Raw genomic sequence first — 461,373 nt, forward strand, 5'->3', positions numbered from 1 at the left:
TTTTAATTACTTCAGTTCGCAATAGTTGTACGGATTATCATAGAAAGCAAGAAGTCGAAAACCGGTATATGGAAAAAAGCATGTTGTCCTTCAGTCACATTTCACCGGAAGAAGTGTATACCTTAAAAGAACTGGAAGTCTCCATTGGCGAAGCATTGGCAAAACTATCGCCCAACGTGCGTGAAGCGTTCGAGATGAGCCGCTTTAAGGGAATGACCTACATTGCCATAGCCGATAAAATGGAGGTTTCTACAAAAACCGTCGAATCGTATATTAGTAGGGCATTAAAAATTTTACGCATTGAATTGCGTGATTACCTCCCCTTCTTACTACTGTTTATATAGATGTTCCTTTTCCACCGACATTGTTAAATTTTTCCTTTTTCCTAAAAACTTCACTTTTTTTATAGGGTAAACCGAGAGTTGTTCGTCAAGTATATATAAATGTCAAAAACGAGATGATTGAAAAGGAGACTCCCGATTCTTTGAATTATTTACTGGAGAACTACGAGAAACAAAAAACGATAGACGCTGCAGTTGATTGGGAACAATTGCATAAACGCATCATTTCCGATCGGAACAGGCGCCTGTTCTTCAACTACCTGAGAAATACGGCCGCCATCCTTCTTCCCCTGTTTCTGGCATATCAGTACGCGTTCTACCCCATTCTCAAAAAAAGCGGGTCCGCTATAGAAACCATTACAATCACCTCTGCTCCCGGGATGGTGACAAAAACCATACTTCCGGACGGAAGCGAAGTCTGGCTAAACGCGCTTAGTTCACTTACCTATCCACAACGTTTCTCAGAAAAAGATCGCACAGTGCAACTCTCCGGAGAAGCTTATTTCAAAGTAGTTTCCGATAAAAAACACCGTTTTAATGTGGAAACACCTCAAAAAATGATCGTGAGTGCATATGGCACGGAATTTAACGTGAATGCATATGAAAGTGATGAAAACTATGAAGTTACTTTGGAAAGCGGGCAGGTAGAGGTCTCTTCTGAAATCGGTTCAAAAGCAACAGAGTCATTGGTAGTTGATGAAAAGGCAATCTTGCATATTTCAACCGGCAACATGCATGTGGTAACGGCAGATACCTATGTGGAAACGGCCTGGAAAGACGGGAAAATGGTTTTCCGTCGAGAAAAACTGGTTAAAATTGCAGAAAAACTTTCAAGAAAATTCGGAGTAGATATATGTCTTGAGGGAGACAGACTTAAAGAGTATGAATACACGGCCACGTTTACCGACGAAACACTCGAAGATATCCTCGACCTGCTGAAAAGGTCAGCACCCATTACCTATTCCATATGCAAACAAAAACAGTTAAACAATGAAACATTCACACGCAGGAAAGTAACCATAAAATCACAATAACTTACACAGTTTTCATAAAAGGAGGAGGAACGCCTATGATAAGATAAATACAAACTGAAATAAAAAAAGGCGGGAGAGGGTTTTAACTCTCCCGCTCATGACTTATAATTACCCTCGCGGAAAATCTCACCTCACCGCCAGGCAATAATTACTAAACCCATAAAATGAATTTAATAACATTGTAAAAGTATGAATAATAAATCAATCAACCAAAAAGCAGATATTTTTTATGCTTTATTAAAAAAAATCCCTATTGTTATGAGAATAACGCTTTTACTGCTGTTCGTGCTCACTTTTCAACTACAAGCTGAACACATCTATTCTCAAGACGCCAAAATTTCGCTGGACATGAAAAATTCAACCATCGAAAAAGTATTGCAAACCATTGAGGAGAAATCCGATTATTACTTTCTGTACAACAACCGGTTAATCAATGTAGACAGGAAAGTTAGCGTCAGGGTAAGGAATGCCGCTATTTCAGCCGTATTAGAGAAGCTTTTTAAATCGGAAAATGTGGAATATGAGGTAAAAGGCACGCAGATTATCCTGCATCCGAAAGAAATGCACCGCCAGATTACTGCCGTTAACGAAGCTTTACAACAGCATAAAAAGGACATTACCGGGACCATTGTCGATGCGGCTGGTTTGCCAATTATTGGAGCAAATATTGTTGAAATCGGAACCAACAACGGAACCGTAACCGATGTGAATGGGAAATTTTCGTTAAGCGTTGAAAACAATGCCACTATTCATATTTCTTATATCGGTTACTTAGAACAGAATATCAATACAGAAAGAAAAACAATTTTTAATATAACGTTGCAGGAAGATATGAAGGCTTTGGATGAGCTTGTAGTTGTTGGATATGGAGTGCAACAAAAAGCTACAGTTACAGGAGCTATATCATCTGTTAAAGGAGAGTTAGTATCAAATTCAGGCTCCTTAAACGTAAGTAACTCAATAGCAGGCAGAATTCCCGGTGTAATTGCAAATAATCGTTCGGGTGAACCCGGATCAGACTGGTCTAGCATTTTAATACGTGGAAAGGGTACACTAAATGATAACTCACCATTAATTGTAATAGATGGAGTAGCAAATAGAGATGGAATGGAACGTATCAATCCAAACGATATAGAATCAATTTCAGTTTTGAAAGATGCTTCAGCTGCTATTTATGGTGCACAAGCTGCAAATGGCGTTATTCTAGTAACAACAAAATCTGGTATCCAATCTAAACCGACTATCGAATACAATGGTTCGATAAGCCTGTCACAGCATACTCGAACACCTAATTTATTAAATGCTTATGATTGGATGGTTTATGATGATGAGATTAAAGGTCATATGAATCAAACTAAATTATGGACAAATATCAAAGAAGGCTATAAAGATGGATCTATTAATAAAAGCAAATATGGTGATACAGATTGGATGAATGTTATGTTTCGGACAGTTGCCCCTCAAACAAGACATTCAATTTCTCTACGTGGGGGTAGTGAAAGTGTAAGCTATTATGTCTCTGGTGACTTAACATACCAAGAACCTCTATATAGAAACACAGTTTTTAATTTTAAAACGAATCAAGTTCGTGTAAATATTGATGCAGAGGTTACAAAAGACCTATTAATAGGGGTTAATGCATCTGGACGTAATGAGAATCGCTACCAAAGTCCGATTTCTGCAGGGACAATGTTCTGGGAGGCATTTATGGCATACCCTTACTTATATGATTATTATCCGAATGGTTTACCTGCACCCGGAATAGCATGGGGGAATAATTTAGCGATACTAGCTTCTGGGAAAGAAATCGGGTACGATAACGTACAAGACTTTTTCCTTAATACAAAATTTAACTTTAAACTTGATTTAAATAGTTTAACAGAAGGGCTTGCTCTTTCAGGGTATGCAGCATTTGATCCACATTTCAGAAACCAAAAGATTTTTAATGATGTTTGGGATACTTACAATTATGACGAAATAAATGATGAATATATAAAACAAACAACAAATGCTGTAAGCAATATTATAACTCTGAATCAATCTAATGACAAGAAAATATCTACAACTTACAATGTCAAATTAGATTTTATTCGACAGTTTGATAAACAAAAATTTAGTGGATTCATTGCTTATGAACAGAGTAAAAATAATGGAGAGTTTTTTGATGCTTGGCGAGGTTATTTTCTAAGTAATCAATTTGATTATTTAAACAATGGTGGTGATAAGGACAAAACAAATAGTGGTTATGGGTATGTACACGCTCGTCAGAATATTTTCGGTCGTTTAAATTATAATTACTTAAGCAAATATATGATAGAGTTTACTCTCAGACACGATGGTTCTATGAACTTTGCAAAAGAGAAGCGATGGGGTACATTTCCAGGAATATCAGCGGGTTGGAGAATAAGTGAAGAGAATTTCATGAATTCAATCAATTGGGTGGACGATTTAAAACTACGAGGATCTTGGGGTAAGCTAGGCAATGATAGAGTATCACAATTTCAGTATTTAAGTACTTTCAATATGGTTAATGGTGCAGTTTTAGGAGAATCAGCAGCTTTGAACAAAGGTTTTTCCCCTGGTCGTATTGGCAATCCATCTATAACATGGGAAAAAGTGGACACAAAAAACATTGCATTAGAAGGTGTTTTATGGAATCAATCTTTAAATTTTGTCATTGAATATTTTAATCAGAACAGAAAAGATATTCTCACTAAAAAAATGGCGTCTATTCCATCTTATACAGGTTTAACTCTCCCTGATCAGAATATTGGTGAAGTGACAAATCAAGGAATCGAATTTGTTGTTAACTATAATCAAATTGTAAATGATTTCAAATATTATGTTGGCGCAAATTTGACTTATGCAAAAAATAAAATTGTTTTCTTTGATGAAGCAGCTAATACAACTGAATGGCAGAGGAGAACTGGATATCCTATCGACTCATGGTTGATGTATAAAACTGATGGTATTTTTCAATCTAAAGAAGAAATTGAAGCTACGCCTCATTTCCCGGGAGCTAGACCAGGAGATATAAGATATGTTGATGTGGATGGCGATGGAAGTATTACTAGTAATGATAAGGTAAGAGATTATATCAGCAATATACCTCAGATAGTTTTTGGATTGAATATGGGCGCATCTTGGAAAAATTTTGATCTAGACTTGTTATGGAGTGGTCAAACGAAAGCTAAACAAATGATAATACCAGTATCTTATAACACGTATCAGAAACTATTTGATAATAGATGGATTTCGGCTGAAAGTACACCTGATGCCAAATATCCACGTGCTTTTAACAAAGATGATGGCATGAATACTAGATATTCTGATTTTTGGCTTTATGATGCATCATTTATTCGTTTAAAGAACTTAGTGTTATCATATACATTGCCACAAAAAATGACCAATAAAGATAAGGTCAATACTTTCAGAATATTTCTAAAAGGTGATAATTTATTCACTATCGATCGTATTAAATTTTTAGATCCCGAGACTAGTTCTGTAAATGCAGGACATTACTACCCTCAGCAAAGAACATATACTCTTGGTATCAATATTAGTTTTTAATCATTTTAAAGTAATTAATATGAATAATATATCAAAAAGAGTATTTTACTCATTAATAATAATTTCAAGCGTAATTACATCTTGTGATTTCTTGGATATTGAACCACTTGACTCATATACAGAAAATAATATATTCTCTGATCCTGCATTAACTAAAGCTTATGTTACTCGAAATTATACATTACCTGTTAATGGATTTAAAAATGAAGCTCTTAGATTTGTTTCTGATGAGTCGCATAATAATTTCAATTGGGGCGGGGCTTGGACAATAACAAGAGGTCAGATGACGCCTGATCAATATGGAAGTTTTGGAATTTGGAATTCATACTACGGATATATAAGAGCATGTAATATATTTTTTGAAAATGTTGAAAAATTGAGCGGAAGCAAAGAAGAAAATTCAATCTTGATCGGAGAAATGACTTTCTTTAGAGCATTCTATTATATGGAATTAATTAATAGATACGGAGGAGTTCCCCTAATAAAAAAGACTTTTGATTTAGATGATGAAGAAATGATGATTTCCAGAGCTAGTTATGAAAACTGTGTTGACTTTGTGGTATCAGAATTTTCTAAAGCAGCATCCATGCTTCCTGAAACATGGTCCGGAGCTAATTTTGGTCGAGTAACCAAAGGAGCTGCATTGGCAATGAAATCAAGAATTCTACTATATGCTGCAAGTCCATTATGGAATACTACTAATGATATTTCAAAATGGCAAGATGCTGCAGATGCTTGTGAAGAAGTTTTCAATCTAAATAAATATGAATTGGATAACGACTATAAAGGTTTATTTCTTAATAGCAAAAGTCCGGAAATTATTTTTCAGCGATTGTACACTAATGAGTATTCTAATGGCTTTGATTGGCCAAACACACCTAATGGATGGACAGGATACTCCGCAACTTGTGTTTCACAATCAATGGTAGACAGTTATGAAATGGCAGATGGGTCGATGCCGAATATTTATAACTATGAATTGGCAAACAACGATCCTTGGGCTGGCAGAGAACCCCGTTTTTACGCATCTATTGTTTGCGATGGCCAAATATTCAGGGATGATGAAGTTGAATTTTGGATTAATGAAGATGGTAAAACAGGAGGTAAAGATAGTGAATTTGGTACTGACAACTGGAATCACTCGAAAACACATTACACAATTCGTAAATTTATGGATGAGTCACTAAAATCGCCATGGAAGGATAAAGGCAGTCAGCCATGGATTTACTCCCGCTATGCAGAAATATTACTTAATTATGCAGAAGCGATGTATCATATTGGAGATGAGGCGACTGCGCGGAACTATGTTAATCTAATACGAGAAAGGGCAAGAAATGGAGCCGAAAATGTTTTACCAGATATTGTAGCAAGCGGAGATGAACTATTGAAAGCTATACAGCATGAACGCAAAATAGAATTAGCATTCGAGGAACATCGTTTTTTTGATGTTCGTAGGTGGAAGATTGCTGAAATTACAGATAATATACCTGTGCAAGGTATTAAAATAGTTAAGAAAACAAATGGCACTAAATCATATACTATTGTGAAAGTTGACGATAGAGCCTTTGTTACGCCTGATCATTATTTATTCCCGATACCAAATGATGAAATTAGGAAAAATGAATTGCTTGAACAAAATCCTGGATATGACAAAATTCAATAGATAAATTAAATAATTTGTTTATTGATTAGTTGATAAATAACAATATTAATTTGGCTCATTTTAAATTCAGATATTTAATTGTTGAAATCCAATTTCAAAATCTAATTTAAAATGAGCTTTTTTTAAAACTATATGAGAAAAAGTATAATATTAATATATATAAGTATATTTAATTGCATCGTTACGGTAGCCAAAGATTCAAACCTTATATTTTCTTCATCAATAAGTGATTTAAATGAAGCTTTTAAATGGTCTAAAAATACCGCACTCAGCTATGCCCATGATGGTACTGATCCAGTTGGTTTTTGGTATGAAGCAGCTTTGCCAAATAGAGAGGCTTTTTGCATGAGGGATATTGCTCATCAAAGTATAGGAGGTGAAATATTAGGACTTTCGAATCATAATTATAACATGATGATTAAGTTTGCAGAGAATATTTCTGCTTCTAAAGACTGGTGTACATATTGGGAAATAAACAAGAACGACAAGCCGGCGCCGGTAGACTATTTTAATGACGAACAATTTTGGTATAACCTACCTTCAAATTTCGACGTTGTACAAGCTTGTTTTAAATTGTATGAGTGGACAGGTAATAAAGAATACTTATATAATCCTGTGTTCATAAACTTCTATGAAAAAACTCTGTATGATTATATAAAAGTCTGGAAATTGGAGACTGAGAATTTATTAACTAGATCAACTCACATGAACACTGAACTGCCATTTAAAGAGGAGACTAAGTTTAATGGTAATAGAGGCATCCCTTCTTACATTGAGAGTGAGTCGGGCTTTAGTTTGGCTGGAGATTTGGTTGCTTCTATTTACGCAGCTTGTGATGCTTATAGTAAAATTCTAACAATAAAAGGAGATACTAAAAGAGCGGAGTTTTTTAGGAACAAAGCGCAAAATTATAAGTCTTTTATAAATGATAAATTTTGGAATAACAAAGAGAATTATTTTAATTTTTTTTGGTCATCAATTGAGGGGGACTTCATAATGAAAAACACTCCGACGGCAGGTGAAACATATTATGTCTGGTTCGATGCACTTGAGACACCAACAAAATCTCAAACTACTATTAACAGAGTTTTAGTGTCTGAGAATAACGTAGAAAATTTATCTCACTTACCCTTATTACTGTATAGGTATAGAATGCCTGAGAAAGCTTATGAAATGCTGTATACATTAAGAAATCACGATAGGAAGGAATACCCAGAGGCATCTTTCGGTTTAATTGAAGGAATAACAGTAGGTCTAATGGGAATACAACCTAAAGCATCTATGAACATAATACAGACATTACCTCAGCTAATTTCAAACGAACAATGGGCTGAGATATCAAATTTGTCAATTTTTAGTTCCTTAGTAAATATAAGACATGAAGGAAATTATAAATCAATTTTCGTAAATAACAGTGAGAAAAATTTAAATTGGAGAGCATCATTCTATGGAGAATACGATAAAATATATTTAAATGGAAAAGAGTGTTCTCCTAAATATGCAGTTGATGTTATGGGAAATATATACTCTTATATAGATACTGAAGTTAAACATGGAGAAAGACAAATTTGCAATATTTAAATCAGTACGTTAAGTAGATTGTGAGTAATTCACTAATACAAATTTCATTTTACACTTTTAAAAATTAATTATCTTATGAAAAATATAATACTAATTTTTATTTGCCAACTCATCGTATTGACTGGATTTGCAAAAAGTAATCAAAAAGAAAATCGTTGGGAGATTAACACATCTGGAAGTATATCTTGGAATATTGATTCTCGCATACCTCATTATGACCATATTGAGATGAGTGGTGAGCAGATTTCTGTAGTTATTAGATATGGAGTTGATGAAGACGGTGCTTTTGTATTGGAGCGCAGTTTTGTTTGGCCTATGTTACGAACTATTCCAAATAATACTCATGCCAGCCTTATGCGACGCTTTGGGTGGGATGTTATGAGTGATATGATCACTGTAAATACAAGAAGAATTGATCAAGAAAAAGTAAATAAAATTACTCTTGAAGGTATTATGATTGTTGAGAGTGAATTATCAGCTCATCAGAACGGGAATCTGCAGCTTACTCGATATTTATTTCCATCAACTACAGAAGCTGCCTATGGTGAAAAGTATGTACTGAGAAATGTGGGAGAACGGGCAGTTTTAGTTGAGGTCCCTTATGCTAATTCAGTGATTAGGACAGATCCTGAAAAAGGAGTTGATGGTGAATACATAATTGAGGCAACGGTATCTGGTGTGCCCGGTACATCGATTGAAGCTGGAGATTCTGTGATTTTCTACGCTGATTTTAAGGCATACAAAAATGATTATACCTCACAGGCTATTGATGTTGAAAAGGAACTGATTAAAAGAAAAGATTTAATATCTGAGTTGCAAGACAACTTAGTCCTAGAAACACCTGATCCGGTAATAAATACAATGTTCTCTTTTGCAAAAATTCGCGGTTCTGAAAGTATTTATAAAACAAATGGGGGATATATGCACGGACCGGGAGGAGAGTCATACTATGCTGCTATTTGGGCAAATGACCAAGCAGAATATATCAACCCTTTCTTCCCTTTCTTAGGTTATGACACAGGTAATCTATCTGCAAACAACTCTTTTAAACATTTTACCCGTTTCATTAACGACGAATACAAACCCATACCTAGTTCTATTGTTGCAGAAGGATTAGATATATGGAATGGAGCCGGAGATCGTGGTGATGGCGCTATGATCGCTTATGGTGTAGCTCGATATGCGTTGGCAAGGGGAGATAAACAAGAAGCATTTGAATTATGGCCGTTACTTGAATGGTGTCTTGAGTATTGTCGGAGAAATTTAAATGAATATGGCGTTGTCACTTCCGATTCAGATGAACTCGAAAACCGCTTTCCTTCCGGGAGTGCCAATCTCACTACTTCATCCTTATATTATGATGCTCTGCTTTCAGCAACGTATCTTGGAAAAGACTTAGGCAAATCAGCCTCTCAAATTCAATCATATAAGAAGCAGGCAAAGGAATTACGTCAAGCCATTGATGATTATTTCGGAGGAATAGTTGAAGGTTTCAATACGTACAAATACTACAAAGAAAATAACGTGCTCCGTTCTTGGATTTGTATTCCTCTTACTGTAGGTATTTATGACCGGAAAGAAGAAACTATTAAAGCACTATTTTCACCTCATCTTTGGACAGAAAATGGGTTACTGACTCAAGCTGGAAGTGAAACTTTTTGGGATCGGTCAACATTGTACGCTTTGCGTGGAGTATTAGCAAGTGGCCAAACAGAAAAAGGCATGGAGTATCTTAAGAATTATTCCACACAACGTTTATTAGGAGAACATGTCCCATATGCGATTGAAGCATGGCCAGAAGGTAATCAAAGACATTTGTCTGCAGAGAGTGGACTCTATTGCCGTATTATAACCGAAGGGTTGTTTGGTATTCGTCCAGTCGGTCTACGCTCATTCACTCTAATGCCGAGTTTACCAAAAAATTGGAATACAATGAGTTTGAAAAAAATTAGAGCATTTGGGAATAATTTCGATCTGGACGTCTCTCGAAAAGGTAAGAAAATTAAAATCGACATAATAATTGACAATAAATTAATCATAGAAAAAATTATTAATGAAGAAAAAGAAATATTAATAGAACTCCCTCTTTAACATTACTCAATTCATTACTAAATAATAATTCTATGCAAAATACGATTAAGGCGAAGTTATCCGCCATGATGTTCTTCCAGTTCTTTATTCAAGGTTCTTGGTACGTGACCATGGGAACCTATTTAGGAAGGACCCTCAACTTTTCCGGAGTTCAAATCGGCCTGGCATACAGCACCGCTGCTATTGCCGCAATTATATCTCCTGTCATTGTGGGAATGATTGCCGATAGGTTCTTTTCGGCTAACAGAGTTTTAGCATTTCTGAATGTGTTAGGGGCTTTTCTATTGTTTTGGCTTACGAAGGTTCAAACTTTTTCTTTATTTTTCCCAATTCTGCTTTTCTACAGCATTTGCTTCATGCCGACCATGTCATTGACCAATTCAATATCATTTGCAAACCTGATTGACCCTGCGAAAGAATTTTCAAGAATCCGCCTGTTCGGATCCTTCGGCTGGATAGGAGCAGGATTACTAATAAGTGCATTAGATCTTGAGATTTATTCAACTCCGTTTCTAATAGGTGCAGGGGTATCATTGCTGGCAGGTTTATTTGCGTTGATATTGCCTTATCGTGCGCCTGTTCAAGCAACACAGAAGATAACAATCGGACAAATGCTAGGGTTCAACGCGTTTAAGCTTATAAAAGATAGATCGTTTTTAGTACTCTTGGCCTTTTTCCGCACTGACTTGTATTCCACTTGCTTTCTATGATTCTTTCACCAATCTTTTTATTGTCAATGTTGGTATCAGTAATGCAGCGGCAGCCATGAGCCTGGGACAGGTTGCAGAAGTGGTTTTTTCTTTTTGCTTTCCCGCTGATTTTTATCAAGTTGCGTTACAAGGGAAGTATTATAGCTGCTATTGTAGCTTGGATGTTGATGTACGGATCATTTGCGCTGGGTGCGCATACGGGTAAAACCGGATTTATCTATGCCGTATTACCCCTTCACGGATTTTGTTTTACCTTTTTCTTTGTTGCAGGCCAACTCTATGTAGATGAAAAAGCTCCGTCATCACTGAGGAATGCAGCACAGGGACTGATTGCCTTTGCAACCTACGGGGTAGGAAAATATCTTGGAACGTTGGTCGCCGGAAATGTAGTGGATCAGTATACCACTCAAGGGGTGCATGATTGGGTATCTGTCTGGACTGTTCCTTTTGTGATGGCTGTCATTATTCTTGTTGGATTCGTTTCTTTATTTCGCGAAAATCTTAATACAGGGAGTGAAACGGGGAATACGTAGCCTTAGGGAATATAGGAAATGGCATATTTGTAATATGCGGGGACTTTTTTGTTGAACTGTTGGAGTTGATAAGTTGTCAAATAATTTAAATTCAGAAATATTATGAAACGAAAGAAATTAAAAATGGGTATGGTTGGCGGAGGAAGTGATGCCTTTATAGGAGCCATACACCGCCGCGCAGCCTTTATGGACAACTATATTGAGCTGGTCTGTGGCTGTTTTAGTGTTAATCCTGAAATCTCCAGAAGTTCAGGCAGGGAATATTTTCTCCCGGATCATCGGATTTACGATTCCTACCAGGAGATGTTCGAGAAAGAAATGGAACTGCCTGTCGAGGAGCGGATGGATTTTGTAACCATAGTCACACCGAACAAGTGGCATTTTGAGCCTGCAATGATGGCATTGGAAAGAGGGTTTCACGTGGTTATAGACAAACCGATGACCTTTTCACTGGAAGAAGCCCTCAAGCTGAAAGAGAAGGTTGAGGAGACAGGACTGGTCCTGGCATTGACCCATGTCTACTCAGGATACCCGGCAGTCAAGGAGGCTAAAGCAAGGATTGCCGGCGGAGAACTGGGTAAGTTGCGTAAAGTATACGTGGAGTATACCCAGGGGTGGCTTTCGCAACGCATAGAGTTGCAGGGAGGGAATAATGCCGGCTGGAGGACAAATCCAAAGACCACGGGCAAGGCCGGTTGCATGGGCGACATAGGAACGCATGCCTGGCATCTGGCTGAATACGTTACCGGCCTGAAAGTGCTGGAGGTGTGCGCCGATCTGCAAACGTACGTGGAGGGACGCCTGGTGGACGACGACGGGGCATCCCTGCTGCGAATGGAAAAGGGAGTTACCGGAGTATTGATGGCTACCCAGATCGCCACCGGCGAAGCGAACAATATCCGTCTTCGTGTGTATGGCGATAAAGGCGGATTGGAGTGGAGACAGATGGATTCGAACAGGTTGACCCTGAGGTGGGGGGGGATAAGCCCGCTGAAGAGCTGTATATGGGTAATAATGAATTTATAAGCAAACTGGCTAAATGGAATACCCGCACGCCTGCCGGCCATCCCGAAGGTTTCATTGAAGCCTTTGCCAATATTTACCGCAATTTTGCCCTGGCCGTCATGGCCGCAGAAAGCGGAGACAATCCGGATGAACTGATTACCGACTTCCCTAACGTCTATGACGGGGTAAGGGGAATGCAATTCGTAGAAATGATGGTACAATCAGGGAGCGATAATAATACAAAATGGCAGAAATGGATTGAATAGCTAGTATTCAGGATTGTTATTTCAAAATTTAACGTGGTTAAATAAATGATACATACCAAACAATAATTAAAAATGAAAAAAGAGGATAATGTAACTAGAAGATCATTTCTGAAAGCTTCTGCAGTAGCAGGAGCCGTAGGGGTAATCGGCACAGGATCGGCAGGATTTCTAACATCCTGCCGTCCGTAAGCAATGCCGTAACACGATGGAGGACCTTATTATTGCCGCCGGGGAACTGGGATCTATCGGCGTCATCATAGTTCCGGCATTCAACAGCCAGGTTCCCGTTATACCCCATAATCAGGAGACACGCGATTTTCTCTGTGAGCAGTTCGAAGAAATGGGTACCTTTGCACAGCAACAGGGAACCACCGTCATCCTGGAGCCGCTCAATCGCAGAGAGGCCTTTTACCTGCGCCAGGTAGGCGATGCTGCATCCATTTGCCGCGATATCAATAACCCGGGTGTGAAATGCATGGGCGATTTCTGGCATATGACCTGGGAGGAGAACTCCGATATGGGAGCGTTTATCTCAGCTGGCGAACATCTGCAGCATGTGCATGTTGCCAGCCGCAAACGCCGCAGCATGCCCGGAGAAGATGGAGAAGCTGATAACTATGTTAACGGTTTTAAAGGGCTGAAAATGATCGGATACGACAAATATGTCAGTTTCGAGTGTGGTTGCCAGGGAGACCGTAAAGTGGTAGTACCCGCGGCGCCGGAACTGTTTAGAAAACAATTGAATGAGGCCTGATCGACTAAAATATAAATTCAAAAAAATTGATTTGAAATCCTCGCCGAAAGTTTACTGAAAAGAAAATAGGTGTTTTACTTCGGAGTCATTCTGTTTTATGACACGATACATGTGCTCACGGTAGTATTCCATTACTAAAATTAATATCTTTGTATTATAAAACAACAACATAAAGTAACTGAACATGAAAAGAACAATTCCTCTGATCCTTGTGCTCCTGATCGTATGCGGAGCAATAGATGCACAGAAAAAATTCAACATCTCCTCACCCGACGGAAGACTGACCGCTGAGGTTGTTGTGGGAAAGCAACTCACCTGGAGCCTGGCACACGATGGCCAGCAGCTGATCGAACCCTCAGCCGTATCACTCACCCTCGCCGACGGCGAGCAACTCGGTCCCGATGCCCGCGTACGGCACGCCAAACAGGAGAGCGCCGACGAAACCATCTCCTCACCCTTCTGGATATCTTCAGAAGTCCGCAACACATACAATGAGCTGGCGATTAGCTTCCGCGGCGACTGGGGAATCACTTTCCGACTGTATGACGACGGACTGGCCTATCGGTTCCGCACTTCCCGCAAGGGAACGCTCACCATCGCCGCGGAGGAGGCAAATTTCCGTTTCACGGGCGACCGGACTGCCTGGGTACCCTATGTGAAGGGGGGACTGGGTGGTGACCAGCTGCAGAGCTCGTTTGAAAACACTTACGTCCATACGCCCCTCTCACAAATCGACCGCGAGCGGCTGATTTTTTTGCCGCTGCTGGCAGATGCCTCGGAAGGAAAGCGACTCCTGATCACTGAAGCCGACCTGGAATCTTATCCCGGCATGTACCTCACACCCGATAAACAAACACCCAACACCCTCAGGGGACTTTTCGCGCGGGTGCCCGCCGCCGTGGAGCAGGGAGGGCACAACATGCTGCAGATGCGTGTCACCGAAAGAGAAGAGTACATCGCGAAAACAGAAGGAAGCCGCAGTTTCCCCTGGCGCGTCTGTCTGGTAACCGATAACGATGCATCGCTGGCAGCCAGCGATATGGTCTATCGCCTGGCATCGCCCTCACGGCTGGCCGATACCTCCTGGATCAAGCCCGGAAAGGTAGCCTGGGAGTGGTGGAACGACTGGAATATCCACGATGTCGACTTCAAGTCCGGCATCAATAACGATACCTACAAGTACTACATCGACTTCGCCTCGGAACATGGCATCGAGTATGTGATCCTCGACGAGGGATGGGCCGTCAACCTGAAAGCCGATCTGATGCAGGTGATACCGGAGATTAATATACCGGAGCTGGTCGCCTACGGCCGTGATCGTGGAGTTGGAATCATCCTCTGGGCCGGCTACCACGCCTTCGACCGCGACATGGAAGAGGTGTGTCGCCACTACGCCGCGATGGGTGTGAAAGGGTTCAAGGTAGATTTTATGGACCGTGACGACCAGGAACTGGTCGAATTCATCTATCGCGCAGCAGAGACAGCAGCTCGTCATAAACTATTGCTCGATTTCCATGGTATATACAAGCCAACCGGACTGAGCCGCACCTGGCCCAATGTCCTTAACTTTGAAGGGGTGCACGGCCTGGAGCAGCTGAAGTGGTCACCCGAGAGCATCGACATGGTCAACTACGATGTTACCGTCCCATTTATCCGCATGGTTGCGGGGCCGATGGACTACACTCAGGGAGCTATGCGAAACGCTGCGCGTGGTAGCTACCGGCCGGTCAACTCCGAACCGATGAGCCAGGGTACACGTTGCCGTCAGCTTGCTCTCTACGTAGTGTTCAACTCACCCATAAATATGCTGTGTGACAGTCCTACCGAGTATATGCTTGAGCCCGAGTCGCTTGAATTTATAGCATCCATCCCCACCGTGTGGGATGAGACCGTGCCCCTCACCGGCAGGGTGGGTGAGCATGTGACGCTGGCCCGCCGCAGTGGCAGCGACTGGTACATTGGCGGCATCACAGGCTGGGAGAGCCGCGACATGACAATCGACTTCTCTTTCCTGCCGGCGGGACAGTATGAGATGACTCTCTTCCGGGACGGAGCCAATGCTCATCGCAAGGGTGCCGACTACCGCAAGGAGCTACGGAAAATTGAATCCGGAGAGTCAATCAGTCTGCATCTTGCACCGGGAGGCGGCTTTGCAGCAAAACTGCGGAAAATTTAAACGATTTTGTTTGAAAAGATTGTTTTTCCATAAGACAGATATTGTATATTTGTCAACGAAGTATTCAAAACTCATATTAAAACATTTTTCAGGCAACTCATAAATTTCTAAAACACTCAAATTACAATGAAAAAATTATTGATCCTCTTCTCCATTTATCTTGCCGCCGGCATGCTATTTGCTCAAGAGCAGACCGACCGCTATGCGGAAATTACCAATCCGAAACTTCTACACATCAACCGGGAGGAGCCGCGGTCAACCTTCTCTTCATTCACAGATCTAAAGGAAGCCCTTGCTGCCGGTTACATATCCAAAGGGAGCGATGTGTTGTTACTTAACGGGAACTGGAAATTCCATTATACCGACCGGTTCAATGAACGTCCCAAACAGGGCTTTCAGAATTCTGGCTTTGACGACAGCCAATGGAGCAACATACAGGTACCTGGAAACTGGGAAGTACAAGGCTTTGGTGTTCCAATCTATGTGAATGCCACCTACGAATTCACATCTCCGGGACATGCACCCTACTGGGATAAACCGAATCCTCCGCTTGTTCCGGAAGAATTCAATCCAACTGGTACCTATCGGAAATTGTTCACTATTCCGGACAACTGGCAGGAAAAGGAGATAATCCTCTGTGCCGATGCAACCAAAGGTGCAGCCTACTACTATCTCAACGGGGAGTTCGTCGGCATGAACAAGGAGGGCAAGCTACCGGCACGATTCAACGTGACAGAACATGCAAAAGCGGGAGAAAACGTGATTGCGGTTCAAATTCACCGCTGGAGCAGCGGTTCCTACCTTGAGTGTCAGGACTTCTGGCGGCTCTCAGGTTTTGACCGTGATGTCTACCTTTATGCCCGTCCCAAACTACACCTGGCAGATGTCTTCGTTCGTTCGGGCCTCGATGTTAGCTACACCAACGGGCAGTTTGCGCTCGACATCACCGTAGCTTCTCCGGAAGGGAACACCCGCCCATTCACTGTCAACTACACACTGTTGGACGAGTCCGGTAAAAAAGTGTCTGTCGGATCCCTCTCCGATAAGAGTTCCGGAAAAGCATCCGTTAGCTTTGAAGAGATGATCCTCGGTGTGAAAAAGTGGAGCGCCGAAACTCCTTACCTTTATACGCTAACCGTTGAGCTGATGGACGAAAAGGGAAGCACCCTTGAAGCGACAGCACTGAAAGTAGGTTTCCGTACAGCGGAAATTAAAAACCGCCAGTTCCTTGTGAACGGGCAGCCGGTATTGTTGAAAGGGGTGAACCTGCATGAACATAATGAACATACCGGTCATTACGTCACCGAAGAACTGATGAGAAAAGATTTTGAACTGTTCCGCAAATACAACGTCAATGCCGTGCGTACAAGCCACTACCCGCAACCGGAGCTCTTCTACAGGCTGGCCGACGAATACGGGATCTACGTGATCGACGAGGCCAATATTGAGAGCCACGGGATGGGATATAACCTCCGGAAGGGAGGTACGCTGGCAAATAACCCGCTTTTTCTGGAAGATCACCTGAACCGCACCATAGGCATGGTGGAACGCGACAAGAACCACCCAAGCGTTATTACATGGTCTCTGGGCAACGAAGCGGGTAACGGATACAATTTCTATGAGACCTATCGCTGGATCAAAAGCCGGGACACCTCCCGTCCTGTACAGTACGAACGGGCTGTGATGGAGTGGAACAGCGATATTTTCGCGCCAATGTACTTCAACCCCGATGAGATTGAACGGTATGCTAAAGATCCCGAATCCGACCGCCCTCTTATCCTTTGCGAGTATGCTCACGCCATGGGAAACAGCTTGGGCAACTTCACCAAATACTGGGACATAATCCGGAAGTACCCGCTGCTACAGGGGGGCTTTATTTGGGACTGGGTGGACCAGGGATTGGTGAAGAGCGATGAGAAGGGAAACCGTTTCTGGGCCTACGGTGGCGACTACGGACCGACAGGTACTCCAACTTCCGGCGACTTTTGTATCAATGGTGTGGTATTCCCAGACCGGAGCGTGAAACCGCATACCGAAGAGATGCGCAAGGTATATCAAAATGTTTGGTTTCGGAATTTCAACCCGGAGGATGGGTCGGCAGAGCTCTACAACGAGCATTTCTTCAAGGACATCAGCAGGTACAACGTTACGTATAGCATCAAGGCTGAAGGGCGGGAGCTGTCAAAAGGACCGCTAAATGTGAATGCAGATCCCCAGGAGGCCATAAAAGTGAATATACCCGGATGGTCCCGCTACGCAAACAGAAATGATCAACTGACCATTACCTTCACAGTAACACAGAAGGAGGAGGAACGGCTTATCCCCGCCGGCTGGGTGGTGGCACGTGACCAGTTTACCGTCAATCACCTTTCTGATTTAGTTACTGGTAAAGAGAAAGCTGCTAAAGTAGAAGAGGACGAAACATCGGTTATCGTGAGCGGAGGTCGTTTCAAGGCTGTATTCAACAGGGAAAGCGGTCTGCTAACCTCCTACAGGGTGGATGGAACAGAATATATAGAAAACGGTGCGGGACCCCGTCCGTTCTTCTGGCGGGCACCTATCGATAACGATTACGGAGCTAGGCTGCCTCAGCGGCTTTCGGCGTGGAGAGAGGCTAGCTACCTGGAACTAAAGGCAGAAAACCTTAGGATAGCGACAGGTGATGAAACCACTCTCACCTATAGTTATAATTACCCCGAAGCTGGAGCCAGTAACGAAGTTACTTATACTATCTACAATAACGGAGCAATGCATATATCCAACACATTCAATGCTACTGCATCTAAGGCAGAGCTGATACCACGCATTGGCATGAGAATGCAGCTTAGCGGAGAGCTGGTGCAAGCGGATTATTACGGAAGGGGCCCCTGGGAAAACTATGCCGATAGAAAAAGTTCTGCTTTTGTGGACCTATACTCATCTCCGATAAGTGAGATGGTCACACGTTATGTGCTTCCACAGGAAAACGGACATCATACCGATACCCGCTGGCTGGCACTTACCCAAAAGTCGGGCGCCGGACTTCTCTTTGTTGCGGATAGCCTTTTCGAGTTCAACGTGTCTAACTATCTTCTTGAGACCATAACTAACGGAGAATCGCTCAACAACGATGCCCCGGTAGGAACCGTCGATCGAAACAAGCATATAAGCGACTACCGCCCATCGGATGTGGTGGACCTCTTTATCGATCACCGCATGCAGGGTGTGGGAGGGAACAACAGCTGGGGTAAGCTTCCGCTGGAAGAATACCTGATTCGTCCCGGAGAGGGCAAGGTTACCTACGGGTTTACCCTTATCCCCATCAGGAACAGGAAAGAGGTTGAACGCCATTTCCGGTAGTGGACTTCCTCCCGGCAGCTTTTTTCCAACCTGTTGGTGGTCATAATTCAGAGTCCGCTGAGTTTATCATGCCACCCATGCGTTCAGGTAGTGGTAGTTTACTTAATTAGTTTAATATAATAGGGGGCTGTTGACTTTTTGTTGGCAACCCCTTTACTATTTTCCTGTTTTGCATGTACCTGCTTCACGCTATGAATGATAAAATTATTAGCTGTTAAAAACCATGCCGGTTATACACTTTCAGCGACATTATCATATGCGAAAGATGAATTAATGTTATTAGACTAAACTAAAATAAAAATGAGATCAAATGAAAACAAAATCAATTAATTTTCAATTTGGTGTTTATAATATATCTATTATAACTCTGTTACTTACGATGTTTTCATGTCTGCCATGGAGAAGCAAGAAGAGTGTTGATTACGTTTCCCCGCAAACCGTTTTTAAAATCAATTCTTCTGAAAATAATCCTCGCAACAGTGAAGGTGATTTTATAAATCTTAAAGATGGAAGAATTCTATTTGTGTACAGCCATTATTATGGAACTTCTTCCAGCGATCACGCCACTGCTTATCTTGCAGGACGATATTCCGATGATGGGGGGCAAACATGGAGCGATAATGATGAGATAATTGTAGAAAATGAGGGGGGCATGAATGTGATGTCAGTCTCCCTGCTTCGTTTGCATAATGGAGATATAGCCTTGTTTTATTTAAGAAAAAATTCAACTGAAGATTGTATTCCGATGATGCGTATTTCTAAAGACGAAGCAAAATCGTGGAGCGAAGCAATCCGTTGTATTACTGATAAACAAGGCTATTTTGTGCTAAATAATGATAGAGTTATTCAACTTAAAGATGATAGGTTATTAATGTCAGTGGCCTTACATCAATTAAGAGGCGGCAAATGGTCAAATAAAGCCGATTTATTCTGTTATTACTCAGATGATAATGGCTTGACATGGTATTCAAGTTCACAAGTGCCGGATAATACTGATATTATTACTCAGGAGCCAGGGCTGGTTGAGATGAGGGATGGCCGTGTAATGATGTATATTCGCTCAAGCGGAGGATACCAGCAAATGTCATTTTCTTCCGATAGGGGAGAGACATGGAGCCATATTGAGGCTAGTAATATCCCGTCTCCATTATCACCTGCCTCAATTGAAAAAATACCAGGTTCAAATGATTGGCTTCTTGTGTGGAATAATAATGACGGGACGGATCCTGTTATTAAAAATAAAAGGACACCTTTAACTGTAGCGATTTCAAAAAATGAAGGGAAAACATGGGAAAATATCAAAAACATTCAGGACGATCCGGATGGATTTTATTGCTATATTGCAATTCATTTTGTAGACAAAAATAATATTTTACTTGGTTACTCTGATGGGAATCAATCTAAAAAAACACTTTTGTCTGTTATTGATATTACTCTTCTAAATAAGCAATGGCTTTATAAATGAAAATATTTTTCACGATAAGATAAAAATGAGTACTTTTATAGGCGATTAACTCTTTCTTATAGATGAAAGTTATAATTTAATATTTCTTATCAAAAACAACAATGTCGAGAGTTTCAAGAAGGAACACTAAGCCAAAAAAGAAATTTCACAATCGTAAAGGATTTTTCCTTATAACAGGAATTATAATTGGAATTGTATTTGTAGGAGCTTTGTATCAGACCTCGGTCTATTTTTCGACCAATGAATCGTGTATGATGTGTCATGTGCATCCTCATGTAGAAGATAGCTGGAAGCTGTCTACACATGTGAACAACGGTAGTGGAGTAATGGTAAACTGTGTGGATTGCCACCTTCCTCCTACAGACAACACATGGGAGCACTATAGCGCAAAAGCAGCACTTGGAATGCGCGACCTGTGGGGCTATCTAACCAAAGATACTGCCGATTTCGACTGGGATAAAAAATCAGAATTGGAATACGCTGTCAAATATATACCAAACAAATCATGTGTTAAGTGTCATCAAAATCTTTTTCCGGAGGGAATTACCGATGATGGTATCACAGCACATCTATATTATGAGGAGAATGCGGAAAAACTTGACCTCCAATGTATAAGCTGCCATCTCGATGCAGGGCATTATAATCCTAACTACGCACATGGACAGATGACAGGAATTCCTGGTGTAACAGGTTCAATGGCAGCTGACAGCAGCCTGTTTTATAAGGAATCGACTCAGGTAACTGCCTTTGCCAATTATACTGAGCAGATTCCCGGAACAGTTGTTTCATTCAACATGATTGCTGTTGACGGTGGAACATTTTTAATGGGGAGCCCGGAAAAAGAGCATTTCCGCAACCCGGATGAATCGCCACAGCATGAGGTTTCCGTGAGCCCTTTCTTTATGGCTGAAGTGGAAACTACATGGGATCAATTTTGGGCATTTTACGCTGAGACAATAAGTGAAGGGCGCACTCCCCCTGAAGTTGTTTATGAAAACAACTTGAATGCAGAAGAGGTTGATGCCATCTCCGGGCCAACACCTCCTTTTGGCTATCCGGACCAAGGTTGGGGGCAGGGCGACCGTCCCGCTATCACGATGACACATTACGCAGCTGAAACATTCTGTCAATGGTTATCAAAAAAAACAGGTAAGAATTACCGCCTGCCAACTGAAGCGGAATGGGAGTATGCTGCCAGGGGGGGTAAAAAAACAGCCTATTTCTTCCAAGGAAGTCCGAAGGATTTTTCCGACCGGGGCTTTATGAGGAATATTTTCAAACCTAAAACCGACAGCATCAGTGCTTATGTGGTGTATAATAAAAATAGCGATGGTAGAACACAACTGCCATTGGCTGTATTGCCGAATCAATATGGATTGAAGAATATGTTGGGTAATGTGATGGAATATACATCCGACAAATACGATCCGGAAGCTTATGGCAAACGTTCGGGAGTTACCGTAAATCCACGAGTGACTGAAGGTGAAGAGTGGGTGGTAAGAGGCGGATCATACAATTCCGATGCAGCTGATGTGCGCTGTGCAAGCCGTAGTCACACACAACATGACGCCTGGCTGAAGACAGACCCGCAGCAACCAAAGAGTATCTGGTGGTATTCTGATATTAAAGGAATCGGGTTCAGGGTAGTATGTGAACCAGATTCATCAATGAACCTGAACTAATTGACCGCTCAGTCAAGTTCGCTTAATTGATTCAAATATATGAGTCCGTTCGTAAAACCCGAAATGTTAAAATCGTTATTTACAATGCATTGAATGCCAATATCTGTTTTGGCCCGATTGTAATGTTAGGGATTTTCATGTGGACTCAAATATCAAATATATAGTTTCGGAACAGATTGTAATTGCCGGAATAATGTTTTGGAAAAGAGAGATAAAGATACTGTACAATCTAAATAAATCAATTAAAAATGAAAAAAGAGGATAATGTAACCAGAAGATCATTTCTGAAAGCTTCTGCAGTAGCAGGAGCCGTAGGGGTAATCGGCACAGGATCGGCAGGATTTCTAACATCCTGTAGTGGAGGAACTGAAAAAAGCAAAGGTGGCAGTGTTCCTTTAAAAGAACCAGGGAGCTATTATATTCCCGATCTGCCTGATCTGGCCGCTGATGGTAAAGAGCTTAAAGCCGGTGTTGTAGGTTGTGGAGGACGAGGTTCCGGAGCAGCAATGAACTTTTTGAATGCTGCCAACGGTTTAACTATTGTGGCATTAGGTGATGTTTTTCAGGACAGGGTGGACGGACTGGCAGAAAAGCTTAAGAACGAGAAAAATATTGATATACCTTCCGATAAACGATTTGTCGGCCTTGATGCATATAAACAGGTTATAGACAGCGATATTGATGTGCTTATCGACTGTACGCCTCCATTTTTTCGTGCAGAGCATTTCAAATATGCAGTAGAGAAAAGCAAACATTGCTTTCTCGAGAAGCCAATATGTGTAGATTCTGTTGGCTATCGTACAATAGTGGCAGCGGCTAAACAGGCGAGGGCAAAGAACCTTAGGGTTGTTACCGGAACTCAGCGGCACCACCAGCGCAGTTATGTTGAGTCATTCAAACAAATCATGAACGGCGCCATAGGAGAAATTACCGGTGGTGTTGTATACTGGAACCAGAACATGTTGTGGTATCGCGACCGCCAGCCCGGCTGGAGCGATTTTGAATATATGGTGCGCGACTGGGTTAACTGGAAATGGTTGTCTGGCGATCATATTGTGGAACAGCATGTACATAACATCGACGTGTTTACCTGGTTCTCCGGCCTGAAACCTGTCAGTGCAGTCGGTTTCGGATCGCGTCAACGCCGTATAACGGGAGACCAGTACGATAACTTCAGCATCGACTTCACAATGGAGAACGGGGTGCACCTGCACAGTATGTGCCGCCAGATCGATGGCTGTGCCAACAATGTTAGCGAGTTTATCCAGGGAACTAAAGGTTCGTGGTCAAGTGACGGCGGTCATGTTATCAAAGACCTCGAGGGGAACGTTATCTGGCAATACGACGGTGAAGCTGAGAAAGCCGAGTTCCAGCAGACCGATCCATATACACTAGAACATGTGAACCTGATAAACTGCATACGTGGGAACAATCCCATTGAGCAGGCATCAGAGACAGCCATATCGAATATGGCGGCAATCATGGGTCGCGAGTCGGCATATACAGGGCAGATGGTTACCTGGGATGCCATGACTGCGGCACCGCTCGATTATACTCCTGCCGACCTGAATATCGGTAAAATGGAAATGAAGGGGTTCTCGGTTCCTGTACCGGGAAGCGCTAAATAAATTGAAATTATTATGACTTTTGACAGACGAAGATTTCTAAAAACTACCATCGCGGGTTCTGCTGCCATGGCTATTGGGGGATGTAACTCTTTTGGTTCTGCAAACACCAGAAGCCAGGTGACTTCCAGTAAAGCAAAACTAAATATCTCCTTTCAGGAGGGTATAGCACCGGGAGATAGCCTCAACGAGAAGTTCGACTTCATGGAGAAGCATGGAGTTGTAGGTTTTGAACCGCAAGGCAGAGGAATCCGCGACCGTATTCAGGAGATCAGAGATGCTCTCAATGAGCGCAACATCAAGGTTAGCGCCATTTGTGCAGGTTTCGACGGATTTATCCTGTCCACCGATCCTGCCGTCCGTAAGCAATGCCGTAACACGATGGAGGACCTTATTATTGCCGCCGGGGAACTGGGATCTATCGGCGTCATCATAGTTCCGGCATTCAACAGCCAGGTTCCCGTTATGCCCCATAATCAGGAGACACGCGATTTTCTCTGTGAGCAGTTCGAAGAAATGGGTACCTTTGCACAGCAACAGGGAACCACCGTCATCTTGGAACCGCTCAATCGCAGAGAGGCCTTTTACCTGCGCCAGGTAGGCGATGCTGCATCCATTTGCCGCGATATCAATAACCCGGGTGTGAAATGCATGGGCGATTTCTGGCATATGACCTGGGAGGAGAACTCCGATATGGGAGCGTTTATCTCAGCTGGCGAACATCTGCAGCATGTGCATGTTGCCAGCCGCAAACGCCGCAGCATGCCCGGAGAAGATGGAGAAGCTGATAACTATGTTAACGGTTTTAAAGGGCTGAAAATGATCGGATACGACAAATATGTCAGTTTCGAGTGTGGTTGCCAGGGAGACCGTAAAGTGGTAGTACCCGCGGCTCTTGAGTTACTTCGTAAACAATGGGAAGAGGCCTGAGGCCGCTTCACTGTTTCCGGTTTGATGAAAAATGAGTGAAAGAAATCGGATTTTTCACTCATTTTTTATCACTGGATAAATGAGTTATAGTAACCATTTCAGTCAAGCTTGGCTTCAGTTTATCTGTTTAAAGCAAAAGTAAAACAAGCTAGTAACATTTTGTATCAATAATTACGGCATGGACAGATTACTGAAACTTCTTACCTCCTATAAGGCAACCATTACCCTGTTGTTTGTTTATGCTATTGGTTTGGCAACAGCTACGATTTTGGAAAAACAGATGGGTACCGAGGCAGCCAAAATGCTTATATACTACTCACCACTGTTTATCTTACTGCAGTTCCTGTTGGTGCTTAACTTCATCCTTATTCTTATTCGTCAAAATTTCATCAAAAGGAAAAGATGGGCAATGGTTGTGGTTCATTTAGCTCTTGTAGTCATCCTTGCGGGCGCATTAGTTACTTTCCTGTTCGGGAAAGAGGGGCAGATACATATCCGTGAGGGTGAAAAGGCAGACACAATGATGATGCATACATCAAATGGAATTAAGACCGAGAGGATGCCTTTTGTGCTGGAACTTGCCGAATTCAGGATTATCCGTTATCCAGGATCTGAAAGCCCATCATCTTACGAGAGCGATCTGCTGATACATATCAATGGTGAAGTGAGGGAGATGAAACTGTTTATGAACAACGTGCTTGATTTAGAAGGATATCGATTTTTCCAAGCTTCTTACGATCACGATGAGAAAGGTACTATCCTTTCGGTCAACAGTGATGTGGCTGGACGAACTATCACCTATACAGGTTACCTCATTCTTGTGTTTGGCTTCATCCTTATGTTCATTCTTCCCGGTTCACATTTCAGAAAACTTGCAAGACAGCTTAAGGAGACAAGGGAGAGTGCAAGGAAAACCGTGATGACGCTCACTATGGTACTGATTACCATGGTAAGCCAGGGACAGGAGCTGCCAGGTAGCCATATGATTGAAGAGATACAACAAAATACCATACCGCAGGAACATGCGGCAAGGTTTGGTGCATTGCCGGTACAGTTTCACGGGCGCGTGATGCCTATGAACACTTTTTCATCAGAGATATTACGAAAAATATATAAGAAACCGGTATATGGCAATCTCAACTCCGACCAGTTCCTTCTGAGCCTGATTGCACAGCCGCAGATGTGGATGCAGGTACCAGTTATCTCCATGGCAAACGAACAGATCAGTGACCGGTATAACCTGCCGGTAGAACATGTTGCTTACTATCATTTTTTTGATCATAGGGGAGACTATCGGCTATTGCCTCAACTGCAGGAGATATATCATAAACCGGCAGGTGAACGGAGTACTTTCGATAAAGACCTGTTAAAGCTTGATGAAAGGGTAAACATTTTATATCAGTTGTTTAACGGTGCTATGCCGGGCATCTTTCCCAATCCTCACGGCTCTTCTCACACATGGTATGCTCCGGGCGGCAATCTATCTGTTTTCAACGAAAAAGACTCACTTTTTATAACAAACACATTCGCATGGTACCTCTCGGAAGTTACACTCTCGCTCAGTAGCGGTGATTGGAGCAAACCCGGCAGGGTGCTCGATTTGATTGAAGAGTATCAACGGAAGAACGACAAAGCCTCGCTTATCAACCCTAAAAAACTTGAGGCCGAAATCCGTTATAACCATCTGAATATTTTTAATCACTGCAAAGAAGGTTATTTTCTCTTTGGCGGAATTCTTCTGATGCTTGCATTTATGCTAATGCTGAACGAACGAAAGTGGATTCGTTATGCCTCAGCACTGTTTATAGGAGGGACACTGCTGGTGTTTCTTATACATATTTATGGTATGGGAATGCGGTGGTATATCTCCGGTTATGCTCCCTGGAGCAATTCTTACGAGACAATGGTTTATGTAGCTTGGGCAACGGTACTGGCGGGACTTATCTTTGGCCGGAAGAGCACCATCACGCTTGCCCTGGCAACCCTTTTCGGTGGTATCATCCTTTTTGTTTCAGGCCTCAACTGGATGGATCCGCAAATAGACACACTGGTACCGGTACTGAAATCGCCATGGCTGATGTTTCACGTGGCGGTGATTGTGGGGGCCTACGGATTTTTTGGTATCAGCTTTTTGCTTGGTATCACCAACCTATTAATAATGACTTTCACTAAGAAGAGTATGCTTCTATCATACCGTATCAGAGAACTGACAATTATCAATAACCTGTCACTTCTGGCGGGGCTTGCACTGATGGCGACCGGTACTTTTCTGGGTGCTGTATGGGCAAACGAATCGTGGGGCAGGTACTGGGGCTGGGACCCCAAGGAGACATGGGCACTTATAACAATTGTAGTATATTCAATAGTTACACATATACATCTAATTAAAAAGTGGGATAACGAATGGATCTTTAACTTGCTGTCGGTATTTGCATTTTCTTCAGTACTTATGACTTTCCTCGGGGTAAACTATTTCCTGAGCGGTATGCACTCTTATGGGCAAACAGAAAGTACAACGTCTGTTTTTTTGTACATTGCCATCGCATTTCTTATGATTGGCATTCTGGGCATATTCTCTTACAGAAAGAGAACAATTTTTAAGCAAGATCTGCTTGAAAAAGTCTCAAAATAGAATATTTGACATTATAATCACTGAGTCTCCTCCGATAAGTCTTTTTTCTTGAAAATTTCACAAGATAAACATTGATTTTCAATAAGTTGCAAGCCAATAAAATTGAGTTTTGAGGTTTTCGGAGAGGACTCATCACTTGAAAATCAAATATTATATTTTTACAAAACGACTTATTAAAGTGGACTCAAACAACAATTAAAATAGGACTCATAAATGATTTTACTGATGGTTGATATTTCAAAGATAAAATTTATTAATTTTTAATATGGTACATTGGGGTTTCATCGGCTGTGGATCCGTAACTGAAAAAAAAAGCGGCCCGGCCTTCGGAAAAGTAGAGGAATCGGATGTGGTAGCAGTGATGCGCCGTAATGCGGAAAAAGCGCAAGATTATGCCCGGCGGCACGGAATCGGCAAATGGTATGACGATGCATATGATCTGATCAACGATCCCGGGGTTAATGCGGTGTATGTAGCAACACCACCTGCATCGCATGAGGAGTACGCCATTGCGGCAATGAGGGCCGGAAAACCGGTATATGTAGAAAAGCCAATGGCTGCCTCGCACGAATCAGCACTTAGGATATGTCGTGTGTCAGAAGAGACCGGAGTCCCCTGTTTCGTTGCCTATTACCGTCGCACCCTCCCTTATTTTCTCAGGGTGAAACAGTTGATCGATGATGGATTGCTTGGAGATATATCTAACGTGCAAATCCGATTTGCCATTCCACCTTACGCAGATGATTATAATCGGGATAGTCTGCCCTGGAGAGTGAAGAAAGAGATCGCCGGCGCCGGATATTTTTACGATCTTGCTTCACATCAGTTCGATCTGCTTGATTATTTGTTTGGTGAGATCACCGATGCACACGGCTTCAGTACTAATGTGAAAAATCTGTATGAGGTTGAAGATACCGTCACAGCAGCCTTCCGGTTTAAATCCGGTATATTGGGCAGCGGCAGCTGGAGCTTTGTTGCACCGGGAAACACCCGCACCGATAAGATCGATATTACTGGAACTAAAGGCAAGGGCTCATTCTCAACCTTTACGTTTACCCCAATACTTTTGGAAACTGACAAAGGGAAGAAGGAATATCACGAAGAGAATCCTGAGAATATTCAGTATTACCTCATTAAAAGTATCGTTGACTATCTAAACGGAGACGGGCTTATGCCTGTTAGTACAGGTGTATCTGCTGCCCGTACCAATTGGGTGATGGATGCCATCCTGCAGCGGAATTGTACCTTTGGCAAATTCGTCGAGCCTTAAAAGCACATTTTTTTCCCGATTGTCTCTTACTGAATATCTGCCATAAGTTTACCAGACTATGCCACAGACGCATGTCCAAGTTCCCAGTGTTGCAATCGGGTTCAGGTAGCTATGCATGAACCATATGGTGAGTACTGTGATTTTCTATCCTGGCAACGCAAGCATTTCAGTCGTAATAGCTGTCCGGAGTTGTAGAAGTGTCCGATTTTCGCAGAATATCTTTATAGTTTATATCTATCATCTGTTGTCTGCGGTCGAACACCATATCATTTATAAACTGTTCTATCTCGGGCAGAAACTCTTCCATGGGATAACCCGACACCTCATGTCCAATATTTTCCATGCTGTAGAAAATATATGGATAATGTTCCTCACGGAATCTCTTCGCCAGCGATTTAGATCCGAACATGCCAATATTGAATAATCGAATGTTGTCGTATGGTACAAGCTTATCGGCACTGCCGTGGAAGAAAAGAGTGGGAGCAGGCTTTTTTGCGTACGACGGTACACCTTCAGTACTAAAGATTCCGCCTGCAAAGGCAATCACACCTGCATATCTGAAATTGTCAGGCAGCACACTGGCTGAGGGATGGTTGTCGCGTTCACGGTAATCTGCTTGTAAAACAGTGATGGCACCTGCACTTGATCCGCTGATTATTATGAGCGAAGGGTCTATATAAAGCTCTTCGGCATTTTCCAGCAGATAACTTGTCGCAGAATATAGATCGGCTACAGCCAGTGAAATGGAATTTTGAATTGGTTTGTAATTAAATAAACCCGGGGCCTTTTGCCCCTTCATCCCCAGGCGGTAATCAATAGAGGCTACTGTAAATCCCTTGCTGGCGAAATAGTTGAAGAAAGAAGAATATATTTTTGCATCTCTTTCCCCTTCTTTAAACCCGCCTCCAAAAACAAAAAGGAGGCATGGCTGTGGCAATAAGGCGGCAGAATCTGATCTGTACAGATCCAGTTTAAGCTCCCGTCCATCCTTCACCGCATATGTGCGGGTCTCCTTTTCCAGTGAATGCGGGAAGAGAGAGAAAGAGAGAAAACAGGCCGCGAAAATTATGGATAACCTTCTGATCATAATGCGTATGCTTTTTTAATATGATTCAGTTAAATATTAAATGAATTGATCGGGAACAGGGCCAGAAAAATCACTCTTCAATAAAGTCGGTGACCAGTTTCAGAATCTCAGCCCTTGCCTTGTCGTAATCGTCATTGCTCACTATTACATCGAATTGCGGAGCAAAACTCATTTCATATTCAGCTTTTGCCAACCGGTTCTCAATGACTTCCGGTTCGTCGGTACCTCGTTTTTCAAGCCTTTCGCGTAGTACCTCTACCGACGGAGGCATAATAAAAACACTCAATGCCTGGTTATTGTATATATTTTTAATGTTGAGCCCACCTACACAGTCAACATCGAAAACCACATTCTTGCCTTCTTCTAGAATGCGGTCCACCTCGCTTTTCAGAGTACCATAGAATTTATTGTCATAAACCTCCTCATATTCTAGGAACTCGTTGTTGTTTATGCGCCTGCGGAACTCGTCGGGTGACAGGAAATAATATTCTACACCATCTTTCTCATCCCCGCGTGGTTCGCGGCTGGTAGCCGAGATGGAAAACTGAATGTTCAGTCCCTGTGACAAAAGAAAACGCACAAGTGTCGATTTACCTGAGCCTGAAGGTGCTGAAAAAATGATTAGTTTGGCCATTTTATTACTTTTTCCGGTAGAGCCACAACTATTATTAATTGTGTCATAAATAGCTTCTGCTTCTCTGCTTCTCTACCTTTCTTTACAATACATTTAAAACCTGTTCCTTAATCTGCTCCAGCTCATCCTTCATCTGCACAACAATACATTGCATATCCGATTGATTTGATTTGGAACCCAGGGTGTTTATCTCGCGCCCTATCTCCTGGGCAATGAACCCAAGCTTTTTACCCTGGGAACGTGAGCCGTTTAGCGTTTCTGTGAAATATTTAAGATGATGGGCAAGGCGGTTTTTTTCCTCGCTCACATCCAGCTTCTCAATGTAGTAGATCATCTCCTGTTCAAAACGGTTCTTGTCGAATTCAATCCCTTCAAGGTTGTTAAGTTCGTCATAGATTCTACTTTTTATCTTATCAACGCGTTCTGTTTCAAAAGGTTCTACTGCAATAAGCAGGGCGCTAATCCGTTCAATTTTTTCAGTCAGTACCTTCGCCAGCATCTCCCCTTCCTGTTTGCGAAAGGCAATGACATCATCTACTGCACGTTCAATTGCTTTCCCTATAGATTCCCATTCCACATTGTCGGGCTCTTCCGTATCCTGTTTCATTACATCAGGAAGGCGTAATAGTATTGAGAACCAGTCCTGGGGAGGAGAAACGTTCATTTCGAGGGCATGGTCCCTTATTTCTCTGTGATACTGGCTCAGTGTATTGAAATCTATCTTTGAGGATACATCCCTGGAGATAACATCCACATTTATATTAAGATCGATCTTACCTCGTTCCAGGCTATGTGAAAGGTTATTACGCAGTGTGATCTCTTTTTCCCGGTAAACTGCCGGCATACGTATAGATAGATCAAACTGCTTGCTGTTCAAGGACTTAATCTCGACAGTTACTTTTTTGTTAGGGAGTTCGACAACTGCTTTGCCGTATCCTGTCATTGAATGTGTCATTTCGATACTTTTCTATTAATTCAAAATATTTGGTTTGCTTTTGTATTTTCATGCAAAACAAATATTGCCATCGCTAAACCGTTATTTTTGTTTAACTGAATAGTTTCACAAAGGTAGGGATTTTTGGTTGATATTTTTGTGTTTGCAGCCGAAAGTTGACTTGCATGCACAGGCATATGCCAGGGTTGTGGATTTCCTCGAAACCACTTCCCCAGAGTAATACTCTTTGGGAGGATAATCAGATTACTGAAAGGTTTTGTAATTATCTTCCTACTGAATAAAACGCGTCAGTTTATGCATTTTCAATTCTTCTTGCTTTGCGCTCCTCTTCTTTTCTCCGGCGATCTGCAATATCCTGTTTGTCGGCCAGTATAAGCAGTTTACGTGTCTCAACCAGATTCGAAACAAGTAGAAAAACACAGGCAGCGGTTGCAAGGTACTGAATGGAACCGGGTATAAATACCTCTAACGTGATAATGGTTCCCAGCAATAATCTCACCTCGGTAGGGCCAAAGATACCGGAGTCTATAGAATACTGGCCGCCTATCTTATAACGCAACTGGGCGGTAATCATTTCCCATCCGTAGAACACAACGAAGAAAAATCCTGCATATTTCCATATCCCGGGGGCATAGATGGTATAACCTAATCCAATCAGGAAGGTACCTACCCAGTCCACTGACACATCAAGAGAAAAACCGTACCATTTGCGTGGTTTGTTCCGGTAGTATGCAAGCCGCCCGTCGAGCGAATCGCCTACCCAGTTTATAACAAAACCTAACAATGACATAAGCAGCCAGTAACGATTCAGATAAGCTCCCAATACAAAGCTTGAAGCAACCAGAAGGTTTCCGAAGAAGCCGATGGCAGTAAGACCGTCGGAAGTGATCCGGGAAGGCACCTTTTGCACAAGGTATGCAATAGTCTTTTGTTCCCATTCACGCAGAATATTAGTTCTGTTACGATCTGTGGCGATAACCTTAAGCGTTTTCGCCATTTTTCTTTTGTTACTCTTCATATCTGACTCTATTTTTCAAATTACTCTTCTTTTCTCAATATTTTCACGCCTGCCAATAGATATTTCAAAATCATAAATATTTTAAATCATATTATTGACTGTAAATGGGCCTCTTTTTTTGCAAATGTAAACAATATATTTCTGTTACTCTTCTGTTAGGGTAAAAAATTATTAATATAAAGAGGCCATTCCATTCAGAACGGCCTCTTATAGAGAGTGAAAATTGCACTCTTGTTATTCTACGTTATCACCTTCTTCAGTAGGAACAATAAGCTTGTACCCTTTTCCGTGAATGTTGATGATTTCGATGTTGGGTTCTGGCTTTAGCAGTTTGCGCAGTTTAGTGATATATACGTCCATACTGCGTGCGTTGAAATATGTATCCTCTTCCCAAATCTGTTTCAGTGCATGGTTGCGTTCTAAAATATCGTTAGCGTGAGCACATAGGAGCGACAACAACTCCGATTCTTTGGTTGTCAGTTTTGTCTGGATGTCGCCGATATTAAGAATTTGCTTTTGAGTGTCGAAGGTCATCGTACCAAAGTTGTATACTTGCTGCTCCTTGCTTTTTTTGCCTTTCACACGGCGAATGATAGCTTCAATACGAAGAACCAGCTCTTCCATACTGAACGGCTTGGTAATGTAGTCATCGGCTCCGGCTTTGAAGCCTTCAAGTACATCCTCTTTCATATTTTTGGCCGTTAAAAAGATCACAGGTATTTCAGTGTTGATAGTCCTTATCTCTCTAACAAGCGTTACGCCGTCTTTCTTAGGCATCATTACGTCAACGATGCACAAATCGTATTTTGTTTTCACGAATCCTTTGAAACCGGCCTCCCCATCGGGAAACAGATCGGTATCAAACCCTTTTGCCTGGAGATATTCTCTGAGCAACATGCCAAGATTCTCATCATCTTCGCATAAAAAAATTTTTAACTTCTCTTCCATATCATTTTTGTGTTATTACGGGTAAACTAATTATAAATTTGGTGCCTTTACCTAATTCACTTTCGGCACGTATTGTGCCATTCATGTCTATTACGATCTTTTTCACGTATGCCAGCCCCAGTCCGAATCCTTTTGTATCGTGCCTGTTGCCGGTAGGAACGCGATAAAACCGTTCAAATACCTTTTTCGAATCTTCCTTCCTCATCCCGATTCCATTATCCTCAATGGTAATAATGATTTTGTTCCCTTCGTTGCGTGTACGGATCATCAATTCAGGCGGAACATCTTTTTTTCTGTATTTCAACGCGTTGTCCAGGATGTTGAAAAGCACATTGGTAAAGTGCATCTCATCCACGCGTATTGTGGACTTTTCAGCCTGAAGATCAATGTCCAGAATGCCTTCCAACTTCTCCACTTTCAGCACATGAGTATTGGCAACACTCACCACCAGGTCGTTTGCATCTATCTCTTTCATCTTCAGAGTTGTCTTCTGCTTGTCGAAAAGCGACATCTGCAACACCTTTTCTACTTGGAAGCTGAGCCTTTTGGTCTCATCATGTATCACTCCCGTGACATGCTTGAACACTTCGGGCGACTTAAGGATAGACTCATCCTTAAGCATCTGCGTGGCAAGCGAGATGGTGGAGACTGGCGTCTTCAGCTCATGCGTCATATTGTTAATAAAATCGTTCTTCATCTCAGACAAACGCTTTTGCCTGAACAGTGATACTATCGTAAATATAAACGTTATCAGTAGTATAAACGTGAATATTAGCGATGGTATAAAAAAGGAAAGTTCACTATACACATAATTCCTTTTAGTTGGAAAATAAACCCTCAACTGGTTTAATTTTGCCGGTGGATCGTTAGGAAACAGAATTTGAGTGTAAATCGCATCTTTGTATTTTGTCGAAAAGCCGGGAGAAGAAAAAACCACCTTATTGTTGTAATTCACTACCTGAAAACTGAATGGTTCGTTCAATCCATTGTATGACAGCTCGTAACGAATATATTGTTCAACCTTGTTGAAATCGATTCTTTTTTCAATAGGCTCATTACTGGCACGATTCATTATTTTAAAAATAACCTCATCAAGTAATGAGCGCTCGTGAAGATATCGCTTCGACAACGACTGTTGCATATCATACTGGGTTTTTGAGATTGTGCTTAAGCCCTGGCTGGGTGATAAAAACACCCTCTCCCTTTGCTGATCCGGCCGCATCGACTGCTGTGGTGCGTTCAGCCTTATTCTTGTATCACTTCCTCCGGGTTGTGTTATTGCTGCACCTGTTTTCTGCTCTGAAATATTTGGGGACATCTGCGGGGCGGAATACTGTGAATATCTGTTTTCCGATTCAATCATATCCTGCTCCAGGTAATCGCGTGTCTGATCCTGCTCAAGATCCCTCATCACGTTGTACAAGCTTCTGTTTACCTGCTCATCGAACTGTTTGGTGCGGATATCCATGCTTGTCCTCATGTATCTTACCTGCAGAAACAGTAAAGCTAAAAAAGTGGTGAACATAACAACGGCAACCAACCATATAGTCGATTTTTTCATACTGTACTTTCTTTACTAACCTCTTTTTATAAGTGACTATTTTATTTCAAAGATCGTCTTTGTTCATTTTAATTTAACAAATAAACGACTTTTTTGTTTAACATATCCTCTTAAAATTAAAAAAAAACGCAGGAAAGCCCGTTTTGCAACATTAATTAAGATAAAATAGCGGTTTTTATTCTAATTTTCAGTATTTCTCAGCCATCTCTTTTTTCATATAACACCTTTGTATGATTTTTGGTTGCCGGGTAAACCATCTTTCTATATGAATATGCTTCACCCAGCCAGTTTTAATACTTCATACAGATTGTTTCAATGTTATACCTAGCCAGTTTCAATACTTCGCTCTGCCAGTTTCAATGCTTCAACCCCGATGAACCCGGCTATTGAATAAGGTTTATCCGCAAACTTACCCCCGCATTTGTTGTTGCTCCCGGATAGGATGATGATGAAACAAGTGGTGTATTTATCAACTTGTCGTAAAATGCACGCAGTGTTAGAGCCCTGCTTAATTCGTAATCTGCAGTAAAACGTATAGTTATGGTCTTTATTCCGCTTGTAGCCTGAGTAAAACCGTCTTCAATTTTTCTGATAAGAGCACTCGTGGTTTTGTGAGAGACATCGAAACGGAGATTCAGAGTGTTACTGAATGTTTTGGAGGCGTGAGATTGGCCTTTCTCTCCAGCTATTCCCGGCAACCGACTGTTTCTGACCCTTTGCATTGAGTTTGACCCGAATCCTGCTATCCGGTTAAAATCGGCAATGCGGTAGCCTATTCCAACAACAATATCGTTATCATTCATCTCCACTATCCTGTATGAAGGGATATTCAGGTTCAGCGCCCTTGTCCTATTTATCCTCAGGCTTACATTCATATTGTTGCTCAGTATGCTGTTTGCCTCAATAAGCGGGTGAAAGCTTTCTGTAATGGTTACCGCTGAGATATCGTATGGTGTTGAGGGGATAGGAGATCCTGAGAGGGCGTCACGTATGTAACCCAGGTCACCATCATCGTTTGCCGGCACCCAGCTGAGATAAGATGAGAACGAACCAACACGGTAATGCGATATGTATTGATGAACAAGGTTTAACGACTTCACATGCTCACCCAGTTCAGGCAATATTGACATCATGTCGAACGATATGTTCCAATTTGGTAACAGCGACCTCATGCCGGGAAAGGCGGTAAGCTCCACGCTGTTAGGATCCTTGCCTGTATATGCTGCCAGTAATGAAGGGATTAACACCTCGGCTGAGTTAATGTTAACATCACCTGTTGCCGGGTCAAACGGTTGTCCTGCGTAGCTGCTTCCAGCCAGAAATCCACTGGAAGGGTAGTGTGAAAGTTCATATTGGCCCCTTACTCTTGATGCGATAGCCTCCCTGTTTTTCCGAAACCTCTCGAATGTACTTGAGAAGTAGTTTTTACCTGCTCTCTGGTTTTCAAATGCTGATGAGAGGGAGATGGTAGTCATTGCAAAACTGCCACCGTGAACCACAGGCATCTCCTCAAACATAAATTGAAATTCTGTACGCCGATTATCCTCGTAGAGAGCGTTAAGGTCGATTTTTAATCCCGGGAAAGGTTCCAGGGAAACTTCCAGTCTCATATTTTTTGTCCGGTTACTTATGGCGGGTGTAATATTGTTTTTGTTTATTACCAATAGGTTGTCTTCTTTCATTCTCTCTATGAATCTCTTTCCGCCATCAAATCCGAAGGCAAACCCCAATCCGGGAAGCAGCCCGTCAGCACCGTTATGTTGGCCGAAAATGTCGCCAATCATCTTATCATATCCAGGCAGGCTGGTACGTGTCATGTATCCAAAATTCAGGTTGATACTGCGAACCATCATCACTGCTCTCATGGCATAACTTGCAATGTCGTAACCGGGAGTACTTCCTTCCGCCGGCGAGATGTCCGCCTGCATAGGTCCCGCCCCTCCGTTAAAAATACTGTTCGCCTTCTGCAGGAAAGGAATCTTATTGTATAGCAACACCAGGTTGAACCTGCTGTTTACTGAAAGTGCAAAATCGTTCTGTAGAAAGTTGCCTGTATTTTCATCATCGACAACAGCTCCGCGTTCCCACCGGTAGCGGGAGTTATATGCTGCACTCGAACTGATCCAGTCAAGCGGTGCTATATGAGCGAACGGGAGGATATATGTAACGTTGGCCGCCTGCTCGTAGTTGAGTGGTTTCCCTAGCTCACGTATACTGTGGATCACAGAATCCTTCCATATTTCATAATCGCTCCGGTTAATCTTTTTATTCACTTGCAGATAAGGCTCTTCAATTTCGGCTATCGTACCCGAATGAAACGATGCTTTCAGGTTTCTCGTCAGATCCCACGTGATGGAAAAATCCCGGTCCCAAAAGAAATTGCGGCTAAACGAAAGGTATTGCCGTTGCGACTGTGTTGTTCCATCTCCTTGGGCATTGAGGCTCCGGAGCTGTTTCTCCTGATAATTACGCACTAACAGTGAACCTGCTCTGATGTTGTTTGGGAGTAAATTAAAATATAGCGCTTTAACCGGTTTCAGCCATCCGGAGTTGTCTTTTATATTTTTAAAAGGCTCCAGGGATTTCATTAAAGGGGAGTACTCGTAGTCCGCCTGTATCCGGTAATCGAGTACCGTTGCGTACTCGGTATCAGGGCTGTGAAGTTCATTAATGTTCCTGGCAAAGGTGAAGCTTAAGTTGGCCGGATCGTATGGCATCGGGTTTTTACTACTGATATTTACTTTTACATTGCTCAGGCTAATGCTTTTGTTTATAGAACTTGTAGTTGAGATGTTTTGAATAGAATCGCGATGATGCCTGTTTTTGGACTGTTTCAATGATTCGGAGAGCAGGATATCTCTGTTAAATGGGTCGTAGAGCGGGGTCCATGTCCGGTCTGAATAGGAGTATTGAAACGGTGCCGTCACCTTTGCCTGCCTTGGAAGAAAACGTCCTAACTCAAAATTAAAAGACATATGCATTGATAAATAGTCATCGTTGCGTCGTTGCAAAAGGCTCCTGCTGAGAGCACCAAAGCCGGCTGTCTCTTTTCTTCCAGAGAAGGCGACAGTACCGATATCTGACAGTGCCAGCTGCATATTTCCCTGAAACGCCCAACCTCCTTTTTCATCGAACTCGCTTAAGCGTAGCTCGTTTATCCATACTTCCCCCGACTGATTCCTGTCAGAATGGTTCCTGATGCCAATCATCATCACCTTCACTTCTGCCAGCGAAGGATTACCAATAATGGTTATCCTGTTTCCCGGTTTATCCGGGTCGTAAAGCGAGTAGGGGATATAATAGTCAGCACCACCACTACGGTGTTTTTCTGCATTACGTTCCAGCTTCAGGCCGGTGAACAGCTCAAGAGGAAAATCGAACATGTTTTCCAGTGGCCATACCGTCTTCTGCCCGGTCGGGCTATTGGTGCTGTACTGCCCTTCAGGAGTAATTAGCAGAGGTATCTCATACTCGTAGAAGTTATCCCTGTAGTCCGACCCCAGACGCAAGAATATTGAAAGATCCCCATCCTGTAATGTGCCGGGGACTTCCGGCAGCTGCTCCGCATGTACAAACATCTGCAGCCTTTTATAGCGGCGCATATCATACATACTGTTTTTGTAGATCGACCTGGAGGCCCCCGGCTCAAGATCTTGTACCTTTATAGAAAGCGACTGCTCATTCTCCTGTCTGAGCTGAGGTTGTCCCGGATCAAGAATACGTGTAACCCCCGGAGGCAAAACATAATTTACCGGTGTGCGATTGCCGTTCTCTTCAATGTTCACTGTTGAAATGTCAAGGCTACCTGTGCCTGTGACTTCTCCTCCTGTTACAGGATCTTTCGTGTAACTTCTCCACTCACTACGTACCAGTTCAAGTGTGGCGAATCTTAGAAAGATAGGTTCTTCAAAGCCGGTAAGAAAAATTCTCATAAACCGGATATTGTTGAACCCATTTATATTGCCAATCTTTTGCTGATAATCCCTGACAGGTATTTTAAACTGGTACCAATTGACCTTCCCGTCCTGTCCGTTCCGCAATCTCACGCTCACTTCACGCCTGTCGACAATAAAGTTGCTTCCCGTCTCCATATTTTCGTGCCTAAGCGATACCCTGTACTGATAATATGATTCATTCTCATTGAGTGTATTGTCGTTATCTATGTCCTCCACATCAGGAGTGGATCGCGATATTGAAGAATAGCGTGCATCTTCATCAGATGCAAGTGAATTGCCTTCAGTGCCGTTGAAATATTTATATCTCTCGAGTATGCTCATCTGCATGCGATCCTGTTCCGCCCCTCTATAATGGCGGAATTTGTCCCCTGCAGGGTCGTTTAACGGTGAGTGGCTGTCGGCTTCCATTGCTGAAATAGTTTCACCCGATAACCGGGGACGAAGTTCGTTCAGGTAGTTGGCATATGATGGATACACTTTCTCCTCTTCACTGCTCAGTCCGTTCAGCCCTACATCCTGCAACCGTCGTGCTTCCATCCCCTGAGAGTTGTCGAAGGCATAAACTGTGGACTGCCGCTTCGGGTATTTACCCCATACTGTGTATCCCACTGCCGTAGTATCGCCATCAACAGGCAACCCATTCTCAAAAAACTTTTTTCCGTCTTTCAACACATCTTCCGATATATCACCAAGGTTGAAGTAGAGGTCGCCACCTGTTGAAGTGCCGAGCGTGTCATTCACAAAAGGATCCATCAGCCAGAACTCAATATATTCAATGTTTGCTGCCTCAAAATCGCGGGTATCCATTCGTCGTGTGATACCACCCCAACGTTGTTCCGGATTGAGTAGATTTCCTTTACCGTCCACATTACTATCAAGGTTATAAGGTCCCCGTTCGTTAGGATAGTAGGAGATATTAAGTGCAGGAATGGTGGCTGGCTGTCCGTAATAGGCATCCCTGTTGGGGTAAATCTCCCTCTCAAATATCTCCCTTACCCGGTGGTCGGAGAGTTGGGTGTGATCGTTTTTGATATGAGCAGGCGTCAGGCTCGAATTCCTTCCGGTGAAGATGCCATCGATATAGAACCATGCCATCAGCGCGCGGTTTTTTCCATAATCGGTATTGTTAGAGAGTGCCGCCTCCGGAAACAGTCCTGAGGACGTGTTGTTAAGCGGAGTGGAGGCGAGTGACCAGGAGTAGGGTGTACGAAGATCGATGCTCGTCGATGAACTTTCAAAATCATCAATATAGGAGTATTCGCCCGTGTATCTGTTTTTATAGTGTCCGGCAATCAAGTGAGCAAACTCCAGGTTTGCCGAAAGTTGAGAAGGTGCTGTAGCATCCACAAAAGGCAGCATATCAATCAGGTTGGTTAGCGCATACGACTTTCTTCTGTAGGAAAGGTTTGCCCCCCACAACGTATTTTTTGCAGATTCGTCTCCGTAAGCACTTTTCATTATTAGTGGTTTCTCGTAGTAGTGCATCAGCGTGACTCCTGCTGAAAAGTCCTTTGAAAAATCGTATAACAGGTTGATACCCATCAGTGTCTTGCGTTGCAGATGCGACATAAGGCGGTTTTCGAGAGTTACACTCACAGGTGTTCCCGATTCAAGAACTGAACGGTTAATGATGCTTACAATACCTGAGAGATAATCAACCGTGTAATCAACACCTTCGGTAAGGGGGATACCGCCGGCAGTGACCCTTACCGAACCCCTTTCCACATTCACTGCGTTTAGGTTTATCTCATGGGCGGAAGAGCCTCTGTACTCGCCACTCAAACGGAACTTATTTCTTTCGGGGACCTGTCGTGCTGCGGTGAGCGTTGAATCATACAACTCCTGATATACATATTTGCGGGCAATGGCATCGTTATCGATTTTTTTCTTCAGATGCGACCCGAACGGCTCAGTAACAGGAAATATAATCCAGCCGTTTTCGCTGTCTATTGTATAGCCTTCAAGAAAATCGAAGATCCCGTCGGGATTGGGATTATTGCGTGAGTCAAGCCTGTCGAGGTTCATTATGGTGAGGAGCAGCTTGTCGTCTACACCACTCCCTGGTAGATAGTTCATATAGATACCTGAGGAATCGCTCTGGTATGTGACATTCATCCTGAAGCGATCCTTTTGCACATTGTATGCTCCATATCCTATGGAGTAGATGTTTTTCATCATCAGCCCCCATGCCGGGGACCGTGGAGAGAACGAAACAGGTTTCAGCAGTTTAACAAACAGGGCACCCTTTTGCCTGTCGCCGTTACCTGCAGAAACGCTTCCCACTTCACCGGAGAACTCTCCCACCTGGTACACCCTGCCATTATATGTGTATTCGTAAGCAATTGCCAGCACTTCATCAGGCTGTAACGGCATGTTAAGGGAGATATATCCAAGCTGAGGGCGGTATTTGTACTCAGAGGGACTCAGGAGTCGCGCATTCTCCAGCTTTTCATAGTCCGTGCCCGGGACGATGCTGCCGGGGAGGGTGTTTTCCGTTTCACTCAGATTGCGTGCACCGGGGTAGTTAGAGACAAGCTCGCCATACATGGTGTTGGACATATTGTCAGGAACGTCTGACGAGCCTTGCGCTGTCCACATCGGGTTATGTATGTTGTTGTGTTCCCCCAGGTCGGCAAATGCAATAATATTTCTAACCCTGTCATACTCCCCTCGTTTGTTGGTCACCCACACCTCCATCCTTGTTATGGATACCGATGACTGCACATAAGGGAGCTTTGCCAATGCATTATCATAGGTATCGCGGAAGTAATGTCCCAGGAAAAAATGGCGGTTCTCATCATACTTGTCGGCGTTAAGCTCAAATTGTGTAGTTTGTACCCCACCGCCGGTATTAACGGTTTGTGATTCCGACTGTTGTTGAGAGATGACCGTATTTACCCGCAGTTTACCAAACTGCAGTTCCGATTTTATGCCCAACAGCGCTGCTCCGCCGTCAATAAGCGAGTTGGTTGTGGACATGTTAACGTTTCCCGCTTCAATATTTTTAATTATCTCGTCTTCATCACCCTTATAAGCAAGCCTTATCTGTTTTGCATCTGCATCAAAGGTAGCATCGGTATTGTAATTGATATCGAAATTTATCTTTTCCCCCACTTTGGCATTCATATTTAGCTTTATCTGCTGGTCTGAATCGAATATATTTCTTACTCGTGACCGTTGCGGAATGCCCGGATTACCGGTAAAATCCCGTTTAATCCCAGCTGATATCTCTACAGATCCCTGTGCAGTGAACCTTATGCCCCCAGGGCCGAAAATTGTCCCTGGCTGATTTGTCCTTTTGCGAATACCTGAGAGTGACGAGTATCGTGAGGATGGCCTTAAACCGTCACGGTTAAGGGAGTTCTTTTCTCTGAAATAGTCCGATTGCATCTGTCGCGACCGGTATTCCATATACTCTTTCGGAGTCATGGTGACGGGAGTGTTTATCACTGCATCACCCACCTTATATTCAAAGATATAGAGGTTGGAGCGATAATCGTAGCGTACTTCCGTTACAACATTAGAAGGATTTTGCAGTCTAACAGGCAGCCCCTGCCGATTAAAAGGCAGTGTTACGGCAGCAGTATCTTTTGGCATGAGCCCAGTCTCAACGCTGTCGGGCGGTAAAACTGTGCTGTTAGCATAAGCAAAATAAACTGGCATTCCATTCAGGGGGAACAGAATATAGAGGAGTAATATGTAAACAGTTTTTTTCAGAGAGACAACAGCAATATACGATTCTTGAATTCAAAAATGTGTATTACGTAACCAGCTGTTGTTATAATCTCTTCAATGCCTCTTTGATAACACCTTCTACCGGTAGTGAGGGTGCTTCTTTTATAATTTTTGATACCACCTTGTTTGAGGCTGTCTGAACAAACCCCAGCATCACCAAGGCTGAGACTGCAGCATGGCCTGTCTCCGACAGATCGCTTTTTGAAAACGGTTTAACTATACCGCTCTCATCGGTTATCTTGATCTTGTCTTTTAAATCCACGATTATCCGCTGTGCGGTTTTTGCTCCTATACCCTTGACTGTCTGCAACATTGCTGTATTTTCATTAGCGATAATAACCTCCAGCTCTTTTGAGCTGAACGATGAGAGTATTACCCTGGCCGTACTTGGCCCTACGCCAGAAACGCTTATAAGGTGCAAGAACAGTTCCCGTTCATGTTTATCCATGAAGCCGAACAAAACATGTGCGTCTTCTCGAATAGATTCATACACATAGAGTTTGGCTGCCGGCTTTTCATGAATGGCACCGTAGGTGTTCAGTGAAATATTCATCTGGTAACCGATACCTCCGCATTCCAATGTTACGGAGGCCGGTGTTAGTTCGGCGACATCGCCTTTAATATAGTCTATCATTTTTTTTACAATGCAGCTTAATTACGTAATACCGTTAATATAACGGTAAAATTCCGGGAAAAGTATGAACAGAGGAAAAAAATCTGTTGTTACCGGTGACTGCAGTCATATCCCGTATTTCCGGCCTTCAGGTGAATGTATGCCCTTTGGCATAAGCTTATGAGCAATGAGCTTGCTTGTTTTATTAAACTTTCAGGTGAATGTATGGCCTTTGGCAAGGCCTCCTTCTGCCGTTTCTTTGTATAAAGATGGTAGATCGTGCCCGGTCTCTTTCATCACATTTACCACCCTGTCGAACGATACCCGGTGAATTCCGTCTGTGAACGAAGAGTATAGGTTGGCATCCAGCGCACGCGCTGCAGCATAGGCATTTCGTTCTATGCATGGTATTTGTACCAGTCCGCAAACCGGGTCGCAGGTCATCCCCAGGTGGTGCTCCAGTCCCATCTCGGCAGCATATTCTATCTGAGCGGGGCTACCTCCGAAAAGCTGGCTGGCAGCTGCGGCAGCCATAGCGCAGGCAACACCCACTTCTCCCTGACACCCCACCTCGGCACCCGAGATAGATGCGTTTTTCTTTACAATATTTCCAAATAACCCAGCAGTTGCCAATGCACGCAGCATTCTGTTTTTGCTGAATTCACGAATCTGCTCAAGGTGATAGAGCACCGAAGGAACCACGCCGCTGGAGCCGCATGTGGGCGCCGTTACAATTTCACCGCCTGCGGCATTCTCTTCCGATACCGCCAGTGCGTAGGCAAACACTAATCCGCGAGATTGTAATGATGCCTTATAGCCTTTGGCTTTTATAAAGTAGCTTGCTGCTTTCCGGTGGAGGCTAAGCGGTCCCGGCAGTATCCCTTCATTATCGAGTCCCCGCTTTACGGATGCTTTCATTACATCCCATACTTTTCCCAGATAATCCCATATATCTTTTCCCTCGCACTCCTCCACGTACTCCCAATAGCTTTTGCCTGTCCTTTCGCACCACTCCATTATCTCTGTCATTGTGGTCATCGGATATATATCTTTTCCCTCGTTTTCAGAGAGTCCGATCGTATTTTTTCCATCGGAAAGGGTGCCGCCTCCTATGCTGTATACCGTCTGCACGTCCATCAGCTCTCCGTTGCTGTCATATGCCTCTATTTTAAGTCCGTTAGGATGAAAAGGCAAGAACGTCTTTGGCAACCACTCAATGGTGGCCGGTGCAACAGGTTCAAGTACACTTAATATAGCTATGTCGGTTAGGTGACCTTTTCCGGTTGCTGCAAGGCTTCCATAAAGTGTCACCTCAAAACGCCCGGCATCGGGGTTTGCTTCAGCAAACAGAGAGGCTGCTTTTTTAGGTCCCATGGTGTGGCTACTCGATGGTCCGTTACCTATCCTGTAGAGCTCTTTAATTGATTGCATAAGGTGGAATTAGAGTTAGAAAATCATTTACGCAAAGATAGCTATAAAAACAATTCCGGGAAATAGCAAAACAGCTGTTTTCAAACACTTTTACAATTGCCATGTCGTCAGACACCATATGCCTGAAAAAATCAATCCCGAGGTCATCTTACGAAGTTCAATCCAATTCCATGTCGTCAGACAACGTGTCTGCCGTAAATAGACTAATCCTTCCCGCCAAAATTAAATATTATGGGTATGGCGGCCGGTACTTTTACAAGTTTTCGGCCTACTGTAAGCTTAGGCCACAGCTTCACCGTCACTGAGGTTGAGTTGGGGGTTATTCCCAGGAAGTCACTCATCTCCTTCGTAACCCTGTCCTGCGAATAGCGGTTCATCAGGTTTTTCAGGTCGATACTAACAGGTATAGGTACCACCTTTGTCTCTCCCGGTTCAATGCGGATAGGAATATCCATTTTTCCCGTAGCAAACTCCATCTCATTGATAAGAATTGTGTAATCCAGCGCATCAAGGAAAGCAGCTGCTGTATTAGGGTTTGTTACATCCATATTGAGCGTCATGCTGAAAGGTATGTTCTGCCTGCTTGAGCCTCCCGCAAGGACAGTGGCTATGGATGCCAGGTTTGAGACCGATATGCTTGAGGCATTACCCAAGTTTATCCCTGCCACAAGTATATTATCGAGCGAATGGTATCGGTATTCGCTCTGAGAGAGCTGGTAGGCACCCCCGATTCTACTAATGAGATCGCAGCCGGTAAGTAGTACCGACGCCATAAAGATTAAGATAACTCTTTTCATTTTGTTCTCTGTTTTATTACTTAATGGTTATCATTGTTGCTCCATATCCGTATTCCTGAAATGAAGCATCCTGATGATAACATTTTGGATAATTCTTCTTCAGCTCCTTTATGATGGCATTTCTAAGAACGCCGTCGCCTTTCCCGTGGATAAATACAATTTTTCGGTTTTTATCGTTTATGTGTTCACTCATCACTTCGTTAAACTTCTTTAACTGATACTCCAATATATCGGCACTGTTCATTCCCGTTGTGGTATCAAGTAGCTCATCAATATGCAGGTCAATTTCAATTACGGGACTTTTTTTTCTTTTTTCGATGCGCTGTCTTTTGGGGCGTTTTTCTATCTGTTCCTTCTCTTTTACAATCCTATCAAGGTCGCCGGCAGAGACAAGAATCTCCTTCACAGGCAGGTCGTCCTGCATAACATAATATATAAGCGCATCATCTTCGAAATAGTCGTTTTCGCGGAAACAGTGCAGCTTGTAAAACTTCACAGTGTCAATTCGAAGTTCCACCGAACATGGATTCTTGAACCTGAACTGTTTGTTGTGTTTGAACGCAATAAACTGCACGCATACCTTTTCTAAGTTGTTCAGTTCAAATTTGTCGAACTCTTCTATGAAAATTTTGGTATTCGGCTCCACCGAGCCGCTGTAACGGCTTTTCCAGGAGTTGTTCTCTCTGCTCATATAGTTGAAAAAGAGATAGTAGTTGCTGTCGTTCACGAAATAACACTCGTAAGGTGTAGTGTTAATATTTTTCATATCTGTAGGCAGAAAGGCCAGGCATACAGTAATGTTTTCTCCCTCAGGAGTCTCTTCAGGGATCTCTGCATTCTCTGTTTTAGCAACCGGTTTGAATGATACAGCCATATTATCCTGAGAAGGTTTTTTGTCCTGCAATACCGTTTGATCCTCAGGGGCTTGCCCTAACTTTTCGTTTCCTGCTGACTCCACAAGCACACATTCCGATATAAGTACAGGCACATCAAATCCATGCTCATCTTCCACAACCGCAAGTTGCTTGTTTAAAAAACCTTTTACTGTTCCTCCGCCTACTGTGTTGAGGAAACGTACCTTGTCGCCTACTGATAATTTGTTCATTTTCTATGGTGTAATTAATCCGTACCTCAGGCAAATTTTCCATGGAAAAGCCTGTTTAGGGTGTGATAATTTTGTTACCTGTTGCAAAGTTGACTAATTTTGTGGAATAAATGCATTAATAATTACGAAAAATAGTTTTTACGATTGTAAAAAAATGAAAAAGGATAAAATCCAACAACTGCAGATATCCCGTTTCAACTATACTCTTCCTGATGAAAAAATTGCCAAATACCCTCTTGAGCATAGAGATGCATCAAAGCTTTTGCTTTACCGAGGTTCGAGGATAACATCGTTGCCATTTGCCGATTTACCAGGTCAGCTGCCTGACAACAGTCTGCTTCTGTTCAACAACACCCGGGTAATCCACGCCCGCCTTCTTTTCCGCAAGGAGACAGGTGCACATATTGAGGTTTTCTGTCTTTCACCTCTGTACCCGGCCGACTATGCACTGAGTTTTCAGCAGCGGCAGCACTGTTCCTGGAAATGTATGATCGGAAATGCCAGACGATGGAAGAGCGGGCCACTGACAATGGATATCCCTCTGAAAGGTGATGTAGTGAGGCTTACAGCTCAAAAAACCGGCAACCCTGCACAGGAAACGATCGTCGATTTTTCATGGAATAACGGTGAATATACATTCTCGGAGATACTTGAAGCGGCGGGGAAGCTGCCTATACCTCCCTATCTTAATCGTCCGTCTGAAGCGAAGGATGATGTGACCTACCAGACAGTCTATTCCCGGATAGAGGGCTCAGTAGCGGCACCAACGGCCGGTCTGCACTTCACTCCGGAAGTACTTGAACGCATAAGGGAAAGGGGCATTCAAACCGCAGAGGTAACCCTTCATGTGGGTGCAGGCACCTTTAAACCGGTTAAATCGGGTACTGTCGCCGCCCATGAGATGCATTCTGAATTTATTTCGGTGCCCGTTTCAACCATTGATAAGATTCTTAACAACAAAGGAAGCCTCATTGTGGTGGGAACTACCTCCATGCGTACTCTGGAGAGCCTCTACTATATAGGCAGGAAACTACATGATAATCCTGAATTGCCTATGCATGAGCTCAGTGTTAATCAGTGGGAGCCTTATGAAAATGATATAGATAATGCAAGCATAACCCCCGGAGATGCTCTTAGGAGTATTCGCCATTATCTGGAGCGTACACATAGTGACAGTCTGCTTGCTGCCACGCGTATAATTATTGTTCCCGGTTATGAATTTCATTACCCCGATGCTCTTATCACCAATTTTCACCAGCCTCAAAGCACATTACTTTTGCTAATCGCTGCTTTTGTTGGTGACGATTGGCGCAAAATATACGACTATGCATTAAACAACTATTTCAGGTTCCTTAGCTATGGAGACAGTTCACTTTTGTGGAAAAAGTCCAAATAACCTTATTTTTTGGTTAAAAATTCCACTTACTTCCACTCTTACCTCCTTTTTTTGTAATATTGCATCAACAAAGAGTCGTTGTAAATTACCTATTCGTTTATATTGATTTGGTTGCAAAATTTGCCCGCATACTCGCTATTGTCGTTATCAGTATTATATTTGTAAATATAATACTTTTCATCTCTTTCAGCATTCCTGCTGTACAAAAACATGCTGCCGATTTTGCGTTGGAGAAATTAGAGCCTGTCATCGGCACCGAAGCCCGATTGGAAGGTATTCGTATCCGGCTCTTCAATACCGTTGAGCTGAAAGGGCTTTATGTGGAAGATCAACAGCAGGATACGCTGCTCTATGCAGGAAAGCTAACAGTCCGTATCCATGCAATGGACCTCCTGAGGAACAAGCTCTCTGTCCGTAAAGTGGGATTGGAAAATTTTGTGGCAGATATTTACCGTGAAACACCCGACGATCCTTTCAACTTCCAGTTTATAATCGACACTTTTGCCAAAGAAAAGGATACAACAACAGTTAAAAAAGAAAAAAAATCCTGGCATATAATGGCTGAAGATGTAGAGTTGAAGGATGGACGGCTCAGTTACAACATCCTTTCGGTCCCTCAAACACCCGGGCAGTTCAATGCAAACCACATAGATGTGCGCGATTTGAATTTCAGTGGGAAAGCAGATTTCCTCAGCATTGAAGATATGCAGGCCGCTGTGAGGCTACTCAGTTTTACCGAAAATAATGCAGGGATTACCATAAGCGATCTTAAGGCCGATGCCCTGGCAAAGGGAGAAACTATAACATCAGGTAAGGTTATACTGGCACTCAATAATACACGTATAGAGGTCACAGGCGCACGTTTCAACAGAAAAACAAAAGAGTTTTCAGTCAAAGCGAAGAGCGAACAGACAGATTTTAAGGATGTGGCTATCTTCTCACAGCGCTTTGCACATTTGGATAAGCCTTTTTCTTTCGAAGTAGATGCTACGGGGCAGCTGCCAATGGCAAAAATTAACAGTTTCAGCTTTCATTATGGCTCTGGAACACAGATTAAACTGTCAGGATCTGTTGCCGATTTCAGCAATTTCAACAATAGCGACATCGACTTAGATATACGTTCACTGGAAATCACCCAGGATGATCTGGAAGCGTTTATCCGTATCGGGGCAATTCAGTATAAGTCCCCTGTACAACTGCTGGCGTTGGGCGATATTAAGCTGCAGATGAAAGCAAAGGGTAAACTGGGCTATTTCAGGTATGACGGTTCTGCTTTAACTCAACAAGGCGACGTTACTATGAGGGGAACAGGCCGCATGACCGACAGCTTCAGTAGACTCATATTTGAAGGGCCTGTCACCGCCGGCAATATACAGGTAGCGAACATCATTGGAGAAGGGCCCGGCGTGGGTAACACAACCATGCGTGCAGAAGCAAAGGTCTCTGTCATTCATAATTCAGGGGTCACTGTTGTTGCTGAAGGAGATGTTGAATCGGTAGTGTTCAGAGACTACCTTTACAACAATCTTCATTTTAACGGCACTTACAGTGGAAATAATGTCAAAGGAAGCATTTTTACAGATACAGAGCGCAATAAGATCGACCTCTCCGGCGATATTACTTTCGGTGATGGTTTAGGCTTTGTCGTGAATGGCAACATAGGCCGTCTCGACCTGAGGCCATTTATTGATGTGAAGGGTTGGAAAGATCCATTCATTAGCCTTACTATAGACAGCGACCTTTCTGGCAGCTCTATTGATGATATGACAGGAACCGCGGTAATTGACAACATCTCCCTTGCTGACAGTAGTTTTATTTACAATCCCGGTGCTGTCTATCTGCAGTCGCTTCCTGATGAGGGTGAGGGGAAAAGACTGAAGATCCTCTCCTCTTTTGTTGAAGCCGAGGTGACTGGCGATTACTATTTTTCCACTATTGGCAAGGAGCTGATGCAGGTGTTGCGTCATCATCTGCCCTCGGTAATTACTGAGAAAGAGAATAAACAAGATAATGTGCCTGGCACAGAAGCTGTCAGAAACAACTTTCAATTTAATATCTCGCTGAATAATACGGAGGATATCTCCTATGCATTCTCGCTACCTTTTTACAACGTGGACCCGGCTACTATTAGTGGCAAGGTTAATATGCGGGAAGATGAATCAGTAAAAATAAAAGCCTATATCCCGCGGCTGATGTTCGGTAATAAAGATGTGCGCGAGACTAAAATTGATATCAACAACAGGCGTTCGTCGGGAATGGGGCTGAACGTCAACTCCTACCTCGTCCAGAACAGCGGGTATGTCAACGCCAGGCTAAACAGCACCGCCTCTCTCGATTCGGTGGTAAACCTGCTCACGTACGATCTGAAGCAGGCTAACACTCGCTCTAACGGCGAATTACTGGTGACAATGGCGTTCCTCCGCGACCGTAACGATGAACTTGCTTCTAATATCCGCCTTCACCCTGTTACAGTAATGTTTAACGATAAGAAGATCGATTTGAACGATGCCACAATCTCTTACCACAAAGATCGCATCGCTATAAATAACTTCGGTATCCGTGAACAGAATATGCTTATGCTTGGTATTGACGGAGTAGCTTCAAGAAGTGAAGCCGATAATATAAGGATATATTTCAACAATACTGAGCTGGCGAATATTTTGGCCGGGTTTAACATATCCCGGTTCTCAGGCTCTATAAATGGTCAGATTTTTGTTCGTCAGGCTCTTGAAACCCCTATAATACGTACCGAAGGCCTTCGCATCGAAAACATCACAGTTCATAAGGATACCATTGGGACCATGCGGATAGAAGGGAACTGGGATAATCTTTACAACGGACTCGACCTGAACGCTTTTCTTGAGAATAAAAATGAAAAGAAGCTTCATATTACCGGCTATATACCCACAGGTGATCAGAGTCCGTTACCCATGGATGTGAGTTTTAAGATTGATGAGTTCAACCTGAAATCCATTCAACCGTTGACAGCCAATATCTTCAGTGAACTCTCAGGGCATCTCAATTCCGATATTCATATCACCGGAAAATTGTCGGAACCGGTTACTGAAGGATGGGTGGGTATAGACCAGGGAGTTATGAAGGTGGCTTATACAAACGTAACATATCATGTATCGGACACAATAGAGATAAGCAGAGACAACGTTGGGCTCAGGAATCTGGTCATTCGCGACCAGAACAAACATACCGCAATATTGAACGTGAACCTGTCGCATACTAATTTCGGGCGAGTGGTATATAATGCCGGTATACGGTTCAACGACTTTACTCTGCTTAATAACCCAGGCCGTACTGATCAGATGGTTTATGGTACTCTTAAACTTTCGGGAGAACTGAATGTGGCCGGGTCTCCATCAGGAATATATGGAGATGGGAACTTAACGAGCTCCAGTAAGTCCGATGTCATGGTGGTACTTCCGCAAACGGCCAGTGCTACGGAGTATAGCGGCATTGTTTATGTCAACAGCAACGAAAAGATTGATTCATTGTCGTTTTTACGTAAAGACAACACTCCCTTAGATATTGTCAATACGACCACCTCGGCGGGAATTCCCATTTTAATGAGGGCGACACTGAATCTGAACCAGCTGTTAGAGATGGGTGTCGTTCTGGATCCTACCACCGGAAACGCGCTTGAAGCAAGCGGAGAGGGTGAGTTGAACATCAACTTTAACTCAAGATCCACTCCTCAGGTACGTCTCTACGGTGACTATGTAATACACGGCGGAAAATTCCATTACAATCTACAGAATCTACGAACCATCGACTTTAACATACGCGAAGGCAGTATGCTAACCATGGAGGGCGATCCGCTGAATACTCAATTCAATATAACCGCTTACCTTCCTGTAAGAGCTGACCTTGCGGCACTCAGCAACACTTTTGCATCAGAGCTGGCAAACACGCGAGTGCCGGTGAACGCGCTGCTGCTTATCAGGGGAGATCTTGAAGCCATGGATCTGCAATACGATATAGAGCTGCCCGAAAGCTCCAACGATATTCAGCTCCGAGTAAACAGCTTTATAAACAACGAGGAGACAAAGATTCTGCAGTTTGCTTATCTTGCTACCACCGGAAGTTTTATCCCGTCTGAAGGATCATCAGATATGAATTTCGGGTCGTCAATGTTCACCAAATTCGCTGCAAGCACACTCTCCAAAGGGCTTGACGCGCTGTTTGCCGGCGCATTAAGTGATAACTGGTCTATCAGTACAAACTTGGAATCGATAGATGGAACCTTCGATAATGTGAGAATGGGTGTTGACGTATCTACAAGTTTGCTTAACGACCGTTTACATATCTCCACCAACCTCAGCTATGGAGATAAAAGCATGCTGGCAAGTCAGCAAGCCTTTATGGGAGAGTTTGAGCTTAAGTACGATATTAATAACTGGTTTATGATAAAAGCGTTCAACAGGGCAAACGAGAGGTTCTATCGCCGAACGCCCACTACACAGGGAATAGGAGTTGTGGTAACCAGGGAGGCGAAATCGTTCAGAGACCTTTTTGATTTAAGGGTTGTCAGAAAAAAAGAGGATGATGAGTAATCTGAAAAGAAAATTTATATGCCTGCTTGCTTTGGTGGCACTTGCTTCATGCAGTGTGACCAAAAAAGTACCAGAGGGGAGTTATCTTCTCAACAAGGTAAGTGTGAAATCAGAAGTGAGAGGTATCGGAACCTCCGAACTGAAACCCTATCTCAGGCAGAAACCCAACTCATCGATGCCTATTCTCGGAAAAATAAAACTGCATATGTACAATATTCCCGAGAATGATTCCACATGGTTTGGAAGGCAGCTGCTCAAGTATGGCGAACCTCCGGTATTATACAACGAACAACTAACAGTTGTCTCTTCGGAACAGATACGCCTTCATCTCAGCAACAAGGGCTATCTGAACGCTGAAGTGGATACAAATGTCGTAAAGAGAGGCAAAAAAGCCGAGGTGAGGTATGACGTAACGCTTAATGAGCCTCACCGAATCCGCATTTTTAGAGATACTGTCAGTTCAGTTGATACGACTATACATAATCTGCTGTCTGAGAACCGGAGGCTGGACCTTATGAAAGAGGGGGACATTTTCGACCTTTCCGTATTGGAAGCTGGAAGGGAGAGAATGACAACTGTCCTCAGAAACAGGGGATATTACAATTTTTTGAAGGATAATTTCTATTTTATTGCCGACACCACCGTAGGTAGCAATCAGGTGGATGTTGTACTGGGCTTGAATAATCCATCTGACACAACCAGGCATCAGCAGTACACTATGAGGAATATTACAGTTATCAATGGTGTCGATCCGGCTCTTCTTGAGGATTCAGCCAGGCACAATCTTCTCGATACTGTGCAAATCAAGGGTGTAGAGATCATCTCCGGGCAAGATCCCTTTCTTCGTCCCCAGGCTATTTATTACAACATGTTTTTACGTCCCGGCCGGCTCTATTCCGACAGGTTGGTTGAGAGAACCTACGCCTCTCTTAACGGTATGGGCCCGGTGAGCCAGACCTCCATCAATATGTCTACTGCTGAGCGTAACGACTCAGCATATATTGATTCAAGGATTATCCTTTTTCCGGGAAATCTGCACTTCATGCAGTTTGGTGTTGATGGAACCAATTCTGCGGGTGACCTTGGAGTGGCCAGCAACATTACGTATGAACACCGCAACTTCCTTAAGGGAGGTGAGACATTCCGCGTAAGGCTGAATGCTGCCTACGAATTTATCAGAGCTACCGACAGCCTTAACCTTATCGACAAGAGCTACTATGAATATGGTGCTGAGGTGTTTCTTTCAATTCCTCAACTGCTGCTCCCCTGGCTTATGAATCAGTTAAGAGACAGGCCATCAGCATCTACGGAGTTTTCAGTGGGCACCAACTTTCAGAAGAGGCCCGAGTACCTGAGGCAGTTTTTTAATCTGTCATCTCGTTTTCAATGGTCTTCGATGGACTGGAAGCTTCTTAGTGTGTTGGAACCTGTCGGCATTACCTACGTAAGGATGCCTTGGTCGTCAGATAGGTTCAAGGATTTGTATCTGAGCGAAGAAGCCAATCCTATTTTGCGATACAGCTACGATGAGCAACTTATAATGCGCACAGCCTACAATATAACCTACACTAATTATAACCGCATCTCAAGAGGAGCAATGCCGGTCATTCCTGTCCGTGTTCGTTCAGGGGTAGAGCTTGCAGGGTGGTTACCTCGTTTAGTGACCAGTTTTGGAGGTGGCAGCAAGAACGAAGAGGGATTTGAGTCTTTTTTCAAATTACCCTATTCCGAGTACGTGAAGGGAGATTTTGATATATCTGCTTCATACGCATTCAACGATAACAGAACCATTGCTGCTCATTTGGCTTTGGGAATGGCTTATCCTTACGGTAATTCCACCATCCTGCCTTTTGAAAAACGATACTTCGGCGGAGGCGCCAACAGTGTACGCGGATGGAACACCCGTACCCTTGGCCCGGGTAGCTACAGCCGGGATTCTCTGGGTCACGATTTTGGACGCAAGGTTGGTGATATAAAGATCGACTTCAGCCTGGAGTACCGCCGTAAAATGAATAAGCTGATAGAGCTGGCCGGGTTTGTGGATGCCGGAAATATTTGGACCGTAAAAGATTATGTAGAACAGCCTGGCGGGCTGTTCAGGTGGAAAGATTTCTACAAGGAACTGGCTGTTGGATATGGCCTTGGAATCCGGTTCGACCTCAACTTCCTGCTTATCCGTGTTGATGGTGGCATGAAAGCACATAATCCTGCATTAAGCAAGGGTTCACGGTGGACCTTATTCAATCCCGATTTCCGGAGAGACTTTGCTTTCCACTTCGCCATCGGTTATCCGTTCTGACCTGGAAACAACCTCCTCTGCTATCACATTTTATTAATTTCTGAATCAAGAAATACAATTCGGTCATTTATCCACTCCTTCATATTTTTAATCAGGTCCTGATAACTTTTGTTCTTTGTGTTTGGCGTGTTAGTAGGGTTTTTAAAATTCTCAGCTTGCGATTTATCTAATTTGGCTGCCATCATATCAATATGATCAATAATTTTTACAAGCTCCGGCTTCATCTCTTTCCATCGTGCTTTATACTTTGTACGAAACTCCGGAACTTCCATAAACCTTGAAAAGAACCTGGCACCCGGCCTGGAATCGCTTTTCCCTTTATAGAACAGTAGGTTGTTTTTGATGAAATAGTCGTTGCTCTCGTTATATCCGAAGGCCCAGTCGAAATCCCAAAGAGGCCCCCATTTTATTTTAGTATTTTTTTCCTTGTAGCAATAAGTACTTTTTGGATGATCGAGTTCCTGATTGCGGACCAGTTCATTAATAAGCATAAAGTTTATTAATGAATTAACATCGGTGTGATTTTCAAATGAAATGTCGGGGAAACTTTCTCCAAACAATGCATCTTCGAGTCCCCTGAAAGCCTCTTTAATATACTCCATTTCAGACTCATTATTCAAAGATGGATCAGTAACCATTACCGGAAGTTTCAAGATTGAGGTTTTAAATTTATAATCCTCATCATAATAGCTGTCCATTTCAACAAGAAATCCACCATTTGTATCAATATCTACACGTCCTTCACCCACTTCCTTCTGTTCTGTCAATTGATAGTTGCCACGGTGCCTGCCGTTTATAAACAGCTCAACATGAATAGATGAGTGGTTAAATTCCAAACCGAACATGCGCCCGAGCTTGAATGCAACATCGTTCATTATCAGGGTTGGATCCTGGTAATTGGCCAGCAGCACCCATTTTTTTGCTTTAGGCAATCCAAAAAGTGAAGTTTCTTGCGGAAAATCTACACGGTAAGGTTTCTTAGGCATAACCCATGTACTGTTTCCCCGCCCACGAATTTTCATAGCGGTCAAATCAATGTCGAAACCTTTATCTGAGGGGTCAATAAGCTGAAAAACCGCAGGCAGCTTAACTGTTTTCTCAACCACTTCGGCACCGCCTTCAATATCCACCTTTATAATAGGAAGTCCTGTAAACATTGCTCCTTCGGCTATGAGAACGTAATCTGCAGAAAACCCGTTTGCTGTTTTAACTGTGTAGGTTATCTTATCTAAAAAGGAGTTAGGTGTAACACCACTTATCTGTTCTGTTTCCCCGATATATAGTTTGCCTTGGGTTTCGAACTGTGCTATAAGATTTTTCACATTGCCTATCCAGGCTGATGTTGAAATTGTAATTGTTTTTTCTTTGTTGTTGATAACTCCATTTATATCTGCCTTCAGATTGTTAATATCTGCCGGTATAATAAAGGAGCTTATATATTTGTCGCTTGCCGCCTGTGTTACAAGTATTGTTCTTGTTTCACCCTCTCTTGCTGTTATTGTAATTGATGTTTTTCTGTTATCACCTACAATTGTATTCTTTGTAACGCTAATGTAGATAATATTGTCATAACGTCTGGCAGAACACCATTTACGTCCATCCTCCTGAATATCTATTGTAATTGAGCTGGAGTTTGTCTCAATTGTCACCTCCTTATTTTGTGCGTCAGAGGAGTCGAAAAATATTTCATTTTCGCCAACGTTGAGTGTTATTTCCTGAATATCGTCGCTACATGCAAGTATGCCAAAAGCCAGAACTGAGATGAAGAGTTGAAGCAGATATTTATTTTTCATTTAAAATTGAATTTAATTTATTTAAATATAAGAGTCCACTTTAAATAGTGGCAATTTTAAGTTTAAAAAAGTAATTCGTTGATTTTTCATTTCCTATTTTTGAGAAGCAAGGAAGTAAAAAATCAAACACGATAAAAAGTTTCTCCCTTATGGAGGTCTTTATATAGCGAAAATCGGTTATTAAACCATTTTCATGCGCTCTTTGACTTATTGTTATCAGATAATTTCCAAGGCGGACATGGTTTATCCATAAACATCTGGCGAAAGTAAATAATTTGTGCCTGAGCAAACCTCTGTATCGTGTTTTGTTGTTCCTCGTATGGAAGCAATACTGAAAGATGGTTGCCTCCACGTTGTTTCTTTTCATCTGTTCCTGCCCGGGGATAGCCGCGAGTTCGTGTCTTAGTTCTGCAGTTGCTATCTGTTCGTTCGTAAAATACCGGTACTTGCTCTTGCCTGTGGTGGCAATCCTCCATTTATCCCCGGTTTTGTATGCAGGGATAATCTCTCCGGTTTCGATATGGGTGACAACCAGCTCACCCTCCTTCATCTCCAGGTCATATTTAGATTGTCTCCCTTGTAATCCGCTTGTTATAAGTTCAATTGAGTTCATATCGGCAAACTCCCTGTTACCAGGGGATTGATAAGCACCATCGGCATAGACTTTCTCTATTATATCGGTGCTTACCTTCTCCTGGATGTTGGTAACGGCATCCTTCAGGTAGCCATTGTCTGCAGCACTTGCCGGTTTCACCTGAACGTTTACGATCAGGTTGGGTTTGTCCTTCTGTTCATCAGTGTCATCACAGGTCTCGGTGATGTTCACACTGTAGCCCTTTACCTTCTGGTCTCCCTTTTTTTTCGATAATCGGCATCGGGGTCATTGTGGTTTTGAACGCTCCTGGCCGTGATGTCCTCTTTGGGACGAAGGATAGCCTGTCCCTTGACCACCTCGTATTGCTCGTGGAAGACACGGTGAAGAAGGTCGTAGCCGGTAGTGGTCTCTGCAAGGCGTTTAAGAACCTGATAAATGAGCCCACCCAGGGAAGAGATTTTCTCGCCGAGAGTTTCACTGTTTAAGCGGTAAACCATATTCTGAGCATCTTCTTCTAAAAAATAGAAGTACCTGTTTCCTGAGCCTGGGGTTCAAAAGAAGCATCCCCCTATCGCCCAGGTCCTTGATAAACCCGCGGAAAGTGTTGTGAATGATCTCGAAACGGGAGTACCAGGCGATGTTGCTGCCAATGAGCTTACTGTCCATACGGACAGATTTGCCGGATATCTTGAAGGTGGAGAGTTGGTCGCCAGTGAGCTGCTCGAAGCTCTTTTCCATCAGGTTTACACCATACCGGTTTTCGTATTCACAAATACGCCTTCTCAGTAAATAATAAGTATCGATAGAGGGTGCAACATCACTCAGGGAGACTAGACCCAGGGCTTTACGCACCAGGAGATCGAACTGGCATTTATCGAACAGATCTTCATCGCTACAGCCAAAACCCTCCTTGATGATGGACATTCCGATAATCACCCGTATGGAAGCATTGGGAGCGCCCATGTTACCCTGTTTGAAAAGGGGAGCAAATATGGTTTCGTCTATTTGGGAGGTGACGTTTGCATAAAACCGGTTGTGCCACGCCGCAGGATCATCATATTTTTTTGCCTCACGCTTACCCATTTGGGTGGAAGGTGTGGAAAACATGTCATATTGTGGATTTACAGATGTCTTCTTGAACATGATTTCTTCTCTTTTAGGTGATGCAAAATACGATTTTTTTATCTGATAACAAGGGATTTTCAGAGCGTTTTATCAACAAAAAACGGAAATAAAACAACAAAATTAAAGTCAGGGACTTTTTAAAGTGGACTCATATAATAAATAATGAATTTTTCAGACTGATAGTCCGGTATAATTTTACCGGTTGAACTTTCTCATGTGTTATGTTAAAAGCTAAATACCCTTTAGTTCGATAAATAAGAATGATAAATTACCAAAATTAGATAAGCTGGCAGCTTTAATGCCTCAAAGATAGTCTATTTTTATATATTATGAATGATTAATGAAAATATCATAACAGAACAGTAAAGTTAACCGATGGCTGCCCCATCTTGATATGTGGTGACGATCACCTATTCCCGTCGCTGGTGAACATTAGAAGAGTCTGCTACTACGGTTAAAACATCTAAAAAATATAATAATGCATTGAATATAAATATGTATATTTACCTGAGCATAATGAAAGAGGCTTTCGTGAGAGGACTCTTGAATTGATTGGTAAACTAAATAACTATATGGGTTTATTTCTTCTGGAATTGGCCATGGAGAAGCCAACGTCGTATTTTTAGGTGAAAACCGGGGTAAAAAATTAGGTAGAGAGCTTAAAAAAAGAAAACGCAACCAGTTGAAATATAACTGATTGCGTAGCAGCGTTGTTGTCTTACCAGGACTCGAACCTGGACAAACAGGACCAGAATCTGTTGTGCTACCATTACACCATAAGACAGTTTCGGACTGCAAAATTACTAAAAAATGCGATAATAAAAAATATTGGTCAAAATATTTTTGGCAGAAAGATCACGAGTCCCGCAATCAGTGCTGCCAGTGCTGCAAACAGAACCCCAGCTGCGGCAATGTCTTTCACTTTTCTGATTGCCGGATGGGTCTCTTTTTTACTTGCGTAATCCGAAAGCGTCTCTAATGAAGAATTTATCGCTTCCATGACAAATACCAGTGCTGTAACAGTGATAACTGTCAGCCATTCAACTTTCGAGATGCGAAAAACAAATCCCAGGGTAATCGCTGCTATAGCCGCTATCAGATGTATCCGCATGTTTGGTGTCTGGCCGATAAGAGTACCTATGCCTCTGAATGCATGCCTGAATGACTGAATACGTTTCTTTATGAATGACATAATCTTTAAAGGGAATTAAAGCATTACGAATACATGTCTCAAAAGTACTAATTATGTTTCTTCATTCAAAAACATTTTTACGTTTGTCATGATAATAAGTGATGATTCCTTATCTTTGTAAAGATGTAGAATTCTTATAACTCGGATAAAACTATGTCTCAATCATGTCCGCTTTGCGGGAATAATAAACCGGAAGAAGCTCTTTTTTGTGATGATTGTGCAAAAAAGATCCGTATGGATTACGAGCTGGAGCTTCCCGAAAACATAACATCTGTTGTTCATGATCCCGAAAACAGTTTTAACGGGAACAGGACTGAAAACGCCGTGGAGTCAGTTGAGCCGTTAAAGTCCCCGGAGCCAGATAGGGTCTCGGAACCGGAGGAAACCGTGGGGTTGGAGGAGAATGTTGTAGAACCGTTAAAGGGCGTGGAACAGGTGGAGGAATCTGTGGAGCCCGGGGAGCAGGAGAAGTCGCCGGAAACGTTAAAGAGTGAAAACCCTAAAGAGGAGGTTGTGGAGCCGGAGGAGATTTCGAAGCCGGAAGAGGTTGTGGAGCCGGAGGAGATTTCGAAGCCGGAAGAGGTTGTGGAGCCGGAGGAGACCGTAATGACCGGGGAATTAGAGAAAACCATTGATGCAAAAATAAAAGAAAATAGTGATAACAGGTCTCGTCAAAAAATGTCAGTCGCCCCCCGGGAAAACTATCAAGAGGAAATGCCGGGAGAATTAACGGATAAGAAAAAGGGCAAAAGTTCCGTAGCGACAATTCTACTGGCGGCGACACTCATCGTGGGATCATTTTTCATATACAATCAAACTGTAAAGAAAAGCTATATCGATGGAAAGAGCTGGGAGGCAGCACTTAATAAAAATACAGTGGAAGGTTACCTATTCTATATGGAATCTTATCCTCACGGAAAGCATTTCAACGAGGCACAAAACAACCTCTTAAGCCTTAAATCTGAGGAGGCAGCCGACTGGGAACAAATAAAGTTTACCGGCAATATTTCTGAATTGCACAACTTCCTTGATCAGCACCCGGGAAGTCCCTACACCCTGCTGGCAGAGATACGAATCGACTCGCTATCCTGGATGGGGGCCTTGAGGACGAACACTCCCGAATCTTACTCCGGCTATATAACCTTATCGCAAAACGGGGAAATCAGGGGGGAATACATAGCTGAAGCGCTAAAAAGAGATAAGATGCTTTCACCGCAGTACCCGCAAAATGAAGCCCTTTCTGATAGCATATTTGCCATTGTAAACGGATTTTACTCGTCGCTCTCGGCAGTAGATCACAACAAGATGTCTCTTTACCTGGCACCGGTTGTAAAAAGGTTTTTTAATTCCGGTACAGCCACCCGCGAAAAGATAACCGGGGAACTGCTTGTTGCCGGTGCACAGTCACAGGGCTCAACGCTGAAATTCACACCAAACACTGAAGCGGTGAATTATGAAAAGACCACAGAAGGATACTACAAAATAAATGTGCCGCTTATGAAGTCATATGTGAAAAACGAAAACATAGAGCTGGTACCGGGCTATATTGTACATATGGAGTTGAATCCCGGCTTTCAGATAATCAGCATTCATGAAACAAAACCATATCCCGGTGCACCCTGATCCATAAGTCAGAGAAACACCTTTCGGAGGACTTAGTTTAAACATAATCATCATATGTTTGTTTAAAAACTATCTATGCAATTCCAACTTACATCTCAATATAAACCCACCGGAGATCAGCCGGAAGCCATAAAAGCGCTGCTGGAGGGGCTGCGACAGAAGGTCCCATATCAGACACTGCTGGGTGTTACCGGGTCGGGTAAAACATTCACAGTAGCCAACGTAATTGCACAGATAAATAAACCAACGCTGGTGCTCAGTCACAACAAAACCCTGGCAGCCCAGTTGTACAGCGAGTTTAGGAGTTTTTTCCCGAATAACGCGGTGGAGTATTTCGTTTCCTATTATGATTATTACCAGCCGGAAGCATATATTCCGTCGACCGATACTTATATTGAAAAGGACCTATCAATTAACGATGAAATAGAGAAGCTCAGGCTGGCTGCCACATCATCACTCCTATCGGGAAGAAATGATGTAATAGTGGTGTCTTCAGTTTCATGCCTGTACGGAATAGGTAATCCCGAAGATTTTAATAAAATAACTATCGATGTCAGGGTAGGGCAGTCTATAGATAGAGACCAGCTGTTGCGACTGCTTGTGAACAGCCTATACTCTCGCAACGAAACAGCTGACTTTAATCGTGGAAACTTCCGGGTTAAAGGTGATACAGTTGATGTGTTTCTTGCATATCACGACTATATAGTGCGCATTATCTTCTGGGGCGACGAGATTGAGAGTATCGAGCAGGTTGACCCGCTCACCGGGGTAACCGAAGAGCGATTGGATTCGTACCGCATTTTTCCGGCAAATCTTTTTGTTACCACCCAGGAGCGTATCTTCAGAGCGGTTGATGAGATACAGATAGATCTTGGCAAGCAAGTTGAATTTTTCAGGTCGATAGGAAAGCCGCTGGAAGCCAAAAGGCTCTATGAAAGGGTTATCTTCGACTTGGAGATGATAAAAGAGATAGGATACTGCTCAGGAATTGAGAACTATTCACGGTATTTCGACGGACGGCTGCCGGGTACGCGCCCCTTCTGCCTGCTAGATTTTTTTCCTGATGATTATCTCACTGTTATCGATGAAAGCCATGTAACAATTCCGCAGATCCGCGCAATGTATGGGGGAGATCACTCCCGAAAGATGAACCTGGTGGAATATGGCTTCAGGTTGCCCGCAGCAATCGATAACAGGCCGCTCAAGTTCGAAGAGTTTGAAGCCCTCACACCCGAAATTATCTTCGTTAGTGCAACACCGGCCGATTACGAACTCGAAAAATCCGAAGGTATCGTTGTGGACCAGCTTATACGTCCCACCGGACTGCTCGATCCGCCCATCGATGTGAGGCCGAGCCTTAATCAGATAGACGACCTGATGGAGGAGATACAGCAACGGGTAGAGAAGGATGAGCGGGTGCTTGTGACTACTCTTACCAAACGTATGGCTGAAGAGTTGACAAACTATCTTGCCGGTAATAATGTCCGTTGTAACTATATTCACTCAGACGTGGAAACACTGGAACGGGTGAAAATTATTGATGACCTTCGAAACGGATTGTTTGATGTACTTATCGGCGTTAACCTGTTGCGTGAGGGACTCGACCTGCCCGAAGTATCGCTTGTGGCTGTTATCGATGCCGACAAGGAGGGCTTTCTGCGTTCTCACCGTTCACTCACACAGACTTCAGGAAGGGCAGCACGAAATGTTAACGGTAAAGTGATCTTCTATGCCGATAAGATTACTGACAGCATGCAGATGACCATCAATGAGACCAACCGCCGCCGCGAAAAGCAGATGAAATACAACGAATTGCACAATATTACACCTCAACAGATAAAGAAGTCCCAGACATCGGCATTGAGTATAAAATACACATCGGCAGTTGAGACGAAAGCTTACGTAGAACCAGGCTATTATGCCATAGCTGCAGAGCCCGGTAGTGAATATGCTTCAGCCGATGAACTGAAGATAAAGATTGAACAGACCCGTAAAGCAATGATGGCCGCAGCAAAAAAACTGGAGTTTCTTGAGGCTGCTCAGCTGAGGGACCAGCTGATCATTCTGGAAGGACTTGTTAAAAGTGATGTTGTGAGAGATACAAAAAGCAACGGGAATAGCGATGTCAGGATCAAAGAGAAAAAAAGATAAAAAATATTTGACAGTGGTACAACCGGCTGAACTGTCATACAATCATACAATCATACAATCATACAATCATGATAAATAATACAAGTAACACTAAATTAATATTTTTATGAAAACTGATATTCAAATTGCAAGAGAAACACCACTGAAAAGAATTAAAGATGTAGCCGAAAATATCGGGATACCTCGCGATGAGGTAATCAACTTTGGGAGACATATGGCAAAAGTGCCCGTAAGCCTTATCAATCAACAGAAGATAGATGAAAGCAACCTTATTCTTGTGACAGCCATCACCCCCACAAAAGCGGGTGTCGGAAAAACAACAGTATCCATAGGACTTGCACTGGGATTGAACAAGATTGGAAAAAAGGCGATCGTTGCATTGCGGGAACCATCGCTGGGGCCGGTTTTTGGAATGAAGGGCGGTGCTGCCGGAGGCGGTTTTGCACAGGTACTGCCAATGGAGAACATCAACCTTCACTTCACAGGAGATTTTCATGCCGTTACCACAGCACATAATACCATCTCGGCACTGTTGGATAACTATATATACCGGGTACTCGACAGTGGTAATGAGATCAGGGATGCACTTTGGAAGCGTGTACTGGATGTGAACGACCGCAGCCTTAGATATATTGTTACCGGATTGGGGCCGGGTAATGGTGTACCAATGGAATCGGGGTTTGATATAACAGCTGCTTCTGAACTGATGGCTATCCTTTGTCTTGCTGAAGATGAGGACGACCTGCGACGGCGTATAGAAAATATACTGTTGGGATATAAAAGGAGTGGAGAGCCTTTTACAGTGAAAGATCTGGGAGTGGCCGGAGCCATCACCGTGCTGATGAAAGACGCCATAAACCCCAACCTGGTGCAGACCACTGAAAATACAGCCGCTTTCGTTCACGGAGGGCCATTTGCCAATATAGCTCATGGTTGCAATTCGGTTCTGGCAACAAAAATGGCAATGTCGTATGGCGACTACGTTATTACAGAGGCAGGTTTTGGAGCAGACCTGGGAGCAGAGAAATTTTTTAATATTAAATGCCGTAAGAGTGGGCTGCGTCCCAAGCTGACTGTTATTGTGGTAACGGCGCAGGGACTGAAGATGCATGGCGGCACACCTGAGAAAATGATTAAAGAACCCGATATGGCGGGACTGAAAAAGGGACTTGAGAATCTGGAAAAACATCTCTGCAACCTTGACAGTTTCGGACAGTCGGTCGTAGTGGCATTTAACAAATATGCTTTCGACACTCCCAGTGAAATTGATACTGTGCAGAAATTCTGTGAAGAGAGAGGTGTGCCGTTTGCAGTTAATGAGGCGTTTACCAATGGTGGCGCCGGAGCCGTTGATCTGGCGAACACTGTGGTCGATGCTATCGAGAACAGGCCATCGAAAGAACTAAGGTTTACCTATGATGAAGATGATGATATTGAGACCAAACTTACAAAAGTGGCTACACTGATTTATGGAGCACGTGATGTTGTCCTTGGTGAGAAGGCTCTTAAAAAACTGAAACTTATACAAGGAACACCACTTGAAAAAATGCCTGTATGTGTGGCCAAGACTCAATACTCTTTCTCTGCAGACCCGCGATGGTATGGCGTGGCGAAGGATTTCAGGTTCAAAATTAATGATCTGGTAATAAATCAGGGTTCGGAGTTTATTGTAGCCATTGCAGGAGAGATGATGCGCATGCCCGGCCTTCCTGCAGACCCGCAGGCAAAACGTATTGACATAATCAACGGAGAGGTCGAGGGGTTGAGTTAAACCCACATCAGGCCACTTATTCCATTTTATTTCCTGTTCAACTCTTCAATATCACAGTATGTGAAGCTTAGCTAAACCCTCATCAGGTCACTCATGATGCCGTCAGAGATGAAAATGCCTTCGCGAGTAAGCTTCAGGGTGTGATTTTCTGCTGTAAGCAGTTTCATGTCGATAAACTTTTGTGCATTTCCTATACAGTAGTGATGGAGCTCATTGCCGAAATTGCACTTGAGAACTTCCAGATCTATGCCCCACATAGTCCTTAATCCTGTGATAATAAACTCGTTGTACTTTTCAATCAAGCTCAGGTGCTCTGTATCCCTCTCCGGAGATCCGGCAGATACACCTTTGATATAGCGATCAAGAGAGGCTATGTTCCGTGTACGGTTATCGCCATCGTATGAGTGTGCCGAAGGCCCTAGCCCCAGGTACTTCACACCCTTCCAGTAAGAGGAGTTATGCTGTGAAAAATAACCCTCCTTGCCGAAGGCTGATATCTCATAATGAATAAAGCCTTGCGATATAAGCATGTCAATAAGCAATGCAAACATTGCTGTACTTGCATCTTCGTCCACCGGTTTTATTTTTCCCGCTTTAAGCAGGGAATAGATACGGGTTCTCTCTTCGTAAATAAGGTGGTAAGCCGATATATGCTCAATATTTAGGCCTATAGCCTGTTTCAGATTATTTTCCCAGATCTTCATGGTTTGTCCCGGCAATCCATACATCAGATCAATACTTATATTGGCGAATCCCTGCTGCTGGCATCTTTTCACCGATTCCGCGGCCTGTTCGGCTGAATGCCTGCGGCTCAGGAATTTCAGCTCGTCGTTGTTGAAACTCTGTATGCCTATACTTATCCGGTTAACAGGAAGTTGAGCTAGCATGCTTATATATTCGTCCGTAAGGTCGTCGGGATTTGCTTCAACGGTTATCTCAGCTGCCGGATTAACTTCAAAACAACCGAACAGTATTTCGAAAATCTGTTCAAAATGCTTCCTATCCAGTCGAGATGGCGTTCCACCGCCAAAATAAATTGTTTGCACCGGTTCGGTAACCTCAGCCTTTCTAATCTCTGCCTCCCTGCACAACGCTTCAAGAAACGCATTCTTCTGCGATTCGTTGGTCCCGGAATAAAAATCGCAGTATATACACCGCGTTTTACAAAAAGGAATATGAAGATATATACCGGCCACTTCTTTGCTATTCTGTGAGCTGCTTATATGCTTTCAGGTATTTCTGCAGGCGTGCCAGTTCGTGATAGGGGACCTCGTTCCAGCGGCGGATATCCATGTTGTCTGTCAGATCGTTCAGCTTAACGCGCCTGGCTATGGGGTTGTTCATTACACGATGAATATAATCATCGTACTCTTCGTTATCTCTGCATGTCATGGCATCAATGCCATCAACAATCTCATCAGAAAAACCTTCCTCCCTCAGTTTCTCCAGCGTCCATGAGGTGTCTTCCACCACATCGTGAAGCACACCCACGATCTTCTCCTGAAGCGTATGCCCTGCATTCATTACACGAAAAGGGTGTCCAATATACGGCTGTCCGTTATGCGTATCCAGCTGGCCTTCATGAGCTGATATCGCAATCTCGACAGCTTGGTTAAGCTGTTCTTTCAGGTTCATTGCTTTTGTAAAATTTCACGCACCAGCAACGGTTCATCCGTCGTTATAAAATCAACTTTCAGATCTATGACCTTCTGTATGTCTTCCGGTTTGTTCACGGTCCACACGTTCACTTTTTGACCCATGTCATGAGCTGCCTTCACCCACTGGGGACGTTTATACAGTATATTATAGTGATAATCTAATCCGTTTAAACCCATCGTGTGGAGCACATCGGGAGAGATATCGCCGTTGAGGTAATAAACATGAGCCTGAGGTTCAAGCCTCCTTACCTGTTGAACAAAATTTATTCCGAACGAGATATATTCAACTCTGTCCTGTAATCCACGTTTACGTACCATCTCAATCACTTTCTGTGCCAAAAGGTCTTCCCTCTCTTTTAATCTGTGCGTTTTAAACTCAATTATTAATTTTGTATGCTTGCATTCTGCGAATGCATCGAGGTACTCTTCAACCGTTGGCAGTATCTCGCCGTTGGAGAGCTTCACCTGCCTCAATGTGGCCAAAGGCGTATCCTGTATAATCATTTTTTCATTGTTCAGGGTAACTGTGGCATCGTGATTCACTACCGGTACACCATCAGAAGAGATCCAGAAATCCACTTCTGATCCGTAAACACGAATTGAATCGGCCTTCATCAGTGCAGTAATGGAGTTTTGCGCGGACCCGTCTGTTTTCCAGTATCCTCGGTGCGCGATGATCTGTTGAGCCTGTACTGCTGTCAAAGCAGTAAACGACAGCAGCAGTGTCAAAATAAGTGAATTTAGTTTCATTTTACATTTGTTTGCCGTGAATAATTTTCTAAAAGTACAATTATTCTTTCAAATTTAACAGCTATTACATTAAAATAAAAGTGAATAATGGTTAACGGATGAGGCCGTTCGAAAACGGCCTCATTATGCTGATCTTATATTAAAAAGTTCAGTTAATTGTCACATATATGATCAATTACAAGCTCTCGCCGAAGTCCTCTTTAAACTTGGCGATTAGCTTCTGTGGCCAGTCGTTAACCGGTTCAAGGCCTCCCATGAAGAAACGAAGCACAGGCGGTTCATACACGAACCGGAGGCCGCCAATCAGGCTTCTGTTTTCATATAGCCACTTCATGCGATCCTCAACATATTTAATCTGAGAAAGGGTAAATACGCGACGGGGAACAGCCAGTCGCAACAGCTCCATGTCGGCATATGTCTCGTTACCATATTCGTCCCGCTGGTTTGAGATTGTGCCGCGCTCCATACCTCGAATTCCCGAAATAAGAAACAGTGCTGCAGCAAGTGCACCGGCGGGGTACTCTTTTTGCGGTATATGCTCGCACACCTTCATCGCATCCACGTGGGCTCCCAATACTCCGGCGGGTTTCACCACGGGAACTCCGTGTGCATCGAGCGCATTCACCAAGTAGGCGATAAAGTCGGGACTTTGACTAATCATCGTTTCGTCGAGTGTCTCGTATAATCCTACAGCCATCGCCTCTATTTCACGTACCGATATACCTCCGTAGGTAAGAAATCCCTCGAATAGGGGTACAAGTGCTTCCAGTTCACGGTATATATCGGAGTTATTTGTACAGATTCCTCCTCCACGGGAAGAACTCAGCTTACGGGCCGAGAAATATACAATATCTGCCAGGCCGGTCATAATCTGTATCACTTCACCCATAGAACTATCTTTAAACTCTTCTTCACGTTGGATTACCAGGTAAGCATTCTCGCCAAGCAGGCTTGCATCGAGAACAAGCCTGATGTCGTATTTGTCTGCAATAGCCCTTACATCCCTCAGGTTCTGTACCGAAAAGGGTTGTCCCCCAATAAGGTTGGTGGATGCTTCCATTCTGATAAACGGGATATTCTTGGCACCGTGCACCTTGATCACATCTTCCAGTTTTTCAATATTCATATTCCCTTTAAAAGGGTGAGAAGAGTTGATCACATAGGCTTCGTCATACAATAACTCTGCAATCTTTCCTCCATACTGGGTGATGTGTGCCATGGCGGTGGTAAAATGGTAGTTCATAGGTACCAGACTGCCTTTTCTCACGTAGGCGTTGGATAGAATATTTTCGGCGGCACGTCCCTGATGTACCGGCAGATAATATTTTTTACCCAATACCTCCTCCACTGCTTTTTGCAGCCGGAAAAAACTCTGAGAACCTGCATAAGCATCATCGGCCTGCATCATTGCCCCCATCTGGTTGTCACTCATGGCGTTGGTGCCGCTGTCTGTAAGCATGTCAAGGAATACATCTTTTGTGCTTAGCCTGAAAGTGTTGAATCCCCCTTCCTTTAAGGCTTCCAGTCTCCTTTCAATAGGCACCAGATGTAACTTTTGCACCACTCGCACCTTGTGTAGTTCCAAAGGGATGTTCTCCCCAAAATAAAATTTAATCTCGTTCATGACTCAGTTTGTCTGTATTGTCTTATTGTTAATATTGTTTCGTAGTATTCTGAAAATTGATGTTAATATTGGGCAATATCCGATAAATGTAAATTTTAAATTGCAAATATAAAACAAATAAACCGAAATGGATAACAATCATATTTATAAATATGCAACTTTTTTGTTAAGTGATGAATAGGTGGCAATTTCAGTTACACTATTCATTTGCAATTGTAACATAAGGGAAAGCTTAATGAATTATTAAAAAGAAATAAATACTCAGTAATGAAAACCTTTAACGAAAAATTCCTATATTTGCGGGTATAATATTTTGCAATCACCATTGACTAACTTTTAATAAATAACAAATCATGGATAAACCCTATGTAATAGGTATAGACGTAGGTGGTACCAACACCGTTGTCGGCATTGTAGATAAAAGGGGACAGATCTTAATGAACGGGAGTATTAAAACTGCCAAACATTCTGAGGTCGAGAACTATCTTGACGAGCTTACTGTTCTTATTAACGACATTATTAATGAGACAGCCACCAAAGACCAGATTAAGGGAATTGGGGCAGGTACTCCTAACGGCAACTATTTTACCGGGAGTATAGAGTTTGCACCCAATCTCCCATGGAAAGGAGTAATTCCTTTTGCTCAAATGCTGGAAGACAGGATAGGCATACCGGTAGCTCTTACAAATGATGCCAATGCCGCAGCTATAGGCGAAATGACCTATGGAGCTGCCCGGGGAATGAAAGATTTTATTGTGATAACTCTCGGAACCGGTGTCGGGAGCGGTATAGTGGTTAACGGACAGCTGGTTTACGGGCACGACGGTTTTGCAGGAGAGCTTGGACATGTTATCGTTCGCCGTAACAACGGCCGTCTTTGCGGTTGTGGCCGATCAGGGTGTCTCGAAGCTTACACTTCTGCCACAGGAATGGCGCGTACAGCACGTGAATATCTTGAGATGAGGCCCGATGTGCCAACCCGTCTCCGTAATATTCCACCCGAAGACATCACATCAAAAGATGTGTTTGACGCAGCAATTGCAGGTGACAATATGGCTAAAGAAATATTTAATTTCACTGGAGAGATGCTGGGCGAGGCTTTTGCCGATTTTGTGGCATTCTCCAGCCCGGAAGCGATAATTCTGTTTGGTGGACTTTCCAAAGCAGGCGACCTTATCATGAACCCTATACGTGAAAGTATGGAGAAAAACCTTCTTGCCATCTTCAGGAATAAGGTTAAATTAATGTTTTCCGATCTCAAAGAAAGCGATGCAGCCGTTCTAGGTGCCAGCGCTTTGGGTTGGGAAGTGAGATAAGGTTTTCCGTTTTTAGGAAGAAAGAGCTTACATACGGGAGTGTCGCGTGATGTGACACTCCCGTATAATTTTTAAAAGGAATGTTGCTGATCTAATTCAACTTCGGGGAAATTGTTATGCACACCCGAATCAATATTAACAGTGCTGTTGCTGTCTGTTTGCGTTGTTAGTTTTTCAGCAGCAACTAATAGTGTGTTATTTAACATTTTGGCAGGTTAAAATTCTAATCAGTTTAACCAGGGAGTCCGGTGCGGACAACTGTTACCGAAATGGGGCCGAGTTAAACTACTAATCAGCTTAACCAGGGAGGCCTGTACCGGTATAATATTTTGTAAATCATTAGCCTGAGACAAGGTGTCAATTCAGTTAAAATAAAAAATTACATGATAAGATCACGCTATGATCAGATACGCGGTATTTTTTTCATAAATGTTGTTACATTACTCCTTTTTGCATTCAACACTCCTTTAATCGCACAAAAAGTAAGAATTGGAGTTATTTCCGACCTGCACTACAGCCATCCGTCACTGATTGTTGAAAGGGGAAAAGCTCTGGATGACTATCTCAACGGAGACAGGAAAATGATTCTTGAGAGTGATGCCATACTTAAGCAGGCTGTGCAATATCTTCTGTCAGAAAACCCCGATATTGTTCTTATACCGGGAGATTTGACAAAGGATGGGGAACTGGCAAGCCACCTCGGGGTGGCAGAGCTGCTCAGTCCCTTACGTGAAAAAGGGATAAAGGTGCTGGTCGTTCCAGGAAATCATGATATAAACAACCCCAACGCTGTAAGTTTTCGTGGCGATACAGTCAGCAAGGAAGCGACAATCTCGGCTGATGATTTTGCAGCAATTTATAAAGATTATGGTTACGGCAGAGCTGTCAGTCGCGATGAGCACTCTTTGAGCTACGTAAGTGAGCCGGTAAATGGATTAAGAGTTTTGTGCATTGACGCATGCAGGTACTACGACAACAGATTCATTGCCAAAGGTGATGAAGACGACTACTGTATTACTCACGGCGCCATTAAGCCCGAAACTATGGCATGGCTGCGTACCGAGATGCAGGTCGCTCAATTACTTGGTAAGCAGGTGCTTGTAATGATACATCACAATGTTGTGGAACACTTTGCACATCAGGGATACTTTGCTGCGCCCTATATGGTGGATAACTTCAAAGATGTGCAGAAGAAATTTATTGAATATGGAATAAACATATTGTTCACGGGACACTTTCACTCATCAGATATTTCAATGGTTGAAAGTCCCGACGGCAACATTTTGTACGAAGTGGAAACCGGATCTGTAGTTACATATCCTTGTCCCTACAGGATTGTAGAGAAGAATGGGGACTCGCTTCATATTGAAACAAAACATATTGAAGGGATTAACTATCCTCTTCCCGATGGAACAGATTTTAAGTCTCATGCCCTTATGTCGGTTGAGCGCGGGCTCAGAGAGGTGTTAACCGGGTTTGTAAACGAATATCACCACTCTTTTGCCGGTTATCTGCCGGGGTGGACAAGATCATTCATTACCATCCCCGATGCAACGGCATTGACCGGTATGATAATGTCTAACCTGTCTGAACCGGGGATTGAGATGATTCTTGCACATTACTGCGGCAACGAAGATCAGCTGGAAGATGCAGCAGAGAAGGAGGAGGAAATGCTTAACGGGCTTAATGATTTTATATCTGCTTTTGCAAAGGAATCGGCTGGCAGACTCGCCGGAATAACGGAGAGGTTTATTCAACGCTCACAGGTTGTAAGAAATGCAAAAGAGACCATCTCAAGTATCTGGAACGATAATGTTGAAGGCCAAAACGGGGAAAGGCAAAATTACAAATACGGAAAAGCTGATGACCTTCAGCTGACAATAAAACTTAAACCCGCGACCGAAGGCCTTACAAAAGAATATTCACCCTGCTCTTCTTCAGATAATATTTTCAAGAATAAAAAGAGATAACTCTGCAGCTTATTCCGGCAGGTCCAAAAAGAAATAAAAGGACTGCTAATAAGTTTTTCCTGCATTGAGACTAGAGTGAATCCCGAGGGAGCCCTATTTTCTCATATTTTCACAAAACTAATGTCTCAAATCTCGGGAAAGAGAGAGAGATTTTATTACCTTTGTACTCATTTCAAAAATAACGTGTCAATAAGGCAGAAAATGTCAAAAACAATTCAAACAGCTCTCATCTCTGTATATCATAAAGAGGGATTGGAAGAGATACTTCAGCAACTAAACAATTTACGGATCAAGTTTATATCAACCGGCGGAACGCAGGAATTTATCCAATCATTGGGTTATGAATGTAAAACTGTGGAAGATGTAAGCGGATACCCCTCTATACTGGGCGGAAGAGTAAAAACCCTGCATCCTAAAATTTTTGGAGGCATACTCTACCGGCGCGATAATGAATCAGACAGGAAACAGGTGAAATCTTATGACATACCTTCAATCGACCTGGTGATAGTTGACCTCTATCCATTCAAGGAAACGGTTGCAGCGGGAGGCTCTGAGGAAGAGATAATTGAGAAGATCGATATAGGAGGAATCTCACTTATACGCGGTGCAGCAAAAAACTACAAGGACGTTCTCATCGTAGCATCAAAACATCAATATAAACCGCTGCTTAACCTGCTGAAAGAGAAAAATGGAGTTACAGATTGTGAAGACCGGCGGCGGTTTGCTGGAGAAGCATTCAAAGTATCTTCAGAATACGATTCGGCAATTTTTAACTATTTCGACAGAGGGAACCACTCTGCGCTGCGTATAACCCAAGACGATGCAATGCAGCTCCGTTACGGGGAAAACCCGCATCAGCAGGGATATTTTTATGGCGACTTTGATGAGATCTTCGAACAGTTGCATGGCAAGGAGATATCATATAACAATCTACTCGATATAGATGCTGCTATCTCCCTGATTTCCGATTTCAACGAAACTGCATTAGCCATACTTAAACATAATAATGCCTGCGGTATGGCTTGCCGGCCAACCGTAAAGGAGGCATGGAAGGCAGCTTTGGCTGCCGACCCGGTTTCCGCTTTTGGAGGTGTTGTAGTGACCAACAGGCAGGTCGATAAAGAGGCTGCGGAAGCTATCAATGAGATATTCTTTGAAGTTATCATAGCACCTGGATATGATAAAGATGCACTGGATATTTTGTTTCAAAAGAAAAATCGTATAATTTTGGTGCTTAAATCGGCAGAGAAAGCTGCTCAGAAAATGCAATACCGCTCAGTACTCAATGGGGCGCTGGTGCAGGAAAAAGATACAATTGTGCATACTGCTGACAATTTGGAGGTGATGACTGAAACGGCTCCTTCCGCAAAAGAGGCTGACGATCTGCTGTTTGCCAATATTCTGGTAAAACATACTAAATCCAACGCTATTGTCCTGGCAAAGGATAAACAGCTTATTGCCAGCGGTACCGGGCAGACATCAAGGGTTGACGCTCTGAAACAGGCTATCGAGAAAGCCGGCACGTTTCATTTCGATCTGCATGGGGCGGTAATGTCAAGCGATGCTTTCTTCCCATTTCCCGACTGTGTGGAGATAGCACACAAGGCTGGTATCACAGCCGTTATCCAGCCCGGAGGATCAATTCGTGATGCAGAGTCAGTGGCATACTGCAATAAAAACGGCATTTCAATGGTCAAGACCGGGATCAGACATTTCAAGCATTAATAAAGAGATTAAACAATACAGCTGCAACCAATAGCTTAAACAGATATATTATGGGTTTATTTTCATTTACACAGGAGCTGGCAATGGATTTGGGAACGGCCAATTCTGTTATTGTGAACAACGCGGGAAAGATTTTACTTGACGAACCCTCCATTGTAGCACTGGATCGCAAAACCGACAAAATGATTGCATTGGGTGAAAAAGCGAGACAGATGCATGGTAAGACACATGAAAATATTCGTACGGTAAGGCCCCTGCGTGACGGAGTAATTGCTGACTTTGACGCTGCTGAACAGATGATAAGGGGTATGATAAAGATGGCAAATAAAAATAAAGGTTGGCTCTTTAATCCCTCGCTTCGGGTGGTTATCTGTATCCCTTCCGGAAGCACAGAGGTGGAGATACGTGCCGTTCGCGACTCGGCCGAACATGCCGGAGGACGCGATGTGTACATGATTTTTGAGCCGATGGCAGCTGCACTGGGTATCGGGCTCGATGTAGAAGCTCCCGAAGGAAACATGATTGTTGATATAGGCGGGGGAACAACCGAGATAGCTGTCATCTCGCTTGGAGGTATAGTTTCCAATAAATCCATAAAGATTGCAGGTGACGATTTTACCGAAGATATACAGGATTATATGGGACGCCAGCACAACATTAAAGTTGGCGACCGCACTGCGGAACAGATCAAGATAAATGTAGGCTCAGTACTTACCGAACTTGATAATCCACCGGAAGATTTTATCGTTCACGGGCCAAACAGAATGACATCACTGCCAATGGATGTGCCTGTCTCCTATCAGGAGGTAGCACACTGCATTGAGAAGTCTGTATCGAAAGTTGACTCAGCCGTTCTCAGTGCACTTGAACAGACTCCCCCGGAACTGTATGCTGATATCGTTCGCAATGGTATCTACCTTACAGGTGGTGGTTCGCTGCTGAGGGGATTGGATAGAAGACTTACCGAAAAAATCGGTATCCAATTCAGGGTGGTGGACGACCCTCTTCACATGGTGGCAAAGGGTACAAGCATTGCGCTGAGGAATATTGATAAATTCTCTTTTTTAATGCGTTAATCCACGATGGACTATAGCTTTAAGCTATTGGACACATATTTATATACAATGGTCTGGTATGCATGCGTAATCTCTTTAATTTCATCATTAAAAATAGTCACCGGCTGGTTGCAATCCTCCTGATTGCATTCAGCTTTTATCTCGTTTTTACGCATAATTCTTACCAGCGGAGTGTATATCTAACCTCTGCCAACAGCATCTCCGGTTGGTGCTTCACCGCTTCTTCAAATCTAACTTCGTTCTTTCATCTAAAAAAGAGCAATCAGCTTTTGCTGGCACGCAACGCGGGGCTGGAGTATGAAATATATACCCTAAAAAGGAATATAAACAGAATGGTGAGTAATGGCCTTACAGAGGTTAACGCTTTCATCAGCGATAGTATAGCTCCGTCTCAGTTTGACTTTATTCCAGCCGAGGTGGTGAACCTCAGCTTTTCGGGGGTCAATAACTTTATTACGCTGAACAAGGGCACCGCACACGGTATCAAACCCGATATGGGTGTTATCTCGCAGAGTGGCGTGGTAGGTGTTGTTTCCAATGTTTCACGGAATTTTTCGGTTGTTATACCTGTCATAAATCCTAAATTCCGCCTTAGTGCAAAAATGAAGAACTCCGAAAATTATGGTTCCATCTCATGGGATGGAAAGAATGTTCGACATGCTCAACTCCGTGAGTTACCCAAACATGAGATTTACCGGGAAGGAGATACAGTGCTGACAAGTTTTTCACGAATATTTCCGAAAAATCTTATCATCGGCTTCGTGAGTAGTATAGGCGAATCGGGAGACGACAACTTCAACGTGTTCAATATTAGGCTGGCAACCAATTTCTATACATTGCAAGATGTGCTTGTAATAAACGATTTGTATCACGAGGAGCAGAAAGCTCTCGAAGAAACATTATTACAATAAGCTATATAAAAACATTTCTGCAATAGCAACTTGACAGATACAACGAGCTGGGGAGTTATCACCGCTCTCAAAGATACATTTTTACAAAAGAACCCTGCATGATTCTATAACTTATGAAAGTTAGGACGATATATGAAATAGTACTGTTTGTTATGCTTATCCTTTTACAGGTTCTCCTGTTGAACAGGATAAGCCTGTTTGGCATAACTACACCGGTTTTATATATTTACTTCCTATTGAAACTTCCAATGGGCAGAAACAAATTCTTTGTTATTATATCAGGTTTCCTGTTAGGGCTGATTATCGATATTTTTCTTAATACCCCCGGTATAAATGCTGCAGCAACCACCATCGTCGCAGCTTTCAGAAAAAATATCATGGATCTCTTTTTTGAGAAAGAGGAATACGACGAGTTTGTTCCCGGCATCTACACTACTGCAGGGCCTTTCATACGATTTACCGTCTTCATGGTACTACTGCACCTTTCACTCATCTTCCTTATTGAGTCGTTTACACTCTTTAATTTAGCAGGAACGCTGCTTCGGATACTCTCATCATCGGTGGCATCAATACTGCTCATTATTGCTTTGGATAGTTTAATGTTTAGGAAAAGGCCTGGTGAACAATCTTAACCCTCTGTCAAAACGTCGCTATACTATTGCCGCTGTGGTGGTGATAATAGCGCTGATATATCTGGGACAACTGTTCATCCTGCAGTTGCTTAGCCCGAAGTACCGTGAATATGCCGAAAGCAACGCCTTCCTTCGAAGGGAGCTTTATCCTGCCAGGGGAGCCATTTACGATCGAAACGGCAAGTTACTTGTGTACAACAAACCTACATATGATGTGATGATGGTTGTACGTGAAATGAAGCAGTTCGATACTCTTGATTTCTGCAATACGTTGAATATCAATATAGACCGCTTTCATTCTATGGATGCTGAGATGCGAGATCGACGAAAGAACCCCGGATACTCATCATATACACCACAGCTTTTCATGTCGCAGCTCGATTTGGAGGAGTACGGCCTGCTGCAGGAGAAACTGTACAAATTCCCAGGTGTCTATATCCAGAGCCGTACGGAGCGACAATATAACTACCCCAATATGGGACTTATCCTTGGCTATATAGCAGAGGTGGATAAAAATAAAATGGCCGCCGATCCCTATTACGTTAGAGGCGACTATGTAGGGAAGTCGGGAATTGAGCTGTCGCACGAAGAGGATCTGCGGGGCGAAAAGGGTGTGGAGATACTGCTTCGCGATGCACACGGAAGGGTCCAGGGACACTATGAGGGCGGCAAGTACGACAAAGCGGCACGGTCGGGAAAGGACCTTACACTGGCTATTGATCTGGAACTGCAAGCTTACGGTGAGCAGCTGATGCATAACAAAGTGGGCAGTATAGTGATGATTGAGCCCAAAACAGGTGAGGTACTCTGCATGGTTTCGGCACCTACATATGACCCAATTCTCTTGACAGGAAAAAGCTTCAGCGCCAACTACCGGCAGCTGGAAAATAATCCGTTTAAGCCGCTTTTCAACAGAGCTATTGCGGGGACCTACCCGCCGGGTTCAACGTTCAAGCCTACTCAGGGGCTTATCTTTTTGGAAGAGGGTATTATCAACACCGAGACCCGTTATTCATGCTTCGGAGGCTACCCGCCTTTGGGAGGGCGCCCCGGATGTCACGGACATGCCTCGCCTCTGTCTGTCCAGTATGCTCTCACTACCTCCTGCAACTCTTTCTTTTGCTACGGATTGAACGGTATGCTTAGCAACAGGGCGAAATACGCAAACGTACAGTCGGCCTTCGATGTATGGCGCGATCATATGGTGGATATGGGGTTCGGATACCCTCTGGGAATCGATCTGCCTTCGGAAAAGAGAGGATTTATTCCGAACAGCAAATTCTATTCAAAGGTGTTTAAAACAGAACGCTGGAACGCGCACAATATCATCTCTATCGCTATAGGACAGGGTGAGATACTTGCCACGCCATTGCAGATAGCCAATTTCGGAGCAATGATTGCCAACAGAGGCTATTTTTATACACCACACGTAGTAAAGCAACGGAAAGGAGCTGTGCTGGAACCGGCATACACTACCAGGCACGATTCAGGTATAAGCAGGGCACATTTTGAAGTTACGGTAGAGGGGATGGCGGATGCGGTGACCAAAGGTACCTGCAGGGGTATCTACCTTGAACCTCTTGTGGAGGTCTGTGGCAAAACCGGTACAGCTGAAAACCCTCATGGCGACGACCACTCACTCTTCATGGGTTTTGCTCCCAAGGATGATCCTCAGGTAGCAATAGCGGTGGTAGTTGAGAACGGACGATTTGGTGCAACCAACGCTGTACCGGTAGCGAGGTTGATGTTGCAGAAGTTTTTCCGGGGCGAAATTCCCGAAAGCGACAAATGGCTTGAGACATCAATTATTAACCGTGAAATCTTGCCATATGTATATACAAGAAGTCTGCCTTCAGGCAACAGATAACTTTAAAGAAAAATGATCTATAAGGGTAGCAAAGATATAGAGGAAAAGGGGAAAGTGGATAGAATCACTGTCATATTTTACCTTATATTTGTTGTGTTCGGATGGCTCAACATCTACGCTGCCAGTTTCGATCTGGAGAGTGCTACTGCTATGTTCGACCTGTCTACCAGGGCTGGAATGCAGCTTATCTGGATAGGCTCATCGCTGCTACTTGCTTTTGCCCTGCTGAAGATCGACGTGGGCTTTTATGAGACATATGCTTTTGTCTTTTATCTCATCGGTATAGGATTGTTGCTGGTTACCCTGCTGGTCGCGCAAGATATTAACGGATCACGCTCTTGGCTTATCATCGGCCCCATACGCCTGCAGCCAGCGGAGTTCATGAAGTTTATCATTGCTCTGTCTCTGGCAAAAGTATTCAATACATACGGCTTCCGTCTTATGGAGCGCAAAAATATTCTGCTGGTGAGCTGCATCATACTGTTGCCGGCGTTATTGGTCGTAGCTCAGAGCGAAACCGGTACTGCTCTGGTATACCTAAGCTTTATACTTGTTTTATACAGGGAGGGGCTTCCGGGAGGATTCCTTTTCATGGGGATAGCTGCCATTGTTTACTTTATTCTTGGAATAAGGTTTTCAGATACCTTTATAGGGGTCATCTCCACGGGGGAATTTGTTACCATCCTTCTTATTATTATATTCTCAGCCGCAATGGTGTGGAATTATATGAAACGGCATAAAGTAGCCTTTATTATTCTGCTCATAGCTGCCTCAACATTTATGGCTGCCTTTATAGTTTCATTTTTTTCTGTGAAAATTGATTGGGGCATTGTTGCCATCATAGCCCTTTCGTTAACTGCCCTTTACCTGCTGCTGCTATTTTTCCGCTACTGGAAGAAGACATATATCTATATTTTTTTCTTTTTGATCGGTTCTTTTGCATTTCTCGAGTCGGCGGAATATGTGTTCTACAATGTGCTTCAGCCGCACCAGCAGATGCGTATAAAAGTCACACTTGGCATGGAGCAGGATCTTAGTGGAGCGGGTTACCACGTGGGACAGTCCAAAATTGCCATCGGGTCGGGAGGACTAATGGGAAAAGGTTATCTTAACGGAACACAAACAAAGCTCAAATATGTACCTGAGCAGGATACCGATTTTATTTTCTGCACAATCGGCGAGGAGCATGGTTTTGTAGGTTCAGCCGTCATCATTTTAATGCTGCTGGCTTTTGTACTTCGTTTGCTCTACCTTGCTGAACGGCAGACAACCATTTTTGGGCGTGTTTATGGTTATGGCGTTACAGGTGTTTTCATATTTCACATCATGGTAAATATCGGCATGGTAATAGGCATTATGCCTGTTATTGGTATTCCATTGCCATTCTTCAGTTATGGCGGTTCATCACTTTGGGGATTTACCATACTACTCTTTATATTTCTCAGGATCGACAAGTCGCGAAGACGGAATTGAAATAAATGTGGTGTAGCCAAGTTATAATGCTTCGTTAAAACTTCATTTATAATACTGACAGTCAATGATTTATGCAAGATCCTCAAAAAAGTGCCATATCCTATTGATATTCAGCGGATTATAAGAACTATTTTAAAAAAATTACCGAAGTGTTGCAAGTTATACTCTAAGTAAAAAAAACTATGCTTTGAGTAAAATAATTCCGGCAACAATGTGTGCCACCACATGCTCGGGGCATAAAAACTGTTCCCGCATTTTTGTGAATTCTTAATAAAACTGACGTACTCCAGTTATAACAATCAGTTATAACCCGTTGTTTTGCTGCCTTATTTTGCCTTTTTTAATACAACTGACGTACTCCGGTTATCACAATCAGAGTACGTCACATCAATTAGAACCCAGTTTAATTAATTATTTCAGAAATACACTGCGGAAGGCTCTTTTTAAGAGTATCTTCCATTACTGCAATGCTTTTGTTTTCATCAAAAATATCCGTATATATGACTTACATGAAAAAAAAAGTTTAATTTTGTTCTAAATAGTTGAGTTCATGAGAAAAACAGCTTTAATTACAGGTGCATCTAAAGGTATCGGGAAAGAGATGGCATTTCTTTTTGCGGAGAAGGATTGTAATATGGTACTAGTTGCCCGAAGCGAAGATAGATTGATGCGGTTGAAAGAGCAGCTGGAGGCTAAGTATGCTGTTTCCGTGCATATTATCGTTAAAGACCTTTCTTTGTCAGGAGCTGCACAGGAGTTATTCAACGAATTGAAAGAGAAAAAGATTGAAGTCGAATATCTGGTTAATAACGCCGGTTTCGGCGACTATGGCGTTTTCTCCGGTACACCCTGGGAGCGCTATGAGAAGATGATCGCTCTCAACGTAACCGCCCTTACGCACCTGACCCACCTTTTCGTGCAGGAGTGGAGAGACAGAAAGAGGGGTAAGATATTGAACGTATCATCAACTGCCGCTTTCCAGCCGGGACCCATGATGGCGGTTTATTTCGCTTCCAAATCGTTTGTTCTCATGCTTTCAGAAGCACTGGAATATGAGCTGAAGAGGGACAACATCACAGTTACCACGCTATGTCCCGGCCCAACCGAAACTAATTTCGGGGATGAGTCTAAGATGCATGCATCTCAATTAGTGAAGAACGTGAAAATTGCCAATCCAAGAGAGGTGGCAGAACTGGGATACAGGGCAATGATGAAAGGTAAATCCGTGGTTATTCATGGTGCTGCAAACAAGATAGCCCCTTTTGGCATTCGTCTCATTCCCCGTAAATGGGTTACCCGCTTATCGGCAAGAGTAATGCAGAGTAAATAAAACACCAATTCAGGCAGCAGAGAAATGAAATATCTAACAGGCATATGGTTTGCGGGACTCTTTACAGCTGCTGCACTTTATTATGTGAGTCATATTTCTCTGCTCCAGCAGCCGGTGGAACATTGTAGCAAACCTCCAACGGGAAACCTTGCCGGGTGGCCAATTACAACTCAAAAATCCATTGACCCGGGTACTGAAGCTGAACCACTTTATGCATTTAAGTACTCTTCGGACTCAATATCTTTATGTTTCAGGCAGGTTGCGGAAGCAACATTAAAACACAAAGCCCTTTGGGACAAGGATATATATGGTCCCATCATGTTTGTCGATCCTGTTACCAGGGAGATCTATACCAACCGGCCCGATGAGGGGCGATCTCTACTGCCCCATGGAAGCATCTATAGGGGCATATTACCAAAAGATGTAATACTTTCCAACACCGATGTCGAGTGGGGTGGCATGCACTGGGCCATGATAATGCTTCCGTTGCCCGAAAACAGGTTCGACCGTATCGATCTTATCACTCATGAACTGTTTCATGTTGCCCAACCCGCCCTCGGTTTTCGCACACGGAGAGAAGAAAATATCCATCTCGATCAAAAAGATGGGAGGTTGTACCTGCGTCTTGAGCTGGCTGCCCTGGAGGCAGCACTCAAATCTGGGAGGATCAACAGGGCTTTGGAGCATCTGCGGAATGCTCTTATTTTCAGAAAGTTCCGCCACACTCTTTACAGAGGCTCCGGGACGTCTGAAAACAACCTGGAGCTGCTCGAAGGGCTTGCTACCTATACAGGGCAGATGATGAGCGGCCGGGACAAATGGCAATGGAGGCAATACCTGATAAACCGGTTGAGCGCGTTCAAAAAGACACCTACTTTCGTGCGGTCGTTCGCCTATGAAACAGTGCCGGTATATGGCTTCTTTCTATATCGGAAAGACAACAACTGGAACAGGCAAGTAGATATGGAGACAAATCTTACAGAGCTGTTTATAGATGCATTTGGTATGGATATGCGCATATTGCTGCAGTCATATGTAAAGCAGGTAGCTGAAGATTACAAAGTAGAGGTTATTGCTGATGAGGAGATGAAAAGAGAGATATCAAACAGCGCTCTTCTTGATACTTACCGGAGGAAATTCTTCGATCAGCCCCATCTTGAGATCAGGCTGGAGAAGATGAACATGTCGTTCAACCCACAAAATCTTATTCCTCTCGATGAGGATGAGGGTACAATATATCCAACCGTTCAGATTAGCGACAACTGGGGCATACTCACCGTGGAAAGGGGAGGAGCTCTCCTGAGAACCGACTGGCGCTGGGTAATTGTGCCTGAGCCGCTTGAGATCACTGAAGACAGTATAAAAGGAGATGGCTGGGTCATTGAACTGAACCGTAATTATCATATCGAAGAAGAACCGGGAGGAGTATATCTCTTGACAAAGAAAAGGCAATAATCCCTAAAATAAAACAATCGGTAATCAACATTTCACAATACATGAATCTGTTGCGAAAGCCATGAATATAAAAAATGATTATTTACAATTTATCAAATATCAACAACAGCTTGGCCCGAATGGAATGAAAGAGACTGTTAGTATGGAATGAAAGAGACTGTTAGTAGTGTATTCAAACATATCATTTTAAATAATATATTGCTGTTTCAGGTGAGGAAAAAAAATTTGTCTAACTTTGTCCTACCCTTTAATAACGTGGGACGGTGAACAATGAAAAAACTATTTCGATTTTTCGGTAAACTGCTTTTGTGGTTTTTTATTCTATCTGCCGGAGGAGTGGGTATCTTCAGGTTTGTACCGGTATATGTTACTCCTCTCATGGTCATCAGAGCCGTTCAATCTGTGGCGGAGGGTGAGAAACCCCGGATAAAACATCGCTGGGTATCTTTCCATTCTATTTCCGACAACCTTAAACGGGCAGTGATAGCATCGGAAGACCAACGGTTTTATTCACACAAAGGTTTCGACAGAATAGAGATACGAAAAGCGATAGATGAGAATAAAACCAGAAAAAAAGCACGCGGCGCAAGTACCATAACCCAGCAAACGGCAAAGAACCTCTTTTTATGGCCACGCTCATCGTGGTTCAGAAAAGGGTTGGAAGCTTACTTCACAGTACTTTTAGAGCTTCTGTGGCCGAAAGACCGGATTCTGGAAGTCTATCTGAACTGCATGGAAACGGGTAAAGGAGTGTATGGCGCCGAAGCTGTGGCAAGGGAACATTTCAGTACCAGCGCCGCAAAACTTTCGGAAAGCCAGTCGGCACTGATTGCGGCTACACTGCCCAACCCTTTGAAATTTAGCTCCAAAGCTCCTTCTCCATATATCAAACAACGGCAGGCACATATTCTGAGGCAGATGCGCACGGTACAACTGCAGAGCGATAGCTCCAAACGGTAATATCTTCCTCACTTTTGACCTGTTTATCCATTCCAGCAACTGTTAATAACGGGCGAGCCCAAGATGAAAACAGCAATGTAATTTGGCGAGGAAAAAGAAAATCGCTACTTTTACAATTCGCTTAATTGTGGGTTAATGAACGAAGGAGAAAAAAAGGTTGTCAGCAAAATGATCGCGATCTATTGCCGATCCAGACACTCCGGCAATGGGAAATTGTGTGGGGAGTGTGAAAGCCTGCGCCTGTACGCGTTTCAACGACTGGAGCGTTGCCCTTATGGTGAAGAAAAACCCACCTGTGCCATGTGCCCGATACATTGTTACAAGGAAGAGATGCGCATGAAGATCAAAGAGGTTATGCGTGCCGCAGGGCCACGGATGCTTATTCTCCATCCTGTGGATACTTTCCGTCACTTTTATCAGGAGCATAGGCGCAGCAGTAAATTTGCCGACAGGTCAAAATCAAAAAATTAAGAATCCTGGTGTCATTGTTGAATAAACATAGTGTTGTGGCAGACGTGCTTGCGGAGCACAATGAACTGATCCCTGTACTGAACCGTTTTGGAATACGTTTAGGTGTTGGTGACAAGAGTGTGGGCGACCTCTGTAGGGAACACCGCCTCAACCCCGATTTTATTCTGACTGTTCTTAATGTTTATCTCGATGAGACCTATATCCCCGATGCATCACTTTCGCTTTTCGATGCGGAGTCAATAGCAAGTTATTTCCGCCATACAGTTGATAATTATATCCATGAGCTAGTCCCCAATATCGAGAAACACCTGAACGCGTTTATCGCCCTTAGCGGCTCTGAAAGCAAAGAGCTGGGTATGCTTCAAACATTGTTTCTGAAGTTCAAGCAAAAGATGACTGATTATCTTAGCGATATCGACAATTACGATGATGATTTTCCTGACGATCTGCTTCATGACCTTAAGAACATTCTTATAAAGCACATTTCGCAGGATTATAATCAAAATCTCAGCTATGCAGTGATCTTCTCAATTCACTCATTTGAGAAAGATCTCGCGGTACATAACAGGTTGCGCGATAAGGTTCTCCTCCCTAAACTTAATGAACTGAACTCATCTGGTATACGTCAACTGCAAAACGCTATAACCGATGAGAATGCCGTCAGACAGAATGGTAACGGCCACCGCCTTACAAGCCGGGAAACAGAAATACTTTTGCTAATCGTTCAGGGATTATTAAATAAGGAGATCGCGGAGAAGCTCAATATCAGTCACAATACGGTACTAACACATCGCAAGAATATTATAGCCAAAACAGGTATCAAAACTGTATCGGGACTCACTTTCTACTGTCTCCGTAACGGACTGATATCTATGTAGTTAATTTAAATTATTTCATTATGCCAAAAAGTAGTTTTCTTCGTATTCCTGCTACAAACTATGGAGAAGTCCTGGAACACAAGTACGACATTGCAATACTCCCATGGGGAGCTGTTGAACCACACAACTACCATCTGCCCTATCTGACCGACTGCATCCTCTCTTACGAGATTGCCTGCGATTGTGCTGAAGAAGCATACAAGAAGGGGGTTACATGTATGGTAATGCCACCCGTCTATTTAGGTTCACAAAACACGGGACAATGGAACAAGCCCTTCTGTGTTCACACGCGGAGCGAGACACAGAAGGCCGTACTGCAGGATATCGTGACATCACTCCATATTCAGGGTTTTAAAGATCTTATGATCATAAACGGCCATGGAGGAAACACCTTCAAGCCCTACGTGCGTGATCTGGCCATGCAATATCCCGATATCCGCATCGTTGTGGTGGACTGGTACTCCGTTGTTCCTACAAGTGGCTTTTTCGAAGAGCAACCCGATGATCATGCGGGTGAACAGGAGACATCGGTAATGCTACACTACCATCCAGAGCTGGTATCGATGGAGAGGGCTGGAGACGGTGCGGTGAGGCCAGGCAGAATAGCTGCTGTTGATAGTAAAACAGGGTGGATGCCCCGGCACTGGGATGAGATCTCGTCGGATACCGGCATCGGCAACCCCAAGAAATCGACAGCCGAAAAGGGTGAACGCTATGTAAAGGCTGTTACAGAAAAAATTACCGGGCTACTGAGCGAATTGAAGAACACCCGGTAACCTCCGTCTTAAAAGTGGTAATAAGCTGGTAAATTCTTTTAAAAGAGCGCAAAATAATCTATTTTTGTACTCTTTAAAAACCTCAAAACAAATTACAGGAAAAACCTGAAAATAATAAATAAAAAGTAGATGTATGAGTAGTCAGAGAGAGAAACTTTTCGCCGATTTTTCTCCCGTCTCCACTGAAGAGTGGATGGAAGTTATCACAAAAGACCTGAAAGGGGCTGACTTCCGTAAAAGACTGGTCTGGAAAACCAATGAAGGGTTTGATGTGAATCCTTTTTATCGTGCTGAGGATATTGAAGGGTTCCTTGCAGCCGAAAGCCTGCCGGGACAATTTCCCTATGTACGTGGTACAAGAAAGGATAATGTATGGTATGTACGTCAGGAAATTGACGTGAAAGATTTTGCCGAAGCCAACAAAAAGGCACTTTCGCTGCTTGAAAGGGGAGTCACCTCATTCGGCTTTCACCTACCCGATAATGAGCTTTCTGCTCAAAATTTGGAGATATTGCTAAAAGGGATTGCCCCGGACAAGGTAGAGCTTAACTTCAGGACATGTGTCTCTCACTCAATTCGCCTGGCTGAACTGGTAGTCGATTATGTGGGTGCGCAGAACCTGAATCTGATGGATTGCTTTGGCTCAATAGAGTTCGATCCATTCAGAAAGATACTTAAGAAAGGAGTTGACGAACCCAACTGGGCAGAGAAGGTGGTGGAAATAGTGAAAATCACCGCTCCGCTTCCGCGATACCGTGCAATCACGGTCACCGGAGACAGGATGAACGATGCCGGGGCTTATAGTTACCAGGAGTTGGGCTATAGCCTCTCCTACGGGAATCAGGTATTGTCAAAGCTGATAGAAAACGGAATTGAGCCGTCACTTGCTGCCAAAAAGATAAAGTTCAAGTTTGGCGTAGGCTCCAACTATTTCATGGAGATAGCAAAATTCCGCGCTGCTCGCTGGTTGTGGGCAGAGATTGTGAATGCTTATAAGCCACCATGCCCGCACGATTGCGACAATAAAGCAGCCGACGGGACTTGCCGATGCGCCGCGAAAATGAATATACACGCTACCACCTCAAGTTTCAACCAATCGCTCTACGATCCTTATGTGAACCTGCTCCGTACTCAAACGGAAGCCATGTCGGCAACCATTGGTGCGGTAGATTCACTCACAGTCCGCCCCTTCGATGAGGCATTCGAGTCGCCCTCTGCTTTTGCCAAACGTATTGCCGTGAACCAGCAGCTGCTGCTCAAGGAGGAGGCCCATTTCGATAAGATAACCGATCCCGCATCAGGTTCCTACTATATAGAAACACTTACCGCATCATTGGCACGGCAGGCCTGGAAACTGTTTCTCGAAACCGAAGATACAGGTTTCTACAATGCATTGAAGGCCGGGACCGTACAGGATGCTGTCAACACCTCGGCGGAAGCCCGATTCAACGCTCTTGCGAGTCGAAAAGAGATACTGCTGGGGACCAATCAGTATCCAAATTTCACAGAACTGATGAGTGATAAGATTGAGAATAATACAGAGGATAGCGGTTGCGGCTGTGGAAGCGGCAGTTCTCATACACAATTAAAGAAACTCAACTCCGTACGCCTGGCCGATGCTTTCAACGAACTGAGACTTGCAACTGAACTTAGTGGTAAAAGGCCCAAAGCATTTATGCTTACCATCGGTAATCTGGCTATGCGCCTTGCACGTTCTCAATTCTCGAGCAATTTCTTTGCCTGTGCCGGTTATGAGATCATCGATAACCTTGGCTTCAACACGGTGGAGGAGGGCGTGAAAGCCGCCCGTAAAATAGGCGCCGATCTTGTGGTGCTCTGCTCCTCCGATGATGAGTATGCCACCCTCGCACCCGAAGCTTATAACCTGCTCAAAGATGGAAAAGAGCTGTTCGTGGTGGCTGGTGCTCCCGCCTGCATGGACGCCCTCAAAGCGGTAGGAATTGAGCATTTCATCAATGTACGCAGCAACGTGCTTGAGACATTGAAAGAGTTTAATAATAAACTACTATAGACAGACAATTCACAATCGATCATTTTACAAAATGCCGAAACTAAAAGAGTGGATCATAGTAGCTCACCCGTGGGCAGTACCTGCATCGGCCTCACCGGCTCTTATAGCAGCCTCCTATGTGTTTTATCTCTTCAAAAGAGGAGAGGTCGCTGAGGTAGAGTGGGGACTTGGTATACTGGGGCTTATCGGTGCCGTAATATTTCACTTGTCGGGAAACCTGATAGGTGAGTATCAAGACTTTGTGAGCGGCGTGGACAAAAAAGAGAAGACAGGCCCACCACGGTTAATAGTGCAGGGCATCTTTAAGCCTAAGATTGTTCTCTACTATGGTTATTCGTTACTTTTTGCCGGCATTGCAATTGGAATCTTCCTCCTGGTTAATACAGGCCTTCCGTTACTGGTTATCGGAGCTATCGGAGTAATCAGTTCCACGTTCTATTACAAATTCAAGTATATAGCACTGGGAGATCTGCTTATATTCATCTGTTACGGACTGGCTATAGCTTTGGGGCTTGCTTATGTTATGACTACCCGGATTATATGGCCGGTGCTTGCTGTGAGCACTCCTGTCGGACTTCTTATAGTTGCAATACTGCATGCCAACAACACCAGGGATATGCTGCAGGACAAGTCAGCAGGCATACGCACGCAGGCAATGAACATGGGGCTTGAAGGATCTCAGATCTGTTATCAGACCATGCTGCTTGCAGCTTATCTGTTGATTGCTATTATGGTAATGATGCAGATTCTGCCTACCCCCGCATTCTTGGTCCTCCTCAGCTTCCCTCTCGCAATAAGGAATATAAGGTTGATGAAGAAGGCCACCATGGACAATCTGGGCATAATCCGTTTTCTTGATACCCATACGGCTCAACTGGTACTGACGTTCAGCCTGTTGTTGGTCGCAGGAAATGTTATTGCAGCATTCATATGATTCCGTCATAACCGTTTGAATAATCAGGCGGACAGAAAAAATGATTAAAAAACAAAAATCCAATGATACCAAATTTTAAAGATATCGATATTCAAACAGCCGGTTTTTATTCGACCGATGTGGCCGGATGGGCTGAAAAAAATGAGATCAGGGCCGACTGGATTACACCGGAGCAGATTCCGGTAAAACCGGTCTACACAAAAGAAGATCTAGAAGGGATGGAGCATCTGAACTATGCCGCCGGGATACCTCCATATCTACGCGGGCCCTATTCCACCATGTATGTGATGCGCCCCTGGACCGTCCGTCAGTATGCCGGCTTCTCCACAGCAGAAGAGTCAAACGCATTCTACCGCCGCAACCTGGCTTCGGGACAAAAAGGACTCTCCGTGGCTTTCGACCTTCCCACGCACCGTGGCTATGATGCTGACAACGAGAGGGTAGTGGGCGATGTGGGAAAAGCGGGAGTCTCCATCTGTTCGGTGGAAGATATGAAGATACTGTTCGATGGTATACCCCTGAACAAGATGTCGGTCTCCATGACCATGAATGGTGCCGTACTGCCCATCCTTGCATTCTATATCGTAGCAGCACAGGAACAGGGTGCAAAGCTGGAAGAGATGGCAGGAACCATCCAGAACGATATTCTGAAAGAGTTTATGGTTCGTAACACTTACATCTACCCTCCGGAATTCTCGATGAAGATCATTGCCGACATCTTTGAGTTTACCTCACAGAAGATGCCAAAATTCAATTCCATATCCATCTCGGGATACCATATGCAGGAGGCAGGCGCTACAGCAGATATTGAACTGGCCTATACCCTGGCCGACGGAATTGAGTACCTTCGCGCAGGTATCAATGCCGGCATCGATATTGATGCATTTGCCCCGCGCCTGTCGTTCTTCTGGGCCATCGGCATGAATCACTTTATGGAGATAGCCAAGATGCGTGCGGCACGCTTGCTGTGGGCAAAGATCGTCAAGAGTTTTGGCGCGAAGAACCCAAAGTCGATGGCACTACGCACACACTCACAGACTTCTGGCTGGTCGCTCACCGAACAGGATCCCTTCAACAACGTGGGACGTACCTGTATCGAGGCTATGGCTGCCGCTCTGGGACACACCCAGTCGCTCCATACCAATGCCCTCGATGAAGCCATTGCCCTGCCGACTGACTTCTCTGCACGCATCGCACGAAATACGCAGATATATATTCAGGAAGAGACGCAGATCACCCGCCAGGTCGATCCATGGGCCGGATCATACTATGTGGAGTCACTCACCCAGGAACTGGTGGAAAAATCGTGGGAGCTTATCCAGGAGATAGAAAAACTGGGTGGAATGGCAAAAGCAATAGAAACTGGAATCCCAAAAATGCGCATCGAGGAGGCCGCAGCCCGTACACAAGCTCGTATCGACTCCAATGTTCAGGCAATTATTGGTGTAAACCGTTATCGTCTCGATCATGAAGATCCCATAGATATTCTGGAGGTGGATAATACTGAAGTTCGCAAGCAACAGATTGAAAGGCTAAATGCTCTGAAATCAGGCCGCGATAACGAAGCGGTACGTAGAGCACTCGACGCCATCACTCATTGTGTGGAAACAAAGAAGGGAAACCTGCTTCAGCTCTCTATCGAAGCTGCCCGGGTTCGTGCTACCCTGGGAGAGATCTCCGATGCGTGCGAGAAAGTAGCAGGACGTTATAATGCAGTAATAAGAACAATTTCAGGCGTGTACTCATCAGAATCAAAAGGAGATGCAACGCTAGAAGAAGCGCGTGCTCTCACAGACAAGTTTGCCCGCAAGGAGGGGCGCAGGCCAAGGATCATGGTCGCTAAAATGGGGCAGGACGGACATGACCGTGGCGCCAAGGTAGTAGCTACCGGCTATGCTGACTGCGGTTTCGACGTGGATATGGGGCCCCTGTTCCAGACACCTGCCGAGGCTGCACGCCAGGCGGTGGAGAACGATGTGCATGTTCTGGGCGTATCCTCTCTGGCGGCAGGCCATAAAACGCTTGTGCCACAGGTGATTGAAGAGCTGAAACGGTTGGGACGTCCCGACATCATTGTGATTGCCGGAGGCGTGATTCCCGCGCAGGACTACGATTTTCTGTACCGTGCCGGCGTAGCAGCTATCTTTGGCCCGGGATCCTCAGTCACCAAATCGGCATGCGAGATAATGCATGTGCTGATGGGTGAGTGATCATCCGGTAATTTTTTAATCATTACAAATCCGCTCCCTCATCCCGTTCTGGTAAGACGGGCAGAGGAGCGGGTTTTTTCATTTGTCATCAGATATCAAATTTAACTTTGTCTACGGGATTGTCAAATTAAGTTTGTTAAGGCAATCTCATTTCATAGTTTAATATGCTTTAGTAAAGAATAAGCCCGGGTCGCAGTAGTCACTGTCTCTTGCCATCCAGATGGGATATTTTTTCCCTTTCTTTCATTCAAATAGCTCAATCGTGTAATCCAAAAGTTCAATTCCGCCGTATTTTCCGTGTCCGGTTATAACTTTTTTTACTTTTGGATATTTCATCTTTACTTTTCTTACCGTTTCCGACCACTCTTCTACATTCGCTTCCGCGAGATTACCCTTTCCTGCTCTTGCTTCTTTTATTAAACAACCGCCAAACATAATATCTTCCAAAGGGAAATAACCAATAATGTTATCGCAGGTATGGCCTTCTCCACAAAATTCAATATGCACCTCCTCGTTACCGAAATTTAAGTTCAAATACTTATCGAACCCCTGTTTTGGTATCGTAGATCCATTTTCTTTCGCTATCTGTATCGTTTTGTTGTAGGCGTAAGAAATAATGCATAATGGGGATACGAGTCCTCGAAACGTTCAGAAAAATCAGAGCGATAAGCGAGACTAAGTTTCGCATTTACCCTGTTGCAAACTGTTTGTCCAGTTTCGCCCATAAATTGATACCATCCCGGCAACAGCCGGTCACTTGCAACAGGCGGTCCCGTTTCGGTCGGCCAGCTTTGTACGATAAAGGACAAATCCACCTTGTTGCGCCCGTCTTCCGAAAAGAGGTAAATACCGTGTGTTCCTGCATGGGCGGCGTCTCTGTATATGATTCCATGATCGAGTTCGTAGGTGTTGTCCATATAGAAGAATCGTCCGGTAAGACGGGGAAGTTCAGGCTCATCGGAGTTCTCTTTTTCACATGCTGTGAAACCTATGCTTGATATGAATAATGAACAACTTACAAAAATCAATTTTAAAAGTGAGTGATTACTCCTTTCCATATGTTTGATTTTTAGAAGTTATATCATTTACAAATAACTGTTTTAACCAGCGTGTATAATTGTTTCTTTAATGTCTTATTTTTAGTCGATTGATGAATCTGTAACAGGCAACTTCTCGCTTCATCTTGTTTTCCCTAATATCGGGTAGGGAGGTAGTCTCTCGTGTTTCAGAATGAAACCATGCGATATCGTTTTGAAATCGCCTTGTTGATAAAAGTCAGAAGAAATACCCCACCGAGATATTTGTCGTCCACATCTTCGTGGTGGGTTTTACGGAACCGCCTCCAACAAGATATCCAAATGCCGCCATATTGTTCAATATATGTCTGAAACCTACACCGACCGTTAGTCTGTCCATCACTTCGGTGCCCACTTCGGCTGCTAGACCTGCGTTCCACCGCTGTTGCATATACACGTTACTCTCTTCTACATCCAGAATGCGAATTTTGGAATCAAACAAACTCCATTTCACTTTCATGGATTCTCCTTCATAAGACGTTCGCACGTGTTGTTCGGCTGTTGGCGTAAACGTGGCAAACCCGCCACCCATAACATACAGCTTGATCGTGGGAGATACAACGAACTTTGTTTTTAAATACAAAGGCAGCTGGAATGTGTGCATATCTGCATAACCCTCCATTTCAACTCCTTCGGGGACCTCCAACCCTTGCGTGTATTTGTCAGAGTTAATGGTTGCACCGCTGTATACATACAGTAATTCTGTCTGTAATCCGAAGTGGGCTCCAAACATATATTCAGCCATAAATCCTGCATGCACTCCCATGCGGGGCTTGTAGATTTCCAGTTCCACACCGTTCATGTTCATATTGATGTTCGAGATGTTTCCACCGCCTTTTACTCCTGTGCGAAATTGTGCGAAAGTGGATATTGTCAACAATAACAACAAAACTAAAGAAGTGATTCTTTTATTCATGATTTATAATTAAATAGCAGATTATAAAGCTCTTATTACCAAGATCTAAAGCTGATAAATAGTGTAGCCATCAGGTTGGATACGCTGATTTTTTCCTCCGATTTATAATTATGACCTTCCACGTTCATGTTATCGATTGTACCCATAACATACGATAACTTAAGCCCGACACCCGTTTTGCTGTTTACTTTATATTCGCCCGCCACTCCGGCATTTATACCAATAGTTGTTTTACTGCCGTTTATATTCACTCCGCTCAGGTTCATGTCGCTGTTAACGAAAAGCGGACCAATACCGAAGTTGGACACCAGCAAAAATTTTTCAGATTCATTGCGCCCTACAAACGATGGTCCAACGTAAAGAAAACTCTGTGTTTCCTTGTAATTTACGCTTTGGTTTAATCCGGGAATGGTGATGTTATCGCCCGAGGTGCTTGCCGAACAATAGTTGGCATTCAAGCCCAATCCCCAGCCTTCCTTGAAAAAGTATTGTGCATCGGCGTCAACAGTGAAACCGTGACGTAATTTTTTATTCATGTCATCGATTTTGGAGTCGCCGGTTTTTTGCACTTTCCCCAATCGAAAAGCATAACCGCCGCCAATGGAAAAGCGGTAATCCTTGTAGTTTTGCGGAGTTTGATATTCCACCTGATAGGGTGTTGCCTGCTGTGCATTTGCAGACAAAATGGCCGATGCGCTAATAAAGGTAGCAGCTAACACGATAAGATAAATTCGTTTCATAAAATGGTTATTTTTTAACGTGTTTATTTCTTTTTTTCTATTTGTATCACATGTGGGCGAATGGTATCGTTGGATGATGTTTCTATTACAAAAAACTCCGGCACTTGGGTAACTTCATCGGTTATGGGCATAATAGTATATGCTTTGCTTTTTTCTACAGAAAATATAAGTTTGTAATGCGTGTGTGGATTATTTGATTCCGCAATTGACGCACCAATTAATCCGAACATGGCGCCGGCCATGGCTGCTTTGTCTTTCCATTGCTGAAAATGACGGATTTCCACCGTTTTTTCACCGGGCAATACATCCGTATGTTTGGGGTAACCTTTCATATAACTACCCACCGAAACTGTATCAACTTTAATGAGTAATGCCGATTCCGACGTTTTTTTTCCTTTAATCCGCAGTTTGTGGTCTCCCTGCTGTATGCGGGCCACTTCGCCCGAACCCGGTTTTGCTCCTTGATAACCCTTTGTGCTGCCACAACCTGTAGATAGTACAAGACATGCAGCAATAATTCCAATAAACAAAAGTGTTTTTGTCTTCATTTTAAGTTACAATTAAATTGGGCACATGTACTGTGATATCAGACAAGTTGCCTGTGACAAGTTAATAAGTTAGTAATCTAAAACAAAGATAAATCTTCTGTTTTTTATAAATGTTGATTTAAATCAAGGCACGATGTTAAAACAGGTTTTTATTACTTTTTTTCAGTTTCCGGCGGATACGACTCAGGGTTTCGGGCGTGATTTGAAGGTACGATGCCAGATCTTTGGCGGTGGTTCGCTCAAAGATATGGGGATTGCATTGCAGAATTTTGATATAGCGTTCTTCCGGAGTACGGGTATAGGTATCGACAAAGCGTTGATATATTTCGGAATACAACAATTCGGTTATATGGAGAAAATAACTGCTGTTTTCAGTGATAAGTCGCTCTAACGTTTCATAAGTAATCAAATAGACTTCGCTTTCACACAGGGCGACGATATCTACGCCGGAAATTTCTTTCAGCCTGAATGCGCCATAATCGCCCACGAACGAATTTTCGAAGGCATAACCCACTACATGTCGTTCTCCCCGGGAATCATGCGCGGAGTAAATAAACGCTCCTTTGCGTATATATCCCATTGTTTTACATGAACTTCCGGTAAGAGAGAATGGCTCGCCACGACGGTATTTCACCAATGTACCGTTCTGCCTTATAAAATCGATTATCCCGGAGTAATCAAAGCGGGTCATATAGGTATTGAAGTCAGACATAGAACAAGTAAGCAGAAAGCGGAAGCGAAGCCGCTGTACAGACTGAAAAAATGGTTTATTTACACATACAGAATGTATGCCAAAGATAGAAGAATATGACTTATATGCCAAATTAAAGCAGTAAGTTTTTGTGTGTTGTTCTGGTATCATGGCATGCATCGGTCGGATGCTAAACCTCGACATCTGTTTTTTCCGGAGAGTACGGTTGTCTGCCGTTAGGCAAAATGTCTGATCCGCAACATACAAGCTCTAATTTTCGCGACTGGGGGGATATGGTGGTTTTAGTGACCAGATAATATCCTTCCCCGGATATGCGTGTTGATATTGTTGCGGCTTTCCTGGCCGCATTGGCGCGTGATCCCCGATCTCCCTCGCAAAGCAGTTTTAAACATATGGTGTACGGGCTGCGCTATTATTATCGCTAATAGGGTATGAACCGTGAAGCCATTGCCTTGCCTTCACTTAAAAAAGATTCGAAGCTGCCAGTCATACTGAACCGGAAAGAACTGAAAGAGTTGTTCGCGGCACCCACGCTGCTCAAACAACGGGTCGTGCCGACCGCTCAGAGTCCTATTTATTATGTGCCGAATTTCATTCATTCATTCATTCATTCGCTCTTCTACATCCATACTATGGTGGAGTATTCTTATTATTTCCACTTTTTTCTCCGACTTCTTGTATCTGTAAAATACCAAATGTGACTTAACCTTTGTATACCTGTAGTTTTTTCTTATGTGGTCAGCATTTTTTTCAGATAAAGGATGTTCTGTGATATATTCAATCTCGTCAAGAAGCAAATTAAAATATCGATCAGCCTGTTCAACTGACCAGGATTCAATTGTGTATAGCCAAATATTTTCAATATCCTCAAATGCTTTTTCGCTTATTTCAAATTTCATTGTGCAGGTATTTGGTGTGAAGATTGGAAAGTGCTTTTTCTCTGTCAAAATTGCTAATCATTCCCGATTCTTCTCCTGCTTTCAACTCATTTACAAGAATTTTTGTCTTGTTCTCTTGTTGTTCAAACAACCGTAAAGCTGTTCTTACGACTTCACTTGCAGATGCAAACTTACCTGATTTAACTTTCTCGTTTATAAAATTCTCGAAATACTCGCCGAGTAAAATTGATGTATTCTTTGCCATAATTGTTTTTGCAAATATACCAATAATTGGTATTGCGGCAAATTATTTCTTCATTTAAATTTGGCGGCACACAACGGTTAAATGTATGAAACGCTGGTGATTGCGGGCTTTGTTACTGTCTGCCGTTGTAAAAGCTGGTGCGGGGCAGAATATTTCAAATAACCACTTAAACCCCAATGTCTTATACATGATGTTGAAATAAACCTGTTTACGTGGGTAGTATTTGACAAAAGTACGTTATTCTTCATATATTCATGGCTCAATTTTGTCCCAAGTTCCACCAGCAAGTCCGCAACCAATTCTCGGCATATGCACTGTTGTTTTTTTGTCAATGGCGAATTGTCCAACTTTTTCAAGTCCTAACAAAATTGCGTCATAACGAATTGGTGCGTTACCATTTTTATAAACTTCAATTTGCCGAAGTACTTCTCCGTCCTGATTTGTTTCAAAGTAATAGTCACAAGTTCCCCAACCTTCGGTTTTTTCTGTCCGAGGTTCGTCAAAATGTCCTTTATAATATTGTGTCGTCATAGGGTTGCCAATACGATGTTATGTGGAGTTCTGTTTTTCATTACCACTCGTCAAATTCATGAAATTCAAAGTCTTTTTCTTTTATTGATTTTTCATAATCTGTCGCTTCTTTGTATGCTTCATCTACAATGTTTTTGTTGTCATACCAAATGTCTTCTGCTAGATAACAACAAACTCCATTTGTTAACTCTGTTAATATAGCACTTGTCATTGAGACGAAACGAAGTTCAAATGTGTCGCCTGAATGCCAAACAAAAGTTACTACTTTATTACAGTCTTTAAGTCGCTTTTCAATTTCAGGTTTTGCGAATTCAACGTCAGGTTGTTTCTTCCCAAATAATTTGTCAAAGAATGAAAGTTTTGGCTTTAAATCGTCTTTGGCTTTCTGTAAATCAAAATCGTCAATATAAATTTCAAAACCACTTTTAAAGTCTTTGTCTTTTAATTTGTCGAAGTAAGGATTTTTTAATCGGAATTTGAAAGGCACAAAACCTGTGTCGTTCTCTTGGTCAAGTTTAAAGTCAGGATGGACTTCAACGACCATATCAAAGTCGTTAAGTCGTCTTATAATTTTCGGAACCAAGTCAATCGAAAGATTTTTGCAATATACGTTAAGGTCTAAACTCATTTTCTGTTTATCGTTTTGTGTGTCGTCTTAAAATGCCACTAACGGTCGAGTGTATGTGCCGTAAGGGATTGAGGGATTTAAAATCTGTCAAATTTCGGTGAAGTTTGAGCGGGCTACAATGCTTGAATACCCGCTGACCCCCTTATGGCATATACACTTTGTGTGCGCCCTGCATGAGCAGCGCGCGCCTGCTGGGAGCAACAGTAAAATTACAAATAATTTTGGTTAAATAATGCTCCAGGCAGGTGTATTTTTCCAGAGGGTGTAAGTTCCTCATGGACGGAGTCGTGTCCGAAGCATTAGCAAGTCGCAAGCTGGTTGTTGGTGACGACAGCAGTCAAGGAAGCGAGACTGCAAAATCCGGTACTGACTAACAGGAACGGTATATAAGGTATATCTGTTTTGGGTAAGCAACTACATCTTTGTAACGCCCAAAAGGTAATTTGTGGACAGGTATGTAGATACCGCATGGCAAGTGTTCAGGAAAAACTCAAAGATATTGATGCTTGGGTGCGTAATCGGTTGCGATGCTGTATCTGGAAACATTGGAAGAAACCTGAACGAAGACGGAAAAACCTGATACGTTTGGGTGTAGGCGTTGAACATGTATACAGTAACAGCTGTAGCCGTATGGGTACATGGGCGGTTGCCTGTAGCCCTATTCTGAAAACCAACATCACGGTGGAACGCCTTCAACAACGCGGTTATGAATCCATGTTTATCTATTATCAGAAGATTGCTCCATTTCTTAACGAACCGCTGTTTATGTGAACCGTATGTACAGTGAAGTGAAAGGCTCTCCCCATCAGTTGCTGCTGGCGGGGCAGCCTACTCGATTAGCGGCTGACCATTTTATTTAAATATTCTGTCAATATGTTCTATTTTACTAATTATCATCTGTCAATTTAAGTAAGCCGGTAGAAGTTCCAAACCATTTAACTCCCTCTTTATCAATTACAATAGCCATAACTTGTGAGCCCCCGAAGGCAGCATAATTTGTCCAATTTGAGCCATCAAATTTAGATACTCCGTAATCACTACCTATCCAAATATCATCTGAAGCACCAATTGCAATAGCATGTATATTACTATTTGGTAGTCCATCTTTGGTAGTATACATTGTCCATTTTAAAGAAGTTGTATCATCTACTTCGTTTTTTTGTAAGCACCCGATAAAGTCCCCGTTTTAGTTTACATTTTAAGTTTTGATCTTTGCCGGCAAACATAATTAAATATGACGCCAATAAGCAAAGAAGAATTTATGGTTATATTAAAACGCCAGCAAGAAAGCGGTTTAAGTGTCAAAGATTTTTGTGAAAATCAATCTTACACGGCTTCCAGTTTTTATTACTGGAAAAGTAAGTTTGGGCTGACTCGTCCATATAACAATCATGCACATGAAACTGCAGTGGATAAACTGGCTCCCATCAGTTTTAATCTATCTGAAAATAAGCCTGCACTTAAAACTGTTCCATCAGTTAATATTAAAGGAGAAATAAAAATAAAGTTGCCCGGTGGTATCCAGGTAAGTTTTATAGGCAGCACTCAAACTGAGGCTGCTATTAAATTACTTGCTCAAATATGTTCTGCACATGTTTTGCCTAAATGATACAATGCGCTATTTTCTCTGTCCGGGAAAGACAGATATGCGTAAAGGGATGAACTCACTCTGTGGAGTTGTGCAGAACCATATGGGATATGATGTTAGAATGGGTGATTGTTTCATTTTCATAAACAGAACTCGTACCACAATGAAAATACTTCATGCAGAAGACGGAGGTTTAGTTTTGTATATGAAAAGGCTCGAAGAGGGTACCTTTCGTTTGCCTGCTTATGATAAAGACAGCCGGTCATACCCTATGAACTGGTCCAGTTTAGTAATGATGGTTGAAGGTATACAGGATGACCCAAACACTAGGTTGAAGCGACTAAAAGCGTTTAGAAACCACCAATAAAAAACTCAAATAAAAGTGTAAAATATTGCTCTGAAAGCTTGTCTGGCTCACGGTTTTTTAGTATTTTTATAGCTAAATACAAACCCATACAATGGACCAGTCGCAAGCATTAGAACTCTTAATAAAATCGCAAGCGGAACAAATCCGTCTACTTACTGAGGCTAATGCTAAACAGGCAGAGCAGATGACCGGTCTGCAGCAAAAGATTGATAAGCTCCTATCACAAATAGCCTGGTTTACCCGTCAGTTTTATGGACGTAAAAGTGAGAAGCTATCCAGGCTTGACCCCAATCAGCTCAACTTATTTGAAACATTAGAAGATGAAAAGAAACATCTTGAGGAAATAGAGGTGTAAGCTACCCCTTTTTAGGACAGTCTTTGATTAGACTGCTAAATTAGTTATTTATGTATACAATGTTATGATGTCGGACAGATTTTTGATAAGCCACTCCCAATACTAGACGATACAGCGGGCAAGACTGCCCGCCAGGGCACTCGTCTTGGCCTTGACCGCTGTAGTGGCTAGTGTTACCTTTGCTTGTCAAAACATCTGTCATACTGCTTCCTTTCGTTTTATCAGTTCTTCCCTATACTCAAAGGGTGTCATGTTGTCCAACGCCTCATGGGGCCGTTCTTCGTTGTAGTCATTCCGCCAGGCTTCTGTCAGTTCCCTGACTTCAGACAAGTTTCGGAAAATGTATCTGTCAAGTACAGCCCTTCTGTAGCTTCCGTTGAAGCGTTCAATGTAGCCGTTCTGGGTGGGTTTACCAGGCTGAGTATACATAATGTTTATCTCATTGCCTTTACACCAATCTTTGAACACCTGGGCGATAAACTCAGGACCATTGTCGCAGCGTATGTTCTTTGGTTTGCCATTAAGCCATATGACCTTTTCCAGAACTTTGATGACACGCTTTGCCGGCATGGACATCGATATCTCCTGTGTCACGGCAATCTTGCAGGCATCATCTATGATATTAAGAACACGGAATTGTCTTCCGCACTCAATCCTGTCACTGACAAAGTCAATGGACCAGGTAACATTGGGCTCTTTAGGCATAACCAGAGGATTCTTCACCCTTGCAGGCAGACGTTTCTTCAAACGGCTTCGCTTCTCATAGTGCATTGCCTTGTAAACCCTGTAAACCTTCTTGTGGTTCCCATGTCTTACCCTCACGTCTCAGCCTTGAATAAATCTTCCAGAAGCCATCACCGAAGTTGGCGGCAGCACGGATTGCGTCTTCAACTTCAGTGTCATCTTTCTTGTCAGTATAATAGAAGTAGGAGCGATGGATGTCCATCAGCTTGCACGCCCGAGAGATGCTTACACCATATTCTTCCACTATATCTCCTGCCAATTCCTTCTTTACCTCGGGCTCTAGAGTTTTTTTTCGATGACCTCCTTCAGTATCTTGTTGTCAAGTGCAAGGTCAGCATACATCTGTTTCAACGTGCGGTTCTCATCTTCAAGCTCTTTGAGACGTTTAACCTGACTGATCTCCATTCCACTATACTTGGACTTCCAATTATAAAGGGTAGCCCTGGATATATTGTAGTCACGAGCTACAACTGCGGCATCCACCCCACTTTCAAGTTGATGGACTGCCTTTACCTTCTCTGACTCACTGTGTACTTTTTTTTTCATTTTATTTCCTATGCCAAACAAAGTTAATAATTTTGTCTAACTCGGAACTGTCCTACAAATAGGGAAGGTTACAAAAAGGGGTAGCTTACAATGGCACCCACTCTTTACGGCATAGCCTGGCGACTAATCTTTTGGAAAATGGCACGGCTTTGCCTGTTATATCTGAAGTGCTTGGGCATGGTTCGACAGGGTCGACCATGTATTATCTTGGTGTTAATATCAAATCACTACTGGAATGTTCCCAGAATGTGCCGGATGTCCCCGAGGATTTTTATTCGCAGAAAGGAGGCATGCTGTATGCCTAATTATCTTAATTATAGAAGTGTCATGGCTCCCTACATAAGCTCTTTCGTAGAATCAAAAACCAGAAAAGGGATAAAAGGAGAAGATATAAAGTGGATCCTTTACGAGTTGGATCGACATCTGGCAGAAAAGGGGCATCAGGCTTGTTATATTGACAGGATATCCTATGATAGTTGGTATCATGCAACTTGTGGCAACAAACAAGTATCAACCGTATATCAAAAGTATCCGTAATGAGACGTTTTTTGATATATATGGGCAATATGGGGCTTGAATGTTATGTCCCTAGATTGCCAAGGAAGCATAAATCTGAATATGTGCCATACATTTTTACTGAAAACGAAATCAAAGGCTTGTTTGCCGCAGCCGATAATCTCAGGGTAAAGGAGCATCATGCCAATTCATTAATGATGGTTGTACCTGTTTTGCTAAGGACTTTGTATAGCACTGCAATACGAATTGGTGAAGCAATAAATCTTCGGAACAAGGACATAGATTTTGAAAAACATGTCATTGTTTTGGATAACACAAAGAATGGCCGTCAAAGACTTGCCCCTTTAAATGAATCTTTAGAAAAAGTTTTGAGGCAATACATCCGTTATAGAAACATGTTACCCGTCGAAGGTGTAATGGCTCCTGAGAGTCACCTTTTTGTCAATGGGCTGGGGCATAAACTGTCAAAAAGGGGTATAGGCAGATATTTTAGGAAACTACTGCAGGAGGCAAACATCCCGTATAAGGGACACGAAGAAGGCCCAACCCTTCATAATCTAAGACATACCGCTTGTGTGCACTCTCTCGTCCGCATGCATAGGCAAGGCAGGGATATATACTGTTGCCTTCCTATACTCTCTACATTTATGGGACATGTAAAAGTCATGGACACCGAGCATTATCTCCGTCTTACACAAAACATGTATCCGGAAATTATCCAAATGGATGCATCCGTAACTGCCGGACTTGGAAATCTTATTGCAAAATCACTCCTTAAAGTTGATGATCATGGGAACATATAAAGATATTGCAGGGTGTATTGAAAAGTATTTTACCGATTACCTGGTAAAAGAGCGCGGCGTCAGCGCCCATACAGTGCGTTCATACCGAGACACTTTCATTCTGCTTCTTGAATATATGAATAAAGAGAAGAAGATCCCGGCGGACAAGTTAGGACTGGATGACATAGACAGGAGTGTGGTACTTTCCTTCCTGGACTGGCTTCAGGATGTCAAGCGCAACGCCGTTTCCACGCGGAACCAGAGATACGCTACAATAAGATCTTTCTATGAATACATGATGTATGAAGATCCCGTCCATTTATCACACTGGAAATCAATATGCTCAATACGTATAAAACGAGAGGTGCGAAATAGTGTCAAATATCTGACTGTTGACGGGGTAAAAGCCGTTTTCGAACAGATAGATACAAATACCCGTGAAGGAAGAAGAAACCTGACCCTATTGTCCTTGATGTATAATCTTGGAGCCAGGGTACAGGAAATTATAGATCTCACACCGCTATCGATAAGAACAAGCAAGCCCTATGTCATCGAGTTGTTTGGTAAAGGAGCCAAAAAACGATTGGTGCCGATTGATGACAATATGATGAATTTACTTGGAAATTACTTGAAGGAATACGGCTTGGACAGACCCGGGATGGGTCATCATCCCCTCTTCTTCAATAGCCGGAGGGCTAAGCTTACCAATCCCGGGATTACCTATATTTTGCAAAAATATGCTTCATTGGCACATATTGCATATCCCGATCTGGTCCCGTCAACACCAACTCCGCATACGCTGAGGCACTCAAGGGCAATGCACCTGCTACAGGCCGGTGTAAATCTGGTATATATCAGGGATCTTTTGGGGCATGTGTCAATACAGACGACCGAGATTTATGCAAGGGCGGACTCGAAGTTGAAGAGAGAAGCCTTAGAAAATGCTTTTAGTGATCTTGGAATTACTGAACCGGATGTGAAAAGTTGGGAAAAAGATCCCAAGCTTAAAGCTTTTTTAAAAAGTTTGGCTTGAAATATTATCAGAAGTAGTTTTAGAAAGTAGCGATTGGATAATACTGATTGTTAATTTACTTCCTTAGGCTACTTTTGATTTAATTAAAGTTGTGATAACGCCTTTTATCAAAATCTTTTGATAAACGACGTCGCTATGAAATAGCTTTGGACGAGAACAAATCCCTTGCAGAGTATGCATTAAAGCAGATACAGCATCTTTACCAAATAGAAAGAATGGCAGATGAACAGAATCTGTCGTATGAGCAACGCTACAAAAAAAGGAATGAGCTTGCACGTCCCATAATGTTATCTTTTGAAAAGTGGATGGAGAAAACATATCCTACAGTACTACCCAAAAACCGCATGGGCGAGGCTATAAGTTACTCCTACTCTTTATGGCCACGAATGAAGAATTATTTAAAAGACGGCAGATTAAAAATAGATAATAATCTGGCAGAAAATGCCCTCAGACCGATTGCTTTGTCAAGAAAAAACTTCATGTTCTGTGGTAACCACGAAGCAGCTCAAAATACAGCAGTAATCTGCTCATTGCTTGCCTCGTGCAAAGAGTCCGGTATAAATCCAAGAGAATGGCTAAATGATGTAATAGCTAAAATGCCATACTACCAGAATCCGGGAAATGAAGATAACCTAAGAGCACTCTTGCCAAACAATTGGAAACAACAGGAGTCTAATAAAACTCTAATAATAGTCTAAAGAAACTCTAATAATTATCTGAGGGCCTAATTGCCAAAAGCAATTAGGAGAAAATCAAGGGGTAGTTGCTAGGGTGCTTACATATAATCGTAATATCTTTTATCTATTCTTGCCAATTCTATTTTTACATATTTGTCCAAAGAATTTTCAGCTAAATAATTTTTCCAATAACTCAAAACAGAATCTGCCTTGGGCAAATACATTCCATAATCTTTCTGCCATTCTTTTTCCCACTTTTCAGAAAGTGGTTTCCAATAGATTGTGTCTTGTAAAAATTTCACATATTTAAACAGTCTGCGATAAGTAACATCGCTATATGTAGCTTTTTTTATGTCGCTCATTTCATCAACCTCTTCTCTTATATTTTCATAAAATTCAGCAAACAAGGTATCACTTTTTATGGCTTTGGATAATTCTTCTGTACTCATTTTTTCAGAAACGGGTTTATCCGAAATACTACTACAACTGCTAAATAAAAAAATGAGTACAAAAAACAACAAATAAATCTTATTCATATTTACCTCCTTATTTTTTACGTTTAAATACAAAATTAATTTCGGCGGTTCTTACATTGGGTTGAAGTCCCGAAACATATTCATCGTTGCCATAATTTGGGTGTACCGTCTCGGTTTTTTCATAAATTCCGACTAATTCCCAACCCTCTTTTCCAAACAAATTTAAAGATTCGTCCGAAACGTCAAATTTATTTGCTTGAAATTTCGCCATAGTTTCTTGTTCTTCCCCTTTTACGGAAATAGTTTTATACTCCCATTTTGTGGTACACGAAATGGACAAAAGTCCTACGATTACAATTAAAAAAATCTTTTTCATCCCTATTTCGTTTTTAGTTCGTCAATTTTATTTTTTGCATTTGTAAATGCAGTATCTACTACTTCTCCATCTGATACAAACAAAGTTTTGTCAGAACCGTATTTTTCAAGACTAATATACCAAGTTGCTTTTCCCTTTGAAATAAAATAACCCACTTGAAAACCATCAACTGTGGTAAATTTATTTTCCATATAGTCGGGATTGCTTGCGATATCAGCATCTACATCAGTTTTCAATGTTTTCACAGCCTTAATTACTTCAAGTAAATCAGAGTATTCAATGGAAGCTGTTGAAGATCCGTATTTTCCTTCTTTTTCAATTTGGTAAAAATAAGTTTCACTATTTCCACTTCTAACTTTTCTAATTCGAGTTTCAGCACTCGAATATGTTGTGCTTAAATTAGGAAGTTTTGTGTCAATAAATTTTGTTATTATACCTGTTTTTGAAGAAAAAACTTCCATTTTAGTTTTGACGTTTTCTGCTTCCTTTTTAGTATCTTGTGCACTTAACTGAAAGCATATTGATAAAAAACACACACTTGATATTAAAATTATTTTTCTCATTTTTCTATCCCTTGTTTGTGTCGGGCGCAACTTCTAATTTAATTTAGCTCTGATTACTTTTTTGTTATTGATTTCTGCAATTTTTACTGGACGCACTTTCTCTACACTTGCAGGCAACGTGTTGTTTACGCAATAAATATACAACTTTCGTAAACACTCGATTTATAACATTCATATACAAAGACCGGTATGAAATATTTTGCATTTATATTATATTGTTTGTTAGGTTGTTATGTTTTATTATGATTATTTCGTATTTTTGCATATACGAATGTTCCATAAAATCGAAAGCGATGAAAATAACCTATTTGTTGAATGAGTTTGAGCGGAAAATGATAATACAGCGATATAGTCCCAGCTCCATTCAAAACTACAAAAGTGCGGTGAGGAGTTTCCTGCAGCTGGCTGAAAAAAAATACAGCCACCCGTTGGAGATAACGGAAACGGTGATCGAGAAATACCTGTTCTGGAAAATAGAGAAACATCGCATCGGAACATCTTATCAACGTTTGATCGTGGCGTCGATAGACAAGTTTTACCTTTCCATGTTCAGCAGACAACTCAACCTCAAACATCTGTATCCCCGCTCGAAGAACAAAAGTCTGCCGGTGTACCTGACTACCCGGGAGGTGAGCCGCTTGATGGCTAAAGTGACCAACCCGAAGCACAAATGTATCGTCCAACTGTTATACGGATGCGGCCTGCGGCTAAACGAACTGCTTCACCTGAAGCTGGTAGATATCGATTCGAAGAACAAAATTATCCTGATCAGAAACGCCAAGGGAGGGAAAGACCGTGTGGTGATGCTTTCCCCCCTGTTATTGGAATCTTTAAGGCGTTACTACAAGATATATCATCCTGAGGAGTACCTGATAGAGGGGCAGGGAGGGGGTATCTACTCCGAAAAGAGCGTTCAGGTCATTGTCAAGAATGCAGCTTTAAAAGCGGGCATAGCCAAAAAAGTAACACCTCATACCTTGCGCCATAGCTTTGCTACCCATCTCCTGGAGAATGGAACGGATATCCGGTATATCCAGGACCTACTCGGACACAAATCGGTAAACACGACTGAAATTTATACCCATATTACCGATATTGCACAGTCAAAAATTAAAAGTCCGCTCGATTTGCTTTGATACCGTCAGACTGCAAATGCAATAAAAAAGCAATTACAGCCAGGTAGTTGCTTTTTTATTGCATTTGCACCCCGCCGAGGGTGTTGCTGTAGGAGAAGTTGGGAAACCAGCGTGCATAATGACGGCTTTGCTCCTCCATCTTCACATCGTCACTGTAATAATTGGAGTGGACATTCTCGAAGCGGACTCCGGCAGTTATCTGTCCGATGGGAGCTGAACGTGAGTACTCTGCAAAGAAAGCGTTATTTTCGTCGTGGATGGCTGTATTGAATGATACCCGTAGAAGCGCATTGGAACATTTGTTATCAGCAAGAAGTAAAAACGCACCCTCCTGATCGGTCGTCGTCCCCAAGATAAGTGTAGAATCGGGGAGAGAGTAAATGGCTACATTGGCGAATTGGGCATTCAGTGGCATTATTATTCCACACAGGAACAACGAAAATAGAATTTTGTGAGTCATCATATTTTTATTTAATTCGATGATATGACCATATCTCCAATCGTTTGGTTACAAAAAAAATTGTACCTTGCAGCTTTATATTCTTTTTAATTCAATATTTGCATAGATACTTGCTTACATAGATCTATTCATATGTATATGGTTGTAATTGAGATAGATGCGAAAATTTAATTTTAATATATACTTGTTGATTCCTGACTTATGCCTCACACACCACTGAAACGCAAAGAGGATATAGGGCTGTCTCCGTATGAACTGAAGTTTCGGGGCCGGCATCGTTCCGAAGAAGTACAAATGACCGTTTTCGATATCGATACCGAAAATGTGAATCAAGCAGTAATCCATTCTGCAGAAGAGCTTCAACCGTATTTAGATTCAGGTACTCTCACCTGGCTGAATATAGACGGGCTGCACAATGAGAAGCTGATGAGGGATTTGGCGGACTACCTGAATATTCCGGCTGATATATTGTCGGATGTAATGGAGCCGGGAACTCGCCCCCAGATGGAGGAGTTTGACAATGGCCTTTTTGTCTCCATAAAGATGATGCAGTTCAGTGAGAAGTTGAATCAGGTCTCGATAGATAATCTGAGTATCGTGATGACGAATAATATGCTGATCTCTTTTCAGGAAGAGAGTAGCAATCTGTTTAATCCCGTTAAAGATCGCCTTTGGAAGCACTATAAGAGATTCAAGGTTTTGGGGGCCGATTATCTTGCTTTTGCCTTGCTTGATGTGGTGATTGATAATTACATTTTCATTCTTGGAATGCTTGGCGAAAAAATAGAGAACCTTGAGAACAGAATGGTGCTTAGCCCCGACAGGGTAACACTTAAGGCAATTAACCTGCTAAAGCACGAACTTAGTGATCTTGGACGTTATATAAAACCTGCCAGGGAGATGATTATGAGCCTTGTGAAGCTTGATAGCGACTTTATCGGCCCTGAAAACGAGAAGCACTACAAAGAGCTCCAGGATAATATAAACCAGGCGGTGGAACTGCTCGATTATTACCATGAGCTCCTGTACGATGAGTTGAATATTTATCATTCGTCAATGAGTACTAGGCTTAACGACATTATGGCGCTGCTGACAGTCTTTTCCGTGATATTCATCCCGCTAACTTTTATCGTAGGAGTTTATGGAATGAATTTCGACAACATGCCCGAACTGCACACACGGTATGGTTACATTATCGTTTGGGTAGTAATGCTGCTGATTGTAATCGGTATGCTCTGGTATTTTAAAAAGAAAAAGTGGTTCTGATATATAAACAAGAAAAGCTTAACCACTACAGCTTGAATAGCCGATTGGTTAAGCCCTGAATTGTATTTCTTCCTGCAGATAGGTTCTACATCTTGCCGCCGCCACGCATACTTATGTGGTCAATAACAGGGCTGATGTTAAAATATACCCTTTCCACCCCGAAACGATTCTCTCCGACAGAGAGATAATTGACTTTGTTCCCTTTCATAATTTTGTCTTCCCCACCGAAGTTGTATCCCAAAAAGGGCAGTATATCATATTCATGTGCCATTTTAATCACGTAGAACGGGGTCTTGTCCGACATACCATCGCCGGTCCCTATGATAGCATCCTGTACAATTCTTCTCTGACGGGCCACACTTTTATATTCTTCCGTATTGTTCTGCTGCGCATATACCAGAAGTTTAGCGTTCAGCGCACGCAGATTGAATGGATCTTCCTGAAGCAATGCATCAGAGTATTGCAAAATATTTAAATAATCATCTCGGGTAAACGATTTTTTCGATATTATCTCAGCCAGCTTGCTGTTATATTCCGAGGTGTCTGTGGGAACATACCCCGGCTGATACACATAACCGAAATACAGGTGTCTCCCCTCTTCCGGAGTCATTTTAGTTGTCGCCGACTGATATTTTTTCATCAGATTCGGATAGTAGTAGGAAGATGCCGGCTCTTTCACGTTTCTCTCAATCTGCGCAAAATCGGGAGCTTCAAAAAAATCCTGCGACTGTGCCGCGAAGATAACAGACGCGGTAAAAGTGAGTACCAACAGTAGTTTATGCATAGTCTTTTGTATTATTTGTTGCTTAACAAAAGTATTTTCTAATTTTCGTTTAAACAAAAAAATGTTCCTAACAAAGCTTAAAGAGACTGTTTACCTGAAACGGCAACACTCTTGTCTATTTTTGATATCAATCCCTGCAATACATTTCCCGGTCCCAGCTCCACGAATTCTCTTGCCCCGTCGGCAATCATGTTTTGTACCGACTGTGTCCATTTTACGGGTGAGGTGAGCTGAGCGATCAGATTTTTCTTGATGGTAACCGGATCGGTTTCTCCCACGGTAGATACGTTCTGGTATACCGGACAGCCTGGTGCCGATATCACCGTTGCCTCAATTGCCTCCATCAGCTCCACTCTTGCAGGTTCCATAAGCGGAGAGTGAAAAGCTCCGCCTACTTTCAGCGGAAGAGCACGTCTGGCACCGGCCTCTTTCATCAACTCACACGCTTTTTCTATTCCGGTGTTGGATCCTGAGATCACTATCTGCCCCGGACAGTTGTAGTTGGCAGCTACCACCACATCATCTATCGATGCGCATATCTCCTCCACCTTCTCGTCGGCCAGTCCCAGTACAGCGGCCATAGTCGATGGGTTGGCCTCGCAGGCTTTCTGCATTGCCAGTGCTCGTGCATATACCAGCCTAAGGCCGTCCTCAAACGACAAAGCTCCAGCTGCCACTAAAGCGGAGAATTCACCCAGTGAATGTCCGGCGGCCATATCCGGTTTAAACTCGTCTCCCAGACTCTTTGCAAGGATCACCGAGTGAAGGAAGATTGCCGGCTGGGTCACCCTGGTCTGACGAAGGTCCTCTTCCGTTCCCGCAAACATCAGGTCTGTAATCCGGAACCCCAGTACCTCGTTTGCTTTCTCGAAAAGCTTCTTCGCTAAGGGCAATTTATCATATAACTCTTTTCCCATACCCACAAACTGGGCCCCCTGTCCGGGGAATACGTATGCTATTTTCATAATTTTAAATACTTTATTTTCGTTCAGATATTTATAAAGACACAAACGGGCTAAGCCAGGTTATGTTCAATTTTTGCTCTCAATTATGATTGCTGGATGGCGACCTCCGACAGCTGGTTGCTGACCTCCTACCTCCGACAGTTGGTCGTACGTTGGCGAGCACCGGCCTCCGACTGCTATTTATTTTTTTCCCTTATTTCAACCCGACGTATCTTCCCGCTTATTGTTTTAGGAAGCTCATCAACAAACTCAATAACACGCGGATATTTGTAGGGAGCCGTAACATTCTTCACATGTGTCTGAATATCCTTTGCCAGTTCATCACCCGCTTTTGTTTTATACTCCTCCGCCAGCACAATGGTCGCCTTTATGACCTGCCCCCTTATATCATCCGGTACACCTGTTATTGCACATTCAACCACAGCCGGGTGCGTCATTACGGCACTTTCCACCTCGAACGGGCCAATGCGGTAGCCCGAGCTTTTGATCACATCATCGGTACGACCTACGAACCAGTAGTAGCCATCCTCATCGCGCCATGCCATATCGCCCGTGTGGTAGATATTGTTGGCATAAACCTCTCCGGTAAGCTTCTCGTCACGGTAATATCCCATGAACAGTGAAAGAGGATGCTTCCCGTCGGTATGGAAAACTATCTCTCCCTGTTCACCGTCCTCGGCCGGTCGCCCGTCGTGCGTGAGCAGGTCCATATTGTACAGCGGGTTTGGAACACCCATAGATCCCGGTTTCGGCTCCATCCACGGGAAAGTGATAATTGTAGGAGCAGTTTCGGTCTGGCCGAAAGCCTCCATCATCTTTATACCTGTCTGCTTATAGAATGTTTCAAATACTGACGGGTTAAGTGCTTCGCCCGCTGTGGTACAGTATTGCAGCGAAGAGAGGTCGTATTTGCTCAGATCTTCACGGATAAGGAATCGGAATATTGTTGGAGGTGCGCAAAACGACGTCACCTTATAGTCAGATATCATCCGCAGCATATCCTTGGGGATAAAATGGCCTTCAAAGTCGTACACGAAAACGCAGGCCCCCACTATCCACTGTCCGTATAGCTTCCCCCATACCGCTTTGGCCCATCCTGTATCTGCCACGGTGAGGTGAATACTATCCTCGTTAAGATTGTGCCAGTATTTGGCTGTGGTAATGTGTCCGAGAGGGTAGGTAAAATCGTGTATTACCATCTTGGGTTGACCTGTTGTGCCCGATGTGAAGTAGAGTATCATGATATCGTTGTTACTGTTTACCTTTCCCGGCCTCACAAAGGGGGCTGCCTCCTCTACTCCCCGGTGAAAATTGATCCACCCTTCGGGAGTATGTTCGCCCACCATAATACGTTGTTTTACAGTAGGTGATTTTGGCATAGCCAGGTTCACGTGCCCTATAAGGTTATCGTCTTCAGTAGCCACAATCGCTTTAATACTTGCCGCGTTATTGCGATACACTATATCCTTATCGGTAAGCAGATGCGTTGCCGGAATGGCTATTGCCCCAATCTTATGCAGAGCCAGGATGGTTTGCCAGAACTCAATTCTACGTTTGAGTATAAGCATAACCATATCTCCTTTTCCAATGCCGAGCGACTGAAAGAACGACGCTGTTCTGTCAGAGAGCTTCTTTAGCTCACCGAAGTTCAGGTCGCGATGCACTCCTTTGTCATTCGTCCAGCAAAGGGCGCGTTTTTTGGGCTCCGTCACGGCCCATTCATCCACCACATCGTACGCGAAATTGAAGTTTTCGGGTACATCAATTTTGTAATTGTCAATAAAATCCTGATGCGATGTAAAAGTAGTTTTCTTTACAAATTTTTCTAACATGATAACCTATTTATTCACGGGTATAAAATTACCGCGAGAAACTTCACCTGTTTGTTGTCAAGTGCTTTCATGCCATGAGGAAGCGACGAGTCAAAATAGATACTGTCACCTTCTCTGAGAATCAGGTTTTTTCCGTTTATATTCATTATCATGCTCCCCTCAAGGATCATATTGAACTCCTGCCCCGCGTGGATGTTCTGGTAGAAATCGGCCTCCATTGGCTTGGGCTCCACTGTTACCACAAACACCTCCGCCACATTGTTTGTGAATCCTGAGGTAAGCGACTGGTATCTGTAGGCCGATACTCTCTCCACGCTTACACCCTTGTCTTTTCGGGTAATAAAGTATGAATTCATTCGCGGTTCAGTGCCGAACATCAGCGTTGAAAGGTCTACACTGAACTCTCTTTCAATGCGTTGCAGGAAAGAAACGGAAATATCTTTCTCACCCGATTCATACTGCAGATAATCATCTACATCCACTTCCAGCTTGTGTGCCATTTCATCAGGGGTGAAATCGAGTGCATCCCTTAACCCTTTTATCCTTTCGCCTATTTGTTTTAAGTCAGTCTTCATAGCTGTTTTAGTGTTGAGCAAGTAATTATATAAATCAATAACAAATGTACATAAAATTTTATACAAACAAATAAAGGCTTAAAGCCATCACGCCCATCCCCCCAACCATCCCTATGATTGAGAGGTGGTGCTTGCCATATTTCTCGGCGCTGGGCAGCAGCTCATCCAATGAAATAAAGACCATTATGCCTGCAACCATTGAAAGTATTATCGCATCCAGTACAGGGCTCCAGAAAGGCAGAAGAAACAGATAGGCTATAAACGCACCCATCGGCTCTGCCAATCCCGAAGCAAACGAAAGCCAGAATGCTTTTTTCTTGCTCCCGGTGGAGTGATAGATGGGTACTGCCACCGCTATTCCTTCGGGGATATTGTGTATGGCTATGGCTGCCGTAATGGGGATAGCCACCTCCATCGAGGTCAGCGCCGACATAAAAGTAGCAATACCTTCAGGAAAGTTGTGAATGGCAATGGTGATGGCAGTGATAATTCCTGTTTGTTTAAGTCGGTGATTCGATTTCATCTCCTCCACGCCATGCATCTCGTGCGGGTTTCTCGACTCGGGAACCAGAAAGTCTATCAACGCTATTAGCGCTATGCCCCCGAAAAATCCCAAAATCATGTAAAGCGTAGCCGGCTTCTCACCATAAGCTCCCATGAGTGAGTCGAGTGACTTTGGAAGCATCTCCATAAATGATACATAAATCATTACGCCTGCCGACAGTCCCAGCGAGAGGCTCAGAAAATTAGTGTTCGTCCGTTTGGCGACGAAAGCAATAAGGCTGCCGATCCCGGTGGAGAGGCCCGCAAATAGCGTCATTAAAAAAGCAATTGTTACTGTCTGGCTATCCATCAGTTACCTTCTATTATTGATCTCATTATCTCCTCGTGTATTAACCCGTTAGATGCCACTATTTCCTTCCCGAAAACGTAGTTGTCTCCTCCGGAGAAGTCGCTGCATTTACCACCTGCACAATGCAGGATAAATGCCCCTGCTGCCACATCCCATGGCGACAGTCCCGTATGGAAATACGTGTCGCTTATGCCGGCAGCCACGTAACAGATCTCCAGTGCGGCAGATCCTTTTATGCGGAAGCTGCATTTACGGAACTGTCTCATCGCATTCTTCAGCACCTGTTCACCTCTCTCATCCAGGCTATATGGAATTCCGAAACCTATGTATCCGTTCTCCAGTGTTGCCTGGCTACTCACTTTCAGTGGTGTTCCGTTCAATAAAGCCTCTCCCTTCCCCGTTGCGTAATACATCTCATCGGCTACAGGGTCGTACACCACACCCATTATTACCTCTTTCTTTCTCATAAGGGCTATGCTTACCGAATAAGGCTTGTCGCCATGCACATAGTTTGTTGTACCATCAAGCGGATCTATCACCCAGGTGTACTCTTTCTGTTCAAACTCAACCGTATCCTCTTCGGTCAGGAATCCGGCTTCAGGCAACAAAACATTCAACCCCTTCACCAGGCGGCTTTCAGCCTCTTTATCGACATAGGTCACATAGTTCCGTGTCCCTTTAAGTTCAATATCTTTTTTCTTTAATGCTGCCTGCTCAGTTTTCAGGAACTCTCCCGTTGCGCTAGCCAGCATTTTCACTTCATTACAAAGATTTTTCAGATTCATATTTTATAGACTTCTTCACATTTCTGCTTTCAAACTTTAAATGCAACGCTTTCAAACTCCAGGACCTATGCTTTCAAACATCAGTGCCAGCGTTACTTTTCCGGGTACATTGAATCCCACCAGCGTGAGTCCCCCTTGAGCCATTTGGCGAACCAGGCATAAATAGCATTATTCCATGCAATACGCTTATCGTAATTGTAGATGGCGTGGTTTTCACCCTCTACCTGAATAAATTCCACCGGTTTTCCCAGCAGTTTCAGTGCCGTATACATCTGTATGCTTTCACCAATGGGGACATTGGTGTCAGCTGTTCCGTGCAATAACAGCAGAGGAGTGTTAATTTTATCGGCATAAAAGAGCGGGCTTTGCTCTACATAGAGCTTGGGATTGTTCCATGGATAGCTTCCCGCGCTTGCTCCTGCGCCGTAGGAATAACCCCAGTATCCTTCTCCCCAGTAGCTGGTGATATTGCTAATCCCCGCGTGCGACACCGATGCGGTGAACAGATCGGTTTTGGTGATAAGATACTGCGTCATGAATCCGCCATACGACGCACCTATATTACCTATCTTTGAGCCATCAACAAAGGGGTGAGCGGCAACGAATGCCTTTACTCCCTCAATTATTTCTTCAGCGGTTTGTTCACCCCAGGCATTCACGTGGCGTGCAGAAAACTCCTGCCCGTAGCCTGTAGTACCGCTCGGCTGCAGAGTGTAAACCACATAATCCTGTGCTGCGTAAACATGTAACGGGTATGTACTTTCAAATGTTCTCGATGTGGGGCTGGTCCCCCCGTAATAGTAAACAATAAGCGGGTATTTTCTGTCCGGGTTAAAGTCGGGCGGCAGGTAATAGCGACCTTCAACCACATCGCCGAAGGAACTTTTAAAACTCCAGTCCTTAACATCACCCAGGTTTAGCTTGCTTAATCTCTCTGAATAGGGATCAGAAATAAGCGTCGACTCCATTGTCTTCAGGTTCAACAGGTAGCTCCTGTTTGAGTTTGATGTGCTTACACCCGTATATGTTGCCCAAGCTGCATTATCGGCAATATCAAATGAGCGGATCACATCCTCTTTGAGCGGAAGGCGTTCAAATTTTTTTGTTTTATGGGAGTACCTGTACATATTCACCCGGTCACCCTCTTCTACGCGGTAGTATATTAAATCATCCAGCTGATTCCACTCTTGTGCGTTTATGGTGGGATCAAAATTCTTGGTTACCGGGTCCACCCGTTTTGTTGCCAGATCCATGATGAACGACTGTGTATCGTAGCTGTTGGCAATCTGTCCTGGATCGATATTCTGTCCTATACCACCGAATGCTTCTGGAGCCCCGTGGATGAGCAGTTTTTTTCCATCGGGTGAAAACTGTGCCGAATAGGTATATTTCTCATCTTTCCATATAGTATCAACAGCCATTGTCTCTAAGTTCAGCATATACATAGAACTTTTTCTGAACGGGCGCTCGGTGAGGTACTCGTCAGATGTGCTGAAGAGCAGGTATTTCACGTCGTGTGTCACATCGTTGAGCGATGCCGTCTGACGCCCGAAGGTGAGGTGCTGCGTAAGTCCCGTATCAAAGAAGTAGCGATACAGGAAGTAACGGTCGCGATAACTCGACTGCCTGTCGTCTATTCCTATCAGACGCTTCAATCCCCCCGGGTTGCTGATGGTTATTGTTTCTTTCGAAGAAAAAAACATCGATTTCTCATCAGGCGAGATATGAAAATTCTCTTTTGGCAGGTTCTCTGCCACAGTCCGGGTTTCCAGGGTCAGCGGGTCAAGCGTGTAGAGAGCTCTTCCGTTGTTGTTGTCAGTCACGAAGTATAGCAGATCAGATTTAGGCATCCAGCCCAGTTGTGGCCGTCCTCCAGGTTCGGAGAAGATAATCCGTTTCTGTTTCGCATCGTATATTTCGGAGTAGTTACGGTTGTCGCCGCCCGGCAGAGTTTCGCGAAGGCTCAGCAGTACAAACCGGCCGCTTGGCGAAATTGATGAGTTGCTTACACGTTTCCCCTCCAGTATATCTTTAATATTGATCCTTCGTTCATTTACATTATTAAATGTGTAGTTAAGCAGAGAATCTTCTTCACCCTGCTTAAGCTCGATTTTTACGGCGGGATCAAGTTTGTTCCCTGCAGATGTGAGCATTTTAATAACGATGCGGGCGTTGTTTGTAAATCCGTTCAGGTTGGTGTCAACCGATCCAGAATGATGAAGGCTATCGTTCACCTGTGTCTTGGTGGCCCGTTTCACATCGTCTATCCATAATTCCAGCGGGTTGGGCGATGTTATGGTAAGCTTTCCCTTGCCGTAACGGTCGCCCGAAACACAAAGCGATAGCAGCTGAAGTGCCTCCCCATCCTCAGGTTTATCTAAGTGGAAAAATCCGGCACTATCGGGCGTCAACTCTGTGGTAAAACGTTCCTGTTCCGGGAAAGAAACAGAATAGGAGAGGAGCATCTCTTCCGAAAAGGGAGTGTCGTTCAGGTTCACACTATCCAGCAAAACCGGCCTCTGCACGGGGATGGAGCCAAAGGAATATAGTTTTAGCGGCGTTACTGCCTGTTGTGCTGAAAGGTGCATATTGAGCACCCCCAGCACGGTAAAACACCAAAAAAGTTTTTTGTTCATATTAATCAGATCATTAATTTCTAACCATGTCTGTTTTTGATTCTTTTCACTCCCGTCACTGTTGTTTTTTTCTCTCTTTTTTTGTTTCATAATTTTTGAAAAGAGATCAATTACAAGTCCTGATCGTTCCATACAAAACAGTTTTCAAACATGTCTCCCGGCTCCGGCTTCGAAAGGAAAAGGCCGAAGACCGATGAACCCGATCCGCTCATGGCAGCATATACTGCACCCAGATCGTACAGTTGTTGTTTGATTTTACAAATTTCGGGATATTTTTTGAAAATAGCTGCCTCAAAATCATTTTTCATCCACTCCTTCCAATCTGAAACTGGCCTTTTTACAATTTCTTTAAGCGATACCTCCGGTTGCCTGGGGGTAATCATATCAAAAGCCTCTTTTGTGGAAACCTCAATATCCGGTTTCACTAACAAAACCCTGTAATTACTTAAATCGAGTGCTACCGGCTCCAGAATATTACCCGTGCCAGTGGCAAACATTGGGGTGTTGAGTATAAAAAAGGGACAATCGGCACCAAGCATTTCAGCGAAGCGCAAAAGGTCATTGCCCGAGTAGCCCAGCTCATAGCTGTCGTTCAGCAGTCGTAACATGAAAGCAGCATCCGACGATCCTCCTCCCAATCCTGCTCCGAGAGGGATCTTTTTTAGCAGGTAGATATCAGTACCGGGTATCTCCCTCCCGGCAGAAACCAGCTTAAAAGCCTTTATTACAAGGTTGTCCTCTTCGTTACCAGTGACAGGGATGCCAGTCTGGAAAAATCTGAATTTCCGGCTGAGCTTAGTACTCACACCAACAGGTGTGGGTATAATCTCTAATGCATCCTTTAAGGCAACAGGATAAAAAACGGTTTCGAGATTGTGGTATCCGTCCTGCCTGCGGGAGACAATATGAAGGCCAAGGTTGATTTTCGCGTTAGGAAAACAGATCATCTGACGTTAGTTTTCTGCAAAGATACTGATTTTATTTTTAACTTTTCGGCATTACGAATCTCTCATTTCACAACTAATCACAACTATTCTGCATTGTTCATTTCTCACAACTAACTTTCCTCATTAATCAATACGTACCTCTTACTTCACCTCTCACCTTCTTCAACTCTAAACAAAGAGTAAAATATGCTGACCATATCCGGGGATTCTTTTTAACACAGCATCCTACTACAATACTGCCATTGTCAATTAAGAAGATCGGGAAAACTTATCACCACTTTAGTACCGCATACTACTGCAGTACCTGCTCTTCCCGTGCAACAACAACCCACTAAGTCATCAGTATGCCATACATATATTTAGCCATATTTGCATGAACCTTCTTTGAAACCTCTGAGAATTAACAAAGATTATTTATAATATATTAAAGATCAATATATGTTTTGTTCCGATCGGGAAAAAAGAGATTTTTGTGAAGAACTCACTCATTTAATGGGTAGATGCTACTAAATGAACAAATACTAAATTTTCAGGAAGATACTAAAAGAGAATGAAAAAGCAACGTATGCTATATTAGCCGGTGTTAGCTCATTGAATTGGCAAATGCAAAAATGAGTCTGCTCCGAAAATCCCCAAATCCGGTTTTAATAGTTTTCAACTCGCTGAAAATCAATGATAATTTTGGAAAATTTTCAGTAGAAAAGAGTTATCGGAGGGGACTCAAAAATTAAACTATTAAAACTCAAATGCAGCACGTACACCAGCCTCTTTAAACCCTGTCTTGTGGAACGCTACAAACAACCCGGCATTGAAGAATCTGTTTCCTATACCATACCCCAGCTCGCTGTATGATTTTATTTGCGGTGTGTAAAGCTGACTAAAGTACACCCTTTCCTTGTCGGCGAAGTCAGATATGAAGTGAATATTCTTAAGTATCAGAAAAGGTGTCTCTAACATTGCATGTGCCTGAATATAAGTATCAGACGCGTTGTACAGGTCCCTGCTAAGCAAATTAAAGCCCCCGCCCAGTCCATCGTCCCAGTTCTCGGGGAAGTTGCTTTTGGAAAAATAGACAAAATCGAGAAAGTACTCAGTTTTTTGGTTAACAAATCGTCCTGCACCAATATGATACTGTAGTGAACTCATCAGCCCGAATGGAATATTATGGCTTATATCCAGTTCAATGCGGTTATATTGAGATGTGCTACCCAGAAAATCCTTTATACTTCTTGAAAACTCAAGTTTAAAGGTCGGATAATCGGAGCGAACATATATCTTCTGCCTCCCCTCATACCTGTAATATTGCTGCGGGGTCCAGCTGATACGTATAAACGGGGCAAATGACTTTCTGTTAACGAACAGATTCTCAATATGCTCGCTCTCCTCGTTAGTAGATCGAAGCACAGCGCGGCTGTTTTTATTTTTACGTATGTGATAATCAATTCCCGTCTGTAAAAGCAGTCCGTTAGTCACCTCCAGGGTGTTGAATATTTTCAGGTAATAATCCCTGTAATAGTTCATGGATATATCTTCAAAAGCTAGTCCGTGGTTTTTCAGGCTATCCTGAATCTGTTCCACAAACAATGAACTGTATGTGGGATTCCCGTTTCCTATAGAAATGGTTGTGCTTCCCAAGTGATAAGGTTCGTAGTTCAGAGTAGTTGTCAGGTCCGTAAAAAACTCCCTGCGTCTGATCATATACCCTGCAAATGCATTTATATTAACCGAACGGCTCTTTTTCAGATCTATGTTGAACGAGAGCTTCTGGCGATAGGTAATACCATCGTTTGTTGTATATCCAAGCATCAGCGGGTTTAGTAATCCCGAGTATCCTATACCGGTTGACATGTACTTGTAATTTGAATTCATCACCATACGTTGTGCTACCTGCTGGGCAATATTGCGGTTTCCATCCAATTCTCCATTTGCCTTTCGCTCCTCTTTCTCCTTCTGCCTCCGGTTATACTCGGCAATCACGTCTCTCTCCATTGCCTGCAAAGGGATGGGCCTTTTTTCATTCCAAAAGAGAGAGTCGCTTCTTACCGGCACCGAATCTAGGCGCACCATATATATATCGCTGATGTTGAGCGATTTCCCTGGCTCTGTGTGTTGACGAAGCTCTATCTCCTTGTAGTCGATCTTTGCCAGATGCCTGCTTGCTAGCACATTGCCAAGGTATGATGAAGTCTGGTATATAGTGAAGCTCACCGGAAGGTAGTTTGTTACCCACTCATCTCCCATTGTTATCTCAAATGAGAAATCGGAGAATATACCCAATCCCTCTCCTCTGAAGAAAATAACTCGCCATGTACCTTTCTCAACGGTAAACGATCCCTTCAGCAATTTTGGATTTTCGTAGATAGGATTGAATTGAATAATGTAGTAGGTTTTATTGTTCTCATTAAATGTACTGTATATGTTATACCTGTAATATTTCGATGTGCTTGTCCTTATAGGCATAAAGAAGCTCTCATCGTTGGTGGTCTCACCATAAATATTAATGTTCAGAAGCTCAAAAGGTATCATATCAATATCCTTTCTTCCAATGAGTGTTCCTGTAACATGTCTAATATCACGCATGTAGTTGTTAGGAAATTCATATCTGAAATCGCTTATAGTTTCAATCAGAGCTTCATCGTTGTAGGGGTCGTGCAAAACAAAATTGGGAATCAGGCGTGTATGTTTATATAGCATGTTTTTTTTCACAGTCTGTACATACGTTCTCGTATAAACCTCAGCCGAGTAGCTGTCAACCAGATAATTGTATTTTTCGGCAGCACTCATTGCCCTGCTCAGTATTGTATCCTCTGGCAAATCGTAATCATTTGCCAAAGCATTGAACATTGAGCTAAAAAGAAAAAAAATAATTATGATATTTTTTTTTTGCATGCACGAAAGTTAGAAATTTCTCGGGTACAATATGATCCGGGCAGACTATGTAGCTATAACTATTAATAAAAGATATTTGATAGATACGCATACAAATTTACATGATTTTTTGTTTTACTGAAAAAAATGACCGGGTGATAAAACTATTTAACACAATTTATTTCAGAATGAACTTTATATTTAAAACTGTAAAAGAAAAAAATATTGTTTTTTTTGTTATTAATTGCAAAAAAACTTTTACATTTGTGTTTTAGAACATAGTTTTATAACATTAATGCAGGGAAAGAAGAAAGATGTGATAAATTTATCCTCTACACTGCCCGACATTTGGAGGATACTTTCTGACGTTGAGCGTGAACAGTTGCGCAGCAATGCCCGGGTCCTACAGTTCCAAAAAAATGATCTCATATATATCGAGGATGAAATACCCAAATTTCTGATGTGCCTTTTTTCGGGCAAGGTTAAGATCTTTAGGAGTGGAGTAGGTGGCAGAAGTCAGATAATCAGAATAATAGGGCCAGTGCAATATTTCGGTTACAGGGCCTATTTCGCCCGTGAGCCATACGTCACTGCCGCTTCGGCTTTCGAAGCTTGCACAGTCTGCATGATTCCTATGGAACTGATTGAGAAGTTTCTCCGCAAGAACGGCAATCTTGCAATGTTTTTCATTCAAATGTTGTCTGTTGATCTGGGTATTGCTGATCAGAGGGTAGTAAACCTCACACAGAAGCATGTACGCGGACGGCTTGCAGAGTCCCTGATTTTCCTTAAAGAGAGTTACGGACTGGAGGAAGATGGTGCCACCATCAATATTTACCTTGCCCGTGAAGATCTGGCAAATCTCTCCAATATGACAACATCTAACGCCATAAGGACACTCTCCAACTTCGTAAATGAACGCATAATAGCTATTGATGGACGTAAAATAAAGATAATTGACGAAGACCGGCTTCGTAAAATAAGCCATATAGGATAATTTTTTTCATTATTTGTGATTTTATTTTTTTGTATTCCGGAACTCCTGTCTACCTTTGCAAAACAATAGACAGGAAAGGAATGATTCGAAAAATAGCAAGGTCTATACTTACATCCTATTACAAACCGGTGGAGAAATTTATTGAGGATCCCTTCGGTACCCAACAAAGAACTCTCGAATATTTACTCGAACACGGCAGGAATACCCTCTACGGGCATGAAAAAAACTTTAATGAAGTATTCAACGATGAGGATTTTCGTGCTAGGGTCCCGCTTATATCATATGAGGAGTTACGCGACTATCTCAGGATGATCATTGTTGACAAAAAGGAAAATGTACTATGGGATACCCCGGTAAAATGGTTCGCCATGTCGTCAGGAACAACCGAGGACAAAAGCAAGTATATCCCTGTCACACGCGAATCGCTGTTCAATGGGAACTACCGTGCCGGCTACCACATGCTTGGATCATATTCGGCACATCACCCCGATACGGCTTTTATCTTGGGTAAAACGCTGGTTATGGGTGGTAGCCGACAAGTGAACCATATTGGCGAAGGTGTTTATACCGGAGATATTTCGGCAATACTGATGAAGAATCTGCCCCGGGCAGTGAAAAGGAGAAGGACTCCAGAGAAAATTGCACTTCTGCCCGACTGGGAGGAGAAACTGCAAAAGCTTGCAGATTATGCTATTCATACCGACATACGTGCTTTGGTTGGAGTACCTTCATGGATGCTGGTACTCCTGAAAAAAATTGTAGATGAGACAGGACTCTCCATTACCACCATATGGCCGAATCTTGAAGTGTTTTTTCATGGAGGTGTTAGCTTTCCCCCTTTCCGGGAACAGTACGAAAAGATCATCCCTTCGGGAACAATGAACTACTGGGAGACCTATAATGCTTCGGAAGGATTCTTCGGCGTTCAGTATTCGCCTGGCTCAGGCGATCTACTTCTTTTACTCGACAATGAGGTCTATTACGAATTTATACCAGCTGGTGAGTGGAACAAGGAAAATCCCGAAATAGTACCCCTTAGCGGTGTGGAAACCGGTAAGCAGTATGCAATGGTGATAAGTACCAGTGGCGGCTTGTGGCGATACAAGTTAGGTGATACCATTCAGTTTACCTCTACCGCACCCCACCTGTTCAGGTTGACCGGTCGCACAACACAGTTTATAAATGCTTTCGGTGAAGAGCTTATTGTAGATAATGCCGACAGGGCTGTAGGCGAGGCATGCCGTCAAACAGGTGCAAAAATCACCGAATATACAGCCGCACCGGTCTATTTTGGCGATAACAGTAACGGCGCACACGAATGGATTGTAGAGTTTGATACCTATCCTTCTGATATGGGCATGTTTGTGGAAGTGCTGGATGAAAGCCTTAAAAAGCTCAATTCCGATTATGAAGCCAAGCGCTCCTATAATCTTTCATTAGGCCTCCCAGTAGTAAGGCCGGTTGAAAAAGGCGCTTTCTACAGCTGGATGAAACAAAGAGAGAGAGCAGGAGGCCAGAATAAGGTGCCAAGACTATCTAACGACCGTAAATATGTCGAAAGCATATTGAATTTTGTTGCATCCAATTCCTAAAATTGAATAAAATCGGTCATCCCTTGCCTATTAATGAGAAAGATTCAGTAAATTTGCGGTCTAAAACCGACTTGTAACGAGATGAGAATAAAATCTGTATATTTTTTACTGCTTGCCTTGGTGCTGAGTTCCTGCAATGAGTACAATAAAATTTTGAAAAGTACCGACAGAAACCTGAAGTACACTTATGCGAAAAAATACTTCGAAGAGGGTAAATACAGTCGGTCAATCACACTACTTGAAGAGCTTGTAGCCTTCATGAAAGGTACGTCAGAGGCCGAGGAGTCATTGTATCTGTTGGCTCAGAGCCATTATAATTCAAGAGATTATATTTCATCTACGCAGGTGTTTACAACCTATTACACTACTTATCCCAACGGTACTTATGCCGAGCCTGCCATGTTTTACTCAGCCTATGGCATGTATCTCGATTCGCCTGATGCCCGTTTGGATCAGACAAAAACATATACGGCTATTGCTGAGTTTCAAAAATATATTGAACGTTATCCACAGACTGAACGTTCCGAACAGGCAAAGGGCTATCTGTTCGAGCTTCAGGAGAAGCTGGCCTATAAAGAGCTTATGTCGGCCAGGCTATACCTGAATCTCGGCAACTATATGGGTAATAATTACGAGTCTGCAGTTATTACTGCACGCGAGGCAATGAAGATCTACCCCTATTCAAAATATCTGGAGGAGTATCAGATCACCATCCTTAGGGCCCGTTACGAGTATGCTCAGCGCAGTACACTTAAAACGCAGCCTGAACGTTACCGTATGGTTGTTGATGAGTTTTTCAACTATACAAACACATTCCCGGAAGGGAAGTACACCAAAGAGGCGGAAGAGTATTACCGCGAAGCTCAAAAAAAGATTGAAGTGCTGCCCACAACATGATATTCATGTGAGTATCCTTCTTCAGGCCACCACTCCCTGTTCACAGGCACTCACGTCAACAGAAAACAATTAATATACATAATAATAATGGACTATAGAAAAATTGCTGCAAGCTCAAATACGGAAACCCGCGATGTGATGAAACTCGCTGAAACCGTAGGAAACGTATATGAAATGGTTATGATCATCAGTAAGAGGGCTAATCAGCTCTCTATTGAGATGAAGCAGGACCTTGATGCAAAACTGCAGGAATTTGCTTCATATACCGATAATCTGGAAGAAGTATTTGAAAATCATGAGCAGATAGAGATTTCGCGTTTCTATGAAAAGCTTCCAAAACCCTCACTGCTTGCCATTGAGGAGTGGAATGAAAACGAGATCTATTATCGCAACCCTGCTAAGGAAAAAGAAATGTTCGGATAATATGCTGCAACGGATACAAACGGTTTTTTTACTTCTGGCTTCTGCCGCCATGCTTGTCGCTACTGTTACACCTCTTGCCATTTTTATGTATAATGGTGACAGCGTTGTATTTGAAGCGATGGGAATCTACGTTAACGGCGAAATCAACGACTCTACCTGGGGCCTGTTCGCTATTGGTACTATCAGCGCGGTGCTGGCACTGATAACTGTCTTCCTCTACAGGCACAGAATTTTGCAAATACGCATATCCATCTTCAATATTGTAATGATGGTAGGTTTTTACCTCTATTCCGGTTTTATCATCTTTAAACTGTATCCCTTCGAGAGCTTACAGTTTCAAAAAATAGGAGTGGGTATCATCATGCCTGTCATAGCAATTATCTTCACTATCCTTGCCATTCGCAAGATAGGTGCTGATGAAACCCTAATCCGCTCACTTAACAGACTAAGAAAATAGTGTTCACTGACAATACGCTATTTTTTCAAGGTAACTTATAATACGGGATTATAAGTTACCTTTTTTCAATTCTACCTTTTCCAAATTTTCATTTGAAAACTGTCGGAAAATTAAACCTCTTTTGAGGAAAAATGTTTAATAGGTGGCAGCGGTAAGCTATGAAGAGATCGAAACAGCAAACATCTTTTGATGAAAACTGTTTAATTAAGTAGCAGTCATCTGATTAATTATTTCAGTTTTTTTTATACTTTTGTTCACTGATTGAGGTTTAAAAATGTATTCAACAGGGAAAAATCATATTATAAGCAACAACTATGGAAAAAGTTAATTCATACAGAGTAGCAAAATTCTCATTTGCTCTGTTTTTAATGATGCTATTACTCGCATCGTGCAGCAGCGTTCCATTTACTGGTAGAAGACAATTGCAACTGGTATCAAATCAGGAAGTTATTGCTTTAAGCTTGCAGCAGTATCAGGATTTTATGCGTACTGCTCCCGTGGAGAGGGGCAGCGACGAAGCCAAGATGGTAACGCGCATTGGCAGTCGTATAGCCAGCGCAGTAGAGACATTCTATACCAATAAAGGTTATAAATCTGAACTTGAGAATTTTTCTTGGGAATTTAACCTTGTCAAGGATAATAGCGTAAATGCTTTTGCTATGCCCGGTGGTAAAGTGGTTATTTTTACCGGCCTGCTGCCTGTAACTCAGACAGAAGATGCACTGGCAGTGGTTATAGGGCACGAGATAGCACATGTGCTTGCCCGTCATTCCAACGAGAGGCTCAGTCAACAAGTGGCTCTGCATTACGGAGGCAGTATTGCCGGTGGACTTCTTGGTAACTCGCAGGCCACCAAACAACTAGGCAACACAGTATTCGGGCTTGGTGCTCAGTTTGGCGTTATGATGCCCTACGCCCGCAAGCAGGAGTATGAAGCTGATGAGATAGGGCTAATTATCATGGCTATGGCAGGCTATAACCCACAGATCGCAGTACCTTTCTGGACAAGAATGGCACAAAGTTCAGGGGGTGCAAATGTTCCCGAGTTCCTTAGCACTCACCCAACAGACAGTAAGCGCATTGCAAACATTGAGATGATTATGCCAAATGTGATGCAATACTACAAAGGCTCCGGAGTGCAAAATACCACTACCGCACCTGTCAAAACCAAAACCACCGTGCCTGTAGAACCCCGTAAAGAAGCAACATCAAAGGATTGGACCTTCTGAAAAAGACAGAAATATCTTCATAATAAATATCCTGAAACAGGAGTTGGCTGATGATACGAAATTAATGCCACATCAACAATTCCTGTTTTTTTCTATTTTGAAATTATCCCTAAATTCTATATCTTTGAGCAATTTTTCAAACAAAAACAAGGCCATAATAAGAACGGTTTTTCGATTGCCGGCAACCAAGCCTGCCACTTGAAATTTCGTTTATTAAATTGATATATGTCTCCTAAATTACCTGACAACAACGATATTACTGACAACAACGAGTATGATGATGTGGAGGAGATCACTTTCTCTTCCAAAACCCCATCCGGCTCCAAAGTACCTGTGAGGTTGGGCGACGAGAGTACGCTCAACCTTTCGAAGATGTATCAGAACTGGTTTCTCGACTACGCTTCATACGTAATTCTGGAGAGGGCTGTACCTCATATTTCCGATGGTCTTAAGCCTGTTCAGCGGCGCATTCTTCATTCTATGAAACGGATGGACGACGGGCGATACAATAAGGTGGCCAACATCATCGGAAACACCATGCAGTTCCACCCGCACGGCGATGCTTCAATAGGTGATGCCCTGGTACAGATTGGACAGAAAGAGCTGTTAGTTGATTGTCAGGGAAACTGGGGAAACATCCTCACCGGCGACGGTGCTGCTGCACCTCGTTATATCGAGGCAAGGCTGACTAAGTTTGCTCTGGAGGTACTGTTCAATCCCAAGACCACAGAGTGGAAAACCTCATACGATGGCCGTAACAAGGAGCCTGTAACACTGCCTGCAAAATTTCCGCTGCTGTTAGCACAGGGAGCCGAAGGTATTGCAGTGGGCCTCTCTTCAAAAATTTTGCCTCACAACTTCAACGAACTGTGCAGCGCTGCTGTTTCATACCTCCGCGGCGAAGAGTTTAAGCTCTATCCCGATTTTCAGACAGGCGGATTCATCGATGTGGAGAGATATAACGACGGTGAACGAGGCGGATCGGTTAAGGTCAGGACAACCATCACAAAGTTAGACAACAGAACCCTTGTCATAAAAGATATACCTTATGGAAAGAATACTGCCGCTCTGGTAGACTCCATCCTAAAGGCCAACGATAAAGGGAAAATAAAGATCAGGAAGGTAGATGATATCACAGCTGAAAATGTTGAGATACATGTTCAGCTCGCACCCGGTGTCTCTTCCGACAAAACCATTGACGCACTTTACGCTTTCACCGACTGTGAGATAAGTATCTCTCCCAACTGCTGCGTTATCAGCGACGATAAACCTCATTTTCTCACTGTAAGCGATGTCCTGCGGGCATCTGTCGACAGGACAAAAGAACTGCTTCGCCTGGAACTTGAGATTGATAAAAACGAAAAGCAAGAAGCACTTCTGTTCTCTTCGTTAGAGAAAATATTTATCGAAGAGCGTATCTACAAGGATAAGGAATTTGAGAATGCCAAAAATATGGATGCCGCGGTAATGCATGTAGATAATCGGCTTGAGCCGTACAAGTCTTCATTCATTCGCGAGATCAACCGTGATGATATCCTCAGGCTCATGGAGATCAAGATGGCACGTATCCTGAGATTCAATTCCGACAAGGCCGATGAGTTGATAGCAAAACTGCTTGATGATATCGATGAGATAAACCATAACCTCGATAAACTGGTCGATTATACAATCTCCTGGTATCTCAGACTCAAGGAACGCTACGGCAAAAACTATCCCCGAAAGACCGTTATTCGCAGTTTCGAAAGTATCGAGGCTGTGAAGGTAGCTGTAGCCAACGAGAAACTCTATATTAACCGCGAAGAGGGATTCATCGGCACCGGAATGAAGAAAGATGAATTTATTTGCAACTGTTCCGATATCGATGATATCATTGTCTTCTTCAAGGATGGAAAATATAAGGTGGTAAAAGTAAGCGAAAAGATGTTCGTAGGTAAAGGCATCCTCTATGCGGGAGTTTTCAAGAAGAACGATAAACGCACTATCTACAACGTTGTTTACCGTGATGGGAAAATATCACCTCATTACATCAAACGTTTTGCAATTACCGGCGTTACGCGCGACAAGGAGTACGATCTTACTAAAGGAAAAGCTGGATCCCGCATCGCCTATTTCAGTGTAAACCCCAATGGTGAGGCCGAAACAATCAAGGTAACCCTTAAACCAAAGCCGCGTTTGCGTATCCTGCAGTTTGAGAAAGATTTCAGTGAAATAGATATCAAGGGAAAACAGGCAATGGGGAATATCCTCACCAAGGCCGAGGTTCACCGCATTCAGTTGAAACACAAGGGCGTCTCAACCCTGGGAGGTCGTGAAGTATGGTACGACCCCGATGTGTTCAGGCTCAACTACGAGGGCAGCGGCAAGTTTCTTGGCGAGTTTCAGGGCGATGACATGATACTGGTAATTGAAAAGAATGGCGATTTCCATATCTGCAATTTTGATCTCAGCAATCATTTCCCGTCCAACCTTTATCATATTGAGAAGTTCGATGAGGGCAAAGTGTGGTCTGCGGCACTGTTCGATGCCGATCAGGGATATGCTTACCTCAAGCGTTTCACCTTCGAAGCATCTGAAAAACCGCTCAATTTTCTAGGAGAAAACCCAGAATCGAAATTATTTTTACTCACAGATGTTGTTTATCCGCGGGTAAAAGCTATCTTTGGCGGTAACGACGATTTCCGTGAGCCCATAGAGATAGATGTCGATGAGTTTATCGGGGTCAAAAGTTACAGGGCAAAAGGTAAACGCATCTCCAACTTCGAGGTTGAGAAAGTGGAAGAGCTTGAACCTTTACGTTTTCCAGAGTCCGAAAATGAGCGACAGGTATCTATGAAGGTCGAGATTGATGACGAGAACGGCGACAGCGATATCTCAAATATCGATCTTATCGATGAAATCACGGGACAGATGAAGTTGTTCGACTAACAGAGTAGAAACTGAATCCGGAGTGTAATATATTATCCGGTTTTAAATATGCTATCCAATGAAAATAGTACCGCTACTGGTAAGCCTATGTTTTTTTTATTTCTGTGCGCTGTTTTCTCAGGATAATAGCACTTTTACACCGCTCAAAACGGTAAATGAATCTACCCTTTTTGGCGTTGGAAAGACTTTTCTTGACGATACTTACCTGTCTCCTCTCACATACAACGGTTTAAGTATGACACTTTTGCACGACCGCATCAGAGCAACGCGCCATTTCAATGGAAGCATGCTTCTTCAGCAACAGTTCAGCATACAGGTAGCAATCACCAAAAACCCAACAGCTTCAGCTTCTGAGTACTACGGCAATCTCGATTACATTTTAAGCGGTTATTATCCTGTTGCCCGATCATCACGTTTCCTTCTCTATGGCGGCGGGGGAGGGGAGGCATCGCTTGGAGGCATCTACAACGAAAGGAATACCAACAATCCCGGTTCCCTTAAAACATCCCTAAACCTTAACCTCTCAGCTATGGCTGTGTACAACTGGCAAAACATCACTTTTCGCTGGCAACTTTCCACACCCTTCCTGGGCATATTTTTTTCTCCCGAGTACGGGCACTCATATTACGAAATATTCACTCTTGGCAACAACAAGGGAACCGTCCATCTAGGCTCATTCCATAACCGCTGGTCGCTTCGGAACTACTTCACTGTTGATATCCCAATGGGTAACATAACCCTGCGTACAGGCTATCTTGGAGATTACTGCCGGACTAATGTCAATTTGCTGGATACAAAGATTATATCTCATCAGTTCTTGATAGGTATGAAAGTGGAGTCGCTCAATTTCGGAGGTAAAAAAGCTAGGAATAATAAACATATTGAGAGTGTTTTCTAGCACTCATACACACTATAGTTCAATCAGAGTCACATGCAATATAATTTTGATGAGGTTATTGACAGAAGCAGCACCGACAGTGTTAAGCTTGAAAAGATGAAGGCCATTTTCGGTCGCGACGATCTTATACCGTTATGGGTAGCCGATATGGACTTCAGGTCGCCCCCGGCAATAACAAATGCACTTATAAAGAGGGTTGAGCATGGCATCTTTGGTTATACCCTCCCTTCCGATGCCTATACAGCATCCATTGTCAGTTGGCTGTCAAGACGCCATGACTGGAGGGTCGCGGAAGAAGATATCAACTTCATACCCGGAGTGGTAAAAGGTTTTGCCTTCGCCATCGATGAATTCACTTCTAAGGGAGATAAGATTATTATACAACCGCCTGTATATCATCCCTTCCGACTGGTGACGCAGGCGCTTGAAAGAGAGGTGGTTAATAACCCCCTTATACTTGACGATGGCGGTTATAGGATGGATTTCGACGGGCTCCGGAAGATTGTTTCAGAAAACAGCTGTAAGATGTTTATCCTGTGCAATCCCCATAACCCGGGCGGCAGAGTGTGGACACCCGATGAGCTCTATGAGCTTTCTGAGTTATGTTACAGCAACAATATACTGGTTGTTTCAGACGAGATACATTCCGATATGGCACTACCCGGATATCGTCACACCCCCTTCGCCACCGTTTCAGACATGGCTGCAGACAATAGCATCACATTGATGGCACCCAGCAAAACATTCAACATAGCAGGCATAGTAAGCTCCTTCGCTGTAATTACCAACAAGACGATACGCCAGAGATACCTTGCCTATCTCCAACCGCGTGAGCTGCATCAGGGAACTCTGTTTGCCTATACTGCTACCCGTGTAGCATATGATGAGTGCGAGGACTGGCTCGATCAGATGATCAGATATGTGCAGGGTAATGTCAATTTCGTAATCAGTTATTTAAGTGAATTTATTCCACAGATAAAAGTTATAAAGCCGGAAGCTTCATTTTTAGTGTGGCTCGACTGCCGTTCACTGCAGCTACCACAACATGAGCTGGTTAAGCTTTTTGTTGACAAAGCACAGCTGGCGCTAAACGACGGATCCATTTTCGGCCCGGGAGGGGAGGGTTTTATGCGTCTCAATGTAGGCACATCAAGGAAGGTCCTCGAAAGAGCTCTTAATAATTTAAAAAATGCGCTCACGCTATAAATATCAAAAAACTTACAGTTGTTACCAGATAGTATTTTACAATACTTCGGTATTTTTTTTAAATAGTTCTTATAATTCACTGAATATCAATAGAGTATGACACTCCTTGAGGATCTGACATAAATCGTTGACTGTCAGTATTATAAATGAAGTTTTAACGAAGCATTAATTTTAATTACAATTCAAAAAATATTTAAATGAAAATTTCAGAAAATAAATACGTTACCCTCACCTACGATCTGAATGTGGGTGATGGAGATGAGCGTGAACTGATGGAACAGGCTACCGTTGAGCAGCCTCTTGAATTCATCTTCGGGACCAACTCAATGCTCGAAGCATTCGAACGCGGTATTGAAGGCCTTTCCGAGGGTGATTCATTCTCCTTTAAGCTGAGGCCTGAAGAGGCATATGGAGACTATGACGATGCTAAAGTGGTTGAGCTGTCCAAAAACATCTTCGAGATAAACGGCAAGATAGATGATGAGGTAATCTTCGAAGGCAATTCGGTACCGATGATGGATTCATCAGGCAACAGGCTTATGGGCTCTGTGGTATCCATTGGTGACGATGCTGTGGTTATGGATTTCAATCACCCGCTTGCTGGAGAGACCATGCATTTCGACGGCATGGTGAGAAATGTTCGCGAAGCCTCTGCCGAAGAGATCGCGGCTCTTTTCTCGGGAGGCTGCGGCGGTTGCGGTTGCGGTTGCGGTGAAGACGACGGTAACTGCGGCTCTGGCAGTTGTGGTGAAGACGACGGCAACTGCAGCTCTGGCGGTTGCGGCAACTGCTGAAAACCGTTTTTAAACGCAGTCTGTTATACTGCGAAATTAATCATTCCCGATTTCACAGTCCGGAAACGGGACAAATATGTATAGTTCTCAATGTTATCTGCACTCAATATTTCATTGCCTATAGCCAACCCTACGGTTCAGTTTCTTATTTTGTTCGTCATAGTACTGTTCGCACCCATACTTTTCAACAAGATCAGGATACCTTCGCTTATAGGGCTCATTATTGCCGGTGCTGTAATCGGTCCTTATGGAATAGGACTTATGCTGCGTGACAGCAACATGATAATGCTGGGTAATGCCGGACTGCTCTATATCATGTTCCTAGCAGGCATCGAGATTGATGCAGCAGAGTTTAGGAAAAACAGCTCAAAGAGCCTTGTGTTCGGATTACTAACCTTCTCCATCCCAATGCTCATAGGAACTTTTGCAGGCATCTATCTGCTTAATATGCAGCTCATCTCTGCCATTCTCCTGGCAAGTATGTTCGCCTCCCACACGCTTGTGGCATACCCCATTATAAGTAAACTTGGAGCAGGCAAGAACAGGGCTGTAACTGTCGCCATAGGGGGTACGATGATTACCGATACCCTTGCGCTATTAGTGCTGGCTGTTATTGTTGCTATGAACCGCGGAGAGGTGACACCTGCATTTTGGACAAAGATGACAATATCAATGACGGTTTTCGTGCTGATTGTCATCTTCCTTTTTCCTTTTATAGGAAGGTTGTTCTTCAAGAAGTTTCAGGATAGCACTTCTCAGTTTATCTTCGTCATGACCATAATATTCATGGGAGGTTTCCTCGCCGAACTGGCGGGAATCGAGGCTATTATAGGCGCTTTTCTTGCCGGGCTTTCCATGAACAGGCTTGTGCCAAACGTCTCCTCTCTGATGAACAGGATAGATTTTGTGGGTAACGCCATCTTTATCCCCATCTTTCTTATCAGCGTAGGTATGCTTATCGACTACCACGCTTTCGTCTCGGGGTGGGAGACCGTTAAAGTGGCTGTCATAATGACTGCAGTAGCAATGCTGGCTAAATACCTGGCAGCGCTTATTACACAGAAATTATTTGGCTATTCCAATGCCGAGAGAATGCTCATCTTTGGCCTCAGCAACGCACAGGCAGCCGCCACTCTTGCGGCTGTAATGGTCGGGCATCGTGTGGGACTGCTCGATGATAGTATCCTCAACGGAACCATTGTCATGATCCTGGTCACCTGTACCGTAGCTTCGTTCCGTGCACAGAAGGGTGCGGTGGAAGTAAGCTTCTCCGAAGGGATGGAAAATGAGAATGAGGCCAACCGCGAGGAGAGGATACTTATCCCGGTCGCCAACAAAGACACTCTCAAAGATCTTATCGATCTGAGCCTTGTGCTCAAATCGAAAACCAACACTCGGAACCTCTATGCCCTTAACATTATTAAAAGTTCCGAGACCACCCTTCATGTCGAGAAAGAATCACACAAGCTGCTGGAGGAGGCTGTAAAGCTTGGCGCAGGAGCCGAAACGGTGATTCAGCCCCTGCGCCGTTACGATATGAACATCCTTAACGGAATTCTGGGCGTGGTTAAAAAATACGCCATAACCGATATTGTGATGGGCCTTCATCAGGAACAGGAGATATCTAAGTCTTTCCTGGGTAACCTTGTCGAAGGTGTACTCAACAAGTGTCAGTCCACCCTTTTTGTTTATAAAGCTCTACAGCCCCTTTCCACTGTCAGAAGACGGCTGGTAATAATTCCGCCTGACGCCGACAAGGAGATTGGTTTCCCTCTCTGGCTATCAAAGATATGGAATTTGGGGCGTAACTCGGGTGCCAGATTCACATTCTATGGCAACAGCGATATACTTGAAATTCTAAGATATGTACACAAGGTGCATCCTATTAATGCCGACTTTAGTGAGTTCAGCGATTGGCGCAATTTTCTGAGTCTCACCAGTGAGGTTGGAAAGGATGAAGGGCTGGTAATAGTTATGAGTCGCTTGCGGAAGGTATCGTACGATTATACCATGCGGAATATTCCCGATTATATCAACAAGAATTTCAAGAACTGCAACTTCATACTGCTCTACCCGGTGCAGTCGGCGTCTGTTGAAGATTATCACAACGACATGGCCAACGCCTCAATCATGAACTCAATACAGAGCTTGGGGGGATTCGGCGAAACCATTCTTTCCTCCCTGAGAGAGAAGCAAAACCGGGATAAGGAGAGGGAGAAAACGCGTGAGCAGGGGCAGGTATGGGAGAAAGATCCCGGGCATAAGCACGAGAATGAACGTGAAAAAGGGCAGGGGCAGGAGACAGGGCTGGAACAGGAGCGTGAAAGCGTAGAGGTGGTTGAGTAATTATGATTAGTTACATACATCATAAAAAATAATGATATGAACACATTCGGAACAATATACAGGTTAACATCGTTTGGCGAATCGCACGGTCCCGCCGTAGGAGGTGTGATAGACGGTTGTCCGCCGGGACTGGAGCTGGATATGGATTTTATACAGTCAGAGCTCGACAGAAGGCGGCCGGGACAGTCGCGTATAACCACTCCCCGCAAGGAGCCCGACAGGGTTGAATTTCTTTCAGGAGTATTCAACAACATAACCACAGGGGCACCCATCGGGTTCATCGTGCGTAACGAAAACCAGCAGTCGTCAGACTACGATAATATTAAAGATGCTTTTCGCCCGTCGCACGCCGATTTTACCTACCAGCAGAAATATGGTATTCGCGACTACCGTGGCGGAGGTCGTTCCTCAGCCCGGGAGACTGTCGCCCGCATCGTTGCTGGTGCCGTAGCCAGGCTCTGGCTCAGGCAGTATGATATCGGTATTATTGCTTATTCCTCACAGGTGGGAGATATCGCTCTTGAGAACGACTATACCAAATACGACCTCACTCGTGTTGAAGATAATATGATGCGTTGTCCCGATCAGTCAAAAGCTGAAGAGATGATCAGGCTCATTCAGGAGGTACGAAACCAGGGCGATACCATAGGTGGTATAATCACCTGCGTAGTCAGAGGTACACCTGCCGGCTTGGGCGAACCGGTTTTCGGTAAGCTTCATGCCATGCTCGGATCGGCAATGCTAAGCATTAACGCTGTCAAGGGATTCGAATATGGCACCGGGTTCAATGTTTCCCGTCGCGGTTCCGAAGTGAATGATGTATTCTTCAACGACAACGGCAAAATAAATACCCGTACCAACCACTCGGGTGGCATCCAGGCGGGTATCTCCAACGGGCAAGATATCTACTTTCGTGTCGCCTTCAAACCGGTATCCACTATCCTGAGAGAGCAGGAGACAGTTGATATTCATGGGCACGACACCATTATCAAAGCCCGCGGAAGGCACGATCCATGTGTATTGCCACGTGCCGTCCCCATTGTTGAAGCCATGGCAGCGATAACCATAATGGATGCTTTTCTGCTTGCCAAAGCCGGTAAACCACTATAATAATTCCGCCTGTTTTGCTAACTTGGCTCAACCCTTTTTTAAACTTTTTCCAGAAGAAACCATCAAAGCAGTAATAAAAGAAGAAAAAGAAATCCTAAAACTTAGAATTATGAAAAAGATAATAACTGCTTTAGCTATAATGATGATATCTGTAACTCTGATGGCACAGGCAGACTTCAGGCAGTTTGCAGTAGATATAAGAAGCTACTCCAACTCATATAGCAACAACCAGATAGTTGCACTTTATGAGTATCACTATGGTGTGCCCCGTAACACTCTGATAGAGCTTTACGGCAGCTTCGGGAACAACTGGGGCAACGTGTTGCTGGGACTTGAGTTCAGTAGCTTTTTAGGAGTACCGGTAAGGGATATCGTAAGTCATTATCACCGCTATCCGCAAGGTAACGGATGGGGTGTATTGGCACAGAGTTACGGCATAAAGCCCGGTTCTGCCGGTTTTCACCGGATGAAAAACATGATGAGAGATAAAAACCGCTACTGGAGAAATATCTTCTACGACTATGGACGACATCGCGATCCGGTTATCGCCCGGCGTAGCGGTGTTATTTTCGACAACGGAGTGGTAATATACGGTCCTGTTTCTCACAAGGAGGTGAAAAAGATAAATAAGCAGATTGAAAAACGGAACAAGGAGATCTACAAACAGGAGAAGAAAGAAATGAAGGAGTGGGAAAAAAGGGATAAAAAAATCAGGAAACAGAATGAAAAGTGGCGCAAGGAGGACGAAAAGCGAATAAAGAAAATGAATAAATGGTAACAAAATGGTGACGAAATGACAAGCCGGTAATCAATGAAGACGATCTGTATAACCCTCGCAATAATTTTGTCTGCCGGAGCAGTCTCAGCACAGCCGAAGGCCTTTTATACACCTGAGGATGTGAAAATATTTCATGAATACATCTCATATATCGCTCCCTGGCAGACACAGCCTACCGGTAAGTTGCTGGAAAAGACAGCTGCTTTCTTTCTCGATAAACCTTATGCTGCCCATACATTGGAAATAAACGATGAAGAGGTACTGGTGGCCAATCTGCGCCTATTCGACTGCACCACCTATGTTGAGACAGTTATTGCGCTAACCCGTGCCGTCCGTTCCGGATACCCCGCTTTCGATACATTCCTTAACGAGTTGCAGCGTATTCGTTACAGAGAGGGAAAAGTGGAGGGGTATCCCTCGCGTTTGCATTACACAACAGACTGGTTATACCACAACGAAACAAAGGGAATACTTAAGAATATCTCCGCGGAGCTGGGTGGTGTACGCTTGGAGAAAACCATCAATTTCATGACCTCAAACCGTGAGTCATACCGTCAGTTGAAGTCCAATGACACTATGCTCACAGAGATGGCGGCAATAGAAAAAGATATCAGTGACAGGGGGGGATTCAATTATCTTCCAAAAGCAAATATCGCCATCACGGCACCATTAATCCCCCATATGTCGGTTATTGCTTTTACTACCTCTATAAACGGCCTTGATGTAACCCACACGGGCTTCGCCTATCAGGAAGAAGAGAGACTTACCTTTATTCATGCCTCCTCGGCACAAAAAAAAGTAGTTATAGACACTAAAACGCTCAGTGACTACTGTGCTTCACAAGCGGTATGTACCGGAATTATCATCGCAAATGTAGAGTAACCCTGAATTCAGGTAACGGCCATTGTTTACTCAAAGTCCTCATTACCGCCCTGCTTCTTCTCTTTGCGATCCTTTATAAACCACTTGTCCATCTTTTTAAAAGAGAGATTTATCAAAATCACCATTGCCGTGGAGACCGCCAGCTCCCAGTACATCCCGAACCCGGCAAGGCAGCCCAGTGCAGCGCTGCACCAGACTGTAGCGGCAGTGGTCAGCCCCCGCACATTCGTGCCCCTATGCAGGATTACCCCGGCACCAAGAAATCCTATTCCGGTCACTATTTGTCCCACTATACGCGTTGGATCGCCATCCGAACCCTCAATCACCCGACCGGCAATAAGCACATAAATACATGCACCCACTGCCACAAGTGTGTTTGTCCTTAGGCCTGCGCTTTTATTGCTCGTCTCCCGTTCCAGGCCTACAGCACCCCCGGCAATGGTCGCCATTAACAGGCGTACAACAAACATCAGCGTAAACATTTTAAATATCAAATTATAAGATACTTAAAGGTAGAATATGGCATAACTCAATAAAGAAACCGAACAGGAGATACTCGACAATCTGAAAGCTCAAAGGCGGAGCATGGAATACCTCAATCTAAGCTTTAAGAGTATTGATTTTTCAGCTTCTCCTTTATCTCTTTTGCAGGAGGTACATTAGCGGGCAAAGGCTTAAGCGCCGACTGGTACATATCCCGGTCCTTCAGCACCTCCACAGCTTTTTCGAACACCTTATCTCTTGAAAGCTGGTGGAGAAGTACCCCCTTCTTATAGTAATAACGCTGCACTATTTCCGATTCGATCATCGATTTTATATCACCCTTAAAAAGCTCCAGGTCGTTGTCCAGGTTAGGGTGCAACTTAGCCTCCAGCGCCTTGAACTCATCAGACGCTACATTCAGATAACCTTCGAACTCCATCACACTCTTCAGTTGTTTCAGCGACTGTTCACTTATCTTATCGTACTCGAAATTCCTGGACTTCACGAACTGTTTAAACGACTCATAGTCCGTATCAGATATTCTAAACTGTGCGGGTGGAGCAATCTCCTTGTTTTTCTGAACCCATTCTGTTACATAGTCGAAAATAATGTTCTGTGTCATCAGGTAATAGGCAATGGTCCCCCCCGACTCCTGAGGTAGAGTAATGTCGGGCGTTATACCGCCCCCGTCACGCACGTGGCGGCCGCTCCTTGTCTTAAACACGTTAGTCAGTGAATCGGGCACCCTTGCCACACTGCCATCCGGGTTACGGTGCGAGTAATCCAGAGCCTGAATGCATCGTCCGCTTGGTATGTAATACTTCGATGTGGTGATTTTAATGTTTCCGCCATAGGGAAGGTCTCGCGGGGTCTGCACCAGCCCTTTTCCAAAAGAACGATTACCCACTACAACAGCTCTGTCCAGGTCTTGTAATCCCCCTGCCACGATCTCCGATGCTGAAGCCGATCCCGTGTCTATAAGCACCACAATGGGTATAATCTCATCCAGCGACTGATTCTGTGTATAATATACTCTGTCCCATTGTTTCACTTTGCCTTTCGTCGCTACAATCTCTTCACCTTTCGGCACAAACAGGTTTACCACGTTCACTGCCTCATCAAGTATTCCACCCCCGTTTCCGCGGAGATCCATGATAAGCGATTTGGCCCCCTTGTTCTTCAGATCGGTAACCGTCTCCTTTACACGTTCTGAACTTTTAGTTGTGAAGCTGCCGAAATGAAAGTACCCTATACTGTCATTCATCACTCCTGCGTAAGTAACAGGATCCATCTCAATCTTTTCGCGAAAGATGGTCAATGTTCGTTCACTCTTCTCACCCGGGCGCTTGATCTTCAGCTTCAAGGTAGTTCCGGGTGTGCCTTTTAACCTTTCGCTCACCTCTTTTACATTGGCTTTGCGCATATCATCACCATCAATCTCCAGGATAGCATCGCCCGCTTTAAGTCCCGCTTTATCTGCCGGGAGCCCTTCGTAGGGTTCATTGATAACCACTTGTCCGTTGTTATATGATATAATGGCACCTATACCGGCATATTCTCCCGTGGTAAGAAACTTCAGGTCCCCCATGCTCTCTTCAGGATAGTACTCGGTATATGGATCAAGCCTGGCAAGCATATTCACTATAGTGCCCTGTATCAGTTTGTCAACCTCAATGCTGTCAACGTAGAACATGTCCAGCTCCCGCAGCACAGAATTGAAAATATCAATGTTTTTGTTGATATCGAAGTAGCGCCGGTTTTTATCATCTGCCTGATTTTGTGCTGAAGTGTGCATCACTGTAAGAGCAAGCAGCACAAAAAGAATACTTTTTCTCATATTTATAATGATACCTGTTAATATGTTATCTTCCTATGATTTTGTAGCAAAGGAACAAATTTTTTGCGAGAATATATTCTTCTTTTCGTTATATGTTTATAAATAGGCTAAAGGAACAGGCGTTATTCTCAAAAAAAAATATATTTATTCAACTTTCGCTTTATCCATTCAACAAGCATACAGCAAGCCGGCTTCGATAAAACCATTGCGATAATATTTCCGTCAAGTGATTGAAATAGAAGACAAGTCTGGCACAGGCAATACCATTGCTGTTATCATAACACATCTGAAAATTCATTGTCAAAAGCAACAAATATGCAAGTTGTTCAAATTTTCGCGACCTTAATTGTGCTAAATTATGTGATTGATATTATCTTTGTGGCTAATGTTAAAATTATAAATTGATGCGCACCTTGCTCCGATACACAATAATCCCGTCTCTGGTCGGCCTTGTTATTTTCATCGCGACCTGCATTCTGGGTCCCGGCAGCATCCCCGATATGCCGCATGGTATTCAATGGGATAAGTTTGCCCACTTCGGGATGTTTTTCCTGCTATCGGCTGTCTCTCTCTACGATTATTACAAAATGTGCAACGGCAACCCTCTTGTTTTACGCTGGGTTTTCTGGGGATTTATTTTACCGGTGATTTACGGTGGCACAATCGAACTTATGCAGAAATATATATTTACATCGCGAAGCGCTGAGTGGGGAGACTGGATTGCAGATATACTTGGTTCTCTGGTAGCTATGGCAGTAGCAATTATTTTACTGAGGATAAGGAAAAGAAAGAGAAAAAACATATCTTTGTAGTTGATTTAACCCTTTAAGCTTATATGATCTTAAGGGGTAGCATCATCGGCGGTCATATCAGTTGATTCAACAAAAAACCTCCTGATATGGGTTGCACCCGTCACCTGCTTACTGGAGGTTATATCAGTAGATTCAGCTCATAGAGTTTATATGATCTTAAAAATGGAAGTATCACCGATAGCGAAAATAATATCAACAACCCTCTATGTGATTTAGGATGGGTACAAATTTTAAAAATTACAGCATGTTTAAACAGATACTATTCAGCCTGCTCGCACTCACCCTTCTTGCATCGTGCGGCAGATCCACAGAAAAGAGATCAGGCGATACAAATATTATTGCCGGCGATACAACAAACAGAGCAGTGCTGCCAGTGGCCGGTACCGACCGGCAATATCTTGTGAAAGTGGGAGACCAGGCTCCCGATTTTGAAATGAAGCTGCCAGATGGCAGCAGCGTTACACTCTCCTCGTTGCGCGGGAAGGTGGTGATGTTGCAGTTCACCGCCAGCTGGTGTGGTGTATGCCGCAAGGAGATGCCATATATTGAGTCGCGTATATGGCAGCGTCATAAAGCTAACCCGGGTTTCGCTCTCTACGGTATTGATCGTGATGAGCCTGCCGAAAAGATAAAAGAGCTTATTGAAGCCACCAGGGTAACATATCCTATCGGCTTTGACCCCAATGCCGACATATTCGGGTTGTATGCCGAGAAAGAAGCAGGTATAACCCGTAATATTATAATCAACAGGGAAGGAAAAATTGTGATGCTCACGCGACTTTTTGAAGAAGAAGAGTTTAATCGGATGGTAGAGACTATTGACAGACTTCTTCTTGATTAGTGAAAGCCGGCACGAACGGCAGTCAATCAAAAAAACAAATCAAAAAAATCAAACCTATGAAGTACGAAGATCTGAAAATTCTCGACGAATTACGTGAAAAAGGAAGTATTACCGAAGAGGAGTACCAGCGTGAAAAAGAAAAAGTACTTAAGAGCGAAGGCAACGTCTTCAGCAAGGCAGGCAGAAGGCCCTTGTTCGGCCTTACGGAGAATACCTACCTTATGCTCATGCATCTGTCACAGCTATCGGGGCTTATCGTACCCCTTGCCGGCTTCATCGTCCCCGTAGTCATGTGGGTTACCAACAAAGAGGAGAATGCTAAAGTAGATCTCCATGGCAAGAATGTGGTCAATTTCATGATCAGCTACGTTATCTATGCTTTGGTGTTATGCATTACCCTCATTGGAATACCTTTAGCAGTCGTCATCGGTATTCTTTACGTCGTTTTTGTGATCCTGGCCAGCGTCAAGGCAAACAATGGCGACTACTGGAAATATCCGTTTACGATACAATTCATCAAATAATTCAACTTTAGCATGTGTTATTATTACAGCCCTATCGATTCATGCAAAGGTTCAGTAAAAAATTAATGGTACAGGAACAGTTAGTAAATTATTCAAACGTACAGCTTAACAGGGGGGAGAATGTTATTCTCCGCGATATAAATCTCACGTTGAACCGTGGCGATTTTCTTTACATAATAGGTAAGGTGGGATCAGGGAAAAGCACGCTCATGAAGAGCATGTACGCCGAGCTGCCCATCGAGTCGGGTAGTGCCCGGGTGTTCGACTATGAGCTTGCAACTATCAAACGCAGGCTCATCCCCTTTCTCAGAAGAAGGATTGGAATAGTCTTTCAGGATTTTCAACTGCTTATCGACCGAACGGTAGAGAAAAACCTTGAGTTTGTGCTTCGTGCCACAGGCTGGAAAAACCGGCAGGAGATAAGAGACCGTGTCAACGAAGTGCTGGTGCAGGTGGGTATGCAAAACAAGGCTTACAAGATGCCGCACGAGTTGTCGGGAGGTGAGCAACAGCGTGTGGTTATTGCGCGTGCGCTCCTTAATTCGCCGGCTCTTATCCTGGCCGATGAGCCCACGGGTAACCTCGACCCTGAGACCGGCAGTCAGATCATTGCTCTTCTGCAGGAGATCTCTAGCCGCGGTACCGCTGTAATCATGTCAACACACAACTACTCCATTGTTCAGGCATTTCCCGGGAGGATTAATCGCTGTGAAAACATGAGCCTTGTTGCTATATAATCTCTAATTTTTTTGTACCTTTGCATCTTTGAAAAAAATCAAAGATTAAAATATTTCACAATCGTGGCTGATACAAAATACATTTTTGTTACAGGTGGTGTAGTTTCTTCACTGGGAAAAGGAATCATTGCATCATCGCTGGGTAAGCTGTTACAGGCAAGGGGATATAAGGTGACCATTCAGAAGTTCGATCCCTATATCAATGTAGATCCGGGAACACTCAATCCCTATGAGCATGGTGAATGCTTTGTGACTATCGATGGGCACGAGGCCGACCTCGACCTTGGTCATTACGAACGTTTTCTTAATATACAGACAACCAGGGACAACAACATCACCACCGGGCGCATCTATCAGAATGTGATAATGAAAGAGCGGAGGGGCGACTACCTGGGAAAAACCGTACAGGTCATTCCCCACATCACCGACGAGATAAAGCGGAACATAAAACTACTTGGTGTAAAGAGCAAATCCGATTTTGTAATCACAGAAATTGGCGGTACCGTGGGCGATATAGAGTCCACACCGTTCCTCGAGGCTGTGCGTCAGCTGCGATGGGAGCTTGGAAGGAATTGTTTTTGCCTCCACCTGACCTATGTGCCATATATCACTGCTGCCGGAGAGGTTAAAACCAAACCTACACAACACTCAGTTAAAGAGCTGCAGTCGGTCGGTATACAGCCCGATATGCTTGTGCTTCGTACCGAACGCCGCCTGAACAAGGATATTCTCGATAAGGTTGCACTCTTCTGTAACGTAGAGCAAGGTGCCGTTATCCAGTCGGTAGATGTCTCCACCATCTATGAGGTCCCCCTCATGATGCAGAAGCAGGGTATGGACGAGGTTGTTCTCCGCAAGATGAACATGCCGCTTGGAGGAGATTCTGCAATGGAAAACTGGGCTGCTTTTCTTCAGAAGCAGAAAAACGCGAAGCATGATGTATGCATAAAGCTGGTAGGTAAATATGCCGAGCTGCCCGATGCCTATAAGTCCATCAACGAATCAATTTCTCAGGCAGCCATCTATAACGACAGAAGGTTGAAATTCGATATCTGCCACTCAGAGAAGATAACCGATGAGAATGTTGAAGAGACTCTCCGCGATGCCGATGGCATAATTATTGCCCCCGGGTTCGGACAGCGAGGTATCGAGGGTAAGTTCATTTCTCTGCGTTATGCGCGTGAGAACAATATACCCACCTTTGGTATCTGCCTTGGCATGCAGTGCATGGTGATAGAATATGCCCGCGCGGTGATGAATATGCCAGGTGCCAACTCCACAGAGATGGATCCTAAGGCCGAGCACAATATCATAGACCTCATGGAAGAGCAGAAGCACATCACCAACATGGGAGCCTCGATGCGACTGGGAGCTTACGACTGTGTGCTGAAGAAAGGCTCGCTGGCTTATAAGGCCTATGGCAAGTCGAAAGTGAGTGAGCGCCACCGCCACCGTTACGAGCTTAACAATGAATATAAGAATCAGTTGGAAGTGGCAGGAATGAAATGTACCGGTGTCAACCCCGATACCGGCCTGGTGGAGGTAGTAGAGGTTCCCGCCTTGCGGTGGTACCTTGGTACGCAGTTCCATCCTGAGTATAATAGTACTGTTGTCTCGCCCAACCCGCTGTTCCTCAGCTTTATGCAGGCCGCGGCGGCATACAGGGACGAAAAGAAGAAATAAACCCTTAATAAAAAGAGAGATTTATTGTCGCTACTACGCGGCAGTTGCACAAAAAATGGATAAAAATACAGTTATAGGATTACTTCTGATTACCGGCATCATAATAGCCTTTTCCATATACAACAGGCCGAGCAGGGAGCAGTTGGAAAAACAAAGGAGCATGCGAGATTCCACTGCCCTGGTGGAGGCACAGCGTGCCAGACTTGAGGCAGAAAAAAAATCAGCAGAAATAGACTCCGGCTCCTCTTCCCTGGACCAGGGCAGCAACGTTGGAGACTTTTTCAGCGCTGCCTCAGCCACATCATCAGTTCAACCCGCTTTGACTGATACGTCATCCATTGCCCGGGACGAAGCCATCACAGCCGATTCACTACTCACAGCCGGTTCACTCTCGTCTTCCTCAATCTCATCGCAGGCCGATGAGCAACCAGTTATGCTGGAGAACGAACACATACGATTGCTGCTTAACCCCCGTGGCGGTTCCATCTATTCCTTACAGCTGAAAGATTTCCTTCAATATACAGAAGACAGCCTCTATCTGTTTGAAGGTGATGAAGCACGTTTCAATCTCGACCTTTTCAACCGGAACAGTGTACGCCTCTCTACCGAGGATGTGCTCTTTACCCCCATACGCAGCGCAGACGGTCGTTCTGTCACAATGCGCCTGCAGCAGACGCCGCAGCAATATATCGATTTTGTTTATACTCTTCCTGCCGGCGAGTACATGATGGATTTCGATATACGTGTAGCAGGAATGAAAACCGGCCTTCATCCTGAAAGTCTTACCAACTTCAGAATCAACTGGGAGCAAAAAATACGACAGCAGGAGAAAGGTCGCCTATTTGAGAACCGTTTCACACGCATCCACTATAAATACGACAAACAGGATGTACAGAAGATGAGTGAGAACAAGAACGACCGCAGGGAGCTCTCCGAGCCGCTTAAGTGGTTTGCTTTCAAGGATCAGTATTTTTCTGCCATAATCATAGGCAAGCAACCTTTCAGCAACACCATCCTCACTTCTGAAATGCTCAGCAATAGCCCTAATTACACAAAAGATTACAAAGCAGAAACATGGGTACCCTGCGTGGTGAGTACCGACAGCGATCTTATAACTGCAGGCTTCAACTACTATTTCGGGCCTGCACACTATAACACTCTTAAAGAGTACGACAAGGATGTGGTAAACAGTGCCGACAAGCTTCAGCTTGAGGAGGTAGTATATCTCGGCTATCGCTGGTTGAGCTGGGTCAACAAATGGTTTGTGATACCCGTATTCAACTTTTTCCTTTCACTCAATTGGGGTATGGGGCTTATAATACTTATCCTCACCTTAATGGTAAAAGCAGTTACACTGCCCCTCACATACAAGTCGTTCATGTCATCTGCAAAGATGCGGGTGCTCCGACCACAGATACATGAGATAGAAAAGAAATACCCCGGCAACGAACAAGACATGATGATGAAGCGTCAGCAGGCAACCATGGAGCTATACAGCAGAGTAGGGGTTAGCCCTATGAGCGGCTGTCTTCCTATGCTCATTCAGATGCCTGTTCTGCTTGCTCTTTTCTTCTTCTTCCCATCAGCCATTGAACTTCGTCAGCAGGCATTTCTTTGGGCCGATGACCTATCCACATATGACTCCATTATCTCCTGGAGCGGTAATATACCCTTAATAACACGTTTCCTTGGCAACCATATCAGTATTTTCTGTCTCCTTATGACCGTAGTAAACGTTATATACACCAAATACAATATGGCCATGTCCGATACCGGGCAGCAGTCCATGCAGGGAATGAAGTATATGCCTATATTCATGTCCATATTCATGTTTTTCTTCCTCAACTCTTATCCTGCAGGACTCAACTACTACTATTTTCTCTCCACTCTTATCACCATTATCATCACCACCATCATGAAACAGGTGATCGACGAAGATAAGATTCTTGCGCAGCTGGAAGAGAACAAAAAGAAACCGAAAAAGAAATCGGGATTTATGGCACGCCTTGCTGAAGCACAGAAACAGCAGGAGAAAATGGCGCGCGAACAGGCAAAACAGAATGCCAAGCGCAACTATCGCCGCTGATAGCTAATATAATTCTCTTAGATACTAAAAGCCCGTAAGACTCACCTTTTACGGGCTTTTTTACTGCATTTCCTTCATGCTTAATCCTCCCCCTCAATCAATCCATCACTTCACCTTTTAATATTTGAGTCTCCTCCGATAAGTCTTTTTTCTTGAAAATTTCACAAGATGATCATTGATTTTCAATAAGTTGAAAACCAATAAAATTGGGTTTGAGGTTTTCGGAGAGGACTCATATTTCATGTACATAACATTAAAAAAGCCGTATGCATCACACTATGTAGAGAAAAACAACATTGTAGTGAAAAAAGTGGTTCAGTTGTCTAACGTGTGAACTTATTTTTTCTATCTTTGTTCAACATTAAAGTAAGTATCTTTATTAAAAAAAAGACTATTATGAGCGAGGAAAACAAAGTACTTGAGTATGACGAGGACGATTCATTGAAGTTCATCCGTGAATTTCTTCCGGAAGAGATGAAAAACGAGTTCTCCGATGATGAGATCAATTACATTGTAGATCTTATTTACGAGTTTTATGAAGAGAAGGGATTCCTCAACGAGGATGATGAAGACTCTGAAATTGAGATCGATGAAGACGAGCTGCTGGAGTACATTTTTGAAAATGTCCGTAAGGATAATATCAGAGACTATACCGATGAGCAGATAGAAGCAATAGTCGCCGGCGAGTTGGCATACTGTGATACTCTGAATCTGTTTGATTAATGTCGGAAAAGTTTATTTTAAAAAGTAAGTATATACAATATGAAATAAACAGAATAAACGAAAAGACAAAAAGGACATAAATATTTTTATTTCATATTAATAATTCATTAATACATAAACTAACTATGAAGTTTTTTTCAAATTTATTTGCTGTCGCCCTGTTGGGCGGAGCTTTGGTATTATCGGGCTGTGGAGCCAGTAATACTGTTAAAGGTACAGGGATTGGAGCCGGAGCTGGAGCTGCAGTAGGTGCAGGTATTGGAGCCATTGCCGGAGGAGGCCGCGGAGCCGCATGGGGCGCCGGTATAGGCGCAGTTGTCGGAGGTTCTGCTGGTGCAATAATCGGCAACAAGATGGATAAACAGGCCGCCGAACTGGAGAGGATAGAAGGTGCACAGGTAGAGAAGGTGAACGAAGGAGAGGCCATCAAGGTCACATTTGAGTCAGGAATTCTTTTCGCTACCAACTCAAGCACACTCAACACCGCTTCCCGTGCGTCACTCGATAAGTTTGCCACTTCACTTCAGAACAACCCCGATACAGATGTAAAGATCTATGGTCATACCGACAGCACCGGTAGCGATGCCATCAACAATCCGCTTTCACAGCGCCGCGCCGAGTCGGTTTACAACTATTTAATGTCTAAAGGTGTTTCCGGATCTCGTATGATGTCGCAGGGTTTTGGCTCCACACAGCCAGTTGCCGACAACAGCACCGTATCAGGCAGGGAACAAAACCGCCGCGTTGAGGTATTTATTTTCCCTAACGCCAAGATGGTACGCGAAGCACAGGAACAAGCACGATAGACTATTGCACCATTGCAATACGTTGTGCAGTTTAATTTTTTTAATTTTTTCATAAAACTAATAGAAATTTAATTAGTGAGGTCGCGTTGTCCGTGAGGACAGCGCGATTTTTTAAACACTCAACATTTCTTTTTTTCAAACACATTATAAAGTCATGTCAGAAGAGTTACATATTCCACACGGTGCTCCCAAAGAAGAGAAATACACTCTGCTCCTTCCTCAGCTGCAGGCGCTCACAGAGGGTGAATCCGATCTTATTGCCAACATGGCAAATATCTCTGCGGCCCTGAAAGAGGTGTTTGGCTTTTACTGGGTAGGTTTTTACAGGGTATCTGATCGCCATCTGGTGCTTGGCCCATTTCAGGGCCCCATAGCCTGCACAACCATTGCTTTCGGCAAGGGTGTATGTGGTACAGCATGGAAAGAAGGACGCACCCTCATTGTGCCCGATGTCGCCCTGTTTCCGGGGCATATAGCTTGTAGCTCCCTTTCCCGTTCCGAGATCGTTGTACCTGTCATGCGTGAGGGTGAAATAATTGCTGTTCTCGATATCGACAGTGATTATCCCGATACGTTCGATATGGTTGATGCCGCTTTTTTGGAAAAAATTTGCGCCCTGATCCGGTAGATTTCGATAGCAAAATTTTGGGATAATAAAACTAAAGGTTATCTTTGCACTCTCAATCGCGGCAGTAGCTTCGCGGCGAGCGGAAGTAGCTCAGGATAGGTAGAGCACGACCTTGCCCCAAAGAATCAGGAAATGGAACCGGCCTTGGCAAGGTAAAGAAAGAGAAATAATTGGTTTATTGATATATTGCGGAAGTAGCTCAGTTGGTAGAGCACGACCTTGCCAAGGTCGGGGTCGCGGGTTCGAGTCCCGTCTTCCGCTCAGATTAAAACCCTCCAGGTTTTCGGAAAAGCATTCATTGAATGCTTTTTTTATTTATATATAGAGCATGGTATTAAGCGTGCAGGATAAAAGTTCCTGTATGCATGAGTTGATAGGAAGCGTTAGTCAAAGACAAGGGGGTTGCGCGCGACCGCAAATCGGAACGTTTTTTATTATATTCCGTACATTTTTGTTCATATCCGGACTGTTCTCATTCAATAACAAAGTTAACCAATGCTGTCGCTTTAAGGTACCAGTCGTACATCTTTTTCACCCCCTCTTCAATCTCAATAGAGTGCTTCCATCCCAGGTTGTTCAGCTTCGAGACATCCGTCAGCTTTCGCATCGTCCCGTCTGGTTTAGAAGCATCAAAAACAATGTTACCCCGGTATCCTACAGTCTCCCTGATGAGGTATGCCAGGTCGCGTATGCTGATCTCCTTCCCTGTACCTATATTTATATGGCAGTTTCGCACCTCACTGCCGGAACCTTTCAGGTCGGCAAAATCAACCCTCTCCATTATAAAGACGCAAGCATCTGCCATCTCCTCGCTCCACAGAAATTCCCGTAGCGGCTTCCCTGTGCCCCACAGCTCAACTCTGTCGGCATATATGCCATACCTGTTAAGCAGGGCGGTTATCACCTCATCCGGTGCACTGCCAGGCACACCCTCTGCAGGTCGCGCGTTCAAGTCTTTCCGTATCTCGTCATGGTCACCCTCCATTAGGCATTTCGCAAGATGAATCTTCCGGATCATTGCCGGCAGCACATGACTCTTTTCCAGGTCGAAGTTATCGTTCGGCCCATACAGGTTTGTAGGCATCACCGCTATAAAGTTGGTCCCGTGTTGCAGGTTAAAGCTTTCACACATCTTGAGCCCCGCTATTTTAGCTATCGCGTACGGCTCGTTGGTGTATTCCAATGGTCCCGTCAGCAGCGCATCTTCCGTCATTGGCTGAGGCGCCTCTTTCGGGTATATGCATGTGCTTCCAAGGAAAAGCAGTTTCTTCACCCCGTTGCGCCAGCTCTCCCCAATAACATTGTTCTGTATTTGCAGGTTCTGGTATATAAAATCAGCCCGGTAGGTGTTGTTGGCGATGATACCCCCCACGTGTGCTGCCGCCAGAAACACATATTCCGGCTTCTCCTCCTCGAAGAACCGTGATACCGCCTCTGCATCCAGCAGGTCCAGCTCTTTATGTGTCCGCCCCGTCAGGTTTGTATAACCTTTCTCCAGCATAATCTTCCATATAGCCGAACCCACCAGTCCCCTATGTCCCGCGACATATATTTTCGAATTTTTATTCATCGTTGTAAAATTTACATTTAGGCTTTTTCAAATAGAAAATAAACCTCTGAGAATTGAATATCAGGCATTGTTTTCCGGCAAGAAGAGCACGAATTAACAACCCTTATCGCCTATCTTACTTGACAGTCGAGTTAAGTTTTAACTTTCTGACAAACCTCATATCATGCTCCACCATTTTCCTGATAAGATCGGGGAACGATGTTTTGGTAGGGTTCCATCCCAGTATCGTACGTGCTTTGGTGGGGTCCCCAAGTAGCTGCTCCACCTCGGCGGGACGAAAATATTTAGGATCCACCTCCACCAGTATTCTGCCGGTATTCCTGTCCACACCTTTTTCATCTATACCCGAGCCCTCCCATCGCAGATTGATACCTACTTCGGCAAAAGCCAGAGTACAGAACTCGCGCACCGAGTGCATCTCTCCAGTGGCAATAACAAAGTCCTCCGGCTCAGCGTGTTGCAGCATCAGCCACATACACTCTACGTAATCCTTCGCGTAGCCCCAGTCCCGTTTCGCATCAAGGTTACCCAGGTACAACTTATCTTGCATACCCTGTGCTATACGTGCCACCGCAATCGTTATCTTTCGTGTCACGAATGTCTCGCCACGCCGTTCACTCTCGTGGTTGAAAAGGATCCCGTTTACCGCGAACATACCATATGACTCCCGGTAGTTCTTCGTTATCCAGAAACCGTACAGTTTAGCCACCCCGTAAGGGCTTCGCGGGTAGAAAGGCGTCGTCTCTTTCTGCGGCACCTCCTGCACCAGTCCGAACAGCTCCGAGGTCGATGCCTGGTATATCCGCGTCTTCTTCTCTAATCCCAGTATTCGTACCGCCTCCAGCAGCCTCAGTGTACCCACCGCATCCGTTTCGGCCGTGTATTCCGGCACATCAAAGCTCACCTTCACATGGCTCTGTGCCGCCAGGTTGTATATCTCATCAGGTTGTATAGCCTGTATCACCCTTATAAGCGAGCTCGAGTCAGTCATATCAGCGTAATGCAGGTTTATCAGCCGCTGTTGTTTCATGTCACGTACCCACTCATCTAAGTAGAGATGTTCAATTCGTCCCGTGTTGAACGATGACGAGCGCCGCAGAAAACCATGCACCTCGTATCCTTTGTCAATCAGCAATTCCGCCAGATAGGAGCCGTCCTGTCCTGTTATTCCTGTTATAAGAGCTGTCTTTTTCATAATCATATTTTATAATTCTTATCTTTGCAAAGATAAAATATAACTTTGTACAATGGAAATAGTTCAAATAATAGATCGATAAATTTACTTATACAAAATAAGTTTCCTCCAATAAGTCTTTTATGCACAAAATTCACATAAATACCCTGGCAAACATTATTATGCAATCCGTTAAAATCGGTTTTGTTTTTTACTGATTCGACCCGAAAATTGATATTCTTTTGTTTGGACTTGCTGTGCATATCAGCTGGTTATAACATTGGCTCCGGGGTTGGAGGAAAATGACTTAAAACAGCTTGCAGTGCATATCACCCGGTTATAACGGATAAATATCAACAACCCCGGCACAATCACGGTTTACATTAGGCAATCATGCCAGGGCAATGAATTATTAGTGTGAAACAATTACGAGCGTGAAACCCGGAACCCTTTACCTGATAGCTCCATATCCACAAATCTTGCCTTGTCGTTAGGCCTGTATTCGTTAAGAATCCTTCGGATATGTCCGGCGGCATCAGGATCTTTCGCCACCATGTATAGATACCCGCCTCCTCCGGCACCGGGCAGCTGGTACCCCAGAGTATAATCTCTGATAAGAGCAATAATCTTTTCCACATCGGGAGTATTGGTACCGCAGTCTATCATCTTCTTTTGTTCCCATGTTTTAAGCACCAGCTTACCATACCTCTCAAAATCGCCAGTCTGAATGCAGTCCGCCATCTCCGTCGCATGCACCTTAATATCATTCAATATCGACAGATGGTTCGCCGAGTTAAGAAACATCCCCCGCACTATCTCTCCCAGAATACTCTTTGCAACGCGTGTAATTCCTGTGTAATAAAGCAGGTGGCAACTTCTGTAAGCCCCATCTGTGAACAGGAAGTCGGGCAGCCATCCTATCTGTGGTTTCTGCATGAATCCCCGTTCCGACTGCAGCATTTTAACCCCGTGAAAAACACCTCCGTACTGGTCCTGCCATCCACCTCCGCTTGTCAGCAGTTGCTCCAGCACCAGCGTGTTTGTACATATACCCTGTTTTGTCCACTGCAGTCCGCAGAAATCGTTTAGTGCACCCAGTACCGTGGAAGCCAGTATAGAACTCGTCCCTAACCCCGATCCGGCCGGTATTGCTGCAAGCAGTGTCAGCTCCATTCCCGATCCGAAAGCCTGCAGCTGCTCCTTCAGTGAGCAGTACCGTTCGGCAGAAAATTCAGGTATGAATCCGCACAGCGCCAAAGCCGCTTTTGGTATCGAGAATGGCGATCCCAGCCTCCTGTAATCCCTCAGCTCCTCATAGCTCTCCACCGTCTCCATAGCCCCCATATCAATTGAGCGCATCACAATCTGGTATTCCCTGCAGGGTTTAATGTACACCTGCAGCGGCTGCTGTCCGTTCAGTTCTATAGCTGCGTTCACCACGTTCCCTCCAGAGTAGAGCGAGAAAGGCGGCGTATCTGTCCATCCTCCCGCCAGGTCTATCCTCACCGGGCTCCTTCCCCACACAATCTGGTCAGGCAAAGCAGATAGCCGCGGCGTCCGCTTCATATTTTCCACAGCCTCCGCCATAGCGTTGCGCAACAGCTTAAAAGCCTCCTGTTCCTCTGTGTCCGCCTTTGCCGCGTCACCTTGCAAGGAGAATATCCTCGATCGCAGCATCCTGTTATGTATCTGCTGCATCTCATCTGCCATTGGAGAAAGTGTCTCCGGTGGCGGCAGCCCCATGAAGCTATAATCCTTTGCCACATCACTCAGATCAAGCTGGTAGAAAATACTCTTTTCAAAATTCCTTTCCAGCATCACATAGTTTTTTCTTCTGAATTTCTCTCGCTGCTCATACAGTCTCAACAGCGAAGCTCTCTCCATCAGTTCGTCCGCAGATAGCTTTTGTGAGTCCAGCCATATTTGTCTTCCTTCATCATCAGCTCCATCAGTGCCTATCATCCATTTCAGCACCATCTCCATCTTCTGCAGCGACTCCATGCAGGGGAACAGCCTGCAGTGCTGAATATCTCCTGTGCCGCCCTGCAGGACAGTAATATCCATTCCCCGCTCATTCAGCCACTGCGTAACCGGTCGTCCCATCCACAACGTCGCCGGCGAGCCTATCTCCCCTTTGAACAGGTCCTCCATCCCGTATGGCCTGACCGCGTATTTCTGTTCACCCACAGGCACAACATCAATGCAAATTCCCTCAGGCACCACCATTCGCCAGTTGTTCACGGGCACTCCTGTGATCACGTTATCCGAAGAGATGCTCCATCCGCTTCCAATGCAAGAGTTCTCAATCCATATGTTATGGTTTTCCTCAGTGAAAGGGATGCCGATATCAGCGTTTTGCGTAAAGATAGCAGGGTTAGGTTTTATCTTCCTGTGCATAATCAGCCGCTGATCGCACACCTTGTTCTGTATCGCCAGGGTTGATGATATCATCTCGCGTGTAGTACCGTAATGGTAAAACTCACCACCCAGTAGAGGCATTATCTTTACCGACAGTTTATTTATCTCCTTGTCCTTTATCTTCGGATGTGTACCCAACGCCGGACCAAAGTCGCTGTACAGATCGTAGTACTTTAACGATCCATCCTCCTTTTTTGATCGCTCCATTAGCAGTTTCACCGCCCTGTCGCTTAGCAACCACAGCCCAATATCCATAAGGAAAAAATGCGAATGCGAGAGGCTCTCCAGCTCTTTCAGCGATGGCTTTTGCATCATCCTTTCCAGCACTTCCGGCCTGTCCCTTCGTGCCGAAAAAACCCCATGGCGTGTCGCCAGTGATGAGTCGGCCCATAATCCGTAGCACACCACGTCAGCCTCAGGAATCTCTTGTAACGCCATTTCAGTACGAATCAGCACATCCCCGCTCACAATGAAGGTACGCAACGAATCAGGTGCCAGCATCATTATCTTTTCGTACAACGCCAGCTGCAACGATATCAGATCCTGTTGCAGCCTCTGTCCTCTTGCCCATCGGAACACCGGTACCGGGAGTCCAGCCTTACCTGTTACAGCATATGCAGGCAGTCTGCGGCTCTGTCCCCCCGCGTGTATAAGTATCCGTTTCTCTGCTGCGAGCCACGTGTCGAAGTCCGTTCCGGCAGCTTCATTCCTATGGCACTCCTCCATCAGCCATGTTGTACCGCTCCCCGAACCCAGTCGTTTCTCCTTCGGATCCGATGTACAGAACCACTCATTACGGCTGCGTCCATGCAGCTCGTGATAATTATCAACCGCATTTTGCGGCAGTGACAGCAGCTTCTTCATTATAAATTATATTTAGTTGTTCAGCCCAAAAATCGTTTCAGTCGTTCAGCCCAAAAATTTGCTCCATCAATCTCCACTTCTTATATGATGGCTGTTCCGGTTGTGACGCCTGATATTTCGACATATGCTCTTCCCACTCTTTCTGGCGTGGCAAAGAAGCCAGCCGCGCATTATCTTTTTCCCAGTCGAAATCGTCCACTGTATCCACAATCATAAACAATCTGTTACCAAGAAGATAGATTTGCATATCCAGGATACCCACTTCGCGGATCCCTTCTAATATCTCCCCCCACACATTTTCATGCTCCTCCACATATGCGGCAATCAGTATCGGATCATCTTTCAAGTCCAGTGTCTGGCAATACCTTTTCATAGAATATATTGAGTTAGTTAATAAAGTTCATCAGACAGATTCAATATTTTAAACATATGAACTTTACTTACAAATGTAACTAATATTTTCAGTAATTTACTTCTCTTAGAGTAACTTTACAAATTTCAACGCCCAAGATTCATATTCTGGTTTTTTCCGGCATTAACGCTCGCCAGCCGGGACAAGGGGAAGATCCCGTGACCGGGAAACATAGTCGTAATCGTAATCAATATATTTATAATCAATGCTATTGTCATTGTTCACATCAATCAGTACAAAGCCCTTTTCCATTTCATTCATTTTTCCTATCCACCATTTGCCGGAAAATGAGGGAGCCGAGATCACCGTCGTCCTGTTCAGTATATGCAAAACCTCGTAGTAATGAATATGTCCCTGTAGTATCAGCCGTAGATTTTTATTTTTGAACAGCCTGATAACCTCCTCGCTGTTCTCAATGGCAATTTTATTATTGTTAGCATTCGTTCCTCCCCCGTACCACTGAGAAAGAGTTGTAACCAGTGGCACATGCACCATCACGGCAACCGGAATTGTATCTGCAATTTGGCCGATATCTTTTTTAAGCCACTCCAGCTGAATGGAATCGATCCTTCCCTCATAACTTCGCCCTTCGGTCAGTACAATATCATCCAGCGTAATAAAATGCCATCCCTTATGGTCAAAAGAGTAGTAGCGGGGACCAAAATACTTCTCATAGAATTTTTTGCCGAAGAGAGAGTGACTAAGCCCTGTATTCCTGTCGTAAACGCCAAAATGATCGTGATTGCCAATAGCGTAATAGAGTGGGGCGTTCAGTTTTGCAGCTTTTTCCAGAAACAGCGAGGCCTGTCCTTCTGCATCGTCCTGCGACCTTCTCAGAGCATCATATACAATATCTCCGCCAACCATTATAAAGTCCGGATTCAGCTTGTTGATCGAGTCAATAGCCGCATCGATGGCTCGTGGTGCATCGTTTTTATCGTGATAATGCACATCAGCCATGAATACAAACCGGAATTTTTTTTGAGCATGCAAGTTGAATACATAAGAGCTGAATATAAAGGAGCCGAATATGCAAAAGATAATTAGCAGCGTGTTAGTTTTTTTTATCATAAGGGTATCTCTTTTTTATTGAAAGAAATTAAAATGAGGAAAGGGTTCAACCCGATATAGACAGTCAAACCCTTTCATTCTTTTTATACGCTATGTTATAAGCGACCGGAAGTCATTATTGACAGGTCAGCACAGCTTTCATTCCACTCATAAGCTATGGAACAGCAGCCTTATTGTCCGGGTGCATCATATTTATAGCTAAAAATCTTACGGCTCTTTGTAAATACCAGGTAAGCCTTGCCATCGGGAGCAAACCCGAGGTGCAGATCATTTGCTTCGTTCGCTTCCAGTACAAGAGGAGTAGTCCAATCCTGTGTATCCTTATCGAGGGACACCACCGTGGGGAAATTGGTTTCGTTCCGATAGAAGAGGTACGGTACGCCCAGCGGGGAAAGGGCCAGGTCAAATTTGAGCGACGATCCCGTGGCGGCGCTGATCGGGTTGCCTACCGGCGTCACCTGTTTTGTCTCCGCATCCACTTTAATCACCCTGCTTTTTTCCGCCCCGTCGTTGCTGTTGTCGGAAAAGGCCACGTACACGTCACCCTGCTGATTCACGGCGATGTCGAAATCTCTCAGGCTGATAGCCGTCGCTTTCTCGTCGCTCCACTTGTCAAGAAGCGTCGTCCAGTTGTTGTTGGCATATTTATACACCGAAATACTGTTGGGCGAGACGGCATTGTAGACACCCAGGTAGAGAACATCACCCAGTGTTTCCGACACCTGCAGGTATGCCACCAGGTCCGACGCCCTTCCCGGGATCGTCGTATTATTGGTCCAGGTACCATTTTCGAATGTGTTTACGCTCAGTTCTCTTCTGGCAAGGACATTGTCTTTGGCATCGTACGTAGCCAGCAACATCAGTTTATTATCATTCAAATAGTTGATGGTGTGGTAGCTAACCTTATTAGTAGTAGCTGTAGCACCACCAACGAAACTCCATGTGGAACCGTTCAGTACTTTCACCGATGCCTGCTGGGAGATTTTATTCGTATAATCGACATACGAAACGGTCGGCATGCCCGCCGCGTTGAACGCCATGTCCATGTAGGAGCCCACGCGTCCTTCCGATACCTTTCCGAGCGACGACCAGGTGCCATCCTTCAGTGCCAGTACGCCGAGCGCTTCATCCGCCGAAGTTTCCCTTTCCATCTTGTAGGCAATATATGGCGTACCGTCGGGGCTCACTTTCATAACTAGCGATACTGCCGAGTCCCCTGTTACCGGAGGCAGCGCCGTCCATACATAAGCGGGAGCTTTGCCAATTGTTACTGTGTACTTAACGTTTGTAGTACCTTCCGACACAAAATAATCTACCGGCACCGTGAAGTCATTTGCTGTCACGCCGCTTTGTTGCACAACGTCACCCACTTTAACAACATCATTATCTGTGACAGTAAAACGTGCCACCAGCTTGCTTTTATCCACTTCCTCAGGAAGCAGAACTGTGATGTTCGTTTGTGTCACCGGGGATACTTCATAATCCTGAACAATCAATCCCTTATTGTCTTCAACATAGAATCCGAAGGAGGTCATTCCGGCCTCATATACAATCACCTCCGGATCATCGCTTGAGCAGGAGGCCAGTATGCCGGCCAGTAAAATACCGGCAGACAGAAATAAACTTTTCAATTTCATAATTACATCTGTTTATTGATTAGTGATTAGTCTGTTTTTTTTGTTTTGGAAGCAATATAGCTTCAATCATACTGTCTTCATTGTAGTAAGCAGCAAGGAAGTCCGACAACTCCTCTGCGCTAATACCGCGCACAATATCCGGGAAGTTGGAAATATAATCCCAGTCGTTTTCTTCATTAAACGTTGTGTTTCTTATATAAGAACTCCAGTAGGTATCCCGCTGCACGTTCACTGCCATGTCGTTGATCAGGCTCAGCTTCACATTTTCCAGTTCCGGGACAAAACTCTCCGGGTTTGCGGCCATCTCGTTCAGGATGGTTCTGACCTGGTCTATCAGCAACCGGCTGTTTTCGGGATTTGTGGCAAAGGAGATCGTGTTCCGTGCCAGTTCGGCAGGATATTTCCGCAAGCCGGCGCTCACGCTTACACTGTACACCATGCCCATCTTCTCGCGAAGCTCCGCGAGAAGCTTCGTTCGCAGCACGCCACTCATCAGGTCGCTTTGCAGGCCAAAGCGTTGCGTATCGTCCGGTATGTCGGAATACTGAAAGATCAGCGAGACAACGCCCCGTTCCGAATCGCCGGCGGCACGTGTCAGCTGCGCGGCAGTGGTCCTTATTTTTCCACCGTCGTACCGGTACGGCGTTTCGTGGTTCCCCTCCGATGCGGGCAGTGAAGCAATGTATCTCTCTATGTAGGGAGTCAGCTTGTCGAGCCCCATGTCCGAAATAATCACAAAGGTGAACCCGTTGGCATCACCAAAGGCCTGATGGTATAACGGCACCATGCGGTCGAACTGCAACTGGGCTTCCATCACCGAGTCGGTCATCTCCCTTGTCACATAATCTTCTCCCTTCATAAGGTAGTTCAGATCCCTGAAAAAAATGGTCTGATCGGTAATATTTTTACTCTGGTAGTTTTCTATTGATCTTTTTTTTGCCAGTTCAAATACCGAACGGTCTGCTTTGGGCTGTGTCCATTTTAAATACAATAGCTGAAACATTGTTTCAATATCTTCAGACGATGATCCCGCAACCATACCGGCTCTGGTACTCTCAATCAGCAGCCTCACCGAGGCAGAGCTGCCGGCGAGATAATATGAAAGCTCATCTCTGGAGAAATTACCTGCCCCGCTAAGAGATATCACATTGGGAGAGAAAACGCCATTCACATAGTCGGTTGAATCCAAAGCAAACAAACCGCCTTTCCTGTATGCCGACATGCTTATCCTTTCTTTAGCCGACACCGATTCTTTGTATATCAGCCTTATTCCGTTGGACAAGAGAAGCTCTGTTCCTTTAATCGCCGGTATCTCTTTTTCGCTGACAATTCGTCCCGCTACCGGTTCCTCCTCCAGTAACTGAGAGGGCACTTCAATCTCAATATGATAGGGGTCAATCGCCTTGTTAAGGACGGAATCCACAAACTGAAGCAACCGCACAGAATCGGCTATGCTGTTCTCTTCAAAGGATGAAAATATATAATGAGTCCGGGCGGGGTCAGCCAGCTGATGTAACTCATCGACTATGGATACCGAGTCGATACAGTCTATATATTTTTTTGTCAGGCGATACTCTTCCTCCGGGGTTGTAATCATGTAGTCCTTGTAGAAATCGGCATAGACCTCGTCCATCAGTACTGAAGAGCTGGTCGGTTGTGTCGATTTTGCAGCCCTTTCTTTTGAACTGATGAATGCTCTTTTCACCTTTTCAATCTCTGCGGGAAGAAAGCCGTACTTGTATATTTGTGACAACTGTGATGTAAAGAGTGAGACACCCTCTTCAATTTTGTTAGGCATCAACTCTACCGATGCCATCAGGATACCTTTTGTATTCAAAAAGTCTGAAATACCAACGCTCCCTTTTGCATAGCTGTTATTTGTAAATGAAAGGGCATTCAGCCTGTTTCTGAACAACCTGTTCAAAAGAGTGCGTTGCAGATATGGATAATACTCGCTTTCCTTTCTTACCGGCTCCGAGAGAGGAACAAGCTGGATCATTGTCAGATCAGGTTTTTGGAGATCCTTGTTTATAACCACCCTTGCTTCCGCCCTGGCGTAATCGGGTATGGAGTGTTCTGCCGGATTATCCCTGTTTATGTCTTTCATCCCCGAGAACTTACTTTTTATCATCTTCTCAACCTTCACAGGGTCAATATCACCTACAACCGCAACGGCAGTAAGCCCGGGACGGTACCACGACTCGTAATAATTACGCAGTGTTTTGTATTTAAAATTTTGGATAACAGCCGTGTCTCCGATCACTTTTCTCTTTCCGAATATCGAGTTGTTCATCAGCTCATCCAGCAGCACGTCACTCACTTCTGCTTCCGGTTTCTGCTTTGAGAGCCACTCAGACATAATCACACCCCGCTCCGAATCAATCTCCTCCTCTTCCAGCAGCAACCCATCCAGCCAGTCGGCAAGTATGGTCAGTGTTGTATCCACCATGCCTCCAGTTGTAGGAAGCTTTAATTTATACACGGTTTCGTTATACGAGGTGTGGGCGTTCAGGTCTCTGCCGAATTTAGCCCCCTTTGACTCCAGAAAGCTAACTATCTCATTCCCGTGAAAATGTTTTGTCCCATTAAAGGCCATATGTTCCAGAAAGTGGGCAAGCCCTCTCTGTTCATCCGTTTCATTTACCGATCCCGATTTGATAAACAGCCGGTATACAGCCTCCCCCTTGGGGTAATCATTTGGATAGATATAGTATGTAAGCCCGTTTTTAAGAGTACCTTTTATTAATTGGGGATGCTGTTGAATATCTTTTGCAAAAACAGTCCCCGCAAAGAGGAATATAATTATTAGAACAAGTGGCTTTTTCTTGAAATGCATTATGATTTTGTTATAGTTAGTTCCGATTGATTCTGCGCCGGTCCGGGTAACCCTATTGAGTAGCCTTTGTCATTGCTGATCAATCTTATTTTAATCGTATTATCTTTTGCCGGATCCACAGTATTGGCAATCCATTGGATGCGGATTGGCATATCGTATATTCGTTTCAAACAGGGAGAGCTGGCCCGGATCCAGTTGCGAGAGTTTCTCGCTTTTACGCCCGTAGAACTGGCGGGTGAACCAGGCGATCTGTGCCAGCAGCTTATCCATCCGCTGCTGCATCCCGGTGAGCTGTCCGGATAGCTTCGCGTTAGCCTCAGTGAGCTGACGGATTTGTTCCGCCTGCGATTGTATGAGGAGCTCTACTGCTTGCATCTGGTCCATTTACCGGGCTTTTATTCAGTCATAAAAATACTAAAAAAACCTGATCTGGACAAGCTTTCAGGAGATTATTCTCACTCTTTTCCCGATTATTTTTATCACCCGTGTCTCATCGCTTTGAGCCTCTTCAAGCGGCTTCCCGGATCATCCTGTATCCCTTCCACCATCATCACCAGATCGCGCCACTGCATGGGATAGGAACGACTCTTTTCATCGTACGCGGGTATGCGGAAGGTACCCTCCTCGAGCCTTTTCATGTACAGAACCAACCCTCCATCTTCCGCATGCAAAAGCTTCATGGTTGTACGGTTTCGATTGATGAAGATGAAGACATCACCCATGCGGACATCATATCCCATCAGGTTTTGAACCACACCACAGAGCGAGTTCATCCCTTTTCGCATGTCTGTCTTTCCCGGACACAGGAAATAGCGCATGGTGTCATTCAGGCAGAACATGGCGTGAGCAGATTTGATTCAGTAAATTGATCGCGAGCTCTGCCTGGGCAGTGCCAATGAAACTAACCTGAATACCTCCCGGGAGCTTGATCCTGATCTCTCCCTGACTGCTGCGTGGTGATGAAGCCGGCGAGGATACAGGGGCTTTAACGGGAAGATTGATACTGATCGGTGCCAGCGTACTCGTGGGTGCCTCCGGTGCATAATTGTTATAGGGACGGGTGAGTCCGAACTTGGTTTTCCAGTAGTGAAAGCTGGAGACCGTATAGGACTCGTTCGCACAAAAGTCCTTGATGCTTAACCCGCTTTTCTGTTGGCGTTCCAATATTTCCAGGAATTCTTCTTTGCTTACAGGCTTCATAAAAAATAGGTTTGCCGGCAAAGATCGAAAAAAACCATTTACGCTAAAATGGGTATTTTATCGGGGGCTTACAATATACTCATGATCAGGATCAAATTTTTGCTAATTTTACAGACTTTACTTCTGCCGATGAGGATATTGATCCCATCTGCTTAAAAGGTAAAGAGTGGGAGTTGATAAAATTGGATTTTGTGGAGATACGAGTATAACTTTGCTTATAGTCACTTTGCAGGTAACCGGTAATGGAAGGGCGAGTTTTGAGTTACCTAGAAAGAAAGTAGTACTTTCCTGATGGGGGATGACCACCAAAAGTGACGAAGAACCGGTATGCTCCGGATTATCCACCTGCGGGGCAAATCCGGAAAGATATCCCTGAGAATCTATGAAGAACGGGAAAACAAGGTCGTTTTGGTGGCAGAAGATGTCGTTGAATATGACCAGACCCCGTCAATTTCGAAGACCGGAGATCATTGAGCGTCCCGCATGATTTTGGATTTAAGCACTTCCGATAAAGTCGCTGAGAACGGTTTGGCCGAATTTCTGTATGTCTCAAATTGGGTCAATCTCCTTAAATCGATTCTTATTTTTTCAAAATCGTCAGAAGCATCTCTCTCGAGTTGAAAAACGACATACAGCTCACCTCTGGGTTCAGGATAGCCCTTTTTCAGTAAATCATTTCTGGAGAAGATTCTCGGGCCTTTGGCAGTTAGCTTGAAAATCTTGTCTGTCTCCAGTTCATCTTTCCCGTGAAGAATCAGGTATTTTGCATGAAGGTGCATGTCGGACAGGGGAAGCGACCCTCTATCGGTACCGGTACGGAAGTTATAAAGATTGTTCTTCAAGATCCATTGCAGATGTTCAGCGTTCTTATAGAATCCGATCAGGACAGATACTTCATCTGCAAAGACCTTCTCTTTATCTACATACTCGGGTATCCGTTCGTGCAGGACATTATCATCCTCCTTGGGCACTTTGAATATATGATAGGTCTCGTCCGATAACTTTTCACGCTGGGAAGTTCTGTCGAGTAGGTGGTCGATCACCAGATCGATAAAATCCGACAACCCCTTTATATCCGCATTACTGGGAGATGGATTCACCGAAAAAGCCCCTAAGCCGGGAATAATTTCGTGAAAACCTCTGAAGGTTTCATCGGTTGCTCCAGGATATAAGATATAGGCTCCTCCCGAACGACGGATGGCATCTTTATAGGCATGCATCTTGAGTAGATCTACATTCTTGTAGGTGCCTTTTCGTTCGTCGATCTTCGTCTGGTCAAGAGCATGTTCTAGTTCCGTACCTTCCAGATCCGGTTGAACCGTCTGGTAGAAATTGTCGATCTTGTATTTTGCATCGAAGTGGATATGGACAATCGATTCGTTCCCTTCCGCCTCTTTCTCGGAAAAGATTTTCGGCCAGATACTTAATGTGTAGTCAGGCCTGAGAGGAGCGGTCCAGGTTCCACTGTTCTTATTCTTATAATTCACCCCGCCTTTGAAGGTCCTGTTATAGGAAAATTTGATGCTTAGATCCCGGTTCCTTTTTGTAAAGGTTCCTTCCAGTGCTGTCTGTTTCCCCGATTTCAACATCACATTTAAACCGTCATTCGTTGGTTCTATCAGATGTTTGTAGGCTTTGCCATCAAATGAAACGGAATCGATCTCGAATTTCTCCTTCACCAAATCATACAGGGTGAAGAACAACCAATACTCATACAAAGTGGCGATATCCTTTTTGCCAGCCTTGTAGACATCATCCCCTCCCTTCCATACTAGTCTGGATGCAAAATCGAATTGTAGCCAGCGATTCAGGATTTCCCTGTATCCGCTTCTTTTCTGCAGAACGGGACTGTTGAGTTTAAGGGAAGTAGGTGAATTGATATTTTTGAAGAAAGGATGTTTTAGGTGAGTCTCCAGTTTGTTGATGAGGTATGCCGCTTCTTCAGTCGGTTTGGTCATTCTGAATTTCTCGAAGACTGCCAGACATTCTTCACAAAACCGTTTGAATGTTTCCAGTACATGTTTGATAAATCTGTTTTCGGCCGTATCGATATTCTCGATTTTCCGGAAGCTGTCTATCCTCATCGGGATTGAACCGATCCCGCAATTCCTCATTGAATGGCTCGAGGGCAAATCTACGCGATTTGTGCCCGAGATAATCTGACGAAGCAGATGATTATTGATCCGTCCGATTTTTCGGATGTCGGTCGATTCGGATTCCTCCTCCCAATTTGTTTTGGGGTTACTGATGATTCTTTCTACCGATTCGGTGAAGATCGGATTGTGGATGATGGAATGCACAAAACAAAAGCGTTGATATACCGTTCCCTCGTCACAATCAAAATCAATCTCAAAAGTTTGATAGACAGGCGTGTTTATCTGCATCAACAGTTCGGAGCACTTGTCCGTGATGTTTTCCAGCATGAATCGGTAATTCTCCCGGTAGCTTTTATCGATCTCCTTGTTGAATTTCGTGGCCAATACCTCCAGATTCAACGTGTCTATAAACTTGTCGTTCTCGCCATCTATGATTTCCAGGGCCAACGTGCCTACGTAGATATTCGGGATGATCCTTCCAGAAGAAGCGTGTTTTTTTGATGGAATAACGATGCCCGGAATATTCGTTTTGAGTTGATAAGAACTTTTACTGAAACCGTATTCGTAGGTATTGCCTTCCAGAATCTGATAAGCGCTTTCTGAAAACTCCTTGGCATCGAGAGCGTCAATTAACCGGAAATCGGAATTTCCTTCCGGATAAATCGAAAGTGTTAATCCGGACTCAATCTCATCCAAAGGTATTTGCAGACAACGCTCTTCCATGGATTAAGCTTCCGCATAGCTGGTAAAACCATTATCCAAGGCATTCCTATACATGCGGACCAGTTTTTCGAAAGTTATCGGATAAAGGATCTCCTCCGGTTTTATCTCGTCGCTTTTTGCAATGGTGAATGATACCCCTTCTTTTAGACACAAGCTGATCAACGCATCCAATACTTTGGATATTTTACTTCTTGAACCGTGAAGTTTGGGAAGTAATTTCTGCATCAAGGCAATATCTATACACTGTTCTTTGGTGAATTCCCCGACAGTGTTCAGTTTCTTGATTAATAACAGCATTTCGATAGCGGTCCTATAGCCGAATTCCGCACCTATTTTCTTTAACTCGTTAAAGAACTTCACAAAGGTTTCGGTATAGATCTTGTCCTGCTCAATCTGATTGTCTTTCGCCAATGCCAGGAAATGTTGAGCCATTGACGCCCCTTTACCATCCAGAACCGATAAATCAATTTTTGACGGCTGCTCTAAAAAGTTCTTGATGTGATTGTCGTCAATACGGAACTCTATGGTATTGGCCCTATCCAGTACTTTTGGGCTGAACATATATGTTGTCTCATCGATATTTACCGTACCGATCACAAACAAATTTTGCGGCCAGGAAATCTTGTCTGGCACCTCTATCCCATCCGAGCTTTTTCTTTGTTTTCCGGAGTAGAGCATAATCTCTTCATCCGACTCCATTACGCTAAGGAAGTCGGCAAAATAACGCTCGACGTGACTTAAATTCATTTCGTCAAGGATCAGGAAGTAAGGCTTCCGTTGGTTTTCCTCTTTCGATGCTTCAATGATTAACCTCAAAGCTCCTGAATCGGGTAGGATATATTCATCGGTATCTAATCCGTTGGGATAACCCAATAACGGCTCCCTGTTCGTCCAGTCTGAGCCGACAGGGATAATTTTGTATTGACTTTTATTGTTACTAATCCATCGGGCAAAACTCTGTGCAATTTTTGTTTTTCCTGAACCGGACAGACCTGTCAATAGCACGAATGGCTTTGTCAGCAAAGAGGCAACAAAACGGCTGATGAGTGTGCCGGAGAAGACTAGGCCAGATTGGGAAATGTAGGACCGTAATTTAACTACGGAGAAGTTTTCTTTGCGTTCAGCTGTTACAGTTTTTGTTTTAGGCTGGACGTCTTCCATCTGGTTTGTATATATATTGATAATATTTTCTAAGTCGGATTCTAAAATATCTTTAGGAGGTAGTTTATTCACATCATATACTTTGTAGATATATGAACTCCCGTATCTATCTGGTTTTTTAGAAAAATTCGTTGCAAAATATTCATTAATAGTCTGTTTGTGTAACCTTCCCTATTTGTAGGACAGTTCCGAGTTAGACAAAATTATTAACTTTGTTTGGCATAGGAAATAAAATGAAAAAAAAAGTACACAGTGAGTCAGAGAAGGTAAAGGCAGTCCATCAACTTGAAAGTGGGGTGGATGCCGCAGTTGTAGCTCGTGACTACAATATATCCAGGGCTACCCTTTATAATTGGAAGTCCAAGTATAGTGGAATGGAGATCAGTCAGGTTAAACGTCTCAAAGAGCTTGAAGATGAGAACCGCACGTTGAAACAGATGTATGCTGACCTTGCACTTGACAACAAGATACTGAAGGAGGTCATCGAAAAAAAACTCTAGAGCCCGAGGTAAAGAAGGAATTGGCAGGAGATATAGTGGAAGAATATGGTGTAAGCATCTCTCGGGCGTGCAAGCTGATGGACATCCATCGCTCCTACTTCTATTATACTGACAAGAAAGATGACACTGAAGTTGAAGACGCAATCCGTGCTGCCGCCAACTTCGGTGATGGCTTCTGGAAGATTTATTCAAGGCTGAGACGTGAGGGTAAGACATGGGACCACAAGAAGGTTTACAGGGTTTACAAGGCAATGCACTATGAGAAGCGAAGCCGTTTGAAGAAACGTCTGCCTGCAAGGGTGAAGAATCCTCTGGTTATGCCTAAAGAGCCCAATGTTACCTGGTCCATTGACTTTGTCAGTGACAGGATTGAGTGCGGAAGACAATTCCGTGTTCTTAATATCATAGATGATGCCTGCAAGATTGCCGTGACACAGGAGATATCGATGTCCATGCCGGCAAAGCGTGTCATCAAAGTTCTGGAAAAGGTCATATGGCTTAATGGCAAACCAAAGAACATACGCTGCGACAATGGTCCTGAGTTTATCGCCCAGGTGTTCAAAGATTGGTGTAAAGGCAATGAGATAAACATTATGTATACTCAGCCTGGTAAACCCACCCAGAACGGCTACATTGAACGCTTCAACGGAAGCTACAGAAGGGCTGTACTTGACAGATACATTTTCCGAAACTTGTCTGAAGTCAGGGAACTGACAGAAGCCTGGCGGAATGACTACAACGAAGAACGGCCCCATGAGGCGTTGGACAACATGACACCCTTTGAGTATAGGGAAGAACTGATAAAACGAAAGGAAGCAGTATGACAGATGTTTTGACAAGCAAAGGTAACACTAGCCACTACAGCGGTCAAGGCCAAGACGAGTGCCCTGGCGGGCAGTCTTGCCCGCTGTATCGTCTAGTATTGGGAGTGGCTTATCAAAAATCTGTCCGACATCATAACATTGTATACATAAATAACTAATTTAGCAGTCTAATCAAAGACTGTCCTAAAAAGGGGTAGCTTACATTTGGATTTTATATCTTCCCAGTTGTTGGCAGGAGCAGTTGTTTCGCTTATACCATAGGCCAGTATGAGAATATTGTTCTCCTTGTAATAAAGATAGACAGGATAAATTCCATGACTTGTGGTGTTCGGCTCTTTCAAAAAAGATATCCATGGAATTTTTGCGGGAACACCTTGTCCAAAACTAACCTTTACTTTGATATTTAAATACTCGGATTTATAATGTTTTGTTTTAAGATTACCAGTATTTGCTTGTTCCAGAAATTTTTTGAGTTCTTCAAAGTATCCCATGATTCCTTATTTTACAATATATATAATGCAAAATTATGATTTAATATCAATATTGAAAAGACAAATGCGTATTTCCGTAAAAAAGTTGTTTCATGTTTGTTTTTCGTTTGGAGTAGCTCATAGTTGTTTGTCAGAATCGTCTTCATACTACAATCTTAAGTAATTCTGTCCGTATATTTTGCCAATCTTGATTTAAGTTTATAGACATAATTCTTATTCTATGTTTTTTGTATTTGAAAGAATGGACAAAATTATTTTGAACTGAAGGATATAATAAAATCCCTTCGCAGTTTACCGTAAGGTCAGAATCAGTCTCTTGATTTTTTAAATATGCAAATAGTTGATATAAATTACCCGAATTTATTTTTTGTTTATCATATCTGGTTTGAAATGCATCCTTGTAATACTTTGTGTCAATTATTATTTTTTGATTTTTGGTTTGTAAGGTTATGTCTGTCAGCATTGTAGGTAACATTTCTAAATCCTCTGCAAATTCTGACTCAAACTGCCATGTAATTGAGTCACTTGAAACAGAAAGGTCAGTTTCAACCTTATAAAAATTTCTTACAAAAGCTTCAAATAACCTTGCCATTGACTTCTCTTCCCGAGTAAAATCTTTGAATTTATAGTTTCCTTTGGTCTCGTCAATAAATAGATTTTCATTTACAATTTGGCATACTTTTAAAATGAAATCATAGTGATAATTATTGCGATGTAGCCTAATTTGATTAAATAAAGACTTCCGAATAACTATTTCGGAGATGGGCGGCAATTTCACATAAATTTTATGTAACTCTTCTTTTAATGATGAATCTAGATTCTTTGTTCTTAATAATTTACCGATTGTCGTTTTTAGAATTTGGTTGTGTAAAATATCGTAATCAAACTCATCGTAAATACAACTTGTTTTACTTAATGGAAGAACATTTTGTTTTATTGTTGCTGAAAAATTAAACTTCCCTTTAATGCCCATTATTGTATCTTCGTGCTCAACGTAATATCTATCCAAACCCTGTTTTAATAATCGTGAACAACTATTTGAAAGGACTTTTGCAAATAAATCTATTAGTTCGGTAGAATCAATTTCATTTACATTGACTATGTCACTTTCTTCAAGCTTATTCCAGGCATAACATAGCAAATAATAGATATTTTGAATTGGTATTTGCATAATTACGACAGAAGCAGATTTATTTCATGATTAACTTTTTCACTATCATCAAACCAGTATTCCTCCAATAAGGGTTTTATCTCAAACTTTACAATATTATCGAACCACTTTCTTTCATTTTCAGAATTTGCATTGCAAAAAAAACTATGCCCTATCAAAAAGCCGGAGCCTAAATTTTTATCGGATTTTATTTTTGCATTAAGTAAATTAAGCTTTGAAGATATTTCCTGTATAAAATCTCTTGAAAATCCTTTAGAGCCGAGGAAATCTTTAAACCTGCTGTTAAATTTAGGTTCCAAAGTAATAAACCTGAATCGCCTACGTAAAGCATAGTCAACAATAGCTAATGAACGGTCGGCAGTATTCATTGTACCAATTAGATATAGGTTCTCTGGAACTGAAAATAAGGCATCATCCTTTTCGGAGTAGGTTAACGGAACGCTGTATTTACCTCTTTTATCAGACTCAATTAGCATCATTAATTCACCAAAAATCTTACTAAGATTCCCTCTGTTTATTTCGTCTATTATAAAGAAGAACTTTTGGTCAGGCTCTGATTCTGCCTTTTTACAAAAATCATAGAAAATGCCATTTTTAACCTTGAAACTTTTTTCCGAAGGTCGAATTCCTTGAATAAAATCTTCATATGCATAAGACTGATGAAATTGAATCATCCTGATTTTTGTATCATCGGTATTTTTCATCATTTCATAAGCAATCTTTTTTGCTACGAATGTTTTTCCAACTCCGGGAGGCCCTTGAAGGACAATATTCTTCTTAATTTCAAGTGAATGAATGATTTCGTTTATTTCATGTCCTTCCAAAAATGGTTTTTCGGGGTCATCTGAAAATGAATAGTCCCTTATTTCGACTTTCTCAATTGCCTTTTCAGTAATGATGTTCTTTTCATCAATTAAATCACGTATTATGTCGAATTCATCAGCTGTGAGTTTAAATAAACTTCCTTGATTATTTATAAAGACTTCGCATTTTTCAAGTCCTTTAGTTTCCTTTAATTCATCCCATAAAATGGGGTCCTTGACAATTTCTTTAATTTCAAAGCTTATTATTTCTCCTTCATTATCATCAATGTGCAACCCTTCAGTAATTTCAAAGATTGCTTTAATTTGTTTAACCGGTGTGCTCTCGTATCCAATTACCAAATCACCTGGTTTTACTTCTTCAAAATATTTATAAATTCTGCGTTTGTTCCCTTTATCGTTATGTGATGTATAAGATTGAATATCTCCAAGTTCGTAACTGTCAATACGCCAGATTTTAGGATTAGCATTTAACCACCAAAAATTCTGTGATTCAGAGTCTTTTGGTAATGCTTTTGGTGGTGGCAGTATATCCTTTCCTGATTCTAAGTCGTTAAAAATTTTTTCGAATGCAGGATTGCTTCGAACGTATTTCTCTTTTATATTGCTCCATTTTAAAGTTGGTGTAAAGGTGTCAGGCCTGAAAATGGTCTTTTCAAAATCAACCAATTGATTGATTAACCATTTCACCTTTCTGATATGTTTGTTTTCTTTCCTTTCAGGTTTATACTCGTATTCGCCAGTTATGACACCAATCCCAAGGGCCTTGCTTTTTCCTTTATTGGCTATAACAACATCTCCAATACTTGCATCCCGAAAATTCTCAATATTCCAGATCTGATTAGAATTATCTAAATTCTCAACGCCTAAATCTTCTGCAAGTGTTTCTGTTGTATAAGTCTTTAAGTCGGCTAAATCATCCCAACCAATAGCAATTATATTTTCTTTATAAAACTCATCCCAATAGACACCGTTTTCTCCTGGTGCGAATTTCCAATAATTAATTAAAGCATTATTTTTTCTTTCAACAGTTTCTTTTGAAGCTTTAAGTTTTTCAACAACTTCTTCTATTAAACTAAAATCCTCAAGAGTGTTAGATGTTTTATCATTAATATCCCAGCCTGCTAAAATTCCAGCTTCAATTTTCTCAGCACTAATTTTTAGAAATAACTGATATGCTTTTCTGTGAGAAATCTTTTTTTCTGGAAAACTAGCAATCCAACAATATGATGTGCCGTAATTTTGAGGTCCATCAAAATCGACAATATGACTTTTGTAATTTTTCAGTTTTAATACTTTCTGAAGTCCATTTACAACTTTACTTAATGCAGAACTTGTTTCATTCTTTATTGGATTAGTATAAAAGAATGGAAAGAAAATACAATAATTCCTTTGCCAGTTAACGAAAGGAGATTTCTTTTTTTGAGGATAATTTGTTAAAGCATTTACTAATATGTCACCGTACTTTGAAAAATATTCTTTGTCTTTCTCAATTATTCTAGACTTAATATTTTCAACAGTTTCAGAACTAATTTGAACACCTTCTCTCAATAAATGAAGAATGTCAAACCGCAATAAGTTAACAGGTTGAAATAGAGTTGCGGAAAAATCAGAACGGACAAAGCTGAAATCACTTATCAATCCTTCAATTTCAGATTTAGATTTAGTATTCAAGGAATCGAAGAGATATTGTTCACTTTGTTCTAGTTTTTTTAGCTCTTTTGCGTGTTTTTGTATTATATCAATTTCTTTCTGCATAATAATATTTTTAAAAGTCTTTCAATTTATCACTTTCTTTTCAATGAAACGGTATGTTAGTAAAAAAATATCATTAGTGTCCACTAAAAATTCGCAAAAGCTCTTTGAAATTATTGAATATTAGATGGTTGTAGCGTCTTTTGGGGTGCGACGATTTCAATTTATCTTTGTATTGATATACAATACATTATGCATAAAGAGAAGTTCGTTTTTGCCCAATTAGTCGAGTTCCTAAATGCCGACAAGTTCAGGCATATCGTGGATAAGTACCAAGGAAACCGCTATATCAAGTCTTTCACCTGCTGGAATCAACTGCTTGTTCTCATGTTCGGCCAACTCTGCAATAGAAAAAGCCTGAGGGATCTGGCAATGGCTATTGGTGCACATCGGGGAAAAGGCTATCATCTCGGGTTTGGCAGTGATGTCAAACTAAGCAATCTATCCAAAGCAAATACCAATCGTGACTATCGGATCTTTGAAGAATTTGCATACTACATGGTTGGCAAAGCCCAATCAAAACGTATGGACAATATCTTCAAGCTGGGAGGAAAAGTCTATGCCTTTGATTCTATCACCATTGACCTATGTTTGAACGTTTATCAATGGGCTCGTTTCAGAAAGACCAGGGGAGGAGTTAAAATCCATACCCTGTTTGATCTGGAAACCCAGATCCCAACGTTTTTCCATATCACTCCCGCAGCAGTCAATGATGTAAATGCTATGGATGTCATTCCCTATGAACCCGGCTCCTTCTATGTCTTCGACCGTGGCTACAATGACTTCAAACGCTTGTTTAAGATCAACGAGATTCGATCAATGTTTGTGGTGAGAGCCAAGAACAATCTGCAATGCAAGGCTGTAAGATGGAAAAGAAGGATGCCCAAAAACGTTCGCTCAGATTGTGTGGTGATATTCACCGGATATATGAGCGAAAAGCATTACCCGAAACCCTTGCGAAAAATTGTCTTCTACGACGAAGATCAAGACCGGGAGTTCACGTTTCTTACCAACGTTTTTAGCCTTGGCGCATTGCAAGTTGCACTTCTTTACAAGAACAGATGGCAGATTGAGCTGTTTTTCAAATGGATGAAACAGCATCTCAATATCCAAAAATTCTGGGGTGTAACTGAGAATGCAGTCCGTATCCAGATATACTCAGCGATCACCACTTACTGTCTTGTGGCTATCGTACATCATGATTTGAAACTCGAATGCACCGTCTATGAGATGCTTCAAATACTCAGCATGTCACTAACGGACAAGGCCAATTTAAAAGACTTGCTCAACAAATCTAACTTCAATAATGTCAATGAACGATGCGGTTCAAGTGAACCAAGTTTGTTTGTTTTTTAATATTTATACAGTGCCAATTTTTTAGTGGACACTAGTGGTTTATTATATCTATTGCAGAATCTATAAGAGGGGTAATTTTATTTGCAACTGTGTATTTCTGATAGTGCCACTCTTTTCGGTTCAAACCGTGCCACTATAATTCATATTTTTTCTACCTATTTGAAAGATCATTGACAAAGTTAATAATTTTATTCAGTTGTACTTATTTTTCCTTTTCTAAGTCTATGCGTAAAAGAAAGAAAAAATAAATTACATTTGTGAGTGAAGACATACAGCTCATTATGCAGTACTGTTTGCAGAGACTCCTCGGTACCGTTACGAGCGACGCAGTAGTACGATTACATCGACGTTATCGGTTACTTTTACCTCTGGAAATAAATGAATGTAGTCTGCAATAAATTTCACCTCTCAATGCGTTAATAAAAGTTATATTATTGTTAAATATCAGGTTTTATAACAAATATTTAAAATATTCTTCATTTATTTGTCAGACAAATCAGATTAATAATATCTGTTGTGCATTTTTATCTGAAAACATCGCTCATTTTTAAGTGAGAAAATATATTTGAAAATAATCTTACGATGGAAAGGCTTAGGATTCAAAACAATTCAACTACACTGGTAGATCAGGTCGAGGACAGGCTTTTGAACTATTTCAAAGAGAAGGACTTGCAAAAAGGAGATGCTATTCCTAATGAAATGGAATTAACCGTCTCATTGGGGGTGTCGAGGAGTGTAGTACGGGAGGCATTAAGCCGACTGAAGATGATGGGAATAGTGGAGACACGCACACGACGGGGCATGGTACTTTCCGAGCCTTCTATATTCGGCGGAATGAAACGTGCTGTTGATCCGAGAATTCTAAGTGAAGATACCCTCTTTGATATTCTCGGATTTAGGATTGTTCTTGAAATAGGCATTTGTAGTGAAATATTCCGAAAAATTACTCCTGATGATATTGCAGATCTGGAAGAGATTGTGAATGTAGGAATCATGTATGAAAACAACGAATATGCTCCTTTTAGTGAATTTGCTTTTCACACAAAGCTTTATAAAATAACTGGCAACAAAACTATCTCCGAATTCCAGAATATCATTCATCCTGTGATGACATTTGTGAAGGACAAATTTCAGGAGTTTCTGGCACCCATTAATATCCGTTTAAAAGAGGAAGGGCGGATTGTAACCCATCAGGACTTGCTACAGTTACTAAAAGATGGAGACGAAGACAGGTATAGAAAGGCCTTGGAGGAGCATTTTGAGGTTTACAGAATTTTTATCAGTCAAAGAAATCAATATCACATTGCTCAGCAAAACGGTTGATTTGATCGGTACAGTGCGATGTTGCTATTTAAAGTGTTTATAAGGCTTTTTCATCCTTGTAATCATCAGCCGAACACAAAAAGTATATTTACCAATTAAAATATCTATGAACAATTACAAAAAACTAAAAGGGCTAATTGCTGCAACCTTTACACCCGTTGATACTAACAGCGATATAAATTATTCTGTGATCAGAAAATATGCACAGCATATTAAAGATTCCGGAATATCGGGTGTATTTGTTTGCGGGACGACAGGAGAGTTTACTTCCCTCACCACTGTCGAAAGAAAACTGATCTTGGAGGAATGGATAAAACGTGGTGAAGGAGACTTTCAAATTATTGCCCATGTGGGCAGCAATAACCAGCGCGAGGCAATGGAGCTGGCACGTCATGCTGCAGTGAAAGGCGCAGATGGAATCGGATGTATCGCCCCTTCTTTTTTCAAGCCTGAAAAAGTGAAGGATCTGATCGATTTCTTTACGCCCATTGCTTCTTCCGCTCCTCAATTGCCATTCTATTACTACAACATGCCCTCCATGACCGGGGTAAACCTTTCGGTTGCACAATTTCTTCACGAAGGGAAAAAAACTATTCCCAACCTGGCCGGAGTGAAGTTTACACACAACAACCTGATGGAAATGGGCGACTGTATTCAGCTGGATAACGGGGCATTTGAGGTGTTGCATGGCTTCGACGAGACACTGATTTGTGGATTAGCACTCGGAGCCGTAGCCGGTGTGGGAAGTACGTATAACTATATACCCGGCGTATATTTAAATATAATGAAAGCAATGAGAGACGGTGATATTGAGAAGGCACGTGCTTATCAGATTCAGTCAGTTGAAACAGTAAAGGTCATCATTAAATATGGAGGAGGCGTAAGAGGTGGCAAAGCCATCATGAACCTTATCGGAATGGAATGCGGTGAGTGCCGTTCCCCCCTGGCCTCATTCAGTAAAGAGGAGTATGTTGCCCTCAGGAGCGACCTGGAGCAGATTGGTTGCCTGAAAAAATAGAGAAAGGGGTATGTCCTGCCAACAGTACCCCTTCCTGGAATAATTTTAAAACACAATTATCTTAAAATCATAACAAAGATGAGAAAAAATTATCGATTTTTGGTCTTATTTGTTTTTATATTTACTTCACTGTCGCATCTTCTGGCACAGGATATATCCGTTTCGGGAGCAGTATACGACAATGAGGGAGAGACACTGCCTGGTGTTTCTGTCGTAGTCAAGGGTACTACCCAGGGAACAGTCACCGATATCGACGGTATCTTCCGGATCACCGTTCCGAAAGGATCCACCCTGCTGTTTTCCTTCGTGGGATTCAGAACTCAGGAGATCAACATCACGGAACCGAAGCAGCTGCGCGTTGAGATGCAGCTCTCCACTGTTGAGCTGGAGGAGTTTGTGGCAATCGCCTACGGGAAACAGTCCCGTGCCCTGCTCACTCACTCCATTTCGAAAGTGGGGGAAGAAGAGTTCCTGAAGACACCGGGTCAAAATCCATTGTTACAACTTCAGGGCAAGGTGGCCGGCCTCTCGTTGCAGGTATCCAGCGGACAGCCCGGCGCCAACCCGCAGGTATTCATCCGTGGTGGTAGCTCCACTTCTCCCGAGGGTGACGCCCCCCTGTTCATCATCGACGGTATCGTCTCCCAGGGCTTTAGGAATATCTCCGATATGAATCCTGCCGATATAGAGTCGGTAGAGGTGCTCAAGGATGCGGCATCGACAGCCATCTATGGCTCCAGGGCTGCCAACGGGATCATCTTGATCAAAACAAAATCGGGGAGGAAAGGCAAGGCGAAGGTCAGCTTACGTTATACCTACGGCATCGAGATGCAGCCCGAGCGGATACCCCTGCTCAATGCCAGAGATTATATCTACCTCACCCGCAGCAATATCGCCAAGTTCAACCAGCCCGAACTCACCTACAACGGTAAGCAGGACCAGGCCAAGTTCCTCAGTGGCTCCTTCGGCATGTCCACTGGCAATCCCAGAAATGCGAAGAACACGCTCGAGTTCCTGGATGTGTACCTCGCCAACTACGGCCAGCAGTATGTGAGCGACCTGCTCGGAAACCAGGGATGGGAGACCATGCAGGATCCCGTCACCGGCCGCCAGCTGATCTTTCAGGACAACGACTTCCAGGATGCCACCTTCACCACCGGACAAAAGCAGGAGTACGACCTGAGCGTATCCGGCGGCAACGACAACGGCAACTACTACATCGGCCTCCGCTACATGGACCAGGATGGGATCCTGCGGGGCACCAACTACAAGAACTACAGCGCCCTGTTCAACGGCGACTATAAGCTGAGCGACAAGTGGAGCCTCTCCACCAAGGCCAACCTGCAGGTGAGGGACGCCATCGGCGGCGGCAACACGGCCAACACCATCTCGCGCAGCATCCTCACACCCCCCACCTACCGTCTCTACTACGAAGACGGCACACCGGCACCCGGCGAAGGGATCTCCTCCTTCAGGAGCAGGCTCCATGAGATCTACTACAAGACACGCTACGATGATGTGACTGTCTACAGGACGACCTTCCAGACGGCTGCCACCTGGGACATCCTGCCCGGGCTGGTCTTCTCCCCCTCCCTCTTCTACTTCGGCACGGAGGGTATCGAGAACTATTTCCAGGCACACAACGAGACTACCGGCAACACCATCCGTCCGGCATCGGCCAATCACAACTACGACAGGCATCTCCAGGGCGATGCGCTGCTCTCCTACAACAAGAAACTGGGTGAAAACCACAACGTCTCCGCAGTTGCCGGCACCAGCTACACCCACGACTATAGCTACCGTTTCTCCGGCAGCGGCAGTGGCTCCATGATTGACCTGATACCCACGCTCAATGCGACGGCCGACAGCACCCAGCGGGTGAGCTCTACCAAGACCTACGAGGCCACACTCAGCTACTTCGGTCGCGTGAGCTACGACTACAAAGGCAAATACATGGCCTCTGCCAGCCTGCGCACCGACGGCTCGTCGCGCTTCGCGGAAGATAAGATGTGGGGCATCTTTCCCGGGGTGTCGGCAGGATGGAACATGCACCGGGAAGGTTTCTTCTCCTCTCTCGCCGAAGTGGTGAGCCGCTGGAAATGGCGCGCCAGCTGGGGACGTACCGGCAACAACAACCTGAGCGTGGCCAACTCACGCGGTGCCTATGCCATCACCGGCACCAACTACATGGGCAAGGTGGGGATACTCAACACCACCCTGAAAAATTCGCAGCTGCGCTGGGAAACGACGGATTCCTACGACATCGGGGTTGACCTGGGCTTCTTCGACAACCGGCTGAATATCTTGCTCGACTATTACAACAAGCTGACACACGACCGTCTCTACGATGAGCCGCTTTGGTACTCCACCGGCTTCAGCTCCATCAAAAGCAACTACGGATCCATCCGCAACAACGGCTTCGAGGTGGAGCTCAACGCCACACCCGTGCAAACAAAAGATTTCACCTGGGATCTGGGCCTCACCTTCTCCTACAACCAGAGCCTGGTGGAGAAACTGCCCTTCAACGGAGAGGATAAAAACAGGGTGGGCGGTAACTTCGTCTTTGATCCAACCACAGGAGAGGAGAAGAAAGTGGGCGGACTGGCTGAAGGAGAACGCTTCGGCGGCCGCTGGGCCTTTCACTACCTGGGCACCTACCAAACCGAGGAAGAAGCAGCCGGCGCCCCTACCGACCCCAACGCGCAGGGAAGAACCAAGCATGCGGGCGACTCACGCTTCGAGGATGTGAACGGTGACGGACGACTCGACTCGCGCGACATGGTCTTCATGGGTTATATCCGCCCCGACAAAACGGGAGGAATCACCAACACCCTCCGATTCAAGGGGTTCACCGTACGCGCCGTGATGGACTGGGCCATAGGCCATGTGATCGACAACGGCTTCAAGGGCCAGATCATGGGCAGCTCCCGCAACAACAACAACGCCATCCAGGAGGCGATGACCAACACCTGGCAGAGCGCCGGCGACGGCACCCGATATCCCAAGTATACGGTGCAGAGCGACTACGACTACCAATACCGCAATCACATGCGCTGGGACAACCAGATCGGCAGCACGGCCCAGGGATCCACCAACAACAGCCTCTACTTCACTAAGGGCGACTATCTCGCCTTCAGGGAGGTATCACTGAGCTACCTGCTGCCCGCTTCACTCACCTCCCGGATGAATCTGGGAGAGGTGGAAATCTTCGCCGGAGCCTATAACCTGGGTTACCTGAAGAAGTATGAAGGGATGTTCCCCGAGATCTATAACGGTGTGGATTACGGCATCTATCCCCGCCCGAGACAATATAACATGGGTGCAAGAATCAATTTCTAACAATAAACAGCTACAGGATGAAACGGGTCTGCCGGTCAGCCACACACACCGTGTATGATCATCGCCCGTTGCCCGTGGCCAAAATGAAATAAAATAAACAGAATCATGAAAAAGAGTATCAAATACATGCTTTTCGCAACGTCACTGCTCCTGCTGCATGCCTGCAACCTGCTCGAGGTGGACACCGTCTCCAGCATCACGGGCGATGATTACTGGAACTCGAAGGGCGACGCCGAGAGCTACCTGATGGGTATCTATACCCGTCTACGCGATGTATCCAACGCCACGCTCCATTTTGAAGACAGGGGCGATGCCTTCACCACCGGCCTGGAGGGAGGCCCCTCCAACCTGTGGGCACAGAACCTCACTGCGCAGAACGGCTACAGCTGGCTCGACTACTACGCGGTGATCCATCACTGCAACCTGATGATCAAGAATGTGGAGACCATCCCTTTCGGTATTGAAGCGGAGAAGAATGCCATCCTCGCCGAGACCTATTTCATCCGCTCCATGATGTACTTCAACCTGGTGAGGGTATGGGGCGATGCTCCGATCGAGCTGGAGCCCACCGAGAGTGCCAGCAAACCCAAGCTGCCCCGGTCGCCCGCTACCGCGGTGCTGCAGCAAGCACTCGATGATGTGAACAAAGCCATCGAGCTCTTCCCAAAGGAAGGTTATGCCAATGGCAAGGGCCGTGCCTCCAAGCCGGCAGCATGGGCGCTAAAGGCCGACATACTCCTGTGGAAGGCCAAGGTGCTCGACGGAACCGACCAGGACCTGCAGGAGGTGATCACCCTTGCCGACAAGGCTTCGGCAGGACTCTCCCTCGAAGAGGTCTTCGGCAACATCTACGCCACCAAAAAAGGCAAAGAGGTCATCTTCGCCATCCACTTCAATATCTTCGAGAAGGATGCCCAGTACAGCCAGAGCCTGAAGCCACGCGATGTGTTCGTGGAGAAGGCGGTCAACAAGGACGATATACCCTATGCCAAGGGTGGTGCCCGCAGCACCTATGCACCCAGCAACGAGCTGATGGCCCTCTTCGCGGTGAACGCGGCAGACGTGCGGCGAGACCAGTCCTACATCAGGGCGGTCGATGCGGCAGGCAACCTCATCGGCATCTTCGACAACAAGATGCGCGGGACCAAGACCGAGGGCGACCGTAGCTACGACTCCGACATCGTGGTCTACCGCCTGGCCGAGATGTACCTCTTCAAGGCCGAGGCCTATGCAGCCCTCGACAGGATCCCCGAGGCAATCGCCGAGCTGGAGAAGGTGAGGAACAGGGCAAAGACCGGCCCCTACACCGGCGCCACCGACCGTCTCTCCGTGGAGAGGGAGATACTGGACGAGAGAGGCAGGGAGCTCTACCTCGAGAGAAAGAGATGGCCCGACCTGCTGCGCTTCCACTTCGGCGGCACCATCGACGTGTATGAGGTGGTACCCAACCTCCGCAAGAAAGCCGACGAGGGAGTCACTGTCCCGCTCTACCTGGCCATACCGCTCAGAGAGCTCGACCTGAATCCCAACCTGATACAGACAGAAGGTTATGACACTGGCAACTGATGACATCAGCACACCGCTGTCCATGACTGTACATCCTCCTATTTTAGCACACCCTGATAAAAAAACAAGTAAGTATGATATTTTACAGTAAGAAATGCTGGTTGATCCTTTTCCTCCTCACGCCCATGCTCTTATCGGCCTGCGGCGACGGAGGGGGAGTGATCAACCCCGATCCCGACCCGAACCCCGATCCCGTACCCGTCTCTGAATTCAACTATGTATTCAGGCAGGCCACCGCCGGCTACGAAGTCTACCGCATCCCCGCCATCGTGAAGACCAACGGCGGCACACTCCTCGCCTTCGCCGAGGCACGCAAGCTGCGGAGCAACGGCGACACGGGTGATATCGACATGGTGGTGAAGCGGTCGTCCGACAACGGCAAGACCTGGAGCAGCCAGATCATGATATGGGACGACGGGGCCAACACCTGCGGCAACCCCGTACCCATCGTCGACGACAAGGGAAGGGTGCACCTGCTGATGAGCTGGAACCACGGCGACGACAAGTGGAGCACCCTGGTGAATGCTACCGGAAAAGATACCCGCAGGGCCTACTACACCTGGTCCGACGATGAAGGGGTTACCTGGAGCGAGCCCGCGGAGATCACCTCAGCCGTCAAGGATGTCTCCTGGGACTGGTACGGCACGGGCCCTGTACACGGCATCCAGCTGAAGAAAGGTGCGCACGCCGGACGACTGGTGGCACCCTGTTACTTCACCCGCAGAGAGAACGGCAGGGTCGTCGACTACTCCCACGTGATCTACTCCGACGACTACGGCACCACCTGGAAGGCGGGCAGCCCTACCCCAGCGGGTAGCGTGGGTGAATGCACTGTGGCTGAGCTGGCCGACGGCTCACTCCTCCTCAACATGCGTACCAGTGACGGCTTCTACCGCAAGCAGAGCCTGAGCAACGACGGCGGTCTCACCTGGTCCACCCCGGCAGTGGCTGCCGCCCAGCTCGATGCCAAGTGCCAGGGCAGCATCCTCACCATCGGCAGCACGCTGCTCCTCTCCAATGCGGCGGCAGCCACGCGTACCAACATGACCATCCGCCGGAGTGCCGACAACGGAGCCACCTGGAACGGCAGCTATGTTGTCTACACCGGCAACTCCGGCTATTCCGACATGGTAGAGCTGGAGGGCGGCAAGGTGGCCATCCTCTATGAAGGCGGTAAAAACCGCTATACCGAAGGACTCGATTTCAAAATCATCCCTATCAGCGATATCAAATGAGAAGCGACTATTCATCCATGCTCTTCCTCATCGGGTTGATGCTCTTCACGGCGTGCACGGCCGAGACACCACCCATCGACAAGCCCGGTCCGGATCCTGACCCGGAAGAGACATCCGTCACGGCTCCCGATATCTTCCGCGCGGCCACGGAGGGCTACAGCTGCTTCCGCATACCGGCCGTCAGCCGCACGAAGAAGAACACGCTGCTGGCCTTCGCCGAGGGCAGGAAAAGAAACTGTAAGGATGAGGGCGATATCGATCTGGTGCTGCGGCGCTCTGTCGACAATGGCAAGACGTGGAGCCCCCTCATCATGGTATGGGACGATGGTGGCAACACCTGCGGCAACCCCAGTCCGGTGGTCGATCCCGAAACCGGGAGAATACACCTGCTCATGACCTGGAACCTGGGAGAGGACAACATCGGGGCCATCAATGCCGGCACCAGCACCGACACTCGCCGGGTGTTCCACAGCTGGTCCGACGATGACGGCCTCACCTGGACACGTCCGAAGGAGATCACCTCCTCGGTGAAAGACCTCTCCTGGGGATGGTATGCCACGGGCCCCTGCCATGGCATCGTCCTGACCAAAGAACCCTACCGGGGAAGGATGGTCATACCCTGCGACTACATAGAGGTGGGTACAGGCCGGAAGCAGTACTCCCATGTCATCTACTCCGACGACAAGGGGGAGACATGGCATATGGGTGGCAAATCGCTGGGCGGCAACGAATCTACCGTGGCGGAGCTCTCAGACGGACGCCTGGTTCTCAACATGCGGAACGCTAGCCCCTACCGTACGGTTGCCTTCAGCAGCGACGGCGGCGCAAGCTGGTCCCCGTCGCGGCAGGACTATGCGCTGATCGACCCCACCTGCCAGGCGAGCATCCTCAACCACACGACCGACGGTGAGCACCTGCTCTTCTTTTCCAATGCCGCCAGCTCCAAAAGGGTGAATATGACCTTGCGGCGTAGCAGCGACGACGGCACCACCTGGCCGGCCTCCTACGTGGTACACAGCGGCCCTTCGGCCTACTCCGACATCGTGATGGTCTCCGACAGTGAGGTAGGCATTCTCTATGAACGGGGAGTCAACAACCCTTACGAGAAGATCAGCTTCGAAAAAATCAACAAGGAACGAATAAAATAACCGCAGGGCCGGGCATTGCAACATGACACACGTCTGTGCCCCGTCACCCGCATCATCATACAAAAAAAGACAAATCATATGAAGACAATCAAATTACTCTGTTTACTCGGTTGTGCCGTCATCACCCTGATGGTTGCCTGCACCGATGAGGCAGCACAGGTGCTGACACCTGAGTTCAGCGCAGACGCCCAGGAGATCGTCGCCGGCGAAGAGGTCTCCTTCAGGGATGAATCGCTGGGGAACCCCAGCAAATGGAACTGGTATTTCGAGGGAGGATCGCCCGACAGCTCCATCCTCTTCAGCCCGAAGGTGAAGTACGAGACACCCGGGACCTACAGCGTACGCCTTGTCGTGGGCAGAGGCAGCAACTCCCAGACCATCACGCGGGAGTCGTTCATCACGGTGAACCACCCGTCGGTGATCACCGTCGACTTTACTGCCGACAAGACCATCGCCACCAACGAAGATGTCATCACCTTCACCGACCTCTCCGTGGGTTATCCCACCGAATGGCGCTGGGAGTTTACCCCTCTGGAGGGAGCGGTAATCACCAGCAGCGAGCAGCACCCTTCTCTCACCTTCGTGCCGGGGATTTACACCGTAAAGTTGACCGCCACGAACCCCAACACCTCATCGAGCAAGACAATGACAGACTACCTGACGGTGATCGACAAATATTCTGTTGCGGCCAACTTTGCTGCCCAGGCAAGAATGACCTATGCCGGCGGCAGCATCCATTTTCAGGATAACAGCTCCGGCAACGCCACAGGCTGGTCGTGGGCCTTCGAGGGAGGAACCCCCGCCACCTCGGGCGAGCAGAACCCCGTCGTGACCTATGCCGCAGCGGGCCGGTACAAGGTGACACTCACCACCTCCAACGAGATCAACAGCTCTACCATCACCAAGGAGGCATATGTCTCGGTCATCCCCGCGGAAGAGCTGGTACTCTTCTATCCCTTCGACGGAAGCAGCGCCGATGCCGGTCCTCACGGACTCAACCCCGACATCATCAGCAAGGGTGAGGTGAATATCCTCTTCAATGCCGACACGCGGTATAGTGGTGTCAGCGCGGAAGGACGCACGGCAGCGCAGTTCATGAGCGCCGACGCCGGCAACTATGCCATCCTGTCGGTACCGGAGACCAGTTATCTCGATTTCCAGACGTCCGACTTCACCGTCGCCTTCTGGGTCAAGGTGCCTCCCATCACGCGCAATCAGGCGGTATATCACCATGGCTCCGGCCCCGGTGCACGCCCCGACAACGAGAACCGTCAGAGCTGGTTCCGTTTCCAGCCGGCCAGTCCCTTTGCCCGCTTTGTCGTGGAGCAGAAGGGCAAAGCCGGTAACTGGGTCGAGTACAAGGATCAGTCGATGACCGACGGCCAGTGGCACCACTTTGTCTGCATCTACAAGGAGGTGGCAGGCCGCAAGGACGGCTACATGTACATCGACGGCGTACTGAAGGTGAGCAACCTGGGCAAGGACATCAAAACCATCGACGGAACGCCCTACTACATCGGCTGTAACTACAGGATCACCAGCGGGGCATTCAGCCCGGAGAACTTTTTGAACGGTTACCTCGATGATTACATTCTCTATAAAAGAGCGTTGAGCGATGAGGAAGCCAGAGACCTGTATAACTATTAATCATACAGACAGATGATCAGACAAGAAATCATACTGATAGCGGCATTGCTGCTGATTTCCTGCGGAACAACCGGAGAGGTGGGAGTTTCCCTCACCTCCCCGGTGCTTCCTGTGCTTACCGGAAAAGAGTTTAACCCGGTGCAGAAGATAGCATTGATACGGCAGCAGCCGGGCGACTATACGCTGGAGAAGGTGGTGCTCTCGCTGAAGGGGACCACCGATATCGGCGATATCACGAAGGTGACGCTCTTCGGAGCCAACGAGAAAGGGCTTCCCGATACTGGGATCACGGTGGGCGAGGCAGTGCTGCAGGGCACTATGGCCACTTTTACCGATCACTTCCCCGTGACCGGAGACACACTCACCCTCTGGGTGACCGTCACCCTGAAGGAGGAGATTGACCTCACCCACCGCATCGGCATACAGTGCAGCGAGATCGTCACCGACAAGGGCAGGCTACGCCTCCCCGACAGTGACGCGCAGCCCCTGCGGACAGGTGTGACCCTTCGGCAACATGGACAGGACGGTGTACACACCTCACGCATACCCGGTCTGGCTACTTCAAAAAAAGGTACGTTGTTGGCAATCTATGACGCACGCTACGAAAGTGCGCGCGACCTGCAGGGTCATATGGACATTGCCTTGAACCGGAGCTTCGATGGCGGACGTACTTGGGACCCCATGCAGGTGGTACTCGATAGGAAGGAGTGGGGCGGCATGCCGGAGAAATATAATGGGGTGAGCGATGCCTGTATCCTGGTGGATGATCGAACAGGAGACATTTATGTGGCCGGCCTGTGGATGCACGGATTGTTGGATGCGGAGACAGGGAAATGGGTTGAGGGTTTGACTGCCGACAGCACACGGTGGCTACACCAATGGCGTGCGAAAGGTTCTCAGCCCGGCTTTGGTGTAAAGGAAACCTCCCAGTTCCTGATTACGAAAAGCAGCGACGATGGCCTCACCTGGAGCGAGCCAATCAACATCACCTCCGTAAAAAAGAAGGAGTGGTGGCTCTTTGCGCCGGCACCCGGACAGGGAATCACCATGACTGACGGCACGTTGGTTTTTCCATCACAAGGTAGGGATGAAAATGGCACCTCATTCTCTAATATTACTTGGAGCAAAGATGGAGGAAAGACATGGAAAACAAGTAACCCGGCAACCAAAAATACGACAGAGTGTGCCGTGGTTGAACTCCAAGACGGATCACTGATGCTGAATATGCGGGATAACCGCAACAGGGGCAATGAGGAGGTGAACGGCCGATCGGTGTTTGTTACCAGTGATCTGGGCGAGACTTGGAAAGAACACCCCACCTCCCGGAAAGCTCTTATAGAACCCACCTGCATGGCTAGTCTCCATACACATCGTTATATGGAGGATGGTGTGAAAAAATCGTTGCTACTGTTTGTCAATCCGGCATCTACCTCAAAACGGAATAACATCACCCTGAAAGTGAGTTACGACGGTGGCAATACCTGGCCCGAAGAGAAACAGATCCTGCTTGATGAATACAGCGGACGTGGCTATTCCTGCATCACATCGGTGAACGACTCCACCCTTGGCATTCTGTATGAGAGCAGCCAGGCTGACATGGCCTTCCAGACGGTTTCTCTTAAAGAGATACAACCATGATGCGTTCGAAGATTTACATTTTTTTATTCACCACAAACTTCATATAAATTTACTGCATGATCCGAAAGAAAATTTCACGTATCTATCTCCTTATATGGATGTGGTTATCCATATCTGTCACTTTCCTAAAAGCGGATAATCTAAATACCCTTCACCAGATCAACTGTTTCTCCATGGAGACATTGGAAGATTCTACCCTGTGGGAGGGGCTGGCAGGTACTTTTTTCGGTAAACAGGAAAACCGGTTTATCATGGCTGGAGGATCCGCTTTCCCCGGAGGGAAACCATGGCAGGATGGAATCAAACATTTTTCGGATCAGGTATTTGTTTTTGAACAACTCCCTGACGGGTATTTCAGCAAGGTCTATCAGGGAAATGACCTGCCTGTACCCTTGGCGGAAGGCTCCTATGCCACGCTTCCCGGAGGACTGCTCTGTGTGGGTGGACTTACCCCGGATGGCATCACCGGAAAATCCTGGTTGCTGGCATACTCCGGAAGCGGCATCACTGTCACAGAATATCCCTCGCTACCAGTGCCGGTAAAAAATTCCACAGCTACAGTCATAGGCTCAAAGGTTTATTTGGTTGGCGGCGAACTGGCCGACGGCACCTCAACCGACCAGTTTTTGGTGCTCGACCTCTCCAATCCGACAAAAGGATGGGAAAAACTACCCAATTTTCCAGTACCGATTTCGGGAGCTACCCTTACTTCCCAGCAGGATGGGGAAGAGGTGGCTCTCTTCTCTTTTGGCGGAAGGGCCAGAAGAACTGCCGGAGAAGCCACAATCTTTTATGCATCTGTTTACCATTTCCGACCTTCACTCAACAGGTGGACCCAAAAAGGAGATATCCAGCACGATAAGGACACTTCAGTTTCTTTGGCAATGGCTACCGCCTCAGTTGTGGGTGGTTCACATGTGCTGCTCTACGGCGGTGATACTGGCCATATTTTTAACCAGGTAGAGAAGGCTGTCCGGGAAGGCAATACAGCTAAAAGAGACAGTTTGTGGATACATCATACGGGATTTCATAACAAGATATTGATCTACAATACCATCACCGATACATGGTTTGAAGCAGGAAAAACTGTTAATCCTCCCGTGGCTGTCACATCGGATGTATCCGACGGAAAGAATGTTTATATTGCCAGCGGGGAAATTCGCCCCGGAGTGCGTTCCCCCCTCATCACGCAGCTTTATTATACCTCACAACCCTCTTTCGGATGGATCAACTACCTGGTGCTTATCCTCTATTTTGGAGGAATGCTGCTGATGGGCTTCTACTTCATGAAACGAAATGAGAATACCGAGGATTTCTTCAAAGCGAGCGGACGCATTCCCTGGTGGGCCGCGGGAATCAGTATCTTTGCCACAACGCTGAGTGCTATTACATTCCTGTCGATACCTGCAAAGACTTATGCAACCGACTGGCGTATGCTTGTCTTTAATATCTGCATCATTCTCATTGTCCCGGTGGTCATTCGTTATTTTCTTCCTTTCTTTACCCGCTTCCGGTTGGGTACTGCTTACGAATACCTGGAGAAACGCTTCAACCGCACCACAAGATGGCTGGCTTCTGCCCTGTTTGTTGTCTTTATGGTGAGCCGCATTGCCATTGTGCTGTTTTTGCCGGCACTGGCACTGAATGCGGTGACAGGGTTCGATATTTATCTCTCTATCGTAGTCATGGGGTTGGTAACCATTATCTACAGTACTAGCGGCGGTATGGAGGCCGTTGTCTGGGGAGACGTCATACAGGGATTTATTCTTGTCTTTGGAGCACTTGCTGCATTTGTTTTGATGGTAATGGGTATCGATGGAGGCTTGGGAGAATTCTGGCATACTTCCATCGAGTTTCACAAATTCCGGACGTTCGATTTCCGGTTTGATTTTACACAGCCGGTATTCTGGGTCGTATTGATTGGCGGAGTGGCTAATTCGCTCATCACCTACACCAGCGATCAGTCTATCGTACAACGTTATATGAGCACAAAAGATGAAAAATCCACTTCCCGCAGCATCTGGCTGAATGGTATCCTAAGTGTTCCGGTCACCATTTTGTTTTTTCTGATAGGAACCGGCCTTTTCGCATTCTATAAAGATAACCCCGCAAGCATGATGGTTACCAATCCCAATATCGATTCGGTATTTCCGCAGTTTATCGTGTCGGAGATGCCGGTAGGGTTTGCCGGACTGCTCATTGCCGCCATTTTTGCCGCAGCCATGTCAACCCTTTCATCCAACATCAACTCCTCTGCCGCCGTGCTCACATCCGATTTCTACCAGACCATTTTCCCGAAAAGTACTTTTTCATCACAACTGAAAATGGCCCGCTGGTCGGGCCTCCTCTGCGGATTACTGGGAATGGGTATGGCATTGATGCTGGCCACCTGGAACATCGCTTCTTTGTGGGACCAGTTCAACACGTTCCTGGGACTTCTCACTAGCGGAATGGGGGCCCTCTTTATCCTGGGAATATTCTTTCCCCGGGTGGGTGCAGGGGCAGCCCTTGTCGGCGTGATCACAGGGCTCTTCCTGCTACTGATCATCAAGGAGCATACTCCCTTGTCGTTTTTGCTGTACGGTTTTATCGGAGTGTCGGTAAGTATCCTGATTGCCTGGCTGTCAAGTTTTTTGTTACCCAACAAAAAGGAGATCAAAGAATACACCTGGAAGGGTATGCAGAAAGAATGACATGCTACCCCTTTTTTAGGGACAAGATAACTTGATCTTTTCAAAGTGGCACAAATCAAACCGTTATATCCAGGTTGCAGACATTCCGGCAGGTTGAGCCCCTGTTATCCATTTAAAATATTACTTGTCTGGATGTAGTTATAGAGGGGTCAGTATTCCGGAATGGGGGGTCAGGATAAAACGGAATTTGCAAGCTATCTGTTTTTTGGTTTTATATCTGTACAAGCCCTGTAGCAGTGTCTTTTCAGATGACTTGAAACGGCTACGTAATTCTTCAAACGTAAAGGCATAACGTCCTTGGGATTGCAGTTCAACAAAGAATTGATCCCACTTATTACTTCTCTCCGATTCCAAATTGGCCATAAATCACATTTGCAAAACACTACATAACCTGTAGTTGTTTGCAAATGTATGTAATTTATTTGGGATTTTTAGCTTTGGTACATAAAATATGAAAAATCTGAATTGAAATTTTTATCTTTGTAGTCGTAAATGCTATGTTACCCTGTGTGGTTTTTCAAATTCCTAAGCAAAACTTAAAATCGAGTCATTTGTATATCTTATGGTGTCTTCTTCTTTTGTAAGCACCCGAGCAACTACCTCTTGATTATTCCGGAGCATACGCACCCACGGATTTGATCTGATTATTCATTCCGACAGTTACTGGATCTCCAGTAAATTGTTAGCGTATTATTAGAGTGCCTATAGGCATTTATTAGAGCATTATTAGATTTTGACTGGTGATTCGCTAGTTTCCTTCGTTTTTCCAGTAATGCGGCAAGAGCTTCTTCAGGTTTTCATCATTCCCCGGTTTCTGGTAATATGGCATCTTGCCTATAACATCGATGAGCCACTCCCGCGGGTTCACGCCCTGCTCCTTGCATGAGGTCAACAGGGAGCAGATTATGGCCATGGGCAGTAACGGGAGAGGGGCGATGATCACACCGGGTGTGCCATCAACCGTTGGTGTAGCATTATCTTTTAAACCGTACTTGGGGCGTACAAGCTCTTTCACGTACAGTTTCCCGGGTTCAAACTCAAGTGTACGGGTACGTTCCTCACCGACGCGCTTGTATTTGTCCAGATCAAGTTCTTCCGGTTCCAGCACAACCTCCACCACGGGCAGATCCTCCAACATCTTGCGGCTGGATCTCTCTTTCTTCCTTGTGCGCGTCTGCTCTTCTATCTGCTTTTCGGCAGCAGCACGGGCCGCTTCAATCTCGGCAAGCCTTTCCTCTTCGTCTGCAATCGTTTCAAACAGGGAGAGCTGGCCCGGATCCAGGTGCGAGAGTTTCTCGCTTTTACGTCCGTAGAACTGGCGGGTGAACCAGGCGATCTGTGCCGGCAGCTTATCCATCCGCTGCTGCATCCCTGTGAGCTGTCCGGATAGCTTCGCGTTAGCCTCGGTGAGCTGACGGATTTGTTCCGCCTGCGATTGTATGAGGAGCTCTACTGCTTGTATCTGGTCCATTTACCGGGCTTTTATTCAGTCATAAAAATACTAAAAAAAACCTGATCTGGACAAGCTTTCAGGAGATTATTCTCACTCTTTTCCCGATTATTTTTATCACCCGTGTCTCATCGCTTTGAGCCTCTTCAACCGGCTTCCCGGATCATCCCGTATCCCTTCCACCATCATCACCAGATCGCGCCACTGCATGGGATAGGAACGACTCTTTTCATCGTACGCGGGTATGCGGAAGGTACCCTCCTCGAGCCTTTTCATGTACAGAACCAACCCACCATCTTCCGCATGCAAAAGCTTCATGGTTGTACGGTTTCGATTGATGAAGATGAAGACATCACCCATGCGGACCTCATATCCCATCAGGTTTTGAACCACACCACAGAGCGAGTTCATCCCTTTTCGCATGTCTGTCTTTCCCGGACACAGGAAATAGCGCATGGTGTCATTCAGGCAGAACATGGCGTGAGCAGATTTGATTCAGTAAATTGATCGCGAGCTCTGCCTGAGCAGTGCCAATGAAACTAACCTGAATACCTCCCGGGAGCTTGATCCTGATCTCTCCCTGACTGCTGCGTGGTGATGAAGCCGGCGAGGATACAGGGGCTTTAACGGGAAGATTGATACTGATCGGTGCCAGCGTACTCGTGGGTGCCTCCGGTGCATGATTGTTATAGGGGCGGGTGAGTCCGAACTTGGTTTTCCAATAGTGGAAGCTGGAAACCGTATAGGACTCGTTCGCACAAAAATCCTTGATGCTTAACCCGCTCTTCTGTTGGCGTTCCAGTATCGCCAGGAATTCTTCTTTGCTTACAGGCTTCATAGAAAATACGTTTGCCGGCAAAGATCGAAAAAAACCATTTACGCTAAAATGGGTATTTTATCGGGGGCTTACGATTTTCCTATTTTCACTGTATTTTTAATTCCTGTTTACAGCCGGACGTCCGTTATTGGGACAATACATGGGATGGGGGGTGAGAGCTCTCTTTCAAACATCTCCCAATCAAATTTATTGGCCGGAATGAAAAACGGGTGCTTATAATTCAATATGCTTTCCAGTGAAAAGAACAACGAGTGTTGTGACCGGTCTTGTTGTTTTGACAGCATGATTTTCTGCAGGATTTATATCTCAAATGTAAGCTACCCCTTTTTAGGACAGTCTTTGATTAGACTGCTAAATTAGTTATTTATGTATACAATGTTATGATGTCGGACAGATTTTTGATAAGCCACTCCCAATACGAGGCGATACAGCGGGCAAGACTGCCCGTAAGGGCACTCGTCTTGGCCTTGACCGCTGTAGCGGCTCGTGTTACCTTTGCTTGTCAAAACATCTGTCATACTGCTTCCTTTCTTTTTATCAGTTCTTCCCTATATTCAAAGGGCGTCATGTTGTCCAACGACTCATGGGGCCGTTCTTCGTTGTAGTCTTTCCGCCAGGCTTCGGTCAGTTCCCTGACTTCAGATATGTTGCGGAAAATATATCTATCAAGAACAGCTCTTCTGTAGCTTCCGTTGAAGCGTTCAATGTAACCGTTCTGAGTGGGTTTGCCAGGCTGAATATAAATGATGTTAATCTCATTGCCTTTGCACCAATCTTTGAACACCTGAGCGATAAACTCAGGGCCATTGTCGCAGCGTATGTTCTTTGGTTTGCCATTCAGCCATATGATCTTTTCCAGAACTTTAATGACCCGTTTTGCCGGCATGGACATCGATATCTCCTGCGCCACGGCAATCTTGCAGGCATCATCTATGATGTTAAGAACACGGAACTGTCTTCCGCACTCAATCCTGTCACTGATAAAATCAATAGACCAGGTAATATTGGGCTCTTCAGGCATAACCAGAGGGTTTTTAACCCTTGCAGGCAGACGTTTCTTCAATCGGCTTCGTTTCTCATAGTGCATTGCCTTGTACACCCTGTAAACCTTCTTGTGGTTCCATCCCTTACCCTCACGTCTCAGTCTTGAATAAATCTTCCAGAAGCCATCACCGAACTCGGCGGCAGCACGGATTGCTTCTTCTACTTCGGTATCATCTTTCTTCTCTGTATAGTAGAAGTAGGAGCGATGGATCTCCATCAGCTTGCACGCCCGAGAGATGCTTATACCATATTCTTCCACTATCTCTCCTGCCAGTTCTTTCTTTACCTCGGGCTCTAGAGTTTTTTTTCGATAACCTCCTTCAGTATCTTGTTGTCAAGAGCAAGGTCAGCATACATCTGCTTCAACTTGCGGTTCTCATCTTCAAGCTCTTTGAGGCGTTTGACCTGACTCACCTCCATCCCACTGTACTTGGACTTCCAATTATAAAGGGTCGCCCTGGATATGTTGTAGTCACGCGCTACAACTGAGGCATCCACTCCACTTTCAAGCTGATGGACTGCCTTTACCTTCTCTGACTCGCTGTGTACTGTCTTTTTCATTGTTGTTCCTATGCCTAACAAAGTTAATATTATTGTCTAACTTGGAACTGTCCTATAAAAAGGGAAGGTTACACAAATATACGGAAACTTGAAAAATTAACCAAGGAAATATCTACTATCTTACTGTATTATAAATGATTGAATGCTTTTTAAGGGACGACTAATTATTTGTTAGTGATTATATAAAATTCATTCCCTGTTCTCTTTAATAGCAAGTCAGTTGCGCCAAGTAATGACAATAATTCGGGACTGTTAGCCAATTTATTCTTTTCTATTCCCGGCTGAACAACAAATATATTAAACTCAATGTCGCAATAATTCGATAATAGCATATTTTGTATTATCAGTAATTCATCATCACTACCTTTCTCAAAACGTGAAGGATTTCCTTGCCAGAGGCGATTACTATTTCTGCGGGTCATGTGGTTCAACAACTCCATTGCATTATGCTTCCAATGATAACTTCTTTGCGCTTGCCCACATACTTCATATAAATCTTTCAATCGTCCTCCGGGTTTTTCTTTGGATGAAAATTTACAATGGTATAATTCAAATATAAGTTTATTATGTTCTGATTCGTAACTTTTTATTGCGATGATGTCACTTGCTTCGTTTGAATCATCATCATCAAAAATAATATCATACTCAGGTTCTTCCTTCAATCGTTCAAGCACCCTATACTGTATCGAATCTTCCCGTTTAGTTTTTTTCTGCGATTCCTTAGTAATATCAATGCCATCCCAATTATAAGCTAATACCTTTTCAGTATCGAAAATTGGGGATTTGTAGTTGAATAAGAAAAATAAATCATTGTACATTTTTGAATTGTCCTGAAACCATATAGTAGGCGGATACTCAAAGAATAAATCAATAATGTCCTTACTTTCTTTTCTTTGATTTACGATAATTGGATTGCCTTTGATGAGGGTATATTTATATCCTCGTCCATTCTTATCTTCATCTAATTCCAACTTATATGAAGATGCTTCACTTTCCGTGATAATGTCAAATTCAACAGTATTAGGGGTAGAGGTTACTAACTCAATGTTATAGTCTATTAGCAAGTTAGAACCATAAACCGCCGATTGCGGGTCATAATAAAACTTCTCATTCCATTTGATTGATATTGGAACTTTTCCTTCGGGAAATTTAGATATTCTTTCGGGCTTTTGAATGAAGTCAAAAATGTTTTTTGTATCAATCGTTTCATCTAACAATTTAATTCCGGTCTTATCGCACCACTCACAATAATCCGGTATAGATTTAACCAACTTTGTCCACACACGTCCCTTATTCGAACATCCAATGGTTATTTTTTCTCCGTCCTCATATCCTGTTCCAAATAAATTTGAACTATGCATTCCTTTCTCAATTTCGCTTAACCCTTTGACTATACCATTTCCGGCATACATTGTAAAACTAATTGGACCATCTAAATGCGATTTTAATCCAAGATTAAACAACTCTAACTGAAATACATTATGTAAAACCCTGTATATATCACCTTCATTGTATAAAGAAATATTCTTACCGACTAATGCTTCTGCAAGTTTATCATGGGTAGAACTATTATTCGAACTGTTTATATATAAAAGTTTCTGTTCGGGATTCAAATATGCAATATACAAGTCATATTCGGTATTAATCAGGTCATCGATTTTTCCCCAAGGGACTTTCTCCGTGTTACGTGCTATGATTATCTGTAAGTTCTTTTTATTATGTTCGACTGCAACCGTCTCATATTTTTTGTTTTTGAAATAATCAATATATTTTTCTGGATGCCAAGACACATTACTATCATATAATTTAAAGACAACAGTACTCATCGCAGGCGTAATATTCCGTATAGGGATTTTGTAGGGTATCGGCACATCAGCAAAGTTTTTAAAGAAACTTTCTTCTTTAACGATATTTTCTATAATATCTTCATTTGATTGACTTATAATTTTATCCCAATCCGAATCTTTACGATACAATTCTTTTAATACACCTTTAAAATTATTATCAACGATATTAGCAATTATAGTTGCGGGGCCAAGATTATTTCCTGTTGTTCTTGTAAATCTTCCGATAAACTGAAATGTTGTAGTTATGTTTTTGTGCATTTCGTGCATTGCACAGATTTTTAATTGAGGGAGGTCAAATCCTTCTCCAAGCATATCCACACAAACAATAATTCGATGTTGTTTTTCTTTGATTCCTTCAAGTATTTCTCGCTGTATTGTTTTCGATATGCCGCTATGAATAAACACAGGGTAATACTCTGAATACTTTTTATATATCTGCTCGTAAACTTCTTCTGCTTTCTTTCTCTCATCAACACGCGCCATTAAGATATGGTCATATCCAACTTCGAGGTCTCTCTTTAGTGTTTCAATAGCCTTTTCCGCAATCTTTTCATCGGCTGTTGCAGGATTGAAATCTACAATAGGGGTAAATATGATTTTTTCGTAATACTTATCTCTCTGTGCTAAAGATAAAGGATAATTATATATGGTTTCTCCTTCAATACGACCTCCATCATTTCTGAATGGAGTTGCAGTAAATAATAATACAGGCTTTCCCGCCGCTTCGAAATTCAATTTTATCTCTTTCCATGTCTTTGCAGCGATATGATGTGCTTCATCTACAATCAAATTATTACATTGTTGAATAATTAGTTTGAAAATATCACTTTTCTCTGTTTTAAGAAGGTTTGTTAGGATTTGAGGGGTAGAAACAATCACATTGGCATCTAATATTTTCTCTGCATCTTCAATCGTATCAATGGTTGTTTTAAGTACAGATACTTTAGGATAAAGAGCAGAATCAGCAACTATTTCAAATGGTTTAACTTTAAGAATACCCAATCCAATATATTTATTAGAAATTTGTGTCCGTAATGAATCTGTTGGGACAATAACTAATGTTCTTTCGTTTTGATTTGCAATTGATAGGCAGAGCATTGTTTCTGTTTTCCCCGTCCCTGTTGGCATAATGACCAATGCTGGTTTACTTGAAATGCTCCAGTGTGCTAAAATGGAATGTAATGCACCGATTTGTGGTGGACGTAGTCCATATTGTACTATTTCGCCCATCTCGCTTCGCTTCTCTTGTTTATAATGAAACCCATTATGCCAAGAGGAAACAATTTTTGAAACAGACGGATGTTTGCCAATAAGTAGTTTCTTTTTGCAGTTTTGTACCGTTTCTAAAGTTGTTTTTTGATTTTCATCCAATTGAAGATAAAATACAGCATCATAACCTTCTTTGGGATATTTGTCTTTATTCTTCGAGAGAAAATAGATAAATCCATGTATAGTACGAAACTCATAACCGGAAAAGGTATCACCTTCATACTTTTTAAGGATGCCTTTTTCTTTCCCTATGAAGTAGGTTTTTTTATTCTTTCCAACAGGAATAGATACTTTGACTGAAAAATCAATGGATACTTGCTCGTCTGGGAATAAACTATACATAACAACTTAATTTAGAAACTATTCATTCTTCAAAGTTAAGAATTTAACAGTTGATAAATAATTATTTGTACTTTATTTGTCAACGCTGTTTCAACATGGTATCTTATGCCTGAAATAAGCATAGAAATTATTCCTCTTCTTCAATAAATGCAGTAAATGACTGTAACAGAATAAAATCTTGGACATTCATATAAAAAAAAGAAAAACAGACTGTTTTTTTCTCTTTTCTAAACAAGTAACTGATTCAAAATAATATTTAGCAGTTCTTTTGCGCTTTCCTTGCTTAATTGTATAGACTGACTGACTTTGCCCTTAAGTTGTCGGTTAGTCGATCCATATGTGTCAATTTGTAGAATCTTATTCCCCTTAGAATCAGTAAAAATTGTATATGCGCCTTCAACCTCATCATGTACACTATTTCTCTGTTTCTCAATTTTCTCTAATTTCTTAATTAATGCCATAATTATTTCTCCTATTAATTTATGATCAAATGGGTGGGCGTTTGCGGAAGTGACGGAATAGAACTGAAAAAACCGAATGGTCACTGCCGAGATCAAAGTATTTTAGTTTGCTAAATTATAAAAAAAGCAGACAAAAAACGGCTTTTGTCACTAAAAAACACTAAACATCCAGGATCAGTTTTACTCCGCCATTTTAGCAAATGCGGTATTGTTGTCAAAAGTGTTGTATCCTTAATTGCAAGAATTGCTACACTTCTGAATGCAGCCTACGACATGGTTTAAGTAAATTTAATTAGCAAATACAACTAAGTATCATTTATTAAGGGTCAAAAAGATAAGGGTATGTCAAAATTAAGTAATTGACACCTCCTCTTTTTTATATTGAAGGCTATGGCAAAGAAGGCAAAGTTCATGGTGACCTTGTCGAGTCCGAAGTGGCGGAATCGATTGTATACCCTGTTTTACTTCATTTTGTCCGAATACGGCTTCTGTTTCTATGGGACGTTTGAGCGATGCTCAAGTCCCTCTTCAGCGGTCAGTTTCTCACGGGCTTTACGTTTATATTCCAAAAGTCTGTGGTTAACTTCGATTGTGCGATTCCCATTAGCCTTGAGGCATCCACTGTGGAGTGGGTATCCTTCGCACCGCTGCACCCGGTATCGGACATTCTGGTACCCATTAAAGCTAGGGTAGGGATCGAACGCCGAGCACCAACTGTATAAATGTTTCATAAGAACATTTCTTTCCCCCATATTGCCAAACTGATGTTAGCAGATGTTTTTCTATGTCCAATAGTTTTCCCCCGATTCCTTTTTTATATGTGAATATACAACTCTGTCTAAATAGTTAATTGCTTCGTTTATGTTTTTAAAATGTCTTTCAACGTCATTAAATGTAATTGTTGGAGCTCCTTGATGAGCTATGGATTCTCTTAAACTTAAAAATGATTCAATTGCAGTTGAGATGTTTTTTTTTGCCTTACGATGTAATTCATTTATAATATCCTTTATACCTAGTCGATTATATAGTATTTTCAAATTCTTAATTGAAGGATATTTGTTTGTTCCTATGATATTTGAAGGGTGAACTTGTGTTGAGAAAGCAATTGTGTCATCAAGAAGTTGATAAAATGAATTGTCTATTGCAATATTTTTTAGTAACACTTTCTCGTCAGAGCTATTGTAATAAGTTCGATAGTGATTCACTTGTTTGTCAAGCAACACTTTTGTCCGAATATTTTTAGGTATTTGTTGTAAGGTTGCACCATTTATCCGATAGCTGTAAATTAAGTCTTCAATTAAATTTTTGGTATAATCTTCAATACGAGCAGAAAGTAGAAAAATACAAGATTGATTTATTAATTGCTTATGGTCATAAGTTAGCGGTGATGATTTATAAGAAATCTTCTTAGCTAGTTTTAGTAATTTATTAGATTCTGTTTCAAAATCTCTTCGTGCTCTACTTTTTGAGTATGACATAACTAAAATATTGTTTGAAGAAATTCAGTGTAATCCGTAATGCGTTTGGTTATTACATTTTTGTCTGTTGTTGCTTTTGTAATGGTATTGTAAAAGTCAACGTTTTGTAAAAGAAGTTCAAGTTTATTAATTACTTCTGTTTTATTTATGGCTTTTATTTGCTGTAATGTTGGGTTAACAGTATTCATTGATAACATTTGAGCTTCATACAAAGCAGTGTTAGCTTTAAGTCTTTTTCGATTTTCGTCAAATGTTTTAAACGCAAAGTCGCCATATAAAAGATGACACTTATTCAAGTTAGAAGTAAAATTGTTTGCCAAATCTTTGACTTGATTTTCTGGCATAAAACGGTTGTCCTCTGCGTATTTATTTAAAAAAACAGACATCGGCTTTACATATTCAGCGTATCTTTCTACTAAAGTGAAATATCTTAGAATAAGTTCGTCCCCTTTCATTCTATTGTCATTGCCTGTAGAAGTTAATTTCTTAAAAATTGAAGATTTTGCTAATTCTTCAATTTTAGTCATAAGAGTTCCATTGTAGATTCCGTGTCTTAATTCTTGTGGATTTAGTCTCACAGAGCCGGTATTCAAACGTTCAAAAACATCAAATTTAATTTGAGGATGTGTCTCTTTTAAAATAGCTATACACCGAATAGTCCTGTTAATAATATGTCTTTGAAATCTTGGGTCTAATTCACTAAATGTTAATCCGTCTAATTCGGGGTAAGTTGATAAGCCTGTTAATGGGAATCCATTATTTAGGAATAAACTTATACTTGTCAATCTTTGATTTCCGTCAATAACGGAAAGCGTTTCATCACCATTTTGACTTAAATAAATTACTGGAATAGGGCATTGAATAATTAAAGATTCAATAAGTCTTGATGCTTGTGTTCTATTCCATACATAGCCTCTTTGAAAATTAGGTATTACTATATGTTCGTTATTAATATAGTCGTTAATTGTAGAAACAGTAAAGTCGTAAGTTTCAGTAATTAGCTTTCTTTTTTCTGCAGGAATATTCAAAACCTCAACTTCAAATTCGTTGTTATCAGGAAAAATTCTATTTGCTAAAAGTGTTGATTTATTGTTCATAGTGTAGTTGCTTTTAAATATTAGTCAACGTGTTTTTCACCCAATCAATATCCTTCTCCCCTAAATGCTAAATTTATAACATTCGTATATCTTCATGCGCAATTGGGATTATTTACGAAGGTTTGTAGAATCTGGATAAATAATGGTGAAAAAAAGTGTGTTGCATAGGTATGCAGTATTTTAATTGCAAATATAACAATTATTTGGATAAAACAACGGTATTGTTTAAAAGTTATGAGTTTTCTTCCATGAGTATATTTTATTGATGTGTTTGTTGATGACAGTTCTTTCATGCTGAAAAAGCTCACCCATTTGTGCCCGCGTAAGCTAAACCGTCTCATCTTCCAGGCGTACTTCAAGTTTTGCCGTTTCATCCGGTTGATAAAGTATTATTTCTCCGTGTTGTTCCATATTCTGGATAAAGTATTCGTCGATTCTCACAACTTTGGTGTATACTCCTATTGTTGTCTCTTCATCAAGTTCTCGATGTTTTCCAATTGGGATACAGCTTGTTGGGTAATATTCAATTCAATGTCAATTACTTCTTGTTTAATGCCCTTGATTTCCCTGAATAGCTTTGCATTTTTACCTTGATGGACACTCTTTTTGTAAGTACCCCAGCAAGTACCTCTTGATTATTCCGGAGTATATGCACTCACAGATTTGATCTGATTATTCATGTCTACAACTGCGGGAGCTCCAGTAAATTGTTAGAGTATTATTAGAGTGCCAATAGGTATTATTAGAGCATTATTAGATTTTCACTGGAGATTCGCCAGTTTCCTCCTTTTCCCAGTAATTAAGCAAGAGCTTCTTCTGGTTTTTATCATTCCCCGGCTTCTGGTAATAAGGCATCTTGCCTACAACATCGATGAGCCACTTCCCCGGGTTCACCCTCTGCGCCTTGTATGAGGTCAACAAGGAGCTGTAAACAGGAGCAGATTATGGCCGTGTTCCCGGCTATCTCGTGGTTTTCACAGAACATGAGTTCTTTCGAGACAGGGCAATGGGTCGGATGGCATTTTCAGCCAGGTTGTTGTCGAGTTTCAGTCTTCCATCCAGCAGGTAATTTTTCATGCCGCATGTTGAACTAAACCCGTATTCACGGGTATCTTTTAACAAAAGTACCTGATTCTTTATATATTCGATGATTTTTCACCACAAAAAATGTCCGATTATGAGAAAGAAATCAGGTTTTACTTTTGTCGAGCAGGCCATTGTGCTTGTTCCCGAGTTTAAGATGGTTGTCCACAAACTGGAACAACAGGTCACGTTACGGGGGCAGAGTCGGAGTACCTTACAAAACTACATCCGCCGGATTGCCCTTTTTGTCATTCATTTTGGCAAGCTTCCCGAGAAGATTGATCCCGAAGAGATCAATGAATACCTGGCTGCGTTGGCGCGTGATCCCCGATCGCCCTTGCGAAGCAGTTTTAAGCATATGGTGTACGGGCTGCGCTATTACTATTGCTTGTCGGGTATGAACCGTGAAGCCATCGCTCTGCCATCACTTAAAAAAGATTCGAAGCTGCCGGTGATACTGAACCGGCGAGAGCTGAAAGAGTTGTTTGCGGCACCCACGCTGCTCAAACAACGGATAGTGCTCACATTGATTTATTCTGCCGGATTGAGAGGCCAGGAGGTGATTAACCTGAAGATCTCCGATATCGACTTTGAGCGCAAAACCATCCACATCCGCCAGAGCAAGTACAAGAAAGATCGTGTTGTTCCATTGGCTGACAGCATGGCTATTGGTCTAAAAAAGTACCTCAAAGCCGAAAACCCGCATGTCTAGTTGTTCAACGGAAAAGAACCTGACGGTCGATACAGCGTGCGCGGGCTCTCCCGGGTGATGCGTGAGAACCTCAAAAAGACATCCCATCACAAAAGAGGCAAACCTTCATTCACTGCGGCACTCGTATGCCACTCACCTGCTTGAACAGGGACTGAACATCGTAACCCTGAAAGAGCTGCTCGGCCATGCCGATATCACCACCACCATGATTTACCTTCACGTAGCTCAATGTCCACTCATTAAAACACACAGTCCACTCGATTCCCTGTACAACTTCACCACAAAATGAGAACAAGGTTTGAACTGCCCGATGTGGTTCGTCGGTTTGCTCCTTCGCTGCAGGACCGTGGAACGCTTACTCCGCTTCAAGAAAAGGTGTTTGCTAAAATTGCACTCTGTAGAACCGCCGCTCTTGGCGGACATGAGGAGGCGTGTGACAACTGCGGCACGATTCGTTATAGCTATAACAGTTGTGGCGACAGGGGCGACAGGCATTGTCCAAAATGCCAGGCAGCCAGACAAGCCTTCCGGATTGACGGGCTGGTGCAAGGCACTCTGCCCGTGAGGCATTATCATGTCGTTTTCACTGTGCCCGACCATTTAAATGTCCTTTGCCTGCATAATGGAAGGATGTTCTACAACCTGCTATTTTCGGCCGTATGGCACACCCTGAACAGTTTTGGATACTCGCACCATGGTGTCGGGACCGGAGCTATAGCCGTGCTCCATACTTGGGGACAGAACCTCTCACTACATCCGCATATCCATTGTCTCGTTCCGGCTGTCGGCTACTCCCTGGATGGCCGATGGAAAAACATCGGTCATGGGAGGAAGTTCTTTTATCCTGTTAATCAGATGAGCAGTGCGTTTAAATCTAAGTTCCTGGACAGCCTCAAAAGAGCTTTGCGCGAACAAAACCAGTTGATGCTCTTCAATGACCGGATTCAGCGTGCATATAGCACTCCCTGGGTGGTCCATTATCACTGATGAAAAAGTAACCTTTATTGCCAGGGATTACCGACAAGGAGCGGCTAAAAAGTACATCACTTTCGGTGGTGTGGAGTTCCTGCGCAGATTTGCCCAGCACATCCTCCCACGCAGATTTGTAAAAATCCGACGTTACGGTATCTACAACCACACGGCAAAACGGAATTTGGGAATCAAGTTTAGGGTAGAAGATGAATCCGAAAGCGACAACAAGTCAAGATCCCGGAAAACGATTGAATCGAATATTGAACGTTTCGAAAGACTTACCGGCATCAATCCCTGTCATTGTCCGGTGTGTAAAACGGGTCAGATGATTAGAATCAGAAGACTGCCTCCCATACGTTCTCCTCCAGGAACCACTTTCATACAGACTCATCCCCAACTTTAACTATCAAAACCAAATGCGCCTAAAGGTGCACAGGGTAGGATGTGTCATTTAGTTAAGAATAAGCGATCACAGAACCTTTTCTTAATCCTGATTGATCCATAAAAACTGATTCCGGAAAGCACAAAAACCTGCAAAATATCAAAGATCGCTTGTCTATTTTTCCTTCAGAAAAACAAAAATATTCATTAAGTACATAGCACTAAAATAACGGTGGGTGTAGTTCAACACCGACTCCTCGCTGGGTCGTGCCGACCGCTCAGAGTCCTATTTATTATGTGCTGACTTTTTTATCTTTTTGGTTTTTCATAATAATTTGGTTCTGCTATCCATGGTTCAATCCCGGTATTTCCGCACCATTCAATTACCCCATTTGCGACCCAGAAGTGACTCAAACAACCTTTATTTTGCCATACTGAAGGATACAGAGTTGGTTTCCCTTCAATCGAATGTTCAAGTCGCCAATAAGGATTGTGATTTTTTTGTAAAGGCAATGAAATGACATTTTTGCATCCACATGGACAAATAAAAATTGCCCAATATGATTGATTACGGTAAACAACTTCAACAAAGTCTTTTTCTTTTAAAGAATCTTCATTAGGAGTTTTGTCCATAATAATAATAGAATTAAAATATGACTCATCTTTTTTACTCGTTAAGAATTCATACTCAAGATGAAAAAGCTTTTTTATAAACCTCTTAAACCATTTAATCATCTATTGGTTTTTTGCCATATTGAGGAGTGCCTAAACGATATTTCCCTTCTCCCTGTTTCAGAAGAAGGTGTTCTTTACAATAAATACATTCAGGAATATCTCTTGGAGTATTACTATGGATATTAAGGTGGATAAAATCAATCCAAATATTATCTTGTCTTAAATCCGAGGGTAAATCCCTGTAATTAGAAATCAGATTCATAAAAGTTGCAACAGCATTATTAGCCGTACCCCTTGTAAAAGCTCCAATTCCAGGAGATTGTACATTCGCACCAAAAATATAATAATGCTTTTTTAAGATTTCAGGGTCTAAATCCGCTAACTCTGGATTATCTTTTAATTTTTGTTCATCTGACAACATTTGGTCATTAATTACATTTTGGCAACGTAAACATGAACCATATTCTGGAAGAATACAACTAACGCGACCTTTTTGAGTTCTTAAATAAGGATTACCGTCTTGGTCTTTATCAACATTTCCAGAGAGCCCAACATCAATGTATACTTGGGAATAATAATATAATGCTTGGTTTAATAAATCTCTTCCGGCAACATCATCTGTACATCCAAAAATAATATCTGCAGTTGATAATGCATCTAATGCTTCTGCTGATTCGTTAATATAATTTGGAATTGCAACTACTTTATTTTTTAGTCCTAAACATTTTATATATCTCATAACGATATTTGCCTTGTTTAGCCCAATGTCACATTTGGAAAAACCACTTACTCGATTCAAGTTACTTTCAACTAATAAATCTCCATCAATTAATATAAGTTCCCCAACTCCAGTTCTAGCTAATAAATTCGCAATTGGAGAACCTGTTCCGCCTAGTCCAATAATTGCAACTCTTAGAGATTGAAGTTTTGTATTAAATGGTTTTCCAAAAGCTTTTTCCTGTCTTTTCAGGCTTATCGGTAGTTCATCTGGCATTTTTATACCATAAAGGTCAAGACTTTCATTTAGGACTGAAATATGTCTAATTCCTAGTATTATTTCTGGATTTATTCCTTGTCTTATCCTTCCAATCCAAATATTATTACATAGGATTAGTGAAATTAAATATGAACCCGGGGAATTGCATCCTGATAATCCATGGAGAATATTTTTCTCATTTATATCATCCTTTTCTGAAAAATAAAAATTACCATCAGGATGGTTATGAACAAATCCTAACTCTAAATTTTCATTTTCACAACGAAAATATAAATCAGGGAATTTTTTCATATTGATAGTAAATTGATTTAAAGTACTATCTATAATCCAATCTCCTTCCATTCTAATAATTTCCACGGATAAGAATCTGTCGGATTTTGGAAGTCCATCAACTTTGCGAGATATTCTTCTAAATAAAACGATTGCACCACGCTCATGTCCATCTGGGTGTGTAGTCAACCATTCTTTTAGAATCTTATCATGACTACCAAGTAACGTTATCCTATGTTCATTCATCTTTGTGCATCAGGTTTTTTCAAAGCCCACTCAATCCGGCTTAATATTTTTTGAATATTATCAATTTTGGGTTTCCAAGTATCTGCTGTAAAATGCCTCGACCATCGACAAAATTCCTTCCCTTTATGTATCCGAGAATCTCCTTGTCCAAAAATAAATGCAGCTGGAATTTGTTTCTTATCTGCTCTTGTCAAAGGAGGATAAAACCAAAACATGTCATTTCCACTTGTGTTATAATTTGGAGGAATGACGACTAACACATCAACTTTTTCGATAGGTTGGTTGGCGTATTCGTATAGTCCGGGTTTTAACGGAAAATCCTTAATTACTAAAAATCTCGTTGCTTCATCCTCCTCAAATTCGAGTCCAGAGCTTGCAAGAATTTCGTAATCTTCATCAAATAACAAAGCCATTAAATGCCGGGCGTTGAATTAGCAACTTGCGAGTAAAATTTTTCAATTCCCGGTTCATCTAAATCTATCTTCTGGTCATTTTCAACAAGCTCTCCGGGTTTGCCTTGCCTTTTTACAAATAAATCCATACTTGCCGGAATTCCTGGCGGAATTGCTCTAACTTCTGCACCTGTAATGAATTGATTTTCCCAATCATGCATTTCATTCTCGATTTTAAATTTAAATTTTTTGCTCATGATTTTTGTTTTTTAATTGTTAATACTTTTGTTTTTTAAGTTTACACATAACGTGTTGCCGCTTGCCGTAGTGGGGGATTTCGGAGCCTAAACTATCAACAAGCACAAATGTTGATAGAAGTACTGCACTTGATTGAACTACGTCAGCCCCCATTGCGGTGAACGGCTGTTATGGCACGTTTTTCTCATCCTGTCTTTGGTTTAAAATTATTCATTTGTCCAACCAACCAATTTCTCGTAGGGACACTTCTTGGAACTTCTCTAATTCCGTAACCTTGAATTTCACCATTCCGTCCACGTCTTAAATTTGGATATACAGATTCATAGAACATTTTTACACCCCGAGAATAGTCATTGTCTATTGAAGCTTTTAGTATAGAACTGAATGCTCCTGAAATATAGTCTGCTAGTTGAATACCAACGGAATGATGAGAATTTTCAATGTTCAAACTGTCCTTTATGAATTTATAACTTTCAATATAATCTCCATTTTCAAAAAGTTCATAGTAAAACTGTCGGAACATTTCGTTTTTTTCATTCCCAATTGGGTCAAAAAATAGAACGCCTAAATTCCCTTCGTCAACCTGTAATTCCATTTCTAGTCTTTGCATATGTTCTTGCAAATGAAAGGAAATCATTGATTTTTCATTGGTTGGGTATCGGTTTGAGTTCTTAGTGTAAGTCGCAATAATTTTTTTCTCATTTAATAAATTAATCAAAGCAAGTGACTCTTCAACAAAATCTATTAATACGTGATAGTCTATTTGTTCAATGTGTTGCAGTCTAAAACGTTCAGGGATTTTTTTCTTGTTTTTCTGAAAACTTCTTAGGGTCCAAAGATTAGCCCACTTTATTTCTTTCGAAATAGAAAGTCCGTATTTCTTTTTTAATTCTCTAAAATTAAGGTTTAGCGTTTTCCATTCATTAGAGTTCATCAGTAAAGTTGTTCTGATATAGAATGGATGATTCCTTAACTGTATGTCAGTCAAATTGGGTTTGTAATCCCCGCATTCATCACTAAAACAGAAATAGGTGTCAGCCATGTAGTTAAATTTTATTGATTGTTGTCGTCTTTAAATGTGCCATAACATGTTGTTTACGCAATAAATACACAACTTTCGTAAATGCCTGATTTTCTATACAATCGGGGGTGTCTACGAAGGTTCTTTGAATCGGGATAAATAATAGTGGAAACTTGTGTGTTGCATAAGTATCAGTATTTTAAATTACAAATATAACAATTATTTGGATAAAAAAACGGTATTGTTAAAAAGTTATTAGTTTTATTCGGCAAAGGCATTGGTGAGAGGGAGCTCTGCCACTAAAGCATACTCTTTTCTCTTTCGTAAAATAAGCCACCGGCCTATCTTAAAGAGGAGTCAGGAATTCTATTTCCTGTCCTCTAACAACTTCTCCAAAAGGGCGCTCTTCTCTTTTTCCAGTTCGAGCATCCGTTCGTAGAGGACTGTTTTTTCCTTACTCAGTTCGAGAATCTGTTCGATTGGATTATACGTATTTCCACAATTTTCATTTGTAGAGGCTATATTCCCCACACTTCCCTTTTCAAATGTATTATTTTCGATGATATAAGTTACCGGATCTTCTTCCAATTCCTTGATCAGTTCGGGAGCCACGTTCAGGGCTTTGGCAAAACGTTCGATAACATCGTCATTGAGGACCTTCCTCTGTTCATAGGTGGAAATCAGTGCCTGGCTAAGCCCCATTTCGGCGGCGAGTGCTTCCTGCTTGATGCCCAATGTATGACGGAAACGCTTGATAGCATGCCCGTGATGGGTGTTTTTTAATTTTTGTTCTTTTGTTTCCATATATCTGTCTGGATATTATTTTATTACTACAAATATAGTCAAAAAAGGGGAGGTATTGATAATTATCAATACAAAATTGATAATTAACAATGGACTTCTTAGCATATGTTTCGTTAAATTTTGTTTTCTTTGAGTCATGAATCAATAATTGTTAAATTTAAAAAACTAAGAATTATGGACCCATAACAGAATTTAAAATGAATTATTATCTTTGTGCCGTAAACTACGGTACGAAGTAATATAGCGCTTTTTTGGTCTTCTCACAGAATCCGCAAAATTCAAACACGAGACCAAAGAATGGAAGCGCCCTTAGCAATAAGGGCGTGGACATTGTTCTATTCTCGTGTGAAGGCCCTTGCGGAGCCTTGTGAGAGGGATAGCGACAATCGTCCGCGCCTCTTTTTTATATCCCCGCATATACATTAGAGCCACCCGAATAAGAAGCCGGATTACCGGCAGTCTTATTCCTTCATCAACAGAATATTCGTTTATTCTCCGCACTTACGATTGTCTAATACCGCCCGGGTTTCAGTTATCTGCAAACTCTCTTCTCTTTCAACCGGCTTTCGCCGGAAATACCCGTTTAGTTCAGGTTTCGCATGCTGTTGATCTGCCTGTAGAAATGAAGTTATCGGCCTGCAGTATGTAATTTACCATGACGTATAAAGACTTTACGGGATACATAATATCTAATAACTAATTTAAAACAAAATTCAAGAATGAAACAAATGTTTTCAAGTGTAAAAAAAGGGATGTTTTTTCTCTTTATGTGGTCATTTTCCTTATGCCTGCTTGCCCAAAACATAACGGTAAGAGGCACGGTAACCGATACTTCGGGAGAACCGTTGATAGGCGTAACGGTGCAGGTGAAAGGAACATCCGTAGGCACAGTTACCGATATCGATGGCACTTTTATTCTTTCAAACGTCCCTTCCAACGCTACTTTAGAAATATCTTACGTGAGTATGGCTTCACAAAGTGTTGCTGTTAACGGAAGAACAACCCTCAATATCGTGTTACAGGAGGATGCGGAAACGCTCGATGAAGTGGTTGTTGTGGGCTATGGGGTACAGAAAAAGGAAACCCTCACAGGTGCCATTGCCCAGGTCAGAGGAGAGGAACTGGAAAACCGAATAACCTCTAACATGACATCTGCATTACAAGGAGTTTTGGCTAACGTAAATGTCTCCATTAACAATCAAGGAGGCGAGCCCGGCTCGGTTCCCTCTATTAATATCCGTGGCTATGGTTCTTTGTCGGGAAGCAATCCATTGGTAATTATTGATGGTGTTGAGTCTAAGTTGGAAAATATAAACCCGAATGACGTTGAATCTATTGCTGTCATGAAAGATGCTACCGCGACAGCTATTTTTGGTTCCAGGGCAGCTTTTGGAGTACTCAACATAAAAACGAAAAGGGGAAGGGATACCGCAGGAAAAATATCGGTCCGGCTTAATTCTACTTTCGGAATGAATGGCCCTGTTAATCTTCCTCAACCTGCTTCAGGTTATGAATGGTTGTACACATTGGATACAGCTTTTCACAATGCAGGGTTAACCTCTCCCATAACAAGCGAAACGTTACAAAAAGCCAGGGAGAACCACGAAAATCCCGGTACACATCCTGCTATCACGGTTAATCCGACTAATCCTGATCGGTTTACCAGCTATTACGATGCTGTTGGTAACACTAACTGGTATCAGGTGTATTATAAACCGTGGGCACTTACGCAAAAACATGATATCAACGTAAGCGGAGGAAGTCAAAAAGCTAACTATTTCATCTCAGGTGGTTTCTATAATGAAGATGGAATTTACAGAATTGGAGATGAGAAATTCCAACGGTATAATTTCGTTGCGAATATTGATTCAAAAATCAGCAATTGGCTATCGTTACAATTCAACAACAGATACACACGGCGCGATATAGATACACCTCATAACTACTCCGACATTGGGGACTTTCATCATTCAATTGCCAGAACCTGGTCGAATATGCCGGAAAAAGATCCAAACGGCAACTATTACGAAAGTTATCACTTGTTGTTATCACAAGCGGGCAGGAACAAAAGAAATCAAAATGAATTGTTGAATAGCGTCAATGTTATTCTTGAACCTCTTAAAGGCTGGAAAATTAACTTTGAAACCAATATACGCCAGAATTTCAATAACCAGACCAACCATAAAAAAACGGTCTACAGTACATTGGCGGATGGTATAACTAAAAGCAGGAGCGGGGTTTCTTTTCCGAATTTTTATCTGGAAAACTGTTCCCGTGACTTTTACAACACCAACAATTTATACTCTAATTTTGATTTAAATATCGCAAAGCATAAAATTACTTTTATGGGCGGTATGCAGAATGAATATTATTACCATACATCCGTAGAAGGTAGAAATAATGACTTGGTTACAGAATCAGTCCCGTCCTTAAGAACAGCTACGGGCCAAATTTATCTCTCCGGTTATAAAGGCCATTGGAGCACTTTAAGTTACTTTGGCCGGATAAACTACAATTTCAACGATAAGTTCTTATTCGAAGTACTTGGCAGATACAATGGTTCTTCCAGGTTTGCACCCGGATATAACTGGGGGTTTTTCCCCGCGTTCTCGGCAGGTTACGTAATCTCAAACAATGAATTTTGGGAGGATAACCTGGCATCTAAAGTCAGCTTTTTAAAGATTCGAGGTTCTATGGGTGAGGTGGGTAACCAGGACGTTGCAAATTATTTATACCTGCCGACAATGGGTATAACTAAAAACCTCAACTGGATAATTAATGGCGCTCGTCCCATATACGTTAGAGCAGCCGGATTAATATCACCTGATGTGACCTGGGAAACGGTACGGACAGCAAATATTGGATTTGACTCTTACTTTTTGAATAACAGGTTGAGCTTGATTTATGATTATTTCGTAAGGGAGACAAAAAATATGTTTGGCCCGGCAGAAAGCTTGCCGGCAACTTTAGGAGCATCTGCGCCAAAAAGAAATAATGCAGACCTCCAGACCAAAGGGTTTGAAATGCAAATAGCATGGCGTGATAAAATTGGTGATTTGGGATACAACATGGCTTTTAATCTTTCAGACAACCAGACAACAATTACCAGGTATAAAAATGACAATGGGGTACTGTCTGATTATTATGTAGGACGTAAGATAGGGGAGATCTGGGGATATAATACCGTGGGTATCTATCAAAGCCAGGAAGAAGCTGATGCCGGCCCCGATCAAACATATTTTTTCTCACGGTGGGGTGAGGGGGACATCGAATACGCAGATTTAAATAAGGATGGAAAAATTAATCCCGGAAACAATACGTTAGACGATCATGGCGACTTGTCTATTATTGGAAACTCAACTCCGCACTTTAGCTACGGTATTAATCTTGGACTTGACTGGAAGAATTTTGATCTAAGTGTTTTTTGTCAGGGTGTTGGCAAGCGTGATGCAGCACCGTCGGGTAATATGTTTTACGGAATAACAGGAGACGTATGGCAAAGCAGTGTTTTCGTTCAACATCTGGATTACTGGAGTTCGGAAAATCCGAACGCTTATTATCCAAAACCCTATTTAGGTACGAATGAACATTCAAAAAACATTCAGACTCAGACTCGTTTTCTGCAAAATGCAGCTTACTTCAGGTTGAAGAGTTTTCAATTTGGATATACACTCCCGGTAGAAAAAAAGATAAAATTCCCAATTGAGAAAATCAGATTTTTTATCACGGGTGAAAACTTATTTACACTAACTAAAATGAATAAAACATTTGATCCTGAAACTGCATTTGTTGGGGCTTACGGATCGGGAAAAGCTTATCCCCTGAGAAGAACTTTTTCGTTTGGATTAAATGTTGATTTATAAAATACAAAAGAATTACAAGTATGAAAAAAATTATATATTTAATAGTATTCTCCTTTACGGTTCTCACAAGTTGTGATTTGGATGATTACCTGAATAAAACACCGCTTGACTCCATTACAGATGTCGATTATTGGAAGTCTGCATCGGACCTGCAGCTATACGTTAATCAATTTTACACGATGCTGCCTCAATTTCCCAGCTGGGGAGGAGGATATCTGTGGGAAGATAACAACAGTGACAATATGGCAAGCCGCTTTTATGATAATCGTTTAGCCGGAACCAACACGATTACGACAAATAACGGAAGTTGGGATTATTCACGAATCAGGAGCATCAATATCATGTTAAAAAAATACAAAGAGATGAGTGTTTCCGAGTCTGAAATAGCTCCATATGTGGGTGAGGCATATTTCTTCAGAGCATTTGCATACTTTAATCTAGTAAGACAGTATGGGGATGTTCCGTATGTTTCGCAAGTGCTGACCCCTGATTCAGAAGAACTTTTTGCAGCACGTACCCCCCGTAAAGAGGTTATCGACTACATTCTGGATGACCTTTCCCAGGCAATAGAAAAACTACCTCCTAAAGCAGCATCAACACGTAATCGCATCAATAAGGAGTCCGCTCTTTTATATAAATCGCGAGTGGCTCTTTATGAAGGAACATGGGAGAAGTATCATCAGGAAACTGTCTTTGGAGTGAAGGGTAGTAATGGACAGGAATACCTGGAAATCGCTGCCTCTGCGGCGAAGCAGCTGATGGACATGAATACCATAGAACTATACTCCACCGGCAATCCCGAAGTTGATTATGCTTCATTGTTTAACCGTGATGACCTAAGCGGTATAGGTGAGGTTTTACTCTCGAGGGATTATAATATTTCGCTGAACACAGTGCATAATCTTCAACGATATACAACGAGCGGCGCCGGAACGGGATTGACTAAATCGCTAATAGAGAGCTACCTGTGCGTGGACGGAAAGCCTATATCTTTAAGCCCGTTATATAGGGGTGACAAGTCATTGGAAATGGTAGTGGAGAATAGGGATCCACGATTAAGGCAAATGATTTATTGGAAAGAAGGGGAGCCCAGAAGAACCCAAAACGGAGTTTTAGTACCCGGATATGAATTTACCCGGCCTTACATAGATCAGGGCGGGGAAGGAGGAAACACTACGGGTTATATGTTGAAAAAGGGGCTTGACACCGAATCAAAAGGACAACCGGAACAAAATGCATCGGAAACATCCATGCCTATCTTTCGCTATGCAGAGGCACTTTTAAATTATGCGGAAGCAAAAGCGGAGCTCGGGACTATAACACAAAACGATATAGATTTGACAATAAACAAAATTCGTTCAAGGTCAGCCATGCCGGATCTAAGTTTACACTCCATGGCGAACGATCCTGATTGGCAGTTTCCGGAACTTTCACCCATTATTAACGAGGTGCGTAGGGAAAGAAGAGTAGAACTGGCGTGTGAAGGATATAGGGCTGATGACCTGCTGAGATGGAGGGCGCATCATTTGATTGTTGGCAAACGTCCTCTTGGTTACTGGTTCGACAAGGACTTCTGGACGGGAGTTCAGGATAGTGAGGATAACTATGTAGATGGAGGCCCTTTGTTAATTCCTGGAAAAGATATTTTTGTGAATGAAGACGGCTACCTCGATCCGTATCAGAAAAATCTACCAAACGGGTTCGGATTCAAACCCGACAGGGATTATTTATATCCGGTTCCTCCTGCCCAAATATCACTGAACGGTGAGTTGACGCAAAACCCGGGTTGGGAGTGAGTGATAAAGTTTTGTCTAATTTATTAAAAAATCGATGAACATGACGTTGAAAAATAACACATCTTATCTGTCTAATTCAGTAAAAAGAACTTTTTTGAATGCAATCATTTTACTATTTGTGATTTGTTTCTCTGGTTTTAGTTGCGACAGTAAAGAGATTCAATTTGAATATGTTGACCCTATGGAGAAAATTCTTGCCGAAAGCAGTTTTTTCCCGGGTTCACAAGAAGCAATTAGTGAAGTGGTCCGAGGCGAACATGCCAGTCTACAGTTTGTTGTTCGCTCACCCTATACAATAAACAACTTAAGGGTAACGGTTACCCGAGCATCACATAAAGACAAACTGCTCCCCGCATCGAAAGTAAGATTTGTTGGTTTTGTTAAAGTTGGGCGAAGTATCTGGGATTATTCCCGGGACAGAATCAATTCACCTTCTGGTTATTTTCCCGACCCGTTATTGGAAGAGGATGAGATTGATGTGAAATTTGGTAATTCACAGCCAATTTGGATCACTATACCCATCCCCTCGGATGCCAGCCCCGGACTGTATAGTGGTAAGGTGATAATTAATGGGAATATTGAAAACAAAGAATTTCATATCGAAAAGGACTATTCTGTCAGGGTTTATCCTGTAACAATTGATAAAACCAGTTTATGGATAACAAATTGGTTCACAATAGATGCGGCTCAACTTAAATGGATGAACCGGGGTAAAGATTTTGAATCTTTTTCTCCACAACATTGGGAGTATATCCGGAAACTGGCAAAAATGATGGCGGAATACAGACAAAACTCGGCCAGAATTTCCCCACTGGATTTATCTGATTTTGCATTCATAAATGGGAAGTGGCAAGTAGATTTCAGCCGATTCGACAAGGTGGTGGAAATTTTCATACAGGAAGGGGTTATAGGCAGGTTAGAAGGAGGGCACATCGGGACGAGAGAAGGTAATTGGGATTCACAGTTTGTGGTGAGGGTGCCTTCAGTGAATAGAAATGCCGAAAATAGGTTTGAAAAATTGCCATTATCCAATGAGCGGGCTCGGCAGTTTTACGTTGATTTTTTCACTTCTCTTAAACAACACCTGAAGGAAAAAGGGTGGGAGGGTAGTTATTTACAATATATTGCCGACGAACCTACGCCTACTAACGTACAAAGTTATGTGGAAATTGCACGGTTTGTCAAGCAAGTTTACCCGGAGATTAAAATTATTGAAGCTACACATAGCAAAGATCTGGAGGATATTGTGGACATATACGTGCCTCAACTGGATTTCATGAACAAGGATTATGATTTTTACAATAACATCAATAAAAACAGTGAAGGGAAAGAAGCATGGTTTTATACATGCCTGTCTCCCAAGGGAGAATACGCCAATCGGTTTATCGAGTTGCCTTTACTTAAAACCCGGTATATACATTGGTTAAACTTCAAGTATAACATACCCGGTTATTTGCATTGGGGGCTCAATCAGTGGCGGACGGATCCCTGGGATGAACAAACTTCAATTAATTATGAAGGAGGAAATATCTTACCCGGAGGCGACTCCTGGATAATTTATCCAAAAGATGATAAACTTCTTAGTTCAATCCGGTTTGAAGCCATGCGTGATGGCATTGTGGATTATGAACTTTTCAAGATGCTCGAAAAGAAAGATCCAGAAGCGGCCCGTGATATCATTGATAAAGTGATTTACAGTTATACCAGATACGATAACAACATAGCTGCGTTCAGAGAGCACAGAAGAAAGTTGATGGAACTGTTATCTGAATGAATAATCTAAATTGATAATCATGAGGTGGGTATCGATTACCCGCTGCCTCCGGAATATCGTTTCGCTTTTTTCACCGGTAAGGGAAACCGGTAAAAGTTTGTTGAGGCTGCCTCTAAACAAGGGGCAGTCTCTTTTTGGGACTTGCCAACTTATTTGAGACAAAAAGTTAAGCGACATTTTTAATTGATTCTTTTTTAATGTTGTACTCCTCCCAGAATTCATAGATTGTAAAGTTACCCAGTGCTGATAAGCTTTTAATGATTAAATCTGACACAGTTTAATTTACACAACCTTGTCGGATTAACAATGCTTTTACACTTTCCATATTGCTCAATACTACAAGTTGTTCCAACGTGGCGTAATCTCTTATATTTCCTGTTTTGTCGTGGTTATTGTCATATTCGTTAAACTGATATAATCGGTGTTCTTTTGATTAATGACTGTAATTGAGGCTTCCTTGACTTGTAAAATTCTTCCTTTTGCCATAAATATTCAGAATAAACCACAAATTTATAAAAAAGAAAAAATAACGGTTGTTTATCCGATTACTTTCCCTTTAATTTTTTCTTGTGCTTTTTTATTTTCTTTATCGCCCAATCGTAATGACTTGAAGTTGCCGAAACGCAGTAAGCTTCCAAACTCGTTGTGCCTGTCCAATCAAAAAATTTATTGGTAAAAAGTTGCTCGTTGGTAAATGTGTCAATCAAACTCATTACATCTGTGTGATTTTTTTGCTAAACAGTTATTGCTTGCAGATAGGGCGTAGTTTGGTGCTTTTCCCAAAATTCAACATTCATTTGTGGATATGTCTTCCAATTGTAAGGTTTGGGCAGGAAACTAATTTTATTTCCTGATAAGTTCGATTTTACCCAATTTAATAAAAGTTGATGCCATTCGTGCAAATGCACTAAAACGTCTCTAATGTTTTTGTCTCTATCTTCAAACTGAAAAGATATTTCCTGTACTTCCGTTGTCAATGAGTTGATTAGAGCAAATAGTTTCTTAAAGTTTTCTTCGCTTTGCTCAATAAGTTGTTGTTTGGTGGTTGGTCGTGCCATTTTGTTGTTGTTTTATGGCTTATTATTAATGAGCGGGTGTTTTGCTATGTCGCCTGAAAAGCGAGGAGCAGAGCATAGGATGGAGGTATGAAAAGTTGCCGATTGCGGAGCTGCGTTCTTATCCGCCGTTATCGTTGTATAATTAATTGTTTTGAGTTTTGCATTTGAGCGTGCCGGAACGCATAGTGGAGGCAACGCCTGGCAATTGCTTATGAGCGCGTGTTATAGGGCGTTATATTTTCTTAATCTTGTTATTGTTCTATAATTTGATATAAATTAATTCATTTTTTTATCGATGGAAAGAAAAAACCACTTCTCTTTAAATATTCATCCCATTGTTTTCCAAACTTTTTAGATAAAGTTTTTTCTTCAAGTTTTGCTCTATATATTTCACTTGGTAGAAAAAAAATAAATACAGCAATAATACCGATCCAACTTTTAAGAATTATTGGGATTCCTAATAATGCAATTGTCATTCCTAAATATACTGGATGTCGTATGTATTTATATGGACCAGTTTTGATTAAAAGTTCATTTTCTGGTTCAATACCCCCGAAAAAGCCTTTTTTTAAATGCCAAGCAGCCCAAATTACAATGATCATACCCAAATAAACAATTATTAATCCTAATATTTTCTTATTTAAAATGTCAGGAAGAATAAAGCTAAATTTAGTTAGATAGCTAATGTAGAAAACAACAATTGCTGTTATTACATTTAATATCGTAGGTAAAATCAATTTCATGCTGTATTATGTTTTATAATGCCCTATAACGGATGGAGGATTTACGAGGTTACAGGAATGGGATACATCCACTATTTCCCGTAATCTCGTAAATCCTGTGTTCTGCGATGTCGCCTGAAAGGCGAGGAGCAGAGCATAGGATGAAATCCTCCATCCGTTCTCCCGACGAGCCGAAGGCGATGTCGGGAGAACGGTCGGCGGTATGCGCCGTAGGGGATTACGGGGCAGTTTCTTGTCCACCTACAAGAAAGTTTGAGTGGGCTACAATACTTGAATATTCTCTAAAACCCTTATGGCATATACACTTTGTTGTGCGTTCGTGCTTCTGTTTCAATCCCATGTCATGTAAATTGGCTTCTTATCTTTTTAAATTCTTCAAAGTCCGTTTTTAATTCCTCAATAGTTGGTGTCGTATGAATTTCTTCAGGGCTGCTATGACCGGCAATAGAAACACAGCACTTTTCATATATATCATTCAACTTTCCTTTATAAGCATCAATTTTGCTTCCGTCCACACGTAGTAGAGAAGGAAATGCTACTCCTTTCTTATAACGCTTAATAGTCTTTCTAAATAAATCGTCTTCAACAGTTATTTCAATTGCTGAACGTAAATGTCCATATCCTTCCGCAGCCAGTTTTGCTTCGTCTTGTCCGTCGGGTTTTGTTTGAAGTACAAGATTTAGTTTTTTAATGTAGTATGAATAAGAGTTAACTTCTTCAACCTCGTCCAAGATTCCTGTTATTCCAAAATTTTCTTTAACTCTATGAAATAAGAATGAAACGCCTGCTTGCCTGTGATGCTCAAGTTCGGACTGCTGAATAAAACTATGAAGCATCAGAATGCTATGGGTAAAAACAATAACTTGGCGCTGCTTTGACAATTCAATAAGGCGTTTAACTACCTCATCAATAATTTTGTGGTCAAGTGAATTTACTGGGTCGTCAAAAACTATAGGGGCTTTTGTATTGTCAAGTTGCAATTCGGTAAGAAATTCAGCTAAGGCAATTGCTTTTTGTTCTCCTTCACTTAAAATATCTGCCAAAGCATGGCTGCTAATTTTTTGATAAACTACTGAATTGCCTCGGTCAGTTCCAAAATTTAAATCAACTTTCAAATGCGGTTTTCGTAAAGCAATTAGTTCCTTCTTGAATTTATCTTCAAAGTCCTGCCTCACTAATTCTTCTCTTGCGGATGAAGTTTTACGGCTGATTGAATTTGTATTGAAACTGGATGAATTGGCATTAAGAGTATTGACAACCTTGTGATTTGCGATTGCCGTTCTTACTTCTGCAACTTTCCCTGAAATAAATTTTCTGTCTTTCAATTCTGCAATTTCTTTTTTCAAAGTTGCTTCCAGTGTTGCAAGGTTTGCAAATGCTTCTGATTTTTGAGTTAAGGAGTTATTGACTGCTGTTCGCTTATCAGTTAGGAATTTAATCGCAGTTTGATAATCAAAAGTGAATGTTGAACCCTGTGCAATTATATTTGTGGTGAAAGTTGTTTTTAAGGAATCCAAATTGGCATTGTAATTGGTAATTTCTTTCGGCTGAACTGGCGCTTGGTTTTCATTTGTGCCGAAAGTGTTTTGGTGGAAAGTAAGGTTGGTATCAACTTGAGAAACAAGTTGAATCAACCCTACCTTGTTCTTTTTTAATGCCGCAAGGTTTTCTTGTGTCTTATCGTTTAGAAGTGTTCTGTAACTTTTCAATAATTCTTTTGCTGAATCATCAAGCGGTTGCAAACAGTAAACGCAAGTGTCGCCTTCTTGTGGATAATCAGGCTTGTCAATTATTTTGATGTAACTTTCTGCTGCCTGAATAAAGGAGTTGAACTCGGGTGTTTGATAAAATTCAATTCCTCTTTCATCGGCTATGTCTTTTAATCCTGTTTGCGTTTTGCTTTCTAAATCGGAAATCTGCTTGTTTATTGCAAGAAGTGCTTGCCAGTTTGCATCATTGAGTTGTGTTTTAGCTGTCTCAATTTTTCCAATGATTGAATCAAGTTCTGCAATCTGACTACTCAATGTTTGAATCTGAGATTGAAGCAATGCCTTATTCAAAGAAGCAAGTTCGGTTTCCTTTAGCGAAAGTGCTTTCCCATGTGCAGGTGTGTATTCAGAAAGCTCGGTTAGTTTTTGTTCGGTTGAAGTTGCAGAAAGTGTTGAAATGAAAGTGTGCAGTGGTGTTCCTGGTGTCAGGTTGTCAAGCCAAAGCAATGTTGTTGGATGTGCTGCAATTTTTTTTTGCAACAATTGATTGAGTGCATTCAGTTCAGCACTTACAAGGTGAAAAAAATGAAAACCGATTGGAGAAACAATTAAACTTCTGTCGCTTATTGAGAACTGAACACAACTGCTATTGAAAACAGAAATATTTTCAAGTTCGGAATCGTTGTTTGCTCCGTTCCATGTAAAAGTTTGAGGAGTCCCGTTTGATTTGAAATTGATTATTGCTGACTGTGGTTCGGATGCTTCGTAGACATTTGAAAGAATTGTCTTGTTGTTGTCGTAACTAAAACCAAGTGTTTTCAGGACTCTGCTGTAGCCTGTTTTGCCTGTTCCGTTTTCTCCGTAAATGACTGTGATGTTCTTTGCAAAGTTGACGGTCTGATTTTTTGCAAGTCGATTTACTCCTGTAATTGCAGAAAGCGAATCGAGTTCAATCATCTTTTCTGTTGGTATGTAAGTTGGTTTTGTAACTGTCAAGGCAGGCAAACCTGTATGAAGATTGATTGATTGGAGAAAGTAATTGAAAACTGTTTCTCTGTCAGTTGTTGAAAGGGAACTTTCTGTCGTTACAATTTTGCTGATAAGGAGTTTGCTCCAATCAGCATGATTTTCTGTCCATTCCCAGAGGAAATCTACAATTGCTTTTCTATTTGGAGTTGTTGATGCCATTTTTATTCAGTCAATTATAATGGTGTCTGTATTCGTTTTAGCATGTCGCACAACGTCTCGTGAATTCCCGAAGTCTGGTTACTATCTGCATATTATCTCAGATTTTGGGAATTCACTGTTATCGGATGGATGAGGCCTCCCGAAGTCAGAGTGCGACAGGACGTCGCACCCTTATACATTACTATCTACATAGGTTTTACATTACTCAAGTTCGGTAATATTCGACCATCTGATACAGTTTTCAGGAGGTTGTTTTTCAATATCCAAAAGAGAATCAAATAATTGTTTGATTTTTTGTCTAAAAATCTCATCCTCTTTCAATTTTGTTACTGTATAATACGGTTTATCTTTGCTAACCTCTGTATCATAAAGAGCCTTTTCAAAATTAGTTTTACAGGCGATAACATTAATTTTATTTCCACTGGAACTGGCTGTCGTTGCATTTATAATATTGCTGTTGATTGTCCATGCTGGGTTAGCGTTCCCATTTGCTATTGTTTGAGTATCCGTATCGTGTAATATTGCGTAACTTGTTGAAAACTGGTTAAGAATCTTAACCACTGCAGGAATTATCGCTTTACCTCGAGCCCTTATAATATGTACATCATCATATTCTGCAGGATACAGCATCTTTAAGAATGAAAATGCTGTATATTCAGTATCTCCTTCGACTACAATAATCCTTCCCCCAAAGAAGAATTCGTGTAAATAAGGGTCACATACATTCAACAATTTCAGATTTTCTTTTTCATCCAAACTCAAACTTACTCGTTCAGGTCTGTATAATGTCGTACTTCGTACCTCGTCATCAGAATTTCTATCAACTCTAATAATTGTAGTATTATCATATGAAAGATCTATAAAAATTGGCGAGTGAGTTGTGACCATAACTTGCCAGTTTCTTGTTTTTGGTAAATCATAAAGAACATTTCTAGCATCTCTAATTGCTGTTGGATGTAAACAAATCTCAGGTTCATCCAATAAAAGAACATGGGGTCTTTCGGTACTATCCTTTCCATTTTCTGCAACGTATTTTAATGCTGTCCACAATAGTGTTCTTCTCGCACCGCTACCTTGAACTGCAACCTTTGACATATACCCACCTGCTGGTCCCATATATAAATCGGGAGACTCTTTAAAAGGTGAGTATGTCTTATCAATATTTGTTTCAGGTTTAGCATCAAGCTTGATAACATAGTTTTGAAATACTTCTCCTAAGTATTCGGAAATACTATCTTCTATTTTTGCAACATCTTCCTGAATAGATGAGGATACTGTTTTTTGAAATTCTGCTATTTGGTCAATTAAAATCTCATAATCTGTTTTTTCTGTTGTATTTTCAGGACTTTTAATAGCTTTCAATCTATCTTTTATTATACTGGATAATAATGCAGTGATTTCATTAGCTTGAGATTCGGGAGATGCAAATGCATCAATTCTATGAGGTTTTGGTCTATATGCATTTGCAACATTTGCAGCACCCCAAGGAACCTCGTCTGCCCAGTCCCCGATCTGTACGTCAAATCCCCTTCTCTTTGGATCAACATTTGGGCTAGTCCATGTCCACTTTTCACGTATCAGCATTTCTCCGTTCGGTAAAGGCTTAATCCAACGGTCTCCTGGCTTATTTTCTGAGATAATAGTATGTACTTCTATTTCCGGAAGTGCTTCTGTATTTACAATATTATTGGGAAAGTCGTCAAGAAGTAACCTTCCGGCTGTAGAGCCTGTATTCATTGCTACTTCATATGCTCTTAGAATTGAACTTTTACCACAATTATTGGCACCAACTAAAACAACAATATCATCTAAATCAATTTCTATGGGACTTTTTCCTATTGTCCTAAAGTTTTTGATAATCAGTTTACATAACCTCGGCCGTGGATTATCTGCATTTTCTGGTAATAAGGATACCTCCTGCACAGTCGTCTTTGATGAACTCCCCTTAGCCATACCATAAACCTCCCTTTTCTAATGTATTTCTTTTCATTATCATCATACTTATATAATTGGACATTCCTTAAACGTCCTTTTTGTCCGCCGCAGGACGCGGCGACCCCGCCTCATCTTTCCGATAACGTGTTGTTTACGCAATAAATATACAACTTTCGTAAATACCAGATTTAAAACATTCGTATACAAAGATTGGTATGAAATATTTTGCATTTATATTGTAATGATTGTTAGGTTGTTATGTTTTGTATGATTATTTTATATTTTTGCATATACGAATGTTCCATAAAATAGAAAGCGATGAAAATAATCTATTTGTTGAATGAATTTGAGCGGAAAATGATCGTGTAACGATACAGTTACAACTCCTTTCAGAACTATAATTAACAAGCAATCAGTAAATTTGCTAATTAGGGTCTGCTTATTAATTACCAATCAAGCACAAAAATTCAAATGTAGCCTGATTGGATAAATATTTATATTTCTCACTTTCATCTGGTTCAGTAGTAACGAGACAAAGTAAGGCAAGGGAATAGCCCTCATGTGCCTGATCAGGTTCATCACAAAAATGATAGCCCCTATCCAACTGTTTGACGTCGAGGATAGTCTGGCGCGGATATCATTCAACAGATCCAGTTCGGTGAGGTACTTGATATCAGCGTCACAGACTGTTGCATCCAATTGAAGCCTTCCCTTGTTCCATGGATGCGGATCAGTACCCTACTTAGAGAGATACTGGCAAAAGTATCTTATTTTTAAAACGTTTCTCCCAACTCTCTAAACATTTGTATAGTTGAAATATACTGGATTTTAAAATGAATGCATGGTTCAGGTATCTTGATTTTATTTTTTCTGTTTGGCTGACTAACCTCATGTGTTACCATAACACAATTATGTTTCATGGCATATGCTATTAACCAAGGATCTGCTAAATCTGTCGCCAAGAATTCATCTTTGGCATTTTGTTTAAAATGTTGATTGGATTGTACCCACAACGCTATCTCTGCATACTTGTCAACACATGATGAAGTGTTCACGAAAAAATCAGACTTTATATCGTTAACACACCATAAAGCCAATTTATCAGGTGTTGAAGTATTACAAATTTCTTTTTTTACTTTATCTATACTACAAATCAACTCCCTATCAGACAAGTCAATTAATTTATTCCAAAAACCTGGAACCACATCAAAAGGATAATACATTCGATGAGCTTGAATTAAAACGTTACTATCTAACAGGTATTTTTTCACTAATACAGATGTTCTGTGATAAATTTGTTATACGTGTCGCCTTTCATGTTTGTCAATTTATAAGCATCGCGATACAAGAGTTTATTTTCTTTTACGGCGTTATCTACAAAAACAGCAAACCTTACACTTACTCGTTTTCTTGCAGTTGCATAGAAATCACCTCCGGAACCCTGCTTCTCCTTTCTTTGCTTAAAATCGCTCATATAATTATTGTAAAACCTAAGAAAATCGCTCAAGTTGATCAATTTTAAATCCAACGCCCTTCTATATATTACAATAGGACTTACTTTAAACATCTTACTCAGAGACTTGAAATCTTGAGTTAATTCCCATTTTTGCAAAAAACATTCCTTTGGAACTAAGAATTCGGCAGCTACTTTATCACACAAAATCTCCATAGGATTATTTGCAGGCAACAATTGCTGGTTATCGAACCCGGCACTTTCTCCTATCCATACATGTGCTAATTCGTGTATTAATGTAAACATCTGTGCAGCCTTAGCATCCGCAGCATTGATAAATAGAAAAGGAGCCTTCTTATTTACTAAAACAAAGCCACGGCATTCGTTAACATCAATTACTCTATGGGTATTGGCTCCAACAATTCCGTTAAACGTAACAATAATACCAGCCTCTTCAATCTTACTTGTCAAATGGTTTAAAGCTTGCTCCCAGTTTTCGTATAGCTCGGCCCAATCCTCTTCAAGTTGAAGAACCTCTCTTATGTCGCTAACTATGCTACTTGCATTATCCTTAACACTAAACTTCCCCACAAAATTCAAATCAGAAAAATCCAGTTCTTCCAGGTATTCAGTTAACCAATCTTGCCTATCCTTTATAAGTTGTATGGCATGAAATACGTTTAAACTCACTTTTTCTGTTTGCGCTTTCTGACCGGTTCTGAAGAATGGTAAAGGAATGGTTTCTACAGGAGGGTTATCAAGAAACATATACCCAAAAGGCACATGCACTTTGTGAGTAAAATTTTCAAGTTGTTTTAGCGTGGGATATTTTTCTCCTTTTGTCCAACTTTCTACGTCAGGATTATGAGCATAGAATTCTTCCAGACTATTACCATTTCTAATAATTGCCCACTCAATAACATCTCTGTTAATATTTTTAATTCTTTTACTCACTGCACAAATATATTCAATTAACAATCGATATCAAAATATAGACTTTACTTTAACTCGAAAGCACCTTTTAATTCTCTCTATGACAAAACATTTACCCACAAAAAAAACGATCATTACTATCGTGTTCAAGTCAATACTAAGTGTGGTTATGTTTGATTAAAAAACTTCATGGCTCTTGCTTGTTTTTATTTAAATTTTCATACATTTGCAAAATGATAAGTGGTTAGTTAATAAAACGTTCCTATGATTAAAACGAGAAAAGTGGCTACGTAATAAAACGGTAACAATAATTAAAAAAACGAATATCATGAAAAAGAAATACTTATGGTTCTTAATGGTATTACTCCTGTTGATGGGAGGGTTCAGCTTAAGTGGTTGCAGCAAAGACAACGTAGACAGTGAAGATGACGAACAGCTAGGAGCTTCCCGGCCAAACCCCAACATGTTAAGCGATTTATCACGTCCCGGTGCCTTTATAAATTGGACCTTGTGGGAGAGTCACTCGTTATTTGGTTATACCATGAAAATTGAGTTCGACTATAAGGAGTGTACATACACTCTTCAGAAAAGTGGATCAGACAACACCATCGCCAAATACACATACAGCTTCAAATATACCACCATTACCCTTACATCTATTAATGATGATAAAGAAGTAATTACCGGAACAATTGTCAGCTATCCATTTAAAGCCGACGATATCACGTTTAAGAACTCTAAAAATGAAACAGTCTGGATGCAGATGACACGAAAAAAATAACCTGTGTCTCACTTATGTTATTCGTGTAGTGCGCTTACCCGGCGAGGTGAACAATCGCGTCCACAGCCGGAACTTTTCCCAGTTCATTCCAACCGATGATCCATTTCACACCACTAAGTTCAAGATAGAAGTGCAAAAGATTTGATTACATTACACTTCTTATCTTAATTGTTTTTTTCAAAAATCCCCTTTCAAAAGTGCTTAAGGGGTTTTGAAAAAAACAATTAGTCAATCAGCAACATAAAAAAATAAAAAAGGAGACCGAAGTCTCCCTAAAATTAACTATTATGTTGCTTATGAAAAAATACAAACAGTTAACTTCAGAACAAAGATATGCTATTTATTTAGGCTTACAAAACGGAACAAGCAAGTCTGAAATAGCCAAGCAGATAAAGGTAAATATTTCTACGGTTTATAGGGAATTAAGCCGTAACAAAAACAAAACTGGAGGCTACTCATGGCGTTTGGCACAAGAGATGGCCCAAGAGCGCAAAGAACGTTTACCGGGCAATAGATCGACATCGGAGTGGATTAAACAGAAAATAATCCGTCTCATTCGCAAAGATTGGTCGCCCAAACAAATCAGCGGATATCTCGCAAAATATGATCAAATATCTATCTCTCACGAGACTATTTATCAATGGATCAGGCAAGATAAGAAATCGGGAGGAAACCTTTACAAGCACTGCCGCCACAAGCTCAAATACAGAAAAAGACCCGTAGGTTCTGCCACTAACATACCCAACAGAAAAAGTATTCGCCAAAGGCCAAAAGAGGCCGACGGAAGCCGGTTTGGAGATTTTGAAATGGACACCATAATAGGAAACGGACAAAAGGAAATAATACTGACAATGACAGAAAGAAATACAAACTTTATAATGATGAGAAAACTGCCTATGGGCAAAGACTCTAAGCAGGTTTGCAAGGAAGTCATTGCTATGTTGCTGCCTTATAAGGACAAACTGAAAACCATTACAACAGATAACGGATCCGAGTTTGCAGCACACGAACTGATAACAAAAAAGTTGAAAGTACCGGTATATTTCACTGATCCTTATTCATCGTGGCAAAAAGGAGCTGTTGAAAATGCCAATAAATTAATCCGGCAATACATCCCAAAAGGAGCAACATTTAAAGATTATTCCGATGAGAAAGTAAAAGAAATACAGCATAAACTAAACAGAAGACCAAGAGAAAAATTAGACTTTAGCAATCCTAAAATAGAGTTTTACAAAAATTATTACTAAATTGCACTTGCTGGTTGACTCTAGGACCCTCCTTTTCCGGTTGATGTATATCCAGTCCAAACAATTTATGATTCTTGCTCCAACTATTCGTGAAGTTAGTACCAACAAAGCCGTTAATGCCGGTGATAAATATCCTCATCAAATGTATTTCCCGGCATTGCTCCTAATTTTTTTCAAAGTTGGGATATTTTTGTACAGAAGTAGAGGCTTGCGGTTTCTTTTTACACTGAAAGCTAACGGATGGATGAAATCCTCCATCCGTTCTCCCGACGAGCCGAAGGCGATGTCGGGAGAACGTACTGCAATATGAAACGATGGGGAGTGCGAGCTCCGTCACTGTCAGCCGACACGAAAACTCTATGCGGCGCTTTATGTTTATATAACCTGTTAAACCCCATTGTTTTATATTGCTTGTTGGCGGTTCGTTGTTTTTTTTATCTTGTCATTGTATTATAATCAAATCCTTGTAAATAGGATATTTTCCAAGTCCCATCAGTCTTTTTTGCTTTTACTTTATAATCAAAGTCTTTACTCCAATCAGAATCTCCCCAAGTCCAGGTTAATACTGCATTGTCATTGTCTATGCTTATGAATTTAACTACAATCTTATCCCAAGGATTGTCATAAGGTATATCCTGACAGTTACACCAAGGGTCTGCTCCTGCATAGGGAGGCATATCCCCGTCCATAAAAGAGATTTCCTTGTTTTTAATCTTTTTATCAATTGCCTTTACAATCTTGCCGTAATTTTCAACAAATTCTTTATCAAACAATTTAGTCTTGGTGAATTTATCTAATTCCGTTTGCAGTACTTTTAAATCCATACCTATCGCTAGACTATCATTTGGATTAAATATCGGTTCAAATCCATTTAATACGCCATTTTTATCATGCCATTTTAATACCTTAATCACTAAATTTTTAATTTGTGTTTTATCTTCTGTTACTGAGTCAGCCTTTGTTCCAGTCTGTCCACAAGAATAACAAATCAATCCGATAAGTAAAATTGTCAAATTAATATATCTCATAATCCTATTTTTTAATCACTTTAAGGTGTCAAGTGTCTTTTTACAATGACCGCCAACGGTTTATGGTATGGTGTCGTGCGGGAGTACGAGGCGATTTCCTATCAGTTTACACCGACCTTTTTTACGAGCTGCAAACGCTCGCAAACCTTTGAAACCCGCATGCACTATACCATGTGTTATGGGCTGGCTTTTCATAGTTCAAATCCTGATATAAATATGTCAAATGGTTCGCCTGTCTGATTGTTATCAGTTTTTTCTACTTGTTCATTTTCTTTTGATTGTTGGTCTTCCTGTTGAACTGCTTGTCCGCCTGAGTATGTCTCAATTGGTTTTTCCTCCTTAGGTTTATATGTTTTAAGCTGTTTTGTTTGTTTGTAGAATTCTACATTTTTGTCCTTTAAGATTTTGAAGAATAAGTTCTTGTCAAGCAGATTTGCTTCTGCCGGAGTTAGCCAACCTTTTTTTACTCCTTCGTAAGCTAACAGCCAATTTTCAGTCATTAAGATGTCGTCTTTTAATTCTGCTTCAATATCACTTACTCTTGGATGTCCATTTACTAAAGTCGTGTTTTTGATTAAGTCCAACAGAATTAAGTTTGAAATGCTGTCTCTTGTATCAATAATATTATTTGCAGATTGCTCTTCTATTTCTATCTCAAATGTTTTTGCAATCCATAATGCCCAAGCCATTTCAAAGTTATGTCTAACAGGACAATGCTCTTTAATAGTAACATTTATAAGTCTTTTTAATTTTTTTTTGGAGTCTGCATCAAGGTATGATTTGTAAGTGATGAATATTCTTGTGAGAATATCAAGAATGGCAGGTTCTATAAGAGCAGTTTTCACCAACAGGTCTTCAAATACTTTCCAACTTTTTTTCTGAATGACAATAGTTGAGAACTCGAAAATTCTTAGAGAGTATTTAAAAATCCAATCAGTCTTCTTCGGATTACGTTCTGCAAATGCCCAAATTAAACTGAAGTAATGTTTAATACTATTTGTCTGATTTGTTTTTTTGAAGTCAAAGGTGTGAAGAGTTGTGGTAAATTCATCTTCAAATGCAAATGGGAACTCACGTATTTTTACTTTTGCTTCATTAATTTCTAATTGAAATTCAGATAATATTAATTGCAAACCTTTTAAAACTTTGTCAGCTTCGTCCTTAGATGAAACATACAAATAAAAATCATCATAATATCTGCAAGCCTTTAGGTCTAATGAACTTAAACGAGTTTTTAAAATATTGTCAATGCGACAAGCAACTACTTCAGCAATAATATGAGATGTGTCTGGTCCAATTGGAATTCCTATTGATTGTCTTTCTTGACAAGCTCTTAATGCTATATCAACACTTTCAGCATATTTGTAAAGTTGAGCATCTGTGTCTCCGCTTGCAATTAATGCATCAAGATTATCTTTTTCTTTAAAATAGTGTTTTGCCTTGTCCTTACCTAATAATGCCCAAGCGATAGAATGAGTATAAATTGTTGGATAGAATTTAGAAATATCAACTCTAACTTCAATTAATTTATCAATTGATGTTTTAAGCAGGGAATTTCTGAATTCAGCAACACTTTTGCTAAATGTTGAAACAGACCTTTTGTCTATTGCTGATTCAGGTATTGGATAACTTTGAGAATACTCAGAAAGTCTAAATACTGCTTCGTAATCTGTCCAACGAGAAACTATCTTTTCTGATAATATTGAAAAGTGTTTCGGATTTGGTATCTGTAAAAAGCGTCTAGATAATTTACCTTTTGAAATCGAGTAAACAGTTGCTTTTGAAGCATTGTATTTTGAAACAAAGTCTGCTCTGTGTGCTTTTTTTCTATCTTTAAATTGTTGGGGTGTTTCGCCTGGGGTTTGAGTTAATACAAAAGTCCCAGAATTTATTTGAGTGTTGTTTTCAAAAACAGTTGTCCAACTTGCAAGTGTCGCTGCAATGTCTGCCGATAAATCAGACGTGTCAAAAGGTGGCGGTAATTCCTTTGGAAAATATCCTCTTTCTATTAAGTCTTTTAATGTCATTTCGTTTCTTGATTGTCGTTTTTAAGCTTGCCCATAACGTGTTGTTTACGCAATAAATATACAACTTTCGTAAACACCCGATTTATAACATTCGTATACAAAGACCGGTATGAAATATTTTGCATTTATATTGTATTGTTTGTTAGGTTGTTATGTTTTATTATGATTATTTTGTATTTTTGCATATACGAATGTTTTACAAAATCGAAAGCGATGAAAATAACCTATTTGCTGAATGAATTTGAGCGGAAAATGATCGTGTAACGATACAGTTCCAGCTCCATTCAGAACTACAATTAACAAGCAATCAGTAAATTTGCAAATTACAACGATTCAAGATAGATCTTCTCATATTTGATGTTCTTCCGGAATCTCTCGATGAAGATATTATCAATTGCACATCCCTTATCGTCCATGTTGAACTTTAAATCCGGGTACGATGCAAGTAAGGATAAATGGGCGGTCTCTTTTTGTTTTTCGTGTCTTGCATATTATTGTTTCATAAATGAGGACCAATGTGTGTGAACAATCTTCCATTGTCCATTTGGCTCAAGTCTATACACTTCGGTACAGCTCCATTTGGAAATGTTGTAAGCTTTGTAAGAATGTAGGGTAAAAGTCAAAACGGCCATATTATTAACGGCAGTGACTTTCGGATTAAGCATTTCGTATTTCGATACATTTATTTGCCCTTTTATTGGCTCGTAATATTTTTTAAGGCTATCGAGTCCGTTTAGCCGCCGTTCTAAAGAAGGGTCAAAATAAGTTGCGTCTTCAGCTGAAAGGTCAAGATATCCGCTTGGGTCACCCTGATTCCACTTTTCTAGCGCTCTTTTCTCCAAAGCAATAATTGTCTCGGAAATGTCTGTGTTCACTGTTTGCGAAAAACTCATATTTGCAAGAATTAATAATGTTAGTAAAATAATTTGTCTCATCTTCATAAGGTTATGTTTATAAATTGCAAATCTGTAAGTAAAAATCAAGGAATAAATGACGTTTTTTTAAAGTTTGACTGCTTGAAAAACCTGACTGTTTGCGGTGTTCTTATTAATGTTGCCGTTAAACGGTCTCGTGTATGATACGTAACGAATATATTACACTTTATAGTTGCTTTCGATAACTGCCGGCATTATCGATTAAACCGAACAGTAATTTTTCGTGTGCGGAAAGAAAACTTTTTTTCCGAATTCGATTTGTACTTCGAAAGATTATCGTAAACTTCTATCGCATTTTTTACTTCGAGAATATCTTTTCGCGGACCACCTACTCGCTTATTTTCAATAATTGCTGTTATTTGCTCTTCAGCCAAAGTATTTCCTTCAATTTGCAACGACGAATGGATTGTTTTTATCCTATTCTGTTTCCTTGATTGAGGACTTTGCTTGTCCAAATATTTAGCATTCACTTCTACTGTTTTTTCGGAAACAGAAGTGGTTCGCTTCAAAATATCAGGTGTTATTTTGTATGGAGGCGTCATGCATTTATGATAGTATCATTTGATAGTATTAAAGATAACAGTTTTTCCTCAATCCTCAATCCTCAAATTCAATTACGTCTAACAGTTGTTGAACTAAACCTGCATACGTGGGTAGTTTTTGACAAAAGTACCTGATTCTTTATATATTCGATGATTTTTCACCACAAAAAATGTCAGAATATGAGAAAAATCTTAACTACTCAGGTACCCTTTTCCTGACCAATGATAAAGAATTTCGCAGGGTTGTTGACATCCTGTTGTAACTTTTTTTGAATTTTTCCTCATGCTGCTATCCCTATATTGAAATTGTTATATATCAGCTTATTGATGGCTATTTGGAAGGCATTGTCGGCCTTTAGAAATTTCAGAAATGGCCCTCCGAAAGAAGGGGCACGGGTCTCTCCAAAATGCCCAGGGCAGCCTTTAATGCGCTGATGCACAAATCGATAAATTTGCGCAGATCCATAATTTTTTCCCTCTTTGTGGATGGATGAAAAAGGACTTTACTACAGGACTTGGAAAGAGTGTCGAAGCAGACCGGGCAAAGCTCTCCCGGCGGCACAGGCAGGTACTTCGGGAACCCGGACTTTCCGAAGATCCTAACTTCAAAGAACTGCCAGAGTGGCTAATGGTGCAGGCGAAGACGAAGGCCAACGGAGCCCTTGTTAAGACCCTATTGAAAGTCAGCGGGTGCTTCCGCTCCGAGGAAGGAGCTGGGAACTATGCCACCGTTGCCTCCGTCATCCAAATGGCGACGGGGAACGGACAGAACCCCTTTGAGGTCCTTCGGGTTATTGCAACCCTTGCGCAAGCGTAGTTTCGAGTATAGCATAGTTATTGACTAATAGTCAGGACTCTCTGTCTATGACCGGAGTACCTTAGTAGTTACTAATTTTGTATTGGCAATAAATTGGAATGTCCCTTCAAAATCGAAAGTCTTTTGTTTGATCAAGGCCACTTTATATTTTTCAGGAAGGTGCTTTCCCCATTTCGGAATATGAATAAGATGAGGTGTCTCTTCTAAACTACTGTACAAAAGGGAATCTAAATCATCCTTTAACAGCAACAAGGAGTGCCAGATAGCAAGAGAATTAGATTCATCCATGTCTGATAACTCCATAGAGCATCCGTTATTCGTGATCAAAGCAGAAATATTACGTTTAGACATCAAGTACCTCAAGGTCTCTGTTACTTTTGTTCCCGCGAACAGATGAATTATCGAGCGATTATTCATACATAGTAGCGGTCGCTCGGTGGTTGGATTCTGAATACTCATGGGCCTGAAATCTTTACGCAACTCTTTCAAGGCTTGGTTGGATTTCTCGTCCAGCACCGAAAACTCCTCATCGGAAAAAAGGATCCTAAACATTTCCCCATGAATGAGTGGATGCACGTTCACCCCGCTGCCGATAAAAGTGGGCTTTTTCCCGTCCAGAGCAGGGACAACAAAAATTTTCCCCGCTTCTGTATCCACTTCCACTATTTTCCATATTTTGGCGGCCAAAAGTATATTATTATCCGATTGCACCTGGGGCGTAAAGGGCAGGTTGCCGATCACTTTGGAGTTATGGACGACATTAAAATTAATTTCCCGCTCAAACGTGCTAAAAAACTCCCTGTTATTGACAATCCTCTCTCCCTCGATCCCAACAATCAATTCATGGCCAATCTTTTCAATAAAATCGATTCCAATAAAATAATCTATTATTTCGGCAATTTCAGATCGCTGTATATTCCTGAAGGCAAAGTTTGAGGATAATTTTTCGATTAGAACCCGATAATCTATCCCGTTATGCCCTTTAATAATGGAAAGGGCCTGATGAGCAAGGATATCGTATGGCCGTTCAACAATATCCGGCGACTCGATGCAATCCTTTTCATACAAGCTCCAACAGGCAAGCGCCTGGAGCATCGACCAAGGAGAAGTCGCGTAGAGCGTTAAGTTGCTCTCTTCTTCATTTTTTCGTCCACTTCGTCCGGCTCGTTGAATAAGCGAAGAAACGCTGTGAGTAGCATCCACCTGAATAATCTCATCCACCGACCCAATATCTATACCAAGCTCCAGGGTAGAAGTGCAAGAAATTGAGAAATTCTCTCGCTGGCTATTTTTGGCGAAAAACTCCACATATTCCCTGATTCCCTTATCTATCGAAGAGTGATGAGCAAAGAAGTTCCCGTGCCCCCCCACTCGTTCTGAAATCTTTTTCAATTTTACCGCAACCTCTTCAACACGTCCCCGGCTGTTAGGAAATATAAGGGTTTTATTGGCATGCACGTGCCGATAGATATCTTTGATAAGATCTGGTGGCAATTCTGTCTCATCTTTCCCGTCAAAATAACGAAATTCGGTGTGCAAGGGCTTTTTACTCCTATCGAGCAGCACTTTTGTCCTTGCTTCATTGCCCGTGATCTTTTTCGCTTCGTCATAATCTCCTATGGTTGCGGATAATCCAATAATCCGGAACGGCGTGCCATTCTTTTCCTGGAGCCTGTAGAGAATTGACTTTAATTGAATACCTCTGTCCGTTCCAATGAAAGAGTGAATCTCATCGATTACCACAAATTTGAGGTTCGAAAAAAGATACGTCACGTTATACGGTTTTGTAACGAACATCGCTTCCAGGGATTCCGGTGTAATAAGCACGATACCCCGCGGCTCTTTCAGTATTCGGTCCTTGGCAGCTCGATTGGCTTCTCCGTGCCATTTAGTGACCGGCACATCCATATACTTGCATAGATCTTCCACCCGTGCAAACTGATCGTTGATCAAAGCGATCAGGGGAGAGATATACAGGACTTGAATTCCCTCGGATGAAAAATCAACGGAAGAAAGAATAGGTAAAAAAGCTGCCTCCGTTTTTCCAGAAGCCGTTCTGGCCGCCAGAATATAATTATCGTTATCCCCCAGAATATATCGTATCGCGCTATGTTGGATGGGCCGAAGCTTCGTCCACCGTTTTTCATGAATATAACGCCTGATTGGCTCCGATAGTAAAGAAAAAGCATCCGCTGCCATTACAAAACCTCTATAATGTCAAGCACATCATCTGCCGGCCGTTCATCTTTTATCTCAATGCCGCCCACAAGTTTTTTAAAAGTAACCCCTGGATTTTGCCGAAGCGTGCTTAATATATTCAGAAAACCACGTATCACCTCTCTTGGAAGTAAAAACTCCGACGCGCCAGGCTTATTATACATCTCCTCCATGAAAAACCGGATATCCCTTTCGCTTAGGTCGATATTTGTTTTATAGTTGAAATCGAAAATACCCTTGAGGTTTTTCAGCAGCACGAATATTTCATTATGATTGATAGGAGTAAGCTTGATAACCGGCTGTGCAAGGTCTTTCATTCCATCCACCGCATACTTATTGGGCTCTAGCCTTGTTTTCAATGCGTTGTAGCAATACAACCCTCTTCGTTCGTTCTCTAGAAACTCCCTTGTTCCGGCAATATTGAAGAACATGTTGGAAACTTTTCCCTGGTAGCAATCGTTATAGATCGCAAGCAGTTTCTCGTAATTTTTTTCCCTTGTCAGCGAGTTCGAAATCTTGTAAAGATTTACTGCTTCATCCAGGTTAATCATAAAACCACTGTATCCCATGGAGACGAATAACTTTGTGAAATTCTTCAGCATATCATAATAATTCTGGTCGTTAATGATCTCCCTCACTCCCAGATCCTGGCGGGCTTCGGTTTTTGTTCGGTATTCTCCCTTCAACCAGCGCAGCGCATTACGTCGCAAATAATCGTCCCCCTGTATATACCCCTCGTAATATTTCATCACGATCACTCCAAAATCATATCCGCCAACTTCTGTTATCTCGTTGATTGTTTTGAAAATATTCTGTTGTATCAACGGCAAATATTGTTCGTTTCGGATTTCAGTCAGCGAGACATCAGACTCTTTCGCCGTGAATTCCATCACCTGCTCAATCCATTTTTCGAGCAACGAGGGAAGCGCACCGCCATCGGGCTTCGTGTTAATAGAAATATTATCGATTATGGCTGAATAGAGAGCCACCGCTTTGCCGTCGTACGAGTACAAACGGTTATCGGGGGTGAAATCAGCTCCCGCCACCACGAATTTCTTTTTTAAGGCAACCGATTTAATAAGGTGAAACATGAACGATTTTCCGGAACCGAAATCCCCGATCCAAAACTTCATCACGTTATGCCCGTTTTTCACATCCTCAAGCGCATCCATTACAGCAGCAATCTCATCGTCTCGTCCAACAGCAATATGTTGAACCCCCGATCTCGGCACAATTCCGCCTATTAAAGAGTTGATAATTTCAGTAGCTTCCTTAGGTTTAACTTTGATTCCCATATATTATTGTTTTTAAGTAGTCATCCGAAACAACAAAGCAATCCTCGTCGTCTTCAATCAGGACATCATCCAGCGTTTCATAGCACAGATCGTTGATTTTTTCAATCAACCCGTTTGCCATGAATCCCTTCGATTTGGCAAAATCCTCTACTTCTGTTTTTGTCATGCAGTAGTCACTCTGTTTAAAAAGACCCAATAATTCTAACTGATGCCCGTCCAATAAATGATGCGCCGATTGCAAATTGTTTACTACCGGCATTTTCTCTACTACCTCCTCTTCATCCTCTTCCTCATCCATCACTTCATTTAGCAATTGCACCGTTTCCGAATGGAGTCTCGTTATCTTCTCAATCTCCTTCTTATCCAAGTTGATTTTTCTGCGTACCGGCAGGTACAAATCATGGATAGCCTCATACGCTTTTTCCCGGTCCTTATCTTTTTTATACTGGTTAACGATATCTTCAAACAGGCTCTGAAGCCCCTCCTTCCTGAACAGTTTTTTACAGGTACATTTAGGCAAAGGCTTCTCTTCGTCATTGAAAAAGTGGTGATATACATCAATATACTGCAAATAGACTTTCAAAGCCGCAACATTGTTGATCCCGGCAAGCAATTTTGCGGCATCAAAAAGTAAATGCTGTACACCCGGATTTTCTTTGTTTATTTTCGTGAGCCTGTGGATGTTTTGTAAATAATATTGCACATCCATGTTTTGATTGAAAGCAGCTTTAACCTCCTCGTGGACAATTCTCCAGCGAGTTCTGTAAACAGTGTTAACTTCCGTTTCTTCCTCATCGGTAAACTCGGGTAGCTTCTTCGCAAGGGGATCAATAAGTGGTCCCACCAGTTCCAATAACCCGGTTATCTCCTTTTTACTTCGTTCGTTATGCTCGTACGTGAAAATGTCAACACTCCTGTTTAGTTCATACCTTTCATAAAGTTTATTGCGACAAAGCCTGAAGATACAATTCTTCACCATTCTTACCTTTTCTTCTATCGTCAGGTCGTGATAGGTAAACACCGATTGGCTATGATCATACGCGCCATTTTGACTTTTGAAATTAAATGAAATGGCTGTATTGTATATTAATTGTTCCTTCACATCTTTCATCACCTCGCGAAATAATTCCACCTGTCTGATCTTCATAAACTCGAAACCCGAGCACATAGAATCCCATTTCGATTCAAAATAATCAAAGAGAATCTGCTCTGACTTAGAAAGTCTCAATTTTTCTGAATATCTATCTGAAAAGCTCCATTCTCTTGAATGAGGGAACTGCTCCATGATATCCTCGATGCTCGTCTCTCCATTCGTGCAAACTTTCTTCCATTGTCCCGATTTCTTTGCCCTTTGTATCAGTTTTAGCTCTGCATAAGGTTTCGTTACCGGGTAATGCTCTATAAGTGCCTGCATCTGTGTAGTGAGTCGCGTAAGATCCGGTTGGTTGTCATATTCATCCAGGAAATCAAACATCAAGGTAAACGCATAATTTTCATTTTCGTCCAGACTAAGATACTCCCCTGATATAAAACTGTTTTTGAACCTCTTGTAGAACGCTTTGACCCTCGCGCTGGCATATTCTAAAGAACGGGTAGAGTAGATATATTCCTTTGACCAATAGGGCACATAATCACAATTAAATATCTCACTGTCTTGATCGGTTGAAGGAGGAATCCTGATAGATTCTCCAGAAATATCGATCACAGAATCATCTCTTTTATCATCCCTTTCAAGCCAGTTGCTTTCGCGTGACACGCGTGACGCATTTCCTTTCTTGGTCGATGTTTGTGCAATAACCGAGATAATCCAGACAATTGACGTGATGAGTATACTTACCCAGAACGGAACTCCAACCACTAATAAAACTACCATCCCTACTATTGCCCAAAACCATATCATGCTATTAATTTTTAACAAATACCCTTTTACTGCATTGAAATGCACAAAGATAAACATTTAAAATGTATCATCAAGATTGGTCATATTCTAATCGTCAGTTAAACGAAAATGCTTTTGTAATACCGTTATTGAATGCACCTGGATATGACGTGTTCAATCCAATGGGAGTAATGCCCGAGTTCACCTGTGATATCGGCACAAAAAAGGGGGAAAGATAGACTACGCAACATTGAAAGACGGCAAACCTATTATGCTCATCGAGTTTAAGCAAAGGGCAAATCAACTAACAACAATTCAGGAAAATGGATATTACGCCGAAAGGCCGTTAGTTTTGGGTTCTCTTTGTCCTTCACTTCCATCCGTAACCCTGAACGTCCCAAAAACGGGATTACTTCGTTTGTCATTTCAATAAATTCGTCTTTCGACAGGTCTTTACAGTCGCTTCTGAAATGTTTGCCCATAAACTCTGCGCTATGCTTGACCGTGGAGAAGTGACGAATCGCGATATCTTTGACAGTTGGTTTTTCATGCAAAAACGAACACCGATAAACAAAGATATTGTTGAAACTCGTATGGAAATGCCACTGGCTGACTACATACAGAAATGTATCGGGCATCTCGAAAGCAAGAGTGACCGGGGAATGTTGAATGGCTTAGGCGAATGGATGGATGAGGATATGAAGAAATTCGTTCGCTCGAAACTACGGACAGAAACTATATCCCTGCTTCGATTCTATAAAGAATTTCCGATTCTCGCCTAGTGTGAATGAATTTTCCTGAAAAAATCACGGATCAGTGTTTCTGACAGCAACTGCCTGTCCGCAAGCATCTTTTCGCTCTTTCGGGTAAAAGGCGGGAACCATGATCCGTTCTATAATATGTGGCAGGATAATCATAGATAAGCAAATGACTGAGGAGCAAAGTCGATATTAAAATCGGAAAGAAGTTTAGGATGCGCATATTCTTTTACATTCCCAACTTGAATGGCAAACGCATGATCTCTATTTTCAAAATACTGATCATAAAATTCCTTGCTTATACCTGAATATTGTTGAGTCATTTGCCACAGTAACTCTGTCTCTTCGTATAATATGTCAGCTATTTCAAATTCACCTATAACTTTTTGCACGGGAGAAGACGCATAAACAATAACCTTCTCAATGTCTTTACGTTTAAAAATAAACTTTCGAAATTCATATTTTTTAGAACCTTCAAATATTTTAAATGCGTACTCCGGTTTAATTGACAACAATACTCTCATTTGTTTTTGTTTATTTTAATAATAAAATAAATTGCTCCCTGGTAATCTTTTTCAAGCCTCTCAACTCATTTTCTTCGCCACTAATAATACCTAATTCAAGAAGAGACTTTCTATTCAATCTATTTCCCAATGGGAATGAATATACAGACAAGAAACGAATCAAGAATGGACGATATCGAGGATCGTAATTCCAGAACTCCTTTAAATAATCATCGGTGAAGATACTTCTTTTTCTCGATTTTAATACAAATTCCGTTTCACTTTGAATATCATCAATTTTATCTTCCACAATACCAATTGTTGTAATCACACTATGATAGTAGGCTTTTTTATCTCTTGGAGCAGTACGGTAAAAAATCAAAATATCACCTTTTTTTATATTTCTTTTAATCGAACGAGAAATATAAACTTTACTTATCGCATTCCTATGCGGTTCGTTTTCTTCAAAGTTATCAGGAGATTCAGTCCTTAAAAAAGAATCCGGTAATAATTCTGTATGGTATTTAGGGTAAATCGGGATTAAAAAAGCATCCGTAATTGTTGAAATAAATGGAAAGGTTTTTTTAGGGTTAGAAAGATCAAACTTCTTCGAAAAATCACGCACATAGACTAATTCTCTGTTATGACCTTTCACTCCATATTTTACAAAGCCCCAATCTTCCATTAGTCCAATAAGCCTTTGTTGTTCCTCGGTCCTGCCGAAGATTGTAACATATATTTCTTCAACCTGGTTCAAAATAGCATTGTCAAAAATTATTTTGAGAAAACGCTCTCCCAATCGCACACCATTACTTACAACTTTAAATGTTCCAACCTTCAAACGTTTCTTCTTAGAAAACATAGGATCGATATCTGAATAATTTTCATCACTTCCTTCAGTTTTCAAATACAAGAATGATAAAATACGTCCTTTGTTGTATGTTATATAGGCTTTTTCTTCCGCTTTTTTATTAAACCAACGTTCAAACCCCGGATAATCTTCTTTCAGTGAATCAAAAAATGGATCCGTGAGATCAATATTTCCAAAGTACTCTTGTTTAACTGCCAATACTTTGTAATCAATCAATTCCGGATACTCAGATACAACCATTTCAAGAAAAGAATCGATTGTGAAAACTCGATCTTCAATTCCTAGTTCCTTCGCTTTAGTATGAATCTTTCTGTCTTCTGAAATGAGTATATCAACACGTTCACTATAAACCTCATTGAGTAAAAGAGTATCGTTTTTATTTTTTTTGATCAGTCTCCAACCAATTCATTGTAAAACACGAAATTAGCAATATGATTTAAATTAACCAAATAAATGTGTAAAATCTTAATCGCCTTCGTATGGCTGCCAGGATGGCTGTGCGCTGTCCATTAAAGGGCTAGTATTCAAACTCATATAATTGATTAATACCTTTTTATCATTAATTGTTTTGAGTATTTGCATCACTGGATCCATGATCGCATCGGAAAAAATGCTTCATCACGATTCCTTTCGGTTATCAACAAGAACTCACTTTTGCAAAGACAGTAAAAATCAACCGGTTAAAAGTAAATGTCAACTTCAATTCTTTTATTTAGAAATCTGTAACCTCTATTTTTGCCCTCATGACAAAATTTTTCATCTATTGATTACGAATATGCGCTGAATACCCGGCGAAAATTACAACATTATTATTGATAAGATATGTTAAATAATTTTGAAAATCCTGCTATGGATTTGTCTCTGTTTTGTAAAGAATAATTCTATTTATGTGAATAAAATGCTGATTAATACTTTAAATCCTAATTATTTTATCCTTTTTAAATTAAAAAATATGAATAAAAAGCTAAAAATTTACATTAACATTATTTTGCTTTTCTCCGGACTTTTGTTCTTCACATCGTGCACAGAGAAAAGAGATGATGGGTTTGGAAAAGATCACAACCCGTCAATCCCTGTCAAAATATCCACATTTTATCCGAATTCGGGCGGGGTTGCAGAGAAGGTAATAATTACGGGAGAAAATTTCGGTTCCAATCCCGAAAAAATCAGGGTTTATTTTAACAGTAAGCGAGCTGCAGTAATCTCATCCGATGGATATCGGATCTATACGTTGGTTCCGAGAATGCCGGGTGACGACTGTGTTGTTTCAGTTGTTGTGGGAAAAGATTCGCTTGTATTGGAAAATACTTTCCAATATAATCTCTCTGTATCTGTAAGTACGGTATCCGGAAACGGGTCACCCGATTTTATCTCCGGAACACTTTCGGAAAGCCAGATGAAACCATCCTTTTTAGCTGTCGATAACGATTACAATATTTTTGTCTCCGTCCGGGACAGTCCAACCTGGGGGCTTGTCCGGGTGAATGAAGAGGAGAATGTTGTAATTCCGCTTTCCATGAATGACAATAGCTCGGTTATGATTCCCAACGCTCCTGCGATTGACAGGAGAACCGGGATAATCACATTCCCGTCGGAGACCTCCATTACGGCCTTTGTGACCTGTGATCCTAAAGAGGCATGGGCTCCCAGATACAGGAATTTCAACATTGTGAATACAAACGGATATGCTCCACCAACCAATTCCTGGAAGCATTCAATGGCTTCGTGCGAACTGGACGGATACGTTTATACCCGTTTCTATGAGGGACAGATTATTAAAATCCACCCTGTTACTTACGAGGCTGAGATAATCTATGTAACTCCCAACGGAACGGCAAATGGAGTAACATTCCACCCACTTCATCCGCATTTACTATATTTTGCAGGACGTTCAGGAGGTGTTTCCGGAGGCATCTATTCAATGGATGTAAGGGATCCAGCGAACACATTCAAACGCATGAACTCTGCTGGAAGCGGACATCGCGACGGAGAACTGGAAGTGGCGCTTTTCAATGCTCCATGGCAAATCTACTTTGATCCTGAGGGCTATCTGTATATTGCCGATGCCGGGAACCATTGTATTCGCCGAATCTCTCCCGAGAATATGGTAGAGACAATTGTAGGAATGCCCGGAACGAGTGGTTGGAAAGACGGAGGCCCCGAAGAGGCGCTTTTTAATAATCCGCACGGTGTTGGGGTGGATAAAGAAGGTACAGTCTATATCGCGGACTGGGGTAATAACAGATTGCGTAAACTGGCCATTGAATAACAGATATAAATAAAATACATTATCAGAATGAAAAGAAATTTTATGCTATTGCTTTTTCTTCAGCTATTCTTTTTTGCAAATGCACAGCAGAGAATTGCATTTACATTGAAAGGGACAGTCTACGATGATACAGGAATTACGCTGCCCGGTGCGACTGTCTTTCTTAAAGATCAGGTAGGTATTGGTACAATTACTGATATAGATGGAAAGTTCACGATCAATGTTAAGATCGGGGACGTGGTTGTTATTTCCTTCGTTGGTTTAGAAACTGTGGAATATGTAGTTGTGAAGGAAGAGTCAGACATTGAAATTCGGTTGAATGTAGACTCCGAAGAGTTGGATGAACTTGTTGTTGTAGGAATGGGTAGCCAACGACGAATAAGTTCTTTGGCGGCAGTTACATCGGTAGATGTGAAAGATTTGCAAACTCCTGTTGCTTCCGTTGCTAACTTGCTTGGCGGCAAAGTTCCAGGGGTGATTTCTATGCAGACAAGCGGTGAGCCTGGAAAAAATATTTCTGAATTTTGGATTCGTGGTATTGGTACATTTGGTGCCAGTAGTGGCGCTTTAGTGTTGATTGACGGCTTGGAAGGCAATATAAACTCCATTGATCCAGCAGATATACAAAGTTTTTCTGTTTTGAAAGATGCTTCAGCAACAGCGGTTTATGGTGTAAGAGGAGCAAATGGGGTAGTCTTAGTGACCACTAAAAGGGGTGAGTCAGGGAAACTTTCTATCACTGCACGAACTAATTTTTCTCTCTCTGTTTTACGAAGGATGCCTAAATATTTAGGTGCATATGATTACGCGAATCTTGTTAATGAAGCTCTATCAGTAAGGGGATCTGCCCCTGCCTATAATGATGTAGATCTTGATATTATACGATACGGTCTTGATAATGATCTTTACCCAAACGTCAATTGGCAGAAAGAGATACTTAATAATCACTCTTTTGAGCAAAGCTACTATGTAAGCGCTAGGGGGGGGGGTGAAGTGGCAAGGTATTTTCTAAGTCTGGGACTGAGCGACGAAACGGCAGCATATAAACAGGACAAGAGCAGTGTTTACAGTTCCAATGTAGGTTATAATACCTATAACTACAGGCTCAATATAGACCTTAACCTGACAAAAATGACAAGTATTTATTTTGGTACGGATGGTTATTTAGCAGTGAGAAGCGAACCGGGTATGGCAAATACAGACTATATTTGGAATGCACAGTCACAATTGAATCCACTTCTTTTTCCCACCAAATATTCGAACGGACTTCTTCCTGCTGCTGGTGCGAATGATCTATCTTCTCCATATGTGTTAATCAACCATACAGGGCAATCTTCTAGCCAGAATTATCAAGGTAAGATGACAATGGCAATAAACCAAGATCTGAAGAAAATGCTAGATGGACTTAAGCTTAAGGTACAAGGAGCTTACGATATTTATAGTAACTTCTGGGAACAGAGATATGTTCAACCGGCACTTTATCAGGCATTGGGCAGGAATACAAACGGAAGCCTGATCATGAAAGAGAACGTGCAGGCAGTACCAGCCAGATATAACAAGCAGGTAAACCAATATAGAAAATATCATTTTGAGAGTACACTTAGCTACGAAAAACTCTTTACAGATGATCACAGGTTTACAGGTCTGCTTTACTACTATCTTAGTGATGAGAAAGCTACTAAGGATGCAGTGAGTAGCTTGGCGGCTATTCCACTGAGATATCAAGGAGTTTCGAGTCGTTTAACATATAGTTTTAAAGATACTTATATGATGGATGTGAACTTTGGTTATACCGGTTCAGAGAATTTCCAGCCAGGGAAACAATATGGTTTCTTTCCCTCTCTTGCTCTTGGGTGGAGCCCTACAAATTATATATTGGTAAAGAATAGCTTGCCATGGTTAAATTTTTTCAAGATACGTGCTTCATACGGTACAGTTGGAAATGATAGAATTACAAGCCGCAGATTCCCTTATCTAACGATGGTAAATATCGGACAGAACTCAATATGGGGAGGGAACAGTGTAGAGACTATTAACGAAACCATTGTGGGTGCAGATAACTTAAAATGGGAGAAGGCGCTGAAGAAAGACCTAGGTTTTGAAGGGCGCTTGCTTAATGACAAAGTTGAATTTGTTGTAGACTTCTTTGAAGACCAGCGTGATGGCATCTTTCAACCAAGAGTTCAGGTACCCGATTATGTAGGAGTAATCTCCATGCCATACGGTAACGTGGGAAAGATGAAAAGTTACGGTTCTGATGGAAATATTAGTTTCAGTCATCAAATTGATGCAAATAAGAGCTTTGTGCTAAGAGGAAACTATACTTATTCTACCAATTTGATTCAAAACTGGGAACAACTCTATCTTGAATATCCCTACCTTGAGCATACAGGATACCCCTATAACGTAATCAGAGGTTTCCAAAGTTTAGGGCTTTTCAATGATGAAGATGATATTAAATATAGTCCCAGGCAACAGTTTGGAGATGTTGCACCCGGTGATATCAAATATAAAGATATTAACGCTGATGGTGTGATTAACGATGAGGATAAGGTTCCTCTATCCTACAGTACTTATCCCCGCTTAATGTATGGATTTGGTGGTGAATTCAGATATAAGGATTTTACACTTGGAGTCATGTTTAAAGGAACTGGGAAGACAGATTATTATCATGTTGGACAGTCTGGAAACGGAATGGGTTATGTCCCATTTCACGGCGGAGCAACCGGAAATGTATTGGCAATCATAAGCGATCCTTCTAATAGGTGGATACCAAGGGAATACGCCGCACAGGCAGGGATTGAATCTTCGCTTGCCGAAAATCCACGCGCACGCTTCCCTAGGCTTCAGTATGGATACAACAGCAACAACTCGCAGTTATCAGATTTCTGGAAAGGTGATGCCCGATATTTGAGATTGCAAGAGATGACACTGAATTATAATTTGAAACTCCATTCCTTAAGAAGAATTGGAATTTCATCTCTTGATTTGCAACTGGTAGGGACAAATCTTTTTGTATGGGACAAGGTAAAACTGTTTGATCCGGAGCAGGCCCGTTACAATGGGCGCGCCTATCCGATCCCCTCGGTTTTTACTTTCCAACTTTATATAAATATTTAACACACATATATATAATGGACAGATTAAAATTATTATCCATCCTCCTTTCAGTTATCTCTTTCCCGATCTTTTTTTCGTCGTGCAAGGATTTCCTGAATATTGACAGTTATTTTGATGATGAGTTCAAAGTGGACTCCATATTCACCCAGACCCGCTATGTAGAAGCCTATATGTGGGGTGCTGCAGCGATGTTCAGCGATGAGGGACAGATTTTCAGTACTTCTGGACAGGACGTGTTGGGACCATTGGCTACCGACGAGGCATTTACCATGTTTAATGTTGATGGTTCAAGCAGTTACTCGGGGATGCGTTTTGTTTTGGGGTATATTACCCCCGACAATTTAGGGCCGTTCGGGAACAACTACAAGAACCTCTACAAGATCATTCGAAAATGCAATACCATTTTGACCCGGATTGATGAGGTGCCGGAAATGTCCGCTTCGGATAGAATAAATATACTTGGCTATACCCGCTTTATACGGGCCTATGCATACAACAAGTTACTGATGGAGTTCGGTCCTCCCATTATCCTGGGAGATGAGGTGATTGAGACGAACGAACCAATTGAGTATTACGATCGTCCCAGAAGCACGTACGACGAAGCGGTAGAGTATATATGTGATGAATTTGAGAAAGCCGCAGAATATATGCCGGTAACCGTTCCAATTCTTGATTTTGGAAGACCTACCAAAGGGGCCGCATATTCCCTTGTCGCACGTCTTCGCCTTCAGCATGCGAGCCCCTTGTATAATGGCGGACAAGCTGCCAGAACCTATTTCGGTGACTGGAAACGCTCAACAGACGGAGCAACATACGTTTCCCAAGCCTATGATGAGAGCCGATGGGCATTGGCTGCAGCTGCAGCCAGAAGAGTTATAGATATGGATTTGGCCGGAGGTCCTCTCTACAGACTTTACGCAGTAGAAGCAGATGAACAGACTCCATTGCTTCCTGAAAATGTTCACGATCAATCCTATCATGAAAAATTTCCGGCAGGAGCAGGCGGAATTGATCATTATAAGTCCTATTCGGAAATGTTTAACGGCGAATGCGTGCCATCTGTAAACCCCGAGTTTATTTGGGCAAGGAAATCCGACGGGTTAAGAAGCTATACAAGAGCTTCGTTCCCAATTGTTCATGGAGGATGGGGCGGAATGGCCGTTCCCCAAAAAGTAGTAGATTCATATTATATGCAGGACGGAAGAACAATTGACAATGCCAGCGATGCGTTCCCTTACTCCGAAGAGGGCTTTACCTCCGGCATACGTTCTTTTTCCGGTTACAGGCTTAACGCGGGAGTTTATAACATGTATGTAAACCGCGAAATGAGATTCTACGCCAGCATCGGTTTTAGTGAAGCGTATTGGCCCTGCATCTCCGCCTCTTCCGCCGGAGACTATAATCTCACGGTTACTTACTACTACGATTCACCAAACGGCAAATCGAATCCGAGCGCTTTGGTAGACCATACACCAACCGGATATGTAGTGAAGAAGTATATTCACCCCATGGATGCCTGGTCCGGAACAAACGCACGAGTGGTTGACAAGGTGTTCCCAATGATCCGGTATGCGGAAATTCTACTCAGTTACGCCGAAGCCTTGAACAACCTCACAACAACCCATACGGTTGAATTGAACGGGGAAACGTACACATTTTCGAGGGATGTGAATGAGATTGCCAATGCCTTCAACCAAGTGCGCTATCGTGCAGGTTTGCCGGGACTCAGTGATGCTGAGCTGCAAAGTCAGGAGAAGATACAAGAGTTGCTCGAGAAAGAAAGAATGATTGAATTCCTTTTTGAGAACAGGAGGTTCTATGATGTAAGAAGGTGGGGGATCTATGAAAACGTGGAAAATGACAGGATCACCGGGATGAACGTGGATGCCAATAAGGAGGGATTCTATCAGAGAGTTGTTCCGAATACGGCAAGAATAGGGAGCCGGATTATAAATAAAAAAATGGTGTTTCTGCCATTACCCAGAGCTGAGATTCGTCGTCTCCCTTCTTTGGACCAGAATCCTGGATGGTAAAATAATTATTAACAATCATAGAATTATGAACAGATCAATTATATTATTGGTAGTCGTAGTATTATTCAGTTGTTATTCATGCAATAATGACGATATTTTTGAGAAAGAGCAGTATAAGACAATTTTTGCACTGCAAAGTGAGGGGACATACAATATCTTTGAAGGCGTTCATGACCTGAACGAACCTGAGTCATATGGTTATATTGCTGCGACCTGTGGAGGAACTCTCCCTTCCGAAAAAGAGATCAAAGTTAAACTTCTTCCCGACTTGGAAGCTTACAACAGATACAATATGTTGAATTTCGATGTCGATCGAAAGAATTACGCAAGATTACTACCGGAAAAAATGTACGATATTGATGATTATAGCTTGACCATACCTGTCGGGGAGAGAAATGGACGAATGAAAATTGCAATCCGCCCGGAGGGACTTTCTCCTGATTCAACCTACTTTATACCGATAAAGGTCGACTCATACTCTTCTTATGAAATCAATCATAAAAAGAGTAATGTACTCTACCGTGTGTTGCTTAAAAATGATTATGCAACCCAGAAGCCACAGACCAACTATACGATGAGGGCATTTAGGGGGAGTGTGCAGCTTCCCGGTATTAAGACAATGCATCCTGTAAGTAGGAATAAGGTAAGGATACTGGCTGATAATATCGCATTTCAGCCTGATACGGAAGTTATAAATAAATATGGCATAATCCTTGAAATTGGTGATGATGGCAATATTATCATCTCTCCCTACAAGGATTTGAGGTTAACTCAGATTAACGGAGATATCAACTTCCCAAATATGTTTTTTATTGAGGAGACCCCATTCAAAAACTATAAGGTTTTTCTCATAAGATACAATTATATAAACGATGCAGGTAATACAATTGAGATGAAGGAGGAACTTCGTCTTGAATTTGCCGGAGAGTAATTTGATGTTTACAACATAGCGAATATATTATATAATATACAGTGTAAATGAGTAGTAACAAAATATCATTATTCTTTGTAACTTTTTTATCAATAATTCCGTTTCTTGCCTGTGGCAAAAGTAAGGTTGCTGAGATAACTTTTTTAGAGTTGACTCATAACGAAGTAGTCTTCTGGCCCGAAGCAGGTGAAAAGATTGTTGAGGTAAGAAGTAACGCTAATTTTACGGTAGAGTCAACAGATAGCTGGTGCAAAGCGGAGATTATTCCGGAAAACAGCAATAAAATCCGGATTTCTGTGGAAATGAACAAAGAGATCGGGAAGGAGAGATCTTCAGAGTTGACCGTGCGGGTCAAAGAGCTTGTCAGAAATATCAAAGTGAAGCAGCTTTCAGAAACTCCACAGGCCACAGTCAGCCAAACTCAAATTTATTTCAATGAAAATCAGACATTGGAGTTCTGTTTCGACATCTCTTCAAACCTCTCTTATTCAATGGAGCTTCCCCAATGGATAGTAGAGAAGGAGAGTGAAGTTATCGATAAATGGGTCAAAAGGCATCACTTTGTTGCTTCAGCACTGAATCGCTCCGACAGTAAAAGGGACGGAACGGTTGTCGTCAGGTTTAACGGCCATTCTGATGTAAAGGATATCGTTGTTCCGGTTAAGCAAAGCAATGAGTACAGCCGGTTTTCTTCCGGCTCCTATAATTTGTTGGTTGGAGGATGGCCCGATCGAAGAGAGCTTGTCTATACGATTGTCAACCATTACGATTTTGATATTTGGGGTACCCAGGAAGGGACCAAAGTACACCTGACAGATATCGTAAACCAATTTAAGAAATACCACTACACCGGGACAGGTAGAGACGGTGGCGACAACGGGGAGTTTTATGCAATTTTCTATAAAACAGATCGGTTCGAGTTGCTGGATGAGGGCAGTTTCTGGTTTTCCAATACCCCTGAAAAACCGAGTTACGGTTGGGATGCGGTGAACTACCGAAGAATCTGTTCATGGGGAAAGTTCAGGGATAGAGAAACATACAACGTGTTCTATTTCTTCAACTCCCATTTCGATCATCAAGGAGCGGTAGCCCGGGTAGAATCGGCGAAATTGCTTTTATCAAAGATAAAAGAGATCGTCAAAAACCAATACACTTTCTTTGCTTCGGGTGACTTCAACTGTCAACCCGGTTCGGAGCCCATCTCCATCCTGAAAGCTTACGGACAGCTTTATGATGCAAGGGATCTGGCTGAAGAGCCGCTGGGCCCGGAAGGCACGTTCAATCAGTTAAAACCGTTTGAAGCATCAAAAAACAGGATCGATTATATCTTTGTCAGCAAAAATGTTAAGCTGCTACAGTATCGTGTAATTGATGACAGGCCTTATGGCAGATGTCCTTCGGATCACGATCCGGTTTTGATTGTAACAGAGTTTTAAAATAAATATCTTATCAATATGAAACACAATTTAAAAACTATATTTTTCCTCTTCCCGCTTTTCTGTTTTCTTTTGACCGGTTGTGAGGAGAATTTGAGGACAGAGGTTAAAGGAGCGTTCTTTGTTAACAAGTCTTCCCTTGCCCTTTTTGTGGGAGATGAAGTTCAACTTATTGCCAGCCCTACGGATGGCACCTATGTCTATCGGTGGAGTTCGGATGATGCTTCTGTGGCTACCGTAGACAAGGACGGCCTGGTTAAGGCCGTTGGCGCCGGGGTCACGTATATTATTGTTAAAGCAGGCGATCTTGAAAACAGGGTGGAGGTGACGAGCGTTGTAAAAGTTCCTCTTGAGTCTGTCGAATTGAGCGAGTCGCATTTGGAACTGTTATATGGTGATAAGGCTACCGTAATTGCGACCTGCCATCCTGAGAACTACAACTATTCGGAGGATATCATCTGGTATTCTGAAAATCCTAATATAGCCCGGGTGGAAGATGGTGTGATCACTATTACGGGTGAAGGTGTGACTTCCGTTGTTTTTCAGTCGGGTAATATTGTGGAAAGGGTAGTTGTAGATGGTAAATATACCCGTCCGTTCAAAGGGCCTCACATACTTTCTTCCTCTGCACCCTGTGAGGTTCCGGCTGCAAATTTTGATTTTGGCGGTGAGGGTTTTGCGTTCCATGATAACGAGCCGGAAAACAAAACGGGCAACGACAGCTATAGGCTCGCCAATGGTGATACGCGCGGCACCCCGGTAGAGGTTGAGGGAAACGGGAACAACATAGGTTATACTTCAGCAAACGAGTGGCTTGTCTATACCCTGAATGTGGAAGAGGCTGGAGCGTATTTAGTTGAAGCAAATGTTTCAGCAAACGGTAACAACGCCAGGTTCCACGTTGAAGTCAATAACGAGAATGTGACGGGAACAATCCATATTCCCAATAATGGAAGCTGGAGTAGTTGGAGGTGGCATCCTTTACCGCCGTTGGAAATTCATCTTGATGAGGGTGAACAGCGGGTGAAATTCTATATAGAAGACTCCGGGTTCAACTTCCGGGCATTGAGATTTACAAAAAAATAGGTAAGTGATTAACAAATTTAGGGGTTGAGCAAAGTAGTTCAACCCCTGTCGGATGTCTCTCCAGTATGTCAACTTGCAGCATTTTGAGGTAGAGAGAGCAGAGTTTTTATTTCTCATGATAGCTTTGCCTATTCCGTAAAAGCAATGACACCTAACGAATTTATAATTTCAAAGTTACAATCCTTTATTAACGATTTCACCGAAACCCGTGTTCGGTACGAACATGATAAACTTTCAGACACACATTTTGTGGAAGTCGTGCCTAATGAGGTATATCATTTGAACGAAAGATATATGGCGTGGGAAAGTAAAATGTTTGATGAGTTTGTAGATCAATTTCCGCACGAAAATATTGGTTTTATATCGGATGATGCTCTTGTTGGATTATCTGTTACCGCCGGCGAACTTTACCACTTACAATAAATAGCTTCAACTCCTTCATCATTGCCGGGCGATTGCGGTAGTAATTGTGGAAGTGAATGCCCGGTTGTCCTTTAGCGTTCGTCGCATTCCTGCAATCGGTCTATTTTCGTTCTCAGGTATAGGATTTCTTCTCTCAGCCAGGTAATTTCCCGGTCTTTGGCAGCGGTCAGTTCATCCGCTGCTTTTTTGGAAATATAATGGTTGGAGAAAACCTGCAGGATGTTGAGCAGGTCTATTCTTTCTCTTTTTTTAAAGACTCGAACTTTTCTCTCTCTTTCTCTATGAGTTTTTCCAATAGATTCATAGCTTCCTCTATTGGAAAATTATTGAAAGTGTGGTTGTTACTAACAGCACTTGTTTTGACGCCACAGTTTTCATAAAAATTATTTGTGCAATACAGAACAGTTTCTTCGGTAAAGTTTTTCAATCCCTCTTCTGTAACACCCAAAGCCTCGGCAACCTGTTTAATTTTATCATCTTCCAGTTTCTCGTTTTGTTCCATTTTTGAGATTGCCTGCTTCGTAATACCAAGCAATTCTCCTAACTCAGCTTGTGTCATACCCCGAAGCCGACGTACACGTTCTATTTTCCTTCGAAATGTTCTCGATGAGTCCAACAACAGTGCAGCGCTTTGGGAAGAATACCGTAGAGACGTACCCAATGGTTATGGACTAACCCAGTTCCGTTACCACCTTGAAGCAAAATACAGCAGCGGTGAAGCCTTCCACTGTTCTTAAAATGCTCCATCAGCCTGCGGGGAAGATGTATATTCGAGGGTTTGAGTGTAGCGTTTCATATTTATTTACGAGTACCGTTTGTCATTTTATATTTAGGGTTGATAGACTTTTCTTATCATCAAGGAATAATCTTGAAAAAACGTGATTCGAGCCAGTATCTGTACATTGGGTCAGAAAAAGATAGGACGTTATCTTCCTCAATAAGCGTTTCGTTTACTATCAATTGTTTTTTATTTCGCACTACGTTTGCCGAAGTTCCCATTCGGTATTTTTTGAGCGTATCTTGTGCTGTTAATTGTTTTTCGCCGGAAATAATTGCACGTAAAATATTTAATTGCAATGAGGATAAAGTCTCGGTTAGGTTTGCAAATAACAGGCTTAATTGATCCACAATGTCTTCGCGGGCGGCAGTTACGTTTTCAGTTTTGCACATTTTGTTCGTTCTAAACCAAGTTTGTTGCGCGAGTTGCTGCACGTAATACGAATGATTATCGGCGAGAGAGGCTATCAATGCCGCGTCATGGTCAGAAATTTGCTTTCCGGTATCATCAAAACGTTTTTGAATAAAATTTATCCAATGTGCAGAATCTATCTTTTTTAAGAAAAGTAAATGTCCGAATTTATAAAACGGCATGGATGGATTGGTGAAAACATCTAACAACATATGCCGTTTACTCCCATATAAACAATAGCTTACACGCGTATGATTTTGCCAATGAGCGCGCAGTTTTCGCTGAAACATTTCGGGTTGGGGAAACGAGGCAACCGACTGAAATTCATCAATACATACAATGATATTGATTTCTTTTCGATGAGCTATTTTTTCAGCTAAATCTAATATCTCGTCCGGATGTTTTTGCATTTCATCCCATCCAATTCCAAAAGAGAGTTCTGTTTGTTTGTCAGGTGAGAATGAAACGGAAGGAATCAGTCTCGATAAGAATGTTTTAGCATTTTGAACCAACTCTTCCCATTCTGATGAAGTAGATTTCAATACTTCGTTCGCCAATGCTAGATAAAACTCATTTTCGTTTCGATAATTAAAAATGTCGATAAAACAAACTTTCAATGTATCGTTTTGTTTAACAGCTTCACTTGCCGCTTTTTTCACCAACGAGGATTTGCCCCATCGACGAGGCGAAATGATTATGGTATTTACTCTTGCGTTGAAGTTTCGTTTCAATAGCGTTATTTCGCTATCTCTATCGGTAAAATCAATAGGTTCAGTAATTCGTCCGTATGTAAAAGGCACACTCTGCATAGGATATTATTTCTGCAAATATAAGTTTATTTTCCGAACTTCCAAAATGCGAACTTCCAAAATGCGAACATGTGAATATGGATAACAGGATTCCCAACACGCTGGCAATCTGCGATAGCACTTCTTCTTCAATTTCTTCCTGCTGTTCAATCTTCGACACTTCCTGCTGGCTTATACCCAGATCAGCAGCCAAAGCTTCCTGTTTCACACCAAAATACATCCGGACCCTCTGCACGTTCCGTCCGGTATGCCTTTTCCTTAATTTGTCTGTCGTTTCAGCAACCATCTTATTGTTTTTTGTGATATGTTAAATACTAAGATAATACAAATCAATTGGTTCCGAGTATAAATCAACTCTGTTTTTTATGTAAAAACACATAAGGTTTTTAAACTGGAGCTTAAACGGTTAAGTCTGGTTAAATCTATGGTTCCAGAATATCCTCCGGCTGCAGGGTAGTATAGGGACTGGCTTTCGCCTTGGCCGTCACCTTGTCCAGTAAATGTTCATCTATAAGCATTTCTATTATTTCATCAGTTTGAATTTTATGCAGTAGATAGCAACCAGCAGAGTGGCCAGTATCGCGAAAATCCACCAGCCGAGGGTAGGGTAGAGACCGATGATCAGTGCAGGGCACACTATTGGTATCCAGGACTGCCGTAAATCGAACGCTATGAATCATAAAGCCCCAGATCTTCGTCTGCATGCATCATCTCAATGAGCCGTTTCTTTTGCTCCTCTTTCATTTTCTTTTTGTAGTCAATCACATCCTCATGTTTAACGCGACGATGTTTCCCTACTTTTGTATATTCAATTTTTCCCTCCTCCAGTAATTTCACGAGATAGGGTCTTGAACATCCCAGAATTTCCGAAGCTTTTTGCGTTGTCACTTCAGTTGCAAGAGGTACTATTGAAATAGGCTTACCCTGACTCATTGCCTTTAGTATTTCGCCTAATAAATTCAATGCTTTAACAGGAAGAATAATTCTCTCCCCGGTCTCTTCAATTTCAATTTTCACCTGGTCCGATTTCAATTGTTCAATCGAGGAAATGAGAGAAGTGTAGGACTCCTGTGCTAATTTTCGCTCACGTTTGTTAGGCCTTTCTATATCATTTGTCGTTATCATAACTGTAGTTTTTAATGTTGGAACTGCAGACATAAACGAAATATTCGAATTATTTAACTAGCCTAATCCCCTAATTTTTGAAATAAAACCATCAAAAGGGGTCAATATACCGGAATATCCTCATTAGGAAATTATTACCTCAATTCCACTTTTTCTATAAACTCTTTTCCTGCAGAATAAGGGATATATTTCTTGTGTTGCAACCTTCCGATAATAATGGCAGGGTGGGTGTTAAATTTTTCAGCATACTTTCGTACATCCTCAGAGGTAAGCCTTCCTTGCGAGACAATTTCGTTTTCTTCCTGCTCCGACAACGTCCATTTAATCGCAAACTCGTCCGCTTCCTGCTCTTTCTCATTTATTTTATCGGAATATTCAATATTTTCCAGGAAGACATCTTTCTTTCCGTGTAAAAGGATATGTCCCGCTTCATGAAAAAAGGTAAACCAAAAGACATCGTTGCGTTTATATCTTCCCGTTAACTGGATAAAAGGGGTCTCATCCAGCCAGCGTGTCGCTCCGTTTATGGGAGCTTTGGGCAAACAGGGAGTATATACTACTTTAACTCCCGCCTCCAGACATAACGACTGGAGTTTTTCTTGAAAATTCGCAGGATGCTTTGCCATTAACGATTTAATGACAGGAAGTGTTTCTTTAAATCTTTTCTCCGAATAAAGGTTTTCCACTGTTAGCTCCTGGGCTTGCAGTTCTCCTTTTCGTAACCACGCGGAAATCGCGTACGGTTCGCTCGTGTGCGCCAACGAAATTCTGAAAGCAACTTTCAGGTTCCGATAGAAATAAAACTTATGCCATGCCTCCGGATTACTCATACCGAAAAAGGACAATAAGGCTTCTGTTTTTTCATTTATATTTCCCGAGGACTTTATCCATCCTTTTTTTATCATTTCTGTTAATGGAAATTTTCTTGCCCAATCTATAGACTCGTCAATGATTTCCCGTTGACGTTCTCGCGCACGATATTCATCAAAGCTACGCTGCTTATTCATCCAAAAATGAGCAGGAATTTTGGTCACACTTTCAAATTGCACAGCCATATCAGGGGTAATTGAGCTTTCTCCTTTTAAAACAGCATTAATTGTTTTTTCCGGTTTGTCTGTACGCACAGCAAACTCTTTTGGCCCCATTTTCATCTCAGCAAGTTTCTCGGCAAGTGTCTCGCCCGGATGAAAAACCACTTGTGGAATATACCGGTTTTCTTTTTTTGCCATAACTTTATATTCTACTTGTTGTGATAATCTATTATTTCAACTATTTCCACACCTTTTATTTCTATCCATAAATAGTTGCCGTCTGGAGTAACGGGGATTGGATTTTCATGTGGCTCAAATATCAATCGTTAAGGGTGATCCAAATCACAAGCCCATTGGCCTTTTCTATCTCCTATAAGTTCATGATAGCGCCCTGGAAGTTGCCTTACGTCTTCTAATGTCTCTGCCACTTTGAGATCATTTAGCCGAATGTTTAAAAGTTTCGATCGTATAGCACCCAATTCTCTTTGGCATCTCCTGTAATCATTAGCCAGTCTTTCTAGTTTTTTGGTGCGGAATGTCAAATCCATCGCAAAGGTAATTATATTTTTAGCTAACAGGAAGTGTTATTTAAAATATTTATAATGTTTAACATGAAATACTGAAGATCAAGATTTGGACTTGCAAAGGAACCGTTTTTGATTTGATCAAATGGTGTAATCATTAACTTCGTAGTAATTGGCAACATGTCATGTATATCGGAAAAAATGCAAGGCGCATACTATCCAGCATATCCTGACGGCGCATGATTCTGTTTATTTATATAATCGCAATTGATGCCCGCGAAGAACCACAGCCCCTGAGAAGAGAAATGAAACAGCAGGAACAGCAGTGCTGCCACCCACCAGATGATTTCCTCACCCCGGATGGTGATATAGTTGTGCGAACTCCGTTCGTTCGGTTTATCGATAATATTTAATTTATCGGCAATCCTGAAGTATAACAGCTCAGCTATAAAAAGAACAGCAAATATGATTAGATAAAACATCCCAATAACATTTATTAATTATGCAATCACATTACTAAAATTCCATGCCTGAACATGTCTGATACCTTTATTAGAAGGAAAAGCAATATCATCAAGCGAAACCACGAACTTTTCATAATTATCCTCTATAGATTCCAATGGCGAGTACTCTCTTTGGATGGTCTGTTCATCAGCTAATATGTAAGAGCTTTGTATATATATTACTCTATCCTCTTTTTTTGCAACAAAGTCAATCCCTTTGTCTCTTAAAGTACCAACATAAACCTCATAACCATACCTGCGAAGCTCAATATAAATCAGATTTTCCAACTTATATCCAACACCATAACCAAATCCGGGATAAAGATAATTCTTGAAAGACAGATCATTAATGTAGTACTTACTATTTCCCGATAAAGTATCCTTGCCACGTATATCATATCGCTCAGCTCTGTGAATAATAAACGAATCCTCGATATAACCGATGTAGTTAGAAACAGTATCATAAGTTGTATTACGCCCTATCGACTTAAAATAGTTAACAATATTTGTAATTGAAATCAGATTAGAAGCATTGTTTACCAAGTAAGAAAACATATCATCCAGAAGCTTAGCCTCTCTTATATTATGTCTCTGGATAATATCACATAATAGTACTGTATCTTTAATTGCGGATTATAAATCACGCGGATAACCTGAAGCCAGGTATTCTTCATCCCAAAAATTGTATTTTCTTAAAGCCTCAAAATTTTCTTTCATACTCGAATAATTTGATGTAAATGTAGCTATTTTCTTTTATACTCGAAAATAACCATAGACTTTGTCTTATGCTTACAAAAAGCTGCACGTGTCTTGCAAGTTTTAATTAAATTATCATACATTTGCAAACTATATGTGGTTAGTTAATAAAACGTTCCCATGATTAAAACGAGAAAAGAGACTAGAACATAAAACGGCAACAAAACGTAAACAAAAAACGAACATCATGAAAAAGAAGTGCGTTTGGTTTTTAATGGTATTACTCTTTGCGGTGGGAGAGCTCACCTTAATTGGATGCAGCAAAGACAATGAAGAGGAAGATAATCTAGGAGCTTCCCGGCCAATCCCCAACATGTTGAGCGATCTATCACTTCCCGGAGCCTTTATAAATTGGACCTTGTGGGAGAGTCACTCGTTATTTGGTTATACCATGAAAATTGAGTTCGACTATAAGGAGTGCACTTACACTCTTCAGAGAAGTGGAACAGTCGAAACCATCGCTAAATATACATACAGCTTCAAATATCCCACCATTACCCTTACATCCATTAATGAGGATAAAGAGGTAATCACCGGAACAATTGTCAGCTATGCATTTAAAGCCGACGATATCACGTTTAAGAACTCTAAAAATGAAACAGTCTGGATGCAGATGACACGAAAGAAATAATCCTCAAGTGGGTCACTGTTCTGTAATCATAGCGTCCTACTTCAACTCTATAAAGAAGTTTCCGATTCTCGCATGGTGTGAATGAACATTCCTATAACCGGATGATATCTTCCGGTTGCAGGGGCACATACGGCCCGTCCTTCACCTCGAAGATCACGGTCCCGCTATCCAGTACCTCCAGCGTATGCCATTGACCGGCAGGAATATGCACTCCATACACACCTTCAAGCGGATTAACCAAAAACTCGGTGGTAAGCACTCTATCATCATTATAAAAAAGAACCTTTATAACAGTCGACAATCCATCATTGATTTCATTCTTCGTCGCTACAAAGACTCTGTTTCCAGTGAAATCTATGGTTCCAGAATATCCTCCGGCTGCAGGGGGAATATAGGGACTGGCTTTCGCCTTGGCCGTCACCTTGTCCAGTAAATGTTCATCTATAAGCATTTCTATTATTTCATCAGTTTGAATTTTAGGCATTAGACAGCACCCAACATAGTGGTCAGTATCGCGAAAATCCACCAGCCGAGGGTAGGGTAGAAGCCGAAGATCAGTGCAAAGAATACAAGTTGTAGTTCCCTTTCATTTTGGGATCATTCACACCTCGCCGAAACACATGGCTGAGGCTATAGGGGTTGTAGTTCCCTTTCATTTTGGGATCATTCACACCGCCTTGAGTGATGGTGACGTTACTAAGATTGTTGTAGTTCCCTTTCATTTTGGGATCATTCACACCACGCTTCATTTCATCTCCAACAAAGCTCTGCACATATCACAATAAAGAGGATCAACATGATTGGTCGTCTGCACATACATCTTGTCATCCTTCCCCCGCTTCTTATAACCACCCCCAAGGTGTTTTATTTTTCTTGGGCTAATACTATCCACAAAAAGCTTATGGTTGTGATTTAATTTCATTTTTACATGCATACCATGCCGTTCAAACATATCGATAAAAGATTTAGATACCGCATTCTTGAGTTTTCTATCGTACTTAAGCAAGTTACGCAGCTCGTTTATCAATTCAATAAGCGAATACCTTGTACCCGACAGCTTAACCGCATCATTCCCTCCTAAATCGTCTTCAACCCGAGTAAGATAGTTAAAATGAGCTACAAAATTCCTAACATTTCGATAATCATCATACAAGAATAATCGTTTAAGTTTATCTTCAACACCATCTCCGGAAAGGTTCTTACAGTAGTGTGTTCCGTTGGAGTTTTCTTTGAGTAAATTTGAACTATTGCCGATTCCTGTTGCATTGTGATCGATATTTTGGGTACTATTCTTAGCTTTGCCCGATCCTTTTATGGAATTTTTAAATTTTGGCAAACCCATATTAAAATCCAGATTGTACAACTGTTCATACTCGGAATCCGATTTACATATATATTGAAAATCCCTCTCAAACAGTGCTGTAAATCCCACCATACGGCCCAGAATCTCGATAACCAAATTGTGCAATTTGTTTAAATGAACCAGATGTAACTTGTTATCGAGCCAATTATACTTGTCAATAACGTTGCACAGAGAATAATACTCTTCAGCTTTTGCACCCATGAATTTTTTTTCAAAACAGGTTCTAGAATTGCTCTTAACCTTTCTGCTTTTTTTATCTTTCTCCTTCGCTTCGCACCACTCTGCGTGAAGCAACTCGCGCTGTTTTACCTTCCCCTCAATTTTCTCCTTCATCTCCTCCCATTCACGATAATCGTCACTCGATACCAGGAACCGATCGTCTTGCAGCATCAATTTATGAAAGAGATCACGCGTGCCATATTTCCGAAAAGTTTCCATCGATGCATGAATCACATTTTCGTCATCATCCACATTTACTCCTTCAGCAAAAAAATGAGAAAGCTTATCGGCATTCACTGTTTTTTGGCTCACAGCATCAGCTGATAAAAGACAAAGCTCAATGATTTCAATTAAGTGTGCCAGTTCATCTGTTCTAACCACCTTGTGATATTTGATCATCTCGTTCCTGATATTACTCAGATAAACGCTATTTAACATTTTACAGAAAACATAAAATGCCACATGTGATCCTTTGCCCGGATCGATTACAGTGCTGACAAGTCTTACGTAATTGCCGATCTCTTCACACAAACTGTTGCGTTCTTTTGCCCGCTCTTTTTCAGTACTACCGGTCAAACAATTTTCGGGAGAATGAACAAATTCAAAAGCCCCATCCTTCAAGAAACTATCAAAACCCTTGACAAACATTTGTAGGATAAACTTCTCAAAGTTAATTCTTTTTGCACCGTTCCCTTCCAACTCTTTCTTATTCTTTTCCATCCGTAGACTACTCTGCAGATATGCCATGTAATCATTTGCCGTTTCATTTTCGCGCATCTGTCGAACCTCACCAAATGCTTGTCTGTCGTCTTTCCCAACCTTCTCCATATGAGACCTATTGACTTCAAGCACCTGCTCGACTGTTTTTCTGAACAAGTCATTTTTATCATTGGTAAAACGGGGCAGAAAGAGATTATTGTAGATCAACTTCATAAAGAAATAACGCGCATTCCAAGCCTCCACATCATCTATATACCTATCTTTATCCTGAAAGGCAGTTAGCCCCATATCATAAAAAAGACTATTCTGGGTAGCATTCTGATAATTAACGCCTGTGCGCATTATGTTTTTAAAGCCTGGGGCAAAAGGAACGACAGACCTGTAAAGGGAGAATTTATACTTCTGAAAGAAAGACACCAGCTTCTCCTTCGGATAATACTCCAGCACCTTACCCGTCATCAATTGAAGCGAAAAAGCTTTGGGAGTATTATATATCTCGTTTTGCAGAGCAGTTGTAAATTTGGTGTCAGTATATGAGCACATGGAATTTTCCCTATATTTAAAATCAGTGATATTATATATATTTTCGATCGCACTTTTATGATAATGCGCAACCCGGTTCCTAATTTCCGAAACAGAATATCGTGCGGCATACAGATGCTTTTCCCATTCAGAGTCATCATCCATATCCTCACGACCAAAACCAAAGAAAAGTGCAAACAAATCGGAATTGCTTTTCCCTTTTTTTAAACTGACTTCAAAGCATCTAAAGCCAAGTAAATCACTTCTCTGGGTAGCATCCACTATATTACGCAAGCAGTTTGCAGCAAAAGCGCATCCTCCCAGCATGTTCAATACAAAACCTTCTGAAGTTTTTAATTCGTTCAGTATGCTGCTTGAAACATTCCTCTCATTCGGAATCAGTTTATCATCAAAACCATGCAGATTAAATTTACCCTCCCGAAGTGCAAGGCCACGCACAGCGTTTATGATCTGATGATGTAAACAACATTTTATGGTATCTGTCTGAAGATAATATTTAATTTCAGCAGTGCTGTTTCTACGCTTCGAACTCTTCACAGGAAAATAATGCTCCATATACTTCACCACCTCTGTGTTGTAAACATACAGTTGATTGTCCGCCCGGTTTATATCATACCCTTCCGCTCTTTTACCAAAAAGCTTTTTCTGATGACTCTGCAGACAAGATTTCAATAGCCTGTGATACTCATTCCCGCTCTTTTCCGTTTGCGGTACTTCCCTCAAAGAGGCCATCAAAGTATCCGTACCAAACTTTTTATGCAACCTTGCCAGATCGATTTCAGCATTCGTAAAATAATCATCCCTCCACTTCATCAATGTCTCCCGACGTCTGCTTATAGGCCCTCCATTTGTCGGGATACAATTATTGATGATCGATTTCTTAAGGAATTTACTTTTGGTCTCAACAAACCAGTTTCTCCAATCTACAAAAGGCTGCATCTCAATTACGCTATGCTTTTCAATGGCATTCAGTATGAGTGTTGACAAAAGGAAAGAGACAGAAGCACCATTTTTATTGGTGTAGGTTACCTCTTTTCGGAATTTATGATTCAGAAATATCTCAATCATCTCCCTGGTTAAATATTCCGGGAACTTTATTGCTTTACGGTTCTCATTATATTTAACTGACAGTACATCATCAATAAACTGCAACAAGGAATGATATTCTTTTAATTTTTCAGAGATGTATTTATCTTCAGCATCACCTTTTAGCCCATTCTTTTTAGCCTCATGTTTCAATTCTTTTTTAAAAAACTCCTTCCTTAAAAAAGTCTTGTTTAGGATACTCAGATGAAAACTCTCCAGTTTCTGCTCAGGAATAATATCCTCCGTTCTATCCCTTTTACCAGCATCCTCCGAATAAATTAATTGACCCTTTACAGGAGAACGATGCATCAGCACTATTCTACCTTTGGTTTCTTCATTTCCCAGAACTTTTACTTTAGAGACTCTCATAATTATGGTATTCTTATTTATTACCAATCAGGCATACAATTTCACTTGTAGCTTGAGTGGATAAATGTTTATATTTCTCACTTTCATCGGGTTCAACAGTAGAGAGACAAAATAAGGCAAATGCGTCATTACCTGTTCATATGTGAAGAGTTTAGGATGCGCATATTATTTTACATACCCAACTTAAATGGTAAACGCATGATCTCAATTTTCAAAATACTGATTATAAAATTCCTTGCTTATACCCGAAGATCGATGATGATCCTCTAATATAATTTCCTATTTTATTGGATACTATTAATCTCTAATCAATTTATTGTAAAACACTAAATTACCAAAATAATTTAAATTAACCAAATAAATGTGTAAAATTTTAATCACCTTCGTAAGGCTGCCGGGTAGACTGTCTATTGTTCATTAAAGGGCTAATATCCCAACTGTTATAGTTGATTAATACCTCATTATCTTTCTTTTATCGTTTTGATAATTCGTTTAACTGTCACTTTGATCATTTCGGAAAGAATGTTTTCATGTAGAAGTTTATAAAAGAGCACCATGATCTGGTCAAATACATCGGACTATTAAATCGCTGACACCAATATGCTAACACAACACATCCTATTCACCAAGGGGAGAGTAGGGGCCGTTCTTCACCTCGAAGATCACGGTCCCGCTTTCCAGTACCTCCAGCGTATCCCATTGACTGACGGGAATATGCACTCCATACACACCTTCAAGCGGATTAACCAAAAACTCGGTGGCAAGCACTCTATCATCATTATAAAAAAGAACCTTTATAACAGTCGACAATCCATCATTGATTTCATTCTTCGTCGCTACAAAGACTCTGTTTCCAGTGAAAACATGGTCTTCCCCTACAGGTGCAAGAGTACCATGCTGATGCAGCGTAACGTGAGCACTTTGGTTTCGGACGAGGACAAGGCTATATTTTGGTAGGTAAAGGTAGATGTGAAGCAAGTAAAAATTCTTGCAGCTTATCGTGAATGCCCGGTTGTTCTTTAGCGTAATAGATGATAAATTGTAGGAGTTCCTCCCGGGAACACATCCACAAAAGATCGGTCAGTTTCTCCTCAGGCGCTTTTGCTACCTGTCGGATGTCTCTCTGGTATGTTTCCATTGTCCGTACTTGTTTTAACGTTAAGTTAAGTCAAGTATATTTTTAGCGTTCGTCGCATTCCTGCAATCGGTCCAATTTCGTTCTCAGGTATAGGATTTCTTCTCTCAGCCAGGTAATTTCCCGGTCTTTGGCAGCGGTCAGTTCATCCGCTGCTTTTTTGGGAATATAGTCGTGGAAAAAGACCTGCAGGATATTGAGCAGTTCTATTCTTTCTCTTTTTTTAAAGATTCGAACTTCTCCCTCTCTTTCTCTATGAGTTTTTCAAATAGATTCATAACTTCCTCTATTGGAAAATTATTGAAAGTGTGAATATTTCCGGTACTGGTTTTCACACCGCAATTCTCATAAAAATGGTTTGTATTGTTAAGGACTGCTTCCTCATTGAATTTTTTTAAACCTTCGACTGTTACCCCTAACGCCGATGCTATTTCATTTAAACGAGCATCATCCATTTTCTCTGTCTGCTCCATTTTAGAGACGGCCTGCTTGGTTACACCCAAGATATCCCCCAAATCAGCCTGTGTCATCCCCCGTAGGCGGCGTACTCTTTCAATCTTTCTACCTATATGTAAAGTATTGGTATAGTTCTCCATTCCCATAATTATTTCATCCATTAGGTGTAATTACTGATAGTTATATTTATCTGTTTTTCAACAAGTCAACTTTTTCTTTTTCGCTCTGTAGTAAACGCTCGTAGAGTTCAATTACTTTTTCAAGAGGATTGAACTGTTGGGATATTGAGTTTGCACCCTGTTCAAGATGAGCTATTGAGGTGGATGTAGCAGACTGCTCAAACGTATTGTCTCTGATATTGTTTATATTGTAAATAGCCTTTTCCACGTCAAAATCCCGGATCACTTCCGGGGAGATCCCCAACACGCCGGCAATCTGCGATAACATTTCTTCTTCAATTTCTTCCTGCTGTTCAATCTTCGACACTTCCTGCTGGCTTATACCCAGATCAGCAGCCAAAGCTTCCTGTTTCACACCAAAATACATCCGGACCCTCTGCACATTCCGTCCGGTATGCCTTTTCCTTAATTTGTCTGTCGTTTCAGCAACCATCTTATTGTTTTTTTGTGATATGTTAAATACAAAGATAGTAAAAATCAATTGGTTCCGAGTATAAATCAACTCTGTTTTTTATGTAAAAACACATAAGGTTTTTAAACTGGAGCTAATTGTATTTAATCTTTTTTATTACTCTTGTATCGGACAAGCTGATCCGATGGTAATATATTATACTAAAAGATTAATTGAATGGATGTAAAGGTTAATGTAGGCCAGAGTAACTCCGTATTGACGGCTGATGAGCTCCGAATCCTCTCCACACAACAAGGATAAAACAATTTCAACCTTGATTTTCGATGTGAAATTCTTCCTCTCTTCCATTGCAGTTGTAAAAATAACTTTTATTTTTTACTGATCGGTTTTTTTGAGGGCTAATATAGTTTAATGCTTCGTTAAAACATCATATATAATACTGACACTCAATAATTTATGCCGGATCCTCAAAGAGTATCATACTCTATTGATATTCAGTGAATTATGAAATTGTTTTAAATAAATTACCGAAGTATTGATAGTTATAACAAAAATTTAGACACCGTTTATAATTACACCCCCTACTCCAATGATACAAGAAGCTTCTCCAGACTATATTCATCATCAATAAGAACTTCACGGGGACAGCTGCCTCGACAAGCACCCACTATGCCGGCAGCCTCAAGCTGATCCATTAACCTCCCGGCTCTGTTATAACCGATACTGAATTTACGTTGAATAAGAGATGTAGAGCCTTGTTGATGCACAACAATAAGACGTGCAGCCTCATCAAACAATATATCTCTATCGTTTAAATCAACACACTCTAAGTCTTGTGAATATAGTAAAACTTCAGGTAAAGGATAAGCACAATCAAAACCTTGCTGACTCCCAATAAAGCTAGCAATCCTATTCACCTCATCAGTCGATATAAAAGGAACCTGCACCCGTAATTTTAGCAACTCGTCTTTATAAATAGCATCTCCATTACCCGATAGACTCTCCGCGCCGTCCTCATCCAATATTATCCTTGAATCCTCCCTGCTTGCCATTCTAAAAGCAATACGCACTGGAAAGCTAGTCTTAATATCTTTAGCAATAACATCATGAGATGGACGTTGTGTAGAAAGGATAAGATGAATACCCACTAAATGAGCCCTACTTACAAGCCTTTTTATATACAACTCCCCTTCACCCATAACCAAATCAGCGTAATTATCAATAATCACCACAATGTATGGCATATACCTAAATCCTCTTGAAGGATTAATCCCCCTTTTCCTGAAGAGAGCATTATACTCCTTAAAACTTCTCACATTAGCTTTCATCAGCAACTCAATACGATCGTTCATTTCACGAGTTAATGACTCAAGAGTACGAAAAGCACCAAGCGTATCAGAAACAACATTAGTGTTATCAGGCAATTTTGCAAGAAAATGATTATCCATAATTGAATATAAGCTCAACTCTATCTGTACTGGATCAAGCAGCACTAATTTAAGATCCGACGGATGTTTTTTATAAAGTAATGAAGCGATTATTACATTCAATAAAACCGATTTCCCCTGACCCGTTGCCCCCGTCACCAGCATATGCCCCTTTTCGTTTAAATCTATAATAATGTTCTTATGAGTCAATGTACGACCAATAATCAAAGGAAGCTCATAATCTGTATCGATAAAATCATCCGACTCTATTATTGACTTAATCGGTAATTTAACGTGCTTTTTATTAGGAATGATAAAACCAATAGCCCCCCTTTCAAATAGAGGTTCAATAGATATTTCTGAAATGCCCATATTGAATGAAAGCTCAGCTTGTAGATCCTTCACCCGGCTTAAGCGTAAACCTTTCCGGGGAACAATCTCATATAAGGTATTTGTATATCCAACCGTAGTTTTCAATGAGCTCACATCTATTCTATTTGCCTGCAAAGTATCTATCAATTTCTTTTTCGTCTCAATAACCTCATTTGTTGAAAAAATAATATCATTCGGTTCCAACAAATCAATTGTAGGGCATACATAACCTGGCAACTCGAGCTTTGGGTCGTACTCTTTAAATATTTCTTCTAAATTCATCATTTCCTTTTTGTCATTAAGTCTTGATTTTTCTCTTTGTCTTGAGACGCATTCCTTTTCAATAATTAAAATTTTGGCTTAGGGGAGTCCCTTTATTCGTGAATAGACTTTTATTATTTCTCCTCTTCATTGGCAACCCCAAAGGGGATATGAACAAGAGGTGTATTTTTCACTGCTTTCGTATCAAGATTATCCATTTGATCATCAAAATAGAGATGAGGTTTCATTATCTCTAGTATTCGTGATTTGTCGCGATACAAGAGCTTATTTTATTTTACGGCATTATCTACAAAAACAGCAAACCTTACACTTACTCGTTTTCTAGCAGTTGCATAGAAATCACCTCCGGAACCCTGCTTGTCCTTTCTTTGCTTAAAATCGCTCATATAATTATTGTAAAACCTAAGAAATGGCATATACACTTTATTACCGGTTCGTGCTTTATTCATGTCATTAATTTCCCTTTCGTTTTTCCTCCTCTATACGTGGGCGCGGTAGCTCTTTTGCATTATATTGTTTGGCTTTTTTATCAAGCCAATCTTACAAAATTATTTTCAAGTTTCACATTAAAATTTATCTCCGCTTTTAAAGCCTTAAAAACTTTTATAATTGTATCAATTGTTGCACTATTTGCGCTGTGCTCAAGTTTTGAAATTTGTGCTTTTTGAACGCCAACTAGTCTGCCCAGTTCTTCCTGAGTCAAATTACGTTCTAGTCTGGCAGTTTTAATCATTTTACCTAATACATCCATACGAAGTTCGTATTCGTATTCGTCTCTCTCTTTTGTCCCAATCTTGCCGATATATTTGTTTTTCATTTCAGCAAGCGAATAGGTCTTGATTTTTTTTAGTTGCCATAATTTTACTTCTTTTGTTTACTTTCAAAATATTTTTCTCTCAGTTTCACCGCTCTTTCAATCGAGTCAAGTTGAGCGATAAATTCATCCGCTTCGTCCATAAATCTTGTCTCAAAATATCTCATTATAATTTGTTTCTATTAACAGGACAAAGATACAAAATGTTTCCAAATATTGAAACTTCATGATGCCAAAATTTTGCAGGACGTTTTTTTAAGCTGACTCACAGTTGACAGTTTATTTCAGGTTGATAATAACCTCTGCTACCCGTTTAATATCCTCGTTCGTGAGGGTAGGGCCCGATGGAAGGCAAAGCCCGTCGTTGAACAGCCGTTCAGAAGTACTATCCCCATAGAAAGCGCAGTTGTCAAAAACCGGTTGCAGGTGCATCGGCTTCCATAGCGGACGTGTTTCAATATTCTCACTCTCCATGGTAAGTCGGATATCCTCCCTTGTGAAACCTGCAATATCAGGTTCCACAATAATGCATGTCAGCCAGTAGTTCGATGCAAATTGTGCCGACGGATTCGTTTGAAACGATATCCCCGGCACCTCTTTCAGTAATTTACGGTAAAGCTGATTAATCTCACGGCGGCGTGCTATATGATCCTCCAGCACCATCATCTGTCCCCTGCCAATGCCGGCACATATATTGCTCATCCGGTAGTTATACCCAATGTGCGAATGCTGGTAGTGTGGCGCCTTGTCGCGTGCCTGGGTGGCATAAAACATTGTTCGTTTGGCTTCCTCTTCCGTGCTGCATACCAGCGCCCCGCCGCCCGATGTAGTAATCATCTTGTTCCCGTTGAACGAGAGGCACGCAAACTCGCCGAATGTGCCGCACTTCCTGCCTTTAAACTCCGAGCCCAATGCTTCCGCTGCATCCTCCAGAACCGGAATCCCGTATTGCCCGGCAATAGCCATTACTTCATCCATCTTTGCCGGCATCCCATACAGATGCACCGGAATGATCGCTTTTGGCTTTTTCCCTGTTTTGGCTATACGATCTTCAATTGCGTCATGAAGATGTCCCGGGCACATGTTCCACGTATCCGGTTCGCTATCCACAAAAACTGGCGTAGCACCCAGATACTTGATAGGATTAGCCGAAGCCGCAAATGTAAAGCTCTGGCAGATCACCTCGTCGCCCGGGCCTACACCAAGCTGGATCAAGCCCAGGTGGATTGCCGCCGTGCCGGCACTTAAAGCTACCACATGTTTATCTTCATCCAGGAATTTCTCTAAGTCATTTTCAAATCCGTTCACATTAGGCCCCAGTGGCACCACCCAGTTGGTGTCGAACGCCTCCTGTATAAATCTCTGCTCCTGCCCCCCCATATGGGCGAGAGAAAGCCAAATACGTTCAGTCATAATATTATTGCCGTTTTTCCTGAATCATCGATTCTACAATAGATAAACTTGTCATAGAAGCAATTTCTTCCGGTTCAAAAGAAACATCAAATGCTGTCTCTAATTCGATTATAAAATTCAGATGTCTTAATGAATCCCAGTTTTCACAATTGTTTTGATTGGTATCATCGTGTACTTGTACTTCAAACACCTCGGTAGCTATTTCTTTTATTTTTTCTTTCATTTATAATTATACTTGTAATTGTCTGATAAATTAATTTGTACATCTCCTAAGTTGAGACTATATGATTTTATAGATCCACTCTCTGATATAATTTCGAAACCAAATCTTTCGTAAAAATCCTTTACTTGAATGTTTTTTGCTGTTGAAATATACTTTGAATTAACGGCTTTAAAATTTAACAACTTCAATTCATTTAAAATCCAATTCATAAAAGCATCCTCAATCCCTTTGCCTAATATTCTGCAGCTTAGTAAAAACGAATCAATATCAACTGTTTCGCCATTAAGTTTACAAATAGAAAGTCCAGTAATACCACTCTCCCCAAACTTATCTTTAACAGATAAAGTATAGATTTTTGCACCATCATTTAACATTTCTGATAAATCCGTATCAGTATATCTTTGAGTAGTAAGATTAAATTGATTAGTTTTTTGAGTCATCTGTGCTGCACGTACAATTGTGATATTATTCACTTCTTCAATCGAAAGTTCAATTTCCAGACTCCTGATATAATCATTCATATCTGTAAATGTACTCTTTACGTTATTACGTAATGCATTCTCTTTATACTGTTTTGTTTTAGAAAGATCCTCTGAGGTTAAATTATATATTGAAAAATATTTCTCTGCGATGGATTTAAAAAACTCAGGCAACATATAAGGCTGTGTTGGAAAATCTGGAACCTCAACTTCAGGAATTACAGTTTTAATCAAGTCCCTTTCTGATGGATTATCATCTAAAAAAACCATACTATCCAGTCCAATATTCAGTTCTTGAGCTAATTCTTTAATGTTATCAGCCTTATTAACCCAGTTAATTTTTAGAGCAGCAAAATGATTTTCTTTCAATACAATTGAATTATTAAGACTCCATGCTTGTCTTACATCTTCAATATTATTTTTACTACATACTGCAAGAATTACCCCCTGTTTGCCAAGCTCCTCTATCTGCTTTTGAAACATTAAGAAGGCCTTTCCAGGATAGTCCCCACCAATTTGAATACCCTCAATACCATCTTCACCAAGAATTCCGCCCCACAAAGTGTTATCCAAATCCAATATCAAACACTTTTTTCTTTTAAGCTCAATAGATTTGACCTGTTTTTTGAACCAATCATGGAATGGATTAGATAACCTAGGATTTAGAGCCATCTGAGAAATAAAATAATACTTCCAGTCAATTAGTTCAGTAGAGGAATATCCGCATAAAAAGCTCTCAAAGTCAAGAACTTTAATATTATTATGCTCTAATGCCAACTCATGTAAAGTTGAGTTGTAATATTTAACAGCTTCTTTAATATCATTTGCCCCAGTTATTGTGTTGATGCTATAAATATCACTTAAAGTAAAAATGATAAAAGTTTTACTTGAAGGAATTCTTGAAATTGTAAGCTTCAATAAATCAATATAATTTCTAATTTCAGCAGAAATTACCTTATTATCTGTTTTAATTGGAGCAAGATAAAACCAAATGTATCTTTCAGCATCTAGATCAATAAAAGAAATATCTTCATACCCAGAAAAAGAGGTTTTATAATTACTAAAAAACCTCTCAATCGTCATATTCCTAAAAATAAAAAACTCCATATATCTAATCTTGACTAACCAATTCAATTAAGCCCACCGACTTATTATATAAATAACAAATCAACTTATTATTAAGTGCTACAGCCGGTACTGGTTTAAAAAGTGCTACAAATTTCTTTTTTCTTAACTCTAATATTGCAGAATCAATATCATTAACTTCATAACAAATATGATAGGGTGAAACACCTGATTTGTCGAGAGTATTAACAACAGGTGATTCCTCATCAATTGGGGCAACTAATTCTATTAGTGGGAACTGTTCTCTTCTTAAGAAAGCAATACGAGCATTTTGAATTAGGTCGTTACAAATATCAGTAAGTTCCCAACCCGATGAAATATAATATTCTGCAGTTAACATTATATCTTTCACGGCATATCCAATGTGGTGAAATCTACAGTTTTCTAACATAGTTTAATATTCTATTACAGGTGAAATATTGCAATCATTAAGTGATAGAAGTGCTGTACCCCAAGAAAGTCCCGCTCCGAAACCACAAATAACTACTTTATCACTTGTTCTAGATTTAATTTCAGATGAGATAGTCAAAGGAATAGAGGCTGAACTTGTATTACCATATTTTTGCAAACAATATGGAACTCTTTCAAGTGGATATTTTATCCTTTTAATTATAAAGTCTGTCATAAATTTGTTTGCTTGATGCAATACAATGTTATCCACTTCATTTATTTCAACATTGCCAACTTTGCAAATTTCCTTAATACTTTTTGGAACAACACTTAATGCAAAATTAAAAACATCCATTCCATCCATGTACACTTCAGTTTCAGATCTAATATTTCCATCCTCAACTTCCTTTTCTAAAACATTTTCAGAATTAGCAGGATATTTTGCCCCTCCAGCCTTTATTTTAACTGCATCTTCTCCTCCTCCATCTGAATAAAGCGAAAAATACATAGAACCATTTGTACTTTTTTCAATTAAAGTTGCTGTTCCTGCATCACCATATAAAGGAGCATTAACTTTATCTTTCTTATTTACAATTTTTGAAAACGTTTCTCCAACTAATAATAAAACTCTATTAATTCCTTCCTGCGAAACATAGGCCATGGCAGTAGACAAACCATAGACATAACCAGAACAACCCAATGATAAATCCAATGAAGCAGTTGATGTAGGTAAACTTAATTTATGCTGTATTATTGGTGCAGTTGCAGGTATTTTATAATCTGGAGATTGGCTTAAAAACAGAACCAAATCTATTGATTCTCTTTCTATGTAATTATCTTCAATTAATTTTTCTGCAGCTTTAATGCATAAATCAGATGGTGTGACATTTTCATCAACATACCTTTTCTCTCTTATCCCGATTGAATTAATAGTCTTTTCTATTTCTTCTTCTGGTATCAAATAACTTAAAGCTGAGTTTCTACTCACATTTTTAGGAACGCATGCAGAAATTGCTGAAATCTTTACGTTTTTATATTTTATTATTGCCATCCTACTATTATTGCAAAGTTAATCCGCCATCAATTAATAAGTTACTGCCTGTAATCCATGCACTTGCATCTGACAATAAATAGATTACACTGTGTGCAATCTCAATAGGTTTTCCAAACCTTTTAAGTGGATACATACGTTTGTTTTCTTCAAGTTGTTCTTCTGAAATCACACCTGCTTCAAAGATATTTGTTTCTACAACACCTGGAATTACACTATTTACTCTAATACCTCTTGGAGCCAGGTCTAATGCAATACCTTTAATTAAACCATTTACAGCTCCTTTAGAAGCTGAATACATTGAACTTGCAGGCGCTGAGCACAAAACACCTGAAACAGAAGAAATAAATACAATTGAGCCTCCTTTATTTATCTTTTTATTTTTAACCAAAAGCCTTGTTAGCTCAGTAGGTCCGAAGAAATTCAAATTAATTATTTCCGACAATTTATCTGTAGTAGCAAACTGAAAAGGTATATTTTTGGTAATACCTGCACAGTGCACAATTCCATCAATATGTTCAATTCCTGTAACTAAATTCTGTAAAGAACTTGTTTCACACAAATCAGCAATCACTTGATTATGTCCTTCATTTTCAAGTTCAGAGAAAGTCTCATTCAAACGTTCTCTATTGCGTCCGGTTATTATAACACTAGCTCCTAACTTCGAGCACTCAATAGCTGTGGCTTTACCAATCCCAGAAGATGCGCCTGTTACTAATATTGTTTTTCTACTCAATGAAAACGGATTATACATAATAACTTTAATTGATTTACGATTTATTTTTTAGTATCATATAAAGATCCTCAACAGTTGAAGCGTTTCTTATATCATCTCCTTTAAAACTAACTCCATACTCCTCTTCTGCCATAGCAGATACTGATAAGGCAAGTAGTGAACTCCACTCATCCAAATCTTTAAAAATTGTATTTTTTGTAATTTCTGATGCATCAGTATCTTCAAACTGATCTGCGAAATTTGAAATAAATTCCTGTAACTCCATAATTAAATAACTATTAATAACTTACTATTTTAGCGGGACTACCAACATAAGTCATCCCATCCTTAGTTTTTCTTATAATAAGGCTATTGGCTCCAATTACCGTGTCATTTCCTATTTTAATTTGTTGTAAAACAACTGAATTAACACCAAAAAAGTTCCTATTGCCGATTGTCACTTCACCGGATATTTTTACAGAAGGCATAATTGAATTAAAATTTCCAATCTTTGTATCATGACCAACAGGAATGAACCCATTTAAGATATTGAAATTACCCAGATCAACATTACAACTTAATAGACAACCAGTACATATAATGTTCCCACTGCCTATTTTTATATTATTTTCATCCAAATAAATAACATCAGGAGAAATAATATTGGGAAAATATATATTTGATGAAGTAATATTACTAACAATCTTTTCCACTATCTTGGGAGATGCAATAGCAACTGCTATTGCTAAATTATCGGGGTATTCGTTAACTTCATTAATTCCACCCAAAACTACGCCATACTCATTTTTAGTGCCTTTCTCAATGCCATCATCAAAAAATCCAATGATGTCCCATTCTGGAGTCTTTTCATTGATTTTTTGGATTAAACAAGCAACTTCTCTCCCAAAGCCACCTGCACCATATATTGCAATTTTTTTCATATATCAGTTACCTTTAAACGGTTCCATTGTAGCGCTTGTGTATGAGCTGATACCCTCTCGTTTAAATACCTTTTGAATGGTTTTTAAAAGTATTTTAAAGTCCAAAGATAGCGAAATATTGTCCACGTACCACACATCATACTCAAATTTCTGTTTCCAGCTTATTGCATTCCGGCCATTTATCTGTGCCCATCCTGTAATACCGGGCCGAACTTTGTGTCGGCGTTTCTGAAAGTCGCTATAGAGTGGGAGGTACTGCACAAGCAACGGGCGAGGACCTATAAGCGACATATCTCCCTTAATCACATTCAACAGTTGCGGAATCTCATCAAGAGAAGTGGAGCGAACAAATTTTCCAACCTTAGTCAACCGCTCAGCATCGGGAAGAAGATTACCTGAAGCATCCCGTTCGTCGGTCATCGTTTTAAACTTAATAACCTTAAAGATCTTTTCATCCTTACCAGGACGTTCTTGAAAGAACAAAGCACATGCACCCTTGTTGGCAATGGTAAGCCAAATCCATACAACAATGAATACCGGACTAATTATTATAAATCCGATAAGTGAAAGTGTGAAATCGATAATACGTTTGAAGTTGTTTTTATACATACCGTGATGTCATTGTTGCTTTACGAGTTATGAATTTACTGTGTATAGGCTATAATAGAAAGCAGGCTAGAATTCCAACACGATAGGATTGAAACCGAATTTCCTTTACAACCTAAAAAGAATATGCTCTTTAGCATTTATTTCTACTTTGTTTATTGTATATCGATCGACCTCTAAACACTTCATAATATCTTGGTGAAAAATCACATAATTGTTACCCTCTGTATGCAAAGAGCTTCTGAATTTTATTCCATCCACCCCGATGAATGATTTTAAGAATTCACAAATAAATTGAGTTGGAATATAGTCCAACTCAGAATCATACCTTCTCATAGGTTTCGATAAATCAAAACTTATTCTATTTTTTAACAAAGTAGATTTTATTTGCTTATTGATAACATCATAAGTGGCTTCTGCACCAAGAAATAGGCTGGGTTTCTCTGTAAAATCTGAAATTCTAATTGTTTTGTTAACTCCTTCTCTCAATTGGAATGTTCCGATAGATATTTCATCTAGATAAGAGGCTCTTATTTCATAGGGTACTGTTTTTATATTATCGCATAGATAAAGATAAGGTATTCCAGAAGGATTAGCTCTTCCAGCTGATGCGACATATTTATTAGGACTAAACATTTCATCGTTTTTATATGGAGGTGAGTCCGCTATATTTTGCAATCTGCCTCTATAAAATAAATCCGATGGACTAATAGTAACTTCACTTCCAAAAAAACCATCCCATCCAAGCTCACCTTCTGTCAGATAATATATATCTGTAATATATCTGTTTTCCCACTTAAGTTTATGTTTTAAACTATCCCAATAACCCACATTATATTCAATGTCCTCATTAAACTTTACCGAAGTATTTATATCTTTTATTAGAGCATTAATATCATTCAATATTGGAGAAAGAATCTTATTTCCTGTTTCTACATCTCTAAAAAAACTCCAATGTTTTTGAATAAACTTAACTAGTGGCGTGTTATTACTATACTCATCTACCTGAAAGTTACTCATCAGGCTTTTTATAAAATCAAATATCTCATGGATATCAATAATAAAAGCTTCAAATTTATCGCAAATATCGCATTTTCCGATTTGATTTTGAGATACAATAAAACCCTTTAATTCAACATCATTGAAACAATCATCGCATATCTTCATATTACCTTTGATTCAAGAATGCCTCAATGATTAACAAGTGATTTTTAATAGAGATTTTCTTAACAACACCTAAGCCAGGATAATGATGTCTATAATAGTAGTCTTTAATTTCAGAAGCAGCACTATTTGTTATTTCTTCTTGTTCAATAAACTCAATTGCCTTTTTAGCTGCCTCAGCAAACTTACCTTGCACATTGGCTCGCGAATCGTTTGAAGTAGATGTAAAATGACGAATCCAAATATTCTGATCATCCTCATTATTGAGGTATGTAAAATGAATGACAACCGCCATAGGTGCGCTACCTCCAGAAACAAACTCACGTGGCAATATTGTAAAATCGCCAAAGCCACTAAATCCTTCGGATGAAAAATATAAATGCTCTTCAGAAAATTTTCGTGCCGGTCTTTCTAAATATTCAGCATTTCGGGGTTCTTTATCAAAATAGTCATCCAGTCTTATATACGATTTGTCAGATAATGTTGACATAAACCTATGGAGTCCTCTGTTTCGAGTTGGATCAAGCAGCATTATATGCGAGACTGATTGATTATTGCACACCACTTTTAGTGATTCTTCATCTGAATAGTTATCCAACCCAACTATCATACAGTTTGTAAGATTATATTTTTCTATAGATGATTCAATATATTCTTTATTATCATTAAAATGAAAAGCAATCTGAAAGCATGAATCTTCTAATTCAGCTAAAAACTCTAAAAATATTTGTGTATCACCCCTACTATCATCATCACCTTCAAGTGGATTTACCAACAAATAAGGTTTAAAACCTTGTTCACAAAACACCGTGTTGGCTAACTGCAAATTGTTAAATCGATTGCTTAATGGTTCAAGAACTGGAACAATATTATTTGTAGCTCCTTCTAATGCAAGCTCTCTAAGACTAATCAGTTCAAACTGACGAGCTCTCAAATATGGATAATACATGTTTTTATGATTTAAGTTATTGTTTTTCTTAAATTTGAAATCATATGGTCTCTTTCTTCTTTTTTAAGGTTCATAGATAAACAAATCTGATTAAACTCACAATTAACCTTATTAAAAAAAAGATTGTTGATATCTCTCATCTTCATAGTATCAACGAATATTTTATTAAGACAATCAGGGGATAAAGTAGAAATTAGTTCTTTAGAAATCTCAAACTGATTAAAAGCATTGATTTCATCGGGTAATCCAAAATATTCTGCAACTATTTTCAAATACTCTTTTGAATGCAACACATTCATGAGAACATCAACATCCATATTTAAATTTTTATCTGCCTCCCTTTGGACCTTAAATTCATTGAATGTTTGATTGTAAGTTATAATCCCAACTTCTTTATCGTATGTATCATACCTTTCCAAGTGCTCAACTGGAACTATTATATACACATAGTTGAATATCTTTTTATATTCTGAGAGTTGTGAGTTAAGCCTGTACTCTCTATCTAAAATAGTTTTGATTTCAAAAACCTTTGAATCACCATTAAATAATACTAAATCGGCAATTGCTTTCCCAATCCTGAACTCATTGAAAACTACGGATTTACTTGTTCCGAGCAACTCTTTAATTTTCTGACTAATAAACTCATTTTTAACAACATATTCATTTGGATAATGCTGTGCAATAGTTTTATACGTTTTTCTTAAAACATGCAAGTAGCTTTTACCTTTGTTTCTCTCTAAAAGATTATATCGTCTAAGCTTCATGTTAATAGATTCAAAATCACTTTTAAACCAACGGTTAACTTCACTTCTCATAAAAAGTGATGACATATCTCTTAATTGATTTATGCTAACTGACATAATAATACTTTTGTATACTAATTATACAAAGATATGAAAATTCTATAATTACCCCCGAATCTTAGACAACAAGAATCATTAAAAAATAATATTAATTTTGTTGTCATGAAGAAAAGGAAAACTTACAGTGCCGGCTTTAAAACAAAGATTGTTTTAGAAGCACTTCAAGAAAGAGAAACAGTCCAGGAGATCGCCAGGAAGTATGAACTTCACCCGGGTCAGATCTCGACGTGGAAGACTCAATTTTTATCTCAGGCGGACCAGGTGTTCGAGAGAGGCGGCTCTAAAACAGAGGATGACAAGGAGAAAGACGCCCTGTTCAAGAAGGTCGGACAGCTTCAGCTGGAGGTTGATTTCTTAAAAAAAGTATTGGGGAAATAGCCAAAAATGAACGGATGAGCAAAATCGACAAGACCCACTCTTTAAGCGTTTCACGCCAGTGTGATTTGTTGGATGTGCCCCGTAGCAGCTTCTACTATTCGCCCCGTGAAGATGGTCTCTATAATGAGGAACTGATGAAGCAGATAGACAAACAGTACATGATTACCCCGTTCTACGGTGTACCCCGGATGACACATCACCTTCGTGGCATTGGCTACGAGGTCAATCCCAAGCGTGTGCGCCGTTTATATCGGAAAATGGATTTATATGCGACCGGCCCCCGTCCGAACACGAGCAAGCCCCATAAGGGAGCAAGCCATGTGATTTATCCCTACCTGCTGCGTGGGTTAAAGGTAACGCGCCCCAATCAGGTCTGGGCGATGGATATCACCTATATCCCGTTAGCTGGCAGCCATCTGTACCTGGTTGGCATCATTGACGTTTACAGCCGCTATATCGTTGGCTGGTCACTGTCCAACACGATGACCGCCCATTGGTGCCGCGAGTGCCTTGAAGAGGCTATAAAGCACCATGGTGCTCCGGAGATAATCAATACGGATCAGGGGAGTCAGTTCTCCAGCCCGGAGTTTTCAGCTTATTTTTCTTCATACGAGGGTTTAAAGTTCAGCATGGACGGGAAGGGACGGGCTATTGACAATATCTTCATTGAAAGATTTTGGCGGAACATCAAATACGAGAAGCTTTATCTCGAACCATCAGACAATGGTTTGGAGTTATATCACAAAATAAAGGTAAGCACCCTAGCAACTACCCCTTGATTTTCTCCTAATTGCTTTTGGCAATTAGGCCCTCAGATAATTATTAGAGTTTCTTTAGACTATTATTAGAGTTTTATTAGACTCCTGTTGTTTCCAATTGTTTGGCAAGAGTGCTCTTAGGTTATCTTCATTTCCCGGATTCTGGTAGTATGGCATTTTAGCTATTACATCATTTAGCCATTCTCTTGGATTTATACCGGACTCTTTGCACGAGGCAAGCAATGAGCAGATTACTGCTGTATTTTGAGCTGCTTCGTGGTTACCACAGAACATGAAGTTTTTTCTTGACAAAGCAATCGGTCTGAGGGCATTTTCTGCCAGATTATTATCTATTTTTAATCTGCCGTCTTTTAAATAATTCTTCATTCGTGGCCATAAAGAGTAGGAGTAACTTATAGCCTCGCCCATGCGGTTTTTGGGTAGTACTGTAGGATATGTTTTCTCCATCCACTTTTCAAAAGATAACATTATGGGACGTGCAAGCTCATTCCTTTTTTTGTAGCGTTGCTCATACGACAGATTCTGTTCATCTGCCATTCTTTCTATTTGGTAAAGATGCTGTATCTGCTTTAATGCATACTCTGCAAGGGATTTGTTCTCGTCCAAAGCTATTTCATAGCGACGTCGTATATGGGCCATGCAGGCAACAAGACAAATCTGGTCGTTTTCTTTAAAAAAAATTGTATGCTCCATAACCATCACTCTGAAGGTAACCATCAAATGATTTTAATAAAGAGTAGGCTGTATCTCCCGATCTTGAACCATCATCATAATGGAAAAAGACCAGTTTCTTCATGACAGATCTTATCATCCACAGATATTCTTTCTTTGCATAGTGGCTCTCTTTGTTTATAACAGGTAAGGTGGTTTCATCAACCTGTATGTAGTCCGTGTTTAAAACCTCCTCCTTCAGGATCTTGTATAATGGAGTTAGCAGCTCACATGTGGGTTTAAACCATCCACTCAAGGTATTTGATGGTATCTTTACTCCCAAGTGATGAAACTGTTTTACCTGACGGTAAAAAGGCAGGTGATATTCATACTTTCCAAGCATAATTTCCGAAAGGAGGCTGGCTCCGGGAAGTCCTTTGTAGATGGGCAACAAAGGAAGCGGTGCTATAAGCACTGCAGGTGCTTCTTTGGTTGCAGGTGTGAGATTGTCTTTTAATCCGTATTTAGGACGTACGATCTCTTTTACATATAATTTACCCGGTTCAAACTCAAGTGTACGGGTACGTTCTTTCTCCTATGCGCTTGTATTTATCTTTATCAACATCTTCCGGCTCAATAATTACTTCTATAACGGGAAGTCCTTCAAGCAGCTTTCTGTTGGAACGAGTCTTCTTTCTGGAGGATATATTTTCTTCAATCTGCTTTTCTGCTTCGATGCGCTCTGCCTCTATTTCCTCAAGATGTTTCTTTTCATCTTCTAATGTTTCAAATAAGTTGAGCTGATTGGGGTCAAGCCTGGATAGCTTCTCACTTTTACGTCCATAAAACTGACGGGTAAACCAGGCTATTTGTGATAGGAGCTTATCAATCTTTTGCTGCAGACCGGTCATCTGCTCTGCCTGTTTAGCATTAGCCTCAGTAAGTAGACGGATTTGTTCCGCTTGCGATTTTATTAAGAGTTCTAATGCTTGCGACTGGTCCATTGTATGGGTTTGTATTTAGCTATAAAAATACTAAAAAACCGTGAGCCAGACAAGCTTTCAGAGCAATATTTTACACTTTTATTTGAGTTTTTTTATTGGTGGTTTCTAAACGCTTTTAGTCGCTTCAACCTAGTGTTTGGGTCATCCTGTATACCTTCAACCATCATTACTAAACTGGACCAGTTCATAGGGTATGACCGGCTGTCTTTATCATAAGCAGGCAAACGAAAGGTACCCTCTTCGAGCCTTTTCATATACAAAACTAAACCTCCGTCTTCTGCATGAAGTATTTTCATTGTGGTACGAGTTCTGTTTATGAAAATGAAACAATCACCCATTCTAACATCATATCCCATATGGTTCTTGCACAACTCCACAGAGTGAGTTCATCCCTTTACGCATATCTGTCTTTCCCGGACAGAGAAAATAGCGCATTGTATCATTTAGGCAAAACATGTGCAGAACATATTTGAGCAAGTAATTTAATAGCAGCCTCAGTTTGAGTGCTGCCTATAAAACTTACCTGGATACCACCGGGCAACTTTATTTTTATTTCTCCTTTAATATTAACTGATGGAACAGTTTTAAGTGCAGGCTTATTTTCAGATAGATTAAAACTGATGGGAGCCAGTTTATCCACTGCAGTTTCATGTGCATGATTGTTATATGGACGAGTCAGCCCAAACTTACTTTTCCAGTAATAAAAACTGGAAGCCGTGTAAGATTGATTTTCACAAAAATCTTTGACACTTAAACCGCTTTCTTGCTGGCGTTTTAATATAACCATAAATTCTTCTTTGCTTATTGGCGTCATATTTAATTATGTTTGCCGGCAAAGATCAAAACTTAAAATGTAAACTAAAACGGGGACTTTATCGGGTGCTTACAAATAAAGGATTATATGAAGTATTATAACCAGGAAAGGCCCCATCAGGGATTGGAATATAAAAGGCCGATGGATGTGTACCGGGAGGCCGCTTAGTTTCCTGGGATCGCCCTGCAGGGCGATCCCAGGAAACTAACTTATCTGTGAATAGAAACTGTCTAAGGAAGGGGAGAAGTTTATTCAAACAAAAACCTAGCTCTATATATTCTGATAAATCTCTTTACCAATTAACTTATTTCCTTACACTATATTCTACATTTTCCACAAGTTATTATTGTTCATATTGTGCCTTACATGTTCTGCTCTTCATCATGTATGCGCTTTAACTCATTGTACAAATCATTCAATATAGGATATAATGTTGTCGTTATATGCTTATCAAAACCATCATCAAGTTTATATTTCAATAAGATGGACTGAAAGTTTTTATCAATTTCAGTTATTTTTTTATTATTTCTATTACTTTTTATATTTCCGCTATCTTGTATTTGCTCGTATTGATTTTGAAAAATGTGGCAAACGTTGTGACGTTTGTATTCAATATATTCCCATTCATTCTCTGGGAGCAACTCTTTGATTTTATATAAACTATTTTGAAGTGTATTGAACCATTCTTTAAGGTGTTTATTTTCTCCATTTTTCAAAAGGCGAGTAACATTCTCGACGTATGGGACACCCTCTTTCATTAGTTGATTAAGTGACACATAATACATCTGTTGATATACAGAATCTAATTCATTGTGTAATGATTCATTTATGTATAAGAACATTCTCAACCACTGAAAAAACTGCTCTTGTTGTGTTATAATTTTAAGTGTAGCATTCAACCTGAAACTTTCCCGACTATTTATATCACCCATTATATTTGAAAAGAGATTATATCAATTTTTAAGTTTAGTAAATGTTTTGGGATCTAAGTGAATTGAAAAGGATCTTGATAGTGGCTATGATTGAATGTGTTTTAAAAGAATGTTTTCTAATTTTATCAAATCAATCTCTTTTTCTTCTTCACTTTCAATAAGAAATGAAAACTTTGTAAAACTACAAATCAAAATTTTACAAAGCAATTAATAATAAATAAAATCAACTGAATATTTAGGCTCTAATGTTATTAAACACATCGGTTGTAATCAGTAACTTCGCATGTACAATTTTCGGCAAGATTGAATGTACAGAAATTGGCAATATGCAATGTACATAAAAAGGGTTAAAGAAGAGTCTTCATATATTTGTAATTCACGAAAATACAAACACTATGAAGACTCAGATACATGACCTTAGAAAGGTACGTATGTGGTACGAAGTTAAAGAACTTTCCAGTAATCCGGGCAATTCGGATAGTAAAATTGCAAAAAAGTTGGGTATTGACCGCAGAACTGTTTCCAGGTACAAGAAGATGAGTGAAGAAGAGTTTCATGAGTTTTCAATGAAACAACGTGTATACGAACTTGTTCTGTCGCCATATTACCCGGACGTTCTTTCCTTATTGAGTATAGACAATGGTTTGCCGGCGGCAGTGATAGAAGACCGGCTGAAGGAGAAATACCCCGACTTGCCGAAGGTGAACAGCAAGACTGTATACAACTTTGTCCAGCACGTGCGGCGTCAGGAGAAGATCCCTGTACCGGAGAAGATCCGCCAGACGGAAGCCCTGGAAGAGTTTGCATATGGCAGCCAGGCGCAGGTTGACTTCGGTACAGCACAGATGCGACGTTTGGACGGCAGTAGGCGCAGGGTTTATTTTTTTGCCCTTGTCCTGTCACGCAGTCGCTACAAATATGTGTTTTTTCCAAACAACTCCCTTCACCGGGAAAACAGCCGTCCAGGCTCACGAGCAGGCCTTCAGGTATATAGAGGGTATCCCCGGGAAGCTTCTCTATGATCAGGACTCAGTGTTTCTGAAAAGTGAGAACCTTGGCGATTATCTCCTGGCTGATGATTTTCGTCGCTACAGGGATGAACGTGGTATCAGCGTTGAGTTCTGCCGCAAGGCCGATCCCCAGAGCAAAGGCCGGGTTGAGAACGTGGTAGGATACGTAAAAAACAACTTTCTTCGCGCGCGTACCTTTCACGATATAGATCGCCTCAACGAGGAAGTCCTGAGCTGGTTGGAGCGCAAGGCGAACGGCACCAAACATGCCACGACGAAGCGCCTGCCCCACGATGTGTGGTTGATTGAAAAGGAGCATCTCTCCTTTTTTTCGCCCCTCACCGGCAATCCCCCGGGATGAGATTCCCACCTACACGGTGAGAAAAGATAACACAATCAGTTACAAGGGGAACTTCTACAGGGTCCCATATGGCACCTATAACGGGAAGGGACCGGAGGTATTACTCAAGGTCAAGGATGGCACCCTTTCGCTTTCCAACCGGCAAGGCATCCTTCTGGCCGAGCACCCCGTCAGTCTTGAAAAAGGCAAGGTAATCGGTAGCACAACTTATCGACGGGATCGGAACTCCAGGCTCGAGGTCTTCAAGCAGGAAGTCCTATCGATCTGGAAGGGCAACAACACTTTGTACCTGTTCATAGAGGAGATACACAAGTATAAGCCCCGTTATCTGAGAGACAATCTGAAAATGATAAGGGAGGTGATGGGCGAATATGGTGAAGAGATCGTTGGCAGTGCACTTGATTACTGCCTCGACAATGGGCTCTACAACGCCCTTTACCTGAAAGAAGCCGCATCACATTACCGGGAGTTAAAACGCCGGGAGAAGAAGCCCTTGCCTGTTGTAAGCGTGTTGCATGACGGTGTTCAAACAAGTCAGTATGACACGGATGCATACATCCCCGAGAGAAGCAAGATAAACCGGTACGATCAAATCATGGAGCTATGAAGCAGATGTGTATTTCGGTCTGATAGTGCCACTCTTTTCGGTCAAACCGTGCCACTATAATTCATAGTTTTTTACCTATTTGAAAGATCATTGGCAAAGTTAATAATTTTATTCAGTTGTACTTATTTTTCCTTTTCTAAGTGACTCACCTTTAAGTATTATTCTGTGTGATGAGTTTACTATCCTGTCCAGGACAGCATCTGCTATTGTTTGCTCCCCAATCAGATCATACCAGGCTGATACCGGTATCTGTGAGGATAATATAGTTGATGCCTGATTATGCCTCTCGTCAATAATATCCAGTAATATCTCCCTGGATTGATTGTCAAAGGCATGCAGCCCAAAGTCGTCTAAGATAAGTATATCTGTTTTTATTAGTTTTGACAGCTCCTTCAGGTAAGTGCCGTCTATTTTACTGAGTTTGAGTCTGCCGATAAGTTTGGCGGTGTTTGCATATAACACTTTGTATTCCATTAAACAGGCCTGATATCCCAAAGCTTGAGCAAGATAGCTTTTGCCCGTACCGGATGCTCCAGTTATTATGATGTTTTCTTTTCGTTTAATAAAGTCCAGAGTGGCCAGGCGGGTAAACATATTTTTATCCAGATTACGTTGCTGATTATACTCAACATCTGCTACACTGGCCTGTTCTCTAAAGCCGGCCTGTCTGATAAGACGCTCAATTTTATTATTTAATCGTTCTTTCCCATTGATGATCTGTAAGCAAAGCCAGGTATTCATCAGCTGTAACATTCTCTATCCTGTTGTCTTTGATATGCTGATAATGTAATGAAGCCATCGCTCCGAGCCTCATTTGTTTTAATCTTTCGACTGTTTGATTGTTGTTCATTATTATAGGTTTATAATTAACTGATTTGCTTAACTGTAGGATGATGCTCCCCTTATATTATGATGCAGCGGTATGTGCGACTGTGCACTATCGGATTCATCATAAAAGATTAATGCTTTATCCATGTTATTCTTCAGGATGTTTTTGATTCGGGTATATGATGGTATCCCGGCATTTAAAGCCATTTTACAGGCTCTGTTTAATCTTCCTGAGCCGTAAGCTTTATGGAGTTGTAAAAGACCGGTTACACGCTTGTATCCAATCTCAGGATAATCTACAGATGCAAGTATATGTTCTACACAGCTGACAACATGCTCACCATGTGCTGCAGCTTTATTCTTAAAGTAATCCGGATTCCAACCCAGGTATGATTGATGCGTACTGCTCAGGTGATCCGAGTTGGTGTTATAGCTGCCTGTAGTGTGATTCCTCTGATGTATGGCTATGCGCTGATGATTGTAGTAAACCTCTATATGTTTCTGTGTATAATGTATTTGTGTTTGTTTGCCTATATAGCGGTATGGTACACTATAATAACTCTTATCGGGTGAAAAATATACATATCCCATTTTCTGAACCTTTGCCCTGCGATACTCTTTTATCTCGTACTGATCGGCGGGTAATGGCTTCAGATAGCCTCGCTCTATTGTCTGAAACAGTTCCAGTCTGCTGGCCTCTTTACGCTTAAAGAGCAGTTTGTTGTATTCTGTAAGCAATCGCCTGATCTCCCTGTTGAGCTCTTCTATCGAGAAGAATGTCATCTCTCGAAGAGGGTAATAGATTCTTTGATAAGTAAGGTGTACAGCATTTTCTACTAATGCTTTATCCTGTGGAGCATACACTCTTGTGGGGTTAATAACACAACCGTAATAACTGGCAAAGTCTTTGAAGCAGCGGTTAATAACTGCTTCATGTTTGCTGGCTCTTGTAACGGCAGACTTTAGATTGTCAGATACGATTGCCTTTGGAACACCACCATAAAAGTGTAATGCGTTTTTACAGCAACTTATAAAATCATTACGGTTCTGTGTGGCACAGGCTTCAACATAAGTATATTGACTACAGGGTAAAATTGATACGAAGACTTCAACCGGTTTGATCTCACCCGTATCTTTATCTGCTATCTCAAGCTTTTTACCGGCAAAGTCAACGAACATCTCATGGCCTGCAATATGCTCAAGCTTCATTGAACCTTTTACTTTACTGTATTTACGGTGGAAGTGCTCCAGGAACTGAGTGTAGCTGTAGGGGTTGCTTACATTATTTACATACTCATTATAATGGTACTGAAAAGTAAAACCGGGATGACTCCGGGCTGCTTTGATACGCTCAATATAGCGCATTAAATCATCATGCCGGGAAGTGTCGATAGTAGTTTTACTGGTGAAGAGTTCGTTTAAACGAGTCTCTTCAAAGTTTAAAAGCTCGCCAATGCTGTAACCACTTGAGTTAAACTGTTGTACATAGCTGTTAACGGTATTACGAGATATACCAAGTGTAGCACCAATCTTGCGGTTACTAAAACCGTCGTTGATTAAGACTAAAATTTGTTTTATATCCATAGGATCAAGTTTATTTGCCATACCGCATCCCTTTTTTAGGGACAAGATAACTTGATCTTTTCAAAGTGGCACAAATCGAACCGAAAAAAGTGGCACGGTTTGAACCGAAAAAGGTGGCACACATAGACCGAAATCACTGGCACAAATCAAACCGTTTTATCCAGCAGATAGAAAACATGAAGCAATATGCCGGCATACTTCGTTTGGGATACCTGAGCAAAAACTTGCAGCCGATGCTTCACCAGGCGAGTATAGATACACCGGGATACGCGGACTTCCTGGAGAACATGCTTATAAAAGAGCTAGAGCAGCGACAGCTGAATGATTACCGGCGCAGGACTAAACTGGCCCGTCTGCCACGTGCACACGAGCTTGACGAGTACGATTACAAGGCCTCGAGCAGCATCGGCATAAGGCAGATGACACAGCTCAGGGAGCTGCTCTGGGTCGATCAGCTATACAACCTGGTGCTGATGGGTCCAAGCGGTACGGGCAAAACATACCTGGCCGGGGGACTGGTCAATGATGCCATCAAGAAAGGTTATAGGGCCTATTTTACCACCATGGCTGACCTGATAGGCGTGCTCAACAGGAAAGAAATCATCTCATCGGCAATGAGCACCTACAAGCGATACACCAAGGCACACCTGATTGCCATAGATGACATCATGATGTTCCCGGTGCAAAAGAGTGAAGCGGTGGCTCTGTTCAATCTGATCAATCACCTGCATGAGCAGTGCTCGATCATCATCACCACTAACAAGTCACCCAGCCAGTGGGCGGAGACACTGGATGATGAAGTGTTAGCCACAGCCATCCTGGATCGACTGCTATATCGTTGCGAGGTGATCAGGTTCGAGGGAAACGGTTACCGTATGGACAACCGGAAAACTTTCCTTGAGAAAGAATAAAAAAACAGTTGAATACAATAAAAAAGAGATAGTTAATGTAATGTTAAACCTGTACATTGGATATTGCCAAAAGTTGTACACTCAACATTGCCATTTTTTGTACATTGTAAATTTGCTAATTACATCGGTATATTTCTCCACCGCCCTCTCAAGTGAATATTTTTCTTTAGCTACAGATAAAGCATTTATTTGTTGCTCATTAATAAGAGAATCATTTAATGTATATTTTACAAAACTCGAAGCGTCTTCTGTAGTAACGATAGACGGTAATACATAACCAATATTATAATCTCTAATGATTTCAGCTTGCCAACCTTCATGATTAATTAATATTGGTTTACCTGCAGCTAAAGTATCAAAAAACTTATTTGCTGAGTTAGCCCACAACTCTTTAATATCAATTACAAATGATGATCCCATAGATACAGTGTTATACCATTTTGGGAGTTCATTTTTTGAAATTGAATCTAAGATAAATACATTTTTACCATAAACACCAGTATTTTTAGCCAATTGAATTACATTCTCCTTCTCAGCTCCAGCACCAATTAATATATAAACAAGTCTATTATCAATTATAAGAGTTTTCTGAGCAAGATCAATTACTCTATCAATTCCATTAACTTTTCCAAATGTACCGGCATAAAGGACCGAAAATCTAGGCTTAAAACCTGTAATATTCTCTAAGTCAATCTTATCTTTAATATTCTGAAAACGATTTATCTCAGATATATTTTCTATAACAACTGACGATTTATCTGTAAATTGTGGATACCTATTTACTATCGACTTTTGCATATCGGTAGAGAGAGGCACAATGGTAGATGCATTTTTATATATTACTCTTTCTAGGAAAAAAAGTAATTTTTGCATCACCTTATTTCTTATAGCACCTATTGCAATTACAGCTTCTGGCCACACATCACGAACCTCAAAGATATAAGGAGTCTTACCAAACCATTTCTTAAATAGAGCAGGAATTCCTATTGTTAAAGGAGTTGAAGTTGCTAATACGAAATCACCTTTAAGTTTTAATAAACGAAAAGTAGAAAAGCATAAGAACTTAAAAAACACAAGAGAACGCTGAAAGTAAGACAAATGGTTTCCATATGGTAGATAAATGTAATTAACTTTTAAACCTTCCCTTTCTATAACCTTCCACCTCTTTTTAGATTTATGATTTATATCTGAAGTTGCTGTAACAACAACCACTTTAATCCCTTTCTTCACAAAAGATGTAGCTAAATCATAAGATCGAGTACCACCTGTTTCATTAGGAAACTTAAAATATTGATGAAGGTAGATTAATCTCATATTAATTTAATTTCATAATAGCTAAAGACCTTTTACCTGTATGCACAGTATCAAAACATACATAACTACCATCTTTAGAAACAATTGGATGTAAATCACATGCTACATGGCCTTTTTTTGTGGTAGATTGAAATTTCTTTGGGGAATAAACAGAGGATATCAATTTCACACTATTGTCATTAATATTTACTTTATATAATTTGGCCATTCGCCACTTATCCGGATAAGTATCAGTCACAAAACTACTATCATTTATAAATGATTGATGCCCATCAGAATTAAGACTAGGATAGGCAACAAATTTACTTTCATTAATATCATCAATCTTTAGTAACACATGTGCATCTTGATCTTTATAATTGCAATATGCTATTATTTCTCGTTTATGATTCCAATCATAATGAGATGTCATATGACCTGTGGTAGGTATGCAAATCAGTTTTCCTGTCTCAAGATTATAAATCATTAATTCTGTAAAACGTTTACCCTTATATTCACCCGTCCATCGGTGTAGAAATGAAATTAATTTTGAATCGTGTGAAAATTCCGAATGCGTTACATAATGATCTGACACATTACTGGCTTCAAAGGAAGCTGTGGAATTTGCAAGTTCATCTAAACTCACAATTAGTTTTCTTTCTTTGGTATGCAAATCAACTATAAAAAGACCTGTATCGTTTGACGACTTTTCATCAATGTATGAATAATCATCTTTATGGCAATATCCATAACCAGGCATATGCTTTTCGAGTCTTTCATAACTAAAGGATGTAGCATATTTACCATCGGGACTTACAGTATCAATTGGAAAAGGAATTATATTTTCATCGCCTGAATGAATATTAACAATCTTAGAAGTCATATTGTCGTTAGAAGTACAGTTATAAATTACTTCATCATTATTGATCCATTGTAACCTACACCCTTTATGAAAATTCCATGCATTTGTTTCGCCTAATTTTACAAAATCTCCTAGAGCATTGCCATCAAAATTAATATACCCCACATCTATGAAGTCATCTTTTCGGGGCATACGTACCTCATTATATCTTAATTTATTTGCTAATATTTTTGTGTTATCTTCAGAGAACGGTTGTATCTCATGAAATCCATAAAAAAAGCCCTCTTTTAAGATAATAGGATTAACCGTATAATTCTTTTTACGTGGCATTAAATCAAAAACACTCTGGTAAATATTTCTAATCAGTTTTTTTATCTTGGGGTTTGACTTAACAAGGTCATACACAAAACGTTCTATTTTATTCATTCCCAACTTTAATTATCGTATTAATGAAATTTTCATACATTATATTGCTATCTAAATGATTAGTAAAATAATTATAGCTATTAGAGAATAGTTCTTGATTATTGTTATTTGACAAATATTGAAATATATCACTTAATTCACTTATATCGTTTACAACAAAAGAATTTTTTTCATTCAAATAGTAGAATTCAGGACCTGCTTGTGGTTCTTTACAAGTTATAATTGGCACACCATATGCTAAACTATTCACGACTCCTAAACCAACATTGTAAGGTGATACATAAGCAACTGCATTTGCGAAATGTTTTTTTATTGAAATATCATCAAATACTCCAGGATAAAATTCTATCAAATGTTTTAAATTTAATTCACTAACAATTTTCTTTAAATCTCCAATATATTCACCATTACCGACAAATCTTAGTTTAAAAAGTTTAGCTTTATCAATTTTCCTCAAGTAATCATTATATTGATATATCAATTCTATTAAGCCTTTGCGTTTTTGAATTCTACCAAAATAAAGTAAATATTCTTTTCCATTATTCGCATCAAACCCATGATTTGAAATGTGAATAGTATTTGTGTAAGCAATTAATTTACTTTCATCAATTTTAATCTTAGCTAAAAATTCATTCTTTTTGGCTTCATTGTACAGTAAAATTTTTCTGGCTTTATTAGCTGTAATCTGTCGCAATAGTTTAACAAAACTACTTTCGTTATTGCCTAGACCTTTTCCCCAAAAAATAAATTTCTTTTTAAAAAAAACTGGTAACCAACAAGTAATTATTCTAAGGTTATATGATGAAATAACCACATCATATTTAAATATATATTCCCATATTCCAATATGTAATCCCAACTTATTGGTTCCTATAAATTTAAGCTTTCGACTTTTATAGTTACCTTGTCCATTATATATCTTACCTGTATGTAATATTAACAATTCAGTTATCTGTTTCTCCAGTGTTAATCTTTCAAATAAAAAATTTCTATAACTTGGTATGCCAGCTTCCAATATAATAAGTACTTTCATTTTAAACTATTTGATTTTTTAATCAATTTTGAGTCCACTCCGAAAAGTCCCTGGCGTTTTTTCATGAAAATTCCTGACCATTCGGAAGTGATGATTAATATTTCAAAACTGCGCTGAAAAACAGCACCTTAATTGTTTGCATATCAGTATATATTTCAGCAACTTGGAGCAAAACTTAAAGCTTGCAAATAATGTTTAAAGAGTCCGGAAAGAACCCACAACTAGACATGTTTTCATCCCCTTCCGGAATGCTACGAGGCTCCTCGTTGAAAGATTACTTGAAAAATGACTCCTGGCATAATATCTTCCGCGAGCACGTCGTGGCGCGTGTAAACGAGGATATTTTCAAGGTTCTTTATTCATCCGATAACGGCACTCCCTACGCCCCGGTGAGCCATTGAAAAAGTTGCGTATTAAGACGGGAGACGGGAAATATTATTACTTCACGCCTGAAAACGTCCGCACGTCCATGCTCAGGAAAAAGCTGGGGGACGTTCCCATCAAGGAGAAATGGAAGCGAAACAATGTTGAGGCTTCCATCTTCCAGCTCGGTTTCAACTGTAATAACGGCAAGACACGCTACCGCGAGATTGCCGCCAACAGGCTATGGGCGCACTCCCGGGCGACGTGGATAAACTTCAGGAGAATACTGAAACACGTGATGCAAACAAGTAAAAGATCGCTTTCGAGTCAAAAGGGACTCGTTTCTTCCATTAATAAATGGATATATTTTAAAAATAATGTAAATTTAGCAATAAGAATTTTTCTAAACGCTCCCCGTCCGAAATATCTCGATTTTTCATGTTTTTGAAAAATGAGGTTTTAGGAGGGGACTCAATTTTTGAATGATCATAGTAAAATCATTTTGTTATTAAGATTTTCTCATAAGAGTTTGCCCCAAACTTTTCTATTAATTATGTCTATATAGCTTTGAATGATTTTCACAACTTTAATAGAAACATTAGTATCTACATAGTCAGTAGCAACTACACTCTCTTCATTATTAGCAGACATCATAACAGCCATATCCACGGCTTGTAATAGTGATTTCTCAGAAATTGAACCAATTATAAAACTTCCTTTATCCAAAACCTCTGGTCTTTCTGTGGAAGTTCTGATAGATACCGACGGAAAATTCAATAGTGCAGACTCCTCGGCTAATGTTCCACTGTCAGAAACAACACACAAAGCATTCTTTTGTAATGATATATAATCCGAAAAACCAAAAGGCTCTAGTGGTCTTATTAGTTCATTGAATTTAAAATTTCGTTGTGTAATATATTTTTTACTCCTGGGATGCATGCTATAAATAACAGGAAGGTTATATTTCACAGCCATTGCATTCACAGCATTCATCAGTTCAGAGAAGTTTGTTTCATTATCAATATTCTCTTCTCTATGTGCAGAAAGTAAGATGTATTTACCCTTTTCTATCTTTAATTCATCTAGAACGTTATTAGATTCAATTTTTTCTTTATTTACAGAAATAACTTCTGCCATTGGAGAACCAGTCACAAAAATCGATTCCTTTTTCACTCCTTCAGAGAAAAGATACCTGCGAGCATGTTCAGTATAAGGTAAATTAATATCAGAGATATGATCAACAATCCGTCTGTTAATTTCTTCAGGCAAATTTTCATCAAAACACCTGTTGCCAGCTTCCATATGAAAAATAGAAATCTTTAGTCTCTTAGCACTTATAGCGGCAAGTGCAGAATTTGTATCACCTAAAATCAGAATCGCATCAGGCTTCTCTTCCTGCATTATCTTATATGATTTGGCTATTACATTACCAATTGTTTCACCCAAATCTTCTCCAACAACTCCTAAGTAATGATCTGGATTTCTTAAACCTAAATCTTTGAAAAAGATTTCGTTTAATTTATAATCATAGTTCTGTCCAGTATGAACTAAAATATGATTGAAGTAAGTATCACATTTTTTTATGACTTCAGATAGTTTAATTATTTCTGGGCGTGTACCCACTAAAGTCATTAATTTTATTTTATCCATTTAAATTAAGCGTTAAAGTAATATGAAGGGTAAATTTCTTTATGATTATCAATCCATTCTTTCATTTCTACAATCATTTGCTCGTAAGATGGCACTATGAAATTGAAATCCGTTCTCTTTTTCCTTAATGATTTATCCAATTTTAATGAATCGTGAGCATTTACTGTAATAGAATCATTCCTGAAGTGTTTATTAAATAACAAAAGTAAATCATATTTGCTTATACTTTCGTTATTTACCAAATTATACAGTCCTGTTAAATCTTGTTCTATAGACTGTTCCATAGCTTTAGCTAAAGTGAGAGTTGTTACTCCTGTCCAAATTGCACCAGTGAATCCATTAACAACTCCTTGTTGCTTCATAAACCAATGAAAAAGGCCTATTCCATTTTCATTCCAATCAGGTCCAATAATTGAATTTCTAAAAGTTAAGTTTTTATTGTCATCAATTTCTCCCAAAGCTTTAGACCTGTCATAAAACATAGCACCATCAGGTAAGCTGTCCTCAAAATAGGGTCCTGTATTACCTGCAAATACGCAATCGGTACTCATCTGTATCAACTTTGTTGAACTATCTTTAGTTATATCCGCAATGAAATGAGGTAAGTGACTATTTAATGAAACAGCAATCGACTTATTATTCTCTGCATCCTGGTTTAATATACCAATACAGTTTATAATTACATCGTAATTACCATCTAAGATAGCTTTCTTAAGAGACTGAGTATCTAATGCATCACCAATGATAGCATTAAACTCATTCACCTCTCTTCGACAGAAACCAGTAGCATCATAACCCTTTTCCTTAAAATAAAGAGTGATTAAATGACCAGCCATACCAGTGGCACCTAAAACTAATACTTTTTTCATCCAGGAATATTTTCTTTTATGACATCCAATTTCAGTAATAGCTTCATCATTTCATCTAACGATAATCTATGAGTATTATGAGAGTGATAATCTTCAAAAGCAGAAATCTTCTCCTCACCCTCAATAAAGTATTTATCGTAATTCAAATCACGAGCATCACAAGGAATTCTGTAATAATTACCCATATCAATAGACTTTGCCATTTCTTCCCTTGTAACTAAAGTCTCGTATAGCTTTTCACCATGCCTTGTACCAATTGTTTTAACTTCATTATTCGCTTTAAGAAGTTCTTTTAAAGCATTAGCTAATACCGATAATGTTGCAGCAGGTGCTTTTTGAACAAACAAATCACCATTAACACCATTTTCGAATGCATACAAAACTAAATCTACTGCATCCTCCAGAGTCATCATGTAACGAGTCATTCCAGGATCGGTAATAGTAATATCCTTACCCTCTTTAATTTGATCAATCCATAAAGGAATAACAGAACCACGGCTTCCCATTACATTGCCATAACGAGTACAACAAATTGTAGTCTTTGCTTCCACTCCAAGCTGTCTGCCTTTGGCAATTGCCACTTTCTCCATCATAGCTTTACTAATACCCATTGCATTAATTGGATAAGCAGCTTTATCTGTGCTGAGCACAACAACATTCTTAACACCATGCTCAACTGCCGAATCCAAAACATTTTCAGTACCTATAACATTAGTACGTACAGCTTGCATAGGAAAAAACTCACACGAAGGAACCTGTTTAAGTGCTGCAGCATGAAATAAATAATCAACCCCATCCATTGCTCCATCAACAGAACGTTTATCGCGAACGTCCCCTATATAAAACTTTACTTTAGGATTTTGTAATGCATGACGCATATCATCTTGTTTTTTTTCGTCACGACTGAATATTCTAATTTCCTTAAAATTAGGAGTATCTAAAAATCTATTTAGTACTGCATTACCAAAAGAACCAGTACCTCCGGTTATTAAAAGGGTTTTATCTTTGTATTTAGACATAGAATTTTATTTAATTATCAATTTGTGGTAGTTGTTCAATATCATATCTTTTTGTTCTTCTTATAATCTTATATGTGTTTTTAATAAGATTGACTAACATCTTAATTGAAAATTTATTGTAGAAATTATAAACAAAGTTAGTAGCAAGTGAAGCGTCATATATATTCTCAATTCCCAATTCTTTACCATCAAACCTAATAGAATTAGTTATTGCAAAACCGTAAACATTTTCAGCTCTTATAACTTTTCTTTTTGTAGACTTCATTAAATTTTCAAACAAATCCACAAGTTCGTGTTGGATTGCAATATTTCTTATAATTTTCAATTCTCTGATTAATACTTCATTCTCATAATTGCTTTTCTCTAAAAATCGAAAAGAAGCACGTATTAAAGCTTCGAAAGAAAAAGGTTTAAACTTTCCTGGCCATCCAGGTAAATCTCTAGCGGTTAACAAATAATCTGCTGTCATCAAAGGTTCTAATGGTGAGTATGGTTGTGAAGCAAGATCTTTATGCATTGTCCTTTGAATATTATCATTAAAGAATTGAAGAGCTTCTATTTTAGAGTTTTTATCTGTTCTGCGATAATTTGCTCCTTGAGACTTAATAGAGTTCCCCCCTATAGACAAGGGCTCATTAGTGTAAGCATAATTCTCTACTTCACCTGCTAATACAATACCTGAAAACCCATCGGGAGTGGGACATGAATAAAAACAATTATCAGGAGTTCTTGATTTTACTTTATTTATAATTTCAATTGAAGCAACACCTTTAATATATATCATAGGACATTCATCAATCTGATACAAAAAGTTCTCTGTCAATTTATTTAAGAAGTGAGTTGAGTCAATAATTTTAACCCCTTTATTCTTCTTCCTTTTTATATAAAAAATATTATTACCATTCTTTTTTATTGGATAACTAAAACGAGCATGAGGCCACGTTAACAATTCTTTTTTAGTAAATGTTAGAATATTATACATTTTCCATATAGAACCAGGGACAAGTCCATCATCACCCCCCAATGAAATTACATATCCTGATTTGACTTGATGAAGAGCAAATTCAAAATTCTCTCGCATTCCAAGATGCTTTTGATGAGCAAATAATTTTATACGAGAATCAATTTTAGCTAGTTCTTTGATAACTCCGACTGAGTTATCTTCACTACAATCGTCTGATACAATTATCTCAAAGTTCGGGTAATCTTGTATCATACATGTTTTCAATGTATGTGCAATAAATTCTTCCCTATTTTTTTGAGGTATTATAACAGTAAATAAAGGATATTCCATTTTTTCAATCATTTTTTTTAATTGTAATTCTTAATCTGCCTGGAGTATATATAGTCAAATTTGAATAATATATATACAAGTAAAAAAGCAATTAGTTTCAAATTTCCACCTGTGTCTGAGAATGAAAATAATTTAATTCCACCTTGTATACTTACACACATAACAAAATATAGAAGGATTAATTGATGAAATTGTAGAGTCTTATTTCTTATTCTTGTTTTGTGATTAGTATTTATTGAAAAAACAATGAAAATTATAGCCGCAACCCAAGGACCGAAATCAAGCACAAAATCGCCAACAAATCCTATAAAAACCTCATCATTGATTTTTAAATTTGGATATTTATATCTTCTTTCCCAAAAATTAAAAGGAACATCTTCATATCCTAATATTCTTTTAAATAAGGGAAATGTTCTATCTCCATATCTTAATCCTCCATTATCAAAAGCATAGTTATTGAAATTTAAATTTTGCATTCCTGTATATAAAAAGACAGAACCTTTTGCTCCTCCTTCTCTATGCTCGAAACGACTTATTGTAATTGCTGCGATTGGTATCGTGAAAATTACAACTACTACAAGACTGATAGTTTTGATTCTCTTTTTAATTGTATAAGGAATGAAATCTTTTAAAGTAAAATATGCTATTATTACTGTGAGCAATCTGTCAACAGCAGGTCCTCTTTGAGACTGTGCGATTGGAGCGAATATACTAGCAATTATAGAAAATGAAAGTCCAATCAATATATATTTATTCTTGTTCTTTAATGTTAAATAATAAAAAAATAAAAGAATACCAATATCTGAGAATATATTTGAAATAATTGCGAAAACATTCGTAATTATTCCATCACCAACGTCATAACTATTGTCCATTGTATCTCTATATATATCTGCACCTGCCGAAGGATTAGAAATAATATTTAAAATCCCTTCATATATACCATTGATTTTAAAAATAAAAAACAATATTGATGAAGTCATATATAATATTGCAATTGAATAAAACAGTTTTTTGTTTGGTTTTTCAATAATTATATTTCTACTGTTGTAATTTTTTAATACTGGGTAAATAAAAAGCACTATCATCAAATATAAATAAATGAAAGGAAATATTTTCAATTCATTATATATTTGAGTGGAATTAAAAGCAATTAATGAAGAAATAGAGTATATAAAAAAAGACGCCAATATGACAAAACCCGAATCAATATTCCTTTTAATCTTGAAATATAACAATAAAGTTATAAACCATATTATTATGTTAATTACTAAATAAGTATTACTCATATATAAAATTTTAATACTCCCTATTCTCTGTACCGTCTAAGCAGGGTTTTTAACTAAAATAATTCTCTCATTTTTTTATACTTTCTGTTTTTTTTCATTTGTAAACCAACCTTTCTTGAAACAAATGAGTAAGTCAAGCTTTTTTGGAAAAATCTCCACTCTTGAAAGAGTAGTATTTTTTCAAAAACCCGTCAGGGATTTAGCTTGATGTCTCATTTGGTACATGTACCTTTGTTTACAAATAAAAAAATCATGCGCTTAACAGGAACATACTTTCCGGCGTTCGTCTTCCGACTCCCTGGTGGGTTTTCTCCTTGTTGTAATGATTCATAAACCCCCTGATCCCTTTCCAAAGAGTGGTACCGTTTTCCGCCGGGAACGGATAAACATGATCTTGTTTCAATGTCCTCCAAAACCGTTCGATATAGATGTTGTCCGTTGCTCTGCCACGGCCATCCATGCTGATGCTGATTCCAAGTTCATTAAGCTTGTTTACCCATGCTGGGCTGGTAAACTGACTTCCCTGATCTGAGTTGATGATCTCAGGCACACCATGCTCTTGCATTGCTGCCTCAAGTACTTCAAGCACGTTTTCTCCATGCAGGCTGTTATGAAGGCCCCAGCCAACAATAAAACGACTGTACACGTCTATGATTGACGTTAAATACATGAAGCCCTTGTCCATGGGTATATACGTTATGTCAATCTCCCAGACCTGGTTTGGGTGGTCAATATTGAGATTACGAAGCAGATATGGATAAATATACCAGGCCAGTCCCAACTTACTCAAATTCCGCTTTGGATATTGAGCTATTATTCGGGCCTTACGCATGAGTCGACTCACTCGCTTGTGATTCACTATAAAACCCAGTGCAAACAGGTAGTCTTGCATTTGCAGAACTCCGTAAGTAGGATGATCATGATGGTACTTATCCATTTTCTTCATAATCTCAAGATTCTCATCACTTTCTCCTTTTGGCAAATAGTAAATACCGGATTTGCTGATTTCCAGCAGATCACATTGGCTCTGTAGGCTTAAACGATCATCTCTCGAAACTAGGTCACGTCGTTCCATTATTCCAAGCCCAACTGCTTCGATTTTTTTGTAACCAGTCTCGCTGCATCTTCAGTTCTCCTATTTTCGCATATAGCTCCTGTCGCTCTTTCTCAAAGTCAGCTTCACTCTTGGGGCCATGCTTCGAGAATAACTCTTCTGAACGTTTCAAAAACACATTTTTCCATGTGGATATCACAGTGGGGTTAATACCATAACGGGCACTTAATTCAGATAGGGTCTCCCGTTCTTTGATGGCTGCTAATGCAGCCTCTCCCTTGAAGGCCGCTGAATGTTTTCTTCTTGACTTGTTCATAACACAAATATAAGCTTTTTTATTTGCTTAGATAGTGGTACAAATTACGGGGTATATTATAAATTTTATTATTTACTCTTAATTATAAATCCTCTTAAAAAAAATTTTTCACTTTTAGTTAAGCCAAATATTATTGCAAAAATAGCAGTACTAATAAAAGATGTTGATAGAACTAAAAGTAAACGAAATAAAATATTAAAAAAGTAGCTATGTATAATAAAAACAATAGTTGAAGTTAAAACAGTAACTAGAATAGCTGGTAAAATAAAAGAGTAGATGTATTCATTATAACTAAATGGTTTGTAGTATTTTTTTAAACAAATCAATCTAGTTATATGAGATAAAATTGCTGCTATAATCATAGTAATAAAAGTAGTATGTGCAGGATAGCCAATTTTAAACAAAACATAAGTAGCTGGAACACATAAAAACGTGAATATTTCAACTTTTGTGTGATATTCTTTTACATGACCTGTGGCTTGGATTATTATTGAAATTGGATTGTTCAATGACATAATAAACATGTATATTATAATTAACCTTGAGAATAAAACTGTTTGAAAGTCATCAATATTAAGCCACAATTTTAAAATAATTTCCATCTCAAACATCAGTGGAACACATATCATCAATAATAAATAATATATGAATTTATTGCTTAAATTAAATATTTTATTCAAAAAAATATAATCTCCCTCTGAGTACGATTTAACCATAGGTGGTCTTAGAGGTAACAAAACATTTGATGTAAAAGAATTTAATGCAGAATTAATTTGTAAAGCAATCGCTCTGGAAGTGTTTACCAATGGACCAAAGAATAGATTCACAAGAATTGTATTAACCTGATTCATACCAACACTAGCGACTGAACCATATAAAGACCATCCTGAAAATGAAAGTAACTCTTTATATAGTTTTATTTCACGATATAAAACATAATGGCAATAAAGATACTTATGTCGTGTAAAAAAAAAATAAGCTAATAATACCAATAAAGGAATAATAAAGAGAGAACCACTATATACAATTAATTTATCAAATGGGATAATGAATAATAAAGTTGCAGATGTTAATTTCAGAATCCATTCGCATATATTAATTATTGCATATATTTGAACGTCCTCATGTGAAATTATTGCTGATAAAAATGGCACTTGTAGTATTGAAAATATAAATGAAAATATTGAAAATTGATAAACATAATTAACGGCAATCATTCTTGTCTCAGGTATAACTAATTGATTATTTACAAACCACAATCCAATTGTTTCACCAACTATTAATACTAAAATTGAAAATATAATATAGATATTGATACTAGCTGAAAATATGTTTTTAAAACGCTCGTTATTATCTTCACCTAATGCCATTGAATAAAACCTCTGTGTACTTGTTGCAAGCACATTACTTAAAAAGCTAAGTGATGTAATAACCCCAGCGACTACATTAAATATACCATAATCCTCAACACCAAGAGCATCTAATACAACCCTTACAATGTACAAGTTGATAATCATTACGACTATCATTCTTATAGTTATAAAGGTTGTATTTTTAGCAATACGCTTAGTTTTAGAAATATTACTCATTCATGAAGGATTATTCATTAAAAAAAATCACCATTATGCCCATGGTATTGCCTAAGTTAAATAAAAAAACATTAAAAATAGTTTTAATCCTACAATTTATAAACATTCTCCCCACCCTCTTTTATCATATTCCTCAAATCAACAATCAGCTTGGCGTGTTGTTGAATAAACTCAACATCAAATGTGGAGTGGTTTGTAGTGAGTACAACAACATCGGCAGAGTTTAGAGTTTCTGCTGTAAGTTCAACAGAGTTGAAGTTATGCCCATGTGGGGTTTTTACCTTATCTATATGTGGATCGTGATACTGTACTTCCCCACCTTTGTGTTTCACAGTATCCATAATCTCAAGTGCGGGCGATTCTCTCTCGTCGTTAATATTTGGTTTATAGGCTACTCCCAAAAAAAGTACTTTACTTCCGTTTACAGCCTTTTTATGACGATTAAGTGCTGTTGATATCTTTATATACATATAATGGGGCATACGCATATTGATATGTCCTGCCGCATGAATCATAGACAAATCGAAGTCGTACTTCTTAGCAATATGCTCCAAATAAAAGGGATCTAATGGAATACAGTGCCCTCCAATACCGGGACCGGGATAGAAAGCCTGAAATCCAAATGGCTTTGTTTTGGCTGCATCTATCACTTCCCAGATATTGATATCCATCTTACCCGAAAGTAAGGCGAGCTCATTGATAAGGCTGATGTTCACTAAACGATAGGTGTTCTCCAGGATCTTTACCATCTCGGCAATACGTGGCGAACTCACCGGGTGAAGTGTATCAATTGCTTTTGAATATATCTTCATCCCAATTTCAAGTCCATCCTCAGAAATCGCACCAATAATCTTGGGTGTATTTTTTGTGTGAAAGTTTACATTACCCGGGTCCACTCTCTCGGGTGAATAGGCAAGCCAAAAATCTATACACTCTTTCAATCCGGACTCCTTCTCGATAATTGGAAGCATCAAATCTTCAGTTGTAGTTGGGTATGTGGTACTCTCTAAACTGATAAAAGTGCCAGGTTTCATATTCTTGCCAATATCATTACAAGCACTTTCGATATAGCTCATATCGGGCTTACGAAACTTATCAAGTGGAGTAGGCACACATATTAATACAGCATCGCACTCCTTTATTCTTGTGAAATCTGTAGTTGCAGTTAAAGTTAAAGTGTCTATAACAACCTCTCTAAGTACAGCATCTCTAATATCGCCAATGTAATTCTCGCCATGGTTAATCATATCAACCTTCTGTGAATTCTTATCGAATCCAATAACATGTACTCCTGCTTCGGCAAAGCCTACGGCTAGAGGCAGACCTACGTAACCAAGGCCTATAACTCCTATTACTTCATTGCCTTGGTTAATTTTATTAATAATCTCTTGTTTATAATTCATCTATTGCAGTATAATTTTATTTGACAAATTCAATAATCCGTTCGTATGCCTGCCCAACCTCACAATGAATGCTGGTTTCTTATAGTGTTTTTAATATAAAACCTATCGCGCCGGAGGTTACATGTTAACGTCCGGGCACACTTCGTGACTACCTGTCACATTGCATGAGAGGCAGCCACAATCTCCAAGCATACTAATTTGCAAAATTACAATAAAAAAACTATATCTCTAACCTTACTGGTTGTGAAAAAGAAAAAAGGACAAGTACTTACTTTTTGCAACTTTGAAAAACCAGGCCTGACTGCTGTGAAAGCGTGTTCTTTGTTTTCTCATATCACACAAAAATAAGCTTTTTATGCTTAACCTTGTGTTCCTGTAAAGTTAGCAATTCCAAACGGGTAGTATTAAACCGTTTTTTATTAAAGCGCCAACATAACCTTAAACAATACTTCGGTAATTTTTTTAAAACAGTTCTTATAGTCCACTGAATATCAATAAATTATGACGCTCTCCGAAGATCTAACATAAATTATTGACTGTCAGTATTATAAATGAAGTTTTAACGAAGCATTACTTAAAGTCAGACTATCTTATATAAACCTAACTATTGTTTATTTTTATTTTGTTAAATCTATAAATTATAACAAATAATTCAAAATATTTTGGTTGTGTTATTTTCTTTCATACATTTGCATGTTCATACATGACGTGTATATGATTAAACATGCGACGAGCATTTTCTAAGATAAAACATTAATATTTAAATAATTATTCAAAATGTAAAATTATGGTACAATGTAACCGATTAAATTCTAAACTAACCTGTCGGCACTATTTAGCTGTCGTTTTTGCTCTTGTTTTTTTTACATTTGGTGGTACCCAATTGTATGCACAAGCTCAGCAGATTCAAGTGAAAGGGAATGTAGTATCAGATGGTGAGCCTGTAATTGGTGCTACTGTTATGGTGAAGGATCTTTTAACTGGTACTGCTACTGATAAAGACGGTAACTTTTCGTTAGAAGCTCCTTCAAATGCTACACTTGTTATTTCATATATCGGGTATGAAACAGTGGAAGAAGCCATTGATGGAAGAAGTTTTATAAGGGTTGAACTTAATGCAGATTCCTTTACACTTGATGATATAGTTGTAGTGGGGTATGGCGTTCAAAGAAAAGTGAACCTGACTGGTGCTGTATCATCAGTTTCTAAAAGAGAATTAGAAGGTAAATTAGTCTCCAATGCTCTGGAAGCATTGCAGGGTACTACACCCGGACTGATAATTCAGCAGGGATCATCAAATCCGGGAAGTTCTCCTTCTATTAATATTCGTGGGTTAAATACAATGAATAATAATGACCCACTAATAATTATTGATGGAATAGAGGGGTCCATGGCTAATCTTAATCCCTCTGATATCGAAAATATATCGATTTTGAAAGATGCGTCTTCTACTGCAATTTATGGATCGCGTGCTTCTAATGGTGTTGTACTTATAACAACAAAAAAAGGTGAAAGAGGCCGAGCCGAATTTAATTATGAATATATGCTTGGATTTCAGAACCCAACTTCTTTACCAAAAATTGCTGATTCGTGGATCTATGCGGAACTTTATAATGAAGCTGCAGTAAATTCGGGCAGGACAACTAAATTTACTGCCGATGATATTGCCGGTTTCAGAAACGGGGGTACTAACGTAAATTGGGTAAGAGAGTTATACAAGACAGACAGTCCTCAAAGTTCACACAATTTATCAATGACCGGTGGCAATGAGCTGTTATCCTATTTTGCCTCATTGGGATACTTAGACCAGAACAGTATGTTCAAAGGTCCCGATTATGGTTATAACCGATACAATGCACGTTTAAATGTGAGTCATAAGGCTACTAAAGATTTAACGCTCTATTTGACATCTCAGTTTGCCAGAAATGATATTAAGGAGCATGCATATTGGACTGAATGGATTATTGAACAGGCAAACCGTATGCCTCCTATTTACCCGATAATGAAGGAGGATGGGAGTTATAATTATCCAAGCGGCAGTAATTCCAATGGTTTACAGCGACTTATGGATGGTGGATATCGCAGTAATGCTAATGATGAATTATTGGGAACTTTACGTGCCGAATGGGATATTTTTACTGGTTTTAAACTTACCGGTAGTGTTGGAGGACGTATCTGGAATAATAATATGCGTGAGAAGAGAATTGCATTTGAGGGTACAGGTGATGCAGAAAATAAATTAACTGCACAGTTTTACCGTTCAAAAAACATTACTACAAACCTGATGGCATCATATAATACTCAAATTGGAAAACATGCCTTAGAAGGATTAGCCGGTTTTGCTTATGAAGGATTTAATGATTTTCAGTTTGCTACCAGCAGAATTACAGAAGATTCTAAGTTTGATGTTTTTGTTGGTGAACAATCGGGTGATAATATAAGAAACTCAGGCTCTGCCGGAGATTGGTCGATATACTCAGGATTTGCAAGAGCAACCTATAACTATGATCAAAAATATTTATTGGAATTTAATATAAGAAACGACTACTCCTCTTATTTTGCCAAAGGTAACCGATCGGGACTATTCCCTTCATTTTCTGCTGGATGGCGTATTTCTGAAGAGGATTTCTGGAACGATGTAACTGCTTATGTGCCGTCATTAAAATTAAGAGGTTCGTGGGGGTTGGTAGGTAACAACAGGATTGGAGCTTATCAGTATATGAGAACTGTCTCTACAACAAGCAGCATTAGTTTTGGAGATAATCTGGTTGAGACTGCCTATTTTTCATCTGCTAACCCTGATATTAAGTGGGAAACTACCAGAATGGCTAATATAGGTGTTGATCTTGGTCTGCTTAACAACAATTTAAACATCACATTTGACCTGTTTAATAATCGTACTAAAAATATTCTGGTAAATCTGCCTGTTCCCGGGTTGTTCGGTTTTGGTGCACCGATACAAAATGCGAGCGTGGTTGAAACAAAAGGTTGGGAGATGTCGCTGAACTACAGGTTGATGACAGGTAATGTCGTTCACAATATTTCAGGAAATATTTCAGATAGCTTTAATGAAGTAATAGATAACAGAGGTACTGAAATTATTGGAGGATATGATGTTCAAACAATAATCAAAGAGGGATATCCTCTATTCTCATATTATGCTTATCGCTCTGATGGATTCTTCAAAAATGAAGAAGAGGTGGCAAAAGGGCCTCATTTGGAAGGAATCACTCCTAAACCGGGAGATATCAGATACCTTGATAAAAATGGTGATGGAATAATCAATCCGGATAACGATAGATTTATTGTTGGGAATGATTTTCCAAGATATACATTTGGATTTTCATACGGACTTGAATTCAAAAACTTCTACTTCTCTATGTTATGGCAAGGGGTTGGAAAAAGAAGCAAATGGATGAGAGGTGAGTCTGTAGAAGCATTTCACAATAATAATGAAGGTCCCTTACATGATTTTCATATTGATCGCTGGACACCCACAAATCTTGATGCAACTTATCCCAGACTTACAATGGGAAGTGAATCTGCCAATAATGCTGCCAAATCAGATTTCTGGATTCAGGATGCAAGCTACTTACGTTTGAAGAATGCACAGATTGGATATGTTGTTCCACAAAAGTTGGTGAATAATATCGGGATTCAAAATATAAGATTATTTGTAAGTGCACAAAATCCATTAACATTTACCAAAATGAAAGGAGGATGGGACCCCGAGTATACTGCAGACGGTAGCGGACGTGCTTATCCTGTCTCTTCAACATACTCTTTTGGTTTAAATATTAATTTTTAAAAAGAATCAATATGAAAACAATTATAAGATCTTTATTTATATTTTCTGTATTAATGTCTGGTGCTGTTTCGTGCATCGAATTAGACACAGTTCCATATGATAGGGAATCAGATTTAACTTTCTGGGATGAGGATGAAGATGCGGCACTTAAAGCTCTTAATACATGTTACACATATTTAGCCGGCATTGAGGAGCTTCTTTATAGTGAAGCTATGACCGACAATGCTTATACAAAGCAACCAAACGATGCAACTCAGAATATTGGTAATGGCTCATATTCTACAGCAGATCCGTACGTAAAGTCGGTATGGGATAGCCGGTATACAGGTATACGTATGTGTAACCAGTTATTAGAGAATATTGATCGTGTGCCAAATTTAGAACCTGCATTAAAAAACCGCTATATTGGTGAGGTTAAAACAATTCGCGCATACCATTACTATGAGTTATATACTAAGTTTGGTGATATTCCTTATGCAACATCTGTACTTTCAATTGAAGAGAGTATGACCATTGAAAGGAGTGATAAGGCAACTGTTGTTAATAACATACTTAATGACCTTGATGAGGTTATTTCAGGAAAATATCTTCCAGAGTCTTATGACGCAAACAATAAAGGTCGCATAACTCATTGGGCAGCTATGGCATTAAAGGCAAAAATCCATCTTTTTGAAGGTAATTGGACAGAGGTAAGAAATATAACTTCTGTAATAATTAATGAAGGTGGTTTTACACTATTTGGAAGTTATTCGGGACTGTTTGAAATTGCCAATGAGTATAATCAGGAAGTGATTATGGATGCACAATACAGACCATCTAGTCGCGAACACCATATTATGTATGAGTTTTTACCCCCATCCATGGGAGGATATTCTCAGTTATCACCATTGCAGTCGTTAGTTGATAGTTATATCATGCTTGATGGAAAAGCTATTGATGAATCTGATTTATATGATGAAAATAATCCTTATGAGAACAGAGATCCCCGCATGCAGGCAACTATTATGTATACAGGTAATTCATATGTATTGGCAGATGGATCGGAGGTTGTTATTAATGCAGATCCGGGACAAGGAAGAGATGGGTATGGTGTTTCATCGGATGTAACTGCTACAGGGTATTATATCAAAAAATATTGGGATAACACTTATAGGGCATCACTTTATTCCGGACTAAACCCAATTATTATCCGCTATGCAGATATATTGCTGATGCATGCGGAGGCAGTTGCTGAACTGGGTAATTTTAACGGTTCAACGTGGAATATGACTATAAAACCGATACGTCAGAGAGCAGGTTTTACAAATTCATCAGCTGTAGAATATCCATTAGCTGTTTCACAAGAGGAGTTGATTGAGATAATCAGAAATGAACGCCGTTCAGAGTTAGCACTTGAAGGTCACAGACATAAAGATATTTTCAGATGGAGAATTGCAGATGAGGTTTTAAATGGATGGAGCCATGGCTTTAAGACAGGTGAGTCTGTGGGCACGGATAATGGTTATGTTCGTATTGAAAACAGGAAATTTGATGCAAACAAGCATTACTTATGGCCTATACCTCAGGCTGAGCGAGATCTAAACCGAAATTTGAGCCAAAACCCTAATTGGTAAAATTGATAACACTTTAAAAGTATAGAAAATGAAAAAAATATTATCAATATTTATTGTTGCATTGACATTTATATGTTGCCAGGAAAATTATGAGCTGAATACAGACTTCTCTGTTCCTGCTGAACTGAGCTCGCCTTCTGCCGTTACGCTGGATGTAACATCAAATGTTCCTGTGTTATTATCCTGGAGCGGTGGTGAGGCTGCCGATGGTGGTGTGGTGTTGTATGAGGTATTGTTTGACAAAGCAGGAGGGGATTTTTCTAATCCTCTTGCAAGAATGAAAAGTAATCTTGGTGCACTTCCAAACTTATCTGTTAGTCAGGCTGTTTTAAATACGATAGCAAGAAATGCAGGTATAATGCCTGAAGAGGTTGGAACAATAATATGGACAGTGACTGCCTCAAAGGGTGGTGTTGTTAAAACTACTGATAAGTATGCCTCCATTGAGGTTACCAGAGGCGAAGGTATAGATAACATACCTACAAGCCTATATCTTTTTGGTTCAGCAACAGAGAATGGTGGTCAGGCCGGAATTCCTTTCCGTCAGGTTGAAGAGGATGTTTTCCAGATATATACAACTCTGTCTGAAGGTGATATGATTTTTAAATCAGCTGAATCAGGAGATTCTTTCAGCTACTATATCGATGATACCTCAAAATTAAAAGAGGGTACTGTTAATATGGCTGCTCCGGCATCGGATCAGGTGGTTCGACTGACGGTCGATTTTGGCACAATGTCTATGAAAACCGATGTTGTTGGCAATTCGGTAAGATGTATCTGGGGTGCTACGTTTAACAACATTGCTGTTTTGGACTATGTTGGTGATGGTAAGTTTGTTGGTGAAGGTGATATAATCTTTATTGATCAGTCGCGTCCCGAAACAAATCCTCCAGGCTGGCTGGGCTGGACAGAAGAGAGATACTACTTTATTGCTGTTGTAAACGGACAGGAGGTGTGCTGGGGAAGACATGACAATGTAAGCCCGGAACGCCCCGTAGGCGGTGAACCTGCCTCATTCTATTCACTGTATGAGTTCCCATGGAGTCAGTGGGATCACCTCTGGAAAATGAAGGGTAGTCTGGATTACACACATGCAACTATCACAATTGATACAAATGCAAATGGTTTGAAGATACATACATTTACTAATGTAACTTCAATAAAATAAACAGGTTATATAATGAAAAAATTACTGTTTCCTTTAATATTCATCACCTTGATGCTAATATCATGCTCGGGTGATGATATTGAAGATTATATACCGCCGGAGCCTATACCGCCTGAAGAGCCGGTGGAGCCGGTGGCATATCACACAAAAGCCAAGGAGTTGTTTGATTTGATCAATCAGTTTTATGGCATTAGAAGTGGTGCAGCAGCCGGTCTGTATAACGAGAATTATCCAAAGAAGAGTGGTGACAACATTGCATCTTATCTGTGGCCGTATGACGGACTGGTTTCGGGTGCGGCACTGCTTCACGAGTTGAGTTATGATGTGAAATACACAGACTTGGTTGACAATTTTGATCTCTATTATAGACCCTCTGCCGGTAACGTGAATATTGGAGGTTATGGCTCTTCTACAAACGGAACAACAGGAGGCGGAACGCGGTTTTATGATGATAATTCAATTGTAGGAATCAGCTTGGTAGAGGCATATAAACTTACTGATAATAGTAACTATCTTGCCAAAGCAAAGCAGATTGTACAGTTTTTGAAATCGGGCGAAGATAATATTCACGGGGGTGGATTATGGTGGAATGAGAGTGAGAAGAATATCTCAGGAAATGAAAACTCAAACAAGCCAACATGCTCCAACGGGTATGCAACACTCTTTTTACTTGAGTATTACACTGTTTGTGATCAGAGTGAGAAGTCGGATGTTCTTGCTTTTGCCAAGCGTCTCTACACCTGGGTTTACAATAATCTTCGCGACCCTGCAGATGGTTGTTATTGGAACGATGTACAGGTTTCAGGAGTAGTAAATAAAACGAAATGGACCTACAACACGGGGGTGATGATCTCTAACGGAATCCGTTTGAGTGAAATTTTAAATGATCAGAAATATCTTAATGAAGCGATAGAATCGGCACAGGGTGCATACAGTTATTTTGTACGTCCTGCGGGTAATCTGGCTCTGGCATACCCCAATCATGATCCATGGTTTACCACGAAACTGATTCGCTCATTTGTTGATATTGAACCATATTACCCGAGTGCTGCTAACTATATCAAGACATTTATAAATTTTCTTGATTATGGTTATACCCACGCGAGGTTCAGTAATGGTCTGTTTTACGAGGACTGGACAGGTTCTGATCCCAAGAGAGCAGAGCAGTTATTAATGCAGGCTGCTGCGCTTGAATCATTAGGGGTTGTTGCCCTGTATAAAGGTGAGTCGGCAAACGCCAAATAGAATATCATTGTATAAAACATAATGAAGAAGCTTAATTTACTAGTCGCAATTATGGTGGTGACGGCCTTTAGTTCTGAACTAAAGGGCCACACCACTTATAAAGAAAAAGCAGTTGAGATGTTTCAGCTTGTTTGGGACCTCTATCGGGTACCGCAATATGGTTTGTTTGCCGAATATTATCCAAGTGAACATAAACCAAATCTGACCTATTTTAATGACTCAGACAAGCAGGCTCAGGAGGTCTCCTATTTATGGCCGATGAGCGGTATCTTCTCGTCAGCTGTACTCATGGGTTCAATGGATCCTGAGAAGTATGGGGTCTATATCGACTCGATGGTTGTGGCCATGGAGGAGTATTACGATACCAGCCGGGTCCCTTTCGGCTACCAGGCTTACCCGGTTAGATTTGAGAAGGTGGACAGATATTATGATGATAACGGACTTGTTGGGATTGATTATATCGATTCTTATATGGTTACCAAAAATCCTCACTATCTGGAGAAGGCAAAGCAGGTGATGTCCTTTATTCTCAGCGGATGGAATGATAGGTTTGAAGGGGCAGTGCCATGGCTCGAAGGAGTAGATGACCAGAAACCGGCATGCTCAAATGGCAAGGCTCTGGTATTGGCCCTGAAGCTGTATGAGGCGACAGGTGACAGATATTATCTTGATCTCGGGAAACATTTTTATGACTGGATGGACAGGTATCTAAAAGATCCTGTAAGAGGGGTAGTGTGGAATTCCCTGAGTACCGTTACTGGTGAGGTTGTTCCTGATCTCTATACTTACAATACCGGTACACTATTACAGGCTGCAGTTGCATTGTACAAATTAACAGGTGATAAGGATTACCTGAACGATGCCGAGTTTTTAGCCGAAGGGAGTTATAATGTTTTCTTTAAATTCACTGATGAAGGAATCCCTTATATAAGCGATCTGCCATGGTTTAACCTGGTATTGTTTAGAGGATATCATGATCTGTATGATGTGACAAAAAACTCCAAATATGTTGATACAATGATAAAAGGGTTGGATTTTGCATTGGAGAATGCAGTCGATCAGGCAGGGTTGGTATATCACGACTGGACAGGGCGGACGAATGAATATAACAAGCCTAAGTGGTTGCTGGATTCATCATGTATCCCGGAGTTTTTGATTAGAGCGGCAATGATTAGGGGGGAAATAGTAAAATAGCGTTATTCTTTAAAGTATTGTTGAATTTGTAATAAAGAATTGCTAATGAAACCCAATGAGTCTTTTAGAGTCTAAAGAGTCTAATGGTTCAATTTCATTAAAATCGTTATTTGATGGTAATTTAGACATATCATCTACATCCTCTTTGAGTATTGATGATCTTTCATTTGCAATTTGCAGAGGTGAGTGGCCGGCTTCAGTGTCTATGCCTAAAGAGATTGCATTAGATACATCAGTAAATTATGTTGAAGCTGACCCAACTATAGCCGCAGCGGTTTTGGGTACTAATCCTGTTGGTATCCTGAAAGATTTCAATACTTTTGGCTTTTTATTTGAGTCGCTATGCACCCGTGATTTGAGAATTTATTCTGAAGCTAATGGTGGTAGCGAATTTTATTATCGTGACAGGTATGATTTTGAAGCAAATATAATAGTTTCTCTGCGAGATGGCAGATGGGTAGCAGTAGAAGTGAAGTTGGGACAGAAGCAAATTGAAGAAGCAGCCGAAAACTTATAAAACTAAAAGAGAAAGTAAATACAGACAAAATGGGTTATCCATCATTCCTGATGGTACTTACAGGTGGTGAGTTTGCATACAGACGATCGGATGGTGTACTTGTTGTACCCATTGGCTGCCTTAAAGATTGAGGATTACAATTTATTATTGTTATTATGATTATGATTATTTGTAATATTCCTGACGGACTCAATCTTATAGGTGAAAGAATCAGCCCTGTACCATCCGATATTATATTCAATTGGTAGTCCATTCTTATCACTCACCGCCCTCTTGCGAATCAGGATAGGATCTCCTGTTTCAATTTCGAGCTTCGATGCTATAAAATCATTTGCAGGTGCGGCACTAATTTCCTCTTTAGAGGTTTTTACTATTATATCATAATCATTTCTTAAGATCTCATAGAGAGGTCTGTTAAAGTTTTCCGATCCATTCAATGGTATCTTTGGATTAAATTCAGATGAAAAATATACAAATGGGAAATTTGTCTTTCCTCTGAGTCTTTCAATTTTTAATATTCTGGTATTTTCTGATATTGAAAAAAAATCTCTTGCCTCTTTGCTGGGTGTCTGCTTACTAATATGCAGTTCGAAATTTTCAATTTCTAAACCTAATAATTCCATCTCTTGCGAAAAACTCAACCAGTTGGTTGCTTCACTTGCAATGTTTTTTTCAGCTACCTGAGTACCGATTCCTCTTTTACGAATCAGAAGCCCTTCGCTCACAAGAGTATTAATAGCCTGTCTTAAGGTATTTCGAGACATTTTTAATTGTTCAGACAATTCAATCTCATTAGGAAGCATCTTCCCCTCTTTATATTCATCCTGTTCGATTAGGTCTCGTAAGTATAACTCTGCTTGTTTATGTAAAGGTAACTTTTGTTTCATCTTCTTTTTTTTGTCAAATGTATAAATTATAACAAAAACTTCAAAATTGTTTGGTTGTATTTACATTCTTTTTTACATTTGCATGTTCATACATATAATGACAATGATTAAACATATGCAAAATTACAAAAGTAACTACGACAAATTACCTGCCACAAACATTAAGGATGGTGTGCTTATAAGTGGTTGGAACAATATATTTGATGAGTTGATCTCTAAAGCTGACAATAATATTATTTGCATTGAAAGCTATCATGGTGTTTACAAAGATGAGCTTTTCAATTTCTTTAAGAAAATACCACATGTTCTTTTCATAGACTCAAGTGATTATTTCAGGCCGGAGAATGAGGTTATGGAGATGACACAAAATTTTATGAAGGATGATGAGTTATTTGGGTATCTCAGTAATCTTAAAATGGAAGATTATCTTGATGATGCACGAGTGGAAAAGATTAGAGAACAGATTGCATCTTCAGAAAAAACAGGTAATATTATTGTTCTCGGTTATGGTAGTACTTTAGTAGCTGACCCTGACATCTTAATTTATGCTGATATGCCACGTTGGGAAATTCAGCAAAGAATGAGAAAGAGTGAGATAACAGGGTTGGGTGTGGATAATCATAAAGAACCTTTTTCAATACAATTCAAAAGAGGATATTTTAATGACTGGCCTGTTTTAGACAATCATAAAAAGAAATTATTCAGCAAGGTTGATTATTGGCTTGATACAGTTAAAGATAAGCCTAAATTAATTGATCGTGAAACATTTAATAAAGGAATAGAGAAAACAGCAAACTCTCCTTTTAGAGTGGTTCCATTTTTTGATCCTGCACCATGGGGTGGTCAGTGGATGAAAGAGGTGTGCGATTTAGACAAATCGGTCAGCAACTATGGATGGTGCTTTGATTGTGTGCCGGAAGAGAATAGTTTACTCTTTGATATTCAGGGTGAACTATTTGAGATGCCTTCAATAAATCTTATATTCCTTAAAACAAGAGAGATATTAGGTGATCCTGTAGAGTCGAGATTTGGCGATAGTTTCCCGATAAGATTTGACCTGCTTGATACTATGGGAGGGGGTAATTTAAGTCTTCAGGTGCATCCCACAATTCAGTATGCAAGAGATAACTTCGGTTTGCCATACACACAGGATGAGAGCTATTATGTGGTAGATGCCAAGGATGATGCTCTGGTATATTTAGGTTTAAAGAATGGAATTGACAGAGATGAGATGATTGCAGATCTGGAAAAGGCAAATAGTAACCAGGGTGTAATCTTTGAAGAGAAAAAGTATATAAATATATTATCGGCTAAAAAGCATGACCATTTTTTGATACCGGCAGGAACAATTCATTGTTCGGGCGATAATTCTGTGGTTCTTGAAATTAGTGCTACCCCCAATCTGTTTACATTTAAACTATGGGATTGGAACAGACTGGGGTTAGATGGAAAACCACGTCCCATTAACCTGAATCGCGGGAAAAAGGTAATCAGATGGGAGAGAGATGCAGATTTTGCGAAAAAAGAACTGGTGAATCAATTTGTTGAGACAGGAAGAGGTGATGGCTGGATTGAAGAGCGGACCGGTCTTCACAAAAACGAGTTTATTGAGACACGAAGACAAACTTTTACTAAACAGGTGAGACATACTACAGGAGATTCTGTTAATGTGTTAACTTTGCTGGAAGGTAAAGAGATTATTGTAGAGAGTCCGACTAACGCCTTTGAACCATTTATCGTTCATTATGCTGAGGCGTTTATAGTGCCTGCTCATATTAAAGAGTATACTATAACTCCTCATGGAGAGTCGGAAGGCAAAGAGTGTATAACCATTAAAGCAAGTGTACGTTTTTAATATGAATCAGAATAGAACAAAAAAGGGGTGGACTCCGGTGATAGCCGTTTTTTTCGGTTTTTTCATTATGGGTTTTGTTGATGTTGTGGGAATAGCAACAAATTACGTTAAAATAGATTTTAATCTATCTAACTCATTAGCAAATACTCTGCCAATGATTGTTTTCCTTTGGTTTGCTCTTTTTTCGATTCCGGCCGGCATTCTGATGGGTAAGGTAGGCAGAAAGAAAACTGTTTTGATTTCTCTCTCTATTACAACATTTGCAATGGTTATTCCTTTTATCATTTATAGTTTTGCATGGGTGCTGGTGGCTTTTGCTTTACTGGGTATTAGTAATACTATTCTTCAGGTGTCGCTTAACCCATTGGTAGCATCTATGTTTAATAATGACAAAACTGCAAGTGTTTTAACTACGGGGCAGTTTATTAAATCGGTCTCTTCTTTATTGGGACCAATTATAGTTGGCTTTACAGCTCTCTATTTTGCAAACTGGAGATTTACTTTCCTGATATTCGCGATAATTTCTCTTTTGTCAGTTCTGCTTCTTAGTTTTTCGAAGATCGATGAAACTGGATACACTAACCGGCAGAGCTCTTTTAGAAGTGTTATTAGTCTGTTGAAAAACAGATATATACTGTATAGTTTTCTGGGTATAGTTTTAATTGTGGGTCTGGATGTGGGTATTAACACATCCGCGCCCCAGTTATTAATGAGCAGAGCCGATTTAGAAATTAGCAGGGCGGGACTGGGCAGCAGTGTCTATTTTATAGCTAAAACAATAGGAACTTTTTTAGGAGCATTTCTACTTTTAAAAACCCGGCCTCTCAGGTTCTTGAGAGTGTCTCTGCTTATAGCGACGCTTTCATTTATTCCATTAATTTTTGGTAGTAACTTGTGGGCAATTTTGATAGCCATTTTTGTGATAGGCCTTTCATGTGCAAATGTTTTTTCTATTCTTTTCTCACTTGCTCTGAATAAACTGACCGATCGCTCAAATGGGATTTCTGCTCTCATGATAATGGGAGTATCAGGAGGAGCTGTTATTTTACCATTGCAGGGAGTTGTGAACGATGCATTTGGGCTGATTGCTTCGCTTTTGGTGCTTCTTTCCTGTTTAATTCTAAACTTACTTTTCACTCAAAAACTGAAAGAAAATGCCTGATAATAAACAGAATGCAATATTAACACTGGATGCAGGAGGAACAAGCTTTGTTTTTTCTGCAATAGTAGATAACAAAGAGGCAGTAGAGCCAATATGCTCTGAAGCCTTCCCAGCAGATCTCAAGAAGTGTCTGGACTCCATGGTTGTCTCCTTTAAGAAAGTTATAGATAGGCTGAACAGCTATCCTTCAGCAATAAGTTTTGCATTTCCCGGTCCGGCCGATTATGAAAATGGTGTTATCGGAGACCTTCCAAATTTTCCTGCATTCAGGGGTGGTGTAGCGTTAGGTCCATATTTAGAAGAAAAATTCAATATACCGGTATTCATTAATAATGATGGCAATCTCTTCGCTTACGGAGAAGCAATTGCCGGTGCATTGCCCGAATTAAACAGTGAACTGACCGTAAAAGGGAATCCAAAGCAGTATAAAAACTTACTTGCTGTGACTCTTGGCACAGGTTTTGGCGGAGGTGTAGTAATTGACGGGAAATTATTGAGGGGTGATAATGGTTGCGGTGGCGATGTGTGGTTGTCTGCAAATAAACTTGATAATTTTCTTCTGGCTGAAGAGGGGGTAAGTATTCGTGCGGTTAAACGAGTGTATCGTGAGATTTCGGGAGATGATACAGAATATACTCCTAAAGATATTTTTGAGATAGCCGAGGGTGAAAGAGAGGGTGATAGGGATGCAGCTATTGTAAGTTTCGAAAGACTTGGCGAGGTTGCAGGATTTGCAATTTCTGAGTCACTTAATATTGTAGATGGAATTGTTGTTGTAGGAGGAGGCATTTCAAAGGCATCCAAATATATTCTGCCTTCTATGATCAGGGAGATGAACAGTGTAAGGAAGAACACAGCAGGAGATATATTTCCCCGCATGCAAATGAAAGCTTATAATCTGGAAGATGAAAAAGAGAGGTTGCTTTTTATGAAAGATGATTCAAAAACAGTAACTATTCCAGAGAGTAATAAAACAGTTGTATATCACCAAACAAAAAAGGTTGGTGTGATGACAACTAGACTGGGTACAAGTAAAGCTATTGCAATTGGTGCATATAACTTTGCAAAAAATCAGCTAAATATAAACTCTGCAGAAAATCGTTAATACGAAATGAACGTTTTTCCAATATTTTAGAATATTCTTATGACGATTGGACTGTGGTTCTGGGAAACCAGCAATCGCCACATTTTGCTTTTCGGTTTAACTGGGCAAGCCGACCATGGCTGACTCAGAAATGGAGCCGTTTTATAATTGATAATTTTTATGGAACCGGATTAGCGAATGCTTACCTAGGTTATGAAGATCAGGGTCAGTTGAGCTCCTGGTTTGTTATGGCTGCAATTGGCCTTTTTCAAACAGATGGTGGTGCAAGTGCGAATCCAATATATGAGTCCACTTTAAAAAGTCCCTGACTTTAATTTTGTTGTTTTATTTCCGTTTTTTGTTGATAAAACGCTCTGAAAATCCCTTGTTATCAGATAAAAAAATCGTATTTTGCATCACCTAAAAGAGAAGAAATCATGTTCAAGAAGACATCTGTAAATCCACAATATGACATGTTTTCCACACCTTCCACCCAAATGGGTAAGCGTGAGGCAAAAAAATATGATGATCCTGCGGCGTGGCACAACCGGTTTTATGCAAACGTCACCTCCCAAATAGACGAAACCATATTTGCTCCCCTTTTCAAACAGGGTAACATGGGCGCTCCCAATGCTTCCATACGGGTGATTATCGGAATGTCCATCATCAAGGAGGGTTTTGGCTGTAGCGATGAAGATCTGTTCGATAAATGCCAGTTCGATCTCCTAGTGCGTAAAGCCCTGGGTCTAGTCTCCCTGAGTGATGTTGCACCCTCTATCGATACTTATTATTTACTGAGAAGGCGTATTTGTGAATACGAAAACCGGTATGGTGTAAACCTGATGGAAAAGAGCTTCGAGCAGCTCACTGGCGACCAACTCTCCACCTTCAAGATATCCGGCAAATCTGTCCGTATGGACAGTAAGCTCATTGGCAGCAACATCGCCTGGTACTCCCGTTTCGAGATCATTCACAACACTTTCCGCGGGTTTATCAAGGACCTGGGCGATAGGGGGATGCTTCTTTTGAACCCCAGGCTCAGGAAACAGGTACTTCTATTTTTTAGAAGAAGATGCTCAGAATATGGTTTACCGCTTAAACAGTGAAACTCTCGGCGAGAAAATCTCTTCCCTGGGTGGGCTCATTTATCAGGTTCTTAAACGCCTTGCAGAGACCACTACCGGCTACGACCTTCTTCACCGTGTCTTCCACGAGCAATACGAGGTGGTCAAGGGACAGGCTATCCTTCGTCCCAAAGAGGACATCACGGCCAGGAGCGTTCAAAACCACAATGACCCCGATGCCGATTATCGAAAAAAAAGGAGACCAGAAGGTAAAGGGCTACAGTGTGAACATCACCGAGACCTGTGATGACACTGATGAACAGAAGGACAAACCCAACCTGATCGTAAACGTTCAGGTGAAACCGGCAAGTGCTGCAGACAATGGCTACCTGAAGGATGCCGTTACCAACATCCAGGAGAAGGTAAGCACCGATATAATAGAGAAAGTCTATGCCGATGGTGCTTATCAATCCCCCTGGTAACAGGGAGTTTGCCGATATGAACTCAATTGAACTTATAACAAGCGGATTACAAGGGAGACAATCTAAATATGACCTGGAGATGAAGGAGGGTGAGCTGGTTGTCACCCATATCGAAACCGGAGAGATTATCCCTGCATACAAAACCGGGGATAAATGGAGGATTGCCACCACAGGCAAGAGCAAGTACCGGTATTTTACGAACGAACAGATAGCAACTGCAGAACTAAGACACGAACTCGCGGCTATCCCCGGGCAGGAACAGATGAAAAGAAACAACGTGGAGGCAACCATCTTTCAGTATTGCTTCCATACGAGGAACAACAAAACACGATACAGAGGTTTGCTCAGGCACAAATTATTTACTTTCGCCAGATGTTTATGGATAAACCATGTCCGCCTTGGAAATTATCTGATAACAATAAGTCAAAGAGCGCATGAAAATGGTTTAATAACCGATTTTCGCTATATAAAGACCTCCATAAGGGAGAAACTTTTTATCGTGTTTGATTTTTTACTTCCTTGCTTCTCAAAAATAGGAAATGAAAAATCAACGAATTACTTTTTTAAACTTAAAATTGCCACTATTTAAAGTGGACTCATATATGGGATTGCAAGTCCTCTTTATGAAAAGATTACAATTGATTTAGGAGAGCGTTATGAGCGTGGCAAAGAGTTTGTAATTGATGCTCGTGGTGTATCGAGAGTAAACAATTACATTCAGAGTGCCACGTTAAATGACACTTCTCTTGAAACATTCTGGTTACTTGCTTCTGAGCTGCTTAAAGGTGGTGAACTTATTTTAGAAATGGGCCCCGAAAGAAATACTGACTGGGGAATAGGAGTTTATGAAAGATGATATGAATAATATAACTGACTTTGTTTATAAAGTCATATGAGTTAATACGAATAAAATTACAATTAAATAAGACTGATTTATGAGAGCTATATCGATACTAACATTAAGTATATTAATAATTTTAACCTCCTGTTCCACTTCTAATAGTCCGTTTAAAAGCCCTTCTGATAACTCTTCAAAAAGTCCGTCGGAGTGGGTGGACCCAATGATTGGTACAGCTCATTCACGGTGGTTCTTTTTCACACCAGCTGCTATACCGTTTGGTATGGCTAAACCCGCACCATCAACCGATGGACATTTAGGAAATGCGGACGGCTGGCAAGCAGTTGGTTATGACTACAGGCATACATCCATAGAGGGATTTGCAAATTTCCACGAGTTTCAAGTGGGTGGGGTTGTTCTTATGCCTACTGTAGGTGAATTAAAGACAGTTCCCGGTGATCTGGATAATGTGGAAAGCGGATATCGTTCTAACTTCAATAAAGAGGATGAGATTGCAACACCCGGCTATTATTCAGTTTTACTGAAGGATTATGGTGTTAAAGCAGAGCTTACATCAACAGAACGAGTTGCGTTTCACAGATATACATTCCCTGAATCAGAACAGTCAAATATCATTTTTGATATTGGCAATCAGCAGGGTGAAAGTGGTCCCGTAAAAGATGCACAGGTAACATATACTGAAGATGGGCGAATAGAAGGTTTTGTTACTACATTTCCTGCTTACATAAAAAAATATCAGGAAGATGCCGATCTGACAATGTATTTCAGTGCTGTTCCGGACGTGAAGCCTGATGCATGGGGAACTTTCATAAAAGGTGATGTTAAACCGGGTTCACGTAACGAAGAGGGCATTGGAGCCGGTCTCTATTTAATATATAAAACAGAGGAGGGTAGTAGTATCAATATTAAAGTAGGCCTCTCCTATACATCGGTAGAGAATGCACGACTTAACCTTGAAAGTGAAGCTAAAGAGATCTCTTTTGATAAAGCAAGGGAGAATGCTGTATCAATGTGGAACGGCTATTTAGGGAGAATTAAAGTAGAAGGCGGAACAGATGAAGATATCACTAAATTTTACACGGGACTTTATCATGCACTGCTTGGCAGGGGTGTAGCGAGTGATATAAATGGAGCTTATCCGAAAAATGATGGTGGAGTAGGACAGATTCCTCTTGATGACCATGGAGTACCTCTGTTTAAGCACTACAATACAGATGCTATTTGGGGAGCATTTTGGAATTTAACACAGTTATGGAGTCTGGCTTATCCGGAATATTATGCCGACTGGATACAGAGTCAACTGCTTGTATATAAAGATGCCGGTTGGCTGGGTGATGGAATTGCTAACAGCAGGTATGTTTCGGGTGTTGGAACAAATTTTGTGAGTCTTGCCATTGCAGCTGCGTATAACGTAGGGATAAGGAATTTTGATGTTGAAACAGGATATGAGGCAGCTTTAAAAAATGAAATATCCGGTGATAACAGGCCGGAAGGAGCAGGTAAATTGGATGTTGGACTTTTTGTTAAGTATGGCTATTCTCCCTATAGCAAGAATTATCATATGCAAAGTACACCCCAGGGATCGGGATTCTCTGCTTCGCACACTATGGAGTATGCTTTTAGTAGTTTTGCGGTTGCGCAATTTGCTAAGCACTTGGGTAAGACTGATGATTACAATAAGTTAATGGAATTATCTAACGGCTGGAAACATCTTTTTGATTCTGAAACAAAACTTATTCGTCCAAAGGATGAAGATGGCAAGTTTTTAGAGGATTTTGATTCTCTTGCTCCCTGGATTGGTTTTCAGGAAGGGAATGCAGTTCAGTATACCTATTATGTACCTCATCAAATTGATGAATTAATTTCACTTGTGGGTGTGGATGAGTTTAATGAGAGACTTGATCAATCATTTGAGATTTCCAGCGAGAATATATTTGGCGGTGGTGAAACGATTGATGCTTTCGCGGGACTGCATACTATGTATAATCATGGGAATCAGCCTAACCTGCATATTTCGTGGTTGTTTAATTTTTCAGAAAAGCCATGGCTGTCTCAAAAATGGGTAAGAGCAATTTGTGATGAGTTTTATGGCACTGAAGGTATTCACGGTTATGGATTTGGTCAGGACGAAGACCAGGGTCAGCTGGGTGCATGGTATGTAATGGCAGCACTGGGTCTGTTTGATGTGAAGGGGTTAACAGAAATTGATCCTTCATTCCAGATTGGCAGCCCGTTGTTTGATAAAATTACAATTGAGCTTAACAAAGATTACTATAAGGGCGATTCGTTTGTGATTGAGACTCAGAATAATAGTAAAGATAATATCTATATTGAGTCAATAAACCTTAACGGAGAAGAATATAATAGTGTGCATTTAGATTACGCTAAGGTTGTTAATGGGGGTAAAATGATAATTACATTGAGTAATAAGCCAAATTATAATATTACAGAATGAATGGTGAGAGATACACAATTATATTTAAAAGCATATAATAGCGATAATTTATTTCATTTTATATCACTTAATGCTTCGTTAAAACTTAATTTATAATACTGACAGTCAATAATTTATGTTAGATCTTCGGAAAGCGTCATAATCTATTGATATTCAGCAAAATATAACAACTATTTTAAAAAAATTACCGAAGTATTGATAACTGGTGTCCGTTAAAAAATATTTGCTACAAAGAAGGGGAACCCCTTTCGGTAATTCCCCCAGAAGGTTTACCTTTACAGTTACAACACAAAAAAGGATAACCAACATGGGCAAAGGTACAAATTTTAGCGGACAGCAGCTTGAGCAAACAGGATATGAAGCGTCTTTACATCATGGATTCAACCACGATAACGTTGTTCAAGAATATACTAAAAGGGGTAGGACGAATTGAAATATTTTCTGGGAGACAATGAAAATGTCATTATCATACAGATCTGGTCCGTTATGCTAGTCAACTTGCTACTGATGATACTCAAAAGCCAGGTTAAGCGGAAATGGGCATTTTCAAACATGGTTTCTGTCATCAGGCAGCACTTGATGAGCTACATCGATGCCAGAAGTTTCTTTGAGAATCCTGAAAAAGCCTGGCAGGAGCTTATTGAAGAGCAAAAGGCTCGTCAAACTGGTATAACAGATCAATATTCGCTCTTTCCTCAATGAGAGGGGGGCTTACTTTTAGAAACTCACAAAAAACAGGGCGCAAAGCCCCTGAAATAGCGACAAAAAATTAAAAACCCGGTTTTACCGGACAACAATTAATCTTTATATATTTCTCACTAGATGGTTTACAATTAACATGCCAATAATTAATTGTGTCAACTTTAAATGTCAACAATATAATTTTACAATAAAACACGACAATAAGTCTTATATTTTTATTTTCATGACACTGAAATATTGTCATAACAACTGGCATTAAAATAAATTGTCATGTATTTATTGTTTTTGTCAACCAAATCTATTTTCTTTGTATTGAAATTACAATCAAACAACAATGGAAATAAAAGCAGTTTTTGCAGAACGTTTTAAATCGGCGCGTTTAATGAATGGATTTTCATTGCAGGATTTGGCTGATGCATTAGACAATATATTAACGCGTCAAGCATTGCATCGATACGAGAAAGGGGAAGTTATTCCTGACGCAGAAAAAATTAGTAAGATAAGTAAAATCTTGAACGTGACTCCTGATTTTTTTTTTAGAACTACCAAAATAGAACTCAACGATATAGAATTCAGAAAATTGGATAAACTGCCCAAAAAGGAGGCAGATATGATTCAAGAAAAAACGAAAGAGTATCTCAATCGTTATTTAGAATTAGAAGAAATCATTGGCTTAGAAAATAAATTTGCACATCCACTGAAAAATTATCCGGAGATTACATCTTATGAGCAGGTAAACAGAGCTGCAGAAATCATCAGGGAGAAATGGTCCTTAGGTAAGGGGCCTATTTATAATATCGTTGAACTACTGGAAGAAAAAAATATCAAGATCGTCAAACTGGATGTTTCTATAAATTTTGATGGGTTACAAGCCTTTGCTAATGGCAACATTCCTGTAATTGCCTATAATGTCAGATTAGCAAACAAACCTGACAGAATTCGTTTTACTCTTCTCCATGAACTTGCTCATATGTTATTAAAGTTTGGAGAGATTACGTATAAACAAAAGGAGACTTTATGTCATCAGTTTTCGGGAGCGATGTTGCTACCGGAAGAGACTATTAAAGCAGAACTCGGTGCACATCGCAACAAGCTCTCCTATTTGGAACTGGCCAATATCAAAAAGCAATATGGCATATCTATGCAAGCAATTGTAATGCGTGCTAACGAATGTAAAATAATTAACGACAGTTATACTAGGCAGTTTTTCTTCTTAATTAATCAAATGAATTGGAAGATTGATGAACCAGTAGAATATCAAGGAATAGAAGAAAGCAATCGATTTGAGCAGCTTCTGTTCAGAGCATTAATAGAAGATCAAATATCTATGTCTAAAGCGGCCTCTTTATCTAATCTCACTCTCAGCGAATTTAAAAGAGAATATCAACCAGTGTTTTGATTATTCTCACTACCCCTCACAACAACACCACCCCAAACTTCTCTCTCAGTGTGTGCATAGCTTTAGAAACGAGCTTGCGACTTCAATGTACTGAAATTTTTAGCAGTTTGGTAATCTCATTGTTGTCGGAATCATGTATTTAGCGCAGATAGATGGCTTCGCGCTGCCTGTAGTTGAGTGTGCTTAAAATGTTATTGCCCCGCTTGGCAATAAGGCACATTTTTAATGATTGATTGTTTGTTTAGTAAAAACTTTTAACCGCCGCAGAAAATTACTTGCGGCGGTTTTGTTTTGTTAGTTATTTAAATGTCATTTTCTCTTATTCACAATAAAGTTTCAGAAAAAAAGTTTATTGGTGATTATATCTTCACAAAAACCCTCATTCTATACATCAAATTGAGTATTAGAAACAGAATCGTGAAATTGGCAAAGGTTAAGATTGCGCCGTAATAATCGCCAACATATTTTTCTAATCCCCACAACAACGAGTTGGCAATGCTTCTGAAGTTGACAACCATCCCCAGGGTATAGGCAATGATTGAGTTCATGCCATAAATTTTAAGCCAGTTGAGACCTTTAGACCAATCCTTGTAGTCGACAAGATAATAAAACAGCCCCATCAGCAGGAAACACAAGCCACCCGACCATAAGGTCATGCTTGCCGTCCAAATCTGTTTGATGATGGGTGTTTGGAAGCTAAGCAGCCATCCTGATAACAACAGAGCAGCGCCTACTGCAAGAAGCAATTTACTGTTGTTGAGCTTATCTTTACCACTCTTCATTATTTGTCCCGCAAACACCCCCATCATGGTTGTTACACCAAATACCAGACTGGTTAACACCCATGTGTATCTATAACGGTTTGAGAAATGCCACAAGCCATCTTCGGTATAATAAACACCATCCCTTACTCTTCCCAAAACAGCACGATCTACCTTCTCTGCAAAATTGCCATCAGGTGTGAAGTCACCCAAAAACGTAAGCAGCCCCCAATAAGTTATCAGCAGCAAAAGTGTGATAATAATTTGCCAACGTTTTGAAAGATGCAAAATCAGCATAGCCGCAATAAGATAACCCACTGCAATTGCCTGCAATGTATTGGTGTAGATACGAATCTCCTTTAAATCGAGACTGAGAAGATTTCCCTGCACAACCATACCCAGTATGAAAAGGATAACGAAACGGCGTGCTATCTTCTTGTAAATAGCCGATTTATCATTGCTGTGGATATATTTATCAAAAGAAAAAGGCATTGCAGCACCCACCATAAAGAGAAATAGCGGCATTACCAGGTCCCACGTTGCAAACCCCTCCCAACTAACATGATTAAATTGATTGAGCAGAAAGGAGAAAAGCGGAATATCGCTCCAATGTTTTGCAAAAGCCACAAATACCGGCTGAAAGAAAACCAGCATAAACAGATCGAAACCCCTTAAAATGTCGAGAGAAGCAAGTCGCTCCTTATGTAACGGAGTGGTAATAAACGAGTTCATGAAGAAAAGTATTATGTAATAAAATTATAAGTTAATAAAGACTTGTGAGATATTCCAAAGTTAGGGGAAATTTTCCTCTAATTTCCCCTAACTTCCCTTAATCTGTATTCGAAATTATCTGTTCTTATATAACCAATTTGTCTTTGGTTAATATTTATCTCTTGCATAAGACCTAACGAAACAAGATGTTGCAGATCTTTTCGGGTAGTTTTACTTGACACGTTGAATATGGTTGTGAGCTCTTTGGCAGTAAAAATAGTTTTTGGTTTCTCTGTAAGCGTTTTTAGGATCTGCGCCTGACGTTCGTTTATTACTGAGATTTCTTTGAAATAGAGCAAGTCGTTTTGTTCGCTAATTTTTCTCTGTAGGTATATTTTCAGCTCATCAAAAGCTTTTTGCATTGTCTCTAAATTATACTGTATAAAATATGAGAGGTCGTTTTCGTCATTTTCGGTATAAAGAAATGCTGTTTCATATTTTTTCTTACTTCGGTAAATTATTCTGGAAATTGATAGATATTCGGTTAGCCAATATCCTTTTTTTATCATATACCAATACACCAGAGAACGTGCTGTACGGCCGTTTCCATCTACAAACGGATGTATATACGAAAGCATAAAATGAATTATTATACCTTTTATTATTGGATGTATGAAAAATTCATCATCATCTTTATTTGCAAAATTACATAGATCGTTTAGCCATTTATTAATCTCCTTGTAAGTAGGAGGTGTATGAGCCACATCACCGGTAATACTGTTGACAACCATCACATCATCGGATGTACGTAAACTACCTTCATATTCGCTATTAGAAAGGGTGTTGTGTGTAATTAAGCGTTGTATCTCTTTTAGTTGTTCAACCGAAAAGGTCTTGGACTTATTTTCAACCAAATACCGGATTGTGACATAGTTGTTTGAAATCATCTGTTGCCCCTTGTTTTGTGGCTTGAGCTGTTTTCTTAACATATCTTTTGCAACCTTTCGGGTAGTTGAGGCCCCTTCCATCTGACTTGAAGCAATTGCTTCTTCCATAATGGAATTTACCAGATAAAACCTCTTGTCCTTTTCCGGTATGATTCCCTGAGTACCGAGACTTCCACCAAGATTGAGGTCTAAGGTATGCAACATCTCCTGCATCTTGTCGGTTACGGAGAACTTAAATTTAGTTTTGCCAAATGTAACAGTTTTTGCTGTTAAATTTCTTTTAGTTTTAACAGCGTGCCAGAACGCTGTTGGATTAACATCAGCAGGAACATGATACTTTAGCCTATCCCAATAAAGATATTCTTTATCTATCTTATTAAATAGAGTGTTGAAGTTGGGATTGACAAGTATCTCCATAACTTCGTTGAATTTATCTTTTTCTAAAATTGGCGGTTTTTCAATCATATTCTTCTATTTTAAAGCACAAATATAGAACATATTTTGTAATTAGGGGAAATTTTCCTCTAATTTCCCTTAACTTCCCCTAATTTAGAATTTCTTCCTAAAAGTAATTTGCCGTTATTTATTAAAATTGTGTTCAATTATCTCTCAAGCAACGTACAGGAGAAGCTACTCTCTTATGGATTACCGTTGTGCATACTGATGCACGCGAGTAGCACCTATGTTGGCTTCATACCACCGCCATACCATCGAGGGACGGGTGAAACCGCTGCAAAAGGAACCGCTGCAAAAGTGTGTTGTAATGCCACCAGCGGGGGGGGTAATAACCAATAAGGGGAAAACTTTGGTAAGCTCTTTCAGGGTGTAACTGAAATTCCGGGGGTGTAATAAGCAATAAATGGAAAATTTTGGATAACTTGATTTAAACCGGCTAAGCATTTAAACCGGCTAAGCAGTGACAGCAGTCAGGGTGAATTGTGCCGGATTCGAACCGGCGACCTCTGCCCTGTCAAGGCAGCGCTCTAAACCAGCTGAGCTAACAATTCGGTCTGCAAAACTACACAAAAAAAGAATACAATCCTATAGGCCTTATCCAAATTTATTTATAAGTTCACAGCCGGGAAGGGGGGAGTGCCCGGGACTGTGAAAAATGCAATAACAATTTACTTGCTGATGATATGAGTGGTGACTGTTTTACCTGACATATCCTTTATCAGTATCGACATTTTATTTTGTGTGGATTCAATGTCGAGGTATGTTTCATCATCATTTATTAGCACGGGAAAAGTAATCTCCTGCTGCTCTCCCTTTGGAATATATTTGTAGCTATGGGTGTGGCCGCAAAGCATGATATCTATCTTTGCCCGGTTGAGGGCAGGAAGGAGCTTGGCTGCAACATCTTTTGTGCCGTGCCAGGAGGAACCTGTGGGGGGTATATGCATGATTACTACCCTGAATGGGGCCGACAGGAAAAGAGGATCGTTTACCTGCTCTTCAATCCATTTTTGTTCTTCCGACCTGTAGGAGTCGAACCGCGCCAGCTCGGAATATTCGATATCGGAATCGGGCTTGTCTTCTCCTCCGTCTAAAATAAGGAAATGGACTGGCCCATGCCGTAGGGAGTAGTAGAATCTGCCGCTACCTGTGGGGAAGTAGTTATAGAGAGTGACACCGGCACGGCCTCTTGTCTCGTGGTTACCCCGGGCCAGGAACACGGGTACCTCTGATGCAAACAGTTCAACCGATTTGTCCATGAATCCTGTGAATATATCACTTTCATTCTCCAGAATAGATACCATGTCGCCGTTAAAGAAAACTATATCGGTATTCTCCTTTGTGCTTCTGCCGAGCATGCGGGCGAGGTTGTCGTTCTTGCCGTGAATGTCGTTTACCACCTTGAATGATATCTTCTCTTTCTCCCGGTTGAGAGTGGTAAAAGTGTAGGGCTTTCTGCTATAGACATTGGATGAGGCTATATTGCCGTAAATGACTCTGTGACCTTTGTAAGAGAGTACCTCTTTCGAGAAGATGCGGTAACGGTATGTTGTGCCAGGCTTCAGGTTGTTGACGGTGACTCGGTGAAGGGTTCCGGCGACCCTGCTGCCATGTGACGTTTCGTAATATTTATCGCGCTCTTCAGCGTAAAAACTGTCGTTTCCCCCGGGCGCCACTTCAACCCATGATACGGCGGTGTTGTTAGTTGTCCAGATTATTGTGGCTTCATTCTCAGTGACGTTCTGGAGGTAGGGGCCATTTTCAATTTTAATCTCCTGAGCTGCTAAAAAGAGAGGTATCAGCAGCGTAAAAATGGTAATCTTTCTTTTCATTTTTGTTGTTTATATTTCGTGTGATTGAACTTTTGTGTTATTGAACTTTCGTGAGTGTTGCAAAAATAGCTGAATATTATAACTGACAATGTTTTGTTATCTGTTACCGGCTCACAGACTATCTGATAAATAAATAGCTTTGCTAAAACAGCTTATAAGACACGATAGTTACTGTAAAGACTTGTTGTTTTCTACCATGGAAGCGCTCATCTCCACCACGGCGCAGCCAAGCTGGTTGATGCGGATGGCGATGTTCGACCTGCCGTTGACGGTTACCAGCTCGCCCTCGAGGCCGGCAAGGGGGCCCTTGATGACACGCACCGTTTCCCCGGGCTTTAGAGTGTTGGTGTTGAACGATACCGGGCTGTCGGAGCAATCGAGCATAAAACGGAAACGGTCCATCTGCTCTTTGGGTATCTCGGTGGGGGAGTGCTCACCCCTGAGCACTAAGTAACGAAGCACCGAGGGTTGGGTGATGACAGTGTGCTGCTCTACCATATCAACACGAACGAAGATCATCATGGGAATAAGTACCCGCTCTACACGCTTTTTGCGGTCGCTCCACTGGCGTACCTCGATCTGTATCGGCAGGAAATTCTCAATTCCCAGATCCGTAAGCCGGTCGCGCACCCGCTTCTCGTGGTGCATCTTCACATAGACGGCCAGCCATCTTTTGTCTGTTTTCGGGGGGGATTTTGACAGCATGATTTTTTGTAAAGATTTTGTTAGCATGAATGTGCAAAGATACTATTTTTAGATTTGGAATATTGGTTTTGCAATATGAAATATGGGATTGTTATTTTTTAATCTGATAATCGCGTTAGTTGTTTCTCCCTTGGCAGGTGTTGATGATATGGTTGAGGAGTTTTTCTGCAAAAAAACATAAAAACAGCGTTTTCCATTGTTAACGGGATGGTTATTTAAGCTAAAAATGCTACTTTTGCGTGTGAAAAAATTAACTTAACAGATTACATTATGCGAAAGATGTTGCTGCTTTTCCAGGTTATAGTGGCTTTAACCTGGCTCTCCGGTTGTACCGGAGCCAAAAAAGTGGCCTATATACAGGGAGCCGGGGAGGACGATATGACCGGATATATGCAAACCACACCTCTTTACGATGCCCGTATCATGCCGAAAGATCTGCTTACCATAACAGTTTCGGCTACCGATCCCGAAGCGGTGCAGGCGTTTAACCTTACCGTGCCGGGCAGGTCGACAGGATTGACCACTACTTCGCAACCGCAGCTGCAGGCTTATCTTGTGGATAACAGCGGACAGATTAACTTCCCGGTAGTAGGAATGATTACACTGAGCGGGCTGACCAAGCGGGAGGCAGAGATGAAGATTACCAGCCTGCTGGGGAGGTACCTGAAAGAGCCGCCGGTGGTGACGGTAAGCTTTGTAAACTACAAGATCTCGGTGATAGGTGAGGTGGCACGCCCCAACACGTTTACCATTAGCAACGAGAAGGTGAATATTTTTGAGGCGCTGGCAATGGCGGGAGATATGACCATATGGGGGCGCCGCGACAACGTAAAGATAATTCGCGAAGATGCGCAGGGGAACAAGAACGTGATATTGATGGACCTGAACGACAGGGATATAATCTTCTCGCCATACTACTACCTGCAACAGAACGACGTGGTGTACGTAGAGCCTAACAAGACGAAAGCTAAAAACTCGGAGATTGGCAGCGCAACAGGCATATGGCTGTCGGCAACATCTATCCTGATATCGGTTGCAGGATTGCTGATAAACATCTTCAAATAACTATAACCGTTTCTTAATAATCAACTTTAAACAGAATGACCGATTCAAAAAACGTTATACCCGGTGATGCATTTGTTGGTGAGAACAGCGAGGAGACTATCTCCGTTATGGAGATAGTGCTGCGTTTTGTGCGTTACTGGAAATGGTTTGTCGCGGGTATAGCTATAGCGTTAGTGTTTGTTTTTTTGTATTTGAGATATACTACTCCGGTATATAACATCGTCTCAAGCATTATTCTGAAAGAGGCAAAGAACCAGCGGTTTGAACCTTCGATGGGCGTCATGGAGGGGCTGCAGCTGAGCGGGCTGGGGGCAGTGAGCAACCTGGAGAACGAGATATACGTGCTGCAGAGCCGATCAATGATACGAAACGTGATAAACAGGCTTAGCCTGCATACATCATATATAGTGGAGGGGCGGATAAAGAGTTCCGACCTTTATAAGATGAGCCCGGTGGTAGTGAGCATGGAGCAGAGCAGGCTTGATGAACTGAAAAGTAATATTGAGTTTACCATGCAGATGAACGGGGAGGGAACGGTGAAGGTGTCGGGGCTGTTTGAAGGGCTACAGACAGATACCGTTTTCAGTTCGCTGCCGGCATTGCTGAATACCCCGCAGGGGGATATCAGCTTCACCCGCAGGCCCGGGGTGGAGGCAGGTGACAAGCCCGTGAACGTGGTTATTCAGCATCCCGAAGCGGTGATAAGGGAATACAGGGGAAACCTGTCGGTGCAACAGGCGTCGAGACAGGCATCGGTGCTCGACCTCTCAATAAAGACTCCCTATACTGAAAAGGGTAAGGATTTTCTTAATATGCTGGTGGAGGTATATAACAACGAGACCATCGAGGATAACAAGATGGAGGCGTTTAACACTCACACATTTATCAACGAGCGCATAGCGATCATCAACGAGGAGCTTACGGAGGCGGAGAGAGATGTGGAGGACTATAAACGGAGCCGGGGGATGACCGACCTGCAGGTGGACCTGCAGCGGAACATGCAGATGGGAAGTCGATATGAGCAGGAGCTGGTGCAGGTGGAGACGCAGCTGAACGTGGTGAACTCGCTGAACGAGTATATAAACAATCCCGCGAACCTAAACAAGACCATTCCCACGAACGTGGGGGTGGAGGATCCCACGCTGGCCGCTACTGCCAGCGAATATAACCGACTGGTGTTGGAGAGGGAGCGGCTCTCGCAGAGCATGACGGAGGATAACCCTGCCATGAGGAAGCTGGACGAGCAGATCTCGGGGTTGAGACAGAATATCAACTCCTCCATAAGCAGTGTGCAGAGGGGGCTGAGTATACAGCGGCGCGATGCCCACAACCAGGCGAATATCTACGGGGGACGTATTGGGAGCGTGCCGACCCAGGAGCGTGAGTTCATGGAGCTGTCGCGAGAACAGCAGATAAAGGCGAGCCTCTTCCTTATGCTGCTGCAGAAAAGGGAAGAGAACGCACTGGCGCTGGCAGCCACGGCAAACAGGGCTAAGGTGCTCGATGAGGCGATCTCGGCCGGACAGGTGGCCCCAAGGCCAATGATTGTGTTGCTGGCGGCGCTGCTGCTGGGCTTGCTGATACCGGCGGGGATTATCTATCTGATGGATATACTGCAGTATAAGATTCGTACCCGCGCCGATGTTGACAGGATATCGAAGGTGCCGGTGCTGGGCGAGATACCGAAACATGAGGAGAATGAAAATATAGCGGTGCTGGAGAATGAGACGCGACCCATCGACGAGGCGTTCCGCATGTCGCGCACAAACCTGTTGCTGACGTTGGGTTCGGACAATAAGGTGGTGGTGTTTACCTCTACCGTGGCGGGCGAAGGAAAAACGTTTGTTGCGCTCAACATGTCTATCAGCACGGCCCTGCTTGACAAGAGGGTGCTGCTGATAGGTATGGACCTGCGTATCCCGCGGCTGAAGGAGTATATGAACTTGGAGACAAACAACGGGCTTACAAGCTACCTTTCGGGCTTTGAGAAAGATATAGACAGCTTGGTTGTGCCGTCGGGAGTGCATCCGAATCTATATGTACTTCCTTCGGGGCCGATACCGCCCAACCCGGCGGAGCTGCTCTCGCGCCCCACGCTTGACAGGGCGATAGAGAAGCTGAGAGAGGAGTTCGACTATATTTTTATCGACTCGGCTCCCTCGAGCCAGGTGACCGATACGCTGATAATTAGCCGTGTTTCTGATGCAACGGTATATGTGTGCCGTGCGGACTACTCAAGCAAGGGGAACCTCCGTTTCGCAAATAGCCTGATGGAGACAAAGAAGCTGAAGAACATGTTGCTGGTGATAAACGATGTAACCGAATTTCACAGGGGTTACGGCTATGGATACGGCTATGGCTATGGCTATGGCTATGGCAACAAAGGCGGGAAGAAAAAAAGTAAAAAGTAACCTTCCCCGCTCCGCCGGCAGACGGAGATCACTCTCTTTTAACCTCACTCCGGTAGACTGCTACCGGCCAATATATTACATGGACCAGACTTCTGCTGATAAGATAGAGAAACTCCTTGAACGTAAGTTTGAAGAGTTTTTTATGTGTCACTTTCCCAAGGTGAAGAATTTCGCATGGAAACTGCTGAAATCGGAACACGACGCGGAGGATATAGCGCAGGAGATATTTCTGAAACTGTGGAAAACACCCGGGTTGTGGAGCGACAACCCTAAAGCCTTGGACAGCTACCTTTACAAGATGACGAAGAACAAAGTTATCGATTTAATAAGGCAGAGATACAGCGAACCGGGCCATGCCACCGACGCCTTTTATGATGCAGGCCTTCCTGAAGCAGCAGTGGCCGGCTCTACACTGCCGGACATCTATTACAAGGAGACGGGGCTGATTATAAGGTTGTCACTGGAGCAGATGCCGGCACAGCGGCGGAGAATATTCGAGATGAGCCGCTTTGCCGGGATGAGCAACCGGCAGATTGCTGAAGAGCTGGGCCTTTCGGTCCGGACCGTGGAGCATCACATTTACCTGGCGTTATCGGAACTGAAAAAAAAGTTAATTTTTGCATTTTTGTTACTTTTCCTTTAAGTAGTACCCCTGTTTTATCCGTACTATATACAGAAAGCCGTGGTGAAAGGGCCTTTTCCCTCCATTGCCCCTGGCTTGACAACAGTATATAATCTACTCAAGTTTCGCATATATAAATTAAAACATTGTCAGTCGAATATTTAGTTGAATACTTAAAATGCGAAACTTGAATAATCTATTAAGAAGATAAAACAGAGGTGAATGGATTATTTTAAACGGATAATTGAATTTTTTACTGCCGGGGAGTTCTCCGATGCGGGGAAGCGGGCTTTTTTCCGTTGGCTTGCCGATGAGGAGCATTCGGTGGAGAAAGATCGGGTGCTTAGGGAGATGTGGGATAATTCCGGTAGCGCTACCGATGCAGGTGCACGCGAATCGTGGAGGGCTTTCGTGAGAAAAGCCGGCCTAAAGGAGAGGGTGCCACGACTAAGGCGGCTGAGGGTTTGGCAGACGGCGGCTGCTGTACTTTTGCTGATCTCTATCTCCGCAATATATACTGTCTATCGTGAAAAAAGTGGTGGCTCTTATGCAGGGCTGTTAGAGCAATATTCAGCTGTTGCCGTTACGGAGCGACTGGTGCTGCCCGACGGCAGTGAGGTGCATCTCAACTCGGGAAGCCTGCTTATTTATCCGGAGAAGTTTACCGGCAGGAGCAGGAGCGTGTATCTATCGGGTGAGGCTAACTTTAAGGTGAAGGGGGACAAGAAGAGGCCTTTTGTGGTGAAGTCTAATGATTTTCAGGTGACCGTGCTGGGAACCGAATTCGATCTTCTTGCTTATCCCGGCGACTCGCTGGTGAGGGTGACGTTGCTCTCTGGAAGTGTGGAGGCAACCTACAACAACCTGGAAATGTGTACCGTCCTCTCGCCGGACCAACAGCTGGTGTACAATAAAATATCGAAATCGTCATATATCAACAATCCCGATATAGAGGATGTGACGGCATGGCAACGGGGCGAGATCATTTTCAAGGGTACTACCCTTGGCGAGATAATTACCGTGTTAAAGAGAAAATACCCCTGTCAGTTTGTATATCATGAAGAGCAGTTCGGTAACGATAAATATACTTTCAGGTTCAGGGAAGATGCTCCCCTTGAGGAGGTGATGGAGATTATTACACAGGTGGCGGGTTATATCAGTTACAATATTGCCGGCGACACATGCTTTATAGAACAAAGGACAAGATAATTATTCACATTTAATTTTTATTGCATGGATACATCATAATAAACAAAAAACCGGAATAAAGCGGCTACTTTACTCCGGTATAATCAGCATTAGAGTGTAAACTCTTTAATCGAAAAAACAACTAAGTGTCTAACCTAACGCTAAAGAAAAGACATCAAATTTATGAATTTTAATCTAATTACAAACGCTAAAGCAAAGATTTTCTTCCTGTTTTTCTGTTTGTTATCGCTTCAAACATTTGCTTATGCGCAAAACAATGCAACAATAACCTTGATAAACAAGAGTATATCGGTTATTGACGCATTACGGGAGATAGAAAAACAGTCGAAGCTCTCAATCGCTTTTAATGAATCTCAACTGGCCGGCAAGAAAGCAACTAATCTTGAGGTGAAGAACGGATCAGTGGAAGAAGCTCTCACCGGTGTTCTTCGGGGATCGGGTTTTACATACCGGATAAGTAACGGATATGTGGTGATTATTCCCGGTAACGAAAGTAAAACTACACAGAAAAGTGTGACCGGCCGGGTGCTGGATGAAAATAATGAACCGCTGATTGGTGTGACGGTCGTTGTGGAGGGTGATCCTTCCAGAGGGGCAGCTACTGATATAGATGGTAACTTCTCTCTTCAGTTGAAGGAGGGGGATGTGATAAACGTCTCTTATATCGGCTATAACACACAGAAGGTGGTGATAACCCGGCAGAACAGCTATACAGTACGTATGGTGCCGGATACACAGCTGCTTACTGAGGTGGTGGTGACCGCCCTGGGTATAAGGCGCTCGGAAAAAGCTCTCAGCTACAACGTGCAGCAGATTGGCGGCAATGAGCTGGTGGGTGTAAAGGATGCCAACTTTATCAACTCGCTGTCGGGAAAGATTGCCGGGCTGAATATCAACAGCTCTTCTTCAGGTATAGGAGGAGCCAGCAAGGTGATAATGCGCGGTACAAAAAGTATTGAGCAGACCAGTAACGCTCTATATGTGATAGACGGGGTGCCGGTTTATAACTTCGGTGGGGGCGGGGAGACCGTCTTTGGCTCGAAAGGAGCTACCGAGGGTATAGCTGATATCAATCCCGAAGATGTAGAAACCATATCGGTGCTTACAGGAGCGGCGGCAGCAGCATTGTATGGCAGCGATGCGGCCAACGGAGCTATTGTTATTACCACAAAGAGCGGGCAGGCAGGCAAAACAAGAATCACCGTTTCTAGCAACATGGAGATGATGAACCCGTTTGTCCTTCCAAAGTTCCAGAACAGGTACGGTACATCTGATCAGTACCTGAGCTGGGGTAGGCGCCTTAACGAGGCTAACTTCATGGGGTATGATCCGGCAAAGGACTATTTTGAACGGGGAATGGCTGCTACCGAGTCGGTATCCCTTTCCACAGGTACGGAAAAGAACCAGTCGTACCTCTCCGCTTCGGCTGTCAACTCAACGGGGATTATTCCCAACAACAGGTATAACAGGTATAACTTTACATTCCGTAACACTACAACGTTCTATGATGATAAGCTGAAACTTGATGCAGGGGTAAGCTATATAAGGCAGGACGACCGCAATATGACCAACCAGGGGATATATCTTAACCCGCTTACATCGGCCTACCTTTTCCCAAGGGGGAACGACTGGAACGATATAAGTATGTATGAACGGTATAACCCTTCAAGAAAGATATATGAACAGTACTGGCCTTCGGGAGCTGCTACATACGTGATGCAGAATCCCTACTGGATTAATCACCGCAACCTGCGTGAGAACAAAAGAGACCGTTACATGGCTAATGCGGGACTCACATTTTTTATTAACGACTGGATGAATGTATCGGCCCGTATCAGGATGGACCACTCTGGCAATGATTTTACCGAGAAGTTGTACGCATCGACTAACACCTTGATGACAGAGGGGTCGCCAAACGGCTTCTACGGTATTACCCGTTCAGTGGATAAACAGATGTACGGGGATATGCTGTTGAACATTAATAAAGAGCTTACTGATGAACTCGCGATTCAGTTCAACGGCGGGGTTTCATTCTCCGATATGCGCTCCGATGCGTTTCTGAACAGAGGGCCTATTGTTTATGGGCTGGAGATAGCGGAAGGAATAAATGAGCCGGTGGGTATCCCCAACGTGTTTAACGTGTTTCATCTGAGCGACTCGCAGACGCTGAGGGAACAGAACGGATGGAGGGAAAAGACAAACTCTGCATTCGCAAGTGCCGAACTTGGATTCAGGAACACTTATTACCTGACGCTTACGGGGAGGAACGACTGGCCTTCACAGCTGGCCGGGCCAAACTCAGCTAACAGGTCGTTTTTCTACCCTTCAGTGGGAGGATCGGCGCTGCTCTCTGAGATTGTGAACCTGCCTAAGGAGATCTCTTATATGAAGGTGAGGGCTTCGTGGGCTTCGGTGGGACTACCTTTCCGTCGTTTCCTGGCAAACCCTACATACTCGTGGGACGCCAACAACAAGGTGTGGATAACAAAGACTCATTATCCGCTTTATAACCTGAAGCCGGAACGGACCAACTCGTGGGAGTTTGGACTTGATGCCCGCTTCCTGGGTGGGTTTAACTTCGATTTTACCTACTATTATGCTAACACATACAACCAGACGTTTAACCCGCATCTATCGGTGTCGTCGGGCTGGTCTGATATCTTTATACAGACGGGAAGTGTGCTTAACCAGGGCGTTGAGCTGGGACTGGGTTACAAGAATAGTTGGAATAAATTCTCATGGTCGTCGTACTACACGCTGAGCATGAACAGAAACAAGATTCTCGACCTGGCAGATGATGCCGTTAACCCGATAACCGGGGAGAAGTTCTCTATCGAGCATCTCGATGTGGGTGGACTGGGACAGACGCGCTTTATACTGAAGAAGAGCGGGGGACTGGGAGATATTTACTCCACTACCGATCTGGCGCGCGACAGTAATGGCGATATCTACATAGATGAGAACGGAGATATTCAGTCGGCCAAGATTAATCGGTTAGAAGACTATATAAGCCTGGGGAGCGTGTTCCCAAAATCGAACATGGGATGGAAAAACGATTTCAGCTATGGCAACATCAGCATGGGATTCCTGCTCTCGGCCCGCTTTGGAGGCGTGGTGTTCTCGCGGACACAGGCGGCGATGGATTATTACGGTGTGTCTGAAGCATCGGCAATGGCGCGTGACAACGGCGGCATGGTGGTGAATGGCGGCGACCATATCTCTGCCGAAAAATGGTACACCACAATAGGTAGCGGCGACGCGGTTTCGCCTTATTATATATATGACGCTACCAACGTAAGGCTGCAGGAGGCAAGCATAGGCTACAACTTCCCGGGGAAATGGTTTAACGGGGTTGCAGATGTGGCGCTCTCGCTGACCGGAAGAAACCTGCTGATGATTTACTGCAAGGCTCCTTTCGATCCGGAGTCGGTGGCATCTACAGAGAACTACTATCAGGGAATGGATTATTTTATGACTCCAGCTACAAGAAGCTTTGGGTTGAATCTGAGAGTAACTTTTTAAATTAACAGGTTATGATGAAATATTACAGGCAAATAAGCTATATAATCCTCGTGATGGCCGGCATACTATTGCCTGCCGGTTGTACCGACGGTTTTGAGGATATAAATAAAGACCCGTACGGGGTTACCAAAGATGAGGCATCGAGGGATGCGTACAGCGAAAGCGCTGCCATGCTTGCCATTCAGAGCTGGGTGGTACCCACCTTTCCTAACGCAAGCCAGTTTACCGAGTGCCTCTTGGGTGGCAACTGGGGGGGATACCTCTCCGATTCTAACCCGGGTTTCAACGGAAAGAATTTTGCGACTTACCGTCCCGAGCCAAACTGGAACAAGGTGTTGTTCACCGATATCATCACCAATATCTATCCCAATTACAGGGGACTAAAAGATGTGACCGATGATGAGATATTACTCTCGGTGGCAGAGGTTTGCAAGGTGGCGGCACTGCACCGTATAACGGATGCCTACGGCCCTATACCATACTCCAGAATTGGGGAGAACGGAGAGCTGAATGCTCAGTTCGATTCGCAGGAGCAGGTATATCGCACCATGTTCGAAGAGCTGACCGGTGCGGTGGATATACTTACTATCCGTCAGGCAGAATCGTTCAGTCCCAACGCCGACAAGGTGTTTAACGGCAATATTGTGGCATGGATAAAATTCGCCAACTCGCTTAAGCTGCGCCTGGCAATGCGACTTGCCTATGTTGATCCTGCACTGGCACAGCAGATGGCTGAAGAGGCGGTAGCCCATGAGGTGGGTGTGATGAAGTCTAATGCCGATAACGCACAGATTGGCGGATTTGGTAAGGACGGGAATCCGCTTCACCGTATCATGTATCTCTGGAATGGTGGCGACTCAAGGATATCGGCAGATATCACCTCATATATGAACGGGTTTCAGGACCCGAGAAGGGAGAAGTATTTTACAAAGACCACTTTCACCGGGAGCGATAACGTTGCACAGAACGGCTATTTCGGCTTGCGCTCCGGCATTATGATACCGGCAGCACAGGAGGCGCAGAAGTATGCCAATTACAACGTTACCCCCAATACGCCTATGCTTTGGATGAACGCCGCAGAGGTGGCATTCCTGAAGGCCGAGGGCGCCTTGCGCGGATGGAATATGGGTGCTGAGAGTGCTGAAGATTTCTACGAACAGGGTATACGGCTCTCTTTCGAAGAGTGGGGTGCCGGCGGAGCGGACAGCTACCTTACGGATAGCGAAAGAACTCCGTCGCCATATATCGACCCGATGGGGAAGAACACCCACAGTGGAACGGTGAGTAACATAACCGTGGCATGGGATGAGGATGCAGGCCTTGAAGAGAACCTTGAGCGTATAATTACCCAGAAATGGATTGCTATGTTTCCGCTGGGACTTGAGGCCTGGGCGGAACGTCGCAGAACAGGCTATCCCCTCTTGATGCCGGTAGTGGTGAACAACAGCGGGGGAGTGGTGAGTACGGACCAGGGCCCGCGTAGGCTTGCTTATCCGGGTGAAGAGATTACTACCAACGAGGAGAATGTACGGTATGCCATCGACAACTACCTGAAAGGTCCCGATAATATGGCTACACATGTATGGTGGGATGCTAAAAAATAAAATAGAATAATCATATGAACAATATAATATCTTTAAAAAGAGGCAAGTGGGTGGCCGGCTTGCTGGCAGCACTGGTCCTCACTGCCTGTAGCGACTGGACAGAGGTGGAGCCGGTGGCAATTAACGAGGCTGATATCGCGAAGCAGAATCCCGCGCTTTACGCCGGATACCTCGAAAACTTGAGGAGTTACAAGAAGTCGGTGCATAAGGTGATGATCACCTGGTTCAACAACAGCAACAAGGTGCCGCTTAGCCGCGCCGATCATACTGATGTGCTTCCCGACAGTATCGATATAGTATCGATGATGCATCCCGTCAATCCGGCACAGTATGAACTGGATGAGATGGAAAAGGTGAGAAGTGAAAAGGGAACGAAGTTCGTGTATGACATGAATTTTGAAGCTATCAAGCTTATCTATGAAGAGATGGTGGCTGATATGGAAGATGCTGCCCCGGAAGAAGGGGTGGCTATGGCCGAGATACCGGCATTCGTCGATTTTCTCGTGGATACGGTCAACCAGATACTGCCTCTGGCAAGGAAATACAGTTACGATGGAATCATCATAGGTTACAAGGGGAAGAATATTCTGCATATGGATGAAGCGGAAAAGCAGCTATATACTACCTATGAAAAAGCATTTATAGGTATTGCCGAAGATTGGCACGAGAGGAACAGCGACAAGATGATCATCTTTGAAGGGTATCCTCAGAACCTGCTGAACAAAAGCATACTGGAAAAGAGTAGCTATATAATTATTCCCTCAACGGACGCAGGCAACAGTGCGAAGCTTAGCTATAACATAATGGCTGCCAATGTTGAGGGTGTACCTTCCGACCGTTATATTATTTCGGTGGAGACGGTTTCTTTGGATAAAGAAGATGTGAAGACCGGATACTGGGCCGATGGTGTGACACGGGCGGTGACAGGCGCTTCGCAGTGGGTGATGCTTAACCACGATGATTACTCTATAGCTGGACTGGGGATTAAAAACGTGAATAACGACTATTTCAATATTGCACGTATTTATCGTTGTACACGCGATGCAATTTCTAATATGAATCCTTCTCCCAAAAAATGAAAACAATGAAACGATACAATAATATATATGTAATACTGCTGCTGATACTACTTATGGGTGGTTGCCAAAGTGACGGCAGTTTTGACAATAAGCTCTATATAAAGAGCGCTGCGAAGACAGGAGAGATACTCTTTACCGCAGGTGAAGCGGACCAGGAGAAAGTGCTTCAGGCAGAGCTGGCAATGCCCGCCGAACAGGATATTAAAATTACATACAGGGTGGATGAATCGTTAGTGAAGACCTACAACGAGGCTTATTACGATAATGCGGAGATGCTGCCTGCCGAAAACTACGAGTGGATTGAAGCGGGAGCTATGATTCACGCGGGAGGTGTGTTATCTACGGAGGCGCGTATCCTTTTCAAGGGATTCTCGATGCTGAACCGTGACAAGGTGTATGTTCTGCCGGTCTCAATCTCTGAGGCTAATATTGATATCCTGAAGAGCGCCCGCACCTACTATTATGTGATAAAGGGTGCATCGCTTATAAATGTGGTGGCTGATATTGATGAGAACTACCTCTCTGTGAACTGGTCTAATCCCGGTGTTTGCAACAACCTTTCAAAGGTGACGATGGAAGCGCTGATCAGGGTCCGTAATTTCGATAAGATGATTAGTACCGTGATGGGTATAGAAGGCAGGTTCCTGATCCGTATAGGAGATGCGAACTTTCCGTCGAACCAGATACAGATAGCCACTAACTGGGGTAATTTTCCCGGTGCCGACTCTAACAAGGGGTTGCCGGTGAACGAATGGGTGCATGTGGCGTTGACCTATGATGCTACCAGCGGCTCGATGATTGTTTATGTGAACGGAAGGAAACAGTCGGAGGGTACCTTGTCGGCAGGTAATGTGGACCTGGGGAACAGTAATTTCTTTATCGGGCGTTCATATGACAATAACCGATGGCTTGCCGGTGAGATATCGGAATGCAGGATATGGAATATTGTACGCACGCAGGAAGAGATAGCTGATAATCCCTACTATGTTGATCCCGCATCGGAGGGCCTGGTTGCCTATTGGAAGTTCGATGAGGGAGCGGGCAGCACCGTTAAGGATCATACCGTCAACGGGAACAATGTCGTGGCAAATAATACATTGAAATGGACGCCGGTGAAATTGCCTGCGTCTGCCGAATAAACCATATTAATAGTTTTAATTATATGAGAAACAATATATTAAATGCATCGAAGTGCTTTGTTGTACTTCTCCTGATGCTGGGGGCTTTTTTTAGCGCCTGTGATGAAAGTATCGACCTGGCAAAGCTCGACGAGGCCTCTTACGAAGTACCCGGCGAAGTGATCGGGTATATCACGAACAACGGGGGGGACAGGAAAATGAGTTTTGTAGATTTTCGTGATAAGGGTACTGAGGAGATTTATGTAGGGCTGACGGAGGAGGCGCCGGAGGATGTTACCGTTTCATTCAGGTATGAACCTTCTCTGTTAGATGCTTATAACAGTAATAACGACACTGAATACCAGCTGTTTCCCGTGTCGGCTGTGACAATTCCCGGGAAGGTGACTATTGCGAAGGGGGGTAAGGTATCGGGAAAAGGCGAGGTGGTGTTTGAAACTACCGAAACTCTGGAAAAGGGGCGGACTTACGTTATACCGTTGAAGGCGGAGCTGGCGTCGGGCAATGTAGGGCTTTCCGAAGCCGAATCTGAGTTTCTGATCTTTGTTGATGACCTGAGCAAAATTCCAACCGCTGATAAGCCGTCAGGCATCAAGATTATTAGTTGTATGGAGGTGAATGATACCAACCCGTTGAATAATCTTTGCTTCACGCTGGCAGACAGTGGTAAGCCGCTGATTGACATGGTTATTCTCTTCTCTGCCAATATTAACTATAACAATGAAACCGGCAAGGTGTTTGTCTATAATAACCCAAACGTGCAGCATCTTCTTGATAACAGGGAGAAATATTTAAAACCTTTGCAGGACCGGGGAATACAGGTTGTTCTGGGAATTCTGGGAAACCACGACCATTCGGGGGTGGCTAACCTGGGGACCGAGGCTGCACGTCAGTTTGCACAGGAGCTGAAGGTGGTGTGCGATGCTTACCGGCTCGACGGTGTGTTCTTCGATGATGAATATTCATCATACAAGAATCCGCCACCTCCGGGCTTTGTTACACCGTCGAACGCTGCAGCAGCACGGTTGTGTTATGAAACAAAGATGGCTATGCCTGACAAGCTGGTGACGGTGTATGTATATAGCCGTACATCGAGCCTGCCGGCAGTGGACGGACACGATTCGGGTACGTTTATCGACTATGCGATACACGATTACGGCGGTAGTTATGACTTAAGCGGGAATTATCCCGGCCTGCCCCGCTCGGGTATGGCGCTCTACTCACAGGAGTATGCCCGTGGATATACCACCTCTGAAACCAATTTGAAAAGTTTGAGGGATGGGGGATATGGCGCACATATGATTTTCGCGATGGATCCGTTCAGAAGAAACTTCAGTTACTCTCAGAAGCCGTCAATGGAACGTATTGCACGTGCGTTGTTCGACGACGAACTGGTGTACGACGGAAAACCATATAAGAAAGATTGGTAAATGAGAAGTCTTTGAAAATATAAAGTATTAAAATAATATGAAGACAAGATATAAAACATTACTTGGGATATTGCTGCTTGCTCTTCCTGCTCTTATGTTCCTTTCGTGCGGAGATGATGAGGATATCACTCCCGTCGCGGAGCTTTCTGACCTGGTAATTGAGAAGGAGCAGGTGAAGATTTTAGTCGGTGATAAGGCAGAACTGGAGATTGTGAAAGGTAATAATGATTATAAGGCTTTTTCATTGAATGAAGAGATAGCTATTGTGGGTATCTCTGGCAACAAGCTGATTATAGATGCGTTGGAGAGAGGAAACACCTCGGTTATTGTATCGGACGGAAGCGCTCAGTATCGCTCCATTGGCATCATCACTTATTACGATGCAATAAAGGTGGAGAATGAGGCGGTAAAAATGATGCTGCCTCTGGGTACCTTCAAGACGAAGAGTGTGGCGATACTGCAGGGGAACGGTGATTACCGTGCTGAAAGCAGCGATGAGGAAATAGTGTTCGTAAGAACATCTGGTGAATCGCTGCTCATCACAGGGAGAAAAGAGGGAAAGGCAAGCATCACCCTGACAGACGCACTTGATATCACTACCACCATACAGGTGGAGGTGATATCTACAACCGATCCTTACGACGAATCGGAACTCGATGCGATAATGAAGAAGGAGACATTGAGCTATGTGTTTAACAACTCTGTTGAGGAGAACGCTACTACATACTTCACCCCGCTTAACAGAATTGAAAACGGGAGGAATCTGTACGGATGGGATTATTATAACTTCTATTACCTGAAGATTTATTTCTCCGGAGACAAAGAGGTCGGGAAGAAAGAAAACGCTTCTCTCGTCTATCGCTACGGATCGACAAGCATCTCTGCCGATCATATAGATTTTGAGATTATAAAGAATGATGGCAATAAGATATGGGCGGTTTACTCGTTTATAAGGCTGGAGGTGCTCCATTACGGATATTTTATCCAGAATATTAATCCGTAGGGTTAGCATTTTGAAATATTGTCAGCAGGAGTGAATGATTTTAAACACCGGGGCGGCCATTATGGTTGTCCCGGTGTTGCTTGTGCTCCCATCAAAGTGTTTGCTGTGTTGGTTAAAGCTGCATTATGTTTAAAAGCTTAGAAAGACCACCATTTTCTCTTTTTGGGTGCCGGCATAGACGAGTTGCCTGCCATAACCTGAAGGGCATTGCCCCCATCGGCCGTTGTCCTTATAGCATTGTAGATCACACCCCAGTCGGGTAGCCCCCCCAGGTTTCGGTCGTCGATAAACATATCAGCTTTGAGCTTGCGCGAGAACTCCTCCCGTTCGATAGTCTCGCCACGGTAGTTTTCGTTCTCCGCAAAAAAATACAATCCCCTTTCGGCACAGTAGTCCACCGCCTCCTGCAGAAGCCGGCCTCGCCTTACTGTCCACAATATAAGCTTATGGCCGTCTTTCTGAAGTTGCAAAAGTGTCTCTATGGCGAATGGAATGGGTTTGCCAATCTCAGGATAGGCATGCTCCACGATGGTTCCGTCAAAATCTACGGCTATAATCATAACCTATTGCTTCAGTTTGTTGATTAGAAGTGCAAAGGTACAAAAATAGCCCGACAACCAAGAACTGATGCCTTAAAAAAGGGAAAATACCGATATGTTTGAAGTATTTAAACCACATTCAGAACACCTTCGATAATTTCCTCCTTACGCAATTGTTTAAGAATTTGATAGTCCTTGTTGCATTTTGCCTTTTTACCGTGTGCCAGCTTATATACTCGCAACGGGTTTGACTGGTATTGCCTTGCAATGGAGCGATAAATATCTTTGTTTTCTGATTTAAACAGATATTTGTACAAACCAACCATAATGCATGGATTAAATTGATATTATAAACTATGACTTTTTAAAGTCAATTGCTTTCCCCGCCAAGATGATTTTCCAATTTTAATTTTCCATCTATGATATTTTCTTTATTAATGGCGAAAAAAGAGAGTGTCTCATTATTGTAGAAACGGCCCTTGCTGGTTGCAAAAATAGGACAATTTTTTTAATAAAAAAATATTTTTCTGACAATTTTATTATTTTTTTTAAAAACTTTAAAAACTCAAAGTAGGCTGTTGGCGGTTTATAATTAAAAAATAGTACTTCTGAACTGTTAACGTTACGAAAATGAAGTGAGGGGAATGGGATTTATTTTAAATTTGCGTTTGGAAAAATAGTTCTACTACATATTGGGCACAATCGAGTTTTCATTACCAGCTTAATATGCAGATTTTGTTTTGAAATTATTTTTAGTATCCGGCCGTTTTATCATCCTGCAGTTTTAGTAGCCAGTTGTTTTAGTATCCGGCCGTTTTATTATTTGGTGGATTTTAAGCAGGCCGTTTGATATTTCGTGGTTATTATGAGTTAATAGTTTAGTATTCAGTTATATTTTGAAGTTTTTTTAATGTACAAAATATCTCTCTTTCTCTATCTCTTTTTATTTGTCTCTATAAGCGCTTTCTCTGCCGGGCCGCCGACTGTTGAAAGGGCTGCCACGGGAAAAGCTGAAAATGCAATAGCCACCGAGGGAATTCTTGCCGAGGGAATACCTGCAACGGGAATAGCCGAAACGGAAATACCTGCAACTGGAATACCGGCAACGGAAGTGAGGGCGGTATGGCTGACCACCAACTATGGGCTTGACTGGCCTCGTAACAGGAGTAACATAGAAGTGCAGAAGAGGGAACTGACGGATATACTGGATAATCTGCAGAAGCACAATTTCAATACTGTCATGTTTCAGGTAAGGGCAAGGGGTGAGGTGTTATATAACTCTGATATTGAGCCGATGTCGTTGATGATTGCATCTCGGGGACCAGGTAGGAGAGCCTTTGATCCGCTGGCTTTTGCCGTTGAAGAGTGCCACAGAAGGGGACTGGAATGCCATGCCTGGATGGTGACCTATCCGTTGGGAGGTGATAAGCATGTGCGCGAGCTGGGCTCAAAGTCGGTGACAAAAAAAAACCCCTCTTTAACTAAAAAATTCAGGGGCGAATGGTTTCTCGACCCGGGAAATCCAAGGACGGACGACTACCTTCTTTCGATTGTGAACGAGATTGTTACAAATTATGATGTGGATGGGATACATTTCGACTATATACGGTACCCTGACAACAGGGGACAGTTCCCCGACGATGGGATGTACCGTCTGTATGGCAAGGGCAAGTCGCGAGCCGATTGGCGCAGGGATAACATCACCCGCTTTGTGACGAAGGCGTATGACCGGGTTAAAAAGGTAAAACCGTGGGTACAAGTGAGCAGCTCGCCACTAGGCCGTTACCGTGCTTTGGAAAACGTGGGGCACGGATGGACTGCCCTTGAAACGGTCTATCAGGATGCGGGGCGGTGGATGAGGATAGGTAAGCATGATGCGCTCTACCCGATGATGTATTACAAGGAGGCGCTGTTTTATCCTTTTGTGGACGATTGGGTCAGGCAGGGGAACGGACGTATTGTGGTGCCGGGATTGGGAGCCTACCAGATGGTGGAGCTTGGATGGTCGCAGCAGGATATACTTAACCAGGTTGATTATACACGGCAAAAGAAAGTGTATGGCCAGGCATATTTCCGTGCGGAGAACGTGTTGGCCAATACGAAGGGAATTCTGAGGTCGTTGGAGGAGTACTACCGATACCCGGCAAAGTTGCCTGCAATGACCTGGCTGAGCAGTTCGGCGCCAGCAATGCCGCACGAAATAAGGGCGGAGAAGAGGGAGGATGGACTGTTTGAACTGGCATGGGAATCGGCCCATGATGGCGAAAGGGTGACTTACAACGTGTATCGTTGCCGGACGGAGCATCTCGACAGGGAGGACGCGGCGAATATCCTGGCGGTGGGACTAAGACAGCCGCTGCTGGCAATAAGTGTGCCTGACAACGATGAGGCGTTTTATTACTTTGTAACTGTATCGGACTCGTTCCATAACGAGAGTGAGGCAAGTTTGCCGGCTTTTTTCTTTCATTCTGAAATGGAAAAATGACTTTAACAGCCTCTATTTTATATTGCAAATACTCGGAAAAGTCGAAAAAATAGAATAATTTTGTAATTTATGGACGGCAGTCAGAAATTAAAGAAACAGGTAAAGGAGGAGTTTATGGAGTACCTTACTCTTCATAAACACCGCAAAACTCCGGAGCGTTTTGCTATCCTTGACCATATATACTCAATAAAAGGACATTTCGACATGGATTCATTATACAAATCGATGATCGAGGTGAATTTTCGTGTGAGCCGTGCAACACTATACAACACTATCCAGCTGCTGCATGATTGCGGGCTGGTGGTGAAGCATCAGTTCGGGGGGAACATATCTAAATATGAGAGGGCATACGGGAACGAAAACCATAACCATCTGATATGTACCACCTGCGGTGAGGTGCGGGAGATGAAGAACGAAGACCTGCTGACATCTGCTCAGCTGAAAAAGATAAGGAAGTTCACGGTGAGCTACTATAGCATGTATATATACGGTACGTGCAGCAAGTGTACGCATGCCAAGCGGATGAAACTGAGGAGGCTGGCACGTACAAATATTTCCGGGAGGGCCAAAAAAAGCAGTACGGGCGGACGGACCCCAAAAAGCAGTACGGGCGGAGGGACCCCAAAAAGCAGTACGGGCGGGCGGGCCAAAAAAAGCAGTCCTGTCAAGCTGGCCAAAAAAAGCAGTGGCAAAAACAACGGAGCTGATAAAACCGGCGGCGACAGCCTGAATGAAAAATAGGCTGAAGAATGTATATTTCAATGACAAAAAAAGATATAACTGAAAAAACAAAAATGAAGGTCGATGTAATCTTAGGGCTCCAGTGGGGCGACGAAGGCAAAGGTAAGATAGTGGACGTGCTTACGCCAAACTATGAGATGGTAGCGCGTTTTCAGGGTGGGCCTAATGCGGGTCATACCCTTGAGTTTGAAGGGGAAAAATATATTCTAAAATCGATTCCATCGGGGATCTTCCAGCAGGGGAAGCTCAATATCATTGGTAATGGTGTGGTGATTGACCCGGCTCTGTTCAAACAGGAGGTTGAGGCACTGGAGACTACCGGCCACACGCTTACCGACAAGCTCTGCATCTCTAAAAAGGCTCACCTGATATTGCCAACGCACCGGTTGCTTGACGCTGCATCGGAGAGGGCGATGGGTGAATCGAAGATAGGTACTACTGGACGTGGCATTGGGCCGGCATATACCGATAAGATAAGCCGCCACGGACTGAGGGTGGGCGACCTTTTAAATAACTTTGAAGAGAAGTACCGCAGGGCGGTGGAAAGACATAAAGAGATACTGGATAGCTATAATTTCGAATATGACCTGCAGGAGTTGGAACCGGAATGGTTTGCAGGGGTGGAGAAGATGAAGGAGTTCCAGATTATAGACAGTGAACATGTTATAAACAGGCATCTTGCCGAAGGCGGAAGCATACTGGCTGAGGGCGCACAGGGATCGATGCTTGATATTGATTTCGGCTCTTACCCGTTCGTGACCTCCTCAAACACAGTGTGCGCGGGAGCATGCACCGGCCTTGGTGTGGCACCGGGAAAGATTGGTGAGGTGTATGGTATTTTCAAGGCCTATTGTACACGCGTGGGGAGCGGGCCGTTCCCTACGGAGCTGTTCGATGATGAGGGCCAGAAATTGCGCGACAACGGAAATGAATATGGGTCGGTTACCGGACGGCCGCGCCGTTGCGGGTGGATTGACCTGGTGGCGCTTCGATATACGGTTATGCTGAACGGGGTGACTAAGCTGGTGATGATGAAAAGTGATGTGCTGGACAGCTTCGATACTATAAAGGCATGTGTGGCTTACAATATTGATGGTGAAGAGATTGAGGAGCTGCCGTTTGATATTGCGGAAGGTATTGAACCAGTATTCGTGGAGCTGCCCGGATGGAAGACGGATATGTCCAAGATGCAGTCGGAGGATGAATTTCCAGAGGAGTTTAATAACTACATCACCTTCCTTGAAGAGGAGCTTGGCGTGCCTGTTGCTATTGTTTCGGTAGGTCCCGACCGTGCCCAGACAATTATACGGGGATGAACTTTTGCGGGGAGTAAATGTTAATTAGAAAACATCATTGCTTCATCAATTAATTATTTATGACAACAATCTGGATTTTATTTATAGCTATTGCAGTGGCCGGGTGGATAGTACAGGGTACGCTGCAGAGCCGGTTTAAAAAATATTCAAGGATCCCTGTCCGCAACGGTATGACGGGCAGGGACGTGGCCGAAAAGATGCTGCACGACAATGGCATCTATGATGTGCAGGTGATATCAGTGAGGGGGCAGCTGACGGACCACTACAATCCGCTGAACAAGACAATTAACCTGAGCGAGCCGGTATATGGCTCCAACAGCGTGGCGGCTGCAGCAGTAGCCGCACACGAGACAGGCCACGCCATACAGCATGCCTTGGGGTATGCACCACTGAAAATGCGATCGGCATTGGTGCCTGTGATCTCATCTACCTCTAAATGGGTGATGTGGGTGATATTGCTGGGGATAATCATGATTCAGACTTTTCCGATGCTCTTGTGGTTCGGAATAGGTATGTTTGCACTGACAACCCTTTTCAGCTTTATTACACTGCCGGTGGAGAAGAACGCGACAAACCGTGCGATCCGATGGCTGAGCAGTGCCGGTATAACCGATATGAGCAACCATAACCAGGCTGAAGATGCGCTACGGTGGGCGGGATATACCTATGTGGTTGCGGCTCTCGGCTCACTCGCGACGCTACTCTATTACATAATGATTGCCATGAGCGGCAGCAGGAGGTCGTAACATAAACTGATAAATATTTTCTAAAGACGGCAACATTTGCCGTCTTTAGCTGTTTAAGAGAGAAACTAACTATGCAATGCAATGAAAACAATCTTAATTACAGGTGGTTCGGGCATGGTTGGGAAAAAGCTTTCTGAATTGCTTCTTGAGAAAGGATACAAAGTGATCTGGCTCAGCCGCGAAAGATATTTGAAAGCGGAGATTCCACGATATAGGTGGAACTACCTGAAAAACGAAATAGACAAAGATGCGGTGGAGCAGGCCGATGTGATTATTCACCTGTCGGGATCGAACCTTGGAGAGGAGTCCTGGACAAAAAAGAAAAAGAAAAAGATTGTGGAGAGCCGGGTGAATACGGCAAAGCTACTGCTGGAAACGGTTAAATTGACGGATAAAAAGCCGGAGGCGTTTATCTCGGCTTCGGCTGTGGGTTTCTACGGTACTGAGATAGGTGAGAGAATATTCATTGAGGACGATAATCCCGCAAGAAGCGATTTTTTGAGCAGCACCTGCAGGAAATGGGAAGCTGCCGCAGGCATGTTTCAGGAAGAGATGGGGATTCGTACAGTAGTGATGCGTACAGCCTTCGTTATATCGAACGATAGCGAGGGATTCAAAAAGATGATGCTCCCCACAAGGTTCGGGCTGGGGGCACCGTTAGGATCGGGAAGGCAATACCTGAGCTGGATTCATATTGATGATCTCTGCAGGCTTTATATAAGGGCAGTTGAGGATGCATCGATGAAGGGTGTTTATAACGCCGTTGCACCTGAATTTACTACCAATGCGCAGTTTATGAAGACGCTATCGAAGGTGATGAAGCGCCCTTTTTTTCTGCCCCGTGTGCCGTCGTTTTTATTGAGGATGTTCATGGGCGAGGCTTCCATGATGATTCTCTACGGGAGCCGCATATCATCGGAAAAGGTTCGTGCTGCCGGCTATGAGTTTCTTTATCCGGCAGCTAGGGAAGCTATATCTGCTGCACTTGAAAACGATAAAATAAGGCTGGAATAAACATCAATTACTGCATTAATTTTCTGAAAAACGGATTTGTACGGATAGGTTTAGCTTACACGCTGATTACCAACACTGTATGCTAGGCTATGAGATTATAGCACAAATTTGAAAATCCACAGTGTCAAAATAATACAAATATTTGCAATTATAGTTATATAATACTGTGTAAAATAGATTTATATTTGTTTTGTACATTTAAATTTTATCAAGATGAATAAATACATGTTATTCTTGATTCTTGTAGTAGCGGTTTTTGCAGGATGCAAGCAAAAGGAACAGGTTAAGACTGTCGACCTTGCCGCTGTGGAGGATACTGTATCTATTGAAGCAGACAAATTCCATAGTGCATATGCTTCGAACGATTTGAATACGTACTCTGCATATCTATTGGATGATGTGCTGGTCTGCGGTACAGATCCACGTGAACTGTGGTCTAAAAAACAATTTGCAGAATACAGGAATGATCAATTTCCCGACTCCGTCATCTTAGAGACAATTCCGCTTCAGAAAGAGATTAAAGTTTCTCCTGACGGGAAGTCCGCAATTGTTGTTGTGCAACTATTCGTGCCCGCTATAAGCTCCAAGATACCGGTACGTAACATTACCCATATGCTGAAGGCTGGCGATAAATGGAAAATCGATTTTATAAGTTTTTCCTTAATCACTGAAAATGAAAATATAGAAAAGTTGGATATGGCGTTGACAAAGTAATTATATTATAATGAAATATACCTTGACTATGATAATAAATAAAACAGGCTGTTATATTTAATAGCATTTCATTTTATTAAATCACTTTCTCTGTTTTTATACCTGTTTTTTACAAACAAAAAACAGGTATTTTTAATTTATTACGCCGGGCTATATGTGATTATGTTCCTATTTCACATCAAGTTCTATCCATTGGGAACGATCGGGTGGTGCAGGGGCGGTGACCGGCTTGCGAGGATTATTACGTAGTTCTTCAAGGAGCACTTCTACTGCTTTCTCTAAAGATGGGTCATTGCCTTTGGCCAGCTCTTCGGGCCTATCCACAACCTCTATGTCGGGGTAAACTCCGATACCTTCTATTATCCATTCACCCTTGTTGTCATAAATGCCAAAACGGGGCACGGAGATATATCCCCCGTCGACAAGCCGTGCGTTGCCGGAGATACCTACCAGTCCGCCCCAGGAGCGAGTGCCGATAAGCTTACCTTCACCGGTTTTGCGGAAGAAGTAGGGGAATGCGTCGCCTCCGGAGGAGGAGTAGCCGTTGATAAGCATCACCTTGGGCCCGTCGTGGGCGATGCCCGGCGACTTCATAGGCTGGGGCAGTCCGTTACGGTACCAATAGACAAGGGTGCGGCGGTTAAGCAGGTCGATCATCCGGTCGGGTATAAAGCCTCCGCCGTTATATCGGTCGTCTATTATCAGTGCCTCTTTATCGTTATAGGCAAGCATCCCTTTGAATAGCTCCCTGTTCCCTTCTATAGCGGTGTTGGGCACGTGGATATATCCGATCTTACCGCTCGAGAGCTGATCGGCCTTTTCACGACGGCTCATTACCCAGTCGATATACCTGAGCTCCATCTCGCTTGTGATGGTTTTTACTGTGTAGCTCTTCGCGCCGGAAGCGGAAGGGGTGCTGTTGACCGTGAGTTCCACATGCCGGCCCCCAAGGTTCTCCAATAGTTCGTAGGGATTTTGTGCTGTGGTGAGTTCACTGCCGTTGATACGAAGAAGGTAATCACCCTCTTTTACGTTTACACCGCTTTCGGTGAGTGGCGAGCGGCGGTTTTCGTTCCAGTTCTCACCGTGATAGATTTTACGGATACGATAGCGCTTGGCGTCGAGGTCAGCTTCCAGCTCAGCTCCCAGCAGTCCGCCATTGACCCTTTCCACCCTGTTGATATCGCCCCAGTCTACATACGCATGGCCTGTATTGGTCTCACTGACGACCTCGTTGAGGATGTAGTCGAGATCGAAACGACTGGGTACGTGCGGCAGCAGAGCTCCGTAGTTCTTCCGTATCTCTTCCCAGTTTACACCATGAAGGTTGTTCACGTAGAAATAGTCGCGGAAGATGCGGAAGGCATCAGCATAGATCTGGTTCCATTCTGAACGAGGTTCGATCTTCATTATCATATTTTTCAGGTCGATTCTGCCGTTGCCGGCTTTCTGCCCCGGCTCCGTTTTGGCCACTGCATAGTTGTTGCCTGTACGGTAGATAAACGACTTTCCGTTGGCAGCAAGGATGGCGCTGCCGGCTCCATCGAGAATCTCTTCTATTTTTTGCTCTTTGATGTTGTAACGCATGATTTTGTTGCCGGATGAGTAGAGAAGCCCCTCTTCCGTTGTGCCTATTATGCGGTAGTTGCCCGCCGGCATGGGGAGTGCTTCTATGCGGTTGCCGATATTGTTGAAGTCTATTGTAACCTTCACCTCTGTGGCTGCCGGCTTATCGCTCTTATCGTCCTTGTCGCCCTTGCCGCCCTTGCCGTTGACCGTTTTTTTAGTGTTGCCGTTCTTGCCGGCATCTTCGTTTTCCTCTTTGCCGTATGGCTCTGAATCTTCATTATAGGGAGTGAGTGTGGTGCCGTCATCACGCAGGGGAATAGCGTAGATGCGAGTAGCGTTATTGTAGAGATAATCGAACTCGAAGCTGCTGAAAGTGAGGTTGAAGTCGCGGTTGGATAGGAAAAAGAGATACTTGCCATCGCGGCTGAATGCTGGGTTGCCGTCAGAGAAAGAGGCGTCGGTGACCTGTTGTTTTTTGCCTGTAGATATCTGGTAGAGCCAGAGAGCCGACTGGTAATTGGGCGATGTCTTGCTGTAGGCTATCCAGTCGCCATCGGGAGAGAAGGAGTAGTCCCTTATCTCTTCTGCCGTAGCTTCATCAATAGCCGTCTGCCTGTCCGTGGAGACATCTACCAGCCATAGCTTCATAGTGCGGTCGCTATATACCAGGTGTGTGCTGCGCGGGGACCATTCGGCGGCATACTTCCAGGCAGCTGAGCCTCTGGTGACCTGTCGCGGTACGGCATCTTCCCTGTTTTCGAGGAGATAGAGTTCATACTCACCAGTGGCATCGGAGTAGAAGGCTATCTGTTTGCCATCGGGAGACCAGGCGGGAGAGAGTTCGCGCACACCTTGTGTACTGGTAAGGTTTCTTATCTCTCCTTTTTCTGCAGGGACGGAGAAAATATCGCCCCTGGCTTCGAACAGGGCCCTTTTTCCTGTAGGAGAGAGTGTGTAGCTGCCGATAAATTCAGTTACATTCTTGAAATAGGGCTGCAGGTTGGGGTTGTCGTAGTTGATGGCGACCTCTATTTTTTCGGATTTACCTGTTGAGAGGTTCATGACGTAGAGATAACCGCCGTTTTCATACACCAGTCTGCCGTTACTGCCGGAGGGCCACATTACATCGAACACGGCGTGATGAGTGATCTGTACGTTTTCGCCAGTAGATGTGTTATATCGCCAAATGTTGAGGCGCGTGCTGCGGTCGGAAGCATAGAAGATATTCTCACCATACCAAACAGGCCACTGGTCGGAGCCGGCCCAGCTAGTAATCTGCCGCGAGCTGCCGTTACTTAGGTCGTAACTCCAAAGCTCGGTTGCACGGCCCCCTTTGTACCTTTTCCAGGTACGGAACTCGCGATCAACGGGTGTGAAGCATAATTGCGACCCGTCGGGTGAGTAGGTTGCGAATCCGCCATTGACGATTGGTAGAGGTTCTTCAAATCCGCCCTCGATGCTGATGGTGAAGTAGCGGCCGTTACGGTCGCCAAACCCTGTGCGGTTGGCACGGAAGAGGATTCGGCGGCTGTCGGGTGTCCAGTCGAGGACCACATTGTCGAACCCACCACGGGGCGGCATTTCGCCTACGGAGTTGTAGAAGGTTAGTTGTCGCGCTGTACCCCCCTCGGAGGGCATCACCCAGACCTGCCTGCTCCCGGAGTATTCGGCCGAAAAAGCGATCCACTTGCCATCAGGTGAGATTTTTGGAAACAGCTCGATGCCTGGGTGCGAGGTGACCCGTTTGGCTGTACCGCCGTTGCTGTCAACCGTCCATATGTCGCCTGCATAGACGAACGCTATAAGGTTGCCGTTGATATCGGGGTAACGCAGCATGCGGGCGTCATCTATTGCTGAAGCCTGCATAATAAAGAGGCTTGCCAATATTAGTGTAGAAAGTCTTTTCATGTTTCGGATATTTTTACTGACAAATTTACAAATTTTTCCCGAAGTCCCTATTATCTGCCCTCGCTCAATGTTAAATAAACTTTTTTATCTATTTTTACAGTCCCAAGTCTATTTTCTTAATACCTTCGGGACAAGCCGGAGAAAGCATAAATTTAAAAAACATGCATATTGCCTATAATCATCTGGTTGAGGCTGTATTTTGAAAAATGCCTGACTGTTGATTAATATGGGAAGAATTACCGGCCAGATAAACTTGAAATTACCGGCACCAGATATTATGTTGTATATTTATGGAAAGATTCACCGGTTTACAACTAATCCGGGTGTCGTTTGTTATTAATCTGAATCGGATAAATATCCAATTAAAGGACCAATTAAATAAGTGAAAAGACCAAGTATGAAACAGAAACTTTTGATCAGAGACCTCACGCTGAGAGACGGCCAACAATCCGCTTTCGCCACACGGATGAACCAATCGCAAGTAGACAGGGTATTGCCCTATTACAAGGATGCCAACTTTTATGCAATGGAGGTATGGGGCGGTGCCGTGCCCGATTCGGTGATGCGTTTTTTGAATGAAAACCCGTGGGACAGGCTGGAGAAAATTCATCATGCCGTAGGCGGTGTTTCAAAATTGACCGCGCTTTCCCGGGGACGGAACCTGTTCGGGTATGCACCTTACCCCGACGAGATTATTGATGGATTTTTTAAGAATGCCGTCGCTTCAGGATTAAATATCATGCGTATTTTTGATGCCCTTAACGATGTTGACAATGTTAAATCGAGCGTAAAGTACATTAAGAAATATGGGGGGACAGCCGATTGTGCAGTTTGTTATACGGTGGATCCGAAGTTTAACGGGGATAGTGCTCCCGATAACAGAAAAAGAGGATTATCAAGGCTGTTTTTCAAAAAGAAGGAGGCTGTGAAGCCCATGCATGAGCCTGTTTTCACAGATGAGTACTTTGTGAATAAAGCCAGGGAGATGCTTGCACTGGGTGCCGATATGATAACGATAAAGGATATGAGCGGGTTGATACCTCCTTCGCGTGTGGCACGGCTTATCCCACTGTTTAAGGAACAACTGAACGTGCCGATTGATTTTCATACCCACTGTACGCCGGGATTCGGGCTGGGAGCGGTGTTGACCGCTATTATTCACGGTGTTGATATTGTGGATACGGTAATATGGAATTTTGCCGGTGGCCCTGCTGCTCCTGCCGTAGAGCTGATTTATGTTTTCTGCAGTAAGCTTGGCATAGAGATGGATGTGAACATGGAGGCAGTGGCAAGTATAAACAAGGAGTTGCAGGAGATACGCAAGGAGCTGGATATGTATGATCCGGTAAAACAATTCCCCAAGCCTTTTAATCCGTTGACAGACTCGCTGCCGCCCGAGATAGACAGTGAGTTCGACAGGGCTATTGAAGCGGCGCAGCGCAATGATGAAGCAGAATTGCTGAACGCATGCCACGCCATTGAGTCCTATTTCAATTTCCCTGCACCCGATGAACGTATAAAGAACGCGGAGATCCCCGGGGGTATGTACACGAACATGGTTGCGCAGCTGAAGCAGTTCAACTCACTGGATATTCTTCCGGAGGCGATGAAGCTGATACCCAGTGTACGGCTTGATGCGGGACTGCCGCCACTGGTGACGCCAACAAGTCAGATAGTGGGTGTGCAGGCGGTGGCTTCGGCATTGAACCTGAAGAACGGACGCCCAAAGTATGCTAACCCGTCTAACCAGTTTGTCTCGCTTGTAAAAGGTGAATATGGAAAAACACCTGTTCCCGTAGATCCCGAGTTCAGGATGGAGATTACCGGTACGCGTGAAGAGGTGCCGTATGACACTTCTGCCTATGTACATCAGGACAACCCGGTGCTTGAAGAGTCGGGAGGCGTTACACTGGCCAGAGATGAGAAAGAGCTACTGCTGCTGGAGTTGTTTCCCGCCGTTGCTGCCGGTTTCCTCAGAGATAAGCGTAGAAAGGAGTGGGAGGCCAATAGTGGTGAGAACTATACTGCCAAAACGAAGCAGAAGGAGCAAAAGGTGCAGGCCGGGCAACCGGAAGAGCCCAAAGGCTTTTATGTGACATGCCCTATGCCGGGCAGCATACTTAAGGTTGTTGTAAAGAAGGGGGACCGTGTTGAGAAAGGTGATAAGGTTTTAGTGCTGGAGGCGATGAAAATGGAGAATGATATTCTCACGGAGTTCTCGGGCACGATAAAACGTGTGTGTGTGAAACAGGGCGAGACTGTTGGGGAAGGTGCTCCGCTTGTGGAAATTGTGTGATTTTTAACATGTGACATTCTTTTACCCGGGGCGGCGACGTATTCATCTGTAGTGATACCGCCGCCCCAGGTTTTTTTATAATATTGATGTTTATCCGGGTGCGATTTTTCAGTCCTGATTAAACGGTACGCGGTATGGATATGTATAACCCTTTCGACTTAATGCTGTTTTTTTCTGTTTGGGTTAAACGATTCCGGGGGAGTAGTTGTTCAATATAATATAATGGAGATATAGACATATTGATAAGTTACGACTTTTACTGATAAATTAACTGACTAAAAATTTAGACTTATGGGAATTACTCTCTTTATTCTTGCTTTTGTTGTTCTTCTGCTTTTGTATGGCGTTTCTATCTATAACAGGCTGGTGAGGCTGCGCACTATGGCCGATGAAGCGTGGAGCGGCATCAATGTACAGTTGAAGAAACGGTACGACCTTATTCCGAATCTTGTGGAGACCGTGAAGGGTTATGCGTCTCACGAGAGGGAGACTTTTGACAGTGTTACAAAAGCCCGTGCTGGCGCCATGCAGGCAAACGATGTGAAGTCGAAGGAGGCTGCCGAAAATAACCTTAATGCCGCGTTGATACACCTGCTGGCTGTTGCTGAACGGTATCCCGATCTGAAAGCCAACCAGAACTTCCTGCAGCTGCAGGATCAACTGAGCGTGATAGAGTCGGATATTGAAAAATCGAGAAGATATTACAACGGGACGGTACGCGAAAAGAATATCGTTATCGACACATTCCCGAGTAATATTATTGCAAACATGTTCAACTTTACCAAGTCGATCTTCTTCGAATTAGAAAACGAAGCGGAAAAAGAGGTTCCAAAGGTACAATTCTGATGCGTAACATATTTACCGCCCTGCTTATTGTTCTCTCTACTGCACTGCTGATGGCGCAGGAGGAGAAGATATATTCGTTTCATTCGGATATAAGCGTGGATTCGTCGGGAATGATTACCGTGAGGGAAGATATACGCATATTCGCAAAGGGAGATCTCTTTAAAAGGGGTATAACCAGGTCGCTGCCGCTGACAAGGCGGGACAGGGACGGGAACCCTGTAAGGGTGGGCTATGCTGTGAAAGAGGTGCTGCTTGATGGTGTCGCGGCGGGTTTCTTTACTGATAAGGAGGGTGGAGACCTGGTGATTTACGTGGGAGAAAAGGATAGGTTCCTGCATCCTGGGTACTACTCATATGTAATTGTGTATGAGACGGCGGGGCAGGTTGGATTTTTTAATGATTACGATGAGCTGAGCTGGAACGTAAACGGTGTGTCTGACAAGATGTTGGACTCGGTGAGCGTGGTAGTGAGACTGCCAGAAGGGGCTGAGGTTTTGAGCTACAGATGTTATACCGGTACGCAGGGATCGGCAGAAAGCGACTGTAATGCGGAGAGCCTGGGGACCGGAATGGTGTATGCCTCGGCTATCGATCTGCAGCCATATGCGATGCTGACCATCTCGGCAGGTTTTACGAAAGGGGCGGTTCAGCCTCCAGCGGTAGAGCCTGCAAGGAGGCTGGGCTTTTTTGACAGGAACGGGCTGGCGGTTGTTACTGTTGTTGCTCTGTTAATTCTGTTTACATACTATATATATACATGGAGAAGATATGGTGTGGACCCGCCGAAGCCGGTAGTCATCCCACAGTTCTCCCCACCTGACGGACTCTCACCTGCGAGCGTGGGCATGCTGTACAAAGGGCGGTTTCTTGACGACCTTGTGACAGCCTCTATTGTGAACCTTTCGGTGAAGGGTTATATCCGTATTGAGGAGGTGATTGAGAAGGGGGGGCTATTTGGAATAAGAAGGGACAGGTGCTACTCGCTTGTAAAACTGAAGGATGGCGACAACTCGCTTGCGCAGGAGGAGGAGATTGTGATGCGCGACCTGTTTAAGGGGGTTGACAAGGTTTATCTTGATGGCAAGTACGACGAGCGTATTGCCGGCTTGATGCTCTCTTTCCGTTATAGCCTGAGCAACCAATATTCACCGGTACTGAGGGAGGGGCGCAACCTTAAGTTTCATCTTTTTCCCTGGCTGGTGATGATTATCTATGTTTTTACCGTGATCAGTTTTGTGAAAGATGGACTGATTGAATTTCAGGCGAACAGGATTGCCATGCAGGTGGGGCTCGCTGCAATGGTGGTAGCTTATCCGGTGTATGCCTGGCTGATTATACGCCCGGGTGAAAGGAAGCTGCAATATCAGTCTTCCATTGCCGGGTTGAAGATGTATATGGATGTGGCGGAAGAGAAACGGCTGCAGTTCTTTAATCCTCCTGCTGTCACGCCGGAGGTCTTTGAACAGCTGCTGCCGTATGCTATTGCGCTTGATATGGAGAAGGTGTGGGGCGAGAAGTTCGAAAAATCGTTTCTTGCTGCCATGGACCGGCCTGAGCTTTACCGTCCGGCATGGTACTCTGGCACCTTTATTAACGCAGCCATGTTCGGGCATGTGCTGAACAGCACACTCTCGAATACGGTGATCCATGCAGCCACACCGCCGCAGATAGCTGCCGCGGGCGGAGGTGGAAGCTGGGGAAGCGGTTCCTTCGGGGGAGGTTTTTCAGGTATGGGCGGTGGCGGTGGACATGTAGGAGGATGGTGATGGAAGAATTTATGCAAAATCCGCGTGTAAACAAACTTGATGAATTCAATTATTACAAGTTAAGAGGTAAGATTGTTGATCTTTACCTGCACGCTTTTACTACCGGTGAGTACGCGCAGTATATTGCTCCCGAAACGGCGGAAAGCACCCTGGACGAGATGATTCGTAATGGTTTTGGCAATATGGCGTTTATTGGTGACAAGCTGGTGGGGGTGCTAATAGCCTTTCCGCTGAAGAAGGATCCGGAGTTCCCCTGGAATGTGTGTAGCGATATTCCCCGTGATAGGTCGCTTTACATCGCTGAGGTCATGGTACACAGCGATTACAGGGGAAAGGGGATAGCTTCACGATTGGTTGCCGATGTGCTGCGACAGGCTGCCGGGACTTACTCTTGCGCCGTAATCAGGGTATGGGAGAGGAATGTGCCGGCATTGTCGCTATACGAAAAATTCGGGTTCATACGCGCTGCAACAATTACACAGGAGAAAACAAATCTTTGTGGTGATGAGTTGGAAATGAAAAAGATATATCTGATTAAAAATTTGGAAGACAACGAGCTTGAATAGGAGGTGTTTTTGCTACAGGCGACCCGCTGCGGCCCGTAGCTGCCGGCGACAGCTGATGGGCTGGACGAGAGGGTTTGAGGCGGATGCAATGCAAAGCACTGCAGATCAATGCAGGTCACTACAAATAGCTGTAAGGCGCCGAGATTAATATATTAATTATGAGTCCTCTCCGAAAACCTCAAAACCCAATTTTATCGGTTTGTAACTTATTGAAATTCAATGATCATCTTGTGAAGTTTTCAAGAAAAAAGACTTATCGGAAGAGACTCAATTATCAAATTGAAAATGAAAGAATTAATTACAAAAACTATAGACTTGAATACCGGATCGCCGGAAGAAAAACGCGCGGAGATACGCAACTACTTCCTGAAGACGTGGGCGGTAGACGAGCTCTTATATAACCAGCTGAAGGATGATAGTGTGTTTTATCACAGGGGCGACCCGCTGCGGCATATAATACTTTTTTATCTGGGCCATACAGCGGTATTCTTTATTAATAAACTGTATCTGGCAAAGATAATTGACAGGCGTATAAACCCTAAGTTTGAATCGATATTTGCCATAGGTGTGGATGAGATGAGCTGGGACGACCTCGATAACCGGCACTACGACTGGCCTCCGGTGCCGGAGGTGCGTGCCTATCGCGATGAGGCGAAGGAGTTGATCCTGGGTGTGATAGATAATGCTCCTTTAGAGATGCCTATTGGGTGGAATAGCCCTTTCTGGATTGTGATGATGGGGATAGAGCATGAAAGGATTCACCTTGAGACATCTTCGGTGCTGATAAGGCAGCTGCCGATAGATAAGGTGGTGCAGGGTGTGTTCGGTGAGCGCTGTACCCGGGATGAAGAAGCGCCCGTAAACGTGTTGGTGCCGGTGAAGGGGGGACTTATGAAGCTGGGTAAACCGTTCGGGCACCCGCTATATGGCTGGGATAACGAGTACGGGAGCTATGAGGAGGAGGTGGGCGACTTTGCCGCGGCCAGGTACTTGACGTCGAACAGGGAGTTTCTTGAGTTTGTTGAGGATGATGGCTACAATACACGGAGCTACTGGACCGATGAGGGATGGAACTGGCGAAATTTCAGGCAGGCGCAGATGCCGCTCTTCTGGCGCAGTGAGGGTGATAAGTACCGGTTGAGGCTGGTGGCTGAGGAGATTGATATGCCATGGAGCTGGCCTGTTGAGGTGAACTATCTTGAGGCTAAAGCTTTCTGTAACTGGAAGAGTGCGAAGGCCGGCAAAACATACCGGTTGCCGTCTGAGGCGGAGTGGTACCGCATGCATGAGGCCTCAGGGCTGAAAGATGTGCCGGAGTGGGAGAGGGCGCCGGGGAACATCAACCTTCAATATTTTACATCGCCGTGCCCGGTTAACATGTTCGGGCAGGGGGAGTTCTTTGACCTGATAGGCAACGTGTGGCAATGGACCGAGACCCCGATAACCGGCTTCCCGGGTTTCAAGGTTCATCCGATGTATGACGACTTTTCAACACCTACATTCGATAGTAAGCATAACCTGATAAAAGGGGGGTCGTGGATCTCCACGGGTAACGAGGCTACAGTCCACTCTCGTTACGCTTTTAGAAGACATTTTTATCAGCATGCGGGATTCCGATATATTCAATCGGATGTGCAGCTGAAGATACAACAGGCTGATTATGAGATGGACCCTGAGGTCACACTTTCGTGCGAAGAGAACTGGGGAGATGCTTTTGCAAAGGAACCGCCGGTAGCTAAGAAGCTGGCTGAGATTGCTGACGAGTTGCTGAAAGAGACGCCCGGGGCGCGTATCCTGGACCTGAATGCCGGTACGGGGCGACTGGCTTTTGAGCTGGCGGTAAAATACCCGGATGTGACGGCACTTGATTTTACGGCGAGGATGATACGTATCCCTATTCAGCTCCAGGAGCAGGGTTACGTGCGCTACACGATGAAGGATGAGGGGGAACTGGTGTTCTACCGCGATGTGGTGCTTGATAATTTTGGATTGACGGCAACAAAGGATAGGATATTGTTTATGCAGGCTGACGCGATGAACCTGAAGCCTAACTATTCTGGGTATAGCCTGATTATTGTGCCTTCTCTACTAGAGGAGCTGAGCGATCCGAAACTGTTCCTGACACAGATTCACCAGCGGTTGAACGATGGTGGATACCTGATGCTGGCATCGGATTACGACTGGGACGGGGAAAAGATAAACCGTGACAGATGGCCGGGGGGATTCAAGCAGGATGGAGAGCCTGTGACTTCGTTCGACGGGATAAAGGAGGTGCTGGAGAAGCATTTCTACCTCCATGATGAGCCGGCGGATATTTTAAGGGCTGTGAAAAAATCGTCACGAATCACTGAATACAGGCTTTTGCAGGTTACAATATGGAAAAAGAAGGCCTAAACCTTACCGGTTAAGCCTCTTGGCGATGGTATCTTATTCCGTTACAATATTTAGGAGGAAGGTTTAAAACCAGGTCCACATATTTTGTTTTAACCCTTTTTATTTGTCCTTAAAGGGTTTGTTGCGTACTTTTGCACACTAAAGTTAAAAGTATGCCGAATGATGAATTTTAATTGTTTTTCTAACGACACAAGATTAACAGAAACTACACCTGCTTATATTCCCGACAGCTTAATTTTTGATATGGACGGTACCCTCTGGGATAATGTGGATACTTATGCCGTTTCATGGACCCGTGGAATGAAAAAGATGGGGTATGACAAAGAGGTCACCAGGGAGGATATTCTGTCGCAGATGGGCAACGAAATTGGGGTGATGCTGAAAGTACTGGTGCCGGAATGGACTAAGGAGGAGCAGAACAGGTTGTTTCACGCGGTAATTGAATCGTATCAGGAGCTGGTGCCAACGATGAAGCCGGTGATCTTCGATGGGGTGACTGAGGGGCTGGAGCTGCTCTCGCAAAGATATAGGCTCTTCCTTCTGAGTAACTGCGAGGAGGGCGGGTTGGTGAATTTTATGAACCATACCAAAACAGAACATCTTATTACGGACTACATGGAACATGGTATGAACATGAAGCCGAAACATCACAATCTGAAACTAATGATAGAAAAGAACGGGCTGCAGGCGCCGGTGTATATAGGTGATACCGATTCTGACAGCAGAGAGTCGGCTATGGCGGTTGTACCGTTTGTATTTGTTACTTACGGATTCGGTGAAGCCGAAAACTTTAACTTGAAATTTGATACTTTTCCCGAACTGGTGAATTATTACCTTAACCTTTAGCCTATGCAGTCGGCATTTATATTGATAGTAATAGCAGTGTACTTCTCTGTACTGATGCTTATCTCTTATTTTACCAGCAGGAAAGGGTCGGGCAATGATGAGTTCTTCCGTGCCAACAAATCATCGAAATGGTATGTGGTGGCGGTAGCGATGATAGGGACATCGATCTCGGGAGTGACCTTTGTATCTGTCCCCGGGATGGTGAGGAACCTTGATATGACCTATATGCAGATGGTGTTCGGGTTCTTTTTCGGGTATCTGGTTATCGCCTTTGTGTTGCTGCCTCTTTATTATCGGTTGAACCTGACTACCATTTATGGCTACCTGGATCAACGATATGGACCGAAATCGTACAAGACGGGAGCATGGTTTTTCCTTATATCAAAGATTGTGGGAGCTGCAGCAAGGCTTTACCTGGTCGCTTTTATACTGCAGTCACTGGTGTTCGACTCGTGGGGAGTGCCTTTCGTGGTGACGGTGACAGGTATAATATTGGTGATATGGCTCTATAGCCACAGGAGCGGGATTAAGACTATTATATGGACGGACTGGCTGCAGACAATCCTTTTTATTACTGCACTTGTACTTATAGTGTGGCAGGTGGGCATGAGGATGGACCTTAATGTGGCGGGGATGGTGAAGACCATAAGGGAGAGCAGCCACTCCCGGATTTTTGTGTTCGACGACTGGGCATCGACCCAGAATTTCTTTAAACAGTTTTTCAGCGGGATGTTTATTACTATTGTGATGACGGGGCTGGATCAGGACCAGATGCAGAAGAACCTGACAATCCGCACGCTGAGGGATGCTCAGAAGAATGTGGTGTCGTATGGGCTTGCATTTACGCCGATAAACTTTCTGTTCCTATGCCTTGGGGTGCTGATGATTATTTTCGCCGGCCAAACCGGTATTGAGCTGCCGGAGGTGTCGGACAATATACTGCCGGTGATAGCGAGCGAGCATCTGGGGCCGGTGGTGTTGGGTATTTTTGTATTGGGAATTGTGGCAGCTGCTTTTTCGAGCGCGGACTCGGCGTTGACGGCACTCACCACCTCGTTCTGCGTAGATATTCTGAATATGAAGGCTGTAAGGCAGTCCGAAGTGCAGGCGGAGAGGGATGTGAAAATACGGCGGAGAGTGCATGTAGGTATAAGTGCAGTGTTTGTGCTTATAATCCTGTTGATAAAGGCGATCGGCTCTGACAGCATAATAACTGCAATATATAAGCTTGCATCATACACCTACGGACCGCTGCTGGGACTATATTTCTTTGGGCTCTACTCAAGGGTGAAGCCTAAGGACAGATATGTGCCTTATGTGGCTTTCTCAGCCCCGGTGCTATGCTTTGTTATTGAGACGCTGATGATGCACTTTTTCAATTACAGGGTGGGGTATGAGCTTCTGCTTATGAACGGGCTGCTGACTGGGATTGGGCTCTGGCTTATTAATAAGGGTAAGAGACAGCAATTGATGTAAGTGCGGGTGCATAAAGTCACCGCCCTGTGGCCTATGTTGTATAACGATGCAACAGGCGAAAAGATTAAAAAGGGTAAATAAAATTCAGGCCTATGGCCGATGAGTATAAAGTTGCCGGCGTTGTGAAAAATATCTGACTAAAACTAAAATGATTATCATTAAAACAGCTGAGTTTATTATAAGTAACACAGACTATAGGAGTTGCCCGAATGACGGCAAGCCCGAATACGCCTTTATTGGCAGGTCGAACGTTGGCAAGTCGTCGCTCATAAACATGCTTGCTAACAGAAAGGGGCTGGCAATGACCTCTTCCACACCGGGAAAGACTATGCTGATAAACCATTTTCTTATCAACGGTGAGTGGTACCTGGTGGATTTGCCGGGGTATGGCTACGCAAGAAGAGGTATGGAGAGCAGGGAGAAAATACGTAATATCATTGAGGACTATATTCTTGAGAGGGAGGCTATGGCTAACCTGTTTGTGCTGGTTGATTCACGGCACGAGCCGCAGAATATTGACCTTGAGTTTATGGAGTGGCTTGGCGAGAACGGTGTGCCGTTCTCTATAGTCTTTACCAAAAGTGACAAGCTGGGCTCCGGACGGCTGCAGATGAGTATTAATGCCTATAAGGAAAAACTGAAAGAAACATGGGAGGAGCTGCCGCCGCTGTTTGTAACATCATCGGAGAAGGGGCAGGGTAGGGAAGAGCTTCTTGAATATATTGAAAAAATCAACAACATGCTTTAGGGGGACCGGTCAAAGTCCAGTTTCAGGTCAAGGTTCAGGGGGGCGGCCCAGGTCAAAGTCCAGTTTCAAGTCCAGTTTCAGGTCCAGTTTCAACCGTACCTGCCGAATGAGCCGCCAACAATATCTAAAAGCTCGTTAGTGATAGACTCCTGACGAAGCTTGTTGTACTCCATGGTGAGTTCTTCGGAGAGATCGTCGGCATTATCGGTGGCTATCTGCATGGCAGTCATGCGGGCAGCATGCTCAGAGGTTACCGAGTCGAGATGGGTGGCGAAAAGCTTCACCTTTAAAGACTTTGGGATAAGCTCCTGCATGATTGTCTCCCTGTCCGGTTCAATGATGTATGCGGGCGCCTCTGTATCAATCATATCGGCCTTAAGCTCCAGTGGCAGGAACGGTTCATGGATAACCACTTGTGAGCCCTTGCTCCGGTAATGGTGGTAGATAAGCTCAGCACGGTCGACAGTACCGTTCAGAAACATCTCCATAAGCTTATCTGCCATAAGCTGCGAATGGATATATTCCGGTTTTCCGCTTATCTCATTGTAATCGCCCTGAGGTTCGAACCCCATACCTCGTACCGCTTTTGCCACTTTCTCGCCTATGGGATAGATAAGAATGTTCTCTTTGCCAAGATGCATGTAACCCTTCACCACCTCTCTCAGCTTTTCAATTATATTGTCGTTGAACCGGCCCGCCAGACCGCTGTTGGATGAAAAGGCTATGATGGCTACCCGCTTGACTGTACGCATCACGGTGAAAGGGGAGTTGATACCTTTACCTATGAGTTCGTTCTTTCTACGTTCATCTTTTCCTCGTTCGTCATGACTAAGGAAAAGCTGCATCATATGCTGGAGCTTCTTCTGATAGGGGCTGAGGCTGAGAATTATGCGCTGCGACTTCTGCAGCTTTGCGGAAGAGACCATCATCATGGCTGATGTGATCTTTTGAGTGGATCGTACCGAATGCAGCCTGCTTTTTATATCTTTCAGTTGTGCCATAGAATTCAGGATTGCATTGCTTTGACGGTGTCTTCAGCTACTGTTTCGATTATTTTGCTGATCTCATCGTTTATCACTCCCTTTTTCAGCTGGTCGAGAACATCGTGGCGGTGGCTTGCCTGCAGTGTGGCAAGGAACTCTTTTTCGAACTCGCCCACCTTCTCAAGGGGTATATCCTTCAGCAGCCCGTGGGTGCCGCAAAAGAGTATGGCTATCTGATGCTCAATGCTCATTGGGCTGTGGACCGGTTGAATAAGCAGCTGTTCGTTCTTCTGTCCCTTGTTGATGGTCATGGCGGTAACAGCATCCATATCACCGCCAAACTTGGCGAATGCAGCCAGTTCCTGGTATTGCGCCTGGTCGATCTTCAAGGTACCTGCTACCGTCTTCATTGCCTTTATCTGTGCGTTTCCCCCCACGCGGGAGACGGAGATACCGACATTTATGGCGGGACGGATGCCCCTGTTGTAGAGGTCCGCCTCAAGAAAGATCTGCCCGTCGGTGATTGAGATAACGTTGGTGGGGATATATGCCGACACGTCACCAGCCTGCGTTTCAATGATGGGCAGCGCTGTGAGTGAACCGCCACCTTTCACCTTACCCTCGAGGCTGGGAGGAATGTCGTTCATCAGGACGGCTACATCTTCCTGTGAGATGATGCTGGCTGCCCTCTCCAGCAGCCTTGAGTGGAGATAGAAGATGTCGCCGGGATATGCTTCGCGGCCCGAGGGGCGCCTGAGGATGAGGGAGACCTCGCGATAGGCTACCGCCTGTTTGGAGAGATCGTCGTAAACGACCAGGGCATGCCTGCCCGTGTCGCGGAAATATTCGCCTACGGCAGCTCCGGCAAAAGGGGCTATATATCGCATAGCGGCAGTATCGGAGCCGTTGGCGGAGATGACCGTGGTGTAGTCCATGGCTCCCCCGTCGGTAAGCCTCTTGACGATAGATGCTACCGATGAACCTTTCTGTCCTACAGCTACATAGATGCAATATACCGGGTCGCCATTGTCGAAATTTTCACGCTGGTTGAGGATGGTGTCTATGGCTATACTGGTTTTGCCGGTCTGCCGGTCGCCGATGATCAGCTCCCGCTGCCCGCGCCCTATGGGAATCATGGCATCAACAGCCTTCAGCCCTGTCTGTAGGGGTGTGTTTACCGGCTGACGGAAGATGACGCCGGGCGCTTTCCGCTCAAGGGGCATCTCAAACATCTCTCCCCTGATAGGCCCTTTGCCGTCGATAGGCTCACCGATGGGAGAGATGACACGGCCAAGCATGCCCTCCCCGACAAAGAGCGAGGCTACCCTGCCGGTCCGCCTGACTGTGAATCCCTCTTTGATCTCACTGGTGCTGCCCAGGAGGATGGCTCCAATATTGTCTTCCTCGAGGTTCATCACGATAGCCTGCATGCCGTTGTCGAACTCAAGAAGTTCGCCCGACTCGGCGTTGCGCAGCCCGAAGATGCGTACAACACCATCGCTGACGCTGATGACAACCCCTGTTTCGTTGAATTTAACATGGGTGTCTATCCCTTTGAGCTGCATGCGCAACACCTCGGAAACCTCGCTTATCCTGATTACATTTTCTGCCATATATATCCTAAATTATCTTTTTTAACTTTGCTGAATATCAATCTTGTAACACTCTCCTGATTCTTGAGAGCTCTCCCGAAACGCTGGCATCCCACCTGTAGTCGTTGAGACTCAGTATGAACCCGCCTATGATATCGGGATCTTCAACGTTCTCTATTTCGAGCTTGCCTCCAACAATCTTCTCAAACCGTGAGGTGAGCTGCCAGCATTTCTCCTCGTCTATGGCGATTGCCGTGATAAGCTTGCCGTGGCGTATGTTGAACCTCTCACGGTAGAGCTCGATGAAGCGGAGGGCAATGTACTGTATCTGCTCATGCCTTTCGTTTTTCAAAATAAGATCGATCATTTTCCGTAGTGACGATGGCACATCGCCCCCGCAGGCGGTGATGATTATGCTCTTCTTTGCACGGGGATGGACAGACCGGTTCTGGATAGAAAATCTTAACTGAGGTACCTCGAGATAGATACTTGACAATATATGCATCTTTTCATATACTTCCTCGTGCTGCCCAAGCTCTTGTGAATAGTCGAGAAGCGCTGTTGCATAACGTGTTGATATAAGTCCGGTATTCATATTGTGACTCAGGATTTTGAAATTTCCATCTCATCAAGCAGCCTGCCAATCATGTTTATCTGCTCCCCTTCAGCTGACAACTTCTCGCGAAGGATCCTCTCGGCAAGCTCTAACGATAGAGTGGCTACCTCTCCACGGATCTGCCGGAGGGCTTCCTCTTTCTCGGCGACTATCTGTTCACGTGCTGCGGCAATAATTTTTTCCGATTCGCGTTGCGCCTCTTCACGTGCACCCTCGATCATCTCTTCACGAAGCTTAGATGTCTCTTTCAACAAGCCGGCCTGCTTAATTCTGGACTCCTCCATCAGCGCCTCTCCGGCCTCCTTTACCTTTTCCAGCTCCTGGTAAGCTTCGCGTGCCGCAATGATAGACTCATCGATAAAGTTCTTCCGCTTTTCCACCGATCTGAGAATGGGTGGAAAAGCATATTTTGCCAGTATCAATATCACTATTCCGAAAGAAAGGGTCATCCAGAACAGCAATCCCGGTTCGGGTGTTAATAACGACATATCTCGGCTCCCTTAGAGTATAAATCCGCAAACGACGATGGCAAAGAGGGCCACCCCCTCGATAAGTGCAGCCGATATGATCATGGTGGTACGGATATCTGATCCTGCTTCGGGCTGGCGGGCAATACCTTCCAAAGCCGACTGGCCAATTTTCCCTATACCAAAAGCTGCTGCTAAAACCGCGATGGCTACACCAGCTGCAGCGCCAATTGTACCTATTCCGGTTTCCGATGCCTGCAATAATACTGAAAGTAATTCCATAATTTTTTCTTTAAAAGGTTTAATTGATAATAATCTGTAATATTTTTATGTTGTTGATTCTATATAAATATGGCCCCGGAGCAAAGTGTTATGATTCAGATTTCACTTTGACTGCCTCGGGTTTCATCTCTTTTTTCCCGGGTTCTTCAACTCGGGCAAGGCCGATGAACACGGCGGAGAGAAGCGTGAAGACATATGCCTGGATGAAGGCGACCAGCAACTCTACAAAATTGATGAAGACGGTAAAAAATACCGAAACGGCCGTCATGGATGCATTGATGGTTGTGCCGAGCTTTACCGTGATAAATATAAGTGTGGTAAGTCCCAGCACTATAGCATGCCCGGCCATGATATTGGCAAAAAGACGTATCATCAGCGCAAAGGGTTTGGTGAACAGTCCCACTATCTCAATAATTGGCATAAGCGGTATTGGCACCTTTAGCCATACTGGTACATCGGGCCAGAACACCTCCCTGTAGTACTCCTTTGTTCCTGTGAGATTCACCGCCAGGAAGGTGCCGGTGGCCAGTACCAGTGTGACCGCAATATTTCCCGTCACATTTGCTCCTCCCGGAAAGAAAGGAATGAGTCCCAGCAGGTTGTTGAAGAAGATAAAGAAAAAAACTGTCAGCAGGTAAGGGGCATACCGGTTATAGTCTTTCCCCACCGCCGGCTTAATTATCTCGTTGCAGATGGACAGGATAAACATCTCCATCATCCCTGCAAATCCTTTTTGAGGCTTCATGGGATCTCTCCTGACAGCTCGGGATACGCTCATCATAAGTATGACAAGCAGCAGTGAGCTTATAATAAGAGATGCCGCATTCCTTGTAAGAGAGAGGTCGAGGGGGCGCACCATGTTGCCCATGTTATCGTTTTCAACGATTTTCCCTTTGAACTTACCCTCCGAAGCTATGTGAAACCGTTTGTATGAGGCGGTTCCATGCTGAAGTAGCGACGAAAAGAAAATATGCCACCCGCTGCTTTTGCTGTACAGGATGACCGGCAGCGGAATGGTTATATGCCGGTCGCCATTGCTGACTAACTGCCACTCGTATGAGTCGGCCAGATGATTGAGGATGAATTCCCGCACATTGAGTTCTCCGCTTGTTGAGGCACTATCGCCTGCTCCGCCATTCTCCCACTCGGCGGCTTTCCCTTTCTCCGCTACAGTAACGCCCGAAGAGGTACTTTCCTTCACCGCGGCGCTCCCTGTTGCCGGACCATTTTCCTTCACCGCATTATTACCCTTTGCTACTGCAGAGGATAGCATGAGAAAGATAATAATAAGAGCCGGTAGGATATATTGGATATTTATCTTCGGTTTCATTGATCGATTCGTTCTCTTGGTGGTTTTTTCTGATCTTTCTTATATTTGATATACTTCTCCATTCTCAGGTAGATGTAAGTCTCCCAGATCAGGTTGATAATATAAAAAAAGATGAATATAATAGCAAAATTGCGGATATTCTCCTTATGTACCATCCAGTAGATAAGAATTACAGCAAATGAGACGAATATCTTGATCATACGCATCAGCATGTACACATTTACAATGTTGGCAGGCTTGTCGAGCGGTGTTTTACTGAACCGGAGGATAAAGATGATCCCCAGAAGATAGAAAAATAGGGGAATGATAAAATAGCCCCTGACCATCATCACCGGAAAAAACAGCTTAATGATTATCCATATGCCGAACCCTGTGATGAGCAGCATTGCTGTGTGGAAAATGAGAAAATATTTAGTCAGTTTTTGCATATTCAGGAAAATTTATTTTCCTTTTATCTTATCAATACATACGGTAATAACGTTATTGCTTACCTCTACAAAACCATCTACTACCTCCATGGCGCGATTGTGCCCTTCGGCAGTAAAGGAGAGCATACCCTTTGTGAGCGACGAAATAATGGGGGCGTGGTTCCTGAGCACCTGGAACGATCCCATTGTGCCGGGAAGGGTGACCGAATCGGCCTCGCCACTATAGAAAGTGCCATTGGGAGTTATAATTTCGAGCCTCATTACTTTTCAGTTTTTGCCATTTTGCTCTGTTCCATTAACTTGTTGCCCTTCTCTATGGCATCATCAATGGTGCCTACATTCATAAAAGCTGCTTCCGGATAGCTGTCGAGCTTGCCGTCGAGAATCATCTTGAAACCCTTGACTGTATCTTCCACGGAGACCATTACGCCGGGCTGGCCGGTGTACTGTTCCGCCATATGAAAGGGTTGTGAGAGGAACCGCTGCACCTTGCGGGCACGGTTGACCGTCAGTCGGTCTTCGTCTGACAGCTCTTCCATTCCAAGAATTGAGATAATGTCTTGCAGCTCTTTGTATCGCTGTAATATCTGTTTCACACGCATCGCGGTGTTGTAGTGCTCTTCACCAAGGACGTGCGGATCGAGTATTCGTGATGATGACTCCAGGGGGTCGACAGCGGGATAGATACCCAGTGATGCAATTTTGCGGCTGAGCACCGTGGAGGCGTCGAGATAACTGAAGGTGGTGGCCGGAGCCGGGTCGGTGAGGTCGTCGGCGGGCACGTAAACAGCCTGGACCGATGTGATGGATCCCTGCCTGGTGGAGGCGATGCGCTCCTGCAGTGCACCCATCTCGGAGGCTAGGGTAGGCTGGTACCCAACTGCTGAAGGCATGCGCCCCAGCAGGGCCGACACCTCCGATCCTGCCTGGACGAAACGGAAAATATTGTCGATAAAGAGGAGGGTGTCGCTTCCTTTTCCGCCGCTGTCCCTGAACGACTCGGCGACTGCCAGGCCGGTGAGGGCGACGGAGGCGCGGGCGCCCGGCGGCTCGTTCATCTGGCCGAATACCAGTGTTGCCTGCGACTTCTTAACCTCTTCATAGTCCACTTTCGATAGGTCCCAATGACCGGCCTCCATACTCTTTTTGAACTCCTCTCCATATCTTATCACACCCGATTCAATCATCTCCCGCAGGAGGTCGTTGCCTTCACGGGTACGCTCACCCACGCCGGCAAAGACCGAGAAGCCGCTATGCCCCTTGGCAATGTTGTTGATAAGCTCCATGATGATGACTGTCTTGCCCACGCCGGCTCCCCCGAAGAGGCCTATCTTGCCCCCTTTGAGGTATGGCTGCAGCAGGTCGATAACCTTGATGCCAGTGACAAGCACCTCCTCGGTAGTGGAGAGCTCTTCGAATTTGGGAGCCTCCCTGTGGATAGGGTACTGATTTTCGCGGCTCAGCCTGGAGAGCCCGTCGATAGGCCTCCCTATAACGTTGAGTAACCTCCCCCTTATCTGATCGCCTATGGGGACACTTATTGGGCGTCCCAATGCTTTTACAGGAAGCCCGCGGCTTAGCCCGTCGGTACTTTCCATTGCTACGGTGCGAACAATATTCTCACCGATATGCTGTTGTGCTTCCAGGAATACCTCCTCGAGCCCGGGCCTTTCTACGGTCAGTGCTTCGTGAATGGCAGGCAATCTGATCTCCTGTGATTCAGAAAGTTCAAACTGAACATCCACCACAGGTCCTATGATTTGTGAAATGTGTCCTATCAATTCGGGCATAATATACAAAAAGTGATAAATTGGGCAGCTTTTGGCCAACCTCTTACAAAGATACAAAAATTAAAGCAGGAACAGGCTAATTAAATATTATTAAGTAGTTACGGCTGTTAAAATCTGCAGGCTGGAGGTACTTTTCATGAGTAGAGCCACAAGCGAGACTTGAACTCGCGACCCACGCGTTACGAATGCGTTACTCTACCAACTGAGCTATTGTGGCTTGATTTGAGAGTGCAAAAGTAAAAAAAAATTATGATACGAGCTAACTCTTTTTCATTTTTTACTCTTTTTCAAAAGAAAACGGGTGGCAGTAACGCCACCCGTTTTACAAAATGATTTTATGAACTCTTAATTTATTAATTTTTTTTCTCTTCTGCCTTGACATGGCTTTTCAGCATAACCCTGTAAGCTACGGGAGAGGCAACGAAGAGACTGGTGACAGTACCTACAACCACTCCTATAAGCATTGCGAAGACGAAGCTTCTTACTGCATCGCCTCCGAAGAACAAGATACAGATGATTACGAGGATGGTACTCAAGCCCGTGTTGATGGTACGTGCCAGTGTAGCGTTCATTGAGTCGTTGAACAGATCTAACAGTCCACGCTTGGGATAGAGATGCATATATTCACGCACACGGTCGAACACCACCACCTTGTCGTTGATAGAGTAACCCACAATGGTAAGGATAGCCGCCACGAAGGTCTGATCGAGCTCCATGGAGAAGGGCATTATCTTCCATAGGAGCGAATAAAGGCCTATAACCGAGAAGGCATCGATAGCAAGTGCCGCAACTGTACCAAGGGAGAATCCCATGTTGCGGAAACGAAACAGGATATAGAGCCCCATGCATATGAGCGCTATGAAGAGTGCCAGGAAGGCATTTTTTATCATATCTTCGGCAATGCTCGGACCCACCTTCTGAGAACTCTGAATATGATCGTCGATACTCTTGCCGGGAGTCATGAATTCATTAAGCCCTTCGGCTAATAGCCCGCGCAGCTCTTCCTCAACGGTTGATCCATCGGAGTCTATCATATAGTTGGTGGAGATACGCACCTGGTTGCTGGAACCAATGGTTATTACACGAACGGACTCGCCGAAGTAGGGTGTAAGTGCATCCTGCACCTCGCCCGTGCGGACAGGCTGGTCGAATCGAACAATATAGTTGCGCCCTCCGGTAAAGTCGATACCCACATTCATCTTCAGGGTGAAGAATGAGATGATGCTGACAGCAACAAATGCACCTATTATAATAAGTATAAGCTTACTGTTGCGTATAAAGTTGAAATTGTACTCCTTGAAGATTGCTTTCGAAAATAGAGTATTAAAAGTAAGATTCTGCCATTTGCCTTTGCCTAAGCGGGTTTCGTACACCATTCGGGTGAGGAATACTGCTGTGAGGAAAGAGGCGGTTATACCTATAATAAGGGTTATGGCAAATCCTCTGATGGCACCAACGCCGAATATTGCAAGTATGATACCGGTGATGATGGTTGTCAGGTTAGAGTCGAGGATGGCCGAGAAAGCATTCTTGTAACCATCTTCAAGTGCCCTCCGGAGTGTTTTCCCCGCTGCCATCTCCTCCTTTATGCGCTCGTTGATTAGCACGTTGGCATCGACTGCCATGGCGAGGGAGAGGATCATACCGGCAATACCTGGCAGTGTGAGTACCGCCTGGAATGCAGCAAGTGCCCCAAGAGTAAAGAAGAAGTTAAGGAGCAGTGCACTGTTTATTACAGTGCCGGGGATAAATCCGTATAGTAAGCAGGTGAAGAGAAACAGTACGGCAAGTGCGATGATAAACGACACCAGCCCATCGCGGATAGCTTCCTGTCCGAGAGAAGGGCCAACAACATCTTCCTGTACTATGCGTACTCCTGCCTGCATCTTGCCCGATTTGAGCACGTTCTCAAGGTCCTGGGCCTCCTGAGGAGTGAAGTTCCCGGTGATTGATGAACGCCCTCCGTCGATACGGCTGTTAACAGTTGGCGCAGAATATACAAAACCATCAAGTACGATAGCGATGGATTTGCCGATTTCGGCTCCGGTGATGGTGGACCAGCGGCTGGCTCCGGCGGAGTTCATGCTCATGCTCACCTCCCAGGCAGAACCATGCTGGCCCTGGTCGGCGCGGGCATTGGTTACCACGTCGCCTTCAAGCGCGGGGCCTCGTTTACTGCCATCACCTTTAAGAGCGAACAGCTGGAAATAGGTCTCACGCTGATCGATGGGCTTGAAACCCCATTTGAATTTTACATCGGCGGGGAATATATCTTTGTAGCGCGTTAGTAGGAAGTTGACCTCTGCGGTGTCGAGCTTTGAAACGCTTCCGACTATAGGCCCTGAAGCACCGCTCATGGCGAAGTAGGGCTCATTGAAGTACTCTATGAAGCTTTTGTTTATGACTATCTCTTCACCTTCGCCCGTCACCTCGGCAAGAAGTGAATCGGTAAGGGCAAATGAGACTTCGGCTGCTTCTTCTGCCTTGGCTGCAACGGTATCACCGGGTGCTGTTTCGCTGCCGTCACCGTCTGCTTTTGCCGAACGCTTTGCTGCGGCATACTCGCCCGACCTGGCGTTCATCTCGTTGAAATAGGAGCCTAGCTCGTTAACGTTGTAGGTCTTCCAAAATTCGAGGTTGGCACTACCCTGCAGCAGGTTGCGCACACGTTCCGGCTCCGTAATTCCGGGAAGTTCCACAAGAATTCTTTCGGCACGGTCTAACCGCTGTATGTTTGGTGCAACCACCCCGAAACGGTCGATACGCGTAGCAAGCACGTTGAAAGAGTTATTGGCAACGCTGACAAGCTCCTTGCGTAGTTCCGATATCACCTGGTCGTTTGTGGCAGAGGGGCTTACCCTGTCACCCATGGTGATGCTGTAGATATTGGCCAGCTTGCCGTCAGGTGCTATCCTTTCGTAATTCTGACGGAACAGTGAGATGAAGTCTGAAGAGCTGCCGCGCCTGTTTTGCACAATAGTCTCTTTCAGTGCCTGATTAAACAGGGGGTCATCGGTGTTTGCCAGCGAAGAGAGCACTTGTGCTGCATCGATCTCGAGAACAACGTTCATCCCTCCCTTGAGGTCGAGTCCCAGTCCGATCTCTTTTTCACGAACCTGTTTGAGTGTGTAGTTTAGGTAAACCTTTTCGGTGGATAATGAATCAAGATACTGACTCTTGAGGGCTAAGTTTCCATTGGCGTATTGATCCGCTTTCTTGCTGTACTGCCTTCCCACCAGGGTGAAGGAGAGATAGAACAGACAGATAGCAGTAAGGATAATACTGAAAACTTTAATAAATCCTTTGTTTTGCATTTCAATATTACTTTTTGTTTACAATTTGTTATTTTGCAGGCTGGTAACCGTTATTCACGAGTTAAAAATAGAGGCATAATACGAGCTTCCTTGTTTTAAGCGTGCAAATATACGTTTTTTTTATCTTTTTAAGAACAATATCACCGGATTATTTTCAATGAACTAATCCGGTGACATGGATATTTGTTGGTGAGTAATTATTACTCTACAAATCCCCTGTTTTTGAGCAGATAGACTGGATTGGGTTCAGCGCCGCGGTATTTTTTGTATAGCACCATCGGATCATCGGAGTTACCTTTTGACAACACATTTTCGCGGAATGAGGTAGCTGTTGCCTTGTCGAAAACACCTTTCTCTACGAACGGCTGGAATGCATCGGCATCAAGCACTTCTGCCCATAGATAAGCGTAGTACCCTGCTGAGTAGCCACCGCTGAAGATATGAGAGAAATAAGTGCTGCGGTAGCGCGGGATAATCTCTTTGATAAGCCCGATCTTCTCCATCGATTTTGTTTCAAAGCTGCGCACATCGAACTCCCTCTTTTCGCTTTGAGTGTGGTAATCCATATCGAGCAGAGCTGCAGCAACAAACTCGGTTGTTATGAAACCCATGTTGAATTTTGAAGCGGCGTCGATCCTGGCAATCAGCTCATCGGGAATCACCTCGCCTGTCTGATAATGCCTGGCATATAGTTTGAGTACTTCGGGATGGAATGCCCAGTGCTCCATGATCTGTGAAGGGAGCTCTACGAAGTCGCGAGGAACGCTGGTACCCGAAACCCCGGCATAGGTTACGTTGGATAGCATGCCATGAAGTGCGTGGCCAAATTCATGGAAAAGTGTCTCCACCTCGTCGAGTGTAAGCAGCGAAGGTGTTGATTCTGTGGGGCGTGTAAAGTTGCCCACGTTATAAACTAAAGGCCTTATGTTTTTTCCGTCGAGCACCTGTTGACCGCGGAAGCTGCTCATCCATGCGCCGGCATTCTTGCCTGCACGCGGGAAATAGTCGGTATAGAAAACCGAAACGTGTGATCCGTCGGCATCGAGCACCTCATACGCTTCCACCTCGGGGTTATATACGGGGACATTTTCCAGCTTTCTAAAACTCAGCCCGTAGAGCCTGTTGGCTACTTCAAACACCCCTTCACGTACGTTTTCCATCTTGAAGTAGGGCTTGATCTCCTCTTCGTTAAGTGAATATTTCTGCTGGCGCAGTTTTTCGGTGTAGTACCACCAGTCCCACGACTCCAGCTTAAAGTTTCCGCCTTCTGCATCAATGAGTGCCTGCAGCTCTGCAGCCTCTTTCTTTGCTTGCGGAAGTGCGTAGTCCCACACTTCGTTAAGCAGCTTGTAAACATTAGCCGGAGTTTTAGCCATGTTCTCCTCCAGAATAAAATCGGCATGTGTTTTGTAACCAAGCATTTGTGCTTTCTCGATGCGTAGGTTGACAATATCGTTGATGATCCTTTTGTTGTCGTTCTCATTATCGTTGTCGCCACGGTTATACATGGCTTTATAAAGCTTCTCGCGCAGATCGCGTTTCTCTGAATATTGCAAAAAAGGCAGCCAGCTGGGTTTCTGCAGCCCGAAGGCCCATTTCCCCTCTTCACCTGCAGCCTTGGCTGCTTCGGCCGCAGCGGCAATCACTCCTTCGGGAAGGCCTGCAAGATCATCCTTGTTGTCGATAACAAGCTTAAAATTGTTTGTCTCGTTAAGCAGGTTATTCCCGAAATTAAGTGTAAGTGCAGAGAGCTCTTTGTTGATCTCCCGCAGCCTTGTCTTTTCGGCTTCACCCAGCATGATGCCGGAGCGTACGAAATCTTTGTAATAGTTATCTAATAACCGGTACTGTTCGGTAGTGAGGTTCATGCCTGTTGTATCGTCGTGAAGCGTTTTTATACGGTCGAAAAGCTTTCCGTTCAGGTAGATATTGTCGTTATGCTCTGACAGAAGAGGAGAAAGCTCTTCAGCCAGCGCCTGAATGGAATCGTTTGTTTCGGCGCTTTTTAATCCGTAGAACAGTCGAGAGACGCGTGTCAGCATTTTTCCGCTGTTGTCTAATGCTGCGATGGTGTTTTCAAAAGTGGGCGCCTCCTGGTTACCGGCGATGGCGTCAATCTCTCCGGATTGCTCTTCCATCCCTTTAAGAAAGGCCGGTTTGTAATCACTAAAAGTAATCTTATCGAACGGAGGCATACCGAACTGTGTGTCATATTCGGTAAAGAAAATGCTTCCGGCTTCACCTGAGCTTTTGCTGCTCTTGGTGTTGGTGCAGGAAAGTAGTGTCATAAATGCTAATGAAATGAATAATAACTTTTTCATTCGAGTACTAATTATTTATAAATTAAACGATTGGGAATTTCTATCGGTCGATTTTCTTAAATAACAACAAAGATACGTTTTTTTGCTAAAATAATGAAATTCATTCATTGATTGTTTTTTATTCGATATATAATATAAAAAACGGTGATACCGTAGCCCGATGTGGAGGGTATATTCCTTATCGGGTCGGCCGTCGTAGTTGGTGCTGTTTTTTTATTTTATTTTTATAACAAATAAATTGCTACCTTTGCCACGTTTTAGGAAATATCCTTTTTTTATTCTGTAAAGCTTCAACGACATGTTTCAGGAAGGTGCCTTCATGTGACATCGTTATGAAAAAATGCCTGCAATAGAAGCTGTACATAATCGTAATAATTCAATACAATATTTATGGATAACTTATCACTATTCGTAGTGATCTTTCTTACCGGAGTCACACTGGTAGCAGCCAGCATTACTATTGCCCGGCTGCTCTGCCCAAGCTCTGTCAATTTTCAGAAGGGCGAGCCTTATGAGTGCGGATTACCTACGCATGGTACATCATGGATGCAGTTCAGGGTGGGATACTACCTCTATGCTATTCTTTTTCTGATGTTCGATGTGGAGACAATATTCCTTCTTCCGTGGTCGACGGTAGTCAGGGAATTAGGGGTGCCCGGCCTGGTTAATATTCTTTTATTTATCGTGATATTAGGACTGGGCCTTGCCTACGCCTGGAGAAAGGGGGTGCTGAAATGGAACTGAAAGATATAAAGATCAAGGACTTTCCTTCAGGCGAGTTCAAGGATAATGAGACACTGCAGGTATATATTGACCGGCTGAATGAGGCTAATGTAAATGTGGTGACAGGCAAGCTTGACGAGATGGTCAACTGGGGGAGGAGCAACTCGCTCTGGCCTCTTGTTTTTGCCACAAGTTGCTGCGGCATTGAGTTTATGGCTGCCGCTGCTGCTCATTACGACCTGGCACGCTTTGGCATGGAGGTGACGCGCAACAGTCCCCGCCAGGCTGATCTGATGATTGTTGCGGGGACAATAGTGAATAAGATGGCGCCACTGCTGCGGCGTGTATATGACCAGATGGCCGAACCGAAGTATGTTGTAGCCATGGGATCGTGCGCCATCTCGGGAGGCCCTTTTGTGAACTCCTATAATGTTGTGAACGGCGCAGACAAGGTTATTCCGGTGGATGTCTATATCCCCGGCTGCCCTCCACGTCCCGAGTCGCTTTTCTACGGGCTGCTCCAGCTGCAGCGCAAGGTGAAGGTTGAGAGGTTCTTCGGCAACAAACGTATCGTCCGTCCCTATAACCCCGATATGCTGAGGGACCCGGAAACGGGTGAGGCCATAGACCCGGGGAATGAATTTGAAGCCTGTCCCGGTGAAATTGGTGAATGCAGGTAGCTGGACATTGCCTGTCGATCACCGCAAATTACCCACTGAACTTTATTAGCTGTGTATGCATTGATTTATTTTTTCTGAAGTTCAATAACCAAGATGCTTGTTTTATGATAGTAGATTTAAAAGAGGTTGTTAAAGAGGTTGTGCTCTCTGCTGCAGGCAATGCTGTGATAGAAGAGAAGGAGAGGCTGACCGTGACTGTTGAGCCGGGCCTTTTGCACCCTCTGATAAAAGCCCTCTGCACCTGCGAAAGGATCCCTTTCGATTACCTTATAAGCCTTACCGGCATGGATTGGAACGATAGGCTTGGTGTTATATACCAGCTTTCATCGTCAAAAAGCCCGGGAAATGAGATTGTTGTAATAACCTCAGTGGGCGACCGGAATAATCCGTTGCTTTACTCTGTGACGGATATCTATAATGCGGCTCACCTCAACGAGCGAGAGGTGTATGCAATGTTTGGCATACGCTTTATTAACAACCCTGATATGCGCCGTTTCTTGTTGCCGGACGACTGGAAAGGGTTCCCTCTGCGCAAGGACTATGACGGTGATCCTGCGCTTAATCCCGTTACGATTGCCAGCAGGGAATTTTCGGATACCGCTCCCGGTATTACTGAAGATGCTGCTGGGAACCTGGTGGAGAGCACAACGCCCGTTTTTGATGATGATGACTACATTGTCAACATCGGTCCGCAGCACCCTTCAACGCACGGCGTGATGCACTTCCGCACGGCCCTGGACGGGGAGATAGTAAAGAAGATAGATATTCACAGTGGCTATATCCACAGGGGAATAGAGAAGCTTTGCGAAAGTATGGCATATCCCCAGATCCTGCATTTTACCGACCGTCTTGATTATCTCTCTGCAAATATAAACCGACATGCCCTCTGCATGTGCGTGGAGAAAGCTGCCGGCATTGAAGTGCCGCCGCGGGCTCAGTATATACGTGTTATCATGGATGAGCTGAACCGCATAAGCTCACACCTGCTGGCGTTTGCTACGCACTGTAACGACCTGGGGGCAACTACCGCTTTTATCTACGGGATGCGCGAGCGGGAACATGTTCTGGATATTTTCGACAAGGCCTGCGGAGGGCGGCTGATAATCAACCAGAACGTGATAGGCGGGGTGATGTTCGATATCTATGATGATTTCTGCAAAGATGTAAATGCTTTTATTCCATATATGAGGGAGAAGCTGAAGGAGTATGATGATTTTTTCTCGCATAACGTTATTGCCCTCAACCGCATGGTGAAGGTGGGAGTTCTTAGCCTGGAGGATGCTATAAGCTATGGTGTTACCGGTCCAGCCGGGCGTGGTTCCGGCTGGTCGTGCGATGTGCGCAGGCATAAACCCTACTCACTGTACGACAGGGTTGAGTTTAAAGAGGTTATACGCACCGGGGGCGACTCGTATGCCCGCTATATGAACCGCTTGGAAGAGATAGAGGAGTCGCTTCATATAATAGAGCAGCTGATAGATAATATACCCGCAGGAGCGGTCCAGACACCGGTGAAGCCTATCGTCCGCCTGCCGGAAGGGCGCTATTTCCAGAGTGTGGAGACAGGAAAGGGGGAGTTCGGCGTGCTTATAGAGAGTGACGGCGGCAAATTCCCTTACAGGGTGAAGTTCCGTTCGCCCTCGCTTGCCGCGGTATCGGTGATGCCGCTCATATGCAAGGGTGAGCTTCTCTCCGACTTCATAGGCATAGGTGGCTCGATGGATTACGTGATACCGGATATCGACAGGTAGCTTATCTGTTGAACAAGGAATAAAATGAAACCCCTGTCACAGTAATATCAGGATAATGATATAGAGAGGCAGGTCAAATTATATATAAGGAAAATGCAAAATTGAAGTATGGAATATAGTCAACCATTAGAACTGGACGGTTTGATTTCTGAAATCCACATATTTATTAGTGGCAACCTGCCGCCGGTGTGGGCAACGCTGACTGAAGGCATCATTGTTCTTGCAGCACTTCTCATATCGTACGCAGCCATCGCGCTGGTGCTTATTTACGCAGAGAGAAAGGTGACAGCTTTTTTTCAGGCCCGCCTGGGTCCCAACCGCCTTGGTAAATATGGTTTTTTACAGAGTATAGCAGATATGGTAAAAATTTTGATCAAGGAGGTTATACATATCAACAGGGTGGATAAGTTTCTATTCTATGCTGCGCCCTTTTTCGTGATATGCTCATCGGTGATGGCTTTCGGAGCTATCCCTTTCGGTAAGGGATTGCAGGTGGTAGATTTCAATTTGGGAATCGTCTATCTGCTTGCTGTCTCGTCGCTTGGCGTCATAGGAGTGCTTCTGGCAGGGTGGTCGAGCAACAATAAATACTCAATGATTGGAGCAATGCGTAGCGGCGCCCAGTTTATCAGCTATGAACTTTCGGCCGCCTTCGCGCTGATGACAGTTGTTGTGATGACAGGTACGATGCAGCTCTCGGAGATTGTGGAGAACCAGCGCTATGTGTGGAACATATTCAACGGGCACCTGCCGGCAATAGTAGCCTCACTGATATACCTGATCTCGGGCCATGCTGAGACAAACCGGGCTCCTTTCGACCTGCCCGAGGCGGAGGGGGAGCTTACTGCGGGATACCATACCGAGTACTCGGGTATGCAGTTCGGCTTTTTTTATCTTGCAGAATATCTCAACATGTTTATTATTGCAGCTATAGCCACCACCGTCTTTCTTGGGGGATGGATGCCTGTGCAGATAAAGGGGTGGGATACATTTAATCAGGTGATGTGGTATATACCCTCGTACGCCTGGTTCCTTGGTAAAACGGCTGTGCTGATATTCCTGAGCTTGTGGGTCCGCTGGTCTTTTCCACGACTGCGTATCGACCTTCTTCTCAACCTTGAGTGGAAGTACCTGCTTCCGATAAATCTTGTAAATATTATAGTAATGGTAGTGGTAGTGCTTGCCGGATGGACCTTGACTGACCTGTTCCCGGGCCTGTTCGGTTTGAATTAGCAGCAGCCAGGGAAATTACTGCCCGGTACTGCAGAATGGACGTTTGGTTTTTCAACGTTGCATTATCAACAGGGCGGAAATTTACAATTTGAGTATTTATTGATCTGAATATGAATAAACTTACAAAATATATCACTGGAATTTTCACTGCGGCAAGGTCGCTGCTTGGCGGTTTGGGTGTTACCTGGAAAGAGTTCTGGAGAAAAAAGGTGACCATGGAGTATCCCGAGAACAGGGAGAGGTTGGTCATCTCAGGCCGATGGCGTGCCGAACTGGTGATGCCTCACGATGAGAACAATGAACATGCCTGTACGGCGTGCGGTATTTGCATGATGAACTGTCCCAATGGCACTATCAAGGTTGTAGCGGCGACCATGGAGGATGGCAATGGCAAAAAGAAGAGGGTGCTTGACAGGCATATCTGGGATTACGGAAGCTGTACCTTCTGTAACCTCTGCGTTATAAACTGCCCGTCGGGCGCTATCATCTTCAACAACGATTTCGAGGGGGCTGTGTACGACAGGAAGAAGCTTGTCCATCAGCTCAATAAGCCCGGATCAAAACTCAGGGAAAAGAAAAAAAAGGAGGCAGTGAATTAAATTATGGCTGAACAAATTATATTTTACTTACTGGCGGCCGTGATAGCTCTGTTTTCGGTACTTGCCGTCACCGCAAAACGGATCATTCGCTCGGCAATATATCTGTTGCTCGTACTACTGGCGACCGCAGGACTCTTTCTGATGATTAACTATCATTTTCTTTTTACCGTTCAGGTGAGCGTATATGCGGGTGGTATTATGATAATGTTTATCATGGCTATCTTCCTTACTCACAGGCCGGGAGAGGATATGAAGCGCAAAGCTGTTGGAAAAATAAATTACCCGGCACTCCTTTCCATCGCAGGAGCGGCCTTTTGCGGGTGCATTATTGTAAATAATGTGTCTAGGGCGTACAATTACTTGAAGGGAGGAGAAATAGGGATGCGGGACCTTGGCCACGCGATGCTGGGAATTGAAAAGTACCAATATCTGCTTCCTTTTGAGGCAATAAGTGTTTTATTGCTTGCCTGTGTGGTGGGTGCCATTATGATTGCAAGAAAAGAGAAAGAGAAAGAGAAAGAGAAAGAGAAATAGAGTATGGGAGAGATTATTTTGAACACGTCGTTGGAAGCGGTACCCTTGCAGGCATTCCTGATTGTAAGCCTGATAATGTTTTTTGCAGGTATCTACGGTTTTTTTACACGTAAGAATATGATAATGATGCTTATCTCGATTGAGCTGATTCTGAATTCCGTTGACATGAATTTTGCGGTTTTCAACCGCTATCTGTATCCCGGGGAGATGGAGGGGCTCTTTTTTGCACTTTTTGCTATTGCTGTGTCGGCCTGCGAAACCGCTGTCGCCATTGCCATCGTAATTAACGTGTACAGGAGATTCGGCAACGCCGAGGTGAATAACATAGAACAAATGAAAGAATAAAGAAAAAATAAAGCTCTACTGTTCTCACGAAAGAGAGAGCCGAATTATTGATTATGGACTATACAATTTTCATTCTGATACTTCCGCTGTTGTCGTTTCTGGCAATCGGACTGTCGGGAACTGCATTAAAACCACGCAATGCCGGAGCGGGCGGCACCGTTGTAGCGGGATTGGTGACGCTGCTCTCATACTATACGGCGTTTGACTATTTCACTACCCAAAATGTAAACGGAGTATGGCAGTCAGTCACACCCTGCAATTTCACCTGGCTTAATGTGGGTGAGAAGCTGCATATCGATCTGGGCATCATGCTTGATCAGGTTTCTGTGATGATGCTGGTGGTGATATCCACCGTCTCGCTGATGGTGCATATCTACAGCTTAGGATATATGAAAGGAGAGAGAGGGTTCGGGCGTTATTACGCATTCCTCTCCCTTTTTACCTTTTCCATGATAGGGTTAGTGGTAGCAACCAATATTTTTCAGATGTATATCTTCTGGGAGCTGGTGGGTGTCTCCTCTTACCTGCTCATCGGTTTTTATTACAGTAAGCCATCAGCGGTGGCTGCAGCCAAGAAAGCATTTATCGTGACCCGTTTTGCCGATATGTTTTTTCTGATCGGCATACTGGTGCTTTCATACTATACGCAGACTTTCGATTTCGGAGTGCTGATACCGGGAGATGCTTCTCTCTTTGGTCCTGCCCTTGGAACAACCTTTATGGGCGTGTCGGCAATGAGCTGGGCTATGGCGTTGATTTTTATTGGTGGTGCCGGTAAGTCGGCAATGTTCCCTCTGCATATATGGCTGCCCGATGCCATGGAAGGACCTACCCCCGTATCGGCGCTCATTCACGCTGCCACCATGGTTGTGGCGGGAGTCTATCTGGTTGCTCGCCTGTTCCCGGTCTATGTTGGCTTCACTCCTGAGGTGCTGCATGGTATTGCATATGTGGGTGCATTTACGGCTATGTTTGCCGCTGTTATAGCGATAGCGCAAACCGATATAAAACGTGTGCTGGCTTTCTCCACCATCTCCCAGATAGGGTTTATGATGGTTGCGTTGGGAGTAAGCACAGGTATGGGGCTTAGTGAGCATGAACACGGGGGGGTGGGGTATATGGCTTCCATGTTTCACCTGTTTACACATGCAATGTTCAAGGCGCTTTTGTTCCTTGGCGCGGGTTCGGTAATACATGCCGTTCATAGTAATGAGATGAAGGATATGGGGGGCTTGCGCAGGTATATGCCAGTCACGCATATCACCTTTTTAATTGCCTGTCTGTCGATAGCAGGTATTCCGCCTTTCTCAGGGTTTATGAGCAAAGATGAAGTAATTACCGCCGCCTATGGGTTTAGCACGGGAATGGGTGTATGGATGACCGTGATAGCGGGACTGACTGCTTTTTACATGTTCCGGCTCTATTACAGTATATTCTGGCGCAAGGAGTATAAAGTACGCGATGGTCGAAGGCCTCACGAGAGTCCCCGTTCGATGACTATCCCGCTTCTGTTCCTGGCTCTGTTGACCGTCGCCGGTGGCTTTATCCCTTTCGGGAAATTTGTTACGGCCGATGGTACACAATACATAATCCGTCTGAACGTGACAGTAGCTGCTATCAGTGTCTCCGTGGCACTGACAGGAATAGGGGTGGCTGCATACCTCTACAGGAGAGATAACGCATATCCGGCACATTTGGCTAAAGGCTTTGGAAAGCTTTACAGGGCTGCATCAAACAGATTTTATATAGACGAACTATATCTGTTTATCACGAAGAAAATTATATTCAACGGCATATCGCGTTCGTTTGCATGGTTCGACCGCCATGTGATAGATGGGGCTGTAAATGGACTGGGGAGGGCCACCCTTCGCACCTCGCAGGCTATAAGAGGGTTACAGTCTGGGAGCGTGCAGTGGTACGCGTGGGTGTTTCTGCTGGCTACTCTTCTTATTACGTTGTTGGCAATATGGTAGCCGTGCGACCCAAATGAGCCTGCACTGTTGAAATTACTATAACAGACAATATTACTATAACAGACAATATTTATATGACAAACAGTACCTCCTTGTTGCAATACATCTCACCCTTTGTGAGGACGGAGGTTTATAATTGATGATATGAGCTTTTTATCGATATTTGTAATTATCCCGCTGCTGATGATACTAGCACTGATTGCAGCACGAAACCGCAGGCAGGTGCTGGGAGTAATGGTGGCGGGCAGCGTGGCGTTGGTGGTGTCATCGGCTTATCTGACGGTACGCTACCTTATTGCCAGGAATGGCGGCGAATCGGGACCAATGCTGTTTACTTCATCGTTGATGTGGTACAAACCTCTGAACATCGCTTTTTCGCTTGGTGTGGATGGCGTGTCGGTGGCGATGATCTGCCTTTCCTCGATAATTGTTCTCACCGGTACCTTTACATCGTGGAAGATTGAGCCGCTTACCAAAGAGTATTTTCTGTGGTATTGCCTCCTTTCGACGGGTGTCTTCGGGTTCTTTATCACTACCGGCCTATTTACCATGTTTATGTTTTATGAGATGGCGCTTATACCGATGTACCTGCTTATCGGTATCTGGGGAAGTGGCAAGAAAGAGTACTCTGCCATGAAGCTTACGCTGATGCTGATGGGCGCTTCGGCCTTCCTGCTCGTGGGAATTCTGGGGATCTATTTCAGTGCAGGTGCCGTAAGTATGAATATTACCGACATTGTAAACATTCATATTCCGTTAGATAAACAGCTTCTATTCTTTACGCTTACGTTTTTCGGGTTCGGCGTCCTTGGTGCATTGTTCCCGTTTCATACATGGTCGCCGGACGGTCACGCCTCTGCTCCTACGGCAGTTTCGATGCTTCATGCCGGCGTATTGATGAAGCTGGGCGGATATGGCTGTTTCAGGGTAGCTATCTGCCTTATGCCTGAGGCTGCCCGCCTGCTTTCGCCCTTTTTCATAGTGCTTACAGCGGCAGGTGTTATTTACGGTTCGTTAGCGGCTGTTCACCAGCGCGATTTGAAATATATAAACGCTTACTCTTCAGTGAGCCATTGTAATCTTGTGCTCTTTGCCATATTGATGTTTACACGGACGTCTATGACCGGAGCTGTGCTTCAGATGCTCTCACACGGGTTGATGACTGCTCTTTTTTTCGCACTGATAGGGATGATATACGGGCGGACTCATACTCGTATGATTACCGAGATGGGGGGGCTTATGAAGGTGATGCCGTTCCTTGGTGTTGCCTTTGTGATTGCCGGACTGGCATCGCTGGGACTCCCCGGGTTGAGTGGATTTGTATCGGAGATGACCATCTTCACCGGTTCGTTTGAAAATTCAGATCTGTTCAGAAGAGTGTTGACGGTAGTGGCAATATCGTCGATAGTGGTTACGGCGGTTTACATATTGAGGATGGTGGGTAGATTCCTCTACGGGCCTTTGCAAAATCCGCATCATGAACAGTTGACGGATGCCGTCTGGTATGAAAAGCTGGTGGTGGTGATATTGATTGCCGGAATTGTGTATATAGGTTCGTTTCCGCTGGGACTCTCGGATATGCTGAACGAGAGCATGAGTGGTGTGATTGCACAGCTGGCACGATAAGGCCGCCACTGTGCCGATGGCAGATAAAACCGGAATTGTATCGGTGGCATAATAAGGCCGGTTTGGTACCGGGCATTGAAAAATTATAAATAAAGAAACAAAAAAAAGAGAGACAGAGAGATGGATTATTTGAGTAATTATATGTTCATGCGCAGCGAGGTATCCCTGGTGATTGTTATTATTTCGCTGGTACTGTATGATCTGATTGCCGGCGCGAAGGGAATGAAGTATTTTCAGGTTGTAGCTATTGCCCTGCTTACTCTCCATACCGTTTTTAACCTGCAGCCCTGTGAGTCGGGGAGTGCTTTTGGCGGGATGTACAGTTATGTGCCGGTGATGGGGGTGGTTAAAACCATCCTGAATATTGCTGTAATCATCATATTCCTACAGGCGGCAGAGGTTTTCAACCGGGAGCGGCTAAACAATAAAAAGGGTGAATATTATTTTATCACGCTAATCACTCTGCTGGGTTTTTATTTTATGATTTCAAGCGGCCATTTCCTGATGTTCTATATAGGACTGGAGATGGCATCCATTCCCTTGGCAACGCTTGCCGCTCTGGAGAAGTACAGCAACAAGTCGGCAGAAGCGGGTGCTAAATATATTCTTTCAGCTACATTCTCATCGGGTATAATGCTGTTCGGAATCTCATACCTCTACGGTACAACGGGTACGCTTTATTTTGCCGATATGCCAGCCATGATAGATGCTAACGCGCTGCAGATAATGGCTTTTGTCTTTTTTGCTGCAGGGATGTTCTTCAAAATATCTCTAGTGCCGTTTCATCTTTGGGCTCCCGATGTGTATGAGGGAGCGCCTACCGTGGTCACCTCATACCTTTCGGTGGTATCGAAAGGGGCGGCGGCATTTGTGCTGATGCTGCTGCTCTACAAGGTGTTCGGGAACCTTTTTGTGCAATGGCAGGGTATCCTGTACGGGCTGATTATCGCTAGTATCACACTTGCGAACCTGTTCGCCATCAGGCAGAAGAACCTGAAAAGGTTCCTGGCATTTTCTTCGATCTCCCAGGCCGGATACATTGTGCTGGGTATCGTTGGGGGGACGGCGTTCGGGATGACTGCTCTTGTATATTACATATTTGTCTATCTGTTTTCCAATCTTGCTGCCTTTGGAGTGGTAACATCTGTTGAGAACCATTCGGGCAAAGTGAATATTGATGATTATAAGGGTTTGTATGCAACGAATCCGCGAATTAGTTTGGTGATGATGCTGGCAATGTTCTCGCTGGGAGGAATTCCGCCGTTGGCCGGTTTTTTCAGCAAATTCTTTGTCTTTGCCGCTGCCCTGGAAAAGGGATTTTACCTGCTGGTGCTTGTCGCTGTTATCAACACTATTGTCTCACTCTATTATTACCTGCTTGTGGTGAAAGCAATGTTTATAGACAGCAGCGAAAACCCGATTCAGCCATTTAGGACGGATGCTTATAATAAGGCAAGCCTGATACTCTGCACGGCCGGTATACTTGTTGTTGGACTGTTCAGTTTCTTCATGGATAAGATTGCCCTGCACAGCTTTGGAATGTAATCTCGGCGCTTGCCTGTTTTTTTATTTCAGGAAGCGGTTCCGGACTTAACTTGCGATTTTTAATTGTGCTCAAACGGCTGTGATACGTAGCAGGACGCTTATAAGGGTGTAGCCCGACAACGATCACCATTGCCGGAGTTCCAGCAGACGCAGGTTCTAATAGGCAAATAAAATTTCTTTCCACATAATTGTGTCGGATTTATATCGGATTTATACTTGAGCCATTTGAGTGTAAGCGTCGTGGTAAAAGATAAGGGTACGACTGTCTCTCTTTGCCTTTTCCAAAAAACGCAGTTTCTCTTCCATTGCTACAGCTACGCTATTGTCGTAGGCTGATAGCCAGCCCGGCGAAAGGTTGAGGGAAGTGGGCACCACATCACCCGGAAAGGCATAGTTTCCCTCTTCTGTATCGAAGAGCACCACTATCTGACCTGGGGTGTGGCCATCGTAAAGTTCCAGCCGGATATGTTCATCGAACTGCATATCTTCAAGGACGAACCGCAGCTGTCCCGCATCGTATACCGGTTCAATGTTCTCGGGGAAAAAGGATCCTTTCTCGAAAAGCGACGGGTTGCGGTAGTTCTTCCACTGGGTGAGGCTCACGTGATAGGTGGCATTAGGGTAGGTGGGGACAGCCTCCTTTTTTTCGTTGAAGGTTGTGCTTGCGCCGCAGTGATCGAAATGGAGATGGGTAAGAATAACATCGGTTACCTCTTCAGGCTTGTACCCTATCTTTTGGATCTCTTCTGTGATAACCTTCCGGTTGAAAGGCCGGTAGAATTTTAATCTGGCATCGTGCTTTTCTCCAAGTCCCGCATCCACCAGGATCAGCTTATTTCCTATCTCGATAAAGAGGCACCGGAGAGACATCACGCACATGTTATTATCATCCACCTTATACTTGGCCGACCAGTATTTTTTGGGTACGGGGCCGAACATCACTCCGCCATCACCGAGAAAATATCCCGATTCAATAATATGAAACTTGACCATAAAGTTGTATTTTTGTGGCAAATTTAGTGAAAAGTTATGTCTCTCCGGTAAAATATTGCGCGTTAATCCCATTAACCGTGATAAGAATAACCGTAGATAGGTAAAGCGGTAAAGCATGAAAATTCCCGATAAACAAGAAAACATAGCAGAATACCTGCTCTATATGTGGCAGGTGGAGGATTTGCTGCGCGCCTGCGAACTGGATATAGATAAGATTAAACAGTCAATTATTGTTCCTGTTTACCAGACGATGGAAGAGCGCGAAAAAGCCAGAGATTGGTTTGAGGGGCTCATCATGATGATGAAGTCTGAAGGAGTACAGAAGAAAGGGCATCTTCAGATTAACAAGAATATCATTGCAGATATGACCGATGTTCATCTGAGGTTGCTGAAAGATCCACGTGAATCAGAATATATAGGGTTGTATTATAATACACTCCCCCATATAGTGGCATTGCGTGACAAGTCGATTGAGAAGGATGTCCCTGAGCTTGAAACCTGTTTCACGGCATTGTATGGATACATGCTGCTGAAACTGCAAAACAGGGAGATTTCCGTTGATACGCAGGTTGCTGTGAAACAGATAACTGCGTTATTGCGCCTACTATCGGAAAAATATAAGAATATAGACAAGGAGCAGGTGTTTTAATTTGAAAATTAAGATTTATGGCAATATTTACAGCATCGACCAAACATTTGGGAGGTACGGAAAAGGAGACCCCGAAGCAGCAGTTTTTTTACGGATTAGTGCAGAAGAATGTATTGGTGACCGGGGCAGACGGGCAGCTGGGCAGTGAGATTAAAGCGATGACGGGGCGTATGAATCTGCCGTTTCATTTTATTTTTACAGATGTAGGCGGGGTTGATATTACAGATATTCAACAGGTTGAATCTTATGTGAGGAACTATCGGATTGAGTATATTGTGAACTGTGCTGCTTATACAGCTGTTGACAAAGCGGAGAATGATGTGGAAAAAGCATTCGAGGTTAATGCAGTAGCGGTGGGGAACATAGCCAGGGTTGCAAAAAAGGAGGGCGTGAAGGTGATCCAGATCTCAACGGATTATGTGTTTGATGGCTCTTCCGATGTTCCATATACCGAAGATATGAAACCAAACCCCCTGTCTGTTTACGGCAAATCGAAGCTGGCTGGCGAAGAAGAACTGAAGGCGGCAGGCGGCGACTGGGCTATTATTCGCACATCGTGGATGTATTCGTCTTTCGGCAATAATTTTGTGAAGTCAATGATCCGGCTGATGAGGGAGCGGAAGAGTCTGACAATAGTAGACGACCAGCGTGGTGCGCCGACCTATGCTGCCGATCTTGCCGAGATGATAATTCATATTCTGCAGTCGTCAGAAGAGAATGGATGGAAGAGCGGAATTTATCATTTTTCAAACAGGGGTGATACTACCTGGTATGGTTTTGCCTCGGAAATAAAAAGGCTTGCAGGTATTGAATCGTGTGAGCTGTCGCCTGTAACATCTGAGGAGTATGGTTCACCTGTGCAGCGGCCTGCATACAGCGTGATGAGTCTCTCGAAGATATGTGCCGCCTTTAATGTGGAGATACCGGAGTGGAAGGAGTCGCTAAAACGATGTTTTATGTTATTGAAGTAGAACGGATTAATTGTTGACCTGCTCCGGGAACTTTGAATATAAAAAACAATTATTCATAGTGTGTTGAAAGTCAATAAGTCTTTTGTACGTTAGAAATAAAAGATACTTTTTGTAGTAGGAGACTCGTTTCTTTCAATCTGAAGAAAAACAGATCAAACAACTCATATAGAGGAATTATTATATAGATGACATTGAAAAAAGAGATACAACGCCGGCGTACATTCGCTGTGATCAGTCACCCCGACGCGGGAAAAACCACACTTACGGAAAAATTACTGCTCTTTGGCGGCGCCATTCACGTGGCAGGAGCCGTGAAATCGAACAAGATAAGGAAGACCGCTACATCGGACTGGATGGAGATAGAGAAGCAACGCGGAATATCTGTCGCCACATCAGTTATGGGGTTTGACTATAATGATCACAAGATAAATATCCTGGATACGCCGGGGCACCAGGATTTTGCGGAAGATACCTATCGTACACTCACCGCAGTTGACAGTGTGATTATTGTGGTGGATGTTGCAAAGGGTGTGGAGATGCAGACGCGTAAGCTGATGGAGGTGTGCCGTATGCGCCATACGCCGGTAATGGTTTTTGTGAACAAGCTTGATCGTGAAGGTAAAGATGCTTTTGAAATTCTTGACGAGCTGGAGGAGGAGCTCCAGATAGCGGTGCGGCCCCTCAGCTGGCCTATCGACATGGGAGATCGGTTTCGCGGGGTTTACAACCTTTACAGTAACAGTCTTGATCTCTATAAGCCCAGCAAGCAGATGGTGACCGAGTCGGTACGACTCGATATTGCATCGCCTGAGTTAGAGACACATATTGGTGACAGGTTGTCGAAAAAGCTACGCGACGATGTGGAACTTATCACCGGGGTGTATCCCTCGTTTAATCGCGAAGAGTATCTTGCCGGTAAGCTGGCACCAGTTTTTTTTGGCTCTGCGCTGAATAATTTCGGGGTTAAAGAGCTGCTCGACTGTTTTGTTGATATTGCACCGTCGCCACGTCAGGTACAAGCTATTGAGCGTGTGGTGAAACCTTATGAGGAGCCGTTCACAGGTTTTGTTTTCAAGATTCATGCTAATATGGACCCGAACCACCGTTCATGCATTGCCTTCGTAAAGGTCTGCTCCGGCAAGTTTGAGAGGAATGTGAACTATAAGCATGTGAGGTTTAACCGGATGATGAAGTTTTCGTCGCCGACAGCCTTTATGGCGCAGAAAAAGGAGATTCTTGATGAGGCTTATGCGGGTGATATAGTAGGTTTGCCCGACAACGGCAACTTTAAGATCGGCGATACTCTTACAGCCGGGGAGGAGCTGCACTTCAAGGGCTTGCCAAGCTTCTCTCCCGAGATGTTCAAATATATTGAGAATGCCGACCCCATGAAATCGAAACAGCTGCATAAAGGTGTTGAGCAGCTTATGGATGAAGGCGTTGCTCAGCTCTTTGTAAATCAGTTCAACGGAAGAAAAATCATTGGGACAGTAGGACAGCTTCAGTTTGAGGTTATTCAGTACCGCCTCCTGCATGAGTATGGTGCACAATGCCGGTGGGAACCTCTTAACCTGTACAAAGCGTGCTGGATTGAAAGCGATGATGCGGTACAGCTGGAGGATTTCAAAAAACGGAAATACCAGTATATGGCACACGACAAAGAGGGCAGGGATGTTTTTCTGGCAGAATCGAGTTATATCTTGATGATGGCGCAGCAGGACTTTAAGAAGATCCGCTTCCATTTCAGGTCGGAGTTCTGATTCCCATTCCATGGCGGTCATCTGGTTTACGTTCCAGGGCGGTCATCTGAATTGCGTTTCATGGCGGTCATCTGAATTGTGTTTTCATGCCGGGCTTCTGGTTTGCGTTCCACAAGACGGGCATTTGGTTTACGTCCCAAGCCGGAACCAGATTCACTTTTTTATCTCTTTTTTGTCTGAGTCAGATCCTCTTTCATCCTTTTTTTGCGGTGCCCTGATCTTTGGCCAGATGTACAGTCATCTGCGGGAACGGTATATTCAGGCCGTTAGCATTAAGAATCTCGTAAGACTGTTCGTTCAGATCGAACGTAACCGGCCAGTAATCCTCAGACAATGTCCAGACCCTCAGCACGAAATCAATTGAGCTGTCTCCCATCTTTACCATTCGCGATAATGGTGCGGGGTCATTCAGCACTTTCGGATGTTTTTCAGCTATATCGAGCAGCAGCTGTTTCACCTGTTCCACATCGGACCCGTAGTCGACGTTGATGTTCAGATCGAGGCGACGTGTAGGCTGGGTACTGTAATTAATAATGTTTCCCGTTGAAAGTGGCCCGTTGGGAATATGTACGGTCTTGTTGTCGGGAGTGGTGAGTGTGGTGTATAAAATACCGACGGAGCGCACCGTACCTGACACGTTCTGTGCCTCTATATAGTCACCTCCTTTGAATGGTTTGTTGAAAAGCAGAATTACCCCGCCGGCAAAGTTGGCAAGATTGTCTTTCACCGCTAACCCTACCGCCAGTCCTACCGATCCAATAAGTGCCGCTATGGAGACAGTTTTTGTGCCTACAATATTTATTATCATAATGACAAGAGTGGTGAAGAGGAGGATGTTGAGAATGTTTAAAAGGAAACTGCGCAGCGCGGTATCGTAGATTTTTTTTTCAAATACACTGTATGAAAATTTGGTGATTCGGCGGATTATCCATTTTCCCACATAAAATATAAGCAGGGCAATAAGAAGTTTACCTATAAAGTCGATGCTGCCGGTAAGGAACTTATCGAACAGCTCTTCAAACCGGCCGGTTTTAATCAGTTCGGCTGCCGAAGCCAATTGTACATTCACCGGGTTAGTATTTAGCGAGTCGGCTCGAGTAATGAAAATTTCGGGAGGCATATTGATTTATTCTTATTTTAGTTAATGAAGTCGCAAAGATAGATATTTTTGTTTAATTTTGCTGGTCACATCTGCATATCACTCTTTTTTATGAGATATTTTTTTCCATTTTTTATAGTTTTGTTGCTGCTTCTCCCTCTACCTATTTCCGGGCAAAGCTACGAGGGCTGGGTTAAGAGATCGGCTGATTTTATTGAGGTGAACCGGTTTGACAGTGCAGCCTTTGCTTTGCAGAAGGCTATGTCACTTGACCCGATGAATGAAAATAATCCGGTATTACTGCTGAACCTTGGCATAATGCAGCGTCAGCTAAAGTTATATGACGATGCATACATATCATTCACAGCATCTCTCGCAAACAATCCTCTGGCCGATGTGGCCTTGCATAACAGGGCGTCTCTTCTTTGTGATATGGATAGGCTGGACGAGGCCATGGAAGATTACAACACTATTATCCGCCTTTATCCCGAAAATGTGGAGGCTTATTACCGCAGAGGGTTGCTGTTTCTTGAAAAGAGCGACCGCAAGAAAGCTGAAGCCGATTTTAAGGCTTCGGAAGCTATTGATGCAGGGAATATATTCACTAAGCTTAGCGGGGCTTTACTTTATAAGCTGGACGACGATTGGGAGGCAGCCGAAAGGGTATATTCCGGGCTTATAAAATCGGAATCCATGCCTGATCCCATTTTTTATATGAACCGTGCCGAATGTTATTTAAATACAGGCCAGCTCTTTAAAGCTTCGGCAGATTTGCGTGCAATCGGGGAATCGCAGATGGATAATCCTTATTTCTATGTACTGAGGGGACGGGTACGCCTAGGCCAGTTCGACAAGGTAGCTGCCAAAGCAGATATTATAAAGGCAGGGGAGCTGGGGTATGATGCTGTAATTCTTGCTGAGTGGATGAAAAAAACTGAATGAGAGCACAAAACATATATTGACCCGCTTGCGCTCTCTTTCCAGACTTTTTGCATGCCGCTTTCAAACCTATAGCATCTGTTGTCTATCATCAAAGTATGGTGCCATTGACACGCAATTTAACCTTTCAAAGCCTATTGTATCTCCTGATTATTACGGAAATCATAAAAAGTTTTTCTAGCAAGGTCGGCAAGCGACAACTGGTAATTTATATAGGCTCTGAGATGAGATGTGTAGGCGTTGTTCAGCCGGTTTCTCTCCAGCGCTAAATCCTGACTGTCGATATCGCCATCGGAAAAACGTTTTCGTGTAATATCGAAACTTTTTTCGGCTACCTGCACATTTTTTTCCAGGACCTGCAATCTCTTCAGGTTACTGTTGATGCTTGCTATTAGATTTTTTACTTCGGTTTCTATTTCACGCTCCACCTCTTCTTTTCTGTATGAATATTGTTTCAATCTCGACTCGGAGGCTCTGACTAGTGCTCTGTTTTCACCCCAATCGAGTATGGGGATGGATATTGTAAGGCCGACACCATAACTGGCGTTTCTGTCGATCAAATTATGATATGAGTTTTTTATCGAGTTGAAAAATCCCGGATCGGACTGCTGATTTATACCGGCTTTTTCAAAGTATGCATCTATTCTCCCCTGTATCATTCCGTTCGCTTTTTGCTGCTTTATATTAAGCTTTTGCAGTTCTATCTGTATCTCCTGCTCCCTGACTTCCAACCTGTTTTTAAGTGCCAGCTCAACTGCTTTTTCAGCGTCTATTACCACAATTTCATATCTGAACTCGCTGTTTAGCGCAATGCTGTCATTCAAGTCTAGCCCTAACAGCTCTTTAAATGAATTTTTTGCTGATGTTTCATTTAATACTGCAATATCGTAATTGTTCTGTGCCTCAGCCAGGTCGACCTCCATTTGCAATGCATCTACCTCGCGTATGAGGCCTGCTGCATACTTGTTCTGTGAAATCTCATAGGCTTCGGTCTGCCGCTCCAGGTCGAGTGATGCAATCTCTGTGCTTTTCTGCAGCGATAGCAGGTTGTAATAGGCACTGCTGACCTGGTACACAAGGTTTAGCTCTTCCCTTTTAAACTGCTTGTTTGAACGTTCATAGTCCAGCTCAGCCCTTTTCAGTGTTGACCGGATGCTGTTGTATGCATAGAAAGAGTTGAGGGGCTGGTTGAACCCGACTCGTGTTCTCAGGCGGGATGAGCGATAATTATTCTCGAGATTTTCGCTGCTTGACAATGAGTTTTGAATAAAAATATTTCCATCTGTAGGCAACGGTTGATTAATGGTAAGAGTACCTGCATAACCCAGCTCTTTGATGGGGTAGTAGAATGTTATGCCGGTCGTGTCTTTCCAGCTTTCAATAGTCTCTGTATATTGAGGTGAGGAGACAGTCATATCTATATGTGTCTTTAACCTGCTGGTTGCGGATTTTAAGTTGAACTCGGCTATTTTAAGATTCTCAGCCAGATTCAACATCGTAAAGCTCTTGTTTTTAGCAATTTCAATACTTTCATCCAGCGTGAGTGTCTGCACCGGCTGGCTTTGCAATAAAACAAAGTATGGGAACAGTAATGTGACTGTAAATAGTAATTTTCTCATATCGATTTTGTGTTATTGTTACTTTCTATGGGAGAATATTGTTGTTGCCGGTTAGAGTTTAAAATAATTTTCTTGTCTGAATTTATTTTATCGGAATGGATCATGCCATCTTTCAGATAAATGTTTCTGTTTGCAAAATTTGCAATTTCCTGTTCGTGGGTGATAAGAATAATTGTATTTCCTTCCTTATGCAACTCATCGAACAAACGCATAATCTCTTCACCTGTCTTTGAGTCAAGTGCACCTGTAGGCTCATCGGCCAACAGCAGGCCGGGATTTGTTACGAGAGCCCTGGCAATGGCGACCCGCTGGCGTTGCCCTCCACTCAGTTCGGAAGGTTTGTGGTTCATACGGTCGGTCAATGCAACCTTATCCAGTGCCTTTAGTGCTTTCTCTCTGCGTAGATTGCTCGGGGTACCGGAATAGATGAGTGGCAGTTCCACATTTTGAATGGCATTGAGCCTTGGCAACAGGTTGAAATTCTGGAAAATAAATCCTATCTCTTTGTTCCTCATAACTGAGAGGGCATCATCATCGAGCGTGCTGACATCAACATGGTTAAGAAAGTAATGACCCTCTGATGGTGTGTCAAGGCAGCCCAGGATATTCATGAGAGTGGATTTGCCGGAACCGGAAGGCCCCATGATTGCCACATACTCATTTTTTTTTATGTTTAGATCAATGCCGTGAATTACCGGTATCTCAGTTTTTCCAAGCGAGTAGCTTTTTTTCAAGTTTTCTATTTTAATTAACATACTGTTTTACTTATTCGTAGCGTATAGAATCTACAGGTTTGAGGTTTGCGGCATTTTTAGCGGGTAAATATCCAAAGCTTACCCCTACAATAACGGAGAAGGAGAACGCGATAAGTACAGCGTATGGCTTGATAAATGTGCTGATATCTGTGAATAGCGTTACAAACAAAGAGAGAATGATTCCTACTGCTACACCTATAAGCCCGCCTGTAATACTTATTACTACCGATTCTGTTACAAATTGGTTCATGATATCAATTTTGCGTGCTCCCACAGACCTTCTTATACCTATTTCCCGTGTTCGTTCCATGACTGTTGCCAGCATAATATTCATGATTCCTATTCCTCCAACCAACAGGGATATGGCAGCAATGGCACCTAATAAAAAGTTGTAGATTTGCCGCTCTTTCTCTTCCTGTTTCAGTAATTCGTAAGGAATAACAATGTTGTAGTCGTCGTTATTGAAATGGTGGCGGCGCAGGATTTCGTTAATGATTTTTGATGCTTCCACCAGTTTGTCCGAATTATTCAGTTGAACGGTTATTTGCTGAATTTCGCTGGAGAGTGCGTTTTCACGTGCAAACCGGTTCAGAAATAACGAGAGAGGCACGTAAACATCTGTATTCAGGTCCCTCGCAGCCAGTTCGCCTACGGTCTCCGTAAAAAGGCTTTTCGATTCAAGTACTCCGATAACCTCCAACCACTGATCGTCTATTTTTATTAATTTCCCTATCGGATCCTCTCCTTTAAAAAAGGTGGCAGCCACTCCCGCACCCAGTACACAGACTTTCAGGCGTTCGTTGTAATGTTTTTCGCTGATGAAATAACCATTTTGTATCTTGTAATTCATTATTGCCTGAAAGTCGGGAGTGATACCGATAATGGTAGATTTTACCGATTTATCGTTGTATTTCACGTCAGTATTTTTTTCAGCTTGTGCGGCAATTCTTTCCACACCGGGTACTATTTCTTTAATCACCTGGGCATTCTGAATGGAAAGCCCTTGCGAGAACTTTGCCCTCACCTCTTCCAGCTCTTCGTCGGAGAGAGATTTCTCTCTTATGATGATATTGTTCACACCCAGATCCTGGTATTTGGCAATGGCTTCGCGCTTTGCTCCTTCTCCTATGGATAACATTGTTATAACGGATGCCACGCCGAAGATGATTCCCAGCATGGTTAGGAAAGAACGAAACTTGTGGTCAGTCAAACCCTGTAGCGCCAACCGAATATTTTCACCGTACTGCATAATTTTTGTTTAAAGAAATTCACAACTAACTGTCATCCCCGGCTTTAATCGTTCGTCGGATTTTAATATCTTCACCTCCACATCGAACACTTTCTGCCGTGATTTCCGGTCTTTCAGCCTGCAAAGTTTTCCTATATAGACAACTTCACCATCAAAAACAACTTTAGGCATAGCATCCAGCCTTACCGCAACTTTTTGGTTGAGTGCGATTTTCAAAAAGTCTGTTTCGTTTACCTGGGTATTCACTTTCATAAATTCCAGTTCAGGAACTATGGCCAGGTTATTGCCAGCGTAAATATTGTCGCCGATTTTGTAAATGTTTCTGTTGGAGCTTTGCCAGTTTGTAGCAATCTGAAACACACCCGATACAGGTGCACGCAAGGTAAGCAATGGTATCAGGTTTTTTGCGTTTTCAAGCTCTTTTTTTATCTGCTCAACTCTGATCTCCTGTATTTGCAAGTCGCAGGCGTTGATGGCTTTGTTAAGTTCGTATATTTTTCTCTCTTTTTCTAGATTGATGACTGCCTGCTCGTATTCTAGTTGTCTTATTTTTCTCAATCGTTCCGATTCGAAACGTGATGCTTCCCATTCAATTTTTTTCAAATCGAATGTTGCCGATTCGTTTCTAATTCTCGATTCGCTTTCTTGTTTTTTGTTTTCTTGTTCTACATACAGTTTTTCCAGTACAGCTAATTGCGTCTCAAGGTTGCTCTCGCTTTCAAGAATATATTTGTTAATATCAGCTGGGTCGAGTTGCGCTATTGAATCGCCTTTTTTTACAATCTCGCCGTGGTTCAACAGCCCCACGATTTTCATCTGGTACCATTGCCTTCCGTACCGGTTGACGACAACAGAGCGGGAGTTTACTGCCGCCAGTTCTCCGGTTTCAACAATAACAGTGCCGTCTGATGCTCTTCTTCCGCCCACGGGTTCCGAGGTCTTTTTGCACGAAAAAAGAAGTGCTGTGGCAATGAACGCAAAAAACAGGCTATATAATCGTGATCTTTTCATTATATCTCTGCGTTTTCGGTTTTCTTTTCTTCCGTTTCTTTTGCAAAAGGATTTACCAGTGCTATCTCTTCGCCTTTTTTCAATCCGCTTTCAACCACTATATAATCGGTGTTGTTTATCCCGGTTTCTATTTCCGTTTTTTCATAGCCGGCACCTTTTCTTTTGTAAACAAAACTTATGTCACCTTCGGTAAAAAGAGCATCGAGCGGAATGAAAAGTACATTTTCCACTTTGTCCATAATTATTCGGCAGCTGACGGTAAGCCCGGGAAGCAAATTCTTATCGGACTCGTTGAGCAGTATTTCAACGGGGAACACTTTTATTTTTGACGACTCATCTTTGTTCACTGCCAGATTGGCAATTGAATTTACTGTTCCCGAAAAAACGCTGTCGGAAAATGCGTCGGGTTTAATTTCTACTTTCAGCCCTTTGCTTATTTTGGCCACGTCAACCTCATTTATTTTTACCGTTGCTTTAAGCGATGATAAGTCGGGAAGTTGAATAATGGGAAACCCACTCCAGCACTGATCGCCAATCTGAAATTTATTGTTGCTGCTCCAGTTCTTCGATAAAATGGCGATACCCGAAGAGGGGGTTACTACCGACAGTTTTTGAAGTGTTTCGCGTGCTTCGTCGAGCCTCGACTGGAACTGCATGATGGAGAGGTTTTTTTGTTTGATCTCTTCTTTCTGAATTTTTATGCGGTTCTCAATTTGCTCTTTTGCCCTTTCCAGCGCAATTTCTGCTTTATCGAGGTTCAGCTGTATTTCTTTTTTCTTAATATCTGATTCGTAGCCGGCAGACTCGAAACGGATTTTCGATATCTCATGAGAAATACGTGTGACTTCGTAAGCAGCCCTCAGCTCTTCTAACTCCGATTGCTGCTGTGCTTTCATTTTATCGAATTCCGCCTGTGCAATCTCCATGCTAGACTCTGCTTCCACAATACCTTTCAGTACTTCTGACGGATCGAACACTATTAATGTGTCGCCTGCTTTCACCTCCTCTCCGTCTTTAACCAATTCGGTTATTTTCAGGTTCCCATATCGCCACGAGATCATTGGCGCTACAATGTTTACAGAGTTAATTGCCTCTATTTCACCCTCTTCGTACAAGTCGATAAATAAAGTACCCTGGGCTACTTTTCCAACAGGTATTTGCTTGGTTTCCTTTTTTTTGCACGCCACAAAAGGTAGCGAACAAACAACGATGAGGACCAATATTTTTGAAAAATTCTTCATTTTGATGAAATGGCTTGAAAATATTTTAGATAAAGTCTTGTTTTACTGAACTCGCTGCAATCTTTACCGGGATGTGACAGGTTTAACTGCCCTTTTCATATTTGTAGAATCGCCTAGCAGCGTTTTTCCTCTCACCATAGATAGCGGTGGCTTAATTAAAGCGATAACTTCTCCCGGCTTTAATCCGTGTGATACGATGGCATCTTTTGAAGAAGAGAGCCCGGTTATTATTTGGCGCATCTCGTATCTGTTTTTCTTACTCTTCACATATACAACTTTAAGAGAGTCTTCTTCATAAATGGCTATTTGCGGCACCACTATAGTATCGCGGACCTGTTTTATGAATACCCGGCAGTTCGCAGTGAACCCGGTTTCTGGAAGTTGCAGCGCGCTATCGACTGAAGCTTCCACCTCAAAAAACTTTACTTTCGAATCTCTTTTATAAGGTTGCCCGACAGGTAGTTTTTTTGTGATTTTTCCATAAGCAATGTTATTGGGCATGGCATCGAAACTGAAACTTACGGAGTCATTTTCGTTTATCTGGCGAAAATCCACTTCGCTCGCCATCATTTTTACTTTCATTTCAGATACTTCGGGCATAGTTATCAGCGGCATATTACTCCATACATTGTCGCCCATCTTAAGCTTTTCTCCTGTCATCATTGAATTAGATATGACGGCTAATCCTTTATGTGGAGCGCGTATGGTTAGGCCATCGAGGATTGTTTTTGCGTAGGTTAACCGGTTTGTTAATTGTTGAATATTAAGTTCTAATTTTTTTACTTCAGATTGATTTATGATCTCAAGTGCTTCGAGTTTCTTCTCAAATTTATTTTTCTCGATAATAGCTCTTTCAAGTTCTAATTCCTTGATTCGCTTCTGTGTGGGGGTGGAAAAACGTAGTTGTAGTGAGTCTAAATGTGCAATTTCGGTATCGGCTTTATTGTTTTTTACCTGCGCTTCAAGCATGGCGTATTGCATCTGTAAATCAGCTTTTACTTTACTTAATTGTGCTTCTGCCGTCTCAAGTTGAATAACCAAGTTATCGTGAGAGGTTTTACTGTTATTATCCTCGAGAATGCACATAACATCTCCTTCATTAACATACGTCCCGTCATCAATAAGGAAGGTAATAATGGCATCTACATTGCCAGGACAGGCTATTGTAGTATAGCGAACAGGTTCAGCAAAGCCGTCTATTACAAGGGTATTTTCAAAATCGGAGGTAAGTATGGGGTATGTTGAGATTTTTTCTTTATTGTTCGTGTTGCACGAACATATAAGAAATAAAAGGATTAGTGTAAATAGAGTTGAATATTTTTCCACAATAGTATTTTGTAGATCATTTGAGCAAATGTAATATCTTTTTTTTTATTTATAAAAATCGGCCAGCTTCTATTAGATAAAATTATGATTTGTTCTGAAATGTTACAAGTCGCAGAAAAGCCACGTCCCCGTTCAAGCCAGTTCAATAAACAACCTCAAGTCGAAAAAACAGTGTTTACGGCGATACGTCGGCATATTCATGCCTGTTAAATAAATAACACTCACGTTTAGAGAACATTAGTTGCTACATATCTGGTGCATTTTTTGCTAAATGAACAACTCTCTTGGTACAAGTGCTAAACAAGCCTGTAGTGAAGGCTGCACGGTTGCCACACGGAAACCGTTTCTATGGCATAAACCGCTGCAGATCGATCGATCTGCAGCGGTTTATGAGTACACCCGGCGGGAATTTTTGAAGAAAATATAAGAAAATAAAAGCTGATATGTTTTTGATAACTAAATAGATGAACGTTTCTTATGTTTGTCTGATTTTCTTGTTTTTTCCCTTATTTTATCGGTTTTGGCACTCCTTTGGCGCCCTGATATATTGAATTATTTTTTATATTTGCAAAGTTAATAAAAATAAGAAAACTATGGCAAAGATAGAGGGTTAAAGTACTGATAATCCAAAGTTGCTGTGTAAAGAATTAAAAAACGGAACGCTTAGTTTATATCTCGAATATTATTTGGGATACTCTAAAATTTACGATGAAAAAACTGGAAAAGAAACTATTAAAAAGGATAGAAAAAAAGAGTCTTTGAGTTTATATTTATTCAAGAATCCAAAAACACCGATTGAACGACAATCTAATAAAGAGACACTTGAATTGGCAAAAAATATTAGATTTTAAAGGGAGCAGCAATTTAAAGATTCAAAAACGGGTTATCGAATCTATACGACAAACAATGTGAATGTTTTTGATTGTATGGATGCTTATTATAATAGTTATACAAAGAAAGATGTGAGAATGGTGAAAGAAGCCATTCAACGCTTTAGAGATTTTATTGAACGTGAATATCCACTCTATAAAACCAGAATTTTGCCCGAACAGCTTAATAAAGAAATGATGCTTAAATTTGTAGACTATCTTCAAGAAAAGGGCAAAGGGAGTGGGGCTGTAACGTATTATAAGAGATTTAAAAAGCTCATTAAATATTTGGTTGAGAATAACTATATCCAGAAAAATCCTTGTGACGGTGTAATATGTAAGACAGATGAAGAAACTTTAAAGAAAGACATTTTAAGTGTTGATGAGATGGGAAAGTTGATCAATACTACTTATCCTAAGCAAAATCAAGAAGTTAGAAGAGCATTTATTTTTTGTTTATACACAGGTATAAGATATTGCGATGTTAAAGATTTACGTTTTTCTAATGTGGACTTTTCCAATAAGCTTTTATCATTTAATAAAAAAAAGACACGTCACTTTAGTTCTAAAAGTTGTGTAAATATCCCTCTGAATGATGGACTCCTAAAACTCATAGGGGAGCCAATAGAGAATGAAGAGGGTGATGTTATAGATGGTGTTATCTTTAATTTACCAAGTCAAAACATGTGCCTAAAGTCCTTAAAGCATTGGGTGAAATTAGCAGGTATTCAAAAACATATTACTTGGCATTGCGCCCGACATTCTTTTGCTGTAAATATTCTAAACAATGGAGCCATTATTAAAACTGTTGCGAGCCTACTGGGACATAGTGGTTTGCAACACACAGAAAAATATACCCGTGCAGTGGATGAGCTAAAACAAAAAGCAATAGATAGTTTGCCGGAACTGAAATTATAAGTCAGAAAATGTTTACCTTTTATAAATCTTAGACTAAATCAAAGCTTTATATTGTCTTGCGCATTATATACTTCGTAAAGGTATTCACGAATGAATTGCGGAGCCCATTATTATAGGGCATGCCGAAGACAACGACATTAAAGATATCTATATACACTTGCACGATGAAGATGTGATATGAGAAATGGGAAAAAAGAAAATCTTCCATTTGAACTTATTATTAACTGTGCTGATTCCATATCATTTTTCATCAACAAGAAAGCAGTTTTAATAGCCTAAATAAATCATCTGTTATAACGCTGCATTGTGTAATAGTCGGTATTTTACTGTAGTAATGTTTACATTCGGAAAAGATTAATCTGAAAATATTCCATTGAAGGAAGATCGGGCGCAAAGAGCGAAACTTAAAATGGTATGATTTTGAAATAGGCAAGTAATGTCATATTTAGTCGGGAATTCATTGTGTGGATATTAATATTGACAAGCATAGGAGAAAAAAGGAATATTTGAGAAAATAAGTCAAAATCTAAATAAAAAGTTATTATACTTGTGTTTCAAGTTTTTTATCGCTTAAACGATTATTAAATAATGTCTAAACTAAAAATAATTAGTTATATGAGCATTAAATACTTATAATCGTTTTTCAGCAAAATACGAAAAAGTAAGGGTAAGTTCTTTGTAGGATTATCTCATAAGTGTGGATAAAATGTGTATTTAGATTCATTGTGAACTTAGATATTTTAATTAAATTATTTTTATGCGATATATGATTCGTTAAAGTAAAAATAAATAATAATAGCGTTTAACTAAATTCTGTTTCAGAAACCGACCAAATTTTCAGAAACCACAGGATGAGTAGTAAACGCCACGCAGAAAGCGTGGTACTTACTTTATGCTTGTGGTTGGGTTCTTGGTCGGACCTCTGAAACAGCGTGGGTAATACCACGCTGTTTTTTTTGTCTTATCTAATGATACTCAATGAGCTAAAGACAATATTGATTTATAAAAAGTGCGTTTTTTTCATGAATTCTAACCTATGTGACAATTTTAAAAACAAAAAACATGAGAGCAATTAAATTTTTAGTAAGTAAGGGTGTTTTTCTCATCATCTTGCTAATATCTTGTGTCAATAACGAGGTAGTAGGACAAATTGAAAAAGAAAACATAGTACTAAATCCTGACGACAAGAAAAAATCATCCTTACGAACCATTCAGATATTATATAACCCGATACATCTGAATGACGGAATCTTTGTGAGATAGCAAATCATATCAACAAATTACAGTAAAAAAATGAAACTCCTTCCGAAAAACCTTATAGAGGACTGCTTAGAGTCTTATATTTACAAGCATACCACAAAGTCACAAATCATTTATATCACCGTGCTGGTAGCATTGCTTGCTTGCTTCGTTGCGTTACCGCTTATTTATGTGGATGTTACGGTGCAAAATCCTGGTATGATTCGTCCAGTAAACGAACGTACTGAAATAAAAGCCTCTGTTACTGAGTGGGTGGACAGCGTGTATGTAAAAGAGGGTGCTCGTTTGTCACAGGGCGATACCATCATTCGCCTACGTACAGATAATCTACAAGCGCGCCAACTAGTGTTGCAGCAAAAGCTAAACGACGCTAATCGACAAATTTCGGATTTAGAGCAGCTTACACGAGGCAGAATGCCCGAACAATTTTCTTCGGGCGTGCGTATGCAACAAAATGCCTATTACACTAAACGTAAAAAAGAACTGCAAACCTTGTTGGAAAAAGCCCGAAACGAACACGAACGAAACAAAAAATTATTCGACAAGGAAGTTATTTCGCCTGACGAGTACGAGCAATACTTTTTTGCTCTGCGTAATGCTGAAAATGAATATGCTTCGCTTATAGATAATCAGTTGAGTGTATGGCAAACCGATAAAAACACACTTGCCATAAACCACGCCGAATTACAGAGTGCACTTAATCAACTGGAAAAGGAGCAAGAAATGCACTATGTTACCAGTCCCGTAAGTGGTACATTGGAGCAGTTTACAGGCATTTACAAGGGTAACAGTATTTCAGCAGGACAAACATTGGGTGTGATAAGTCCCGACTCTACGCTCTATGCCGAAGTATATGTATCTCCGCGTAACATAGGTTACCTTTATGAAGGAATGCCTGTGAACGTGCAAGTAGAATCGTTTAATTACAACGAATGGGGAACTATTAGTGGTAAAGTGAGAGAAATTTCATCGGACTTTTATTTCGATTCAGGCTCACAAAAGAGCTACTATAAGGTAAAATGCGAATTAAGTCGCGATTTTCTAACGCTAAAAAACGGTAGAGAGGGGCATTTGAAAAAAGGAATGACTGTGCATGCTCATTTCGTACTTACACGCCGAAGCCTCTTTGATTTACTGTATCAAAAGATAGATCACTGGATAAATCCGACACAATATAACGCTTAACCGTTAACTATTGGCAAAATAGTAAACAATTCAACACAAAGGCAAAAGCTATAATAAAATGAAGAAAGGAATAAAAGTAAAACAACACGATATTACCGATTGCGGACCGGCTTGTCTTGCATCTATTTGCGCTTACCACGGTTTGCGTTATCCTATTGCCAAAATTCGGCAATATGCCTACACCGATCAAAAAGGAACAAATTTGCTCGGACTTATTGAGGTAAGCAAACGTTTGGGGTTGGAAGCACGTGGTGTAAGAGGCGATTACGATACTTTAATTCAACACGGCGTTTTTCCTGCTATCGCGCATATTGTGGTAAAAAAAGCTTTGCATCATTTTGTGGTAATTTACAAAGCTACACCAACGCATATTCACGTAATGGATCCGAAAGATGGAAAGATGCACAAACTTACTCGCGAAGCTTTTGAAGAAGAGTGGACAGGCATCCTGTTGTTGATGAAAAAAGAGGAATCATTTCGAGGCGGAAAACAAACAAAAAGTGTGATGCGCCGTTTTGTGGAATTGTTGTTGCCACACAAATCGTTGATGCTACAAGCCTTGTTCGGTGCAGCGATTTTTAGCATTTTAGGCCTTTCTACATCGGTTTATGTGGGAAAAATAACCGATTACGTGCTTATTGATAAAAACTATAATTTACTGCACTTAATGGGCTTTATAATGATTGCCATTATCATATTGCGTACATTTATAGGGTCTATGAAAAGTGTTTTGACTTTACGAACAGGACAACACATTGACGCGGTTTTGATATTGGGATATTATAAACACTTACTTACACTTCCGCAACAATTCTTTGATACTATGCGAGTGGGTGAGATTATTTCACGTGTGGGAGATGCGGTAAAAATACGCAATTTTATCAATAACGTTTCCATTGACCTTGCGGTAAATGTGATGATACTTTTCTTTTCGCTTTGCGTGATGTTTATATATTCGTGGCAGTTAGCTTTGATAACGCTTGCATCCGCACCGCTTTTTTTAATTATTTACGTGGGTTTCAATCGGCTTAATCGAAAATACCAGCGACGTATCATGGAATCCAATGCCGAGTTGGAAAGTCAGTTGGTTGAATCAATAAACTCTATAAACACTATAAAGCGCTTTGGTGTGGAAGATTTTGCCAACGTGAAAACCGAAATTCGCTTTGTAAGGCTTTTACGGAACACGTTCCGAAGCATATATGGAGCTATTTTGGCACAAGGTGGAATTCAATTCGTATCGTCGGCAATTACGGTAGCGGTGCTTTGGGCAGGCAGTACGCTGGTTATTAAACAACAAATCACGCCGGGAACGTTAATGGTGTTTTATTCGCTGGTAGGATATGTTATTTCACCTATTGGTTCGCTCATCACTGCCAATCAGACCGTACAAGACGCCCTTATTGCTGCTGATCGTTTGTTCCAAATAATGGATTTAGATCGTGAAGAGCAAGATACCGGACGCAAGCACGAGATTAGTCGTTCTTATATGGGTGATATTACTTTGCAAAATGTTTCGTTCCGTTATGGAACTCGTAAGCAGGTCTTTACCGATTTGTCGCTAACCATTCCCAAAGGGCAAATAACAGCCATCGTGGGCGAAAGCGGCTCAGGTAAAACCACTCTTGTTTCGTTGTTACAAAATATTTATCCTATTCAAGGCGGGAGCATTAAGATTGGAAAATTTGATATTAAACAAATAACTAACGACAGCCTTCGTGCATTGGTCAGTACTGTTCCGCAACAAATAGAGCTTTTTGCAGGAAGTATTATCGAAAACATTGCATTGGGAGACTTTCAACCGGATGTAAAACGAATATTGGAAATTGCGGAGCAGTTGGGTTTGAATGATTTTATAAGCAAATTGCCTAACGGATTTTCCACTTATATCGGCGAACAGGGAGCTTCGTTGTCGGGAGGAGAAAAACAACGCATTGCAATTGCCCGTGCTTTGTATAAAAATCCTGAAGTGTTGATTTTTGATGAAGCAACATCATCGATCGATTCCGTATCGGAAAAATATGTGCGTGAAACGCTTAATAGTTTAGCAGCCGAAGGAAAAACCATAATTATTATAGCGCACCGATTAAGCACTGTCCGCCATGCCGACAACATAGTGGTTTTAAAAGAAGGAAATTTAGTGGAATCGGGCAAGCATGATGAGTTGTTACTACAAAAAGGCGTGTATGCTCATTTGTGGAACGAACAGTTTAATATTATCGGGTAAAATGTCCGAAGAAATTAGAAAACGTCAATGAAACAATTATTTATTCTCATCTTTATCGCGGGCATATATGTTTCTACACTTACGGCACAACAAGCTTGGACTTTAGAAGAGTGTATAACCTATGGCTTGGAGAACAATCTATCCATACAACAAACACAATGCGAAGCCGACATGCAATACATTCGCGAACGAATGTTGAAAAACAGTCGTTTGCCAAGTTCCGAAATCGTGGCATCGCAACGCTTTAATTTTGGTCGTTCACTCAATCGAGAAAACATCTATCAGGATGTAAGTTCGCACATTACGAATTTTAATCTGAATGTGGTAAAGCCGTTATTCGATGGTTTTTCCACTCGTTATTCTATTCGAGAAAATCGTTCAGGCATGCAGGCTATTGAAGAGAATATCATCGCTAAGAGAGATGAACTTAGGCTCAATATTGCAAATTTGTTTTATCGGGCATCAATATATAAAGAGGTACACATCATTGCTGTTGAACAAAAAAAGCTTACCGAAGCTCAAATTGACCGTGTGCGATTTCGTATGGAGGCAGGTATGGCATCTAAAGACTTGCTGTTGCAAATGGAAGCTCAACTTGCCGATGATGAACTGAAAATAACCGAAACACGAGGGAACGTGGACATTGCTCTAATCGAACTTGCTCGGCTGATGAATATTACTGAGCATATTCATCAGTTCGATATAGTGGTGGATACCACTCGAATGGAGTTATCGGATTGTTTAAACAAAGGTGATTTACAAATCAATCATTTTCCGCAAATCCGTTCGGCACAACATCGTTTGCAAAGTGCGCAGTGGGCACTCAAGAAAGCTAAAGCCGGATATTTTCCGTCACTTTCATTAGGTGGAAGCATCGGGAGCAGTAATTACATACAATCGGAGATTTTGAACAGTCCGCTTTTTGAACAACTAAAAAACAATCGCCAAGCTTATGTTTATGTAGCTTTGCGCATCCCTTTATTCGATAAGTTTGTCACGCGTGATAATTTGCGAGGAATTAAGATTGATATCCGGAACCAATCTCTTGTTTTGCAGGAAACCGAAAACAATTTGCGTGCCGAAGCTTTAAAAATGGAAAGCGAGATATTAAATGCTCGTCAAAAACTTTGGGCAGCCAATCAATCAGTAAGCTCTTATACCGAAGCATTTCGATTTGTCACCGAAAAGTTTGATGCCGGAAAACTTTCGGTCTATGAGCACTTGCAAGTGAAACAACGGTTGGCAAACAGTCAATCGCAAGCAGTGCAGGCAAAATATGATTTGGCGTATAAAATAATGTTACACGAGTATTATTATAGTAACAAAAAATAATGGAGGATAGCAGGCATTCGATTTTAGGGAGTTACAATGTGTAACCACCGTTATCTAAAAACTGTAGTTAATAGACATAAAAAAACAATCAACTATGACACTTTTTCAACAAATTGACAGGATGAAATATATTCATCATCTTATTTATAACCGAGCAACCGGAAATCCTGCACGTTTTGCTGGCAGATTACAGTTAAGTAAAAGACAGCTTTTTAATATTCTGGAAGAGATGCGAATAATGGGTTTAGATATTCGTTACGATAAAAAGAGCGAGACCTATTTCTATAACGGAAATATATATTTAGATATTTCTTATTCATTTAAAAAGTTGTCTAACAGTGAGGTGAAAAACATTAATGGAGGAGGAAGATTTTACCAAAGTGCAATTTTATTTCACCCTGCTCCGTTAATTTTGCATTGTAGTTAATACATCACAAGTACGCATAGTGATGAATTAATTGCGGCAAGTTTTTTTTAGTATTAACAATTTTAATTATTTTTGTAAAATGAAAAATTTAGAATTTCAAGAACTCTCAATGGTAGAGTTGGAAGAGGTGAATGGTGGAGGAATTGATTTTTTGTATGAGTTGTTTACAGGTAGAAGTCTGGCTGGAGACTTAAGAAAATTAGGCAAATGGTACTTAGAGGAAACTGGCGAGTATTGGGGTGGAAATGCACCATCAAGTCCGCTCAGATAGTTAATGTGGAGAGAGTTTGTAGTATGCCTGCAAACTCTCTCTTAAAATAAGTCTTTTCCATTAAAATAGTTTTTAAAAATATCTTTCTGGTTTGTATGAAAGTCTTAAAAAAAATTGCAAAAACAAATATCCCTTTGTTTTCTCTTTTTTTATCAATAATTTATTTTATAATAAAATTATTGTTTAACATTATCAAAGAGTTATTCAAAATTCCGGATACCTCTTTTAGAGAAAAATTGATAGATGAAAACTTCTCTGTTACTATCAATTTATTATTAGATACCTTAATTATTGCTCCAATAGTAGAAACGTTGATTTTTCAAGCTCTTTTCTATAAAATATATCAAAAAGCCAAGATTAACAAGTGGATAATAATGGCAATTTCTTCAATTGCTTTTGGTCTTTTTCATTATTACTCTCTCTTTTATATACTAAGCACGACTGTAGCAGGATTTATTTTTGTTTACATGTACTTCTTAAGAGCCGAAATAAACAATAAACCGCTATTATCTACCATTTGTGCTCATTTCACTATAAACCTAATAGTAATAATTAATGTAATGATAGCACATTATCATAAGTTTGGCAATTGGTTTTGAACTTTTTTATATTTGAGTCCGCTCCGAAAAGTGTTTTTTAACCACTTAAACACATAGTTGAGGTGTTTAAAAGTGTATGCATCTGTTTGTTAGATAGATAAAAAATAGAGATCAACTCGATAAACTTCTCTTCAATTAACAATTACAATCAGAAGATAGCAGTATAAAAAATTAAATAGGAGCTGTCCTTTTGGAACAGCCCCTGGCTCTGAAAAAATTTAACTATCCTATTCGTCCTACAAAGTTGCATTTACTAATTGAATTTACAATCTCAAAAAACTGGTGCTTTCTTAATTCAATTTCTAACTTTATTTTACACGCGGAAGAGCTCACAGAGTTGGCATCTTTCGCGTGGTTCTTGTGATGTCTATCTTAATAAAAAATTATGCTTTAGAGCGATATCATCAAAGGTTCCGATTACGACAGATTCATGAAATCGCTTACCGGCTACAAGAAGGAGGGCGGAAACAAGCATGATGATGCTCCTGACGGTATGACGATCCTGGCTGAATTCTTTGAAGTTATCAGTTTGTACAAAGCGATGAATAAGAAAACGGTGGATAGGGTAGTAGTTGCTTAAGCTTTTAATTAACTATCACATACCTGTCGAGGTAGGATTTTAAAATGTCACTTAACTCTTGAACAATTGAATCAAATTCCATAGATAGGCCAATCATTGTGTTTGGATCAGCCCCTTTTATTGCGTTTATCTGATTCTCAAAATCAAAGTCTCTGTGAGCAGCTGTAAAATGTCTAATGTCTTCAATACTTTTCTTAACTCTATTCTCAAACATCACTAGTTTGTCTTTATTCTCAACGCTTTTGGTTTTTAGTTCATGGATGAAATCTATATCAAATTCATGTTTATTTAGCGTCTTGTAAAAACTATTTCTGTATTTCATGAGAGTTATTAAAGCTTCATATATTAATAATGCCGCTTGGCGCGCTAAGTATATTTTAGGTAAAGTTCGACTTTCATTCAATGTGTAATAGACTATGATTAAAAGATCAATCTGAATGAGATTTATACTACCTAACATATTGGAAATTAATTCAATATCACCTTTATTTTGGTTTTTCGCAGCATCTCTAACCATGATAGAAAACATAATATTTGAATCAAAATACTGAATTTTATTTTCAAAAGAAGAGGTGAATAGTTTATTGTTATCAGCCATTAGATCATCTATATCCTGTCTGTGTTTAATTGAAAAAGTGCTCATTGTACAAGTTTTAAATAGTTAATATCTTTAATTGCAAATATAGCTAAAAATCTCACTGCCTTCATTGTTTAAGTGAATAATATATGAGGGTTATCAATAGGGATGGCGCTTTACTTTGCTTCCAGCATTGATAATACTGGGATGTATAGTGATTCTGACTAGAGAAATCTCATTTTTTGATCTATAACATAAGTATTTTCCAATCGCCTTGGTTTAGTGGTTTGCCTCTCGTTCGTGTAGCGAGGGGTTTTTTATGGAATAAAAAAACCGGGGGGTTGGCCCGGTTAATTCAGTTAATCTTTGTCGGCGATTGCTGAAGCTTTTACAATTGATGTTCCAATCGGGAATACTGCAACTGTTGCCCTATCGACTGCTATTTCAATTGCAACTGTTGTGGATATGATTCGATCACCACTCACATAGAATACATCTCCATCAGGGAGTTTTACTTTGAATTTTTCCATGACAAATAATTAAATAGTTAATTCACAAATGTAATCATAATTTTAAATACTCCCTCACTTTCTCAATCGCTTCTTTTACACTTCGGACAATCAAATACTTACTGCCGCAGTTTTCCGCTTGTTTCTGGAACTCTTTCTGATCTAGTGACAGCTTGCCTGACTTTGTCTTAAACTCGAGGCAGAGCAGCTCAAATCACTTCAATTCTCCGAAAATCTTGTTTACCGGTATTACGTTCTGAATGTCGAGCATCCGGCTTGCAGTCTCGAGTTCCGTTCTTTTGAAATATACTTTTGCTATTTTCTTGTTTTCAGTCGGATACCCGACAATCCACCTTTTACTGCGCCATTCCTCTATTAATCTCCTGCCATACTGTTTCCGGGCCTGAGATTCTGTTACTACCTCAGAAGTAAGTCCAAGCCGGTTGAGAGTATTATATACACCAATTTCAACTGCTTTAATAATGATCTGTTCGATTGTTTTGTCATCCATAACTGTTAGAATGTTAATTGTTTTGCGAGTTGGTTTTTTATATTTCTAATCCCAGCCAACGCCTTGGCCAGGTTGTTAAAGTGATTCTTCAATCAAACAAATCATTATTAGTTCATTCGTTTGATTTGGTCCTGTAGCCCTCACATATTCGCTGTAATTGATCGAATGATTCAATCTGGTGGGTCACCCCATTGATAATAATGATGCCTGAAATCGGCTCTTTTGAGGCAAACAAATCAGTTATAGGGACCCCAAGGGCATTTGCAATCTTTTTCAAGGTCTCTAGGGTAGGATTGCCATTAATGGCCTTTGAAAGACCCACTTCTGACATCTTTGTCCTTTCTGCCAATTGTTTTTGAGTAATACCGATTTCCTTGCAAATTTCTAATACTCTAAGTTTCATAAGCAATATTTCTAGTTTTACAGCAAATATAGTATTTTCCTATCACTCTATATAACTATAAAGCAAATAGATTTTATAAAACATAACCGTATGTTTAATGATTTGTGATTTTTTAATTTGTTTCTTGCCTTTTGTATTATATATATGGTTACATATGCTGCATATATATTAGCCTATATGTTTAATTAATTGTTGCGTTTTAAGTTGAAAAATTTGGAGAATAAGGATAGATCGATTAACAAACAAAATTTATTGATATGGAAAAAACATTAAGCGATTTTAGAAACGTGAACCTTTCTGAGGGAACAAAACAGTACATAGTCGCATATAGAGTTGCAAATGAGGCTGCGAACATTACCTGCAAAGAATTGGAACGCATCTGGGGATTAGATCGGAAAGAAATGATGACAGATAAGTTATTTCGCACACTCGGAGAGTTCCAAGCCGAGATATTGAGATTAATGGGATTGGCTATAGAAGCAAATCTGAGAGAAGAAGACGACAGTAATGAAATATAAACTTTTATGCTTATAACTACAATGCGTAAGTCAAGATCAATAGTGGTAAATCATACAGACACCGGCACACCCTCTTTTTTCAAAACTATTTGCAAAACAGACGTAATCAATCACGTGAGAGATGGATATGAGAGATGGCATAACTATGCTGTTTACCATAACCAGGATAATGGAGAAAAGGCCACAAAGGTTCTTAATGAAGTGATTTTTGATTTACTGCAGGAACCAGTTGAGCGACTTGCTGAATTACTTCATACAATGGCCGGCCAGTACACTGAACTTGATATGCTGGTACTGCAGACAATTAAAGACAAATCAACAATTAATCCAAAAAACTAAAAAGTATGAATGCATTAAAATTTACACCGGAACAAATGAGAAACGTGAAGTTAAGCGATGGAACAAAAGAGTATCTGGTAGCTTACAAAGCTGCAGAAGAAGCAACCAATATAGTATATGAACAAGTTGAAAAATTGTGGGGAGTAGACCAGGCGCAGGAAATGATTAAGCCATTGTTTGATGCTTACTATAGCTTGCGGTCTGAGATCCTCAATCTGATGATGAAAGAGATCGATGAGAAACTGGGCGTATTGAAATGTACTGAAATTTAAAACTGGTTATTATGATACATAGATACAAAGGGAGTTTCTTTTCCGATGCTGATTCAGCGGATATCCGTAAAGGTGATCTAGTTTTAGTTGATGGAATTGTCGGAGAACTGATGTCAGAATTCGATCCTGACTACCTGGAACTAACTGTCGAGAGTGGTGTATGTCATTCTGTAATCGGATTTACTGAAGTCAGGAAATTAAAAAGATTGAGTTACAAACGCTCTATGTCAGTACCGCCTATCCGTATTGAGTATTAATCACTAATTATATTTGATAGTATGGACAAAAGAGAGAATTTGCCACAGGTTGTAAAAGAAATCACCTATGGATCGGACATGAAGTATAAACAGTAAATTATAACATCCGGCACGGTGATAAGCGTATTCTACTGAGCCGTAAAAACCTGTTTAACCTTTACGCATCGATAGCTGATTTATTGCATGATGAAGAAGTAGAAGCTGATAAGGTTGAGATAAAAGAATGAAGGAGAAAATCTATTCACCAATTGATTGAGCGGGTTAACACCCGCTTTTTTTTGTGTAAAAAAAGGTTTCCGGTATATATTAAAGTACATTTCTATACAACGATATTCCATCCAACAGGAATTATTGATCCCCGGCTCTTAGAATAGTGCTGGGGATTCTATATTTATTAAGTAGGCAACTATTAAACACTGAAATTATGATAACTATTGAAGAGGTAAGGAAGTACATTACAAAGCGATATGAGAGATGGCTGGATTATTCCAAATATCATTGTGCAATGCAAGGGATGGCCGGTGAAGAGGTGGACCTACTAAACGAAGTGATGATAAGTCTATTGGAAAAGCCGGAAGAGAAGCTATTGGAACTTTACAACAAAAAACATAAACAATACCGCAAACTGGACTACTTCGTTTTGAGAATGATCAAGATGAATGCCACATCAGATACGGCCCCATACCGGCATAAATATAAACCAATCCCGGTTGATGCTAATATCAATTATTCCCAGCTCGAGATCGAGGACCTTGCAGATGATGAAGAGGACAGAGCCGGGGAGATCCTGCGGAAAACGAGAATTATTCGGGAAGCCATTGAAGATATAGAGCCTCATACTGATCCGCTCGATATTGAAGCTTTTTGTTTTCGTTACTTTGATGGAGAATCCGGGGATAACTGGAAAGAGAGCGATATAAACAGAAAGATATGTTATAATCGTTCCTATCGGGCAAGAAATTCAATAAAAGAATTTATTGAAAATTATGATACCAGGATATTAAAGGTAAAATCGATTTGGTATAATTTTGCCGGGTGAGATAATTTGCGATTAAATGATTGGTTCCTCGTTCGTGCAGCGAGGGGTAAAAAAAATTACTGTATATATAGCAAGTGAAGAATGATTCACATTATTCGAAAGGTATTATTGAAGTAGTTTCTTACCTTCCAATATTTTTAAATATTTTCCTTTACTCAAAGGACAATTGGCTAATTCCATGAATTCTTTTTTTGACAATTTACATTGATCACTCATTTGTTTTATGAGAAAGTCATCGATGTCCGAGTTGCCGTGGCTAATTTTTGTATATAATACAAATTTGCCTTCGTGGTGTAATTCTAGATATTTATGGTCATCACTTTTATCTGGAGAATCAATGAATCCCTTTTTCTTTAAATTACGATAAGTTTTCTTTGGATCTAATACGCTCATTATTCAGTGCCTAAGACTATATTATTAATATTTATCTTAATCAGTTTGTTTCGTTCTGTTAATTGATCGTCGTTGAGGGTATTTAACCTCCTATATATGAAATCGAACTCTTCTGCAAAAGAAGCTTTAGCTTCATTCTCATCTCTCCCAGTCCCAATAATATCTAGCATTTCTGATTTGATTACATAGTAATTATTCTCCTTCTGAAACGATGATATTAAAGGATATCGTAAACAATACACTTTAGTCGGTGTTGAGATTTTCTTTGGAGCATATCCAAGTGTAAAGTTAGAGTCACTAAAAGATTCAATGACCCTTTTCTGGGTGGTTTTTTCACCTTCCCTAAATTCTTTAACAAATCCAACGACCTCGAGCTCCGTTTTACTTATTTCTTTATCAATTTCGATTATGGGGGTTATCAACTCTTTCTTGGCAGCTTCTTTGAATGTGTTTATTTTATATATAGGTGTGATTTTCTTTGTTCTTCTATTGTAATCAACGAAACTTACCGGTGAATCTTTAAAATTACTTGTAAATGAATATAAATTCTCAACAATTGGGGTCCTAGCTTCAGGGTTAGGCAATATTTTTTTTAGTTCATAATAGTCTCCTTTGTTCGCAATTTGTAAGACATTGTTAAAATTATCATTTACAAGATTTCGTTGAGACTCCCATAAGAAACCTGATTTACTTTCTGCTCTAGAAGAATATGAAAATTTTGGAACAGCACTAGCTTTTTCGAACCCAGTCAACTCAAGTTGGAAATTATTTAGGTCGATAAATTCATCTGATGATAATGTGTGTTTTGCAATTGATATTATCAAATTCTGAAAGTCTTTGGCGATTTTAGCTAATACATCTACAGGTAAAGAATTATATCTACCCAATTCCCCACCAATTTCAATATATACGCCGCTGTTTAAATCAACTTTCATATTGTAAGAACAAAAAATACTTTCGCACAAAAATATATAAAATATCCAACAAAACAGTGTTTGAATATTTAAGTTTAATTTTTGCCTGACTTTCTTATAGAAAAGAAAGCAAATGATCACGGTAATCTACCACATGCGCAAATGAAAACAACCAGTAAAGATATTTTGCAATAACTTAATAAAATGAAATATAAAATGAATTTTTAATAGACCAGGGGTTGTTGACTTTTTATTCAATACCCGCGAAGAGCTTTTATGAGCACATCTGCTAGTTTAATAGCCCTGCTAGCAACCATGTTGTCTGGTGTATTAGAATTATCAGTTATATTGATACAGTATACTTCTTTTGCAATTTCGTACCTGCGTTGTTCCCAATCGATTGCTTGTTTCCCATCTTTAAGTTGCTCAGTTAAACTCATGATTATAAAATTTAAATAGTTAATTCACAAATATAGACATTATTTTAAATAAAACTTCATTTCTTCGATAGCTTCTTTCACACTTCGGACAATTACATATGTACTTCCGCAATTCTCAGCCTGAATCTGGAACTCTTTTTATAGTTTTACTTTGCCGGGTGAGATAAATTAAAGCTACTTATCTTGTTATTAAATAAACTGGATCTGAGAAAATAATTCGGTGCATTTTTTTTACTGATTTCTATGATGTTTTGCAAAATGATAAAAAACAAAACCCAAACAGCTGAATATTAGCTGAATGGGTTTGCTTCAAGTACACCCGGCGGGAATCGAACCCACATCGTCGGAACCGGAATCCGGTATTCTATCCATTGAACTACGGGTGCAGGGTTTAATATTCTTTACCTGAAAGTGGCGTTGTTCCAATGCAAAACAACGGTATCACTTTTCAGAAAAGGCTCTATCTGCATTATCTGATCGGCAGTAAGAAGATGTTTGTAATTGAATGTCAGGACCAAATCGCTTGTATCATTACTGAATTTTGCCGAGACCGGATAAATGTGAGGCAAAGATACTGCATATTTATAATTTTCCATCTCTTTTTTTGAAGAATCGAAGAAAAATTCCTCCGAAATATCCGGTATAAGGGGTTTGCCTGAAATTTCATTCCACTCTGTGTCGTAAAAAGTGATGTGGCTGTCGCATACTTCTCCGCATACGGTTTTAATCATGCAGATGATCATTGAATCTTGTGCTACGGGAAGCAATTTCAACTGGATTGTACCTACACCGGAGGTTTTTATCTCCAGTATATCGTCATTTTGCTTTATTTTACTTATCTCTCCCAGCGTATAGGGTATGGTCGTTTTGCCAGTGTTTACAAGCAGCATGGTTTTGTTGCCTTCAGAGATACCCGGAAGCAGGACAGTCGGCATCGACTTGAACAGATCGCCGATGTTTTGTCCGTAGCTTACAGATATTACGAAAATTGAGAGAAACAGTAATATTTTCCTCATATGTCTATTTTGTTAAAATACCGATCTGGTTCATATCTGTTGCCGGTTTTCCTCCATCGGCACCACTGAGTGCTTCGAGTTGAAAGTAACGGGCATTGATTGTCTCGCTGAATATTATGCGTTGCGGGATGGGGTTGTTTTTGATGTTGCTGAACTCTCCCTTTTTGGCATCAACCCAGGTATTACCATCGCCGCTCACCTTGAAAATATATGTGAAAACCGGTTCCCTGTTATCAACGGGTCTATATGTAAACCCTTTTATCTTGTAAAGCTCACCAAGGTCAACAGTAAGAGGGTTGTCACTGGTGATTTTCCACGACTCGGCGGAAATATCTGATAACTGCATCTCTTTGGCTGCTTCTTCCAGTAGCGGTGCATAATAGGCACCCACTTTTGCAATGTTTGCAATGTCGCGTGTTTCTGAGATTGTGACCCTTAGTACTGTAGGTGCTACATCATTGAATTTGAGCAATCGTTTGTAACCGATGGTAGTACCTTCGGCCAGTTTCACCCATTCATTGTTTATTAGCCCTTCTAATATAAACTCTTCCACACGCTGGCCCTTGCGGATATCTTCCTGAAGCATAACAGTGTTGATTGTTTCTCCCGGCTGAATTGAAAATTCTTTTGAGGCACCTGAACGGGCTTTCCAGGCTGCTTCTCCATCGTTAAGCTTTTCATTTCTGAAGGTGTTTCTGATATATGAGCCAAACAGATTCAGGCGTTCGGCATCAACCTCATGTATTCTGCCTCGTTTATCTGGTGGTATGTTAAGTAACAATACCGAGTTCATGCCTACAGAATTAAAATAGATGTTCACTAGCTGCTGCAATGTTTTTACCTGATTATCCTGTTCAGGATGATAGAACCAGCCCGGGCGAATTGATACGTCAACTTCCGACGGGTACCAGTATAGCGTCTGTGCTTCAGAAATAAGCTGACGGATGCCTAACTCTTTTGAAGTGGGGGAGATATTCAGGCGTTTGTTTTCATTTGTGATGGCTTCGTTGATATTAGGCTGCAATGGCGTTACGCTCCACTCAGTTTCTCTACCAAGTCCTTTTTCATTACCTACCCACCTTACATCGTCACCCATTATTGCTTTAACCGCCTTTGGCTGTAGGCTGTCGATAACATGATAGAAACGTCCCCAGTCGTACTCCTGTACTTTGCCGTTGGGGCCTTCGCCATTGGCTCCATCGAACCACACTTCGTGAATTTCCCCATAGTTTGTAAGCAGTTCAGTAAGCTGTTGGGCAAACATTGCATTATATTTTGGCGAGTCGCCATAGCTCGCCGCATTCCTGTCCCAAGGTGAAAGGTACACTCCAAACTTCATATTGTATTTGTCGCATGCCTCTTTCACCTCTTTTACCAAGTCGCCATAACCATTGTGCCATGGCGACGATGCCACTGAATGAGACGTAGTTGCGGTAGGCCATAGACAAAAACCATCGTGATGTTTTGCTGTAAGGATAAGCAATTTAAAGCCAGCGTTCTGCAGTGTGGTAACCCACTGCTCTGCATCTAAATCGGCCGGGTTGAAAAGAGCAGGATCTTCTGATCCGTCGCCCCATTCCCTGCCGGTGAATGTATTCATCCCAAAATGGATAAAAGCTGTCAACTCAAGCTCCTGCCACTCGTATTGTCGCTGTGTTGGAACTACGTAGGCGGATAACTTCACTTTCTGATCTGATGTAAGCAAGTTTCTGAACGTGAGCTTTTTTTCGAAATAGGTGTTAGCCCTCTGATTGCATCCGGATGAAGATACTACAGTTATTAACAGGCAGATGAATAAAATTTTTCTCATTACTTGTTTGATAATTAAATTTGATCTTGTTTATTTTTCCGGCTACTGTTTCTGACGTTGAATGGCAAACACCGCTTTCCTGATAAGCACAAGTTGCAAATATTACTTTCCTTATCCTGCATCCTGGCAAACACCGCTTTCCCTGTCTCAGCAGACAGATAGGCAAAGATAATATTTTTAACCCAATATAAAACAAAAAAGCCATCCTTTAGTGGATGGCTGAAATCGATTTCTTTAACTGCTTATTGATTAACTTCAGTCTCAGCAACCTGGCTCAATGAATCGCCTTCAGCAGCTTCAGCAGCTTCAATAGCAGCTTGAATGCTATCAGCCTGGACTTTTGCGATGCTGTCTAATCTGGCTACTTCAGCAAGGCTGTCTTGTCTTGCTTTTTCAGCTTTTACTTGTGCATTGTTGCAAGAAACTAAACCTAATGTTGCAATTACAGCAACTAATAAAAGTACTTTTTTCATTTTTAATAATTTTAAACGATAAATAATATTACTTCTCTAAAAACGGTGCAAATTTATATCAAAAACATGTTCTAAAACATATTTTGGATGGAAATCTTAGTTAAATAATATTAAACATAGGCAATTCCTCAATTTTTACGCCAATATTTTGCTTTTTATGCCTCTTTTCCCTCCTTTTTTGTTATGGAAGTCGCTCCATAAGGGTGTTCAAATGGAGAGTATAGTGAGTAAATTTAACAGATATGATCTTAACGGCCGAATCTATGAAACGTTTTTACTAATGAGTATAGTTGGTAAATTCAAATTATTTTTCCGAATTGCTTGATCAGATTGAGCCGTTTGCTGCTGGTACAGATAGAGCGGGATAGTGTTCAGCTGTAGAGGAACCGTTTAATGCTTTTTTTTGGTGTTTTTTCGAACTCATTTTCAACTATCTCGATGGTGCTGATTCTTTCGTACTGAGCAACCGATCTGTTAAGAATTTCCATGTTCCCGTTCATTATTTCAATCAGCCTTTCATCAGATATGTTGTCAGATAATAGAGCCTGCATATCGGGATATACCATAGCCACAAGTTTGAAATTACGTAAAACGACAACACTCTCAGCAATATATGGCAGGTTGTTCAGTTTCGACTCAATCTCTTCCGGATATACATTTTGTCCGTTTGCGGTGAGAAGCATTGTTTTCAGCCGCCCCTTGATAAACAACCTTCTTCCTTTCATTATTCCCAGGTCGCCTGTTTTGAGCCAGCCGTCATTAGTGAATGCTGCAGCGGTGGCTTCGGGATTTTTGTAGTATCCTTTCATCACATTTTCGCCCCGGACCTGTATTTCTCCCGGTACCGTTTCGGGGTCAGAGGAGTCGATACGTGCTTCCATTATATCTTCCAGCACCGATCCGCATGATGTTGGTACAAAGTCGAAATTATGATCGTAAGATATGAGAGGCGCGCATTCAGTCATGCCGTAGCCGACGGTAAAGGGGAATTTCATTCTGTAAAAAAACGCCTCTACCTCCGCATTCAAAGCCGCCCCTCCTATGATTACTTCTCTGAAGTTACCTCCCAGGGACTTAACAAGAGATGCTTTTATCTTGTTTAGTATTAATTTATTGATCCCTGGGATTTTTAACAGTACTTTTACGATTGGCTTATTGATGACAGGTAGTATTTTCTTTTTATATATCTTCTCAAAAATAAGTGGTACGGTAATTATCAGGTTCGGTTTAACCTCCTTAAAAGCCAATATGAGATTTTGAGGGGTTGGCATTACCCCAAGCAATATAATGTGAACACCCGTTGATAGTGCGTAAAGAAAATCGAATGCGCAGCCATAAACATGTGCCATAGGTAAGAATGCCAGGTTTTTCTCCCCTGTGAAAAGCAGATTCAGCCTTTTGCTGTAGGTCACGTTTCCGGCAAAATTATTTGCAGTAATCATAACACCCTTGCTGAAACCCGTAGTACCTGATGTGTAGTTGATACAAATAACTTCATCGTTGTCCACATCTGCATAGCTGATCTCCTCCCTGGAAAATCCGTCATGATAGGTACTTTTGAAAATGCCTGCTAAAGTGCCGGAAACCTTCCGGACTTTTTCATTATCACTTTTTAAAAGAGTGAAATCCGGTATTTCATATACGGGAATATCTATATTATCCTTGTCTATGGTTTCCCATATTGTCTTGTTTACAAACACCAATTTTGAATCGGAGTGTTTGATAATGTGTGCCATGCTAACGGGATTGAATTCGTGCAGTATGGGAACGATAACGGCGCCATATGTTATTGTTGCCATAAACACGATTGCCCATGAAGAGTGGTTTTTTCCGATCAGGGAAATCTTATCTCCTTTTTGAATATTCAATTCAGAAAAGAGAAGGTGGAGTTTCGCAATTTCTTCTGACAGCTCACCGTAAGTATATGATCTGTTGCCATTGTAATCTGTTAAAGCAGGTAATTTCCAGTTATTTCTGAAACTCTCCTCGTATAATTTAATGAAGTTCTGCCTGATCATAAATGCACATTTTTGCCTTTATTGTGCAAAAGTAATATTCGGAAATTGATTATCAAAGAAAATAAGGCAATAATTCAAGAGTAAAATTGTATTTTTGTATCTTTATTCAAAGTCACTCTACAACAAAGCTGTCGTATGAATAATTTATTGATATAAAATATTATTCGTAAGTACGGCCAATTATAAATATGATCGATCAAACAATTTTTCATAATAAGACTGCTGTTTATTACACTTTAGGATGTAAATTGAATTATGCTGAAACTTCCGCTATTGGCAGGCAGTTGCTGGATTACGGCGTTACCCGTGCCCGGAAAGGGCAGAAGGCGGATATATGCGTGATTAACACTTGCTCTGTGACAGAGCTGGCTGATAAGAAAGGGCGGCAGGCCATCAGGAAGGTGATTCATGAAAATCCATCCGCCTTTGTAGTGGTTACTGGGTGTTATGCACAGCTGAAACCTGAAGAGGTGGCAAGTATTGATGGTGTTGACCTGGTTTTGGGAGCAGAGCAGAAGCTGGATGTTGTGAAGTATCTGCATGATCTGAGTAAAAAGGATAAAGTGGAGGTAATAACTTCCAAAACAAATAGAATAAGGTCGTTTGTCCCTTCTGTATCGGCAGATGACCGGACCCGCTATTTTTTGAAGGTACAGGATGGGTGCGACTATTTCTGTTCTTTCTGTACCATACCTTTCGCCAGGGGAAGGAGTCGCAACGGGTCTATTGCCGCCCTAATGAAGCAGGCAGAACAGGTGGTGAGTGAAGGTGGCAGGGAGATAGTGCTTACGGGTGTTAATATTGGTGATTTCGGCCATACGACAAAAGAGACATTTATAGATCTTATAAAAGCACTTGATAATGTGGACGGAGTGGAACGTTACCGCATCTCATCCATTGAGCCGAATCTGTTGACTGATGAGATAATAGATTTTGTGGCTTCGTCAAAGCGATTTGTACCACATTTCCATATGCCGCTGCAGGCTGGTAGTGATGCCGTTCTTAAACTGATGAAGCGTCGTTACGATACAGCTCTGTTCAGACATAAAATAGAGAAAATCAAGAGAGTTATGCCACATGCCTTTATTGGTGTGGATGTGATAGTTGGTGTCAGGGGCGAGACCGATGAATATTTTGCCGAAAGCATGAAGTTTATTGAGTCGCTGGACTGTTCTCAGTTGCATGTTTTTACCTATTCAGAACGTCCCGGAACCCAGGCACTCCAAATAGATCACATTGTTGATCCGAAAGTTAAGCATGCACGGAGCAAAGCGTTGCTGGATATTTCTGATGCAAAGCTGCGCCGTTTTTATGAATCTCAAAAGGGTAGCCGGAAGAAAGTGCTGTTTGAACACACTAGACGCAGTAATAAAATGCACGGGTTTACCGAAAATTATGTAAAATTGTATGCCGTTTACGACTCCACTCTGATAAACCGGGTGACGGAGGTAGTGGTTGGCGAGTATGATGAAGAACAAATGGCTATGAAAGCAATATTTTAATGGATAAGAAGCAAAAAAAGAGTGCAGGGTATCTTCTGTTGTATTCAGTGACATATCTTCACGCGATGTTGCCTTTAGGGGTGTTGTATCTACTATCCGATATACTCTGGTTGTTTGTTTATCATATTGTACGTTACAGAAGGAAACTGGTAAGGATGAACCTTGGAAACGCTTTTCCGGAGAAGCCTGTTAAAGAGATAAGGCGGTTGGAAAGAAAATTTTACCATCACCTGTGCGATTACTTCGTTGAAACAATAAAAATGCTTCACCTTTCGGACAGTGAAGCCCGTGTAAGGATGAAATTTGAAAATCCTGAAATAATAAGCAGGCTTACCAGGGACGGAAGATCGTGTTTGATGTGTATGGGCCATTACGGGAACTGGGAGTGGGTGACCTCTTTCGGTATTAACCATCTGCCTGAACTGAAGCAGGGCTTTCTTTACAAAAGGTTGAGATCAAAGCCTTTCGACCTGCTTTTTTTAAAGATCAGGAACCGCTTTCGTCCCGAACCAATTGAGATGAGGAGAGCTTTCAGGAAAATGATCCAGCTGAATAACGATGGAAAGGCCATGTTGGTGGGTTTTCTTGCAGACCAGCGTCCGCCAAAAAATAACGATCACTACTGGACAACTTTCCTGAACCAGGATACGCTTGTACAAACCGGAATGGAGAAGATTGCAAATCATCTTGGTCTTTCTGTAGTTTATCTTGATATCACTAAAGTAAAGCGAGGATATTACACCGGAAAATTTTATGTTATTACCCCGGATGCAAGCCTTGAACCTGAGTTTGAAATAATGGAGCGATATATGAGGAAGCTGGAAGAGACTATTCTGAAGGAGCCTGCTTACTATTTATGGTCACATAACCGTTGGAAGTTTAGAAAAAAATAAAGACAGGATAGCATAAGGGGCCAAGGGCCTGCAGACGGAAGTGAAACTTTCGTTTTCTAAAATTCAGGAAACAGGATTATTGGAGAGGAGTAAATATTTAATATAAAAAAAGCGTTTTGTGGTAAAAGTATCGGTGGTTATATTGAACTGGAACGGGAAGAAGCTGCTTGAGCAGTTCCTCCCTGCTGTGCTGGAACACTCGTTAAGCGATGAGTGCCGGGTTATTGTTGCTGATAATGGGTCTACGGACGAATCTGTAGCATTTATCGAAACAAATTTCCCCGAAGTATCTCTGATTGTTCTGGACAAGAACTATGGTTTTGCCGAAGGATACAACAAAGCTTTGCAGCATATCGATTCTGAGTATGTGGTGCTTTTGAATTCTGATGTGGAGACCACTCCCAACTGGCTGAACAAGATGGTCGACTTTATGAACAAACATCCCGAGGTGGCCGCGGTACAGCCTAAGATACTCTCTTATGATGAAAAAGGCTGGTTTGAGTATGCAGGGGCATCAGGCGGGTTTATTGATCTTTATGGGTACCCATTCTGCAGGGGGCGCATTCTTGAAGTGGTGGAGAAAGACAACGGACAGTATGATTCGGAGATCCCTGTATTTTGGGCGACCGGTGCTTGCATGATGATAAGAAAGAGTGATTATACCGAGCATGGTGGACTGGACGGCCGTTTTTTTGCACATATGGAGGAGATAGACCTTTGCTGGCGTTTGAATGCCCGGGGCAGGAGAGTGATGTGCCTCCCCTCTTCGGTTGTTTATCATGTGGGTGGAGCATCGCTGAAAAAGGATAATCCTATGAAAACCTATCTGAACTTTCGTAACAACCTGCTTATGATTTTTAAAAACGTACCAGGGAAGGCATGCCGGCCGACATTTTTGGTACGGTTGTTTTTCGATATTCTTGCTTATGTTCACCTGTTGCTGCAAGGCAATTTCAGATGCGCTCATGCTGTTATCGATGCTTATAGGGATTTTCTTAAGATGATGCCATCATACAAGCCGGTACGTGAAGTAAATTTAAGAATGGCAACTACAGAGAATATTCCTGTGCAATACAGGAAAAGCATTTTATTGGATTTCTATTTTTTAAGAAAGAAGAGCTATTCATCTATCTTTGAAAAGAAAGATCAGTCTGTTACTAAAACCCGGAAATACCAAAAATGATTGTACCTACTCAAAATTAAAACTCAGTGTGATCAGTCGCTGGGTAGCTTTAGAAAGCGATTTCGTATATTTTCGGAGACTTTCATCCTTAAGGCCGGGCCTCTCGTTATCAAGAATATCCACCAACCCGAAACCAAACTTCAATTCCGGAGCAAGATTGAAAAGGGGTAAATAAAAGTCGCATCCAACACCTATCTCAACTCCAAAATCGTAAGGCTTCAAAAGAAGAGCTCGGTTTTTCCCGGATGCCAGTTCTATGTTGCAATATATACCTAAAAGGGTGTAGGGACGGAAGTTGTCTATCCTGCCTGCCGATATCTTCAGCTGCAGGGGTAAACTGAAGTAGTTGTTGCGAATTCGGGTTGAGTACTCTTCGCGGGACGATTGTTCCTTGAAAACTATCCGCTTTTCACCCAAATAGAGCGAAGGAATTGCCCGTAGGTTCATAATTCTGTTCAGATAAATGTCCCCAATAATTCCCGCAGTGAATCCCAATGAATAGTAGGGTATTTCTGAGAACCACACCTCTCCGTTATCGTTCACAAAACCTGATTGTGCAAGTATTAGATCTTGTGTGTGCAGCCCAAGTGTGAATCCCGGGTGGAACAACCGTTGATCTGCATAAGGCCTGTTCTGCAGTTTACGGTTCTGGCCCGTGACGCTGCCAGATATGATGAGCAGTATTGTGAGCAGATATGTTGTCTTTTTTGCCATTCGCCTTTTTTGTTGTTTGTTCTTTAAACGCCTTTTATTTCATGATATTGTATAGCAGGCCTCATTAAATTATAGCCATAGGTGTTGATTTGTATCGTCTCTTTCCGTCCCCTGCCTTTAAGGATTAATGTAAATAGTTCTCTATATTTTTTTCGTATTGGAAAAAACTCTTTATCTTTGCAACAACATAGCAAATTAATTTCAATAACTAACTTATTTCACTATTATGGCTTACGTAATTGATGACACTTGCATTGCTTGTGGAACGTGCATTGATGAATGTCCTGTTGATGCAATATCTGAAGGCGATATTTATTCAATAGACCCGGAAGTATGTACCGATTGTGGTTCTTGTGCAGATGTCTGCCCGACAGAATCAATTCATCCGGCATAGGACACAGGCGTTTGAAGAAAAGAGAAAAGTCGAACTTTACTGTCCGGCTTTTTTTATTTTCACAAGCATTATTTCAACAAAAAAACGCCTCTTTTCCGGAGGCGCCTTTCATATATCGTAATAATAGTATTATTATTATCCGTTTACTTTAGCCATATGTGCAATAAGGTCGAGCACTTTGTTTGAATATCCCCATTCGTTGTCGTACCAGCTGATAACCTTAACGAAAGTGGGGCTTAACTGGATACCTGCTTTTTCGTCGAAGATTGATGTGCGTGAATCGCCGATGAAATCGCTTGATACAACATCTTCGTTGGTATATCCTAAGATACCTTTCAATTCGCCTTCAGAAGCTTCTTTCATAGCTGCACAAATCTCTTCGTAGGAGGTCTCTTTTGCAAGGCGCACTGTAAGGTCCACTACAGATACGTTCAGTGTGGGAACGCGCATTGACATACCGGTTAGTTTTCCGTTCAGTTCCGGAATAACTTTACCTACAGCCTTGGCTGCTCCAGTTGATGAAGGAATGATGTTGGCAGAAGCTGCGCGTCCGCCTCTCCAGTCTTTTGCCGAAGGGCCGTCAACGGTTTTCTGGGTAGCTGTTGTTGAGTGAACAGTTGTCATCAAGCCTTCAAGAATTCCGAACTTGTCGTTCAATACCTTGGTTACAGGAGCAAGACAGTTGGTTGTACAAGAAGCGTTGGATACAATTTGTTCTCCTTTTGTGTAGGTCTTTTCGTTTACACCTACAACATACATGCGGGTATCATCTTTTGAAGGAGCAGACATAACAACATATTTTGCTCCAGCTTGGATGTGAGCCTGTGCTTTTTCTTTTGTAAGGAAGAGTCCTGTAGATTCAACTACATATTCTGCACCCACTTTGTTCCATTTAAGGTCTGCCGGATTTCTTTCTGCTGTTACGCGGATTGTTTTACCGTTTACTACCAGATTGCCGTCTTTCACTTCAATAGATCCGCTATACTGACCGTGGATGGTGTCGTATTTTAACATATAAGCGATGTAGTTTACATCGAGCAAGTCATTGATACCCACAACCTGAATATCATCTCTGTTTTGAGCTGCACGGAAAACTAGGCGACCAATGCGACCGAATCCGTTAATACCTACTTTAATCATACTTTATTGAATTTTATTTATTAAGAGTGTTTATTTACAACAATCGTTTTCAAATTTTGAATTCGACTTGAACAAGAAGGTTAGCTTGTCAGCTAACCGGCTCAGCTTATTGGAAACGTCTTCAAAATCACTTGTTGCGCCTTGTTCCTGCATTATGCCAGCATTAACGCTATTCTTATTTAACTCAACGAAAACGCCTTTAACTTAACGAAAACGCCCTAAAAACTATCTTTTTAATAGACTTACAAAAATACTATATCTTTTCGATTTTAAGAAATTATTTGTAACAAAAAAACCGTAATCAGCAGTTCGAAAGAATAAAATGTTAACGGCTGTTCAAGTCAAGACAAATTCCTTAAACCATTCATAGAATATTTTGATTCCTGTTTCAACTGTAGTGGACGGTTTATAGCCGAAGCGCTCTTGTAGTAATGAAGTGTCGGCAAAGGTAGATACAACATCGCCTGGCTGCATTTCCTCCATTTCGTGAACAGACTGCTTACCTACGGTTTTTTCGATGACATTTATAAAATCCATCAACTGCACTGGCGATGAACAGCCCATATTGTACACTATGTGGGGGACAACGGATTGCGGTGGCAAAGGTAAAATTTTAATCACTCCTTCTACAATATCGTCTATGAAGGTGAAATCTCGCTGCATTTGCCCTCTATTGAATATTTTAATCGGTTTTCCTTTCGAAATAGCCGACATAAAGAGCCAGGGTGCCATATCGGGGCGTCCCCAGGGACCGTAAACAGTAAAAAAACGGATGCCAGTTGCCGGCAGCCCGAACAGCTTGCCATAAGCATATGCCAGCAGCTCGTCTGATTTTTTGGTCGCCGCGTAGAGGCTGACGGGGTGATCGGTCTGTGCCGATTCTTTGTATGGGACAGCTGTGTCATCACCATATACACTGCTTGAGCTTGCGTAAACCAAATGAGTGACGGGGTTATTGCGGCAAGCTTCGAGCAGGTTGATAAATCCTACTATATTGGAATGGATATATGACAAAGGGTTCTCAAGGGAGTATCTGACTCCTGCCTGTGCAGCGAAATTCAAAACATGTGTGAATCTCTCGTTACGGAAAAGGGCGGAAAGTTTTTTGCCCTCTATCAGATCGAACTGTATAAACTTGTAGTGCTGAAATTTGTCGCTCTGTATCCACTTTCCCTTTTTAATCTTCTCCCGTGAAATTCCAGTTTCGTTAAGACGTGCAAATTTTAGCCTTACATCGTAGTAGCTGTTGATATTATCAAGGCCCGCCACTTCATAACCCTGCAGGAGAAGCCTCCTGACAACATGAAAGCCGATGAATCCGGCAGCACCTGTAACCAATATTTTCATTTTTATTCAATTAAAAAATAACAATCATATACGGGCCCACTTTGTATCCCTCTTTTTCTGCTATGACAGACTGGATTTTTTTGTTTTTATTGATTGTTTTTTCCGGTAACAACAGTAGGTTACCGGTAAGTGAGTTACTCAATATATCTTCTTCAGAAACGTAGATCACATCTTTTTTAAGGAATACATCCATGCTTTCTGCCCTGGAAATATTATATACGCAGTATTCCGAAGCCTGTCTCTCTTCAGCTAATCGTGACGCTTCTTGGCATAATTTGCTCCATCCCATATATGGATTCAGTTGAGGCATGGCCCATCCTGCAATAAAAATGGCCAGAAGTAAACCCAATGACATCACCCGGATAGATAAGCGAAGCTCCTTTTTCAAAAATAGCAGGTATAATACAGCTATTCCGGAGAGAGTGGCGACTGTTGCTGCCGCAAAAACAAGTGGTACAGCAGCGAAAAAGGGAGTATCTGTTTTTGCTATGTATATTATCAAAGGTAACGCTGATGCTAAAATAAGTGCGGGAAGTGCCAGTGAGAGCCGCAGCCAGATATTTTTTTCATTGAATTTATCGATAAGCATTGCAGAGAGGCCGATAAAAAACGGCAGTGCCGGAAGCATGTAGACTGCCAGCTTGGAGCTGATAATCGACAACATGATAAATGTGGAGATTATGATGGTAAGGAAAAAGCGTTCTGTATCTGTCTGAATCTTTTTCCGTATCATTCCCGCAATAATAAGCCCTATGGAGAAGAACATCCAGGGAGCCAGTGAATACCATATTGTAATGAAGTAATAATAAAACGGCTCTTTGTGATGGAAGGAGTTGATTCCCCTGCCTACTGTCTGATGTATGAGCAGATTATTGAGGTAGCTGTTTCCACCTTCAAGGTAAACTCCGGCAAACCATATGCTGCATCCAGTAAGAAGTACCAGCATGCTTTTCCAGCCCCAGTAACGCTCCCAAGTATGGATTTCACCCCGATGGAGCAGAAATAGAAGCGTGGAGAGAAGTGGTACAAGGATGCCGACTGGCCCTTTGGAGAACAGAGCCAGGAAGAGATAGAGAGGGAAGAGATAATAGTCCCCTTTTTTTGCCTGCCCCTGATAGATCTTGAAAAAAGTATAGAGTGAAAGAGTGATGAACATCACCATAAGCATATCCATCCTTATTATTATGGCAAGGCCGGCAAACAGCCCGCCGGTCATTAGCATCAGTAAGGCTTCTGGTTGGTTTCTCGATTCCTCTTTTCTTAACCACTTGGCCATTGTCATCATCACTACCAGAGCCGGGATAAATGACAGCAGCGATAAGAACCACATTCTGTGTCCGCCAAGCAATGTCTTGCCTGCCATCATCAGCCAGAAATAGAGAGGTGGCTTATCGGCATAGATCTCACCCTGGTTGGTAAAGGTGAAAAAGTTACCGTTTTTAAGTGCTTCATCAACAATACTCAGATAACGCAGCTCGTTGTTGGGCGTGTAATCGCGAAGGATCATCAACGGAAGCAGTGCAATAAACCAAATGATATAGAGCTGTTTATCCTTCATATGATAACTGTTTCTTACTTCTTAAGCCTATCATGATGTTGCGCATATATGCAACAAAACCGAACGACTGCCCAAGTATGAGCACGGGATCGAGCCGGAATACACCGTAAGCGATAATGATTCCCGAACCCAGAAGGCTGATTATCCAAAAACCGAGTGGTAGAGAAGACTGGTGACGTTGTGCCGAATATATCCACTGGTAAATGAAACGGCAAGTGAACAGTATCTGCCCGCCGGACCCAAAGATTAGCAACCATAGTGGTATGGCATTATGCCGGAAGAAGGTAGAGGAAAAGGCAGTCATGTCGCGCATAAGATAGGTGGCGGCTGCAACCGGTGTTAAAAGAAGCACTATTTGTATAGCAATGTTTACCCGTTTCCGGAACCCCTGCATGTTCAGATTCCACAGATAGATGTAGTATGAGAAGAACTGCCCGAGGATAATTGCGAAGTCATCTCTGAGCACCCCATAGATAAAGAGCAGGTACGAGCCGAAGATACTAAGGATCCAGAACGCAGGCGGAGAAAGAATTTTTTTTGCTTTCTCTGTAATTATCCACTGATGCAGTAACCGGGCTGAGAAAAAAGCTTGCGCCAAAAAACCGATCGCGTAAATCCAGACAGGGCTCTCTTGCATATTTTAATCTAAATTACTTGAATTAACCTGGTAATTTATATAACGTCTCTTCATCCAGCGATAGGCGAAACAGTCGATAAAAGGACCTGTAAGCCTGTTCCAGAGATGATATTTCGATTTTCCCGCCAACCTGGAATAGTGCCTCACCGGGATCTGTTTTATTCTGCCGTTCTGCAAAAGTATAAGTGCCGGCAGAAACCGGTGCATACCGTTGAACATGGGGATACGCTTAGCATACGCGGTATGCATCACTTTGAGTGGGCAACCAGTGTCGGAAACGCCGTCGCCGGTCATCATCCTCCGGTATCCGTTGGCTATTTTAGACTGCAGGTTCTTGAATGATGAATCTTTGCGATTGGCACGGATACCTGTAACAAATTCATGGTTGTCTAAATGGGGCAGCAACAGGTTGAAGTCATCGGCATCGGTCTGCATATCAGCATCCATATAGCCGGTGAATTTTGAAAAAGAGTGATCAAAACCGGCTTTAAGTGCAGCGCTCAATCCCCCGTTTTTCTTAAGATCAATATAGTAAAAATCCGGATTTCGCTCGCATACATTCTTGATCCTGTTTCTGCTGCCGTCGGTAGAGCCATCGTTTACAAACAAAACGCAGGTTTTCTCAAGTGAGTGCGGCAGGAAACCTTTCAGTTTCTCTTCCAGCCTGCCTATGTTCTCTTCTTCATTGTAGAGCGGAACAATAATGGTGAATGAATACTGACTTGTTATATTTTCATCCATTTTAATATCAGTTATCAAAACAAATAAACATAAGGCTTTCGAGCCGGTATGGCCGGCTTAAAATCATGTCTGATTGTTTTCGAAGGCAAAAGTACCAATTATTATTTAAATTTCGCAATCCATCTTTCAATGTTTTTGGTTAATTCAGGTTTCGCATATGTTACAAAAGTAGCTAAATCTGTGATTAACATATATTATTTTGGAGGGGTGAATAATTAATCATGGTCGCTACCTGAGGTTGTGATTTCAAGCAGTTCGGCAGCCTCGCTTGTATCGATTGTGGCAACGTCCTTAAGCTTTCTGTTGATAACGTTCGTTCGTGTCAGCCGGAGGTCGTTTAACGATTTTGAAGCTGTGTTCAATTGTTTATCAACCTTGTCAAGCTGATCGGAGAATTTACTGAATTCGGTTTTTACCGCTTCGAGAATTTTCCACACCTCGCTGCTCCTTTTTTGGACGGCAAGGGTCCTGAATCCCATCTGCAGGCTATTCAGCAATGCAGACAGTGTTGTGGGCCCTGTGACCGTTACCCTGTATTTTCTCTGCAGTATTTCAAAAAGCCCCGGATGTCTTAAAACCTCTGCATAGAGGCTCTCAACGGGCAGGAACATTATTGCGAAATCGGTTGTGTGCGGAGGGTCGAGATACTTTTCACTTATATCCCCGGCAAATGATTCGACGGATTTAATGATAGCTTTTTGTGCTGTCTCTATTGCCTCTTTGTTTCCTTCATCATAGGCATTTAGCAACAGCTGGTAGTTTTCAATCGGGAACTTTGAGTCGACAGGCATCCATACCTCTTCATCACTCTCTTTACCCGGTAGCCTGATTGCGAACTCAACGTGAGCCTGGCTACCCCTTTTTGTTGCTACATTTTTGGAGTACTGGTCGGGTGTAAGCAACTGCTCAAGAATATTTTCCAGCTGATACTCTCCCAGTACGCCCCTTGTCTTTACATTCGACAGTACCCTTTTCAAATCACCAACACCGTTTGCAATGGTTTGCATCTCACCCAGTCCCTTATGAACCTGTTCGAGTCTTTCACTAACCTGCCGGAACGATTCGCCAAGACGCTTTTCCAAAGTAGTTTGAAGTTTCTCGTCCACGGTTTTTCTCATTTCATCCAGCTGCCGGGTGTTATCTTCCCTTATTGCCTCCAACTGTTTCTCAATTGTCTCCCTTACATCTTTTATTGCATCAACAGATTGTCTGTTGCGTTCTGTCTGCTGTTTACCGGCATCTTCAAATTTTTGCCTGATCAGCTCATTCAGTTCCTTATTGTTCGTCGAGTTTGTCTCTGCAAATAATTTAAGATTTTTAGCCAACTCATCTCTGTTCTCCATTGCAGTGCGGTTACTCTCAAGCCTGTTGCGTTGAAATTCATCCCTGATGGACTTTTCATTTCTCTCCGAGGCTGATTCGAACCTGATTAATGCACTCTCAATCTCTTTTAGTTTATCGGCCTTTTCTGAGGTGGGTTTTTCAAAAAAGTGCAGAATAATATTAATTATAGCCAACAGTATAAGGGCGGCAAACATCCATTCGATCATAATTTAATTTTTGATTAATAAAACATCTTAACAAACTCACCGTTGTTGTTAAGTGATGAACACGTTTGAATCTATTCTTAGTCAAAAATAGTAATTAATAATCACAAAGACGAAGAGTATAATAGAAATATCTTTGAGATGCTGTTGTTTAACATGTTAAAATTCAGTGTTTTTTTGTCGATTAGCAGCAAACTGGCCATTTCTGTTGTTATTGTTTTATATATCACGACAGTAGTGATTTCTGATATGAATATTATTAGGAAAGTTACTATAGAAATCCTTTATATTGGAATTGCAACAGGTATAAGAGAAGAGAACGCACAAAATCCATTTACGTGAGATTTTGCGCTATTTAAAAGCCGGGGGATGCAAAGGTATTCAGGCAAACTATTTGTCTCAATTAAGTTTGCAAGTCCATTGTTTTTGATTAACTTCGCATTGGATTTAATGTTTGACCCTTTAAGGGATTAAACTCTTTTTGTTTATGCAACTGCAAACTTAAGTTTTTGCCTTTAATTGTCAGATAAATAAAAAATATTTAACTCTTTTACTCAGCTACCTTAATTGAGATATGTGATGTTTAAATATATACTCAGCCCCCTAATCCCCTTATTGATGTTAACCTGCAGCAAGGAACCTGCAAAAATGGATGTAACAATGGAGTCCATCATTACTGAGGCTATGGATTCTCTTTACTGCAACAACGCCTACTCCCGAAGCCTGTTACGAGATGCCATGAATAATACCAACGACAGCCTGGACTACTATAAAGCTCTACAAACATACAGTCTGACATACTTTGTAAACGATCAGATCGATTCCACGCGCCATTTCGCCGAAAAAGTTGTCGCTTACGCGAACAAGCAGGTGCCAAACATCAAAATCTACCAACTCCTCACCTCATCATACAATACAATAGGTAATTGCTTTGCTTTGTACAGGGATCAAGATTCTGCACTTACCTACTTCACCAATGCTCTGAATTATTATGAATTAACGGGTAAGAGAGAGAAGATCCCTGATCTCTCCATAAACATTGCCGATATGCATATGAGAAATGGCGATTTTGTCAATAGCGCCTTCTATTACCGAAAAGCACTCTCAGTTGCAGATTCAATAGGTGTGGCTGATCAACTGGGATTTCCGATATATACCGGCTTAGGGCAGTTGTATATGGAATTGCGTGATTTTGAACTGTCTGATTACTATTTCTGTTTGGCCGAACAGGATTTCGAAGGCCGAACGTTGAATGAAAAATTCTTTTACTGCAATTGCAGAGGGAACTGTTACTTCTTTGCGGGTGAGTTACAGGAGTCCTTGTCTTGGTACAAGAAAGGAATAACTTTGTTATCGGGAGAAGGATCCATATTAAGTTTAAATATTGCCAATGCCAATATAGGGGAGATCTTTTTTCATCTGAACCAACCCGACTCGGCATACCATTACCTGAATGAAGCGGAAAAATACTTCTCTGCCATTAATGAGCAGCCATTGCTTTATCATATCAATACCCTTAAGGCCGGATTAGCTTTGCAAGCCGACAATCCACAACATGCGCGCCACTACCTTGAGGGTAAGGTTACAAATTTAACTATTGAACCCACTTTTCTCATCCTTCGTAACAAATACATTGAACAGTATCATGCGCGAACAGGGAATTTTAAGGAGGCATATGCCTGCCTGCAAGAAAATCTTGTGATGGAAGATTCTATTCGTTCGGAGAGGGCAAAAATGCGTGTTGCCGAAATCGATATGCGTTACAGACAGGATACAACCCTGGTAAAGAGAGAGATGCTTATCATGGGGCAAGCATCCGACATCCGGTCGCTTCGCATGAGAAATTATATATTTGTCATGGCATTCCTGCTCATTTCAGCTATTATGGCAAGCGTCTATATTGCGATGAAGAGACAAAAAGAGCTGCAAAGGTTAAGCTTCCACGATCAAATAACCAAGTTGCGACTCTCCAATATCCGTAACCGGATCTCCCCACATTTCATGTTCAATGTGCTCAACCGGGAGATCAGTTCCGACAATGGATCTCACCCGGCTAACCTGATGAAACTGGTGTTGCTCCTGCGTAGAAGCCTCGAGATGACCGACCAGGCACAAGTTACATTAACCCAGGAGTTAGAATTTGTAGAAGCATACATCAACCTGGAAAGAGAGAGCCTTGGTCCCGATTTTAAGCTTGATTGGAATATTGATCCACATGTTGATACAGAAATGGTGTCGCTTCCGTCCATGATAATTCAGATTCCATTGGAGAACGCAATCAAGCATGCATTGCGTCCTCTTGCCGGTGAAAAGAAGCTTGAATTGCAAGTCCGGAAGGAAGGGGAAGGAACAAGAATCGAGATCATTGACAACGGGACGGGTTATCAGGAGCTGTTGATGGGTTCATCAACCGGGACCGGGACCGGACTTAAAGTGTTGTATCAGACAATCGACCTTTTTAACCGGGAGAACAGTGAAAAGATACAGTTCAATATCCTTCGTTCGGGAATGGAAGAGCAAGGTGGGACAAGGGTGACTATTTTTATACCTGACAATTATAAATATTGGTAAACAGTTACATAATCTCTGGAAATGGATAAAAAAAGATTTACTGCTGTAGCCGTCGACGATGAGCCGGTTTGTCTACATAGTTTACGGGAATCTCTGGCCGATTATCCGGAGGTCACCCTCATGGGAGAGGCAGACACGGCTAAAAGTGGAATCAAGCTAGTGATTGACAAGAAACCTGATTTATTGTTTCTGGATGTTGAGTTGCCGGATATGAGCGGTTTGGAACTGCTACGCGAGATACAACCTCGTGTGAGGTGGCCGATGAAAGTGGTATTTTACACTTCCTACCAGAAGTACTGGCTTGATGCGTTGCGAGAGTCTGCGTTCGACTATCTGCTTAAACCCTATGCACAGGAAGAGTTTTCGACCATCATGCGCCGTTTTTTCGGGCAGGTAGCAAGAGATATGACTACAGCAGTACCCCTCGAGAGGGCATTATCAGAGTTGTTGCCCTCCCATCAGGCATTCATGATTCCCGATATTACAGGATACCAAATGGTTCGTGTGAACCAGGTGGGCTATTTCTCCTACTCGAACGGGAGGCGTCAATGGGAAGCCGCATTGGCAAACGGTAAACGCGTATTGTTGGGGAGAACTGTAAAGTCGGACCACATATTATCCTTCTCTTCGTTGTTCGTCCAAATAAGCCGTAACCACATTATTAACATCGACCATGTTTGCTCGATAAAGGGGAAGGCCTGCTTTCTTCTGCCTCCCTTCGATAATGAAAAGGGGCTCATCATATCACGGAATTACCTGACGAATGTACATGAGAAATTTCGGTTGTTATAAAGCAATCACCAACTTACGTTTAAAAGGGAGAGAACCGGAAATTCATATATAAGTAAGCTGTTTGTGTTTTATACCCATTATACTTGTTGCCCATATAAGAATAATAATCGTAAACCACTTTCTTATAATCACGATTGGGATAAACAGTGTGTTTGATATTATTGAAATCTTCCCAGTAGTAAGAGTTTCCATTTTTATAGATTAACAACCCATATCTGTTTAAATGAGATTTCATAGTCTCGTAGGAGCTAAACACTCCGTCGAAGTTTTTATATTCGGTCCAAGCGTAAGTGTACTCAGCCCTATTGGTTTTAATGGTGTTCTCATTTGAGCCACTGCCTGGGTTTTCGTTATTGTTATTGCCATATGTTGCACTGAGCGTTTCTACATTCCCTTCGTAGTCGGATCCATCCTTCATCCTGGCATATGCTGTGACAGTAACGCTTAATGTCGGGCTGTCTCCTAAAGTTATCATTGAACATGAGTTGATTTTGTTTTCACTTGGGTTATCCCAATGCCAGATTGCTCCTCCGATCATGAAGCCAGCCCTGCTTATGCTTTCATAATCGCACACTTCCACCTCTACTGTGAAACTCATCTTGTATTTATACTTGGCTCCATCTGAGTTTTCAAATCCATCGGCAGAGTACTCCATAGAGTTTAAAGTGAGCTTTGTTAGCTTAACTGGAATTTTCCCATCTCCGGAATAATCCTTTTTTGGGGTTGTAAATGATGATACGGATGAAAACCCGTACCCTTTAATGTTGGAAGCATAGGCAACATAGTAATAAGTAGTGTTTTCCTTCAACCCTTCAATCTTTTTGTTGAATTCACTTGCCCCATTTTCGCAGCTATAATTTGTTCCCCAGTCTGTTGATGGTTTGCCAGGATTGGTTTCTGATAATAGAAAACCGCACTTGTTTACGGCTGATCCGCCATCATTAGCGATGTTGGCACTTAATGTTACCGATGATGAAGAAAGATCCTGGTGCTCCATACTGACGACAGTTGGTTCAATCACTTCGATAACCTCAATATTGTCCTGCTCATCACTACAGGAACCTAGAGTAATCAGACCAATAACGAAAATGAAACCAATAAACTTTTTCATCGTGAAAGAATTTTAAATCAATAGCTTTTCATACAAATGTAGAGGCAAATGAAATACGTGTCAAGGGGCAAAAAATGGATAAAGGATTATTACGTAACCGGATGATTCTATGAGGTACAAATTAGGGTTTATCATGTATTATTTTGTACTCGAACTAAGAAATAAAATATGAGCCCACTTCAACAAGTCGTTTTGTAAAATATGATATTTGATTTTCAAGTGATTATAATGTCAAATCTTCTAATTTGAGACTTTTTAAGCAGACTCAAATATCTATAGGTGAAAAACTCAAGGCAAAACTGCACGAAAAGGATTTCATTACGAAATCCTTTTTTTGGTATGCTCGGCACGAGCATTGTCTAACGGGTGGAAGTCCCGAGTAAGCCCTAATAGCGGGAATTACATAAATCTGAAAACTATTCGCAGCAAATAGAACTCTATCAATTATATTATCTGCTTGTTCATTTAAATTTGTTTGGAAGCGGATATTATTCAAGCGTTCCATCTGTCTTAAGGAAATATTTTACCAAAATAATCATTACTGTTCTAACCATTTCATAATTATTTTCATTATATCAACAACTATTTTTCATAACAACTTGGTTGTTCCGATAACTATTTATGCCTTCGCAGAAGCAGCTATTTTCAAACAAAAATGGACAGCCTACTCAACACATATCGCAAGTTAATATCAGCAGAAAAGTCTGATTTTAAGCGCTATCTTCACTCCGATATTGATTGGAACGAGAGAATGACAGGTATTACAGGCGCTTGCGGAACGGGGAAAACCACGCTTATTTTACAGCACATTCGCGATAATTTCCCCGATAGAAACAAAGCCGTTTACGTAAGTTTGGATAATCTGTGGCTTTCGAAAAACAGTTTGCTCGATTTTGCCGAACGATTTTCGGTGTACGGTGGCACGCATCTTTTTATCGACGAAGTGCATAAATACCCCAACTGGTCATTGGAATTGAAAAATGTGTACGACAATTATCCCGACTTGAAAACCGTTTTCACGGGGTCGTCCATTTTGAAAATTTACAAATCCGATGCCGATTTGAGCCGTCGTGCGGTGAAGTACGAACTACACGGATTGTCGTTTCGCGAATACTTATCGCTGGAAAAAATTATCGATTTGCCAGTGCTCCCGTTAAATGAAATTCTGAGCAATCACATCGACATTGCTGACGATATCCGCAACAAAATCAAGGTTATACCGCTATTCAAGCAGTATCTAAAAAACGGTTAATATCCGATTTACAAGGAAGGAATTCGCAACTATTTCACCAAAATTACCAATATCATCAACACCACTCTCGAAAAGGATTTGCCCTCTATCGAACAAATCGATTACAACGGCATTTACAACGTGAAAAAACTGCTGATGGTGCTGGCAAACCTTGTTCCGTACACGCCCAACATCGAGAAACTGAGTGCGGAGATGCAGCTCAATCGCGCATCCACACTCAAATACCTGCATTATCTGAACAAGGCAGCGCTCACGAATCAACTGCTGGTGCCAAACAAGGGCATGAGCTTGCTCACGAAACCCGAGAAAGTGTATCTGAACAACTCGAATTTGATTTATGCCCTAAATGTAGATGATGCTTCAGCAAATATTGGAAACGTACGCGAAACATTCTTCTTCAACCAGTTAAAAGTAAGACACGATGTAAATTTGCCTAAAAGCGGCGATTTTCTTATAGATAAGAAATACACATTTGAAGTGGGCGGAAAAGGAAAATCTTTTGAACAGATTAAAGATTTGAAAAACAGTTTTGTTGTAGCCGATGATATTGAAATGGGTATAGGCAATAAAATTCCTTTGTGGCTTTTCGGATTGATGTATTAACTTTACTTCTCGTTACTGCTATAATGACTTTAAACGTAAAATCAGTTATAGCAATAACTATTTTATAAATAAAATTCAATTATCCGCAAATGCGCCCGTGATTTAATGGTGCGCTACCACAGCTTGGTAGCTTTTGGTTTTGAACACGCCGAATATTACAAAATGGTGCGGCAGCAGATTGAAGAATTCCGGCTGCTTTTTATCGATTGGGGATTGTTTAATCCGCCGGGAGTTGGCCCGCACGATGAACAGTTTTAAACGTGAAAGGCGGTTCGAAACCGCCTTGCGCATTTTTCATTATTCCGCTAAACGGATTAAAACCGCTGAGCGGATCAGAAACTATTCCACCTTAAACCTGATTGTCAACGAATTTTCCATTTCATCCACCACCGTCAGCACGTGTTCACCGGCATTTGGTGAAAGCTTCATCTTATGAACATCCGCTGTTTCACCGAGGTATTCGTTATCCAAATGCCAGAACACCCGTGCCGAAGGGTTTCGGTGAGCAAGTTCGAAAACCGCTTTTCCACGCATACCATCCAGTTGCCTGGTAATTTTGATGACTGAGTTGGGATAAGGGTAGATAAACTGCATCACCTCTCCCGATGCACCATCGCTACATTCAGGCGAAAAAGGCGGAAGCGACCGGTATGCCGGGTGTTGTTGTTTGTAATACCACTCCCACGACGGAGGCAACATAAACCACGAAACCGGGCGAATTCCCCTGCCTACAGCACAATGTTCATAAACCCGGTAACGAGTACTATCAGATTAATCTGATGTAAATCTACAAATTTAAGTCCGTCCGCTAGAAAAACATCCGTAACTGACTATATTTCAAAAATTTCAAAGAACTATTTTAGATTTTAATGGGACAGCAATGATATCAGGCTTCCTAAATTTCACTATCTTTGTGTCCCGTTTGCCGGGGTGGGTAGGGTAACAGCCTAAATCATAGCGGTACCGGCTAATGGTTGCATATCGCAACATTCATCTTCTATTTTAAACTTATAATAAAAAAATATATGTCCGACGACAAGAAAATTATTTTTTCCATGGTGGGTGTGAGTAAGACTTTTCCGCCGCACAAACAGGTATTGAAAGATATTTACCTTTCGTTTTTCTATGGTGCCAAAATTGGTATTATAGGCTTGAACGGATCGGGTAAATCCACGCTGTTGAAGATCATTGCCGGTATTGAAAAGGAGTACCAGGGCGAAGTGGTTTCCGACAAGAGCTTTTCGGTGGGTTATCTGGAGCAGGATCCAAAGCTAGACCCTGATAAAACCGTGATAGATATTGTACGTGAAGGGGTACAGCCGGTTATGGACCTGTTGGCCGAATATGAGGAGATTAACCTGAAGTTCGGACTGCCTGAATATTACGAAAATGAAGATAAGATGAATTCTCTTTTCGCCCGTCAGGCTGAACTGCAGGATAAGCTTGATGCTGCCGATGCATGGAACATTGACAATCGCCTGGAACGGGCGATAGATGCTTTGCGTTGTCCGCCCGAAGAGCAGCCGGTACGTGAGCTTTCGGGAGGAGAACGGCGTCGTGTGGCATTATGCCGCCTGCTGCTGCAGGAGCCCGATGTGTTGCTGTTGGATGAGCCTACCAACCACCTTGATGCAGAGTCTATCGACTGGTTGGAGCAGCATCTCCAACAGTATAAGGGTACGGTTATATGTATCACGCACGACCGTTATTTTCTGGATCATGTGGCGGGGTGGATCCTTGAACTGGACCGTGGCGAAGGGATTCCCTGGAAAGGTAACTACACTTCATGGCTGGAGCAGAAGACCAAACGGATGGAACAGGAGGAGAAGCAGGCCAGTAAACGTCGCAAAACACTGGAGCGGGAGCTGGAGTGGATTAACCTGGCGCCCAAGGCACGCCATGCAAAAGGAAAAGCACGTCTTAACTCTTATGAGCAGTTACTGAACCAGGATCAGAAAGAACGTGAAGAAAAGCTGGAGATATTTATCCCCAACGGACCCCGTTTGGGAAACAAAGTGATTGAAGCCATACAGGTGAAAAAAGCCTTTGGCGACAAGCTGCTGTTCGACAACCTTAACTTTATGCTGCCTCCTAATGGTATAGTAGGTGTTATCGGGCCCAATGGCGCCGGGAAGACCACACTGTTCCGATTGATTCAGGAAATGGAAAAACCCGATGCAGGTAAGTTTGAAGTGGGAGAAACAGTGGTTACGGCCTATGTGGATCAGTCGCATGCAGCTATAGATCCCAATAAAACGGTATATCAGGTAGTTTCTGGCGGTTCCGAGTTTGTGAGGGTAGGGGGCAGAGATATAAACTCACGTGCATACCTGTCGCGCTTCAACTTTTCAGGAGCTGATCAGGAGAAGTTATGCGGTGTGCTGTCGGGTGGCGAAAGAAACCGTTTGCATCTGGCATTGACGCTGAAAGCGGGAGCTAACGTACTGTTGCTGGACGAGCCGACCAACGATATAGATGTGAACACTTTGCGGGCACTGGAAGAGGGATTGGAGAATTTTGCCGGGTGTGCTGTAGTTATATCTCACGATCGGTGGTTTTTGGATCGTATCTGTACGCATATCCTGGCTTTCGAAGGCAATTCGGAGGTGTTCTATTTTGAGGGTTCATACAGCGAGTATGAAGAAAACAAGAAGATACGCCTCGGAAATGTGGAGCCAAAAAGGGTGCGTTACAGGAAACTGTGAGGTTGGGTTTAAGGTTTCAGCCAGTTTCGTGTCTTGTGTCTTTGTCGTTTCACCTATCGGGATCATCCCGGCGCTCTGTCCGGCGCTCTGTCCGGCGCACTGCCCGGCGCACTGCCCGGCGCTCTGTCCGGCGCTCTGTCCGGCGCATTCAGGGTGGATATAACTTTATAATTTACGACATTGAACAGGATAATAAAGGATATTTGGATAAATGTTTTCTGTAAGAATCCCGCTTATAATGCTGAAAACGCCTTGACCTCGGCCTGGGAATGGATGGCGAGGAAGCAAGCGATGAGATAAATTTATTGTGTTTTTTGTATTATCTTTGTATCTTTATTTGATATCCGTTATTCGATTGTCTGGTTGTCTGCATTTCAGGAAAACTACCCGGCATAATTTATGCTTTAGGTAATTTGGGTAACCGGACACCCAGTGAATAAAGGGTAGTGTGAATTTTGATTGATTGGAATGGTTACAATATTGGGAATTGAGTCTTCTTGCGATGATACTTCTGCCGCGGTTATTCGTGACGGTATAATACTTTCCAACGTGATTGCCGGTCAGGCTGTACACGAGCGATATGGCGGAGTGGTGCCCGAACTGGCGTCGCGTGCGCACCAGCAAAATATTATTCCCGTTGTGCATGATGCGTTGAAACAGGCAAAGATCGCCAAAGAGGAGATTTCTGCAGTGGCTTTTACACGTGGCCCCGGGTTGTTAGGATCACTTCTTGTGGGAACATCGTTTGCGAAGGGCTTTTCTTCGGCACTTAATATTCCTATGATAGAGGTGAATCATCTGCAGGCACATGTGCTGGCACACTTTATCAAGGAGGATGAGAATGATGCCGATCAGCCTTCATTTCCTTTTCTCTGCTTGCTGGTGTCGGGCGGTAATTCACAGATTATACTGGTGAAATCGTTTGACGATATGGAGATTATTGGACAGACCATTGATGATGCTGCCGGGGAAGCGTTCGATAAATGTGCCAAGGTAATGGGACTTGGATACCCGGGTGGGCCGGTTGTGGACCGTCTGGCAAAACAGGGCGATTCCGTAAGGTTCAGGTTCAGTAAGCCTAATATTGCAGGATATGATTATAGTTTCAGCGGATTGAAAACATCATTTCTCTATTTTCTGCGCGATGAGTTGAAAAATGATTCCGGCTTTATCGACAAGAACAGAGAGGATCTTTGTGCTTCGTTGCAAAAAACCATTATAGATGTTTTGATGGACAAGCTTTACCATGCTGCTAAAGATTGTAAGATAAAGGAGGTGGCTGTTGCTGGAGGTGTATCGGCCAATTCGGGGTTGAGGAACGCTTTTGAAGAGTATAGCCGCAAGTATGGCTGGAAGATCCATATTCCCAAATTTGCCTATACCACCGATAATGCAGCTATGGTGGCCATAACGGGTTATTATAAATATAAGAAGGGTGAGTTTTCCGGGTACGATATAGCACCCTACGCAAGAGTATCGATATAATTTAAAGTAGAAATTAAGAATCAGAAATTTAGGTTATAAGTTGAAAGCAGAATATTAAAAGGCTGAATCATGTAAAGCCGGATGTAGAAAAGCTCTAAACTAAAAAAGTAAAAATAAATTCTTAATCACTAATTGTAAATCATTAATTATTACACTATATGTCAGTGAACGAGATTACCGCTATTGAGGAGAACAGGAAAAGCCTCAATTTTATAGAGCAGATTGTTGAAAACGATTTGAAAGAAGGCAGAAACGATGGACGCATACAGACTCGCTTTCCGCCAGAACCTAACGGATACCTGCATATAGGGCATGCCAAGGCTATCTGTCTCGATTTTGGAATAGCCGAAAGGTATGGCGGTATTTGTAATCTCAGGTTTGATGATACAAACCCTTTGAAAGAGGATGTTGAATACGTGGATTCCATCATGGAAGATATAAAATGGCTGGGATTTCACTGGGAAAACGTCTATTATGCATCCGACTATTTTCAGCAGTTGTGGGATTTTGCCATACAGCTTATTAAGGAGGGGAAAGCATATATCGATGAACAGTCGGCTGAAGAGATTGCACAACAAAAAGGGACGCCAACGGTGCCGGGAACAAACAGCCCCTACCGTGACAGGCCTGTTGAGGAAACGCTTGATCTCTTCGAAAAAATGAACAGCGGTGAGATACCTGAAGGGAAGATGGTGCTGCGTGCCAAAATAGACATGGCTTCGTCTAACATGCACTTTCGTGACCCTATAATCTATCGTGTGATACATATTCCGCACCATCGTACAGGAACAACATGGAAAGCCTATCCTATGTATGATTTTGCGCACGGGCAGTCCGATTATTTCGAGGGTGTAACGCACTCGCTCTGCACGCTGGAGTTTGAAGTGCATCGCCCCTTGTACGACTGGTTTATAGACCAGCTTGCCAACAGTGACTACCGCCCACGCCAGATTGAATTTAACCGTTTGAACCTTACTTATACTATTATGAGTAAGCGAAAGCTGTTGCAGCTCGTACAGGAGAAGCTGGTGTCGGGATGGGATGATCCGCGTATGCCCACACTCACGGGGATGCGCCGCAGAGGTTATACTCCCGAAGCAATACGCAGTTTTATTGATAAAATAGGTTACACAAAATATGATGGTATTAACGATATGTCTCTGCTTGAGCATGCGGTGAGGGAGGACCTAAATGCCCGTGCGATGCGTGTTTCGGGTGTGATAGATCCTGTACGGCTGATTCTTTCAAATTATCCTGAAGGAGAGGTGGAGGAGATGGAGGCTATCAATAATCCCGAAGATGAAAGCATGGGCAGTCGTAAGGTGAAGTTCAGCCGTGAGCTGTGGATTGAGCGTGATGATTTCATGGAAAAAGCACCGAAAAAATACTTTCGCCTTACCCCGGGTAGTGAAGTGCGGCTGAAGAATGCCTATATTATTAAGTGTACAGGTTGCAAAAAAGATGAGAACGGAAATGTTACTGAGGTATATGCTGAATACGATCCACAGACTAAGAGCGGTATGCCGGAATCGAACCGTAAGGTTAAGGGTACCATTCACTGGGTCTCAGTGGCCCATAGCCTGAATGCCGAAGTGCGGCTGTATGACCGCCTTTTTAAGGTGGAGGACCCCGCCGGTGAAAAAGACAGGGATTTTAAGGAACTGTTGAATCCGGGGTCGCTCGTAGTGAAAAATGGATGTAAGGTGGAGGAGTATCTGAAAGATGCCAAACCGTTAGATAGCTTCCAGTTTCAACGCATCGGGTATTTTAATGTGGATTCAGATTCAACTAAAGATAGACTGGTCTTTAACCGGACAGTGGCTCTCAGGGATTCCTGGAAAAAATGAGTTTATTAGTGCAGGAGAAACAAGTTATCGGCGATGGAGAGAAGAATGGAAGAGAATGAACCGGATATCACGTCGTTGGTTGAAAGATATGAGCAGATGCGTGCATTAGGCAAGAAGGTCTATTTCGATGCCGATGAATTTGCTCAACTGGCTGATTATTATACTGCCGAGGGCGATATTGATGAGGCCGACTTTCTTATCGATGAGGGCCTGTCAATGCATCCAGGCAGCCAGGAGCTGATGGTGCTGAAAGTAAAAAAGCTTGTTTACTCTGAGATGTATGAGGAGGCGCTCGACTATATGAGGCAGTTATCGGATGAAGGAGATGTGGATCTGTCGCTGCTTAGGATTGAGTCGTTGCTCCATCTGGAGAGATATGGAGAGGCCGATCAGCTGATTAATCAGTCATTCGGACGGGAATTGTCGGTGGACGACCTCTACTTTTTCATCACCGAAGTGGGATATATGCTCAACGATGTGGACAAGTTTGATCGTGCAATTTCATTTCTCGAAGAGAGCATGAAGATTGATGAATCGAATCCCGATGTTATTGTTGACCTTGCTTACGCCTATGAGATGAAAGGCGATCTGGATAAAGCTATTGAATACAACAACAGGCTTCTTGATATTGATCCCTATTCGTATGACGGATGGGTAAATATAGGAAAGCTATATTCCATGAATGAAGAGTACAATAAAGCTATTGATGCTTTTGATTTTGCGTTGACTATCAATGAGGGTGATCAGCAGGTTTTGAAAATGAAAGCATTGACGTTATACCTTAACGATAACGCGGAGGAAGCAATTGCCATCTTCAGGCAATGCCTTGAGGAGTCTCCTGACGACGAGACAATTTATGACTCGCTGATGGAAGCTTATTCCGCCCTGGAGCAATATGATGAGATGATGAAGCTTATAGACAGGAAAGAGGCCCTGCTGGGAAGCAAGGGTATTATTGGCAAACGTGCATTTGTTTACCTTAGTAAGCAGGATTTTGACAAAGCAAGGGAACTGTTTTCGTTGATTCCGGAAACGGAGAGGGAGACGCTTGACTACTACATGATTGAGGGTGAGCTGGCATTCAATGACGGGGATTTTGTTGGTGCCGAAGCGGCATATATGAAAGCTGCCCTTGTTTCTGAAGGGAATGAAGATATCCTGGACCGGTTGGCAAACATTAGTGTGGCGCAGGAAAAATATGAACAGGCAGCACAGTATCTGGAGGAGCTGCTGGAGATTGCTCCTGATTTTCCGACAGCCAAATCGCGACTGGCTTTTATCCGTTTTGAGATCGGATCAAAAGAACCTTTCGATGAGATCATGGAGCAGTTCTCCGATGAAGAGCTGCGAGCACTGCTAAACCTGATAATGGGTTATGAAGATGTCGATTTTTCGGGATACAGCAGGGAGAAAATATTGTCACGGCTCAACGAAGCACGTGAGAACAGGGTGCTGTTCAAGAATATAAAATACTGATTTTGCAGGCAGCGCACTGCAAAGCATTTAGAGGAGATGATTTGCAAGCCATAAATGCAAGGTCTGCTGCCTTAACTCTCTCTCTCCGGAAGGCATTGTTACAGTTTTCCGGTGGCTATTTTCCGGATAACCCTTTTCAACTCCTGCAGCTCTTCAATTTTTAACAGGTAACTTACAGGCAGGTAGGTTGCCAATGCAGTAATTAGCCCGGTAACAATCTTCAGCCAGTGACTTGGAAAGATATTCATAGCAAGGTAGACAGACAGTGCCATCACACAGGTGGCAATAATTACCGGGATCATCTCTTTAACCTGTTTAAGTGTACCGTAACCGAAAAGTTTACCTGGCATATAGGTGTTTATTATGAAAGAGAGGGCGGAAGTAACCACACTTCCAATTACAATTGCCTTCACTCCCATTGGGATAGTAATGAGAAGGGCTGCAATTACGATGGGCGCCTTTGAGAGATCAACCTTAAGAAAGAGGTCTGAGCGGCCTACGGCATTCAAAATATTCATATTGATTGAGCTGATGGGTGTTACCAATCTCGCGAAACATAACCACTGCAGCAATACTATTGCTGGTGCCCATTTTGCAGTAAGGAAAAGCATGACAAGGGGATCGGCCATCAATGCCAGCAAGGTCATTGCAGGGAAGATTAAAAAAGATGTCATTCTTAACAGGCGGCTGAACACCGATACCAGTCGTTCTTTGTCGTCCTGCAAAGATGCCAGTATGGGGTATGTTACCTGTTGTACAACAGCAGTAACTGTACCAGAGGATATCTCGGCAAACTGTTTTGATCGGGTATAATAACCAAGGTCCGCAGCACTATATACCTTCCCTATCATCACATTGTAGATCTCATTGAAGCCTTGTGCATACAACCCGGAGATTAGCAGTTTGGAGCCAAAACCGAAAAGCCTTTTGAACGATTCGGTTGAGAAGATGAGTGACGGCTTCCAGTGGGTGAACACCCAAAACAAGGCGACAGATATCAGTGAGCGAATAAGGTTCTGAAAAACTAGCGCCCATACTCCCCAGCCGGTGAATGCAAAATAGACAGCAATAGCACCGCTTGAGAAGACAGAGATAACATTTACCTTGGCAATTGTTTTGAAATCGATATGTATGACCAGCTTCGATCGCTGTACAATGGCGAGTGCGTTGATTATGATATTTAATCCCAGAACACGTGTCAATGTTACCAGCCCCGGTGTTTCGTAAAACAGCGCTATAAGTGGTGCGGCAATGAATAACAATAGGTAGAAAATTATACTGACCGCCAGATTGAAAACAAAGACTGTGGAGAAATCAAGATCGCTCCGCTCTTTTTTCTGGATTAACCCCGATCCCATCCCGCTATCGATAAACGATTGGGATATGGCCAAGAAAATGGAGAGCATACCAATCAGCCCGAAGTCCTCGGGCATTAGCAGGCGCGCAAGAATGATGCCAATAACCAACTGTCCCGCCTGGACAGCAAACTTATCAAGCGCGCTCCATATCATGCCTTTGGCAGCCTTGTTTTTTAATGACTCTTCCACATAAAGGTGTTATTGTTGGAGTAATAAATAATTGTGAATTTACTTGCCGGTGATCCTGTATATTTCATTCATTATGTTCCTGCTGGCACTGTTGTTGTTGGGAGGCTGAAGGTGAGTTTTTATTAGTGCTTCCCGCCTCTGTTTCATGGTGTCCTCCCCGCTTATAACTACATCTTTGATAAACGATTCAACATCTTCTTTCGTGCGGGAATGGTAGTGAGCATCAACAATTTTATTCCCCAGAGTTGAAAAACCGGACAAAACATAATCATCAATCACCATGTAGAGGCTTGGTTTTTTTGTACAGAGATATTCTACCAGAAAAGATACACTGTCATGTATCATTGCATCGGAAGAAAGGAACAGATCATAGTACATGCCTTCGTTCAATTGACAGTTGGGACGGGTTGCCCATGCTTTGTAATAGTTCTCCGTTCGCTCTTCACCCCATCCTGGCAAATTTTTAAGCTTGGGCTTCAATAACGGGTGAGGCTTGAATGAGAGCATGATATCATCTTTATATTTGTCTGCCAGATCGAGGAAAAACTGATGATACTCAAGGAAATTGCTGAAGTTAAACCGGCTTTTGTCAGTCTCAATACTGTGATGCGGTGCCCAGATGATTCTTTTCACTTGCCTGTCCTTTATTTTCCAGGGATCGTTGCAAATACTTTTATCCTGATCGCCTGCATTGTTTCTGCCGTTATCTTTAAAAACAAAGTCTAACCCAGGGTAACCGCTTACTACAGAGTTGGACCCTCTGTTCAGCGAATATTTCCGGGCCTCTTTGCTGTGATAGTCTGATTCCCGGAAAATTTTATACACCAGGTAGTGCAGTTCCAGTTGATAACGTAACGATGGCCTGTCGGTAATCACAAAAGCGTAAGGAACGTAAAAAGTGAGGGTATCGGGAAAATTGGTGATATAATATTCGGCCCTTGTATGTAAATATGGATTGGCGAAAAAAATCAAATCGGGTTGAACCTCATTCTTTACATCCAGCCATGTGCCATCATCACGGAGTGTTTTGATCACGTTATATCCCTTTTCGGAAAAAACATTAAAACCGTTTTTCATCACTTCGAGCATTTGCTCTTCACCATAAGTCAGATATGGGCAGATGATGATCACCGGTTCAAATCGCTCATCATGCTCCATTATCCTGTACACACCTTCGTATTTCCAGTCCGAATCGTGATTAATAAAAAAGGCTGCCTTTATCTTTTCCTTGCTGCGAACATATTCCAGCGCCTTCTTGTGTTTTGCCTCTACTTTCTTGTGTTTAAGGAGAAAAATAAAAATACGGAACGGTTTGATAATCTGCTTGTATCCTCTGTAAACAATTACTAATCCGTTGTAGAGAAATCCGGGTGAGATCCTTTGCAGATATTGCTTGTATTCTCCAACCATAGCTAATGATATTTTCCGGTATATGGTAATCATACCCGGTGGTTTACCACTCAAAAATAGTAATTTATTTTTAATTGACTGTTTTTTAATGCAAAATTCAATTTAGCTTTTTATCTGTTATCAATATTCTTTAAAGGGAAATTAAATAGCTGGTATCCAGTCGAAAAGGCGCAAAAAGGAGTATGATACAGAATAATGCCGCAAGAAAATTGCAGGGTATGCAATGCTTTGCCGTAAGAAATTGTTATGGAATATTTCAGGTTATGACAGAAAACAGAGGTGAGGTTGTGTTGAATATACTGTGTAAATAATCGGTAATCACATGAATATGTTTCTGGAAAAATTGATAGAAAAGATCTGGTTATGCTGTTGAATTATAATCAGGCTGCATAAAAAATAAACATTTAGAGATTTTATTTGCCTTTTTGCTTAGATTCTTTTACTTTTGCAGCTTCATTTAACAAGATATGACTGCAGTTACGGAAAAAATAAAAATTTTATGTGCCGAGAAGAATATGCCGGTAGAAGAGCTGGCTGCCGGTGCAGGGCTTACGGTAGAGCAGGTAAGAAGGATCTGCGAAAGCGAAAATATTCCATCACTTTCGTCATTAATTAAAATAGCGCGTGCGCTTGGAGTGAGGTTGGGTACCTTTCTTGACGACTATGAAGAGATGGGGCCGGTTGTGACAAGAAACAGTGATTTAATGACACCGGTTACATTCACCAGCCAGATGGCCAACAGCAACTCACATATGGATTTTATCTCTTTGGCACCGGGAAAAGCGGGACGAAACATGGACCCGTTCCTTGTCAGGATTTCGTCTGCCACAGGTAATGAGAGTTTCTCTTCACATGAAGGGGAAGAGTTTCTTTATGTGCTGGAGGGGGCTGTTACTGTTTATTATGGTAAGGAAAAATATCTGTTGAACCAGGGTGACAGCATCTATTACGATTCAATTGTTGACCATCTTGTAACTGCGTCAGGTGATGCCGAAGCCCAAATACTGGGTGTTGTGTACTCTCCTGCTTAGTTTCTGGGGTACTCATTGAGCAAGGTCGTGGAACATTGATCTCATTATCGTTATCATCGTTGATGATAAGGTGGTACTCATTGAGCAAGGTCGTGGGACATTCACATTCAACCTGATATAGTTGATCAACTTCCTGAAACGCTCATTGAGTATGTCTGTTGGCCATTCACCGCTAACAGTTTTTAGATATTATGCTTCTCTTTGTACTAATTTAGCACGACTGTTGATCATTGAGTGTGTTTTCTGTTTTAAATCATTTCCGGATTAATCATAAAATATCAATTTTTTTATCTGATTAAAGATGAGTGACCAATCTAACATGCAACTTTTCGATAAGACGCTAGGGGACTGGCTTGAATACTGGGCTGAAGAGACACCCGACAGGGAATATATTGTCTATTCCGACCGTGATCTGCGTTTTACGTGGAAGACCTTCAACGAAAGGGTGGATAACATGGCAAAAGGCTTGATCTCTATAGGGGTGACCCGCGGTAGCAAAGTGGGAATATGGGCACAGAATGTTCCCGACTGGCTTACCTTTCTCTATGCGACTGCAAAAATTGGAGCTGTTGCGGTAACGGTAAATACCAACTATCGTTCCGAAGAGATAGCCTATCTGATGAAGGATTCTGATATGCACACCTTGTGCATGACTGATGGTGTAGCGGGAAGCAATTATACTGATATTATCTACGAGCTGGTGCCTGAGATGAGAGCAACACAACGTGGTAAAATGAGATCGGACCGTTTTCCCGAACTGAAGAATGTAGTCTATATAGGCCAGGAGAAATACCGGTGTATGTATAATACCGCTGAAATACTCTTGTTGGGAAAGAATGTACCGGACAACGAGTTTAAAAGATTACGGGGCTTGTCGAACTGTCACGATGTGGTAAACATGCAGTACACCTCGGGAACAACCGGATTTCCGAAAGGGGTGATGCTTACGCACCATAATATTACCAACAACGGGTATCTGACTGGGGTACATATGAATTTCACACCTGAGGACAAGTGCTGTATATGTGTACCGCTGTTTCATTGTTTCGGGGTTGTGTTAGCAACCATGTGCTGCCTTACACATGGCAGTACACAGGTTATGGTGGAGCGGTTCGATCCGCTTGTTACCCTCGCTTCAATCCATAAGGAGCGGTGCACTGTCCTACATGGTGTTCCAACAATGTTTATCGCACAGTTAAACCATCCTATGTTTAATATTTTTGATATGAGCTCATTACGTACGGGTATTATGGCAGGCGCACTTTGCCCGGAGGAGCTGATGAGGCAGGTGAACGAGAAGATGTTTATGAAGCTTACCAGCGTGTACGGTATGACAGAAACTTCTCCGGGAATGACACAAAGTCGGCTTGATGATCCTTTTGAGGTGCGTTGTACGACTGTGGGGCGCAACTATGAGTTTACGGATGTGAGGGTGATTGACCCCGAAACAGGTAAAGAGTGTCCTGCGGGGGTAGTTGGGGAGATGTGTTGCCGCGGCTATAATGTGATGAAAGGTTATTATAAGAATCAGGCAGCTACTGCTCAGGTAATAGATGAGAATGGTTTTATGCATTCGGGCGACCTGGGAGTAAAAGATGAGAATGGCAATTACCGAATCACTGGGCGAATAAAGGATATGATAATCAGGGGAGGTGAGAACATCTCTCCGAAAGAGGTGGAGGATTACCTTTACAGGATGCCGGGAGTGAAGGATGTACAGGTTGTGGCGGTAGCATCTGAACGATATGGAGAAGATGTGGGTGCTTTCATCATTCAAAAAGAGGGATTTAATCTCTTTAGAGAGGATGTGCGTGATTTTTGCAAGGGACATATCGCTAAATATAAAATACCCCGCTATGTCTTTTTTGTTGATCAATTTCCGATGACAGGCAGCGGAAAGATACAGAAGTATCTCCTACGTGAAATGGCTCTTGAGCTATGCAAAAAAAACGGTATCGAAATTCTCTGACTTTCATTTTTCGACGGATCTCTTTTTCAATGTACTGAATGTTTTCATGAGTGGACACAATTAGATATGGACACGGCAGAAGAATCAGGTAAAGTAATGGATAGTAACGGAGATGAACTTTTAGATGGTGATGATGTAACTGTAATAAAAGACCTGAAAGTGAAGGGCTCTTCTATGGTTGTAAAACGAGGAACCCGTGCTCGCGGAATTAAACTTGCAGAAGATGATCCTACACATGTACAGGCCAGGGTTGATGGACAAACAATATTTCTAAAGACAGAATTCTTGAAGAAATAAAAAAAGCGGTTTGCAAATGCAAGCCGCTTATCGATCTTGTTTTAGTGGAGAATATCGGAGTCGAACCGATGACCTTTTGACTGCCAGTCAAACGCTCTAGCCAGCTGAGCTAATCCCCCGTGAAAAAAATCAGTTCCAATCAGTTCCAAATTTCGTGGCGCAAAGATACGAATTTTGTTTATATTTGCAACTGAAATTGTTCGGAAAAATATAAAATAACGTTATATGATTGTTTTCAACACCACTTTCCACGTTGAGGAGGATATCCATGAAGAATTCATTGAATATATGCTTCAGACATTTATTCCAATGTCAACCCGGAGTGGCATTCTTACATCGCCGCGGCTGGCAAGAGTTCACGGGAAAGAGAAAGATCAGGGATTTTCTTTCGCTATGGAATTTCAGGTGACCGACCTGTTAACGCTGGAGAGATGGAACAGGGAGGAGAACCGGAAAGTATTCACTCCTTTACTGGAGAGGTTCAAAGAGAAGCTTGCCGGTTTCTCTACAGTGTTGGAAACAATTTCGTACTGAAAATGCAGAAAGAAAGAATAATCATGGGGATTGACCCGGGTACTCAGGTCATGGGATATGGCATTCTTCGCGTGCTTGATAACAAGCCTTCCATGGAAGCAATGGGAGTGATGCAGTTGGGAAAGTACGGTAATCACTATCTGAAACTGGCGAAGATCTACTCCCGTATTTTAGGGCTGATAGATGAATATCTGCCGGACGAGCTGGCCATTGAGGCCCCTTTCTATGGGAAAAACGTACAGAGCATGCTTAAGCTTGGACGTGCCCAGGGGGTAGCTATGGCTGCTGCTATCTCAAGGGATATTCCAATTTTTGAATATGCCCCTCTGAAGATAAAGATGGCGATAACAGGTAACGGTAGTGCAGCAAAGGAGCAGGTTGCTTATATGTTGCAGAAGATACTTCATATTCCTGATGAGAACATGCTGCCGCAACTTGATGCGACAGACGGACTGGCAGCTGCTCTTTGCCATTTTTACCAATCAAATGTTAATAAAGGAGATAACAAATATAAAGACTGGAAAGATTATGTCAGCCACAACCCTGATAAAGTTAAACGCTAAGTTAAAATTTGAGGTGCAACTTTCCCGGTAAGTTTTAATGGATTTTTTTGTGAATTTACCATAATGTTTTTTATCTTTGTGATATGAACCAGCTTGTTTCTCATATTGAATTTCTGCTGCATGAACATAACTGTGTTATCGTTCCCGGCTTTGGAGGGTTTGTAGTGAATACAATTCATTCACGCAGGGACGGTATTGCTGCATTTCATGCACCTTTGTGTGAGCTGGTGTTCAACCGCGATCTTGCCCATAATGACGGATTGCTGGCCCAGTCATACATGAGGGCTTATGATCTTACATTTGAGGCTGCCATGCAAAAGATAGAAAAGGCAGTTGAAATGGTTAAACAACACTTAAGGGAGGATCAACTTGTTGAACTTGGGAGGCTGGGTTCATTTGCTTTGAATGATGATAAACGGTTTATATATACTCCGGCATCATTTATACGTCCCGTTTTCTTCGGGCTTGGCAAAGCTTCACTGAAGCCGCTTATTCAGATCCAGGCAACTATGCCGTCGTCTAAAGCTGGTGACAGGCAGAGGCGGTTTGGAGTTACAGGTATAGGTGCGGCAGCTGTGGCGGCTGTTCTAGTACTGATGTTTATCTTACCGGTAAGCGATACTGCTATCGGTCGCCAGTCTGCTCAAATGTTGTCTGAAACGGGACTTTTCCACAACAAACCTGCTCAGCTGGTGGACCATTCGGCAACGGCCGCAAATGTTAATGAAAAAGCTCCGGGGACAGAACAAATGCCGATAGCCACTGGTTCCGATGTAACCACTGCTTCTGATGCAAACTTAACTGCCGCAGAAGTGGCTGTTAATTTGCCAGCCTACTACATTATTGTGGGTGTTTACCAACGAAACGATGCGGCAGAGCAGATTATGGCGCAGCTTAAAAACGAGGGATTTTCAAGCCCGGGACGACTGGACCGGCCGGGGCGTACTGATGTGTATGCCGCTTCATTCGATAATAGAGCTGACGCAGAGACATATTTAAGAAAAGTACATAAACAATATCCATCGCATTCAGATGCATGGATTTTAAAACGTTAATCAGTTATGTCGTTCAAAAAAAATATAATAGCGGGCTTTTTACTATATTGGGTGTATCAGTTTTACAGAGTACGTAAAAATCTGGTGCCGCCATACGATAATTACAGGTTTCCCGACTTCTAAGAAATTATTCCTCTTTCGGCCCTTTTTCCGTATATCGCCGCTTCCGCGCTTTCTTCTGCATATAACTGCTTCTGCATATAGCTGCTTTCGCCCCTTTTTCGCATATAGCTACGGATTGGCCCTCAGCTAAATACATTGAACCAGTGTATGAAGTGAACAATGAAATAGCTTGTAAGTGTATTGGTCGCGGTGTCGCGAATGAAATTAGAAAAACATATGTGTGCTTAAGCCCGGTAAACTAAAATGCCAGCGAACAACATTGGTGAAGAAAGGAAAACTATATTTTCTCAATAATTTTCCAGATAGCCTCAATCCATATTTCACTGTTATTGAGTGATGGGATAAATGTGAATTTTTCACCACCTGCTTCCATAAAAATAGTACGAGCTTCAAAATCTATGTCGTAGAGAGTTTCCATGTTATCAACTATAAAACCGGGAGCGGCAATTGCAACTTTCTTCCATCCCAGTTTTGGCAGATCTCCAATATCTGTGTTCAGAAAAGGCTTTAGCCAGTTTTTTCCCCTTTGTGAGGAGTAAAAGATGAGAGTGTGATGAGGATCGATCTTCATTTTTTCACATAAAAGCCTGTTTGTCTCTTTTAACTGGTAAACGTAATCGAACTCTTTCCCCTTTTTCCATCCTGCTTCAACTTGTGATACGGGGAGGCTGTGGTAACAGAATACCAGCCTGTCGATTTCACCGAGATAGGGCTTTGCATTCTCCGCCAAAGCATTAATAAAGGATGGGTGGTAGTAGTATGGCTCTACAAACTTCACCCTGAAGGAGTGAGGGCGTTTGAAGAAAATACGGCCAAGCTCCTCTTTGATGGTCTGTGTGGTTGATTGTGCAAATTGCGGGTACATGGGAAAAACAACCACCTCGTGAAGTAGCGGGCACCTTCTCTCAAGCTCTTTGAACGCGCTCGATATATCAGGTTCGCCGTAGCGCATGGCTATCTCAACCGTAATCCCCTTTTTTGCTTCGAGATCTTCCGCAAGCTTTTGCATATAATAGAGTAGTGGAGATATTTTTGGTTCTTCGGCCCTCCATATTCTTTTGTATTTTTCAGCTGATTTTGCAGCTGAAAAGGGTGCAATAATCTTCCTGGCCAGAAAGAACGATAACCATTCAGGATATCCCGTCAGGTGCGGGTCTGACAACATATCACCAATGAATTTTTTTACATCGGGTTTCTCAGCAGTAGCGGGAGTTCCCACATTTAGTAATAGTATGCCTCTCATTTCACGGTTACGGATTATCTGTTCCGTATATCAATTATTATTCACATATATGCACTATTCCAGGTATGTTTCCAATAGCTTTGATGATTCGCTTGGTATTATTATCACCGACTCTGTATCAGCCGGGATAAGCATTGATTCTCCCTGTTGAATAAATTCAGAGTTTCCTTTATTATCTTTTATTGTGCAGTGGCCGGCCATGCATATATAAATCACAAAAGAATCAATATTGGAATAGTCTCTTGTCACTGGAATATCTATATCCAGCAGTTTTGTGGTGAAGAAAGAAGATGATACCAACTTAACAGGATAGTTTGTTTTTTTCCTGTAATCTGTTTTATAAGAGCTGTAAACGTTGTAGTCGATAGCGTCTTTAGCCATTTCTGTATGCAGCTCGCGGGGGTTCCCGGCAGCATCTTTTCGGTTATAATCGTAGATACGATAAGTGATATCTGATGTCTGCTGTATTTCGGCTATGAAGCAACCAGCACCTATTGCGTGTACACGCCCCGCCGGCAGGAAGAAGACATCCCCGGCTTTTACTTCATATCTTCTGAGCGTCTCTGTGAAAGTATTGTCTTTAATTTTTTCCAAGTAATCATCGGGAGTGATGCTTTCTGCAAATCCCGAATATAGAAATGCCCCCGGTGTAGCGTTTACCACGTACCACATTTCGGTTTTACCGAAAGAGTTATGTCGCTCTTTTGCCAGCGCATCGTCGGGATGTACCTGTATGGACAGGTTGTCGCGGGCATCAATAAATTTAATAAGCAGCGGAAATGTGTCCCCAAATTTCTTGTGCACATGCTTTCCCACAAGCATCTCTTTGTAAAGAGAGTTCAGCTTATCGAGGGATTTACCCGCAAGATATCCGTTGGATACTATGGAAACATTTCCCCTTACTCCCGAAATTTCCCAACTTTCACCAATACCATCACGTAATGGTTTTATATTCTTGAATTTGCATATCTCCGTTCCTCCCCAGATAACAGGTTTGAGCAAAGGCTCGAATTTTAATGGGTATAATGAGTTCTTCGACTCTTTCGAACTGTTTGAGGCCGAAAAGGAGTGGATTTTGTCTGATTGTTGATTATTGTTGATTGTCATTGTATTATCAAATTAATTGCATTTCAGCACAATTGCGGTCCTGGATGGCAGGTACAGTTTCAGCCAGCCTTTATTATCGGGTGCATAGAGCGGATCGAAATGTGTAAAATGATGTATGGTGTCGTCGTTCAGGCCGAATCCACCGAACTCGGGATTATCAGTATTTAGAACAATCTTATATTCGCCCTGTGGTACCAGTATCCCATAGTCACTGTATGATCTGTTCGGATGAAAATTGAAGACAAAGAGTAAGTTTTTTCGCATATAGGCAAGGATGTTATCACTGTCATTATCCCATATCTTCACCAGGCTGGTTTCCTGAAAGTTGTGAACGGACCTGATGAGTGAGACCATCGCTTTGTCAAAATCGCCCAGATAGTGATACTTCAGGTTGTGGTCATCGGCCAGATGCCATTGACGTCGTGCATATTTGTAGGACCAGTTGTTTCCTTCACGTGGAAAATCGATCCACTCGGGATGGCCGAACTCATTTCCCATAAAGTTCAGGTAACCGCCGTTCATTGTACTTGCTGTTACCAGTCGAATCATTTTATGCAGAGCTATCCCTCGATCAACGGCATACGAGCTGCTCATCAGTTTCGACATGTACCAGTACATGTCAGCATCAATAAGCCTGAATATAATGGTCTTATCACCTACAAGAGCCTGGTCGTGACTCTCAGCATAAGAGATAGTCTTTTCATCTGACCTCCGGTTGGTTGTTTCCCACCATATTGAGGATGGATGCCAATCTTCATCTTTCTTCTCCTTGATGATTTTTATCCAGTAGTCGGGAATATTCATCGCCATTCGGTAGTCGAACCCGTATCCGCCCGATTTGATATTCAAAGCAAGGCCTGGCATCCCGCTAACCTCTTCTGCAATGGTTATAGCATGCGGGTTTACTTCATGTATAAGATGATTGGCCAGCGTCAGGTAGCAGATTGCATCGGGATCCTGGTGTCCGTTGTAGTAATCGCCATATTCAGTAAAACATTCTCCCAGCCCATGGCTGTAATAGAGCATTGATGTTACGCCATCGAAACGAAACCCGTCGAATCTGTACTCCTCCAGCCAATATTTGCAGTTGGAGAGCAGAAAGTGGAGCACTCCATCTTTTCTATAATCAAAACAGAGTGAGTCCCAGGCAGGATGATTTCTTCTTTCCGGATTGGAATGGAAGTATAGGTCGAAAGAACCATCCATCCTGGCAATACCTTCTGTCTCGTTCTTTACAGCATGCGAGTGGACAATATCCATGATTACTGCTATACCCATATCGTGAGCCTTATCTATAAGTTCACGCAGCTCATCGGGGGTACCGCTTCGCGATGAGGGGGCAAAAAAACTGGATACATGGTATCCGAACGACCCGTAATAGGGATGCTCCTGGACCGCCATTATCTGAATAGCATTGTAGCCGTTCTCTTTTACCCGGGGAAGAATATTATCCCTGAACTCATTGTAAGTGCCTACTTTCTCCTCCTCTGTTGACATTCCCACATGTGTTTCATAGATGAGAAGGGGAGAAGTATCAGGCTTAAAGCCCGTATGCTTGAAAGTGTAGCTCTCTTCAGGTTCCCATACCTGTGCACTGAAGATTAGCGTTTGTTTGTCCTGAACCACTCGTTTGCACCATGCCGGGATTCTTTCTCCGGAACCGCCCTGCCAGCTTACATGAAGCTTATAAAGGTCTCCATGATGTATTTGTTCGAGTGGAATCTTTACCTCCCAAACGCCGTTATCTATTCGTCGCAAGCGGAACGCTTCTAATCTTTGCCACTGATTGAATGTGCCAGTGAGAAATATTTCAGTAGCATTTGGCGCCCATTCACGAAACACCCATCCTCCTGAAGTTTTATGCAGCCCGAAATAGAGATAACCTGTAGCAAAATCGGAAAGAGTGATCGTACCGTCTTGCGTGAGATCATTCAGTCGTTCTAAATAGTAGTTGTGCCGGCCCTCGATAGCTTTTGAATGAGGCTTAAGCCATGGGTCGTTTTTGATGATATCAAGCATAATAGTGCATATTGAGGATGTATTAAACTACGGCAACCTTAATGATAATTTTTTTTGTTTCTCCATTGCCAATAAGAGGAGCGTGGCCATCCTCGGGAGAGAAGATTACGAATTCACCTGGTACAACAGTTACATATGATGATGGAGCATCAAGGAAAAATTCAATATCGTTTTCCTTATCGTATCCTGATTCCGGCTCTGAAAGCCCCGAAAGGGATTTCCAGCCGAATGTCTCGGCAATGGTTACCGGTATCTGGATATCGATATATTTTCTATGTGTTTCCAGTTTCGCTTCTTTAGCCGCTTTCAGCCGGGTTTTAACAATAGATGCCTTAAGCTGTTTTCCGTCAATTTCAACGGTCCCGGCCTCTGCACCATCAATGTCTGTTTGTTTGATAAATTCAAACGCTTTTTCAAAAAGAGGATGCAGACTGAAATATCTGGCTGCATTCGCGAGGTTGTCGACAATCATAATTAATGCTGTTAAATATTAATCGAACCTTACAAAGATAAAGAAATTGTGTATATTTTCTCTTTATTTTGATCGTAAAAACTGATATTGCTTAATAATAATGAACAAAAAACATATCTTTGTAAACTTTGAAGAAATAATATACATATAAATACAATGAGGCGAATTGTAATTCTTTTAATAATTTTTCTTATATACCCGGTAAGTGTGTTGCCGGAGAACTATACAACCACATGCAGTTTAGGCTTTAATTTCGAAGTAAGTGAAGACAAGAGCTGGGGATATAAAGAACCTGTTATTGTTGATATAACCCCCGGTTCTCCTGCCGAAAGGGCCGGCCTTAAACTGAACGACATAATCCTATCCGTGAATGGAAATGGAACATACCTGAAGTCGCACCAGACCGTTATGTCGTGGTTTAATCTGAATGAGACGTCTATGAAAATTGCCATTCGCAATCTTGAACACTCATTTAAGGAATTGAATATCGATAAAGATTGCCGTCACAGTAATGGTATCAGGGAATCACAGCTTGCTCCGGTTTTTGCTTTTTACAGCCTGGAGGATGTGCAGGAGAGACGTTTCCTGATGCCGGTGAAGACAAAAACCAACAGTGAGGCCCTCTTGCATGATTACCGTACGTTTGCTTTTTCTCCTTCGGGTGAAAATACCCGAGAACTTGATGAGCAGATTAATGCAATTTTTACTCGTGTGTTGACCGATAAAGGGATGAGGTACAGTCCCGA

392 protein-coding genes, 6 tRNA genes and 17 pseudogenes (2 of these 415 only partly in view) are annotated in these 461,373 nt (G+C 42.2%); 208 read left to right on the forward strand and 207 right to left on the reverse strand.

Features of this window, described 5'->3' with window-relative positions:
• The 19 genes and pseudogenes from KDN43_RS09590 to KDN43_RS09675 form a co-directional block, all read left to right on the forward strand.
• On the forward strand, window positions 1-344 hold the 3' portion of the coding sequence (locus tag KDN43_RS09590) for an RNA polymerase sigma-70 factor (protein ID WP_238865678.1). Its footprint begins 226 nt before the window's first position; the window shows 344 of its 570 coding nt (coding positions 227-570); its start codon lies off the left edge, out of view; the stop codon is at window positions 342-344.
• A gap of 113 nt (window positions 345-457) precedes the next feature.
• Window positions 458-1,375, forward strand: coding sequence for a FecR family protein (locus tag KDN43_RS09595; RefSeq protein WP_238865680.1), 918 nt, complete (start codon window positions 458-460; stop codon window positions 1,373-1,375).
• Between the two features lie 189 nt (window positions 1,376-1,564).
• Window positions 1,565-4,945, forward strand: coding sequence for a TonB-dependent receptor (locus tag KDN43_RS09600; RefSeq protein WP_238865682.1), 3,381 nt, complete (start codon window positions 1,565-1,567; stop codon window positions 4,943-4,945).
• Between the two features lie 19 nt (window positions 4,946-4,964).
• Window positions 4,965-6,608 (forward strand): RagB/SusD family nutrient uptake outer membrane protein, encoded by a 1,644-nt coding sequence (locus KDN43_RS09605; protein ID WP_238865684.1) that lies wholly within the window; start codon window positions 4,965-4,967, stop codon window positions 6,606-6,608.
• A 132-nt stretch (window positions 6,609-6,740) separates the two neighbouring features.
• Window positions 6,741-8,189: a glucosidase family protein gene (locus KDN43_RS09610; protein WP_238865686.1), complete on the forward strand. Its 1,449-nt coding sequence runs from the start codon at window positions 6,741-6,743 to the stop codon at window positions 8,187-8,189.
• Between the two features lie 75 nt (window positions 8,190-8,264).
• The gene (locus KDN43_RS09615; RefSeq protein WP_238865688.1) at window positions 8,265-10,280 is read left to right on the forward strand and encodes a hypothetical protein; all 2,016 of its coding nucleotides are present in this window, start codon (window positions 8,265-8,267) and stop codon (window positions 10,278-10,280) included.
• Window positions 10,281-10,312: 32 nt separating this feature from the next.
• Window positions 10,313-10,990, forward strand: a complete 678-nt coding sequence (locus tag KDN43_RS16450; RefSeq protein WP_256448699.1) for an MFS transporter — start codon at window positions 10,313-10,315, stop codon at window positions 10,988-10,990.
• Window positions 10,991-11,061: 71 nt separating this feature from the next.
• Entirely contained in the window at window positions 11,062-11,523 is a 462-nt protein-coding gene (locus KDN43_RS16455; RefSeq protein WP_256448700.1) for an MFS transporter, read from the forward strand.
• A 102-nt stretch (window positions 11,524-11,625) separates the two neighbouring features.
• A pseudogene (locus KDN43_RS09625) lies at window positions 11,626-12,794 on the forward strand (Gfo/Idh/MocA family protein).
• 72 nt (window positions 12,795-12,866) lie between these two features.
• Window positions 12,867-12,983 (forward strand): twin-arginine translocation signal domain-containing protein, encoded by a 117-nt coding sequence (locus KDN43_RS09630; protein ID WP_238865691.1) that lies wholly within the window; start codon window positions 12,867-12,869, stop codon window positions 12,981-12,983.
• A pseudogene (locus tag KDN43_RS09635) lies at window positions 12,970-13,548 on the forward strand (sugar phosphate isomerase/epimerase family protein); the annotation flags it as partial. The gene KDN43_RS09630 and the pseudogene KDN43_RS09635, both read left to right, overlap by 14 nt.
• 184 nt (window positions 13,549-13,732) lie before the next feature.
• Complete coding sequence (locus KDN43_RS09640; protein ID WP_238865695.1) at window positions 13,733-15,724, forward strand: glycoside hydrolase family 97 protein; 1,992 nt, start codon at window positions 13,733-13,735, stop codon at window positions 15,722-15,724.
• A 126-nt stretch (window positions 15,725-15,850) separates the two neighbouring features.
• Window positions 15,851-19,063: a glycoside hydrolase family 2 TIM barrel-domain containing protein gene (locus KDN43_RS09645; protein ID WP_238865697.1), complete on the forward strand. Its 3,213-nt coding sequence runs from the start codon at window positions 15,851-15,853 to the stop codon at window positions 19,061-19,063.
• Between the two features lie 310 nt (window positions 19,064-19,373).
• On the forward strand, window positions 19,374-20,528 hold the full coding sequence (locus KDN43_RS09650; protein ID WP_238865699.1) for a sialidase family protein: 1,155 nt from the start codon (window positions 19,374-19,376) through the stop codon (window positions 20,526-20,528).
• Between the two features lie 101 nt (window positions 20,529-20,629).
• Entirely contained in the window at window positions 20,630-22,210 is a 1,581-nt protein-coding gene (locus KDN43_RS09655; protein ID WP_238865700.1) for an SUMF1/EgtB/PvdO family nonheme iron enzyme, read from the forward strand.
• 248 nt (window positions 22,211-22,458) lie between these two features.
• Window positions 22,459-23,838: a Gfo/Idh/MocA family oxidoreductase gene (locus tag KDN43_RS09660; protein WP_238865701.1), complete on the forward strand. Its 1,380-nt coding sequence runs from the start codon at window positions 22,459-22,461 to the stop codon at window positions 23,836-23,838.
• Window positions 23,839-23,904: 66 nt separating this feature from the next.
• Window positions 23,905-24,765, forward strand: coding sequence for a sugar phosphate isomerase/epimerase family protein (locus tag KDN43_RS09665; protein ID WP_407681793.1), 861 nt, complete (start codon window positions 23,905-23,907; stop codon window positions 24,763-24,765).
• Window positions 24,766-24,943: 178 nt separating this feature from the next.
• The gene (gene ccsA / locus KDN43_RS09670; protein ID WP_238865704.1) at window positions 24,944-27,397 is read left to right on the forward strand and encodes a cytochrome c biogenesis protein CcsA; all 2,454 of its coding nucleotides are present in this window, start codon (window positions 24,944-24,946) and stop codon (window positions 27,395-27,397) included.
• Window positions 27,398-27,662: 265 nt separating this feature from the next.
• On the forward strand, window positions 27,663-28,667 hold the full coding sequence (locus KDN43_RS09675; RefSeq protein ID WP_238865706.1) for a Gfo/Idh/MocA family protein: 1,005 nt from the start codon (window positions 27,663-27,665) through the stop codon (window positions 28,665-28,667).
• A gap of 166 nt (window positions 28,668-28,833) precedes the next feature.
• On the opposite strand, the gene KDN43_RS09680 is transcribed toward KDN43_RS09675, so the two are convergent.
• The 11 genes from KDN43_RS09680 to KDN43_RS09730 all read right to left on the reverse strand — a co-directional run bounded on the left by KDN43_RS09680 (window position 28,834) and on the right by KDN43_RS09730 (window position 46,507).
• Window positions 28,834-29,754 carry an alpha/beta hydrolase gene (locus KDN43_RS09680; protein ID WP_238865708.1) on the reverse strand — a complete coding sequence of 307 codons (921 nt, stop codon included), beginning with the start codon at window positions 29,752-29,754 and terminating at the stop codon, window positions 28,834-28,836.
• 70 nt (window positions 29,755-29,824) lie between these two features.
• Entirely contained in the window at window positions 29,825-30,388 is a 564-nt protein-coding gene (gmk, locus tag KDN43_RS09685; RefSeq protein WP_238865710.1) for a guanylate kinase, read from the reverse strand.
• A gap of 82 nt (window positions 30,389-30,470) precedes the next feature.
• Window positions 30,471-31,343: a YicC/YloC family endoribonuclease gene (locus tag KDN43_RS09690; protein WP_238865712.1), complete on the reverse strand. Its 873-nt coding sequence runs from the start codon at window positions 31,341-31,343 to the stop codon at window positions 30,471-30,473.
• A 292-nt stretch (window positions 31,344-31,635) separates the two neighbouring features.
• Entirely contained in the window at window positions 31,636-32,361 is a 726-nt protein-coding gene (locus KDN43_RS09695) for a CDP-alcohol phosphatidyltransferase family protein (RefSeq protein WP_238865714.1), read from the reverse strand.
• A gap of 234 nt (window positions 32,362-32,595) precedes the next feature.
• Window positions 32,596-33,309 carry a response regulator transcription factor RprY gene (gene rprY, locus KDN43_RS09700; RefSeq protein ID WP_238865716.1) on the reverse strand — a complete coding sequence of 238 codons (714 nt, stop codon included), beginning with the start codon at window positions 33,307-33,309 and terminating at the stop codon, window positions 32,596-32,598.
• Window position 33,310: 1 nt separating this feature from the next.
• A complete protein-coding gene (locus tag KDN43_RS09705) occupies window positions 33,311-34,870 on the reverse strand; it encodes a sensor histidine kinase (protein ID WP_238865718.1) in 1,560 nt (519 codons plus the stop codon).
• 383 nt (window positions 34,871-35,253) lie between these two features.
• Complete coding sequence (sov, locus tag KDN43_RS09710; protein ID WP_238865720.1) at window positions 35,254-42,489, reverse strand: T9SS outer membrane translocon Sov/SprA; 7,236 nt, start codon at window positions 42,487-42,489, stop codon at window positions 35,254-35,256.
• Window positions 42,490-42,604: 115 nt separating this feature from the next.
• Entirely contained in the window at window positions 42,605-43,195 is a 591-nt protein-coding gene (gene ruvA, locus KDN43_RS09715) for a Holliday junction branch migration protein RuvA (protein ID WP_238865722.1), read from the reverse strand.
• Window positions 43,196-43,387: 192 nt separating this feature from the next.
• Window positions 43,388-44,605 carry an L-serine ammonia-lyase gene (locus tag KDN43_RS09720; protein WP_238865724.1) on the reverse strand — a complete coding sequence of 406 codons (1,218 nt, stop codon included), beginning with the start codon at window positions 44,603-44,605 and terminating at the stop codon, window positions 43,388-43,390.
• 203 nt (window positions 44,606-44,808) lie between these two features.
• Complete coding sequence (locus KDN43_RS09725) at window positions 44,809-45,402, reverse strand: NDR1/HIN1-like protein (protein ID WP_238865726.1); 594 nt, start codon at window positions 45,400-45,402, stop codon at window positions 44,809-44,811.
• A gap of 16 nt (window positions 45,403-45,418) precedes the next feature.
• The gene (locus tag KDN43_RS09730; protein WP_238865728.1) at window positions 45,419-46,507 is read right to left on the reverse strand and encodes a DUF2027 domain-containing protein; all 1,089 of its coding nucleotides are present in this window, start codon (window positions 46,505-46,507) and stop codon (window positions 45,419-45,421) included.
• Between the two features lie 154 nt (window positions 46,508-46,661).
• On the opposite strand from KDN43_RS09730, the gene KDN43_RS09735 reads away from it, so the two are divergent.
• The 3 genes from KDN43_RS09735 to tamL all read left to right on the forward strand — a co-directional run bounded on the left by KDN43_RS09735 (window position 46,662) and on the right by tamL (window position 54,767).
• Window positions 46,662-47,903: an S-adenosylmethionine:tRNA ribosyltransferase-isomerase gene (locus KDN43_RS09735; RefSeq protein ID WP_238865730.1), complete on the forward strand. Its 1,242-nt coding sequence runs from the start codon at window positions 46,662-46,664 to the stop codon at window positions 47,901-47,903.
• Between the two features lie 107 nt (window positions 47,904-48,010).
• Window positions 48,011-52,468 carry a translocation/assembly module TamB domain-containing protein gene (locus KDN43_RS09740; RefSeq protein ID WP_238865732.1) on the forward strand — a complete coding sequence of 1,486 codons (4,458 nt, stop codon included), beginning with the start codon at window positions 48,011-48,013 and terminating at the stop codon, window positions 52,466-52,468.
• A complete protein-coding gene (gene tamL, locus KDN43_RS09745; protein WP_238865735.1) occupies window positions 52,458-54,767 on the forward strand; it encodes a translocation and assembly module lipoprotein TamL in 2,310 nt (769 codons plus the stop codon). Before KDN43_RS09740 ends, tamL begins: the two co-directional genes overlap by 11 nt.
• A 23-nt stretch (window positions 54,768-54,790) precedes the next feature.
• On the opposite strand, the gene KDN43_RS09750 is transcribed toward tamL, so the two are convergent.
• The 6 genes from KDN43_RS09750 to KDN43_RS09775 form a co-directional block, all read right to left on the reverse strand.
• On the reverse strand, window positions 54,791-56,560 hold the full coding sequence (locus KDN43_RS09750; protein ID WP_238865737.1) for a CotH kinase family protein: 1,770 nt from the start codon (window positions 56,558-56,560) through the stop codon (window positions 54,791-54,793).
• 40 nt (window positions 56,561-56,600) lie between these two features.
• Entirely contained in the window at window positions 56,601-57,386 is a 786-nt protein-coding gene (locus KDN43_RS09755; protein ID WP_238865739.1) for a hypothetical protein, read from the reverse strand.
• Between the two features lie 11 nt (window positions 57,387-57,397).
• Window positions 57,398-57,652 (reverse strand): hypothetical protein, encoded by a 255-nt coding sequence (locus KDN43_RS09760; RefSeq protein WP_238865741.1) that lies wholly within the window; start codon window positions 57,650-57,652, stop codon window positions 57,398-57,400.
• A complete protein-coding gene (locus KDN43_RS09765; protein ID WP_238865744.1) occupies window positions 57,630-58,298 on the reverse strand; it encodes a transposase in 669 nt (222 codons plus the stop codon). Before KDN43_RS09765 ends, KDN43_RS09760 begins: the two co-directional genes overlap by 23 nt.
• Before the next feature lie 695 nt (window positions 58,299-58,993).
• Window positions 58,994-59,064 (reverse strand) — tRNA-Gln (locus tag KDN43_RS09770).
• 48 nt (window positions 59,065-59,112) lie between these two features.
• Window positions 59,113-59,472, reverse strand: a complete 360-nt coding sequence (locus KDN43_RS09775; protein WP_238865746.1) for a diacylglycerol kinase family protein — start codon at window positions 59,470-59,472, stop codon at window positions 59,113-59,115.
• A 153-nt stretch (window positions 59,473-59,625) separates the two neighbouring features.
• Between KDN43_RS09775 and KDN43_RS09780 the strand changes: the two genes are divergently transcribed.
• The 3 genes from KDN43_RS09780 to KDN43_RS09790 all read left to right on the forward strand — a co-directional run bounded on the left by KDN43_RS09780 (window position 59,626) and on the right by KDN43_RS09790 (window position 65,017).
• Window positions 59,626-61,095 carry a hypothetical protein gene (locus KDN43_RS09780; protein ID WP_238865748.1) on the forward strand — a complete coding sequence of 490 codons (1,470 nt, stop codon included), beginning with the start codon at window positions 59,626-59,628 and terminating at the stop codon, window positions 61,093-61,095.
• Window positions 61,096-61,170: 75 nt separating this feature from the next.
• Window positions 61,171-63,246: an excinuclease ABC subunit UvrB gene (uvrB, locus tag KDN43_RS09785; RefSeq protein ID WP_238865750.1), complete on the forward strand. Its 2,076-nt coding sequence runs from the start codon at window positions 61,171-61,173 to the stop codon at window positions 63,244-63,246.
• A gap of 106 nt (window positions 63,247-63,352) precedes the next feature.
• Window positions 63,353-65,017 carry a formate--tetrahydrofolate ligase gene (locus KDN43_RS09790; protein WP_238865752.1) on the forward strand — a complete coding sequence of 555 codons (1,665 nt, stop codon included), beginning with the start codon at window positions 63,353-63,355 and terminating at the stop codon, window positions 65,015-65,017.
• A gap of 71 nt (window positions 65,018-65,088) precedes the next feature.
• On the opposite strand, the gene hemW is transcribed toward KDN43_RS09790, so the two are convergent.
• From hemW to KDN43_RS09810, 4 genes are all read right to left on the reverse strand, one after another.
• The gene (hemW, locus tag KDN43_RS09795) at window positions 65,089-66,213 is read right to left on the reverse strand and encodes a radical SAM family heme chaperone HemW (RefSeq protein WP_238865753.1); all 1,125 of its coding nucleotides are present in this window, start codon (window positions 66,211-66,213) and stop codon (window positions 65,089-65,091) included.
• Between the two features lie 7 nt (window positions 66,214-66,220).
• On the reverse strand, window positions 66,221-66,652 hold the full coding sequence (locus tag KDN43_RS09800) for a phosphohydrolase (RefSeq protein WP_238865755.1): 432 nt from the start codon (window positions 66,650-66,652) through the stop codon (window positions 66,221-66,223).
• Entirely contained in the window at window positions 66,649-67,425 is a 777-nt protein-coding gene (locus KDN43_RS09805) for a glycerophosphodiester phosphodiesterase (RefSeq protein ID WP_238865757.1), read from the reverse strand. The genes KDN43_RS09800 and KDN43_RS09805 overlap by 4 nt, the downstream gene beginning before the upstream one ends.
• A gap of 175 nt (window positions 67,426-67,600) precedes the next feature.
• Window positions 67,601-69,049, reverse strand: coding sequence for a tryptophanase (locus tag KDN43_RS09810; RefSeq protein WP_238865759.1), 1,449 nt, complete (start codon window positions 69,047-69,049; stop codon window positions 67,601-67,603).
• Between the two features lie 353 nt (window positions 69,050-69,402).
• On the opposite strand from KDN43_RS09810, the gene KDN43_RS09815 reads away from it, so the two are divergent.
• The 17 genes from KDN43_RS09815 to scpA all read left to right on the forward strand — a co-directional run bounded on the left by KDN43_RS09815 (window position 69,403) and on the right by scpA (window position 91,065).
• Window positions 69,403-70,365, forward strand: a complete 963-nt coding sequence (locus KDN43_RS09815) for an ROK family protein (protein ID WP_238865761.1) — start codon at window positions 69,403-69,405, stop codon at window positions 70,363-70,365.
• 383 nt (window positions 70,366-70,748) lie between these two features.
• The gene (locus tag KDN43_RS09820) at window positions 70,749-72,335 is read left to right on the forward strand and encodes a metallophosphoesterase family protein (RefSeq protein WP_238865762.1); all 1,587 of its coding nucleotides are present in this window, start codon (window positions 70,749-70,751) and stop codon (window positions 72,333-72,335) included.
• 201 nt (window positions 72,336-72,536) lie between these two features.
• The gene (gene purH / locus KDN43_RS09825; protein ID WP_238865763.1) at window positions 72,537-74,060 is read left to right on the forward strand and encodes a bifunctional phosphoribosylaminoimidazolecarboxamide formyltransferase/IMP cyclohydrolase; all 1,524 of its coding nucleotides are present in this window, start codon (window positions 72,537-72,539) and stop codon (window positions 74,058-74,060) included.
• 50 nt (window positions 74,061-74,110) lie between these two features.
• Window positions 74,111-75,136 (forward strand): rod shape-determining protein, encoded by a 1,026-nt coding sequence (locus KDN43_RS09830; RefSeq protein ID WP_238865765.1) that lies wholly within the window; start codon window positions 74,111-74,113, stop codon window positions 75,134-75,136.
• 62 nt (window positions 75,137-75,198) lie between these two features.
• On the forward strand, window positions 75,199-76,047 hold the full coding sequence (gene mreC / locus KDN43_RS09835; RefSeq protein ID WP_238865767.1) for a rod shape-determining protein MreC: 849 nt from the start codon (window positions 75,199-75,201) through the stop codon (window positions 76,045-76,047).
• Window positions 76,048-76,160: 113 nt separating this feature from the next.
• Window positions 76,161-76,679, forward strand: a complete 519-nt coding sequence (gene mreD / locus KDN43_RS09840; protein WP_238865769.1) for a rod shape-determining protein MreD — start codon at window positions 76,161-76,163, stop codon at window positions 76,677-76,679.
• Window positions 76,663-78,546, forward strand: coding sequence for a penicillin-binding protein 2 (gene mrdA, locus KDN43_RS09845; protein ID WP_238869444.1), 1,884 nt, complete (start codon window positions 76,663-76,665; stop codon window positions 78,544-78,546). The genes mreD and mrdA overlap by 17 nt, the downstream gene beginning before the upstream one ends.
• A gap of 12 nt (window positions 78,547-78,558) precedes the next feature.
• Window positions 78,559-80,019: a rod shape-determining protein RodA gene (gene rodA, locus KDN43_RS09850; RefSeq protein ID WP_238865771.1), complete on the forward strand. Its 1,461-nt coding sequence runs from the start codon at window positions 78,559-78,561 to the stop codon at window positions 80,017-80,019.
• Between the two features lie 550 nt (window positions 80,020-80,569).
• The gene (locus tag KDN43_RS09855) at window positions 80,570-81,349 is read left to right on the forward strand and encodes an SDR family NAD(P)-dependent oxidoreductase (protein ID WP_238865773.1); all 780 of its coding nucleotides are present in this window, start codon (window positions 80,570-80,572) and stop codon (window positions 81,347-81,349) included.
• Window positions 81,350-81,373: 24 nt separating this feature from the next.
• Entirely contained in the window at window positions 81,374-82,804 is a 1,431-nt protein-coding gene (locus KDN43_RS09860; protein ID WP_238865775.1) for a hypothetical protein, read from the forward strand.
• Window positions 82,805-83,074: 270 nt separating this feature from the next.
• Entirely contained in the window at window positions 83,075-83,764 is a 690-nt protein-coding gene (gene mtgA, locus KDN43_RS09865) for a monofunctional biosynthetic peptidoglycan transglycosylase (RefSeq protein ID WP_238865777.1), read from the forward strand.
• Between the two features lie 135 nt (window positions 83,765-83,899).
• Window positions 83,900-84,235: a nitrous oxide-stimulated promoter family protein gene (locus KDN43_RS09870; protein WP_238865779.1), complete on the forward strand. Its 336-nt coding sequence runs from the start codon at window positions 83,900-83,902 to the stop codon at window positions 84,233-84,235.
• Between the two features lie 14 nt (window positions 84,236-84,249).
• Entirely contained in the window at window positions 84,250-85,113 is an 864-nt protein-coding gene (locus tag KDN43_RS09875; protein ID WP_238865782.1) for a LuxR C-terminal-related transcriptional regulator, read from the forward strand.
• 20 nt (window positions 85,114-85,133) lie between these two features.
• Window positions 85,134-85,889, forward strand: a complete 756-nt coding sequence (locus KDN43_RS09880; protein WP_238865784.1) for a creatininase family protein — start codon at window positions 85,134-85,136, stop codon at window positions 85,887-85,889.
• Between the two features lie 133 nt (window positions 85,890-86,022).
• Window positions 86,023-87,921 carry a methylmalonyl-CoA mutase family protein gene (locus KDN43_RS09885; RefSeq protein WP_238865788.1) on the forward strand — a complete coding sequence of 633 codons (1,899 nt, stop codon included), beginning with the start codon at window positions 86,023-86,025 and terminating at the stop codon, window positions 87,919-87,921.
• A gap of 31 nt (window positions 87,922-87,952) precedes the next feature.
• Window positions 87,953-88,855: a prenyltransferase gene (locus KDN43_RS09890; RefSeq protein ID WP_238865791.1), complete on the forward strand. Its 903-nt coding sequence runs from the start codon at window positions 87,953-87,955 to the stop codon at window positions 88,853-88,855.
• Between the two features lie 62 nt (window positions 88,856-88,917).
• The gene (gene scpA, locus KDN43_RS09895) at window positions 88,918-91,065 is read left to right on the forward strand and encodes a methylmalonyl-CoA mutase (protein WP_238865793.1); all 2,148 of its coding nucleotides are present in this window, start codon (window positions 88,918-88,920) and stop codon (window positions 91,063-91,065) included.
• Window positions 91,066-91,308: 243 nt separating this feature from the next.
• On the opposite strand, the gene KDN43_RS09900 is transcribed toward scpA, so the two are convergent.
• The 10 genes from KDN43_RS09900 to KDN43_RS09945 all read right to left on the reverse strand — a co-directional run bounded on the left by KDN43_RS09900 (window position 91,309) and on the right by KDN43_RS09945 (window position 97,359).
• A complete protein-coding gene (locus tag KDN43_RS09900; RefSeq protein WP_238865795.1) occupies window positions 91,309-91,599 on the reverse strand; it encodes an MBL fold metallo-hydrolase in 291 nt (96 codons plus the stop codon).
• 47 nt (window positions 91,600-91,646) lie between these two features.
• Entirely contained in the window at window positions 91,647-92,123 is a 477-nt protein-coding gene (locus KDN43_RS09905) for a hypothetical protein (RefSeq protein ID WP_238865797.1), read from the reverse strand.
• Window positions 92,124-92,340: 217 nt separating this feature from the next.
• Window positions 92,341-93,057, reverse strand: coding sequence for a porin family protein (locus KDN43_RS09910; protein ID WP_238865800.1), 717 nt, complete (start codon window positions 93,055-93,057; stop codon window positions 92,341-92,343).
• Between the two features lie 35 nt (window positions 93,058-93,092).
• Complete coding sequence (locus KDN43_RS09915) at window positions 93,093-93,797, reverse strand: outer membrane beta-barrel protein (protein WP_238865802.1); 705 nt, start codon at window positions 93,795-93,797, stop codon at window positions 93,093-93,095.
• A gap of 23 nt (window positions 93,798-93,820) precedes the next feature.
• A complete protein-coding gene (locus tag KDN43_RS09920; protein WP_238865804.1) occupies window positions 93,821-94,345 on the reverse strand; it encodes a hypothetical protein in 525 nt (174 codons plus the stop codon).
• Window positions 94,346-94,481: 136 nt separating this feature from the next.
• On the reverse strand, window positions 94,482-95,240 hold the full coding sequence (locus KDN43_RS09925; RefSeq protein WP_238865806.1) for a Crp/Fnr family transcriptional regulator: 759 nt from the start codon (window positions 95,238-95,240) through the stop codon (window positions 94,482-94,484).
• 416 nt (window positions 95,241-95,656) lie between these two features.
• Window positions 95,657-95,956, reverse strand: a complete 300-nt coding sequence (locus KDN43_RS09930) for a type II toxin-antitoxin system RelE/ParE family toxin (protein ID WP_238865808.1) — start codon at window positions 95,954-95,956, stop codon at window positions 95,657-95,659.
• Window positions 95,946-96,200 (reverse strand): type II toxin-antitoxin system ParD family antitoxin, encoded by a 255-nt coding sequence (locus KDN43_RS09935; RefSeq protein WP_238865810.1) that lies wholly within the window; start codon window positions 96,198-96,200, stop codon window positions 95,946-95,948. The genes KDN43_RS09930 and KDN43_RS09935 overlap by 11 nt, the downstream gene beginning before the upstream one ends.
• Before the next feature lie 252 nt (window positions 96,201-96,452).
• Entirely contained in the window at window positions 96,453-96,731 is a 279-nt protein-coding gene (locus KDN43_RS09940; protein WP_238865812.1) for a macro domain-containing protein, read from the reverse strand.
• Window positions 96,732-96,771: 40 nt separating this feature from the next.
• On the reverse strand, window positions 96,772-97,359 hold the full coding sequence (locus KDN43_RS09945; protein WP_238865814.1) for a hypothetical protein: 588 nt from the start codon (window positions 97,357-97,359) through the stop codon (window positions 96,772-96,774).
• A gap of 402 nt (window positions 97,360-97,761) precedes the next feature.
• On the opposite strand from KDN43_RS09945, the gene KDN43_RS09950 reads away from it, so the two are divergent.
• Window positions 97,762-98,130, forward strand: a complete 369-nt coding sequence (locus tag KDN43_RS09950) for a group II intron maturase-specific domain-containing protein (protein WP_238865815.1) — start codon at window positions 97,762-97,764, stop codon at window positions 98,128-98,130.
• Between the two features lie 115 nt (window positions 98,131-98,245).
• Here the strand turns inward: KDN43_RS09950 and KDN43_RS09955 are convergent, their stop codons facing one another.
• Window positions 98,246-98,479, reverse strand: coding sequence for a two-component regulator propeller domain-containing protein (locus KDN43_RS09955; RefSeq protein WP_238865817.1), 234 nt, complete (start codon window positions 98,477-98,479; stop codon window positions 98,246-98,248).
• Window positions 98,480-98,593: 114 nt separating this feature from the next.
• Between KDN43_RS09955 and tnpA (KDN43_RS09960) the strand changes: the two genes are divergently transcribed.
• The 3 genes from tnpA (KDN43_RS09960) (at window position 98,594) to KDN43_RS09970 (ending at window position 99,669) form a co-directional block, all read left to right on the forward strand.
• Window positions 98,594-98,968 (forward strand): IS66 family insertion sequence element accessory protein TnpA, encoded by a 375-nt coding sequence (gene tnpA, locus KDN43_RS09960; RefSeq protein WP_238865819.1) that lies wholly within the window; start codon window positions 98,594-98,596, stop codon window positions 98,966-98,968.
• A 4-nt stretch (window positions 98,969-98,972) separates the two neighbouring features.
• Entirely contained in the window at window positions 98,973-99,314 is a 342-nt protein-coding gene (gene tnpB, locus KDN43_RS09965) for an IS66 family insertion sequence element accessory protein TnpB (RefSeq protein WP_238865820.1), read from the forward strand.
• A 91-nt stretch (window positions 99,315-99,405) separates the two neighbouring features.
• Window positions 99,406-99,669, forward strand: coding sequence for a transposase (locus KDN43_RS09970; RefSeq protein ID WP_256448701.1), 264 nt, complete (start codon window positions 99,406-99,408; stop codon window positions 99,667-99,669).
• A 198-nt stretch (window positions 99,670-99,867) separates the two neighbouring features.
• Here KDN43_RS09970 and KDN43_RS09975 read toward each other — a convergent pair whose 3' ends face one another.
• From KDN43_RS09975 to KDN43_RS09985, 3 genes are read right to left on the reverse strand one after another with little or no spacing between them, the layout of a single operon-like run.
• On the reverse strand, window positions 99,868-100,440 hold the full coding sequence (locus KDN43_RS09975; RefSeq protein ID WP_238865822.1) for an integrase core domain-containing protein: 573 nt from the start codon (window positions 100,438-100,440) through the stop codon (window positions 99,868-99,870).
• Complete coding sequence (locus KDN43_RS09980) at window positions 100,430-100,672, reverse strand: hypothetical protein (protein ID WP_238865823.1); 243 nt, start codon at window positions 100,670-100,672, stop codon at window positions 100,430-100,432. Before KDN43_RS09980 ends, KDN43_RS09975 begins: the two co-directional genes overlap by 11 nt.
• Window positions 100,673-100,692: 20 nt before the next feature.
• Window positions 100,693-100,959 carry a transposase gene (locus KDN43_RS09985; protein WP_238841705.1) on the reverse strand — a complete coding sequence of 89 codons (267 nt, stop codon included), beginning with the start codon at window positions 100,957-100,959 and terminating at the stop codon, window positions 100,693-100,695.
• A 104-nt stretch (window positions 100,960-101,063) separates the two neighbouring features.
• Here KDN43_RS09985 and KDN43_RS09990 point away from each other — a divergent pair.
• From KDN43_RS09990 to KDN43_RS10010, 5 genes and pseudogenes are all read left to right on the forward strand, one after another.
• Window positions 101,064-101,264: pseudogene (locus KDN43_RS09990) on the forward strand (tyrosine-type recombinase/integrase); the annotation flags it as partial.
• A gap of 22 nt (window positions 101,265-101,286) precedes the next feature.
• The gene (locus KDN43_RS09995; protein ID WP_238865827.1) at window positions 101,287-101,496 is read left to right on the forward strand and encodes a hypothetical protein; all 210 of its coding nucleotides are present in this window, start codon (window positions 101,287-101,289) and stop codon (window positions 101,494-101,496) included.
• The gene (locus tag KDN43_RS10000; RefSeq protein WP_238865829.1) at window positions 101,496-102,278 is read left to right on the forward strand and encodes a tyrosine-type recombinase/integrase; all 783 of its coding nucleotides are present in this window, start codon (window positions 101,496-101,498) and stop codon (window positions 102,276-102,278) included. The genes KDN43_RS09995 and KDN43_RS10000 overlap by 1 nt, the downstream gene beginning before the upstream one ends.
• Window positions 102,265-103,290 (forward strand): tyrosine-type recombinase/integrase, encoded by a 1,026-nt coding sequence (locus tag KDN43_RS10005; protein WP_238865831.1) that lies wholly within the window; start codon window positions 102,265-102,267, stop codon window positions 103,288-103,290. Before KDN43_RS10000 ends, KDN43_RS10005 begins: the two co-directional genes overlap by 14 nt.
• A 125-nt stretch (window positions 103,291-103,415) precedes the next feature.
• Window positions 103,416-103,988: pseudogene (locus KDN43_RS10010) on the forward strand (IS66 family transposase); the annotation flags it as partial.
• A 77-nt stretch (window positions 103,989-104,065) separates the two neighbouring features.
• Here the strand turns inward: KDN43_RS10010 and KDN43_RS10015 are convergent.
• The 3 genes from KDN43_RS10015 to KDN43_RS10025 are packed head-to-tail and all read right to left on the reverse strand — an operon-like array spanning window position 104,066 to window position 105,382.
• Window positions 104,066-104,503, reverse strand: a complete 438-nt coding sequence (locus KDN43_RS10015; protein ID WP_238865832.1) for a hypothetical protein — start codon at window positions 104,501-104,503, stop codon at window positions 104,066-104,068.
• Window positions 104,504-104,513: 10 nt separating this feature from the next.
• A complete protein-coding gene (locus tag KDN43_RS10020; RefSeq protein ID WP_238865834.1) occupies window positions 104,514-104,819 on the reverse strand; it encodes a DUF4177 domain-containing protein in 306 nt (101 codons plus the stop codon).
• Window positions 104,820-104,821: 2 nt separating this feature from the next.
• Window positions 104,822-105,382: a hypothetical protein gene (locus KDN43_RS10025; RefSeq protein WP_238865836.1), complete on the reverse strand. Its 561-nt coding sequence runs from the start codon at window positions 105,380-105,382 to the stop codon at window positions 104,822-104,824.
• Window positions 105,383-105,675: 293 nt separating this feature from the next.
• Between KDN43_RS10025 and xerA the strand changes: the two genes are divergently transcribed.
• A complete protein-coding gene (gene xerA, locus KDN43_RS10030) occupies window positions 105,676-106,518 on the forward strand; it encodes a site-specific tyrosine recombinase/integron integrase (protein WP_238865838.1) in 843 nt (280 codons plus the stop codon).
• Window positions 106,519-106,573: 55 nt separating this feature from the next.
• On the opposite strand, the gene KDN43_RS10035 is transcribed toward xerA, so the two are convergent.
• Window positions 106,574-106,981 carry an outer membrane beta-barrel protein gene (locus KDN43_RS10035; protein WP_238865840.1) on the reverse strand — a complete coding sequence of 136 codons (408 nt, stop codon included), beginning with the start codon at window positions 106,979-106,981 and terminating at the stop codon, window positions 106,574-106,576.
• Between the two features lie 198 nt (window positions 106,982-107,179).
• Here KDN43_RS10035 and corA point away from each other — a divergent pair, with 198 nt between their 5' ends.
• Window positions 107,180-108,244: a magnesium/cobalt transporter CorA gene (corA, locus tag KDN43_RS10040; protein WP_238865842.1), complete on the forward strand. Its 1,065-nt coding sequence runs from the start codon at window positions 107,180-107,182 to the stop codon at window positions 108,242-108,244.
• A gap of 85 nt (window positions 108,245-108,329) precedes the next feature.
• Here corA and KDN43_RS10045 read toward each other — a convergent pair whose 3' ends face one another.
• From KDN43_RS10045 to KDN43_RS10085, 9 genes are all read right to left on the reverse strand, one after another.
• Window positions 108,330-109,028 carry a DUF4919 domain-containing protein gene (locus tag KDN43_RS10045; RefSeq protein ID WP_238865844.1) on the reverse strand — a complete coding sequence of 233 codons (699 nt, stop codon included), beginning with the start codon at window positions 109,026-109,028 and terminating at the stop codon, window positions 108,330-108,332.
• A gap of 77 nt (window positions 109,029-109,105) precedes the next feature.
• Window positions 109,106-109,993: an ACP S-malonyltransferase gene (gene fabD, locus KDN43_RS10050; RefSeq protein WP_238865846.1), complete on the reverse strand. Its 888-nt coding sequence runs from the start codon at window positions 109,991-109,993 to the stop codon at window positions 109,106-109,108.
• A 176-nt stretch (window positions 109,994-110,169) separates the two neighbouring features.
• A complete protein-coding gene (locus KDN43_RS10055; protein ID WP_238865848.1) occupies window positions 110,170-111,825 on the reverse strand; it encodes an AMP-binding protein in 1,656 nt (551 codons plus the stop codon).
• 14 nt (window positions 111,826-111,839) lie between these two features.
• The gene (locus KDN43_RS10060) at window positions 111,840-112,400 is read right to left on the reverse strand and encodes a helix-turn-helix domain-containing protein (RefSeq protein ID WP_238865850.1); all 561 of its coding nucleotides are present in this window, start codon (window positions 112,398-112,400) and stop codon (window positions 111,840-111,842) included.
• A 58-nt stretch (window positions 112,401-112,458) separates the two neighbouring features.
• Complete coding sequence (gene zupT / locus KDN43_RS10065) at window positions 112,459-113,253, reverse strand: zinc transporter ZupT (RefSeq protein WP_238865852.1); 795 nt, start codon at window positions 113,251-113,253, stop codon at window positions 112,459-112,461.
• A complete protein-coding gene (locus KDN43_RS10070; protein WP_238865854.1) occupies window positions 113,253-114,038 on the reverse strand; it encodes an inositol monophosphatase family protein in 786 nt (261 codons plus the stop codon). The genes zupT and KDN43_RS10070 overlap by 1 nt, the downstream gene beginning before the upstream one ends.
• 92 nt (window positions 114,039-114,130) lie before the next feature.
• The gene (locus tag KDN43_RS10075) at window positions 114,131-116,806 is read right to left on the reverse strand and encodes an alpha/beta hydrolase family protein (protein WP_238865855.1); all 2,676 of its coding nucleotides are present in this window, start codon (window positions 116,804-116,806) and stop codon (window positions 114,131-114,133) included.
• Complete coding sequence (gene ispE, locus KDN43_RS10080; RefSeq protein ID WP_238865857.1) at window positions 116,785-117,621, reverse strand: 4-(cytidine 5'-diphospho)-2-C-methyl-D-erythritol kinase; 837 nt, start codon at window positions 117,619-117,621, stop codon at window positions 116,785-116,787. The genes KDN43_RS10075 and ispE overlap by 22 nt, the downstream gene beginning before the upstream one ends.
• A gap of 735 nt (window positions 117,622-118,356) precedes the next feature.
• Window positions 118,357-120,510, reverse strand: coding sequence for a DUF5686 family protein (locus KDN43_RS10085; protein ID WP_238865859.1), 2,154 nt, complete (start codon window positions 120,508-120,510; stop codon window positions 118,357-118,359).
• Window positions 120,511-120,784: 274 nt separating this feature from the next.
• On the opposite strand from KDN43_RS10085, the gene KDN43_RS10090 reads away from it, so the two are divergent.
• The 14 genes from KDN43_RS10090 (at window position 120,785) to KDN43_RS10155 (ending at window position 137,023) form a co-directional block, all read left to right on the forward strand.
• Entirely contained in the window at window positions 120,785-121,486 is a 702-nt protein-coding gene (locus KDN43_RS10090) for a Crp/Fnr family transcriptional regulator (RefSeq protein ID WP_238865861.1), read from the forward strand.
• Between the two features lie 80 nt (window positions 121,487-121,566).
• A complete protein-coding gene (locus KDN43_RS10095; RefSeq protein WP_238865863.1) occupies window positions 121,567-123,078 on the forward strand; it encodes a GH3 auxin-responsive promoter family protein in 1,512 nt (503 codons plus the stop codon).
• An 81-nt stretch (window positions 123,079-123,159) separates the two neighbouring features.
• Window positions 123,160-123,975: an outer membrane protein assembly factor BamD gene (locus KDN43_RS10100; protein ID WP_238865865.1), complete on the forward strand. Its 816-nt coding sequence runs from the start codon at window positions 123,160-123,162 to the stop codon at window positions 123,973-123,975.
• Between the two features lie 87 nt (window positions 123,976-124,062).
• On the forward strand, window positions 124,063-124,398 hold the full coding sequence (locus tag KDN43_RS10105; RefSeq protein WP_238865867.1) for a DNA-directed RNA polymerase subunit omega: 336 nt from the start codon (window positions 124,063-124,065) through the stop codon (window positions 124,396-124,398).
• 1 nt (window position 124,399) lies between these two features.
• On the forward strand, window positions 124,400-124,855 hold the full coding sequence (locus KDN43_RS10110) for a DUF4293 domain-containing protein (RefSeq protein ID WP_238865869.1): 456 nt from the start codon (window positions 124,400-124,402) through the stop codon (window positions 124,853-124,855).
• A 314-nt stretch (window positions 124,856-125,169) separates the two neighbouring features.
• Window positions 125,170-126,084 carry a M48 family metallopeptidase gene (locus tag KDN43_RS10115; protein WP_238865871.1) on the forward strand — a complete coding sequence of 305 codons (915 nt, stop codon included), beginning with the start codon at window positions 125,170-125,172 and terminating at the stop codon, window positions 126,082-126,084.
• A gap of 225 nt (window positions 126,085-126,309) precedes the next feature.
• Entirely contained in the window at window positions 126,310-129,009 is a 2,700-nt protein-coding gene (locus tag KDN43_RS10120; protein ID WP_238865873.1) for a DNA gyrase/topoisomerase IV subunit A, read from the forward strand.
• Between the two features lie 58 nt (window positions 129,010-129,067).
• Window positions 129,068-129,907 carry a DUF3316 domain-containing protein gene (locus KDN43_RS10125; RefSeq protein ID WP_238865875.1) on the forward strand — a complete coding sequence of 280 codons (840 nt, stop codon included), beginning with the start codon at window positions 129,068-129,070 and terminating at the stop codon, window positions 129,905-129,907.
• 33 nt (window positions 129,908-129,940) lie between these two features.
• Window positions 129,941-131,113 carry a MalY/PatB family protein gene (locus KDN43_RS10130; RefSeq protein WP_238865878.1) on the forward strand — a complete coding sequence of 391 codons (1,173 nt, stop codon included), beginning with the start codon at window positions 129,941-129,943 and terminating at the stop codon, window positions 131,111-131,113.
• Window positions 131,114-131,310: 197 nt separating this feature from the next.
• The gene (locus KDN43_RS10135; RefSeq protein ID WP_238865880.1) at window positions 131,311-131,907 is read left to right on the forward strand and encodes an FKBP-type peptidyl-prolyl cis-trans isomerase; all 597 of its coding nucleotides are present in this window, start codon (window positions 131,311-131,313) and stop codon (window positions 131,905-131,907) included.
• A 90-nt stretch (window positions 131,908-131,997) separates the two neighbouring features.
• Entirely contained in the window at window positions 131,998-134,253 is a 2,256-nt protein-coding gene (locus KDN43_RS10140) for a cation:proton antiporter (protein WP_238865882.1), read from the forward strand.
• Between the two features lie 36 nt (window positions 134,254-134,289).
• The gene (gene aroC / locus KDN43_RS10145; protein ID WP_238865883.1) at window positions 134,290-135,363 is read left to right on the forward strand and encodes a chorismate synthase; all 1,074 of its coding nucleotides are present in this window, start codon (window positions 134,290-134,292) and stop codon (window positions 135,361-135,363) included.
• A 109-nt stretch (window positions 135,364-135,472) separates the two neighbouring features.
• Complete coding sequence (locus KDN43_RS10150; RefSeq protein WP_238865885.1) at window positions 135,473-136,141, forward strand: hypothetical protein; 669 nt, start codon at window positions 135,473-135,475, stop codon at window positions 136,139-136,141.
• Window positions 136,142-136,174: 33 nt separating this feature from the next.
• A complete protein-coding gene (locus tag KDN43_RS10155) occupies window positions 136,175-137,023 on the forward strand; it encodes an N-acetylmuramoyl-L-alanine amidase-like domain-containing protein (RefSeq protein ID WP_238865886.1) in 849 nt (282 codons plus the stop codon).
• 26 nt (window positions 137,024-137,049) lie between these two features.
• Here KDN43_RS10155 and KDN43_RS10160 read toward each other — a convergent pair whose 3' ends face one another.
• Both KDN43_RS10160 and KDN43_RS10165 read right to left on the reverse strand, forming a co-directional pair.
• Window positions 137,050-137,493 carry an MgtC/SapB family protein gene (locus tag KDN43_RS10160; RefSeq protein ID WP_238865888.1) on the reverse strand — a complete coding sequence of 148 codons (444 nt, stop codon included), beginning with the start codon at window positions 137,491-137,493 and terminating at the stop codon, window positions 137,050-137,052.
• A gap of 137 nt (window positions 137,494-137,630) precedes the next feature.
• Window positions 137,631-139,343 carry a S41 family peptidase gene (locus KDN43_RS10165; protein ID WP_238865891.1) on the reverse strand — a complete coding sequence of 571 codons (1,713 nt, stop codon included), beginning with the start codon at window positions 139,341-139,343 and terminating at the stop codon, window positions 137,631-137,633.
• Between the two features lie 404 nt (window positions 139,344-139,747).
• Between KDN43_RS10165 and KDN43_RS10170 the strand changes: the two genes are divergently transcribed.
• The 10 genes from KDN43_RS10170 to KDN43_RS10215 all read left to right on the forward strand — a co-directional run bounded on the left by KDN43_RS10170 (window position 139,748) and on the right by KDN43_RS10215 (window position 148,444).
• On the forward strand, window positions 139,748-140,155 hold the full coding sequence (locus KDN43_RS10170; protein WP_238865893.1) for a VanZ family protein: 408 nt from the start codon (window positions 139,748-139,750) through the stop codon (window positions 140,153-140,155).
• Between the two features lie 244 nt (window positions 140,156-140,399).
• Entirely contained in the window at window positions 140,400-140,996 is a 597-nt protein-coding gene (locus tag KDN43_RS10175; RefSeq protein WP_238865895.1) for a TlpA family protein disulfide reductase, read from the forward strand.
• Between the two features lie 56 nt (window positions 140,997-141,052).
• Window positions 141,053-141,520: a DUF4870 domain-containing protein gene (locus KDN43_RS10180; RefSeq protein ID WP_238865897.1), complete on the forward strand. Its 468-nt coding sequence runs from the start codon at window positions 141,053-141,055 to the stop codon at window positions 141,518-141,520.
• Between the two features lie 65 nt (window positions 141,521-141,585).
• Window positions 141,586-142,257 carry a cell division ATP-binding protein FtsE gene (locus KDN43_RS10185; RefSeq protein WP_238865899.1) on the forward strand — a complete coding sequence of 224 codons (672 nt, stop codon included), beginning with the start codon at window positions 141,586-141,588 and terminating at the stop codon, window positions 142,255-142,257.
• Between the two features lie 63 nt (window positions 142,258-142,320).
• Window positions 142,321-143,940, forward strand: a complete 1,620-nt coding sequence (locus tag KDN43_RS10190; protein ID WP_238865901.1) for a CTP synthase — start codon at window positions 142,321-142,323, stop codon at window positions 143,938-143,940.
• 55 nt (window positions 143,941-143,995) lie between these two features.
• Window positions 143,996-146,026 carry a membrane protein insertase YidC gene (yidC, locus tag KDN43_RS10195; RefSeq protein WP_238865904.1) on the forward strand — a complete coding sequence of 677 codons (2,031 nt, stop codon included), beginning with the start codon at window positions 143,996-143,998 and terminating at the stop codon, window positions 146,024-146,026.
• Between the two features lie 396 nt (window positions 146,027-146,422).
• Entirely contained in the window at window positions 146,423-146,749 is a 327-nt protein-coding gene (locus tag KDN43_RS10200; protein ID WP_238865906.1) for a hypothetical protein, read from the forward strand.
• Window positions 146,750-146,874: 125 nt separating this feature from the next.
• The gene (locus tag KDN43_RS10205) at window positions 146,875-147,555 is read left to right on the forward strand and encodes an OmpA family protein (RefSeq protein WP_238865908.1); all 681 of its coding nucleotides are present in this window, start codon (window positions 146,875-146,877) and stop codon (window positions 147,553-147,555) included.
• Window positions 147,556-147,709: 154 nt separating this feature from the next.
• Window positions 147,710-148,183, forward strand: a complete 474-nt coding sequence (locus KDN43_RS10210; RefSeq protein WP_238865910.1) for a GAF domain-containing protein — start codon at window positions 147,710-147,712, stop codon at window positions 148,181-148,183.
• Window positions 148,184-148,371: 188 nt separating this feature from the next.
• Window positions 148,372-148,444 (forward strand) — tRNA-Gly (locus KDN43_RS10215).
• Between the two features lie 211 nt (window positions 148,445-148,655).
• On the opposite strand, the gene KDN43_RS10220 is transcribed toward KDN43_RS10215, so the two are convergent.
• The 12 genes from KDN43_RS10220 to KDN43_RS10275 form a co-directional block, all read right to left on the reverse strand.
• A complete protein-coding gene (locus KDN43_RS10220; RefSeq protein ID WP_238865912.1) occupies window positions 148,656-149,753 on the reverse strand; it encodes a GDP-L-fucose synthase family protein in 1,098 nt (365 codons plus the stop codon).
• 115 nt (window positions 149,754-149,868) lie between these two features.
• The gene (gene gmd, locus KDN43_RS10225; protein ID WP_238865914.1) at window positions 149,869-150,948 is read right to left on the reverse strand and encodes a GDP-mannose 4,6-dehydratase; all 1,080 of its coding nucleotides are present in this window, start codon (window positions 150,946-150,948) and stop codon (window positions 149,869-149,871) included.
• 405 nt (window positions 150,949-151,353) lie between these two features.
• Window positions 151,354-154,209: a bifunctional fucokinase/fucose-1-phosphate guanylyltransferase gene (locus tag KDN43_RS10230; RefSeq protein ID WP_238865916.1), complete on the reverse strand. Its 2,856-nt coding sequence runs from the start codon at window positions 154,207-154,209 to the stop codon at window positions 151,354-151,356.
• Between the two features lie 37 nt (window positions 154,210-154,246).
• Complete coding sequence (locus KDN43_RS10235) at window positions 154,247-154,582, reverse strand: L-rhamnose mutarotase (RefSeq protein ID WP_238865918.1); 336 nt, start codon at window positions 154,580-154,582, stop codon at window positions 154,247-154,249.
• A gap of 162 nt (window positions 154,583-154,744) precedes the next feature.
• Entirely contained in the window at window positions 154,745-155,692 is a 948-nt protein-coding gene (locus KDN43_RS10240) for a metallophosphoesterase family protein (RefSeq protein ID WP_238865920.1), read from the reverse strand.
• A gap of 170 nt (window positions 155,693-155,862) precedes the next feature.
• Entirely contained in the window at window positions 155,863-157,329 is a 1,467-nt protein-coding gene (locus tag KDN43_RS10245; protein ID WP_238865921.1) for a hypothetical protein, read from the reverse strand.
• Window positions 157,330-157,348: 19 nt separating this feature from the next.
• Complete coding sequence (locus KDN43_RS10250; RefSeq protein WP_238865923.1) at window positions 157,349-160,165, reverse strand: M16 family metallopeptidase; 2,817 nt, start codon at window positions 160,163-160,165, stop codon at window positions 157,349-157,351.
• 99 nt (window positions 160,166-160,264) lie between these two features.
• Window positions 160,265-160,549 carry a transposase gene (locus tag KDN43_RS10255; protein WP_238865924.1) on the reverse strand — a complete coding sequence of 95 codons (285 nt, stop codon included), beginning with the start codon at window positions 160,547-160,549 and terminating at the stop codon, window positions 160,265-160,267.
• Between the two features lie 95 nt (window positions 160,550-160,644).
• A complete protein-coding gene (gene tnpB, locus KDN43_RS10260; protein ID WP_238865927.1) occupies window positions 160,645-161,004 on the reverse strand; it encodes an IS66 family insertion sequence element accessory protein TnpB in 360 nt (119 codons plus the stop codon).
• Complete coding sequence (gene tnpA, locus KDN43_RS10265) at window positions 160,988-161,365, reverse strand: IS66 family insertion sequence element accessory protein TnpA (RefSeq protein ID WP_238865929.1); 378 nt, start codon at window positions 161,363-161,365, stop codon at window positions 160,988-160,990. Before tnpA (KDN43_RS10265) ends, tnpB (KDN43_RS10260) begins: the two co-directional genes overlap by 17 nt.
• Before the next feature lie 467 nt (window positions 161,366-161,832).
• Entirely contained in the window at window positions 161,833-164,184 is a 2,352-nt protein-coding gene (locus KDN43_RS10270) for a DUF2357 domain-containing protein (protein WP_238865931.1), read from the reverse strand.
• Between the two features lie 3 nt (window positions 164,185-164,187).
• Window positions 164,188-165,417, reverse strand: coding sequence for an McrB family protein (locus KDN43_RS10275; RefSeq protein WP_238865933.1), 1,230 nt, complete (start codon window positions 165,415-165,417; stop codon window positions 164,188-164,190).
• 161 nt (window positions 165,418-165,578) lie between these two features.
• Here KDN43_RS10275 and KDN43_RS10280 point away from each other — a divergent pair, with 161 nt between their 5' ends.
• Window positions 165,579-165,845, forward strand: coding sequence for a transposase (locus KDN43_RS10280; protein WP_238841705.1), 267 nt, complete (start codon window positions 165,579-165,581; stop codon window positions 165,843-165,845).
• Between the two features lie 20 nt (window positions 165,846-165,865).
• Window positions 165,866-166,669: an IS3 family transposase gene (locus tag KDN43_RS10285; RefSeq protein WP_238865935.1), complete on the forward strand. Its 804-nt coding sequence runs from the start codon at window positions 165,866-165,868 to the stop codon at window positions 166,667-166,669.
• A gap of 167 nt (window positions 166,670-166,836) precedes the next feature.
• Here KDN43_RS10285 and KDN43_RS10290 read toward each other — a convergent pair whose 3' ends face one another.
• The 3 genes from KDN43_RS10290 to KDN43_RS10300 form a co-directional block, all read right to left on the reverse strand.
• Complete coding sequence (locus KDN43_RS10290; protein WP_238865938.1) at window positions 166,837-167,160, reverse strand: MrcB family domain-containing protein; 324 nt, start codon at window positions 167,158-167,160, stop codon at window positions 166,837-166,839.
• A 142-nt stretch (window positions 167,161-167,302) separates the two neighbouring features.
• Window positions 167,303-168,331, reverse strand: coding sequence for a 5-methylcytosine-specific restriction endonuclease system specificity protein McrC (mcrC, locus tag KDN43_RS10295; protein ID WP_238865940.1), 1,029 nt, complete (start codon window positions 168,329-168,331; stop codon window positions 167,303-167,305).
• Window positions 168,332-168,333: 2 nt separating this feature from the next.
• Window positions 168,334-170,910: an AAA family ATPase gene (locus tag KDN43_RS10300; protein WP_238865942.1), complete on the reverse strand. Its 2,577-nt coding sequence runs from the start codon at window positions 170,908-170,910 to the stop codon at window positions 168,334-168,336.
• Between the two features lie 189 nt (window positions 170,911-171,099).
• Here KDN43_RS10300 and KDN43_RS10305 point away from each other — a divergent pair, with 189 nt between their 5' ends.
• The 10 genes from KDN43_RS10305 (at window position 171,100) to KDN43_RS10350 (ending at window position 187,870) form a co-directional block, all read left to right on the forward strand.
• On the forward strand, window positions 171,100-172,263 hold the full coding sequence (locus tag KDN43_RS10305) for an IS4 family transposase (protein WP_238865944.1): 1,164 nt from the start codon (window positions 171,100-171,102) through the stop codon (window positions 172,261-172,263).
• Between the two features lie 582 nt (window positions 172,264-172,845).
• Window positions 172,846-173,586, forward strand: coding sequence for a FadR/GntR family transcriptional regulator (locus KDN43_RS10310; protein ID WP_238865945.1), 741 nt, complete (start codon window positions 172,846-172,848; stop codon window positions 173,584-173,586).
• A gap of 106 nt (window positions 173,587-173,692) precedes the next feature.
• A complete protein-coding gene (locus KDN43_RS10315; protein WP_238865947.1) occupies window positions 173,693-174,604 on the forward strand; it encodes a dihydrodipicolinate synthase family protein in 912 nt (303 codons plus the stop codon).
• Between the two features lie 78 nt (window positions 174,605-174,682).
• Window positions 174,683-177,943 carry a SusC/RagA family TonB-linked outer membrane protein gene (locus tag KDN43_RS10320; RefSeq protein WP_238865949.1) on the forward strand — a complete coding sequence of 1,087 codons (3,261 nt, stop codon included), beginning with the start codon at window positions 174,683-174,685 and terminating at the stop codon, window positions 177,941-177,943.
• A 105-nt stretch (window positions 177,944-178,048) separates the two neighbouring features.
• Complete coding sequence (locus KDN43_RS10325; RefSeq protein ID WP_238865952.1) at window positions 178,049-179,509, forward strand: RagB/SusD family nutrient uptake outer membrane protein; 1,461 nt, start codon at window positions 178,049-178,051, stop codon at window positions 179,507-179,509.
• A gap of 74 nt (window positions 179,510-179,583) precedes the next feature.
• Window positions 179,584-180,744: a sialidase family protein gene (locus KDN43_RS10330; protein WP_238865954.1), complete on the forward strand. Its 1,161-nt coding sequence runs from the start codon at window positions 179,584-179,586 to the stop codon at window positions 180,742-180,744.
• Window positions 180,741-181,892 carry a sialidase family protein gene (locus tag KDN43_RS10335; RefSeq protein ID WP_238865956.1) on the forward strand — a complete coding sequence of 384 codons (1,152 nt, stop codon included), beginning with the start codon at window positions 180,741-180,743 and terminating at the stop codon, window positions 181,890-181,892. Before KDN43_RS10330 ends, KDN43_RS10335 begins: the two co-directional genes overlap by 4 nt.
• A gap of 78 nt (window positions 181,893-181,970) precedes the next feature.
• Window positions 181,971-183,539 carry a PKD domain-containing protein gene (locus tag KDN43_RS10340; RefSeq protein ID WP_238865958.1) on the forward strand — a complete coding sequence of 523 codons (1,569 nt, stop codon included), beginning with the start codon at window positions 181,971-181,973 and terminating at the stop codon, window positions 183,537-183,539.
• 12 nt (window positions 183,540-183,551) lie between these two features.
• The gene (locus KDN43_RS10345) at window positions 183,552-185,177 is read left to right on the forward strand and encodes a sialidase family protein (RefSeq protein ID WP_238865960.1); all 1,626 of its coding nucleotides are present in this window, start codon (window positions 183,552-183,554) and stop codon (window positions 185,175-185,177) included.
• Window positions 185,178-185,233: 56 nt separating this feature from the next.
• On the forward strand, window positions 185,234-187,870 hold the full coding sequence (locus KDN43_RS10350; RefSeq protein WP_238865962.1) for a sodium:solute symporter family transporter: 2,637 nt from the start codon (window positions 185,234-185,236) through the stop codon (window positions 187,868-187,870).
• A 748-nt stretch (window positions 187,871-188,618) separates the two neighbouring features.
• Here the strand turns inward: KDN43_RS10350 and KDN43_RS16645 are convergent.
• The 14 genes and pseudogenes from KDN43_RS16645 to KDN43_RS16565 form a co-directional block, all read right to left on the reverse strand.
• On the reverse strand, window positions 188,619-188,783 hold the full coding sequence (locus tag KDN43_RS16645) for a transposase domain-containing protein (protein ID WP_456107269.1): 165 nt from the start codon (window positions 188,781-188,783) through the stop codon (window positions 188,619-188,621).
• Window positions 188,781-189,341: pseudogene (locus tag KDN43_RS10355) on the reverse strand (IS66 family transposase); the annotation flags it as partial. The gene KDN43_RS16645 and the pseudogene KDN43_RS10355, both read right to left, overlap by 3 nt.
• 96 nt (window positions 189,342-189,437) lie before the next feature.
• Window positions 189,438-189,797 carry an IS66 family insertion sequence element accessory protein TnpB gene (gene tnpB, locus KDN43_RS10360; RefSeq protein ID WP_238865966.1) on the reverse strand — a complete coding sequence of 120 codons (360 nt, stop codon included), beginning with the start codon at window positions 189,795-189,797 and terminating at the stop codon, window positions 189,438-189,440.
• The gene (gene tnpA, locus KDN43_RS10365; RefSeq protein WP_238865968.1) at window positions 189,781-190,158 is read right to left on the reverse strand and encodes an IS66 family insertion sequence element accessory protein TnpA; all 378 of its coding nucleotides are present in this window, start codon (window positions 190,156-190,158) and stop codon (window positions 189,781-189,783) included. Before tnpA (KDN43_RS10365) ends, tnpB (KDN43_RS10360) begins: the two co-directional genes overlap by 17 nt.
• Window positions 190,159-190,672: 514 nt before the next feature.
• The gene (locus tag KDN43_RS10370) at window positions 190,673-191,461 is read right to left on the reverse strand and encodes an IS3 family transposase (protein ID WP_238865970.1); all 789 of its coding nucleotides are present in this window, start codon (window positions 191,459-191,461) and stop codon (window positions 190,673-190,675) included.
• 35 nt (window positions 191,462-191,496) lie between these two features.
• A complete protein-coding gene (locus KDN43_RS10375) occupies window positions 191,497-191,763 on the reverse strand; it encodes a transposase (protein WP_238865972.1) in 267 nt (88 codons plus the stop codon).
• 164 nt (window positions 191,764-191,927) lie between these two features.
• Window positions 191,928-195,221 carry a DEAD/DEAH box helicase gene (locus tag KDN43_RS10380; RefSeq protein WP_238865973.1) on the reverse strand — a complete coding sequence of 1,098 codons (3,294 nt, stop codon included), beginning with the start codon at window positions 195,219-195,221 and terminating at the stop codon, window positions 191,928-191,930.
• Window positions 195,222-195,448: 227 nt separating this feature from the next.
• Window positions 195,449-195,682 carry a hypothetical protein gene (locus KDN43_RS10385; protein ID WP_238865975.1) on the reverse strand — a complete coding sequence of 78 codons (234 nt, stop codon included), beginning with the start codon at window positions 195,680-195,682 and terminating at the stop codon, window positions 195,449-195,451.
• A gap of 326 nt (window positions 195,683-196,008) precedes the next feature.
• Window positions 196,009-196,434, reverse strand: a pseudogene (locus KDN43_RS16510) (transposase).
• A gap of 30 nt (window positions 196,435-196,464) precedes the next feature.
• Entirely contained in the window at window positions 196,465-197,160 is a 696-nt protein-coding gene (locus KDN43_RS10395; protein WP_238865979.1) for a HEPN domain-containing protein, read from the reverse strand.
• Between the two features lie 2 nt (window positions 197,161-197,162).
• Window positions 197,163-198,257 carry a GmrSD restriction endonuclease domain-containing protein gene (locus KDN43_RS10400; RefSeq protein ID WP_238865981.1) on the reverse strand — a complete coding sequence of 365 codons (1,095 nt, stop codon included), beginning with the start codon at window positions 198,255-198,257 and terminating at the stop codon, window positions 197,163-197,165.
• 252 nt (window positions 198,258-198,509) lie between these two features.
• Window positions 198,510-198,668: pseudogene (locus KDN43_RS10405) on the reverse strand (virulence RhuM family protein); the annotation flags it as partial.
• Between the two features lie 342 nt (window positions 198,669-199,010).
• On the reverse strand, window positions 199,011-199,151 hold the full coding sequence (locus KDN43_RS16560; protein ID WP_407681762.1) for a hypothetical protein: 141 nt from the start codon (window positions 199,149-199,151) through the stop codon (window positions 199,011-199,013).
• Between the two features lie 66 nt (window positions 199,152-199,217).
• Window positions 199,218-199,379: an IS66 family transposase gene (locus KDN43_RS16565; RefSeq protein ID WP_407681763.1), complete on the reverse strand. Its 162-nt coding sequence runs from the start codon at window positions 199,377-199,379 to the stop codon at window positions 199,218-199,220.
• A gap of 55 nt (window positions 199,380-199,434) precedes the next feature.
• On the opposite strand from KDN43_RS16565, the gene KDN43_RS10415 reads away from it, so the two are divergent.
• The 3 genes and pseudogenes from KDN43_RS10415 to KDN43_RS16650 all read left to right on the forward strand — a co-directional run bounded on the left by KDN43_RS10415 (window position 199,435) and on the right by KDN43_RS16650 (window position 201,427).
• Window positions 199,435-200,052, forward strand: a complete 618-nt coding sequence (locus tag KDN43_RS10415) for a tyrosine-type recombinase/integrase (RefSeq protein WP_256448702.1) — start codon at window positions 199,435-199,437, stop codon at window positions 200,050-200,052.
• A 61-nt stretch (window positions 200,053-200,113) separates the two neighbouring features.
• Window positions 200,114-200,341 carry a tyrosine-type recombinase/integrase gene (locus KDN43_RS16460; RefSeq protein WP_327064882.1) on the forward strand — a complete coding sequence of 76 codons (228 nt, stop codon included), beginning with the start codon at window positions 200,114-200,116 and terminating at the stop codon, window positions 200,339-200,341.
• Window positions 200,338-201,427: pseudogene (locus KDN43_RS16650) on the forward strand (IS91 family transposase). Before KDN43_RS16460 ends, KDN43_RS16650 begins: the two are co-directional and overlap by 4 nt.
• A gap of 287 nt (window positions 201,428-201,714) precedes the next feature.
• On the opposite strand, the gene KDN43_RS10430 reads toward KDN43_RS16650, so the two are convergent.
• The 6 genes from KDN43_RS10430 to KDN43_RS10455 form a co-directional block, all read right to left on the reverse strand.
• Window positions 201,715-202,140 (reverse strand): DUF6527 family protein, encoded by a 426-nt coding sequence (locus KDN43_RS10430; protein WP_238865988.1) that lies wholly within the window; start codon window positions 202,138-202,140, stop codon window positions 201,715-201,717.
• Window positions 202,133-203,593 carry a ThiF family adenylyltransferase gene (locus tag KDN43_RS10435; RefSeq protein WP_238865990.1) on the reverse strand — a complete coding sequence of 487 codons (1,461 nt, stop codon included), beginning with the start codon at window positions 203,591-203,593 and terminating at the stop codon, window positions 202,133-202,135. The genes KDN43_RS10430 and KDN43_RS10435 overlap by 8 nt, the downstream gene beginning before the upstream one ends.
• Window positions 203,590-204,006, reverse strand: a complete 417-nt coding sequence (locus KDN43_RS10440) for an E2/UBC family protein (RefSeq protein WP_238865992.1) — start codon at window positions 204,004-204,006, stop codon at window positions 203,590-203,592. Before KDN43_RS10440 ends, KDN43_RS10435 begins: the two co-directional genes overlap by 4 nt.
• The gene (locus tag KDN43_RS10445) at window positions 204,006-204,242 is read right to left on the reverse strand and encodes a multiubiquitin domain-containing protein (protein WP_238865993.1); all 237 of its coding nucleotides are present in this window, start codon (window positions 204,240-204,242) and stop codon (window positions 204,006-204,008) included. Before KDN43_RS10445 ends, KDN43_RS10440 begins: the two co-directional genes overlap by 1 nt.
• A 185-nt stretch (window positions 204,243-204,427) precedes the next feature.
• Window positions 204,428-205,285, reverse strand: coding sequence for a DUF3800 domain-containing protein (locus KDN43_RS10450; protein WP_238865995.1), 858 nt, complete (start codon window positions 205,283-205,285; stop codon window positions 204,428-204,430).
• A gap of 345 nt (window positions 205,286-205,630) precedes the next feature.
• The gene (locus KDN43_RS10455) at window positions 205,631-206,068 is read right to left on the reverse strand and encodes a helix-turn-helix domain-containing protein (protein ID WP_238865998.1); all 438 of its coding nucleotides are present in this window, start codon (window positions 206,066-206,068) and stop codon (window positions 205,631-205,633) included.
• Between the two features lie 719 nt (window positions 206,069-206,787).
• On the opposite strand from KDN43_RS10455, the gene KDN43_RS10460 reads away from it, so the two are divergent.
• The 3 genes from KDN43_RS10460 (at window position 206,788) to KDN43_RS10470 (ending at window position 213,501) form a co-directional block, all read left to right on the forward strand.
• Window positions 206,788-209,931, forward strand: coding sequence for a SusC/RagA family TonB-linked outer membrane protein (locus KDN43_RS10460; protein WP_238866000.1), 3,144 nt, complete (start codon window positions 206,788-206,790; stop codon window positions 209,929-209,931).
• Window positions 209,932-209,951: 20 nt separating this feature from the next.
• The gene (locus KDN43_RS10465; protein ID WP_238866002.1) at window positions 209,952-211,727 is read left to right on the forward strand and encodes a RagB/SusD family nutrient uptake outer membrane protein; all 1,776 of its coding nucleotides are present in this window, start codon (window positions 209,952-209,954) and stop codon (window positions 211,725-211,727) included.
• Between the two features lie 181 nt (window positions 211,728-211,908).
• A complete protein-coding gene (locus tag KDN43_RS10470) occupies window positions 211,909-213,501 on the forward strand; it encodes a DUF4091 domain-containing protein (protein ID WP_238866004.1) in 1,593 nt (530 codons plus the stop codon).
• Window positions 213,502-214,046: 545 nt separating this feature from the next.
• Here the strand turns inward: KDN43_RS10470 and KDN43_RS10475 are convergent.
• The 7 genes and pseudogenes from KDN43_RS10475 to KDN43_RS10505 all read right to left on the reverse strand — a co-directional run bounded on the left by KDN43_RS10475 (window position 214,047) and on the right by KDN43_RS10505 (window position 222,541).
• Window positions 214,047-214,559: pseudogene (locus tag KDN43_RS10475) on the reverse strand (ClbS/DfsB family four-helix bundle protein).
• A 281-nt stretch (window positions 214,560-214,840) separates the two neighbouring features.
• Window positions 214,841-215,302 (reverse strand): methyltransferase family protein, encoded by a 462-nt coding sequence (locus tag KDN43_RS10480; RefSeq protein WP_238866006.1) that lies wholly within the window; start codon window positions 215,300-215,302, stop codon window positions 214,841-214,843.
• Between the two features lie 341 nt (window positions 215,303-215,643).
• Window positions 215,644-218,199, reverse strand: a complete 2,556-nt coding sequence (locus tag KDN43_RS10485) for an AAA family ATPase (RefSeq protein ID WP_238866008.1) — start codon at window positions 218,197-218,199, stop codon at window positions 215,644-215,646.
• Window positions 218,200-218,400: 201 nt separating this feature from the next.
• A complete protein-coding gene (locus tag KDN43_RS10490) occupies window positions 218,401-220,152 on the reverse strand; it encodes an ATP-dependent nuclease (RefSeq protein WP_238866010.1) in 1,752 nt (583 codons plus the stop codon).
• 435 nt (window positions 220,153-220,587) lie between these two features.
• Complete coding sequence (locus KDN43_RS10495) at window positions 220,588-220,833, reverse strand: hypothetical protein (protein ID WP_238866012.1); 246 nt, start codon at window positions 220,831-220,833, stop codon at window positions 220,588-220,590.
• A 74-nt stretch (window positions 220,834-220,907) separates the two neighbouring features.
• Window positions 220,908-221,405, reverse strand: a complete 498-nt coding sequence (locus KDN43_RS10500; RefSeq protein WP_238866013.1) for a DUF4411 family protein — start codon at window positions 221,403-221,405, stop codon at window positions 220,908-220,910.
• Window positions 221,405-222,541, reverse strand: a complete 1,137-nt coding sequence (locus KDN43_RS10505) for an ImmA/IrrE family metallo-endopeptidase (protein WP_238866014.1) — start codon at window positions 222,539-222,541, stop codon at window positions 221,405-221,407. The genes KDN43_RS10500 and KDN43_RS10505 overlap by 1 nt, the downstream gene beginning before the upstream one ends.
• Window positions 222,542-222,848: 307 nt before the next feature.
• Here KDN43_RS10505 and KDN43_RS10510 point away from each other — a divergent pair, with 307 nt between their 5' ends.
• The 3 genes from KDN43_RS10510 (at window position 222,849) to KDN43_RS10520 (ending at window position 224,858) form a co-directional block, all read left to right on the forward strand.
• The gene (locus KDN43_RS10510) at window positions 222,849-223,301 is read left to right on the forward strand and encodes a hypothetical protein (protein WP_238866015.1); all 453 of its coding nucleotides are present in this window, start codon (window positions 222,849-222,851) and stop codon (window positions 223,299-223,301) included.
• A 296-nt stretch (window positions 223,302-223,597) separates the two neighbouring features.
• Window positions 223,598-224,548, forward strand: coding sequence for an IS30 family transposase (locus KDN43_RS10515; protein WP_238866016.1), 951 nt, complete (start codon window positions 223,598-223,600; stop codon window positions 224,546-224,548).
• A gap of 67 nt (window positions 224,549-224,615) precedes the next feature.
• Window positions 224,616-224,858: a hypothetical protein gene (locus KDN43_RS10520; protein WP_238866017.1), complete on the forward strand. Its 243-nt coding sequence runs from the start codon at window positions 224,616-224,618 to the stop codon at window positions 224,856-224,858.
• A gap of 124 nt (window positions 224,859-224,982) precedes the next feature.
• On the opposite strand, the gene KDN43_RS10525 is transcribed toward KDN43_RS10520, so the two are convergent.
• From KDN43_RS10525 to KDN43_RS10560, 8 genes are all read right to left on the reverse strand, one after another.
• Window positions 224,983-225,576: a hypothetical protein gene (locus tag KDN43_RS10525; RefSeq protein WP_238866018.1), complete on the reverse strand. Its 594-nt coding sequence runs from the start codon at window positions 225,574-225,576 to the stop codon at window positions 224,983-224,985.
• A 191-nt stretch (window positions 225,577-225,767) separates the two neighbouring features.
• On the reverse strand, window positions 225,768-227,603 hold the full coding sequence (locus tag KDN43_RS10530) for an RNA-directed DNA polymerase (protein ID WP_238866020.1): 1,836 nt from the start codon (window positions 227,601-227,603) through the stop codon (window positions 225,768-225,770).
• A 491-nt stretch (window positions 227,604-228,094) separates the two neighbouring features.
• Window positions 228,095-228,496, reverse strand: coding sequence for a YybH family protein (locus KDN43_RS10535; RefSeq protein ID WP_238866022.1), 402 nt, complete (start codon window positions 228,494-228,496; stop codon window positions 228,095-228,097).
• Window positions 228,497-228,732: 236 nt separating this feature from the next.
• Window positions 228,733-229,080: a Fic family protein gene (locus KDN43_RS10540; protein ID WP_238866024.1), complete on the reverse strand. Its 348-nt coding sequence runs from the start codon at window positions 229,078-229,080 to the stop codon at window positions 228,733-228,735.
• Between the two features lie 673 nt (window positions 229,081-229,753).
• Window positions 229,754-229,912 (reverse strand): hypothetical protein, encoded by a 159-nt coding sequence (locus KDN43_RS10545; RefSeq protein WP_238866027.1) that lies wholly within the window; start codon window positions 229,910-229,912, stop codon window positions 229,754-229,756.
• A gap of 30 nt (window positions 229,913-229,942) precedes the next feature.
• A complete protein-coding gene (locus KDN43_RS10550) occupies window positions 229,943-232,096 on the reverse strand; it encodes a DEAD/DEAH box helicase (protein ID WP_238866029.1) in 2,154 nt (717 codons plus the stop codon).
• Window positions 232,096-233,409, reverse strand: a complete 1,314-nt coding sequence (locus tag KDN43_RS10555; protein WP_238866031.1) for an ATP-binding protein — start codon at window positions 233,407-233,409, stop codon at window positions 232,096-232,098. Before KDN43_RS10555 ends, KDN43_RS10550 begins: the two co-directional genes overlap by 1 nt.
• Window positions 233,393-235,309: a tellurite resistance TerB C-terminal domain-containing protein gene (locus tag KDN43_RS10560; RefSeq protein WP_238866032.1), complete on the reverse strand. Its 1,917-nt coding sequence runs from the start codon at window positions 235,307-235,309 to the stop codon at window positions 233,393-233,395. The genes KDN43_RS10555 and KDN43_RS10560 overlap by 17 nt, the downstream gene beginning before the upstream one ends.
• 62 nt (window positions 235,310-235,371) lie before the next feature.
• Here KDN43_RS10560 and KDN43_RS10565 point away from each other — a divergent pair, with 62 nt between their 5' ends.
• Entirely contained in the window at window positions 235,372-235,527 is a 156-nt protein-coding gene (locus tag KDN43_RS10565) for a hypothetical protein (protein ID WP_407681764.1), read from the forward strand.
• A gap of 45 nt (window positions 235,528-235,572) precedes the next feature.
• On the opposite strand, the gene KDN43_RS10570 is transcribed toward KDN43_RS10565, so the two are convergent.
• Complete coding sequence (locus KDN43_RS10570) at window positions 235,573-235,770, reverse strand: hypothetical protein (RefSeq protein WP_238869534.1); 198 nt, start codon at window positions 235,768-235,770, stop codon at window positions 235,573-235,575.
• Between the two features lie 12 nt (window positions 235,771-235,782).
• Here KDN43_RS10570 and KDN43_RS10575 point away from each other — a divergent pair, with 12 nt between their 5' ends.
• Complete coding sequence (locus tag KDN43_RS10575; protein ID WP_238866034.1) at window positions 235,783-236,070, forward strand: hypothetical protein; 288 nt, start codon at window positions 235,783-235,785, stop codon at window positions 236,068-236,070.
• 131 nt (window positions 236,071-236,201) lie between these two features.
• Here the strand turns inward: KDN43_RS10575 and KDN43_RS10580 are convergent, their stop codons facing one another.
• Together KDN43_RS10580 and KDN43_RS10585 are read right to left on the reverse strand one after the other, a co-directional pair.
• Window positions 236,202-236,570 (reverse strand): ASCH domain-containing protein, encoded by a 369-nt coding sequence (locus tag KDN43_RS10580; RefSeq protein ID WP_238866035.1) that lies wholly within the window; start codon window positions 236,568-236,570, stop codon window positions 236,202-236,204.
• 10 nt (window positions 236,571-236,580) lie between these two features.
• Window positions 236,581-237,660 (reverse strand): hypothetical protein, encoded by a 1,080-nt coding sequence (locus KDN43_RS10585; RefSeq protein WP_238866038.1) that lies wholly within the window; start codon window positions 237,658-237,660, stop codon window positions 236,581-236,583.
• Window positions 237,661-238,372: 712 nt separating this feature from the next.
• Between KDN43_RS10585 and KDN43_RS10590 the strand changes: the two genes are divergently transcribed.
• From KDN43_RS10590 to KDN43_RS10620, 7 genes are all read left to right on the forward strand, one after another.
• On the forward strand, window positions 238,373-239,689 hold the full coding sequence (locus KDN43_RS10590; protein WP_238866039.1) for an IPT/TIG domain-containing protein: 1,317 nt from the start codon (window positions 238,373-238,375) through the stop codon (window positions 239,687-239,689).
• 27 nt (window positions 239,690-239,716) lie between these two features.
• Window positions 239,717-242,809, forward strand: a complete 3,093-nt coding sequence (locus KDN43_RS10595) for a SusC/RagA family TonB-linked outer membrane protein (RefSeq protein ID WP_238866041.1) — start codon at window positions 239,717-239,719, stop codon at window positions 242,807-242,809.
• 14 nt (window positions 242,810-242,823) lie between these two features.
• Window positions 242,824-244,842, forward strand: coding sequence for a RagB/SusD family nutrient uptake outer membrane protein (locus KDN43_RS10600; RefSeq protein WP_238866042.1), 2,019 nt, complete (start codon window positions 242,824-242,826; stop codon window positions 244,840-244,842).
• A gap of 25 nt (window positions 244,843-244,867) precedes the next feature.
• Window positions 244,868-245,773 (forward strand): BT_3044 domain-containing protein, encoded by a 906-nt coding sequence (locus KDN43_RS10605; protein ID WP_238866044.1) that lies wholly within the window; start codon window positions 244,868-244,870, stop codon window positions 245,771-245,773.
• Window positions 245,774-245,820: 47 nt separating this feature from the next.
• The gene (locus tag KDN43_RS10610; RefSeq protein WP_238866046.1) at window positions 245,821-247,209 is read left to right on the forward strand and encodes an endonuclease/exonuclease/phosphatase family protein; all 1,389 of its coding nucleotides are present in this window, start codon (window positions 245,821-245,823) and stop codon (window positions 247,207-247,209) included.
• Between the two features lie 18 nt (window positions 247,210-247,227).
• Complete coding sequence (locus tag KDN43_RS10615) at window positions 247,228-248,295, forward strand: carbohydrate-binding protein (protein WP_238866048.1); 1,068 nt, start codon at window positions 247,228-247,230, stop codon at window positions 248,293-248,295.
• 144 nt (window positions 248,296-248,439) lie between these two features.
• Entirely contained in the window at window positions 248,440-248,718 is a 279-nt protein-coding gene (locus KDN43_RS10620; RefSeq protein WP_238866049.1) for a hypothetical protein, read from the forward strand.
• Window positions 248,719-248,950: 232 nt separating this feature from the next.
• Here KDN43_RS10620 and KDN43_RS10625 read toward each other — a convergent pair whose 3' ends face one another.
• The 8 genes and pseudogenes from KDN43_RS10625 to KDN43_RS10660 all read right to left on the reverse strand — a co-directional run.
• Window positions 248,951-249,340 (reverse strand): helix-turn-helix domain-containing protein, encoded by a 390-nt coding sequence (locus tag KDN43_RS10625; RefSeq protein WP_238869446.1) that lies wholly within the window; start codon window positions 249,338-249,340, stop codon window positions 248,951-248,953.
• A gap of 233 nt (window positions 249,341-249,573) precedes the next feature.
• Window positions 249,574-250,716 (reverse strand): AAA family ATPase, encoded by a 1,143-nt coding sequence (locus tag KDN43_RS10630; protein WP_238866050.1) that lies wholly within the window; start codon window positions 250,714-250,716, stop codon window positions 249,574-249,576.
• On the reverse strand, window positions 250,679-251,002 hold the full coding sequence (locus KDN43_RS10635) for a helix-turn-helix domain-containing protein (protein WP_238866051.1): 324 nt from the start codon (window positions 251,000-251,002) through the stop codon (window positions 250,679-250,681). Before KDN43_RS10635 ends, KDN43_RS10630 begins: the two co-directional genes overlap by 38 nt.
• Window positions 251,003-251,138: 136 nt before the next feature.
• A complete protein-coding gene (locus tag KDN43_RS10640; protein WP_238866052.1) occupies window positions 251,139-251,396 on the reverse strand; it encodes a hypothetical protein in 258 nt (85 codons plus the stop codon).
• Entirely contained in the window at window positions 251,386-251,841 is a 456-nt protein-coding gene (locus KDN43_RS10645) for an excisionase family DNA-binding protein (RefSeq protein ID WP_238866053.1), read from the reverse strand. The genes KDN43_RS10640 and KDN43_RS10645 overlap by 11 nt, the downstream gene beginning before the upstream one ends.
• Window positions 251,842-251,975: 134 nt before the next feature.
• The gene (locus tag KDN43_RS10650) at window positions 251,976-253,070 is read right to left on the reverse strand and encodes an ImmA/IrrE family metallo-endopeptidase (RefSeq protein WP_238866054.1); all 1,095 of its coding nucleotides are present in this window, start codon (window positions 253,068-253,070) and stop codon (window positions 251,976-251,978) included.
• Between the two features lie 637 nt (window positions 253,071-253,707).
• Window positions 253,708-253,878: pseudogene (locus KDN43_RS10655) on the reverse strand (UDP-GlcNAc--UDP-phosphate GlcNAc-1-phosphate transferase); the annotation flags it as partial.
• An 18-nt stretch (window positions 253,879-253,896) separates the two neighbouring features.
• A pseudogene (locus tag KDN43_RS10660) lies at window positions 253,897-254,532 on the reverse strand (ATP-binding protein); the annotation flags it as partial.
• 310 nt (window positions 254,533-254,842) lie between these two features.
• Here KDN43_RS10660 and KDN43_RS10665 point away from each other — a divergent pair.
• Window positions 254,843-255,286 carry a hypothetical protein gene (locus KDN43_RS10665; protein ID WP_238866055.1) on the forward strand — a complete coding sequence of 148 codons (444 nt, stop codon included), beginning with the start codon at window positions 254,843-254,845 and terminating at the stop codon, window positions 255,284-255,286.
• A gap of 91 nt (window positions 255,287-255,377) precedes the next feature.
• Here the strand turns inward: KDN43_RS10665 and KDN43_RS10670 are convergent, their stop codons facing one another.
• The 22 genes from KDN43_RS10670 to KDN43_RS10770 form a co-directional block, all read right to left on the reverse strand.
• Complete coding sequence (locus tag KDN43_RS10670) at window positions 255,378-255,737, reverse strand: WbuC family cupin fold metalloprotein (protein WP_238866056.1); 360 nt, start codon at window positions 255,735-255,737, stop codon at window positions 255,378-255,380.
• Window positions 255,738-255,840: 103 nt separating this feature from the next.
• Window positions 255,841-256,023 (reverse strand): hypothetical protein, encoded by a 183-nt coding sequence (locus tag KDN43_RS16570; RefSeq protein WP_407681765.1) that lies wholly within the window; start codon window positions 256,021-256,023, stop codon window positions 255,841-255,843.
• A gap of 8 nt (window positions 256,024-256,031) precedes the next feature.
• A complete protein-coding gene (gene cas13a / locus KDN43_RS10675; protein WP_238866057.1) occupies window positions 256,032-259,586 on the reverse strand; it encodes a type VI-A CRISPR-associated RNA-guided ribonuclease Cas13a in 3,555 nt (1,184 codons plus the stop codon).
• Window positions 259,587-260,204: 618 nt separating this feature from the next.
• Window positions 260,205-260,564, reverse strand: a complete 360-nt coding sequence (locus KDN43_RS10680; protein ID WP_238866059.1) for a WbuC family cupin fold metalloprotein — start codon at window positions 260,562-260,564, stop codon at window positions 260,205-260,207.
• A complete protein-coding gene (locus KDN43_RS10685) occupies window positions 260,530-260,724 on the reverse strand; it encodes a hypothetical protein (protein ID WP_238866061.1) in 195 nt (64 codons plus the stop codon). The genes KDN43_RS10680 and KDN43_RS10685 overlap by 35 nt, the downstream gene beginning before the upstream one ends.
• Window positions 260,725-260,927: 203 nt before the next feature.
• Window positions 260,928-261,323: a helix-turn-helix domain-containing protein gene (locus KDN43_RS10690; RefSeq protein ID WP_238869448.1), complete on the reverse strand. Its 396-nt coding sequence runs from the start codon at window positions 261,321-261,323 to the stop codon at window positions 260,928-260,930.
• 40 nt (window positions 261,324-261,363) lie between these two features.
• Window positions 261,364-261,789 (reverse strand): helix-turn-helix domain-containing protein, encoded by a 426-nt coding sequence (locus tag KDN43_RS10695; RefSeq protein ID WP_238866063.1) that lies wholly within the window; start codon window positions 261,787-261,789, stop codon window positions 261,364-261,366.
• Between the two features lie 560 nt (window positions 261,790-262,349).
• Entirely contained in the window at window positions 262,350-263,852 is a 1,503-nt protein-coding gene (locus tag KDN43_RS10700; protein ID WP_238866064.1) for a DNA translocase FtsK, read from the reverse strand.
• Between the two features lie 110 nt (window positions 263,853-263,962).
• Window positions 263,963-264,109 (reverse strand): 5'-nucleotidase, encoded by a 147-nt coding sequence (locus tag KDN43_RS10705; RefSeq protein ID WP_256448703.1) that lies wholly within the window; start codon window positions 264,107-264,109, stop codon window positions 263,963-263,965.
• Between the two features lie 269 nt (window positions 264,110-264,378).
• A complete protein-coding gene (locus tag KDN43_RS10710; RefSeq protein ID WP_238866068.1) occupies window positions 264,379-264,666 on the reverse strand; it encodes a helix-turn-helix domain-containing protein in 288 nt (95 codons plus the stop codon).
• 276 nt (window positions 264,667-264,942) lie between these two features.
• The gene (locus KDN43_RS10715; RefSeq protein ID WP_238866070.1) at window positions 264,943-266,076 is read right to left on the reverse strand and encodes a DegT/DnrJ/EryC1/StrS family aminotransferase; all 1,134 of its coding nucleotides are present in this window, start codon (window positions 266,074-266,076) and stop codon (window positions 264,943-264,945) included.
• Between the two features lie 4 nt (window positions 266,077-266,080).
• On the reverse strand, window positions 266,081-266,299 hold the full coding sequence (locus KDN43_RS10720; RefSeq protein WP_238866071.1) for an acyl carrier protein: 219 nt from the start codon (window positions 266,297-266,299) through the stop codon (window positions 266,081-266,083).
• The gene (locus KDN43_RS10725) at window positions 266,296-267,885 is read right to left on the reverse strand and encodes an HAD-IIIC family phosphatase (protein WP_238866072.1); all 1,590 of its coding nucleotides are present in this window, start codon (window positions 267,883-267,885) and stop codon (window positions 266,296-266,298) included. Before KDN43_RS10725 ends, KDN43_RS10720 begins: the two co-directional genes overlap by 4 nt.
• 4 nt (window positions 267,886-267,889) lie before the next feature.
• A complete protein-coding gene (locus KDN43_RS10730) occupies window positions 267,890-268,294 on the reverse strand; it encodes a VOC family protein (protein WP_238866073.1) in 405 nt (134 codons plus the stop codon).
• A 3-nt stretch (window positions 268,295-268,297) separates the two neighbouring features.
• Window positions 268,298-269,344, reverse strand: a complete 1,047-nt coding sequence (locus KDN43_RS10735) for a 3-oxoacyl-ACP synthase III family protein (protein ID WP_238866074.1) — start codon at window positions 269,342-269,344, stop codon at window positions 268,298-268,300.
• A 7-nt stretch (window positions 269,345-269,351) separates the two neighbouring features.
• A complete protein-coding gene (locus KDN43_RS10740) occupies window positions 269,352-270,098 on the reverse strand; it encodes an SDR family NAD(P)-dependent oxidoreductase (protein WP_238866075.1) in 747 nt (248 codons plus the stop codon).
• Between the two features lie 16 nt (window positions 270,099-270,114).
• Window positions 270,115-270,345, reverse strand: coding sequence for an acyl carrier protein (locus tag KDN43_RS10745; RefSeq protein ID WP_238866076.1), 231 nt, complete (start codon window positions 270,343-270,345; stop codon window positions 270,115-270,117).
• A 13-nt stretch (window positions 270,346-270,358) separates the two neighbouring features.
• Complete coding sequence (locus KDN43_RS10750) at window positions 270,359-271,000, reverse strand: NeuD/PglB/VioB family sugar acetyltransferase (protein ID WP_238866078.1); 642 nt, start codon at window positions 270,998-271,000, stop codon at window positions 270,359-270,361.
• Between the two features lie 3 nt (window positions 271,001-271,003).
• Entirely contained in the window at window positions 271,004-271,609 is a 606-nt protein-coding gene (locus KDN43_RS10755) for a sugar transferase (protein ID WP_238866079.1), read from the reverse strand.
• A gap of 105 nt (window positions 271,610-271,714) precedes the next feature.
• Window positions 271,715-272,773 (reverse strand): RES family NAD+ phosphorylase, encoded by a 1,059-nt coding sequence (locus tag KDN43_RS10760; RefSeq protein ID WP_238866081.1) that lies wholly within the window; start codon window positions 272,771-272,773, stop codon window positions 271,715-271,717.
• A 1-nt stretch (window position 272,774) separates the two neighbouring features.
• Window positions 272,775-273,719 carry a sce7725 family protein gene (locus KDN43_RS10765; RefSeq protein ID WP_238866083.1) on the reverse strand — a complete coding sequence of 315 codons (945 nt, stop codon included), beginning with the start codon at window positions 273,717-273,719 and terminating at the stop codon, window positions 272,775-272,777.
• A gap of 11 nt (window positions 273,720-273,730) precedes the next feature.
• The gene (locus tag KDN43_RS10770; protein WP_238866085.1) at window positions 273,731-274,579 is read right to left on the reverse strand and encodes a sce7726 family protein; all 849 of its coding nucleotides are present in this window, start codon (window positions 274,577-274,579) and stop codon (window positions 273,731-273,733) included.
• Window positions 274,580-274,684: 105 nt separating this feature from the next.
• Here KDN43_RS10770 and KDN43_RS10775 point away from each other — a divergent pair, with 105 nt between their 5' ends.
• Both KDN43_RS10775 and KDN43_RS10780 read left to right on the forward strand, forming a co-directional pair.
• The gene (locus KDN43_RS10775; RefSeq protein WP_238866086.1) at window positions 274,685-274,960 is read left to right on the forward strand and encodes a transposase; all 276 of its coding nucleotides are present in this window, start codon (window positions 274,685-274,687) and stop codon (window positions 274,958-274,960) included.
• A 14-nt stretch (window positions 274,961-274,974) separates the two neighbouring features.
• Complete coding sequence (locus tag KDN43_RS10780) at window positions 274,975-275,739, forward strand: IS3 family transposase (RefSeq protein ID WP_238866087.1); 765 nt, start codon at window positions 274,975-274,977, stop codon at window positions 275,737-275,739.
• 54 nt (window positions 275,740-275,793) lie between these two features.
• Here the strand turns inward: KDN43_RS10780 and tnpC are convergent.
• The 3 genes and pseudogenes from tnpC to tnpA (KDN43_RS10795) all read right to left on the reverse strand — a co-directional run bounded on the left by tnpC (window position 275,794) and on the right by tnpA (KDN43_RS10795) (window position 278,208).
• Window positions 275,794-277,394 (reverse strand): annotated as a pseudogene (gene tnpC / locus KDN43_RS10785) (IS66 family transposase).
• Window positions 277,395-277,486: 92 nt separating this feature from the next.
• Entirely contained in the window at window positions 277,487-277,750 is a 264-nt protein-coding gene (gene tnpB / locus KDN43_RS10790; protein WP_327064924.1) for an IS66 family insertion sequence element accessory protein TnpB, read from the reverse strand.
• Window positions 277,751-277,833: 83 nt separating this feature from the next.
• Complete coding sequence (gene tnpA / locus KDN43_RS10795; protein ID WP_238865819.1) at window positions 277,834-278,208, reverse strand: IS66 family insertion sequence element accessory protein TnpA; 375 nt, start codon at window positions 278,206-278,208, stop codon at window positions 277,834-277,836.
• A gap of 75 nt (window positions 278,209-278,283) precedes the next feature.
• Between tnpA (KDN43_RS10795) and KDN43_RS16575 the strand changes: the two genes are divergently transcribed.
• A complete protein-coding gene (locus tag KDN43_RS16575; RefSeq protein ID WP_407681794.1) occupies window positions 278,284-278,376 on the forward strand; it encodes a hypothetical protein in 93 nt (30 codons plus the stop codon).
• Window positions 278,377-278,570: 194 nt separating this feature from the next.
• On the opposite strand, the gene KDN43_RS10800 is transcribed toward KDN43_RS16575, so the two are convergent.
• Window positions 278,571-279,140 carry a hypothetical protein gene (locus tag KDN43_RS10800; RefSeq protein ID WP_238866088.1) on the reverse strand — a complete coding sequence of 190 codons (570 nt, stop codon included), beginning with the start codon at window positions 279,138-279,140 and terminating at the stop codon, window positions 278,571-278,573.
• 395 nt (window positions 279,141-279,535) lie between these two features.
• Between KDN43_RS10800 and KDN43_RS10805 the strand changes: the two genes are divergently transcribed.
• The 3 genes from KDN43_RS10805 to KDN43_RS10815 are packed head-to-tail and all read left to right on the forward strand — an operon-like array spanning window position 279,536 to window position 281,118.
• Window positions 279,536-280,162, forward strand: coding sequence for a hypothetical protein (locus KDN43_RS10805; protein ID WP_238866089.1), 627 nt, complete (start codon window positions 279,536-279,538; stop codon window positions 280,160-280,162).
• Window positions 280,059-280,511 carry a hypothetical protein gene (locus KDN43_RS10810; protein ID WP_238866090.1) on the forward strand — a complete coding sequence of 151 codons (453 nt, stop codon included), beginning with the start codon at window positions 280,059-280,061 and terminating at the stop codon, window positions 280,509-280,511. The genes KDN43_RS10805 and KDN43_RS10810 overlap by 104 nt, the downstream gene beginning before the upstream one ends.
• Window positions 280,456-281,118, forward strand: a complete 663-nt coding sequence (locus tag KDN43_RS10815; RefSeq protein ID WP_238866092.1) for a hypothetical protein — start codon at window positions 280,456-280,458, stop codon at window positions 281,116-281,118. The genes KDN43_RS10810 and KDN43_RS10815 overlap by 56 nt, the downstream gene beginning before the upstream one ends.
• A 108-nt stretch (window positions 281,119-281,226) precedes the next feature.
• Here KDN43_RS10815 and istB (KDN43_RS10820) read toward each other — a convergent pair whose 3' ends face one another.
• Both istB (KDN43_RS10820) and istA read right to left on the reverse strand, forming a co-directional pair.
• Window positions 281,227-281,871 carry an IS21-like element helper ATPase IstB gene (istB, locus tag KDN43_RS10820; protein ID WP_238866093.1) on the reverse strand — a complete coding sequence of 215 codons (645 nt, stop codon included), beginning with the start codon at window positions 281,869-281,871 and terminating at the stop codon, window positions 281,227-281,229.
• Window positions 281,872-281,997: 126 nt separating this feature from the next.
• The gene (gene istA / locus KDN43_RS10825; RefSeq protein WP_238866094.1) at window positions 281,998-283,551 is read right to left on the reverse strand and encodes an IS21 family transposase; all 1,554 of its coding nucleotides are present in this window, start codon (window positions 283,549-283,551) and stop codon (window positions 281,998-282,000) included.
• A gap of 44 nt (window positions 283,552-283,595) precedes the next feature.
• Here istA and istB (KDN43_RS10830) point away from each other — a divergent pair, with 44 nt between their 5' ends.
• Window positions 283,596-284,441, forward strand: a complete 846-nt coding sequence (istB, locus tag KDN43_RS10830) for an IS21-like element helper ATPase IstB (RefSeq protein ID WP_238866095.1) — start codon at window positions 283,596-283,598, stop codon at window positions 284,439-284,441.
• An 81-nt stretch (window positions 284,442-284,522) separates the two neighbouring features.
• Here the strand turns inward: istB (KDN43_RS10830) and KDN43_RS10835 are convergent, their stop codons facing one another.
• From KDN43_RS10835 to KDN43_RS10845, 3 genes are read right to left on the reverse strand one after another with little or no spacing between them, the layout of a single operon-like run.
• Entirely contained in the window at window positions 284,523-285,755 is a 1,233-nt protein-coding gene (locus KDN43_RS10835; RefSeq protein WP_238866096.1) for a glycosyltransferase family 4 protein, read from the reverse strand.
• Window position 285,756: 1 nt separating this feature from the next.
• Entirely contained in the window at window positions 285,757-287,022 is a 1,266-nt protein-coding gene (locus KDN43_RS10840; protein ID WP_238866097.1) for a hypothetical protein, read from the reverse strand.
• The gene (locus KDN43_RS10845) at window positions 287,015-288,055 is read right to left on the reverse strand and encodes a glycosyltransferase (protein WP_238866098.1); all 1,041 of its coding nucleotides are present in this window, start codon (window positions 288,053-288,055) and stop codon (window positions 287,015-287,017) included. The genes KDN43_RS10840 and KDN43_RS10845 overlap by 8 nt, the downstream gene beginning before the upstream one ends.
• 191 nt (window positions 288,056-288,246) lie before the next feature.
• On the opposite strand from KDN43_RS10845, the gene KDN43_RS10850 reads away from it, so the two are divergent.
• Window positions 288,247-288,456 carry a hypothetical protein gene (locus KDN43_RS10850; RefSeq protein ID WP_238866099.1) on the forward strand — a complete coding sequence of 70 codons (210 nt, stop codon included), beginning with the start codon at window positions 288,247-288,249 and terminating at the stop codon, window positions 288,454-288,456.
• A gap of 5 nt (window positions 288,457-288,461) precedes the next feature.
• Window positions 288,462-288,866 carry a hypothetical protein gene (locus KDN43_RS10855; protein ID WP_238866101.1) on the forward strand — a complete coding sequence of 135 codons (405 nt, stop codon included), beginning with the start codon at window positions 288,462-288,464 and terminating at the stop codon, window positions 288,864-288,866.
• A gap of 71 nt (window positions 288,867-288,937) precedes the next feature.
• Here the strand turns inward: KDN43_RS10855 and wecB are convergent, their stop codons facing one another.
• The 9 genes from wecB to KDN43_RS10900 all read right to left on the reverse strand — a co-directional run bounded on the left by wecB (window position 288,938) and on the right by KDN43_RS10900 (window position 298,901).
• The gene (gene wecB / locus KDN43_RS10860) at window positions 288,938-290,068 is read right to left on the reverse strand and encodes a non-hydrolyzing UDP-N-acetylglucosamine 2-epimerase (RefSeq protein WP_238866102.1); all 1,131 of its coding nucleotides are present in this window, start codon (window positions 290,066-290,068) and stop codon (window positions 288,938-288,940) included.
• Between the two features lie 5 nt (window positions 290,069-290,073).
• A complete protein-coding gene (locus tag KDN43_RS10865) occupies window positions 290,074-290,937 on the reverse strand; it encodes an SDR family oxidoreductase (protein WP_238866104.1) in 864 nt (287 codons plus the stop codon).
• Window positions 290,934-291,956 (reverse strand): polysaccharide biosynthesis protein, encoded by a 1,023-nt coding sequence (locus tag KDN43_RS10870; RefSeq protein ID WP_238866106.1) that lies wholly within the window; start codon window positions 291,954-291,956, stop codon window positions 290,934-290,936. The genes KDN43_RS10865 and KDN43_RS10870 overlap by 4 nt, the downstream gene beginning before the upstream one ends.
• 10 nt (window positions 291,957-291,966) lie before the next feature.
• A complete protein-coding gene (locus KDN43_RS10875) occupies window positions 291,967-293,262 on the reverse strand; it encodes a glycosyltransferase family 2 protein (RefSeq protein WP_238866107.1) in 1,296 nt (431 codons plus the stop codon).
• A 5-nt stretch (window positions 293,263-293,267) separates the two neighbouring features.
• Window positions 293,268-294,539, reverse strand: a complete 1,272-nt coding sequence (locus KDN43_RS10880; protein ID WP_238866109.1) for an O-antigen polymerase — start codon at window positions 294,537-294,539, stop codon at window positions 293,268-293,270.
• 250 nt (window positions 294,540-294,789) lie between these two features.
• Window positions 294,790-295,614 (reverse strand): IS3 family transposase, encoded by an 825-nt coding sequence (locus KDN43_RS10885; RefSeq protein WP_238866111.1) that lies wholly within the window; start codon window positions 295,612-295,614, stop codon window positions 294,790-294,792.
• Window positions 295,601-295,909 carry a transposase gene (locus tag KDN43_RS10890; protein WP_238866113.1) on the reverse strand — a complete coding sequence of 103 codons (309 nt, stop codon included), beginning with the start codon at window positions 295,907-295,909 and terminating at the stop codon, window positions 295,601-295,603. The genes KDN43_RS10885 and KDN43_RS10890 overlap by 14 nt, the downstream gene beginning before the upstream one ends.
• 68 nt (window positions 295,910-295,977) lie before the next feature.
• Window positions 295,978-297,498: an MATE family efflux transporter gene (locus tag KDN43_RS10895; protein WP_238866115.1), complete on the reverse strand. Its 1,521-nt coding sequence runs from the start codon at window positions 297,496-297,498 to the stop codon at window positions 295,978-295,980.
• 89 nt (window positions 297,499-297,587) lie between these two features.
• Entirely contained in the window at window positions 297,588-298,901 is a 1,314-nt protein-coding gene (locus KDN43_RS10900; protein ID WP_238866117.1) for a nucleotide sugar dehydrogenase, read from the reverse strand.
• 787 nt (window positions 298,902-299,688) lie between these two features.
• Here KDN43_RS10900 and KDN43_RS10905 point away from each other — a divergent pair.
• From KDN43_RS10905 to KDN43_RS10930, 6 genes are read left to right on the forward strand one after another with little or no spacing between them, the layout of a single operon-like run.
• Complete coding sequence (locus tag KDN43_RS10905; protein ID WP_238866118.1) at window positions 299,689-302,709, forward strand: SusC/RagA family TonB-linked outer membrane protein; 3,021 nt, start codon at window positions 299,689-299,691, stop codon at window positions 302,707-302,709.
• An 11-nt stretch (window positions 302,710-302,720) separates the two neighbouring features.
• Window positions 302,721-304,322 carry a RagB/SusD family nutrient uptake outer membrane protein gene (locus KDN43_RS10910; RefSeq protein WP_238866119.1) on the forward strand — a complete coding sequence of 534 codons (1,602 nt, stop codon included), beginning with the start codon at window positions 302,721-302,723 and terminating at the stop codon, window positions 304,320-304,322.
• A 28-nt stretch (window positions 304,323-304,350) separates the two neighbouring features.
• Window positions 304,351-305,490 carry a SusE domain-containing protein gene (locus tag KDN43_RS10915; protein ID WP_238866120.1) on the forward strand — a complete coding sequence of 380 codons (1,140 nt, stop codon included), beginning with the start codon at window positions 304,351-304,353 and terminating at the stop codon, window positions 305,488-305,490.
• 12 nt (window positions 305,491-305,502) lie between these two features.
• Entirely contained in the window at window positions 305,503-306,735 is a 1,233-nt protein-coding gene (locus tag KDN43_RS10920) for a glycoside hydrolase family 76 protein (protein WP_238866121.1), read from the forward strand.
• A 51-nt stretch (window positions 306,736-306,786) separates the two neighbouring features.
• Entirely contained in the window at window positions 306,787-307,929 is a 1,143-nt protein-coding gene (locus KDN43_RS10925) for a glycoside hydrolase family 76 protein (RefSeq protein ID WP_238869451.1), read from the forward strand.
• Window positions 307,930-307,984: 55 nt separating this feature from the next.
• The gene (locus KDN43_RS10930) at window positions 307,985-308,446 is read left to right on the forward strand and encodes a DUF4143 domain-containing protein (protein WP_238866122.1); all 462 of its coding nucleotides are present in this window, start codon (window positions 307,985-307,987) and stop codon (window positions 308,444-308,446) included.
• Between the two features lie 134 nt (window positions 308,447-308,580).
• Here the strand turns inward: KDN43_RS10930 and KDN43_RS10935 are convergent, their stop codons facing one another.
• Window positions 308,581-309,333 carry a GntR family transcriptional regulator gene (locus KDN43_RS10935; RefSeq protein WP_238866123.1) on the reverse strand — a complete coding sequence of 251 codons (753 nt, stop codon included), beginning with the start codon at window positions 309,331-309,333 and terminating at the stop codon, window positions 308,581-308,583.
• A gap of 115 nt (window positions 309,334-309,448) precedes the next feature.
• Here KDN43_RS10935 and KDN43_RS10940 point away from each other — a divergent pair, with 115 nt between their 5' ends.
• The 12 genes and pseudogenes from KDN43_RS10940 (at window position 309,449) to KDN43_RS10995 (ending at window position 320,395) form a co-directional block, all read left to right on the forward strand.
• Window positions 309,449-311,188 carry a class I mannose-6-phosphate isomerase gene (locus KDN43_RS10940; protein ID WP_407681766.1) on the forward strand — a complete coding sequence of 580 codons (1,740 nt, stop codon included), beginning with the start codon at window positions 309,449-309,451 and terminating at the stop codon, window positions 311,186-311,188.
• 1 nt (window position 311,189) lies between these two features.
• Window positions 311,190-312,350, forward strand: coding sequence for an MFS transporter (locus KDN43_RS10945; protein WP_238866125.1), 1,161 nt, complete (start codon window positions 311,190-311,192; stop codon window positions 312,348-312,350).
• Window positions 312,343-313,455, forward strand: a complete 1,113-nt coding sequence (locus KDN43_RS10950; protein WP_238866126.1) for an ROK family protein — start codon at window positions 312,343-312,345, stop codon at window positions 313,453-313,455. The genes KDN43_RS10945 and KDN43_RS10950 overlap by 8 nt, the downstream gene beginning before the upstream one ends.
• 38 nt (window positions 313,456-313,493) lie before the next feature.
• Window positions 313,494-313,742, forward strand: a pseudogene (locus KDN43_RS10955) (glycoside hydrolase domain-containing protein); the annotation flags it as partial.
• Between the two features lie 129 nt (window positions 313,743-313,871).
• Window positions 313,872-314,540, forward strand: coding sequence for a transposase (locus tag KDN43_RS10960; RefSeq protein WP_238865744.1), 669 nt, complete (start codon window positions 313,872-313,874; stop codon window positions 314,538-314,540).
• Window positions 314,518-314,805, forward strand: a complete 288-nt coding sequence (locus KDN43_RS10965; protein ID WP_238866127.1) for a hypothetical protein — start codon at window positions 314,518-314,520, stop codon at window positions 314,803-314,805. Before KDN43_RS10960 ends, KDN43_RS10965 begins: the two co-directional genes overlap by 23 nt.
• On the forward strand, window positions 314,783-314,980 hold the full coding sequence (locus KDN43_RS10970) for a hypothetical protein (protein WP_238866128.1): 198 nt from the start codon (window positions 314,783-314,785) through the stop codon (window positions 314,978-314,980). The genes KDN43_RS10965 and KDN43_RS10970 overlap by 23 nt, the downstream gene beginning before the upstream one ends.
• Window positions 314,955-315,569, forward strand: coding sequence for a hypothetical protein (locus KDN43_RS10975; protein WP_238866130.1), 615 nt, complete (start codon window positions 314,955-314,957; stop codon window positions 315,567-315,569). Before KDN43_RS10970 ends, KDN43_RS10975 begins: the two co-directional genes overlap by 26 nt.
• Before the next feature lie 18 nt (window positions 315,570-315,587).
• The gene (locus KDN43_RS10980) at window positions 315,588-315,836 is read left to right on the forward strand and encodes a glycoside hydrolase domain-containing protein (RefSeq protein ID WP_256448736.1); all 249 of its coding nucleotides are present in this window, start codon (window positions 315,588-315,590) and stop codon (window positions 315,834-315,836) included.
• A gap of 79 nt (window positions 315,837-315,915) precedes the next feature.
• Window positions 315,916-318,294 (forward strand): GH92 family glycosyl hydrolase, encoded by a 2,379-nt coding sequence (locus KDN43_RS10985; RefSeq protein ID WP_238866133.1) that lies wholly within the window; start codon window positions 315,916-315,918, stop codon window positions 318,292-318,294.
• 507 nt (window positions 318,295-318,801) lie between these two features.
• A complete protein-coding gene (locus KDN43_RS10990) occupies window positions 318,802-318,996 on the forward strand; it encodes a hypothetical protein (protein ID WP_238866135.1) in 195 nt (64 codons plus the stop codon).
• Window positions 318,997-319,330: 334 nt separating this feature from the next.
• Complete coding sequence (locus tag KDN43_RS10995) at window positions 319,331-320,395, forward strand: helix-turn-helix domain-containing protein (protein ID WP_238866137.1); 1,065 nt, start codon at window positions 319,331-319,333, stop codon at window positions 320,393-320,395.
• A gap of 359 nt (window positions 320,396-320,754) precedes the next feature.
• Here the strand turns inward: KDN43_RS10995 and KDN43_RS11000 are convergent, their stop codons facing one another.
• From KDN43_RS11000 to KDN43_RS11020, 5 genes are all read right to left on the reverse strand, one after another.
• Window positions 320,755-321,888: an acyltransferase family protein gene (locus tag KDN43_RS11000; RefSeq protein WP_238866139.1), complete on the reverse strand. Its 1,134-nt coding sequence runs from the start codon at window positions 321,886-321,888 to the stop codon at window positions 320,755-320,757.
• A 77-nt stretch (window positions 321,889-321,965) separates the two neighbouring features.
• Entirely contained in the window at window positions 321,966-323,279 is a 1,314-nt protein-coding gene (locus tag KDN43_RS11005) for a Fic family protein (RefSeq protein ID WP_238866140.1), read from the reverse strand.
• 467 nt (window positions 323,280-323,746) lie between these two features.
• Window positions 323,747-323,821 (reverse strand) — tRNA-Val (locus KDN43_RS11010).
• A gap of 117 nt (window positions 323,822-323,938) precedes the next feature.
• Window positions 323,939-325,102, reverse strand: coding sequence for an FN3 domain-containing metallophosphoesterase family protein (locus KDN43_RS11015; RefSeq protein WP_238866142.1), 1,164 nt, complete (start codon window positions 325,100-325,102; stop codon window positions 323,939-323,941).
• A gap of 168 nt (window positions 325,103-325,270) precedes the next feature.
• Window positions 325,271-325,834: a UpxY family transcription antiterminator gene (locus KDN43_RS11020; RefSeq protein ID WP_407681767.1), complete on the reverse strand. Its 564-nt coding sequence runs from the start codon at window positions 325,832-325,834 to the stop codon at window positions 325,271-325,273.
• Window positions 325,835-326,077: 243 nt separating this feature from the next.
• On the opposite strand from KDN43_RS11020, the gene KDN43_RS11025 reads away from it, so the two are divergent.
• From KDN43_RS11025 to KDN43_RS11070, 10 genes are all read left to right on the forward strand, one after another.
• Window positions 326,078-326,872, forward strand: a complete 795-nt coding sequence (locus tag KDN43_RS11025; RefSeq protein WP_238866143.1) for a polysaccharide biosynthesis/export family protein — start codon at window positions 326,078-326,080, stop codon at window positions 326,870-326,872.
• A 35-nt stretch (window positions 326,873-326,907) separates the two neighbouring features.
• Complete coding sequence (locus KDN43_RS11030; protein ID WP_238866145.1) at window positions 326,908-329,283, forward strand: GumC family protein; 2,376 nt, start codon at window positions 326,908-326,910, stop codon at window positions 329,281-329,283.
• Window positions 329,216-329,926 carry an RNA polymerase sigma-70 factor gene (locus KDN43_RS11035; protein ID WP_238866146.1) on the forward strand — a complete coding sequence of 237 codons (711 nt, stop codon included), beginning with the start codon at window positions 329,216-329,218 and terminating at the stop codon, window positions 329,924-329,926. Before KDN43_RS11030 ends, KDN43_RS11035 begins: the two co-directional genes overlap by 68 nt.
• 201 nt (window positions 329,927-330,127) lie before the next feature.
• Window positions 330,128-331,114 (forward strand): FecR family protein, encoded by a 987-nt coding sequence (locus KDN43_RS11040; protein WP_238866147.1) that lies wholly within the window; start codon window positions 330,128-330,130, stop codon window positions 331,112-331,114.
• Between the two features lie 162 nt (window positions 331,115-331,276).
• A complete protein-coding gene (locus tag KDN43_RS11045; protein ID WP_238866148.1) occupies window positions 331,277-334,636 on the forward strand; it encodes a SusC/RagA family TonB-linked outer membrane protein in 3,360 nt (1,119 codons plus the stop codon).
• Between the two features lie 14 nt (window positions 334,637-334,650).
• Complete coding sequence (locus KDN43_RS11050) at window positions 334,651-336,240, forward strand: RagB/SusD family nutrient uptake outer membrane protein (protein WP_238869455.1); 1,590 nt, start codon at window positions 334,651-334,653, stop codon at window positions 336,238-336,240.
• 14 nt (window positions 336,241-336,254) lie between these two features.
• Window positions 336,255-337,319 carry a glycoside hydrolase family 18 gene (locus tag KDN43_RS11055; protein WP_238866149.1) on the forward strand — a complete coding sequence of 355 codons (1,065 nt, stop codon included), beginning with the start codon at window positions 336,255-336,257 and terminating at the stop codon, window positions 337,317-337,319.
• Window positions 337,320-337,324: 5 nt separating this feature from the next.
• Window positions 337,325-338,458, forward strand: coding sequence for a DUF1735 and LamG domain-containing protein (locus tag KDN43_RS11060; protein WP_238866150.1), 1,134 nt, complete (start codon window positions 337,325-337,327; stop codon window positions 338,456-338,458).
• Window positions 338,459-338,481: 23 nt separating this feature from the next.
• The gene (locus tag KDN43_RS11065) at window positions 338,482-339,885 is read left to right on the forward strand and encodes a BT_3987 domain-containing protein (RefSeq protein WP_238866152.1); all 1,404 of its coding nucleotides are present in this window, start codon (window positions 338,482-338,484) and stop codon (window positions 339,883-339,885) included.
• A 37-nt stretch (window positions 339,886-339,922) separates the two neighbouring features.
• A complete protein-coding gene (locus KDN43_RS11070) occupies window positions 339,923-340,888 on the forward strand; it encodes a hypothetical protein (protein WP_238866153.1) in 966 nt (321 codons plus the stop codon).
• A 137-nt stretch (window positions 340,889-341,025) separates the two neighbouring features.
• Here KDN43_RS11070 and KDN43_RS11075 read toward each other — a convergent pair whose 3' ends face one another.
• Together KDN43_RS11075 and KDN43_RS11080 are read right to left on the reverse strand one after the other, a co-directional pair.
• A complete protein-coding gene (locus tag KDN43_RS11075) occupies window positions 341,026-341,448 on the reverse strand; it encodes a BT0820 family HAD-type phosphatase (RefSeq protein WP_238866154.1) in 423 nt (140 codons plus the stop codon).
• 107 nt (window positions 341,449-341,555) lie between these two features.
• On the reverse strand, window positions 341,556-341,753 hold the full coding sequence (locus KDN43_RS11080) for a hypothetical protein (protein ID WP_238866155.1): 198 nt from the start codon (window positions 341,751-341,753) through the stop codon (window positions 341,556-341,558).
• A gap of 584 nt (window positions 341,754-342,337) precedes the next feature.
• On the opposite strand from KDN43_RS11080, the gene KDN43_RS11085 reads away from it, so the two are divergent.
• The 6 genes and pseudogenes from KDN43_RS11085 to KDN43_RS11110 all read left to right on the forward strand — a co-directional run bounded on the left by KDN43_RS11085 (window position 342,338) and on the right by KDN43_RS11110 (window position 348,443).
• On the forward strand, window positions 342,338-343,912 hold the full coding sequence (locus tag KDN43_RS11085) for a glycoside hydrolase family 10 protein (protein WP_238866156.1): 1,575 nt from the start codon (window positions 342,338-342,340) through the stop codon (window positions 343,910-343,912).
• A 69-nt stretch (window positions 343,913-343,981) separates the two neighbouring features.
• A pseudogene (locus tag KDN43_RS11090) lies at window positions 343,982-344,440 on the forward strand (Fur family transcriptional regulator); the annotation flags it as partial.
• A 266-nt stretch (window positions 344,441-344,706) separates the two neighbouring features.
• Complete coding sequence (locus KDN43_RS11095) at window positions 344,707-345,969, forward strand: adenylosuccinate synthase (RefSeq protein ID WP_238869457.1); 1,263 nt, start codon at window positions 344,707-344,709, stop codon at window positions 345,967-345,969.
• A gap of 59 nt (window positions 345,970-346,028) precedes the next feature.
• Window positions 346,029-346,715, forward strand: coding sequence for a zinc metallopeptidase (locus KDN43_RS11100; RefSeq protein WP_238866157.1), 687 nt, complete (start codon window positions 346,029-346,031; stop codon window positions 346,713-346,715).
• Between the two features lie 81 nt (window positions 346,716-346,796).
• Window positions 346,797-347,729, forward strand: coding sequence for a TIGR01777 family oxidoreductase (locus KDN43_RS11105; RefSeq protein WP_238866159.1), 933 nt, complete (start codon window positions 346,797-346,799; stop codon window positions 347,727-347,729).
• 213 nt (window positions 347,730-347,942) lie between these two features.
• Window positions 347,943-348,443 (forward strand): nuclear transport factor 2 family protein, encoded by a 501-nt coding sequence (locus KDN43_RS11110; protein WP_238866161.1) that lies wholly within the window; start codon window positions 347,943-347,945, stop codon window positions 348,441-348,443.
• Between the two features lie 168 nt (window positions 348,444-348,611).
• On the opposite strand, the gene KDN43_RS11115 is transcribed toward KDN43_RS11110, so the two are convergent.
• Window positions 348,612-351,920 carry a S41 family peptidase gene (locus KDN43_RS11115; RefSeq protein WP_238866163.1) on the reverse strand — a complete coding sequence of 1,103 codons (3,309 nt, stop codon included), beginning with the start codon at window positions 351,918-351,920 and terminating at the stop codon, window positions 348,612-348,614.
• A 397-nt stretch (window positions 351,921-352,317) separates the two neighbouring features.
• Here KDN43_RS11115 and KDN43_RS11120 point away from each other — a divergent pair, with 397 nt between their 5' ends.
• From KDN43_RS11120 to yihA, 8 genes are all read left to right on the forward strand, one after another.
• The gene (locus tag KDN43_RS11120) at window positions 352,318-354,216 is read left to right on the forward strand and encodes a biotin/lipoyl-containing protein (RefSeq protein WP_238866165.1); all 1,899 of its coding nucleotides are present in this window, start codon (window positions 352,318-352,320) and stop codon (window positions 354,214-354,216) included.
• Between the two features lie 291 nt (window positions 354,217-354,507).
• Window positions 354,508-355,062: a LemA family protein gene (locus KDN43_RS11125; protein ID WP_238866166.1), complete on the forward strand. Its 555-nt coding sequence runs from the start codon at window positions 354,508-354,510 to the stop codon at window positions 355,060-355,062.
• Complete coding sequence (locus tag KDN43_RS11130; RefSeq protein WP_238866168.1) at window positions 355,062-356,828, forward strand: DUF2207 domain-containing protein; 1,767 nt, start codon at window positions 355,062-355,064, stop codon at window positions 356,826-356,828. Before KDN43_RS11125 ends, KDN43_RS11130 begins: the two co-directional genes overlap by 1 nt.
• The gene (locus KDN43_RS11135) at window positions 356,828-357,394 is read left to right on the forward strand and encodes a GNAT family N-acetyltransferase (protein ID WP_238866170.1); all 567 of its coding nucleotides are present in this window, start codon (window positions 356,828-356,830) and stop codon (window positions 357,392-357,394) included. The genes KDN43_RS11130 and KDN43_RS11135 overlap by 1 nt, the downstream gene beginning before the upstream one ends.
• 285 nt (window positions 357,395-357,679) lie before the next feature.
• The gene (ovoA, locus tag KDN43_RS11140; protein WP_238866172.1) at window positions 357,680-359,788 is read left to right on the forward strand and encodes a 5-histidylcysteine sulfoxide synthase; all 2,109 of its coding nucleotides are present in this window, start codon (window positions 357,680-357,682) and stop codon (window positions 359,786-359,788) included.
• Between the two features lie 159 nt (window positions 359,789-359,947).
• The gene (locus tag KDN43_RS11145; protein WP_238866174.1) at window positions 359,948-360,634 is read left to right on the forward strand and encodes an HAD family hydrolase; all 687 of its coding nucleotides are present in this window, start codon (window positions 359,948-359,950) and stop codon (window positions 360,632-360,634) included.
• A gap of 3 nt (window positions 360,635-360,637) precedes the next feature.
• Window positions 360,638-362,110: a sodium:solute symporter gene (locus tag KDN43_RS11150; protein WP_238866175.1), complete on the forward strand. Its 1,473-nt coding sequence runs from the start codon at window positions 360,638-360,640 to the stop codon at window positions 362,108-362,110.
• 151 nt (window positions 362,111-362,261) lie between these two features.
• Window positions 362,262-362,858 (forward strand): ribosome biogenesis GTP-binding protein YihA/YsxC, encoded by a 597-nt coding sequence (yihA, locus tag KDN43_RS11155; RefSeq protein WP_238869458.1) that lies wholly within the window; start codon window positions 362,262-362,264, stop codon window positions 362,856-362,858.
• An 89-nt stretch (window positions 362,859-362,947) separates the two neighbouring features.
• On the opposite strand, the gene atpG is transcribed toward yihA, so the two are convergent.
• The 12 genes from atpG to KDN43_RS11215 all read right to left on the reverse strand — a co-directional run bounded on the left by atpG (window position 362,948) and on the right by KDN43_RS11215 (window position 375,981).
• Entirely contained in the window at window positions 362,948-363,859 is a 912-nt protein-coding gene (gene atpG, locus KDN43_RS11160; protein ID WP_238866176.1) for an ATP synthase F1 subunit gamma, read from the reverse strand.
• Between the two features lie 5 nt (window positions 363,860-363,864).
• Window positions 363,865-365,454, reverse strand: a complete 1,590-nt coding sequence (atpA, locus tag KDN43_RS11165; protein ID WP_238866177.1) for a F0F1 ATP synthase subunit alpha — start codon at window positions 365,452-365,454, stop codon at window positions 363,865-363,867.
• Between the two features lie 37 nt (window positions 365,455-365,491).
• Window positions 365,492-366,028 carry a F0F1 ATP synthase subunit delta gene (locus tag KDN43_RS11170; protein ID WP_238866178.1) on the reverse strand — a complete coding sequence of 179 codons (537 nt, stop codon included), beginning with the start codon at window positions 366,026-366,028 and terminating at the stop codon, window positions 365,492-365,494.
• An 8-nt stretch (window positions 366,029-366,036) separates the two neighbouring features.
• Window positions 366,037-366,537, reverse strand: coding sequence for a F0F1 ATP synthase subunit B (gene atpF / locus KDN43_RS11175; RefSeq protein ID WP_238866179.1), 501 nt, complete (start codon window positions 366,535-366,537; stop codon window positions 366,037-366,039).
• Window positions 366,538-366,549: 12 nt separating this feature from the next.
• Window positions 366,550-366,798: an ATP synthase F0 subunit C gene (atpE, locus tag KDN43_RS11180; RefSeq protein ID WP_238866180.1), complete on the reverse strand. Its 249-nt coding sequence runs from the start codon at window positions 366,796-366,798 to the stop codon at window positions 366,550-366,552.
• Window positions 366,799-366,886: 88 nt separating this feature from the next.
• Window positions 366,887-368,128 carry a F0F1 ATP synthase subunit A gene (gene atpB, locus KDN43_RS11185; RefSeq protein WP_238866181.1) on the reverse strand — a complete coding sequence of 414 codons (1,242 nt, stop codon included), beginning with the start codon at window positions 368,126-368,128 and terminating at the stop codon, window positions 366,887-366,889.
• Window positions 368,125-368,556 (reverse strand): hypothetical protein, encoded by a 432-nt coding sequence (locus KDN43_RS11190; protein WP_238866183.1) that lies wholly within the window; start codon window positions 368,554-368,556, stop codon window positions 368,125-368,127. Before KDN43_RS11190 ends, atpB begins: the two co-directional genes overlap by 4 nt.
• Window positions 368,557-368,568: 12 nt before the next feature.
• Window positions 368,569-368,817 (reverse strand): ATP synthase F1 subunit epsilon, encoded by a 249-nt coding sequence (atpC, locus tag KDN43_RS11195; RefSeq protein WP_238866185.1) that lies wholly within the window; start codon window positions 368,815-368,817, stop codon window positions 368,569-368,571.
• Window positions 368,817-370,346: a F0F1 ATP synthase subunit beta gene (gene atpD, locus KDN43_RS11200; protein ID WP_238866187.1), complete on the reverse strand. Its 1,530-nt coding sequence runs from the start codon at window positions 370,344-370,346 to the stop codon at window positions 368,817-368,819. Before atpD ends, atpC begins: the two co-directional genes overlap by 1 nt.
• Before the next feature lie 144 nt (window positions 370,347-370,490).
• Window positions 370,491-370,563: transfer RNA gene (locus tag KDN43_RS11205), tRNA-Thr, on the reverse strand.
• A 136-nt stretch (window positions 370,564-370,699) separates the two neighbouring features.
• On the reverse strand, window positions 370,700-373,660 hold the full coding sequence (secDF, locus tag KDN43_RS11210; RefSeq protein WP_238866189.1) for a protein translocase subunit SecDF: 2,961 nt from the start codon (window positions 373,658-373,660) through the stop codon (window positions 370,700-370,702).
• Window positions 373,661-373,860: 200 nt separating this feature from the next.
• The gene (locus tag KDN43_RS11215) at window positions 373,861-375,981 is read right to left on the reverse strand and encodes a M3 family metallopeptidase (RefSeq protein WP_238866191.1); all 2,121 of its coding nucleotides are present in this window, start codon (window positions 375,979-375,981) and stop codon (window positions 373,861-373,863) included.
• Between the two features lie 390 nt (window positions 375,982-376,371).
• Here KDN43_RS11215 and KDN43_RS11220 point away from each other — a divergent pair, with 390 nt between their 5' ends.
• The 10 genes from KDN43_RS11220 to KDN43_RS11265 all read left to right on the forward strand — a co-directional run bounded on the left by KDN43_RS11220 (window position 376,372) and on the right by KDN43_RS11265 (window position 386,990).
• Window positions 376,372-376,725 carry an NADH-quinone oxidoreductase subunit A gene (locus tag KDN43_RS11220; RefSeq protein ID WP_238866193.1) on the forward strand — a complete coding sequence of 118 codons (354 nt, stop codon included), beginning with the start codon at window positions 376,372-376,374 and terminating at the stop codon, window positions 376,723-376,725.
• Window positions 376,716-377,384 (forward strand): NADH-quinone oxidoreductase subunit B, encoded by a 669-nt coding sequence (locus KDN43_RS11225; RefSeq protein WP_238866195.1) that lies wholly within the window; start codon window positions 376,716-376,718, stop codon window positions 377,382-377,384. The genes KDN43_RS11220 and KDN43_RS11225 overlap by 10 nt, the downstream gene beginning before the upstream one ends.
• Window positions 377,385-377,488: 104 nt before the next feature.
• Window positions 377,489-379,135, forward strand: coding sequence for an NADH-quinone oxidoreductase subunit D-related protein (locus KDN43_RS11230; RefSeq protein ID WP_238866197.1), 1,647 nt, complete (start codon window positions 377,489-377,491; stop codon window positions 379,133-379,135).
• A gap of 108 nt (window positions 379,136-379,243) precedes the next feature.
• Window positions 379,244-380,368 carry an NADH-quinone oxidoreductase subunit NuoH gene (gene nuoH / locus KDN43_RS11235; RefSeq protein ID WP_238866198.1) on the forward strand — a complete coding sequence of 375 codons (1,125 nt, stop codon included), beginning with the start codon at window positions 379,244-379,246 and terminating at the stop codon, window positions 380,366-380,368.
• Between the two features lie 110 nt (window positions 380,369-380,478).
• Window positions 380,479-380,967: a 4Fe-4S binding protein gene (locus KDN43_RS11240; protein WP_238866200.1), complete on the forward strand. Its 489-nt coding sequence runs from the start codon at window positions 380,479-380,481 to the stop codon at window positions 380,965-380,967.
• A 3-nt stretch (window positions 380,968-380,970) separates the two neighbouring features.
• Window positions 380,971-381,501 carry an NADH-quinone oxidoreductase subunit J family protein gene (locus KDN43_RS11245; protein ID WP_238866202.1) on the forward strand — a complete coding sequence of 177 codons (531 nt, stop codon included), beginning with the start codon at window positions 380,971-380,973 and terminating at the stop codon, window positions 381,499-381,501.
• A 3-nt stretch (window positions 381,502-381,504) separates the two neighbouring features.
• Window positions 381,505-381,846, forward strand: coding sequence for an NADH-quinone oxidoreductase subunit NuoK (nuoK, locus tag KDN43_RS11250; protein ID WP_238866204.1), 342 nt, complete (start codon window positions 381,505-381,507; stop codon window positions 381,844-381,846).
• A 53-nt stretch (window positions 381,847-381,899) separates the two neighbouring features.
• Window positions 381,900-383,819, forward strand: a complete 1,920-nt coding sequence (gene nuoL, locus KDN43_RS11255) for an NADH-quinone oxidoreductase subunit L (protein ID WP_238866205.1) — start codon at window positions 381,900-381,902, stop codon at window positions 383,817-383,819.
• Window positions 383,820-383,963: 144 nt separating this feature from the next.
• The gene (locus tag KDN43_RS11260; protein WP_238866206.1) at window positions 383,964-385,445 is read left to right on the forward strand and encodes a complex I subunit 4 family protein; all 1,482 of its coding nucleotides are present in this window, start codon (window positions 383,964-383,966) and stop codon (window positions 385,443-385,445) included.
• 120 nt (window positions 385,446-385,565) lie between these two features.
• On the forward strand, window positions 385,566-386,990 hold the full coding sequence (locus KDN43_RS11265) for an NADH-quinone oxidoreductase subunit N (protein WP_238866208.1): 1,425 nt from the start codon (window positions 385,566-385,568) through the stop codon (window positions 386,988-386,990).
• A 210-nt stretch (window positions 386,991-387,200) separates the two neighbouring features.
• On the opposite strand, the gene KDN43_RS11270 is transcribed toward KDN43_RS11265, so the two are convergent.
• Complete coding sequence (locus KDN43_RS11270; protein WP_238866210.1) at window positions 387,201-387,983, reverse strand: MBL fold metallo-hydrolase; 783 nt, start codon at window positions 387,981-387,983, stop codon at window positions 387,201-387,203.
• A 115-nt stretch (window positions 387,984-388,098) separates the two neighbouring features.
• Between KDN43_RS11270 and KDN43_RS11275 the strand changes: the two genes are divergently transcribed.
• The 3 genes from KDN43_RS11275 (at window position 388,099) to KDN43_RS11285 (ending at window position 391,363) form a co-directional block, all read left to right on the forward strand.
• The gene (locus tag KDN43_RS11275) at window positions 388,099-388,632 is read left to right on the forward strand and encodes a DUF4924 family protein (RefSeq protein WP_238866212.1); all 534 of its coding nucleotides are present in this window, start codon (window positions 388,099-388,101) and stop codon (window positions 388,630-388,632) included.
• Window positions 388,633-388,649: 17 nt separating this feature from the next.
• Window positions 388,650-389,603, forward strand: coding sequence for a dTDP-4-dehydrorhamnose reductase (gene rfbD / locus KDN43_RS11280; protein ID WP_256448704.1), 954 nt, complete (start codon window positions 388,650-388,652; stop codon window positions 389,601-389,603).
• A gap of 185 nt (window positions 389,604-389,788) precedes the next feature.
• The gene (locus KDN43_RS11285) at window positions 389,789-391,363 is read left to right on the forward strand and encodes a peptide chain release factor 3 (RefSeq protein ID WP_238866214.1); all 1,575 of its coding nucleotides are present in this window, start codon (window positions 389,789-389,791) and stop codon (window positions 391,361-391,363) included.
• 193 nt (window positions 391,364-391,556) lie between these two features.
• On the opposite strand, the gene KDN43_RS11290 is transcribed toward KDN43_RS11285, so the two are convergent.
• A complete protein-coding gene (locus tag KDN43_RS11290; RefSeq protein WP_238866217.1) occupies window positions 391,557-392,483 on the reverse strand; it encodes a mechanosensitive ion channel family protein in 927 nt (308 codons plus the stop codon).
• A 90-nt stretch (window positions 392,484-392,573) separates the two neighbouring features.
• Here KDN43_RS11290 and KDN43_RS11295 point away from each other — a divergent pair, with 90 nt between their 5' ends.
• The gene (locus KDN43_RS11295; protein WP_238866219.1) at window positions 392,574-393,404 is read left to right on the forward strand and encodes a tetratricopeptide repeat protein; all 831 of its coding nucleotides are present in this window, start codon (window positions 392,574-392,576) and stop codon (window positions 393,402-393,404) included.
• A gap of 131 nt (window positions 393,405-393,535) precedes the next feature.
• On the opposite strand, the gene KDN43_RS11300 is transcribed toward KDN43_RS11295, so the two are convergent.
• The 6 genes from KDN43_RS11300 to KDN43_RS11325 all read right to left on the reverse strand — a co-directional run bounded on the left by KDN43_RS11300 (window position 393,536) and on the right by KDN43_RS11325 (window position 400,602).
• Window positions 393,536-395,020 (reverse strand): TolC family protein, encoded by a 1,485-nt coding sequence (locus KDN43_RS11300; RefSeq protein WP_238866221.1) that lies wholly within the window; start codon window positions 395,018-395,020, stop codon window positions 393,536-393,538.
• A complete protein-coding gene (locus tag KDN43_RS11305) occupies window positions 395,017-395,775 on the reverse strand; it encodes an ABC transporter ATP-binding protein (RefSeq protein ID WP_238866223.1) in 759 nt (252 codons plus the stop codon). Before KDN43_RS11305 ends, KDN43_RS11300 begins: the two co-directional genes overlap by 4 nt.
• A gap of 10 nt (window positions 395,776-395,785) precedes the next feature.
• A complete protein-coding gene (locus KDN43_RS11310) occupies window positions 395,786-397,024 on the reverse strand; it encodes an ABC transporter permease (RefSeq protein ID WP_238866225.1) in 1,239 nt (412 codons plus the stop codon).
• Window positions 397,025-397,033: 9 nt separating this feature from the next.
• Window positions 397,034-398,035, reverse strand: coding sequence for an HlyD family secretion protein (locus tag KDN43_RS11315; protein WP_238866227.1), 1,002 nt, complete (start codon window positions 398,033-398,035; stop codon window positions 397,034-397,036).
• Window positions 398,035-399,276 (reverse strand): efflux RND transporter periplasmic adaptor subunit, encoded by a 1,242-nt coding sequence (locus KDN43_RS11320; protein WP_238866229.1) that lies wholly within the window; start codon window positions 399,274-399,276, stop codon window positions 398,035-398,037. Before KDN43_RS11320 ends, KDN43_RS11315 begins: the two co-directional genes overlap by 1 nt.
• Window positions 399,277-399,339: 63 nt before the next feature.
• Window positions 399,340-400,602 (reverse strand): efflux RND transporter periplasmic adaptor subunit, encoded by a 1,263-nt coding sequence (locus tag KDN43_RS11325; RefSeq protein ID WP_238866230.1) that lies wholly within the window; start codon window positions 400,600-400,602, stop codon window positions 399,340-399,342.
• A gap of 632 nt (window positions 400,603-401,234) precedes the next feature.
• Here KDN43_RS11325 and KDN43_RS11330 point away from each other — a divergent pair.
• The 9 genes and pseudogenes from KDN43_RS11330 to KDN43_RS11370 all read left to right on the forward strand — a co-directional run bounded on the left by KDN43_RS11330 (window position 401,235) and on the right by KDN43_RS11370 (window position 410,270).
• Window positions 401,235-402,389, forward strand: a pseudogene (locus KDN43_RS11330) (tyrosine-type recombinase/integrase).
• Between the two features lie 1,062 nt (window positions 402,390-403,451).
• Window positions 403,452-403,652 carry a hypothetical protein gene (locus KDN43_RS11335; protein WP_238866232.1) on the forward strand — a complete coding sequence of 67 codons (201 nt, stop codon included), beginning with the start codon at window positions 403,452-403,454 and terminating at the stop codon, window positions 403,650-403,652.
• Window positions 403,653-403,682: 30 nt separating this feature from the next.
• Entirely contained in the window at window positions 403,683-404,834 is a 1,152-nt protein-coding gene (locus KDN43_RS11340; RefSeq protein WP_238866234.1) for an HlyD family secretion protein, read from the forward strand.
• Window positions 404,835-404,892: 58 nt separating this feature from the next.
• Window positions 404,893-407,061, forward strand: a complete 2,169-nt coding sequence (locus KDN43_RS11345) for a peptidase domain-containing ABC transporter (RefSeq protein ID WP_238866236.1) — start codon at window positions 404,893-404,895, stop codon at window positions 407,059-407,061.
• A 27-nt stretch (window positions 407,062-407,088) separates the two neighbouring features.
• Window positions 407,089-408,393, forward strand: coding sequence for a TolC family protein (locus KDN43_RS11350; RefSeq protein ID WP_238866238.1), 1,305 nt, complete (start codon window positions 407,089-407,091; stop codon window positions 408,391-408,393).
• A gap of 94 nt (window positions 408,394-408,487) precedes the next feature.
• Window positions 408,488-408,820, forward strand: coding sequence for a hypothetical protein (locus tag KDN43_RS11355; RefSeq protein ID WP_238866240.1), 333 nt, complete (start codon window positions 408,488-408,490; stop codon window positions 408,818-408,820).
• Window positions 408,821-408,899: 79 nt separating this feature from the next.
• Window positions 408,900-409,091: a hypothetical protein gene (locus KDN43_RS11360; protein WP_238866242.1), complete on the forward strand. Its 192-nt coding sequence runs from the start codon at window positions 408,900-408,902 to the stop codon at window positions 409,089-409,091.
• A gap of 95 nt (window positions 409,092-409,186) precedes the next feature.
• The gene (locus KDN43_RS11365) at window positions 409,187-409,690 is read left to right on the forward strand and encodes a CPBP family intramembrane glutamic endopeptidase (protein ID WP_238866244.1); all 504 of its coding nucleotides are present in this window, start codon (window positions 409,187-409,189) and stop codon (window positions 409,688-409,690) included.
• Between the two features lie 430 nt (window positions 409,691-410,120).
• The gene (locus KDN43_RS11370; RefSeq protein WP_238866246.1) at window positions 410,121-410,270 is read left to right on the forward strand and encodes a hypothetical protein; all 150 of its coding nucleotides are present in this window, start codon (window positions 410,121-410,123) and stop codon (window positions 410,268-410,270) included.
• 4 nt (window positions 410,271-410,274) lie between these two features.
• On the opposite strand, the gene KDN43_RS11375 is transcribed toward KDN43_RS11370, so the two are convergent.
• The 4 genes from KDN43_RS11375 to KDN43_RS11395 form a co-directional block, all read right to left on the reverse strand.
• Window positions 410,275-410,913 (reverse strand): hypothetical protein, encoded by a 639-nt coding sequence (locus tag KDN43_RS11375; protein WP_238866248.1) that lies wholly within the window; start codon window positions 410,911-410,913, stop codon window positions 410,275-410,277.
• A gap of 293 nt (window positions 410,914-411,206) precedes the next feature.
• Window positions 411,207-411,377: a hypothetical protein gene (locus KDN43_RS11380; protein ID WP_238866250.1), complete on the reverse strand. Its 171-nt coding sequence runs from the start codon at window positions 411,375-411,377 to the stop codon at window positions 411,207-411,209.
• Between the two features lie 193 nt (window positions 411,378-411,570).
• Window positions 411,571-411,867, reverse strand: coding sequence for a hypothetical protein (locus KDN43_RS11390; RefSeq protein ID WP_238866252.1), 297 nt, complete (start codon window positions 411,865-411,867; stop codon window positions 411,571-411,573).
• A gap of 112 nt (window positions 411,868-411,979) precedes the next feature.
• Entirely contained in the window at window positions 411,980-412,270 is a 291-nt protein-coding gene (locus KDN43_RS11395; protein ID WP_238866254.1) for a helix-turn-helix domain-containing protein, read from the reverse strand.
• Window positions 412,271-412,527: 257 nt separating this feature from the next.
• Here KDN43_RS11395 and KDN43_RS11400 point away from each other — a divergent pair, with 257 nt between their 5' ends.
• From KDN43_RS11400 to KDN43_RS11420, 5 genes are all read left to right on the forward strand, one after another.
• On the forward strand, window positions 412,528-412,788 hold the full coding sequence (locus KDN43_RS11400) for a hypothetical protein (RefSeq protein ID WP_238866256.1): 261 nt from the start codon (window positions 412,528-412,530) through the stop codon (window positions 412,786-412,788).
• A gap of 21 nt (window positions 412,789-412,809) precedes the next feature.
• Window positions 412,810-413,127: a hypothetical protein gene (locus KDN43_RS11405; protein ID WP_238866257.1), complete on the forward strand. Its 318-nt coding sequence runs from the start codon at window positions 412,810-412,812 to the stop codon at window positions 413,125-413,127.
• A gap of 5 nt (window positions 413,128-413,132) precedes the next feature.
• Complete coding sequence (locus tag KDN43_RS11410) at window positions 413,133-413,399, forward strand: hypothetical protein (protein WP_238866259.1); 267 nt, start codon at window positions 413,133-413,135, stop codon at window positions 413,397-413,399.
• An 11-nt stretch (window positions 413,400-413,410) separates the two neighbouring features.
• Window positions 413,411-413,656, forward strand: coding sequence for a hypothetical protein (locus tag KDN43_RS11415; protein ID WP_238866260.1), 246 nt, complete (start codon window positions 413,411-413,413; stop codon window positions 413,654-413,656).
• A gap of 424 nt (window positions 413,657-414,080) precedes the next feature.
• Window positions 414,081-414,695: a hypothetical protein gene (locus KDN43_RS11420; protein WP_238866262.1), complete on the forward strand. Its 615-nt coding sequence runs from the start codon at window positions 414,081-414,083 to the stop codon at window positions 414,693-414,695.
• A gap of 392 nt (window positions 414,696-415,087) precedes the next feature.
• On the opposite strand, the gene KDN43_RS11425 is transcribed toward KDN43_RS11420, so the two are convergent.
• From KDN43_RS11425 to KDN43_RS11460, 7 genes are all read right to left on the reverse strand, one after another.
• A complete protein-coding gene (locus KDN43_RS11425) occupies window positions 415,088-416,023 on the reverse strand; it encodes a hypothetical protein (protein ID WP_238866263.1) in 936 nt (311 codons plus the stop codon).
• Between the two features lie 233 nt (window positions 416,024-416,256).
• A complete protein-coding gene (locus KDN43_RS11430) occupies window positions 416,257-416,442 on the reverse strand; it encodes a hypothetical protein (protein ID WP_238866265.1) in 186 nt (61 codons plus the stop codon).
• 314 nt (window positions 416,443-416,756) lie between these two features.
• Window positions 416,757-416,828, reverse strand: a tRNA-Arg gene (locus tag KDN43_RS11440).
• A gap of 15 nt (window positions 416,829-416,843) precedes the next feature.
• A complete protein-coding gene (locus tag KDN43_RS11445; RefSeq protein WP_238866267.1) occupies window positions 416,844-417,458 on the reverse strand; it encodes a DUF3256 family protein in 615 nt (204 codons plus the stop codon).
• A gap of 4 nt (window positions 417,459-417,462) precedes the next feature.
• Window positions 417,463-419,268, reverse strand: a complete 1,806-nt coding sequence (locus KDN43_RS11450) for an alpha-L-fucosidase (protein ID WP_238866269.1) — start codon at window positions 419,266-419,268, stop codon at window positions 417,463-417,465.
• Window positions 419,269-419,510: 242 nt separating this feature from the next.
• Window positions 419,511-419,741 (reverse strand): hypothetical protein, encoded by a 231-nt coding sequence (locus KDN43_RS11455; RefSeq protein WP_238866271.1) that lies wholly within the window; start codon window positions 419,739-419,741, stop codon window positions 419,511-419,513.
• A gap of 371 nt (window positions 419,742-420,112) precedes the next feature.
• Window positions 420,113-421,759 carry an AMP-binding protein gene (locus KDN43_RS11460; RefSeq protein ID WP_238866273.1) on the reverse strand — a complete coding sequence of 549 codons (1,647 nt, stop codon included), beginning with the start codon at window positions 421,757-421,759 and terminating at the stop codon, window positions 420,113-420,115.
• 188 nt (window positions 421,760-421,947) lie between these two features.
• On the opposite strand from KDN43_RS11460, the gene mtaB reads away from it, so the two are divergent.
• The 3 genes from mtaB to KDN43_RS11475 all read left to right on the forward strand — a co-directional run bounded on the left by mtaB (window position 421,948) and on the right by KDN43_RS11475 (window position 425,337).
• Window positions 421,948-423,261, forward strand: a complete 1,314-nt coding sequence (mtaB, locus tag KDN43_RS11465; RefSeq protein ID WP_238866275.1) for a tRNA (N(6)-L-threonylcarbamoyladenosine(37)-C(2))-methylthiotransferase MtaB — start codon at window positions 421,948-421,950, stop codon at window positions 423,259-423,261.
• Window positions 423,261-424,154 carry a lysophospholipid acyltransferase family protein gene (locus tag KDN43_RS11470; protein ID WP_238866277.1) on the forward strand — a complete coding sequence of 298 codons (894 nt, stop codon included), beginning with the start codon at window positions 423,261-423,263 and terminating at the stop codon, window positions 424,152-424,154. Before mtaB ends, KDN43_RS11470 begins: the two co-directional genes overlap by 1 nt.
• Before the next feature lie 118 nt (window positions 424,155-424,272).
• The gene (locus KDN43_RS11475; RefSeq protein ID WP_238866279.1) at window positions 424,273-425,337 is read left to right on the forward strand and encodes a glycosyltransferase family 2 protein; all 1,065 of its coding nucleotides are present in this window, start codon (window positions 424,273-424,275) and stop codon (window positions 425,335-425,337) included.
• Between the two features lie 6 nt (window positions 425,338-425,343).
• Here the strand turns inward: KDN43_RS11475 and porT are convergent, their stop codons facing one another.
• Window positions 425,344-426,051, reverse strand: coding sequence for a type IX secretion/gliding motility protein PorT/SprT (gene porT / locus KDN43_RS11480; protein ID WP_238866281.1), 708 nt, complete (start codon window positions 426,049-426,051; stop codon window positions 425,344-425,346).
• A 226-nt stretch (window positions 426,052-426,277) separates the two neighbouring features.
• On the opposite strand from porT, the gene KDN43_RS11485 reads away from it, so the two are divergent.
• Entirely contained in the window at window positions 426,278-426,445 is a 168-nt protein-coding gene (locus tag KDN43_RS11485; RefSeq protein ID WP_238866283.1) for a DUF362 domain-containing protein, read from the forward strand.
• 135 nt (window positions 426,446-426,580) lie between these two features.
• Here the strand turns inward: KDN43_RS11485 and gap are convergent, their stop codons facing one another.
• The 6 genes from gap to rmuC form a co-directional block, all read right to left on the reverse strand.
• Window positions 426,581-427,585 carry a type I glyceraldehyde-3-phosphate dehydrogenase gene (gene gap, locus KDN43_RS11490; RefSeq protein ID WP_238866285.1) on the reverse strand — a complete coding sequence of 335 codons (1,005 nt, stop codon included), beginning with the start codon at window positions 427,583-427,585 and terminating at the stop codon, window positions 426,581-426,583.
• A 336-nt stretch (window positions 427,586-427,921) separates the two neighbouring features.
• Window positions 427,922-428,932 carry an NAD-dependent epimerase/dehydratase family protein gene (locus KDN43_RS11495; RefSeq protein WP_238866287.1) on the reverse strand — a complete coding sequence of 337 codons (1,011 nt, stop codon included), beginning with the start codon at window positions 428,930-428,932 and terminating at the stop codon, window positions 427,922-427,924.
• A 10-nt stretch (window positions 428,933-428,942) separates the two neighbouring features.
• Window positions 428,943-430,490, reverse strand: coding sequence for an ArnT family glycosyltransferase (locus tag KDN43_RS11500; protein ID WP_238866289.1), 1,548 nt, complete (start codon window positions 430,488-430,490; stop codon window positions 428,943-428,945).
• The gene (locus KDN43_RS11505; protein ID WP_238866291.1) at window positions 430,480-431,127 is read right to left on the reverse strand and encodes a lipid-A-disaccharide synthase N-terminal domain-containing protein; all 648 of its coding nucleotides are present in this window, start codon (window positions 431,125-431,127) and stop codon (window positions 430,480-430,482) included. The genes KDN43_RS11500 and KDN43_RS11505 overlap by 11 nt, the downstream gene beginning before the upstream one ends.
• Before the next feature lie 3 nt (window positions 431,128-431,130).
• Complete coding sequence (locus tag KDN43_RS11510; protein ID WP_238866293.1) at window positions 431,131-431,868, reverse strand: glycosyltransferase family 2 protein; 738 nt, start codon at window positions 431,866-431,868, stop codon at window positions 431,131-431,133.
• A gap of 215 nt (window positions 431,869-432,083) precedes the next feature.
• On the reverse strand, window positions 432,084-433,418 hold the full coding sequence (rmuC, locus tag KDN43_RS11515) for a DNA recombination protein RmuC (RefSeq protein ID WP_238866295.1): 1,335 nt from the start codon (window positions 433,416-433,418) through the stop codon (window positions 432,084-432,086).
• A gap of 657 nt (window positions 433,419-434,075) precedes the next feature.
• On the opposite strand from rmuC, the gene KDN43_RS11520 reads away from it, so the two are divergent.
• Together KDN43_RS11520 and KDN43_RS11525 are read left to right on the forward strand one after the other, a co-directional pair.
• Window positions 434,076-435,986 carry a tetratricopeptide repeat-containing sensor histidine kinase gene (locus KDN43_RS11520; protein ID WP_238866296.1) on the forward strand — a complete coding sequence of 637 codons (1,911 nt, stop codon included), beginning with the start codon at window positions 434,076-434,078 and terminating at the stop codon, window positions 435,984-435,986.
• Between the two features lie 21 nt (window positions 435,987-436,007).
• The gene (locus KDN43_RS11525) at window positions 436,008-436,778 is read left to right on the forward strand and encodes a LytR/AlgR family response regulator transcription factor (RefSeq protein WP_238866298.1); all 771 of its coding nucleotides are present in this window, start codon (window positions 436,008-436,010) and stop codon (window positions 436,776-436,778) included.
• A 19-nt stretch (window positions 436,779-436,797) separates the two neighbouring features.
• Here KDN43_RS11525 and KDN43_RS11530 read toward each other — a convergent pair whose 3' ends face one another.
• On the reverse strand, window positions 436,798-437,889 hold the full coding sequence (locus KDN43_RS11530; RefSeq protein ID WP_238866300.1) for a hypothetical protein: 1,092 nt from the start codon (window positions 437,887-437,889) through the stop codon (window positions 436,798-436,800).
• A gap of 420 nt (window positions 437,890-438,309) precedes the next feature.
• On the opposite strand from KDN43_RS11530, the pseudogene KDN43_RS11535 reads away from it, so the two are divergent.
• The 4 genes and pseudogenes from KDN43_RS11535 to KDN43_RS11550 all read left to right on the forward strand — a co-directional run.
• A pseudogene (locus KDN43_RS11535) lies at window positions 438,310-438,450 on the forward strand (fructosamine kinase family protein); the annotation flags it as partial.
• 94 nt (window positions 438,451-438,544) lie between these two features.
• The gene (locus KDN43_RS11540; RefSeq protein WP_238866302.1) at window positions 438,545-439,141 is read left to right on the forward strand and encodes an ATP-binding protein; all 597 of its coding nucleotides are present in this window, start codon (window positions 438,545-438,547) and stop codon (window positions 439,139-439,141) included.
• A 78-nt stretch (window positions 439,142-439,219) separates the two neighbouring features.
• Complete coding sequence (locus KDN43_RS11545) at window positions 439,220-439,744, forward strand: hypothetical protein (RefSeq protein WP_238866304.1); 525 nt, start codon at window positions 439,220-439,222, stop codon at window positions 439,742-439,744.
• Window positions 439,745-439,849: 105 nt separating this feature from the next.
• A complete protein-coding gene (locus KDN43_RS11550) occupies window positions 439,850-440,002 on the forward strand; it encodes a hypothetical protein (RefSeq protein ID WP_238866306.1) in 153 nt (50 codons plus the stop codon).
• 81 nt (window positions 440,003-440,083) lie between these two features.
• Here the strand turns inward: KDN43_RS11550 and KDN43_RS11555 are convergent, their stop codons facing one another.
• The gene (locus KDN43_RS11555) at window positions 440,084-440,443 is read right to left on the reverse strand and encodes a hypothetical protein (protein ID WP_238866307.1); all 360 of its coding nucleotides are present in this window, start codon (window positions 440,441-440,443) and stop codon (window positions 440,084-440,086) included.
• A 326-nt stretch (window positions 440,444-440,769) separates the two neighbouring features.
• Between KDN43_RS11555 and ettA the strand changes: the two genes are divergently transcribed.
• The 4 genes from ettA (at window position 440,770) to KDN43_RS11575 (ending at window position 447,257) form a co-directional block, all read left to right on the forward strand.
• Complete coding sequence (gene ettA / locus KDN43_RS11560) at window positions 440,770-442,449, forward strand: energy-dependent translational throttle protein EttA (protein ID WP_238866308.1); 1,680 nt, start codon at window positions 440,770-440,772, stop codon at window positions 442,447-442,449.
• Between the two features lie 468 nt (window positions 442,450-442,917).
• Window positions 442,918-443,934 carry a tRNA (adenosine(37)-N6)-threonylcarbamoyltransferase complex transferase subunit TsaD gene (tsaD, locus tag KDN43_RS11565; protein WP_238866310.1) on the forward strand — a complete coding sequence of 339 codons (1,017 nt, stop codon included), beginning with the start codon at window positions 442,918-442,920 and terminating at the stop codon, window positions 443,932-443,934.
• Window positions 443,935-444,092: 158 nt separating this feature from the next.
• Window positions 444,093-445,781: a glutamine--tRNA ligase/YqeY domain fusion protein gene (locus KDN43_RS11570; RefSeq protein ID WP_238866312.1), complete on the forward strand. Its 1,689-nt coding sequence runs from the start codon at window positions 444,093-444,095 to the stop codon at window positions 445,779-445,781.
• A 33-nt stretch (window positions 445,782-445,814) separates the two neighbouring features.
• A complete protein-coding gene (locus tag KDN43_RS11575; protein WP_238866314.1) occupies window positions 445,815-447,257 on the forward strand; it encodes a tetratricopeptide repeat protein in 1,443 nt (480 codons plus the stop codon).
• Window positions 447,258-447,355: 98 nt separating this feature from the next.
• Here KDN43_RS11575 and KDN43_RS11580 read toward each other — a convergent pair whose 3' ends face one another.
• The gene (locus tag KDN43_RS11580; protein ID WP_238866317.1) at window positions 447,356-448,804 is read right to left on the reverse strand and encodes a lipopolysaccharide biosynthesis protein; all 1,449 of its coding nucleotides are present in this window, start codon (window positions 448,802-448,804) and stop codon (window positions 447,356-447,358) included.
• A 39-nt stretch (window positions 448,805-448,843) separates the two neighbouring features.
• The gene (locus tag KDN43_RS11585; RefSeq protein WP_238866319.1) at window positions 448,844-450,247 is read right to left on the reverse strand and encodes a CDP-glycerol glycerophosphotransferase family protein; all 1,404 of its coding nucleotides are present in this window, start codon (window positions 450,245-450,247) and stop codon (window positions 448,844-448,846) included.
• A 434-nt stretch (window positions 450,248-450,681) separates the two neighbouring features.
• Here KDN43_RS11585 and KDN43_RS11590 point away from each other — a divergent pair, with 434 nt between their 5' ends.
• The 3 genes and pseudogenes from KDN43_RS11590 to KDN43_RS11600 form a co-directional block, all read left to right on the forward strand.
• A complete protein-coding gene (locus KDN43_RS11590; protein ID WP_238866321.1) occupies window positions 450,682-451,245 on the forward strand; it encodes a helix-turn-helix domain-containing protein in 564 nt (187 codons plus the stop codon).
• Window positions 451,246-451,564: 319 nt separating this feature from the next.
• Window positions 451,565-453,214, forward strand: a complete 1,650-nt coding sequence (locus KDN43_RS11595) for an AMP-binding protein (protein ID WP_238869463.1) — start codon at window positions 451,565-451,567, stop codon at window positions 453,212-453,214.
• Between the two features lie 18 nt (window positions 453,215-453,232).
• Window positions 453,233-453,511: pseudogene (locus KDN43_RS11600) on the forward strand (zinc ribbon domain-containing protein YjdM); the annotation flags it as partial.
• A 45-nt stretch (window positions 453,512-453,556) separates the two neighbouring features.
• Here the strand turns inward: KDN43_RS11600 and KDN43_RS11605 are convergent.
• Window positions 453,557-453,630, reverse strand: a tRNA-Ala gene (locus tag KDN43_RS11605).
• Window positions 453,631-453,736: 106 nt separating this feature from the next.
• Here KDN43_RS11605 and KDN43_RS11610 point away from each other — a divergent pair.
• The 3 genes from KDN43_RS11610 to KDN43_RS11620 all read left to right on the forward strand — a co-directional run bounded on the left by KDN43_RS11610 (window position 453,737) and on the right by KDN43_RS11620 (window position 455,663).
• Window positions 453,737-454,045, forward strand: a complete 309-nt coding sequence (locus KDN43_RS11610; RefSeq protein ID WP_238866324.1) for a DUF4286 family protein — start codon at window positions 453,737-453,739, stop codon at window positions 454,043-454,045.
• Between the two features lie 2 nt (window positions 454,046-454,047).
• Window positions 454,048-454,608, forward strand: a complete 561-nt coding sequence (ruvC, locus tag KDN43_RS11615) for a crossover junction endodeoxyribonuclease RuvC (RefSeq protein ID WP_238866326.1) — start codon at window positions 454,048-454,050, stop codon at window positions 454,606-454,608.
• Window positions 454,609-454,691: 83 nt separating this feature from the next.
• A complete protein-coding gene (locus KDN43_RS11620; RefSeq protein ID WP_238866328.1) occupies window positions 454,692-455,663 on the forward strand; it encodes an HU domain-containing protein in 972 nt (323 codons plus the stop codon).
• Between the two features lie 400 nt (window positions 455,664-456,063).
• Here KDN43_RS11620 and hemH read toward each other — a convergent pair whose 3' ends face one another.
• From hemH to KDN43_RS11640, 4 genes are read right to left on the reverse strand one after another with little or no spacing between them, the layout of a single operon-like run.
• Window positions 456,064-457,029 (reverse strand): ferrochelatase, encoded by a 966-nt coding sequence (gene hemH, locus KDN43_RS11625; protein WP_238866330.1) that lies wholly within the window; start codon window positions 457,027-457,029, stop codon window positions 456,064-456,066.
• A 54-nt stretch (window positions 457,030-457,083) separates the two neighbouring features.
• Window positions 457,084-458,136 carry a type I phosphomannose isomerase catalytic subunit gene (locus KDN43_RS11630; protein WP_238866332.1) on the reverse strand — a complete coding sequence of 351 codons (1,053 nt, stop codon included), beginning with the start codon at window positions 458,134-458,136 and terminating at the stop codon, window positions 457,084-457,086.
• A 12-nt stretch (window positions 458,137-458,148) separates the two neighbouring features.
• Window positions 458,149-460,155 carry an alpha amylase C-terminal domain-containing protein gene (locus KDN43_RS11635; protein ID WP_238866334.1) on the reverse strand — a complete coding sequence of 669 codons (2,007 nt, stop codon included), beginning with the start codon at window positions 460,153-460,155 and terminating at the stop codon, window positions 458,149-458,151.
• 22 nt (window positions 460,156-460,177) lie between these two features.
• Complete coding sequence (locus tag KDN43_RS11640) at window positions 460,178-460,627, reverse strand: YhcH/YjgK/YiaL family protein (RefSeq protein WP_238866335.1); 450 nt, start codon at window positions 460,625-460,627, stop codon at window positions 460,178-460,180.
• Window positions 460,628-460,783: 156 nt separating this feature from the next.
• Here KDN43_RS11640 and KDN43_RS11645 point away from each other — a divergent pair, with 156 nt between their 5' ends.
• Window positions 460,784-461,373 carry the beginning of a PDZ domain-containing protein gene (locus tag KDN43_RS11645; protein ID WP_238866336.1) on the forward strand. The gene runs 847 nt beyond the window's last position, so 590 of the gene's 1,437 nt are visible here — the first part of the coding sequence; the start codon lies at window positions 460,784-460,786; the stop codon falls past the right edge of the window.

Origin of the sequence: Proteiniphilum propionicum (genome assembly GCF_022267555.1) — a bacterium.
Lineage (GTDB): Bacteria > Bacteroidota > Bacteroidia > Bacteroidales > Dysgonomonadaceae > Proteiniphilum > Proteiniphilum propionicum.

Bases quoted from the DNA above. Each gene is read 5' to 3' on its own strand.
- KDN43_RS09595 (WP_238865680.1), top strand. From the start codon at position 458: ATGATTGAAAAGGAGACTCCCGATTCTTTGAATTATTTACTGGAGAAC.
- KDN43_RS09600 (WP_238865682.1), top strand. From the start codon at position 1,565: ATGAATAATAAATCAATCAACCAAAAAGCAGATATTTTTTATGCTTTA.
- KDN43_RS09605 (WP_238865684.1), top strand. From the start codon at position 4,965: ATGAATAATATATCAAAAAGAGTATTTTACTCATTAATAATAATTTCA.
- KDN43_RS09610 (WP_238865686.1), top strand. From the start codon at position 6,741: ATGAGAAAAAGTATAATATTAATATATATAAGTATATTTAATTGCATC.
- KDN43_RS09615 (WP_238865688.1), top strand. From the start codon at position 8,265: ATGAAAAATATAATACTAATTTTTATTTGCCAACTCATCGTATTGACT.
- KDN43_RS16450 (WP_256448699.1), top strand. From the start codon at position 10,313: ATGCAAAATACGATTAAGGCGAAGTTATCCGCCATGATGTTCTTCCAG.
- KDN43_RS09630 (WP_238865691.1), top strand. From the start codon at position 12,867: ATGAAAAAAGAGGATAATGTAACTAGAAGATCATTTCTGAAAGCTTCT.
- KDN43_RS09640 (WP_238865695.1), top strand. From the start codon at position 13,733: ATGAAAAGAACAATTCCTCTGATCCTTGTGCTCCTGATCGTATGCGGA.
- KDN43_RS09645 (WP_238865697.1), top strand. From the start codon at position 15,851: ATGAAAAAATTATTGATCCTCTTCTCCATTTATCTTGCCGCCGGCATG.
- KDN43_RS09650 (WP_238865699.1), top strand. From the start codon at position 19,374: ATGAAAACAAAATCAATTAATTTTCAATTTGGTGTTTATAATATATCT.
- KDN43_RS09655 (WP_238865700.1), top strand. From the start codon at position 20,630: ATGTCGAGAGTTTCAAGAAGGAACACTAAGCCAAAAAAGAAATTTCAC.
- KDN43_RS09660 (WP_238865701.1), top strand. From the start codon at position 22,459: ATGAAAAAAGAGGATAATGTAACCAGAAGATCATTTCTGAAAGCTTCT.
- KDN43_RS09665 (WP_407681793.1), top strand. From the start codon at position 23,905: ATGGCTATTGGGGGATGTAACTCTTTTGGTTCTGCAAACACCAGAAGC.
- ccsA (WP_238865704.1), top strand. From the start codon at position 24,944: ATGGACAGATTACTGAAACTTCTTACCTCCTATAAGGCAACCATTACC.
- KDN43_RS09675 (WP_238865706.1), top strand. From the start codon at position 27,663: ATGGTACATTGGGGTTTCATCGGCTGTGGATCCGTAACTGAAAAAAAA.
- KDN43_RS09680 (WP_238865708.1), bottom strand. From the start codon at position 29,754: ATGATCAGAAGGTTATCCATAATTTTCGCGGCCTGTTTTCTCTCTTTC.
- gmk (WP_238865710.1), bottom strand. From the start codon at position 30,388: ATGGCCAAACTAATCATTTTTTCAGCACCTTCAGGCTCAGGTAAATCG.
- KDN43_RS09690 (WP_238865712.1), bottom strand. From the start codon at position 31,343: ATGACACATTCAATGACAGGATACGGCAAAGCAGTTGTCGAACTCCCT.
- KDN43_RS09695 (WP_238865714.1), bottom strand. From the start codon at position 32,361: ATGAAGAGTAACAAAAGAAAAATGGCGAAAACGCTTAAGGTTATCGCC.
- rprY (WP_238865716.1), bottom strand. From the start codon at position 33,309: ATGGAAGAGAAGTTAAAAATTTTTTTATGCGAAGATGATGAGAATCTT.
- KDN43_RS09705 (WP_238865718.1), bottom strand. From the start codon at position 34,870: ATGAAAAAATCGACTATATGGTTGGTTGCCGTTGTTATGTTCACCACT.
- sov (WP_238865720.1), bottom strand. From the start codon at position 42,489: ATGCCAGTTTATTTTGCTTATGCTAACAGCACAGTTTTACCGCCCGAC.
- ruvA (WP_238865722.1), bottom strand. From the start codon at position 43,195: ATGATAGACTATATTAAAGGCGATGTCGCCGAACTAACACCGGCCTCC.
- KDN43_RS09720 (WP_238865724.1), bottom strand. From the start codon at position 44,605: ATGCAATCAATTAAAGAGCTCTACAGGATAGGTAACGGACCATCGAGT.
- KDN43_RS09725 (WP_238865726.1), bottom strand. From the start codon at position 45,402: ATGAAAAGAGTTATCTTAATCTTTATGGCGTCGGTACTACTTACCGGC.
- KDN43_RS09730 (WP_238865728.1), bottom strand. From the start codon at position 46,507: ATGAACAAATTATCAGTAGGCGACAAGGTACGTTTCCTCAACACAGTA.
- KDN43_RS09735 (WP_238865730.1), top strand. From the start codon at position 46,662: ATGAAAAAGGATAAAATCCAACAACTGCAGATATCCCGTTTCAACTAT.
- tamL (WP_238865735.1), top strand. From the start codon at position 52,458: ATGATGAGTAATCTGAAAAGAAAATTTATATGCCTGCTTGCTTTGGTG.
- KDN43_RS09750 (WP_238865737.1), bottom strand. From the start codon at position 56,560: ATGAAAAATAAATATCTGCTTCAACTCTTCATCTCAGTTCTGGCTTTT.
- KDN43_RS09760 (WP_238865741.1), bottom strand. From the start codon at position 57,652: ATGGTTTACCGCTTAAACAGTGAAACTCTCGGCGAGAAAATCTCTTCC.
- KDN43_RS09765 (WP_238865744.1), bottom strand. From the start codon at position 58,298: ATGTTCAAGAAGACATCTGTAAATCCACAATATGACATGTTTTCCACA.
- KDN43_RS09775 (WP_238865746.1), bottom strand. From the start codon at position 59,472: ATGTCATTCATAAAGAAACGTATTCAGTCATTCAGGCATGCATTCAGA.
- KDN43_RS09780 (WP_238865748.1), top strand. From the start codon at position 59,626: ATGTCTCAATCATGTCCGCTTTGCGGGAATAATAAACCGGAAGAAGCT.
- uvrB (WP_238865750.1), top strand. From the start codon at position 61,171: ATGCAATTCCAACTTACATCTCAATATAAACCCACCGGAGATCAGCCG.
- KDN43_RS09790 (WP_238865752.1), top strand. From the start codon at position 63,353: ATGAAAACTGATATTCAAATTGCAAGAGAAACACCACTGAAAAGAATT.
- KDN43_RS09800 (WP_238865755.1), bottom strand. From the start codon at position 66,652: ATGAACCTGAAAGAACAGCTTAACCAAGCTGTCGAGATTGCGATATCA.
- KDN43_RS09805 (WP_238865757.1), bottom strand. From the start codon at position 67,425: ATGAAACTAAATTCACTTATTTTGACACTGCTGCTGTCGTTTACTGCT.
- KDN43_RS09810 (WP_238865759.1), bottom strand. From the start codon at position 69,049: ATGAACGAGATTAAATTTTATTTTGGGGAGAACATCCCTTTGGAACTA.
- KDN43_RS09815 (WP_238865761.1), top strand. From the start codon at position 69,403: ATGGATAAACCCTATGTAATAGGTATAGACGTAGGTGGTACCAACACC.
- KDN43_RS09820 (WP_238865762.1), top strand. From the start codon at position 70,749: ATGATAAGATCACGCTATGATCAGATACGCGGTATTTTTTTCATAAAT.
- purH (WP_238865763.1), top strand. From the start codon at position 72,537: ATGTCAAAAACAATTCAAACAGCTCTCATCTCTGTATATCATAAAGAG.
- KDN43_RS09830 (WP_238865765.1), top strand. From the start codon at position 74,111: ATGGGTTTATTTTCATTTACACAGGAGCTGGCAATGGATTTGGGAACG.
- mreC (WP_238865767.1), top strand. From the start codon at position 75,199: ATGCGTAATCTCTTTAATTTCATCATTAAAAATAGTCACCGGCTGGTT.
- mreD (WP_238865769.1), top strand. From the start codon at position 76,161: ATGAAAGTTAGGACGATATATGAAATAGTACTGTTTGTTATGCTTATC.
- rodA (WP_238865771.1), top strand. From the start codon at position 78,559: ATGATCTATAAGGGTAGCAAAGATATAGAGGAAAAGGGGAAAGTGGAT.
- KDN43_RS09855 (WP_238865773.1), top strand. From the start codon at position 80,570: ATGAGAAAAACAGCTTTAATTACAGGTGCATCTAAAGGTATCGGGAAA.
- KDN43_RS09860 (WP_238865775.1), top strand. From the start codon at position 81,374: ATGAAATATCTAACAGGCATATGGTTTGCGGGACTCTTTACAGCTGCT.
- mtgA (WP_238865777.1), top strand. From the start codon at position 83,075: ATGAAAAAACTATTTCGATTTTTCGGTAAACTGCTTTTGTGGTTTTTT.
- KDN43_RS09870 (WP_238865779.1), top strand. From the start codon at position 83,900: ATGAACGAAGGAGAAAAAAAGGTTGTCAGCAAAATGATCGCGATCTAT.
- KDN43_RS09880 (WP_238865784.1), top strand. From the start codon at position 85,134: ATGCCAAAAAGTAGTTTTCTTCGTATTCCTGCTACAAACTATGGAGAA.
- KDN43_RS09885 (WP_238865788.1), top strand. From the start codon at position 86,023: ATGAGTAGTCAGAGAGAGAAACTTTTCGCCGATTTTTCTCCCGTCTCC.
- KDN43_RS09890 (WP_238865791.1), top strand. From the start codon at position 87,953: ATGCCGAAACTAAAAGAGTGGATCATAGTAGCTCACCCGTGGGCAGTA.
- scpA (WP_238865793.1), top strand. From the start codon at position 88,918: ATGATACCAAATTTTAAAGATATCGATATTCAAACAGCCGGTTTTTAT.
- KDN43_RS09905 (WP_238865797.1), bottom strand. From the start codon at position 92,123: ATGGAAAGGAGTAATCACTCACTTTTAAAATTGATTTTTGTAAGTTGT.
- KDN43_RS09910 (WP_238865800.1), bottom strand. From the start codon at position 93,057: ATGAATAAAAGAATCACTTCTTTAGTTTTGTTGTTATTGTTGACAATA.
- KDN43_RS09915 (WP_238865802.1), bottom strand. From the start codon at position 93,797: ATGAAACGAATTTATCTTATCGTGTTAGCTGCTACCTTTATTAGCGCA.
- KDN43_RS09920 (WP_238865804.1), bottom strand. From the start codon at position 94,345: ATGAAGACAAAAACACTTTTGTTTATTGGAATTATTGCTGCATGTCTT.
- KDN43_RS09925 (WP_238865806.1), bottom strand. From the start codon at position 95,240: ATGTCGAGGTTTAGCATCCGACCGATGCATGCCATGATACCAGAACAA.
- KDN43_RS09930 (WP_238865808.1), bottom strand. From the start codon at position 95,956: ATGAAATTTGAAATAAGCGAAAAAGCATTTGAGGATATTGAAAATATT.
- KDN43_RS09935 (WP_238865810.1), bottom strand. From the start codon at position 96,200: ATGGCAAAGAATACATCAATTTTACTCGGCGAGTATTTCGAGAATTTT.
- KDN43_RS09940 (WP_238865812.1), bottom strand. From the start codon at position 96,731: ATGACGACACAATATTATAAAGGACATTTTGACGAACCTCGGACAGAA.
- KDN43_RS09945 (WP_238865814.1), bottom strand. From the start codon at position 97,359: ATGAGTTTAGACCTTAACGTATATTGCAAAAATCTTTCGATTGACTTG.
- KDN43_RS09955 (WP_238865817.1), bottom strand. From the start codon at position 98,479: ATGTATACTACCAAAGATGGACTACCAAATAGTAATATACATGCTATT.
- tnpA (WP_238865819.1), top strand. From the start codon at position 98,594: ATGACGCCAATAAGCAAAGAAGAATTTATGGTTATATTAAAACGCCAG.
- tnpB (WP_238865820.1), top strand. From the start codon at position 98,973: ATGCGCTATTTTCTCTGTCCGGGAAAGACAGATATGCGTAAAGGGATG.
- KDN43_RS09970 (WP_256448701.1), top strand. From the start codon at position 99,406: ATGGACCAGTCGCAAGCATTAGAACTCTTAATAAAATCGCAAGCGGAA.
- KDN43_RS09975 (WP_238865822.1), bottom strand. From the start codon at position 100,440: ATGCACTATGAGAAGCGAAGCCGTTTGAAGAAACGTCTGCCTGCAAGG.
- KDN43_RS09985 (WP_238841705.1), bottom strand. From the start codon at position 100,959: ATGAAAAAAAAAGTACACAGTGAGTCAGAGAAGGTAAAGGCAGTCCAT.
- KDN43_RS09995 (WP_238865827.1), top strand. From the start codon at position 101,287: ATGGCTCCCTACATAAGCTCTTTCGTAGAATCAAAAACCAGAAAAGGG.
- KDN43_RS10000 (WP_238865829.1), top strand. From the start codon at position 101,496: ATGAGACGTTTTTTGATATATATGGGCAATATGGGGCTTGAATGTTAT.
- KDN43_RS10005 (WP_238865831.1), top strand. From the start codon at position 102,265: ATGGGAACATATAAAGATATTGCAGGGTGTATTGAAAAGTATTTTACC.
- KDN43_RS10015 (WP_238865832.1), bottom strand. From the start codon at position 104,503: ATGAATAAGATTTATTTGTTGTTTTTTGTACTCATTTTTTTATTTAGC.
- KDN43_RS10020 (WP_238865834.1), bottom strand. From the start codon at position 104,819: ATGAAAAAGATTTTTTTAATTGTAATCGTAGGACTTTTGTCCATTTCG.
- KDN43_RS10025 (WP_238865836.1), bottom strand. From the start codon at position 105,382: ATGAGAAAAATAATTTTAATATCAAGTGTGTGTTTTTTATCAATATGC.
- xerA (WP_238865838.1), top strand. From the start codon at position 105,676: ATGAAAATAACCTATTTGTTGAATGAGTTTGAGCGGAAAATGATAATA.
- KDN43_RS10035 (WP_238865840.1), bottom strand. From the start codon at position 106,981: ATGATGACTCACAAAATTCTATTTTCGTTGTTCCTGTGTGGAATAATA.
- corA (WP_238865842.1), top strand. From the start codon at position 107,180: ATGCCTCACACACCACTGAAACGCAAAGAGGATATAGGGCTGTCTCCG.
- KDN43_RS10045 (WP_238865844.1), bottom strand. From the start codon at position 109,028: ATGCATAAACTACTGTTGGTACTCACTTTTACCGCGTCTGTTATCTTC.
- fabD (WP_238865846.1), bottom strand. From the start codon at position 109,993: ATGAAAATAGCATACGTATTCCCCGGACAGGGGGCCCAGTTTGTGGGT.
- KDN43_RS10055 (WP_238865848.1), bottom strand. From the start codon at position 111,825: ATGTTAGAAAAATTTGTAAAGAAAACTACTTTTACATCGCATCAGGAT.
- KDN43_RS10060 (WP_238865850.1), bottom strand. From the start codon at position 112,400: ATGAAGACTGACTTAAAACAAATAGGCGAAAGGATAAAAGGGTTAAGG.
- zupT (WP_238865852.1), bottom strand. From the start codon at position 113,253: ATGGATAGCCAGACAGTAACAATTGCTTTTTTAATGACGCTATTTGCG.
- KDN43_RS10070 (WP_238865854.1), bottom strand. From the start codon at position 114,038: ATGAATCTGAAAAATCTTTGTAATGAAGTGAAAATGCTGGCTAGCGCA.
- KDN43_RS10075 (WP_238865855.1), bottom strand. From the start codon at position 116,806: ATGGAACGATCAGGACTTGTAATTGATCTCTTTTCAAAAATTATGAAA.
- ispE (WP_238865857.1), bottom strand. From the start codon at position 117,621: ATGATCTGTTTTCCTAACGCGAAAATCAACCTTGGCCTTCATATTGTC.
- KDN43_RS10085 (WP_238865859.1), bottom strand. From the start codon at position 120,510: ATGCAAAAAAAAAATATCATAATTATTTTTTTTCTTTTTAGCTCAATG.
- KDN43_RS10090 (WP_238865861.1), top strand. From the start codon at position 120,785: ATGCAGGGAAAGAAGAAAGATGTGATAAATTTATCCTCTACACTGCCC.
- KDN43_RS10095 (WP_238865863.1), top strand. From the start codon at position 121,567: ATGATTCGAAAAATAGCAAGGTCTATACTTACATCCTATTACAAACCG.
- KDN43_RS10100 (WP_238865865.1), top strand. From the start codon at position 123,160: ATGAGAATAAAATCTGTATATTTTTTACTGCTTGCCTTGGTGCTGAGT.
- KDN43_RS10105 (WP_238865867.1), top strand. From the start codon at position 124,063: ATGGACTATAGAAAAATTGCTGCAAGCTCAAATACGGAAACCCGCGAT.
- KDN43_RS10110 (WP_238865869.1), top strand. From the start codon at position 124,400: ATGCTGCAACGGATACAAACGGTTTTTTTACTTCTGGCTTCTGCCGCC.
- KDN43_RS10115 (WP_238865871.1), top strand. From the start codon at position 125,170: ATGGAAAAAGTTAATTCATACAGAGTAGCAAAATTCTCATTTGCTCTG.
- KDN43_RS10120 (WP_238865873.1), top strand. From the start codon at position 126,310: ATGTCTCCTAAATTACCTGACAACAACGATATTACTGACAACAACGAG.
- KDN43_RS10125 (WP_238865875.1), top strand. From the start codon at position 129,068: ATGAAAATAGTACCGCTACTGGTAAGCCTATGTTTTTTTTATTTCTGT.
- KDN43_RS10130 (WP_238865878.1), top strand. From the start codon at position 129,941: ATGCAATATAATTTTGATGAGGTTATTGACAGAAGCAGCACCGACAGT.
- KDN43_RS10135 (WP_238865880.1), top strand. From the start codon at position 131,311: ATGAAAATTTCAGAAAATAAATACGTTACCCTCACCTACGATCTGAAT.
- KDN43_RS10140 (WP_238865882.1), top strand. From the start codon at position 131,998: ATGTTATCTGCACTCAATATTTCATTGCCTATAGCCAACCCTACGGTT.
- aroC (WP_238865883.1), top strand. From the start codon at position 134,290: ATGAACACATTCGGAACAATATACAGGTTAACATCGTTTGGCGAATCG.
- KDN43_RS10150 (WP_238865885.1), top strand. From the start codon at position 135,473: ATGAAAAAGATAATAACTGCTTTAGCTATAATGATGATATCTGTAACT.
- KDN43_RS10155 (WP_238865886.1), top strand. From the start codon at position 136,175: ATGAAGACGATCTGTATAACCCTCGCAATAATTTTGTCTGCCGGAGCA.
- KDN43_RS10160 (WP_238865888.1), bottom strand. From the start codon at position 137,493: ATGTTTGTTGTACGCCTGTTAATGGCGACCATTGCCGGGGGTGCTGTA.
- KDN43_RS10165 (WP_238865891.1), bottom strand. From the start codon at position 139,343: ATGAGAAAAAGTATTCTTTTTGTGCTGCTTGCTCTTACAGTGATGCAC.
- KDN43_RS10170 (WP_238865893.1), top strand. From the start codon at position 139,748: ATGCGCACCTTGCTCCGATACACAATAATCCCGTCTCTGGTCGGCCTT.
- KDN43_RS10175 (WP_238865895.1), top strand. From the start codon at position 140,400: ATGTTTAAACAGATACTATTCAGCCTGCTCGCACTCACCCTTCTTGCA.
- KDN43_RS10180 (WP_238865897.1), top strand. From the start codon at position 141,053: ATGAAGTACGAAGATCTGAAAATTCTCGACGAATTACGTGAAAAAGGA.
- KDN43_RS10185 (WP_238865899.1), top strand. From the start codon at position 141,586: ATGGTACAGGAACAGTTAGTAAATTATTCAAACGTACAGCTTAACAGG.
- yidC (WP_238865904.1), top strand. From the start codon at position 143,996: ATGGATAAAAATACAGTTATAGGATTACTTCTGATTACCGGCATCATA.
- KDN43_RS10200 (WP_238865906.1), top strand. From the start codon at position 146,423: ATGAGCGAGGAAAACAAAGTACTTGAGTATGACGAGGACGATTCATTG.
- KDN43_RS10205 (WP_238865908.1), top strand. From the start codon at position 146,875: ATGAAGTTTTTTTCAAATTTATTTGCTGTCGCCCTGTTGGGCGGAGCT.
- KDN43_RS10210 (WP_238865910.1), top strand. From the start codon at position 147,710: ATGTCAGAAGAGTTACATATTCCACACGGTGCTCCCAAAGAAGAGAAA.
- KDN43_RS10220 (WP_238865912.1), bottom strand. From the start codon at position 149,753: ATGAATAAAAATTCGAAAATATATGTCGCGGGACATAGGGGACTGGTG.
- gmd (WP_238865914.1), bottom strand. From the start codon at position 150,948: ATGAAAAAGACAGCTCTTATAACAGGAATAACAGGACAGGACGGCTCC.
- KDN43_RS10230 (WP_238865916.1), bottom strand. From the start codon at position 154,209: ATGAAGAAGCTGCTGTCACTGCCGCAAAATGCGGTTGATAATTATCAC.
- KDN43_RS10235 (WP_238865918.1), bottom strand. From the start codon at position 154,582: ATGAAAAGGTATTGCCAGACACTGGACTTGAAAGATGATCCGATACTG.
- KDN43_RS10240 (WP_238865920.1), bottom strand. From the start codon at position 155,692: ATGATAAAAAAAACTAACACGCTGCTAATTATCTTTTGCATATTCGGC.
- KDN43_RS10245 (WP_238865921.1), bottom strand. From the start codon at position 157,329: ATGAAATTGAAAAGTTTATTTCTGTCTGCCGGTATTTTACTGGCCGGC.
- KDN43_RS10250 (WP_238865923.1), bottom strand. From the start codon at position 160,165: ATGCATTTCAAGAAAAAGCCACTTGTTCTAATAATTATATTCCTCTTT.
- KDN43_RS10255 (WP_238865924.1), bottom strand. From the start codon at position 160,549: ATGGACCAGATGCAAGCAGTAGAGCTCCTCATACAATCGCAGGCGGAA.
- tnpB (WP_238865927.1), bottom strand. From the start codon at position 161,004: ATGTTCTGCCTGAATGACACCATGCGCTATTTCCTGTGTCCGGGAAAG.
- tnpA (WP_238865929.1), bottom strand. From the start codon at position 161,365: ATGAAGCCTGTAAGCAAAGAAGAATTCCTGGAAATATTGGAACGCCAA.
- KDN43_RS10270 (WP_238865931.1), bottom strand. From the start codon at position 164,184: ATGGAAGAGCGTTGTCTGCAAATACCTTTGGATGAGATTGAGTCCGGA.
- KDN43_RS10280 (WP_238841705.1), top strand. From the start codon at position 165,579: ATGAAAAAAAAAGTACACAGTGAGTCAGAGAAGGTAAAGGCAGTCCAT.
- KDN43_RS10290 (WP_238865938.1), bottom strand. From the start codon at position 167,160: ATGGGATACTTTGAAGAACTCAAAAAATTTCTGGAACAAGCAAATACT.
- mcrC (WP_238865940.1), bottom strand. From the start codon at position 168,331: ATGCAAATACCAATTCAAAATATCTATTATTTGCTATGTTATGCCTGG.
- KDN43_RS10300 (WP_238865942.1), bottom strand. From the start codon at position 170,910: ATGCAGAAAGAAATTGATATAATACAAAAACACGCAAAAGAGCTAAAA.
- KDN43_RS10305 (WP_238865944.1), top strand. From the start codon at position 171,100: ATGCATAAAGAGAAGTTCGTTTTTGCCCAATTAGTCGAGTTCCTAAAT.
- KDN43_RS10310 (WP_238865945.1), top strand. From the start codon at position 172,846: ATGGAAAGGCTTAGGATTCAAAACAATTCAACTACACTGGTAGATCAG.
- KDN43_RS10315 (WP_238865947.1), top strand. From the start codon at position 173,693: ATGAACAATTACAAAAAACTAAAAGGGCTAATTGCTGCAACCTTTACA.
- KDN43_RS10320 (WP_238865949.1), top strand. From the start codon at position 174,683: ATGAGAAAAAATTATCGATTTTTGGTCTTATTTGTTTTTATATTTACT.
- KDN43_RS10325 (WP_238865952.1), top strand. From the start codon at position 178,049: ATGAAAAAGAGTATCAAATACATGCTTTTCGCAACGTCACTGCTCCTG.
- KDN43_RS10330 (WP_238865954.1), top strand. From the start codon at position 179,584: ATGATATTTTACAGTAAGAAATGCTGGTTGATCCTTTTCCTCCTCACG.
- KDN43_RS10335 (WP_238865956.1), top strand. From the start codon at position 180,741: ATGAGAAGCGACTATTCATCCATGCTCTTCCTCATCGGGTTGATGCTC.
- KDN43_RS10340 (WP_238865958.1), top strand. From the start codon at position 181,971: ATGAAGACAATCAAATTACTCTGTTTACTCGGTTGTGCCGTCATCACC.
- KDN43_RS10345 (WP_238865960.1), top strand. From the start codon at position 183,552: ATGATCAGACAAGAAATCATACTGATAGCGGCATTGCTGCTGATTTCC.
- KDN43_RS10350 (WP_238865962.1), top strand. From the start codon at position 185,234: ATGATCCGAAAGAAAATTTCACGTATCTATCTCCTTATATGGATGTGG.
- KDN43_RS16645 (WP_456107269.1), bottom strand. From the start codon at position 188,783: ATGGCCATAATCTGCTCCCTGTTGACCTCATGCAAGGAGCAGGGCGTG.
- tnpB (WP_238865966.1), bottom strand. From the start codon at position 189,797: ATGTTCTGCCTGAATGACACCATGCGCTATTTCCTGTGTCCGGGAAAG.
- tnpA (WP_238865968.1), bottom strand. From the start codon at position 190,158: ATGAAGCCTGTAAGCAAAGAAGAATTCCTGGCGATACTGGAACGCCAA.
- KDN43_RS10375 (WP_238865972.1), bottom strand. From the start codon at position 191,763: ATGAAAAAGACAGTACACAGCGAGTCAGAGAAGGTAAAGGCAGTCCAT.
- KDN43_RS10380 (WP_238865973.1), bottom strand. From the start codon at position 195,221: ATGTATAGTTTATTCCCAGACGAGCAAGTATCCATTGATTTTTCAGTC.
- KDN43_RS10385 (WP_238865975.1), bottom strand. From the start codon at position 195,682: ATGGCATTAATTAAGAAATTAGAGAAAATTGAGAAACAGAGAAATAGT.
- KDN43_RS10395 (WP_238865979.1), bottom strand. From the start codon at position 197,160: ATGTCATACTCAAAAAGTAGAGCACGAAGAGATTTTGAAACAGAATCT.
- KDN43_RS10400 (WP_238865981.1), bottom strand. From the start codon at position 198,257: ATGAACAATAAATCAACACTTTTAGCAAATAGAATTTTTCCTGATAAC.
- KDN43_RS10415 (WP_256448702.1), top strand. From the start codon at position 199,435: ATGAGAAAGAAATCAGGTTTTACTTTTGTCGAGCAGGCCATTGTGCTT.
- KDN43_RS10430 (WP_238865988.1), bottom strand. From the start codon at position 202,140: ATGATTAAATGGTTTAAGAGGTTTATAAAAAAGCTTTTTCATCTTGAG.
- KDN43_RS10435 (WP_238865990.1), bottom strand. From the start codon at position 203,593: ATGAATGAACATAGGATAACGTTACTTGGTAGTCATGATAAGATTCTA.
- KDN43_RS10440 (WP_238865992.1), bottom strand. From the start codon at position 204,006: ATGGCTTTGTTATTTGATGAAGATTACGAAATTCTTGCAAGCTCTGGA.
- KDN43_RS10445 (WP_238865993.1), bottom strand. From the start codon at position 204,242: ATGAGCAAAAAATTTAAATTTAAAATCGAGAATGAAATGCATGATTGG.
- KDN43_RS10450 (WP_238865995.1), bottom strand. From the start codon at position 205,285: ATGGCTGACACCTATTTCTGTTTTAGTGATGAATGCGGGGATTACAAA.
- KDN43_RS10455 (WP_238865998.1), bottom strand. From the start codon at position 206,068: ATGGAAACAAAAGAACAAAAATTAAAAAACACCCATCACGGGCATGCT.
- KDN43_RS10460 (WP_238866000.1), top strand. From the start codon at position 206,788: ATGAAACAAATGTTTTCAAGTGTAAAAAAAGGGATGTTTTTTCTCTTT.
- KDN43_RS10465 (WP_238866002.1), top strand. From the start codon at position 209,952: ATGAAAAAAATTATATATTTAATAGTATTCTCCTTTACGGTTCTCACA.
- KDN43_RS10470 (WP_238866004.1), top strand. From the start codon at position 211,909: ATGGAGAAAATTCTTGCCGAAAGCAGTTTTTTCCCGGGTTCACAAGAA.
- KDN43_RS10480 (WP_238866006.1), bottom strand. From the start codon at position 215,302: ATGAAATTGATTTTACCTACGATATTAAATGTAATAACAGCAATTGTT.
- KDN43_RS10485 (WP_238866008.1), bottom strand. From the start codon at position 218,199: ATGGCATCAACAACTCCAAATAGAAAAGCAATTGTAGATTTCCTCTGG.
- KDN43_RS10490 (WP_238866010.1), bottom strand. From the start codon at position 220,152: ATGGCTAAGGGGAGTTCATCAAAGACGACTGTGCAGGAGGTATCCTTA.
- KDN43_RS10510 (WP_238866015.1), top strand. From the start codon at position 222,849: ATGAAAAAGAAATACTTATGGTTCTTAATGGTATTACTCCTGTTGATG.
- KDN43_RS10515 (WP_238866016.1), top strand. From the start codon at position 223,598: ATGAAAAAATACAAACAGTTAACTTCAGAACAAAGATATGCTATTTAT.
- KDN43_RS10520 (WP_238866017.1), top strand. From the start codon at position 224,616: ATGATTCTTGCTCCAACTATTCGTGAAGTTAGTACCAACAAAGCCGTT.
- KDN43_RS10525 (WP_238866018.1), bottom strand. From the start codon at position 225,576: ATGAGATATATTAATTTGACAATTTTACTTATCGGATTGATTTGTTAT.
- KDN43_RS10530 (WP_238866020.1), bottom strand. From the start codon at position 227,603: ATGACATTAAAAGACTTAATAGAAAGAGGATATTTTCCAAAGGAATTA.
- KDN43_RS10535 (WP_238866022.1), bottom strand. From the start codon at position 228,496: ATGAGTTTTTCGCAAACAGTGAACACAGACATTTCCGAGACAATTATT.
- KDN43_RS10540 (WP_238866024.1), bottom strand. From the start codon at position 229,080: ATGACGCCTCCATACAAAATAACACCTGATATTTTGAAGCGAACCACT.
- KDN43_RS10545 (WP_238866027.1), bottom strand. From the start codon at position 229,912: ATGCTATACTCGAAACTACGCTTGCGCAAGGGTTGCAATAACCCGAAG.
- KDN43_RS10550 (WP_238866029.1), bottom strand. From the start codon at position 232,096: ATGGCAGCGGATGCTTTTTCTTTACTATCGGAGCCAATCAGGCGTTAT.
- KDN43_RS10555 (WP_238866031.1), bottom strand. From the start codon at position 233,409: ATGGGAATCAAAGTTAAACCTAAGGAAGCTACTGAAATTATCAACTCT.
- KDN43_RS10560 (WP_238866032.1), bottom strand. From the start codon at position 235,309: ATGATATGGTTTTGGGCAATAGTAGGGATGGTAGTTTTATTAGTGGTT.
- KDN43_RS10565 (WP_407681764.1), top strand. From the start codon at position 235,372: ATGTATCATCAAGATTGGTCATATTCTAATCGTCAGTTAAACGAAAAT.
- KDN43_RS10570 (WP_238869534.1), bottom strand. From the start codon at position 235,770: ATGGGCAAACATTTCAGAAGCGACTGTAAAGACCTGTCGAAAGACGAA.
- KDN43_RS10575 (WP_238866034.1), top strand. From the start codon at position 235,783: ATGCTTGACCGTGGAGAAGTGACGAATCGCGATATCTTTGACAGTTGG.
- KDN43_RS10580 (WP_238866035.1), bottom strand. From the start codon at position 236,570: ATGAGAGTATTGTTGTCAATTAAACCGGAGTACGCATTTAAAATATTT.
- KDN43_RS10585 (WP_238866038.1), bottom strand. From the start codon at position 237,660: ATGGTTGTATCTGAGTATCCGGAATTGATTGATTACAAAGTATTGGCA.
- KDN43_RS10590 (WP_238866039.1), top strand. From the start codon at position 238,373: ATGAATAAAAAGCTAAAAATTTACATTAACATTATTTTGCTTTTCTCC.
- KDN43_RS10595 (WP_238866041.1), top strand. From the start codon at position 239,717: ATGAAAAGAAATTTTATGCTATTGCTTTTTCTTCAGCTATTCTTTTTT.
- KDN43_RS10600 (WP_238866042.1), top strand. From the start codon at position 242,824: ATGGACAGATTAAAATTATTATCCATCCTCCTTTCAGTTATCTCTTTC.
- KDN43_RS10605 (WP_238866044.1), top strand. From the start codon at position 244,868: ATGAACAGATCAATTATATTATTGGTAGTCGTAGTATTATTCAGTTGT.
- KDN43_RS10610 (WP_238866046.1), top strand. From the start codon at position 245,821: ATGAGTAGTAACAAAATATCATTATTCTTTGTAACTTTTTTATCAATA.
- KDN43_RS10615 (WP_238866048.1), top strand. From the start codon at position 247,228: ATGAAACACAATTTAAAAACTATATTTTTCCTCTTCCCGCTTTTCTGT.
- KDN43_RS10620 (WP_238866049.1), top strand. From the start codon at position 248,440: ATGACACCTAACGAATTTATAATTTCAAAGTTACAATCCTTTATTAAC.
- KDN43_RS10630 (WP_238866050.1), bottom strand. From the start codon at position 250,716: ATGCAGAGTGTGCCTTTTACATACGGACGAATTACTGAACCTATTGAT.
- KDN43_RS10635 (WP_238866051.1), bottom strand. From the start codon at position 251,002: ATGGTTGCTGAAACGACAGACAAATTAAGGAAAAGGCATACCGGACGG.
- KDN43_RS10640 (WP_238866052.1), bottom strand. From the start codon at position 251,396: ATGATTCATAGCGTTCGATTTACGGCAGTCCTGGATACCAATAGTGTG.
- KDN43_RS10645 (WP_238866053.1), bottom strand. From the start codon at position 251,841: ATGATAACGACAAATGATATAGAAAGGCCTAACAAACGTGAGCGAAAA.
- KDN43_RS10650 (WP_238866054.1), bottom strand. From the start codon at position 253,070: ATGGCAAAAAAAGAAAACCGGTATATTCCACAAGTGGTTTTTCATCCG.
- KDN43_RS10665 (WP_238866055.1), top strand. From the start codon at position 254,843: ATGAAAAAGAAGTGCGTTTGGTTTTTAATGGTATTACTCTTTGCGGTG.
- KDN43_RS10670 (WP_238866056.1), bottom strand. From the start codon at position 255,737: ATGCTTATAGATGAACATTTACTGGACAAGGTGACGGCCAAGGCGAAA.
- cas13a (WP_238866057.1), bottom strand. From the start codon at position 259,586: ATGAGAGTCTCTAAAGTAAAAGTTCTGGGAAATGAAGAAACCAAAGGT.
- KDN43_RS10685 (WP_238866061.1), bottom strand. From the start codon at position 260,724: ATGGAAACATACCAGAGAGACATCCGACAGGTAGCAAAAGCGCCTGAG.
- KDN43_RS10690 (WP_238869448.1), bottom strand. From the start codon at position 261,323: ATGGGAATGGAGAACTATACCAATACTTTACATATAGGTAGAAAGATT.
- KDN43_RS10695 (WP_238866063.1), bottom strand. From the start codon at position 261,789: ATGGTTGCTGAAACGACAGACAAATTAAGGAAAAGGCATACCGGACGG.
- KDN43_RS10700 (WP_238866064.1), bottom strand. From the start codon at position 263,852: ATGATGAATTTAGAAGAAATATTTAAAGAGTACGACCCAAAGCTCGAG.
- KDN43_RS10710 (WP_238866068.1), bottom strand. From the start codon at position 264,666: ATGAAAAACAAATATATCGGCAAGATTGGGACAAAAGAGAGAGACGAA.
- KDN43_RS10715 (WP_238866070.1), bottom strand. From the start codon at position 266,076: ATGACTGAACGTATTTGGCTTTCTCTCGCCCATATGGGGGGGCAGGAG.
- KDN43_RS10720 (WP_238866071.1), bottom strand. From the start codon at position 266,299: ATGAAAGAAAAAATAAAAGAAATAGCTACCGAGGTGTTTGAAGTACAA.
- KDN43_RS10725 (WP_238866072.1), bottom strand. From the start codon at position 267,885: ATGGAGTTTTTTATTTTTAGGAATATGACGATTGAGAGGTTTTTTAGT.
- KDN43_RS10730 (WP_238866073.1), bottom strand. From the start codon at position 268,294: ATGTTAGAAAACTGTAGATTTCACCACATTGGATATGCCGTGAAAGAT.
- KDN43_RS10735 (WP_238866074.1), bottom strand. From the start codon at position 269,344: ATGGCAATAATAAAATATAAAAACGTAAAGATTTCAGCAATTTCTGCA.
- KDN43_RS10740 (WP_238866075.1), bottom strand. From the start codon at position 270,098: ATGTATAATCCGTTTTCATTGAGTAGAAAAACAATATTAGTAACAGGC.
- KDN43_RS10745 (WP_238866076.1), bottom strand. From the start codon at position 270,345: ATGGAGTTACAGGAATTTATTTCAAATTTCGCAGATCAGTTTGAAGAT.
- KDN43_RS10750 (WP_238866078.1), bottom strand. From the start codon at position 271,000: ATGAAAAAAATTGCAATATATGGTGCAGGTGGCTTTGGGAGAGAAGTT.
- KDN43_RS10755 (WP_238866079.1), bottom strand. From the start codon at position 271,609: ATGTATAAAAACAACTTCAAACGTATTATCGATTTCACACTTTCACTT.
- KDN43_RS10760 (WP_238866081.1), bottom strand. From the start codon at position 272,773: ATGAAGATATGCGATGATTGTTTCAATGATGTTGAATTAAAGGGTTTT.
- KDN43_RS10765 (WP_238866083.1), bottom strand. From the start codon at position 273,719: ATGTATTATCCATATTTGAGAGCTCGTCAGTTTGAACTGATTAGTCTT.
- KDN43_RS10770 (WP_238866085.1), bottom strand. From the start codon at position 274,579: ATGTCAGTTAGCATAAATCAATTAAGAGATATGTCATCACTTTTTATG.
- KDN43_RS10775 (WP_238866086.1), top strand. From the start codon at position 274,685: ATGAAGAAAAGGAAAACTTACAGTGCCGGCTTTAAAACAAAGATTGTT.
- KDN43_RS10780 (WP_238866087.1), top strand. From the start codon at position 274,975: ATGAGCAAAATCGACAAGACCCACTCTTTAAGCGTTTCACGCCAGTGT.
- tnpB (WP_327064924.1), bottom strand. From the start codon at position 277,750: ATGGGATATGATGTTAGAATGGGTGATTGTTTCATTTTCATAAACAGA.
- tnpA (WP_238865819.1), bottom strand. From the start codon at position 278,208: ATGACGCCAATAAGCAAAGAAGAATTTATGGTTATATTAAAACGCCAG.
- KDN43_RS10800 (WP_238866088.1), bottom strand. From the start codon at position 279,140: ATGGGTGATATAAATAGTCGGGAAAGTTTCAGGTTGAATGCTACACTT.
- KDN43_RS10805 (WP_238866089.1), top strand. From the start codon at position 279,536: ATGAAGACTCAGATACATGACCTTAGAAAGGTACGTATGTGGTACGAA.
- KDN43_RS10810 (WP_238866090.1), top strand. From the start codon at position 280,059: ATGTGTTTTTTCCAAACAACTCCCTTCACCGGGAAAACAGCCGTCCAG.
- istB (WP_238866093.1), bottom strand. From the start codon at position 281,871: ATGTTACAGCTGATGAATACCTGGCTTTGCTTACAGATCATCAATGGG.
- istA (WP_238866094.1), bottom strand. From the start codon at position 283,551: ATGGCAAATAAACTTGATCCTATGGATATAAAACAAATTTTAGTCTTA.
- KDN43_RS10835 (WP_238866096.1), bottom strand. From the start codon at position 285,755: ATGAGATTAATCTACCTTCATCAATATTTTAAGTTTCCTAATGAAACA.
- KDN43_RS10840 (WP_238866097.1), bottom strand. From the start codon at position 287,022: ATGAATAAAATAGAACGTTTTGTGTATGACCTTGTTAAGTCAAACCCC.
- KDN43_RS10845 (WP_238866098.1), bottom strand. From the start codon at position 288,055: ATGAAAGTACTTATTATATTGGAAGCTGGCATACCAAGTTATAGAAAT.
- KDN43_RS10850 (WP_238866099.1), top strand. From the start codon at position 288,247: ATGTTTAAAGAGTCCGGAAAGAACCCACAACTAGACATGTTTTCATCC.
- wecB (WP_238866102.1), bottom strand. From the start codon at position 290,068: ATGGATAAAATAAAATTAATGACTTTAGTGGGTACACGCCCAGAAATA.
- KDN43_RS10865 (WP_238866104.1), bottom strand. From the start codon at position 290,937: ATGAAAAAAGTATTAGTTTTAGGTGCCACTGGTATGGCTGGTCATTTA.
- KDN43_RS10870 (WP_238866106.1), bottom strand. From the start codon at position 291,956: ATGTCTAAATACAAAGATAAAACCCTTTTAATAACCGGAGGTACTGGT.
- KDN43_RS10875 (WP_238866107.1), bottom strand. From the start codon at position 293,262: ATGATTGAAAAAATGGAATATCCTTTATTTACTGTTATAATACCTCAA.
- KDN43_RS10880 (WP_238866109.1), bottom strand. From the start codon at position 294,539: ATGAGTAATACTTATTTAGTAATTAACATAATAATATGGTTTATAACT.
- KDN43_RS10885 (WP_238866111.1), bottom strand. From the start codon at position 295,614: ATGGAACGACGTGACCTAGTTTCGAGAGATGATCGTTTAAGCCTACAG.
- KDN43_RS10890 (WP_238866113.1), bottom strand. From the start codon at position 295,909: ATGAACAAGTCAAGAAGAAAACATTCAGCGGCCTTCAAGGGAGAGGCT.
- KDN43_RS10895 (WP_238866115.1), bottom strand. From the start codon at position 297,498: ATGAGTAATATTTCTAAAACTAAGCGTATTGCTAAAAATACAACCTTT.
- KDN43_RS10900 (WP_238866117.1), bottom strand. From the start codon at position 298,901: ATGAATTATAAACAAGAGATTATTAATAAAATTAACCAAGGCAATGAA.
- KDN43_RS10905 (WP_238866118.1), top strand. From the start codon at position 299,689: ATGGTACAATGTAACCGATTAAATTCTAAACTAACCTGTCGGCACTAT.
- KDN43_RS10910 (WP_238866119.1), top strand. From the start codon at position 302,721: ATGAAAACAATTATAAGATCTTTATTTATATTTTCTGTATTAATGTCT.
- KDN43_RS10915 (WP_238866120.1), top strand. From the start codon at position 304,351: ATGAAAAAAATATTATCAATATTTATTGTTGCATTGACATTTATATGT.
- KDN43_RS10920 (WP_238866121.1), top strand. From the start codon at position 305,503: ATGAAAAAATTACTGTTTCCTTTAATATTCATCACCTTGATGCTAATA.
- KDN43_RS10925 (WP_238869451.1), top strand. From the start codon at position 306,787: ATGGTGGTGACGGCCTTTAGTTCTGAACTAAAGGGCCACACCACTTAT.
- KDN43_RS10930 (WP_238866122.1), top strand. From the start codon at position 307,985: ATGAGTCTTTTAGAGTCTAAAGAGTCTAATGGTTCAATTTCATTAAAA.
- KDN43_RS10935 (WP_238866123.1), bottom strand. From the start codon at position 309,333: ATGAAACAAAAGTTACCTTTACATAAACAAGCAGAGTTATACTTACGA.
- KDN43_RS10940 (WP_407681766.1), top strand. From the start codon at position 309,449: ATGCAAAATTACAAAAGTAACTACGACAAATTACCTGCCACAAACATT.
- KDN43_RS10945 (WP_238866125.1), top strand. From the start codon at position 311,190: ATGAATCAGAATAGAACAAAAAAGGGGTGGACTCCGGTGATAGCCGTT.
- KDN43_RS10950 (WP_238866126.1), top strand. From the start codon at position 312,343: ATGCCTGATAATAAACAGAATGCAATATTAACACTGGATGCAGGAGGA.
- KDN43_RS10960 (WP_238865744.1), top strand. From the start codon at position 313,872: ATGTTCAAGAAGACATCTGTAAATCCACAATATGACATGTTTTCCACA.
- KDN43_RS10965 (WP_238866127.1), top strand. From the start codon at position 314,518: ATGGTTTACCGCTTAAACAGTGAAACTCTCGGCGAGAAAATCTCTTCC.
- KDN43_RS10975 (WP_238866130.1), top strand. From the start codon at position 314,955: ATGGTGCTTATCAATCCCCCTGGTAACAGGGAGTTTGCCGATATGAAC.
- KDN43_RS10985 (WP_238866133.1), top strand. From the start codon at position 315,916: ATGAGAGCTATATCGATACTAACATTAAGTATATTAATAATTTTAACC.
- KDN43_RS10990 (WP_238866135.1), top strand. From the start codon at position 318,802: ATGATACTCAAAAGCCAGGTTAAGCGGAAATGGGCATTTTCAAACATG.
- KDN43_RS10995 (WP_238866137.1), top strand. From the start codon at position 319,331: ATGGAAATAAAAGCAGTTTTTGCAGAACGTTTTAAATCGGCGCGTTTA.
- KDN43_RS11000 (WP_238866139.1), bottom strand. From the start codon at position 321,888: ATGAACTCGTTTATTACCACTCCGTTACATAAGGAGCGACTTGCTTCT.
- KDN43_RS11005 (WP_238866140.1), bottom strand. From the start codon at position 323,279: ATGATTGAAAAACCGCCAATTTTAGAAAAAGATAAATTCAACGAAGTT.
- KDN43_RS11015 (WP_238866142.1), bottom strand. From the start codon at position 325,102: ATGAAAAGAAAGATTACCATTTTTACGCTGCTGATACCTCTCTTTTTA.
- KDN43_RS11020 (WP_407681767.1), bottom strand. From the start codon at position 325,834: ATGCTAACAAAATCTTTACAAAAAATCATGCTGTCAAAATCCCCCCCG.
- KDN43_RS11025 (WP_238866143.1), top strand. From the start codon at position 326,078: ATGCGAAAGATGTTGCTGCTTTTCCAGGTTATAGTGGCTTTAACCTGG.
- KDN43_RS11030 (WP_238866145.1), top strand. From the start codon at position 326,908: ATGACCGATTCAAAAAACGTTATACCCGGTGATGCATTTGTTGGTGAG.
- KDN43_RS11035 (WP_238866146.1), top strand. From the start codon at position 329,216: ATGGATACGGCTATGGCTATGGCTATGGCTATGGCAACAAAGGCGGGA.
- KDN43_RS11040 (WP_238866147.1), top strand. From the start codon at position 330,128: ATGGATTATTTTAAACGGATAATTGAATTTTTTACTGCCGGGGAGTTC.
- KDN43_RS11045 (WP_238866148.1), top strand. From the start codon at position 331,277: ATGAATTTTAATCTAATTACAAACGCTAAAGCAAAGATTTTCTTCCTG.
- KDN43_RS11050 (WP_238869455.1), top strand. From the start codon at position 334,651: ATGAAATATTACAGGCAAATAAGCTATATAATCCTCGTGATGGCCGGC.
- KDN43_RS11055 (WP_238866149.1), top strand. From the start codon at position 336,255: ATGAACAATATAATATCTTTAAAAAGAGGCAAGTGGGTGGCCGGCTTG.
- KDN43_RS11060 (WP_238866150.1), top strand. From the start codon at position 337,325: ATGAAACGATACAATAATATATATGTAATACTGCTGCTGATACTACTT.
- KDN43_RS11065 (WP_238866152.1), top strand. From the start codon at position 338,482: ATGAGAAACAATATATTAAATGCATCGAAGTGCTTTGTTGTACTTCTC.
- KDN43_RS11070 (WP_238866153.1), top strand. From the start codon at position 339,923: ATGAAGACAAGATATAAAACATTACTTGGGATATTGCTGCTTGCTCTT.
- KDN43_RS11075 (WP_238866154.1), bottom strand. From the start codon at position 341,448: ATGATTATAGCCGTAGATTTTGACGGAACCATCGTGGAGCATGCCTAT.
- KDN43_RS11080 (WP_238866155.1), bottom strand. From the start codon at position 341,753: ATGGTTGGTTTGTACAAATATCTGTTTAAATCAGAAAACAAAGATATT.
- KDN43_RS11085 (WP_238866156.1), top strand. From the start codon at position 342,338: ATGTACAAAATATCTCTCTTTCTCTATCTCTTTTTATTTGTCTCTATA.
- KDN43_RS11095 (WP_238869457.1), top strand. From the start codon at position 344,707: ATGAAGGTCGATGTAATCTTAGGGCTCCAGTGGGGCGACGAAGGCAAA.
- KDN43_RS11100 (WP_238866157.1), top strand. From the start codon at position 346,029: ATGACAACAATCTGGATTTTATTTATAGCTATTGCAGTGGCCGGGTGG.
- KDN43_RS11105 (WP_238866159.1), top strand. From the start codon at position 346,797: ATGAAAACAATCTTAATTACAGGTGGTTCGGGCATGGTTGGGAAAAAG.
- KDN43_RS11110 (WP_238866161.1), top strand. From the start codon at position 347,943: ATGAATAAATACATGTTATTCTTGATTCTTGTAGTAGCGGTTTTTGCA.
- KDN43_RS11115 (WP_238866163.1), bottom strand. From the start codon at position 351,920: ATGAAAAGACTTTCTACACTAATATTGGCAAGCCTCTTTATTATGCAG.
- KDN43_RS11120 (WP_238866165.1), top strand. From the start codon at position 352,318: ATGAAACAGAAACTTTTGATCAGAGACCTCACGCTGAGAGACGGCCAA.
- KDN43_RS11125 (WP_238866166.1), top strand. From the start codon at position 354,508: ATGGGAATTACTCTCTTTATTCTTGCTTTTGTTGTTCTTCTGCTTTTG.
- KDN43_RS11130 (WP_238866168.1), top strand. From the start codon at position 355,062: ATGCGTAACATATTTACCGCCCTGCTTATTGTTCTCTCTACTGCACTG.
- KDN43_RS11135 (WP_238866170.1), top strand. From the start codon at position 356,828: ATGGAAGAATTTATGCAAAATCCGCGTGTAAACAAACTTGATGAATTC.
- ovoA (WP_238866172.1), top strand. From the start codon at position 357,680: ATGAAAGAATTAATTACAAAAACTATAGACTTGAATACCGGATCGCCG.
- KDN43_RS11145 (WP_238866174.1), top strand. From the start codon at position 359,948: ATGATGAATTTTAATTGTTTTTCTAACGACACAAGATTAACAGAAACT.
- KDN43_RS11150 (WP_238866175.1), top strand. From the start codon at position 360,638: ATGCAGTCGGCATTTATATTGATAGTAATAGCAGTGTACTTCTCTGTA.
- atpG (WP_238866176.1), bottom strand. From the start codon at position 363,859: ATGGCACAACTGAAAGATATAAAAAGCAGGCTGCATTCGGTACGATCC.
- atpA (WP_238866177.1), bottom strand. From the start codon at position 365,454: ATGGCAGAAAATGTAATCAGGATAAGCGAGGTTTCCGAGGTGTTGCGC.
- KDN43_RS11170 (WP_238866178.1), bottom strand. From the start codon at position 366,028: ATGAATACCGGACTTATATCAACACGTTATGCAACAGCGCTTCTCGAC.
- atpF (WP_238866179.1), bottom strand. From the start codon at position 366,537: ATGTCGTTATTAACACCCGAACCGGGATTGCTGTTCTGGATGACCCTT.
- atpE (WP_238866180.1), bottom strand. From the start codon at position 366,798: ATGGAATTACTTTCAGTATTATTGCAGGCATCGGAAACCGGAATAGGT.
- atpB (WP_238866181.1), bottom strand. From the start codon at position 368,128: ATGAAACCGAAGATAAATATCCAATATATCCTACCGGCTCTTATTATT.
- KDN43_RS11190 (WP_238866183.1), bottom strand. From the start codon at position 368,556: ATGCAAAAACTGACTAAATATTTTCTCATTTTCCACACAGCAATGCTG.
- atpC (WP_238866185.1), bottom strand. From the start codon at position 368,817: ATGAGGCTCGAAATTATAACTCCCAATGGCACTTTCTATAGTGGCGAG.
- atpD (WP_238866187.1), bottom strand. From the start codon at position 370,346: ATGCCCGAATTGATAGGACACATTTCACAAATCATAGGACCTGTGGTG.
- secDF (WP_238866189.1), bottom strand. From the start codon at position 373,660: ATGCAAAACAAAGGATTTATTAAAGTTTTCAGTATTATCCTTACTGCT.
- KDN43_RS11215 (WP_238866191.1), bottom strand. From the start codon at position 375,981: ATGAAAAAGTTATTATTCATTTCATTAGCATTTATGACACTACTTTCC.
- KDN43_RS11220 (WP_238866193.1), top strand. From the start codon at position 376,372: ATGGATAACTTATCACTATTCGTAGTGATCTTTCTTACCGGAGTCACA.
- KDN43_RS11225 (WP_238866195.1), top strand. From the start codon at position 376,716: ATGGAACTGAAAGATATAAAGATCAAGGACTTTCCTTCAGGCGAGTTC.
- KDN43_RS11230 (WP_238866197.1), top strand. From the start codon at position 377,489: ATGATAGTAGATTTAAAAGAGGTTGTTAAAGAGGTTGTGCTCTCTGCT.
- nuoH (WP_238866198.1), top strand. From the start codon at position 379,244: ATGGAATATAGTCAACCATTAGAACTGGACGGTTTGATTTCTGAAATC.
- KDN43_RS11240 (WP_238866200.1), top strand. From the start codon at position 380,479: ATGAATAAACTTACAAAATATATCACTGGAATTTTCACTGCGGCAAGG.
- KDN43_RS11245 (WP_238866202.1), top strand. From the start codon at position 380,971: ATGGCTGAACAAATTATATTTTACTTACTGGCGGCCGTGATAGCTCTG.
- nuoK (WP_238866204.1), top strand. From the start codon at position 381,505: ATGGGAGAGATTATTTTGAACACGTCGTTGGAAGCGGTACCCTTGCAG.
- nuoL (WP_238866205.1), top strand. From the start codon at position 381,900: ATGGACTATACAATTTTCATTCTGATACTTCCGCTGTTGTCGTTTCTG.
- KDN43_RS11260 (WP_238866206.1), top strand. From the start codon at position 383,964: ATGAGCTTTTTATCGATATTTGTAATTATCCCGCTGCTGATGATACTA.
- KDN43_RS11265 (WP_238866208.1), top strand. From the start codon at position 385,566: ATGGATTATTTGAGTAATTATATGTTCATGCGCAGCGAGGTATCCCTG.
- KDN43_RS11270 (WP_238866210.1), bottom strand. From the start codon at position 387,983: ATGGTCAAGTTTCATATTATTGAATCGGGATATTTTCTCGGTGATGGC.
- KDN43_RS11275 (WP_238866212.1), top strand. From the start codon at position 388,099: ATGAAAATTCCCGATAAACAAGAAAACATAGCAGAATACCTGCTCTAT.
- rfbD (WP_256448704.1), top strand. From the start codon at position 388,650: ATGGCAATATTTACAGCATCGACCAAACATTTGGGAGGTACGGAAAAG.
- KDN43_RS11285 (WP_238866214.1), top strand. From the start codon at position 389,789: ATGACATTGAAAAAAGAGATACAACGCCGGCGTACATTCGCTGTGATC.
- KDN43_RS11290 (WP_238866217.1), bottom strand. From the start codon at position 392,483: ATGCCTCCCGAAATTTTCATTACTCGAGCCGACTCGCTAAATACTAAC.
- KDN43_RS11295 (WP_238866219.1), top strand. From the start codon at position 392,574: ATGAGATATTTTTTTCCATTTTTTATAGTTTTGTTGCTGCTTCTCCCT.
- KDN43_RS11300 (WP_238866221.1), bottom strand. From the start codon at position 395,020: ATGAGAAAATTACTATTTACAGTCACATTACTGTTCCCATACTTTGTT.
- KDN43_RS11305 (WP_238866223.1), bottom strand. From the start codon at position 395,775: ATGTTAATTAAAATAGAAAACTTGAAAAAAAGCTACTCGCTTGGAAAA.
- KDN43_RS11310 (WP_238866225.1), bottom strand. From the start codon at position 397,024: ATGCAGTACGGTGAAAATATTCGGTTGGCGCTACAGGGTTTGACTGAC.
- KDN43_RS11315 (WP_238866227.1), bottom strand. From the start codon at position 398,035: ATGAAAAGATCACGATTATATAGCCTGTTTTTTGCGTTCATTGCCACA.
- KDN43_RS11320 (WP_238866229.1), bottom strand. From the start codon at position 399,276: ATGAAGAATTTTTCAAAAATATTGGTCCTCATCGTTGTTTGTTCGCTA.
- KDN43_RS11335 (WP_238866232.1), top strand. From the start codon at position 403,452: ATGAGAGCAATTAAATTTTTAGTAAGTAAGGGTGTTTTTCTCATCATC.
- KDN43_RS11340 (WP_238866234.1), top strand. From the start codon at position 403,683: ATGAAACTCCTTCCGAAAAACCTTATAGAGGACTGCTTAGAGTCTTAT.
- KDN43_RS11345 (WP_238866236.1), top strand. From the start codon at position 404,893: ATGAAGAAAGGAATAAAAGTAAAACAACACGATATTACCGATTGCGGA.
- KDN43_RS11350 (WP_238866238.1), top strand. From the start codon at position 407,089: ATGAAACAATTATTTATTCTCATCTTTATCGCGGGCATATATGTTTCT.
- KDN43_RS11355 (WP_238866240.1), top strand. From the start codon at position 408,488: ATGACACTTTTTCAACAAATTGACAGGATGAAATATATTCATCATCTT.
- KDN43_RS11360 (WP_238866242.1), top strand. From the start codon at position 408,900: ATGAAAAATTTAGAATTTCAAGAACTCTCAATGGTAGAGTTGGAAGAG.
- KDN43_RS11365 (WP_238866244.1), top strand. From the start codon at position 409,187: ATGAAAGTCTTAAAAAAAATTGCAAAAACAAATATCCCTTTGTTTTCT.
- KDN43_RS11370 (WP_238866246.1), top strand. From the start codon at position 410,121: ATGAAATCGCTTACCGGCTACAAGAAGGAGGGCGGAAACAAGCATGAT.
- KDN43_RS11375 (WP_238866248.1), bottom strand. From the start codon at position 410,913: ATGAGCACTTTTTCAATTAAACACAGACAGGATATAGATGATCTAATG.
- KDN43_RS11380 (WP_238866250.1), bottom strand. From the start codon at position 411,377: ATGGAAAAATTCAAAGTAAAACTCCCTGATGGAGATGTATTCTATGTG.
- KDN43_RS11390 (WP_238866252.1), bottom strand. From the start codon at position 411,867: ATGGATGACAAAACAATCGAACAGATCATTATTAAAGCAGTTGAAATT.
- KDN43_RS11395 (WP_238866254.1), bottom strand. From the start codon at position 412,270: ATGAAACTTAGAGTATTAGAAATTTGCAAGGAAATCGGTATTACTCAA.
- KDN43_RS11400 (WP_238866256.1), top strand. From the start codon at position 412,528: ATGGAAAAAACATTAAGCGATTTTAGAAACGTGAACCTTTCTGAGGGA.
- KDN43_RS11405 (WP_238866257.1), top strand. From the start codon at position 412,810: ATGCGTAAGTCAAGATCAATAGTGGTAAATCATACAGACACCGGCACA.
- KDN43_RS11410 (WP_238866259.1), top strand. From the start codon at position 413,133: ATGAATGCATTAAAATTTACACCGGAACAAATGAGAAACGTGAAGTTA.
- KDN43_RS11415 (WP_238866260.1), top strand. From the start codon at position 413,411: ATGATACATAGATACAAAGGGAGTTTCTTTTCCGATGCTGATTCAGCG.
- KDN43_RS11420 (WP_238866262.1), top strand. From the start codon at position 414,081: ATGATAACTATTGAAGAGGTAAGGAAGTACATTACAAAGCGATATGAG.
- KDN43_RS11425 (WP_238866263.1), bottom strand. From the start codon at position 416,023: ATGAAAGTTGATTTAAACAGCGGCGTATATATTGAAATTGGTGGGGAA.
- KDN43_RS11430 (WP_238866265.1), bottom strand. From the start codon at position 416,442: ATGAGTTTAACTGAGCAACTTAAAGATGGGAAACAAGCAATCGATTGG.
- KDN43_RS11445 (WP_238866267.1), bottom strand. From the start codon at position 417,458: ATGAGGAAAATATTACTGTTTCTCTCAATTTTCGTAATATCTGTAAGC.
- KDN43_RS11450 (WP_238866269.1), bottom strand. From the start codon at position 419,268: ATGAGAAAAATTTTATTCATCTGCCTGTTAATAACTGTAGTATCTTCA.
- KDN43_RS11455 (WP_238866271.1), bottom strand. From the start codon at position 419,741: ATGAAAAAAGTACTTTTATTAGTTGCTGTAATTGCAACATTAGGTTTA.
- KDN43_RS11460 (WP_238866273.1), bottom strand. From the start codon at position 421,759: ATGATCAGGCAGAACTTCATTAAATTATACGAGGAGAGTTTCAGAAAT.
- mtaB (WP_238866275.1), top strand. From the start codon at position 421,948: ATGATCGATCAAACAATTTTTCATAATAAGACTGCTGTTTATTACACT.
- KDN43_RS11470 (WP_238866277.1), top strand. From the start codon at position 423,261: ATGGATAAGAAGCAAAAAAAGAGTGCAGGGTATCTTCTGTTGTATTCA.
- porT (WP_238866281.1), bottom strand. From the start codon at position 426,051: ATGGCAAAAAAGACAACATATCTGCTCACAATACTGCTCATCATATCT.
- KDN43_RS11485 (WP_238866283.1), top strand. From the start codon at position 426,278: ATGGCTTACGTAATTGATGACACTTGCATTGCTTGTGGAACGTGCATT.
- gap (WP_238866285.1), bottom strand. From the start codon at position 427,585: ATGATTAAAGTAGGTATTAACGGATTCGGTCGCATTGGTCGCCTAGTT.
- KDN43_RS11495 (WP_238866287.1), bottom strand. From the start codon at position 428,932: ATGAAAATATTGGTTACAGGTGCTGCCGGATTCATCGGCTTTCATGTT.
- KDN43_RS11500 (WP_238866289.1), bottom strand. From the start codon at position 430,490: ATGAAGGATAAACAGCTCTATATCATTTGGTTTATTGCACTGCTTCCG.
- KDN43_RS11505 (WP_238866291.1), bottom strand. From the start codon at position 431,127: ATGCAAGAGAGCCCTGTCTGGATTTACGCGATCGGTTTTTTGGCGCAA.
- KDN43_RS11510 (WP_238866293.1), bottom strand. From the start codon at position 431,868: ATGGATGAAAATATAACAAGTCAGTATTCATTCACCATTATTGTTCCG.
- rmuC (WP_238866295.1), bottom strand. From the start codon at position 433,418: ATGATCGAATGGATGTTTGCCGCCCTTATACTGTTGGCTATAATTAAT.
- KDN43_RS11520 (WP_238866296.1), top strand. From the start codon at position 434,076: ATGGAGTCCATCATTACTGAGGCTATGGATTCTCTTTACTGCAACAAC.
- KDN43_RS11525 (WP_238866298.1), top strand. From the start codon at position 436,008: ATGGATAAAAAAAGATTTACTGCTGTAGCCGTCGACGATGAGCCGGTT.
- KDN43_RS11530 (WP_238866300.1), bottom strand. From the start codon at position 437,889: ATGAAAAAGTTTATTGGTTTCATTTTCGTTATTGGTCTGATTACTCTA.
- KDN43_RS11540 (WP_238866302.1), top strand. From the start codon at position 438,545: ATGGACAGCCTACTCAACACATATCGCAAGTTAATATCAGCAGAAAAG.
- KDN43_RS11550 (WP_238866306.1), top strand. From the start codon at position 439,850: ATGGTGCGCTACCACAGCTTGGTAGCTTTTGGTTTTGAACACGCCGAA.
- KDN43_RS11555 (WP_238866307.1), bottom strand. From the start codon at position 440,443: ATGTTGCCTCCGTCGTGGGAGTGGTATTACAAACAACAACACCCGGCA.
- ettA (WP_238866308.1), top strand. From the start codon at position 440,770: ATGTCCGACGACAAGAAAATTATTTTTTCCATGGTGGGTGTGAGTAAG.
- tsaD (WP_238866310.1), top strand. From the start codon at position 442,918: ATGGTTACAATATTGGGAATTGAGTCTTCTTGCGATGATACTTCTGCC.
- KDN43_RS11570 (WP_238866312.1), top strand. From the start codon at position 444,093: ATGTCAGTGAACGAGATTACCGCTATTGAGGAGAACAGGAAAAGCCTC.
- KDN43_RS11575 (WP_238866314.1), top strand. From the start codon at position 445,815: ATGGAGAGAAGAATGGAAGAGAATGAACCGGATATCACGTCGTTGGTT.
- KDN43_RS11585 (WP_238866319.1), bottom strand. From the start codon at position 450,247: ATGATTACCATATACCGGAAAATATCATTAGCTATGGTTGGAGAATAC.
- KDN43_RS11590 (WP_238866321.1), top strand. From the start codon at position 450,682: ATGACTGCAGTTACGGAAAAAATAAAAATTTTATGTGCCGAGAAGAAT.
- KDN43_RS11595 (WP_238869463.1), top strand. From the start codon at position 451,565: ATGCAACTTTTCGATAAGACGCTAGGGGACTGGCTTGAATACTGGGCT.
- KDN43_RS11610 (WP_238866324.1), top strand. From the start codon at position 453,737: ATGATTGTTTTCAACACCACTTTCCACGTTGAGGAGGATATCCATGAA.
- ruvC (WP_238866326.1), top strand. From the start codon at position 454,048: ATGCAGAAAGAAAGAATAATCATGGGGATTGACCCGGGTACTCAGGTC.
- KDN43_RS11620 (WP_238866328.1), top strand. From the start codon at position 454,692: ATGAACCAGCTTGTTTCTCATATTGAATTTCTGCTGCATGAACATAAC.
- hemH (WP_238866330.1), bottom strand. From the start codon at position 457,029: ATGAGAGGCATACTATTACTAAATGTGGGAACTCCCGCTACTGCTGAG.
- KDN43_RS11630 (WP_238866332.1), bottom strand. From the start codon at position 458,136: ATGACAATCAACAATAATCAACAATCAGACAAAATCCACTCCTTTTCG.
- KDN43_RS11635 (WP_238866334.1), bottom strand. From the start codon at position 460,155: ATGCTTGATATCATCAAAAACGACCCATGGCTTAAGCCTCATTCAAAA.
- KDN43_RS11640 (WP_238866335.1), bottom strand. From the start codon at position 460,627: ATGATTGTCGACAACCTCGCGAATGCAGCCAGATATTTCAGTCTGCAT.